Genomic DNA, 325,387 nt, shown 5'->3' with positions numbered 1-325,387 from the left:
GCCGCGTCCCAGCCGCCAACACCGAGGAACCATGACCACCAAGGGGTCAATTTTCAACTGCCGCAAGGGGGTCAGTTTTCGTCTGCCGTTGACAGACGATCTCCCATCGCGGCTGACCTGTCGATTGGTTGTGCACGCACGGATCGGTGCTGCTGAGACGGCGGGCTGGTGGTCGACCAACCACGAGGCGCGCCTGATGATCTCGGGAAGTACATCGATTCCGTTGTCGCAGATCGAACGTATCGACGTCATCCGGTCCGACAAGACCGTGCTGACGACCCTGACCAACACCACCCGATAAGACAAAGCGCTATGAGCGGAAGCCGATGGGTTTTGGTCGCATGCCTGTACATGTCCGGCGTGGCCATACACCAGACGACGGTCTGCTACCGGCGATACCAGGCCACCCGTTTTCCACCGACCGCGAGGCTCAGCGGCCGAGCGAGGTCCTCGTTCTCCAGCCGTGCTGTCGTGGGTGCTTCGTCGGCCCGACGTCTGGAGCGCATGGCTCGAACACGTCGAACCGCGTGACGATGCGACGGGTGGGACGGCGCCATCGTCAACGTCCCCCGATTCGATGGGCGCCGCACCCTGACCCCGGACATCACACGTAGCGCGCGGCACACAGTCATGCTCGCGCAGTAGGCCTTCCGGGGTCGTGAGTCCGACGCCGGCGGCGCAGTCGGGACGAGCGATGGATCCGAGTTCATCGACAGCGATCCATTTGCCAGATCCAGAGGTTCTCGTCGAGCCTGCCTTGCGAGGGCACCGTCTCTTGACCTTCGGGCTGCCTGCTGAAGCTCTCCATGTCGAGCTCGAGGTCGACGCGTCGTATCGGATCGTCTGCTAGACCCTGGCAGCTCCGAATCACCTAGCCATACGGACCTTCAACTACCCGGGGCTAGTCATCGTGTCGCGTCCGTAAGAGATGCAAGTATTGTCTGGTCAGCTTTGACGACGTCAACGCGGGTGATGTCGGAAAGGGCGAATGATGAGCTGGCAGGGACATCTGCCTCAGGGATGTTGGATGTGGTCCACCAGCCGGTGGCCTCCGACTGCCCGCTCCGGGTGTACACGACGAGCATGCACCGCTGGCCGGGAGCAAGATCGTTCATGTGTATCTGAATGTCTGTTCCCCAGCTACGGCTGCTGAGCTGCACCTGCGTATCGATCCCGCCGACGCCATCTGTAGCGGACCACGTGACACCCCCCTCAGCTTGCGGCGGAGACGCCGGGTCGTCGGAGATCTGGCGACCGATCAGGCCGCCAGCGACCACCAAGACCACGGCGGCCGTCGCGGCGAGAAGCGTTCGCGTGGAGGCACGCCGAAGGCGCGTGATCGACGAATCGCCCGGCACGACGTTCGCGGCCTTCGGTAGAGAAGCAGGGGCAGAACTGATGGACAATGGTTGCCATTCGCCCGGATCGGCGTCATCGAGCTGCAATGCCACGACGTCTTCCAGCGTGAGACTGTGAAGTACCCCTGGCAAATGCGCAACTTGCTGGACGGCGTCCTGGCAGCTCGCGCAGGCCCGGATGTGCCGCTCCATCTCAAGTCGTTCGTCGGTATCGAGTCCCCCGAGCACATATAGGCCGATCGCGTCGGCTTGCGGACAAGTCATGTGCCGGTCACTCCTCGCTCCTCCAAAGCCACTCGCAGCGCCTGTAGCGCATAGAAGCTTCGCGATTTGACTGTTCCGATCGGAATGCCGAGCCGATCGGCTACTTCGGCGACCGTTCGCCGGCGGTAGAACAGTTCGATGATCACTTGGCGATGATTCCGGCTGAGTCCTCGCAGCACCTCGGCGACCTGCCAAGCCTCAAGCACTCGGTCGATGTCGTCGTCTGCCGACGCCAATTCCCTGTCGGCGATGGGTACCTCGGCCGGACGCGCAGTGCGTCGCCGGTGCCCGGAGATGACGAGGTTCCGAGCAACCGTGAACAGCCAGGGACCTGCTCCATCCGGGTCAAGAGCAGGCGACGTCCGCCAGGCGCGCAGCATGGTCTCCTGGACGACATCTTCGGCGTACTGGTGATCGCCGCTCACTGACCACAGGACATAGCCTAGGAGCGGCCGGCGATACCTCTCATACAGCGCCTCCAGGTCCGCTTCGCTCAGGGATCCACCATGCGTCGACACACGCCTAATACGCATCCGGTACCTGGATGGTTCAGTCGCCCTGAAGGTGAACCGAGTTGTCCCCAATCGCGTACCTCATTCATGGGACAGCGAGCCGCTGTGGGCAAGCCCCGCCGAGCGGATCCCGTCCTGATCGTCGTTGGTGGGCCCCGACCCGGCCCTGACGGGCCTAGCAACGGCGTAGTCAAGGATTCGCCTTACTGGCGATGTCAGCATCACAGGCAGTAGCTCAGACACAGGGAACTAGCGTGCGTCTTCGTCGTACTTGTACTCGCGAACACCGAGTCTGCGCCATGGCCTGGTCGGAAGGCTCCGCTGGAGACGGTGCTGTGCCGGCAACGCCGCGGGTGGTGTCCGGTAGTCGGGAACGGGCATCCCACCCGTGGTCCTCTGCGGTGTGAGATGTCGGCGCTCCGTGATGAACCGATTCCGTGCTGTGCGCGTAGTCACGAGCGTCCAGATCACGAACGAAGGGGATTCCCCGATGTCGCAGAAGTCGACGTACTCGGACAACTCCGCTGTGTCCGCCTCGGAGCGGTCGCCGGTGTCCGTGCTTCTTGTCTGGCCTTTCGAGGGCCGTCCTCTTGAATCACCGTGGCGCCTGGTCGCCGCCTGCGGTGCGATTGCCGAGGCGATCTCGCATCTCCCGCTGCTGATGCAGGCGTTGGGAGAGACGCCGTACATCGGGGTCGGGTTCCTGCTGCTCTCCGTCGCTGGTTTCTTGCTGGCGATCTTGCTGCTTGTCAACGACACGAGGGTGGTTTGGTTGTGCAGCGTCGCGGTCGCCGCGCTGGCGATCCTAGGTTACGTTCTCAGTCGCACGACCGGTCTCCCGCAATTCAGTGAACACGTCGGGCAATGGTCCTATCCGCTCGGCGTCGTCTCGATCGTCGGTGAGGCTCTGATGCTCGGCCCTGGACTCTTGAACATGGCCAAGAACCGGTAAGCCAGCGCTGCGCTGTGACTCGTTCCATGGCGGTCCTGAACACGTGCCAGCAGGACACGTCGTTCAGGATCGGTGGGGGAGTGCAACGCTGACACCGCGAGGGTGTGTGTGATCAGGGCGCTCGCCGAGTGGTGCCGCAGAAGAGCGGAGGACCGACTGAGGGCATCGCTGCTCTGCTCTACGACCCACACCTACTCATCGGGGCGAGAAGTAGGTGTGACCCAGCAGCATGCGTTGCAACCATCTGAACCCAGGCCCGCTGAGGAATCCAGGTCGGCCACCATCGTGGGAGAACCGGCCGGTGTCGACTGCCGGCCAGTTGATGTGCAAGGTGATCTCGGAAGGCCGGTGATCCGGGCGGCCGCGCTCGGCTGACCCTCGTGGCCGATCAGCAGCCACCAACCTGTCCCTTGCAGCGTTAGCAACAGTGATGCAGGTAGCTGCTTTCGGCTTCTAGCTGTGATGGTCATCGGTGTGGCACCGGCACCGACCTTGACGGAGTCTCCGTCTTCATCCTGCCGCCGAGTGATTAGCGTTGCGGCCGCTGCACGAGTACCGCAATGGATGCGTGCCTCGCGCTCCCGGCCCAGGTTCTACACCATTTCTCTGTGCCGAGGCCGCGGAACCCTTCCGCACAGCGTGCACGAAATCGTTCGATCCACTCGAATCCCGGCGGTGATTGAACACGGGACGATCGGCCTGCGTAGTGCTGGGCATGAGTGGTGTGCGACCGGTGGACGAGCAGGCGGTCCGGGCGATGTACGAGCAGCATGCTTCGGCCTTGCTGGCTTTCGTACGCCGCCTGTCCGCCGGCGACCGCCTGCTGGCCGAGGACATCGTGCAGGAGACGTTGCTGCGGGCCTGGCAGAAGTCCGGCCGGGTGCCGATCGAACAAGTTCGGCCGTGGTTATTCACGACCGCACGGCGACTCGTCATCGATGCGCATCGAAGACGCTCGGCCCGGCCTCCGGAGGCGAGCGCTGACCTCCCCACGACGGCGCTCGGTGTCGAGAGCGAGGTCGACATGGCGTTGGACGCCGCGCTCGTCACTGATGCGCTGAGGTCGTTGTCGGTCCAGCACCGCACGGTGCTGATCGACTATTTCTACCGCCGCTACACAACGACTGAGATCGCGGCCGATCGCGGGCTGCCCGCCGGTACGGTCCGATCGAGGGTCCACTACGGGTTGCAGGCGCTGCGCCTCGCACTACAGGAACGCGGGGTGGACGGACCATGACCTGCCCGATGGAAACCTACGTGGGACCGTACGCCCTCGGTGGTCTGGACCCCAGCGAGGAAGCGGACCTCTGCGGTCATCTGGATGACTGCGCACGGTGCCGTGACGTATTGAGCGACATCGCCTGGACTGTTTCGTGGTTGCGTAGGGTACCGGCCGGGGAGTTCGAGATCCTGGTCGCGGGAGACGGCGCTCAAGAGGCCATCGCCACGCCAAGCGTGGCCGGCCGCGCGCTGGCGACCATCGCCACCGGACGCAACGGACGGTGGGGTCGTCGAGACCGATGGCTCGTGGCTGCGGCCGTTGCGGCCGCGGTTGCCGTCGGCGTGACGACGGACTTGGTTCACGACTCCAGGCATGTCACCGCCGCCTCTACGGTGAGGTCGGTCGATCAGCACACGCGGGTCGCCGCGACTCTCATCATGACTCCCCAAGGCGCCAAGACTGGCCTTCGGTTGAACCTGACCGGCGTCGCGCCCGGCGAGCACTGCTCGTTGATCGCCCGCACCCAAGACGGACGGACCGAAGTCACCGCCGCCTGGGTAGCGACCTATCGCGGTGCGGCGGAAATTGCCGCGACCACGGCCCTCCCGGCAACGCGGGTGAAGGGTTTCGACGTGGTCACGACCGATGGCCGGGTCCTGGTGCGACTCGCCGTACCACCTAACCGATGAAGACACCCAGGAGGAATCCATGAGGTACATCCGCCGACTCCGGACTGGCGCGGCCGTGGCCACATTGCTCGCACCCGTTGTGTTGATTGCTTGCAGCAACGACGAGAGTGCTGACGCGGAAAGTAGCGGCGGCTCGTCGATCTCGATCACCGAACCTGCCAAGGACGCCAAGGTAAAGCTTCCGTTCAGCGTGAAGATCAAGGCTGGCGAAGAACTCGGTCCCACCGAGTCCGGGAAACATCACGTCCATCTGTGGCTCGACAACGATTCCGAGAACTACCTGGTTGTCGAGTCCGACGCTGCGACGGTCTCACCAGGCATGAAGGCCACCTTGAGCGGCAAGCCGTTGGGGTTGGCCCCGGGCAAGCACGTCATCCACATTTCCCTCCGTAACGCGAACCATTCCGCGGCCGGTGCCGAGACGGAGATCCCGATCGAGCTCGACAGCGGGACCGGCCCAGCGCCGTCGGTATCACAGACGTCCTCCGAACCACCGGACTACGGGAACGGGAACGGGTACTGACGCCATGGTTAGGCCATCCCGGACGGTCGAACGTTACAACCGGCGGACCCGGTGGTACCACGCAGTCATGTACGTGGTCGTCCTCCTGCTGCTCGGGACCGGGTGGTGGTTGCGCATCGGCCTGGAGGGCAATCCGAGCATCGTGGCCCGTTTGACCGGCGTCGCAGACACGACTCTCCACACGATTGCGGGATGGGTGCTCACCAGTCTGGTGGCAGTGGGCATGACCATCGGGTTCCGGGCAGCGCGTACCTTCGCGGCGGAGTCGGTGCGAGCAGATCGCGGTGATCTGCGCTGGTTCGTGCGCTGGCCGGCCGCGGTCTTCAGCGGTCGGTTCGCACATCACCGTGGACATTTCGACCCTGGGCAGCGCGTGGCGAACGTCGTACTGGTGGTTCTGCTGGCCGCTCTGGTCGCGAGTGGTGTCGGACTGACGCTCGTGGTTGGAGGACCCGGGTTCGTGTGGCTGCAGCAAGTGCACCGGTGGTCGACGTACCTGATCACCCCGGTATTGGCGGGCCACATCCTGATCGCGTCCGGCGTTCTGCCGGGCTATCGCGGAGTGGCCCGCGCGATGCACTTCGGTGGGCGGCTCAGGGTCGAGACCGCCCGCCGGGTCTGGCCGGTGTGGCTTGAGCAGAAGTCGAACAACCTGCCTGCGGACCGTGAGACGAGCGGTCGTGATTAGTAGTCTGCGGGCGGCCAAACAACGGAGGCGCAATCAAGATTCGGTGAATGCACATATTCATGGCCGTGCGTGTGGCGCCAACTGCAGGAGTCGGGGCGGTGCGTGCCCTACTGGCGAGCATGAGGGCCTGCTTCGCCGGTTTCGTCATCTTCGGCTGTGGTCGAGGGCTCGGATGCTGCGCCGAGGGCAAGCAGGTCGAGCCTTGTCCGGGCCAGATCACGGTCTTCGACGTCCCAGGAGCCGTACAGATGACCGGTCAGACCGGTCGAGTGACGCCTGTTACCGAACTCCAGAGCCGCAATCACAGCCAGCACGAGTACTACCAGGACGATGTATCCGATCATGGCAGTAATTATTCTATCTATTAAATCCTGCCACTACTGGCAGTACTGACATAGTCCGACAAATTACTGCCATGTGTCGGAATGCTGCGAAAGATCGCCGTCCGGGGTGATCGCCTGCCGCTGAACAACCGGGTGCTGATGGTGGGGCTGATCGCGTCGTCATGCAATCCGTCATGGCCGGGCGCGTCTTCACGGACCACATCCTCGCCTAGCAGATCTGCCTCCTGTCCGCGGTCAACGGTGCCGAAGTAGCACGAGCCGATCAATGCAACGCCGAAGCGACCAGCGCGAGGCATGGTGAGCATCAGGCCGATCTCGGTTGGTGAGGCGCGCAGTTCAGGAGCCGTGATTAGCCCAATCGAAGTGAAGAGCACCCCGGCCGCCGAGAGCGAGAGCGTGACGCCGCGGAGGAGTCTCTGTATCCACAACCAGCGCGGGCCCTCGAAGAGCGCGAGAGTTCGGCGTCGCGCACGAATCTCCCGCGGCCCGTTATGTGCTCGCTGCCGGCCTACCCCGGCGCTCGAGAGAATATGGTCACCCCGCATCCGTCAAGGGTCATGCCTCACTGTGGTGACAGTGGGAGTGAGTGCAACAGCAAGGTTGCCCCTGGCTGCGAGGCGGACCCGCGCTCGTTCCCATCGCGTCCGTCGATGGACGGGACGGGCGCAAACATCAGCCAGCACCTGGATTGCGTGATCCTAGTTCTGTGGCGAGGCTGGGAGGGCGATCTTCGGGGGCATGGATCCTGGAAAGCTGGACGTTGAAACTGATGCGGCGCGAGGTCAGTTGCGCCCCAAGGCTGGGCTGAATCACTCTGCATGGAGTATCCGCAAGCTCATCGAGTTGATTGACGACGCGATCGAATCGGCGGGGGCGCAGTTGGCTCGCTCTGCCGGGCTTTGGGCAGATTCGCCTGCGCCGTTCGATGAGTGTCCTCGGCCGGCGGCGCCTCGGCAGTCGGGCTCAATGTCCGCGCGGTCGCTGCTGGAAGAGCCGGACAGAGACCAGGGCATCGGCCCTTGCTGATACGTAGATCGGTGGGGATGTCCTTGATCAGGGGTTCCGGGTTCTGGTGGTGGGTTGGTCGGGATGAGCTTCGAAGCAGTCAGTTGTGGATGCTGCTTCGGAGGTTTTGGTGAGTTCTCAGGGGTTTGGGCTGTCGATTGATGAGCGGCGGCGGTTGCTGGCGGCGAATTCTGCGGCTGCGCAGTTCTTCCGGCGGGAGTTGCTGCGGGCAACGGGCGGGTGGCCGTTGGAGTATTTGAAGGCTCATGGTGCGGAGTCGGTGTTATCGGCGGAGTCCCCGTGGAGGGTGGGCTACGCACCGCCGACTTGGTCGAACCTGGTTGATCATCTGCAGGAGCAGGGGTTTGGGTACGGGACGTTGGCGCGGGCTGGTCTGCTGGCCTGGAACGAGCACGGTGATGCGGTTGATCGGCATCGGGACAAGTTGATGCTGGTCGCTCATGATCGGCGGTCGTCGGCAGTTGGGTTTGTCGGTATCGGGCAGGATGGTGTGGCGCGGTCGGCGACTTCGGTGACGCCGGTGCATCGGCCGGCCAACGTCCTGGTTGGGGCAGTCGAGCAGCGGGATCTGCTTGCTGGTGGCGCAGTTCCGGTGATCGTGGACGAGCCGATGGATGCGATCGCTGTGTCGAACGCCGGCGTGCAGACAGGTGGGCAGTGGGCTGGGATCCCGGTGTGCAGCGGTGGCCTGTCGACAGCCCAGGCGAACATGCTTCGCCAGTTCAGTACGAGCGACAAGGTGGTCGTCGTCCTGGCCGGCAGCGAGGCGGAACGGAACCAGTCGGCTGGCTACTTGCTGGATCTTGCGTTCTTCTTCGACAGAGTGCGGGCGGTTGCGTTACCTCCAGGGGAGTCGTTGGCTGGTTTGGCGCAGGAGTCCGGGGCGAAGCGCGTGCACGACCTGCTGCTGACGTCGCGCCCGTTAATGACGTATCGGGCCAGCGGCCGCGGCTTCGTGGCGTTGCGGAGCGCTGATCTGGACCGACCTGGGCCGGGCCCTGGGCTGTGATTCTCGTTGCTGCGTTGGAGTTCCTGGATGTCGTGATCCGGGTTCGGTGGTGGGTGATCTGAGGAGATCTTCGAGGTCGGATGTGTTCGTCTTTCGGAGGTTTTGGTGAATGATCCTGGGTTTGCGATCACGATGGAGGAGCGGCGGCGGTCGCTCGAGGCGGTCGTCTCCGCTGCGCAGTTCTTCCGCGGTGAGTTGCTTCAGGCAACGGGTTGGCCGTTGAAGTACTTGAAGGATGCGCGCATCGAGCACGTACTCTCGGCGGACTCGCCTTGGAGGGTTGGGTACGCCCCGGACACCTTGACCAGTCTGGTCGATCACCTGGCGGCTGAGAACTTCGCATACTCCACGATGGAAGGTGCGGGATTGGTGAACCGTGCCGGCGATGCTGACATCACGGATCGTTTCCGTGACCAACTCGTGCTGGTAGCCAGGGATGCGAAGTTGCATCCGACAGGGTTCATCGGGATCGGGAGAGATGGGCAGGCTCAGTCTCTGAGCCCGGTTACGGCGATTCATCAGCCGTCCAACGTCTTGGTTGGGATCGCGGAGCAGATGGATCTTCTGCGGGGCGGCGCGGTTCCGGTGATCGTGGACAACCCGGTGGACGCCATCGCCGTGTCGAGCGTGAGCCGGGCGTCGGACGGCCAGTGGGCGGGGATACCGGTCTTTGGTGCCGGGTTGTCGACCGCGCAAGTGAGGATGCTGCGCAAGTTCAGCCTCGGTGACACTGCGATCGTCATTGCCAACGGTGACGAGCATCGTCAGAAGCTGACAACCGGCTACCTGTTCGATCTGGCGCTGTACTACGACCGCGTACGCGCGGTCGCTCTGCCGCACAGCCCGAGCACCATCGCGACCGCCGAGTCTGGCCCGCAGATCATGAACGACTTGCTGACCACGGCCCGGCCGGTCCTGACCTACCGGTTCGGTGGCGCGACGGCCGCGGACCTCGTCCGCGATCCAGAGCCACCTGATCGCGCACCAGGCCTGTGAACGATCGTCTGTGCGATGCGCACGCCGCAGCGGTCGCGTTCTACCGACAGCAGATCCATGAGACCCCGAACGGGTGGGCGGCCCAGCATCTGCGGGACCGCGGCCTAGGCATGGTGCTGGCGCCGGACTCCGAATGGTCGGTGGGCTATGCACCCGACGGCTGGTCACGGCTCGTCGGCCACCTACGCCATATCGGGTTCGGCGACGCGGAGATCGTGGCGGCAGGTCTGGCGTTTGTGACCAGCAATGGCTACCTGGTCGACCGGTTTCGGGACCGCATCGTGTTCCCCGCGCACGACGAGGAGCTCCACCCCGTCGGCTTCATCGGGCGCTCCGCAGGCGATCGACTGCGGTACCTGAACACGCGGAACACGGAGATCTACTCAAAGGCGCGCACGCTGGTCGGACTTGACGCCCAGGTTGAGCGGCTGCAGGCAGGCGCAGTTCCGGTGTTCGTCGAGGGCACGATGGACGCGCCGGCGGTCAGTCTCGCGGGCGACGAGTGGGCTGGCGCGGCTTGCTGCGGTACGGCGATCACGCCCGAGCAGGCCCTGATCGCGCGATCGCACTCGCGGACAGGCACGGTCCTCGTCGCGCTGGACGGCGACCTGGGAGGACGGACCGGCGCCGTGCGGAGCCTGCCGGTGCTGTCGGAGGTGTTCGACGAGGTGCTCTTTGCGCGGTTGCCAGACAAACAGGATCCGGCCGAGCTGTGCGCGTCTGACCGAGGCCTGCTGCGTGACGTGCTGGGATCGGCGCGTCCCCTGGCCGACTTCGCGATCGAGGTCGAGCTCGCGAAGTGGAGCAACGTGCTGGACCACCTCAGCGGCCAGGTCAACGCCGTCCGGGCAGTAGCCTCCTTGGTAGCGAGCCTGCCCGCAGGGCGGGTTGCCGGCGAGGTCGCAAGGCTCGCGCGGATTGTGCATCTGGACGAACACGTCGTGTCGCGCGAGGTACTCGCGGCAGTCGGCGGTCTGAGTCACGCTCGCCCGCGGAAACGAGCAGGTCGTCGGTCTGGCCCGGATCTGGAGACCGACGTACCGCAGATCAGCAGAGATCTGTGACCTGGTCTCTGGGCAGTTATCAGATCCGCGGCATACGTCCGCCACCTGATGCACGACAGGGCTAGAAGCCTGTGCCACCACCTGGCGCGCCGGGCGAACGCACGCACATGTCGAGTTGCGGACGTCCGCCGCGATGCGCTTCCCACTGGAACGGTTGCTCACGCTTCGTCGGTCGCCGCGCCATCGGGCTCGGTTGACGATTCGTCTGGCTCTTCATGGACGGAGGGCTCCTTGCTGGCCTCGCCCTTGCGTTCGCCGAAGAGGAACGTGTGAACATCGAAATCGGGATCGTGATTGCCTGCGACGAGGCGCGCTTCCCACCCGAGAAGAGCCTCGTTTCCGGGCAGTTCTCCGACGGCGTTCGCGGCGAAGGAGACAGCCTCATCGTGTCTGCCGGCGGCCTCGAGTTGGTCGGCGGCTTCGAGTTGGATCAGCGCATCGATGGCGGCGGGAAGCGGCGCGTGGGTCTTGGTGTTGCGGGCGTCGTTTCGTGCCTGAGCCATGACGATCCAGTCGTCCGCACTCCATGTCGGCATCGGACGGTTGGACAGCAGCGAAACTGTGAAGGCGCTGGGCGACGGCGTATCCAGGACGGCTTGGTATTCGTCGATGAAGGCCGCAGCCTCGGAGCGGTGATCCGCCGGGTCAACCAACGCATGCCACAGGAGGTGTACGGCGATCAGGGCCGTCTTAGACTCACCGTCGGGCAGTTTGGGGACCAGACCCTCGATCTCCTGGCAGACTTGGTCGAGCGGAAGTCCGTCGGTGTGGTGTCCACCGATCCATCCGATGAGTGCCTCGGCGAAACCATCGAGCCGGCGCGTCGCCGCCTCCGCCGTGAGTCCGCCGGTCTGCCAGATCCAGTACTGGGGCGCAAGTTGCATCTCGACGATGCCGGGCAGGGCGTCGCGGTAGTCCCAGGGGTCGGGCGCGACCTTGTCCGCATCGGTGACGTACCGGCGGACGACGTGTCTGATGAGGCGCCACAGCCCGGCTAGGGTCAGCACGCGCTCGAAGCTCGGCTCGTAGGCCGTTTCTGCGCCGTCGGTGAAGAGCCACACGCCTTCGCCAAGGTCCTCAAGTACGTGGCTTCGCCGCGACCGGATGTCGTAGGCAATGCTGAGCATCCGCTCGAGGTCGGGCGCCCGCGGCGGCCGGACCGTCCCCACTGCGTCATCGCGGTAGTAGTCCGATGACAGTCGGGCAAGGGTGGAGGAGATGAAACGCCGTTTCAGGCCCGTCCGTTCAGCTTCGAGAACAGCAGTACGCACCTTGTCGGCCACTTCCTGATCTGCGTTTGCCAACGCCGCGTCGACAATCTTGCGTTTGGAGCCGTCGTAGCGGTCCCAAGTCACCGGGGCGGACAGCTCATCGTCCGAGATTGATTCGAGAGCGGCGACCAGATCTGTGTAGGCACCTGTGGGGTCATCGAGGGCTCGTCTTGTCGCATCGACGGCGTTACGGATAGCCCGCATGACGCGCGCGAAGTCGTCTCGGTTCATGTTGAGGAGGCCGTGCATGAACTGTCGGAGGTCGTCCCACTGGCTGGGCTGGACTGACTGTCTCGGCTCAAACAGGCCCGGGAAAAGGTCATTGGCCGAGCGCCCGCGCGGCGTGCCATCGCCGGTGACCAGGCGACGGGTCTGGTCGTGGTTCCGACTGACGGTGCGGTTCAGCACAAACGTCATCAGGTAGGCGAGGTCGTCGACGAGGGCGGTCCCACCAGTGGCAATCATGAAGTCGTCAGTGCCGTCGGGGCGTTGTTGCTCTAGACGGTCGACGACCGCGATCATCGCCGACGAGGTAAGCCCCATCTCGGTCGAAGCGATCACCTCGCCGACCGGTAATGCGATTGGCGGGTCACCGATGAACCAGGCATTGCTGTAGACCGTGTAGCGGTGCTCGGTCTCGTTGAGCGTGACGTCGGGACGGAAGAATCGTCCTGCGGCGATCTGGAGCATCAACTGCCCGCGTAGCTGCCGCGCAGTCTTCTTCTTATTAGCCACCGGTCTACTGTCGCTTATCGATGCCGTCTCCACCATCGAAATGCTCCGCCTGGCCAGGCTGCTGGCACCCACGGGCCGACTATTCCGCTGACGGCCCCGAAGCTCCCTGCGAATCTTCCGCGACCGGCACGCTCATGTCGAGATTCCGACTGTCTTGACGCGGGACATCCCGTCGGAGGGGGTGCTAACGGGCTGGCGGTTTGTATCCCGGAATCGGCCAGGTGTAGTCCGCGATGAGTGAATTGCCGGAACGGTCGGTGTGCGTGGCGATTTGTTCGAGCACGTCGGTCAGGGGCCGGTCGCGGTTGGCGAAGTCGGGCCCGCCGGTGACCTCCAGGCGCCTGGGCCGTGGTCGCGGGATGGTCGCATCCGACGGTACAGGTCGTCGCCGGGGTGGAAGTATAGAAACCGTTCTGCGCTGAGTACGGAGGAGTGGTTATGGATGTTCGCGAGGAGGGCGGACGAGTGACGGTCCCGGTCGGCGTTCGGTCCGCGGTCTCCGGACTGTTCGAGCCACAGTAGGGTCCGGCGGTCCAGGGGGACAGCGATTGCTATCCCGCCCGCCAGCCCTCGTTCGTCATAGGCGTCGCCCGGCACCAGAGATACCGGGACGTCTGAGGCTACGAGCCGTTTCCGCGTGTACGTGACGCGGGACCAGGACCGGTCGTAGACCTTGGCGGTCGCGTCGTCGTATGTCCTGGCGAGGACTTGTAGGTGCTCTTCGCCGTCGACGACGACCTCAGGTCCTTGGGGCGAGTGGATGTCGTCCCATACATATTCGGCCTCGGCCATGGATACCTCGCGGCCCAAACCTTGGCTCATCGCGTGCTGGAGGTAAGCGAGGCCGCCCATGCCAACTTGAGCCTGAAGGGTGATCGCAGCTATCTCGGCCATCCGTCGACGATTGTCGGGGCCGCGGAGGTACTGGAGGGCGACCCACCGGGCGAGTCGTTCGCGGTCGTTGTCCTGAAGCTGGAAGGTGTGCATGTCGATCGCTCGCCGCAGGGCCGGGGCAATCTCGTTCTCGACGTCGCTGAGCCACCGTTCCCACGCGTCGGTGACTCTCCCGTTTGGAAGGGTGACGGTATAGAAGTTTTCTGATGACCGCAGCGTCGGTCACCGACACCTCTCGACGACGACCGGTGTCGAGGTCCAGTTGAGTGATGCGTCCATCGACGTCAGCGAAGCCGCGCAGGTGCAGCCGGGGCACGACGTGGTGACGTTGCCGGCGGTTGTTGCTCATAGGCCACAGTCAAGCAGGCGTCGTCGCCGACTGCGCCCGCCGCGATGGCCAGTCGTGCCCGGCGTTGTAGATTTCCGCCCCGTTGCGGCAGCGCGTTAGCGACCAGCGAGCAGTCACACACCTACGGCGATTCCGTCCGCTCACCCAGATCGCCGACGCGGTCGCCTACGCCGTCGACCAAGCCCCTGCAGATCACCGTCAACGACCTCGTCATCCGCCCCGTCAGCTGGACCTGGTCGCGCTGGGGGATTTCCAGGAGTCCCTTGATTCTTGGATCCAGGTTCTGGATCGGGGCGGCGGACAGCAGATTGTGGGCATGGACGTTGACCTGGAGGAACTGATCGCGGAGGCGGCTCGTTCGGGGTGGGCGGCGGAGCCTTCGCGGCGGCTGGTCGAGGAGATCGAGTCGCACATCGTGGTTCCGTTATCGAGCCGGTTGCGGGACGTGCTGGGTCGTGACGAGGCCGAGCAGTTGGCGCGAGTGATCGCTTGGGAGCGGTGTCTTGAGCTGGCTGCCGCGCCGCCAGCGGACGGGGTGTCGTGGGGCTACTTGGCCAACTTGGTCCGGTGGCGGCTGATGGACGTCGCCCGCGCCACGGTTCTGCACGGCCAGCGGCACCGACTGATGCACCGGCTTCCCGAGCCGCCATCTACGCATCGCTGGTCCCTCGGGCCACACCTGGAACAGATCGCATCCGAGCTGGAGAGCGAGGGTTTGCCAGCCTCGGTCGGTCGCCGGCTCATCCGGGTTGCGGCGGACGGGCCGCCGTACTATCGCGCGGCGATCATCGAGCGCCTCCGGCAGGTGCGGGCGACGGCGGCGCAGGCAGAGGGCCTGGCCTGGTTGCTGCGCGGTGGGGCCGGCAGGCCGTCAGCGCTCGCGCGGCTGGCCCTGGGCCAACCTCCTGACGAGGTCTTCAATGATCCCGCCGTACGCCGATGGATCCGGGCCGCGGTCGGGCGTGACCAGCGGTTTTTCGGCGAACCAAGCCGTCTCGGCCTCCCCCGAGCGGCCGGCGTCGAGTGGCTCACAGCAGCTGCGACAGCCGCCTGACGAAAAGTCTCCTGGGCTCAACCGTTGAGACCCGGCATGACCAACTTCCACCTCCGGCCACCCAGCCATCACCTGTTCGTCCAGTGCTGCCGCGCGCCCGTCAAACTCGCCTCCCATCTGTTCGTGGCGGCGTGGATCATCCCGCAGTTGGTGGCGGCCGTCGGGTCCGCGGCGCTGCGCCGTACCGAGATCCCCGAGAGAGGAAAGCCTGTGAAGTCATCGAGCCGGTCCAGGGTCGTGATCGCGATCCTGGCTGTCGTTGGCGTGGTCGCGCTGATCGCCATGGTGGTAGTGCGCTGGCAGAGCCCAGACGCAACCGGCGGTACGTCGAACTCGGGCGGCACGACCTTCCCCGCTGAGGCGCCAAGGCAGCTGGAGGCCTGGTCACGGCCGACGATAACTGACCCGCGCGCGTTCGCAATCGCCTATGCCCGGGCGATCTGGACCTATGACACCGCTCGGCACAGCTATGTCGACTGGCAGAACGCGGTCAGTGTGTTCGCCGATCCGACCTCGGCTGCGCCGCAGGTCGCCAGGAGCCTGCTGCCGCAGTGGGCGGAGTGGGACCAACTTCAGTCGCACAAGGCCCGCGCCGTGGCGCGAGGTATCTCGGCTGAGGTGACACCAGAGCTCGAGGTGATGATCAAGCGCGGCCACGCACCGGCCGGCTGGCACGCATACGTCGTCCATGGCACGCAGACCGTCGTCACTGACGCCGACACCAGGTTCCTGGACCGGCAGGCCGCAGTAGCCGTCGTCTGTACGCCGACCTGCAAGTTCTGGTCGGCAACGTCGCAGGTGTCGCCGTGATCATCAAAGCGACGCTGGCGACCGCTCTGCTGGTGAGCTCCGTCGGCCTCATGGCGCCGATGGCCCTCGCAGTTGGCGGCACGGAAGACACCTGCGCCGCGACCCCAGCCGAAGGCACCTGCGGGACGCCGGCCGGGGCCGGAGGTGAGCTTCCGGGCGCGGACAAAGCCGTTGCTCGTGCACTACGTCTGGTCGGCGGCCACGGCTATTACCAGCTGTGTGCGCGGCTTGCCGCGAACATCTGGGGTCGGCCGCGCGCCGGGTACTTCTCGGCCGCCGAGCAGTGGCGGCAGATGGTCGCGACCAACAACGCGCATCCGGGCGATCGTCGGCCGCCTACCGGAGCACTCGTGTTCTGGGAGACCGGCGGACCGTACGGCCATGTCGCCGTGTACGTCGGTGACGGCCGCATCGTCTCGAACGACATCGGCGACACGATCCCTGGCGAAGGCGGGGTCTACCTCGTCGACTTCGCACTCATCGAGTCCCAGTGGGGCGTGACTTACCTCGGCTGGGCACCGCCCATCTACTCGACTACTTGAAGGACATTGAAGTGTTCATCGGCAATGCACTGCTCCGGCGGATGGTGATCATGCAGGATCCCGGCGTGACCCCGAATACCAACGGCCTGCCAGGGCTCCCCGCGGTACGGACGCTGGCCGGAGCGACGATCACCTTTGCGCTCGTGTCCTGCGTGGTGGCCTTGATCATCTCCGCGGCCGCATGGGCCCTGGGCAACATCAACGGCAACGCCCACTTCGCGAGCAAGGGTCGTACAGGTGTCCTTGGGTCGCTGTTCGCGGCGATCCTGATCGGCTCGGCCAACGCCCTGATCCGCTTCTTCAGCGGCATCAGCATCGGCTGAGCGGGACGAGCCGATGGCTGAGATGGCTTGGAAGGATTGCCTGCTGGATCCGGCGGCGTGCGTGAAGGAGGCCGTCGACGGCACGGCGTGGGACGTCGTCGCCAACTGGCTGGCCAAGGGACTGAAGGACACGGCGATCAGCGTGTTCGACAAGTTCAGTGCCAGTACGACGCCCGACTTCAACCAGCAGTGGTGGCGAGACAACCTCGACCTGATCGTCACGATCTCGCTGCCGCTGCTGGTCATCGCGTTCGTGCTGCAATGCGCGGCGGCCGCGATCCGTCGCGAACCAGCGCGGCTCGGCTCGGCGGTGTTCGGAGCCCTCCTGGGGACGGCAGGCGTGCCGTTCGCGATCGCTGTGGTCGTGGCCAGCGGCCGGATGGTCGATGAGATCTCGTCCGCGATTCTCAGCCACAATCCCGCGACCACTGCGGGGTTCCGGCGAATCATCGACATCACCAGGGTGCTGTACCACGCCACCAACGGTGGCTTTCTGATCATGGCGATCGAGTTCGGGATCCTCGCCACGATGGCTTTGTACTTCGTGATGCTGATCCGCGAGGTGGCGCTCGTCGCCTTTGTCGTACTGGCACCCATCGCGCTGGCGAGCTGGACCTGGACGGCGACCAGGCACTGGCTGCGTCGCTGGATCGAAGTGGTCGGCGCGCTGTTGTTCTCGAAGATCATCATGGCCGTCATCTTCACGCTGGGGTTGTCGGCGATCGGCAACACGGACCAGGCCGGCGATTCGAGTCTCGGTACGTTCCTGGCCGGAACCCTGCTGTTTGCGATGGCTGCCTTCGCGCCGTTGGCCACCTACTCGTTCATTCACTGGGCCGGCGACCAAGGGCAGAGCGCTCTGTACGCCGTGCAACAAGGATCCGCTGGCCCGTCTGCGATCAAGGATCGCTTGGAGCAAGCGCAGCGCTGGGCTGCGTTCGACTTCACCGGTTCACGCGGCCAATCCGGTCCCGGCCCCGTCATCGGCGAGGGCAATGATTCTCGGGGTGACACGGCGGCCGACACAGCGGCCAGCGATCCTTCTACTCAGCAGCCACCCGGGACCGACATCGAACCTGATTCGTCGCCGGCAACCGCGCCCGGCGATGCCGCCGAGACTAGCCGTGTGTGGGTGGATCGGTCGACAGGACCAGGCCAGGACGGCAAAGAACACGGCCACGGCGATGGTGACGGCCAGGGCGGTGAGATGCGGTGACCAATCCCGACATGCTGTCGACACGCTTCCCTCGCCCTGAGCAACATGCCGTACTGCTTGGGCTTCGGCCGGTGCAGGTCGCGCTGCTCCTGACAGCGATCGGCGTGGTCACGCTGTCCTTCGTCACCCGAATGTCGGCGATCGCGCAGTTCGGCGGACTCCTGACGGCGTCCGCCTGCGTTGCAGTGGCGTTCGGTCGAGCCGAAGAACTGCCCGCGTATCGATGGTTGGTTCTCCGAGCGCTTCACATTTGGAGGTCGATTCGGGGTCAGCAGTCGTATCGTGCTCGCGTTCTCGAACCGCGCCAGCACGGGCGTCTGCAGTTGCCGGGGGAGAGCGGGACGATGCGCGTCCTGACGACCGCCTCGGGGTTCGGCGTGGTACACGATCCGCGGCGTCGGCGGCTGATCGCGGTCGCACGGATCGAAGGCCCGGCGCATCTGCTGCAGAACGCAGACGAGCAGGACCGACGTGTTGCGGCGTACGGGCAACTGATCGCCGGCCTGTGCCAGGGCAACCGGATCGCCCGAGCGCAGATCCTGGAACGCACACTTCCCGATCCTGCTGATGAGCTCGGGCAATGGGCCAAGACGCGGAAGCTCGATCCACGTACGCCGGCCGGCGCGATCTACACCGATCTACTGGCACAGGCGGCGCCGACCGCGGCGAAGCATGAGACGCTGTTCAGCTTCGCCGTGAACCTCGACGCCGTATCGCGCGAGGTTCGGAAGCACGGCGGTGGTCTGGTCGGTGCCGCCGCAGTCTTGGAGTCCGAGGCCCGCGCGTTCCAGACGTCGCTCGCTGCCGCGGGAGTGGCTGGTGCGTGGTTGGGCGCTGGAGATATAGCCGCTAGGCTGCGCACTGCCTTTGATCCGGCGGCGACGCGGACAGTCCCGAACCCGCAGGCACTCGACGCAGCCGACGCGGGGCCGTTGGCGGTCGACGCGGCGTGGGATCGGCTGCGGACAGACACGTCGCTGCATCGGGTGTACGTCATCACTGAGTGGCCACGGATCCGTGCGACGCCGTCGTTTCTCAGCCCGCTGCTGTTGAAGCCAGGCATCCGGCGTACGTTCACGATGGTGCTGCAGCCGATCCCGATGGCCAAGGCGCTACGCGACGCACGACGCCACCAGGTCGAACGCGTCAGCGATCGAGTCACGCGCTCCCGAATCGGGCAGCTCGAGACCGAACAGGATCGCCAGCTCGACGCCGACGTGGCACAACGCGAACGCGACCTCGCTGCCGGCCACGGCGACGTTCGGTGGCTCGGCCTGCTCGCTGTGTCGGCGGACACTGAGGAGGCGCTCGACGACGCGTGCATGGAGATCGAGATCGCGGCCACACAGGCGCTTCTCGACCTACGCCGACTCGTCGGACAGCAACTGGAGGGCTTCATCGCGGCGGCTCTGCCGTTAGGGGTTGGGCTCGGATGAGTCGACACTCGGTGTACTACGAGCGCGAGGGCGTCGACCGCGCCACCCGGCGTGCGAATCGGCGGTCGTCGTACGACGTACCAGGAAAGCCGCCCGTCAGCGCGATCGAGGGCGAGCCGGGATCTGGCCGGAGCCGGAGGCTGCGGGTTGACACGCACCGAGCCACGACCAGGGTGCTGCGAGTGGCATACCCGTTCCTGGCCGAAGGCGGATTGGGTGCTGATGGCACCTATATCGGTTCCGACGTGTTCAGTGGCGGCTCGTTCGTCTACGACCCGTGGGTGCTCTACCAAGGTCGAGTAATCACCAACCCGAACGTCTTGCTGGCCGGTGTCATCGGCAGTGGGAAATCCTCGACGGCGAAGGCACTGATCACCCGTTCCCTTGCCCTTGGCCACAAGGCGTACGTCCCGTGTGACCCGAAGGGGGAATGGACCGCAGTCGCCGAGGCGATGGGCGGAGCCACGATCAAGCTCGGCCCCGGACTCGCAACCCGACTGAACCCGCTCGACGCCGGCCGCAAACCGGCGACAGTCCAGCCCGACGAGTGGCAGCGGATCGCCTGGTCTCGCCGCCGAGCCCTGCTGGGCACGCTGGCCGAGTCCACGCTCGGCCGTCCGCTCGCCGCTGTGGAACACACCGCACTGGACCTAGCGCTCGACACCGTGTCCAGTCAGGTCGATACGCCGACGATCCCCGATGTCGTCGTTGCACTCTTCACCCCAGACTCGGCGTTTGCCGAGCGCGCTGGCCTGCGCACTACCAACCTGACGGATGACGGCCGCGAAGTCGCCCATGCGATTCGCCGTCTTGTGCACGGCGATCTGTCCGGAATGTTCGACGGTCCGTCGACGACCGAGTTCGACCCGGCCCTGCCGATGGTCACGCTCGACTCCTCATGGCTCGGAAGCGGCGGCAACGACGAAGCCCTACGACTCACCCTGGCCTGCGCGTCGTCGTGGCTCGAAGCCGCGGTCGCCGATCCCGCCGGCGGCAACCGCTACATCGTGTACGACGAAGGCTGGCGAGTCATGCGCGACGCCGCGCTGCTGCGTCGCATGCAGGAGCAGTGGAAGCTTTCTCGGGCCTGGGGCGTCTCGAACATCCTCATCGTCCACCGGCTGTCCGATCTCGCAGCCGTCGGGGATCTCGGCTCCGAAGCACGAGCCCTTGCCGAGGGTCTGCTCGCCGACTGCTCCACCAGGATCATGCTCCGGCAAGAACCCGATCAGCTCTCTCGCACTGCCAGCCTGCTCGGCCTCACCGACGTCGAGATCGCCACCATCGCGAAACTGCCCAAGGGCCGGGCGCTCTGGCGTCTCCCGAACCGATCCTTCGTCGTACAACTCGTCCGCCATGCCCGCGAAGTCGAACTCTTCGACACCGACGCCCGGATGTAGACGCCATGAACCAGCGACCACCACGAGACTTCAACGAGACCCTCATCGCCGGTGCGGGAGTCCTGCTCTCCTGCGCCGGAGTCTTCTACGTGGCAGGCGGCCTGGCCTGCTTGCTGACAACCGGCCACTGGGTCACATCACCGTGGATTGACGCCCTATGGGTCGTGCTACACCCGGGTAACCCGGCCGCGGCTTTCGGGCTGACCACGGCACAGATCGGCCCGGTGTCGTACTGGTCAGCTCTCGCAATAGTCGTCGCCCTACCCGTCGGCGCTAGTTTCCTTGCTGCTCGTTTGTGGCAAGGGCAGTCGGTCCGGGGAAGCAGGCGACGCGCACTCACTCGCCGTCCCGGCCTGGCGAGCGCGGCAGAAGTCGAGGCCGCTGTGGGGCGCCGCCAGGTCGTACGGCGGGGCCGCTCAGCCCGCCCGCAAGCGACCACAAGGTCACCAGCCGATGTAGGAACGCTCCTCGGCCACTCCCGCGGTCGCGAATGCTGGGCGTCCGTCGAAGACTCACGCATCGATGTCGGCCCACCTCGTTCGGGCAAAGGGCTCCACCAAATCATCGGCGCCATCATCGATGCACCGGGTGCGGTCGTCACCACCTCGACCCGCCCCGACAACCTTGCCGCCACTCTCGAGCTCCGCCGCGTTATCGGCCCTGTCGCGGTGTTCGATCCGCAGGGCCTTGGCCGCGCCGAAGGCATCCGCTGGTCACCCGTCCGCGGCTGCGAGAACCCCACCACCGCAATGGTCCGCGCCAGCGGCCTGGCCGCCGGCGCAGGGTTCACCAAAGGCGGCGTCACCGACGGAGCCTTCTGGCACGGCCAAACCGAAATGGCGCTCCGCGGACTCCTGCACGCCGCCGCCCTCGACGACACCGGCATCGAACAGCTCTACCGGTGGAGCCTCGAACCAGCATCAGCGACCGAAGCCGTCACGATCCTCAACCGCTCCGACGATGCCGCCGAGGGCTGGGGCGACACTCTCGACGGCATCGTCCGCATGGACGGCCGCACCCGCGACGGCATCTGGGCCGGCGTCAGATCCGCCCTGTCTGCCCTCGCCGACCCCGCCGTACGACGATCCTTCGACCCACCAGCCGGGCAAGGCCTCGAACCCGCCTCGTTCATCCGCGAACGCGGCACCATCTACCTCCTCGGCACCGGAGCCGGCGCCAGTGCCACCTCGGCCTTCATCGCCGCACTGCTGGAAGACATCACCGAGACAGCCCGCCAACTCGCCGCCCACAACCCCGGCGGACGCCTCGAACCACCCCTCGCGCTCGTCCTCGACGAGATCGCCAACCTCTGCGCCGTACCCTCCCTGCCCGGCCTCATGGCCGACGGCGGCGGCACCGGAATCTCGACCCACGTCGTCATCCAATCCCTCGCCCAAGCCCGCGAACGCTGGGGCGAACAAGCCGCGGCCGCCATGTGGGACGCCGCCACCCTCCGCCTCATCCTCGGCGGCTCCGCTCAACCTCGCGACCTCCAAGACCTCGCCGCCGTGTGCGGCGAACGCGACGAAGAGATCCACAACTGGAGCCGTGGCCCCGACGGCGGCCGCACTACCTCCACCAGCACGCGCCGAATCCCGATCCTGCCGCCCGACGTCATCCGCACGCTGCCGTTCGGCACCGGCGTCCTTCTGGCCAGAACCGCACCACCAATCCTGCTCACCATGACACCGTGGACCGACCGCCCCGACGCCGACCGAATCCGCAACAGCATCGGCCGAGCGCTCCTTCGATGAACCCCGACGACGACCTCGCCCGCGCACTGGCCCTCACCCCACCCACAGACCCGTACGTCGTCTGCTGGCGCGACCTCGACCCCACCAGCACGACCGAAGAACTCGATCGCCTCACCGACTGGGTCACCTGGGCAGCCACCCGCTACAACCTCGACCACAAAGTCATTCCACCCTGCTGGTCTCAACACGGTGCCGTAGTCGAAGAACTCTCCGCTCTCCGCACCTTCTGGGAATCCAGCTACCAACCCGACGCCGCCCCCTCCGAACCGCTCGCGTTCCACCGGGACCTAACCCTCGCCCTCCGCCGCCTCCGAGACTGGACCTCCCTCCTCGGCTGTACCCGAACGACTCACCGCCCGCAAGCCGACAGCTGACGAGGGTCTCCAGACATGTCGGGATGACGTACGACGAGCGATCCGGCCATAGCTGAGTTGACCGTGAGATTGTGGCGCTGCGGCTAAGGCAAAGGCGCCATGATCTCTGCCGGTGGCTGCCTCACATGTAGAAGGCGTAGCGAGTAGCCAGGTTTAGGTCGGGGGTGCGCATCTGAGGATATTCCCGACCCGGCGAGCTGTCTCCAAGGTGATTGGCATGCGAGTATCCAGTTGAGTCTGATTCCAGTTCATTTTCGTGAGCGCGAGCACCTCCTCGCACAGCTTGTCAGGAGACAACTCGCTCTCGACGATGCGAACCGCGAGCGGAACCGGTACATACATGCCCGGGTAGGTGCTGTAGAAGGGGACGCTTCCTCGCGTGTAGAGGCTGTGGTTCTTTTCATCGACCGAGAGGAGCGTCCCACGTAGCGGTGGATGTGCTCCCGGCCGAAACAGCCGCGGACTTGCTGCGCCGCCGATCCAGAGCAGGTCTATTTGATCGAGGGCAAGTTCGTCTGCTGCAGCACGGAAGCCGTCAACCTCTTGCGGCGTGTAGGAGGACGACTTGTGCAGGACGACTCGCGCGGGCATGGTCCGGTGTTCTGATCGATACCTCTTCAAAGAGTCGACCAGCAACTGACGAGCGTCCTCGTCAGACAGGTGTGGTTGGCGATCTTCGCGGGACACCCTTGCTGGGCCGCCTCGGACTATCATGCCGTCGCCTCGCTGGTTGAAGACCTGCGCGACGCTCGTCTGCAGGACGTCGGCGGCGTCAGGTGGTCGGTAGAACGACACTCCTACGAAGCACGCGGTGAGGTCCTCGACGGCGCGAGGTAGCCGCCAGGGTACGCCGCCCGCCTTGTAATACAGCGCGGTGTGGAGGTTCCACGCGCTCGTAGCAGGGTCCTGGCGGGATCGAGCTTGCTCGTCCGGATCCCGAAAGCTCGGATCCCAGGTTGAGCGTCGGATCATCTGTATCGGCCGGCTGTGACGTAGCGCCGCCGCCTTGAGCAGGGCGTGGAAGTCGGGTGTCGTGGATGTCATGTGTTGCCCTGGTGCACGAACAGGCTCCGGTAGGTGATCCGGGCGTGCAACCAGCACGACGTCGCAGGCAGGCTCTTCGTTCAGAAGGTCTAGCTCGGCGAGGTAGAGGTCGACGGCCTGACGGACTGCGACGTCTGGTGCAAGGCTTGCCAAGCTGGTGAGTTCGCGATCGCGAATCGGGCGTTCTAGACGTGAGTCGAAGACAAGTTGGGACCGATAGCCGGCCGAGAGATCGAAGCCTGGGAACGCGAAGAATAGATTGCTTAGGTGAGAAGGCTTCGCAGCGATCGGGCGGCGGCAGCTGTCGAGCCACCGTCGAACCCCCTCAATGGATTTCGGTGGTCCGACAATGCCGACGCGGATTGAGCGCGGCGAGTCGGAGGCCGCGTCTGCCGGTCCGTAGTCCGTGATGCCGTGTCGGGGATCGATGTGACGTGTGCCGGCGTGGAACTCGAGCTCTGGCTCGGGAAGCACCGTTGCTTTCACAACGTCACGTCCCACAACGCGTCCTGCTGGGAACCGGCTTCCGTCTTGAATCGCGCACGCGATTCGTCCCAGGCATCGTCATCGATCCCGTGATCGACCTCAAATGTCAGTGGGTCGTGGATCGTTAGGAAGCGCGCGGTTGTTTCGAGGAGGTCGGCTGGTGCCGGTCGCAGGTAGTGCGCCCAGAACTCCATCTGGCCGCGGACCGCGGCGTGCCGCTCCATCCGCTTGATCTTTGAGGTGAGCTCGGCGGCCATGGATGAAGGTCGGTAGCCGTCGACCGTGAACCGGTAGTCGGGTGCGATGTCCAGCAGCCACTCGTCGTGGTCCAGGATGAATCGCCACCGCAGCGCCATGTGCCGAACCCAGTTGATATGGCCCTTCTTCTGGTTCCGGTGGACTGTGACGACCTCTCGTAGTCGTCCATGCGGGCCCCGCTGTTTCATCGTCTTGAGGGGAGTTTTGGCCTTGAAGCACAGGAGCTTTGTCTCGGGGTCGAGCCAGAGATCATCCGATGTGTCCACACGAAGTGCTTGCCCTAGCATCTGGACGACGATGTTGTGGCGGGACACGCATTCGAGCGCGTAGCCGGTCGGGTGATCCTCGCGGATTGGGGCGGCGACAACCGCGTCTAGGCCCAGTGCTGACGGATGCCTGAACGAGTAGAGAGTGTCGTTTCGATACAGCCACGCCTGGGGCCGGAGTTGGACCTTGCGAACCAGATCGCCGATCTCTTTCGGAGTCGACCCCTTGATCTTGGTGCTGAACATGGTCATAGGGATATCCACCGGCAGCAGGCTGCTCGTTAAGGCCTCGGTCCGTCTCGTCATCACAGCCGTGTGGGCGCGGCCGGCTGGGTCGGCTAGTGCGCTCAGGCGTCCAGAGGCGCGGTTGTCGAACATCTGGGTTGCTTTGTCGAAGTCAACCCGCCTGGATGCCCGGCGAGCGGGATCAGCAAACCAGCCTTGAACGTGTGCCCACCACGCCTTGCCGTCAGCCGGATGCGAACAGACCAGGATCACTGGGTTGTCAGCCCTCATCCAATAGTCGAGGTCGCGCTCGTCACAGATGTAGTGGAATGCGACGTCAGACTCGCCGGGGAACGGGTTATTGCTGGCTTTGCTCTGGACGTATAGGAACCGGTTAGCAACCTCACCGGTGGATGGATCGCGAATCTCGATCTGACCATCGATACCCGCGTCCCGCCGGCGTTCGTGCCAGACGTGCTGCATCTGCAGAACGCGCGTATGGATGAGAGCGATGCCCTCATCGCCAGTCTGGCTGCTCTGATCGAACTTCTTACCCGTCATCCGGCCGCATCCTGTCTCGTGGTATCTGCCATCACGCTACGCGCGAGCACCGACAGTTCCGCCGTCCTCCGGAGGCTCGAGGCCCTCCGTAGTGATTCGTTCCGCGTTGTTCCGGTGGTGTACCGATCCCCTTGACGGCAACAACTGACGGGCCCTGATGGGCTCTCGGTACACCGGCGGAACAACGGAGTGAGCATGAAGTACTACACCGCGACGAAGAGCCGAAACCAGGGGCGCGAGACCTGGTCGGTGATCTTCCGGCATCCGGCGAGGTTGGATAGCAGCACGGGCAAGACGGGGCGACGTGTACGGCGGGGATTGGGGACGGCTGACGACAGCGAGGCGACCCGACTCATCGATGAGCTCAACGAAATCTTGTCCACCCCCGAACTGTGGGAGCCATCATCACGCGGCGCGGCAACTGCCCGGTTCGCCCCCCGCGTGGTCGACATCTTCTACGACGGACTTGAGGCGACTCGGGTCGACTATGCAGCCCTCCGCGACCTGGCCATCCCTCAGCCGACGCGAGATGACGGGTACCGGACCGTGCTGCTGCTTGGCACGACGGGCGCCGGCAAGACGACGGTCGTGAGGCAGCTCCTTGGCACTGATCCGACGACGGAGCGATTCCCGTCGACCTCGACAGCCAAGACGACTGTTGCGGATATTGAGCTGATCACCACCGCAGATGGGCCGTTCAATGCTGTCGTCACCTTCGTGCCCCGCGATGAGGTGATCGACTATCTGACGGAGAACGTCTCGGCAGCAACTTTGGCCGCATATCGCGGGCGCCCGGATGAGGACGTCTCCAGGCGGCTACTCGACCACGTCGATCAGCGATTCAGGGTTCAGCTACGTGCTCGGCAGGGTCAGCTCGGCGACATCTGGGAGAGGACGTGCAGCGGGGATGGCAGGAGGCGTACGCGCAGCATGGACGCGGATCGACCTTCGAACGGGCTCGGATCATGCCTCGGAGGTGTATGACCGCGGGGTGCCGGTGCCAACGGTTAGCGCATCCCCCGATCAGAACCGCTTTCTGAAGGACATAGCAAAACTTGTCGGCGAGGTGGCCGAAGAGCATGGAGTCGAGCTGGAGTGAGCACGGGTCGCCCTTGGCTAGTGCCTTCGGCCAAGGCGCTAGGAGGTGGCACTCCCGTGCAATCGAGACTTAGGCTCTGACTCTAGGTGCATGGCCGGACACGTCGCGAGGCGCCTTGGGCAGCGGGCACGCCTTGAGCCCAGGGTCACTCGGGTTCATTGCCTTCCGGTACACCGGGCGGACGGTTGAGGTTTGCTGGCATCGGCAGACCGTACTTCTCGGACAGGAAACTCGTCTGCGCAAACAAGGTGGCTTGCTTCGCGACATCACCGAGAACGTAGGCGTTGGTCCCCGCACCCGCTAGGACTGCGACGACCGGCATGAATCTGGTGACCTTCTCGACGGGGACATGCTGACCATTGGCGAACTGCTGCATCAGCTTCTCGACCGCTGCCATCAGCCGATGGTCCTCTCGTAGCTTCTGGCTCCATCGCTGACGGCCGCGGCCCGCATTGAAGGCCGCAGATGCATCCCGAACGGCAACAGCCTTGATCCCCTGGTCCTTGTACGCGCGCAGGACCATCCGCTCGATGAGATGTCGCTGGTGAGGAGCCAAGGCGTCAAAGCCGTATGCATAGGCCACACGAGTAGCGATGGCTGTGCTGAGAACCTGCATGACGACGACGTCGAGGCCAATTGCAGTGACACCGCCGGCAAAGGGCACGAGTGCAAGCACGCCTAGGGCGCCGCCTTCGGCAGCACCGGTACTTCGCCAACGAAGCACGATCCGGCGAGTGACCTCGTCGAGATCGTTCAGGTCGAGCGCCCGCAGGTCGGCCACGCTCGAAACCTCGCGCCGCCTTTGCCCTGTGATGCGCTAACACCTTTTCGGGGTCCTGGAGCTCGGCTGTCCAGTCGGTGGCCAGCTCCAGAAGATGGACGGCGCCCTTCAGAGCCGGAACTAGCGCGCCTTCGAAGGCCATCTCCGTCACGTCCTTCACCCGCTGCGGAGTGGCATCGGTGATCTTGAGCCCGGCCTTCGTCGCAACCTCGCGTACCGACGTTCCGGCCGCGCCTATCGCCGAGCGTGCCTTGGTCGGGAGCAACGAGCTGGGCTGGGCCTTCTTTTCCCAGTGCCCTTGTAGCTCTGTCCACCGCTTGCGCTCGTATTCCGACATCTCCTGCGGCAGACCGCCCTGTTCGCTCACGACCACGACGCTAGGGCAATCCGACTTCATGTCAAGGTCAGCCCGGCGCTGGCCGTGGGGTGTGGGCGAGTGACATCAGGGCCGGGGCATGCCATGGATCTTTGGCGCGCCTCAAGAGGCGACACCCCGTCGAGCTGGAGTTTACTGAAGCCTGCCTGAGGATGATCTAAACGAAGCTAAGCGGCGCGTAACAGCCCTCATCTCCACCCTTCAGAGGCTGGTGGACGGCGATCCCGAGCAAGAGGTGCAAGGCATCGCCATACCGGTGCTCGATGCGGCTCTCGGCGCGATCAAAGCAGCGCGGCCGAACGACGCGGTGGTCCGAGAGGTCGTCGAGCTGGTGTCAGCGGACGTGATCGGGGCGGGCGACTCAATTCGTGCGGCCGATATGCTGTTGGTCGCGCAGCAGCTCGACGCGGCCACCGGTCCTTATGAGATCGAAGTTCGGTCGCTCTGATGAGTGTGCCGAGTCTCCAGCAAGCCGTAGACCGCTACGGCGTCAGTCTGACTGTCCCGTCGAAATTGCGAGATCTGCACCCTCGGAAGCAAGGAAACCCGGGCAACGCGGCCGCCTTGGCTCCGGCGATCGTGCTGACAACCATTTCGGCCTTCGAGGGCTTCGTCGAGGAGTTCGTAGCCTTGGTGGTCGGCCATCGTGGACAGAGCTACGGCCAGATCGCCAAGCTCGTAAGCATCAACAACCCGACCGTCAAGACCTTCGATGAAAAGCTCACTCAGGTGCTCGGCTGGGGTACAGGTGTGGCCTGGAAGAGTGCGTACACCGTGGAGGTCTGGAAGCCGCCGGCCATCGGTGACTCGACCTGGATTCAAAAGCAGACGCTGAATTGGTCCGATGCTGTGGATCAGGTCGAGGGGTGGATGCAGGTGCGGCATTGTCTGTCCCATGGCCTCGTTGCGGGCTGGCGTCCCGAGTACTGGCCAGGTCCCATGCGTGGGTCAATCCATGCGAGCAGCGTTCTGCGTCCTTCCGCAGGAGGCAAGCACTCTCTTTCCATCCATGGGGCGGAGTCGTGCGCCCACTTGCTGGTTTCGACGGCGCGAGCAATGGCTAATCAAGCGACGACATACATTGGGCAACCTGCGCTGAACTGGAGCAAGGTGCCAACCTTCGCTCTATAGGAGTCAGGGTGCGAGGCGGTCGCTCATGGCTTCGCCCAGGGGCGGATCTATCGCTAGGTTGCCTAGAGGACTGACTTGACGGCTACGTTGACGGCGACGCAGCCGGTTAGTGACGCGCGATAGCGCCTCGTCGCCGACGCTCGAACAGAGGTCAAACGGCCCTCCAAGGTGTCCGATCGTCGTCGACTATCCCGCACGTCGTAGACGATCATGTCGACCGCCGCAACCTTGAGGGCGGCGGCGCACGCGTATAGCAGTACAAGAACGAGGGTCGCGGCTTCTCAGTTCTCGGTGGTCGACTGTCGAGCAGCGATTGGGCGTTCGGCCTGGCTGCTGGGCTTCCCGCTCAAGCTACTACTATCGCAGCGCGTAGTCACGGCCTGCCGTGGGTATCCCGCATCTTCACGCCCGCCGCTGCAACGTCTTGTAGATCGTGGAATGGTCACGTCCGAGACGCATGCCTACGTCGGCAAGCGACAGCCCAGTTGAGTAGAGCCGCTCCGCTTCAGTGGCGTCGGCTTCGCTCATCCTCGGTAGCCGAATTACGACCCCCGCGCTACGCGGGACATCTAACACGGCTCTTCTGTCCTCAGCTGACCCGAATCCGGCCCTTTCGGCTTTTGCTACCGGGGGCATGAAGCACTTGTGGGCGACCGCGGGGTGACGCGGCGCGTACTCGAGAAACTTCGCACGATGGTCGCGCCCGTAGATCGGTAAGGCGCGTCACCTATCCGCCTCGTGCATGGGCAAAGTGCCTCCGTGATGCCATTCGACGGCAGCCGCGCGTGCTTCGCGGAAGTAAGACAGCAGGCGATCGTAATGACGGCGTTGGACGATCTGATTGCGCGACGGGGCGGCGCCGAGCGGCGCGGGGCTGTCCACGCCGTACCGTTCCCTGTAGGCGGCGATGTCGCGCACGAGACCAATGGTCCCGGGCAACGAGTGCACGAGGCGCTGATGCCAGATGGGCCTTTCGTTCGCGACCTTCGCTGCGAGCCAGTCGGCACGCTGGGCGATCTGCGCCTCGAGTTCTCGGAGTGGGGCTATCAGCGTGGGGTCGTTGACGTGCTTCGCGGGTACGACGAGGCCGGCGATTTCTGGTGCGCTGTTCTGGCGTCGTGATCGTGCGGTGAGTCGTTCGACTCTGGCGTGAAGGACAGCGGCGAGGTCATGGGCGTCGGCGGTCGGCGCTTGGTTGACGGCCCGTCGCAGAAGTTCAGGGACGTCGATGCCGGCGTTCTCCGCGCGGCGTAGCTGCGCGATGAAGGCGCCGTAAGCGGGAGCGGCTTGGAGTGCGACCTGGTCCGCTGGGTCGAGGCCGGAGGTGGTGATTGCCGGCCGGTAGCGCCTCCTGGCGTCGAGTTGGCAGAGGTGTTCGTGGATCGGAACAAGGCGGTCGAGGCGGGTGGCGTTGTCGAGTTCTTGGCGCATCACTTCGTGAGCGGATCGTTCGACGCCAGGGTCGTTGAGGACGGCTTCGAGGACGTCTTGCATGGTTTGTTCGGGGTGGGGTTCGTGTAGGTCTGATGTGGTTTCGTGGGTGGCAACGTATGCGGTGTTGGTGTGGCGGCCGCGGGTCATGCCGACGTACATCAAGGCTCGGGTGAGATTTTCGGTGACGACGAGGTGGGCCGTGTCGACCGTGGAGCCTTGAGCTCGGTGGGCTGTGGTGGCGTAGGCGAGTTCGACGGATTCTTGGACATAGCTGCTGGGCAGCGTGACGGTGTCGCCGCTGTGGTTTTGGACGGTGAGGGAGCCGTCGGGCCAGCGGTAAATGACGGTCCACCGGTCCCCGTTCTTCACGTAGTTGTTGCTCCCGTACCGGAGGCGGCGGTTGTTGAGGCGGGTGACGATGTGGTCCCCGAGGCCGACGTGGTTGCCGTTGTGGAGTTCGATGCCGTCGGGTTCGACTTCGCCGGTGGTGATGCGGTCGAGGCGGGCGCGGGCGTTGAGGCGAGCGACTGTGGTGTTGTCGGCGGCGACGAGCAGGCTGGTTCGGCCGGTTCGGGTGTCGGCGAGCCAGGCCTTGTACGCGGCGTCTTCCATGTCCTCTGACGAGCCGGCGGTGAGTCGGTTGTGGTCGTCGTACATGTCGATGGCGGTGAGGTCGCCACCTCGCAACGCGAGGCTGGCGTCGCGCTCCCAGGGGTTGGTGAAGCGCCAGACGTCCGTGAGCTCGGCAGCCTGGGTGTCTTTGGCGATGAGGCGGAAGGCGCCACCGGTGTCGGCGGCGGAGAGCTGGGCGTCGTCGCCGACGAGGAGAAGTTTGGCACCGGCGATGTTCGCGGCGCGGGCGAGGGTGGCTAGCTCCATGGTGCTGGCCATGGAGGCTTCGTCGACGATGACGAGTTGGTTGGTGCGGAAGTTCCACTTGTCGTGGTTTGCGTGCAGCGCCGCCAGTTGGGTCATGAGGCGCTGGTGGCGGCGTTTTCGACGATCTCCGTGGGCGAGGTTGGCGGCGTACTCGGTCTGTTGGATCATGTCGCGGCGTTGCTCGGCGCCGAGGCCCGCGGATTCGTAGATCCACTTCGCGATGTTCTCGGTGGAGATGCCGATGGCATCGGACAGGATGGTCGACGCGGCCGAGGACGGGGCCAGCGCGATGACAGAGCCTTCGCCGTGCGCAAGTTCCCAGCTGGTGGCGAGGGCGGACAGGAGGCTGGTTTTGCCTGTGCCGGCGGGCCCGACTAGAGCCTCGAGCTTCTGCCCGCTTGTCGCGATTCGGTGAAGAGCCCGGACCTTGTCGGCGCTCAGGCCGGCGCTGTGCGGGGCCGGAATCGTGGGTCCTGCAGAGTCTCGGGCTAGCTCGAGTAGAAGGGACTCTGCGCCGAGGATGACGGGCGAGGTGTAGATCTGGCCGTTGTGGATCGTGTAGACGCTCTCGCCGTTTGCTCGTGTTACCGGCGCTGAGACCAGGTTGGGCGCCTTGAGGCTGATCGAGTGGCGTTCGGCGCACTGGACGACCGATTGAAGTACGGCGAATCGTTCGCTGGACGAGACGATGCGCAGCAGCCGGGTCTGCCGCGCGGCTTCGGCCAGGAGGTTCCAACGGTTCCAGGTCGCGCGCTTGTTCTGAATCGCGAGGACGGTCGCGCCGCCGTACGCGTCGATGGTCTCAGGGCTGAGATCCGCGGCGGCCAATGGGCGGTCGCCAGCTTGTTCGAGTGAGCGCTGGATGGCGGAGACGGCGTCGGAGCCGATGGCCTGGTCAGCTCGGGCTCGCCACTGGGCCATGAGCGCTGCGAGGGGTTTGGTGAGGTGCTTTGGCGGACGGTTCATGAGCGTGGCCTGCTGGCGAAGGACGTACATCTCGCGGCGGCTGGGTGGTTGAATGTGGTCGCCGCGCTCGTCGAGAAGTGCGGCCAGGTTGGTCTCGATCTGTTCGGTTCTGGAGGAGAACTCTCGGATCAGTTCATCGGGTACTGCGTCAATCTCGAACGCCGGGTTCCGCTGACTCCCTCGTTCTCGGAGCTCCCAGTTCGCGCCGAGCCGTCGGCTCAGGTTGTCGGCGACGAAGACGTTGTGGATCTCCGACATTGCCACGATTGAGCGATGCAGGGTGCGGCTGTCGACCGTGCGCCAGTCACCGTCGACGCCTTGAACGCGGTTGGCGATCACGACGTGGGTATGGAGTTGGGGATCGCCGCTGCGGGTGTCCCAATGGTCGAAAGCGGCGGCGATCAGGCCTCGTACGTCGAGTTGGGCAACGCCGTGGTCTCCGGTTCTGGTGAAGGCAGCGTGCTGCTCGATCAACTCGAGGACGTCGCGGATCGCGTCTTGGTGTGCGGCGACGATCTGCTCTTGAGTACCGACATCGGTGGTCGCCCAGAGGGCTGAAACCGACTTCACGGGGGAGAAGGTGAGGTCGAATCCGGCCACCGCTTGTTGCGTCTTCTGACGCATCTCGCGCTTGCGAATCTGCTCGATCTCGACCTGCCGCTCGGACTCACTCAGGCAAGGGTCGAGCGCCCGGATCTGGTCCTGAATCCGTACAGACGGGCTCTTGAAGGTGGGGTACGGGCGACCCAGCGGAAGGCCTGTCAGCGGGTCTTGGGCACGGCCGAAAAGGGCCGCCATCTGCTCCTCGCTGACCTCGCTTCCTGGGATGAGCTCGCCGGCGCCAAGGCCACTCAGCCCACTGCCCATCCATCGCCCGGACGGGTACCCGGACGCCGTGTAGTAGGTCGTCAATGCAGTCGCCATCCGGCGGTCGAGGTCGCCAGAAGCGATGTGGCGCAGCAGGTATTTGTAGCCATCTCCAGCGGTCAACCGATGGATGCTCAACATGGCCGCTCGCCGCCCGGAGCGCTCTTCGCGCGATACCTCAGACGTCCCATAGCCGCTCAACGAAACGGCGCTGACAGGCCCGAATCGGGTGCGCCCACCCGACCTGGTCCTCAAGTGCCAGAAGTGTGACGGCTTCCGACTCCGTCGCTGCGGCGGTGGATGAGAATCGGGGTGCGTCGTCCGGCAACGTCGAGTCACGCTGGTGCGGGTGAGCCCGCAGAAGTGTAAGGCGCGGGGTCTTCGAGTGCCGGTGGATTGTTGCTGCGAGCACGTGGGTCTGTGTCCTGGCAGAGGGCCCTCTGGGCGGCGCGTGGCCGCGGGGATCGCGGCCGGAATCGAGGCCGGAGGCAGTTCTCGATGGAGATGTTGTTCGAGCGGGTGGCGGGCTTGGATGTGGGTAAGGCGTCGGTGACCGTTTGCGTGCGCGTTCCGGGCCTGCGGCAGGGGAGCCGTTCGTCGGTGACGCGGACGTTCAAGACCACGATGGGGCCGCTGCGGGTGATGCGGGACTGGTTAGTCGAGTGCGGTGCGACGGTCGCGGCGATGGAGTCGACGTCGACGTATTGGAAGCCGCCGTTCTATTGCCTTGAGGAGGTGATGGAGGTTTGGCTGCTGAACGCGGCGCATATGAAGGCGGTGCCTGGCCGCAAGACCGATGTGCGTGATGCGGAGTGGATCGCTCAGTTGCTTGAGCATGGGTTGTTGTCGCCGTCGTTTGTTCCGTCGCCACCGATCCGGCGGCTGCGGATGCTGACCCGGTATCGGGTGCAGTTGATGGGCGACCGGACCCGCGAGGCGGTCCGGCTGGAGTTGATGCTGGAGGACGCGTCGATCAAGTTGCCGACGGTCGCGTGGTCGGTGACCCCGGTGTCGGCGCGGGTGATGCTGCGCGCGATGATCGACGGTGAGCGTGATGCGCGGGTGCTGGCCGGGATGGCCAAGGGCAAGATGCGGTCGAAGATCCCTGATCTTGCTCAGGCGCTCGAGGGACACTTCGATGACCACCACGCGCGGATGGCCGGCGCGATTTCGGACCGGCTCGAGCTGGTGGAGCACGCCCTGGCCGACCTGGACGTGGCAATCCGGGCGCAGTGTCTGCCGTGGGCGCATCAGATCGAGTCGTTGCAGACCATTCCTGGCGTTGAAGAGAAGGTCGCCCAGGTCATCGTGGCCGAAACCGGTGCGGACATGACCTGGTTCGGTTCGGCGGCCAAGCTTGCGGCCTGGGCAGGGGTCGCGCCCGGGTTCTATGAGTCGGCTGGTAAGCGGACCCCGACCGGGAAGCGGCAGCGGAACAAGTGGCTGACCGCGATGCTGGTCGAGGCCGCAGGATCGGTCGGCCGGATGCACGGCAAGAACTATCCCGCCGCGCAGCACGCCCGGTTGTCCAAACGCCGCGGCCCGGGGCGCGCCCAGCTCGCGGTCGCGCACTCCATGCTCGTCGCGGTCTACCACATGCTGAGCAAGAACGAGTCCTACCGCGACCTCGGCGCAGACTGGCTCGCACGCCGCCACGACGAGGCCCACACTCGCCGGCTGGTCGCGCAACTCGAAAGGCTCGGCCACACCGTCCAGCTCGACTCGGTCGCCTCGCTGCAATCACCGAAGAACGTGTCGGGCAAAGCCCGACGCGCTGACGTGCCTGCGCACCAACAGATGATTCACGGGTCTGTGACAGCGGCGATCTTGCTTCCACGAGAGCGAGGCGTGGAGTGCATAAGCACGTGAAGGCTGGCAACTGTGTAGAGCATACATAATTCTCGGGTCGGTGTCGCGCAGAGAATGCATATGGTTGACGACGCCACGATGCGTCGCTGCCGTTCGGTCAGAGGTCGCGAACGGCTCGAGACCGGCCCTATAAGTTGGTCAAGGGATCAGATGCGTTCATCGGGAACGTGTGGAGGTGGATCGGTCGCTGTGATGTCGATGTCGATCGGCTTGCGCGAGGCCGATCGCTCTGAGTGGTGGATCTGGCCTGTCTCGCCGAAGCTGGTGTGGGTCCACGCCTGGTCGCAGCGCCGCACGACACTCGGGTGGTGGCTGATGATGGCGACTTGAGCGTGTTCCGATTCTTGTTCGAGTTGCGTCAGGACGCTGTCATGCAGCCGTCGGTCATGGGTGCGATCGAGGAACTCGTCGAGGATTAGCAGGGTTGGTTCGACTCGGGCATGGTGCCGGGCATGGGCACACGCCAACTCGACGAAGATCGGCAGGTTCAGGTCACTGGCCTGTGGCCAAGCATCCGAGGCGATCTTCGTGGTGCGGCCGTCGCGATCAACGACGAATGTGACCGCTGCGTCGGTGATGTCGATTTCCTTGATCATGCTGCTGTTCTCGGGAAGCGCGTTCAGGGTGGCCGCCATCGCCGCGGTGCTCAAGTCGAACTGCTGAGCGAGGGTAGTCAAGCTCCACGGCTGAGTGAAGTCATTGATCGACAACATGGTGGCCTTGTATGGGCGGGCTACGTACGGAACAGGTACGCCATCGAGAACGTGACGGACTTCGCCGCCGCGTCCTGAGGTGGACACCTGATGCTTGTGGGGATCGAACCACTTCACCGAGATGTCGATGTCGCGTGTTCTGGACAACGTGGCGACATAGCTCGGGTCGGAAACAGTGGTGAGCAGGCGAGCGAGCATCGTCTTCCCGGTCGCGTTCGGCCCGGTGATGAGGTTGAGCATCCCGAGTTCGACAGTTCGGCCGGCTCCATGGATCGCGGGCGAACGGACGGTGATCGATTCCACGAGTCCGCATTTGTCAGGCATTAGGCCGTGCACTTGCATGCCCTTGCGTGCCTCGTGCAGCCGCTTCCAGGCTCGCAGGTCATCCGCCGTGTAGATGGTGCCGTTGTCCGCGTCGATGGCCTTGCCGTGGCTGTAGCAACACCAGATGCCGTTGCTCACGTCGGCCAGCTCGGCGCTCGAAAGACCGCTGCCGCCGCGAGGACCGGTTGGTGTGGCGGCATGGATGTGAGCAGCCATACCGATGTCGATCACGTCGTGCGGGCCGGTTCCCGGGCCGACCGTGAGTCGGCCACAGTTGAGGACCGAGCATTGATAGCCCGCTCGGCGTGCGAGCATATTCCGCGTCGCGACAGAGAATTCAGCCCGTTGTGCCACGTCCTAGCCTCGCCTGCAGAGATCGGTACCTGCGATTGTAGGGGACGCTTTAGTAGGGGATCTCCATGGGCAGATCCGCGGTCAGGTTTGGTATGTGTCGACGTCGACAGGATAGGCGCGCCTTACGCGGCGGGTCGTATCGCACGCAGAATGGTGTAGCGAGAGATCGCGCAACGATCGGCACACTAGCCCGGGGCTTTCACGCTGACGTCGTGTCCTTGAACTGAAAGGTGCTCCTGACCAGCGACGATGTGGTTTTGCCTAGGACCATGTCGTGCCGGATCGAGGAGCACCTTCCAGGTGAAGAAGGCCACCGGGTTGTATCCGCGTGTTCGGGTCGACGCGCGAGGATCGGGTGTGGTGTCGCAGGCCGGTGGTCTGCTGCTCACCAGCGCGGTCCGAGTCAGCGGGCTGGACGGCGAGTTGTCGCGGGCGTTGGCGCCGTGGCGCAAACCGTTGGCCAGGCACGACCCGGCCAAGATCGTCTGCGATCTGGCCGTCGCTCTCGCGCTGGGCGGGGACTGTCTTGCCGACATCGTGGTACTGCGCGGCGCACCGGATGTGTTCGGTCCGGTGGCCTCAGACCCGACCGTGCTACCGGCCGGGGCCCCGGCCGGTAGCAAGGTGCTAATCCGCGCCGACTCGGCCGGCTGCACCCACGACTTCCTCGACTGGGTGGTGTCGCAGCGCATGAGCTACTCGGTCGGGTTGACCCTGCCCGACGACTTCTGCGACAAACTCGCACTGATCCCAACCAGGTGTGGGCACCGGCCTACCACGCCGACGGCAAGGTCCGCGACCGCGCCTGGGTCGCAGACGTCACCGGGCTGCTCAGCCTGTCCACCTTGCCCAAGGGGAGGCGGGTGATCGTCCGCAAGGAACGCCCGCACCCCGGCGCGCAGTCGCGGATCACCGACATCGACGGACATCGCGTCACCGCGTTCGCCACCAACACCACCCGCGGCCAGCTCGCCGACCTCGGGCTCCGGCACCGCCGCCGCGCCCGCGCACCAGACCAGATCCGCTGCGCCAAGGACACCGGACTCACGAATCTGCCGTTGCACGAGTCCACCAGAACCAGATCTGGTGCGCCGTCGTCTCGCTGGCCTGCGAGCTGACCGCCTGGACGCAGCTGCTCGTCTTCATCTGCGACAACCATCACGAATCCCGCCGCTGGGAGCCCAAACGCCTACGGCTGCGGCTGTTCTCGACCGCCGCAAGGATCGCCCGCACCGGCGCACGCATCATCGTGCACCTCGCCCGCGGCGACGCCTGGACCGGCGTACTGCTGACCGCGATCACACGCCTATACCCAGCTCGCCGTTCCGGGCTGACCACCGCGACACCCGCCCCAACGACCAAGGACCCACCCGGCCGGAACCGGCATCTACTGAGACGACACTCGGCGATCTATCACACCCAATTGCTGAGAATCAGACTCAGCGAGCGATCCCAGCGCCCACGCAGCCGAACTCAGCAGGCCGATAAAAGATCCGGGTTAGTGAGATCGGAGTGGCCACTCGACGTGCGTTAGGCGCGTCAGTAACGGCTTCTTTTCTGGCGAGCAGCGGAAGAGGACAAATACTGCCTGTGGTGTGCACAGTGAGTCGAGGTGTACGGTCGCGATTCTGCCTCTAACGTCCGCCAATGTGATTGGCTCGAGTGCGTCGCCGCGCTGCGCTGCCCTGAGGTGCTGTTGAATGAGGGGTGCAGGCGCTCGGTCTGATTGCCAGTGGAAGCCTTCTTCGAAGGACCGGGAGCTGTAGAGGTGGGGTGGCATCAGTTTGCCGGTGCCGGATCCACGGTAAGAAATGGCCAATGCGCATGCCTGGTGGGTCTCTTCGACGACGTGCCGCGCGGTTGCCTGAACGGAGATCTCGAATTGGCTGCCGACACGGTTGATCAGGTCGAAAGAGAGCGCTGAGTCGTCGGCCTCTGCGCGAAGCCGGTCTCCTTGAGTGAGGATTTCTATCGCTGCCTGGTTGGCCTGACGCTCGTACTGATCGTGCACCTCTGGCTTGAGACGGGTCTTGTCATCAAGTGACGCATAGAGCTCACGGTGCCATGGCAGCAGATCGTGACCGATCTCGTGTGCGTGCACGAAGCGATGCTTGAGGTGGTACAGGCCCTTCTGCAGGTAAACCTCGCGTGAGTCGAATTGAACCGATCCCAAGATGAGTTCGAGAGCCTTGTCGACTAGATCACCAAATCGTTCACGTAGCCTTCGTGTAACCGCCGGTGACAGCGTGACCTCGCCGGCGATCACCAGTTTCGAGATCTCGGTGACCTGATCAAGTGGAGTTGGAATTACGTCGAGCGCGTCTGCGCGGCGCAGTAGTGCCAGTACGTGGCGGCGTATCTCGGCGCGATCCGCCTGATCCAAGTGTCCGTCCAGTCTCTGGAGTGCGCTCATGTCGGCTCGACCGGCTCTCATGGCATCGAGTACTGCCTTGATCGCTTGAAGTTCGGCGGCGGTGGGCTCGCCCATGATCTTCAGGGCGCGGGACTGGTTGGCTGATAGACCTTGCGGGTCATCCTCAAGATAGTTGGCCCACCGCATGAGCAGCAGGAACGGCTCATCGTAGGCGGCGGCCAACTTCTGCAGTACCGGGGGCGCCGGCTGAGCCACTTCGTCGCGTTCCAGCTGGCTCAGGTAGCCGTGGTTGATCCCCGCGATCGTTGCTGCCTCTCGCAGGCCCAGGCCCTTGGCCAGCCGCAACTCGCGCAGGCGCGCACCGAGCGTCGTCTTGTCCGTCACTGCCACATCACCGCCACGTCCGCCACCCCAACAGTCTGCCTGCGCCTGGCCCCGAAGGCAACCAGTGCGGTTGTGGTTGCAACCGCAACCGCACTGGTTGTTATACTGACCACGGCTTCGGGTTCCGGAGCTGCCGGCGGGCGGGCAGGCCAACGCCCTGACCCCCGCTCCAGATCTCTCAGCACCGAGGAGACGTAATGCCTGTCCAGCTCAAGACCATCAAGGTCAAGGTGACGTTCGCGGCCGCAGACCACGACTACGACCACGAGTACGAGACCAATTCCCTGATCGGGGACGTGCTCCGCGACGCCCTGACCGGGTTCGGCGTCGCCACCGACGGCACCACGCGGTACTACCTCAAGCACGACGGCGACGAGGTCCCAGCCGACACGACCGTCGGTGACGTGGCCGGCCACGCCCGGTCGCTGCACCTGAAACTGCGGACCGAAACCATCCAGGGCGCGAGCTGATCGGCATCATGGACGCCGAGAGCACCGTCGCCCTCGCGCGGGACGTCCCGGCGGTGGAGGCCTACCTGGCCACCACCGGCGGGCATCTCGCCCGCCGCAACGACGACCCTGCGGGCCTGTACTGGGTGACCATCAGGCCCACGAACCCCGCTGCTGCCGCATTCGTCGCTCGTGTGGCCTGGTCGGTGTACCCGCACCGCCCACCGTCGATCCTGTTCGCCACCGCGGTCGGTGAACCGACCGGCGATCCGCGCGGGTGGCCCGCCGCCGCGGGCTACCGCGCACCAGTCGACATCTGCAAGCCGTTCACGGCCGAGGGGCAGAACCTGCACGCCGAATGGGCCACCGGTACCCACGCCTGGCGCAACAACGGCAACCCGTTCTTGTACGTCGTCGAGAACCTGATCGATGACATCAACCGCGTCCAAGGAGCCCGCGCCGCATGAACCCCTCCCCGCTCAGCCTGCCACCCGCGGCCATCCAGCGAATCTGCGACGACATCCGCGACCACGGCCGCGCCGGCGTCGAAACCGGCGGCCTACTCCTGACAGGGCGAGGCCAGTCTGAAGTGCAGGCGGTCGCGATCGCCGGTCTGGCCGGCATCACCCGGAAGTACGGCATGTTCCTCATCGAGCGGCCCGCGTTCGACACCATCTTCACCTGGGCCGAGGACCACGGCCTGCAGGTCCGCGCGATGGTCCACTCCCACGGCGAAGAGGCGTTCCTGTCTCGAACCGACCGCGAAGGCGGCCTGCAGGTCCCCGGCTTCATCAGCGCCGTCGTACCCACGTTTGCCGACCCGCCCGCCGACCCGTCCGCCTGGGGATGGTGGACCTACCGCACGGATCCTGGTGCGGATCGTGGTGGAGAGCGTGGATCGGAGTGGACGCCGATACCGGCTCCGGCGATCGACGACTCGCGGCGCTCCGTCACGTCAGTTGTCTTCGATGGGGACGGTGTCCGTGTCGAGTGACTACAGCCGCAGCCTCCTGGTCGCGAGCGCGGCAGCGGGCGACACCGGTGACGCTGGGGGCAGCCTGCGGGCGCGGATCGAAGCATCCCGGGTCCACGTCTCGATCGACCCCGCGGTGCCGGGCAGCGCCACGGCGCTCGAGGTCCTCGTCGCTGATCTGCGGCGTCTGCCCGTTCAGCTCAGCCTCGACCCGGGGCACGGAGCGAACCGTCTCGGGCACGATCTTGTTGACCGGCTCCAGGACCTCGCGACCGGCATCGACCCCGACCGGCCTCTCACCATCGGCGGCATGCCGCCATCGGCGTTCCATGCGCGCCTTGGCCTCGATCACTCCGAAGCCGACGTCACGGGTGCCCCGGATGGCCACGGCGCGTCGATCCGCCGCACGGGGCACGCGTTCCGGTCACTGCGCCATCGCGGCAGCGGTCTCGGCGCGATGCTGACCGCCGCATTGCTGACCGGCGAGGTCTTCAAGTCCGTCACCGGCCTCAAGCCCGGCACCTACCGGCAGATCACGAGCCTCGACTTCTGCCCAGTCACACTCACCGGATCGGACAGCGTTGCCCCGGCGCCGGTGCACGTCGAACGGCTCGCGCTCGCCGGCGCAGGCGCGATCGGCACCGCCGTCGCCCTGATTCTCAGCATGCTGGAGGCAACCGGTGAATTGATCGTGGTGGACAAGGAAGTGTTCGAGCCCCCGAATGTCATGACCTATAGTCTCGGGACCACGCACGACGCCGCACGTGCTGTGCCCAAGGTCGACCTCGTGAAGGCCGCGCTTCCGCTGATCGACGTCAGCGCGGTGCACGGAACGATCGACGACCTCATCGCCAGGATCGACGCCCGGCAACTCGAGATGCCCGCCTCCGTGCTCGGCGCCCTCGACAACATCGCGGCCCGCCATGACATGCAACGGATCTATCCCGACCTCATCCTCGACGGCGGCACCGGCGGTCGCGCCGGTACAACCGTCAGCCTTCACGAGGCACGCCCAACCGGTCCGTGCATGCGCTGCTACTTCCCGAACGCCCCGACCGGGCCTAGCCTCGAGCAGCGCATCCATGAAGCGACCGGGTTGCCTCTACCGCGGATAGCCCGCGGCGACGACCCCCTGACCGAGGACGACCTCCGCGGCCGCTCACCCGACGAACGGCGACGGCTCCGGCCACACCTCGGACGGCCGGTCTGCGGCCTGGCCCGGCTCATCGGCCTCACCGCCGACGACGGACCCGTCGACTTTCGGCCGTCCGCAGCCTTCGTCGCCCAGCAGGTCGCCAGCCTGATGATCGGTGCACTGATCGCCCGCAGCCGAACAACCAACCTTGGTACGACCCGGCAGGTGGAATACGACACCCTCTACGGACCCCACCCAGACATGGTCGACGGCCGGCGACCACATGCAGGCTGCTACTGTCAAACCAGCGCAAGCGTCATCGAGGCGGTGCGGCAACAGCGCGCCTGAGAACGTCGGAACCTCAGGCGAGATCCGACTCGCGGCATACCGCTGGTCCAGCGGGGCCCGCCGGTCAGGTCGTTATGCGGCGGATGCTCAGTGTCCGTTCTTGATATCGATGGTGCGCGCGATCACCAGGCCGCTTCTGATGGCCGTGACCTCCAGGTGGGAGTCGTCTGGCACGACGAGGCCGGCCGGATCGACGCCGTCGGCGAGTCTCTCCATGACGACGTCGTCGATCGCGCTCGCCTCTGCGCTGCTCAAGAGTGAAGTTCGTGGAATCGCGCCAATTGACTGTCCGTGGGTGGGCAGATCAGGGAGCCTGATTGCGAGCCAGGCCTGGGCTGCCCAGACGGCATGCTCAAGTTGCGCGGCCGACGGTTGGATCGAACGGTCGCGGGGCAGTCCATGCCAGTACGCCGCACAGCTGCGGCAGCACGTCGCGGTCGCGTGCTGGGCGTAGGCGACGATGTTCTTCGAATACGCCGCCGCGCGGCCCGCCCAGATATCGGTCGAGGTCAGCGCATCGATAACCCTCTGCTCAATGCGGCGCTGCAACTCGATGCGGCCCAGCCGCAGCGCCTGGTTGTAGGCCCACCGATCGATCGGCACATTCCAGTAGTGGGCGCGGATCAGCTCGTGTTGCTGGTCCATACACGTTTGCAGCAGTTGCTCGGGACTCCCGTATTGCTGATCGCCGGAGTCGGGCATGGTAATGACGGGGGCGCCGCAGTCTCGGCAGCTGCCCGGTGCGACAGCTGCCGAGTCCTTGTGTGGGCGACGCATGAAATCGAGGCAATGCCTGCCGTTGCGACACGAAGTCATGGTGCAGGCGATCTTGAGCGGAACGAGCCCAGCGTCGGCCGGTGCCTTGGCGAGCTCGGTCTGCTTGGCCTCGATCTGCTCGCGCAGGCGCTTCAGGAGGTCTGGAGCGAAGTCGTGACGACTCATATCCCGATCCCGTCAATGAGGATCTCACGGTCCAGCGCGTCGAGCCGCGAAAAGTCGACGTACTCGAAGAGGATGCTTCGACAAACTGTCCAGGCGTCTTCTTCAGACTCGTGGAGCCGGTTCGCGGTCGGCCACCAGTTGATGCCCTGAGCGCCAATTCTGGTCGCGGCGTAGTCCGCCAAGAGCCCTACTGATACCTCGCCGGCAGCCGCGACCGCAGGTAGCACTGACTTGAGCCGGGCGATATCTCCGTTGGCCTGGTCGACGGCTACATGCAGCATCGCCTCTGCCGCGTCGCTGAGCAGCAGTTGGGAAGCAAAGTCGTCCGCGGCTTGCTCGCTCGGCAGTTCCCTCCACTCGCGGGCCTCGAGGTCTGCTTCGATGACCGGCTCTTCGCTGGGGTTGCGTGCGTGGTCGACCTCGTGAGCCAGAAGGAAAGCCCAGCGATCGGGGCTACGAACGCCGTGCTTGAGAGCGATGACGGGCCGGCCGCTGACCTGCCAGCACGCTCCATAAAACGAGCCGGGATCTGACAGCGGCAGAATCGGAACACCGTGCTGCCAGCACAGTCTTGTCAGCGCGTACAGCGGTTTGTCGACCAACTGATCTGCGAGCTGGCTTCGGATTGCGGGGAGGTCAGGCAACGGTTGATAGTCGACGGTGCAGGCCCGTGTCAGCAGTTCCCCGAGGTACTCCGCGTAGCGGGCGTATCCGTTCACGGTCTCGCGGTTGGCTGCGCGTGACGCTCGGAACGCGCCGGCGTTAGCAACGGTTGGAATCCTACCGGCTAGGACATCGTTGATGTCCGCCCTGAAGATCCTTGCGGCGCGTGCAGCGGCGTGCATCCAGCCAGCTGTTGGCGTTCCGCCGATGTCGCCTCCGAAGAACCGACGGCTCAAGGTCGCCTTGCTCAGACCCATGTCGGTCAAGTTGCGGCGCAGCGCACCTCCGTTGGCCCCGACGGAGGGCAGGGAAACTTCGCCTCTGAACGTGACGTTCAGCGCTTGCATGACCTCTTCGAGTCGGCTGATGCTCGCGCCGGCGTAGTCATTGGCCTCGTACCGCTGAATCTGCTGTTCGCGCAGCCCTAAGCGTTCGGCCAGATCTCGTTGGGTGAGGTGCGAGGCGATACGGGCTGATACAAGTGCACGGGGGAGCTCGGACAGGTCAGCGACCTGCGTTGCTGCGGGCGCAGCTCCCGAACGCAACGCCTCGTACTCCGCGATCTCGTCGTCCATCTCCAGGACCTGTGACGTCAGGGCCTCACGTGTGACCGCGAGGATCCACCCTGGTACATCGGCGACCTTGCCCTCGGCAAGCTCAGCCAGGAGGCGATCGCGTTCGCTCAGCGTCACCCTGTACTGACGCTCGTTGCGAATCATGGAACCTCCACCGGATTGATCAGCACAATTCCCTTCGTGCCACCGTCGCGAGTGCGTTGAAAGAATTCCACGAACGGCAGGCCGGACCGGCCCTCGACGCCGGCGATCAACACATCACCCAGGTACTTGGCCTTGATGGCCGCCCGCCCCGCGCGGCTGTAATCGATCAGGACCGGATCAAGAAGTTTGTCGTCGACCCCAACAGGGTCCCAGCACGCGTCGTAGTCGCCCGGCTGCTCCTTGTCGGTTACGAAGCTGCCATCCACCCACAGCTGGGCACAGCCCGCCGCGCTCAGCGCCGCGCAGGCGAAACTGAGACCCCCGAGCAGCACGCGTCGTCGCTCGTTCGTACCGAAACGGCGAACGAGGTCATCCCAGCTCGCCTTGTGTATCCCCGGCGGGAGCACTCCAGCGGACGTCAGCTCTGGCAGCACAACACAACAATATCATTGTGTCCCCGGGCTGCAACCTGCCGCTCGTCGCCGACGGGATCCGGCCTTGGTCGAAACCTGCCGACCACTTCAGCGCACTGGGCCCCGAGTGGCGTCGAGAAGCCGCTCTGGACCGCGCGATCGCCCGGATCGGCTGGCGGCCGCGGCGGGCCTGGGTGAACACGTCCAGCGAGTCGCACGAAGATCTAGCATCGACGATCACTGACCGTAGTTGACGCACCCTGGTGTTTAAGTCGAGTCGCTCGCGGTCTTGGTGCGTGGGATCTCCGGGTAATCGCCCGGCGAGATCGTCGCCTGCTCCTCGCTTCGAGCGCAGGCGAAACCGACGAGGGCTAGTCGGCAGCCGCGGCAGCGATGATGCGCGACGCTGTCGACGCCGGCATCTGCGAGGTGTCGATGGTGATGGCAGCCCGGGCCTGCAGCCCGGCCTGCTCGCTCTCGATGACGTGGTCAGTGGCGTCGTCTCGTTGGAGCGTCGCACCGCGATCGTTCCATCGGCTATCCAGGACTGCGGTGGGTGCCGTCAGGTAGACGAACAGCGGCCTGTCCAACATCTCCAGCAGGGCGTCCAGGACTTCGACGTGGCGCACGCCCTCGATGATGACATTGGTGCGGTGGGACGCCACCAGGGCTTCGCTCATGCCGCGGGCGCCAAGGGTTTCGAGCAGGGTTTGCCCGAGTCCCTGAAGGGTGACGCGATCATCGGGCAGCCCACGCCGCTGGGCCTCCTGCCGCACGAGGCTGCCGAAGGACAGCATGAGACAGTCGGTCTCCGCGGCGACGATGCGCCCAATGGTGGTCTTGCCGGCTGCCATCGGCCCGGCCAGAATGATTGCTCGCACAGGCTCTCCGCGGCCTAGAAGAGCATTTCCGGTGAACCAACACTGGTCGGCGCTGATTGATGCATCGCAAAGGGGCGGACGGTGATCCACGCCTGGCGTCCTCGTTTGGCCAGCGCAATCTTCGGTACGGTCCGCACCTCCCGCAACCAGAGGAGGCTGGCGAACCTGGCCTGCATCTTGGTCTCCAGGTACCCGGGCTCGTAACCGAGTCCGTCGGCGTACCGCTCGGCCAGAGATTTCGGTCCTTCCCTCGGCGAAAGGTACTCGAAATGTGTGTCCTCGACGAGCGCCATAGCGGTAATGGCGCCGCCCGAGCGTTTAAATAGGACGATATCATCGGCTGATGCGCGCTCGAAAGGAGCGATGTTGACCTTGGTTAGGCGAGATTCGATGTACTTCTCGCCGGTGCAAACCTTCGAAAGGTACGGCTCCGTCATAATCGCCAGGTGAACAGACACCCCTAGTTCATCAGCCCATTTCTGAAGGTCGTTAAGAGATAATGGGCCACCGGCCGACGGTTCGCTCGTGATATAGCTATACAGCTCTTCAAATGCATTCATTGCCTTTTTCTAATCTATTCCGAGCGAACGGAGAGTGCAAGTCTCATCTGCGATGAGACGGTGCGCGGCATTTACGACCTCATCGTCACCGTCGTGGCTGGCTCCAGTCATCACTGCCTCCAGACTTGTTAGCAGGGCCTCGGGGATGCCTGTGCGGAAGACCCTATTCGTTGCCGTCCACACGTTGACCCCGACTCGCCGAGGATCGCGGGTGGAGACGCTGTCGAGTACATCCCCGGGCACGATCGACTCCAGCAGTGCAGCGCCAGGATACCGAGACGCCACGTCGACGCGGATGCGCCCGCGGCCGATTGAGACCTCTCGCCAGTCCTCGGCCCTGGCAGCGTGATGTCTCTTGTCGGTAGTCGTCAGCGCGGAGTCGTGGTTGGTCGACAGCCGGCGGAACCGGAGGAGGTCTCCTCGCCGCCATCGACTGTCGTACGCGTGAAGGCCAGCTGCGGCGAGCGCGGCGATCTCGAATGGTGGCGACTCGTACTCGATCACGCTGGGGCTGAGGCTTTCGAGCACTAATCCGTTGTCGAGGGCAACCTTCGTCAGGTTCGCGCGCTCTCTGGGCAGGTTTGGACGAGTGCCGAGACCTGGGGCGCAGAAGTAGAGGACGCCGCCTGTTCTGAGCAGCCCTGCTCCTGCTTGTAGGAAGATCTCGGTGATTGACGGATACCACGGAGGGTCGGCGACGGCTGCCATGAAGCCTTGGCTGTGCTGTGGCCAGGTCTCCTGTACGTCGCCGGGGACGATGTCCAGGGATGGGATCGATCTCAATGCGTTGCAGGCTTCGAGCCGTCCCTCGAACAGGGTCGCGCTTCCTTGCTTCGCGAACTCGTGGAACCGCTCCGCGAACCCGGGAGTGCCTAGGAGGGCAACTGGCTCTCCCGGTTGGCGTACTTCGTCGACGAGTCTCGCCAGTGCGGCACAGCAGCTCGAAGAGAATCGCCACTCGAGGTCAAGCGGGTGCGGTATGGGAAGAACGCTGTCGGCGGCATCGAGCCGGCCGGCATCGGTGAGGGTTCGAGCGAGAGCCGCAGGGTCGATTGAGCCAGGGTCATCTTGCGCCATCTTCCGAGCAATGGCTTGCACCACGGTCGGGAAGGCGCCGTGACAGGCGCGGACGAGCTGTTCGAGTCCCTCGGCGTCGTGACCATGGCGCCGCACAAGCGACGCCACGTACAAGTTGACCTCAGGCTCGGAGGCCAAGCGCTCAGCGTGGGACATCTTCGATCGCCGGTTTGGCGCCGGGGAAGCGACGTTCGATCTCCTCGCGCCATGCGTCGACGGCTGCGATCTGATGCTGAAGTGCCTCCTGCCGCTCGGGAGTCAGGCGCGGGGTGACTGGACCCCACTCGAGGATCTTCAGCGGGACACAGCGCAGCGGGAGCCACTCATGAATTTTCTGCAGGCCGTCGACGAACGCCCGCATCCGCTGAACCAGCCCGACCGTGGTGGGTGTCGTGATCGTCAGGTACACGTAGTAGTCGATGCGGGTCGTCTCCCGCAGGCGGCGGAGCAGATCAAACTGGCGCCTAAACATCGCCGGCGCTGCGAGCGTGTTGAACGAGAATGATTCCGCGTCGTAACCCTTGATGCAGCAGGCGCGGCCGTACCGAGGGTGCTCCCCAAGGAAGTCCCGCTCCTCGGGGGACAAGGTGGTCCACAGGTAATCGGTGCTCAGATTGTCGTCGGACCACACATAGACGTGCGCCGCATTGCGGTCATCAAGCTTCTGGAGGAACCACACCGGCCACTCTGGCGTCAGGTCCGGCTGACCGCCGCTGAGGTCGACCACATGCGGTCCGTCGTGGGCGCGCAGAGTTCCCTCCACCATCTCGGATACAGCAACCATGGTTCCGCGCCGCGCTGTCAAGTCGGCGAACGGGACGTAGCAGTACCAGCAACGCCAGTTGCAACCCGAGTTCTGAAACACCTGCGCTTGTAACGATATGGGCGAGTTGAGACCAAGCGCACGAGCCGCGGGCCGAATGGGCAGTGGGTTCACCGGCCAGTCTTCGAACGCGTCCTCAACGAAGGTATGAACGCGACCGAAGCCATCGCAGTTGGGAGCTACCGAGAGGTCAGCGAGCTGGTCACTGTCCGGGAACCGGGTAAGGGAGATTGCTCGTCGATCGTGGTTGATCATGCGTAGCCGAAGGTCGGCCGACACCGGATCGGTGTCGATGAATGTGCCCATGCTGCCCCCTAGACTTACATACCACTAGCATACGGTGCCGTCGAATGCGACGGAGTCGGTGAACGTTGCTCGGGAGACGGCGGCGCGATTTTCTCCGCCGCGGGCAGAATCGAGGACGTCACGGGCACTTCCCTCGCCCTGCGTGGAATGGGCCGGTGATGATCAGCCTACATGTCGAAACCGCCGCTGCAGTACCAGTTCCGCCCTGCGGAGTGGTTGTAACATGGATTGGTTCAACCTGATTCTGCACGCAGCCTGCGACGATCGCAGTAGGAGTCAGTCAGGCTCGCCGGCCGCCTCGTCTCGAGTGTGTGGTTCCGTTGCTGACTCACCTAGAGTTGGGGTTGAGCGCGGTTCACATTTGGTTCAAGGTTGCTATGGGCAAGTACCTGCTGCGTCACAGTTCCGTGGGACGATAGCAAGTGATGCGTAGGGCTGCGCAGCGCTGGGAAACAAACGTGCAGGTCGAACGCAGACTCCCGCCTGGGGCGCAAACCGCCCGGAAGACCGGAAGAGATCTACACCATCTTCGAATCCGGCTGGTCTGAGCGTCCCCAAGCAGTTCCTGCGCGTCGTCTGAGCATGCCGGCCTGAAGAGCCGTTCCGGCAGCTTGGCCGGGCAAATCTTGCCGTTGAGCCGAAAAGTTGTCTGTGGCATCCGTTGAGTCGCCGTGGCCCCGGACATATGTCCTGGGCTGTGGGATCCAGGACTCGAATGGAGCTGCAGATGGACGAGAAGCGGGCGAAGGGCGACGACGTGCGGCAGCGTGTGGTGGAGCTGGTGACTCGGGCTGAGGCGATTGTTGAGGCGCTCGAGGTGGGAGCCGCCGACGGGCGGTGGGCGATGACAGCGTTCAGCCGGTATCGGCTGTGTGAGTTGCTCGAGATCATGCCTTACGTGCGGTACGACGGTGAATCGGATGGGGATCCGGTGGAGCTGCTGGATGAGGCCGCCCGGCTCGCGGTGCAGATCGACGTACCAATCGAGGATCTCAGTTGGAGGCTCGCGTTGGGTGATGCGCTGCGGACGACCGCGGCGGACATCCGGAGGGTCCGGGATGCGCGCGACGTATGAGGATTTGCTCCGTACCGCGCGGCGTATCGCTGTGAGCGCGCAGCGTAGGGTGTATCCCGATGAGGCTGAGGTGATGGGTGATTGGGACGCTGTCCTCGCCGCGACGAGCCACCACTTGCAGTGGTTGCGCGGAGGTCTGAAGACAGCGACTGGCGTGTCGAGATTCGACGTGCGTTCAGACAACTCGCTGGGACGGCTGGCGCAGGCGATAGGTGCGAGTGCGGACCTCCTCGCCGTACAGGATTCGGCCTCTGCAGCTGCGCTAGACGTGCGTGAGGATCTCGCCGCTGCGCGTGCGGAGGTCGCCGCCATCGCCCTGATCGGTGCGGAGGTTGTCGCACGCAACACACGGAGTCGAACGCCGGGGCGCTCCCAGCTTGGGTGTGCGATGCGGGAGTTGGCGGAGCTCGCAGCCTCCGATGTGCGCCGTCGTGGACTTGGCGGCCTTGCGGTGCTCGCTGCCGGCGGACCAGCGGCCTTGGCCAACGACGTGTCGGCAATCGCGCCGTTGGCGGACAGATGGAGGCGCGCACACGCCTCGATGCCGCCGCAGAGCATGCTGACGCGGGATCTGCGTTCTACGACGGCGCAACTGCGGACTGTTGGCGGGCAGGTCGCGCATCTCACGACGCATCTACTGGCTGCGGCACCTGCTCGTCTCCAGCCCGATCAGAGGATCGATCTACAGATCGTCCGTCGCGAGCTCCAGAGGTTTGATGCTGCGGCTCGCGATGTCGGACTCGCCTGGCGGGGGCGTCTGTCCGATCTGAGCGGCCACGGGAGCCCGGAGACCGAGGTGGCCTTCTTGGACCTGAAGAGTGCGGTGGACCGGAACCTGCGAGGTGATCGCGGCATTCGTGCCGCTCGTCATCAGGTGCGTAACCATTGGGCTGCGGCGGGGCTGATTGATGCTGTTGACGAGCTGCTCTGGTCCGCAGACCAGGTCGCTCGATGGCAGGAGCGGGCGGTGAGCGTTCTGATCGCTCGCGGGCGTCTGTTTGTCCCACGCCGGGATGCGGCGCAAGTAGAGATCTCATACCTGCGTCGACCCGGTGGAGGGACGCGTCCATTGCAGGCGAAATGGGTGCGCACAGACCTCGCGAGTTGTTTTGGCCAGTTGACAGGCCAGCTGGCTAACGCCGGAGATCACCTGACGCGTGCGGCAGAGGTTGCTCGTCGGATCGCTGGGACGTCGGCGTTGTCGCGCCGTACCGCGGATCCAGCGGTCAGGACTCCGCCGCCGTACGTTGACGTGGCCACCGGGATCGGCGATCCAGGACAGGAGTTGTCGGGCCTCGGCCGTTGAGATTGGCAGCCGATTACTCAGGAGGTTGCTGTGGGCAAGGAAGCTGTGCGCGCGGAGGATCTCTATCGCGTGCTGGACGCGGAAATGAGCAGGTTGGCGGCGGGATCCGACTGGAGTAGGTGGCTAGATGTGGCGGCGTTGCTCCCCACGTACGAGTTCGGGAACCTCGTTCTGATCAACCTTCAGATGCCGCAGGCGAGTTGGGTCGCACGTGCTCAGCGGTGGAAGCAGCTCGGCCGGCGCGTCAATACCGGGCAAGGCATCAGGATTCTGACACCGATCCGTTCACAGGAGGTGGCCCGCCGTCATCACGGCGCCGAGACCTCGGTAGACCATCAGGAGCGCCGCTTCAGCATTGGTGTCGTGTACGACGTAACCGCTACGGTCGGCGCACCCATTCAACTCCCACGCCTGCCGGTGACCCCCGATGAGGCTGCGGCCAGAGGTCTGTGGGATGCATTGTCCCATGACGTCGCAGCCGACGGTTTTGCGGTCGATGTGCGGCCTACCGGCGATTCCTCGGAAGGCTTTACCGACTATGGGGCCAATCGGATCGTGATCGCCGATCATCTCGACGACTTCCGCGCAGTGGCGCGGTTAGCGCACGAAGTGGGGCACGTCCGTATGCATTCGCCGGCCGATCCGGACGCGACTGCTGCATGCAGGGGTACCCGTGAGGTGGAGGCCGAGTCGGTCGCGTATGTCCTGCTGGCACGTCATGGGCTGAGCCGCCAAGCGGAATCCTTTGACTACATCGCAGATTGGGCACGACAGGTGGATCCGAAGGAGCCGGGCGGTGTGATCAAGGCGACCGGGGAGCGGGTCGTCAACACTGCTAGGCGACTGATCGAGTCGACAGACAAGTATTTGGGCGCTCAGCGCACCCCGCTCGTTCCGGTGCAAGCGCGACAGCTCGACTCGGCCTGCCCGACTCACGACATCGACGGTCCTGCGTTGTGAGGCGGCTCGGCCATGGGAGCGAGCGAGAGAGTCGCAGCGCTGCGACGAGCAAGGGAACGACAGGCAAGGATCGAAGCCGTCACCGCCCGCGCGGTCAAGGCCCGGGACTCCCTCGACCGTGCCGTTGTGGCCAGGGAAGTCGCCATCGAGCGGTACGACCAACGCGTCGCCGACGCCGAGGCTGCCTGGGCAGCTGAGACTGCCGAGCTCGCCCGCGTCTGTCGATCCGCCGAGGCGGCGGCCGAGATCCTCGGCTGGTCAGTCCGCGAACTCCGACGGGTCGTGAAGTCCGATCGAGAACGACGTGCCGCTGCCGACGAGCCCCACGCGGGAGGTCATGATGCCGACGCTTGACTCGGATCCGCTGTGGGACATCGATCAGGTTGCCACCTATTTGAACGTACCGAAACGGACCCTGTACCGGTGGCGAACCTTGGGGTACGGGCCGCCAGGCAAGAGAGTCGGCCGTCATCTGCGGTACCGCGCGAGCGACGTCATCGCCTGGTTCGCGGACCTGAGCGACCAGATCCTCGACGAAAGGTGGGACTGATGATCGAGATTGCCCACACTTTCGACGAGGGCACCGTGGCCCGGGGAGTGCCGAAGGACGATGAATTCGCCGCATTCCTGCGGGGTGCCGGCTGGTGCTGGTCGCATCACCTGGCTGCTTGGCATCTCCCAGGTTCGCGTTACCAGGCAGTAAGCATCTTGCATGTGGACGAGGCTGCGGTAGCACTCAAGGCGGCAGGCTTCGACGTCTCGCTACGGGTCGACGACGAGCGAAGCCAACGGCGGTATTCGCTTAGGTTGATCGGTGACCAGATCACGCATCTGGAAGGGAAACTGAGCAAGGTGGAGCGCCTGCTCGACGAGCACTTCCGAATCAGTGCGGCCTGGTCACAGACGTCAGTGGCAACGGATGTGTGGACGATCCGGATGCTCATCCGGCGGATCGACCTCGACGAGCAGCTCCGACACTGGCGGGGGATCGGCGAACGGCTCGCTGAAGGTACGCCGGCGCGCAGCGCGGGAATGATTCGGAAGTCCGGCCCGACCCCATACCCCGACACCACAGGGCACCGTCACGCGGACAATCTGGACGGCCCGCTGCCATAGGGTCGCCGACCGCGGGAACGGCGAGGCCGTCAGGGCATGGTGATGACCCTGGCGTCGGTTGCGGCCTCGAAATACTCCTTGATGCGTCTCGGAGATCCAAGAACCATCAGGTGGAGCACGCTTGGCACGAGCACCACCTTGACCTCGTCGCGAATTACGGCCTCAAACAGTCGACCGAAGCCAGCTGTCGATCGTGTGTCTCGCCCGATGAAGACAGCCGCGAGCTCGAGGTTGGAGCTGGCGGCGAATCGGGCAAGACGTTCCTTGGCGCGGTTGACTTCGGATCTGCAGACCAGGAGGTCCTCGCACAGGTAGGCGTAGGCCCGCGGGAGGTCAACCTGCTTGCGACGCTGTTCGGGTTCACAGCTACAGAGGTACGAATAGCACGCATGGGAGGCGGGCCGGCTGCCCGCCATTCGTCCCTGCGCCGCGAGTGACCCCGTAGGCGTCCGAGGGTCATGGTTCGTCATCGCACCTTCCAGGCTGACCATTCGTGCGTCCTGTCGCGTTCGACCGAAGTGACGTGTTGTGGGCCCTGCCATCGACAGGGGAGGCGACGGCAGGGCCCTGCAAGCCCGTTGCGGACCGGCACGCGCAACGGGGTTTGGAAGGCGCGACCGACGCGGAGGTGAGGCTCACACGCCGGCCTCGCCGGTCTATGTAGGCGAGGTGGTCTCCGCGAGTGCCGGATCGTCGCGGTCGAACGGATCCGGGTCCAGCCAACGGACCTCCGATGCGCCGAGGTGTCCGTGGACCTCCAGCAGGTCACCGATGCCTGGCCAGAAAGTCATGCACGGATTGGGCCCGAGCCATTTGGCGGCGACCCACTGCTGACCGTCCTCGTTGGGTGGGAACTCCACCACCAAGGCGACGACGCCGGTGCCGCTCACTCCCGATGGATCGCGATAGCGATACAGCTCCCCGCGGCGCATCAATTCCGTCTCCTTGCTCTGTTTGGTTGCGGCCCGACGACTGTGTCGAGCGTGCCTCAAGACTCGCGGTCGTGAGCTGGACACCAGAACCCTGTCTCCAGACATTTACGGACATTTCGTGCTACCGTCCAGGCAGACATTTACAGACATCTACCCATGAGTAAGGGTGGGCGATCCGAGTGAACGACGTGCTCCGGCGCGCGATGTACGACGCGAACCTCACTGATCTGGATCTGTCGGTAGAGCTCGCTGTCGACCCGAAGACCGTGCGGAACTGGATGCGGGGCCAGGTACCGCATCGTCGGACCCGCGTGCTTGTCAGCCGGCTCCTCGGCGTCGACGAAGAAGTGATCTGGCCTGAGCTTCGGTCGACCGACGGAGGGGGCGGACGGCCCGCAGAGATCGCTGGCATCTACCCGCGACGTACGTCGATCAGTTCGCAGAACTGGTTGTCGTTCTTCGAGTCCGCCAGGTCAGAGGTCGGTATCCTCGCCTACAGTGCGCTCTTCCTTGCCGAGGACGCGCGGATCATGCGCCTCCTGGGCGAGAAGAGCGGCAGCGTTCGAATCAGGATCGCGCTAGGTGCGCCGAACGGGACGAACGTCGTCAAGCGCGGGGTCGAGGAAGAGATCGGCGAGGCTATGGGGGAGAAGGTCCGCAACTCGCTCACCCTGCTGGGGCCGCTGTTGGGGAAGGAACGCGTCGAGCTGCGGCTGCACAACACCGTCCTCTACAACTCGATGTTCCGCTCGGATGGCCAACTTCTCGTCAACCAGCACGCCTACGGCATTCCGGCAGCGCAGTCGCCGGTCTATCACTACCGACACTCGGAGGACAGCGAGATGTTCGACTCCTATCTCGCGAGCTTCGAAGCAGTCTGGGCGAAGGCCCAGGTGCAGTCCTTCGCGAGCTGAGGTGACTGTCGCGATTGCGTGTGCCCGTCGTACCCTCTCGCTGATGATGACTGTCGTGGAAGCAAGATCGGTCGCCCGTCGGCTGCTCGCTGACGAGCTGCCCCGGCGCTGGGCGCACACTCAGGGCGTCGCTGCTCGCGCGCGCGATTTGGCACCCATCCTCGGCGACCGGTCCGAACTCATCGAGGCAGCCGCCTTCCTGCACGACATCGGTTACTCATCCGTGGTGCGATCGACAGGATTCCATCCGCTCGACGGGGCGCGATACCTGCGCGACGTACTCGGTGCAGACAGCATGATCTGCCAACTCGTTGCGCACCACACAGGTGCGCTGATCGAGGCAGATGAACGGGGGATCGACAGACTCGCGCTCGAGTTTCCACTGCCCGATCAGAGCTTGCTCGAGGCCCTGACGTACTGTGACTTGACCGCGGCCGCCGACGGGTGCCAGGTCGACGTCGAGGAGCGCCTCGAGGAGATCCTGAATCGCTATCCGCGCGAACACGTCGTACATCGCTCGATCGTGCGGTCGAGGCCGGCGCTACGGTCGGCAGTACAGAACGTGCAACGCAGGCTCTGTGCCTAGTCGAAGTACACAGTCGCAGTTGGCTCCAGGTAGTGGTCGATGCGGCGACGCATTGTGTCATTCATCTGCAGGCTGCTGAGCTCGGACTGTGGAATCCAGCGGACTCGGGTGCTCTCGCTGCTGGGGGTAGGAGCGCCGCCCGTGGCGCGGGCGCGGAGGAGGATGGAGAACTCCTGACGCGCTTCGCCGTTGCTCGTGTACAGGATGATGTGCTTCGGGTTCGTGTAGATGCCGAGGACGTCGAGGATCTCGCAGTCGATGCCGGTTTCCTCCTTGGTCTCGCGTACGCCGGCCTGCGACATGGACTCTCCGAGATCGATCGCTCCGCCGGGAAGCGCCCAATTGCCGTTGTCGGAACGCTCGATCATCAGGATCTCGCCGGCCTCGTTCTCGATGACGACATTCACGGACGGAACCATGCTGTTGGCGGCAGGCGCGTTCGGATCGTCGTAGTAGTCGATGCGCTGGGCCATCAGGACTCCGTCATCGGTGTTGCGTCGTCCCACACGCGCTCGAAGCTGTTGAGGTAATGCCGCGCGAGTTCGCCGCCAGGGATCTTGCGGAAGTGCCACACGGGCGCCTGTGCCGCAGGCAGTCCGTAGATGTGCGTATTCACGAACAGCCGGTCGTCGGAGCGGAAAATCGAGTTGTACAGGACGGTTCGATGCACACGGAACTCGACGTTCGGGACTTTGGACAGGTCGCGGTAGAGGACGATGGCATTGCGAATCTTCGCGGCCAGGGCCGTACCGATGCCTTCCTCCTCGCCCCGCTCGGCGATCCGTGGATCATCCGGATCGCCGATCAGGATCCGGACACGCGCGCCGGCCTTGGCCCGCTTGCGGAGAACCCGCTGGAGCCCGGCGTCCTCTGCCAGGAACAGGCCTGCATAGACGAGTACGCCGATCTCTTCCTCGCCGGACTCGAAGAGTTGCCGCCATTCGTCCATGGTCACGTCGGAGCGGTGAGGGTAAACGCGGACGACTTCGCTTTCTGCCACGGCTGCGGCTCGGTCGCGGGAGAGTGCATCCGGCCAGAGGTACGTCTCGTCCCTGCCGAGCCGGGTTGCCAGCCGGTGCCGGTTGCGCGGGAACGGGAGCTTGTCGCCCACGACCCAGCGCTCAACGGTCTTGACGTTGACTTCCAGCTCCTCCGCGAGTGCATGATGGGTCAGGCCCTGCTCGACCATCGCGGCTCGCAGTCGTTCGTTAGGCACGGGATCTAACCTAAGACATTTCAGGACATTTTGAGGCGAAGCGAGACATCCCGGAGATGTCCGATCGTGCCGTGACGCTGTCCCGGTCCCAGCAATCATCCTTGCCGTCATGACGGCAAGGATGATTCGGGCTCATGGCTGACAGGTCGCGTCAGCCGAACAAGCTGCTCCGGCAAGCGCGTGGCCGGATGTCGCAAGGCAGGCTCGCTGACCTGGTGAGCGCCGAGATCTATCACGCGACCGGCAAGGAAGCGCTCATCACAGCCAAGGCGATCTCCGACTGGGAGTGTGGCTGGTACACCTGGCCGTCGGCCAATGTACGCCAGGCGCTGTGCCGGGTGCTTCAGAAGGCCGATCCTGCGGACCTCGGCTTCTACAAACGACGCATCACCGCGAGGCAGGCACCGGACCCTCTCTCGCTTCTCGAGTTGATCACCGGCCCGCCTTCGGTGCAGTCCGCCACCGTGCGTCTTCCGGCCGGCAGGTCGTACGCCGGTGTGGAAGTTGGTGCGCACTACTGCCAGGCGGAGCTGCCGGGGGAGGGCTGGTTGATGATCGATCCCAAGGAGGCCGCTCTAAACCGGCCTGATCGACGTTCACTGGTGGTCGTCGCTGACGATGAGGGCCGGTACTACGCGTCCGACGGACGTCGGTTCGTTGACCGCGCAGGTCGACGTACGGGACCACAACCGATCTCGTCAGCGGCTCTTCTCGACGATCTGACAGTGGGCATCATCTGGGCGACGACGAACACCGACGTCGCGCTATTGGCCGACGATGCACAGTTGGTGAGTAGCCAAGCCCGGCTAGCGCACCACGAAAGACGACGTACGTCGGATGTGTCGCTGAACGAGGTCCCGACACTGAATGCGGTCGCGAGCCAGTGGTTGGGGTCCAGGTTCTGTGCTCGGCATATCACGCGGAACCTTGAGCGTTTGTCGGGGCAGCCGTTCTTCTGGACACGGGAGAACCGAGGTGAGGAGGCTGCGTCGTGGCTGCTGTGGCGGCACAAGTTCGACTACCTTCGCCGTACGTCGCGTTGGTTCCCGCGCATGCGTCGAGGCTTCTACATCTCAGAGACGGACGTCGCCGAGTCTCCGATGTACGAGCGAGTCCTCCTGCTGCTCGCTGCGGCGCTGATGGAGGCCTTCGGTATCACCGTCGAGCTGAGTGCCGAGCCTGAGCACGCGGAGTTCGAAGGTTTCGTGCTCGGCGAGGAGGCGATTGTCGCGAATTGGCTGGGCGGTTCTGGGCTTTGGTACGTCGACGCGAGCGCGCCGCCGTCGCGCCGATCGATGTTCCGCGCGATCGCCGATCAGGTGTCGGCGGAGCCGCTGGTTGGCGAGGCCACAGCGCAGCGACGGTTGCAGGCGCTCGCCAGCTATCTGAACGTTTCCTGGCCGTGGTTCCGCAGACGTTGCGAGGAACTGGCGACCATCGCCGTGGATGACATTGCTCACCCACGTAGCCGGCTGCTGTCCACCCAGGGCCTGAACACCGCGATTCGGTACGTTGCTTACATCAACGACATCTGAGGAGCTGAGATTGCGCGCCGCTGAACTGACGATGGGCCGCACTTTTGCGGTCCATTTCGACCATGGTGACGACTTCTATCCGGCGCTGGCCGAGTTCTGCGCGGAGTACGGCGTGCGGCAGGGATTCATCCCGATGTTTATCGCGGGCATGCGAGACGTCCAACTCGTCGGTACCTGCGAGAAGCTCGAAGATCCAGACGCGCCGGTCTGGAGCGCCGTACACCTGGAGAACGTGGAGGCGCTCGGAGGTGGCTCGCTCGCGTACGACGCGGAGTCCGGAACCGTCTTGCCACACATTCACGTGTCGGTCGGTCTGAAGGCCCATTCGGCGACGGCTCACACCAGCCATCTGTTGAGCGCGAAGATTCAGTTCCTCACCGAGATGTATCTGGTTGAGGTGACGGCTCCGGCTTTCTCGCGCCCGCGCCAACCGGACCTGTACAACGTCCCGCTGCTTGCCTTCGACTAGTTCCTGGATTCTCTCTGCCGGGTTCAAAGGGCGTCCGCTGCTGATGACGCTCGTGTCATGGGTAGCAGTCATGGGGGAGCCGGGAACCGATTTCGGGTGACCGTTGATGATCTCCGCAGAGCTGTCGATGCGGAGGTACGGCGGAACTGGTCTGATCGTCAGTGGATGCGGTGGCCGGACGCGGCAGCGGTTCTGCAGGGTCAGTCGTTCAGGAATGTCGTTCTGATCAAGTTGCAGATGCCTGACGCCATGTGCGTTGATAGTCGGCCCGGGTGGCAACGTCAGGGACGTCGAGTCGCCCGTGGTGCCTCCGGCATCAGGATTGTTGCGTCGGCGCGCGATGTCGATCGCGCTGCGGGGCCGGTGCAGGGGCACGGAGTTGCGACGGTCTGGGATATCAGCCAGACAGAGGGCGGCCCGATGCCTCCGATCGGGGACCTGCGGCCAGAGCATGTGTATGTCGCGTTGGCGCGAGTTGCGCTCGATGCTGGGTACCGCGTCAACCGGCGGCAGTTGCCGGACGAATCAACTGGTGCCATCACTGACCGCCGACGGCGGCGAGTCATCGTGAGTGACGATCTCGACGGCGCTGTCGCCGCGATGAGACTCGCTCATGAGCTGGCTCATCTCCGCATGCACAAGATGTCCCCCGACTCAGGCTGTCATGGCCTCAGCAAACTGGAGGCCGAATCGGTTGCTTACACAACGCTTGCGAGATTCGGTGTCCTGCCCACGCACCAGATGGCCAGCGCCGCAGGAACGATCGGCAGAAACCCACCGATCCGGCTTGTCGAGACACTGGGCGGTCGAGTTGTCGCCGCTGCAGGCCGGCTGATCGGAGACACGGAGCGCCGCTTGTCAGCGGCGCAGGTGTTACGTGACAAAACGAGAACCGACCCAATTTGTCTCGACATGGAGGACCGAGAACTCGACCGCGGCTTGTGAGCAGTTCCTGGCGTCTATAAGTCGCGTTCCGGTCGGCGAGGCCAGGTGAACGTACTTGAGACTCACCCGACACCACCGGAAGCATCATGAACAACCGGAACGCTGCCAGCACAACCCCTCGCCGCGATCACCTGATCCGAGGCTCGAGCGACGACGGTTGATCGCAATGACTCGAGCCCCAGAACGCGACGTACGACGCCGGAACGAATGCGACCAGATGCCGAGCCTTGCGGGGCGAGGTAACCAGGCGGCGTTGCAGCGCGTCAAAGTCAGCCGGCTGTCGACGAGGTTCACCGGCTCGCCGTCCAGCACCGCACCGTCTGGCACCTGAGTGGTCGCCGTTGTGGCGATGTCAGGAGACCGGTCGGTCAGGTTTTTGGGCTGCCGAGGCCAATTCTTGTGGTGTCGACGCGGCGCACGATAGCGGCGCGGCTAGTTGACCGAACCCTTCATCGTAGAGCTTCTCGCGGCAGGACGCAGCGCGTGTACTGCGGCCGGACGCCGACTCTGTGAGCCTGGCGCCCGGCTTGGTCGCTGATTGTGATCTGTCGGTAGGGACAGGGCCGCCGACATGGTTGATGAGGCTTACTTCGTGGGTGGCGCGGCGGTGGTGAGGCGGGTGGTGAAGGAGACGGCGTTGTAGACGTCGCCGGCGCGTAGGGCTCCGGCGACGTTCGATTCGCCGTTGGGTAGGGCTGCGCCGTCCTTGGATACGACCAAGCGGGAGCCGATGCTCTGTCCGTTGGATGGCGAGATGATGATGTCTTGCCGGTAGCCGTTGTAGGTGAGACCGATTGCGCGGCCATGCCTGCCGTCGAGAGCCACTACGTCGTCCAGGAGTTGGATTCCGGGGATCTTGGCGGCGGCTTGGTAAAGGGCCGCTCGCAGGTCGGCCGGCGCGATTCCTGAGTTCAGAACAACGCCGATGCGGCTGAGAGCCCTCTGGTCGGGAGTTGTTGCCTTGGCCCGGGCCAACTCAAGAGGCGTCACCGGACGCCCTGCCGGGGGCGTGTCCTTGCGCAGCGCAGCGAGCAGTGCGTCCGGATCCCGTGGCAGGCTGGCAAGGAACAGGGCTGTCGGGAGTTGCCAACCTGGCGTACACGGCGCGTTCACGACGTCCGGTGGAGTCCTCGGCTCGATGGCGGCGCCCTTGCAGGTCATGCGGTACAAGCGTGGCTCCGGGCGTGCGAACAGATGCGGGGCCAACGTGCGGGCGGCCACCCTGGCCTCGGGAGTCGCGAAGTCTACTCTGACAAGCTCCTGGACCCTCGCCAAGTACTGGCGGGTGGGGTCGGCCGTGACCCACTTGTCGATCTGCATGTGCGTCGTCGCCCTGAATATCTTCTTGGTGCCGAACTCGTACAGGTAGGTCTGCTGGATTGTGATCTGGCGGAACTGCCCGGGTGGGATCGGCGCATCGGGGTTAGCGTTGGCCTGGGCGGCGGCGTCGGCGAGGAAGGTGCTGGCGTCGGCGGCCGTGCCGGGTAAAGGGCTGCTGTCGTGGCTGACGACGTCGGCGGCCAGGAAGGCTCCGCCCAAGGTCAAGGCGAGGCCGCCGGCGACGACAAGCCGGGGGCGAACGACACGGCGCCGTCGCTTCGCTGTCGGCATCTCGGCGCGGAGGTTCGCCCAGGCCGCCGCGGGCGATTCCATCCGGGAGGCCGCAGCGGCGAATATCCGCAGGCTGTCCCGAAGGTCGTCTTCAGTGTTCATAGGTGGCACCTTCCAGAGAGTCAGAGGTGAGTTGGATTCGGAGAGTGGCGAGGGCCCGGGAGGCGTATCCCCGCACGGTGACAGGCGAACATCGCAGCGTCTCGGCGATCTCGGCGTCACCCTGGCCGCACAGATAGCGCAGCACGATCACAGCTCGTTGGCGCTTGGGCAGCTTGCACAGTTGGGTGAGTAACTCCATCCGGTCCGCCACGGCCGTCGCATGGTCAGGTGCGGCGCGCATCACCTCCACCACGCCGTGCGGTTCGATCCGCGCCCATTTGCGACGCCAGGAGAGGAACTCGTTCACCAACATTCGGCGGATGTAGGCATCCGGATGGTCCATCCGACTGATCACGTCCCATTTGCTGTGCACCCGCAGCAATACCTCCTGGACCACGTCTTCTGCCAGGTCAGGACCGCCGCACAGCACCGTGGCGAACCCCAGCAGCCTCCCGCGCTGACTGGGCGCCCATTCCTCGAAGGTCATTCGTGCCTCTCTTATCGGCGCCGACGTCGGGCCGGTTGTCAGGTAAACGCGGGCTGGCCCGAATTTGTTGTCTCAGCCGCACTCGGCCTTCTAGGGACCGCGGCGAATCCGTGGACTACAGTGGACTGCAACGGCAGTTAACGCGGTCGCCGACGCAGGTCCTTGTACTCCGCGGCGGGGTGGTGTGCGTCCGGACGTCCTGCCACGTTGTGTGTTGGTGATTCAACTTCCATCTGCGGCCGCGGCGACGGTGCCACCAGCGAGCAATCGGACCGACGAGGTCGGGTCTCTAAGAGCGATTTGCCACCGAAGCTGGGCGATGTGGACTTCTGTGTTCGTCGACGCGTACGGCGATCTTGGCCCGCTCCTCGACAGCGAATCTGCGACCTGAAGGTTCCAACCACCTGCGCGAGCGCGCCATTATGCTTGGCCTCACCGCTGCCCAGGCGACCGCGTTGCGGGAGATGACCGGACCGATGGCCATGGGAGAACTCGCCGAACGCATGAGTTGCGAGCCTTCCAACGCAACATTCGTGGTCGACAAGCTCGAGAAGCAGGGTTTGATCGAGCGCCGCGCACCCCAGCGACCGTCGGGCCAAGAATCTCGTCCTCACAAATGACGGTGCCACTCTTCGCGAGCGGCTACTCAGCCTCCTCGCTCGTGATTCACCATTGGCTGGCCTCACCCCTACGCAGCAGCGCAGCCTTCAGCTCCTGCTCAGGAGTGCCATCTTCCGCTCATAGGTAGACGCTGACCAGACAGCCATGTACAGCCACTCCAGCACGCCATGCGACCGGTGATAGCTCATGCGGGCAGGCTCGCGGAACTCGTCTGGCGGATCGGTCAGGGCGTGGGCAGCCTCCGAGGCCATCAGGTACGGGCTTCGCTGCGGCCACGATGACATCACGCAATGGCCCAACCTCAACGTCGGCGTCACGGCTCGGCGCGCCAACCAGCCACTTTCTCGATTAGACGCACGTGCACGGCGATGCTTCCACGAGGTGGCAGACAGCTTCAAGAGTGTCAGCTATCGCTGGGCCGTTCCGTCGTCGAAGACTGCCGGCCGCGAAGCGATCAGCGAGATCCCCGGATTATGAACTGATCGATTCCGAATCGTGCTAACCTGCCTGTGATGGCACGTCCGAAGGCATTCGATCCCGATGAGGCAATAGACCGCGCCCTTGAGGTGTTCTGGACGAACGGCTATGACGGCACCTCGACCCAGGATTTGGTCGACGCACTTCAGATCAACCGCTCAAGTCTCTATGGCACGTTCGGCTGCAAGCGGGAGCTCTACTTGCTGGCGCTCAAGCGTTACGGACTTGGCGCCGATAGGTTGCGGCGAGCGCTCGAGGGACCAGGACCGGTGAAGGCCCGGTTGCGACGCGCTCTTCTGAGCATGGCCGAGGACGACCTCAGCGTCGTCCGCGCACGTGGGTGCTTCGCCGCGAATGCCGCACTGGAGCTCGCCCCCGCGGACGAGGACGTGCGTCGGCTCGTTGCCGCAGCGTTCTCCCAGAGCCAGGCCGCCCTGCACGAGGAGCTCGAGCGGGCACGGGATGCTGGTGAGTTGTCGTCCGACGCCGACGTGGACGCGTTGTCGGCCTTCCTGCTCAACACATTGCAGGGGCTGCGTGTGATCGGTATAGGCACCGCCGATCGCCGACTCGTGGAGCACGCCGTCGACATGAGCCTCGCGGCGTTTTGAAGTTTCCTTCCTCGCTGAACTGACTACTCCAACTAGGAGGAGAACAGCGTGAATACATACCGACCGCCACGCCTTGGCTGGAGCCTCGTCATGCTTGCGATGGCACAGCTGATCTTCGCGCTCGATGTCTACATCGTGTATGTGGCTCTTCCCGACATCGGCGCAGAACTTGGATTCTCGAGCCAAACGCTCCAGTGGGTCGTAGGGGCGTACGCCGTGTTCGCAGGCGGGTTTCTCTTGCTCGGCGGGCGGGCGGCGGACCTGCTTGGCCGCCGCCGCATCTTCGTGACCGCGCTCGCCCTGTATGCGGTCTCGTCCTTGGCAGGCGGACTGGCGCGGAGCCCGGAGGTGATCATCGCGGCCCGCGCAGTGCAGGGGATCGGCGCGGCCTTCCTGTTCCCATCGACGCTGTCGCTGATCAACACGCTGTTCGAAGAGGGGCCTCGCCGCAACAAGGCACTTGCCGCGTGGAGCGGGGCCGGAGCTAGCGGGCTGACGCTGGGCTCGCTGCTCGGCGGGATCCTCACGCAGACCTTCGGCTGGAGTGCTGTCTTCTTCGTCAACGTGCCGCTCGCAGGCATCGTCGCCTTGGCAGCCCTCTTCGTGATTCCGCGCGACCGACCCCAGGCCGCAAGACGCCGCTTCGATCTGCCCGGGGCGGTCACCGTCACCGGCGGCGCAACGCTGCTCGTCTATGCGCTCGTTCAAGGACCCGAGCTTGGCTGGACGTCGGCCAGCGTCCTCGCCGCCATGCCGCTGGCAGTCGCCCTGCTCGCCATGTTCGCGCTCGTCGAACTGCGAGGCGCCGATCCGCTCATGCCGCCGCGACTACTGCGCAACCGTAGTCTGGTCGCGGTCATGGCAATCACGTTCATCTTCATGGGTACGCTCGGTGGCCTGCCGTACTTCCTTACAGTGCTCTTCCAGGACGTGCACGGGTTCACCACCCTCGAGACCGGGCTCGCGTTCCTGGTGCCAGCCGTGGCGATCGCGACCGGCACCCAGGTCGGTGAGCGGGTCACGACGCGCCTCGAGAGTCGCACCACGCTGCTGATAGGCATCGGTATCAGCGTGGTCGGCACGGCATTGATCGCACTCGGCTACGACGACTCCAGCAGGTACCTCCCCATCGTGCCTGGATTGATCGTCATGGGAGTCGGCCAAGGCATCACGTGGACGAGCATGTGGATCGCGGCTGGCTCTGGGGTGGCGCCGCACGAACAGGGCGTGGCCTCGGGCATGGCCTCGACCACGTTGAACGTCGGCAACGCCGTCGGGCTCGGCATACTGATCGCGATCGCCAACGCCGGAACTCGCGGGCTGACGGGTGGGGCGCTTCGCGCTGAGGTCGCGGCCGGCGGCCGCACTGCGGTGCTTCTCGGCGCCCTCGGCCTGCCGATCGCCGCCGGCGCCGCGTTCGCGCTGCCGCGGTCATGCTCCCATGCCGGCGCGCTGTACCAGTCGCGGGCAGGGGTAGACGGCCACTTCGCGGTCACGCAACGCGGACCCTGTTATGAGGAGCACAGCGAAGCCGAACGTTGAATGCGTGTGACTGTCCGTTGCACCTCCGCCGCCTATCCATTCAGGCTAGGTCTGCTCCTACTGTCAATCGTCATGACAACAGTCCGTGCAGTCCGACCTGGAACGACGCAAGGGTGGTTTCTACTGACGGGTTGCAACATTTCGTCCTGAATTGGGAGGTTGTGTTGTCTAAGTCTCGTCGTGTGAAGAAGGGGCCGGGTCGTCATCCGCAGTCCGCCAAGCGTCAACGGTTCATGGAGATGCGTGGGCGTGGCTGGAACATCCTGGCAGCGGCGCGCGAGGTCGGTGTCTCGAGGACCACGGGGAACAACTGGTCCCGCGGCTACAAGACCTACCGCAAGGGTGAGGTGGTCGGGTTCGTGGCTCTACTCGACAGGTTGGCGGTGCGGGAGGTCAGCTCGCGATTCTTGTCGCAGGAGGAGCGGATCGAGATCGCGGACCTGCGCCAGGCTGGGTTGAGCATCCGTGGGATCGCGGAGCGGCTGGGTCGGGCGCCGTCGACGGTCTCGCGTGAACTGCGCCGCAACGCGCACGCAGGCGGTAGTTATCGTCCGTTCCATGCGCACCGTCAGGCGACGGCTCGCAGGGCATGCCGCCATCGGCGACGCCTCGACACCAACCCTGCGCTTCGTGAGTTGGTGGCAGAGTGGCTGTCGCAGCGTTGGAGCCCGCAGCAGATCAGCCGGCAGCTTCGGCTGCAGCACCCTGGCCAACCGGCGATGTGGTTGTGCCACGAGAGCATCTACCAGGCCGTCTATGAGCCCGGAACCACGCTGCTACGCCCAGCACCGGTGGCGCCGCAGCATCGTTCACCGCTGCGCACCGGCCGGGACCACCGGCGAGCACATCAGAAGACCGAGCGTCGCAGGCCCCGCTTCGAGCAGCCCATGCTGTCGATCCAGGACCGACCCTTCCCACCGGAAGACCGCTCCGAGGCCGGCCACTGGGAAGGTGATCTCATCATCGGCAAGGACCAGGCCTCAGCGATCGGCATGCTGGTCGAGCGGACGACCAGAAACATCCGGCTGCTGCATCTCCAGGCCCGCGACAGCGATGCCCTGCACGCTGCATTGCACGAGCGCATGAGTGACGTGCCGCTGTCGCAACTGCGTTCGGTCACGTGGGACCAGGGAACCGAGATGGCTCGCCACACCGCTATCGCCGCGACGCTCGGGGCGCCGATCTACTTCTGCGACTCGCCCTCTCCCTGCGCAACGCGGCTCGAACGAGAACCGGCACTGAGGCGTCATACCCGGGCGACCTCGACGCGCCCAAGAGTTGGAACGACATCGGCGACGTAGCACGGACTCTGATCGCCGCCAGCCGCGGCGACGACTGGGGACGTGCCTGGCACGTGCCACCGACGACCACGCAATCCGTCCGATCCCTCACCCGGCGCCTCGCTGACCTGGCCGGAACACCTGAGCCAGCTCTCACGCCGATGCCAGTCGAGCAGCTTCGTCACCTCGGCGAGACCGACCCGGTCGCCTGAGCCCAATGCGATCCAAGGACTTCATCGCGAACTGTTCGGCCACGGTCGTTGGACAGAAGACGGGTCCCCGCGCGAACGGGGAGCCGCCTAGTACTCCAGCCGTAGTTCGTGATCTGGCGGTGGCGGTCCTGGAAGTGGGGGGCGTCCACTGCTCGATGATCCCGTGTTGTGTCGACTCGAGAAGTTCCGTATGTGACCCGAAGCATCCGATGCCTTCTTCGGCATCCTCCACCAGACCGGGACGGCCCCGCGTCACGCCGGTGACAGCCGCAGGAGGTCGTGGTAGGTCTCGGGCTCGCCTACCGAGGTCGCCGAGGTCCCGCGTCGGACAAACTCACGCCCGTCCGGCCAACGGGCGACGAATTGATCACCTGTGGCATCGTCGTAACGGATGACGGTGATGTCAGTGACATCGACCGCGAACAGATGGAACTGGCCGGGCACAGGATGCCAGCCGAGGGCGTCTGTGACCGCGTCGGCGTAGCGACGCTGAATCGCGGCGTCGTCAGTCGGCTCGGCACGGCCGCGCACCTTGTACTCGCCCTCGCCGCCATCGCGGCTCGTGATCACACTGTGCACAAGGATCCGCGGGTCGCGCAGCAGGTCACGTGCCTTGGTCGACCCCCACATCATGGACAGCCAGAGATCGCCGTCCATCACATACGGCTCGACCGGGCTCAGCCGCGGCGTACCGTCACGCCGAATCGTGGCGACGAGGACGACTCCCGGATCCAGCAGCCGCCGGTGCCCGAACTCGATCAGACGCGGCTCACGGGACTTGATCTCGGCCCAACGCATGGTGTCCTCCTCGGTAAACGCCGTCATCGGTCACCGTTCTACCCAGGCCCACGGACATTTCGCAGGCACGAACAAGTCTCAGCATGCGAATGGATCGCGCTTCCCGCGATCTAACCCTGTGTGACACGGGAAAACTCCGAAGCATCCGCCAACGCGGCGGACAGGCGCCGGCCACTGGTGACTAATCCGCCGAGGCACCAGCGGAGCGCCGCGACGCGACATAGGAGACACGCACGTGGCCGTACCGCCTACCACCCCCTCCACTCCGGCGAACCAGACCCCTCCCCCGACTAAGCGCGTCACCGGCCGCCGACTCATGATCGGCGCAGCTGTGGCTGCCGCAATCGGCGGTCTTCTGGGTGGCATTGCTGCATTCAGTAAGGACGACCCCGCTCAGAAGACCGACGACAACACCAGCAGCGTCGGCGGCGACGGCTGCATCGCGGTCGGTCAGAACAGCCAGTGCAATACCAAGCTCAACGACGTGCTCCGCGACGGCAGGATCAGTGATGCGGACTTCAAGGAGAAACTCGCGGCGACCTCGACGGCACCACCGACCGGCAACGGTCCGTACCTATTCGTCGTCATCGACACGGCCGACCTTGGCCTTAAGGTCCGGTCGGGCCCCCGCGCCAAGGACCAGCAGATCGGCACCAGCGCGAACCGCACGGTCGTGTGGGCCGATTGCGAGCAGAAGTCGGACTTCGATCCCGACCCAAGCCTCAACACGGGCCCGCGCTGGCTAAAGATCCACTGGCCGAACAAGACGCCCGGTGGGCAGTTCTTCAACTCCGAGCCGGGCGCGCCGGCCCAGGGCTGGGTCCACCGCGGCTATGTCGTTCCTGCTGGCCACAACGGCAACATCAAGGCCTGCTGAGGGCGCGCGAGCAACTCGCTGCGTGGTTTCAATGCGTCGCGTATTCGCGGATCTTGCCGCGCTGGTGCGGCCGGTGATCGCCCAGGCGCATCGGCAAGTTGGGAGGCCACAGCAGCCGCCTCTGGTCCTGAAAGGACGCTGCCCACCTTGGATCCGTCGGCCATGTGTGGGCCCCGGCGCTGCATCTGTTTGAACGCCGGGGCTTCAAGCATCCGGATTCTCGAACACCCGGGGCTCATGCGGCTCCGATACCCGATGGCCTTGCTCCAAACTCGTCCCGACCCAGCGTCTGTTGGCAAGTCGATCGATTCTCACCACCAGCAAGCAAGCGGGCGGGTTCGTTGGAAATTCTGGAAGTGCGGAAGCCCGCGGCCGAGTACTCTCGACGTTCACCATGCACGAGATGATCAACAGCCGCGCGCGAGTCGCGATCCGCGAACTTATGAGCGGCACGGTGCTGCGCGAGATCGACACGATGTGGCAAGACGAAGGTTTCGCGCCGCCCGATCCGATCGAACCCGTGGGTGGCGAGCGCGTGACCCGGTTCCAGGAGTACCTCAACCAGGTCGACTGGACCGACGTCGGTCACGTCACCAGGGCGCTCCGGGTGTTCGAGGTGGCCCTGGCCCCACTCATCTCTCCGCCCTCCGACTGGGAGCTCACTCCCCGGCAGGTCAGTCAGCTAGAGCGGGTACGGAAACTTCTCGCCCGAGACAACTACACGCTCACCGAGGACGGCCGGATCATCGGCGGCCCGATCGAGATCATCTCTCCTCCGCTGCTGAGTGGTCTGACAGATCCCCAGGTCATTCACGAGCACCTGGACAGAATCACCGCCGCACTCGAGCGGGACGACCCGGCCCAGGTGATCGGCTCGGCCAAAGAGCTTGTGGAGAGCACTGCGAAGGTAGTCCTGCGACAGTGCGGCGTGCCCGTGAACGAGAAGGACGATCTGCCAGCCCTTGTGAAGCAAGCGCAGGAGGCCCTCGCCGTTCATCCAGGCGGAGTGTCTGTCGGCGCCGACGGTGCCGACGGAGTCAAGAAGATCCTCGGAGGCGCGATCACGATCACCACCAGCATCGCCGAACTCCGCAACCGCGGCTACGGTACGGGCCACGGCCCCGGCCAAGCCCGCACCGGCCTCAGCGCCCGGCATGCGCGGCTTGCCCTGCACGGCGCGAGGACCTGGTGCGAGTTCATGCTCGACACCCTCGCCGATGCCAACGCTCCGTGGCGTACCCGTCAAGCAAGCCACGGTGGCGACATGACGAGCTCGTAGGGACCTCGCGGGGCAGTACCGCTTACCTGCAGGGCTAGTCGGCGCGTCAGCCTGCGCGATCATCAACAAGCGTCGTGGGCGCCGTGGGCCAGCGACGGTCCGATCTGCTCCGGTTGAAGCGCTGCGCTGGTCAGGGGGCGGGCTCGAAGATCCGGGTCTCGAAGGTGATGTCGACGAGGGTGCCGGCGGAGTCGTTGGAGACGAAGAACACCGGTTGCTCGCAGCCGCCAGTGTCGATCCATCCGCCTGTGGCAGTGACGAGGTTCGTAGAGTCTGCCTTGGTGGCGGTCTCTGGGGTGTCGGAGTAGTAGACCTTGCCGATCGTGATCGCTTTGCCGAGGCTGCGCCAGTGCGTTCTCATGGCCCGGGTGGCGCAGCCGTTCATCGTGAGCGGGAATTCTGGGATGTAGTTGGATTGGTCTGAGAAGGCCCGAAAGGTGTCAGACATCGTGGATTCGGCCGTCGCGGGCCGGAAGTGGGCCATCGACCACTGGTCCGTCGGTGACGGCGTCCTGGGAGCAGGCGACGTCGTTGCACCTGGTGGGGTCGACGTCCCGCTTGTAGCGGTTGTAGCGGTTGTGGCGGGCTGGCGCGACGCGGGCGTTTCACCAGTGGTGAGTAGGGCCGCGACGATTGCCGCCAGGACGGCGATCGTACAGATGGCCCCAGCCGCGATCAGCCAGCGCTTGCGGTGCAGGCTGACGGGCGGGGGTAGGACGAGGGTGTCGCCAGGTCGCCTGAAGGTGTCACCGAGCACCGCGGTGATCGAGTCGGGCGCGGCGGACTTCGTGACGGTACCGAGGAGATCAGTCGCCGATGGGCGAGCGCTCGCGTCAGGGGACAGTGCTGCTCGCACTTGGCCGGCCAGCGGTTCGGGAACGCCGGCCAAGTCGGCGAGACCCGAGACCACCCGCTGGGCGATCTCGGGCGCTGGTCCCGTTCCGAAAGGCGCCCGTCCGGTAGCGGCGTAGGCGACCGTCGCTCCCCATGCCCACACATCCGCAGCCGACCTGACTTCGTCACCGCGCAGCTGCTCGGGCGCCATCCAGCCCGGGGACCCGACAACAGTGCCAGCGGCCGTAAGAGATGTGGTGTCTTGGTGTTGGGCAATGCCGAAATCGATGACACGTGGACCCTCGGCGCTGAGGATCACATTCGCTGGTTTCAGGTCCCGGTGGACCAAGCCTGCGGCGTGAATCGCAGCGAGGCCTTCGGCGATGCCCGCGGCGATCCCGACAAGCATTTGACCCGCCAGTGCCCCCCGGCTGCCAACGTGCTCCGCAAGGTTAGGGCCGGCCACGTACTCGGTTGCCAGCCACGGCGGTGATGCGTCGACATCGGCGTCAAGAAAGTGAGCGCAGCACACCCCGCCGACACGCTCGCAAGCGGCAACCTCTCGCCGAAACCGTGCCAGGAACGCTGGATCTCCACCAAGCTCGGCCCGCAGGACTTTCACCGCTACGTTCTCGCCACTGCCCGACTCGGCGAGGTACACCACCCCCATCCCGCCTTGTCCGATCCGCGCGATGAGCCGGTATGGCCCGACCGCGGCAGGGTCTTCATCGGTGAGCCGCTGCATCATCCCCCCGGCTCTCCCTTCCTGATGCCTTCGTCGCCGCGCATCGTACTCGTGGTCGGCCTCCACCCCGAGACCCGCAGACGAATGTCGGTCCTGGTGGCACGATTCAGACGTGGCGAGCATCGCTGAGCGGATCCTGGAGGCCATCAGGTATGTGCCTCTCGACGACGACGAGTTGGCCCAGCGGCTCGGGGTCTCTCCGCGACAGTCGATCAACCAGGCAGCTCGGATGCTTCAAACACGCCGCCTGATCCGTCGTACCCCTGGGCCAGACGGCAAGCTCATCAACGTCCTCGTCGAGCCGGACGCCGCCATCCCGGAAGCCGCTTCACCCGTGCGTGTCATCTCGGGTCAGCGCGCGAACCCGGTCACCGAGGACGAGGTGAAGACCGCGATCCGTGACCACTTGGAGGCCTTGGGATTCGAGGTCAAGGTCGCCTGGGGTCAGATCCAGGGCATCGACGTCGATGCCCGCCACCCGGATGGCCGCCGGTACGTAATAGAAGCGAAGGCCGAGAAGAGCCGGAACGGCCCGCAACAGCACAACTACTTCGTCGGGATGCTCGGCGAGCTGGTGCAGCGGATGTCCGACCCAGCCGCGAAGTACGGGATCGCCATTCCGGACAACCGGCAGTATCGGGGGCTGGTCGACCGACTCCCCCGCTACGCCAGCGAGCAACTAGGACTCGTCGTGTTCTGGGTGACGCGGGACGGGGCCAATTTCGCAGTGGAGGTCGAGGAGACATGACCGTCGACCCTCCAGGCTGGATCGACCCTCCTCCCGCGCTCACGCTCACTGGCGCTGAGCGTTTCCGCGGAGTCGATGCCACGGTCACCGAGTTCTGGGCGTACGCCCTACGAGACCTGAGGACCAACACGACCCGCGGATTCGTAGTGGAGTTCCTGGTGGCGCGCGCAGTCGCCGCGACGGCGCCACGGGTCGAGTGGGGACTCGTTTGACGTCCTCTCACCGGCCGGCGTCAGGATCGAGGTGAAGTCGGCCGCCTACCTCCAGGCGTGGGGCCAAGCGATCCCGTCTCGAATCTCATTCCGAGGCCTGAAGGCCCAGGCCTGGGACGATCGCACCGGCTACTCGGGCGCTGCGACGTACAACGCGGACGTCTACGTCTTCTGCGTGCAGACCGCCCTGACACACGATGCCTACGACCCGCTCGACGTCGACCAATGGGAGTTCTACGTGCTGCCGGTCGAGACGGTCCGCGCGATCAACCAGAAAGAGATCGGGCTCGCCCGCGTCCGCACCCTCACGCAGGCGGTTGCGTTCAGGGACCTCGCCGCCGGGATCGAGCGAACCACCGACGTCCAGTCGGAGCCGAACAGCTAGCCTCGTTTCCTATCGATCGACCGAGCCACCATCGCCGCTGCTCGCCGCGGCGGGCGCGTACTTGCCCATGGCGACCGATGAAGCGCGTGTGCTGACCGTCCGCCAGCCCTGGGCGTGGGCGATCATCCATGGCGGCAAGGACGTCGAGAACCGCAGTTGGCCAACCAAACGTCGGCCGGATCAATCGACCGCTCGCCGCGCTCGCCGCGCTCGCCGCGCTCGCCGCGCTCGACCGCTCGACCCGACACCCCCTTGCGTGTCCTGGAGCTTGTGACATAGCGCCGCTGATCGGTAAGCAGCAGGGAGATCGGGCGCGTCCAGCCCGGTTTCATGAGGCGCCGAACGGGCGGGAGGATTCCGGGTTGGCACGGTGGACGAGTCGGTCGGGTGGCCGTCATCCTCGGGGGAGGCCGACTTCGAGGGGAATCGCAATGAATCTGGGCTTCGAGCGGATATTGCAGGTGAAGATCCCGGTGACGGATCTCCAGCGCAGTGTCAATTGGTACCGGCGGGTGTTCGGGCTGCGGCTGGCCTGGGAGTTCGGCGAGCCCGGTGTCGTCACTGGCGCGGTCCTGACCGATGACGCCGAGCGGTTTCTCATCGGCCTGCGACGGCTCGACACCGTGCCCGGCGAGCCGTCGCTGGCCGGCTTCGACGTCGTCAGCCTCGGTGTGCCGTCCGTCGACGTATTGAAGGCGCTGGCGGAACGTTTCGACGAACTCGACGTGGCGCATGGCCCGCTGTTCGACCGCGGGCCGGGAGGCGGAGTGCAGCTCGACGTACCGGATCCCGATGGCACGGTGATCCGGATCCTGTCGCCGTTCGGGGAGCACGCGCCGTTCATCGGCGTCGAGTTCGGGGGCGACGGGACACCCGCCTTCTACACGGCCCCGCGCCTGCAGCTGGACTGAAGCTAAAGGCCGGAACGCCTGCTCACCACGGCATCACCGCCGAGTCGGCAATCCGACTGCTACGGGTTCCGTAAGGTTCAAAGTGATCAATTGAACCTTACAGAAGGCAGCTTATCGGCTCCGAAAGCACGGGAGTTGCATTAGGTGCAGCTTGCTGCCACGCCAGGCAAGTTTGGTTGGCCAAGAAATCGATCGTTGTGTGCGGTTGAGGTCGCTACGTTGATGTCCTTGTCAGCCGTTCTGAGGAGCAGCGCGATCACCCAATCAACATCGTTCGTCGAGCCGGCTACCGATCCGGCGCTGCTGAGGATCCTGACGGCCGCTGGTCTGCCGGCAACCGGGCGCTTTCTTCCAAAGGCCGGCTGGGTTAGCCGCGCGTGGGTCGGCGACGAATACGTCGCACGACGGAACACCGACGAACGGCACCGCGACGCGTATCGCCACGAGGCTACAGTCGTCAGCCTGCTCGCCGGCAGCGAGGTCCCACACGCCCGGCACCTCGCCCACGGCGACGGCCTGGACGGGCCGTGGTACGTCTCCGAACGCCTGCCCGGCCGAACCCTGTACGACGCGTGGCCGGCGGCGGACTCGTCGACGCGCCAAGCAATGATCGAGAGCCTCGGCGCTGCGTTGCGTGCACTGCACCGGATACCTGTCCCGGCGGGCCTGCTGCCACCCTGGCTGGCCCACGCAATCGCCGAGAAGAAGCCGTGGGCTGCGTTCCATCCACCTGTGGTGAGTGCGGCGCTCCAGCTGGTCGAGGATGCCCGGCGACTGCCCGGCCATGACTCGCGCCTGCTCACCGACGTCACTGATTGGGTCCAGGAGCGGTTGGTGTTGTTCGCCGCCGACGAACCCGTCCTCGTCCATGGTGATCTACATGGATCCAATCTGATGGTCGACCAAGGACGCGTCACCGGTCTTATCGACTTCGCGGAGGCGTTGGCTCAGCCGGCGGATGTCGAGCTCGATACGATCCTGCGCTGGTGCGCGAGGGCGCGAGAATACCCACCCACACCCGACGAACAAGGGCTCGACGAGACCACACTCACAGAGGTCCCCGGATGGCTGCATGGCGCATATCCAGAGCTGTTCGAGCGCGAGCAGCTGCGCGAGCGGTTGAACTTCTATGACATGTACGGGGAGCTCGCGCTCTACGCACACCACCCCCAGCCTGACATACGCGAAGCGGCCCAGGTCCGCATCGCTCGCCTTCTTTTCGGTCGTAACCATCTAGATGGACTCGTCTGGTAGGTCGTACGTCTTCGCGCCTACACGGGCGACATCGTGAGCTGCGCCCGAATCTCTGGGCGCGTTGCGGGACCGTTCGAAGCAAAGCGATCGAGGGTCCAGGCCCAGCCCTGGCAATCTCGGCGGCTGAAGGTCTGCGTCAACCGATGCCGCCGAGGTCCAACCGTCGAGGGCCTGACCGGCGGCATTCAGACTCGGTCCACCGCCTCCGGATCTACCGCGATCAGGGCGCCGCGCACCCGGCCTACTCCCGGCTCATCAACTCCCGTCCCTGCCAGTTAAACAACGGGAGATGCTGCGGCCCTGGAATGTGTTCTGCGGCGGATGATGGTGGCATGTTGACGTGCGGGGCCAGGTCACGCGGACAGGTCTTGATCCTGGCCGCTCTGGTGATGCTTGGAGGCTGCTCATCCGCACCGGTCGAGCGCACTTCGCCGAGCGTGCCGGTGACGACCTCTGCGGTACCTGCCGTATCGGTCAATTACTCTGCGCGACGTCAGGCAACCATCGCGGTCATGAATGGCGATGGGCTTGTCGCAGCCGCAGGCGCCGTCTGGGTGAAGACTGACGACGGTCGCGCCGTGCGTATTGACCCGGCGACGAACCGGGTGACCGACGAGTTCAAGCTCGACACGGTGGCGGACGAGAGCCAGTACTGCCAGGGCATCGGTACCGACGGCTTGTCGGTCTGGGCTTGTGCGACGGCAGATGACGGCACGGGGTTGGCGCAGATCGACCCGAAGGCGCGGCGGGTCCTACGCCGCGTGTCGGTTGGCAAGGTCTTCGATCAGCTCGCGCTCCCGTCCGCGGGGCGCGGCGTCTGGGTGCTGACCGCTGACGGGACCAGGGCGAGCGTCGTCGAGCCGGCGACAGGCCGAGTTACGGCGTACCCACTTGGTTCCCGGTATCTGCAGTTGGCCGCGCTGGCCGATCGTGTCGTGGCAACCTCGGCGACGGAGAATGCGGTGGTCGTGCTCGACGCTGCGAACGGCGCAGTCGTCGGTCGGATTTCCCTGCCTAAACCAGGTATGGCCGCCTTGGCGGGAACCGACCTCTGGATCGACACCGAGGCGGGCCTGGCGCGTGTGACGCGCGGTCTCGTCACACGCTCCGTGTACACCAATCTCGGTGCAGGCTCCGGCGGTGACCTCATCGCGGCTGGGGGCGCGGTGTGGGTGCGCGGGTCCGACGGCGCGATCACGAAAGTCGATCTCGCCAGCGGCCGTGTCGTCGAACGGATCACGCCGGAGCAACCGCTGACTGCCGGGAGCCTGCTCGTAGCCTTCGGCAGCATCTGGACGACGTCCAGCGATCAAGGAATCGTCGTGCGACTTCGACTGGAACCTTGAGCGCGTCCGACCGTCTGTGCCTACCGGCGGCGAATTGGGGCAACCAGAAACCGATGACGCTCCGACTACTCCCGACCCATCAACTCCCGTGCCTGCCAGTCAACAACAGGGTTGCACGCCGCAGAATTCAGGTCGTGGCCTTGACAGCCACGATGTCCAGGCTGATGTTTCGGACTCCGGAGCGGGTCTGGTTTTCGGCGTTGCCACGAACATTGTCGGCGAAGGCCACTGCCGCATCGCGGTCGGAGAAGACGATGAACGTGTGTGACCGCCCCGGGTCCTCATAGTCGCTCCAATAGCCCTTCACCAGGCCGGGCAACTGGCTCACGCCGGCAACGATCCCCTCCAAGGCAGATTGTTGTGCCTCATCCCGGGCTGGGTCCATTTCCCATACACCTAGTACTGCGTACATAGCCGTCTCCCTCACCTGTGCCGATTCCCGCGTCTGTTCAGTGGTGCGGGTAGGTGTCGCAGCGCTCATGCCGTTGAGTGAGCATGCGGCCGCGACGGTCATCTACCCCTGGCGCACGACTCTGTAGATGGTTTCTGATCTCGGCGCCGGACGCGGCACGTCATGCCAGCCGATCTCCTCAGCCTTCAGAGAGATGGCCGCCTTGACCTCGGTGATGTCCACGTCGTCATCAAAGAAGGCGATCGAGAGGCCGTTGCCCGTGTCGGCGTCGAGCAGGTGGTAGGCGTCCAGCACCCCGGGAACCGTCTTGGCCGCGTCGATGACCCACTGGCGATCGTCGTCAGGCATCGGTTCCCAGATAGCAACGCGAGCAATCATGGCGCACCTTCCCGATCTTCGTGAGTGTCTCCAGATAGTGAGGTACCTCAACTGCCGCGATCAGGACGTCGCGCACGCAGCTACTCCCGGCTCATCAACTCCTGCCCCCGCTCGCTTAGCGTCGTCGGTTCCAGAGCTGGTGCGTTGCTGCGGCGATGAGGCGTTGTTCGATGATCGCGGCCGACGTGCGGTCCGGACTGACGGTCCACGTCAGCTCGAGGTCTGCTCGCGTGAGAGCGGCCTGCGCCCACTGCTTGGCTCGCAGAGGACCTTCGGTCCGAGTCCGTTCGATCATGTGGTCGAGCCACGCCGGGTCGGCCAACGCGCGATCGAGAGCTGCTTCGCCCAAGCCGCTGACGGCCGCCTTGCCGGTGAGGTAGATGCGCAGCCGGCCTCGGATTCCCTGGCCACGGCGCTCGCCCGCCATGCCGATGTAGACAATCTGCCCCGTGGGTCGTTCGCGGGCAACGTAGACCCCAGGCTCGCGCGGCGCGATGCCCGCGGCCTCCTCGAACAACAGCCACGGTGCCCATTGCAGCTCCGGATCCAGTTCCATCTACAGATCTTCGGGCACCCGGCGGTAGCTTGCGCACCATGGCGTTCGAGCACCTGCGTGCCGCACTCCAAAACTTCGATGCAGCCGCGGCCACACTCGGTATGCCACCGCTGATCTACGAGGTCGAGGTCCTGCCAGCGCCGCACCAACAGCACACCGTCGATCGAGGCCTTCTGGGCCCAGTAGATATTGGCGCGGTCGAGGTTGACCTTCATCCAATCCCGCACGCAGCTTGCATCTAGGTGGGCGATGCCCAGCCATGGCCATAAGAGCTGGTATTCGACCAGTGAACGGGCCAACGTCGACCTGGCCGCTGTCGTGGAGTAGTGCTGGTAGCGGAACCGGTTGTTGGAGCCGGCACCGACCCGGCCGACCTTGAGGACCCGACCGGGGCCCGCGGGACAGTCCACGTGTTCGGCGAGCGAGAAGACGTAGACGGCACCGTGACCTGGTGAAAGATCTGCTCTGCTCAGCTGATGCGATGTGCGGTTCGGCTCAGCGTTCGACTGTACCGCCGAGCTTGGGTGCGAGCTTGTCGGCCCCGGGTGCGTTGATGATCCAGTTCGCCCCGATCAACTGCGGGTCCACCGGAATCTTGTTCTCCTTCGCTAGCTCGTTCATCCCCTGCAGGTTCTCCAGGGCGAGCTGGAGATCTGCGGCGGTGGCGTAGGTCGAGAGCACCGAGTCTTCGGAGCAGGTCCCCGACTCCGCCGCGGCGACCACGACGTTGTCCTGTACCCAGGTCGGGCACAGCATTCCGGCAGCGACCGCGGCATCCCTCAACGCCTCCACGGTCTGGTACCGCTGAGCTGTCGGTGGAGTTGTCGCGGTCGCCGATGGTGTTGCGGCGGGTGCCTGCGCGGCGGGCTTGTCGGCGCCGCAGCCTGTGATGGTCAGGGCGAGCAGCAGCGCCGCCCCGATGGCTCTTCGCATAATTGTTCCCCCTCGTGTGCGTGTATCGGTGATTGGTGGGCGGATTGGTGGGCGCCTGTTACGCAAAGTCAGCGCGCCACCCACAAGCCGGCGAAGAAGTCCACGGCGAACGACAACCCGACGATCAGCAGGAGCTGAACGAGGTTCATCGAGACCCGGATCACGTCCGAGGGCACGGCTGGTCTCCTGTTGGGTAACCGGCATCCCGACGACGCCCGGCCGTGATGCTGTTCGTGGTGCGAAGTCCTCCCTATCCCCGTCAGAGGCCAGCCTTGTTAACGCCGTAGACGGCCTGCGCGTGGGTGTACCCATCACCGGCGCTCGATTCGAGCTGGTGGATTAGGCCCTTGCGCGAGAAGTGGGTCATGTCCAGGTAGGACTTCGCGGATTTCGCGGCCTGCTCGTTCCAGTTGACCTCGATGTGGTCGACCGCGAAGGTCGCGTCCGCATTCGAGTAGCCATCACCGGCATCGGACGACAGTTGCCGGATCAGGCCCTTGCGACTGAACGCGGTGAAATCCAGGTAAGACTTGGCCGAACCAATTGCCTGCTCCTGGCTCTTGGTCAGCGAAACCTTCGGCGTGGTCTTCGGCACGGTCTTCGGAATGGTCTTCGGCGCGGTCTTTGGCGCAGTCTTTGGCATGGCCTTGGTGGTGGTCGTTGTCGGCGCAGACGACCCGCTCTCGCTAGGGGTGGTGCCGCACGCACCCAGTGCGATGAGTGCGACGGTGCCTGTGAGATTGCCTGCGATGAGCTTCTTCTTCATGTGCGGTGACGCCCTTTTCATCGTTTGACGCCATTTGCGCCTAGATATCGCGAATCTCGGGTGAGCAGGTCGAGCGAGTCGACATACCAGCCGACGGATCGCGTACCCCAGGAGCGCGGCGGACGAGCACCGGTACCGAGAACGCTGCGAAGGGCCATCCTTATATGGACCCTATCAGAGAGCTATCGGATCTTCAAATTGAATCTATAGGATCCCTATTGGCCTGTACTTGCGGTAAGGTTGTCTCATGCCACGCCCCTATACAGACCCTGTGGAGATCATCACCGGGCCGGTCCCCGCGCAGTCCCCGTTCATCCCCACCGACGCGAAGATCGTGGTGGGAGCGGTCGCGCCGGCGTCCCCCGATCCGATCCCGATCGTGCTGCTACCGGGGTTCGAGTACCGGATGCGCGAGTGGCGGCACCCGGACACCCGCGACATCCACTGGCGGCTCGAGCGAAGAAAGTCCACCCAGCAGGGCGACGACGACCAGTAGCTCACCGAACGGCCCATGGGCTGACCCGCCGCCGCAAAGTTCCCGCTGGCAGTCCAAGCAGGCCGCATCGCCGTACTCGCAGCAGTCCCTCGCGGTGCCGACACCTGCCGTCCGGTGCGTCTAATGAACGATCGATTCTCAACACCTCATGCCCTGGCGGAGGATGGGGTCGGGGGAGAGGGCATCCCCGAACGGAAGGGAAACAAGAGTGGCCACCGACATCGATCAGCACGCTACCGACCTGCTCGAAGCGATCTACGAAGCTGGGCGAGCAGGAACGGATCCGGACGAGGCGATCAGCGCCTACCTGCAGCGCGCCGGGCACGATGTCGACTGCGGCTTCCAGCTGGTGGATCTTCTCGCCAGTCAAGGTCTGGTCAAGCCGTACTCGACGTTCGGCACTCCGAGGGCCATGATCACGCCGGCGGGGATCCAAGCGATACGGCAGCTGGTCGCGGACCGCGCCGATCCGAAGGTGCGCTCGGCCGTGCTGCGAACGGAGATGATCACATGGCTCGACGCCCAGGAGGAGCAGGGTGTGCACCCTGGCAGCTTCCAGGAGTTCGCTGACCAGTTGGTATCCCCGCTGGCCTTCAGTGAGCGTGAACTACGCGGCGCCGCCGAGCTCCTTCTGCGCCACTCGCTGATCGACGCGGTGCACGTCGAGGAGTTCACCGAAGGCTGGATCGCGCCTCGGCTGACGGTTGAAGGTCGGGAGTGCATCACCGACTGCGGCGGCGACGTCGGCGAGTATCTCCGCGATCGCCGGAGGCCGGGGCCGGGAAATGATTCCTCGCTTGCCGATGACATCTGGTCGACCTGACCCCGCGGGCGGACTTGGGGTAGCGCGTCAGCCTTCACGCTCTGGCTGCGGTGGAGCCAGAACTCCCGGGATTCGGAGCGCCCAGAGCCCGTCAGGCCGCTCGATCCATTCGCCGATGCTCAGGCTTCGGCCGCGATCGTCTTCGACTTCTACGAAGCGCCCAGCGTCTGGCGCCGGCGGGCCGTCGAAGATCACGTTGATCGCCTGCACTTCATTTGCCATCGGCCGCCTCCTGCCGCTTGGTGGCTTGCGACTCAGTACGACGGTCGCCCCGGCGGCCTCATCTCGTCAACCGGCCTGCGTTTCGGCAGGTCACACCGGAGACGGGTTTCCGGTCGCCGGTGGAGCCGCGAGCAAGGCAACGCGTTGTCAGGCGCCGTACGTGAGTGGGTCGTACAGTTCGGCCGGGGGTGTGGCCCAGGGCAACGGTTCGAGGCCTTTGCCGTTGTGGTGGTGGCCTTCGAGGGTGCATTTTCCGCGGCCGGGGGCCAGGTCGATGACCTGGCCGTCGAGGGCCTCGATGAGGTCGCGGTAGTCGGGTTTCAGGTCGCCGAGGATGAGCGGCTGGACGCCGTGCCCGGCCAGGCCGAGCGCCATCCGGCGTACCACCGTTGACTTCCCGAGCCCAGGCTTGCCAAGCACGAAGGCCGACGGGTTGGAGATCAGCCGCGACCGCGCGACCAGCTGATCGGGTCGCAGCACACCGTGGCGTCGGAGTTGAGGGCGCGACCGAGACCCCACGACTCACTGTTTCCTGCAGGCTGTCGATCAACCGGTCCACCGACTGGCTTCACAATTCACCCCGCCCGGGAACTGGCCACCACCGGAGCGCAGACTCCGTACGTCACTCCATACCGCTTAGGAGTCGTGACGCCGCTGGAACTCGGTGCGCCCTACGGCTGCCTCGGCCTCCAGCATCCGGGCGCGACGCTCCATGTGCCGCATCAACTCCTCGTTGATGCGCCGTCGCTGTGATCCATAAGGGGCGTCAGCCTCCGATCTGTGCGTCCGCCCCGCTGTCCGCGGACGGTGTGCTGGACGGGGGTGGTCGACGTACCGGCGGGAGGACCGGACTGCGGTTTGCCCGGCTCGGGCAGCGGGTTCTGCAGGAGGGTTCTGTTCCGTCGCTGTTCCGTGAGACCTTGGCAATCGGCGGTCAAAAGCGCGAATTGTTGCTCATTGATGCGGGCAGCTCAGGGGCAGAGCCGCCCAACACGATGGGTCACTTAGTGGCGGCCCGTAGGTCGTCTTTGTGCAGGTCAAGCCAGGTTTCGAACGATTCTAGGGCCGGGTTGAGCTCGCGGACCTTCGCCAGGTTGCGGTTGCCGGTGAAGTCTTCGTGGTTCTCGGCGTAGAACTGGAACATGTTGGCCATTTCGACGGCCATGGGGAAGGGGTATTGGCGGTACTCGTCGAGGGTCGGGGAGTTGTAGGTGACCTTTTCGCCGAGGGCTTCGGTGAGGGCGGCGGCGTACTGGTCGCCGGTGAGGTGGTCGCCGGCGACGCTGACGGTCCGGCCGATGAGGTCGGGGCGCTTGAGGATCGCCAGCGCGCTGCGGCCGATGTCCTCGGAGGCGATGCCGGACAGCCGCTTCTCGCCCATCGGGAGCGTGATGGTCAGTGTGCCGTCGGCGTTGCGGGTCGGCCGCATGGTGGTGATGAACGCGTCGAAGTAGAACGTGGTCCGCAGGAACGTCGTCGGTACGCCGTACTTCGTGAACAGGTCGTCGGCCTCGCCCTTCGCGTCGAAGTGCGGGACCTTGTAGCGACCGTCGTCCAGGCTCGGTACGTCGTCGCGTGCACCGAAGAACAGGCGGGTGTCCTCGAGCGTCGACCAGACCAGGTGCTGTACGCCGGCGTCGCGGGCGGCCCGCGCGGCGGTCTCGGCCTGGGCGAGCTCCATCTCGGCGCGGGTCCGCGCCGCCTCCTCGTCCGGGGTCAGCGGCGCCCAGTAGTTCGTCACCACGAAAGCGCCGTACGCGCCGTCGAAAGCGGCCCGGATGCTCGCCTCGTCGTCGAGATCGGCGGCGACCACCTCGGCGCCCGCGGCGGCGAGGTTCTTCGCGGCGGCGGAGTCCGGGTTCCGGGTCAGTGCGCGGACGGCGAACTCGCCGGACGGATCCGTCACGATCGCGCGGACCAGCGCGCCGCCCTGTGCTCCGGTCGCTCCGACGACGGCGATCAGCTTGCTCATAGCGTTCACTCCAAGAGTAGGTTGATGTGTCAACTCGACCGATCGTAGCGCGATTGGTTGATGTGTCAACCCAAGCGGGTAGGATGGTTCTCGTGAGCAAGGAACCGTGGCTTGACGACGACGAGCAGAAGGCGTGGCGCAGCTACTTGCTGATGAACCGCACGCTGGAGACGCACCTGGAGCGGCACCTCCAGCGGGATTTCGGCCTGTCCAAGTCGGACTTCGAGATCCTGGTGAACCTGTCCGAGTCGGAATCCGGCCGGATGCGCGCCTTCGAGCTCAGTCGCGCGACGCAGTGGGAGAAGAGCCGGTTGTCGCACCACTTGACCCGGATGGAGAAACGCGGGCTGATCCGCAAGGAGGCCTGCGAATCGCGGTATCCGGAGATCGCCATCACCGAGGAAGGTCTGGCGGCGATCAAGGAGTGCGCGCCGGCACAGGCCGCACGGGTGCGGGAGTTCTTCGTCGATGTGTTCGGCCCCGACCGCCTCGCTGTTCTCGGTGAGGTCGCCGACGAGATCGTCGGCACGATCGGCAAGCACTGCGAGACCGACTGCCCGCTGGAGGTCCGCTCCTGAGAGCTGTTCTCAGAGAGCTTTCAGCAGAACTTGACGGTGGCTTGATCTTCTCTTGGAGTGCGGCTGACGGGCCTCGCACGAGGCTTACGGCATGGTCACCACAGACGAATCCCACCCCAACCGCCGGCGCTGGCTGCATAGCGCGTCCGCGGCCGCGATAGCCACCGCCGTCCTCGGCGTCGGCGCGACCGGGATCTCGGTCGCGGTCGTGTCGGCGAAGCACTCCGGCAGCAGCGCCGGTACGACGGCGACGTCCAGCAGTTCGGACGACGACAGCAGCTCGGGCAGCAGTTCGGGCAGCGGTTCCGGCTCGAGCTCAGGGTCCGGCGACAGCGGCAGCTCGAGCGGACTCGGGTCCACGAACTCCGGCTCGACCTCGCAGGGCGGGAGCAACGGGTCATGACCGCCTCCCGCACGTGGAACGCGTGGAGTTGCACGGTCCGTTTGACTGTCGACGATCCCGCCGTACTCGGGGCGGCGTGCGGTGAGCTCAAGGCACTGATGGACCGCGTCGACAAGGCCGCGAGCCGGTTCCGCCCGGACTCCGAGCTGTCGATCGTCAACACGAGGGCCGGTGCGCTCGTACCGGTGTCGCGTCTGCTCGTCGACCTGGTCGACGTCAGCCTGGTCGCGGCCCAGATGAGCGGCGGTGCGGTCGACCCGACCGTCGGCCCGGCGGTGATCGCGGCCGGGTACGACACCGACATCGAAGCGGTACGGCGGCGCTTCCCCAAGGCACCCGACGACCCGACGCAGGTCGCCGGCTGGCAGGAGGTGCGTCTCAACCGGAAGCTAGCGCTGCTAGGGGTACCGAAGGACTGCTCGCTCGACCTTGGCGCCACTGCCAAGGCCTGGACCGCGGACCGGGCGGCCAACGTGATCAGCAAGCGCTACGGCTGCGCGGTCCTCGTCGAGATCGGCGGAGACCTGCGCGCAGCGGGTACGCCGACGAAGCCGTGGGTCATCACGGTCGCTGAGCGCGCTGGTGATGAGGGTGTCCTCGTGACACTCGCCCACGGCGGACTGACCACGTCGACCCGGACCGTACGGCGCTGGCAGACACCGACCGGCTACGGGCACCACGTCATCGACCCGCGCACCGGCCGTCCCGCGGAGGGTCTGTACCGGACTGCTTCCGTCTGGGCGCCGACCGCCGTACGGGCGAACACCTTCAGCACTGCGCTCATCGCGACTGGCGAGGCAGCTGTCGGGCGGCTGAAGCTCTCGGGTCACCCGGCGCGGCTGGTTGCCGATGACGGTGAGATCACCGAGCTGTGTGGGTGGCCGGCTGCGAGCAGGGCCGCCTGATGACCCTGTGGTACCTGGCCCGTGCGGCCGGCGTGGTCACGATGATCATGTTCACGCTGTCCGCCGTACTCGGGATGGTCATGCCCGGCGTACGTCGACCGGAGCGGAGGTTCTGGCTCCAGTACGTGCACCGCTCGGCAGCTGTCACCGGGCTGGTCCTGCTGGCGACACATGTGGTTGCCGTGATCGCCGACAGCTACGTGGATATCAGTCCGACCGTTCTGGTGTGGCCGTTCGGTGCCGGCTACCGGCCGTTCGCCATGGTTGTCGGTGCGCTCGCCCTCTACAGCCTGGTACTGGCGTCCCTCGTCGGAGCAGCCCGTGGTCGGTTGGCCGCGTCTGCAACGTTCACGAGGCACTGGCGCAAGCTGCACATCGCTGCGTCGGTGGGCTGGCTGCTGTCCATTGGCCACGCATTGCTGGCAGGTACCGACCGCAGTACGCCGTGGATGCTCGGCATCACGCTCGGCTGCCTGGCCGCTGTGGCCACTGCCGGGGCGTACCGGCTCAACCCGGCCCCTAAACCCACCCGTGCCTGGAGAGCCCAATGATCACAGTGGATGACACCAGAGCCATCGGTGAGGCCAGACTGCTGGCGGGACTCGACCAGGACCTCCGCCACCATCTGTTGACGTACGGTCCGCTACCCCAGCTGACCCGTGAGGACTACGTGCAGCTCTGCGAAGCCGTAGGACTCAGGGGGCGTGGTGGTGCGGCGTTTCCGGTCGCACTGAAGCTGCAGGACCTCCCAGCTCGCGGTGTGGAGGCTGTGGTGGTCAACGGCTCGGAGAGCGAGCCCGTGAGCCGGAAGGACCGTCTGCTGCTCACCCGATCGCCACATCTCGTTCTGGACGGCGCAGTCGGTCTCGCGCATGCACTGCGCGCGCCGCACGTGCTGATCGGCGTACACGACGCTGCCGCGGCCACGTCCCTCAGAGAGGCACTGATGGAGCGTGACGACCACCTGGCGATCGAGGTGCGTGACACCCCGGGGCGGTTCGTCGCAGGTGAGGCCCGCGCACTGCTGAGCGCGCTCGAAGGGCGCGCCGCAGTCCCACCAGGTCGACGGGTGCTCCCGACACGGTCGGGGATCCACAGGCGGCCGACGTTCCTGTCGAACGTGGAGACGTTCGCGCAGCTCGCCGTACTCGCGCGGCTCGGGTCCCGCGGGTTCAGCAGCACCGGTCTGATCAGCGAGCCGGGTACGCAGCTGCTGACGATCGACGGGGCAGTCCAACGACCCGGTGTGATCGAGACACCGACGGGTGTCCCGCTGGACACCGTCCTGCAGTACGCCGGCGCAGAACCGGGACCTGTCCTGCTGGGTGGGTACCACGGCCGCTGGCTGCCGCGGACCGACGGCGTGACGCTGCAGCGACCAGAGGTCTCCGCAGGCATCATCCTGGCGCTCGGCTCCGCCACCTGTCCGCTCGGTGAGGTCACCAGGGTCGCTGAGTGGCTGAGGAGTCAGTCGGCCGGCCAGTGCGGCCCCTGCGTCTTCGGCCTCGCGGCGCTCGTCGACGACTTCGCCCGGCTGACCATCGGCGACCGGCAGGGCTGGTACGACGCCCAGCGGCACCTCGGTCTGATTCCGGGCAGGGGCGCCTGCGCGCACCCGGACGGGGCTGCGAGGTTCCTCACATCGGCGCTCGAAGTGTTCGACGACGACGTACGGCGTCACCTGTCCGGTCAGGGCTGCGGCCGGCCGGTTCTCGGAGTTCTGCCCGCCCCTGGAGGTACCCGATGAACAAGGTGGAGATCGACTGGACCAGGTGCGACGGGCACGGCCTTTGCGCAGGTCTGATGCCTGATGACATCGTCCTCGACGAGTGGGGATTCCCCGTCCTCCGCGGCCGCGAAATCACCACCGGTGAGCTCCCGGACGCGCGCCGCGCAATCCTCGCCTGCCCGGCCCTCGCACTACGCCTCACCAGTCGATGACAGGCCCGTCCCAACACCACACCAGTGACAAAGGTGGACTAATCTCTGAGTGACCGCACAACGTGGTGCGGTCCGGCGCGAGCGACGCCGAAGTCACGTGTGGAGACGGTGGGGAATGCAGAGCAAGCTGGACGTCCAGAAGGCGGATGTGCTCGCCAAGGCGGTGGCCGCGGGAACACACGGTCACGACAAGTCGGCCGACCCGGGCAAGCTGAAGACGTTCCTCGAGCAGTACTACCGGCACGTCGCCGCCGAGGACGTCGCCGAGCGCCAGCCGAACGACTGCCTGGGCGCCGCGCGGCACCACTACAAGTCCGCGATGTCCCGCCCGCAGGGGACGGCGAAGGTGCACGTCTTCACGCCGACGATCGAGGACCACGGCTGGTCCGCGAGCGGGCGGACCGTGGTCGAGATCGTCAGCGACGACATGCCGTTCCTGGTGGACAGCGCCTCGATGGCGATCACCGAACGCAACCTCGAGCTCCAGTTGCTGGTCCACCCGACGTTCGTGGTGCGGCGCGATGTCGCCGGCACCTTGCGGGAGGTCCTCGACGACAGCGCGAGCGCGGACGGGCACGACCTGGTCCGCGAGAGCTGGATGCACCTGGAGATCGAGCGGATCGCGGACGTCGCCGAGCACCGCGCGCTCGAGCAGGACCTGCAGAAGGTGCTGAACGACGTCCGCGAGGCGGTCGAGGACTGGCCGAAGATGCACGAGAAGGCCGTTACCATCGCCGCCGGCCTGAACGCCGCCGAGTTGCCGGTCTCCGAGAGCGAGGTGGAGGAGGCCCGCGAGCTGCTGGAGTGGCTGGCCGACGAGCACTTCACCTTCCTGGGCTACCGCGAGTACGACTTCACCATGGAGGGCGAGCAGGGCATCCTGCGCGGCCGCGCAGGCACCGGCCTGGGCATCCTCCGGCCGGATCCGAAGCCGGGTTCCGGCAAGCTGCCGCCGGAGGTGAGCGCCAAGGCGCAGGAGCGGAAGCTGCTGATCCTCACCAAGGCGAACTCCCGCTCGACGGTGCACAGATCGACCTTCCTGGACTACGTCGGTATCAAGCAGTTCGACGAGAGCGGTAACCCGGTAAGCGAGTGCCGGTTCATCGGTCTGCTGTCGTCGACGGCGTACACCGAGAGCGTCATGCAGGTGCCGGTGCTGCGCCGCAAGGCGCTGGAGCTGTTCCGTCTGACCGGCTTCGACCCGAACAGCCACAGCGGCAAGGGCCTGCTCGACGTGCTGGAGACCTACCCGCGCGACGAGCTGCTGCAGGCACCTGTGGAGGACCTGCTGCCGATCGTGCAGTCAGTGCTGCACCTGCAGGAGCGGCGTGCGGTCAAGCTTTTCGTACGGCGTGACGTCTACAACCGGTACCTGTCCTGCCTGGTGTACCTGCCACGTGACCGCTACACCACCGCGGTCCGGCTGAAGATGCAGCAGATCCTGAAGGACGCGATCGGCGCCGAGACCGTCACGTACGCCGCGTACGTCACCGAGTCCGTGCTGGCCCGCGTGCACTTCGTGGTGCGGATGAAGCAGGGCCGGACGGTCGGCGAGTACGACTCCGAGCTGCTCGAGCAGCAGGTGATCGAGGCGACCAGAGCCTGGCAGGACGACTTCAACGCCGCGCTGCACGCGAAGGGCGGCGACGGCGCGGTCACCAAGCTGTCGCGCCGGTACGCCAACGCGTTCCCGGAGGCGTACAAGGAGGACTTCGACGCGCGCGTCGCGGTCAACGACGTACACGTCCTCGAAGGGCTGTCGTCCGACAACGGGCTGGCCATGTCGCTCTACACCCCGCTCGACGAGGAGTGGGAGGGCGAACGGCGCTTCAAGGTGTACCGCACCGGGTCGTCGCTGTCGCTGTCGCAGGTGCTCCCGCACCTGAGCGCGATGGGCGTCGAGGTCGTCGACGAGCGCCCGTACGAGATCCGTTGCGACGACGGCACGATGGCCTACATCTACGACTTCGGCCTACGGGCACCGGAGGACACCGAGGAGCGCGAGGAACTGCGCACCCTGTTCTCCGACACGTTCCAGGCGGTCTGGGAGGGTCGGGCCGAGTCGGACAAGCTCAACGCGCTGGTGCTGCGCGGCAGCCTCAGCTGGCGGCAGGTATCGATTCTGCGCGCGTACCAGCGCTACATCCGCCAGGGCGGTACGCCGTTCAGCCAGGACTACATCGAGAACACCTTCCTGAACCACGTGGACGTCGCGAACCTGCTGGTGCAGCTGTTCGAGACCAGCTTCGACCCTGCGCGCGGACCGGCCGACGACCCGGACCGGACGATGCGCACGGACCAGCTGGAGAAGGAGATCCTGGCCGCGCTGGACACGGTGCAGAGCCTGGACGAGGACCGCATCCTGCGCTCGTACCTGACCGTCATGAAGGCGACGCTGCGGACGAACTACTTCCAGCCGGGCGCCGACGGGAAGCCGCGGTCGTACATCTCGCTGAAGCTGGAGCCGAAGGCGATCCCGGACCTGCCGCAGCCGCGGCCGAAGTACGAGATCTTCGTGTACTCGCCGCGGGTCGAAGGTGTGCACCTGCGGTTCGGCGCGGTCGCGCGCGGCGGTCTGCGCTGGTCGGACCGGCGGGAGGACTTCCGCACCGAGGTGCTCGGCCTGGTGAAGGCGCAGATGGTGAAGAACTCGGTGATCGTGCCGGTCGGCGCGAAGGGCGGGTTCTACGCCAAGCAGCTGCCCGACCCGGCCGCGGATCGGGACGCCTGGCTGGCCGAAGGCATCGCGTCGTACAAGACCTTCATCTCCGGGCTGCTCGACATCACCGACAACATCGTTGCCGGGGACATCGTTCCGCCGCGCGACGTGGTCCGGTACGACGGTGACGACGCCTACCTGGTCGTTGCCGCGGACAAGGGTACGGCGACGTTCTCGGACATCGCGAACGGTGTCGCCAAGGAGTACGGGTTCTGGCTCGGCGACGCGTTCGCGTCCGGCGGCTCGGTCGGGTACGACCACAAGGCGATGGGCATCACCGCCCGCGGCGCGTGGGAGTCGGTCAAGCGGCACTTCCGCGAGATGGGGCACGACTGCCAGAGCGAGGACTTCACGGTCGTCGGCGTCGGCGACATGTCCGGTGACGTGTTCGGCAACGGGATGCTGCTGTCCGAGCACATCCGGCTGGTCGCCGCGTTCGACCACCGGCACATCTTCCTCGACCCGACGCCCGACGCGGCCTCGTCGTTCGCGGAACGGCGGCGGCTGTTCGAGCTGCCGCGGTCGTCGTGGGCGGACTACGACAGGTCCCTGATCTCCGCCGGCGGCGGCGTGTTCCCGCGGACCGACAAGGCGATCCCGATCTCCGCCGAGGTCCGCGAGGCCCTCGGTCTCGAAGGCAGTCCGGCGACGCTGACGCCGGGCGAGCTGATGAACGCGATCCTGAAGGCGCCGGTCGACCTGTTCTGGAACGGCGGCATCGGCACCTACGTGAAATCGTCCGCCGAGTCGAACGCGGACGTCGGCGACAAGGCGAACGACACGATCCGGATCAACGGGTCCGAGCTGCGCGCCCGCGCGGTCGGCGAGGGCGGCAACCTCGGCTTCACCCAGCTCGGCCGGATCGAGTACGCCGCGGCCGGCGGCCGGATCAACACCGACTTCATCGACAACGTGGCCGGTGTGGACACCTCCGACCACGAGGTGAACATCAAGATCCTGCTGGACACGGTGGTCGCGGACGGTGACCTGACCGAGAAGCAGCGCAACGACATCATCGCGTCGATGACCGACGAGGTCGGGGCGCTGGTGCTGAAGAGCAACTACCGGCAGAACATCGCGCTGGCGAACGCGGCCGCGCAGGCGCCGGCGCTGATGCACGTCCACCAGGACTGGGTCCGGCGGCTCGAGAAGGAAGCGCTGCTGGACCGGCAGCTGGAGTTCCTGCCGAGCATCACCGAGTTCAAGAAGCGCAAGGCCGAGGGGCGTGGGCTGACGTCGCCTGAGCTGTCGGTGCTGATCGCGTACACCAAGATCGTCCTCGACGCCGAGCTGCTGAAGACGTCGCTGCCGGACGACCCGTACCTGGCGCACAAGCTCGCCAGCTACTTCCCGAAGGCGATCCAGGAGCGGTTCACCGACCAGATCCAGAGTCACCAGCTGCGCCGCGAGATCATCACGACACAGGTGGTCAACGAGTTCATCAACACGTCGGGCATCACGGCGTACCACCGGCTCTCGCTGGAGACCGGCGGGACCGTCGAGGACGTGGTCCGGGCGAACCTGGCCGCCTCGCGGATCTTCGCGCAGCCCGAACTGCTGTCGAGCAACGCCGAGCTCGACAACGTGGTCGACGCCGAGACGCAGACGCACATGCGGCTCGAAACGCGGACGCTGGTCGAGCGCGCGACGCGCTGGCTCGTCAGCACCCGGCGGCCTCCGGTCGACATCGAGGAACTCATCGAGTTCTTCGGACCGGGGATCGCGAAGCTGACGGCGGCGTTGCCCGACGTACTGCGCGGTCGCGAGCTGGCGCTGTTCGAGCAGCGCCGGGAAGCGCTGGTGCGGAAGGGAGTCTCGGAGGACTTCGCGACCCGGATCGCGGTGCTGCCGCCGGCGTACGGCGGGCTCGGGATCGTGGAGACCGCGTCGCGCGAGGACATCGACATCTTCGAGGTCGCCAAGGTCCACTTCGCCCTCGGCGAGCGGCTGCAGCTGGGCCGCTTCCTGGAGCGGATCATCGGCCTGCCGCGCACCGACCGCTGGCAGACCATGGCCCGCGCCGCCCTGCGCGACGACCTGCACGCCGTGCACGCCCGCCTCACCCGTCAGGTTCTCGCCACCACCGATCCGGCGGCCGACCCCGAGGAGCGCGTCGCCACCTGGCAGGACCAGAACGCGACGGCGCTGGCCCGAGCCGCCACCATGCTGGAGGAGATCGTCGAAACCGAAGGCCCTGAACTGGCCCACCTGTCCGTAGGCCTCCGCCTGGTCCGGACGTTGATCGCCAACCAGGCCTAGTTCGCGTCTCAGCGTTCGGAGACGACTACATCGACGGAGTACTGGTCGGCGCGGTAGCAGTGATTTCCGTACTCGACGGGGGAGCCGTCGGCGGCGTAGGCGGAGCGGGTCATGGTGATGAGCGGCTCCGCCTTCGACATGTGCAAGGTACGGCGTTCCTCGGCGGTCGCGTTGCGGGCGCCGATCCGCTGCCGCGCGACCGTCGGCCGGATACCGCGGGCCCGCAGGACGGCATACAGCCCGTCGGTCGTGAGCTCGTCCAAGGTCAGGTCGTTGAGGGCCGGCGGCAGCCAGTTGCGCATGATCGCGAGCGGCAGGTCGTCGGCGTACCGGAGCCGGACGATCCCGACCAGCGGGGTGCCGGGCGGGACCTCGAGTACGGCGGCCGCGCGGTCGTCCTGCGCCGCGCAGTCCAGCGCGAGCACCTCGGTCCGCGGCGTCCGGCCCTCGCGGGCGAGGTCGTCGTACAGGCTGGTCAGCTCGGCCTTGCGGTGCACCATCTGGTTCGCGACCGTGGTGCCGATGCCGCGGCGGCGGACCAGCAGGCCCTGGTTGACCAGCTCGGAGATCGCCCGCCGGACCGTCGGGCGGGACAGGTTCAGCCGGTCGGACATGCCGATCTCGTTCTCGAACGGGTCGCCCGGACGCAGCCGGCCGTCCGTGATGGCGGCAGTGAGTTGCTCGGCCAGCTGGTGGTACAGCGGCACCGGGCTGCTCCGATCGAGCTGGATCGGCAACGCATTCATAGGCGGATGCTACCTGGTCATGTGCGTACGTGAGAATGTGTTAACAAAGTATTGACACCCCTGGCACCGGCCCGGAAAGCTGACGGCAACCAGCGCGCCACAGGGGTTGTGGCGCGCCGTTCACGAGAGGGGCGCGCGGATGCGGATCGGGTTGGTCGGGGTCGGGCGGATCGGGGCGTTCCACGCCGCGACGCTGAAGGAGTTGCCGGCGGTGGATCAGGTGGTCGTCGCCGACGCGGACCCCGCCCGGGCCCAGGCGGTCGCGAAGGAGCTGGGCGTCTCGTCGGTCCCCGACGTACCGGCACTGCTCGCGTCCGGCCTGGACGGTTTCGTCATCGCGGCGGCGACATCCGCGCACGCCTCGTTGATCGAGGCAGGGATCGCAGCCGGTGTACCGACGTTCTGTGAGAAGCCGGTCGCGCTCGACCTGGCCGAGACCGAGCGGGTACTGGCGTTGGTGGAGGCGGCGAGCGTCCCGGTACACATCGGTTTCCAGCGCCGGTTCGACGCCGGGTACCAGGCGGCGCGGGCGGCCGTGGAGTCGGGCGAGCTCGGGTTCGTGCACCACATCCGGGCGAACACCAACGACGCTTTCCCGCCGCACCGCGAGTACATCCCGCAGAGCGGCGGCTTCTTCCGCGACTGCACCGTGCACGACTTCGACATCATCCGCTACGTCACCGGACGCGAGGTCGTCAGCGTCTACGCCACGGGCGCGAACCGCGGCGAGACGTTCTTCGCCGAGTCCGGCGACGTGGATTCGGCCGCCGCGTTGCTGACGTTGGACGACAGCACCTTCGTCGCAGTCAGCGGGACGCGGTACAACGGCGCCGGGCACGACGTACGGATGGAATTGCACGGCAGCCTCGGCTCGATCGCGGTCGGCCTCGACTCGCACACCGCACTGCGGTCGGCCGAGCCGGGCGTCAGCTTCCCGGAGGGCCCGCCGCACATGACGTTCATGGACCGCTTCCAGCCCGCGTACGTCGCTGAACTGACCGCTTTCACCGAGGTCGTCGCCGGGACCCGCGAGGTGCCGTGCACGGTCCGGGACGCGCTCGCGGCGTTCCGGATCGCCGACGCCTGCGAACTGTCCCGCCACGAGAACCGCATCGTCACGCTCTGAGGAGAGCCGCTCATATGACAGAGATTGCTACGCGTATCGCCGGTGCTCCCATCTCGTGGGGCGTGTGCGAGGTGCCGGGCTGGGGCTGGCAGTACGACGCCGCGACGGTGCTCGCCGAGATGCGCGCGGTCGGGCTCGCGGCGACCGAGTTCGGCCCGGAGGGGTTCCTGCCCGACGACCCCGCGGACAAGGCCAAAATCCTGGCAGACGTAGGTCTTCGGGCCGTCGGCGGATTCGTACCGGTCGTCCTGCACGACCCGTCACACGATCCCGCGCCGGAGGTTGCCGCCGCGCTCGAGGGCTTCGTCGCGGCCGGCGCCGGGACCCTGGTCCTCGCCGCAGCCACCGGCCAGGACGGGTACGACGACCGCCCGGCGCTGGACTCCGCTGGTTGGAGCACCTTGCTCGCCAACCTGGACAAGCTGTCCGAGCTGGCGGCCTCCCGGGGCGTGCTGGCGACCGTCCATCCGCATGTCGGCACGATGGTCGAGAACGCTGCCGACGTCTCGCAGGTACTCGACGGGTCGTCGATCGGCCTCACGCTCGACACCGGCCACCTGCTGATCGGCGGGGTCGACCCCGTGGCGCTGGCGGTCGAGCACACGGCTCGGATCCGCCACACCCACCTGAAGGACGTCGACGCCGCGTGGGCCGCGCGGGTGCAGTCCGGCGAGGTCGGGTACACCGACGCCGTACGCTCCGGGATGTACCGCCCGTTGGGTGCCGGCGACATCGACATCACCACGATCGTCAGCACGCTCGAGAAGTCCGGGTACGACGGGTGGTACGTCCTCGAACAGGACACGATCCTGCGCGCGCGCCCGGTGGACGACGGGCCCGTGGCCGACGTACGGGCGAGCATCGCGCACCTGCAGTCGATCGCGGCGGGGCTCGAATGACCGCCCCCGGGACCCGTGGGAATGGGATGGTCTGATGGTGGACGACGTACTGACGATCGGGCGCATCGGGGTCGACCTGTACCCGCTGCAGACCGGGACGCATCTGGAAGATGTCACCTCGTTCGGCAAGTTCCTCGGTGGGAGCGCGACGAACGTGGCGGTGGCGGCGGCGCGGCACGGGCGCAAGTCGGCGGTGATCAGCCGGACGGGGAACGACCCGTTCGGTGTGTTCATCCACCGCACGCTCGGCGAACTCGGGGTCGACGACCGGTTCGTCTCCGGAGTCGACGGCCTGCCGACGCCGATCACGTTCTGCGAGATCTTCCCGCCGGACAGCTTCCCGCTGTACTTCTACCGCTTCCCGACGGCGCCCGACCTGGTCATCAACCCGTCGGAGCTCGACCTGGAGGCGATCCGCGACGCGCGCATCTACTGGTCCACGGTGACCGGGCTGTCCGCCGAACCGTCGCGGTCCGCGCACTTCGCTGCCTGGGAAGCTCGCGGTCGGCGTCCGATCACGGTGCTCGACCTGGACTACCGGCCGATGTTCTGGGCCGATCCCAGTGAGGCGCACTCGCAGGTGTCGCGCGCGCTCGAGTACTGCACGGTTGCTGTCGGCAACCGTGAGGAGTGCGAGGTGGCCGTCGGCGAGACCGATCCGGATAAGGCCGCGCAGGCCCTCCTCGACCGCGGCCTCGACCTGGCTGTGGTCAAGCAGGGCCCCCGCGGCACGCTCGCCCGGACCCGCGACGAACGCGTCGAGGTCCCGCCGTACCCGGTCGAGGTGGTCAACGGCCTCGGCGCCGGCGACGGCTTCGGCGGAGCGCTCTGCCACGGGCTCCTGGCCGGCTGGCCGCTGGAGAAGATCATCCGGTTCGCCAACACCGCCGGCGCGATCGTCGCCTCCCGCCTCGAATGCTCCACCGCGATGCCCACGACCGAAGAAGTCCTCTCCCACCTGGGAGCCGAAGCATGACCCCCCACGACGAAGACCAGTACTCCGAAAACGCCCGCCCCATCCCCATCCACCGCCCCCACGAAGACCCGGACCCCACCACCCTGACCCCAGGTCCCAACGACCCAACAGTCATCGCACGTCGCCCCGATGACCGCGCGGTCCGCGACGCGCGCCAGGACGCCGCCGCAGACCAGGCCGACTGGTCCAACGACCCCACCGTCCTCACACCCGGCGCCAACGACACAACCGTCACCACCAACCGCGCTACCCCGCCCCAACCGCGCGTTCCGGCGGAACCCGTCGCGGGTGCGCGACCGTACGTCGATCCGGACGCTCCGACCGCAGGTCTGAACGATCCGACGGTTGTCGCACGTCGCCCCGACGCACCCGGCGCCGACGACCTGACGGTGATGATGGACGCATCCCAGGAGACGACTCCCGCAACCCCCGACGGCCAAACAACCGTCATCGGAAACCTGAACCTCGCCCCCGACCACCCCACACCCCAACAGGCATCACCCGTCGAGCAGGCACCCGTCGAGCAGGCGCCGGTTGGGCAGGCAGCGGTTGAGCAGGCACCAGGTGGGCAGGCAGCGGTTGGGCAGGCACCAGGTGGGCAGGCAGCGGTTGGGCAGGCACCAGGTGGGCAGGCGCCGGGTGGGCAGGCGCCGGGTGGGCAGGCAGTGAGTGGGCCGGCTTGGCGTGAGCAGCGGCTGGGCAGCGTGGAGGCTTCACCGGGGCACCAGGTGAGCGGTCAAACGGTCCGTGGAGAGCAACGAGCGACTTTGCCTGCACCTCCGGCGGACCGGCAGACCAACGGGCCCGCGGACGCAGACAGAGAATCGCTCCTCGCCGAGGCCGAATCCTCCGGTACGCCGACCTCAACCGAGCAGGCACCCACCGCCGCAGCTCAACCACACGCAACCCCACCATCAGCCAGCGCGAACACCACACTGCCGGACCAGTCTGCTGACGAGCCGACCGTTGCGTTCGAACCCGGTGTATCCGAGCCGGCCTATGAAGCGGGTGCTCCAGGTCGGGAGGAAGCCACTGGCCAGCTGCGCGAAGACCAGCCAAGCGTCCCGGAAGCCCTGACCGATCCAACCGAGCGGGCTGATGCTTCCGGCACTGCCGACCTGGCGCGCGGTGGTGAGGACGCGGAGGAAGTTGCCGGGCAGGTTGGTGTGGTTGACCGGGAAGCTTCGGTTGAGGATCAAACCACCGGCGCGGGCTCCCCGGTAGTGGAGCGGGGAGCCGAGCAGGTGGGGTTGGTTCGGGGAGTTGCTGAGCGGTTGAGGGAGTTGACGGAGGTTCGGGTTCGGCACCCGGAGCGGGTGGCTGAGGGATGGTTGCAGCGGCGTACTCGGGCGTTGGTGGGGGATGACGGACGGCTGTTGATCGTGGCTGCTGACCATCCGGCGCGTGGTGCGTTGGGGGTGCGGGGCGATCGGATGGCGATGGGCAGCCGCGCTGATCTCATCGCCCGGTTGCTGATCGCGTTGCAGCGGCCAGGTGTGGACGGAGTACTGGCCACTCCGGACGTGCTGGAAGACCTCCTGCTGCTCGGCGCCTTGGAAGGCAAGGTCGTCATCGGATCGATGAACCGGGGCGGCTTGCAGGGCGCGGCGTTCGAGTTGGACGACCGGTTCACGGCGTACCGGACTGCTGACGAGATCGCCGCGCGGCGGCTCGACGGCGGCAAGATGCTGACGCGGATCGACCTCGGCGATCCGGGGACGGTGGCGACGTTGGAGAGCAGCGCCGCGGCGGTGACCGGGTTGGCCGAGCACAAGCTGATGGCGATGGTCGAGCCGTTCTGGTCGACGCGCGGCGAGGACGGGCGGGTCGCGAACCTGCTCGATCCCGACTCGGTCATCAAGTCGATCCAGATCGCGTCCGGTCTCGGCGCGACGAGTGCGTACACGTGGCTCAAGCTGCCGGTCGTGGACGAGCTCGATCGGGTGATGGAGGCAACGACCCTGCCGACGCTGTTGCTCGGCGGCGATCCGACCGCGGAGCCGCAGGCGACCTACGCCTCGTGGGGCAAGGCGCTGGAGCTGCCCTCGGTCCGCGGACTCGTGGTCGGGCGGGCGCTGCTCTTCCCACCGGACGGCGACGTGGCAGCGGCTGTCGACCACGCCGCCGCCCTCGTCCACGGCGACACCGTATGACCCGGACCGCTGAGGTTCTGAGGAAGGACAGTTGGAATGACTGAATGGGTTCGGCCGGCCGGGACCGCCGCGAGCGATGGGTTCGAGCTCGCGGTGCGGCCGGGCGAGGCGGAGTGGCATCACAGTGGCTTGCTGGTTCGGACCCTGCTTCCTGGGCAGTCGGTGGAGATCGACACCGGGGACTGTGAGTACATCGTCCTTCCGTTGAGTGGGTCGGCCGAGGTGATCGTCGACGGCGAAGCGGTCCCGCTCGGCGGACGGGCGGATGTGTTCGCGGGCCCGACGGATCTCGCGTACGTGCCCCGGAACTCGACGTTCGCGGTGGTCAGCGCAGGTGGCGCGCGGATCGCGTTCCCGCACGCCAAGGCCGCGACGGACCATCCGTTCCGGCGGATCGGCCCCGACGAGGTCGAGACCGAGCTCCGGGGCGCCGGTGTCGCATCCCGCCAGGTCCGCAACTTCGGTACGCCGGGAGTTCTCGAGGCGGACTCGATCATCGCCTGCGAGGTGATCACACCGGCCGGCAACTGGTCGTCGTACCCACCGCACAAGCATGACGAGCACAAGCCGGGGAAGGAGAGCGAGCTCGAGGAGATCTACTACTTCGAGCTGCAGCTGTCGGACGACGTCCCGGAAGGTGTCAAGGGCAACGATCCTATCGGCTACCAACGGGTCTACGGAACCGAGGAACGTCCGATCGACGTTCTGGCGGAGGTCCGTAGCGGTGACGTGGTGCTCGTCCCGCACGGCTGGCACGGCCCGGCGATGGCCCCGCCCGGCTACGACATGTACTACCTCAATGTGATGGCCGGACCCGGCACCGAGCGCCAGTGGCTGATCACCGACGATCCGCAGCACGCCTGGGTCCGCGACCTGTGGAACTCCCAGCATCTTGATCCGCGCCTACCTTTCGGACGAACAGGAGATGAGTCATGACGGTGCGTCTCACGGTCGCGCAGGCCCTGGTGCGATTCCTGAGCGTCCAGTACTCGGAGCGTGACGGCCGTCGGCAGCGGTTGATCGCCGGGTCACTGGGCATCTTCGGCCACGGCAACGTGGCCGGGGTCGGCCAGGCGTTGCTGCAGTCCGAGCTCGAGGACCCGAAGGCGTTGCCGTACATCCTGGCCCGCAACGAGCAGGCCATGGTGCACACCGCCGTCGCCTTCGCGCGGACCCGTGACCGGCTCCAGACCTATGCCTGCACGGCAAGCATCGGCCCGGGCTCGACCAACATGGTGACCGGTGCGGCCCTCGCGACGATCAACCGGTTGCCGGTGCTGATCCTCCCTTCGGATGTGTTCGCGACCCGGGTGGCGACACCCGTGCTGCAGGAACTGGAGAGCTTCGGCGCCGGTGACGTGTCGGTCAACGACGCGTTCCGCCCGGTGTCGAAGTACTTCGACCGCATCTGGCGGCCCGAACAGTTGCCCTCGGCACTGATGAACGCGATGCGGGTGCTGACCGATCCGGTCGAAACCGGCGCGGTGACGCTGGCCTTGCCGCAGGACGTCCAGGCCGAGGCGTACGACTGGCCGGAAGAGCTCTTCGTCGAACGCACCTGGTACGTCGCACGCCCCTTGCCGGAGGCATCAATTGTCGACAAGGCGGCAGATCTCCTACGGTCCGCGCAGCGACCGCTGATCGTCGCCGGCGGCGGTGTGCACTATTCGGGAGCAGAGGAAGCGCTGCGCGAGTTTGCCGAACGTACCGGCATCCCGGTGTCGGAAACCCAAGCAGGTAAGGGCTCTCTGGCCTACGATCACCCGCAGGCGGTCGGCGCGGTGGGGTCGACCGGGACCACCGCAGCCAACGCGCTGGCTCGTGACGCGGACCTGGTGATCGGGATCGGCACCCGCTACAGCGACTTCACGACGGCGTCGCGGACAGCCTTCCAGAATCCGCGGGTCCGGTTCCTGAACATCAACGTGGCGCGATTCGACAGTGGTAAGCATGCCGGCCTCCCGGTGGTGGCCGATGCGCGGGAAGCCCTTGTTTCGTTGGGATCCGCGCTCGGCGAGTGGTCCGTGGACGACCAGTACACAGCCGAGGCACAGGAACTCACAAGGAACTGGAACGGAACTGTAGACGCAGTTTTCCGGCCCTCCGCTGAGGTGACCGCGAAACTGGCCGAAGGACTGCTCACCCAGGGCGAGGTGATCGGCGCCGTCAACGAATTGTCGGCGGCGTCTGATGTGGTTGTCTGCGCGGCCGGCTCGATGCCGGGTGACCTCCACAAACTGTGGCGGCCGCGCGATCCGAAGGGATACCACGTCGAATATGGCTTCTCCTGCATGGGATACGAGATCGCCGGCGGGCTCGGTGTGCGGCTCGGCGCGCCGGATCGCGACGTGTTCGTCATGGTCGGCGACGGGTCGTACCTGATGATGTCCAGCGAGCTGGCCACCGCGGTCCAGGAGAACATCAAGATCATCGTGGTCCTGGTGCAGAACCACGGCTTCGCGTCGATCGGCGCGCTCTCGGAGTCGCTCGGTTCCCAGCGGTTCGGGACGGCGTACCGCAAGCGCACCGGCGACGGCCGGCTCGACGGCGACTACCTGCCGGTCGACCTCGCGGCGAACGTGCGCAGCTTCGGTGTCGACGTGATCGACGTGCACAGCCGGCCCGAGCTGGAGAAGGCGATCCAGACCGCGAAGGCAGCCACCGGACCGATCGCGATCCAGGTCACGACCGACCCGTTGGTCGGCGGTCCGGACAGCGACTCCTGGTGGGACGTTCCGGTCAGCGAGGTGTCGGAGCTGCAGTCCACACAGGCCGCGGCCGCGACGTACGAGGAGAGCAAGAAGGCCCAGCGTCCGTACCTGGCTCCGGTCGAAGGAGATCGCTGATGGGCAGAATCGCCATCGGTACGGCGCCTGACTCGTGGGGAGTCTGGTTCGCCGACGACCCGCGGCAGACGCCGTGGACGCGGTTCCTCGACGAGGTGGTCGCGGCCGGTTACACGCGGATCGAGCTCGGTCCGTACGGGTACCTTCCCACCGACCCGATCAGGTTGAAGGACGAGCTCGACCAGCGCGGCCTGACGATGACCGCCGGTACGACGTTCGAGCAGCTGCATCGCCCCGACGGGTGGGAGGCGACGTGGCGCGACGTCGCCAAAACGGCCGAGTTGACGGCCGCGATGGGCGCGAAGCACCTGGTCGTGATGCCGTCGATGTGGCGCGGTGACAACGGTGAGATCGTCGAGGAGCGGCTGGACCACGAGGGGCAGGCCAGACACGGGCAGGCGGTGACCGAGCTGGGTCGGCGGCTGGCGGAGGAGTTCGGGCTGCTGACGCAGTACCACCCGCACGCGGACGGACATGTCGACACGCAGGACACCGTCGAGCGCTTCCTCGAGGAGACCGACAGCGACTTCGTGAACCTGTGCCTCGACACCGGCCACATCAGCTACTGCGGCGGCGACAACCTCGAGCTGATCCGGAAGTACCCGGACCGGATCGGCTACGTCCACCTGAAGCAGGTCGATCCGAAGATCCTCGCGGAGGTCGAGGCCGAGGGCCTGAGCATGGACGAGGCGGTACGGCGGGGCGTGATGTGCGAGCCGCCCAACGGCGTACCCGAGCTGCCGCCGGTCCTCGATGCGCTGGCCGCGCTCGACGCCGACGTGTTCGCGATCGTCGAGCAGGACATGTACCCGTGTGCGCCCGACGTACCGCTGCCGATCGCGGCGCGGACGTTGGCGTATCTCACTGCGTCTGGGGGTGCTTCATCGAGATGACGGCCACGGGAGTGTGACACTCTCGGGTCCCACGCAAGTCCGCGGAGCCGCGGAACACCTGAAAGGCTGGTAGCAAGTCATGGTTCGGTGGCAGAAGAAGGCGGGGGCCGCGGTCGCGGCTGTCGCGCTCGCCGCGGCTCTGGCCGCGTGCAGCTCCTCCGGCGGCAAGCAGAAGGAGGAGAGCTCCGGCAACAGCGGCGGCAACGTCGCGGACACGCCGCGGATGAAGGTCGCCATGATCACCCACTCGGGTCCCGGCGACACCTTCTGGGACATCGTGCGGCGCGGGGCCGAGGCGGCCGCGAAGAAGGACAACATCGAGCTGCAGTACTCCGCCGACCCGGACGGCGCCGCCCAGGCGAACCTCGTGCAGACCGCGATCGACTCCAAGGTCGACGGCATCGCCGTCACGCTGAACAAGCCGGACGCGGTGATCCCGAACGTCAAGAAGGCGATCGCGGCCGGTATCCCGGTGACGATCCTCAACGGCGGGCTGGACCAGTGGAAGACCACCGGCGCGCTCGGGTACTTCGGTCAGGACGAGCGGATCGCCGGCCAGGCGACCGGTGACAAGCTCAAGCAGCTCGGCGCGAAAAAGGTCATCTGCGTCATCCACGAGCAGGGCAACGTCAGCCTGGAGGCCCGCTGCCAGGGCATCAAGGACAAGCTGCCAAGCACCGAGAACGTCAACGTGAACGGCACCGACCAGCCGGGCACGCAGGCGACCCTGACCTCGAAGCTGCAGGCGGACAAGAGCGCCGATTACGTGGTCGCGCTCAACGCGGGGATCGCGCTGACCGCGGTCCAGGCGGCCAAGGACGCCGGGTCGTCGGCGAAGATCGGCAGCTTCGACATGAGCAAGGAGATGGCCAAGGCGGTCGCGGACGGCACCGTGCAGTTCGCCGTCGACCAGCAGCCGTACCTGCAGGGGTACCTCGCGATCGACGCGATCTGGCTCTACAAGACCAACGGCGACACGATCGGCGGCGGCGAGGCCACGCTGACCGGGCCGGCGTTCATCGACAAGTCGAACATCGCGGCGGTCCAGAAGTACGCCGAAGCCGGGACGCGCTGAGGTAGCGCCATGGCATCGACCATCACCTCACCCGCCTCGGCGGACGACCGCGTCTCCGCCCGGTCCCTCGGCGCCCGGCTGCTCAGCCGGCCGGAGATCGGGTCGCTGGTCGGCGCGGCCGTGATCCTGGTGTTCTTCCTGATCGCAGCGCCGCCGTTCCGCGACATCAACAACACCGGCACGATCCTGTACCAGGCTGCTCTGATCGGTGTGATGGCGGTGCCGGTGTCGCTGCTGATGATCGGCGGCGAGTTCGACCTCTCGGCCGGCGTCGCGGTGACGACCTCCGGCCTGACCGCGGGCCTGTTCGCCTACCAGTTCAGCGTGAACGTCTGGGTCGGCATGGTCGTCGCCCTGGCGTTCTCGCTGGCGATCGGCGCGTTCAACGGCTGGCTGCTGATGCGGACGGGCCTGCCCAGCTTCCTGGTGACGCTGGGTACGTTCTTCATCCTGCAGGGCCTGAACATCGCGGTCACCCGGCTCGCCTCCGGCGCCGTCGCGTCGAACTCGATCAGCGACATGGACGGGTTCGGCGCGGCGAAGTCGATCTTCGCGTCGGAGTTCAAGATCGGCGGCGTGACGATCAAGATCATCGTCGTCTGGTGGATCGTGTTCGTCGCGATCGCCGCCTGGGTGCTGCTGAAGACCCAGATCGGCAACTGGATCTTCGCGGTCGGCGGCGACGCCGCAGCCGCGCGGGCCGTCGGCGTACCGGTCAAGAAGGTCAAGATCGGGCTGTTCATGGTGGTCGGATTCTTTGCCTGGTTCACCGGCATGCAGCTGTTGTTCAACTCCAACGGTGTCGTGCAGTCCGGTGAAGGCGTCGGCAAGGAGTTCCTCTACATCATCGCTGCGGTCGTCGGCGGATGCCTGCTCACCGGTGGCTACGGGTCCGTCGTGGGCGGCGCGGTCGGCGCGCTGATCTTCGGAATGGTCCAGCTCGGTGTCGTGTACGCCGGCTGGAACCCGGACTGGTTCAAGGCGTTCCTGGGTGCGATGTTGCTGCTGGCCACCATCGTCAATCTCGTCGTCAAGAACAGGGCGGAGGCACGATGACCACCACGAAGTCGTTCGCGGACGACGCGACGACCAGTCCGAACACACCGATCGTGCTGCTCGAGGACGTCGGCAAGAGCTACGGCAACATCCAGGCGCTGCGCGGGGTGTCGCTGTCGGTGCGGCAGGGCGAGATCACCTGCGTGCTCGGTGACAACGGCGCGGGCAAGTCGACGCTGATCAAGATCATCGCCGGGCTGCACGACTACACGTCCGGCCGGATGTCGGTGAACGGCGAGGAGCGGCACTTCGGCTCGCCGCGCGAGTCGCTCGACAGCGGGATCGCGACCGTCTACCAGGACCTGGCGCTGGCGCCGCTGATGTCGGTCTGGCGGAACTTTTTCCTCGGCAACGAGCTCACCAAGGGGCCGTTCCGGCAGCTGGACGCGGCGAAGATGAAGCGGATCGCGCAGGAGGAGCTGACCAAGATGGGGATCTCGATCCCCGATCTCGAGCAGCCGGTCGGCAAGCTGTCGGGCGGTCAGCGGCAGTGTGTGGCGATCGCCCGCGCGATTCACTTCGGCGCCAAGGTCCTCATCCTCGACGAGCCGACCGCGGCGCTTGGCGTCAACCAGTCGGGGGTGGTGCTGAAGTACGTCGTGAAGGCGCGCGACGCCGGGATCGGCGTCATCTTCATCACCCACAACCCGCACCACGCGTACCTGGTCGGCAACCACTTCGTCGTGCTGAAGCTCGGCCGAGTGGCGCTCGACACGCACCGGGCGGAGATCACGCTGGAGGAGCTGACGACCGAGATGGCCGGCGGTTCCGAGCTGGAAGCGCTGAGCCACGAGCTGCGGGAGATCAACCCCGAGGTGGTCGTGGATGATGTGCGGAAGGGGCAGGAGGGGACATGACCGAGCTGCGGGTCGGGATCGTCGGCGTCGGAGTGATGGGCGCCGACCACGCCGAACGCATTGTGCGGAAGACGGCGGGTGCACGCCTGGCCGCGGTCTCCGATGCGGATACGGGCCGGGCCGAGGCGCTCGCCGGCAGGCTCTCGGAAAGGTCGACAGCCGGGTCTGCCAGTACGGCGAGACACTCGGGCGGTACGGCGTACGCGGAGACTGTTCGCGTGGTCGAGGATCCGATGGAGCTGATCGCGGCCGACGACGTCGACGCGGTGATCCTGGCGTCGCCGGGATTCGCGCATGCGGACCAGTTGTTCGCCTGTCTGGAGCACGGGAAGCCCGTGCTGTGCGAGAAGCCGTTGACGATGGACGCGGCGTCGGCGTTGCGCGTGGTCGAGGCCGAACACAAGCTCGGACGACAGCTGATCCAGGTCGGGTTCATGCGGCGATTCGACCCGGAGTACGCCGCTTTGAAGCAACTGCTCGACTCCGGCGACCTCGGGCGGACGCTGCTGCTGCACAACGTGCACCGGAACAAGTCGGCCTCGCCGACGTTCCGGAGCGAGATGATCGTCCGGGACTCCATGGTGCACGAGGTCGACGTCGCGCGGTGGCTGTTCGGCGAGGAGATCACCCGGATCACTGTGCACACCCCGACGCCGACGAGTCTCGTCGGGGACGGCGTACTCGATCCGCAGCTGGCCGTGTTCGAGCTGGCGAACGGCGCGCTGGCCGACGTGGAGGTGTTCGTGAACTTCCAGGTCGGGTACGAGGTCAGGTGTGAGGCGGTGGCCGAGCGCGGCAGCGCGACGATCGGTCTCGGGTCCGGCGTCTTCACCCGCGCCGGCCGGCAGTGGGGCGGCACGATGCCGGCCGACTTCCGGGTCCGGTTCGAGCAGGCGTACGACATTGAGGTGCAACGCTGGGTCGACGCCACCGTGCGCGGTGAGATCGACGGCCCGAGCGCCTGGGACGGCTACGCCGCGGCGGCCGTCTGCGAGGCCGGGCTGGAGTCGTTGGGCACCGGCAAGCCCGTCGACGTTGCCTTGGCCGACCGCGGCGAGGTCCTCGGATGAAGCAGGAAATACCCCCGGCAGTGAGGAAACATCGTGAGTACTGACAGCAAGCGCATCACCCACCTCGTCGGCGGCAGCTCGTGGACCGGCGTGGCGGAGCGGACCAGCAAGGTCTACAACCCCGCGACCGGCCAGGTCACGGGCGAGCTGGATCTGGCGTCGGCGGCCACGGTCGACGAGGTCGTCAAGGTCGCTCACGAGGCGTCGAAGGCCTGGGGGCAGACGTCGCTGACGAAGCGCGCCCAGGTCCTGTTCGCCTACCGCGAGCTGGTGAACCGCGACAAGGAGCGGATCGCGCAGCTGATCACCGCCGAGCACGGCAAGGTGCTGTCCGACGCGATCGGCGAGGTGACCCGCGGCCTCGAGGTGATCGAGTTCGCCTGCGGGATCCCGCATCTGCTCAAGGGCGGGTACAGCGAGGGCGTATCGACCAAGGTCGACGTGTACTCGATCCGGCAGCCGCTCGGCGTCAGCGCGGTGATCTCGCCGTTCAACTTCCCGGCCATGGTGCCGATGTGGTTCGTTCCGATCGCGGTTGCCTGTGGCAACAGTGTGGTGATCAAACCGTCCGAGAAGGACCCGTCCGCGGCGAACGCGATGGCCGAGCTGTGGAAGGAGGCCGGAATGCCGGACGGCGTCGTGAACGTCGTGCACGGTGACAAGGAGGCGGTCGACCGGCTGCTCGAGCACCCGGACGTCAAGTCGGTGTCGTTCGTCGGGTCGACGCCGATCGCGAAGTACGTCTACGAGAACGGCACCCGCAACGGCAAGCGTGTGCAGGCCCTCGGCGGCGCGAAGAACCACATGATCGTGCTGCCGGACGCGGACCTGGACCTCGCGGCCGACGCCGCCGTGAACGCCGGGTTCGGGTCGGCGGGTGAGCGCTGCATGGCGATCTCCGCCCTGGTCGCGGTCGAGCCGATCGCGGACGAGCTGATCGGCAAGATCACGGAGCGGATGGGCAAGCTGAAGACCGGCGACGGCACGCGCGGTTGCGACATGGGCCCCTTGGTGACCGGCGAGCACCGGGACAAGGTCGCCGGGTACGTCGCGGCCGGGGTCGAGGCCGGCGCGGAGTTGGTGGTCGACGGGCGCGCGGGTGACTTCGACGGGGCGGCCGACGGCTTCTGGCTAGGCCCGACGCTGTTCGACAAGGTGACGCCCGAGATGTCGATCTACACCGACGAGATCTTCGGCCCGGTGCTCTCGGTGCTGCGTACGCCGTCGTACGACGAAGCGCTCGAGCTGGTGAACTCGAACCCGTACGGGAACGGGACGGCGATCTTCACCAACGACGGCGGAGCGGCGCGCCGGTTCCAGAACGAGGTGGAGGTCGGGATGGTCGGGATCAACGTCCCGATCCCGGTGCCGATGGCGTACTACTCGTTCGGCGGCTGGAAGAACTCGCTGTTCGGCGACACTCACGCCCACGGGACCGAAGGGGTGCACTTCTTCACCCGCGGCAAGGTGGTCACGTCGCGCTGGCTGGACCCGTCCCACGGCGGGATCAACCTGGGCTTCCCGACCCACGACTGATCGGCGCATTGGGTGTAGCGTCGAAGGTGACCCCCGGGGCATGAGGAGTACCGCGGCGTAGCAGGGCCGTCGGCCCGTCCTCAGCTCGCGATCGTGAAGCCCCGGAGTGTGCGTCATGTCCAAGAACAAAGGCGGACGTGAAGTCCGCAAGCCCAAGCAACCCAAACGGCCGAAACCCAACCCGAGCGACAGTTCGACCATCCCGTCCACCAAGCACGGGCAGAAGTAGCGTCCGGACCGCAGTTCCCCGGGGACTGCGGTCCCGGGCGGGCCGACGTAGGTCACCGTCACCGTTGACCGGCGGGGTCGGAGCTGGGTAGCCTCGCTGGTGCGTTCGAGGGCGCGCCGAGACTCGCCGGAAGGCTGGAAGCCACCTCGATTTCCGAAGCTGAGTGCGGTCGATGACGCTCTCTTGAGACCCGTGCGAGTCCGGGTGCGAGAGGACGCATTGTGAGACTGCTGCCTGATCGGCCCAGCATCGAGTACCTGCGCAAGGAAGCGAAGGATCTCCTCGCGGTACTGCGGGAGTCCAAGCCGGACGCCTCGCTCGCGGAAGCGCAACGCGCGCTGGCCGCGGAGTACGGCGTACGCGACTGGCCGGCGTTGAAAGCCGAGGTCGAGCGCCGGGTCGCGGACGCGCCCACGGCTCCTGCCGGCCTGGCCGAGGAGCTTGCCGAAGCGTTCGACCTGGGGACGTTGACCGGGCCGGCGAAACCCGTGTTGTTCACTGCGATGGGGCGCTGCTGGGACCTCACCACCGACCGCGGGCGGTGGCTGGCCGTCACCGTCTACGACTGGATAACGAACGAGCAAGCCCAGCTCGGCGCCCGGCTCCGTGAGGCTGCTGTCGCGGCGGGAGTAGCCGCGCCGGCCGCGGCGATCAGTCCGAACGGACGCCTGATCGAGAAGGTGCGTGGCGAGAACTGGCGCGTGCACGAGTGGCTCGAGGTCGGAACGGCGCCAGTGCTGCCGGTGTCGACGGCGATGGCTCGTCGAGCGGGTGCTCTGTTCGGGACGTTGCACGCGTTGGCCATCCCGAGCGACGAGCCCATCCACGGCTACCTGGCGTTCCGCCGCTCAGAGGACGACTGGCAGCACCTGCTCGGTCGTGCGCGTGCGGCCCGCAAACCATGGGCCGAGCAACTCGACGCACGCCTGCCGTCGATCCGCGAGTTGCTGGCGATCGAGCTCGACGCGCCCGATGAACTGATGCTCTGCAACCGCAACCTGAACCCGGAGAGTGTTCGCCAGGGACGCGACGGAGAGCTCACGGTGATGGAGTGGGACTTCGCCGGATCGCTCAGCCCCGAGCTAGAGCTCGGCTCAGTGCTGACGCACTGGCTGATGCGGCCGGAAGTCAACCAGCGTGGCCTGTTGGCGTTCCGGGACGGGTACGGCGAGGTGCGGGAGTGGCCGAAGCTGGGGCTGGAGTCGTTCGCGGTCGCGATCACCGGCTGGCTCAACTGGACGTACAACGCGATCTGTGAGGCGATCGACCCGGAGGATGCCGACCATGCGGTCTTTGCCGAGCGGGAAGCTGTCGGGGTGCTTGATCGGATGATGACGCGTGGTGGCCTGGAGCAACTACTCGTGGTCTGAGAGGACGGTGGCCACGGCTTCTGCTGCGGGGTCGGAGAGATGGCCGTGCAGGAGCTCGGTTCGATGCACCAGGCGTGGCGTGGCGAGTGGGACGGCCGCGAGGTCCGGTGTGACTGCTGAGCGGGGGAGGACCGCTAGGCCGTGGCCGGCCCCGATCAGGGTGAGGAGCGTGTAGAGGTCGGTGCCGTTGTAGGTGAAGGCCGGGCGTAGCGCGTCGGAGCCGGCCGCGGCGCGCAACGTCGCCAGTGGGGCGGCGAGGTCGGGGGCGTCGATCCACCGCGCGTCCGCGAGATCGCCAAGCGAGAGGCCACGACCATGGCGGGCCAGTGGGTGGGTAGTGGGCAGGGCTACGACCAGGGTGTCGTGGGCCACCGAAGTGGTGCGGAGCTGTACGGCGTTGGTCAGGTTGAGAGGATCGGTGGGAGTGGCGATGCCGTCCACGAGACCGAGCGTGAAGCTGCCGGCGGCGATACCCGCGACGACCTCATCGCGCCCGCAGACGGTCAGCGACGTCTCGGTGCCGGGATAAGCACGTCGTACCTCGGCCAACACCGTCGCGAGTGACCGGGCCGCCAGGGGAGACGCGGCGAGCGTGAGGGTGCTGGGCGGATCCGCGACAGTACGGCGTACGTCGGCGCGGGCCGCGTCCAGCCGGAGCAGGATCGGACCGGCGTGTTCGAGCAGGCGCTCGCCCGCTGGTGTCGGTACGACGGGCCGTCGGCGGAGCAACGGCGTACCGAGGTCGCTCTCCAGGGTGGCGATGTGCTGGGACACCGCGGACTGGGTGTAGCCGAGTCGCGAGGCCGCCGTGGAGAACGATCCGCACTCGGCGACGGTGACGAAGGTCCGCAGCAGATGAGGATCCACATGCATCAGTATCTCTGATCGACCATGCAGAGATCATCGTTGGCGCTGATGCTCGCCGCGACCCGAGGATGGACCCATGAACGCCTACTCCGGACGCCTCGCCCTGGTCGGGGACCGCTCACCGCATGTTCGTTCGCACGCCCGCATCCCCGGTCTGCTCGAGGAACTCGAGGAACGCGATCACCTGGACCTCGACGTCTACTGGGTCCCGAGCGATGACGTGGACGATGCGCTCGAAGGCTTCGACGGGATCTGGCTGCTGCCCGGCAGCCCGTACCGGAGCGAGGCCGGTGCAGTGACCGCGGTCCGGATCGCCCGCGAGCAGGAAATCCCGTTCCTGGGTACGTGTGGCGGGTTCCAGCACGCGATGCTCGAGTTCGCGCGCAACGTCTGCGGCGCAACCGGCGTACAGCATGGCGAGAGTACGCCGGACGCTGACGAGCTCCTGATCGTGCCGTTGCAGTGTTCGCTCGACGGACACGAGGGCGGAGTGCAGGTGCGGCCAGGAACCCGTGCTGCCGAGCTGCTCGGTGTAGAGCGCTCTATGGAGAGGTACCACTGCTCCTACGGCCTGGACAGCAGCAAACTCGACCTACTGCGTGAGCACGGCATGGTCTTCAGCGGGTACGACGACGCAGGTGAACCGCGCATCGCCGAGCTGCCGGGTCACCCGTTCTACCTGGCCAGCCTGTTCCAGCCGGAGCTGGCCGGCGACGGCAGACGCCCACACCCGTTCATCCAGGCGTTCGCACACGCGGTCGCCGGCCGCAGCGATCAGATCGCGGAGACCGGTCGGAGGGCCATACCCGCGGCGACGTAGCAGGCGTCGATGAGCTCCATCGTGGCCAGCGCGTCGTCGGCGTCGGTGAGGAGCGGAGCGCCGTTGCGGATCGCCCCGGCGAAGGCCTCCAACTGGTACGTGTACGACGTCCGTGTGCCGAGGTGCTCGACCCACGTGTCTTCCTTGGTCGTCACGATCACCCGGTCGTCGTTCTGCGGAAGCACGTAGAACGGGGCGAACGCCTCACCACGGCTGCCGACGACCTTGAGACTGAACTCGACGTTCTCGGCCGCCATGCTGGTCCGCACCACACCGGTCGCACCGTTCGGGAACTCCAGGTCGGCGTTGAGCCATTCGTCCACGCCCGGCAGCCGCTTTCGCTCACCGGCGCGTGCACTGATGAGCTTCGGCGCGCCACCGGCGTACGGCGCGAACATCCGCTGTGCGTGCAGCGCGTAGCAGCCGACGTCCATCACGGCACCCCCGGCGAGTGGCAGGGACCAGCGCGGGTCGTCCTCCGGCGGCGGGGGCATCACCATGGTCGCCTCGACCGTCTGCAGGTCGCCCAGCTCGCCCTTGGCGACGAGCTCCTGCAGCCGTCGCATCACCGGGTGGTACGCGTAGTGGAACGCCTCCATGAACACCAGACCGGATGAGTGGACGGCGTCCCGGACCTCCAGAGCCTCGGTGGCGTTGCTGGTCGACGGCTTCTCGGTCAGCACGTGCTTGCCTGCGGCAAGGGCCCGCAGGTTCCACGGCCCGTGCAGACCGTTCGCCAACGGGTTGTAGATCGCTTCGATCTCGGGATCGTCCAGCAGTTGCTGGTACGACGCGTGGACCCGTTCGACGCCGTGCTCGGCGGCGAACGCTTCGGCCCGGCCGATGTCGCGCGCGGCGACCGCGACCAGCCGCGCGCCGGTCAGCTTGGCGGGCTCGACGATGGCCCGGCCGGCGATCCGAGCGGCACCGAGGATGCCGATGCGAAGCGGTTCCATGCGTTCTCCCTTGCTGACAGCGATCCGGGGCGGCGTGGGCGAAGCCGTCATCCTGCCCCAGCACACCACGGCTCCAAACCCGGTGCCCGCGATCCGGACCGCCAGGATCGCAAAGTTCACCTGGCGTCAGGCCCTTGTTCAGCGTCCGCCGCTACGGCGGGCGGGTCTGATCAAATTCGGGTACCGGCTCGACGGATTCCGGTCCACCCTTCAGGATGAGCCCATGAGTACCGTCCAGGTCCAGGTCGATCGGAACAGCCGTACGCCGTTGCACGTGCAGCTGGCGCAGCAGCTGGAGGCGGCCATCCAGGGCGGCGAGTTGCCTGTCGGGTCCCGGCTGAGCAACGAGGTGGACCTGGCCGAGGCCTATGGACTGAGCCGGCCGACCGTCCGCCAGGCGATCGCCCGTCTGGTCGACCAGGGCCTCCTGGTCCGCAAACGCGGTGTCGGCACCCAGGTGGTCGGCAATTCCGGACAGGTACGCCGTTCGCTCGAACTGACCAGCCTGTACGACGACCTCACCTCAGCGCACCGTAAGCCCGAAACCGACGTACTGCGCTTCGGAATCTCACCTGCGACCGCAGAGGTTGCCACTGCACTGCAATGCGAGCTGGGCGATCGGGTACTGCGGCTGGAGCGACTGCGGCGGGCAGACGGCGAACCGCTCGCTCTGATGCGCAACTGGCTGCCGCCGGAGATCCTGGAGACCGACCCGGCCACACTGGCCGAGCGTGGTCTCTACCAGCTGCTGCGAGCTGAGGGGGTTCGGTTGAAGGTGGCGCACCAGACCATCTCCGCCGTACCGGCAACACCCGAGCAGGCGAAGCTCCTGTCGGAGGAGCCGGGCTCTCCGCTGCTGGCGACCACGCGGATCACGTACGACGACCACGGCCAGCCGGTCGAGTACGGCTCCCACCTGTACCGCGCGAGCCGCTACTCCTTCGAGCACACGCTCGTCCACCGCTAACACTCTGGAATTGCAACAAGCTGCAATTTTCTGGACCTGGCCGTGACCCGATCGATACGGTGAGTGAGCCAACGGCGTGTCACGGTTGTCCACAGGGCAGCAGACACAGGTGGCGCCGGGCGCGCAGGAGTTGAAAGGATGGTCCCCGCATGGTGACCGAGCGTGGTCGCCGGACGGGACTCACACGGGGAGATCGATGACTGCGGACAGGCTCGACGCGCACCGCTCGAGCTGGAACGGCGCCATCGAGCTGATCGACGCCCAGGTGCGCGACGTCGTGCGCCGCGAAGGCATCGACCCGCTCCGCGACCCGGGCGCGGTGAACTCGATCGTCGCCACCGTCGTCCGGGAGTACGACGAGCGCAGTCTGAGCGGCGTGGTGCCGCCGATCGGCGACCTGGAGGCGGTCAGCCGCGAGGTCCACGACCGGGTCGCCGGCTTCGGGCCGCTGCAGCGCTACCTGGACGACCCGTCGGTCGAGGAGATCTGGATCAACGAGCCCAGCCGGGTGTTCATCGCCCGCGAAGGCCGGCACGAGCTGACCACGACCGTGCTGACCGAGGAAGAGGTCAGCGACCTCGTCGAGCGGATGCTGAAGACCACCGGCCGCCGCATCGACGTCTCGCAGCCGTTCACCGACGCCCGGCTGCCGGACGGAAGCCGCGTCCACATCGTCCTCGGCGGCATCACCCAGCGGTATGCGGCGATCAACATCCGCAAGTTCACCGTCCGCGCGACCCGGCTGACCGACCTGGTCCAGCTCGGTTCGCTGACACCGCACGCGGCCGCGGTGCTGGAGGCGTCGGTTGCCGTCGGCCTCAATGTGCTGGTCTCCGGCGGCACGCAGGCCGGCAAGACCACGATGCTGAACGCATTGGCCGGTTCGATCCCCGGCAGCGAGCGGGTGATCAGCTGCGAGGAGGTCTTCGAGATCAAGCTGCCGATTCCCGACTGGGTGTCGATGCAGACCCGGCAGGCCGGGCTCGAAGGCACCGGTGAGGTGCGGCTGCGCGACCTGGTGAAGGAGTCGCTGCGGATGCGGCCGTCCCGGGTGATCGTCGGCGAGGTGCGCGGCGAGGAATGCCTCGACCTGCTGCTCGCTCTGAACAGCGGCCTTCCCGGGATGTGCACGATCCATGCGAACTCGGCGCGTGAGGCGCTGACCAAGATGTGCACGCTGCCGCTGCTGGCCGGCGAGAACATCGGCTCCCGGTTCGTGCTGCCGACGGTGGCCGGCTGCGTCGATCTCGTCGTACACCTCGGTATCGCTGCTGACGGGTGCCGGCGGGTGCGCGAGATCGTTGCCGTCACCGGGCGGCTGGAGGAGCAGGCGATCGAGACCGAGACCCTGTTCAGCACGTACGACGGATACCTGCGGCGTGCCGAGGGGCAGTTGCCGCATCCGGAGCGGTTCCAGCAGGCCGGATACAACGTGGCCGGGCTGCTCACCGAGTTGCCACGCGGGGCGGCGAGCTGATGGGGCTCGTGATCGGGCTGTTCTTCGGTGTCGGCCTGCTGCTGATCATCGCGGCGTTCGTGGCGCCGCTCGAGTCCGTGCCCGGCTCGGACGGGCGGCTGCGCGGCAAGAGCCGGGACCTGCTCGCGAGCGCAGGGATCGAAGGGTTGACGCCGGGTGCGTTCATCGGCGCCTGCGTGATCATCGCGCTGGTCGCGTTCCTGCTGATGTTCGCGGTGTCCAAGACGTTGCCGGTCGGTGTCGTGTTCGGGCTGATGGCCGGCTGGGTGCCGATCGCGCTGGTGCGGTCGCGGGCCCGGAAGCGGCTGACCGAGTTCCGCGAGCTGTGGCCGGACGTGGTCGACAACATCGCGTCGGCGGTCCGTGCAGGGCTGTCGTTGTCGGAGGCGCTGGCTCAGGTAGGCGAGCGCGGGCCGATGCCGTTGCGCGAGCCGTTCCGGCGGTTCGGTGCGGACTACGCCTCCACCGGCCGGTTCGCCGAGTCGCTGGACCGCTTGAAGGCGCGGCTGGCCGACCCGGTCGGGGACCGTGTCGTCGAAGCGCTGCGGATCGCGCGCGAGGTCGGTGGTGGCGACCTCGGCCGGTTGCTGCGGTCGCTGTCGTCGTTCCTGCGCGACGACGCACGGACCCGGTCCGAGCTCGAGTCCCGGCAGTCGTGGTCGGTCAACGGCGCACGGGTCGCGGTCGCGGCGCCGTGGCTGGTGCTGCTGTTGCTGTCCTTCCAGGGCGACGTCATCCAGCGGTACAACTCGCCGGTCGGTGCGCTGATCATCGCCGTGGGCGCCGTGATCTGTGTGATCGCGTACCGGGTGATGCTGCGGATCGGCCGGCTGCCCGAGCCCGAGCGGGTGCTGCGATGAGCCCGATGCTGCTCGGCGGCTTCCTCGGCGCGGTGCTCGGCGCCGGGCTGCTGATCGTCGTACTGCGATTGCCGTTCCTGCGTAAACCCACAGTGGACGAGCGGATCTCGCCGTACCTGCGGGACCTCGGTGCGCCCGACGTCTTCGTCGGCGTGATCGACTCGCGGTCGCCGTTCTACGCGATCCTGCGGTTGTTCGGTCCGTCGCTGCGGTCCGCGGCGCAACGGCTGGAGCGGATCCTCGGCGGCGCGAACACGATTCGTCGGCGCCTGCAGCGGGCCGGGCTGGACCGGACGGTCGAGGAGTTCCGGATCGAGCAGTTGCTCTGGGGAGCGATCGCCTTCGGTGCCGGGCTGGTGATCTCGGTCGTCGCCGCCATGGTCGGCCTCGGGGACCCGGTGGCGCTGCTGGTGTTCTGCCTGGTGCTCGGGATCACCGCGATCCTCGGTCGCGACACCTACCTGACTTCACAGGTACGGCGGCGTGAGCGGCGCCTGCTGGCCGAGTTGCCGACCGTGGCCGAGCTGCTCGCCTTGTCGGTCGCGGCCGGTGAAGGTCCGGCCGCTGCCCTCGACCGCGTCGCGCGGTCGTCCCGGGGTGAGCTGGCCAACGAGCTGAAACGCGTCCTGTCGGAGACCAGGGCGGGAGAAACATTGGTCCGCGCGCTCGACGCGCTGGCGGATCGCACCGGGTTGCTGGCGCTCTCGCGCTTCGCGGACGGGCTGGCGGTGGCGCTCGAGCGCGGCACCCCGCTGGCCGACGTACTGCGGGCGCAGGCCGGTGACATCCGGGAAGCCGGGCGCCGCGAACTGATCGAGTCGGGCGCCCGGCGCGAGGTCGCGATGATGGTCCCGGTGGTCTTCCTGGTCCTTCCGGTGACCATCGCGTTCGCCTTCTACCCGGGCGCTGTCGGAATCCGGCTGATCGCCGGATGAACTGAGGAGAGGTCATGTCCCTGTACCTGACGAGGCTGTTCCTGACGTTGCTGCTGAAGCCACGTCCGGCGCGGACCGAGCGCGGCGACGTACCCGGCTGGGTGCTGATCACCGTGATGACGGCCGGCCTGGTCGTCGCGATCTGGAAACTGGCCGGCAAGCAACTCGCCGAGATGCTGCAGAGCGCCTTGGACTCCGTGTCCAACAAGTGATGCGTGCGCGCGGCGAGCGGGGATCGGCGGTCGTCGACTTCGTGCTGGTCTCGACGATCCTGGTGCCGTTGTTCCTCGGCATCCTCCAGGTCGGCCTGTTCCTGTACGTGCGCAACACGGTGACCGCCGCGGCCTCCGAAGGTGCGCACTACGCGGCCGTGCTCAACCGGGCGCCGGCCGACGGTGCGGCACGCACCCGGGAGTTGGTCAGCGGCGTGGTGACGGACGGGCTGATCGACTCGGTGTCCGCGGAGGAGACCGACATCGACGGGCAGCCCGGCGTCGAGGTGTCCGTACACGCGCACATGCCGCCGCTCGGGCTGTGGGGACCGGGCCTCTCGTTCACCGTCGAGGGACATGCCGTGAAGGAGACGGGCGAGTGAGGCGCCGCCGGGACGAACGCGGGAGCGCCGTCGTGGAGTTCTCCTGGCTGGCGATCCTGCTGATGGTTCCGCTGGTGTACATGATGCTCGGCGTGTTCGACGTACAGCGAGCGTCGTACGGCGCGACCGCGGCGACCCGGGCGGCCGGACGGGCGTTCGTGATCGTGCCGGACGGGGTGTCCGAGGACGAGGCGCGGGCGCGGGCGTTCGACGCCGCGGAGTTGGCGATGAAGGACCAGGGGATGGAGCTCAGCTCGGACGAGCTCACGATCAGTTGTAGTCCGGCCTGCCTGCAGCCGGGCTCGACCGTCACGGTCACCCTGGAGACGAAGGTCCGGCTGCCGCTGATCCCGGATGCGCTCGGCGGGGAGCCGCCCGCGATCCGGATCAGCTCCTCGCACACCGAAGCGTTCGGAGACTACCGCCAGGCCAAGGGCACCCGATGACGCGGGGCAGGCAGGGTGAAGAGGGGCAGATGACCGTGCTGATCGTCGGGTTCACCGTGGTGATCCTGTTGATGGTTGTCGTGGTCACCGATATCTCGAAGGCGTTCCTGGTCCGCCGTGACCTCGATGCCACTGCGGACGGCGCCGTCCTCGCGGCCGCGAACGGCCTCGCCGCCGTCTACGCCCAGCCCGGTGCGGGCGGCAACGCGGCGATCGACCCCGACCAGGCGCGCCGTTTGACCGCGGACTACCTCGACGACGTTGCCGCAGGCAACAGGTTCGACAACCTCGACTGGTCCGTGGACGTCGAGGGTACGACGGTGACGGTGCGGCTCACCTCCACCGCCGACCTCCCGTTCCAGCCGCCCGGCTTCCCAGGCACGGCCGACGTCGCCTCCGAGGCCGCCGCCATCGTCCCGATCCGCTGACTGGAAGTTTCCGTACGTCAGTGGAGGTTTCTGGCGCCCCGCCGCCTCGCTGGTGAGCTATCGCCGGCGGCAGACGACTGGTTGGCCCTTCGCGTGGGGGGTTCTCTACTGATAGGCGAGGGGAGAACCCTGTACGCGAGGGGAGAACCCCAATGCCGTTCAGTTAGTGGCGTGGGCCGGCCGTCAACCTCGGTGATGGGAAAGAAATCGTCGGCATGTGCACATTTGTTTCCCAACAGGCCGGGTTGCCCCTTGAAGTGGTGGGATGCCCCCTCGGATTTTCGACAGGCAACCCTGCAGTTGAGGGGGCAACCTCGGGTGTGAGGCCTGGTTGGGGTGGGCGCGGGGGTCGAGAGGTCGCCGGATCAGCCCAACCCGCCTACACCTGCATCACAACAACCGGAAAACCCTCCTGCCAAGGTCAGGTGAAGAGGCCGGGGTTGTCGGTGAGCCAGGTGGTGAAGGTTCGGCCGGTGTGGCCGGTGAGGAGTTCGACGCCGGGCTCGATGGTGGCCGGCGTCCCGACGCGGGACGCCCAGTAGGCGAGCAGGGTTTCGCGCTGGCCTTCGTCGCGCATCCCCATCTCGGCGCGAGCCTCGTCGGGGGTGAGGTCGACGGCCTCGATCGGTACGCCGGTGACCTCGGTGACGAGCCCGATCTGGTGCCGGCGCGTCATCGACTCCGGCCCGGTCATCGGGTACCCGCGACCGTCGTGCCCGTTGCCCGGCCCGTCGAGCAGGACCCGCACCGCTGCGTCGGCGATGTCCTGCTCGTGGATCGGCGCTTCCTCGGCCTCCAGGTAGGGCAGCCGGATCTGACCGGTCGCCCGGACCTGGTGAGCCCAGTACCTCGCGTTGCTCATGAACGCGCCGGGCTGCAGCCGGGTGGTCGCGTACGACGCGTCGGCGATCACGTGCTCGGTCTTCGCGTGGGGATCCTCGGGACCGCCCAGCGACGACAACGACGAGAGCAGGACGACCTGCTTCACGCCGGCTGCTTCGGCCGCGGCAACGAAAGCGGGCGCTGTCGACGGGGAGGAGTACAGGAAGACCTGGCTGATGTCGCGGAGCGCGGAGGACGGGTCGGCCGGGTCGTAGGCGACGGCCGACGGGAGGGCGGAGGGTTCGCGGCTGGCGACGCGGACGTCCTGTCCGGCCGCGATCAGGCCGGCGGTGACGGCGCGGGCGATCGCGCCGCGACCTCCGGTGACGAGAACAGTCATTGGTGGTGCTCCAAAATTAGAGTGACTACAACAATGGAATCAGTAAAGCAGATCCGCTAGGGTCGGTGCAATGGAGCTCGGGCGGCGGGAACGCAAGAAGCAGCAGACGCGGCAGGCCATCTCGGATGTGGCCACCACGCTGTTCCTCGAGCGCGGCTTCGACGCGGTCACCGTCGCCGAGGTGGCGCGGGCCGCGGATGTCGCCGTACAGACGGTGTTCAACCACTTCCCGGCCAAGGAGGATCTGTTCTTCGACGAGCCGGGGTGGTGGACGGGGCCTGCGCGGGCCGTCCGTGAGGCGCCGCCGGAGGCGGATCCGGTGGACGTGCTGGAGGCGCAGTACCTGGCGGGGACGCGTGATCGGCTCGAGGTCGGTCATCTGGCCACCTGGAAGCAGTTCGTCCGCACGATCGAGGGCAGCCCCGCGCTGCTCGCCCGCCGCCGGCTGGCCGCCGACGAGCTGGAGACATCGCTCACGCAGGCCCTCGACGAGCGGTCGCCGGACCACCTGCGCAACCGGCTGATCGCGGCCCTGTACGCCGCCGCACAGAAGGTCCTCGAGGAACAGTTGATGCGCACGCTGCCCGACGATCCGTCACCCGACGAGCTCGAGAAGGCACAGGCGGCGCTGGAGAACGCGATCGCCCAGGTCTTCGCCGTTCTTCGTCGTGGGCTCGCCTGAGCTAAGCTGCTTAGTTGTGGCTGGACTGGATTTTGACGCGGAGCTGAAGCAGCTCGACGCGACGATGACCTCGATCGAGAAAGTGCTCGACCTTCCTGCGTTGCGCAAGGAGATCGACGAGCTCGGCGAGCAGGTCGCTGCGCCCGATCTCTGGGACGACCAGGCGAACGCGCAGAAGGTGACATCGCGGCTGTCCAGCCTGCAGTCCGACGTCGAGCGGGTGACCAACCTGCGCGGCCGGCTCGACGATATCGGCGCGCTGGTCGAGCTGGGCCGCGAGGAGAACGACGCGGACAGCCTGGTCGAGGCCGAGAAGGAGATGGGCTCGGTCGCCAAGGCGATCCAGTCCCTCGAGGTCCGCACGCTGCTGTCCGGTGAGTACGACGAGCGCGAGGCGCTGGTGACGATCCGCTCCGGCGCGGGCGGTGTGGACGCCGCGGACTTCGCCGAGATGCTGCAGCGGATGTACCTGCGCTGGGCCGAGCGGCACGGCTATCCGACCGAGGTCTACGACACGTCCTACGCCGAAGAGGCCGGGCTCAAGTCGACCACGTTCGGGGTCAAGGCGCCGTACGCCTATGGCACGTTGAGTGTGGAGTCGGGCACGCACCGGCTGGTGCGGATCTCGCCGTTCGACAACCAGGGCCGCCGGCAGACCTCGTTCGCCGCGGTCGAGGTGGTCCCGGTGCTCGAGCAGACCGACGAGATCGACGTACCGGAAGAAGAGCTGCGGATCGACGTGTACCGGTCGTCCGGTCCGGGTGGTCAGAGCGTCAACACCACCGACTCCGCGGTCCGGATCACGCACCTCCCGACCGGCACCGTGGTCTCCTGCCAGAACGAGAAGTCGCAGCTGCAGAACAAGGCCAGCGCGATGGTCATCTTGAAGGCCAAGCTGCTCGCGCTGAAGAAGGCCGAGGAGCGGGCCCAGATCGACGCGCTGCGCGGGGACGTGCAGGGCTCGTGGGGCGACCAGATGCGGTCCTACGTGCTGCACCCGTACCAGATGGTGAAGGACCTGCGGACGCAGTACGAGTCGGGCAACACCTCCGGCGTCTTCGACGGTGAGATCGACGACTTCATCGAGGCCGGCATCCGCTGGCGCCGCACCGGCCACACGGTTGCCGAACAGAACTGATCTGCGGGCTGACTGCAGTAATTGCGTCGGCCTCTGCTGCGTCGCGCTGACCTTTACCAAGTCGGCGGACTTCGCTCTGGACAAGCCGGCGGGTGAGCCGTGCCCGAATCTCCGCGACGACTTCCGTTGCTCCATCCACAAAGACCTGCGCACCAAGGGTTTCCAGGGGTGCACGGTGTACGACTGCTTCGGTGCCGGGCAGGAGATCACCGGACGAGGGCAGTCGGCCGCTGAGATGTTCGCGGCGCTGCCGATCCTCCGCCAGTTGCACGAGCTGCTCTGGTATCTCACCGAGGTCCTCGAGTACGACGAGGCGGCGCGGGCGGCGATCGCCCGCATCGAAGACGTGAGTCGTACGCCGGATCTCACCACCGTCGACGTGAACGCCGAGCGCGCAGCGGTCAACGAACTGCTTCTCAAGACCAGCCAACGCCTACGCGGCAAGCAGAGCAAGAAGAAGGAGCGTCGTGGCGCGGACCTCATCGGGGCCCGCCTCCGCGGCGCCGACCTCGCGAAAGCCAACCTCCGCGGCGCCTACCTGATCGGAGCCGACCTGCGCGGCGCCGACCTCCGCCAAGCAGACCTGATCGGCGCCGACCTCCGCGACGCTGACCTGAGCGGCGCTGACCTGACCGGTGCCCTGTTCCTCACCCAGTCCCAGATCAACGCCGCCCGAGGCGACCAGACCACCCGGGTCCCGTCCGCACTTACCCCACCTCCGCATTGGTCCTGATGTAGGCAACGTCGAAGTCTGTCTTCCAGACCTCTCCGTCAGCGGAGTCGAGCCATCGTCCGTTGATCCGGCCGCCGGCGCTGTCGACGGTGGCTTCGAAGCGCTGGTGGAATCCAGGCCCGGCTTGCCCCTGCATCTCCCATCGCCCGGCCTCGAAGGTCATCCGATAGATCCGGCAGACGCCCCGCGCATCTGGTGTACAGCATCGCGAAGCCCGCGCTGTGGTCGTCGAGGCCGATCGCGGCGGAGATGGGAAGCGGCGAATTCTGCTGCCATTCGGGGGCGATCTCGGCGGGTGGGTCGACCTGCATCAGCAGAAAGCCGCGACTGTCGTGCCAGCTGAAGGTCGCGGTCGATCGACCCATCGACCGGCCGTCGATCGAGGCCTCCATGTCCCACTCGCCAACGAGTGTGTCCAAGTCCTGCAGGCGATCGTTGAGCTTCATCAGTACCTCGCTGATCCTCGGCGACAGTGTCTGCCGACGACGTTAGGTGCGAGCTGGTCCGCCGGTAAGGTCCAATTCTGGAACCGTCGAGCGGACCAGTCGCTTACTGCTTCCCCGACCGCAGCTGGTGGGTCACCGGGGTCATGAGTAGCGAGATTGCAACCCGTGCGACGAGCAGTACGCCGATGGTCGGGGCGATGGCGCAGATGAGCGACATGACGGTGAAGCCGATCAGGCCGATCAGGAAGAGTCGTTTGCGGCCGAACGTGTCACCGAGGCGACCGCCAACCACCAGCAGGGTCGCCACGGCGATCCCGTAGCTGCCGACGACGAGCTGGAGCTCGCCGGAAGTCGCGCGCAGGTCGGAGCCGATCGCGGGCAGGGCGACGTTGATGACGAAGAAGGAGAGCATCGGCAGGAACGCGCCGAAGATGAGAGTCGTGAGCGCCACCGGCTTCAGCGGCACCGCAGCGGCCTGCGGCCGGGAGGTGACCGGAGTGGTGGCAGCCTGGAGCTGGTCTGTCATGGCTCCAGCCTGCGCGCGCTCAGAGCCTGGTGGTGAGAGCCTGGTTATCCTATTACTCACAGCACCTGGCACCCGGTTGCGCCTGTGTCCATGATGGAACCATGACCACTGTCCCGGCAGCCACCGACAGAACCGCCACGGCGCAGCGGCGGGAGCTCGGGGTGTTCCTGCGCAGCCGGCGGGAGCGCATCCGGCCCGACGAGGTCGGGTTCGCCCCGGGCGGCCGCCGCCGTACGCCGGGACTGCGGCGCGAGGAGGTCGCGCTGCTGGCGGGAGTCGGCGTCACCTGGTACACGTGGCTCGAGCAAGGCCGCGACATCAACGTGTCCGCCCAGGTCCTGGACGCGATCGCGACGGCGCTGCGGTTCGACCGGCAGGAGCGCAACCACCTGTACCGGCTGGCCGGGCTCCGGCTCGGCCCGTCGCCGGGCGTGTGCACGGCGCTGCCCTCGTCGGTCCAGAAGACGCTCGACGCGGTCTCGCCGTACCCGGCGCTGGTGCTGAACACGCGGTACGACATCCTCGCGTTCAACGACGCGTACTGCAAAGTGGTCCTCGACCTCGACGAAGTGCCGGTCGAGGAGCGGAACCTGCTCTGGCTGAATTTCGTCTCCGACGACTGGATGTGCAGCTTCGTCGATGCGGAGATGACCAAGCACCACATGGTCGCGGCGTTCCGCGCAGCGTCCGCGGAGCACGTCGGCGAAGCGCTCTGGCAGGACCTGATCCAAGGTCTGCTCAACAGCTCGCCGTACTTCGCGGAGCTCTGGGAGCGGTACGACGTGGCGGCGCCGAGCACGCGGACGAAGATGCTGGAGATCGACGGGTACGGCATCCTCCGGATCGAGCCGGTCAACCTGTGGCTGTCGCAACTCGGGCCGACCCGGGCGACCGTGTACACCGCGCTCGACGACGAGACCGAGGGCAAACTCCGCCAGATCGTCGCCGCCCCGGCCAAGCACCCCGCCGGCCGGCCCCGCTGAAGCGCTGGCCAGGCGGCGTACCTGTCGGCCCGGCTGACGGGGCGGGCCAGCCGGACCTGGCCCCGGCCGCCCGGGCAGGGACGGCCGGGGAGCTCGTCAGGTGACCGGGATCCCTGGGTTGGTCAGTGCCTTCCCGCCGGTCATCGTGTTGCTGCGGTCGATGGTGACCTTGCAGCTGGAGGCGCTGTAGTTGGTGATGTTGAACGCGTACCGTCCGCTCCCGGTCGCGCCGGTCAGGTCGGACGTGTTCCCGCGGAAAACGGTCCCGCACCCCCAGCCGGACTGCTGGGTGTGCGTCTCGTACCCGTTGTTCGTGGTGTTCTTGCCGGTGTTGTTCTCGATCACATAGTTGTTGCCCTTGACATCGATCCAGCTGTCGTCGTAGTTCGCGCCGGTGAGGCCGCGGCCGTCGAAGCTGTTGCCGGAGACGAGTCCGCCGGTCGTGCCCTCCTTGAGGTCGACCGCCTCGCCGCCGACGTCCGGGCCGATCGTGTTGCCGAGGATCTGCACGTGGTCGGACTTGTCCGAGGTGCCGCCCGCGCTGCCGACGTACACGCCCTCACCCATCCCGCGGCCGTCGTCGCCGGTGTCGTAGATGCGCGAGTTCTTGATCACGCCGTACGTGCTGCTGTTGCGGAAGTGCACGCCTTCCATGTCCAGCCCGTGCACGGTCACGCCGTCGATCGTGACGTGGGTGGCGCCGTCGATCATGATGCCCTTCTGGCCGCCGGTCACCGTGATGCCCTTGACGTTCCAGTACGACGCGCCGTCGAGATGCAGGCCGTAACCGCCGCCGGCCTGCAGTACGGCGTTCGGCGAGCCGGTCAGCGTGATCGGCGCCGACGACGTGCCGTCGATCGTGGTCTTGAAGTTGCCGGTGTAGGTGCCGTCGGCAAGCTTGATCGTGTCACCGGGCTTGGCGGCGGTCAGCGCTGCCTTGAGCTCGGCGGACGTGCTGACATCAGTGGTGACCGTGGAGGCGGTGCGGTTGCGGATGTGATCGCGGATCCACACACCGGCCGGTTTGAGCATCGTCGTACCGGTGAAGTCTTCGCCGCTGCAGGTGCCCTCCTTGAAGACCGCGCCGGAGCGGAAGTCGTCGGAGAAGTTCCAGTTCGTCCAGCCGATCTGCTTGCTCTCCAGGAAGTCCAGGTACTTCTGCGACCAGGTGAAGTCGTTGCCGCCGTCACCGGTGTACGTCTGGGTGCCGAACTCGGTGACGAACAACGGGATCCGGTCCGCGGCGCGGGACAGGGCGTCGAAGTACTCCTGCTGGTGCGACGCGGCGTAGAAGTGGAACGTGTACATCAGGTTCGTCGCGTTCACCGGGTCGTCGATGACGTCGGCCTCGCTGCCGCCGTCGGAGACGCCGAGCGACGCCCAGCCGTGGGTGCCGACGAAGATCACGCCGTCGGGGTCCTTGGCCCGGATCACCGGCACCATCTGCTCGGCGTACGACTTGATGCCGGCCCAACTGACACCGTTCGGCTCGTTGGCGATGTCGTAGATGATGTTCTTCTTGTCCTTGTGCCGTTCGGCGATCTCGGTGAAGAAGGTTTTCGCCAGGCCGAGGTTCTCGTTCGGGTCGCCCGGGTCGAGTTGGTGCCAGTCGACCAGCGCGTACAGGCCGCGCTTGGTCGCCTCCTCGATGTAGGTGTTCACCAGGTTGGTGAACTTCTCCGGGTCGGTCTCGTAACCGTCCTCCTGCACGTACATGGAGATGCGCAGGATGTCGGCTTTCCAGTCGTTCGCCAGGGCGTCCAGCGAGGCGGTCTTGACGCAGTTGGCGTACCACTGCAGGCCGTGGGTGCTCATGCCGCGCAGCTGGACGGGCTCGTTGCGCTCGTTGCAGAGCTTGGTGCCGCAGACGTGCAGTTGGCCGTTGCGGCCGACCGGAGTGTCGTCGGCAACGGCCTGGGTCTGCGCTGGTGTCGGCACCAGGGTCGATACGGCCAGCAGGGCGCCGGCCACGAGAGAGTGGATCATGAACTTCCTCCGAGGGGGCGTCGGGGAGGATGATTAGGAAGGTTTCCTAATAGTTCAGGTGAACGTAGCGGCAAGCGCGGAACGCTGTCAATCGGTCGCGCAAGGTGATCAATAGTGATCAGGCCGTGTCGCGATCCGGCCAGGCTGCTTTGAGGGTCGCGAGCGTGACGGTGATCGCCGGGCGGCGGGACGTGGTCGTGCGCCAAACGGCGTACAGGCGGCGGCTCGGTGCGGGTTGCAGCGGTACGACGACCACGCCGTCGGGGAGCGGGCCGCGGCCGAGCCGGGGGAGCAGGCCGATGCCGAGGCCGCGGGCGAGCATCGCCAGCTGGGTCTGGTACTCCGCGACGGAGTACGCGACCTCCGGCTCGACGCCCGCGCGGCGCATCGTGCGGATCAGCCACTCGTGGCAGATCGACCCGACCGGCTGGCAGATCCACCGCTCGCCGACGAGGTCCTCCGCGCGGACGAACTCCTTGCCCGCCAGGCGATGCGTCGCCGGCACCAGTACGTCGGCGGGATCAGAGCCGAGCTTCACCCGCGACAAGCCCTCGGGCAGACCGAGTGGGGTGTTGTGCCAGTCGTGGACGATGGCGATGTCGATCTCGCCGCGGTTGACGGCGGCCACTGCCTCGAACGGGTCGGTCTCGAGCACCCGGACATCCAGTTGCTGGTGCTCGTCGACCAATCGGGCGAGAGCGGGCGGCAACAGTCCGCGCGCCGCGGTCGGGAACGCAGCGATGCTCAGCGTCCCAATGGCCTGACCGCGTTGCTCTTCCAGCGTGAGCTCGGCGTCCTCGACCAGCTCGAGAATCCGCGCCGCCGTCGACGCCAGTTGCTGGGCCGCGTCGGTCAACACGATCCCGCGCCCCTGCCGCTCGATCAGCGTTGTCCTGGTCTCCCGTTCCAGCTTCGCCAGCTGCTGCGACACCGCGGACGGCGTGTAGCCGAGCACCTCGGCCGCCCGATTGACCGATCCGTACTGCGCCACCGCGTGCAGTGCCTTGAGCCGCCCGAGATCGATCATGTAGCGCTCCTACATCGTTAGCGGTAGCAATCAGTGCTGGTCCTTAAGTGTACTCCGGCCGACACTGGACCGTATGAAGCCTCGTGACCTGCTCCTCGCCCTCGCCGTCGTCGTTGTCTGGGGCATCAACTTCGTCGTGATCGAGGTCGGTCTCGAAGGCATGCCGCCGCTCCTGCTGTCCGCGCTCCGGTTCTTCTTCGCGGCCGTCCCCGCGATCTTCCTGCTCGGTAAACCACGCGTCGCCTGGCGGTACGTCGTGGGCGTCGGCCTCGCTCTCGGCGTCGCGAAGTTCGGGTTGCTGTTCATCGCGATGGACCACGGCGTACCGGCCGGCCTGTCGTCGCTCGTGCTGCAGAGTCAGGTGATCTTCACGGTCCTGTTCGCGATCGCCGTACTGCGGGAGCGGCCGCGGCCCGCGCAGCTCCTCGGCATCGTCATCGCCTGTGTCGGGATCCTGCTGATCGTCCTCGACCGCAAGCTGTCGGCGCCGCTGGCAGCGCTGGTACTGGTGATCGTCGCGGCCGGGTTCTGGGGTGTGGCCAACACGATCACCCGGTACGCGAAGCCGCCGGACACCTTGCGCTTCATGGTGTGGGTCAGCGCCGTCGCCGTCGTACCGTTGCTGGTCCTGTCCCTTCTCACCGAGGGCCCGAAGACCGATGTCGATGCGATTCGCGCGATCGACCTGAGCGGTATCGGCGCGATCGCGTACCTCGCCTTCGGGGCGACCCTGTTCGGGTTCGGCGTCTGGGGCTACCTTCTCCGGCAGTACGACGCCAGCACCGTCGCACCGTTCTCGCTGCTGGTGCCGGTCGTCGGCATGTCCGCCGCGTGGGTGCTGCGCGGTGAGGCGGTCGGCCTGCAGCAGGCGATCGCCGCCGCACTGGTGATCGGCGGCATGGCCTGCACGATCATCAGGCGGCGTTCGACTCCGCTGACTACGGAGTCCCTGGTCCTGGCGAAGTCAGGCTGACCATCGGGGGCATCTGCCACCCGCGCGCGAGTGATGAGGGGTACGCCGGAGCGCCGCCCGCGAAGTACTCGGTGAACTTCATGATCAGCGGATCCCACCGCAGCGGATCGATGTAGCGGTCGTTGCTCATCAGCAGGTCCTCGCGAACCCGGACCCGCTCGACCTTCATCTCCAGCGCGCACAGGTGCGAATCCGGTCCGCCGATCTCGTTGATCGCCTCGATCCGGCCCTCGAGGTTGATCGGGCTCTCCTGGACGGAATCCAGGCCGGACAGCTCACTCGGCTCGCGGGTCAGGCCGCCGGCGGCGAACTTGTCCGGCACGTACCGGTACCCGCGTGCCCGCTTCGACTCGGACATCTCCTCCGACCCGGTCAGCAGCGCGATCCGGTCGAGCGCGGCGACCATGTCCGGATCGACCAGGTTCAGCACGATCTCCGGCCGCTCGACGAGATTCTTCACAGTTTGGGCGCTCGTCCCCATGCCGAGCATCGCGGTGTATCCGAGCCACCAGGCGGACGACATCGGGGCGAGGTTCGTGGTGCCGTCGGGGTTGCAGGAGCTGATCAGGACTACCGGCGTACCGAAGTACAGGACCTTGGGCTCGACTGTGCGTTTCATGCGAATGAAACGGCGATAGGCCAGGATGTGTGAGTGGACGCATCTCAAGTCGGTCGCCTGACCGCTCGATGGATCGCCGAACTGCCCGGCGAGGACAGCACCGTGATCTCCGGTCTCGGCGTCCAGCCGTTGCTCGCGATGCTGGCCGAGGTCGCGGACGAGCCTGCTCACACCGAGCTGGCCGAGGCCGCGGGCGGACGGTACGGCGGTCTGCTGCAGGCTCCCGAGCTTCGGATGGCGTTGGGGCTGTGGACGCGACCGGAGGTCGAGCTGCAGCCCGGCGTGGACCGGTTCCTGCCGCCGGAGGTGCGCGGGACGCTGACCGATCGCGCCGCACTCGACGCGTGGGTGGTCGAGCAGACGGACGGGCTGCTCCAGCGGATGCCGGTCCAGCTCACGCCTGAGGTGTTGCTGGTGCTCGCGTCGGCGTTGGTGCTGAAGACGGAGTGGGCGTTGCCGTTCGACGAGTACCCGCGAAACGATCGGCGGTGGTTGAGCCGGGCGGATACGGACCTCGACAGCTTGCGGGTGCACGACAGCGCGGCGGGTCCGTTGACCGTGGTGACAGTGCGCGGCACCGGCGAGTTCGACGTACGGCTCGTGGTCGGTGATGGTGGGCGTGCGTCTGTTCTGTCCGCTGCGTTGGAGCTCGACGGGGAAGGGGTGAGCGGCTCCGAGGTGCTCGCCGCGGAGCGGTCGGCGCCCGGTGTTGAGGTCATCGAGTCCATGCAGCCGACCGTCGTACTGTCGATGCCGTACTTCGAGATCGAGGCGGAGCATGATCTGCTGCAGCATCCCGAGGTGTTCGGGCTGGCGTCGGCGTCGGACGCGAGCAGCGGGCACTTCCCGGGGCTGAGCCCGCAGCCGTTGGCGATCGGCCAGGCGCGGCAGGCCGTGATGGCGCGCTTCTCGGCGACCGGATTCGAGGCGGCCGCGGTCACCGCGATGGCCATGGCCGCGGGCGCGGCGTTGGGCGCCAAGGCGCTGTACGTGAATCTCGAGCGGCCGTTCGGCTTCATCGCCGTACATCGACCGACCGGTGTGCCCGTCGTTGCGGGTTGGGTGAACTATTCGTAAGGATTGACGGGCGCGGCGACCGGCTTGACCGTCTCGACCGTGAGCGCGGCGACGTCACCGTCGACGCGTTTGGTCGGCTCGGCCCACTTGCCGGTTACCGTGATCCATTGGTTCTTCGGCGGCGCGGCGTGACCGCGGGCCTCGACCATGAACGCCGTACCGTCCGCGACGCAGCAGGTCAGGCCGATGCGGGTCACGTACCAGACGCCGTTCTTCGCCGGCGTGACGAAACCGGTCAGCTGGAACGACCGGCCCTGCATCGTCTCCTTCTCCCACACCGCCCAGACCGAGTAGTCGCGGACCGCGATGGGCTTGGGGCCGTGCGACTCGTCACCCCAGTACGCGTTGCCCTGTGGCTCGGCCGGTTTGGCCGGTTTCGCGGCGACCGGTGACTGCCGTTGTGCGGCATCCGCACCGAGCGCGGGCGGATCCACGACGAGCAGCGCGAAGACCGGGACGAGGAGCAGCCAGGCGGCGCGGGGCAGACCGTGGTCATGGGTCTGGCGGGACCGCACGACCACATCGGTCACCGCGAGCGCGATCAGCACGACACCGGCCGCGAGCAGCATCCACCGCATCCCGGGCTTCACGTACCGCAAGTACGTCCCGGACGTCGCGAGCTGCACCATCGCAGCCCCGACGAACACAATCACCAACCCGGCAACGTTGCGCTTCATTTGTCCTGCCGCGTGCAACTCTGTCCTTCGGGTGGTCGTTGATCCACGCGACTGCCTCCCTCCAGAAATCGAAAATGTCGGTCTTGACTGCTTGAGTGGACGGCATGTCCCGGTTCCGGATGTACCCGACTCGCGCGCAGCAGACGGCGTTGCTGGAACACTGCAGGCATGCCCGGTACGTGTGGAACGTCGCGCTCGAGCAATGGTTGATGTGGACTCGCGACAAAGGCCCGACGCCGGGGTTTGCGGAGCAATGCCGACAGTTGACTGACGCCCGAACCGAGTTCGGGTGGCTGCGGGCCGGGTCGCAGACGGTGCAGCAGCAGGCGCTGCGGGATTTCAACCAGGCCGTCAACAACATGTGCGCAGGTACCCACCGCCGCCCGACCTGGCGCAAAGCCGGGTTGCACGAAGGCTTCCGAATTGTAGGTTCCCAGGCATCCCGGATCGTGAAGCTGAACCGGAAGTGGGCGCAGGCTCTGGTGCCGAAGGTCGGCTGGGTCCGTTTCCGGCTGTCCCGCGCCGTACCCGCTGCGAAGTCGTACCGCATCACCTGTGATCGGTCGGGTCGCTGGCATATCGGCTTCGCTGTGATCCCTGCGCCGACCTCCGCCCCCGGAACGGGAGAGGTCGTTGGCGTGGACCGCGGCATACGGTCTCGGCGGCATTGAGTACCGGTGAGCTTCTGACGTGTCCCGGTATGTCGGATCGCGAGCGAGAACGGCTCAAGCGCTGGCAGCGCCGACTCGCGCTCTGCAAGCGCGGCTCTGCGCGGCATCAGCGGGCCAAAGCCGCGATCGCCAAGCTGCACGCCCGCGCCGCCGATCGCCGCCAGGACTGGGTGGAGAAGACCAGCACCGACCTCGCGCGCAGGTTCGACATTATTCGGGTCGAAGATCTGCATATCATTGCGATGGTCAAGCGCCCCAAGCCCAAACCTGACCCCGGACAGAGTGGGCGACTCTTGCCGAACCGGCGGCGCACCAAAGCCGGCCTCAATCGCGGCATCCTGACGAATGGCTGGGGCGAGTTGGTACGTCGTCTGGAACACAAGGCACCGGGGCGGGTCGAGAAGATCAACCCCGCGTACACGTCGCAGACCTGTAGCGTCTGTGGGCATTGCGCGCCGGCGAACCGCGAGAGCCAAGCGGTGTTTCGGTGTGTGGCCTGCGGACACCGGGCGAACGCTGACCTGAACGCGGCTATCAACATCGCGGCCGGACGGGTCGTTAGCGCAGGCCGAGAGATGCCAGTGCGGATCTCGCCGAAGCGTGAACCTCAACTCACTACCTCCGTGTAGTGGGTGAAATCCCTTACCCGCACGGGGCGGGAGGGCGTCAAAACAACCACCATCCGACGAGGAGACTGGCCAGGATCGCGACCACGAAGGTGGCCGGTGCGAAACGTACGGCGAACTTCGGGCCGAACGTTCCGGTCTGCAAGGCGATCAGCTTCACGTCGACGATCGGGCCGACCACCATGAACGCGAGCCGCGCGGTGAGGGAAAACTGCGTCAGGCTCGCCGCCACGAACGCGTCCGCCTCGGAACAGATCGCCAGCAGTACGGCGAGCAGCCCGAGGATCACCACCGACAGCAGGAGATTCCCGGCGACGTGATCGAGCCAGGCCCGCGGGACGACGACGTTCAACGTGGCCGCGGCCGCCGCGCCGACCACCAGGAACCCGCCGGCGTGCAGGAAGTCGTGGAGCATCGCGGACCGGAACACGTCGAACTTGGGATCGTCGTGCGCGTGCCGGTTCTTCGGCATCTTCAGCCACGACCCGCCCTTGCCGGTCAGCAGCCACAGCCAGCCGAGGATCATCGATACCGCGAGCGAGGTCACCGCGCGGGCGACCACCACCTTCGGCTGACCCGGGAACGCCACCGCGGTCGACGCCAGTACGACCGGGTTGATCGCCGGCGCGGACAGCAGGAACGCGATCGCCGCGGCCGGGGTGACGCCGCGGTTCATCAACGCCGCGGACACCGGGACCGAGGCGCACTCGCAGCCCGGGAGCACGACCCCGGACGCGCTGGCCACCGGTACGGCGAGGGCGGGATGCTTCGGGAGGGCTTTCGCGAAGAACGACGCCGGGACGAACGCGGTGAGGGCGGCCGAGAGCAGTACGCCGAGCACCAGGAACGGCAGCGCCTGCACGGTCACGCCGACGAACATCGTCGCCCAGGTCCGGATCCCGTCGTCGGTGAACCAGCCGGCGAAGACCCGCCGCCCGAACAACGCCGCACCGACCAGCAGCACCAGCGTCGCCGTGAACGCGATCGACGAGCCAGGCGACTCAGACGACTCAGGCGACTCCGCGGTGTGCTGCTCGGCCGTTGTCATGGGCGGAATGCTGGCAGAAATCGCCTGGAAATGAAAATCACAGTCATGTCGCGTGTCGGGTCCGGACGCCCAGGCCATCACAATCCGCGGCTCGCCGTCGGATGCACGCTCAGCGGGCAGTGTCGGGGGCGATTGTGATGGCCTGGGCGTCCGTGCGTGGCAGGCTGGGGACATGGATGCCGACGTGGTGCGCGCTGTCAATGACCTCACCACCCGCTGGGCCCGGACGCTGCCGGCGGAGAACACCGTCGTGGCCGGCCTCGGCCTCTGGCCGCTGCTGGCGATCCTCGCGAGCGGCGCCGACGAGCCCGGCCGCGCCGAACTCGCCGCAGCCGCCGGCGTGGACCCCTCGACCGGGGCCACCGACGCGATCCGCCTGATCGAGACGATCGAAGCCTCCGCCGACCTGAACGCCGCACTCGGCGTGTGGGTCAGCGAGCAGCTCAAGCTCGCCGAATCGTTCGACAGCGTGATGCCCGCGCCGCTCGTCGGCCTGCTGACCGGCAACCCGGCCGTCGACAAGGCGAAACTCGACGCCTGGGCCGCCGAACACACCGACGACCTGATCCGCGAACTGCCGGTGGACCTCGACGGCGACATGATGCTCGTCCTCGCTTCGGCGCTGCTGCTCCGCACCACCTGGGTCCGCCCGTTCACCGAACAGATCCGTCGGGTCGCCGCCGGTCCGTGGGCCGGTTCGTGGCACTGGCTCGAGCGCACGGATTCCGACCTGGATTCGGTACGGCGGTACGACGACCTGACCGTGGTCACGGTGCGCGGCGACGAGGATGTCGACGTACTGCTGGGGATCGGCGACGGTGACGACGTACTCCCGCGGCTGCTGGACGCTGCGTCTCGGCCCACGCACGGCGTACCTGGAAGTCAGCTCATTGCCGAGGACGATCCCGGGCCGGGGTTGCGGATCGGGCGGACCACTGCGTCGCGGCCGGAGGTGAAGGTGTCGCTGCCGTCGTTCAGCATCGAGGTCGAGCACGATCTGCTCGCGTCCCGTGAGCTGTTCGGGCTGACAGCGGTTACGTCGGACCCGGGGGCGCACGGGCATTTCAGCGCGCTCAGCCCGACGCCGCTCCAGGTCGGGCAGGCGAAGCAGAAGGTGCTCGCGCGGTTCTTCGCGACCGGGTTCGAGGCTGCCGCGGTGACCGCTGTCGCGATGACTCGGGCCGCGATGGTCACCCGGCAGGAGCGTCGCCTGGAGCTCACGTTGGACAGGCCGTTCGCGTTCATCGCCGTACTGCGGGACTCGCGGCTGCCGATCGTGGCGGGCCGGGTCGAGAGGCCTACTGAACCGGGAGCGTGAACAGCCGGTTGAGCAGCGCGGACGCCTCGTCGACGCCCGCGCGATCGCCGGTCAGCAAGAGATCGAAGAGCAGGCCGCGCGAGGCGGCCAGACCGAGCCGCGCGTACGCCGGGGCCTCGGCCGGCGGGAGGCCCGCACGTACGCAGAGCTCGATCAACGGCGGGAGCCAGACGTTGATCAGGTCGGCCTTGAGGGACTCGGTGTGCGGCAGGTCCTGCATCGCGTGCGCGCTGAGCTCGAAGAAGAGTGGACCGTAGACGAGCGCGGCCTCGGTGACGCGGCGCCAGAACTCCTCGGCCTGCTCCGCGATCGGTCGCTGCGACTCGCTCAGGTCGGCGAGGAGGTCGCGTTGCTGTTGCTCGACCGTGCGGACCACCTCGGCGAGCAGGCCCTCGCGGGAACCGAAGTGGTAGATCAGCATCCGGTGACTGGTGCCGATCGAGGTCGCGATACTGCGCAGGCTCGCGTCCCCGATCCCGTTCTTCGCGAAATGCTCAACCGCCTCAGCCAGCAGGCTTGCTCGACTCACTGACTTCCTTAAGCTTGGCGGTCTCCGTGGCGATGTAGTCCCGGGTGAGCTTCGCGTAGAGCCGGCCGAAGAGCCAGCCGAGCGGGCCCTCCTGGACGATGGTCGCGGTCGCGACGGTTCCTTCCGGCGTGCTGATGACGCGGTGGCCGCCGGTGGTCTTGATCCCGGGGGCCTTCGAGACCCATTCGAAGTACTCGCCCTCCTTGAGCTCGGTCACCTCCCAGACGGCGGCCGGGAGCTTGGGCTGGCGGATCCGGGTGCGGGCGCCGACGTGGATCCGGCCCGCGTCCAGCCGCTCGACGGAATCGACGGTCGGGGTCCAGTCGGGCCACCGCTCGACGTCGCTGAAAACCTCCCAGACCCGGTCGGCCGGTGCCTGGATCGTACTGGAGTGATCGAAGCGCATGTACCAAATGGTACATCAGGTCTGTGTGAGACTTCGGCGGGCGGTCTGCTGGGTGCGCAGCGGCGGCAGGTAGGGTCTTGGGCCATGGCTGACCAGAACGTCCCGCAGAACGTGGAGAACGAGCAGGACCCGGGCGCGAACACGCAGATGTTCCGCGCCTTCGTCAACGAGGGCCAGGCCGAGGCCACCAGCGAACCGAAGGTCAACGGCCGGGTCCTGGCGATCGTCGGCGGCGCGGTGCTGCTGATCGCGATCATCGCCGCGATCGCCGTTCTCTGACTTGACCGACCTGAGAGTCGAGGTCGTCAGGGTCTTCACCGACCCGGACGGCCGGTTCGGCAACCCACTGGGCATCGTCGACGGCCGCCTCGTCGGCGAGAGCGACCGGCAGCGCGTGGCCGCCGAACTCGGCTACAGCGAGACGGTGTACGTCGACGACGCCGCCACCGGTACGCTCCGTATCTATACCGCCACCCGCGAGATGGCCTTCGCCGGCCACCCCACCGTCGGCGCCGCCGCCTGGCTCCACGCCCACGGCCACCCGGTCGACACCCTGCACGTCCCCGCGGGCCCGATCCCCGTCACCCGCTCCGGCGACCTCTTCGCCGTCCGAGCCGATACGACCTGGGGCAGCCCCTGGGACTGGCGCCAACTCTCCTCACCCGAGGAGGTCCTGGCCGCCGACCCCACCACGTACACCGCCGGCCACACCTTCCTCTGGTCCTGGCAGGACGAACCCGCCGGCACCGTCCGAGCCCGAGCCTTCGCCCCCGCCATGAACGTAGCCGAAGACGAAGCCACCGGCTCAGCGGTCACCCAACTAACCGCCCAACTCGCCCGCAACCTCCACGTCATCCAAGGCGCCGGCTCCCACCTCTACACGACCTACGATCCCCCGACCCACGCCGCCGTAGGCGGCCACGTCCTCCCAGCCGAACCACGCACCTTCACGTTCTGACCGCGATCTCCGGTATCCGTTGACGGGTGGGCTGGGGCGGATGGAGCATGGGACCTCTACTTGGGGAGGTCTTGTGGCGGAGGTTGTCAGGGCTGCGCTTGTTCAGACGTCGTGGACGGGTGACAAGGAGTCCATGATCAAGGCGCACGAGGACTACGCGCGGCAGGCGGCCGCTGCGGGTGCGAAGGTGATCTGTTTCCAGGAGCTGTTCTACGGGCCGTACTTCTGCCAGAAACAGGACGCCGAGTACTACGAGTACGCCGAATCAGTGCCGGGTCCGACCACCGAGCGGTTCGCCGCGCTGGCGCAGGAGCTCGGGATGGTGATGGTGCTCCCGGTGTACGAGCAGGAGCAGCCGGGCGTGCTGTACAACACCGCCGCGGTCATCGATGCCGACGGCACCTATCTGGGCAAGTACCGGAAGAACCACATCCCGCAGGTGAAGGGCTTCTGGGAGAAGTTCTACTTCCGGCCGGGCAACCTCGGGTACCCGATCTTCGACACCGCGGTCGGCCGGATCGGCGTCTACATCTGCTACGACCGGCACTTCCCCGAGGGCTGGCGGGCACTCGGCCTGGCCGGCGCGAAGATCGTCTTCAACCCGTCGGCGACCAGCCGCGGACTGTCGGCGTACCTGTGGAAGCTCGAGCAGCCGGCCTCCGCGGTCGCGAACGAGTACTTCATCGGCGCGATCAACCGGGTCGGCATCGAGTCCGAGTTCGGCGACAACGACTTCTACGGTACGTCGTACTTCGTCGACCCGGAGGGGAAGTTCGTCGGCGACGTCGGGCACGACCACGATCCGGAGCTGATCGTCCGCGATCTGGACCTCGGCCTGCTGGACACCGTCCGGGACCGCTGGCAGTTCTACCGCGACCGCCGGCCCGACGCGTACGGAGACCTGACGAAACCGTAAATGCCGACCGCTCAAAGGGGAGTGGCGTAGATGTCTTTGCTCGTCAAGGGTGGAACCGTCGTCGGACCGACCGGGACCCGGGTCGCGGACGTGCTGATCGAGGGCGAGAAGATCGTCGCGGTTCTCGATCCGTCGTTCAGCCCGACGATCACGGTCGACGAGGTACTCGATGCCTCCGGCAAGTACGTGATTCCGGGCGGGATCGACGCGCACACGCACATGGAGCTGCCGTTCGGCGGCACCGCGGCCAGCGACACGTTCGACACCGGCACGCGGGCGGCGGCGTACGGCGGGACCACGACGATCATCGACTTCGCGGTCCAACGTACCGGCGAGGTCGTGCAGGACGGGCTCGCCGCGTGGCACGCGAAGGCCGAGGGCGAGTGTCACATCGACTACGCGTTCCACATGATCCTCGGCGGTGTCGACGCCGACGCGCTGAAGGCGATGGACCAGCTGGTCGCCGACGAGGGCATCACGAGTTTCAAGCTGTTCATGGCCTACCCGGGTGTCTTCTACTCCGACGACGGGCAGATCCTCCGCGCGATGCAGACCGCGCGCGAGAACGGCGCGATGATCATGATGCACGCCGAGAACGGCATCGCGATCGACGTCCTCGTGCAGCAGGCGATCGCCAAGGGCCAGACCGACCCGATCTACCACGGCATCACCCGCCCGGCCGCGCTCGAGGCGGAGGCGACGAACCGCGCGATCGCGCTCGCCGAGGTCGCGCAGGACTGCCCGCTGTACATCGTCCACCTGTCCGCGAGCCAGGCGCTCGAGAAGGTCGCCGAGGCGCGGCACGCGGGCCGCAACGTGTTCGCCGAGACCTGCCCGCAGTACCTGTACCTGACGCTCGAGGACCAGCTCGGGGCACCCGGGTTCGAGGGCGCGAAATGGGTCTGCTCGACCCCGCTGCGCAGCAAGCACGAGCCGCACCAGCGGGACCTGTGGAAGGGCCTGCGGAACAACGAGCTCGCGATCGTGTCGACCGACCACTGCCCGTTCTGCATGAAGGACCAGAAGGAACTCGGGCTCGGCGACTTCTCCAAGATCCCGAACGGGATCGGCGGCGTCGAGCACCGCGTCGACCTGGTGTTCCAGGGCGTGGTGGACGGGAAGCTGTCGCTGGAGCGCTGGGTGGAGACGATCGCGACCACGCCGGCCCGGATGTTCGGGCTGTATCCGCAGAAGGGGATCGTGCAGCCGGGATCGGACGCCGACCTGGTGATCTACGACCCGAGCGGTACGACGCGGATCGGCGTCGAGACGCACCACATGAACATGGACCACTCGGCGTACGAAGGGGTCGAGATCAAGGGCCGGGTGGGCACCGTCGTGTCCCGCGGCGAGGTGATCGTGGCTGACGGCAACTACCATGGCCGGAAAGGCCGGGGCAAGTTCCTGAAGCGCGGCCTGTCGTCTTATCTGATGTAGGGGGATGACGTGGACTTCGGTGTGGTGTTTCAGTGTGATCCGCCCGCGTCCACGGTCGTGGAGCTGGCCCGGAAGGCGGAGGACGCCGGGTTCTCGTACGTGTGGACGTTCGACTCGCACCTGCTCTGGCAGGAGCCGTTCGTGATCTACAGCCAGATTCTCGCGGCCACGCGCCGCGTGATCGTCGGGCCGATGGTGACGAATCCGGGAACGCGGGACTGGACGGTGATCGCGTCCCAGTTCGCCACCTTGAACGAGATGTTCGGCAACCGGACGATCTGCGGGATCGGGCGGGGGGACTCGGCGCTGCGGACGCTCGGCGCGCAACCGGGGACGATCGCGGAGATGAAGCAGTGCGTCGAAGTGGTGCGATCCCTGGCACGCGGCGAGACTGTCGAGTACCGCGGGCAGCAGCTGAAGTTCGCCTGGGTCGACGACGGAGCGCTCGACGTGTGGGTCGCGGCGTACGGCCCACGCGCGCTCAAGGCCACCGGCGAGGTCGGCGACGGGTACATCCTGCAGCTGGCCGATCCGGACATCGCGGAGTGGATGATCACCGCGGTACGACGGTCCGCGGAACAGGCCGGCCGCGATCCGATGGCGATCAAGTTCTGCGTCGCGGCACCGGCGTACGTCGGGGACGACCTGGATCACCAACGCGAACAGACCCGCTGGTTCGGCGGGATGGTCGGGAACCACGTCGCGGACATCGTCGCGCGGTACGGGACGTCAGGCGCCGTGCCGCAGGCGCTGACCGACTACATCGAGGGGCGCAAGGGATACGACTACGCCGAGCACGGGCGCGCCGGGAACACCCACACCGACTTCGTGCCGGACGAGGTCGTGGACCGGTTCTGCATCCTCGGCCCTGTCGAGAACCACCTCGCCCGGCTGGCCGAACTGAAGGAACTCGGCGTCGACCAGTTCGCCCTCTACCTCCAGCATGACGCCAAGGAGGAAACCCTGGCGTCGTACGGCAAGGACATCATCCCAGCTTTTCAAGGGGTCCAGCGGTAGGCGCCGGGTAGGAGGTCGGTGGCCAGGGCCGAGGCAGGACCGTCCTCAGTCGGCAGGATGACGCGGATCGTGGGGTGGTAGTCGACGAGGATCTGGCGGTCGCGGCCGCACGGCGCGACCACGCCACGGCCTTCGTTGCCTACGGCCACGATGGTGGTGAGCTCGCGGGCCCCGTCGGCGCGGGCGCGGCCGAGGGCGACCAGTTCGGCGCAGGGGCCGCCGGTGAAGTGGTACAGGTTGATACCGGCGTACATCCGGCCGTCGGCACCGCGGACCGCGGCGCCCATCGTGTAGACGCCGTCGGGTCCGTCGGTGTTCGCGTCGACCGTCCGGCGGGCCAGCTCGATCAGCTCACGGTCGTCGTCGGTCAGCGGTTGCAGGGTCACCATGTGCCCCACCCTGCCACGCCCGGCGCAGCCCGAGGGAATGAATCCTGCGAGTTCGTGGTTCTATAGGGCAGGTCAAGTTTTAGTAGCTGTGGTTTATCCCGATCTTTCCTCGCGAGAGATGGTCTGCCGCCGGTGCGACAACGGCCGGGCCCACCGCGTCCGCGGTGCGCCCCCATCTCCACGAAGGAGCAACAACATGGCACAGGGAACTGTGAAATGGTTCAACGCCGACAAGGGCTTCGGCTTCATCACCGTCGACGGGGGCGGTGCGGACGTGTTCGTCCACTTCTCCGCCATCCAGACCGACGGCTTCCGTAGCCTCGAGGAGAACCAGCGCGTCGAGTTCGACATCGCCCAGGGCCCGAAGGGTCAGCAGGCGGAGTACGTCAAGGTCGTCTGAGCCGGCGCAGCCGCGGCCCCGCACCGAACGGTGTGGGGCCGCGGCCTTGTCGTGTCAGCCGGTGATGCGCTTGAGTTCGGCCTCGGTGACCGACTTGACGGTCTTGATCTCCGCGGCCGGGTCGGCGCCGCTGCGGATGATCTTGTTCAGCGCGTCGGAGTACGCCGAGCTGGCCTTCGGCGACCAGAGCATCGGGTTCTGCGGGCGGCCGTTCTCGTTCAGCAGCTTGACGGCGTCCGCGGCCGGGCCGGACTTCAGCTTGTCCGCCTTCTCCGACAGGCTCTTGCGGGCGGGTACGTGGAAGCCGTACGACTGCGCGAAGTCGAGCTGGTCGTCGGTCTGGTCCACCCACAGCCACTTGGCGAACTTCTTCGCGGCGTCGAGGTTCTTCGACTTGGCGTTCACGCAGGCGCCGTACGCCCCGACCGGGACACTCGGCGCACCGGTGGTGGCGTTCAGCTTCGGCCAGGGGAGTACGCCGTAGTCGCCGGGCAGCGCCTTCTCGATCACGGGGAGCGTCCACAGGCCGGTGAACTGCATTGCGGTCAGGCCCTGCGTGAACGCGGCCGGGTCGGACCAGTCGGTCGGTGCCCCGAGCAACAACACCTTCGACGTCCAGAACTCCCGCAGTTTGCGCAGCGACTCGAACGCGGCCGGGTCGTCGAAACCGAACTGGTTGTCCTTGGTCAGGTAGTCGACACCGGCCGACCAGAGCGCCGGCCCGCCGAGCACGCCGACGCCGCCGTCGTTGCCGACGAACAGCCCCTTGGTCTTGTTGTTGGTCAGCTTCTTCGCGGCGGCGAGCAGTTCGTCGACGGTCTGCGGCGGCTGTACGCCGGCCGCGCTCAGCAGGCTCTTGCGGTACACGAGCAGCTGCATGTCGATCACCTGCGGGATCCCGTACAGCTTGCCCTGGTACGACATCCGCTCGAGCAGCGCAGCGTTGAAGTCGCTCTTCGCATCGCCCAGCAGATCGGTCAGGTCGACGACCTGCTGGCCCTTGATCATGTCGATCGTCGGCCCGTTCGGGTACTCGAACACGTCCGGGCCCTGGTCGGTGAGCAGCGCCGTCGCGGCCTTCTTCTCGTAGTCACCCGGCGACCACTGGATCGTCACGGTCGCATCCGGGTACGCCTTCGCGTACTTCTCCACCGCCTGCTGCGTGCCCGCCTCGCCGTACTGGTGGTACCACTGCTGCAGCGCCGGCTTCGACCCGTCCGACCCACCGGACGACGGCCGCCCGGAGTTCGACCCGCATCCCGCCACGGCCATCGCAGCCAGTCCGGTCCCGAGCCCGAGTACCTGCCGCCGACTGATCGTCATCGCCTGCACCTCTCCGTCCAGCGCGGTCCCACAGCCCGCGCACCACCCCAGACCCTACGACCGGCGGAGCCCAGTACGCCGACATTTCCAGCCGCCGAGAATGAGCTGTAGGCTCGCCCGCATGTTCTCCCCCCGTGACTAGAGACGGCTCCCACGCCTTGCGTGGTTTCGAGCCTCATCCCGTCTCTCTAGGAGAATCCTCGTGTCCGGCACAACTCGTGCCGGGAGCTACCGTGACGTCCTGCTGTTGCCGTCGGCGCTGCGCACATTCGTGCCTGCGTTGCTCGGCCGGCTGTCGTACGGTCTGCTCCCGTTGTCTTTGCTCTTCACCGTCCAGCAGTCCACCCGTTCCTTCGCCACGGCCGGCGCCGCGGTCGCGGTGTTCGGGTTCGCCTCGTTGTCGATGCCGTACAAAGCGCGGCTCGTCGACCGCTACAGCCAGCGCCGCGTCCTGCCACCCCTCGCACTCGGTGCATCCGCCGGCCTGGTCGCCATCGCAGCATTCGGTACGCCGGATGCCGCCGTACTGCTCCTCGTCGGCGCGACCGGGTTGCTGGCGCCGCCGTTGGGGCCGTCGATGCGGTCGAACTGGCGACTGCTCACCGAGGGCTCTGTGCTGAAGGAACGCGCGTACGCTCTCGACGCGGTCTCCGAGGAGTGCCTGTTCCTCGGCGGGCCGCTGATCGCAGGCACCCTGATCGGTCTCGTATCCGCACCAGCCGCGCTCGGCTGCTCGGCCGCCTTGATGGTCGTCGGCACGTTCGCGATGGTGACGAGTCCGGTGACGACCTCGACGTCAGCGTCGGCGCCCACTCGGCATCCGTTGGGGCCGTTGGTGATCCCCGGTCTGCGACGGATCCTGCTCGTCATCACGGTCACGGCGTCCGGGATCAGCGCGGCGTACGTCTGCGTGGCAGGTGTCGCGCAGCACGCGAGACGTCCCGGAGCGGCCGGGTACGTCGAGGCAGCGATCGCGGCGGGCAGTGTGATCGGCGGGATGCTCTGGGCGCGCCGGCGTCATACCCGGTCCTGGTCGACCCATCTCGGCGGGCTGATCGCCGTACTGGCCGCCGGACTGCTCGCGGCGTCGTTCGTGACCGACCTGGTCGTGCTCGGGAGTGTGTTGGGCATTGCCGGTGCCGCGATCGCCCCGCTGTTCGTGGTCTCGTACCTGGCCGCCGACGACGTCACTCCGGCGTACCAGCGGACCGAGGCGAGCACCTGGATCAACACCGCCAACAACCTCGGCTCGGCCGCCGGATCGGCGACCGCCGGGGTGATGCTCGAACATGCCGCGCCGTCCTGGGGCTTCCTGGGCGGCGGCGTACTGCTCGTCCTGGTCGCGGTGACGGTAGGCGCGTCAGGCGTCCGACAGGCGCGCGATCGTGGCCGAGGCCCGACGGACGATCGGGACGGGACCGGCCGGGAGGACGTCGCCGATGAAGGCGTAGTGCTGGAGTACGGCGGGGTCGACGTCGCCGGGGCGGTGCCGGCTGTGGTCGCGCACCCAGTCGATGATGTCGCCCCAGCCGGGCGCCGCGAGGGAGCCGCCGAAGTGCTGGACCGAGAGGCCGGCGCACAGGTTGCTGAACGCCAGGCGGTGGGCGAGCGGCCAGCCGCGGAGCGTGCCGAGCACGAGTGAGGCGAGGAACACGTCGCCGGCGCCGGTCGGGTCGTACGAACGCACCGGCAGCGCCGGCACCTGCTCCTCCTCACCGGTCGCCGAGTCGATCGCCAGTACGCCGTCCGCGCCGTTCGTCACCACCGCGAGCGGTACGCGGTCGGCCAGCTTGTGCAGCGCGGCCTTGGGGGTGTCGGTGCGGGTGTAGGCCATCGCCTCACCCGCGTTCGGCGTGAACGCGTGGAACCCTTCGAGTACGTCGAGCACCGCCGGCGACCACTCGTCGGTCGGATCCCAGCCGACGTCGCCGAACAACAGCGCACCGGACTGCCGCGCCTCGACCGTCCAGCCCGGCAGCTCCTCCGCCACCGGCACGATCGCGGACCGCGTCTTCAGGCCTGGCCCCACCAGTTTGCTCGGATCACCCGGCGCCTCGTGGGCGTGCGTGACCATCGCCCGGTCCCGGTCGATCGACATCGACACCGTGACCGGCGAGTGCCAGTGGCCGATCCGCCGCGAGTGCGACAGGTCCACGCCCTCCTGGTCCGCGAGGGTCCGCCAGCAGAAGTCGGCGTACGCGTCGTCACCGAAGACCGACGCGAGTCCTGTCTGCAGTCCGAGCCGCGCGGCCGCGATCGCGAAGTTCGCGACACCGCCCGGGCACGATCCCATGCCCTCGGCGAAGATCTCCGTACCGGTGGTCGGGGCGGACGCCAGACCGGTCATGACGATGTCGAGGAACACCGTCCCCTGCACGAACACGTCGTAGCGGTCCTGCTCGTCCGTCACGGTGACACCGCCCCTTGTCATCCTGGTATGTCGGTGGTGGGTGGAATGCTCCTTCGTAGCATCATCGACCGGTCAAGACCACGGAATTGGGAGGACGGGTATGAGCGTCGGGGTGTGTCCGTGATCCCTACCTGGATCTCGATCGTCGGGGTGGTGATGACGGTTCTGAGTCCGCTGCTCGCGCTCGGTGGCGTGTCCCTGGGGGCGTACCTGACGCGGAAGTCCGACCGCGAGCTCGACACCTGGCGGCACCGCGAGGAGACCATGCGGATGGTCCGGTGGGCCGTCGAGCAGATTCTCGAGGGTGAGGACGCCGGGACGGACGCCGGTGTGGTGACGCTGCGTTCACTGATGAGGTCGGAGCTGTTACAACCCGAGGACTACGATCTGGTCGCCGCGCTGACCGCCGCCGTAGCGATCGACCGCATCGGCGCGTCCGCGTACGCTGATATCGCGGACACCGACATCGAGGTCGTCGAGGGAGACAGTGACCATGGCTGAGAAGAAGACCGTGAAGGTCTCGCGCCAGGCTGTCGAGCTGGCCCGGTTGCACGTCGAGGCCGCCCGCCGCGCCGGCCGCAAACCCGACGCCGGCGTAGCCCGCATAGCCGGCGCCCGCCCCGACAACGGCAACGGTACGCCGAGCCCGTCCCCAGCCTGACCCCTCGTACGGCTGTTTCAAACGCACCGGGTATCGGACGCGGGTGTACGGACCGGCACGTCTGGTCGGCGGCACGCCGTGGAGCGCCTAGACTGATCGCCGGCCGCTCCGGTGGCGTACGGTGCACTTCGTGGTTACCGTCGCGTCGCTCCCTGTTCCCGACCACGGCCGGATGAACCCGTGATCCGCTTCGAGAATGTGTCCAAGACGTACGAGGGCCAGTCCAAGGCCGCTCTGCTGAACGTCAACGTCGAGATCGAGAAGGGCGAGTTCGTCTTCCTGGTCGGAACCTCCGGGTCCGGCAAGTCGACGTTCCTCCGTCTGGTCCTGCGTGAGCACCGGACGACCAGAGGTCACATCATGGTCGCCGGCAAGGATCTGAACCGGCTGGCCAGCTGGCGGATCCCGCAGATGCGGCGCCAGATCGGCACCGTGTTCCAGGACTTCCGGCTGCTGCCGAACAAGACCGTGGCCGAGAACGTGGCGTTCGCGCTGCAGGTGATCGGCAAGCCTCGCGCGCACATCCGCAAGACGGTGCCCGAGGTCCTCGAGCTGGTCGGTCTGGACGGCAAGGAGGACCGGATGCCGGACGAGCTGTCCGGCGGCGAGCAGCAGCGCGTCGCGATCGCCCGCGCGTTCGTGAACCGGCCGATGATCCTGATCGCCGACGAGCCCACCGGAAACCTCGACCCCGGTACGTCGGTCGGCATCATGAAGCTGCTGGACCGGATCAACCGGACCGGGACGACCGTGGTGATGGCCACCCACGACGTCTCGATCGTCGACCAGATGCGCAAGCGCGTGATCGAGCTGGAGAACGGCCATGTCGTCCGCGACGAGTCGCGCGGCGTCTACGGCTACCAGCACTGACCAGGGGACTGACTGACTGATGCGCTTGAACTACATCCTCTCCGACCTCGGGATCGGTCTGAAGCGGAACCTCTCGATGACGATCGCGGTCGTCGTGACCATCTGGGTCTCGCTGTCGCTGTTCGGCAGCGCGCTGCTCGCCCGCGAGCAGGTCGACCTGATGAAGGGGAACTGGTACGACAAGATCCAGATCTCGGTGTTCCTGTGCACCAAGGACTCCGGCGGCCGCGGCTGCTCCGGCGCCGAGGTGACCCAGGAGCAGAAGAACCGGATCCAGCAGGTCATCCAGACGAACCCGGACACCGCCCCCGACGGCGTGTTCTCGGAGTCGAAGAAGGAAGCGTTCGAGTCGTTCAAGAAGCTGTACAAGGACTCGCCGATCGTCAGCACGGTCACCGAGGACCAGATGCAGGAGTCCTTCCGGGTCAAACTGCGAGATCCGACGCGCTATCAGAACCTGGTCAGCGCCGTCGCCGGCCTCCCCGGCGTCGACACCGTCCAGGACCTTCGCCAGTACCTCGATCCACTGTTCAAGGCCCTCAACGGCTTGCAGGTCGGGGCGCTGATCTCGGCCGGCTTGCTGCTGGTCGCGGCTCTGATGCAGATCTCCAACACGATCCGGCTGGCGGCGTACGCCCGGAGACGGGAGATAGGCATCATGCGCCTGGTGGGCGCCTCGAACTTCTACATCCAGCTACCGTTCCTCCTGGAAGCGGTGCTGGCGGCCCTGATCGGCGCGGTCTTTGCCTGCGGCACCTTGTGGGTCGGCGTGTACTTCGTGGTCATGCAGCGGGCCCAGGAGACGTTCCGCGTCTGGCAGTGGGTCGGCGCGACCGAAACCTTCCGCGCCACGCTGATCATGGTCGTGGTCGGCCTGGTCCTGGCCGTCATCCCGACATTCCTGACAACGCGGAAATACCTCAAAGTCTGACCCGGGTGACCTATCGTGCAGTAACAGGAGTAACAGCAGTCACTCCCGTACCGCACAATTTCATCCAGAGCAAGGGGTCGACCTGTGGTCCCGCACTTCCCCGGTGCGAACCCGCGCGAGCGGGGGAGCATCAAGCGAGACGACAGCACCGGCACCTCCACCGCGCCGTACCAGCGATCACGCAAGCGACCGCCGGGCCGGCAGACGGCGGTCGCCGCTTGCTGCCTTGTCCTGTCCCTGTCCGCCGGTGTCCTGGCCGCGGTTCCGTCCACTCCGTCCGCGGAGGCGAAACCGCCGGATCCAGCCGCCAAGAAGAAGCAACTCGACGCGCAGCTCGGTCAGCAGAAGGCTGATCTCGACGACGCGTCCGACCAGCTCGGCAAGTCCGTTGCCGCGTACAACCAAGCCGTCGTGAAGTACCAGGCCGTCCAGGTCCGGTACGCCGCAGCGCAGGGGCAGCTCGCCGCCGCGAAGGCCGCCGACGCGGTCGCCGCGGGCAAGCTCGCCGCGGCCGAGGCGGCGTTGCGTACGGCGGTGTCCGACGTCGAGGCCGGCGAGAAGCTGATCGCGGAGAAGCGGGCTGTCGCGGGTCGCGCCGTACGGTCGGCGTACCAGCAGCAGAACGGCCTGGTGGGCCTGTCGATCGCGCTGCGGGGCGCCGCGCCGGCCGATATCGCGACCGGGATGCAGGTCCAGCGGAACGTGTTCGGCATCCAGAGCAACGCGATCACCAACCTGAACAACGCGCAGGCGCAGCTCGCCAGCAAGCGGGTCAAGGTCGCGGCCGCGGAGAAGGAGTCCGAGGTCGCTCGCGCCGAGGCCGCCGCAACGGTCAAGCGGGTCACGGAGCTGACCAAGCAGGTCGCGGCCGACCGTGCCGAGGCCGCGGCCATCGCGAAGGTCAAGCTGACCGCGTTCAAGGCCGCCGAGAAGGAGAAGAACGCCGAGCTGGCGCAGTACAACTCGCTGCTGCGTGAGCGGAACCGGGTCGAACAGCTCCTGATCGCGCGGGCGAAGGCCGAGAAGGCGGCCGCCGCGCGCCGGAAGGCGGCAGCCGAGAAGGCGGAGCGGGCGAAGGCGCGCAAGGAGCACCGGAAACCGCGGAACATTCCGGACGATCCGCCGTCGTCCGGCGGCGGGCGGCTGGCCTACCCGGTCAGCAGCTACATTACGTCGCCGTACGGAATGCGTTTTCACCCGGTTCTGCACTACTGGAAGCTGCACGACGGGACCGACTTCCGCGCTCCGTGCGGTACGCCGATCCGCGCCGCGGCCGACGGGGTGGTGTCGGACAAGTACTACAACGGTGGCTACGGAAATCGTCTGTTCGTTTCACACGGTGTGATGGGCGGATCGTCGATCACCACCGTCTACAACCACCTGTCGCGGTACAAGGCCGGCGTCGGTGAACGCGTCCGAAGGGGCGAGATCATCGGGTACGCCGGGACCACGGGCTACTCCACCGGTTGCCACCTGCACTTCATGGTCTACCAGGACGGCCGCGTGGTTAATCCGATGAAGTGGTTGTAGACGGTCTGAGATACTGGCTGGATGGTGAAACAGTCCGGCCGGGAGAAGCCGATCGCGCAGAACCGTAAGGCGCGACACGACTACCACATCGAGGACGTGGTGGAGGCCGGGCTGGTGCTGACGGGGACCGAGGTCAAGTCCCTCCGGCAGGGCCGGGCCTCCCTCGTCGACGCGTTCGCCGCCGTCCGCGGGAACGAGCTCTGGCTGCAGGGCATGCACATCCCGGAGTACAAGCACGGGACGTGGACGAACCACGAGCCCCGCCGTACGCGGAAGCTGCTGCTGCACAAGGACGAAGTACAGAAGCTGATCCGTGAGGTCGAGCAGCAAGGGGTGTCGCTGATCCCGCTGTCGCTGTACTTCAAGGACGGCTACGCGAAGGTCGAGCTCGCCACCGGCCGCGGCAAGAAGGACTACGACAAACGCCACGCTCTCGCCGAGCGTCAGGCCAACCGCGAGGCCCAACGGGCCCTCTCGGACCGCAGACGTCAGTAGCCGGGCCTTCCGGGTCCGGTCAGGGGTGCATCCGGGGCGAACCCGATGGGGTGCGCGGCCGGTGGCGCGCACAGTGGAAGCATGTCCACTTCAGAGCTGCTGGTGACGACGGCGCAGCGGGACCGGGCCGTCGAGATCCTCAAGGAAATGTACGCCGACGGGCGCCTCGACCACATGGAGTTCGACCTCCGTTTGGACAAGGCCCTGAAGGCACGGACCCGGGCCGAGCTGAACAGCTCGTTCGACGGGCTGGTCTCCCGCCCGGTCCCGACGTTCGCCCCGGCCGCCTTCACCCGGCCGGCGCCGCTGCAGACCTACCGTGGCGACGGGCGCGGGATGGGCACGATCGCGCACTGGCTCGGGTACCCGACGTCGTTCGTCGGCCCGGCCCTGGTCGTCGCGACGGCCGGCCAGAAGAACCCCGCCGTACGCCGGCACGCCGTCGAGGCGCTGAACTTCCAGCTGACCGCGTTCGGGGCGTTCGCGCTGCTGGGGATCGCGACCGGCTTCACCCACGGGTTCCTGTCGTTCCTGTTCCCGGTGCTCGGGATCCTCTGGTTCCTCCTGACCGGCATCGGCGGCCTGGCCACCGCGGCGGGCAGCAAGTTCCGCTATCCGTTCACCCTGCGCCTGATCAAGTAGGTCCCGCGGGGGGAATGTGAGGTGCGAGCGGCTTGTTGGACTTGATAGTGTGGAGCTTCCACCGCGGTACGGGTGGGAGTTTGACAACTCAACAGGGGGTGAACGGTTTCGACTTTGGACGTACGTTCCAAGGGAAGCGGGCCGAGGATCCAGGGTTATCTCGTTAACGATCTCTGGAAACCAATAACTGCCGATTCCAAGCGCAGTAGCTTCGCTCTCGCCGCCTGACGGCCTGAGCACCTAAAGAAGCGGTCAGCCCGGGGATGCTCTCGCCCCGGTTCCTGGCCTCATCTAGAGAGCTTGCTTTGCTAGCCCGGTCACGGGGTTAGCACGGGACATTTACAGTGACTGAGCCTGTCAGCGAGATGTCTGTACAAACGCTGGGGCTGAGAAAAGCGCCATTCAGACTGCGCCCGGAGAAGCCTTGAAGCGACGCCGAAGGACGCGGGTTCGATTCCCGCCACCTCCACCCCTCGAGAAGTGCCTGGTCAGAGCAACACCGACCAGGCACTTCGTCGTTTCACGACCACTTCACGGCGCCTCGCGTCCAGATGCGCGAGTTTTCGCGTGCCAGCGGGAAGACAGAGCGGTGTCAGCGGCGTTGGGGAGTCTAGGGGCGTGATCGAAGGAGGGGGCGGCGATGCAGGACGCGGACGTTTGGCGGCGGCAGCTGGTCTCGGGGGTTCAGGTGTTGACCACGGGGACCGGGCCGGGGCTTGTCGTGGTGCCGGGGAACAACCGGCGAGCACATCACTACGAGGCGTTGGCGCGAGGGCTCTCCGGGGCTCACACGGTGCATGTGATCGAGCGGCGTGGGCGTGGGGCGAGTGCGGCGCGAGGTCCGGCGTACAGCGTGGAGACCGATGTCGACGACGTACTCGCGGTGCTCGAGCAGACGGGCGCGCGGGTGGTGTTCGGGCACAGTTACGGCGGGCTGGTCGCGCTGCATGTGGGTTTGCGGCGGCAGTTGGATGCGTTGATCGCATACGAGCCGGGCGTGAGTATCGACGGGTCGTTCGACGGGAGTTGGCTGGGCGGGTTCACGCGGCAACTCGACGCAGGCCGGCGCGTTGCCGCGATGACGACGTTCCTCAAAGGCACGGACCTGTTGCCGTTCCGCGCCGTACCTTTGCTGTGGGCAATCTCCTTGCTGCTCGTCCGCGGACCCGGCAGTCGCGAGACGCGTGACATGATGCCGACGACGCCCGGCGAGATCGCGGAGATCCTCCGCCTCGACTCCGACGGCAGCCGGTACGCCGGGATCGCGTCGAGGACACTGCTCCTCGGTGGGGCCAGGTCGCCCGCGTACCTGACCGGCGTACTGCCGCGCCTCGCCACGATCATGCCCAACGCCGAGTTCCGGATCCTCCCGGACCTGGACCACAACGCGCCCGACGAGAATGCGCCGGACACGATCGCCCAGGAGCTCCGCCTGCACCTGGTCCGCGGCGAACGCCACCACCACGAGACGCTGCACGACCGCTAGCCTCGTGGAGTCACGTGGGTTGTACGACGTCCCAGTGTTCGACGATCTGGTTGTTCTCGAAGCGCCAGATGTCGACCACGGCCTGGGTGGTTTCGGGGGTGGTCATCAGGTAGTGGACGACTACGTGGGTTTCGTCGGCGATCACGCGTTGGAGGGCGAGCTCGGCGCCGGCGACCGGGGCCTGGGCGATGAACTCGAGGAAGGCGTCGCGGCCGGAGGGGTTGCCGGGGCTGTGCTCGACGAAGTTCTCGTGCAGGAGCGGGCGGAGCGGTTCGAGGTTGCCGTTGGCGAATTCCTGGAAGGCGTGCAGGGTGAGCTGCTTGATCGTCATGCGTACGACGATGCGCCGGCCGCTGCGGCGCTGTCGATTACCTGACGTGTCATGGCGCGGCACTGGATACTCGAGCTGTGAATGACGACAGGCCGGTGGGCGAGCTGTTGCGGGAGTGGCGGCGGCGGAGGAAGTTGAGTCAGCTCGACCTCGCGATCCAGGCGGACGTGTCGTCGCGGCACGTGAGTTTCGTCGAGACCGGGCGGACGATTCCGAGCAGTGCGATGGTGCTGCACCTCGCCGAGCAGCTCGACGTGCCGCTGCGGGAACGCAACCGGCTCCTGGTCGCGGCCGGCCACGCTCCCGTGTACCGGCAGACGCAGCTGGACGACCCGGACATGACGCGGGTCCGCGCGGCCCTCGAACAGTTCGTCCGGGCGCACGCGCCGTACCCGGCCGTCGCCGTCGACCGCCGCTGGAACCTCCTGCTCGCGAACGACTCCTTCAACGTGTTCCTGGCCGGTGTCGACAAGAAGTTGCTCACAGCACCGATCAACCTGATGCGCCTCGGCCTGCACCCGGACGGTCTGGCGTCCCGGATCCGCAACCTGGAGCAGGTTCGCGGGTACCTCCTGCCCCGCCTCGCCCGCCAGGCCGCGGCCTCCGGTGACCCCGAACTCCATCAGCTGTACGACGAACTCGTTGCCCACGGCCCCGTCGACACGACGCCGCCCGATCCCGCCGACATCGCCCTCCCGATCCACATTCAGCACCGCGGCCTCGACCTCGCGTTCCTCAGCACCGTCACCACGTTCGGCGCCGCCTTCGACATCACCCTCGAGGAGATCGCCGTCGAAACCTACCTCCCGGCCGACCCCACAACCACCGAGTTCTTCCGGCGCTGACGCTTACCGGAGGGCGGTTGTGATGAGGTTGTCCGAGAGGGTGCGGAGGCGTTCGCGAGCGTGGGCGTCGTACGCCTGCTCGTTGGCGCGGGCCTCGCGGAGGCCGTTGAAGTAGCGTCCGGTCGGCACGTCCGGTGCGGTGATCAGGCGCATCGTCGCGTCGGCGCCCTCGGCGACGCTGCTGATCGGGCTGACGCCGCTCTCGGTCACCATCGTGGTGGCCATGAACGTTGCCGGGTGCAACGCATTCACCACGACGGACTGTTCCGCGGCGAGGTCGATGGTGAACATGATCTGCGCCAGCTTGCTCCGCTGGTACGCCGAGAACCCGTCCCAGCCGCGCTCCATCATCGGATCCTCGAAGTCGATCGCCTGCTGACCGGCCGACGCCACGTTGACGATCCGGCCGGTGGACGTCAGCCGCGGCAGCAGGCGCCGCGTCAGGTGGTAGCCGGCGAGGTAGTTGACCGCGAATCTCAGTTCGATGCCGTCGGCACTCACCTCACGCCCCGTACCGGGCCTGCCGCCGCCGATGCCCGCATTGTTGACCAGCACGTCGAGTTCGCTGTCGATGCTGTCGGCAAGCTTGTCGACCTGGTGGAGATCAGCCAGATCGGCCAGCAGGATCTCTGGTTCGGGACCGCCCGCGGCGCGGATATCGGCCCGCACACGTTCGGCGCGGGCCGCGTCCCGTCCGTGGATCAGTACGCGAGCTCCCGCCGTACCCAGTCGGAGTGCCAGTTCGCGCCCCAGGCCATCTGTCGCACCGGTGATCAGAATCGTCTGCACGATCTCCACCGTACGTCGAGGTCAAGCCAGGCCGGATCAGCGCAAGGGACGGAACGTTCGCCGGAGGTCATCGGTCCACTCGGTGGGGAGCTCCCACGGGATGAAGTGCCCGCCGTTGGGGTGGGCGGTGATGTTGGTGTGGTTGTACCAGGCGGCGCGGTCGCTCGCGAGGAAGTTCTGTACGCGTTCCTCGGGAGTGTGCACGCCGGGCGGGTCCTCGTGGCCGACGAAAGTGATGCCGGTCGGGGCCTCGATCACCGGCGTACGGTCGTGGGACGGAGTCCACGGGTAGCGGTTGTTGTTGGCGTACGTGCGGATCGAAGTGTCGATCGCGTTGCCCGCCCAGTAGATCGTCGCGTGGGTGAGCAGGTCGTCGTCGGTGAACGCCTCGCCCTCCGACCAGCTCTGCCAGCGTTCCAGGATCCACGCGAGCATGCCGGCGGGGGAGTCGGCGAGCCCGAAGGCGAGGGTGCTCGGGTCGAGGACGTGCGTGGCGAGGTGCGCGGCGAAGCGGCGTTCGAGCTCGATGACGCGGGCGTGGATCGCGGGCGGCAGCCCTTCCGGGATCGGGTTGCCGCCGCTCAGGTCCCAGCCGCGGTCGCCGTTGAAGAACGTGAGTTTCAGCGCCGACCCGATGTGGATCCCGTAGAGCTCATCGGCGTACTTGTGGCCGAGCTGCCCCGTCACCAGCGCGCCGACGTCACAGCCGGCCGCGGCGTACTTCGGGAATCCGAGGACGCCCGTCATCAGCTCGTGCCAGACGTCGGCGATCTTCCAGAAGTTCATGTCCGGCCGGGTCGGCGTCGAGAAGCCGAACCCGGGCAGCGACGGGACGATCACGTCGAACGCGTCGGCCGGATCACCGCCGTACGACGCGGGGTCGGCGAGCCGGTCGATCACCTTCGACCAGTGCCAGAACGTCCACGGCCAGCCGTGACTCAGGATCAGCGGGATCGGCCGCGGGCCGATGCCCGGCCGGCGCAGGAAGTGCACCGGTACGTCGCCGACGTCGACGCGGTAGTGGTCGTACGCGTTGATCGCCTTCTCGGCGGCGCGCCAGTCGAAACCGTCCGCCCAGTACTCGACGAGCGGTTGCAGGCGGGTACGTCGTACGCCGTAGAAGCCGTCGTCGTTGCCGGCGTCGCGCGGCCACTTCGTCGCACGCAGGCGGCGGCGGAGGTCGTCGAGAACCTCGTCGGGTACGGCGATGGGGGTGGGGATCATGGGGTGTCCTCAGCGAGTTCGGTCAGGCGGTGGAGTACGTCGATCGAGCCTGCGAGTACTGCGCGCTCGTCGGGAGTGAGTTGCTCGACGAGCGCGGTCAGTTTCGCGACCCGGTTCGTGTGCCGGGATCGGACGAGCTCCTGGCCGGTGTGGGTCAGGTAGAGCAGGCTGGCGCGGCCGTCGGCGGGGTCGGGGCGGCGCTGGACGAGGCCGTCCTGCTCGAGTTTCGCGACCAGGCTGGTCAGGGCGGGTTGCTTCAGCTGCTCGGTCGCCAGCAGGTCGGTGAGCCGCAACGGCCCGCGCCGGTGGAGCGTGTGCAGGACCGAGAGCGCCGAGAAGTTGAGCCGGCGGACCGACGGGAGGCGGATGAAGATCGTGTTGAAGTCCTCGATGACCGTGGTCAACCGGTCGACGTCCAGCATGCCGCCGCTCCCTCCGGGCCCACCGCGGCGGTGGGTTGCGGCGACTATATCAATTTTCGATGTAAGTCGGCCGGGAGGGTGCTCGAGGTCAGTTGCTCAGGGCGATATTGGAGATGGCGAAGGACGTGCTGCCGGACTTGAACGTGAGCACTGCCGTGGTGGCGCTGTCCGGGAGGTGACCCTTGAACGTGAGCGTGCCGTGTTCGGTGCCGCCGGTCGCGATCCGCTTCGGCCAGGCGCTGCGGCCGGGGTCGGCGCGCAGGGCGGTACCGTCGGCGGCGGTGAACGTCGTACCGGCGATCGGGACCGTGATCGCCTCCTTGGCGGTGTTGACCAGCTTGACCTCGACGCGCGTGAAATGGCTCGTGTACGTGACGTTCTCGACGGTCATCATGACACCCGTGCCGGGCTTCGAGACCGGTTTGATCAGCCGGTCTTCGCCGGTCTCGTTGCCCGTCAGGTAGCCGCCGACGTACTTCGCGCCCGCCGTCACCGCGAACCCCCCGATCCCGACGCCGACGAGCACCACGGCGATCGCGACGAGAACCGACACGGTGAGACGGCCCGGCCGGTGGTCCTTCGGGGCTGCCGCATCGAGCAGCGCCAGGACCATCGCTGCCACGAGCGCGATACCCGGCGCGACCAACCACCTGAGCACGCCGCCGGGGCCGTCGGCGAGGAACGTGACGATCAGGTTCACAACCATCCCGAGCACGATCACGGCCCCGGCCACGATCAGCACCCGCGACAACCGCACCGTCCCCACGGCGTCATCGCTGTCGGCTGTACGGCGCTCCGCTCCGGGCGACCCTTCCGCCCCGGGCAACCGCTCCGACCGGGGGAGTCGATGATCCGCGCCGGGCAAGCGTCGTTCCGACCTCGGGAGCCGGTCGTCCGCGCCGGGCAACTGGTCCGCGGTCGACGCCCGCCGATCGGTCGGGTCGGGCCAGCCGGCGGATGGGTTCCAGTTCGCTTCCGACTGATCGATCTGGGCGGAGATCTCCGCCGGCGACCGCACCGGCTCCGGGTTGTCCGCCGACGGATAGGCCGCCCAGGTTCCCCGCTCAAACCCAGGAACCACGCCCGCAGCCCCACCAGCCTCTGCGCCCACCATGTACTCATCGACATCCGCCCCCTGCCTACCCTCAGGCTCAAACGGGCGGCCGTCACCGGATACCTCCTCACCCGACACAAACGGCCCGGCAGCGGCCGAATGCTCCGCCTGCACGAACGCGCTGGCGTCGCGCGCCTGCTCGTCTTGCGCGAAGGGGCTGGGGGCGTGCGGCTGCTCGTTATGCGCGAACGGGCTGGAGGCGTGCGGTTGCTCGTCCGGCGCAAACGGCGCGGCGGCGTGTGCCTGCTCGTCTTGCGTGAACGGGCTGGCGGCGTGTGCCTGCTGGTCCTGCGTGAACGGGCTGCTGGCGTGTGCCTCGTCGTCTTGCGTGAACGGGCTGGCGGGGTGCGGTTGCTGGTCCTGCGCGAAGGGGCTGGTGGCGTGTGCCTGCTCGTTCTGCGTGAACGGGCTGGCGGGGTGCGGTTGCTGGTCCTGCGCGAAGGGGCTGGTGGCGTGCGCTTGCTCTTCTTGCGTGAACGGGCTGGGGGCGTGCGGTTGCTCGTTCTGTGCGAACGGCCCAGCGGCGTGCGCTTGGTCTTCTTGCGTGAACGGGCTGGCGGGGTGCGGCTGCTGGTCCTGCGCAAAGGGGCTGGTGGCGTGTGCCTGCTCGTTCTGCGTGAACGGGCTGGCGGGGTGCGGTTGCTCGTCTTGCGCAAAGGGGCTGGTGGCGTGCGGTTGCTCGTTCTGCGCGAACGGGCTGGGGGCGTGCAGTTGCTCGTTTTGCGCGAATGGGCTGGCTGCGGGGGGCGGGGCTGTCTGGAGGGAGTTGGTGGTGGGGGGTTGGTTGGGTGGGGGGAACGGGTTCGGTTCGTCCGGGGTGACTGGGGTGGGGGCGGCGTACTCGGGTGGACGTGGTGGGTCGGCGTACGGCGCCTCGGGTTCCCGTGGGGTGGGGTCCGCCTGCGGGGGTGCAGGAGAGGGTGCGGCTGGTGGCGGCTCGGACGCCGGGGCGGAGGCGGCGGGAGGTGCCGGGGGTGCGGTGGGGGGCGTGTCTGTGGAGTGGGGGCTGGGGGTGGTGGATTTGTGGAAGGTGAGGACCGAGCGGCCGATGTGGATTCGGTCGCCGTTGGTGAGGGGAGTGGGGGCGGTGAGGCGGCGGCCGTTGAGGCCGGTGCCGTTGCGGGACTCGTCGTGGAGGGTCCAGGTGCCGCCGTCGCGGTTCAGGCGGGCGTGGATGCGGGAGATCTGGTCGTCCGCCTGCAGCCGGATGTCGGCGTTGGAGGCGCGGCCGATGGTGATCGTGTCGGTCCCGGCCTGCAGCGTCCACTGCTGTTCGCCGAGCGACAGCACGAATTCGGTTTCCACTCACACCCCAGCCGGCGTCGTCCTGATCGCGATCCGGTCCCGCCGCCGGGGTGTCGCACCCCGCGGCAGCCAACCCGTCTGGGCGATTCTGCCATTCGGACCAGCCCCAGACCACCAGCAGTCCCACCCCACCGCCAGGCCGCCACCCTCCGCGACAACCCGCTCACCGGCCCCCCACCACGGTCCGCGACGCACCGCTCACCCACCCCCACCACGATCCGCGACGCACCTCTCACCACCCCCCAACCACGATCCGCGACGCAACCGCTCAGCACCCCCACCACGATCCGCGACGCACCGCTCACCCGCCCCCATCACGGTCCGCGATGACCCCCTCACCCCACCCACCACATCCCGGCTGCGGGCGTGATGAATCTCAGGATTCGGGAGGGTTTGTCAGCGCTTAGTAGTGATGACAACGCGGTCAGTTGTCTTGGGGGTGCCAACGGCACGACAGCGCCTTGCCCGGGTGGGGGTGCGGACATAGTGTCCGTCCGCGCGATCTATCGGGGCTGGATGGAAAGGGGTCTTCCGGACAGCCGTGCCGATGGGTAGGCCGGAGGTTCCAGGCGGAGTGGTGCACCGCCTGCAGTCCGGCGAGGCGCAACCCGCCCAAGCACCACATCGCGAAGGGACCACATCCATGGTCTTGTTTCAGCGTTCCCGCAAAGTTGCGGTCGTTCTCGGGGTGACCGGCCTCGCCGCGGCAGCACTCGCCGGGTTCGGTTCGTCGGCCGGCGCGGCAACGAGTGCGGCGCCTCCGCCGCGGCCCTCACAGGCGCAGTCGAAGGCGTTCGCCGCCGACTCCGCTTCCTCCCTCGTGGCGGGGCGCCCGAGCGCCCTGCACGCCTCGAAGGACGACAAGTTCACCGCTAAGCCGGTGATCTCGGAACAGTCCGGTCTGCAGTACGTCCCGTACGAGCGTTCGTACAAGGGCCTCCCGGTCGTCGGTGGTGACTTCGTCGTGGTCACCGATGCGAAGGGTGTTGTGAAGTACACCTCGGTCGCCCAGACCACCGCCGTACCGGAGCTGTCGACGACCGCGAAGGTGACCCCCGCGGCCGCGCAGAAGACGGCGAAGACGCAGCTCAAGAAGGTCGACTCGGCGACCACGCCGACGCTCGCCGTCTACGCCCTGAACGGCACCCCGAAGCTCGTGTGGCAGTCGCGGGTCAGCGGCAGCAACGGCCACGACCCGTCGAGTCTGTCGGTGTACGTCGACGCGCAGAGCGGCAAGGTGCTCGGTACCAAGGAACACGTGATGGCCGGCAACGGTACGGCGGCGTACAGCGGCCCGAACCCGGTCCACCTGGACACCACCCTGTCCGGCAGTACGTACTCGATGAAGGACCCCAACACCACCAACCTGTCCTGCCAGGACGCGGCGAACAACACCACGTTCTCCGGTCCGGACGACAACTGGGGCAACGGTACGGCGACCAACAAGGAAACCGGCTGCGTGGACGCGCTGTTCGCCGCCCAGACCGAGAAGAAGATGCTGACCGACTGGCTCGGCCGCAACGGCATGGACGGTAACGGCGGCGCCTGGCCGATCCGTGTCGGCCTGAACGACGAGAACGCGTACTACGACGGCTCGCAGGTGCAGATCGGTCACAACACGGCCGGCGGCTGGATCGGCTCGATCGACGTCCTGGCCCACGAGATGGGTCACGGGATCGACGACCACACGCCGGGTGGCATCTCCGGCAGCGGCACCCAGGAGTTCGTCGCCGACACGTTCGGCGCGGCCACCGAGTACTACAGCAACCAGTCGGCGTCGTACGACCCGCCGGACTTCCTGGTCGGTGAAGAGGTCAACCTGGTCGGCCAGGGCCCGATCCGCAACATGTACAACCCGTCGGCGCTCGGCGACCCGAACTGCTACTCGAGCTCGATCCCGGGCACCGAGGTGCACGCGGCCGCCGGTCCGGGCAACCACTGGTTCTACCTGCTCTCGCAGGGCAGCAACGGCTCCCCGTCGAGCCCGACCTGCAACAGCTCGACCGTGACCGGGATCGGCATCCAGAAGGCGATCCGGATCATGTACAACGCGATGCTGATGAAGACCAGCAGCAGCTCGTACCTGAAGTACCGGACCTGGACGCTGACCGCGGCCAAGAGCCTGTACCCGGGCAGCTGCACCGAGTTCAACACCGTGAAGGCGGCCTGGGACGCGGTCAGCGTGCCGGCTCAGACGGCCGACCCGACCTGCTCCACGTCGGGTGGTGTCACGGTCACGAACCCGGGCAACAAGACCGGCACGGTCGGTACGGCGATCTCGCCGTTCACGCTCACCGCGTCCGGCGGCACCGCGCCGTACACCTGGTCGGCGTCCGGTCTGCCGGCCGGCATCACCATCGGCTCGTCGACCGGCACCGTGTCCGGTACGCCGACCGCGAGCGGCACGTTCAACGTCACCGCGACGGCGACCGCGAGTGCCGGCGGCTCGGGCAGCACGTCGTTCACCTTCACCATCGGCGGCACCGGCGGCTGCTCCGGCCAGAAGCTCGGCAACCCGGGCTTCGAGACCGGTACGGCGGCGCCGTGGTCGGCGTCGTCCGGAGTGATCGACAACAGCACCTCCCAGCCCGCGCGCAGCGGCACCTGGAAGGCCTGGCTGGACGGCTACGGCTCGACCCACACCGACACGCTGAGCCAGTCGGTCGCGATCCCGGCCGGTTGCTCGGCAACGCTCTCCTTCTACCTGCACATCGACTCTGCGGAGACCACCTCGTCGACGCAGTACGACAAGCTGACGGTGAAGGCGGGCTCGACCACGCTGGCGACGTACTCGAACCTGAACAAGGCGAGCGGCTACTCGCTCAAGTCGTTCAACCTTTCGTCGTTCGCCGGCCAGACGGTGTCGATCAGCTTCACAGGCACCGAGGACAGCTCGCTGCAGACCTCGTTCGTCATCGACGACACGGGCCTGAACCTGAGCTGACGCACTGAAGAGAACCCGGCCGCCGCACCTTCGGGGGTGCGGCGGCCGGCCTCGTCACTCGGGAAGCTTGAGTTCCTGTGGGTAGCGTTCGGTCCACCATGCGCGCCAGCGGGTCTCGAGCTCGTCGCGGTCGGTGTCGCCGTACACCGACAGGATCGCCATCGTGGCGCCCTCCGGCTTCTGGTCCCCGGGCGGTACGTGGCTGAGCACCAGCAAGCCGTTGCCCCAGGCATCTACCGTGAGACCGAGCTGATGGTCGGAGCGGTACCAGACCTCGCACTTGACGTCCTCGCCGATCAGGTCGAGGTCGAATGCGTCGCCGGCCGGAATCCGCAGTTCGTCGACGGGGGAGACGGCGCCGGTACCCGAGTAGAACAAGGTACGGCGGGGATCGCCCGGGTGCCGTTCGACGGCGAAGCGGAGTTGGTGGAGGAACGTGATCCAGCCCTCGGTGACGTCGTCGTAGTACGCGTCCCACTCGGGGTCGGCGCCCAGCGGCGCGCGGGTCAGCGTGATGCGGGATCCACCCTCGACCGCCTCGACGGCGAACTCGTCGCCGTTTCCGAGCCGCAGCGTCGTACCGTCCTCGACGGTCTCGGTGAAGTAGATGAGGTCGATCTCTTCGTCGAGACCGCCTTCGTACTCCCAGCCGTGCCAGTGCCGGATCTTCTCCTTGTTCCGCAGCGCGTCCCACACTGTCTCCACCGGGGCGGCCACCGTCACCACGATCTTCATGTCTCTCCCTCGGTACGGCGCGGTGCGGGATGTCCGCCCGCGATCAGCCGGTACGGCCGCCCGCCCTCGCTGTCGAACTCCTCGACCACCTGTTGCATCGCGGCGGTCAGCGCGTCGGTGAACCGGTGGACGTCGCCCGGCTCCGCGAACCGCACCTCGGTCTCGAGCGTGAACGTCAGCAGCCGCTTCCCGTCCGCGTCGGCCGCGGTCTGCATCCGCGCGACGTCCCGCACCGTGCCCGCGGCGACCTCGACCAGGTGCTCGGCGGCGTACTGGTCCTGGATCTGCGTGAACGCGCGGCCCATGACGCCCGGATCGACGACCAGATCGGCCGACGCGCGCAGGATCCGCTCGGTGAATCCGCGCCGTCGGCGCTCCTCGACGAGCTCGAGCAGGCCGGCCTTCTCCAGTTCGCGAAGGTGGTAGTTCACGCGCTGCCGCGGCAGGTCGAGCGCGGCCGCGAGCTGGGTCGCCGACGACGGCTCCCGCAGCAGTTCGAGCAGCCGCCGCCGGATCGGCGACAACGCCAACCGCACCTTCTCGGGCTCCTCGACGTACCGCAGCATCCCCTCAATCTCCACTTGACAGGAAAATTTGTCAAGAGAATGCTGAACGCCCAGGCCATCACAATTGGCCGCGGCCGGGTCCGCCACGCGGGGATGGGCTCGGGCGGCGCAATTGTGATGGCCTGGGCGTCCGGGCTCGGCCGGCGCGGATGGGGCGAGTGTGGATGGTGGCGTGGCCCGTGGGTCGGGCAGCATGGGGCGGGTGGGTGTTCAGGGTCCGCAGTTGCCGGTGGGTACGCAGGTGGTGGTTCGGGTTGCGGCGCCCGACGATCGGGGCGGTACGGCGCAGCGTGGGGCGACCGGGCGGGTCGCCGGCGTGACCCCGGACGGCCGGTACACGGTGCGCCTCGTGGACGGTCGCCAGACCCTGGCCCGGCGCGATCAGCTCAGCCTGCGGACGGCGTACCAGGACGAGGCGATCGAACTCGACCAGCCGGACGGCGACCGACTCGTCCGCGAGCACACGATCTACGCCGCAGTCGTCGGGTCACGCGCCTTCGGCCTGGACACCGACGAGTCGGATACCGACACGCGTGGTGTGTATGTCGCCCCGACCGAGGCCTTCTGGTCGCTCGCGAAACCGCCGACGCACGTCGACGGTCCGGAGCCGGAGTGGTTCTCGTGGGAGGTCGAGCGCTTCTGCGAACTCGCGCTGAGGTCCAACCCGAACCTCCTCGAGGTCCTGCACTCACCCCTCGTCGTCCGCCAGACGCCCCTCGGTGAGGAGCTCGTCGGACTCCGTACGGCGTTCCTGTCCCAACTGGCCTACCAGACGTACTCCGGCTACGTGCTCAGCCAGTTCAAGAAGCTCGAAACCGACTTCCGCCGCGACGGTACGCCGAAGTGGAAGCACGTCATGCACCTGATCCGGCTGCTGCTCTCGGCCCGCGAACTGTTGCTCGAAGCAACGCTGGTCGTCGACGTTGGGCCGCACCGCGAACGCCTCCTCGCCGTCAAACGCGGCGAACTGCCGTGGGACGAGGTCGAACGCTGGCGCCTCAACCTCCACGAGGAACTCGACAAGGCACTGCAACACACAGTCCTCCCGGCAACGCCAGACGTCGCAACCGTCGACACCTGGCTCCGGTCCGTCCGAAAGAGGAGCCTCGGTGACACGTGACATGCGGCAACTCGACTACACCGAGCTCCGAACCATCATGGGGGAGCAGCCGTACCCGTTGCTCTTCGCAACAGTCTCCGGCGCCCACCTGTACGGCTTTCCGTCCCGCGACTCCGACGTCGACCTGCGCGGCGTACACGTGCTGCCGGCCGCCGAGGTGGTCGGCCTGCGTCACGGACCGGAGACCCTGGACCGTACCTGGTTCGAGAACGAGGCCGAGGTCGATCTGGTCACTCACGACCTGGCCAAGTTCGCCCGCCTGATGCTCCGCCGCAACGGCTACGTCCTCGAACAGGTCCTGTCACCGCTCGTCGTCGTCAGTACGCCGGAACACGCCGAGCTCGTCGCGCTCGCCAAGGGCTGCATCACCAGGTGGCACGCGCACCACTACCGCGGGTTCGCGCGCACCCAGTGGGAGTTCTTCGAGAAGAAGCGTGAGCTGAAGCCACTGCTCTACACGTTCCGGGTGCTGCTGACGGGCATCAACCTGATGCGGACCGGTGTGGTCCAGGCGGATCTGCGGGAGCTTCCGGGCGGACCGTCGTACCTGCCGGAGTTGATGGCGGCGAAGGCCGAGGCCGAGCATGCGCCCCTCGAAGGGCCGACCTTCGAGCGGCTTGCCACGGACGTACTGGAGCTACAGAACGTGCTGGACGAAGCGGAGGCAGCGAGCGACCTGCCGGACCGGCCGTCCGCCGAGCCTGGACTGCACGAGCTGCTCCTCAAGGCCCGGCTCGGCCGCTGATCTCACCCTTTCCCTCGTTGTAACGCTCTAGGGTATTTACTTAACTTCGTGAAGCATTGACAACCGGCCTGACGGGGTAAATAGTTCCGTCCTGAAATCAATCAGAAAGCAGAGTGAATCAACAGTGTCGAACATCGAGATTCTGCAGCTCCGCGCCGGTGGCGTCAGCCTGGTGCTCGACTGCTCCGGTCCGGCCCTTCCGTCCGTCCTGCACTGGGGTGCGGACCTCGGTGAGCTGACCGAGAACGCTCTGCTGGAACTGCGCCGCGGCGCGGGCGCGGTCCAGGAAGGCAGTGGCCTGGACGAGAACCGTCCGATCGCGATCGTGCCCGAGTACTCGGCCGGCTGGTTCGGCCTCCCCGGCCTGAACGGCCACCGCGACGGTCAGGACTTCTCGGCGAGCTTCACCCTGAACAGCGTCGCCCAGACCGACACCACCGTGCAGATCGACGCCTCGGACAGCGAGGCCGGGCTCGAGCTCCGGCTCACCGTCGAGCTGACGGACTCGGGTCTGGTGCGGAGCAAGGCCGACCTGACCAACACCGGCGAGACGCCGTACACGGTCGACGGGCTGTACCTCGCGCTGCCGGTGCCGACCGAGGCGACTGAGCTGCTCGACATGACGGGCCGGCACATCGGCGAGCGGCACCCGCAGCGGCACGCGTTCACGCAGGGCGCCCACATTCGCGACAACCGCCGTGGCCGCACCGGCGCCGACGCGACCCTGTTGCTGCTCGCCGGCACCCCCGGCTTCGGCTTCCGCGCCGGCGAGATCTGGGCCGTGCACACCGCCTGGAGCGGCAACCACCGAACCTATGCCGAGCGCGGCATGAGCGGGTACGGCGTGATCGGCGGCGGCGAACTGCTCCTCCCGGGCGAAGGTCGCCTCGAGCCCGCCGGCACCTACAGCACGCCGTGGATCTACGGCTCGTACGGCGTCGGCCTCGACCAGGTCTCGCACCGCTTCCACGACTTCCTGCGCGCGCGTCCCAACCACCCGAAGACTGAGCGTCCCGTCGTACTGAACACCTGGGAGGCCGTGTACTTCGACCTCGACCTGGACAAGCTGAAGGCGCTTGCGAACGCGGCCGCCGAGGTCGGGGCCGAGCGGTTCGTCCTGGACGACGGCTGGTTCCGCGGCCGCCGCGACGACCACGCCGGCCTCGGTGACTGGTACGTCGACGAGGGAATCTGGCCGAAGGGCCTGCACCCGCTGGTGGACCACGTGAAGGGCCTCGGCCTGCAGTTCGGCCTGTGGGTCGAGCCCGAGATGGTGAACCCGGACTCGGACCTGGCACGCGAGCACCCGGACTGGATCCTCGCGACCGGCAACCGGATGCCGCCGACCGCACGCCACCAGCAGGGCCTGAACCTGGGCGTCCCGGAGGCGTACGACTACATCCTCGAGCGGTTGGACAGCATCCTCAGCGAGTACGACATCGCGTACCTGAAGTGGGACCACAACCGCGACTTCGTTGACGGCGGCAACCAGCACACGGGTACGGCGGGCATTCACGAGCAGACCCTGGCGGTGTACCGGCTGATCGACGAGCTGAAGCGCCGGCACCCGGGGCTGGAGATCGAGTCCTGCTCGTCCGGCGGCGCGCGGGTCGACCTCGGCATCCTGGAGCGCACCGACCGGATCTGGGGCAGTGACAGCAACGATGCGCTCGAGCGGCAGACCATCCAGCGCTACACGCAGCTGCTGCTGCCGCCGGAGCTGATCGGCTGCCACGTCGGCCCGCCGCGGGCGCACACCACCGGCCGCACGCAGACGCTGTCGTTCCGCGCGATCACCGCGCTGTTCGGCCACTTCGGCATCGAGTGGGACATCGCGTCGGCCACCCCCGAGGAACGCCAGGAACTCAAAGGCTGGGTCGCCCTGCACAAGGAGTTGCGACCGCTGCTGCACACCGGGACGGTTGTCCGCGCCGACCGCGGGCCGGAGGACGTGCTCGTCCACGGCGTCGTGGCTCAGGACGGTTCCCGTGGCGTGTTCAGCGTCGTACAGGTCGCGCAGTCGGTGACCTCGGCCGTCGGCCGGGTGCGGCTGCCCGGACTGGACCCGCAGCGGACGTACCGGATCAGCAAGGTCGCGACACCCGGGCCGGAGTCGCGGTCGACGGCATGGTCGGCCGACGGTGGAAGCGTGGAACTGAACGGCGCCGCCCTCGCCTCGGTCGGAGTGCTCATGCCCGCTCAATGGCCCGAGAGCGCGATTTTGCTGGACGTGACAGCGATCGGATAAGGCCGTCCGACCGCCGGACAGAGAAGGAGATCCCCGTGACCGCCACCACCAACGCACCACCTACCAGGAAACGAAGTCACGGGGTCTCCGCAGCACCACCAGGGAAACGGCGAAGCCTGGGGGACCTGAAGGTCGCGATGATCTTCCTGGCCCCGGCGACCCTCGGGTTCGTCGTGTTCTACATCTGGCCGACGCTGCGCGGCGCGTACCTGAGCTTCACCGAGTACAGCCTGCTCTCGGCGCCGAAGTTCAACGGTCTGGCCAACTACGAGCGGATGATCCAGGACAGCTTCTTCTGGAACGCGCTCGGGGTCACGGTCGAGTACGTCGTGATCAACATCGGGGTGCAGACCGTGCTGGCGGTCGGGATCGCGATGCTGATGTACCGGTTGACGAAGTCGATCACGGTCCGCGCCGTCATCCTCGCGCCGTACCTGGTCGCGAACGTCGTCGTCGCGCTGGTCTGGTACTGGATGCTCGACGTGCAGGTCGGCGTCGTGAACACGTTCCTGGGCTGGGTCGGGATCGATCCGGTGGCGTTCTTCGGCGACTCGCACTGGGCGATCCCGACGGTCGCGGGGATCAACGTCTGGCGGCACATGGGGTACACGGCGCTGCTCGTGTTCGCGGGGCTGCAGACGATCCCGGCGTACGTCTACGAGGCCGCCGAGGTGGACGGGTCGACCGAATGGAAGACGTTCTGGCGGATCACGCTGCCGCTGCTGCGGCCCGTTCTGGTGATGGTCCTGGTGGTCACCATGATCGGGTCGTTCCAGATCTTCGACACGGTCGCCGTGACCACGCAGGGCGGTCCGATCAACGCGACCCGGGTCATCTACTACTACATCTACGAACGGGCGTTCACCCGGTTCGACTTCGGGTACGCGTCGGCGATGGCCCTGGTGCTGTTCGCGATCCTCGCGGTCGTGTCGCTGCTCCAGTTGCGGCTGCTGCGGGCGAAGGAGAGTGATCTCGCATGAGGCGGCAGGTGAGTGTCGGGCGTACGGTCGCCTGGGTCCTGTTGTTCATCTTGTTGATCGTCACCCTGTTCCCGTTCTACTGGATGCTGCGTACGGCGTTCTCGGACAACACGCAGCTGCCCGGTCACCCGGATTCGCTGTTGCCCGTGGAGACCACGCTCGGCGCGTTCAAGCGGGTGCTCGGACTGTCGTCGATCGAGGAGGCGCAGGCACAGGGCGGCTCCGGCGCGGCCGTGAACTTCTGGTTGTACCTGCGCAACTCGTTGGTGGTGGCAACCATCACGACGGTGTGCCAGGTGTTCTTCAGCGCGATGGCGGCGTACGCGTTCGCCCGGCTGCGCTGGCCCGGCCGGGACAAGGTGTTCGCGTTGTTCCTGGCCGCGCTGATGGTGCCGCCGATCTTCACCACGCTGCCGAACTTCGTGCTGATCAAGAACCTCGGGCTGCTGAACAGCTTCGCCGGCATCATCCTGCCGGGTGCGTTCATGACGCCGTTCGCGATCTTCTTCCTCCGGCAGTTCTTCCTCAGCATCAACCGGGAGCTCGAGGAGGCGGCGATGATCGACGGTGCCGGGCACCGGCGGATCTTCTTCGGGCTGATCATCCCGATGAGCGCCGCGCCGATCACGACGCTGGCGATCCTGACCTACATCAACTCCTGGAACGACTACTTCTGGCCGTTGCTCGTCGGTCAGCAGGAGAACGTGCGGGTGCTGACGGTCGCGCTGGGCGTGTTCCGGTCGCAGACGCCGCAGGGCGGTCCGGACTGGGCCGGACTGATGGCGGCCACGCTGATCGCGGCGCTGCCGATGATCATCCTGTTCCTCGCGTTCGCCAAGCGGATCACCAATTCCATCGGCTTCTCCGGGATCAAATGATGAACCTCTCACGAAGGACCCTGCTGAAGACAGGACTGGCCGCGCTCGCCGTACCGGCTGTTGCCGCCTGCAACAACGGCGCCGCGGCGCGTGGCGACGGCGAGATCATCTACTGGCTGTGGGACTCCGCGCAGCTGCCGATGTACACCGAGTGCGCCAAGGTGTTCCACGAACAGAACCCGCAGTACTCGGTGAAGATCGAGCAGTACGGGTGGAACGACTACTGGTCGAAGCTCGTGACCGGGTTCATCTCGGACACCGCGCCGGACGTGTTCACCGGGCACTCGTCGAAGTACCCGCTGTTCGCGGACAAGGGTCAGGTGCTGCCGATCGACGACTACGTTGCCAGGGACAACGTCGATCTGAGCATCTACCAGAAGGGTCTGGCGGACCGCTGGATCGGGGCCGACGGCAAGCGGTACGGCCTGCCGAAGGACTGGGACACCGAGGTCTACTTCTACAACAGCGCGCTCACCGAGGCGGCCGGGATCAGTCCCGAGCAGCTCAACTCGATGACGTGGAACCCGCAGGACGGCGGCACGTTCGAGCAGATCGTCCGGCGGCTCACGGTCGACTCCAAGGGGCGTCGCGGTGACCAGCCCGGGTTCGACAAGAACAACGTGAAGGTCTACGGGCTCGGGTACGCCGACGCCGGCGGTGGCGACGGGCAGACCAGTTGGAGTTGGTACGCCGCGAGCAACGGCTGGAAGTACTCCGAGGGCGAACCGTGGGGGACGAAGTTCTTCTACGGCGACCCGAAGTTCACCGAGACCATCGGGTGGTGGCGCGGGCTCATCCCCAAGGGGTACATGCCGACGTACGCGCAGGCGAAGTCCGGGGTGGACGTGACGACCTCCTTCGGTGCGGGGAAGTACGCGATCACCCCGAACGGCTCCTGGATGCTCGGGACGTACGGGACGCTGAAGCAGGTGAAGACGAAGCTCGCGCGGTTGCCGATCGGACCGATCGGGAAGCGGATGTCGATGATGAACGGGCTCGCGGACACCATCTGGGCCGGAACCACCCGGCGGGATGCGTCCTGGGCCTGGGTGAAGTTCCTCGGGTCGCAGACCGCCCAGGACATCGTCGCCAAGGCGGGCGTGGTGTTCCCGGCAGTGGCGGCGAGTATGCCGGCGGCGAAGGCGGCGTTCGCGAAGAGCGGTTGGGACGTGACACCGTTCCTCGAGCCGGTCGAGGCCGGTGACGTCTTCCCGTACCCGGCCAACCCGAACGCCGCGGACGTGACCGCGGTGATGACACCGGCGATGGACGCGGTGATGTCCTTCGAGGCCGATCCCGCTTCGCTGAGCAAGGCCAACAACGATGTGAACAAGATCCTCTCCGCGAACGCTTAGGGGTTCACCCTGGGCTGGTCTACGCCCGGGGGAGTACGTCGTACTGCGTCCAGCGGTGCAGTGTGCTCCTCCGGGGGTAGGGGAGGTGTCGCCGCTGAGGCGACGCGGTGAAAGCGGTTTGAAAGACAGTCTTGGTGCCGTTGGAAGAACTACGAGCACCGAGGAGTGTCATGAACGACGAGAGGCCGGGCGGATCGATCCGTATCGGCGACAGTGAGCGTGAGGACGCCGTCAGGCGTCTGGGCGAGCATTACGAAGCCGGCCGGCTGAGCGCGGACGAACACTCCGAGCGCGTCGAGCGGGCGCTGAAGGCGAGGACCGGCGCCGACCTGGAGGGTCTGTTCGCGGACCTGCCGGGAGCACACCAGGCCACGGCCGGTGACGACAACGAGGGCTGGGCCGGTCCGTGGGGCTGGCGGCGGCCGCCGTGGACCGCACCGGAGAACGCAGCGGGAGCGGCGGGACCGGGCGGGGCATCGGGCGCGGGTTGGCGTGGAGCGACCAGTGGGCCGGGTGCCGGCGGTCAGCGGCCTCAGTGGGCGGCTCGCGGGCCGCTGGGCCGCATTCCGTTCCCGTTGCTCATCCTGCTGGGTGTGGCCGCGGTGATGCTGTCGATCGGCTGCACGGTGATCGGTGGGCATCCGCCCGTCCTGCCGCTCCTGCTGATCGTGGCCGCGGTCCTGTTCGTGCGGAAGCGCCGGATGGAGGGGCGGGCATGAGGAACGTGTACCGGGTCGTGGGGATGCTGATCGCGATCGCGGTCGTGCTGCAGGTCGCCTCGATCGCGCTGGCCGGGTTCACGATCGCGAAGGACGCCGACGACGGCACCTCGATCGGTGCCGACTACAGCAACTTCGGGCAGAGCTACCACAGCATCGCCGGTTCGGTGATCGCGCTGCTCGCGCTGGTGTTCCTGATCGTGTCGTTCCTGACCGACGTACCGCGTGGCCGCGTGCTGGCCGGGATCGTGGTCGGTCTGGTGGTCGTGCAGTTCCTGCTCGCCGTGGTGTCCTTCGGGCTTCCGGCGCTGGGCGTGCTGCACGGGATCAACGGGCTCGCGATCGCCGGTGTGGCGAGTGCGGGCGCGCGACGGGCCGTCGTACCGAATCAGCCTGTGACCAGTGGCTGACGTCAAGAACCGTCGATGGGGCCGGCTGGTCGCTCTCGGGGTGACCCTGGCGGTACTCGTACCGCTCGGGTTCCTCTGGGCGACCAGCCTGGTCCCGGGGGAGTACAACCCGGCGGAGATGGGGTACGCCGACCACGGCGGCGGACCGTCGATGGACCACGAGCACCATCACGCGGGCATGAGCGTCGACGACCTGGCGGGGCCCAAGACGGGTACGCCGAACGTGGACGTGACGCTCGTGGCGCGGAAGCAGAAGTTCCAGCTCGCGTCGGGGGAGACGATCGACGGGTACACGGTGAACGGGACGTCGCCCGGGCCGTTGATCCGCGCGCGGGTGGGCGATCTGGTGCAGGTCACGTTCGTGAACGAGTCCGTGAAGGACGGCGCCACGTTGCACTGGCACGGGATCGACGTACCGAATGCCGAGGACGGGGTCGCCGGGGTGACGCAGGACGCCGTACCGGTGGGTGGGAAGCACGTGTACCGGTTCAAGGCGCCGGAGGCGGGGACGTACTGGTACCACTCGCATCAGGTGTCGAGCGACGAGGTCAAGGGCGGTCTGTTCGGCCCGATCGTGATCGCGTCTCCTTCACCTGGCGAGGTGGTGGCCGCGATCCACACGTACGACGGGAAACGGACGATCAACGGGCGCACCGGGACCGGGCGGGCCGACGTGCCCGCCGGTACGACGGCGCGCGTGCGGGTGATCAACACCGACAACGCGATCCTGCGGGTCGGGCTGATCGGGACGCCGTACAGGGTGGTTGCCGTCGACGGTCGCGACGTCCACGGGCCGACGGCCGTGACGGCTGCCTATCCGCTGCCTGCTGGTGGACGTGTGGATCTCGAGGCGGTGGTCCCGGCGGGCGGGATGCGGCTGGTGGCCGGTACGTCGGCGTTGTCGCTCGGGATCGGGCCCGCGGGCGCCGAGCCACCGGGCGGTGACCTGCCGGGTGACAGTGTCGATCTGCTGAAGTACGGGACGCCGGCGCCGATCGGGTTCGACCCGGCGAAGGCGGACCGGAACTTCGAGTACCGGATCGGGCGGCGGCCGGGGTTCCTGGACGGTATGCCGGGGTTGTGGTGGACGATCAACGGCCACAAGTTCCCCGACGTGCCGATGTACATGGTCGCCGAGGGGGACGTGGTCCGGATGAAGATCTCCAACACCAGCGGGCAGGCCCACCCCATGCACCTGCACGGCCACCACGCCGTCGTCCTGTCTCGCAACGGCATCGCGGCGACCGGTTCACCGTGGTGGGTCGACACCCTCGAGGTCGGCAACAAGGAGACCTACGAGATCGCCTTCGTCGCCGACAATCCCGGCCTCTGGATGGACCACTGCCACAACCTCCCCCACGCCTCCGAAGGCCTGATGACCCACCTCATGTACGAGGGCGTGACGACGCCGTACCGGGTCGGTGGCGACTCGCACAACGAACCGGAATGAAACCGCGCGGCGCCGAGCTGCGTCCATCGCACATGATGTTCCGGTGACCGACCCCGACGACGACGACCTCCACGGCCGGCAGCTGCTCCTGTTGCTGCTGTTCTTCGGCACGGTCGGCGGCGGGTTGTACCTCCTCGGCTGGCTGACCCGCCCGAGTTTCTTCTACAACAACCCGCTCGTGTGCGCCGCGATCGCGGGCGGGGCCTGCTACCCCGCCCGCTTCCTCGTCGAACAGTTCGCCTGGTGGAACCGCCTCGAGCAGCCGAGCAAACGCACCCAGCGCCGCCGCGAACGTGCCCGCGAACGCGACCTTGCCGAGGCACGCGAGGCGGCCCAGGCGCGGCTTGTCGAAGGCGAGAGTGAGAGCCCGGCGGACGGCGGCAGGCATCGGCGAGCGGGCCGCGGTCGGCCCGACTGGCTCGGCCGGTTCAGCTGGCTCGGCCGGCTAGGCGGTGGTGTCCGGCCGATCGTGGGCGGTGTGCTGGTGCTGGGCTGTTTCGCGATCGCCCCGCTCGGGATCGCGGATGCCCGCCACGAGCAGCAGGTCGCGCGCTCGGCTCCGGTGCGGTCGGCCGTAGTGCTGTCGGTCCACGTCGACAAGTGGTCGAAGAACCACGACGTCACGATCACCGTGACCCATCCCGGCGACGGGTCGACGGTGGAGATCGACGGCGCCGACCAGCTCGAGCCGCTCCCCGCAGTAGGCGATCGGCTCGATGTGCAGATCGACCCGGACGACCCGTCGAACGTACTCGCCGCCGACGCCGACTGGACGGTGCACTGGTACGTCTACGCGCTCTTCGTGCTCGGCGCGCTCGCCGGGGCCGCGGTGGTTGCCCTGTTCTTTTTCTAGGACGCTTGCTGGAGCTCCGCGAGGTGGGTGCAGGCGGCTTCGATAGCGGCCGGCTGGGTGGGGTACGAGCCCCACCAGACCGGGTTGTCCGGTTGTGGATCGAGCTCGTCGTCGACATCGGCGTACCACTCGCCGGCCGTTCGGAAGACCCGCGCGTGCAGCTGGTTGGCGTTCACCGCATCACTCCTGGAAGTGAGAACCGTGTACGTCTCCAGAATGTGACTGCGGTACGCCGGAACACGCGAACGACACGCGGGTTTCAGGTGACCGGATCAGGTGACGAGGACCGTGATGCGCTGGGCGGTGTTGTTGCTGAAGCCGCCGCGGTTCCACGGTGCTTCGATGGGTTGTTCGCGGCCGCTGGCGTCGTAGGCGCGGACGGTGAGGACGTGCTCGCCGGGTGTCGCCTCCCAGTCGTAGGCGAAACCGCGCCAGGCCAGCTCGTCTTCGTTGCCAGGGGCACCCAACGTGGCCTCGTGCCAGTTCACGCCGGCGTCGGTGCTGACCTCGACCCGCTCGATCGGCGCCCAGCCGGACCAGGCCCGGCCGAACAACGGAACGGGGCCGGCGGCAACGAAGCGGTGGCGACTCATGAAGTCCGGGAAACCGGGTGGGATCAGCAGCGCCCGCGGCTCGATCCGGGTGACCGCGACACCTTGGTCGTCGGCGTCCGTGCGGATCCGGTACGCGACCGCGTTCTGGAACCCGTCGAACGTGTGGTCGATGACCTCGATCGACCGCAGCCACTTCACGCTCGCCATCCCGTACCAACCGGGTACGACGAGACGCAACGGATACCCGTGCTGCGGCGGCAGCGGCGCACCGTTCATCTCCCACGCGACGAGCGCGCCGGAGTCGATCGCCTCCTCCACCGACAGCCCACGCTGGTAGTCCTGCTCGACGCCGCGCTCCACACCGTGGTCGGCGCCGGTGAAGACCACATCCACGGCGTCGGAGCGCAGCCCGGCCAGCCGGAGCAGATCGGACAACAGCACGCCCGTCCACTCCGCCGTACCGACCGCCTCCGACAACCACGGCTGACTGATCGGCCGCGGCTGCAGCGTCGCCCGGCCGTTGCCGGCGCACTCCAACGTGACGCGGACCGTACGGCGTCCCATCGCGCGCAACTCGGTCAGCCCGAACGCCAACGGTTGCTCGACGCACCCGTCCACGCTCAGCAGCCAGTCGCCCGCGTTCGTTGCCGGGATGTCGTAATGCACCAGCACGTAGTGCAGTCCCGGCGGAGTCACGTCGTACCGCAGCCCCTCCAGCGGCATCCCGTGGTTCCGCGCCGCCAGTTGCAGCTCGTCGGGCGTGATCCCCTCACCCGTGTCCGCCAACCGACCCCGCACACTGAAATCCTCGATCGACATCACAGATCCCTCCCCTGGGGTCAACCCTAGAGGTAGAGACCGGCTACAACCAGCCGTTGTCGAGGGCGATGCGGGCGGCTTCGGCTCGGGTGCGGGCGCCGGTCTTGCCGATGGCGGCGGAGAGGTGGTTGCGTACGGTGCCTTCGGACAGGTGCAGTTCCTTGGCGATGTCGGCGACGGTGCCTCCCTCCCGGGCGGCCCGCAGTACGTCGGACTCGCGGCCCGTCAGCGGGCTGGTCCCGGCCACCAGGGTCTCGGCGGCGAGCGACGGGTCGACCACGCGGAGCCCCTGATGCACCCGCCGTACGGCGTCCGCCAGCTGAGTCGCGGGCGTGTCCTTGACGACGAACCCGGCCGCGCCGGCCTCCATCGCGCGCCGCAGGTACCCGGGCCGGCCGAACGTGGTCACCATCAGCACCCGCACCCCTGGTACGGCGGTCCGCAGCGCGGCGGCCGCCTCGATGCCGTCCAGCCCGGGCATCTCCACGTCGAGGAGCGCGACGTCCGGACGGGCGTTCTTCGCGGCCTCGATCACCTCGTCACCGCGGCCGACCTCGGACACGACCTCCAGGTCGGGCTCGAGGTCGAGCAGGGCGGCGAGGGCACCGCGCACCAGCGCCTGGTCGTCGGCGATCAGCAGTCGGATGGTCACAACCCCATCCTCACAGGCCGACCTTCACGGCCAGCCGGAACCCGCCGCCGGGCGCCTCGCCGACCTGCACATACGCATCGGCCTGGTCCGCCCGTTCCCGGAGCCCGATCAGCCCGTGGCCTGACGTGCGTCCGCCCGGCGTCGGCCCCTTGCCGTCGTCGAGTACTTCGATCTGTGCCGCCGTGATCCGGATCGTGCAGCGCTTCGCGCCGGAGTGCCGTACGACGTTCGTGACGCCTTCCCGCACCACCCAGGCGAACAGTTCGCGGTTCTCCTCCGGTACTTCGTCGACCGTGGTCGGCAGGTCCGCCTTGATCTCCGCGGCCTGCAGCGCGGCCCGCGCGGAGACGAGCTCACCGGCGAGGCTCAGCTCGCGGTACCCGGCGACAGCGGCCCGTACGTCGGCCAGCGCGGCCCGCGCCAGGCTCTCGACGTCCGCGACCTCGGCGGCCGCCCGCTCCGGGTTCGCCTCGATCAGCTTGCCGGCCAGCTCCGCCTTCACTGTGATGACGGTGAGCGAGTGGCCGAGGATGTCGTGCAGGTCGCGGGCGAACCGGTTCCGCTCCTCCTGCACGGCGAGCTCGGCCATGTCCTTGCGCGCCGCGGTCAGCTCGATACTGCGCTGGATCGCCCGCCGCATGCCGAACACGGCCAAGGCGCCGAGGAAGATCGCGAAGCCGAAGCTGCCGTTGTCGGTCCAGCCCGGCACCACCCGCATCGCCAGTTCGACGCCGCCGAGCAGCAGCGCGACGACGCCGATCGCGATCCGCAGGTCGAGCGCCATCATCGCGACCGCGGAGATGTACACCAGGCAGGTCAGTGCCTGCTGACCCGCCGAGGGCAGCAGCAGGAGGCTCAGCGCGAGCATCCCGCCGAGGTACGCCAGGCGCTGCCAGGTCGGCATGCCCTGGGGGCCGATGCCGACCCAGCGGATCCACCCGAAGAACCCGAGGTACGACAGTCCGAAGAGAGCGAGCGTGACCAGCCCGAGGACCCGGGTCGTCCCCTCCCGGCGGATGATCTCCTCGAACGGCTGGTTCAGGTAGAACAGCCAGACCCCGGCGGCCAGCCAGCCCCACCGCCCAGGTCCTGGGCGGCCTCCGCGCTCGGCGAGCGCGTCCATCAGGGTCGGCGAAGTCTTCACGGTGGTCACGCTATCGCCCGGTTGCTCAGTCACGGGTGGTTCAGGCGCGGGCGGTGTCCGCGCGGTACCGGCGGAGTCCGATGAGCCCGAGGACGACGGTCCAGCCGATCACCACCAGCAGCGCGTGGGTGTCCACGCCGCTCGCCGTCAGCGCACTCCGCGAGGTCTGGCCGGTCCAGTACGCCGGCGTGACTTGGGCGATGTGCTTCATGATCGACGGCATCTGGTCGACCGGCAGCCACAGGCCGCCGAAGGCCGCGATCAGCATCGTGCTCAGGCCGGTGATCGGCTGCACGCTGTCCGGCTTCGCGATGTACCCGATGACCAGGCCGATCGCCGCGAACGGCAGCGCGCCGAGCCACGACACCAGCGCGACCGTCAGCCACTGGGTGGCGCTCAGGTGCACGTGCCCGAACACCATGCCGGTGACGAACACGACCAGCAGCGGCGGGACCGCCAGTAGCAGGCTCAGGATGACCTTGTTCACGACGTACGCCTGCGGCTTCAGCGGGGTCAGCCGCAGCGTCCGGTTCCAGCCGCCGTCGCGTTCGGCCGCGATCACGCCGCCGCTGCTCATCGCCGCGGACATCGAGCCGAACATCGCCATGCTGACCATCACGTACGCGATCGCGGAGATCCCGGCCTCGTTGGCGTCCTGCGGGATCGTCAGGCCGAAGATCAGGAACAGCACCAGCGGCATCAGGATCGAGAAGATCAGCACCCGCCGGTTCCGCAGGGTGCGGCGGATGTCGAAGATCAGGTAGTCGCGGTTCATGCCAGGGTCTCCTGTGCCTTGTTCTGGTCGGCCTTGTTCTGGTCGGTGATCGCGAGGACCGCGTCCTCGAGGTCGGCCGAGGTGACCTCGATGTCGTGGGCCTTGGTGTTGCCCAGCAGATGCCGAAGCGTGCTGTCGGAGTCGGCGCACTGCAGCAGGACCACATCGCCGCGCGTCTCGACGTTCCGTACGCCGGGCAGCGAGGCGAGCGCGGCCAGATCGGCGCCGGGGATCGTGGCGCGGATGGTCCGGCCGGAGACGCTCGCCTTGATCTGCGCGGCGGTGCCGTCGGCAACGACCTTGCCGTTGCGCATCAGCACCACGCGGTCGGCGTACGAATCCGCCTCTTCGAGATAGTGGGTCGCGAACAGCACCGTGCGGCCGCGGGCGGTCTCGGCGTGCATCGACGCCCAGAAGTCGCGACGGGACTCGACGTCCATACCGGTCGTCGGCTCGTCCAGCACGATCAGGTCGGGCTGCGGGATGATCGCCATCGCGAACCGCACCCGCTGCTTCTGGCCGCCGGACAGACCCTTCATGGTCCGCTTGGTGAGGTCGGCGATCCCGGCCCGCTCGAGTGCCTCCTCGACCGGCATCGGGTCGTTGTGCAGTCCGGCCACCAGGTTCAGGAGTTCGCCGACCTTGGCGTCCTCGATGATCCCGCCGCTCTGCAGCATCACGCCGACCTGCCCCTGGGCGATCGCGTCGGTCGGCGTACCGCCGTACACCTGCACCGTGCCCTGGTCCGGCTTCACCAGGCCGAGCAGCATCTCGATCGTGGTCGACTTACCGGCGCCGTTCGGCCCCAGCAACGCCACCACCTCACCGGCCCGGATGGTCAGATCCACCCCGGCGACGGCCTGCACGTCCGCATACTTCTTGGTCACACCCCGCAGGCTGACCGCAGTCGTTGTCGTCATACCTAGAGCCTGCTGGAGCGGGCCGTCGCACCCCTGGATCGCTCGTCACGACCCACCCATGACATCCGTCAGCCGGGTGCGGGTGAGACCTGGCACCGGATGGCTTGCGGTGGTGGACTCGTGATCTGGGGAGAAAGTCGGCAACTGACGGGTGAGAGGGAGCGTCCAGTGAAGTGTTGAGGCAGGGATTGCGATCGGGGTGGGTGAAGTGGGTACTGGAGCGCGCGGTGCGGCGGGAATCGTGCACAGCAGGGTCGGTGTGCGGCGGACGCGTGGTGGACTGGCGGCGGGGGTTCGGGTGCGGATCGGCGTACCCCAGCAGGCACGCGCTACGCGGGAGTCGGCGGATGGGCGCGAGGAGAGCGGTGCGATGGCGACGTTGACGGTGTGGAAGTTCGAGACCTGGGACGGGGCCAACCAGGCGATCGGCACGTTGGAGAGTCTGGCGAAGCAGAAGCTGATCCGGATCCATGACGCGGCCTCGGTGTCGTGGCAGCCGGAGAAGCGGCGGCCGCGGACCCGGCAGGTGCGGAACATGACAGGTCCGGGAGCGGTCGGTGGGATGTTCTGGGGGATGCTGTTCGGAACGATCTTCCTGATGCCCTGGGCGGGAGCTGCGATCGGCGCGGCGGCCGGAGCGGTGGCGGGCTCCCTGATCGACGTCGGGATCGACGACGACTTCATCAAGGAGGTACGCGCCCAGGTCACGCCGGGGACGTCGGCGCTGTTCCTGCTGTCCAGCGACGAGGTGGCGGACAAGGTCCGCGAAACCTTCCGGAGGACCGGCCTCCGGGCCAAGCTCATCCACACCGACCTGACCGACGACCAGGAAGCCGCCATCCACGAGCTGTTCGGGAACTGACGGGAGTCACCGTTTCGCGAAGGCCAGGGCGTGCAGCCAGTCCTCTTCGAGGAGATCGTGGGTGCCGGGGCGGACGTGGTAGCCGATGCCGTCCGTGCCGAACGCCGGCCGGGCGGCGACGACGGCCAGGTACTCGCCGATCGGGTCGGCCCAGGCGTCGTCCTCGGCGCTGGCGACGTACACGCGGCGCGGGGCGATGCTCGCGAGCAGCTGGTGCTGGTCCACGGGCAGGCTGCTCTCGTTACCGGCGTACGTCGAGAACGACGAGACGAACCAGTGCGGGAACTTCGTGGTGATCGCGGCGATGTCCTCGCCACCGGGATGCCGGAACAACGACGCGCCGCAGCAACCGGACCCGTTGGCGACCGTGACCGCGAACCGCTCGTCCTGCGCACCCGCCCACAGCGCGGCCTTGCCCAGCCGGGAGTGCCCGAGCACGACCGGCTCCGCGGGATCCACGCCTTCGATTCCGTCCGCGATATCGAGGAGGCGGGACAGTCCCCACGCCCAGGCGGCGACCGCTCCCCATGGCTCGGTTGTCTCGGTTGTCTCGTCGGTTGTCTCGGTCGTTTGGGTTGGGAACAGCGCGCGTACGCCGGGTGCGGGCGGTGCCGGGTCGTCGGGCTCGATCTGTTGGTAGTCGACCGCTAGTACGGCGTACCCGGCCTTCATCACCTTCGCGGAGGGCACCTCGTCGCTCTTGAAGTTGAGGGCGACGACGACCGGTACGGGGTGTTCGGCGCTCGCTCCGGCCGGGAGGTGGGTGACGGTGTCGAGCTCGAGGTCGCCCAGTGGGCAGGCGATCACCGCGTGGTGACGCAAGCGGTCGGCTGCCCCGTCGAGGACGCCGTTCTCCCGCGAACGCAGTACCAGCTCGGTCAGTCGCCCACCTTCCGGCGTACGGCCGTAGATCGTACGGGCGAACTCGTCGACGACCTCAGGTCCGATGGCCGGCAGCGGGGGAACCTCGGCGCGCTGCCACGCCTCGGGGAGCGGGGGACTCGTCATGGAATCATTCTCGCGCACGCGCGCCGCTCGAAATCGGTTGACCGTGCGTCGTCCGGGTGTGAGGGTCGCGCCGTGACGGGTGTTCCGAAGCTGCATGACGACGAGGTGGAAATCGACTCCGCGGTGGTAGAGCGACTGCTGGCGGAGCAGTTCCCGCGCTGGGCAGGGCTGCCGGTGCGGGTGGTCGAGCGTTCGGGCACCGACAACGTGACCTTCCGCGTGGGCGACGATCTGTCGGTTCGCTTGCCGCGGACGTCGCGGAACCAGGGGCAGGTCGAGATGGATCTGACCTGGATGCCACGCCTGGCGCCGTACGTCTCGCTGCCGATTCCGGAACCACTCGAACTCGGTCAGCCGTCAGAGGTCTATCCCTTCACCTGGGGCGTCTACCGTTGGTTGCCCGGGGCACCATTCACGCCGGAGTCCATCGACAGCACACAGGCCGCCCATGATCTGGCCCGTTTCGTCCGGACTCTGCGAGAAGTCGACACGACCGGCGCGCCGGTTCCGGACGACGATCCGTTCAGTCGCGGTACGCCGCTGGCGCCGCGGGACGAAATGTTCCGCGAGGCGCTGGACGAGCTGCGTGAGCACTTCGACACCGAGCGCGTGTTGGCAGCGTGGGAGGAGTCCCTGGCGGCCGACACCTGGGACGGTACGCCGAGGTGGATCCACGGCGATCTGATGTCGGGCAATTTGCTAGTTGCTGACGGCAAGCTGTCGGCAGTGATCGACTTCGCCACGGCGCGCGCCGCCGACCCTGCAGGTGACGTACTGCCCGCGTGGTGGATCTTCGAAGGCGAGTCCAGAAAGGCCTACCGTGAAGCGCTCGAGGTCGACAATGCCACCTGGCTCCGCGCCCGCGGCTGGGCGCTCTCCCTAGTGATCATCGCAATCCCTTACTACATGGGCCGTTTCCCTGACACTCTCCCCAACGGCCAGGCCTCGGTCGCCGACATCCTCACCGACTTCACTGCACACTAGCTGCCTTCCGCGCAAGGGCCGGTGGAGATCTGTGGATAACAGAATCCCTTGAAAATAAAGGGTTCTGGCTTTGAAAACTGTCGGTGGCGGTGTCTAGGCTTTGCTACATGGACAAACCGGCCGAGTTGATGAGCGATGCGGAGCTGGCGCGTGCTCTCGACCGGGCCGATGCCGAGCTGGCGCTGCTTGAGACGCGGCGGTTGCGGCTGGTCGCGGCGATGGACTCCTCGGGGTATGCCGAACGGGTCGGTGCCCGTGACATGGTGCAGTACCTGGAGTTCCGCTACCGCCTCGACCACTCCCGCGCGTATCGCGACGTCCGCCTGGCCCGCGCGCTCCCCAAGTACCCATCCGTCACCGCCGCCCTCCCCGATGTGGCCGATGTGGCAGACGACCGGGACGGGGAGATTCCTGAGGTGGTGTTGCGGCCGGCGCAAGCCGAGGCAATCGTCACCGCGCTGGAGAAGGTGCCGACGACGGTGCCGGTGGCCGATCTGGAGTTCGCCGAACAGGAACTGGTCCGCCTGGCCCGGCACCTGTGTCCGACCGACCTGCGCAAGGCCGCCGAACAATCCCGCGACATCCTCGACACCGACGGCCCCGAACCCGAAGAACACAAGGCCGCCGCCCGCGAAACCTTGACCTTGACGACCGCTGACCGCGGCGTGAAGTTCAAGGGCTATCTTGCCAACGAGAACGCCGAACTGTTCCGCACCCTGATCGTCACCGGCGCCCGCCCCCACAAAACCGTCGACGGCGAGCGAGACCCCCCGCTCCCGCGAAAAACGCCAAGCCGACGCTCTCACCACCACCTTGACCCTCGCCGCCACCGCCCTGGACGCCGGCACCCCTTCACCGACGATGCCCCGCCCCACCGCACCAGCAAACTCCCGAGCAGCTGACTCCCCGGCGACCGATTCCACCGCGACCGATTCCACCGAGGCTGGTTCCGGGTCCGCTGGCTCCAGAGACACTTGTTCAACAGAGACAGGCGCCATGGCGCAAGCCTCAACGGCGGAGACGACGGTCGACGCGCCGAGTGGCGCGGACGTTCGCGCGGATGATGGCTCGGACGCTGTTGCAGGAGACGGCCAACAGCCTGGTGTCGCTGCCGGTGTCGCTGCTGGTGTCGTAGCAGGTCCGAGCGGTGGTGCGAGTGCTGGTGCGGTGGCTGGTGTGGGTGGTGACGTGGTGGACACAGTGCCTGGGTTCGGGGCGAAGGCGAACCTCACCGTCACCATCGACTTCCAGGACCTCAAGGCAGCCACCGCGGACGCGATCGGGCACACCGTCTACAGCAACGGACTGTCCGCCGCCACCATCCGCCGCCTCGCCTGCGACGCCAACGTCATCCCGATCGTACTCGGCTCCAACTCCGAACCCCTCGACGTCGGCCGCCGAGAACGCCTCGTCACCCGCGCGATGCGCCGCGCCCTCGACACCCGCGACCGCGGCTGCGTCATCTGCGCAGCCCCGCCGGTCATGTGCGACGCACATCATCTGATCTCCTGGATCGACGGCGGCCACACCAAGCTCGACAACCTCGCCCTGGTCTGCCGCCGCGACCACACCGACCTCCACCACGGCCACTGGACCATCACCATCACCAACGGCCAAGTCCACGTCACCAGACCCACCTGGGCCGACCCGCCAACCACACCCCCACACCAACCACCGGCCGACACACCCCGAACACCCAAGCCACCGGGCGAAAACCCCACGCCCCCGCGCCCACCGGACGACCCCTTCCGGGCAAACGAGTCGCCGGGTGATCACCTCACGCCTGCGGGCCTCCCGGACGACCCCTTCCGGGCAAACGAGTCGCGGGGTGATCACCCCACGCCTGCGGGCCTCCCGGACGACCCCTTCCGGGCAAACGAGTCGCGGGGTGATCACCCCACGCCTGCGGGCCTCCCGGACGACCCCTTCCGGGCAAACGAGTCGCCGGGTGATCACCCCACGCCTGCGGGTCCATCGGACGATGCCTCCTGGACACACGAACCGCCGGATGACGCACCCTGGGCACCCGTGCGGCCGGGTGAGTACCCGACGTCTGGAGGTCCATCGGACGACGCCTCCTGGACACACGAACCACCGGATGACGCACCCTGGGCACCCGTGCGGCCGGGTGAGTACCCGACGTCTGGAGGTCCATCGGACGACGCCTCCTGGACACACGAACCACCGGATGACGCACCCTGGGCATCCGGCCCGCCGGGTGAGTACCCCACGCCCTCAGGGCCATCGGACGACGCCTCCCGGGCGCACGAACCAACGGGTGAATACCCCATGCCCTCGCGTCTACCAGAGGCCGCCTCCCGGGTATACGAGCCGTCGGGTGAGCGACCCACGTCCTCGGCCTTTCCGGAGGCCGCCTCCCGGGTCCTCGAACCGCCGGGGGAGCGCTCCACGCCCGACAATTCACCGCCTGGCGCGTCGCGTGTGAATCGCCTGTTGCCTGAAGACTCACCAGCCGAACATTCATGGGCTAACCATGCGCGTGCTGATCATCTAGCGCCCGAGGGCACGCGCGCTGATCGCTCACGGGGCGACCAGTCACCGACCGGCAACCTACAGCCGAACGATTCGTCGGCGGATTCGTCGCCGGGCGGGGACTCGGTGGCCGATCGCCTGTTGCCCGAGACTTCGCGAGTCGATCACTCAGCGCCCGGCGAGTCGCGGGGCAGTCACTCGCGGGCCGGAGGGGCACGGGTCTGCGACTCGGCCAGTGGCTCACGCGACGCGACGTACCTGGCGATCTGGGGCGACGACCCTCCGGTCGAACGTAGGGCGGAGTCGGCGCGTCGCGCCTCGGACAGCACGCCGTTCGACCCATGGGGCGATACCGCCGAAGTCAGGCCGTTCGACCCATGGGGCGATACCGCCGAAGTCAGGCCGTTCGACCCATGGGGCGATACCGCCGAAGCCAGCTGAGCCACGGCAGCCGCCCCGATGCGCCTAACGGTGGTCAAAGAACGTTGCTGAAAGCAAACACCAGCCCACCCGGCGCTGAACGAACAGGATGCGTGGCTGGCTGCGGCTAGCGCTGGCTGTCAAGCGGTACATGCGGCGCAGACCCGGCTGCGCCGGACAGCGCGCTCCTGTGACGCCCTGTGGGTTGTCACGAGCTGGCCACATCCGCGGGCGGATGATGCGGCTGACTGCCGCCAGCGATAACCGGTCACCCGATCTCGCCAAGCAGAACGGCAAGCAGAACGGCAAGCACAGCGGCAAGTAGGGCGGCAAGTAGGGCGGCAAGTAGGGCGGCAAGTAGGGCGGCAAGTAGGGCGGCAAGTAGGGCGGCAAGTAAAACGCCGACACAGGTCAGCAGGGCCGCCGGAGCCGGTCCGGGGTGCTGGTCGTCGTTGAGGTCGAGTTGGCCGATCATCGGTACGACGGGTTCACCGTCGCGCTAGTTGCCGAGGTGCGGCTGCCAGCCAGCCCAATATGTCCCGGGTGGTTGCCGGCGTCGCGGCCCAGGGTGGTGACTCCGGCCATCGGCTGTCACCGTCGCGGCCGGTCCGGTGGTCACATGTGCCGACCTTCGCGAGCCCGCCGTGTGCGGCAGTGGGTGTGGTGGGCGGCTGTGTCGGCGAACCCGCTGTCCGGTGTGGTCGGTCGTGTCGGCGGATCCGCTGTCTGGTGTGGGTGGTGGGTTGTAGTGCTCTTCGCGACGCTCTTCGTGTGTGGCGGTGGGTGCGGTGGTCGGTTGTGTCGGGGGACGCGCTGTCTGGTGTGGTGGGTTGTGGTGATGTTCGCGAGCTCGGCGCGTTGGCGGTGGATGTGGTGGTCGGTTGTGTCGGGGGAGCGGCGGACCGGCGGTCTGGTGTGTGGTTCTGTTGGCGGATTCGCTGTCTGGCGTGGTGGTGGTTGTGGTGGCGTTCGGGGATCTGGCGTTGGGAGGGTGGTTTGCGCCTGTTGGTCAGAGGCGGGTGGGGTGGGGTGGTGGGATTAGGGGTGGAGGGTGGGGCGGTAGGTGAGTTCTTGGGTGTTGTCGTCGAGGGTGTGGGATTCGATCAGTTGCAGGTCGAGGTCGGGTGTGTTGTCGAAGATGCGGCCCAGGCCGCTCTGGCCGGTGATCACGGGGAAGATCGTGACCTGGACGCGGTCGACTAGGCCGGCGGCCAGGAGGGCGCGGTTCAGGGTCAGGCTGCCGTGGGAGCGCAGCGGTACGTCCGACTCTTTCTTGAGACGGGCGATGGCTTCGATGGGGTCGCCGTTCAGGACAGTGGCGTCCGGCCAGTCGAGTGGTCCTTCGAGGGTGTTCGACACCACCGTTGTCGGCAGGTTCCGCATTCGGGTCACCCATGGGTCCCGGACCTCGGACCCTTCGGAGCTCGAGGCCAGCATCGCCGCCATCCCCCGAAAGGTGTTGGCCCCGAGGACCAGCCGCTGCTCCTCACCGAACTGGTTGAAGCGGTGCTCGAGAAACTCCGGGCCTTGCTTCCCGAAGTAGCCGCCGAACGTCCTGCTGTTCGAGTAGCCGTCCAGGCTCGAGAAGATGTCGAAGGTGTAGCTGGCGGTCATGTTGTTCTCCCTGTTTGGTGGGCGCCTTCGGCGGCGCCTTCACCACTACTACGACCTCCTCGACCCCGATCCGACACCCGGGGTCAGGGAAGTTTGTAGATGAGGTGGGTGACGCCGGTTCCGTTGATGATTTGGGGGTCGGTGAAGGTGTGTGACTTGGTGAGGCCTTCGAGCATGGCGGTGCCGGAGCCCAGGGTAGTGGGGACGAGGTCGAGGCGGAGTTCGTCGAGGAGCCCGGCGTCGAGCGCCTGGACGACCGTTGTGCCGGGCCCGACGCCGACGTCGAGTGAGCCGGCGGCGGACTGCGCCTGGGCGATGGCTGCGGTGACGCCGTCGGTGACGAAGGTGTACGGCGTATCGGTGTCGACCCAGTCGGTGGGTGGTTCGTGGGTGACGACGAAGACGGGTTTGCCGAGTGGGTGTGAGCCGTTCCAGCCGTTGGTGGCATCGAAGAGGCGGCGGCCGACGACGAGCGCGCCGGTGCCTTCGAGCAGGTCGCGGAGGTAGGCGGCGGTGGCTGCGTTCGTGCGGTACGTCAGCCGGTCGGGCTGGCTGGTCGGGGTTTCGACGTCTCCAGCGGTACACCAGGCGAACAGACGGTCGAAGCCGGTTCCGTTCGGGCCGGCGATGAAACCGTCCAACGAGACCGACGCCTGCGCGTACACCTTGGGCATCTGAGGATCCTTTCGTCGAGTTGCCGGGTACGTCGGAGCCACGGCCGGATCCTCGACGCGGTCGCCAGTGATCAGGTGGTCTTGAGGGTGTGGAGGCCCTGCCAGAGGAGGTCTTGGAGGGTACGCGCGACCTTTTCGGGGGTGGGCGGCGTGGCGGCGCGGGTGCGCCAGATGGCGAGGCGTTCGGTGGCGCCGGAGATGCTCTGGGCAACGATCTGGACCTCGTCGTCGTCGACGGGGCGACCGGCGGGGAGGTTCATCCGGACCATCGTGGCGATCAGTTCGATGAAGGCCGCGCGGACCTCGTCGGTGGCTTCCGCGGCGGGGCCGGCGCTCAGCATGCCCTCGTCGACCAGGACGGACCACGCCTGCGGGTGCTCGTCGAGGAAACGGAACCAGGCCAGGAACCCGGCGTACAGGGCGTCCTCGGCGTCCGGCGCCGCCAGCACCGCGTCGGCGACGGTGTCCAGTAGTTGGCCGCGGAGCCGGGCGAGACAGGCGAGGAACAGGCCGTCCTTCGAGCCGTAGTACTGGTAGATCAGCGGTTTCGACACCCCGACCTGCGCGGCGACGTCGTCCATCGACGTGCCCTGGTATCCGCGCTCGCCGAAGATCCGCTCGGCCGCCTCGAGGATCTCCCGTTCCCGCGCGGCCCGGTCGCGACGGCGCTTCGGCGGGCCTGGGGGAACAGTGGTCGAGGTCACTTGCGCAGTCTAACTGACTCCGAGTAACTTACTACGAGTAAGTTCCGCACGAGTAACTACCGACGGGCTGGAGAAACCGCATGAGCGAGCGGCATCGGATCGTGGTGATCGGCACCGGGTTCGCGGGCATCGGGATGGCGGTCCGGCTGAAGCGGGCCGGGTACGACGACTTCGTCGTACTGGAGCGCGCCGAGGATGTCGGCGGAACCTGGCGGGACAACACGTACCCGGGCTGCCGGTGTGACGTGCCGTCGCACCTGTACTCGTTCTCGTTCGCCCCGAACCCTGACTGGTCGTCGACGTTCTCGCCGCAGCCCGAGATCGAGGACTACCTGCGGAACGTCACCGAGTCGTACGGCGTTCGCCCGCACATCCGCTTCGGCAACACGGTCGAATCCGCGCGCTGGGTGGACGGCGCCTGGCAGATCACCACGAACCAGCAGACGTTCACCGCGGACATCCTGCTGTCCGGGATGGGTCCGCTGGCGGAACCGTCGTACCCGAAGCTGCCCGGGATCGAGGACTTCGAGGGCGAGGTGTTCCACTCGGCGCGCTGGAATCACGACCTGAACCTCAGCGGTCGCAAGGTCGCCGTGATCGGGACCGGCGCGTCGGCGATCCAGTTCGTGCCGGCGATCCAGCCCGAGGTCGAGGAACTGCATCTGTTCCAGCGGACGCCGCCGTGGGTGATGCCGCGACCCGACCGCAAGATCACCGCTGCGGAGAGGGCGATCTACCGGCGGTTCCCGCTGGTGCAGAAGGCTGTCCGGGCCGGGATCTACTGGGGTCGCGAGTCGATGGTGCTCGGGTTCACCAAATTGCCCGCGATCATGAAGCAGGCGCAGAAGATCGCCGAGAAGCACCTCGCGCACCAGGTCCGCGACCCGCTGCTGCGGGCCAAGCTGACGCCGGACTTCACCCTCGGCTGCAAGCGCGTGCTGATCTCCGACGACTACTACCCGGCGCTGGCGCGGCCGAACGTCGAGGTGGTCACCGACGGGATCGCCGAGGTGACGCCGACCGGCATCGTCACGACCGAGGGAGTGAAGCACGAGGTCGACACGATCATCCACGGCACCGGTTTCAAGGTCACGGACCTGCCGGTGATGGACATGGTGCACGGTCGCGACGGTGTCTCGCTGCGCGAGGCGTGGGCCGACGGCATGGAGGCTCATCTCGGTACAGCGATCGCCGGCTTCCCGAACTTCTTCATGCTGATCGGCCCGAACACCGGTCTCGGGCACAGCTCGATGGTGTTCATGATCGAGTCCCAGATCGCGTACATCCTCGACGCGCTCAAGACCATGGATGCCCAGGGGTTGCGAGAGGTCGAGGTACGGCGGGATGTGCAGCGCGCGTTCGTCGACGGGGTCCGCTCGTCGATGCGGAACACGATCTGGACCCGCGGCGGCTGCACCAGTTGGTACCTGGACTCGGAGGGACGCAACACGACCCTGTGGCCGTCGTTCACGTTCCGGTTCCGGCAGCTCACCCGGCGCTTCGATCCCGCCGAATATCAGACCCTCGCTATGTGACATCAGTCGTGTTACATTCGATCGGTCGAATAGTCCGGTGGATCGGAGTACGCGGTGCTGCCACTGCATGGGATCGGCGGTCGAGGGGACCTGCCGGTGCCGTTGTGGCTGGCGATCTACTCCGCCGGCGCCGCCGTCGCGGTGTCGTTCTTCGCGCTCGCCGCGTTCTGGTCGCGCCCGCGGTTCGAGCGGGCCATGGGCCGGCCGCTGGAGGTCCTGACCCGGATCGTCGACCACCCGGCGACGCGCGTCGTACTGAAGCTGGCCGGGCTAGCGGCGCTGGCACTCCTGCTCGGGGCCGCATGGTTAGGCAAACCCGAGCCGTCCCTGAATCCGGCGCCGACCTGGCTGTATATCTGGATCTGGGTCGGCATCATCCCGCTCTCGCTGCTCTGCGGACCGATCTGGCGGCTGGCGAACCCGCTGCGGACGGTCGCGGGCCTGGTACGGCGTACGGCGTACCGGCCCCTCCCGCACGGGATCGCGTACTGGCCTGCAGTGGCCGGTCTGGCCGGCTTCCTCTGGCTCGAACTGGTGTACCCGGAAGGCTCCGACCCGCGGGTGGTCGCGATCTTCACCACGACGTACGCCGTCCTGAATGTTGCCGCAGGCATCGTTTACGGCCCGTCCTGGTTCGCGATCGGGGACAGCTTCGAGGTGTACGCCGAGACGCTCGGCCGACTGAGCCCTCTCGGCCGCGGCGCGAGTGGCCGGCTCGAACTGCGGAATCCGCTCGCCGGACTCGCGACGATGCCGCAGCAGCCGGGAATCGTCGGGCTGCTGTGTCTGCTGCTCGGGTCGACGGCCTTCGACGGAATCTCCCGCTGGTCGGTGTGGACACGACTGACAGGTGGGCTGGGCCACATCCCTGTTTACACGTTGGGGTTGATCGCCGCGGTCGCGATCGTGACGGCCCTCTTCCTGCTGGCCGCACGGGCAACCGGCGCGGCGCAGATCCGACCTGCCGCCATTGGTCCCGCCGGGTTGCCGGGTGCGTTCGTGCACTCGCTGGTGCCGATCGCGATCGGGTACGCCGTCGCGCACTACTTCTCGTTCGCGATGTTCCAGGGTCAGGAGGGCTGGCTGCTCGCAACCGACCCGTTCGGGCGCGGGTGGAACCTGCTCGGGACGAGCGGTACCCGGATCGACTACGCGTTCCTCGGGACCGGGCTGATCGCGGGGGTCCAGATCGGTGCGATCGTGCTCGGGCACGTACTCGGGGTCGTGTCCGCGCATGATCGCGCTGCCGAGCTGTTCCGGCGCCGGCAGTTGCGCAGGGCGCAGTACCCGATGCTGGCCGCGATGGTCGCCTTCACGGCCGGCGGAATCGCTCTGGTGACGGCGTCATGATCGGCGAAATGATCACGCTGCACCTGGGCGGGATTCCCGAGACCGCGATGGTCCTCGGCCCGATCCTGCTGATCCTCGCCTTCGTCCGCATCGCCCGCCGCAACGACGCGAACCTCCCCGACGACGAGGACGACTGGAACTCCGATCTAGGTGATCTTCCCGACCGGCGCGACCTCACCAAGAAATAGGACATCACCCGGGGAATAAGTGAGGCCCGGCAAACCCCCTGCGGTTCGCCGGGCCTCAATCCCCGTTGGTTCAGGCGGCCAGAGCCGGTTCGTAGTACCCGCTGACGCGGGACGGGGCGGTCGTGCGGGACAGTTCGGCGAGCCTGGCGCAGCCGGCGGCGAGGGCGGACTCGAGGGTCGGCCACGCGTCGACGCACCAGTAGGGGTCGTCGGGCTGCCGGTCGTTGTCGTCGTCGATGTCGGCACACCAGCCGCCGGAGCGGACGCGGTGGACATGCAGTCGGAGTTTCATTGCAGTCAGCTTTCAGAACGGCAGGGGACGTCCGGACGGGGTCCGGAGATCGAGGGTCTGAGTCTGCCGACGGGTCGTGGTGGTGCGGGGCCGCCGGCGGATCTGGATCTGGCGCATCCTCTTCCTCCTGCCTGGTGTGTCCTGGTAGCTATACGCTCGCGCATGAGGACCGGTTCAGGCATGCGGAGGATTACCTATCTGCCCCCGGACCTTCCCTCAGGGAGGATGCAGGGGTGGACAGTCTGCTGAAGCGCTGGGGACTTCAGGCGTACGACGTACGCCCGCTCACCGAAGGCACGAACAACACCGGGTACTACGTCGGCGACGAGTTCGTGCTGCGCATCCACCGCAATGCGATCGCTCCAACATACGAGCATGCGGTACTGCGGGCCTTGAGCGGACTGTCCTTCGCCGTACCGGTGCCCGTGCCCGCTGACGGAGAAACCGCACTACGTGGCGAACTCAACGGCCAGACGGTCCTGGCGAGTCTGAGTCGCCGCATCCCCGGCGAGCACCCGGGGCGCGGCGATACCGCGAGCGCGGAGGCGTGCGGACGTGCACTGGCCGAGTTGGACCATGCACTCGCTCGGCTTGACCCAACCGAGCTACCGCCGCCGTTCGTGTGGGACGGCGACCTGACCAACGTCCACCCGCGGGTGCCGAGCATCGATCGGGTCATCGACGGCGTGTCCGCGGAGGACCGGGACGACGTCGCCCGAATCCTCACCGGCATCGGCCCGCGGTCCGACCTGCCGCGGCAGATCATCCACGGCGATTTCGCGATGACGAACGTACTGATGGCCGGCGGCCGGGTCACCGCGATCCTGGACTTCGAGACCGCGGGCGTCGGCTTCCGGGCGATGGATCTCGCGGTCGGCCGGTTCTTCTTCGGGGAGGTCGGACACCCGAGTGCGGCGTTCCAGCGCGGGTACCTCGACGCGTTCCCGCTGACGGATGCGGAGCTGTCCGCGCTCCGCGAGCTCGAACTGATGCGCGAGGCAACAAGTTTCGTGCACTGGTACGGGCGGTACGTCGACAGACAGATCACCGCCGAGAACCTCGCCGACCGAGTCGAACGCCTGCGCAGAGTGGATGACTGGGCGAGTGAGCGCCGGTAGCGTCTAGCCGGTCGAGGGCAGCGTCTTCGGGTCGAGTCCGAGCTCTTCGTAGGCGACGATCTCGATCTCGCGGGACATCGCCTCCCGGAACGCCGCGACCAGCGCCTGTCCGGCCAGCGGGATGATGCCCTCGAGCGTGCGCTGGATCTCGGGCCATCCCTCCGTAGGCATGCCGGCGTTGGTGAAGTCGCGCCAGACGGTCGAGCGGAACAGTTCGACGTACGTCTTGGCGACCGCGTCGGCCTGCGCGAAGAGCTTCGGCAGCATCTCGAAGATCGCCTGCATCGGTACGCCGAGCTTGATCACCTCGAGGCCTGTCCGCAGCAGGTCCGAGTTCGCGATCCGGAGCCGCCCGTCGTCCAGCCGCTCGGCGATCCCGAGCTCGACCAGCCGCTCGATCACCGCGGGATCGTGCGGTACGCCGGCCCGCTCGGCCAGTTGGAACTCGTCGAGCACCTCCGGCTCGGCCGGGGTCCACGGATTCACCAGGGTTTCGAAGACGCCGAGCGCCATCGCGCCGTCGGGCAGTTCGCCCAGCATCCGCTCGACCGCGGCCAGCGTGTACCCCTTGGCGAGCAGTTCGCGGACGAGCGTCAGCCGGGCCACGTGGTCCTGGCCGTAGTACCCGGTCCGGCCGACCAGCCGCGGCGGCGGGATCAGGCCGCGCCCGGCGTACGCGCGTACGTTCCGCACCGTCATGCCCACCTTGGCGGCGAGCTGGTCGACGGTGAGCTCCTCGTCCTGTGCATCCACCCTTGACAGTCTTCCAGACTTCACGTTACATAGCTGATGTAACATCACCCATGGCGCATACTCTGTGTTGGAAACGACGCAGTGTCCCGAAGGAGTCCCATGGTCATCCCGCTGGCGACCACCGGTACGGCGACGTTCGACCAGATCGCCATCGTCACCGGCGTGGTCGGGCTGCTGTACGTCGCACTCGCCGGGCTGTTGTGGCGCGAACGCACCGGCCGCGTCACGCTGGTAGGTAGGTTCGCGGACACCATCGGGAGACTGGACGGAGTCCCCCGATGGGCCGCACTCACGCCGTACCTGCACGCGGTCTCGCTGCTTGCCTGCGCGTTCGGGGTCTGGTGGGACATCGCGGTGCACATCGACAAGGGCCGCGACACCGGACCGTTCGGGACGCCGGCGCACTACCCGATCTTCTTCGGGATCCTCGGTGTGATCGTCTCCGGCGTACTGCCGATCGCACTCGCACGGAAGCCACTGCCGGCCAGGACCATCAAGCTGACCAAGGGCTGGCGGATCCCGTGCAGCGCCGCGCTGATCACGGTCTGCGGCACGTTCGCGCTCGTCGGGTTCCCGCTCGACGACGTCTGGCACCGGCTGTTCGGTGAGGACGTCACGCTCTGGGGGCCGACGCACCTGCTGATGATCGGCGGCGTGGTCTTCTCGATCTTCGCGCGGCTGCTGGCGATCGCCGAGGTCGAGCAACTGATGGGTATCAATAAGCGCCGGCTGTTCCAGGAGCTCGTGTCGGTCGGCGCGCTGCTGATCGCGTGGGACCTGTTCAGCACCGAGTTCAACTACGGCGTACCGCAGTTCCCGCTGATCCTGCAGCCGCTGCTGATCGTGTTCGGCTCGGCGATGGCGTTCACGATCCTGCGGGCGCGCCGCGGTCCCGGGACGACGTTCGCCGCATTGGCCGTGTACCTGGTGATCCGCGGCGGCATCGCGTGGGCGGTCGCCGAGCCGCTCGGTGAGATCGTCGGGCATTTCCCGTTGCTGATCGTCGAGGCACTGCTGGTCGAGGTCGTGGCGTTTGCCCTCGGCAACAAGAACCGCTTCCGGCTGGGGCTCGTCTCCGGGGTCCTGATCGGGACCGTCGGCGTGGTCGCGGAGTACGCCTGGAGCCAGGTCTGGATGCCGATCGCGTGGCCGTCGTCGATGCTGCCGTCCGCGATCGGGTACGGCGTGATCGTCGGAGCCGGCGCCGGCCTGGTCGGGGCCTGGCTCGCGACCCGGTACGCCGAGGTGGCCGGCGAGGACCGCGCGATCGGGATCAAGCACATCCGCCCGGTCGCGGTCCGGCGTACTCATCAACTGGGTGCGGTCGGACTGGTCGCGGTGGTGGCGACGGTGCTCTTCTGCGTGCCGCGGACAGCGGATGCGGGTGTGTCCGGGGTCGTGTCGTTGGAGCGGGTGGCCACGGGGGCCGAGCCGACGGCGTACGTCACCATCACGCTCACGCCTGCTGACGCGGCGGCCCATGTCGACGGGGCGCGCTGGTTCGAGGCGCTTGCCTGGCAGGGCGGCGGGCTGGTGTACCACTCGATGCAGAAGGTTGCCGACGGCACGTACCGGTCGGCGGACCCGCTGCCGATGTACGGGAAGTGGAAGTCGATGATCCGGCTGCACCAGGGGCCGCGGGACATGGTGGCGGCCTGGGTGTACGCGCCGGAGGACCTGGCGATCGCGAAGCCCGCGATCCAGGTGTCGAACGGGCAGACGGTCGAGTTCGTGAACGAACAGCAGACGCTGCGCCGCGAGGAACGGACCGACGTGCCACGATGGATGTGGAACGCCGGCTACGCGCTGCTCGCGGTCGTCGGGCTGCTCGAGGTGATCGGGATCGCCTGGCTGGTCGGGCGCGGCGCCCGCGGCGGACGGATGCGGGCGGCTCATCTCGCCGCCGGCGATCGGGAACGGGAGACTGCGTGACGATCCAGTTGGAGCGGTCCGGGGTGACGACCGCGGACGGAGTACGGCTGAACGTCGAGATGACCGGGCCGGCCGACGCGCCAGTGACGGTGCTGCTCGTGCACGGGTGGACCTGCTCGACGCGCTCCTGGCACAACCAGGTGGAGGGCCTGCCGCAGATCCTCGGGCCGGATGCCGTGCGGGTCGTCACGTACGACCATCGCGGACACGGTCGTTCGGACGCTGCGCCTGCCGGTACGACGCGGCTCGATCAGCTGGCCGACGACCTGGTCACGGTCCTCGACGAGGTCGTCGGCGACGGCCCGGTCGTGTACGCCGGGCACTCGATGGGTGGCATGACCCTGATGGCGGCCGCCGACCGGCACCCGGAACTCTTCGGCTCCCGCATCCGCGCGGCGGCCCTCGTCAGCACCACCTCGGGCCGCCTGACCGAAGGCGCCCTCGGCCTCCCCACGAGGTTCGACCCCGCAGCCACCCGGATCGCACCACGCGTGCTGAACGCGGTCGGTAAAAGAATCGATCGCCGCGACGCGCGCCGAGCGCAAGCCCGTGCCGCCGAGGCGGAAGCGCGTGTGGCCGCGGCGGAAGCGCGTGCGGCGGAGCTGGCCGATCGAGGGCGCGTCGCCGGCGCGGCGCACGGTGCCGCGGTTCTCGCCGCCGCCCTGCAACGGCCGGCTCTACGACGGGTGGTGTTCGGGAAGAACCCGGATCCGGCCGAGGTCGAGCTGTTCATGGCAGACCTGGCTGTGGTGCCCGGGGCGTCGTACGGCGGATTCTTCGAGACGATGCTGGAGCACGATCGCGGACACGCGCTGAAAGTGCTCGACCAACTGCCGGTCGAGATCATGCACGGCACCCGCGACCGCCTCCTCCCGCCGCGGCACGCAAACCGCATCGCCGCAGAGCTCCCGAGCGCACGCCTGTGGATCTACCCCGGCGCCGGACACATGCTCATGCAGGAGCGGCCCAGGGACGTGACCCATCGGCTCGCGTCCCTGGCCCGCAAGGTGAGCTGAGCTACTTCAGCTGGCCGCGGATGGCGCCTGCCGGGAACGTCGCGGTGTGGATGTTGACGTAGTACGCCTTCGGGTCGGCGGTGATGCCGGCGGCGAGGTCGGCACTGATCGTGGTGCAACCCGATCCGGGGTTCGCGGCCACGGACAGCGGGATGACGACCGGTCCGGCGACGTTGCGCGGGGCGAGGTGGACGTGTGCGGCCGTGGCGGGCTCGATGTCGTGCCAGCTCAGGGTCCAGCAGAACGTGGTGCCCTCGATGGTGTAGGTGAAGAACCCGTGGCCGTCCGGGTCGGCGGCCGCGGCCTCCTGCCCGCCGTTCAGCGGGATGGCCGGTGCGGCGCTCGCGGCCGGCATCCCGAAGGCAGCTGCCGCGAGAACGGCGGCCGTGGCCGCGATGGTCGTGCGTACGGACATGATTCCTCCTGGTCCATGGGGTGCTCGGTCGTCCCCCTGGTCGGGACACGTCCGGAAACCGTGAGTGGTTCGATCGAGCAGCGCCGGCGCACATGTAACTAACTGTTGACTTACTTCCGTGCGCCGTGCATGCTGTATATATCCAGTTAGTTACTTCATCGAACGGAGTAGATCATGTCCACCATCCTGATCACCGGCGCGAACAAGGGCATCGGCTTCGAGACGGCCCGCCGGTTGATCGCCGCCGGCCACACCGTGTACGTCGGCGCCCGCGACGCCGAGCGCGGCCGCACCGCCGCCGAAGCCCTCGGGGCCCGGTTCGTCCAGATCGACGTGACCGACGACGCGTCCGTCGAGGCCGCGGCCAAGTCCGTCGAGGCCGACGGAGGTCTCGACGTGCTGGTCAACAACGCCGGCATCGAGCCGCGCGCGGACGACGGCGGTTTCCTCGCCGTCGGCGACGTAACAGCCGACAGCATGCGCACCGTGTTCGAGACCAACGTGTTCGGTCAGGTCCGGACGCTGCACGCCTTTCTGCCGCTGCTGCAGCGCTCCGCGGCTCCCGTCGTCGTCAACGTCAGCAGTGGCCTCTCCCTGGTGCGCGACCTCGTGGACCAGCAGTCGCCGTCGCACTTCTACCCGGGTGTCGAGTACCCGGCCTCGAAGGCCGCTGTCAACATGGTCACGGTGCAGTACGCGAAGGCGTTCCCAGGCGTCCGGATCAACGCCGCCGACCCAGGCTTCACGGCCACCGACCTGAACCACCACGCCGGGACTCAGACCGTCGAGCAAGGCGCCGAGGTCATCGTCAGGCTGGCGCAGGTCGCTCCGGACGGACCGAGCGGCGAGTTCTTCGACGCTGCCGGCAAGCTGGCGTGGTAGGGGATCTGCGATGTCTGACAACAAGCCCACGGTCGGCTTCATCGGATTCGGCGACCAGGGCGCCCCGATCGCGCAGGCGATCGCCGACGGCGGCTATCCGCTGCACGTCTGGGCGCGGCGCCCCGAGTCGCTGATGGCCTTGGAGGGCCACGCTTTCACAACCCACTCGAGCGTTTCCGAGCTGGCGGCGGTCAGCGACATCGTCGGGCTGTGCCTCCGCGAGGACTCCGACAACCTCCAGGTCGCGGTCGAGGGTCGCCTGCTGGAGAACATGCGTCGCGGCGCTGTCCTGGTCAATCACGGCACCGGTCTGCCGCAAGCAGCGCGCGAGCTCGCCCGGCTCGCCGAACCGTACGGCGTCGAGGTGCTGGATGCCCCGGTCAGTGGCGGCCGCGCCGTCGCCTTGGCGCGGCAGCTCACCACGATCGTCGGCGGCCGGACGCAGGTCGTCGAGCGCCTGACTCCGGTCTTCCGGACCTTCTCCAAGGAGGTCATCCACGTCGGCCCGGCCGGCTCGGGGCAGTACGGCAAGCTGTTCAACAACGCCCTGATGATGATGAACCACCAAAACGTCATCGAGGTGCTCGATCTGGCGCGGTCCCTCGAGTTGCCGATCCGGCCGCTGCTCGACGTACTGCGCTCCGGATCGGCGAGCAGCTTCGCCCTGCAAGCCATCGGCCCCTCGATCACCTCGGAGAACGTGCACCACCTGCAACCGCTCGAACTCCTTGACATGCAGCTGTTCAGCGGTGCCGTCGACGCCCTCGGTAACCAGGCGCGCACCGTCGTCGAACGCGCGATCGACGGCGCCCGGCGGCTGGACGAGTTGACCGCCGTCGTCGGTGCCTGACCTGGATGAGAGGGTGAGCTACATGTCCGACCGCAGCACCCGGCGCCCACGCGATGCAGCGGCCACCAAGGCGTTGCTGTTGCGCGCCGCGACGGAGGAGTTCGCGGAGTACGGGCTCGCGGGTGCCCGGATCGACCGGATCGCCGACCGCGCGGGTGTCAACAAGCGCCTGATCTACGTGTACTTCGGCGACAAGGACGCCCTGTTCGACGCGGTCGTGGACGACCAGGCGCAGGCGGTCGTCAAGGCCGTACCGCTCGAGGACGGCGACCTCACGCAGTTCGCCGCGAGCCGGTTCGACTACGTGCTGGCCAATCCGGAAGCCAGGCGGATCGCCATTTGGCGCGCGTTCGAACGCGCCGAACCGACCGACGCGGAGCTGGCCAGTTATCGCGAACGTCTCGACGTGGTCGCCGCGGCGCAGCGCGACGGCAGGCTGCGCGCCGACATCCCGGCCGCGGACCTGTTCGCGATCGTGCTGCGGATGACCGAGAGCTGGTTGAGTGCGCCGGCGGGGCTGCGTGCCGCGGTCGAGGACGAAGCCTCGTCCGCCCGGCGCCTGAGCGAGCACCGCTCAGCGTTGCTGGCCGCCGTTCGCAGCGTCGTCGAGCCGCCCGGGTGAGAACGGCGTCACTGCCGGCCGCCGCTGTCTCGCCTACCCTCGACCTCGTGCAGAACCTTCTCTCGGACGTCGTCGTGGTGGATCTGACCCGTGCGCTGGCCGGGCCGCATGCGGCGATGATGCTGGGGGATCTCGGGGCGCGGGTGATCAAGGTCGAGACACCGAACGGCGGCGACGACAGCCGCGGCTGGGGGCCGCCGTTCGTGGACGGCGAGTCGACGTACTACCTGTCGGCGAACCGCAACAAGGAATCGGTGACCGCCGACCTGAAGTCGGACGAGGGCAAGGAGTTCCTGACCAAGCTGGTCCGCAGGGCCGACGTCCTGATCGAGAACTTCCGGCCGGGTGTGCTGGACCGGCTCGGGTTCCCGGTTGACCGGCTGCACGAGCTCAACCCCGGCCTGGTGATCCTGTCGATCACCGGGTTCGGGCACGACGGCCCGGAGGGCGGCCGCGCCGGGTACGACCAGATCGCCCAGGGCGAGGGCGGCCTGATGAGCATCACCGGCGAGACCGAGCCGACGAAGGTCGGCCCCCCGATCGCCGACCTGCTGGCCGGGATGTACGGCGCGTACGGCGCCCTGGCCGCACTCCACGAGCGATCGATCACCGGCAAGGGCCGGGTCGTCCGGACCAGCCTGCTCGCCTCGGTCGTCGGCGTGCACGCGTTCCACGGCACGAAGTGGACGGTCGCCCACGAGCTGCCCGAACGCGTCGGCAATCATCACGCGCAAATCGCGCCGTACGGGCTCTATCGGACCCAGGACGACATCGTGCAGGTCGCGATCGGCAGCGAAGGCCTCTGGCGGTTGTTCGCGCCGATCGTGGCACTCGACCCGGCCGACGAGCGCTTCGCCACGAATTCCCAGCGGGTCGCACACCGCGACGAACTGACGGCCGCGATCGAGGGCGCGTTCGCCACCGATCACGCCGACGTGTGGCTGCAACGCCTTGCGGACAAGGGGATCCCGGCCGGCAAGGTCCGCGACTTCCAGCAGGTGTACGACTGGGAGCAGACCCGCTCACAAGGGCTGCTGATCGACGTCCAGCACCCGACGCTTGGTGCCATCCAGCTCCCCGGCCCGCCGTTGCGCTTCGACGACAACCAGTACGCCGGTGCGCGCGAGACCAACCTCCCGCCGCCGCGGCTCGGCGAGCACAACGAGTCGGTCAGAGCCTGGCTGGAGTCCGAGTAGACGCGCGAACCACCAGCTCCGGACGGATCAGCGTCTTGCGCGGGCGCTCGTTCGCATCCCGCTTCAGCCGTTGCAGGAGCAGGTCAACTGCCGTCGTACCGACCTCGGCGGCCGGCAGCCGGACACTGGTGAGAGGCGTCTGCAGGTACGCCGCGTAGGGGTGGTCGCCGTACCCGGTGATCGCCAGGTCGCGCGGGACCTGCAGGCCGCGTTCGGCGAGGATCCGGAGCAGGCCGAGCGCGAAGTAGTCGTTGCCGGTGACGATCGCGTCCGGCAGGGCGAGCGACTGCGCGAAACGGTACGCCTCCTCCGGCTGCCAGGGCAGCGCCAACGAGTCGTACCGTCGCGTCGGGACCGTGCGGATCAGGTCGTCGGAGACCTCGAGCCCGCCGTCGGCCATGGCTCGGCGGAATCCTGTGATCCGGTCGGCCGTGGTGGTGATCGGCAGGTCTTCTTCCAACAGGAGCAGGCGGCGCGCACCGCCCGCGATCAGGTGGCTGGTGGCCTCGTACGACCCGCGTTCGTAGTCGACTCCGACCATGTCGCAGTCGAGCTCGGGCACGTCACGGTTGACGAACACCAGTGGGATCCCGCTGTCCCGGACGCGGCGCCAGTGGTCCCACTCGGCTTGCACCGGTACGACCACGGCGCCGTCGACCGCGGAGCGCAGCAACGCCTCGGTGGCGCGCTGCTCGTTCTCCACGCTCTCGTCGGTGACGAGCAGCAGCAACGAGTACCCCTGGGCGCGGACCCGGAGCTCGATGCTGCTGATCAGCTGCGCGTAGAACGGGTTCGAGGGGTTCGTGATGACGAGGCCCAGTGTCATCGCGGAGCCGAGCACCAGTGACCGCGCCAGCGTGTTCGGGACGTACCCGATCCGCGCGGCCTCGGCCTGGACGGCGGCCCGCGTGCTCGCGCTGACGCTGTCCTTGTCGCCGAGCGCGCGCGACACGGTGTTCACCGACAGGCCGAGCGCCGTCGCGATGTCCCGCAACGTCGGCCGCGGCCGTGGGCCCTCCGTCATCCGAACCTCTCTTACGCCTTCACGGCCAGGTGGATCCGTACCTGCACCGAGCCTTCGACCTTAGCGCGAAGCCGCAGCCAGTGACCGAACCCGGTGGCCGGCCAGCTCACCAGTGCGCCGGGCTCGACCACATGTTCCAGGTCGTCCAGGTCGCACCAGGTGAGCCCGTCGGGGGAGACCTGGGTGACGTACGTCGCCGTACCGTCGCCGCCGACGTGCTGCACGAACCAGCGCGCCTCACCGGCCCAGGCGACCTCGTAGGGCTCGGTCGCGAAGCGGGTGTCGAACGTCGTGTCGCGTTCCAGCACCGCCGTCATGGACTGTCGCATGGGCCTACCAATCAACCGAGATGAGGACGGAGTCGAGGAAGAGGAAGTTGCGCACCGAGCTGTGCGTGCGGACCGAGAAGTAGAAGTTCAGCAGGTTCTCGAGCGTCTCGTAGCGTTCCTCGTACGGCGGAACCGGGACGTCGCGCATGTCCATCACCCGGTCGTTGACCTGCAGCTCCACGTTGCGCCGCTTGTCGGTGTCGATCAGCCAGCGCAGGTAGTGCCAGTTCACCTTCGTCGGGACCTCGTTGTAGCAGAGCTCCTGCGGCTCGCCGAACGCCTGCCAGTCCTCCGGGTTCGGCGCGGTGAAGTCGGCGGCGTACTCCAGCTTCACCTTGCCCTCGAAGTGCTCGCGCGGCGTCGGCTCGGGGACAGTCGGTGCCATCCACTGCCGGGTGAAGTGGTTGTCCAGGTCGGTGTTCTGGTAGCGCGCGACCGTGTGGTAGCGCAGACCGCCGTCGCCACACAGGTCGGTGGCGACCGTGAACGCGCCGAACTGCGCCTCGGACGGGTGCGTGTTGCCGTCCCACTGGACGTCGCCGAAGTTGTCCAGCTCGGCGCCGCCCCCGAGGGTCGCCTCGGACTTGAAGGCGAAGTACGTCTCGAGCTGGACGAGGCCGCGGCCGCTCATCGTGAGCCGGCGGATCGCGACCGCCGTGTGACCCTTGTACGGGCGGGTCGCGAGCTTGAGCGCGTACGTGCCGCTGAGCGCTCCGTGCGTACCGATGTCGAAGAAGTTGCAGGCCGACAGTTGTGGCGGCCGGAAGTCGCGCATGTGGTCGTCGACCGTGCTGAGGTCGCCGCGACCGTTGTAGTTGCCGAGCAGCTCGGTCCAGCCGTGCGTCCCGCTGTCGAACTCGTCGAAGGCCAGGATCCGCGGCAACGGTGAGAACTTGGACAGCCGGGGATCGGCGGACAGTAGCGCGGCGCGCACGTCGGATGTCGTCACGCAGTGCCTCCCAGGGCGGATTAGGTGGATGTGGTGTGAAGTTAACGTTCACGGGAATTGACCGTCAACGGGCCGTTTCATCCTCAGCAACGGTGGTCTATTGACACGTAAATCCCACACTTCTACGGTGCATTAACGCTACCGTTAACGTTCACGGCAGCCTTCCCTATGATTCCGCCGGGAGGCACCAATGCAGTCGCTGAGCCGTGCCCTCACCGTCCTGGCCGAGCTCAACCGCGAGGACCGCGCGTACGGCGTGACCGAGCTGGCCGTCACCGTCGGCCTGCACAAGAGCACCGTGCACCGGATCCTCGCCACGTTCTGCGCCCATGGCCTGGCCGACCGCGTCGACGACCACCGCTACACGGCCCGCGACGGCCTCGCCGCGCTCCGCCTGACGACGCAGCGCCGCGTGGGTCCCGAGCACACGCTGACCGACCTCGGCGACCGCCTCGGTCGGCTGGTCGTGCTGGCGAAGCCGCTACCGAAGACCGGCGGGACGGTCCTGCAGGTAGCAGCAGTCGCGGGCGCCGGCACGCACGGCGGAGTGCGTGGCGCTCGGCCGCAGGGCGGGCCGAGCGGCACCCCGGCGTCGTCCGGCAGTCTCCGCGTTCAGCCGGGCCACGCCGTTTCGCTGCATCGCAGCGCTCTCGGCCGGGCCTACTTGTCGGGGCTTCCCGCCGATCAGGTGACGGGCACGCCCGATCTCCTCGACACGCTGCAGCGCATCCGGGTGTCGGGCTTCGCGCACAACTCCCGGCCGGTCGCCTCGCTCCCGCGGATGGTCGCCGTGCCGGTGCGGGGACCCGACGGCTCATGCGCCGGCGCGTTGGGCGCCGAACTCGTCCAGCCCGGCTCTGTCGACGAGGTCCGGCGCGTGGTCTCCGTACTGCGGAGCGGCGTCTGATGGGGGCGTACGTCGTCCGGCGGTTGTTCTTCTCGCTCTTCGTGCTGTGGGGCGCGGTCACGATCATCTTCGTCGTACTGCGGCTCGTACCCGGCGACCCGGCGTACATCATGCTCGGGCCCGATGCGGACCAGGCGCAGGTGGCGGCCTTGCGGGCGCAACTCGGGCTCGACCAGTCGCTGATCCAGCAGTACGCGACGTACCTGGCGAACGTCGTGCATCTGGACTTCGGCGAGTCCTTCCGGCTGAACGCGGACTCGATGAGCCTTGTACTGCAACGGGTTCCGGCCACGATCCAGCTCGCGACGACCGCGTTGCTGCTGTCGTTGCTGATCGGTCTGCCGCTCGGTGTGATCGCGGCGTTGCGGGCGCACAGCTGGGTGGACCGGGCGATCTCGGTGTTCTCGCTGATGGGCCAGTCGACACCGTCGTTCTGGCTGGGGATCGTGCTGATCCTGGTGTTCGCCCGCGGGCTGAAGGTGCTGCCGAGTGCGGGCTCGGGGTCCTGGGCGCATCTGGTGCTGCCGACGATCACGCTGGCGTTGCCGTTCCTGGCGATCCTGGTGCGGCTGACACGCAGCGGACTGCTCGAGGTCGTCCATGAGGGCTACGTGCAGACCGCGCGCGCGAAGGGTCTCAGCGAGGGGATCGTCGTCCTGGTGCACGCGATGCGGAACGCGCTGATCCCGATCGTGACCGTCGTCGGTCTGCAGTTCGGGGCGTTGCTCGGCGGCACGGTGATCGTCGAGACGGTGTTCGCCTGGCCGGGGGTCGGGCGGTTGCTGATCGACTCGATCGGGCGCCGCGACTACGGCGTCGTCCAGGCCTCGATCTTGCTGGTGGCAACGATCTTCGTGCTGATCAATCTGCTCGTGGACCTCTTGTACGGCTTCCTGGACCCGCGGGTCCGTCTGGCTGGTGACTGAACGATGACTTCCTTCCCCACCCCGAGCGAAGCGAGGGATGCAGGGATTTCCTTGGCGGCTCCGGTGGCCGCGCGCCGTCGTACCCGGGCCGGGTCGGCCCGGATCCGGTTCGGGTTCGCGGTGATCGCGGTGTACGTCGTGGCCGCGGCGATCGGGCCGTGGCTGTTCCGGTACAACCCGGTCGACACCCGGACCGCGGACCGGCTGAAGCCGCCGTTCACCCGGTTGTCCGACGGGTCGTTCGCGATCTTCGGCACCGATCAGGTCGGGCAGGACCTGTTCGCGCAGATGTTGCAAGGGGCAAGGATCTCGATCGCGGTCGGTCTGGCGACGCTGGTGCTGGCCGGGACCATTGGCGTGACCATCGGTCTCGCCGCGGGGTACTTCGGCGGCTGGCTGGACGGCGTCCTGATGCGGCTCGCGGACATCCAGTTGGCGTTCCCCTCGATCCTGCTGGCGATCTTCATTGCCGCGCTGCTCGGTCCGTCGGTGGTGAACGTGGTGATCGTGCTCGCGGTGGCGAACTGGGTGACGTTCGCGCGGGTTGCTCGCGGGCAGGCGCTGGCGACGCGGCGGCGGGAATTCGTCGACGCGTCGCGGACGTTGGGGGCCGGGACCTGGCGGCTGATCACCCGTTGCGTGCTGCCGGCGTGTGTCGCGCCGGTGCTGGTCGTGGCGACGGTCGAGATCGGTCACGTGATCCTGGCCGAGGCGTCGCTGAGCTTCCTCGGTCTCGGGACGCCGGCTTCGACACCCAGTTGGGGTGTGACGATCGCGAACGGGCGCAACTACCTCGCCGACGCGTGGTGGATCTCGACGATCCCGGGCATCGCGCTGGCCTTCCTGGTGATCTCGCTCGGCGTCCTCGGTGACGCCCTCCGCGACCGCTACGACCCACGGCTGAGGAGTCTGTGATGGCGCTGCTGAGTGTGCGCGACCTGCGGGTCGAGTTCGCCACTTCTGGTGGAGTGGTGACGGCCGTCGACGGGGCGTCGTTCGAGGTCGGCGCCGGTGAAACCGTTGCCCTGCTCGGCGAATCGGGCAGCGGCAAGAGCGTCACCGCACAGGCCGTGATGGGGATCGTGCCGAAACCGTCCGGCCGGGTGTGCGGTGGGTCGATCACGTACGACGACCGCGACCTGCTCGCACCGGGTGTCGCGAAAGGCCTGCGCGGGCGGGAGATCGCGATGGTCTTCCAGGACCCGTTGAGCTCGCTGAACCCGGTGTTCCGGGTCGGTGCGCAGATCGGCGAGATGTTCCGCCGGCATCGTGGCGCCTCTCGCCGGGAGGCACGGGCCGCCGCGTTGGACCTGATGAAGCGGGTCGGGATCCCGGCCGCCTCCAAACGGCTGGACGATTACCCACATCAGTTCTCCGGCGGGATGCGGCAGCGGGTGATGATCGCGATGGCGCTCGCGTTGTCGCCGCGGCTGCTGATCGCGGACGAGCCGACGACCGCGCTGGACGTCACGGTCCAGGCGCAGATCATGGACCTCCTCGCCCGGCTGCAGGCCGAGGAAGGCATGTCGCTCGTCCTGATCACCCACGACCTCGGCGTCGTCGCCGGCGTGGCCGACCGGGTGATCCTGATGTACGCCGGACGCGTCGTCGAGACCGGCCCGCTGCGCGAGGTCTACGAACACAGCGGCCACCCGTACACCTCCGGCTTGATGGCATCGATCCCCGAGCTCGAAGGCCCGCGCCAGCGCCTCGTCCCCATCCAGGGTTCACCACCCGACCTGCTGGCCCTGCCCTCCGGCTGCTCGTTCCGCCCCCCCTGCCGGTACGCCGACGAACAGTGCGCCGAGGTCGAACCCGTTCTCCGTCAGTTGCCCGGCCGCCCCAGCACCCACCAGGCCGCCTGCCACCACCCGGAAGGAGTCCTCACCGATGTCCACTGAGTCTCCCTTGCTTTCGGTGCGTGACCTGCAGACCTCGTTCCCCATGCGGTCGGCTGTGCTCCGGCGTACCGTCGGGCAGATCCAAGCTGTCGCGGGCGTCTCCTTCGACATCCCGGCCGGTGGGACGCTGGGGCTGGTAGGGGAGTCGGGGTCGGGGAAGTCGACCGTCGCGCGGACTATCATCGGGCTGGAGAAGGCGCAGTCGGGGAGCATCGTCTTCGACGGTGACGAGCTGACCTCGTTGCCCAAGGCATCGATGCGCCGGGTCCGCCGGCAGCTGCAGATGATCTTCCAGGACCCGTACGCGTCGCTCAACCCCCGCGCGACCGTCGAGCAGATCATCGCCGAGGCCTGGCAGATCCACCCCGACGTCGTGCCCCGGAACCGGCACCGCGCCGAGGTCCGCGACCTGCTCGAGCGGGTCGGTCTCAACCCCGACCACGCGGAGCGGTACCCGCACCAGTTCTCCGGCGGGCAACGGCAGCGCATCGGCATCGCCCGCGCGCTCGCGCTCCGCCCGAAGCTGGTGATCTGCGACGAAGCGGTCTCCGCACTGGACGTGTCGGTGCAGGCACAGGTCCTCAACCTGCTCGACGATCTGCGCCGCGACCTCGGGCTCGCGTATCTGTTCATCGCCCACGACCTGTCCGTCGTACGGCACATCTCCGACCGCGTCGCGGTGATGTACCTCGGGCGGATCGTCGAGACCGCGTCCCAGGACGAGCTGTTCACCCGGCCGTTGCACCCGTACACGCAGGCGCTGTTGTCCGCGGTGCCGGATCCGAAGCCGTGGGACAAGCCGGCCCGCGAGCAGATCATCATCGGCGGCGATGTGCCGTCGCCCGCTGATCCGCCGTCCGGGTGCGGTTTCCGGACCCGCTGCTGGAAGGCCACGGACCGCTGCGCGCACGACGTTCCCGAGCTGATCACCCGCCTCGACCTGCACCCCGCTGCGTGCCACTTCGCCGCCGAACTGGAAGGAGCCGTCTCGTGACCGAACTGGTTCTCCTCCGCCATGGCGAGTCGGTATGGAATGCCGAGCACCGCTACCAAGGTCAGCAAGGTACGGGCCTGAGTGCACTCGGCCGGCAGCAGGCGAAGCAGGCAGCGGAATACCTGCAGTCGTTCGAGTTCGACGCGATTGTCGCGAGCGACCTGCAGCGGGTGACTGAGACGTTGCAGCCCTACCTGGACAGCCAGGATCACCTCGAGGTCCGCGTCGACAGGCGATGGCGAGAGATCGACGTCGGGACGTGGGGCGGGCGGATGATCGCGGACGTCGCTGCCGAGGAGCCGGACGTCGTCGAGGCCTTCGCGCGTGGTGAGGACGTTGCTCGCGGGGGTGGCGAGACCTTCCGGCAGTTGCGAGCACGTGTGTGGGAAGCGGCGCAGGACATCACGAGGTCCGGCGTACGGCGGGTGCTGGTGGTGACGCACGGTGGACCGATTCGCGTCGCGGCGGCGTCGGCGCTCGGGCTGCCGGCTGGGGACGAGATGGTGCTGGATCCGCCGGGGAACTGCTCGCTCACCACGCTCCGGCTCGACGGACTCACGTCGTACAACGTGCCGACCGGGATGGACCGATGACTTTCACCTTCGTGGCGATGACCTACAACCTGTGGTCCGAGTTCTATCTCGACCAGCGCCGGGACGCGATCGCGAGCCTCTTCACGACGCGGCCGCCCGACCTGCTCGCCGTACAGGAGCTCCGGCCGGCGACTCGCAAGCTGCTCGACGACGTCCTGCCCGACCACGACCGCATCGACGGGACCGCAGGCTGGGAGACCCAGAGCAACCTGTGGTGGCGACGTGACCTGTTCACGTACGTCGAGCACGGGGCCGAGGACGTCGGCATCCTCTCGCCCGACGCGCACCTGTTCTGGGTCCGGCTGCGCACGCCCGACGACACCGAGCTGATCTTCAGTACGGCGCACCTCACCTGGCCCGGCCACTCCGACGAGCGGACCGATCACGTCAACCGCCGGATCGCCCAGGCCCGCGCGATCGGGGAGGCCCTCGAACGGTTGGCCGGCGACGGCGCCTGCCTGTTCACCGTCGACATCAACGACATCGGCCCACCGCAGTGGGAGCTCGGGAACGCCGGGTTCCTGGACAGTTTCACCGCCCTCGGCCGGCACTCACCGGTGACCCATCCGGTCGTGCCGACGGTCGCGACCGGTCCGATCCGGACCCGGCTGTCACCGCTCGCCTCACCACCCAAGGCGATCGACTGGATCTTCGCCCGCGGCCCACTCGCCGCCCGGTCCAGCGAGGTCGTCGACTTCTTCCACGACGGCCGCGCCCCCTCCGACCACTACCCGGTCGTCGCCACCTACACGCTCTGAGGAGAACCCCTGTGCTGAGGAAGCGATTAGGACCTGTGGCGGCGCTGGTCGCCGTCACCCTAGGTGTGGCCGCGTGCTCGCCGGCCAGTGAACCGAGCAGCGGCGAGCAGGTCCTGCGGTACGCGCCGGCGATGTTCCCGGTGTCGCTGGACACCCACAAGTACGCCGGCGAGGAGGCCGTGCAGACCGCGATCCAGCAGATCATGGAGCCGCTGGTCCGCGTCGACGACGGGAAGATCGTCCCGGTCCTGGCCACCTCGTGGGAGAACCCGGACCCGAACACGTGGGTGTTCGAACTCCGCTCCGGCGTGAAGTTCTCCGACGGTACGCCGTTCACCGCGAAGGACGTGGTGGCGTCGTACGAACGGCACAAGAAGCTCGACGGCCCGCTCGTACCGCTCTACTCGACGGTGACGTCGTTCGCGGCCACCGACGACCAGACCGTCACGGTGAAGACCAGCAAGCCGCTCGGCACGTTGCTGAGTTCGCTGACGCTGCTGTTCATCGGGCCGGCCGGAAAGATCAACACCGACGGGTTCTTCACCAAGCCGATCGGGACCGGGCCGTTCACGGTCTCCTCGTTCAAGCCCGACGAGAAGCTCGAGCTGGCCGCGAACCCGACGTACCGGGACGGCGCGCCGAAGCTGAGCAAGCTCGAGTTCGTGAACATCCCGGAGGTCGCCGGGCGGATCACCGGGCTGGAGAACGGCGAGGTCGACGTACTGACGCAGATCCCGCCCGACCAGGTCGGGTCGGTCAAGGGCAGCGACCAGATCAAGTACGAGACGACGCCCAGCTGGACGTACTACTTCGACTGGTTCAACTCCAACCGGAAACCGTTCAACGACAAGCGGGTCCGGCAGGCGATGTGGCACGCGCTCAACCTCGAAGGCACCGTGAAGGACCTCTTCGGCGATCTCGCGTCGGTCGCACAGGCGCCGCTGGCCCAGGGTGTGATCGGTGCGCCCAAGCTCTCGCCGTACACCTATGACCCGGCGAAAGCGAAGCAGCTGCTCACCGAGGCCGGCTACCCGAACGGGTTCACCACGTCGATGCAGTGGCCGCTCGAAGGCGGCCCGAACATCCGGGCGCTGGCGCAGGCGATGATCTCGGACTGGGCGAAGATCGGCGTCACGGTCAAGCCGCTGGAGAAGGAACGCGCGCAGTGGCTCGAGGACTTCGGCAAGCTGAACTGGGACATGAACCTGCAGACCAACGTGACCGGCACTGGTGACGCCGACTACACACTGGCCCGCCTGTACGTGTGCACTGCCAAGCGCAACGGCTACTGCAATCCGGCGCTCGACAAGCTCCTGCTCGACGCCCGCTCATCGGTCGACCAAGCGGCCCGTCCCAAGCTCTACCAGCAGGCCGGCCAGACGATCTGGGACGACGCCGTCGGGATCTTCCCCGCCGAACTGGCCTCCAACTCCGCCGTCCGTTCCCGCGTCCAGGGCTTCGTGATGCCCCCGAGCGGCCGCCCGCTCTTCGCCAAGGTGAGCGTGTCCGGAAGCTGACACCTTTCCATCCAGATCGAACAGCTGCCCCTCCCACCCGTTCGGCACCGAAGCTGGGTCACGGTTCTTACCGTTGACGCGGTAAGGGGTTGACGGGTCGGAGGGGCGCGGTCTAGCGTCCGGGAAATCGATTACTCGCCCGATCGGAGATGTGATGGCCGACCTTGTCAGGATGGCTGCGATCGGGAAGCGGTACGGCGGGGTGCAGGCGTGTCACGAGGTGGACTTCGTGCTCGGCGCCGGCGAGGTGCACGCCCTGCTCGGCGAGAACGGCGCCGGCAAGAGCACGCTGATGAAGATCCTCTCCGGCGACGTCACGGAGTACGCGGGCAGCATCGCGATCAACGGCACCCCGGTGCGGTTCAGCGGCCCGACCGACGCGCAGGCCGCGGGGATCGCGATGATCCACCAGGAACTCGACCTGGTCCCCGGCCTGTCGGTCGCGGACAACATCTTCCTCGGCCGCGAACTACGGACGACGCTGCGCACGGTCGACCGCCGCCGGATGGAACGCGAGGCGCGCGAGCTCCTGGACCGCAGCGGTGTCAGCCTCGACCCGCGCCGGGCGGTCGGTGAGCTCCGCGTCGGCGAGCAGCAACTCGTCACGATCGCGAAGGCGATCTCGCTCGACGCCCGGGTGCTGATCATGGACGAGCCGACCTCCGCGCTCACCAGCTCCGAGGTCGAGCGGCTCTTCGACGTGATCCGCGAACTGCGGAGCAGCGGCGTCGGCATCGTCTACATCTCGCACCGGATGGAGGAGATCGCCAAGGTCGCCGACCGTGCGACCGTCCTCCGCAACGGCAAGATCGTCACCAGCTTCGACCCGCGCAAACTCAGTACGGCGGAGGTTGTCGAGGCGATGGTGGGGCGCCCGGTGCAGACCATGTTCACGACCCCCGACTCCGATACCGGCGACGAACTGCTGCGCGTCGAGAACCTGAAGCTGACGGCCCGCCGCCCACGCCCCGGCCGCCGCGACCCCGACGGGATCTCGCTGACCGTCCGCTCCGGCGAGATCGTCGGCCTCGCCGGCCTGCTCGGCGCGGGCCGCACCGAACTCCTCGAGACCCTGTACGGCGTCGCGCCCGGCGGCACCCGCACGGGCCGGGTTCTCCTGCAGGGCAAGCCGATCCGACCACGCGGGCCGCGTCAGGCGCTGGCCCACGGCATCGGATTCGTCCCGGAGGACCGGCGCGCGTCGGGGCTCGTGCTGTTCCACTCGATCCTCGCCAACACGGTCGTCTCGAGTCTCCCGTCGTACGGCCGGCTCGGGGTGATCGCGCGCCGGATGGAGCGAACCGCGTCGGTGCGGATGGCCGATCGGCTGCGGCTGAAGTTCGGCCGCCTGCAGGACGAGGTCGGCACGTTGTCCGGCGGGAACCAGCAGAAGGTCGTGTTCGGCCGGATGCTGCTCACCGAGCCCAAGCTGCTGCTTCTCGACGAGCCCACGCGGGGCGTCGATGTCGGCGCGAAGGCGGAGATCTACCGGTTGCTCGGTGAACTCGCGGCGCAGGGCCTCGGCGTACTGCTGGCGTCGTCGGAGCTTCCCGAGCTGGTCGGGGTCTGCGACCGCGTCGTCGTACTGCGGGACGGCCGCGACGTCGCGTCCTTCAGTACGGCGGACTCCGGCGAGGGCGATCTGCTCGCGGCGGCGATGGGACAGGGCGAAGTGTTCGAAGAGGCTTTCGACGGTTCCGGAGGAGCGCAGTGACCGACGTACAGGACAAGATCCCGGACGGGACCGTCGGGGCGGCGACCCCGGTGGCCCAGTCGTCCGGCGGGGTGGCCGCCACGCTGTTCCGGTTCCAGAGCGTGTTCGGGCTGATCGCGGTCTTCGTCGCGGCGATCATCTTCTCGCCGCGCAAGAACGGCGAGATTCTGTTCGTCAGCGCGGACAACCTGGCGAACGTGGTCCGCGCGGTGTCCGAGATCGGGATCATCGCGGTCGGGATGACGTTCGTGATCCTGATCGGCGGGATCGACCTCTCGGTCGGCGCGGTGCTCGGGCTCGCCGCGGTCGGCTCCGCCGTCCTGATGGTCGAGAACGACTGGGGCTTCCTGCCGTCGGTCGTGCTGGTGCTGGCGATCGGCCTGGTCTTCGGTGCCCTGCAGGGTGTCGCGACCGCGATGATCGGGATCCAGTCGTTCATCGTCACGCTCGCGGGCCTGCAGATAGCCCGCGGCCTGGCCCGGATCTGGTCCGGCGGCCAGGGCGTCGCGATCGCGTACGGCGACGGTCCCAAGGAGGCGCCGACCTCCTTCGCGCTGCTCGGTGAACGCACCTTCGGCGGCCTGGTGCCGATCCCGGTGATCATCTTCGCGGTGGTCGCGATCGCCGCGGTGGTGTTCCTCCGGGTCAGCGCGTTCTCCCGGCACCTGTACGCCGTCGGCGGCAACGAGAAGGCCGCACGGTTGTCCGGCGTACCCGTGGTCCGGGTCAAGATCGCGGTGTTCGCGATCTGCGGACTGCTCGCCTCGCTGGCCGGCATCGTGCACGCCGTCCAGCTCAACCAGGGCAGCCCGAACGACGGCATCGGCTACGAGCTGGACGCGATCGCCGCGGTGGTGATCGGTGGCACCAGCCTGGCGGGCGGCCGTGGTTCGGTCGCCGGAACGGTGGCGGGTGCGCTGCTGCTCGGCGTACTGAACAACATCCTTGCCCTGAACAACATCGACTCCAACATCCAGCTCCTGATCAAGGGCCTGGTGATCGTTGCCGCCGCCGCGCTGCAGCGACTCCGCCCCACCTCGTAAGGAAGGCTTCGTCATGCGCTCTGTACGAATCTCCCTGGCCGCAGCGGCTCCGTTTGTCATGGCCGCACTCGTGCTGGCCGGTTGCGGGACGACCAGCGAACGGACCTCGGGCAGTGCGTCGCCGGGGTCGTCCAAGTCCTGCAAGGGCACCGACGGCAAGTACACGATCGGGATGAGCCAGGCGAACGTCGCCGAGCCGTACCGGCAGCGGATGGACGACGACATCCGGGCCGCGGCGAAGGACGTGCCGCAGTTCGACGTGAAGTTCGCGGACGCGGCGCAGGACAACGCCAAGCAGGTCGCGGACGTGGAGAACTACATCACCCAGCAGATCGACCTGCTGATCATCAGCCCGAACGAGGCGAAGCCGCTGACCGCGGTGGTGAAGAAGGCCTACGACAAGGGCATCCCGGTGATCGTGCTGGACCGGAAGGTCGAGGGCGACGCCTACACCGGGTTCATCGGCGGCGACAACGTGCAGATCGGGCGCGAGGCAGGCAAGTACATCGCCGAGAAGCTGCTGCCGCAGGGCGGGAACGTGGTCGAGCTCAAGGGGCTGGCCGGCGCGACGCCGCAGGCCGAACGGCACGAGGGATTCGTCGAGGGGATCAAGGGCAACCCGAAGGTCAAGGTGATCGCGAGCGCGAGTGGCGACTGGCTGCGGGAGAAGGGGCAGGCGCAGATGGACGCGCTGCTGAAGGCGAACCCGAAGATCGACGTCGTGTACTCGCACAACGACCCGATGGCCGAGGGCGCGTACCTGGCCGCGAAGGCGGTCGGCCGCGAGAAGGAGATGAAGTTCACCGGCATCGACGCGCTGCCGATCCCGTCCGGCGGTATCAAGGCCGTCGAACAGGGCCGGCTGTCCGCCACCTTCACGTACCCGACGAACGGCAAGGAAGCGATCGCCGCCGCCAAGAAGATCCTGGTCGACTGCGGCACCATCGAGAAGTCCCAGATCCTCCCCACGCGCCTCATCGACGCCTCCAACGCGGCCAAGATCTACGCCGAGGAGAACCCGACCGGCTGACCCACCCCTCGACAACCTCCCCAAACTGGTTTGGGGAGGTTTGCCCGCCCAAGTCGGGTGGTTGGCCTCCCCAAATTGGTTTGGGGAGGTTTGCCCGCCTAAGTCGGGTGGTTGGCCTCCCCAAATTGGTTTGGGGAGGTTTGCCCGCCTAAGTCGGGTGGTTGGCCTCCCCAAACTGGTTTAGGGAGGTTTGCCCGCCTAAATCGGGCGGTTCGCCGCCCCGAACTGGTTTGGGGTGGGTCAGGGGCGGCGGGAGCTCGCTCGCTTGATGAGGCGGGCGCCGAGGGTGGTTGCGGTTGGTGGGCGGGCGGGGTCGGCGATGCGCGCGAGGAGGAGGCGGGCGGCGACGGCGCCTAGCTCGTACGCCGGTTGCGCGACCACCGAGAGCGGCGGGTCGACGAGGGCGGCCCAGGGGGCGTCGTCGAAGGCGACCAGCCCGACGTCGCGGCCGGGGCGCACACCGCGCTCCTGCAGGGCTTGCAGGACACCGACCGCCATCGCGCTGTTCGCGATCAGGAGCGCGTCCGGCGGTTCGGGTTGGGCGAGGAGGTCGAGGGCGGCCCGGTGCGCCCCGGCGGCCTTGTACTCGGTCCGCCGGACGAGCTTCGGCGTACGGCGGCGCGCAGCCTTGAGGGCGTCGCGGTACCCGGCGAGGCGGTCGTCGGCCGTCCGTACGCCGGCCGGTCCGGTGACGCAGCCGATCCGTTCGTAGCCTTGGGCAATCAAATGGGCGGTCGCCTCGCGGGCCGCGAGCCGGGTGTCGACCAGGACGACGTCACTGTCCTGTCCGGGCAGCGGCCGGTCCACCGCGACGTACGCCGTACCGCGCGACGCCAGTTTCGCGACCGTGGACGTCGGGCCGCTCGGGGACAGGATGACGCCCGCGACCCGTTCCTGGATGGCGATGTCGAGGTAGCGGTTCTCCTTCTCCACGCTCTCGTCGGAGTTGCAGAGCACCACGGAGTACCCGACCTCGTGCGCGACGTCCTCGACCCCGCGCGCGATCGCGGTGAAGAACGGGTTCTCCACGTCCGAGATGATCAGCGCCACGACCGCGGCCTCCTGGCGGCGCAGGTTCCGGGCCGGGCCGTTCGGCTGGTACCCGAGCTCGTCGGCCGCTTGCCGCACCCGCGCGGCGAGGTCCGGATCGACGGTCGGCTTGCCGTTCAGCGCCCGCGACACGGTCGCCGTCGACACCCCGGCGCGCGCGGCCACGTCGCTGACAGTCGGCACTCTGGCTCCCTTCCTGACGGAACAGTAACCGGTCGAGTAATGGATTACCCAGAGCTCTGTCATGCACTTTACTTACGGAACCTCCGGGCATTACCAGTGACATGAGAGGATCACCCGCGTGACTGCCTTGCCGAGTGTTTCGTACTCCATCACCGTTCGCCTCGAGGTGCCCGCGGGTGGCTCGACGGTGAGCAAGCTGACGACCGCGGTCGAGCAGGCCGGCGGTCTGGTCACCGCGCTCGACGTGACCGCGTCCGGCCACGAGCGGCTGCGGATCGACGTCACCTGCGCCGCGGCCGACACCGAGCACGCCGGCCGCCTGGTCGAGGCGATGCGCGCCGTACCGGGCGTCGAGATCGGTCGGGTGTCGGACCGGACCTTCCTGATGCACCTCGGCGGCAAGATCTCGATGGAGGCCAAGCACCCGATCCGCAACCGTGACGACCTGTCGATGATCTACACGCCGGGTGTCGCGCGGGTCTGCCTGGCGATCGCGGCCAACCCGGACGACGCGCGCCGGCTGACGATCAAGCGCAACAGCGTCGCGGTCGTCACCGACGGTTCCGCCGTACTGGGCCTCGGCAATATCGGCCCGAAGGCCGCGCTGCCGGTGATGGAGGGCAAGGCCGCGCTGTTCAAGCGGTTCGCCGGGATCGACGCCTGGCCGCTGTGCCTGGACACCCAGGACCCGGACGAGATCGTCTCGATCGTGAAGGCGATCGCGCCGGGCTTCGCCGGGATCAACCTGGAGGACATCTCCGCGCCGCGCTGCTTCGAGATCGAGGCCCGGCTGCGCGAGGAGCTCGACATCCCGGTCTTCCACGACGACCAGCACGGTACGGCGGTCGTGGTGCTGGCGGCGCTCTACAACGCGCTGCGGGTGGTCGGCAAGGACATCGGTGCCGTGCGGATCGTGCTGTCCGGCGCGGGCGCGGCCGGTACGGCGATCCTGAAGCTGCTGATCAAGGCCGGCGTCAAGGACACCTGCGTCGCCGACATCGGAGGTGTCATCCACCCGGAGCGCGAGGGCCTGTCGCCGGAGCTGCGCTGGATCGCGGAGAACACCAACGCGGCGAAGTACAGCGGTGACCTGAAGGGCGCGCTGAGCGGGGCGGACGTGTTCATCGGCGTCTCCGCGCCGAACATCCTGAACGGCGCCGACATCGCCACCATGAACAAGGACGCGATCGTCTTCGCGCTGGCCAACCCGGACCCGGAGGTCGACCCGGCCGCGGCGCACGAGCACGCGGCCGTGGTGGCGACCGGACGCAGCGACTTCCCGAACCAGATCAACAACGTGCTGGTCTTCCCCGGTGTCTTCCGCGGTCTGCTCGACGCGCAGTCGTCGAAGGTGTCGATCGACATGGAACTGGCCGCGGCGAAGGCCCTGGCCAGTGTCGTCACCGACGACGAGCTGAACGCCGACTACATCGTGCCGAGCGTCTTCCACCCGGAGGTGCACACGCGCGTCGCGCACGCCGTCCGCGACGCGGCCGGCGGCAAGGCCCCCGCGCACGAGAGCTTCCCGGACGACACCCCGGCACTGTGACTGGCGCTGTGAGTGACTCTGTGACCGGAACGGTTTCGGCGGACACCGGCTCGCGGGTACGGGTCTGGGCCTGGCGGATCGCCTTCGTCGCGGCGGTGGCGTTGCAGCTGTACGGCGTCTACGCGCCGCGCGAGGCGGGTCCGCACGTGGGGATCCCGCAGATCGACAAGGTCGCGCACTGCTTCCTGTTCGCGGCGGTCGCGTTCACCGGGACGAAGGTCGGGCTGCCGGCCCGCTGGTTGCTCGGGGCACTGGTCGCGAACGCGGTCGTCAGCGAACTGGTGCAGCACTGGCTGCTGCCGCAGCGCGACGGCGATCCGTTCGACGCGCTCGCCGACGTGGCCGGGGTCGCGCTGGGGGCCTGGCTGGCCAGGTACGGGCCGAGCCGGGTGGGCCGTCGTACGCCATGATGGGGGTATGACGGCCTCGACCCTGACCGGTTCGCTGCTGGTGGCCACGCCGTTGCTCGACGAGCCGCCCTTCCGCCGGTCGGTGATCCTGCTGCTGGATCACGACGACGACGGCGCGCTCGGGGTGGTGGTGAACCGCGCCGCCGACCTGTCCGTGGGGCAGGTGCTGCCGAACTGGTCGTCCGCGGTCGACGAGCCCGGGGTGCTGTTCATGGGCGGCCCGGTCGGCACCGACAGCGCGCTCGCGGTCGCCGAGGTCGCCGAGTCCACGGACCCGCCCGGCTGGCGGGGGTGTTTCGGGCGGATCGGTCTGGTCGACCTCGACGTACCGCCGGCGCTGCTGGAGGGCGCGATCACGCGGATGCGGATCTTCGCCGGGTACGCCGGCTGGTCCGGCGGCCAGCTCGAGGGCGAGATCGCCGAGGGCGCCTGGTACGTCGTCGAGTCGGTGCCGGAGGACGTGTTCGGCCACGACCCGGACACCCTGTGGCGCCGGGTCCTGCGCCGCCAGACCGACCAGATGGCGTACCTGGCGACGTACCCGGACGACCCGACCCAGAACTAGGCCGCGGGGCTGGCCGGAGGGGCTACTCGTCGCCGCCCTCGTCATCAGGGTTCAGCGAGTCCCAGATCTCCTTGCACTCCGGGCAGACCGGGAACCGCTGCGGGTCGCGGCTCGGGACCCACACCTTGCCGCACAGCGCGACCACCGGCGTGCCCATCACCATCGCCTCGGTCAGCTTGTCCTTCGGCACGTAGTGCGAGAACCGCTCGTGATCACCCGGCTCTGCCGGCGACGTGTTGGTCCGCTCGTCGACAACCGTCTCCGCACCGGGGGTCAGCTGAGTACTCATACCCCCGAGTGTAGGACGTGTCACCAGCCGACCCGGAACTTTTCCACAGCCCGGGGAATGCCGGATCTGATCTCGTCACGGATCTCGGGTAACCTTCCTGCCCGGCACACTGTCGACCTTCGGGGGAGTAGCTGTCTGTGAATTCGCACGTGCCGGCCAACCCTGCGGTCCTGCCACCGGCCTATCCGGACCGGGCCGCGTGGGGTACCGCGAGCAAGCTGCGAGCCTGGCAGGCCGAGGCGCTCCAGCTCTACCTGGACAAGAACCCGCGCGACTTCCTGGCGGTGGCCACACCGGGCGCCGGGAAGACGACGTTCGCGCTGACCGTGGCCGCCGAACTGCTGCACCGGCGGCAGATCGAGCGGATCACCGTGGTCACGCCGACCGAGCACCTCAAGGTCCAGTGGGCCGAGGCTGCCGACAAGGCCGGGATCGCGATCGACCCCGCGTTCGCCGGGCGGCGCGGGAAGACGAACAAGGACTACCAGGGCGTCGCGGTGACGTACGCCGGGATCGCGGTGAACCCGCTGGCGTTCCGGGTCCGGACCGAGCGGTTCAAGACCCTCGTGATCCTGGACGAGGTGCACCACGGCGGTGACGCGCTCAGCTGGGGTGACGGCGTCCGCGAGGCGTTCGAGCCCGCCGCCCGCCGCCTCTGCCTGACCGGTACGCCGTTCCGCAGCGACGACAACCCGATCCCGTTCGTGACGTACGAAGAGGGTCACGACGGCGTCGCCCGGAGCAAGGCGGACTACACCTACGGGTACGGGCACGCGCTGCGCGACCACGTCGTACGTCCGGTGATCTTCATGTCGTACTCGGGCGAGATGCGCTGGCGGACGAAGGCCGGTGACGAGGTCGCCGCGCGGCTCGGCGAGCCGCTGACCAAGGACCTGACCGCCCAGGCGCTGCGGACCGCGCTGGACCCGGCCGGCGAGTGGATGGGCGCGGTGCTGGCGGCCGCGGACAAGCGGCTGACCGAGGTACGGCGGCACATGCCGGACGCCGGTGCGCTGGTGATCTCGGGTGACCAGAACACGGCCCGCGCCTACGCGAAGACGCTGCGCGAGCTCACCGGCGAGGCGCCAACGGTCGTGCTGTCGGACGAGAAGGCCGCGAGCAAGAAGATCCAGAAGTTCTCCGATGGCGACTCCCGGTGGATGGTCGCCGTGCGGATGGTGTCCGAGGGCGTCGACGTACCGCGGCTGGCCGTCGGTGTTTACGCGACGCCGACGTCGACTCCGCTGTTCTTCGCGCAGGCGGTCGGGCGGTTCGTGCGGGCCCGGAAGCGGGGTGAGACGGCGTCGGTGTTCGTGCCGTCGGTGACCCGGCTGCTCGGGTTCGCGGCCGAGATGGAGGTCGAGCGTGACCACGTCCTCGGTCGGAAGAACACAGGTGATGACGGGGACATCTTCGCGCTCGAGGACGACCTGCTGAAGCAGGCGAACCAGACCGAGGGCGCCAGCGACGAGCTCGAGGGGAACTTCGAGGCGCTCGGGTCGGACGCGAGCTTCGACCGGGTGGTGTTCGACGGCGGTGACTACGGCACCGGGGGCGACAACGCGTCCGACGAGGAGCTGGACTTCCTCGGGTTGCCAGGCCTGCTGGAGCCGGACCAGGTCCGGGAGTTGCTGCACAAGCGCCAGCAGAAGTCGCTGGCGGCGCAGAAGAAGTCGCAGCGGTCCACGAGCGACCGCGAGGACCCCACGCCGACCGAGCTGGCCACCCACGAGCAGATCGGGCTCCTCCGCCGCGAGCTGAACGGCCTGGTCGCCGCCTGGCACCACCGCACCGGCCAGCCGCACGGCGTCATCCACAACGACCTCCGCCGCAAACTCGGCGGCCCGGCCGCAGCCCACGCCTCCTCCGCCCAGCTGAAGGAGCGAATCGAGCTGATCCGCGACTGGGCCACCCAACGCCGCGCCTGACCCCCGCGCCTGACCCCCCGCGCGACGCCCCGTCCTGGAGCTCCAGGACGGGGTGTTTCTGTCGGTGGTGAGGTGTTGACGTGGTGCGACGGGTGCTGCAAGCTTCGGGTACCCGAGCTGCAAGAAATTGCCAGACTCATGCAATTTCTGTAGTACGGGCAACCTCCCACCGCCCCCGATGGAGGACCACCCGATGCATCGGAAGACTCTTCTGCGGCTCTTGCTGGCCGCCCTGCTCGTCGCCGCCGGTCTGCTGTCGGTCCCGACCGCGATGGCCGCCGACCTCACCAAGACGCTGACCGCCAGCAGCTCACTCGGCGAGTACCCGAGTGGCAACGCCGCCGACGGCAACGCGAACACCTACTGGGAGAGCAGTAACAACGCCTTCCCGCAGTGGCTCCAGGCGGACCTGGGCGCCACCAAGGACGTCAATCAGGTGACGCTCAAACTCCCGTCCTCCTGGGGTGCGCGAACCCAGACCATCACGGTCCAGGGCAGCGCGAACGGCTCGGCGTTCACCACGATCGTCAGCAGTACGGCGTACAACTTCAGCGGCACCAACGTCGTCACGATCGCCTTCAGCAACACCTCGGTGCGCTACGTCCGGCTGACGTTCACCGCGAACACCGGCTGGCCGGCCGCGCAACTGTCGGAGTTCGAACTGGCCGGGCCTGGTGGCGGGCCGGTCGAACCTCCGACCGGCACCGATCTGGCCTCCGGCAAGCCGATCGAGGCGTCGAGCTCGGTGTTCGGTTTCGTCGCGTCCAACGCCAACGACGGCAACATCGGCACCTACTGGGAGTCGAACGGTTTCCCGTCGACCCTGACCGTCAAGCTCGGCTCGAACGCCGATGTCAGCTCGGTCGTCGTCAAGCTCAATCCGGACTCGGCGTGGGGTCCGCGCACGCAGAGCATCGAAGTCCTCGGCCGTGAACAGTCCGCGACCACGTTCACCTCGGCGGTCGCCAGGACCAGCTACCAGTTCGATCCGTCCGGCAACCAGAACACCGTCACCATCCCGGTCACCGGCTGGTACGCCGACCTCCGCCTGCAGGTCTTCAGCAACACCGGTGCGCCCGGCGGTCAGGTCGCTGAGCTCCAAGTCTTCGGGGCGGCGGCGCCCAACCCCGACCTCGTTGTCACGAACGTCGACTGGTCACCCGTCAACCCGTCCGAGTCGACGCCCATCACCCTGTCCGCGACCGTCAAGAACAACGGTTCCGCGGCTGCGCCTGCCAGCAGTCTCAACTTCCTCCTCGGCGGCTCGGTCGCCGGCACGGCGAGCGTCCAGGCTCTCGCCGCCGGTGCCTCCACCACCGTCACGGCCAACGCCGGCACCCGTGCCCAAGGCAACTACACCGTCGCCGCGGTCGCCGACCCGGCCAACGCGGTCGTCGAGCAGAGCGACACCAACAACACGCTCCAGGCAGCGACCCAGCTGACCATCGCCCAAGCCCCGGGCCCCGACCTCCAGGTCACCGGCATCACCACCAATCCAGCCAACCCGGCGCCCGGCACTCAGGTCTCCTTCACGGTCGCCGTCAACAACCGCGGTACGTCGGCCTCCGTCGCCAGCACCACAAAGCTGGTGGTCGGCACCACCACGCTCAACGGCAGCACCGCGCCGATCGCCGCCGGAGGCACCGCCAACGTGGCGATCAGCGGGACCTGGACGGCGACCAACGGCGGCGCAACCGTCACCGCCACCGCGGATGCGGGCAATACCGTTGACGAGACCAACGAAACGAACAACACCTTCACCAAGTCGATCGTGGTGGGCCGCGGCGCCGCCGTACCGTACACGTCGTACGAGGCCGAAGCCGGCGACTACACCGGGACCCTGCTGACCGCCGACGCGACGCGGACGTTCGGGCACACGAACTTCGCCACCGAGTCGTCCGGCCGTTCGTCGGTCCGGCTGAACTCCGGCGGCCAGTACGTCGAGTTCACCTCGACCGTGCCGACCAACTCGATCGTGGTCCGCAACTCGATCCCGGACTCCGCCGACGGGCAGGGGCTCCAGGCAACGATCAGCCTGTACGTCAACGGAACCTTCAAGCAGAAGCTCACGCTGTCGTCACGCAACAGTTGGCTCTACGGCAACAGCGACGGACCTGAGGCACTCACCAACACACCCGGCGGAGACGCCCGCAGGCTCTTCGACGAGTCACATGCCCTGCTTGGTCAGTCCTATCCGTCCGGTACGAAGTTCCGCCTGCAGCGGGACGCCGGCGACACGGCGTCGTACTACATCATCGATCTGGTCGACCTCGAGCAGGTCGCGCCGGCGCTGTCGCAGCCGGCCGGGTGTACGTCGATCACGCAGTACGGCGCGGTGCCGAACGACGGGATCGACGACGCGGACGCGATCCAGCGGGCCGTCACGGACGACCAGAACGGCGTGATCAGCTGTGTCTGGATCCCGGAAGGGCAGTGGCGGCAGGAGAAGAAGATCCTCACCGACGACCCGCTGAACCGCGGGCAGTACAACCAGGTCGGGATCAGCAACGCCACCATTCGCGGCGCCGGCATGTGGTACTCGCAGCTGTACTCGACGATCGAGCCGCAGAACGCCGGCGGCATCAACCACCCGCACGAGGGGAACTTCGGGTTCGACATCGACAAGAACGTGCAGCTGTCGGACATCGCGATCTTCGGCTCCGGCCGGATCCGTGGCGGTGACGGGAACGCCGAGGGCGGTGTCGGGCTGAACGGCCGGTTCGGGCCCAATACGAAGATCAGCAATGTCTGGATCGAGCACTCGAACGTCGGGGTCTGGGTCGGCCGCGACTACGACAACATCCCCGAGCTGTGGGGGCCGGCCGACGGGCTCGAGTTCAGCGGGATGCGGATCCGGGACACGTACGCCGACGGCATCAACTTCTCCAACGGGACGCGGAACTCGAAGGTGTTCAACTCGTCCTTCCGGACCACCGGCGACGACGCGCTCGCGGTCTGGGCGAACAAGTACGTGAAGGACCAGGCGGTGGACATCGGCCACGACAACACGTTCACCAACAACACGGTGCAGCTGCCCTGGCGGGCGAACGGGATCGCGATCTACGGCGGGTACGGCAACAAGATCGAGAACAACCTGGTCTACGACACGATGAACTACCCCGGAATCATGCTCGCCACCGACCACGACCCGCTGCCGTTCTCCGGTACGACGCTGATCGCGAACAACGCGCTCTACCGCTGCGGCGGGGTGTTCTGGAACGAGGACCAGGAGTTCGGCGCGATCACGCTGTTCCCGTCGAACCTCCCGATCCCCGGTGTCACCATCCGGGACACCGAGATCCACGACTCGACCTACGACGGCATCCAGTTCAAGACCGGCGGCGGCGAGATGCCGAACGTTGCCATGACCAACCTTCGCATCGACAAGTCCAACAACGGCTCGGGCATCCTCGCAATGGGCGGCGCCCGCGGCAACGCCAACCTCGCAGGAGTCACCATCACCAACTCCCGAGACGGCGACATCCTCAAAGAACCCGGATCAACCTTCACCTTCACCGGCCAGTAACCACCGCACCGGGCATCCCAGCCCCGCCCGGTGCCCCCCGAGGCCCCGCACCTGCCTGAGGTGCGGGGCCTCAGCCTTTACGGGCGGTATACGCGGACGTAGTCGAGGTGCATTGACTCGGAGGTTGTGGTGGGTGGGATCTTTGCGTAGACGAACAGGTCGAGGATCAGGGCGTCGCCGGTGCCGGCGTACGGACCCTGGCGGCAGATTTCCTTGCCGTCGAGGTACCAGATGGTTTTGTCGGGGCCGAGTTGCTGGGCGATCGTGTGCCAGTCGGTGGTGAGGTCGGTGGCGGACCGGTAGGTGCAGCCGCCGCCGGGGGACTGGTGGTTGGTGAGGTAGAGGGCGTTGTGGTTGTCGCTGTAGAACTCGTACGTGTCCTGCTCGTTGGAGCCGTTACCGTTCCAGGTCCAGGTGGACGGCCAGAAGCCCTTGGCGGACGGGAGTTTCAGCCGCGTCTCGACATAGTCGCCCGGCTGTACGGCGAACGACTGCGACGGCTCGTGCCCGCATGCCTGACCGGTCGTGATCAGCGCGCCGGACCACTCGTACCCCGGGGCCGGATTGTTCTTCTTCGCCGTCATCGTCAGCGTGCCGTCGTGCACCGACAGCGCATCCCACGTGTGCCACTCGAGTTGCTGGTTGTCCTTGTTCCCCAGGCATTGGTCGGCTTCCGCGTTCGAGTGGATGGCCCACTTGGTGCGATCGATCGCCGTACCGTCGAACTCGTCCGCGAACACGAGAGTCCCCGGTGCGGCGTCAGCGGCCCGCAGCGGTACGACGAGCAACCCGAGCATGACCAGCGCCGTGAGTAACTTACGCATCAGGCAAGCCTCTCCGTCGGAAACCAACGGATCAAACAGTCGCTTGATCAGGGCCCGGTTGTCAACTCCTGCAGACCGATCACGTCCAGCAGCCGGATCGCCTGCTCGGACGCCGAGCCCGGCTCGGCCGTGTACAGCACCACGCGCTGGTCGCGCTCCGGCACCACGAGCACCTCGCAGATCACGTCGATCCGGCCGACCTGCGGGTGAAAGATCGTCTGGCACAGCGACTGCTGCCGCCCGACCTCGTGCCGCACCCAGATCTCCGCGAACTCCGGGCTGCCGGCCAGGAGGTCCTCGACCAACTGGGCGAGGGCTGGGTCGTTCGGGTAGGTGCTGGTCGCCGCACGAAGATCGGCGGCCGCGTCGCGGGCGAACTCCCGGGTGGCCTGCTCGCCGAACAGCTCAGTCTGCCGATCGGTGAGGAAGCGGAGGCGAAGCAGATTCCGGTCCCGCGGCGGGAGCGCGGAGAAATCAGTGATCAGCGCCGCGGCCAGTGGATTCCATGCGAGTACGTCGTACTTCGCGTCCAGGACCAGACCCGGTACGTCGAGCCGCGCAAGCATCCGCAGTACGCCGGTCCGCACCTCCGCGGACGGACCCGGTGGCGGCCCGGGCTGCTCGCCCGCGAGCCGGAACAAGTGCCCGCGCTCGTCGTCCGACAACCGCAGCGCGCGGGCGAGTCCGGTCAGCACTGCCCGGGACGGGCGTGGACTGCGGCCCTGCTCCAGACGGGTGTAGTAGTCCGTCGACATGGTCGCGAGGCTCGCCACCTCTTCCCGGCGGAGCCCGGGCGTACGACGGCGCAGGCCGGCGGGGAGTCCTACATCGGTGGGCTGCAGCGCTTCCCGCCGTACCCGCAGGAACTCCGCCAACCCGTCGCGATCCATGGTCCCAGGATCCCAGGCGCCGGCGGGCTCAGCCAGGGACCGCCGATCCCAGCCTCAGCCGACTCTGCCTGATCGCAACGGACCACCAGAGGGTGGATGTCATGAATACGACGAAGATCGCGCTCGTCACGGGCGCCAACAAGGGCATCGGCAAGGAGATCGCACGGCAGCTCGGGCAGGCCGGGTTCACCGTGCTGGCCGGGTCGCGGGACCTGCACCGCGGCGAGCCGGCGGTGAAGGAACTGGTTGCCGAGGGCCTCGATGTGGTCGGGATCCAGCTGGAGGTGACGGACGAGACCTCGGTGCGGGAGGCGGCCGATCGCGTCGCGGCGGAGTACGGGCGGCTCGACGTACTGGTCAACAACGCGGCGATCATCCCCGCGGGCGACGACGCGGTGTCCCAGATCGAGGCCGGCGTACTGCGGTCTGCGTTCGAGACGAATGTCCTGGGCGTGGTGGGCGTGACGCAGGCTCTCCTGCCGCTGCTCAGGAAGGCCGAGGCCGCGCGGGTCGTGAACCTGTCGACATCGCTGGCGTCGTTCGCGCAGGTCGGCGATCCGGAGTCGCGGCTGTCGACCGTGCTCACGCTCGGCTACAACGCGTCGAAGGCGGCGGTGAACATGGTGACGGTCATGCTCGCCAACGAGCTGCGCGGCACCGGCATCCTGGTGAACGGCGCGGACCCCGGCAACTGCGCAACCGACATGGGCGGCTGGACCGCCGCTCGCACCCCCGCCCAAGGCGCAGCGGTCGCCGTCAGCCTCGCAACGCTCGGCTCCGACGGACCAACCGGCCACGTGTACGCCGAGGAAGGCCGCCTCCCCTGGTGAGCCCGGCGACCTTTCGTGGGGTCTACCCACCAGATGCAGGGTTCGCCCACCAGATCCCGGGCGCAAACCCAGCATCTCGTGGGCTGACCCACCTGAGTGCGTGCGAGTCAGACGATGGCGCCTGACCAGGCCAGCGCCTGCTTGAGCAGGAGGCCGCGGCCGCCCTCCATGTCGTTGAGCAAGCTAGAAGACAGCGCTTCCTCGGGGGTCAGCCAGGTGAGCTCGAGCGCGTCCTGGCGTGGGTTGCACTCGCCGGTGACGGGGACGACGTACACGAGGGCGACCGCGTGCTGGCGCGGGTCGTGCAGCGGGGTCATACCGGGGAACGGGAAGTACTCCGCGACGGTGACCGGGACCAGCGTGGCAGGGAGCCGCGGGAAGGCGGCCGGGCCGAGGTCCTTGACGATGTTGCGCTGCAGCGCGTCGCGGAGCGACTCGTTGTGCAGCACGCGGCCGGAGACCAGCGTGCGGGTGATCTCGCCGGTCGCGGGGGAGGTCCGGAGCAGGACGCCGATGTGCTCGATCTGGCCGGAGGTGTCGACGCGCACCGGAACGGCCTCGACGTACAGGATCGGTACCCGCGTGCGGGTCTCCGCGAGTGCGAACTCGGACAGCCAGCCAGGATTCGGATCAGGCGTTTGCAGCGACGACGTCATACGCACATCTTTGCTTACGGTCTGAAAGCGGATCGGTACCGGGAGGGGCTGAGTCCGAATGTCGAGCGGAATCGTCGGGTGGCGTGGCTCGGGTCGTGCCAGCCGACCATGGTTCCGATGGTGCTGACCGGTAGTTCGGTCTCGATCAGGAGGCCGGCGGCGCGCTCGGCGCGGATCCGGTTCAGGTAGGCCATGGGGGACAGGCCGACCGACTTGCCGAAGAGCCGGATCAGATACCCGGGCACGAGGTTGACGCGGGCCGCGAGCTGATCGAGGGTCCAGGGTTCGGCGAGATCGGACTCCAAGAGGCGCATCGCGTGCTGCACCGCCGGATGGGCCGGAGCTCCGAGAGATCCCGGCACGAGGGCACCGGACAGCAGGCCGAACACATCCGGCCCGAGATACGCGTTCCGCACCACGAGGTCCTCGCAGTCGACGTACCCGTGCCACTCACCAGGCCGCAGTACGACGACCGAGTCCGGCGCCAGCGCGACCTCGCCGGCCGCCGACACATGCGTGCCCCGCCCGGCCACCACGACCGCGATCTCGAAGAACGCGTGGCTGTGCGGCGCGACGTCCGCGACCACCTCGAGCCGCTCGCCGGCCACCGGCAACCGCGGGTCCGGGAAGACCTCGCTGCTCAGCACGTTGTGCATCCGGCCTCCAGGAGGTCAAGATCGGTCAAGTCCTGGTCAACCACCGCCTGTCCCTGGACCGAGGCAACCGCGACGCTGGAAAGACCTTCCAGGCCACCGGAATCCGAGGAGAACCCCGATGACCACGACCGACCCTACGGCACCCGCGACCGTCGACGAAGAGACCATTTCCGCCTACCGCCGCGACGGCGTCGTCCGGATCCGGAACATCATCGGCCGCGACGAGGCGGCCCGGTTCGCGGCAGCTGCTACCGAGTGGACCGCGGGCGCCGACGACCTGTTCAAGGAGTCGAAGATCTTCAACCAGTACGTCAACGTCTGGCAGCAGAACGACGTACTGCGGGAGCTCACCCTGGATCCGCGTCTCGCCGCGGCGGCGACCGCGCTGGCCGGCGTACCGCTGCGGATCTGGCACGACCAGCTGCTGATCAAGCCGCCGCACAACGGCGCGGCGACCGAGTTCCACCAGGACGCGCCGTACTGGCCGCACGCCGGTTCGCGAGCCTCGTTGTCGGCGTGGATCGCGCTGGTGGACGTGCCGGTGGAGCGTGGCTGTATGACGTTCATCCCGGGCTCGCAGGACCACCAGGACCTGCGGCGCCAGGACCTGTCGGACCGCGACGACCTGTTCCGCGCCGCGCCCGACCTGCGCTGGGAGGAGCGCCTGACGATCCCGCTGCAGGCCGGCGACTGCACGTTCCACAACGCCTACCTGGCGCACTCGGCGACACCGAACTTCACCGACGACCCGCGGATCGCGCACGTCAACATCTACTTCGACGCCGAGGCGACGTACACCGGCGCCGGCCACGTGGTCACCGACGGCCTCGGTCTGACAGTCGGCGAACCCCTCGATCACGACCTCTTCCCGACTGTTTAATTTTTCACGTTGTGACATAAGTTGTCTGCGTGCGTCTGCTCACCGACCTCCGCCCGCTGCGTGAGTCCGCCGACTTCCGGCGGTTGTGGATCGGGTCGACGGTGTCGCAGCTCGGTCAGCAGATGACTGCGGTGACCGTCTCGATCCAGGTGTACGCGATGACGCACTCGACGTTCGCGGTCGGGCTGGTCGGCCTGTGCTCGCTGGTTCCGCTGATCGTCTTCGGGCTGTACGGCGGTGCGATGGCCGACGCGATCGACCGCCGTACGCTCGCCCTCGTCTCGTCGACGGGACTGTGGCTGCTCTCGATGGTCCTGGTGGTGCAGTCGCACTTCGACTGGGCACAGGTCTCGGTGCTGTACGCCGTGGTGGCCTGTCAGTCGGCGTGCTTCGCGGTCAACAACCCGGCCCGGTCCGCGATCATCCCGCGGCTGATCCGGCCCGAACTGTTGCCGGCCGCGAACACGCTCAGCCAGGCCGCGTTCAACCTGGGCTTCACCGCCGGACCACTGCTCGGCGCGGCGGTGATCGCCTGGCACGGGTTCGCGGCGGCGTACCTGGTCGACGTGATCACGTTCACCGCCGCGCTGTACGCGCTGTTCCGGCTGCCGCCGGTGCCTCCGACCGGCGCCGTACGGCGGGCCGGGCTGCGCTCGGTGCTGGAGGGGTTCACGTTCCTGCGCGCCGCGCCGGCGTTGCTGGCGACGTTCCTCGCGGACATCTTCGCGATGGTGTTCGCGCAACCCCGGGCGCTGTTCCCGGCGGTCGCGGGCGCGTTCTTCGGCGGCGGCGTACGGACCGTCGGTCTCCTGCAGGCCGCGCCCGCGATCGGGGCGCTGATCGGGGTGATCTTCTCCGGCTGGGTGACCCGGGTACGCCGTCAGGGCGTGGCGATCGTGCTGGCGATCACGGCGTACGCCGCTGCCGTCGGACTGTTCGGGCTGTCCCGGACGATCTGGCTGGGCGTCGCGCTGCTCGCGCTGTCCGGGGCGGCCGACATGGTGAGTTCGGCGTACCGGAACACGGTGCTGCAGTCCGCGGCGCCGGACGCGATGCGCGGCCGGCTGCAGGGGGTGTTCATCGTGGTCGTTGCCGGTGGCCCGCGGCTCGGTGACTTCGTCGCCGGTACGACGGCGTCGCTGACGAGCCCGACCGTCGCGTTGCTCGGCGGTGCCGCGGTCTGCGTCACCGGGCTGCTGATCCTGCTGGCGCGGAACCGGCCGTTCCGGGTCTACGACTCGCAGACCCGCGAGCTCAGCTGATCAGCCGCCGGTCGCCAGCTTCTTCAGGACCGTGAACCAGGAGTCCATGTCCGGGTTGATCTCGCTCACCGGCTCGTCGTCGACGGTCACGATCTTGCGGTCGCCGAGCGGCTTCTTCAGCTTGATCGGGGTGATCGACATGTTGCTGTCCTCCGGACAGGGCGCGTCGGCGTCGACGACCACCATGATCTTGTCGTCGAGTTGCTGGACACTGAGGTCCGACGCGCACTTGCCGACGGTGCCGAACAGCAGGTCGGCCTCGTCGTACTTGGGGGCGTTCTGGATCCACTTGAGGTACTTCGGCTTCTTCCCGTCCACCCGCTGGTAGTACTTCACCGGCTGCGGGCTCTTCTCGTCGGGCGGGCGCGAGCCGTCGCCGATGAACGTGCCGTAGATCATGTCGATGCACGGATCCTTGGTGTCCGGGCCGTCGATCGCCCCGAACGCGCGGGCGGCCTTGTAGCAGCCGACCGCCTCGCGGTTCAACGAGATGTTGAAGCCGATCAGCGCGACCGCTCCGACGACCATCGCGATCGCCAGCATCCGGCGGGACTTCAGCTGCTGCGGGCCGAGGATGCCGGCCGCCCGGCGGGCCTCCTCGGGGGTGGCGTCGGCCGGCACCGCCGTGGTGCGGAACATCGCCGTGATCGAGCTCGTCCACTGCGGATTGATGATGGTCGGAACGGCATAGACCAGGATCAGAACGACGATCACGACGACAGCTGGGAGCAGCGACCAGTAATTTCGCACGGCAGCAAGATACGGGGCCATCGGGCCGCGCCCGGATAACGGATACTCTTTCTAGATGCCCGCCGAGACCTCGCAGACGCTCGACCGGGGGCTGACCGTCCTCGAGTTGCTGGCGGACGCCCCTGACGGGCTGTCCATCACCGAGCTCGCCGCGGCGCTCGGCGTCAGTCGCACGGTCGTCTACCGCCTGGTGAACACGCTCGAATTGCATCGGCTTGTACGCCGTGACAGCGAGGGCCGCGCCCGGCTCGGTCTCGCCGTACTGCACTACAGCCGCCGCGTGCAGCCCACGCTGCGTGACGCTGCGCTCCCGGTCCTGCGCTCGCTCGCCGAGGACACCGGCGCCACCGCGCATCTGACGGTCGCGGACGGTGAGGAGGCCCTCGCGATCGCGGTCGTCGAGCCGAGCTGGACCGACTACCACGTCTCCTACCGGATGGGTTCGCGGCACTCGCTCGACCAGGGCGCCGCCGGCAAGGCGATCCTGGCCGGCCGCCGCAAACCGGACCCCGCCGGCCGCCCCTTCGTCGTCACCTCCGGCGAACTCCAGGCCGGCGCCCAAGGCGTGTCCTCGCCCGTCCTGGGCGTTCCCGGCGTCGAGGCATCCATCGGCGTCGTCGTCCTCGGCAAACTCGACCGCGACTTCGTGGGCCCCCGAGTAGCCCGAGCCGCAGTAGAAGTAGCCAAACGCCTCGCCTGACGCGGACGCCCCTCACCCCATTTGCCTGGCTGACCCACCAATTTGCCTGGCCCACCAGCCAGATCGGGGGTTTGTGACCCTGGTTGAGGGTCACGAACCCCGCATTTGCCTGGTCAGCCAGGCAAATGGGGTTGGGGTTTGGTGGCCGCGTCGACCAGCGGGAGTACTCGGTGGGGGATCTGCTCGGCGAGGGCGATCACGGTGGAGGCGCGCTGGATGCCTCGGACGATGACTACCTGGTCGATCACGCGTTGGAGGTCGGCGTTCGAGCGGGCGACGATGCGGCACCACAGGTCCTCGGCGCCGGTGATGGTGTGCACCTCGAGGACCTCGGGGATGCGGGCGAGCGCCTCGGCGACCGTGGTGTGCCCTGAGCCCTGCTCGATCTGCAGGGTCGCGAACGCCGTCACCGGGTAGCCGATCGCGCTCGTGTCGATGTCCGGCCCCCACCCGCGCACCACGCCCTCGCGCTGCAGCCGGTCGAGCCGCGCCTGCACGGTCCCGCGCGCGACCCCCAGCCGGCGCGACGCCTCCAGTACGCCGACCCGCGGCTCGGCCGCGAACAACCCCAGGATCCGGGCGTCCAGCGCATCGACCGTCATGGCCAACCTCCCGAGATGGTCAGACTGACCAAATAGTCCAGCAACATCCGCAGCATACTGCACAGGTTGTCCAGCGAAACAAGGAACTGTTGCGCAACCTGCGCCTACCTACCAGGCTCGGCTGCACGATACCGACCCGGGAGGACCCCGATGACCAGCACCGACCTCACGCCCGCAGAGCTCGACGCCGATCTCGACCTCGACCAGCTGAAGCAGCTCGTCGGCCTGGTGCCGTACGACGAGAGCACCGACCCGTTCCCGGTCACCGCCATGGACGCGGTGGTGTTCGTGGTCGGCAACGCCACCCAGACCGCGAAGTGGTACCAGCTCGCGTTCGGGATGGACCTCGTCGCGTACTCCGGTCCCGAGACCGGCTCCAAGGACAGCAAGGCGTACGTCTTGAAGGCCGGCTCCGCCCGCTTCGTCATCTCCGGCGGTGTCAGCCCGAAGAGCACGCTGCTCGACCATCACCGCAAGCACGGTGACGGCGTCGCCGACCTCGCCCTCGAGGTCCCGGACGTCGACAAGTGCATCGCGCACGCCCGCAAGGTCGGCGCCGTCGTCCTCGAGGAGCCGAACGACGTCAGCGACGAACACGGCACGGTCCGCCGCGCGGCGATCGCGGCGTACGGCGACACCCGCCACACACTGATCGACCGGAGCAAGTACGACGGTCCGTACCTGCCCGGCTTCGTCGCGGCGACCACCAAGGTCACCCGCCCCGAGGGCCACCCGAAGCGGCTGTTCCAGGCCGTCGACCACGTCGTCGGCAACGTCGAGCTCGGCAAGATGGACGAGTGGGTTGCCTTCTACAACAAGGTGATGGGCTTCGTGAACATGGCGGAGTTCATCGGCGACGACATCGCCACCGACTACTCGGCGCTGATGAGCAAGGTCGTCGCCAACGGCAACCACCGGGTCAAGTTCCCGCTGAACGAGCCGGCGGTGGCGAAGAAGAAGTCGCAGATCGACGAGTTCCTGGAGTTCTACGACGGCGCCGGCGCGCAGCACATCGCGCTCGCGACCAACGACATCCTGCGCACCGTCGACATCATGCGGGCCAACGGCGTCGAGTTCCTGAACACCCCGGACTCCTACTACGAGGACCCCGAGCTGCGGGCCCGGATCGGTGAGGTGCGGGTGCCGATCGAGGACCTGCAGTCGCGCGGCATCCTGGTCGACCGGGACGAGGACGGCTACCTGCTGCAGATCTTCACCGCGCCGATCGGCGACCGCCCGACGGTGTTCTACGAACTCATCGAGCGGCACGGCTCACTCGGCTTCGGCAAAGGCAACTTCAAGGCGCTCTTCGAGGCCATCGAGCGCGAACAAGAGCGCCGCGGCAACCTTTGAGAGGGTGCCTGAGCACCCTCTAGACCCGGTTAAGCGGGTAACCGACGCCCAGAACCTTGCCGGTAGCAACTGCATACGGCGTGTCGCCGTCCGATTACCGGAATGACTGTCCGGGCAGGCTCCGTTCGCGTAGTGTGCCTTCCTGAGTGTGCGTCGGGGCGTGCACTCAGGAAGGGTTTCGTCATGAAGACACTGAGCATTCTGCTCAGCACCGCCGGCCTGGCCGGCGTGGGCGCGATCGCGTTGTCGGCCCTCCCGGCCGAGGCGGCCACGGCCGCCAGTTGCTCGGGCGCGAGGTCCATCGCATCGGCGCCGATGCTGCGTAACCATCAGCCGCCCAGCTGGGGAACGGTCCGGCTCGTCCGGGACAGCTGCTACCAGTACTGGGCCGAGATCACCATGGCGTCGCCGCTGGTGGCCAACGCGAAGGCCAACGCCTTCCTGGTGCAGTACGGCGGCGGCAACAACGGCCGGGTGCTCAGTTGCGACAGCAGCGGCGGCAACGGCTCGGTGATCCAGGGCCAGCGCACCTGCCGGACACCGAAGGTGAAGGCGACCGCCGGCAGCATCACGTTCGCCGCCGTCGGCCGCGAGTACCACAACTACGGCGGCGGCTACGAGGAGATCTCGGAGAACGCCACCAAGCGCACCCGCTGAAACTGGCGGGCGGACTGGGGCGCGCAGTACCGCGGAGTATTCATTAGGCTCGACTCATGAGTGAGGTTGTCGAGCAGCTGCGTCAGGTGCTGCCGCCCGAGGCGCTGGTGACCGATCCGGACCGGATGGAGAGCTACCGGTACGACCGGGCGATGTTCTGCCCGGCCGGGGTGCCGCTCGCCGTCGTCCTGGCCCGGGAGACCGCGCACGTCCAGGCAGCGGTGCGGATCGCGGCCGAGGCCGGCGTACCGATCGTGCCGCAGGGCGCGCGGTCCGGCCTGTCCGGAGCCGCCAACGCGCTCGACGGCTGCATCGTCATCTCGCTGGAGAAGATGGACCGGATCCTGGCGATCGAGCCGATCGACCGGTACGTCGTCACGCAGCCGGGCGTTTACAACGCCGTCCTGTCCCGCGCGGTCGCCGAGCACGGGCTGTTCTACCCGCCGGACCCGTCCAGCTGGGAGTTCTGCTCGATCGGCGGCAACCTGTCCACGAACTCGGGCGGCCTGTGCTGCGTGAAGTACGGCGTGACCACGGACTACGTGCTCGGCCTGGAGGTGGTGCTCGCCGACGGCCGGGTCCTGCGGACCGGGCGGAAGACCGTGAAGGGCGTCGCCGGCTACGACCTGGCGAAGCTGATCGTCGGCAGCGAAGGCACGCTCGGCATCATCACCGAGGCCACCCTGGCGCTGCGCCCGGCCGCCGCGAAACCGAAGACCATGGCCGCCCTGTTCGGCTCCGGCGTCGAGGCCGGGAACGCGATCCTGGAGATCATCCGCAGCGGCGTCTCGCTGAGCCTGCTGGAGATCATGGACCGGACCACGATCCGCGCGGTCAACAAGTACAAGCGGATGGACCTTCCCGACGAGGCAGCCGCGATGCTGATCGCGCAGTCCGACGCGGGCGGCGAGGCGGGCGCGGCCGATGTCGCCGCGGTGGCCAAGCTGTGCCGCGACCACGGCGCGCTGGAGTGCATCGAGGCCGAGGACGACGCCGAGGGCGAGCTGTTGCTCGAGGGCCGCCGGGCCGCGCTGACCGCGCTGGAGGAACTCGGTACGACGATGATCGACGACGTCGCCGTACCGCGCTCGCGGCTGGCCGAGTTCATCGGCCGGGTCGAGGAACTGTCGGCCGAGCTGGACATCACGATCGGGGTCCTCGGGCACGCCGGGGACGGCAACATGCACCCGACGGTCGTCTTCGACCAGACCGATCCGGCGCAGGCCGAGCGGGCCCAGGTCGCGTTCGACCGGGTGATGGAGATCGGGCTGGAGCTCGGCGGCACGATCACCGGCGAGCACGGGGTCGGGGTGCTGAAGCGCACCTGGCTGGCCGAGGAGATCGGGCCGGTCGCACTCGACGTACACCGGGCCATCAAGAACGCCCTGGACCCGAAGAACCTGCTGAATCCGGGGAAGGTCGTCGCCGGGTGACCCGCTGACCGACCCCTTGAGTGATGCTGTGACGGAACCGCAATACAACTGCCGGGGCCACTCGACGTCCATGCCCGTCGAATGTGACGTCCGGCCGAGACCATGGAAGTGAGGACGTGTTCGAATTCGCGGGGGGACTTGATGCAGGGTAGGAGGCGCCCGATGGGTCTGTGGCGCCGTACCGTGCTGCCTGCCGTCGCCGCGGTGGTCGCGACGATCACGCTCGCCGCCTGCGGGAACGGCGGCGGGCTGCGCGTCGAGGGCCCCGAGCCACCCCCTCCGGCGACCCCGACGCCGTCGGTCGCGTTCGGCAGCACCTCGCCGCACGCCCAGCGGACCCCGGTAGCGCCCGTCGACCTGTACAAGGTCCGTGCCCGGCTACTCGCCGATCGGCACCTGTCCAGCTACTCGCGGACAGTCCTTTCGAATTGCACCGTGATTTCGCGTTGCCTCAGCAGGGGTAAGACCGTTGATGTATTGCACAGCGGTACACCTCAGCAGATCGTTCTGATCCATACTCTGGAAAAGTTCGTCTTCGGAATCTTCCTGATCGCCGTCGAGCCGACCGGCCCGCGACCGATCTGGAACCTGGACGTCGAGCAACCGACCGTGAACGCCAGCCCGCAAGGTGACCTGGTGGTCGAGTCGAAGATCTTCGCGATCGACGACCCGGTCTGCTGCCCGTCCGGCCGGCGGGTCGAGGTCTACCGTTGGAACGGGCGGCAGATGATCAAGGTGAGCTCGACGGACCAGTAGGGAGACTGAAGTTCGTGGTACCGGAAGAACCGGCAGCGCGCATTCTCATGGTTGAGGACGACGCGGTGATCCGTGAGGCGACGCAGTTGACCCTCGAGCGGCACGGCTACGACGTGACCACGGCCGAGGACGGCCTGGAAGCGATCGAGCGATTCGAGAAGATCCATCCGGACGTCGTGATGCTCGACATCATGCTGCCCGGACTGGACGGGATCTCGGTGTGCCGACGGATCCGTGAGACCAGCACGGTCCCGATCGTGATGGTGTCGGCGCGCGGAGACGCCCTCGACGTCGTCCTCGGCCTGGAGGCCGGCGCCGACGACTACGTGACCAAACCGTTCGACACCCAGGTGCTGGTGGCACGGCTGCGGGCGGTGATGCGGCGCGCGGTCTCGGACCCGGAGCGTCCGGCACCGGCGGCCGGCTCCGGCGTGGAGTCGTTCGGCGACCTCGAGCTGGATCGGGAGGCGCTGGAGGTACGGCGCAGCGGACAGACCGTCCAGCTGACGCCGACCGAGCTCAAGCTGCTGATCGAGTTCGCGAACAACCCCGGTGTAGTGCTGAGCCGGTCGACGTTGCTGCAACGGGTCTGGGACTACGAGTGGGGTGGCGACGGCCGGCTGGTCGACGTCCACCTGCAGCGGCTCCGGACCAAGATCGGTGCCGACCGCATCGAAACCGTCCGGGGCTTCGGGTACAAGCTGCGGGCCTAGTAGATGGGACTGCGCGGCAAGCTCGGCCTCATCTTCCTGCTGGTCTCCGCGCTCGCGATCCTGGTGCTGTGCGTCGCGGTCTACACCCAGGCCCAGTCGGCCCGGCTGGACCGGACGCGCAGCTTCGCCGACGAGCGGATCCAGCTCGCGGCGCAGAGCTACGACACCAACGACGTACCGGTGTTCGGGGCGAAGCTGGACGATCCGGACCTGCCGCCGCAGTTGCGGGAGGCGGTGCTCCAAGGCAAGCGGGCCACGTTCAAGACCGGGTCGCCGCACGCGAAGATGTGGGCGGCGGTCGCGGTCAAGGACGGCAAGGTGCTCTCGATCGAGCAGGACTACGAGAGCACCGACGACTCGATGAAGGCGTTGCAGCAGGCCCTGATCCTCGGCGGGATCGGCACGGTCGCGCTGGTCGCGCTGGTCAGCGTGATCCTGGCCGGCAGCCTGTCCAAACGGATCGTCGCGGTCGCGGGCACGGCCCGGCGGATCGCGGCGGGTGACCTGGACGCGTCCGCAGCCGAGGCCGTTGGCAAAGGCAAGGACGAGGTGCAGTCGTTGGCAACCGCTCTCGACACGATGGCCAGTTCGCTGCGCGGCCAGCTCGAGGCAGAGCGACGCTTCACCGCGGACGTTGCCCACGATCTGCGGACGCCGGTGACCGGGCTGACCACCGCCGCCGAGCTCCTGCCGCCCGGCCGCCCCAGTGAACTGGTGCGCGACCGGGCCAAGGTGCTGCGGCGGCTGGTCGAGGATCTCCTGGAGATCGCCCGGTTCGACTCGGGCGTCGAGCAGGCCGATCTGGAACTGGTCGGGCTCGGCGCGTTCGTGGGCTCGGCGGTCGGGCGGTTGCGGATGCAGCAGTCGCTCGCACCGGACAGCGTGATCGTGCGCCAGACCGGGCCGGACGAGACGGTGTCGACCGACTCGCGGCGGATCGAGCGGATCCTGGCGAACCTGATCGTCAACGCGTTGCGGCACGGCCGGCCGCCGGTCGAGGTCACGGTCAGCGGCCGGACTGTCGAGGTCGTTGATCACGGCAACGGTTACCCCGAGGAACTGATTGCCGAGGGCCCGCGCCGGTTCCGGTCCGGGATGGCCGAACGCGGCGCCGGGCACGGCCTCGGCCTGACCATCGCGGTCGGGCACGCCAAGGTCCTGGGCGCCGAGCTGACGTTCGGCGCTGCGCCTTCAAAAGATGGATCTGGCGGCGGCGCCCTGGCCCGCTTGGTACTTCCGCCCGGACCTGAGACGGAGTCGTAACACAACCTTTCCTGCGACCACCGCGTCTTCCCCTCCGTAACACCAACAAAACGAGGGGAAACCAGACATCATGCGTGCACAGTTCATCCGCCGTTCCGCCGCCGTCGTCGCCGGTCTCGCACTGGCTGCCGGGGGCCTCGGTATCGCCGGCGCCCTGCAGGCCAACGCGGCCGGTACGTCGAACACCGCGGTCAGCACAACCGCGGTGGCCAGGTCGATCACGATCAAGGCGGCCGGCACCTACGTCCCGCTGTGGGCGAAGGTCCCGCTGACCGGCAAGACCACCGGCATCGCGAAGGGCACTGTCGTCCAGGTGCAGCGTCTGCAGAGCGGCAAGTGGGTGAACTTCCCGGCTACCACGAAGGTGACCAGTAAGGGCACCTACTCGGTCTGGGTCGCCAGCGGCCGGGCCGGGGTCAACGAGTTCCGCGTCGTCGCCGCGAAGACCGCGAGCCCGTCGGTCTCCATCACGTACGTCAAGTGATCGACGCGGCGGCGCCACTCCCAGGGGGCGGGAGTGGCGCCGCTGCGTTGTTCAGTGCGTGCCGTACACGTTGAACTCGGCGGCCGATCCGAAGACCGCGCCGTTCAGAGAACTGGTGCCGACGAACTTCACGTACCGTCCGGGCTTCGCGGTGAAGTCGACCCGCTGTACGGCGGTGGAGTTCGGGAACTGCCCGGTCGCAACCGGCGTACCCCAGTCCTGCCCGTCCGCGCTCACATAGATCTCGTACCCCTTGAACATCCCGTTCGTGCCACTCTGCCGCGGCAGGTAGCCGAACCCGTTCACCTGGTACGTCGACCCGAGATCGAGCGTCATGTAGTGCGGGTAACCGGCCGGCGTACTGACCTCGGACCAGGCGGAATGCCAAAGAGTACTGGGGTTTCCGTCCAGTGCCGAGGTCGCGGCACCACCCGTGGCGACATCCTCACTGCTCACGTCGGCCACCTTGATCCGCGACTGCGGAACGATCCCCGGTGGCAGCACGGTGGCCTCCGCACTGATCGTCGCCTGCCCACCCGTCGCAGTCACCGGGTACTTGCCTTCCGGCGTACCGGCTGGGGGAGTGACGTCCCACGTAGTCGTCACACTGGTGCCTGCGGCAACGGTCGCGTGGGTCGCCGGCGTGGTCGCCGTGACGGTCCAGCCGTCCGGTGCGTTCAGACCCAACGTGATGTTGCTGGCGGCCACCACGTCGTTGTTGGTGAACGTGGTGGTGACGGTGTTCGCTTCACCGGAGACAAGCCCGGTGAGGCCCGAAACCGCGACCGAGGTGCAGTCCGCCGGCTGCGACGTCGTACCGAGATCGGTCACGGCGAAGTTGTCCATGACGAAGTCGCTCTGATCGCCGCCGTCGGTGAGCTTGCGCAGTCCGACCCAGTAGTCGCCACCGCAACCGGCCACGAACTCCTGGTTGAACGTCGCCTTTGTCCGCTGCTCGCCGATCGGCGTCGCCTTGACCTCCACGGACGCGGGCCGGTCGACACCCTGGACCCACGCGTACTGACCGGCGCGACCGCTCTCGTAGTCGAAGCTGACCTTGTACTTGTGGCCCGGCTGGAAGTTCACCGTCCACGGCGCGGTTCGGTAGACCAGCCCTTCGTTCTCCTCATGCGACTTGAGCGACCAGTTGCCGTCGAGTACGTCGTCGACCAGCTTCCCGTTCCAGCCCGCCTGCGTGTACGGCGCGTGCTTGGGAGCGAGCACTGTCCGCGGGTCGGTGACACCACCGGCATCGCCCTTCACGAACGGCCCCCAGCCCTGGTCGACGTGCTCGAAGTCGTCGACCAGCCCGGCCGCGGGCGTGGTCGTTTCGACCACCCGCACATCGTCGAGACGAACCCGCGCGGCGCCTGCGGCGGCCCCGATGGTCAGGTCGGCGGTGCTTCCCTTGGCCTGGAACACGACCCGGACGCGCTGGTAGTACGCCTCGTGTTTGTCGTCGGCGGCAACCATGTTCTGCGCCGTCGATCTGATGACCTGGTTGCGGGCGCCGTCGACGCTCACCGTGGTCGGACGGGACTTGCCCGGCTCCACCTCGATCCAGGCCGAGGCGCTGTAGGTGCGACCTCGGGTGAGGCCGGTGAGCTGCTGCCGGATCGATGATGCCTTGGTGCCGAGTTCGGCGACGTGCTGACCGTTCTCGAGGGTGCCGATCGTCGCGTTACCGCTGATGTTCCAGGCCGCGAGGTTGCCGGCGTTGAAGCCGGGATCCTTGACGTGCGAGCTCTCGCCCCAGTTCGCGGGCCGCGGCGTCGGCGCCGTGTCCGGGTAGACGACGTACGGCTGGCCGGCCTTCGCGTCGAGGCTGATGCTGCCGTTGCGGACGGGCGCGGTGGCGACCTTGACCCGGCCGGTGTCGGTCAGCTTGTAGACGGAGAAGGACCGGGTAGCGGCGAACGCCGCGGGCACCTGCCAGGTGGTGCGGCCGCCTGCCGGGTTGTAGTGGTACAGCTTCTTGTTGTCGTCCCACGGCAGTAGGTACTTGTCGCCGTCGAGCACCTTCGCGTTCCCGGCGTACACCGTGCGCTTGCCGTTCTCGACCGCGCCGTGGACACCGCCGGTGAACATGATGTCGCCGCTGTTCCAGTCGAGAATCTTCTGCTGCTGCAGGAACTTCGCGGGCAGGTTGCGCTGCCAGATGTTGGTGTAGAACGCGTTCCAGTCGGTCTCGCCGGTCCAGCCCTCGAACTCGACGATCGCGGTCTGGCCGAGGATCGGGTCGTTGTTCCAGACGTCCTTCTCGTGGTTGCGGACGAACCGGATGATCTTGCTGTTCAGGCCCTTGTTGGTGGGTCCGCCGTAGTCGAGGTCGTTGGCCCAGTGCGACCACAGCGACGTCCGCTCGTGCCGGTCGGCCCACTCGGTGGCGATCTGCCAGCCCTGGCCGGCGAGCTGCCGGGACAAGCCGTCGGCGAGCCAGCCCGACTGGTAGTACACGTCGATGTACAGCTCCTGCAGGTTCTTGTCGGTCTCGTCGCGGAGCTGCTGGAACCGCTTCACGATGTTGCCGGAGGCAAGATCCGGGCGCTGCTTGATGTAGTAGCTCTGGTTCAGCCAGTTCCAGCCCTTGGCGTTCTTGTCCACCAGGTCCTCGCTGAACGCGTTCGCCTCCGGGTAGGACTCGGTCGCGTTGACGTGGACGCCGAACGCCGCGTTCCAGGACTTGCCCTGCTTGAGCAGCGTGTTCAGGTCGGTCAGTCCGCCGGCGCGGGTGTTGTAGTTGCCGCCGTAGTCCGGGTGGGCGGAGTCGTGGCCTTCAGCGCCGTACCCCTTGAGGACCGCCATCTGACCGAGGCCGTCGGTCGCCAGCGAGATCCGCTTGACGTCGTCGAGCGTCCGCAGGAACGGGTGCGTGGCCTGACTGGCGAAGTTGAACGGGATGTGCGTGATCACCCGGTTCTTGACCTGGTCGCCGCCGTTCGGCTCGGTCATGATCGAGCGGAACGCGACCGCGCCGTCCTCCCAGTCGACCGTCCGGTCGTTGTTCGCGTCGGGCGTGACGACGACCTTCGCCCAGGGGAGCGGTTCGGTGTACGGCGACGTGTCGGCACGGTAGGTCCATTGGCCGCTCCACACGCCGACACGCGTACTGCCATCGGCGACCTTGCGGGCGCGGTGCCAGAACCGGGCGCCGTCGTCGACCGGTGGCCCGGACGGCTTGTCGTACACGGAGTTCGACTCGATGCCCGCCGCGAGCCCGCTGGTGTTGACGAACGCATACGCCGCTCCGGTCGCGGCCGTCTCGCCCGGCGTGCTCGCGGTGACCGGCGCGATCTTGTCCGCGGTCCGGGTCGAGTCCGGGTCCAGCGTGGTGAACGCAGTCGTCGCGCCAGCGTCAGTACTCGCTACTGACACCAGGTCGTGGTCCGGAATGTCGATGGTGTGCACGCGACTCGTTTCGGTGTCACGCACCGCGTCGATCGCGAACTTCGTCACCCGCCCCGTCACGCTCAGGCTCGCATCCAACTCGACGCCGGGCAGCGCGTCGAAGGCCAGCGTGTACGACGCTCGCCCGCCGTCGACCGTCGGCGACGCGGCGAGATGCGCGGTCCGGGCCACGCCGTCGATCGTGACCGTCGAGATCGCGTCCGGCTGACCCCCGAGGGCCTGCCCGGAGGCGTTGTCGACGTACTTGACCACCCGGGGAAAGTCCGCCCCGACGGTGACCGTCAACTCGCTCGACCGCAGCGTCAGATCGCCGTCCGTGCTGTCGGCGTGCGCACCGGAAGGCACGCTCAGCACACCGGCGGCCAGGGCTACAGCCAGTACTCCACACCCCACTGAACGTTTCATGCCGACGAAGTTCGCACGTAAGCGCTAACTCGTCAAGAGAAACAAACACTAATGAACAATGTTCCCTCGCCTCCGTGCCCGAAGAACCCACTTTGGGCTCGCACCAACCGTTTCGAGCGGTCGCAGATGGTTGGTGGGAGCTCAAAGACGGGGTGATGAGAGGCGGGGTGGAGAGGGGTCAGGCTGGTGGGGTGCGGGCGGGGGTGATCCGGCCGGTGACCTCGCCTAGGCCGAGGCGGGTGCCGTCCGCGCACTGCGCCCAGGCGGTGATCGTGACCTCGTCGCCGTCCTCGAGGAAGGTGTGTTCCTTCCCGTCCACGAGCAGGGGCTCGCGGCCGCCCCAGCTCAGCTCGATGAACGAGCCGCGCTGGTCCTTTGCCGGCCCGCTGACGGTCCCGGACGCGTAGAAGTCGCCGGTGCGGACGCTGGCGCCGTTGACGGTCATGTGCGCGAGCATCTGCGCGGGCGACCAGTAGAGATCCTTGTACGGCGGGGTGCTCACCAGGTGACCGTTCAGGAAGACCTCGAAGGTGATGTCGAAGTTCGTCAGGCTGTTCCCGCTGAGGTAGGGGAGGACGGGCGGGTCCTGCGCCGGGAGCGGGACTGCAGCGGCCGCGAGCGCGTCGAGCGAGACGACCCAGGGGGAGATCGACGTGGCGAAGGACTTGCCGAGGAACGGGCCGAGCGGCACATACTCCCAGGCCTGCAGGTCGCGCGCGGACCAGTCGTTGACGACGACCACGCCGTACACGTGCTCCTCGAAATCCTCAACAGGAACAGGCTTTCCGAGCGTTGACGGCGTACCGACGACGTAGCCGAGCTCGACCTCGATGTCGAGCCGCTGGGACGGGCCGAAGGTCGGCGCCGCCGCGTCCGGGGGCTTGCGCTGACCGGAGGGGCGGACGATGTCGGTGCCGCTGGCAACGATGGTGCCGGCGCGGCCGTGGTAGCCGACGGGCAGGTGCTTCCAGTTCGGCAGCAGCGGCTCGGAGTCCGGGCGGAACAGCCGGCCGAGGTTCGACGCGTGCTGCTCGGAGGCGTAGAAGTCGACGTAGTCGCCGACCTCGAACGGCAACTGCATCGTCACCGCGGACTGCGGGATCAGGTGCGGCTCGACGGTGTCCCGGTCGTTCTCGTTGCGGACCAGGTCGAGCAGCCAGTTCCGGGTGGCGCGCCAGGCCGGGCGGCCGAGCGCGAGGAACGCGTTCAGCGTCGGCTCCGCGAACAGTTGCGCGCCGTCCAGCATCTGCGCGGACGCGACCGGCGCGAGGTCGATGAGCTGGTCGCCGATCGCCGCACCCACCCGCGGCTCCTCATCGCTGTGCCGGAACACGCCGAGCGGCAGGTTATCCGGCCCGAACGGCGAACCGTCGGGGATGTCGATCCAACTCATGCCATCAACCCCAACGTTGTGAGGTCCTGCCGTGGCTCGTCGATGCTGCAGGAGCCGAACGACGTGAACCACCGGCGCGTGCTCGCTGCCTGATCGTCGGACAACTCGCGCGCCCGCGCCGCCAGGACCTCACCGTCCCGCTGGCCGAGTAGCTCGACCAGTTCGTCGTGTGTGGCCCCGTCGAGCGACGCCCGGGTCGCGAGCAGGACGTTGAGGAACCCGTGGTGCTCGAAGCCGGTGTCCTCAGCGGTATGCCGGACCGCGTTGTGCAGACCGGCTGTGCACTTGAAGGCCACCTCGCGGTCGAGGCAAGCAGTGATGAAGGACGCCACTTGGCCGGCCGACGGGAACAGCGCGGCGTCGAGGCCGCCGGTGCGGAGTTTCGCGGCGTACCCGGCGTCGGCGACCACGTCGAGCGCGCGCTCCCACGCTCCGTCCAGGCCGACCTCGACGTACGCCGTCTCCTCGTCGAGGCAGTCGTCGCACGCACGGACCACGCGCAGCGCGTTCCGGGACAGGTCGTCCTCGTCGCGCAGCCGGACCTCGACCGCGGTCACCTCGACGTCCTTCGAGCGGTCGCCCCAGCGGATCACGGGCTCGATCCCGCCGGCGCCGCCGGAGATCACCACCGCGACGCGGAGCGGTGCTGTGCCGGTGCGGGCTGCCTCGGCGGCGACCTTCATCAGGTCGTCGTCGGTGCACACGAAGGTGCCGACCAGGTCGGCGTACGGCGACCGGCGGTGGACGTGGTGGGCCGCGACGGCCTCGGGCAGCGGCAGGTCGCCCGGCGGGAACATCGAGGCGTCGTCGACCAGGTGCCGGTACAGCGCAGGGACGGTTGACATGGGTGGAAGCCTAACGGATGCTTTCGGTAAGCGGACGCATGCGTCCGGATAACGTACACGCAGGAGTGGCGGAGATGGCGTTCTACCGGCAGGTCGGGGATGTACCACCGAAGCGGCACACGCAGTTCCGGAAACCGGACGGCGGGCTCTACTACGAGGAGCTGATGGGTGAGGAGGGGTTCTCGTCGGACTCTTCGCTGCTTTACCACGCCGGCGTACCGTCCGCGATCGTCGATTCCCAGGTGTGGGACCTGCCGGATCTCGCCACCGTCCCGAACCACCCGCTCACGCCACGGCACCTGAAGCTGCACGACCTGTTCACCGACACGTCGAAGTCGAACGCCGTGGAGGACAGGCGGCTCGTGCTCGGCAACGGTGACGTCCGGATCTCGTACGTCGTGGCCGAGCAGCCGTCGCCGTACTACCGGAACGCGATCGGCGACGAGTGCGTGTACGTCGAGAAGGGCTCGGCGACCGTGGAGACCGTGTTCGGCGTCCTGAACGCGGTCCAGGGCGACTACGTGATCATCCCCCGCTCGACCACGCACCGCTGGCTGCCCGGACCGGAGGGCGTGCACGCGTATGCGATCGAGGCCAACTCGCACATCGCGCCGCCGAAGCGGTACCTGTCGCGGTACGGGCAGTTCCTCGAGCACTCGCCGTACTGCGAACGCGACCTGCACCCCACCACCGAGCCGCTCGTGGTCGAGGGGACCGACGTCGAGGTGCTCGTCAAGCACCGCGGGAACGGGGCCGGCGGCATCGTCGGCAGCAGGATGACGTACGCGACGCACCCGTTCGACGTGGTCGGGTGGGACGGCTGCCTGTACCCGTACACGTTCAACGTGAGCGACTTCGAGCCGATCACCGGGCGCGTGCACCAGCCGCCGCCCGTGCACCAGGTGTTCGAGGGGTACAACTTCGTGGTCTGCAACTTCGTGCCGCGGAAGGTCGACTACCACCCGCTGTCGGTGCCGGTGCCGTACTACCACTCGAACGTCGACTCCGACGAGGTGATGTTCTACTGCGGCGGCGACTACGAGGCGCGGAAGGGCTCCGGGATCGGGCTCGGGTCGATCTCGCTGCACCCCGGCGGGTACGCGCACGGCCCGCAGCCGTCGGCGATCGAGGCCTCGCTGGGCGCCGAGCGCTTCGAGGAGCTGGCGGTCATGGTCGACACCTTCCGCCCGCTCGAACTCGGCGAGGGCGGCCAGGCCGTCGACGACGGCGTCTACGCCTGGACCTGGGCGGGTCGCCGCAAGTCGTAGCGGTCTGTGGGATTCTGTCCCCTGTGAGTGAGGACGGGGACGTAGCTTCACAGGTTTCAGAGGTCAGTACTTCAGAGGTCAGTACTTCAGAGGTCGGGCCGGAGGTGCAGGTGCCGCCACGGGAGCCGGGGCAGTCGTTGGTGGTCGGGATCGACCGGGACGCTGTGCTGCGCCGGCGTGAGGTGGTGCGGACCGTCGAGCGGCGCGGCGCGTGGGTGACGCTGGCGCTCGGCGCGATCGGGATCGTGGCCGCGATCTACGCGCTGATCGCCTTCCGCGGCTCCGGGATGTGGCCGTTCGCGCTCTTGCTGATCGTGGTGATGATCCCGTTGGAACTCAGCACGGTTCTGGTCTACCGCCTGCAGGCCGAGCGGGTTGAGTGGTACGACGCCAACGAGCTGCCGCCCGTGGCGATGCGGATCTCCGCCAAGGGACTCGAGCTGGCCTGCGATGGCGCTGCGTTCCCCGTCGTGCTGCCCTGGGCAACCGTCCGCGGCTTCACGCAGCACAAGCTGCTCGGGCAGTACATGCTCGACCTGGCCCTGGTCCGCGGCGTCGGCGCTACAACGGCCGGTGTCCGCGGCCTCGACCAGCCGTCGGTCCGCAGCGTCGTGAAGCCGAACCCGCTGCTGCGCCCCACCGGCATGTTCCTGGTCAAGGCCCTCGACCAGCCGGTGCACGTCATCGACGAGGCCATCAAGCACTTCTCCAACGGCGCCGCAGGCATCGCGCGCTAGCAGGGCAGCGCGCGGTACGTGTAGCCGAGCTTGGTGAGTTTGGTCAGGGCTCGGTCGAGGGCTGCGACGGTCTGGGAGCGGTTGCCGCCGCCGTCGTGCACCAGGATGATCGCGCCGGGACGGGCCCCGGCCATGATCGCGTGCTCGATGCTGGCGGCGCCGGGCTTCTCCCAGTCCTTGGTGTCGACGTCCCAGAGCACCTGCCGCTGGTGGTACGACGCGGCGATGGCCTCGATCTTCGCGTTCGTGGCACCGGTCGGCGGCCGCAGGCACTTCGACTTCACGCCGGTGGCGATCTCCTGCCGTACCTTCGCGTCCGGCAGCAGGGTCAGCGTCTTGTGGTCCCAGGTGTGATTGCCGATGGTGTGCCCGGCGGCCCGCTCGGCGGCGATCAGTTCCGGGTACTGCGCCACCTGGATCCCGAGCACGAAGAACGTCGCGTGCGCCTTGTGCTTGCGCAGTAGCTGCAGAACCTTCGGGGTCCACTCGTGCTGAGGGCCGTCGTCGAAGGTCAGGTAGAGCACCTTCCCGTGCGCCGCCAGGTTCCAGTCGTCGGCGGGCGGCTTGGCGACCGGGGGCTTGGCGGGCTGCGCAGGTTGTCTGGGCTGTTTCGTCGACGAAGGTTCGCCCCGCTTGGACGTGACCGTCGTACCCAGCAGTCCGTGGCCGGTCGCCGGGGAGACGGGGGCGGCGGCGGACGTGACGGAGTGGTCGGACGGCGTGGCGGCTTGGGCGAGGACGGCACCGCAAAGGAGGGCGGCGACCAACGGCAGAACTTTGCCGGGCGGCTTGGTCACGGGGCCTTCCGCCCTGGACTGAGGAGCGGAGGGAGCGCAGCGACCGGAGCGACGAGGGAAGGGCGGAAGTTCCAGCCCCGTGACCCGCCGCGCCGGAGGCGTGGCATGAGGGCGGTCATGAGGGGCATCTTCTCGCGTGAGCGGGGCCATGCGTTCGCGGGGTGGGGGTGTGTCGCCCGTATGGTGTGCTTTCGGGCCGGAGATCCCGGTGAGAAGACCTGTAAGGCGGGGCGATGACGGACAGCGGTGAGCGGACGAGCATGACACGACGTACGGTGATCGGCGGCGCGGCGGCGTTGGCCGCGGCCGGTTTCCAGGCGGTCCCGGCGTACGCGGGTGACGACCGCGGCGGGCCCGGGAAGACCGTCCGGCTGACCGTGATGGGCACCACCGACCTGCATGGCAACGTGTTCAACTGGGACTACTTCAAGAACACCGAGTACGACGACAGCGCGCACAACGACATCGGCCTGGCCAAGATCTCCACGCTGGTCAGCGCTGTCCGGGACCGGATCGCCGCGGACCGGCGTGCGCCGCGCCCGCTGCTGCTGGACGCCGGCGACACCATCCAGGGCACGCCGCTGGCGTACTACTTCGCGAAGATCGAGCCCATCACCGGCGGTCACACGCACCCGATGGCGGCCGCGATGAACCGGATCGGGTACGACGCCGCCGCGCTCGGCAATCACGAGTTCAACTACGGCCTCGAGATCCTCCGCAAGTTCCAGCGGCAGCTGCGGTTCCCGCTGCTCGGCGCGAACGCCCAGGACTGGACCACGGGTCTGCCGGTGTTCCCGCCGTACACGCTGAAGCGGGTTCAGGTGCCGGGGGAGAAGCCGATCACGGTCGGCATCCTCGGCCTGACCAACCCGGGCATCGCGATCTGGGACAAGGCGAACGTCGAGAACAAGCTGAAGTTCGGCGGCATCGTCGAGCTCGCGAAGATCTGGGCACCGCGGGTCCGCCAGGCCGGCGCCGACGTCGTGATCGCCTCCGTGCACTCGGGGATGGACCTGTCCTCGTCGTACGGCGACGCGCTGCCGTACCCGGAGAACGCGTCGGTGCTGATGGCCGAGACCGTCCCGGGCATCGACGCCGTCCTGGTCGGCCACGCCCACCTGGAGATCCCCGAGCGGCTCGTCACGAACAAGACGAGCGGCGAGCAGGTGGTGCTCAGCGAGCCGCTGAAGTGGGGCATGCGGCTGTCGCTGTTCGACCTCGACCTGCAGAAGGTCCACGGGCAGTGGAGGGTCGTCGGCCGGCACAGCCAGGTGCTGAACGCGAACACCGTCGACGCCGACCCGGACGTCGTGGCGCTGCTGCAGAAGGACCACGACAAGGTCGTCGAGTACGTGAACTCGAAGATCGGCACGTGCACCGAGGCGATGTCCGCGGCGACCGCGCCGTGGGAGGACACCGCCGCGCTGGACTTCGTGAACTTCATCCAGGCCGACGCGGTCTCGAAGGCCCTCGCCGGTACGCCGCAGGCGTCGCTGCCGGTGCTGGCGATCGCGGCCCCGTTCAACCGGGCGGCCGCGATCCCGGCCGGCGAGGTCTCGATCCGCGACGTCGCCGGGCTTTATGTCTTCGACAACACGCTGCTCGCGGTGACGATGAACGGTACTCAGATCAAGGAGTACCTGGAGTTCTCCGCGCAGTACTTCAAGCAAGTGACCGGCACCGGGCCGTTCGCGTCCGACCAGGTCACCAACGCGCCGACCCCGACCGCGCCGAACGGCACGCCGGACTACAACTACGACATCCTCGGCGGCCTGTCGAAGCCACTGACCTACAAGATCGACATCGCCAAGGCGCCCGGCGCGCGGATCACGGACCTCGCGTACGACGGCACGCCGGTGGCTGCCGACCAGCAGTTCGTTGTCGCGGTCAACAACTACCGCCAGTCCGGCGGCGGCAACTTCCCGCACGTCAAGACCGCCCCGGTCGTCTACAACCGTCAGGTCGAGATTCGCCAGCTGATGATCGACTACGTCATTGCCACCGGCTCCGTAGACCCCAACACCTTCCACACCGGCGACTGGTCGCTCGTCTCCAACGGCTCCCCGATCACCGTCACTCCCTGACCCCGCGCGTCTTCCGCGAGTGGCTGTTACGCCAGCCACTCGCAGAAGCCGCAGCCGACCGAGTCGGCGGCGAGGGGAAAGGCTGAGCGCGGTCGAAGTGATCTCGCGATCTGTTCGGCGCGGGCGTCGTGCCGTCGCTGGGCGTCCGCGCCGCCATAGGTTCCGGCCCGGACGTAGGCCCACTGGCGATCGCCGGCGTGGACGAAGTACTGGGTCTCGCCGTGGGCGCCCTGCCCTTGCCACAGGTTCGGGGCGAGCTCCGTGCAGCCGGTCACCGTTACCGGGCCTTCGACACGGTCGGTGAAGCCGGTGCACGGCGCCTGGTCCGGGGCCGCGTTGCGCACGGTGACAGTGACCTCGGCGATCCGCTGTCCGTTCGCCGGTGGCTCCATCACGTCGTACTCGAACCCGGAGTCCCACGAGCGCACGGTGTAAGGCCAGGTGCCGTCCAGGTCGGTCTGCAGCGGCCGGGCGATGACAGCCTCGATCCGCCGCTGTTCCGACCACACCTTGGAGAGCTTGAAACCGGCCGGGAAGGCGCCGAGGAGTACGACGCCTGCCGCGATCAGAACCGCCACCGGCGACGGTCGCGACCACTGCCGGTGTCCACCGGCGGCCGGCCGGTAGCAGCCCTGGAGAACCGTGCTGACCGAGAACGCGACAGCGGCCAGGAAGAGGAGTGGCTGGCCCCACCCGAGGAGCGATGCCCATGCCGCGGCGAGCAGGACCAGTACTCCGACCGCAGCGCCCACGCCGAAGATCGCGCCGACGTGCAGACGGATTGCGAATACCAGGATCGCGAGCGCCATGACGATCCCGCCGCCGAGAGCGCCGTACGCGACGCCGCCGAGGATTGACAGGCACTCCTCGTCGGGCAGGCAGTTCGCGGACTGGACGCTCGTCGCGATGATGCCGACGACGACGGCCACGCCGAGACCGAGGCCCAGCGCCCAGAACACGATGACGGCGATCGATCTCGCCCAGGTGCGCTCCTTCATGCCAGCAAGTTACGGGCGCGGCCGGTCACCGCGACTGAGCAGAACTACTCGTTCGAGGTCTTGACCGAGCGAAAGGCTAAGTGATTTAGTCAGTTTGTGAGTTATTCAGCTGCTGAGGTGCCGCCCAGTCTGTCGGACCGGTTGACCGAGTCGATCCTCGGGATCATCCGGGACGGTGGGTTGCGGCCCGGTGACGCGATCCCGTCGGCGCGGGAGCTGGCGAAGCGGTTCGCGATCACCACGCCGACGGTGCGGGAGGCGCTGCGGAAGCTCGAGGCCACCGGAGCGGTCGAGTTCCGGCACGGTTCCGGGACGTACGTCGGTCCGACGATCAACAACGTCGTACTGGCCAATCCGCATCGGCCGCCGATCACGAAGGACTCGGTGTTGCAGCTGATCGGTGCGCGCCTGGTGATCGAGCCGGCTGTGGCGGCGCAGTCTGCGGTCTCGCGTCAGCCCGAAAACCTCGAGCGCCTGGAGGCCGCGGTCACGAACGCGCTCGTACCGCCGGGAGGTCCGGCGTTCGCGCTGAACTTCCACGTCGAGCTCGCGGCCGCGTCCGGGAACCCTTTGCTGCAAGAGGTTCTGGCGTCTTTGCTGAAGGTTCGCGTTCGCGAGCAGCAGCAGATCCGCGCGCTGTACGACAACCGCGGACGCGATCACGAGGAGCACCAGGCGATCGTCGACGCGGTCCGCGCCCAGGACGCCGTACGCGCCGAGCAACTGACCCGTTCACATCTGGACAACATCCGCCAGGCCGTCGAGGCCGCCCCGGAGTTCTCATGACCGTCTTTCCGGAAACAGATCGTCACCAGGCGACGGAAAAGTTCCGGAAACTGGCGGCGATGACGACCGACGACGCGCTGGAGGCGGTCCGTACGGCGCCGCTCGTGATCATCCCGGTCGGGGCGCAGGAGCAGCACGGCGGCGGGATGGCGATGTCCACCGACACCGTCCGCGCCGTCGGCGTCGCCGAGCGCGTCGCGGAACGGCTGGCCGGGCGCGCGGTGATCGCCCCGGCCGTCCCGTACGGCGTGTCGCCGCACCACATGGCGTTCGCCGGGACGATGACGTTGTCACCGGCAACGTTCATGCAAGTTCTCCGGGATCTGGTGTCCAGCCTGCACGAGCACGGCTGGCGGCAGTTCCTGGTGATCACCGGGCACGGAGGGAACAACGCCGCCCTGTCCGTGCTCGCGCAGGAGTACGTTCGCAGCGAGCTCACGTTCGCGTGGACCCCGCTCACGTCCGTCGTTTCGGACCTGATCACAGGAGTCAGCGAGGTGCACGGTCACGCCGGCGAGGCGGAGACCGCGCAGATGCTGTACCTGGCACCGGACCTGGTCCAGGCCGACCGCCTGGAGCCCGGCGCCACGTCGCTCGACGACCTGACCACCACGGCCCGGCTCTCCCGGCAGTCGCGCGGACCGCGGCTGTCCGTCGGGTTCGACACGTACCACAAGCGTGGCGTGCTGGGTGATCCCCGCCGCGCCACAGCCGAGGACGGCCGGCTCCTCGTGGAGACCGCCGCCGACCGGATCGCCGCCTTCGCCGACGAGTTGCTGTCGGCCTGACGCTGCACCACGAACACTGGACCTTCGCTCAGGGAGGTCCAGGCGCGAGCCTGCCCGCCTGCAGGCCGCATGCCCCCGAGGAGGCCCCTGATGAACCTCGCACTGCCCAAAATCCCCCGTCGTACCGCCCGCCGGGTCGGTGCGCTGCTTGGAGCGGCGGCTCTGGTGACCGCCGCCACCACGTTGCCCACGGCAACGGCAGCCGGTGCTCATAGTGCCGGTTGCGGCAAGCAGGCCGCCCCGAGCGGTGACTACACCGTCACCAGCGGCGGCCTCACGCGCACCTATCGCCTGCACGTCCCGGACAACTACCAGAGCTCCAAGGCCCAGCGGCTGATCCTCGTCTACCACGGCCGCGGCAAGACCGGCGCCCAGACCGAGGCGTTCTCCGACCTGTCGAAGCTCGACGCGATCGTTGCCTACCCCAACGGCGTGATCGGCGACGAGAACAAGCAGGCCTGGCAAGGCGCGCCGTACTCTGCCGACGGTGTCGACGACGTGCAGTTCACCGAGGACCTGCTCGACCAGCTGGAGGCGTCGTACTGCGTCGACACGGACACCGTCTACGCCACCGGCAAGTCCAATGGCGCCGGTTTCACTGGGATCCTCGCCTGCCGGCTCGCCGACCGGATCGCGGCGATCGCCCCGGTCTCGGGCGCGTTCTACATCGAGGGCACGCACTGCGCGCCGAGCCGCCCGGTCCCGGTGCTCGACATCCACGGCACCGGCGACACCACGATCCCGTACGGCGGAGACGGTGAGCGCGACCTGCCCGACGTACAGACGTGGGTCAGGGACTGGACGGTCCGCGACCACTGCGACCCGGACCCGAAGACTTCGCAGCTCGGGGACGACGTCCTGAAGTTCACGTACAAGGGCTGCAAGGCGGACGTCGTACACGTCGCGGTCACCGACGGCGGGCACAGCTGGCCGGGATCGGATGCGACGTCCGGTCCGGGCTACGTGACGCAGACGTTCGAAGCGCACGAGTTGATCGGCGCGTTCTTCAAGGCGCACACGTTATGAGTACGGCGACCGACACGAGGGAGCTGCCGCGCCTGGTGAGGGCGATGGCGGTGATCGAGCGGATCGGGAACGCGCTGCCGCACCCGTTCTGGCTGTTCTGGATCCTGTCGGCGATCTTGGCCGTGGTGAGCGCGATCCTGTCCGCGCTGGACGTCTCGGTGCTCTCGCCGAAGGACGGCAAGGAGGTCGCCGTACAGAACCTGCTGTCCGGCGACGGACTGCAGATGGCGGTGTCGACGGCGATCTCGAACTTCGCCGAGTTCCCGCCGATGGCCACGATCGTGGTCGTGATCATGGGCGTCGCGCTGGCCGAGCGGACCGGGTTCCTGCAGGTGCTGATGCGGGCCAGCGTGTCCCGGGTGCCGCAGTCGATGGTGGTGTTCGCGGTCGCGTTCGCCGGCACGATGGCGCATGTCGCGTCGGCCGCGGCGTACATCATCCTGGTGCCGCTCGGCGGGCTCGCGTTCCGCGCGGTCGGCCGGTCACCGATCCTGGGCATCGTGGTCGCGTACACCGCGATCGCCTCCGGGTACGACGCCAGCCCGATCCCGACCCCGAACGACGCGATCTTCGCCGGCATCACCACGGCCGCCGCTCGCACGGTGAACCCGGACGCGCACGTCTCGGTGTTGTCGAACTGGTTCTTCAACATCGCGTCGTCGGTACTGCTCGCTCTGGTGATCACGCTGGTCACCCGATTGGTGCTGAGCAAACGGACCGACCTCGACGCCGATCCGGACGCGCCTGGCGACGACGCGGACCAACTGGCGGTGTCGGTTGCCGAGCGCAAGGGTCTGCGCCGGGCCGGGATCGTGTTCCTGGTCGCGGCTTTCGCGATCGTCGCAGTCCTGGTGCCGCACGGATCCCCGTTGCGCGGCAAGGACGGCAGCATCGTCGACTCGCCGTTCCTGGACGGCATCGCGATGGTGGTCGCCGTACTCTTCGGCCTCGTCGGCATCACGTACGGCGTGACAGTGAAGGCGATCGAGCGAGCGGCCGACGTACCTAAGCTGATGGCCGAAGGCATCAAACAGATGGCGCCGGTGCTGGTGCTGTTCTTCGCGATCGCGCAGTTCCTCGCGTACTTCGACTGGAGCAACCTCGGCGACCTGCTGTCCGCGGAGTCGGCCCGGGTACTCGGTGACCTCGGCGCGCCGAAGGTGGTGATCTTCCTCGGCATCCTCGCGCTGCTGACGGTGATCAACATCCTGGTGACGAGCGGCTCCGCGATGTGGTCCCTGACCGCACCGATCCTGGTACCGATGATGCTGCTCCTGAGCGTCCCCGCCGAGACCACCCAGGCCCTGTTCCGAATCGCCGACTCAGGCTCGACGGCGATCACGCCCATGAGCCCATACTTCGTAATGGCCCTCGGCTTCCTCCAGCACTACCGCAAAAACGCAGGCGTGGGCACGCTAGCGTCGTACACAGTCCCACTAGCAATCTCAATGACAATCGCCTGGACCCTCCTGTTCCTCGCCTGGTGGGCCCTAGGAATCCCACTAGGCCCAGGAGCGCCGGTGAGGTGAGGAACTGGATGGTGAGGTGGGGATGAATTCAGCCCCACGCGGTGCTACGCACGGCTCCTCCGTCGCCGCACTACGCGCCGCCCCACCCACCCCCGGCTAGCGCCGGTGCATTAGTTGCCGGCTACCGCCGGCGAGTTGCGGCTATCGCCGCACGCGACCACCCCGCCATCTCGCCAACATGTGCTGGCAAACCGACTCGACCGGACTCCGGCGACCAATCCCAACACTCGATGCGTCGTCGGCCGAACGCTGCCCGATCTCCTCCAAACAGCTGAGCCCCAGCCGAGTCACGCCGATCGGCTGGGGGCACTGTTCCAGCCAAATTGATCGTGACGGTGTCGCGCTCAAACGCCTGCCCGATGTGAGGGCGGAACCATCGCCTGGTCGGCCTGTTCGCGGGCTGCCGACCTGGGGCGCGATCAAACCCCCCGCGGACGACGTGCAACGGCGCGTATCAGCTGTGGGGTGCGAAGTAGTTCGTGAGCATTTCGGTCGGCCAGGTGGGTTGGTGGACAGGGCCGCGGGGGCCGAAGTCGGTGAACCAGGGTTTGATGTCGAGGACTGGGGTGCCGTCCACGGCGTCGAGGTCTTCGACGTGGAGGTCCAGGCCGTCGACTTTGAGGAGGCGGCAGCGGGAGACACCTAGCCAGTTGAGGCGGCGCATGTTGCGATGGGCGAAGACGCCTGCCTCTGGCCAGTCGGGGTTGTTGCGGGCTGACCGGGCGCCGAGGTGGAGGTCCGACTGATCGGTCAGGTGGAAGTGGAAGACGACCTCGATGTGGGAGAAGTCTTCGAGGCCTTTGGTGGAGTCGGGACCGAGTCGCGGGTCGTCGATGCGGATGATTGCCTGGGTGCCGCCCCAGTAGTCGTCGGTGGGTTCGACTCTGCCGCCGATGACGTGGGCGACGGGGTGGAGTGTGATCGACTGGTCGGTCATCGTTTCCCCTTGCTGGTAAGGCGCCGTCAGCGGTCGACCGCGGCGAGGTATCTGGCTGCTCGATTGTCGAGTTCGGCGACTGAGCGGATGCCTTTGGCCCGGTAGACGGAAAGGCTTGCGCGCATGTCGCGGACGGCTTGGCGAGCTCGTCCGGAGTGAATTCCGTCCATCGCGTCGAGAGCTCCCGACCAGGTGCCGCATGCCTCTTCGATGGCTCCGCTACGAGCTTGTACGGCACCTAGGTAGCCGAGGGTTACTGCATGAGTCCGGGTGAAGGTCGCGGTCTTGCGAGTGCGAACGCTCCGCTCGAACTCCTTGGTCGCGCCCGTGAGGTCACCCATGTCGCGCAGGGTGCAGGCGGTTTCGTGGGCCAGGCTGGCTTCGCCGAAGAAGAACACACGGCCTGGCTCGTCATTACCGACAGATGCAGCCGCCAGGTCTGTCTCGGCTCGAAGGAGTGCTTGGCTGGCGGCGGCTCGTTGTCCGTCGACGGCGAGTGCTCGTGCGTGGACGACTCCGATCAGCGAGCGTTCGCGAGGACTTGCCTCGCCGTAGCGCTTTCCGTCCAGCGAGGCCTCGGCGATCCGGACGGCCTGTCGGTGGTGCCCGAGGTCGACAGCCTGGTGAGCCATCGCCCGGAGGATGTGTGCGGCGAGCGGCGCGTCGTCGGCCTCTGCTGCCAGCTTTACCGCGACGCCGAAGTACTGCTGCGCAATTGCATGCTCCGAGTTGTCGAATGCCATCCACCCCACGAGATAGGCAAGTTCGCCGGCCGTGGAGAACATGCCTCGGCGTACGGCGTCATCGGCGTAGGAAGCGCGCAGATATCCAGCAACGTCGGAGGACAGGTACTGAACGACGGCTGCGCGGGCATGCCCGCCGCCTCGGCGCTGGTCGATGCGTGTGAACAGCTGAACGGTCTCTCGTACGGCGTCCAGATCGCCTCGGCCGACCAAACGTCCGCCGACGGCCTTGCGATGGCCGGCGGCTCGGTCGCGAAGGTGGTCCCACCATGCCTGATCCGGCAGCGCCAGCGCGGCGACCGAGTAGCCGGCAGCCCGCAGTACGGCCCTGCGCTCGACATCCAAGGTGCTTCTCCCGAGATCGACCAGCGCCGTCAGAGTATCGGTATTCCAGTCGATCGCTGGTGCGGAGGCCGCCGCTGTGAGACCGATCTCATCGGCGGTGACGATTCGTCCGAGCCGCCGTGACAGCGTCTCGATGAGGATGTCGGGCGCGGCACCGGATGGTCTGGAGCCGGCGACCCAATGCGAGACGTGCGATCGACCGATGCCTGCGCTGTCCTCAGATCGCCGCTCGGCAGCGACGCGTCCGAAGGCGAGAGCGAGTTGGGCATGTGACCAACCCGCCTCGGCGATCACTGCCGCGAGCTTCACGTTGCGTTGCCGAGTCTTTGACACGACAGATGCCTCCCCTCGGTGAGCAGCCGATCGAGCCTGCCGTTCACTGCTTTCACCACACGGAACCGTTGCTGCAGGTACCAACTCACCGTAACCGATGGTTCGCTCGATGTGTCGGGAAATCCCGGCGCTCGGTGACAGAACGGAATGAGAGCTGTCGTGAACGCACAGATGCGGATCCTCGCGGTGGTTGCTGCGGTTTTGGCCGTGGCGATGGTGATCGACGTGCTGCGCGATCTGCGAGGCTGTCGATGACCACTCTGGAGCGACGCCTGGTGCAGGTCTGGTTCGGCAGCCACGTGATTGCCACGTACGTCGCCCAGCGGCCACTCGCTGACCAGTACGCCGCCGCGATGAGCCGCCGATTCACCGGGCTGCGCATCACCAACGAGCCGCTACCGCCATCGGCTGCCGGCGATCCGCATAACGTCCCCGATCATCCACCGATTCCGCCCGAGCAGCGGCTCTGGCCATTGACCGTCTTCTGATCCTCACCTCATAGGAGAACACCATGTGGCAAGACCATGATCGCTTTCCCCTCAGCAACGCTCGGACCGTCGATGGCGGTGGATCCGTCCGAGCGTTCGGGCTGCGGTTCGTCGACTATTCGCCGGGTCGACCCCGCTTCGTTCGCCCGAGAGTGACGCTCTGCCCGGAGCGACAGGTCGGCCTGGTCGATGGACGGCCGGCAATCGACGTGATGCCGGTCGCGGCCTCTATGACCCAGACTGAGTCCGACGGCAAAGATGTGCTCACCGTCGACTGGGCAGTCGACGACAAGTAGAGGAACCCGACATGCCCCAACCAGCCCGGATCCTCGTCCTCACCCATGAGGACGACCCCACAGCCGATGTCGTTCTGCATGAGCTGAATGCGCGAGGGACCTCGTTTGTGCGCTGCGATCCGGGAGACTTTCCAGCGTTCGGTCTTCGTCTCACGGCGAGACTCGATCCGGGCGGGGCAGGCTGGGACGGACGGCTGATCGGTGCGCCTCGCGAGATCGATCTGACTGCGCTCCGAGCTGTGTACTACCGGCGACCATCGGAGTTCCGTCTTCCGGGAGGCGGAACTCCTAGCGAAGAGGCTTTCGCCCGCACTCAGGCCAGGCATGGGTTCTCGGGAATTCTCAACGGCCTGCCCGAAGTGATGTGGCTCAACCATCCAGCAGCCATGGCGGACGCACGGGTCAAACCGCACCAGCTTGCTGTCGCCACACGCTGTGGTCTGCAGGTACCGGCGACGCTCATCACCAATGAGCCGACGGCGGTCGGTGACTTCGCGCGATCAGTGGGCGGACGGATCATCACCAAGTCGTTGGCCACCATGGTGACCGTCGACGACGACCACGGGAGCGGCGTCCTGTACACGGCTGAGGTTGCCGAGGACCTCTGGTCGGATCCGGGAATCTCGGCGACTGCGCATCTGTTCCAGGAACTCGTTCCGGGCATCGAGGTTCGGATGACCGTCGTCGCCGGCCAGTTCTTCGCCGCCGAGATTCATCCCACCGACCCCGAAGGACCGATCGATATCAGGGCCCACCATGAGCAAGTCAGCTATCGGGTTGTCGACGTGCCTGCGGACGTACGGCGGTCTGTTCTCGATCTGCTCCGGGAACTTCGGCTGACTTTCGCAGCTCTTGACTTTCGAATCGTTCCAGGGCGTGGCTGGGTGTTTCTCGAAGCCAATCCCAACGGACAATGGGCCTTCATCCCCGAGCTTCGGGCCCCTATCGCCGACGCGATCACCGACCTCTTGGAGACCAATGCCGATGAGTAGGCCGACATCGAACGATGGCCGCGCCGCCGAGTACCTGGACAGGATGGTTGGCGGCCTCGTGTCGAGCGGTGCGCTGGTCGATCCGCGCTGGCAGGCAGCGTTCAGGGCGGTGCCTCGCCATGTGTTCGTGCCGCTCTTCTATCGCAACGACCAACAGGGCAGCACGGTTGTTGATCCTGCCTTCGGCGATGAGTGGCTGGACGGCGTCTACTCGGATGTGCACCTCGTCACGACCGAGGACGTCCGTTCATCCTCGACGGCGCCGAGCCTGATGGCGCGGATGCTCGAGGCACTCGATCTGAAGGGTGGCGAGAAGGTCCTCGAGATCGGAACGGGCACCGGCTACAACACGGCCCTCCTATCGGAGCGGCTCGGCGCGGACCACGTGACCAGTGTCGACATCGATCCCGACCTGATCGCTCAGGCGCAGGAACGGTTGAACCTCGCCGGGTATGCCCCTCTTGTCGTAGCTGCCGATGGAACCGGTGGCTACCCGGGTGCTGGGCCGTACGACGCGGTCATCGCAACCTGCCGGCTCGACTACATCCCAGCAGCGTGGTTGAGTCAGCTCCGCCCAGATGGAGTCATCGTGACTCCACTAGGTGCAGGCATCGCAGTACTCCGGAAAACTTCAACCAACGATGCAGCAGGTGCCTTTCTGCCCGCTTCGGCCTATTTCATGCCGCTGCGTCATCAACCTGAGCCCGCGCTCATCGGAGACCTGATCAAGCTTGCCTTGGACAGTTCCGGCGCCACTCGCCCCTACCGCTTCGACGCCTCGATCTACACCGACAATGAAGCCCGGTTCTGGCTGGACCTGACCAACCCCGAGGTCCGTACCGCAACAGTGGACGGCGTCCCATTGTTCTTCCGCGCCGATGGCTCCTGGGCTCGCCTAACCAGCAACCAGGTAACCCAAGGCGGCCCCATCGACCTCTGGGACGCCGTCGAAACCGCCCACGCCACGTGGCTGACGGCGGGCCGCCCACCCCGCGAGCGCTATCGCCTGACGGTCACCAACACCTCCCAAGCCGTCTTCCTCACCGACCAGCCCACCTCAACCCACCACCTCAAACCGCCGCTCGAGTAAACGCGAGGACGTAGCGCGTCCTTTGTCCGTTCAGCGCGGTTAGGTGAGGGATACGCCGGCGGTGCGGAGGTCTGTTAGGGCTTGTTGGGTGGTGGGTTCGGCTACGCCGGCGGTGAGGGCGGTGAGGACTGTGGTGGTGAAGCCTTCCTTGCGGGCGTCTAGGGCGGTGGCTCGGACGCAGTAGTCGGTGGCGATGCCGCAGATGTCGACTTCGGTGACGCCCTTGCCGCGTAGCCAGTCGGCGAGGGTTTGACCGCCTTCGTGGGACTTGCCTTCGAAGCCGGAGTAGGCGGCCGCGTACTCGCCCTTGTCGAAGATTGCGTCGAAGGGCTGCGGGTCCAGGTTCGGGTGGAAGCTGACGCCGTCGGTGCCGGCTACGCAGTGCCGCGGCCAGGAGTGGACGAAGTCGGGTTCCTTGGAGAAGTGGTCACCCGGGTCGATGTGGTGGTCCCGGGTGGCCACGACGTACGCGTACTGCCGGTCGTCCGGCTCCGCCTCGTGCCATTTGTGCAGCAGCTCCCCGATCCGGAACGCGACGTCGGCGCCGCCGGGGACGGGCAGGCTTCCGCCCTCGCAGAAGTCGTTCTGCACATCAACCACGATCAGTGCCCGGGCCATCGCGACGCTCCTTCTCCGGAGTACTCCTGAGCCCACCGTACAAGCGCCGACGCCGTCAGTGCTGCATTACGCAGGGATCAGATCGCCGCCGGTGACGTGCAGCAACTGGCCCTGGATCGCCTTGGTGCGGGGCGAGGTCAGGAACAGGATCGCGTCGGCGAGCTCGGACGCGTCGGGGAGGTGCCGGGCGGTGAATCCGGCCGCGATCCGGTCCAGCGCCTGGCGGGGGATGACCCGGTGCGCGCCGTTCTCCAGCGTGATGCCGGGGAGTACGACGTTGACCAGTACGCCGTCCGCGCCCAGATCGTGCTGCAGGCTCGCCGCCAGGCCGTGCAGTCCCGCCTTCGCCGCGCCGTACGCCCAGGAACCGCGCATGCCGCGCTCGGCGAGGTCCGTCGAGATCAGCACCAGGCGGCCGTGCTCGGAGGCGCGGAGCGCCGGTGCGACCTGCTGGACGAGGTGGTAGTTCCCCTCGAGGTTGGCCCGGATGATCTCGGTCCACCACTCGATCCGGGAGTCCTCGATCCGCTCCGGCCGGTCGTCGTACCCGAGCGTTCCCCAGCTGACCGAGTTCGCGACCACGGCGTCCAGCCCGCCCCAGTGCTCCACCGTCGATGCGACGGCGGCGGCGATCGTGCCCGGCGCACCGAGATCCAGCTGGACGACGTACGCCGTACCACCGGCCGCCTCGATCTCCTCCGCAACCGCCTCGGCCGCATCCTTCTGCGAGTTGTAGGTGATCGCGACCCGGGCCCCTTCCCGCCCGTACGCGATCGCGGTAGCCCGCCCGATGCCCGACGACCCGCCCGTCACCAGCACCGCGGCATCCTTCAAACCCAGGTCCATGACCCGTCCTCCTGGATATATTGTTAGTCGGCTAATAACGAAATTTAGCCGACTAACAAAACAGATGCAAGCGCGTCGAGAACCACTCAGACCTCGGCGACCACCTGGGTCTGGGCGCCGTCGGGGGCGCGCAGGACGAAGGTGACGACCATCGGGGGTGTGAGCCGGATGAGGATCTGGTACTCGTGCGGCGGGTCGTCGGTCACTCGGACGGCTTGGATGGGGGCGACGCTCGGGAAGGGGCCCGGGCGGGTCGGAATGTCGTCGAGTTCGAAGCGAGCCCGGACCGGTGGTGGTAGCGGACCGATCGGGAACGGACGGCGGGTCTGCTGGGCTTGAACCCCCAGAACGTAAGGGGGTTGAGCTGCGGCATCGGCATCCGAGCGGAGCCGTGCCACCACACCGCGGCCGACGATCGTGAAGATGTCGATCAGATCGAGACTCGGCGGTTCGGCAACGAACGCCGGCACGGTGACTTGCTGTTCGGCGAGCCGACCGAGCGGATCGACCAGCCGGACGAAGACGTCGAGCGGCTGGCCGCTGTCGGGCCGGGTGAGCCAGACGCCGAGTGGCGTTCGGCCGACCGTTCGCGGTCCGCGGACGACGGCCGCACCTGGGTCGGCGTCGGCCGGGGCCGGTCCGGAGACCGGCCCTTCCGCTACCTCTTGAAGTGGGCGCGGATCGACGTTGATCACCCCAGCAGCGCCCTGAACTTCGACCGAGATGCGGTGGTTACCCAGAGCGACCTCTCGGGGAGGTGCCGAGGTTGACGTCGTCACCAGGATCAGCTCGCCCGTGCCCATCGGCGTAGCGACGAGCGGAGCCAGGTCGGGCGCCGATCCTGGAAGGACTGTCACGACCACTGGCTCGCAGGCAGTCGACGGCAGACCACGCACAGCCGCAACCGGCACAGCATCAACCGGTATCGCGACCGCCCGCACGAACCAGTCGTCCCACGACGGACCGAACGCACCCGTCCAGCTGGCTGTGTACGTCAACTCGCCTGTGACCGGGTCGGGTGGCTGCCCTGCGCCAGGCGGAACAGCCGGTACGACGGCGAACGCCGGTCCCATCGACTCGAAGGATCGCGCGGCGACCTCGGATCGCGTCCGGAACAGCCGGAACTCGCGGACCGGCACGCGGCTCGCCGAGGTCATGGTCAGGGCGACGCTGCCCGCGATTCCGATGACCGAACTGACGACAGGCGCCGCGGGACGACGCAGTCGCGGTGCCGCGACGGCCTGCAGGCTTGCGTGAGCGGGCGCGCCGCCGGGCCAGGCCGACTCGATGCCTGACGTGGAAAGCGTGGTCACGGTGAACAGGTGGATGTCCGTCGATCCCTTCGGCAGGGTGACGTCCGCTTCGCGAGCCGAGCCGGGCAGCACCATCAGACGCCGGAAGATCGACCGGCGGCGGTCGGCCGGGAGAGCGTCATAGGAGTCCCAGAGTTGTTGCAGCCGTACGCCGGGCAGCGTGCCTTCGGCCGCTCGCGCCGGTAGTCCGACGGATTGGCGAAGGGCTGTCTCGGCGATCTCCCAGACGATGATTCCCTTGTCTGCTTGGAGTTGCGCGCCGGCGGGCACAGACCACTGCACCCTCGCGTGCGAGCAGCCTTGCGCGTCGGGTGCGCTTCCCATCGGGACACCGGGCGGCAGTGGCGGCGGAATCGGCGCGACCGGTACCGGCGTCGCCGCACTCGTCAGCGCAGGACTTGCCGCAGCCGGCGTCAGGCCGGACGTGACCCCGATCAGCAGGTGGGACCGCGTCCACAAAGCCGCACCCCAACGCGCGGTCACCCCGAAGTCCAGGACGGGCACAGAGATCCGCAGCTTGTAACGACGCCCTTCTTCGCCCTGCGCAGGCCCTGCCGGTACGACGTTCTCGCCGGCCGAGTCCAGATGCTCGACCCGTACTCCGGCGCCGCCCTGCAACTCGTGACCCGCAAAGCTCAGCGCCACATCCCGCCGGAAGCAACCAGCGGGTGCGGCACCGAACGGCGTGACACCCGCCGGTGGCGGACTGGTCGATGACGCCATCGGGAACATCACGACGCGCAGGTCAACCGCGACCGGCGTACGGTCTTCCCAGCCCACCGCGAGCTCGACCTCGAGCGTCGCGGGGCACGAGGTCGAACCGGTGAAGGTGGAGTCGAGCGCCAGCGCGATGATTCGCGGCCGGGGCGGAGCAGGCTCGTCGCCGGCATAGAGCGCGTCCTCCCACTTCGACCACACGCCGAAGACATCCTGAACCGCGACCGGATAGCCCGGACTGCGCCCGCCGCTCCCGAGCGGGATCTCGGCGGCGGCGTCGACGATGCTCGTCCGGCGGAACTCCGGCTGATCCTCCGGACCGTCAGGCACCGGGAGCAGCGGCCGGAAGTCGCCCGCCGGCCGCAGCGGCAGCAAGCACTCGGCGGTCGTATCGGCAGGCGACTCGAAGCGAGCCAGGGATCCGCCCGTTCCTTGCCCGAGCGCGGCCGTGCTCGGCGGCCGGAACCATGAGATGCGCACCGTCTCGCGCCACGGTCGATCCGGTACTTCGGGCGCCACCAGCCCATCGCGGACAGCCGCGACATTGATCGGCGTCGCGGTGTTCACGTGCTGCGGGAAGGACGGCAGGTACGCCGCCATCGTGGTGGAACCCATTCCGTTGGGCGTGTCCGAGTACTCGGCGGTGACCATCAGGTCGTCACCACCAACGCCCGGCTGGTCGTGCTGACGTTCCTCCAGGTAGCTGGTCCCGAAGCCGAGCCCCAGGGCCAGGAACGGGTCCGCACTCGCAGGCAGGGTCAGCAGTGAGAGCACAGGCAGCTCGGCAGTCGCGGTCAAGGAAGACCCACTCGGACCGTCGACCGGTCCGGTGTCGAGCACGTCCTGCTGCTCGTACGGCGGAAGGGCCGGGCGGTAGATCCGCTCGATCCGGGGCAGGGTCTCGTTGCGGATCTCCTTGAGCAGCATGCCGTAGTCCGGTGGCGCCCAGAGCGGCGCCGTACGGCTGGTGGCGGTGACTGGGTACCAGCCGACCGGGGGACCGCCGCGCTTGAGTCGCTGCAGGGCGGCCTCGACCGGGTCCACCGGGTTGTCGAAGAAACCCTGCGGTCCGGCGTCGTACGACGTACCGGGCCAGGGGGAGTCCACCGGCAGGCCTACTCGTTCGAGCGGCGTCCACTCGTCGTCGTCGAGCACCTCCTGGAGTAGCTCGATCCGGAGGTCCGGGCTGTGTCCGTTGACCAGTAGAGCTCTCGTGCCACCCGGGCATCGAACGACGAGCCGCACCCGAGCACCACCTGCACTGGTGACGGCGGCGGCTCCGACGGTGGCCTCGAGGCCCAGAGCGCCGCGGGTGACCAGTAGTCCGACGGGGCGAGCCGGGTCGATCGGGTCGCACTCGACTTCGACGTACGAGGCGACTCTGCTCCAGTTCAGCCCTAGACCGCCCTTGACCGGGAGTTGGGTGAAGTCGGCGCGCTCGGGCCTGTCCCGTCGCGACCGCTGCCACACGACGAACGGCTCGGACGGAACGCCGAGTTCCTTGGCGCAGATCCAGCGCAACTGGATCTCGGTGGGCCGCTTCTCCCGGATCGTCTTCAGGTGCTCCAGCAGCCGGTCGTCGATCACGACGTGGTGCTGACGAACCTGCTGCAGGTGCTGCTCGGCAATGACGGGCCACGGGATCTTGGCTGCTTCGGCGCGGAACCAGTAGGGCCAGGCGATTCGACGAGCCATCAGTCCTCCACCTCCCAAGGCGCCCGATGCAGGGCGATGCGCAAGGCCTCGGCCCGCTGTTCCGGCGTACCGGCGAGTGCATCACCGGCGAGTACAAGATCCAGGCGCAGCTCGGAGCCGCGGGAGCCTGGGGCGAGCAGGATGACGGCTCGGGTGCCGCCGGGGCCCTTCACGAGTTTGGTGATCCCGGCTCTTGGGAGATCGCCGGCCGCGACCGCTGCGGTGCTCGGCTCGAGCGAGAGCCAGTCACCCTCGAGTGCGGCCCACCACTTGTGACCCGGTCCGGCTGATGGGTCGGGTGGCCCCTCGACGACGGTAGGCATCGGCCGCGAGCGCCACATCGCCTCGCTGCATTCCACGACGACCGCGACCGGCTGCGGTACGGCCTCACCGGACCAGAGCACTTCGGCCGCGGGATAGCGAGGTACTTGCGGGATGGCGAGCCCGGCGGACTGGTAGACCGTGTCCAGTACGTCGCCTGCCGGGGTCAGAGGTAGTGCGGACAGCGCGGTCGGAGTCGGCACGTGTCGGTCCGCGCGGGACCCTAGCCGGATGAGCTTCGCCAGGTCGCCCACCGTGTCGAAGCGAGAGGTGGTGAAGCCGACCCGGTAGACGCGCCTCCCGTGGGCGTTGTCAGGTGCCCCCTTCGGTACGGCTTCGATGTCGACCAGGTAGTCGGTGAGCGGCTGCAGGTCGTAGGGCAGCGTCAGGATCGTGCCGTGGGTGCTGCTGCCACTGCTGTCGGTGCACGGCAGCTCGTCGAGCAGTTCGGTCACTGCCTGCTGCCATGGGTTCATGACCTGGCCCAGGTCCGGTGTCAGAGCACCCATCACCCCGCCCTGGCCGGTCAGTTGATAGGGCAGGGTGAGTGCGAGGCCGCCACCTGGTGGTTCGGGATGGAAGCCGGACGAGGCCTGCACGTGGACCCGCAGCTCCTCGCCGTACGCGTCGAAGAGGGCGGTCACGTTCTGGGTGGCGAGCGCGATCCGGATCGGCTCGGCGCAGAAGATGCCGGTCTCGTTCATCGCCGGCGCGGTGGCCAGCAACCATGGCCCGAGATCACGAGGTACCTCGTCCGGCTCGTCCGCCGCGAACTGGAAGTCCCGGGTCTCCTCGCCGCCCCAGTTCTCCGGCTCGGTGGGCGACGGCTTGTTCGCACCGGCCACGGACTGGGCGCGGTACTTCACCCTGACCATGTACGACTGCGACGGCACGAGCAATGCGACGTCGGTCGGGTCCTGGGTCAGGGTGGATTCGAGCAGATCGCGGTCGGTGGTGATGACCTGGGTGTCGTAGTCGAAACGCCACCGCTCGGCGGTGGTGATCCCGGCCGCGGCGATCAGCCAGTACGGCGTACCGGCAAGGAACCGCTCGCGGCGATCGGCGCCGAGCTCCACGACGGCCACGCTGCCCGGTACGTCGACGACAACGCGGCAGAGGAGCAGGTCGCGCTCTTCGGCGACGACCCGGGCCGCGATCCGCCCGGCGCGTTCGATCGGGTCGGCCCAGGGGCCCGTCGGGTCGGTCCACTCGCCTGGCAGCGGGTTGGTCGAGGTCACCATACTGTCCGGGGTGACCGGCTGCTGCGCGACGACCGAGCCGTCGCTCTTGCGGCAGGTGATGATCAGGCCCTCGTTGAGCATCCGCTCGGACACCAGCAGGAGGAGTTCGAGTGCTTCGAGACCGCCGACCACCGAGAGCCGCACGGTGTTGGCGAAGTCCGACGGCTTGAACCCGGTCTCCTCCCAGACCTTCTTGACCAGCTCGCGTTCTTCCTCGGTCCCGTACGGCGCCGGGTCGGGTTCGTCGCCCGACGGTGAACGCAGGATCCTGCCCTGGCATCCCAACGGCTGGTCGGAAAGCCCTTTGTCCCAAGCCGTTTCGGCCCACGCCGCACCGAGGTCGGCCAGCGAGGTACCGGTGGCGAGCAGGTCCACGACCTCCTGCAGAGCCTCGCCGTTCATCGGCAGCGCGGCGTTGCTGAAGGTCAGCGGGTTGCCGCTGTGCCAGACCTGGATCGAGTCGACGTGATCGATGTGGCCGGTCGGACACGGCACCGAGTCGCCGACGACGACCGCAGGATCCGTGCCCTGCAAGAGATCGGCGAGCGGATGGTGGGTTCGCCAGGTCTCGGTGACGTCGAGCTTGGCGTCGACCGGCGTACTGCGGAAGTCGCCCGGCCGGTCCGGCCAGGGGATGCCGGTCAGGCGCCAGCCGGTCGAACTCGGTCCGGTCGGCTTGTGGTCGAAGGTCCACACGACCGGCGCCGGGCGGGCCGGGTCGCTGCAGATGTGTCCCCATTGTTCGTGGACCGTGGTGGTGAGGCTTTCGCCGTACGGGACGGCTCGTGGTGCGGGCGTCGGCAACCAGCTCAGCAACGCGAGCGCCGGTCCGAGTTGGGACTGGCCGGGCGCGTTGCGTGCCCACCACGTCGCGGGTGTCTTGCCTGCGGGCGGATCCGGCTGCAGGTCGCCGATCAACTCGACGCTGGTGAGCTGGAAACGCCACCAGTTGTCGCCTCGGCGCACCCACGGATCGGCTCCGGCGCCGGACGTGCCGCGCGCCTCACCACCCAGCACGACGTTGCCGGCCAGAACACTCGGTGGGGTCTTGAACAGGACGACCGGAACCGCATCCAGCGGAACGGTCGGTATCGGGTCGCCGGACTGAGCTGCTGCGTCACCCAACGCGCCGTCGACGGCCCGATCGGTCGCGCTGCCCTCGACGAGGGCAGGGGACCGGCTGACCAGTTTCACCCCGCCGATCAGCTCCGGAGGATCGGCCGGGTCCGGTGGGCCGCCGCCGATCTCGAGCTTGACGCAGCCCTCGACGCTGAAGAAGAAGAAGTCGACCTTGCCGCAGACGCGGCCGGTGATGCTGGTCGTGTCGGTGCCGCCGCGGCGGCCGACCAGCACGGTCAGTTCGGCCCGCGCCGAGATGCCGACGATCCACAGCCGCAGCTCGCCCCGGGCGTAGATCATCCCGCCCAGACCGAAAGGCTCGAACGAGATCAGCGCGTCGAACCCGGCCGCGACCTCGAAGTACAGGCCGACGGACTTGCTGCCCATCAGCACGCACTGCAGATGGAAGCCGACCGCGATCGCCAGACCGTTGGTGGTGATCGGCAGCTTCGGATTGGCGAGCGTGGTGCCGTCGCCGTGGATCATCAGATAGCCGGTGCCGCGGAAGACGTCGAGGATCGAGACCGTCACCGGGTCGGTGTAGGTGCCGAGATCGATGAACCAGTTCTGCGCCTGCGACAGATGGAAGAACGCGGTCACCGGGACACGGATCTTCAGCAGCTTGAGAATGCTGTACTCCGCGACGATGCCGATCGTGATCGTGCCGCGGCCGAAGTCGAGGTCGAGCACGGCCAGGAACGTGGCACTGCTCTGCGCCTTCAGGACCGGCGGCATCTTCAGTACGTCGGCCTTCATCACCAGCAGCAGCCGCGGCCCGGGCACCTCGACCAGCACGATCCCCTTGAGGTGGATCAGGAAACCACCCTCGGCGGTGCCGAGCATCATGCCCGCGGCGATCGCGAAGCTGCCCGGGTTCAGCTCCCACCCCGCCGGATGCATCACGCTGAATCCGCGGGCAGGCGTGAGCTGATTCTCCAGCCACTTCAACGCAGGCGCCTGTACGCCGGTCTGCTCGAGTCTGCGGTAGTTGACCCCGACCCCGCCCAGGAAGCCGAAGATCCCCAGCCCCGAGTTGCCCAACGGCAACGGCACCGGGAACTCGACCTCGGCCCCGACCAGCACTCCGGTCGTGCCGGCCCGGCTCTCCAACGCGAGCGTGGCACTCGCGCGCAGGCCGATCGACGGGAAGGTCAGATCGAAAGCGCCCTTGAACCCGAGATCGGTGATCTCCAGGTAGCCGGTGCCGTGAATCGCGCCCGGGATGTCCAGGGTGGCGCCGAGCTTGGTGAGTTGCGGCGCCTCGAAGGCGTCGAGCCGGAGCCGGACCCGAACCGTGTCGACGGTGACGATGCCGAGATCGACTCCGAGGCCGACTTCCACTTCCAGGTAGGTCGGATTGAGTCGGCTCGCGCGAACGCCGAGCACCCGGAGCAACGAATCCAGCGGCGGCGCGGCCATCAAGGACCCGGCCGGTACGTCGAGCGTGTAGCCGCGGCTCGGGTCGAACACGGGCAGCGGCACGTACTCGACCGTCCCGTCGCCGTTGTTCTCGGTGTCCCACGTGCTTCTGATCCCGACCGCTTGGTAGCGGGTCACGATCGGCTTCTGCGGATCGACCTTGATGAAGCCGAGGTCGAACGAGAACGCGGTCTCGAGATCGAGCAGCACGCTGATCTGGGTGGTGGTCGGGCCGCTGCCGGTGGCCGGGTTCACGAGGCCGTCGGTGACCACGAGTTGCCCGCCGCGGAGGACGACGTACTGGGTCTGGATCTGGCCGCCGGCACCCAGCCCGACCGCGGCGCTGCCGAGGACGACGAGCGGAACCAGCTCGCCTGCTGCCGGACTCGGCGGCGTGACCGCGGCCAGGAGCGGGGAGAGGGCGGAGACCGCACCGAGGATGTTGAGCGCGGTGTTCGGGCCCGCGGACGCTCGCTCGACCTTGGCGAGGCCGTCGAGATCGCCTTCGACGGCCCGGAACTCGGCACTGGTCTCCCAGGACGAGCGGTCCTCGGCGACCTTGAGCCGGACCAGGAAGGTGCAGATGCCGTCGCTCGGATTGGTCCTGGCCGGGAGTTCCTCGTCCGTGTGCTCGTCCAGGCGCGCTTCGGCCGCGGTGCGGACGTCGAACTCGCCGTAGATCTCGGCGCGCACGAAGGTGCCGCGGATCAGTTCGACCCGGACGCCGATCTTGCGGAAGCAGTCTGGGGCCAGTTGGCGCGGTGGCTCGGGGTCGACTTCCGGGATGGTCGCGGCTGCTGGGCAAGTCAGGTCAGCGGTGACGGTTTCGGTGGTCGGCGCCGCCAGTGTCGGTTTTGCCGTCGCCCTCCACCACTCCGGCGAGCCGGGCGGTGGCGTCGTGCTACCTGCCGCGGTCCCCTGACCGTGCGGGGTGCCGGGAGTCACGGCGGTGAACTGCAGTTCCGTGGTCAGCAGCTGGATCAGCGCATCTCGGCGCCGCCTGCTGAGATCGAGGTTCCGAGTGACGGTGTCCGGGTCGGTGTGGCCCTCGAACGATGCGAAGCCCTCGACGACCAGCGGCGTGGACTTCGGGATCTGTTCCAGCCGGGCCCGTGAGTCCGGGCCGAGGAAGGGCTGCGCGGCACCCCATTCCTGGCGTGACGTTGCGGGGGCGGTGCGGATGTTGTCCGCGACGGTGGTCCAGTTGGTGCTGGTGCCGGTGGGGAACTCGGTCGTCGTCGGGTGGTTGAACAACGTGTAGGCGCTGAACTCGGCCACCGCCGCGGTGGTGACTGTCCTGGTCGCCGTCACCGTCACGGTCGCACCGGCTGCCACCGGGATCTCGGCGGTGGCGCCGTTGGCGGAGCCGCCGGGCCACGACCAGGCGATATCGCCGCCGTCGTCCGGATCGAGTCTGACCGTTGCGTTGCTGTCGGTCTGACTGGTGACGACCACGCGATGGCCGGTCCTGGTGACAGTTCGCGGTACGACTTCGCCACCTGGCGGGGGAGGCGGAGTGACCGGCGTCGCGGTCGCCCTGCGGACGGAGATGTTCCTGATCAGCTCGTGCAGGCCGGCATCGGTGACCTTGATCTCCAGCGCCGTGGTTCCGGCGGCCGGGAGCAGGATCGTCCGGCGGTCGAGGGTGGTGGGATCGCCGCCGTTGACGGTGACGCGATACGTGTACGGCGCGAGTCCGCCGCCGGCCGTGATGTACAGCGTGGCGCTGTCGGGCAGGTCGACCGGATTCGGTATCGGGTCGGTGTCCGGCACCGGATACCACTCACCGGCAGGGCCCTGGAACGCGAGCCGGACCGTCGGCGACTGGCCGCGGTTCACCACCTCGGCCTCGAACAGCCCGGTCACCCCCGCGTGCTGACCGATCCCGATCCACAGATCCCGTACGCCGGCGCTCACCGCCAGCCCTTCGAGCCCGGTCGGCGCGACGAAGAGTCTGACCTCGGGCAGATACAACCCCTGCCAATCGGTCGGCTGCGTCCGCGCGTTCGCCGGTACGCCGGACGGGCCGGCGTCACCCGTCAGATCCAGGGTGGCGCTGCGGAAGGCGAACCCGACCACCTCACCCGGACCGATCAACGCATGGGCCGGCTCCATCCGGATGAAGTCGAAGATCTGATCCTGCGGAGGATGACCACTGACCGTACTGCTCAGCAGCTTGACCTCGAGACCCTGCCCGACCGGCCGCAACAGCCGGACCCGCAACGCGGGCAGGTGGAACCGGACATCCGGGTTGGCCGGATCGGCGCGCAGTTGTCCCTGCGCGTCGAGCCTCGCACCCCGCAGGAACGGCAACCGCGCGATCGCCTGTGGAGTGTCGACCACGAGCCGCACGGTCCCGTCCGGATCACCGCCCGGCGCGTCCAGCCGGAGCGCGAACTCGACCCCGACCCGCGGATCCGGAAACGTGAGCAGCGTGGCGGTGCTGTTCACCGCTCCCGGACTTCGGTTGAACGATCCCGTCGCCGGATCGAGACTGAGCGGCAGATCGCCACCCACGGTCGTCTTCCACACCCGCCAGCTGAACCCGTCGTCCTCGACGCGTTCCTCCTCGGTCGGTGTGTCCACGCTGTCCAGCACCGGCTCGAGCGCATCGAGCCCGCCACCGTTCTTCAAGGACGCAGGCGTGTCATCCCAAAGACTCATCTGTACTTCCCCCCAAGAAGGCCCCAGGGTTCAGGACAGCAGTTCTCGCCGCTGGAGGAAATACCTCAGCACCGGCCGTCAGTCGATCGGGCGGCCGGAGAGCTGGGCGAGTTCGGCGAAGAAGGCTCGGTAGACGGGCTCGTCGGCCATCGGGATCTCGACGGTGGCCAGCGAGTAGACGCTGCTCATGAGGCGGCCGTAGATCGGCTCGTCCGGGTCTTGGATGTGGGAGAAGTGCAGCAGCATCGCGCGCCGGCGGATCTGGACGTGCACCCTGACCCACTCCAGTGGTGTCCGGTAGCAGGCGACGACGTTCCTGCGTTGGAACAGCTCGAAGATGCCGCGATCGACCCGTACCTGCACGTCGGCATGTTCGAAGACGATCGGCTCGGTCATTTGAGGCCCGAGTGGGCCAGGCCCTCGACGAACTGGCGTTGGGCGATGACGAACACGATCAGGACCGGGAGCACGGTCATGGTGGCGGCGGCGAGTTGTGTGTTCCACATGTCGGCTCCGTACGCGTCGGTGAATCGGGTGAGGGCTTGCGGCAGCGTGAACAGCTCCGGCGAGGTGAGGTAGACGGTGGGTTCGAGGTAGAGGTTCCAGGAGGCGAGGAAGGTCAGGATCGCGACCGCAGACAGGGCCGGCCGGGCGAGGGGCAGGCAGATTCGCCACCAGATCCCTGGGCGGCCGAGCCCGTCGAGCCGGCCGGCTTCCTCGAGTTCGGCGGGCAGGGCGATGAAGAACTGCCGCATGATGAAGCTCGCCAGTACGCACGGCGCCCCGAACGCGGTGACCAGGATCAGCGGCCAGTGGGTGTTGATCAGCCCGGCCCGTTTGAACACCTGGAACAGCGGGACGATCGTCACCTCGCTCGGCACCAGCAGACCGGTCAGCACCACCAGAAACAGGGCGTTGGCGCCAGGGAACCGGATCCGGGCGAAGGCATAGCCGGCCGTGCTCGAGACCAGCAGCGTGATCAGTGTGACCAGTACGGCGATGTAGACGCTGTTCACGTACTGCCGGGCGAACGGCTGGAACGTGAACGCTTCGCCGTACGCCGCCATGGTCGGATGCTCGGTCCATAGCGATGGCGGCGCTTTGAAGATCTCGGGCAGCGGCTTGATCGACGCCGCGACCATCCAGATCGTCGGCACCGCGAACGGGACCGCGAGTACAGCGAGCGCTGCCACCAGAAGCGCCTGTCGGATCAACGCTGGCCTACTGCTCATGGAACACCCATTTCCGCCGCAGCTGCCATTGCAGCAGCGTCAGCACCATCACGAAGCTCAACAGCATCAGCGCGAGCGTCGAGCCGTAGCCGATGTCGTTGAACTCGAAGGCCTGCTGGAACACGTAGTACACGAGCACGGTCGTGCTCAGCTCCGGACCGCCACCGGTGAGTACGGCGATCTGCGCGAACGACTGCAGCGCGCCGACGACGGTGATGATCGCGGTCAGCAGCACCGTCGGCGAGATCAGCGGCAGCGTGATCCGGGCGAAGATCGACCTGCTGCCCGCGCCGTCGATCCGGGCCGCCTCGTACAGCTCCGACGGCACGCCCTGCAACGCCGCCAGGAACAGCACCATGTTCACACCGACGCTGCGGACGACCTGGCTGACGATCACCGACAGCATCGCGGTGTCGCCGTGCTGCAGCCAGTTCGGCCCGTCCACGCCGATCGCGTGCAGCAGACCGTTGATGCCCCCGTTGTCCTGCAGCAGGAAGCCCCAGACCAGGGTCCACGCCACCACGGACACCACGACCGGCGAGAAGAACAAGGTCCGGAAGAACGTCGCGCCGCGGAACTGCCGGTTCAGCAGTACGGCGATCAGCAGGCCGAGGGTGATGTTCAGGACCACGACGCCGCCGGAGAAGACGACCGTTGCCAGCAGCACCGATGGCAACTGCGGGTCGGAAGCCAGCGCGGCGTAGTGGTCCGCGCCGACGAAGACCTGCTTTCCGGTGAAGACGTTCCACTTGTTGAGGCTGTACCAGATCGCCAGGCCGACCGGGATCAGCACGAACACCAGGACACCGGCGAGCTGTGGTGCGACGAACAGATACCCGGTCAGCACATCTCGCCGGCGAGTGGTCCAGAACGACGGACCGGGCGCGGATCGGGCCTCGACCGGGACTCGGTCCGAGTCCGGTGTGGTCGTGAGCGTGGCCATTACTTCGCCAGGATTGGCTGGATCGCGGTGCAGACCGACTTCAGGACGGCGGGGATGTCGGCGTCGCTCTTCCACAGTGCGTCCAGCGCGGTCTTGCCCTTCTGGGCGATCTCGGCCGGGCTGGTGTGGTTGGGCAGGGTGACGGCGTTCGGCAGCTGGTCGACCACGACTTCCTGCAGTTGGGCCGCGGAGAGCTTCTTGTTGTTCTCGGCAAGCTTCGCGCCGGTGAGCAGCGACTTGCGGGGCGGCGGGAAGAACTGGGCCAGCTTCGCCGCGTTGGCCGGATTCGTCAGGTAGGCAAGGAAGTCCGTCGCCTGGTCAGGATGCTTGCTGGCGGCAAGGACACCGACACCGGCCTGGCCGAGTACGGCGTACTTGCCGGACGGACCGGCCGGCAGCGGGTACAGGCCGAACTTGAACGAGCCGGTGAGCAACGACGCGCGGGAGACCTGCGCGATGGTGAAGGCGGCGTCACCGGCGAAGAAGTCGGCCTTCGTGCCGGGGCCGGGCATCGCGCTGGTCTTGAACGCGGCGTCGTGCAGGAACGTGAACGCGCGCTGCATCTCCGGGCTGTCGAACGTGCAGGTCTTTCCGTCCGCGCTCCACGCCGAGCCGCCGAAGCCGGTCCAGACCGTGGCCAGCGTGTTCCAGGACTTGTAGTCGAAGTCCCGGACCACGAAGCCCGCCTTGCCGGTCTTGGCGTGTACGGCGGCACCCGCGGCGGCGACCTGGTCCCAGGTCAGCGTCTTCGGGTCGATCTTCTGGCCGGCCTTCGCCAGCAGGTCGGTGTTCACGTAGAGGGCGAACGGCGAGTTCGAGAACGGGTAAGCGTAGAGCTTGCCGTCCCGGCTGAACTCCTTGGTCGCGCTGTCCACCAGGTCGTCGTACTGCCAGCCCTCGGTCGCCTTGAGCTTGTCGGTCAGGCCGACCAGCGCGTCGGAGGCGATCAGGTCCTTGGACAGGTCGCCCATCCAGGCCAGGTCGGGCGCGTTGCCGCCGGCGATCTGCGTCGTCAGCGTGGTGTTGTAGTCGGCGAACGGCAGGCTCTCGAAGGTGATCGAGGAGACCTCGGGGTGATCGGCCCGGTAGGCGTCGCCGATCGCGTTGAACAGCTTGAGCTGGTCCTCGTTCGAGGTCCAGACCGTCATCCGCAGCTTGACGTCGGTGGCCTTCGACCCCTCCGCCCCGGTGTCGGACGCTCCGCACGCCGCCGTCAGCGCGGCCGCGGTGGTCAGCGCGAGGGCGCCGAGCACTTTCCTTGCAGTGATCATGATGTGGTCCTTCGCTGGGGATGACTAGTAGCCGGCGATCTCGGGCCAGTGGAGCTCGACCCCGGCCTCGGTCAGCCGGCCCTGGAGGCGTTCGACGAGGGTGTCGTCGGTCGCGATCTGCTGCGGGCTCAGGCCGCTCTCGAGGCAGAACGCCACGAGTTCGCCGGCCGATTCGCCGATGTTCCACTCGACCGGATGCAGCCGGTAGGCGCCGTTGGTGATGTGGGTGGTGCCGATGTTCTTGGCGGCCGGAACCAGGTTCTGGGTGGCCGCCGGAACCAGCGCGCCGAGCGGGATCTCGAACGGTGCGCACTCCACGTCGATGTAGTTGTCGCCGCCGGTGGAGGGATGGAGGTCGATCCGGTACATCCCGACTCCGACCGAGGCGTCGAACCGGGCCGGACCGTCGTACCCGCGGGCCTTGATCGAGATGTCCTGCTCGCGAACGGTGGTGAGGGCCTTGATCCGGCGCGATTCCCGGATGTACGGCGCCTGCGCGAAGCCGTCCGTGGTGCCGACCAGGTCGCCGCGGAGCCGCAGACCGGGCCAGCCGCGACCGCCGTCCGGACGTGGCGCCTCGGTCTGCAGCCAGTACACGTAGGCACGGGACTGGGCCTTCGCGGCCAGCAGATGTACGGCGCGGTCGTCGGTGTCGATGATCGAGCCGCCGACATAGTCGAGCTGCGGCCAGTTGGCGAGCACGATGTCGCTGTCGTAGAAGCCGTCGGCGAAGTTCTGCCGGGCCGCGATCCGGCGGAACTGCCACAGGTCGCGGTCGCCGGGGTCGAAGCGCGGGTCCCCCCAGTGGTCGTCGACCGGGTTGACGTTCATCGTCCGTGCTTCCGGTACCAGCGTCCGCGGGTTCGGGGCGACGAAGGACAGCATCGGCGCGCCCCAGTACGGCAGCTCGAACGAACGCCAGAAGTCGTAGTCGTCGGGCCGCGCGATCGTGTGGTCGCCGTCGACGTGGTCGAAGGCGAAGCACCATGCGATCGACTGCACGTTGGAGGGATCCGCGACCTCGGCGGCGCTCGGCTCACCGGAGTCGGCTCGCGCTTCGGCGCCGACGACGTACTCCGTGCCGGTGAGCGGCAGCAGGTCGCCGGTCTCGGTCCCGTCCAGGACGAACTCGGCGGAGATCACGGTCTCGGCCCCGGTCCGTGGATCCGCGACCGTCACGGTGCGGACGACGCCGTCGGTCACCTCGGCCGCGAGCGGCACGCAGGGTTGCAGAACGGTCAGGCGGCCCGTCGATCGGTACGGCGCGAGCAGTGCGGTGATGACCGCGTCGGCCACGCGAGGCTCGTGGCACAAGCGGCTGACCCGGCCACGTCCCGGATTCAGCTCGCGATCCGTGCGGGCGGCGTCGGTCAGTGGGTAGTTGTCGCGGTAGTAGCGGCGAATGCCTTCGCGGAGTGCGCGGTACCGGGCGGTGACGCCGAACTGCTCGACCCAGATGTGCTCGTCGGGCGGCACCGCCTGAGAGGTGAGCTGTCCACCGAGCCACGCGTACTCCTCGGTCATCACCACGCGCCGGCCACGCTGCAACAGAGCCAGCGCGGCGGCGACGGAGCCGAGGCCGCCCCCGATGATCGCGACCTCGGTCGAAAGCCGGTCGGTCATGAGTCTGTCCGTTCGACGATGGTGGCGCCCGGCTCGACCTCGGAGTCGAGGTGCCGCCTGGTCTCGAGGTCGGTCCACTCCTGCGGTTCGGTCGAGATCAGCAACTGGAGCAGGTCGAGCGCCTCGGCCGCGAGTTGTTCCCTCGGCACATGGAAGCCCGCGAGCGGCCGGCCGGCGATCCGGTGACCGCGCACCTCGCCGAGCGCCGCGACCGAGATCTCGTCCGGTACGGCGACTCCCGCGGCCGTCAGCGCGAGCACGGCATCCTCGATCAGGAACGCGTCCTCGGCGATGATCACGGTCGCGCCGGTGGCTTGCGCCAGCCGGGGCAGGTCGGCGATCCGCTCCTCACCGACCAACAGGAAGGCGAGCCGGCCGTCCGCGGAGGCGGCCTCGACGGCACCGCGACGGTCCCGGGCCGCAGGCGTGTCCCGGCCGCGGTGTACGTAGAGGGCCTGCTGGTGCCCGGCGGCAGCGGCCTGGTCGATCAGTGCCGTGGCCGGCGTGACGTAGTCGATGGCGACGTACGGCACCGGGGCGGCGGTCTCGTCCCGGCGGCCGATGGCGACGAACGGGAACTGTTCGGCGACCAGTCGCTCCAGCTCGGACGCGACCATCTGCTGACCGAGCAGCACGCAGCCGTCGGTCAGCCGCAGCCGGGTCTTGCGGTGGAACAGGCTCCGGGTGCCGTCCTCGACCGGTGACGACGTGAAGAACAGCAGGTCCCAGCCGATCCGCTCGGCGGCGCGCTCGATCCCGTTCAGCAACGGCCCGTAGAAATCCATGCTCTCGGGGGACAGAGCGGCCTCGTAGGTGAAGACGCCGATGATCTGGTTGTCCAGGCCGGCCAGGCGGCGGGCTGCCGGGTCCGCGACGTACGTCAGTTGCTCGATGGCCTTCTTGACCCGCGCGCGCGTCGCCTCGGGGATCCGCACGTTCGTTCCGTCGCGGTCGTTCAGCACCACCGACACCGTGGTTTGGCTGACGCCGGCGATCTCGGCGATCTCGCGCTGGGTGACCCGGCGAGGTTTCGGTGCCATCGTTCCTCCGTCATGATAATGCCTATCTTCAGCAAGCTGCGGCGACCATAGCCCAGTCGAAGTCCTTAGCGCAATGACCTCTTGACGTGGGAGTTCGGGGCTGGGAATGTTCCGTCCATCAAATCTGAAGATGCGCATTATCAAAGGAGTAGTCGATGACCTCCACCCTCAGTCGCCGCGGCCTGCTGGGCGCGGCGCTCGCGGCCGGCGTCGTACTGGTCGCCGAAGCGACCCCGATCAGCGCGTTCGCCGCGGCCGGTGACGTGACCCTGACGGCCGGCGGCATCAGCCTGCTGGCCAGCCCCGGCGGCCGGCTCGCGATCCGTGACGCTGGTGGCGTCACGCGGTCGGTCGGGTCGAAGTTCCAGGTCAAGGACAGCGTCGCCGGCGTCCTGACCTCCACCGGCGGCACCCCGACGCTGAGCGCGCTCGCGGACGGTACGCCGGCGATCCGGATGGACTACACCTTCGACGCCGCCGCCGGCTCGACGGTCGTCACCGGCTGGTTCAGTGTCGGTACGTCGCATGCCCGGCTGGAATGGCGGATCACCGGGCCGAACACGCTGCTCCCGGACGGGTTCCTGTTCAGCCGCGCGATCCAGGCGCCGACGGCACCGGACGACTACATCGCGATCACCGAATGGGTTCGCGACGCGGGCGGCGGCATCCCGTACGAGGACACCGTCGGCGTCGCGCACACGTCGACCTGGAGCTCCAGCCTGCACGGGCTCTTTCTGCTGGACCGCTCCCGGCAGTCCTGGACGAACGCGACCTGGGTGCACTCACCGGGCGTGGTGGATCCGGCCGGCGGCTGGACCAGCCGGGCCGACTTCTTCTTCTCCGAGACTCGCCCGTCGGCGACTGCCACGATCGGCCGCGGCCGGGAGCTCGGGATCGAGCTCACCACCAACAGCGACTTCAACCTGTACGAGTCGGCCGGTGCACCGATGGCGCTCACGGCGCTGGTGGCCAACGGCGGCGCGGCCAAGTCGGTCGAGCTCGAGCTCTGGATGCGCAGCTTCGACGGCGCACTCCTGGCCTCGACCACCGTGACGGGAAGCGTCGCCGCGGCCGGTACCTGGCAGCACACTTTCAACCTGACCGCGCCGGCCAGCGGGATCGCACTGGCCGAGGTGGCGGTCCGGTCCGGCGATGACGAGGCGTTCGCGCGGACCAATTTCGCCGTACTGCCGACATACGACTATCAGGCCGGCGCGGACAGCATGTTCGGGATCGCGAACTACCCGTGGCTCCAGCGGCCGAGCGCCGACGCCGTACTCGATCTGTGGCAGCGAGCCGGTATCAGTCTGGTCCGGATCGCGTACGACGGTGGGCCCGGGTTGCCGCCGTCCGCGTTCGACACGCGCGGGATGCGGCACAACATCGAGCTGCAGCCGTCCTTGACCGTGACCGACGCCGAGGCGGCCGCCTGGGCCGCGGACAAGCTGGCCTTGGCGGCCGGTGCGGGTGCGGGGTACTTCGAGGTGGGCAACGAACTGAACCGCCCTTTCAACACCGGGGATGCCGCACAGGCCTATCTGGACAAGGTGATGCGGCCGGTGTTCAACCGCCGGGCCGTCACCGGGGACACCGTGAAGCTGATGAACAACGGGCTGGCCGGCATGGACAAGCCGTGGGTCGAGAACTTCATCGCTGCGGGCGGCTGGGATCTGATCGATGCCTTCGCCTATCACCCGGGTCGCGGCAACTTCACGCCCGACTACATCCCACCGGGCGACGACTGGGGCACTGGCTCCACCGGGGCCTACTGGAACTTCTACGGTGGCCTGAAGCAGTTGAAGGCTCTGATGGCGCAGCACGGTGAGAAGGAGATCTGGCTGACGGAGGCGTACGCCGCGACCAAGCCGAACAGCTGGTGGCACGACACTTACCGGCATGCTGCGGAGAACGTGCTGTTGAGTTTGGCACTGGCCAAGGCAGAGGGTATTCGGTGCGTGTGCTGGTACCAGTTCCACGACAGTGTGCTCGGGATGCCGCAGATCGCGGACCCGGACAACGTGGAGTACCACTTCGGCCTCATGAACCGCGATCTGAGCCCGAAGCCGTCGCTGCTCGCGTACGCGACGGCGGCCCGGGTGCTCGACCAGGCCGTCTTCCGTGGGCATTTGACGTTTGCGGATCCGTTGACGTCCGGCTTGTGGTTCGACACCCCGGACGGACCGGCGGTCGTGCTGTGGAACCGGGCCGACGGGTACATCCTCAACACGGCGGGCCGGCGCACTGATTGGCACTTCCCGGCACCGGAGGTCTGGGTCGACCCGTGGCCGACCAAGACGCCACTGACAGTCTCCGCGAATTCCGCCGTACGAGAGTTGGATGCGATCGGGCAGGCACGGACGTTGCCTGTCACCAATGGCAACGCGACGCTGACCCTCGACGGCGCACCCCGGATCTACTTCGGCCTGATCCCGCACGTCAGCGGCACCGGCACCCACACCCTGGCGGGGTGCCGGCCCGGCCGCCGCTACCGCAGCTGACCCCGGGCCGCGAGGTGCGTGTGCCGACAGTTATCGTTTGACCGCGCATTGTCATCGGATCATGGGGTCGGCATCTTCCGCCGGAGCGGACCCTTGGGGGTTTGCTCATGAAGAAGGCCGTTCTGGCTGTCGTCACCGCTGCGGCGGTTGGCGCCGCCGCACTGGTTCCGTCCGGTCCCGCTGTTCAGGCAGCGACTGATGCGGCGGCCGCCAGCCCGCCGCGCGGGTTCGGATCCGCGCTGTCGTCGGTGCAGCAGACGGCCTGGCAGACGAACGCGAGCGTCAACACGCTCGCCGTCGCGGGGAACCTGGTGTTCGCCGGCGGTCTGTTCACTCGGGTCCGGCCGCCGGGGAAGGCCCGTGGCGTCGGGGACGTGGCGCGGAAGTACTTCGCGGTGTTCGACCGGACCACCGGCGTACCGACGCGGTTCGCGCCGCAGGTCAACGGGCCGGTGTGGAGCGTCGCGACCTCCCCGGACGGTCGGTACGTCGTGATCGGCGGCGACTTCACCGTCGTCAACGGGGTGCCGCGGTCGCGAGTGGCAATGTTCGATGTTGCGAGCGGCAAGCTGGTGGCCGGGTGGGACCCGGTGGTGAACTACCGGGTCGCGGCGCTGAAGGTCTCCAGCAGCACCGTCTACCTCGGTGGGTCGTTCGGATCGGTGGACAAGGTCGCTCGCAGCCGGGCGGCCGCGGTCAGCCTGAACAGCGGGGCGCTGCTGGCGTGGAGCCCGAACGCGAACGACGACGTCCATGCGATCGAGCTGTCGACCGACGGCAAGCGAGCGTTTGTCGGCGGCGGGTTCACCCGGATCGGCGGCCGCGACGTGCACGCGCTCGCGATGGTGAACGCCGCCACCGGCGCCGCGCTCTCGATGCCCGCCGCGGCCGCGATCCCGCCGAAGTCCGAGGAGTGCGACAGCCGGGTCAAGGACATCGAAGTCCAAGGAAACAAGGTCTTCGCGTCGAACGCCGGCACGCTCAGCGTGGGTTGCTACGACGGGGTGCTGGCGGCGGACGCCACGACCGGCAAGCTGCTCTGGCAGAGCAAGTGCCGGGGCGCGACCGAGGCGATCAAGGCAATCGGGAACTGGCTGTACAAGGGTTCGCACGCCCACGACTGCAGCGCGGACGGAGCGTTCCCGGACAAGACCGGGATGCATCACTTCCTCGTCTACAGCGCGATCACCGGGAAGCTCGGTCCGTGGTTCCCGAACGCGGCCGCCGGTGGCACGACCCTCGTCGGTCCGCTCGCGTTCGCGTCCGGTGGCAACGACCTCTGGGCGGGTGGTGACTTCACGAAGGTGAACGGCGTACCGCAGGAAGGGCTGACCCGGTTCACGAACGCGCCGGGTGGTGCGGCGCCGGCGCGACCGGCCGCGCCCAAGGTCGCCAGCGCGCGGGTCAACAAGGTGACGATCGCCTTCCCGACCGTGCTCGACCGCGACAACCTCACGCTCACCTACCTGGTGTACCGCGGCCGCACGCGAATCGGCAGCTGGTCTCGTACGTCGAACTCCTGGACGAAGCCGACCGTCACCTCGGTCACCGACTCCGGCCTGACCAGCGGCCAGAAGCTGTGGTACCACCTCGAGGTCAGCGACGGCCGCAACGTCCAGAAGAGTCCGTCAGTCTCCGTCCGCGTCCGCTGAGCTCAGCAGCGGGTGCCGCGGGGCGGTACGACGAGATCGGCCAGGTACGCGTCGATCTTGGTGCGGGCGCAGTCGTTGGACGTGTAGAGCGTGTGTCCCGGGCCGTCGTGGTAGATCCCGCGGCTGCCCGGAACCTGGTCGATGACCCGGGTCGCAGAGTCGTACTCGCTCCAGTTGCCCGCCATCAGCAGCGGTGGCAGGCCGTCCGGCAGCGCGGCGGGTTGGTTGCGGACCGGCACGGGCCATCCGACACAGTTGAGCATCGCCTGCTGGATGGTGCCGGCGATCCCGGTGTACGGCGCGGCGGCCTCCATGCGTCGTACCTGCTGCTGGAGCTGGCGTTGACTGGTCGGATGCGGCCAGTCCGTGCACTCCACGACGCCCGGTGAGGGCGCCGATGGGAACGGCGCGTTCGGCGGCGCCGGTACGAAGCCGGATGCGTCACCGGTCGTCGCAGCCTTCCTGAGCGCGGCCAAGAGCGTCGGGTACGACGCCTCACCGAGCCGTGCGAGCCGCAGTCCGGTCCAGCGGATCTCGTTGCCGTCGTACGTTGTACTCCCGGCCGGCAGCGGATTGCGCTGCGCTCGCGCCACCACCTGCTGCCACAGCGAGGCGCAGTTTTCTTGCCCACGGCACCAGTCGAAGAAGCGGGTCATGAAGGTTTGCACGTCGCGCGCGAGCCGGGTCAGTTCGCGGTCCCAGTTGCCGGTGCTGTGGTTCCAGGTGCCGTCGAGGACCAGCGATCGCACGCGCTCCGGGAAGAGCCCGGCGTACGCCTGCCCGATGAAGCCGCCGTACGACGCTCCGTAGAAGTTCACCTTCGACTCGCCGAGCGCGCGCCGGATGGCCTCCAGGTCGCGCGCGTGGCTCGCGGAGTCCATCGCCGCGAACAGTTGCCGATCCTTCGCCTGGCACTTCTCCGCGATCGCCCGGTTGGCGGCGGCGAGTGCGTCGAACTCGGCCTGGTTGCGCGGGACTCGCGGCTGCCGTGCGCCGGTCCACTCGCATGGGAGATTCGTGCTCAGCCCCGGGGCGTTGGGGCCGCCGCGCAGGTCCCAGGTGACGATGTCCATCTTCTGCCGGAGCCCGGCGAACGCCGCCGCGCCGCCGTACGAGCGCATCAGGTCGATACTGATCCCGATCGGTCCGCCGAGGTTGACCAGCACGGATCCTTGGGGTTCCGGGGCAGTCGAGGGCAGCCGGCCGAGGGTCAGCGTGAGTTGGCGGCCGGCAGGACGGTCCCAGTCGACCGGGACCTGCAAGGTCGCGCATTCGATGCCGACCTCGCCCGGCCCGCCGGGACACTCGCCCCAATCGAGGGCCGGTGTTGCCTGGGCTGGTGGGGTGACGACGGCGTTGAGCGCCAGCAGGACGCCGGCCGCCAGGGCAAGTGGTTTCAGCATGCCGGACACGCTCTCGCGGATCCCCGCGCCGCACATCGGACCACAGGCCGACGGACTCCGGTCCGAGGTCGTGATCCGTGGGCTCGGCTAGGTTCGAGGTGTGCCAGAGGAGTACGGATTGAGCCGGCGTCAGTTGATCGTCGCGGACTGCGTCGTCGCCGCCGGGTACGCCGTCCTCGTCCTGCTCACCTCGTCCACCGGGCCTGGGCTCGTCGCGATCGGACTCGCACTGCCGATCGCCGTACGGCGGATCTGGCCGGTCCCTGCACTCGCCGTGGTGGCCGTGATGTCCGTGGTCGCGTTCGTAGTCGACGGATTGCGCGATCCGCTGCTCGCTGCCGCCTACGTCCTGTACGTCGTCGCGCTCACGAGGTCATCGAACCGCCCGCTGTCCAGCCGCCGCCTGATCGGCGTGGCCGGCGCCGTCGGCTTCGTCGTACTGTTCCTCGCCATGGTCGCCGGCGCACCGGCCGGCCAGTCCCGCGCCGCGCTTGTGCTCACCGGCATCGCCGCGTTGTACGGCGCCTGGGTGCTGGGACAGGTCGTCCGCGACCGACGGGCTGCCGCTGCCCGCGCGGCGCAGGTGCTGGCCGAGCAGGCCGTGGCTGCCGAGCGCTTGCGGATCGCCCGCGAACTGCACGACATCGTTGCCCACAGCATGGGATTGATCGCGGTCAAGGCCGGCGTCGCGAATCATGTACTGCAGGTGCGTCCCGAGGAGGTGTCCGACGCGTTGTCGGTGATCGAGTCCACGAGCCGCGACGCCCTGGTCGAGCTCCGGCACATGCTGGGCCTGTTGCGGCCCTCCGGCGAACCGGCGGAGCTCGCACCGCCCGCGGGCCTGGCCGCGCTGCCGGACCTGGTGAGCCGGGTCGAGTCGACCGGCGTTCAGGTCGAGTTGAAGGTCGACGTACCAGAGCCGCTGCCGGAGGCCGTCGGTCTCACCCTCCACCGGATCGTCCAGGAGTGCCTGACCAACGTCACCAAGCACGCCCGCGCCGCACGCTGCCAGATCACGATCACCGGCGCCGCGAACGCCGTACAGCTCGAGGTTTCCGACGATGGTGCAGGTGGTGCGGTGGTGGAAGGACACGGCCTGATCGGGATCCGGGAGCGGGTGAGTGTGTACGGCGGTTCGTACCGTGCCGGACCGCGCGCGGGTGGCGGCTTCGAGGTCGCCGTACGGCTGCCGTATGAATGAGATCCGGGTGCTGGTCGCCGATGACCAGGCGTTGCTGCGCGGCAGCTTCCGCGTGCTGATCGACACCACACCCGGGCTGACGACGGTCGGCGAGGCGGCGCACGGGATCGAGGCGGTCGAGCTCGCGCGGCGCGAACGGCCGGACGTCGTACTCATGGACGTCCGGATGCCGAGGCTGGACGGGATCGAGGCGACCCGGCGGATCTGCTCCACGCCGGAGACGGCCGGGACCAAGGTGCTGATCCTGACGATGTTCGACCTCGACGATGCCGTGTACGCCGGTCTGCGCGCCGGGGCGAGCGGGTTCCTGCTGAAGGATGTCCCGCCTGTCGAGTTGCTGCAGGCAATCAACGTCGTCGCGGCGGGGGAGGGACTGCTGGCGCCCTCGATCACGCGCAGGCTGATCGCCGAATTCGCGCGGCTGGCCGAGCCGGGGCAGGCGCCGCTGACCGGTCTCGACGGCGTGACCGAGCGCGAACGGGAGGTGCTGTCGCTGATCGCCCGCGGACTGTCGAACGACGAGATCTGCGACCATCTGCACGTCGGCCGCGGCACCGTGAAGACCCACATCGGCCACCTACTCGCCAAACTGCACGCCCGCGACCGCGCCCAACTGGTGATCGTCGCCTACGAGTCCGGCCTGGTGCAACCGCGCCGACGCTGATGCACCCGGCGATCAGAAGTGCGGGAGGATTGCGGTGAGGGCGATCAGGAGGCAGATGGCGCCGTTGATGTACGGGTGGCCGGCCAGGATCGCGACGAATTCGCGGATCGTTGCCGTGGGCCAGTAGTACGCGGCGGTCGGGGAGCCGACGACCTGGCCGTTGACCTTCGCCTTGCGGGCGGTGAGGGCGGCGCGGAAGGCGTGGAAGTTGTTCGTGACGATCAGACAGCGGTACTGCGGCCGCAGCTCGACCATCAGGTCCCGGCTGAACGTCAGGTTCTCCCAGGTGGTCGTCGACTTGTCCTCGCGGATGATCTGGTCGTCGGGGACGCCGCGTTCGACGAGGTACGCCGCCATTGCGTGCGACTCGGGCAGGTCCTCACCCGGACCCTGGCCTCCGGAAGTCACGAGCTGCGGCGAGCGGCCCTTCCGGAGCGCACGTTCGTACACCTGCCGCGCGCGGTCGAGGCGACTGGCCAGCAACGGCGTGACCCGCGATCCCATCAGGCCCGAGCCGAGGACGACGACGAAATCCACCTTCCGCGACGAGCGCACCCGGCTGTAGAAGAACGCGTACACCAGGAAGCAGAGGAACAGGAACGAGATGTAGGTCAGGATGCCGAGCAGCACCGACCGTACGACGGCCAGCGGTTCCCAGCCGATCTTCTGCACCAGCACACTGAAGATCACGAAGCCGATGATCCCGAGCCCGACCAGCAGCGACAGCAGGTTGGACAGCCGCCGGCGCTCCCGGCGCAGCATCGTGACGCCGTTGACCACGAGGAACACCGCGAGCACCGCGATCGTCAACGGGACCGCGACCAGGACCGCGACCACCAGCACCTTGGCGGCGGTCTGGCTGACAGTCTCGACCGCGAAGATCAGCCCGAGGCCGGCGAACATCAACGCGAGGACCAGGAAGATCCCGTTCTTGAACAGCCGCCGGTCCCGCAGGAAGCTGACGCCGAAGACGAGGAACCAGAACCCGGCGATACCGAAGCAGATGGCCATCGCGCGCCATCAAACCACTGTCCGTAGCCACGGGTGTGCCTCCCACGCCGACGCACACCCGAGGTGGGCGAGGCCCGGTGGCTGGACGGCGCCGGGTGTCCGGGCGGCTGGTGTGCGAGGCTGCGGGGGACGGGTCGTGCAGGTCGAGAGAGATGAGGTCGGCGTGGGTGCTGTGACCAACTGGGCGGGGAACGTCAGCTTTGCGAGTGAGCTCCAGCGGCCTCGGACGATCGAGGAGCTGCAGGAGCTGGTCGGGGCGGCCGAGAAGGTGCGGGTGCTCGGGACCGGGCACTCGTTCAACCGGATCGCCGACAGCACCGGCACGTTGGTCAGCGTCGCGGACCTGCCGAAGGTGATCGAGGTCGGTGACGGTGGCGTCACGGTGTCGGCCGGGCTGCGGTACGGCGAGGTCACGGCGGCGCTGCAGGCCCAGGGCCTGGCATTGCACAACCTCGGCTCGCTGCCACACATCTCGGTCGCCGGTGCGTGCTCGACCGGGACGCACGGGTCCGGTGACACCAACGGTCCGCTGGCGGACGCGGTCAGCGCGATCACGTTCGTGAACGCATCCGGTGAGCTCGTCACGTTGACCCGGGACGACGAGGACTTCGCCGGCTCGGTCATCTCGCTCGGTGCGCTCGGGGTGACCGTGAGCATGACGCTCGACGTACAACCGGCGTACCAGATCAGCCAGGTGGTGTACGACGGTCTGCCGGTGGAGCGGCTCGGGACGGACTTCGACGCGGTGATGGGGAGCGCGTACAGCGTGAGCGCGTTCACCGATTGGGTCGATCCGGACGTGATGGTGTGGCGCAAGCGGCGGGAGTTGACCGCGCCCGATCCGAAGTGGCTGGGCGCGACGCTCGCCGACGGGCCGCGGCACCCGATCAAGGTGATGCCGGCCGACTACGCGACCCAGCAGGGCGGGATCGCGGGACCGTGGAACGAGCGGCTGCCGCACTTCCGGCTCGAGTTCACGCCGAGCAACGGGGACGAGTTGCAGTCGGAGTACTTCGTCCCGCGCGAGCGGGCCGCCGAGGCGTTCGACGGACTGCGGGCCTTGGGCAACCGGTTCGCGCCGGTGATCCAGGTGTCGGAGATCCGGACGATCGCCGCCGACGACCTGTGGCTGAGCCCGAGCCAGGGCCGCGACACGGTCGCGCTGCACTTCACCTGGATCCAGGACGAAACCGCCGTCCGCCCGGTCGTCGCCGCCTTGGAGGAGCGGCTGGCGCCACTGGACGCGCGACCCCACTGGGGCAAGGTCTTCGCCGCCGACGCCGCCACCTTGGCCGAGCGCTACCCGAAGGTGAAGGACTTCACCGCCCTCGCGGCGACCTACGACCCCACCGGCAAGTTCCGCAACGAATACCTGGACACCTTCCTGCCCCGTTAGGGCCAGTCTCGGCCTGGGGCGATCCACTGAGGGCTGCGGTGGGGGTGTGTTGTGCAGGTCGACAGGTAGTGCACCGCCGAGACGGCGTACGCGCGGGCCCCGTTCAGGCTCAGGTGCACTACCGGCGCGTCATACACGTCCTGCCCAGCCGTCCGGCCGCCACAAGTCGGGCAGAAGAGCGGGTGATCCGGCTCCCCGACCGGCGTACCGCGAGCACCCGCGTTCCCTGAGTCGTGGATTTCGGCGGCCCGGCGCAGCCATAATCCACGACTCGCCGTTCCGGGGGCCAACCAATCGCCACGACTCGGCGTGATGCCGGACAAGCAGTCCCCCCGCGCGGCAGCCGGGTCGACGGTTCGTGCGAGCGACCGGGGGAGGCGTGCTGGTCGTCTCGGGTGCGTGGGATTCGCCGGTTGGGGTCTGGGGCGCGGGAGTGGGGAACGCAGTGCACCTGGAACGTCCAGCAGGATTCCCCAGTCGCATCCTGTCCTTGCCATACCGACGCACAGATTCGGCAGAAGAGGGACATCCCCTCGTGTGTGGGGTTCTCTACTGATACACGAGGGGAGAACCCTGGACACGAGAGGTTATCCATTCCCGTCGCGGGATGTGCGAGCCGGGGCGGGTCGGCCGGCTTGCGGGCGGGCGTGGTGGGTTATGCGGCGAGGTCAGAGGTGGGTCAGGTCTTCCAGGGTGCCGGTGATGGTCCAGAGGAGGTTGCGGAGGAGGCGGCGGTCCTCGGGGGTGAGCTGGGCGAGGGCGCGGCGGCCGGCGCGGTCGTAGATCTCCTGGACGGTGTGGGCGAGCTCGACGCCGCGGTCGGTCAGCTCGATGCCTACCTGGCGGGCGTCGGTCGTGCTCTTCACCCGGCGGACCAGGCCGGCGGCTTCCATCCGCTGGGTGGTCTTGGTTGCCGTCGGCACCTCGACGTCCAGGACCTTCGCGAGCCGGGCGACCGGGAGGGAACCGTGGTGCAGGAGCTTGGCGAGCACCAGTTCCTGCCCCGTGTGCAGCACGGTCCCCGCCAGCTCCTCCGCGATCGCCTTCCGGGTCGCGCGCTCCGCGAACCGCAAGGCGATCAGGACATCCGCCTCGTCCGCGGGTGCGTCCGGCGACCACTCACCATGCCCGCCCGCGTCGGCGGCGCCGGCCGGGTCGGCCGTGTCGCTCGGGGTTGTCACGTGTGGCTCCGGGGGAGGAACGGGTTGCGGTTGTTGTAGTCGCCGATGTAATCCGTGGGAATGGCGGGCTCGCCGCGGCTCAGCTGGCTGGCGGAGCGGGGGAGCTCGTCGCGGACCTTCTGGTGATGCGCCTGGGACTCCTCGGGCGTGGTCCGGCCGACGATCTTGCCCGACTCGACGAGCGGCTTCAGCAGCACCCGGTCGTCACCGTCGTCGACCGGCTGCTCACCGACCCCGATCAGTTCGACCTCCGCGACCCCGGCCGGCGTGCGCCGTCGGAGCGCCCACTTCCGGCCGCCGATCGAGATCTTGTCCGGGCTCTTCTTCGCCACCGGAACCACCTCGCCGCTCGCGTCCTCGCGGGCGACCAGCTTGTACACGAACCCGCAGGTCGGGTACCCGGACCCGGTGACCAGCGACGTACCCACGCCGTACCCGTCGACCGGCGCCGGTGCCAGCGCCGCGATCTGGAACTCGTCCAGGTCGCTCGTCACGATGATCCGGGTCTTCGTCGCGCCCAGCGAGTCCAGCTGGTCGCGGACCTGCCCGGCCAGCGACGGCAGGTCACCCGAGTCGAGCCGGACCGCGCCCAGCTCCGGGCCGGTGAGCTCGATGGCGGTGCGCACCGCCTGCGCGACGTCGTAGGTGTCGACGAGCAGCGTCGTGCCCTTGCCCAGCGCGTCGACCTGCGACCGGAAGGCGTCCTCCTCGCGGTCGTGCAGCAGCGTGAACGCGTGCGCCGCCGTCCCCGTGCTCGGGATGCCGAAGCGGCGGGCCGCCTCCAGGTTCGAGGTCGCGGTGAAGCCCGCGATGTACGCCGCCAGCGCCGCACCGACCGCGGCGCCTTCGTGGGTCCGCCGGGAGCCCATCTCGATACAGGGCCGCCCACCGGCCCACCAGGTCATCCGCGACGCCGCCGACGCGACCGCGGAATCATGGTTCAGGATCGACAAGAAAACGGTTTCCAACAGCACTGCCTCGGCGAACGACGACTCCACCACGAGCACCGGCGAACCGGGGAAGAAGATCTCGCCGTCGGCGTACCCGGAGATGTCGCCGGAGAACCGGTACTCCGCCAGCCAGTCCCGGGTAGCCTGGTCGACGACGCCGCGATCGGCCAGGAAGGCGATCGTCTGCTCGTCGAACCGGAACCGCTCGAGCGCGTCCAGCAGGCGGTTGACGCCCGCGACCACGCCGTACCGGCGGCCGTCCGGCAGTCGGCGGGCGAACAGCTCGAACACCGAGCGGCGCTGCGCCGTGCCGTCGGCCAGGGCGGCCTGCAGCATCGTCAGCTCGTAGTGGTCTGTCAAGAGCGCGGTCGAGTGCGTCACAGGAGCAGCCTATTGCGAGACCGGAACCGATGATGGAGAGAATGGACAGGTGACCACCGCACCAAGCGAACTCGAGAGCCCCGAGGTCGACGAGGCGATCGAGTTGAGCCCTCCTTGGGTGACCATCGTCTGGAACGATCCGGTCAACCTGATGGACTACGTCACCTTCGTCTTCCAGACGTACTTCGGCTACTCCAAGGCGAAGGCGGAGAAGCTGATGCTGCAGGTGCACCAGGAGGGCAAGTCGGTGGTCTCGAACGGCAACCGGGAAGCGATGGAACGCGACGTGGAAGCGATGCACACCTACGGCCTGTGGGCCACCTGCGAGAAGTCGTGACCCGGTTCCGCAGGCGCCGCAAGACCGTGATCGTCAGTTTCGCCGAGCACGAGGCGGACATCCTGGCGAACCTGCTCCGCAACCTGGTCGAGCTGCTGTACGACGGTCTGCCGCCGCGCGCCACCGAGTCCAGCGACCCGCTCGCGGCGCTGCTCGACTCCGACGGGCCGACGTCGCCGCCCGAGGACGTCGTACTGCAGCGGCTGCTGCCGGACGCGTACAAGCAGGACGACATGGCGTCGGCCGAGTTCCGCCGGTTCACCGAGCGCGGGCTGCGGGAGGGCAAGGTCACCGACGCCAAGCGGGTGCTGTCCGCGCTCGAGGAGTCCGGCGCCGACGAGATCGCGCTCGAGCCCGACGAGCAGCTGTCCTGGCTGCGTGCGCTGAACGACCTCCGCCTCGCCATCGGCACCCGCCTCGACATCAAGGACGAGGACGACTACTCCACCTGGGAGAAACTCCCGGACGACGACCCACGCCGCCTCACCTACGACCTCTACGACTGGCTCGGCTACCTCCAGTCCGCCCTGCTGCACAACATGCGCCATTAGGGTTGGCCGTATGGAGATGCGGCGGCTCGGGCGGACCGGGCGGGATGTCGGTGTGGTCGGGCTCGGGGCGTGGCAGCTCGGGGGTGACTGGGGATCGGTGGACGAGAGCGACGCGCTCGCGGTGCTGCACGCCGCGATCGACGGCGGCGTGACGTTCATCGACACCGCGGACGTGTACGGCGACGGACGCAGCGAGCGGCTCGTCGGGCAGGTACTGAAGGCGGCCGATGGCCTGACTGTGGCGACGAAGATGGGCCGCCGCGTCGAGCAGGTGCCGGAGAACTACACGCTGCAGAACTTCCGCGCGTGGAACGACCGCTCCCGGCAGAACCTCGGCGTCGACACGATCGATCTGGTGCAGCTGCACTGCCCGCCGACACCGGTGTACTCCGACGACGAGGTCTTCGACGCGCTCGACACCCTCGTCGACGAGGGCCGTATCGCGTCGTACGGCGTCAGTGTCGAGACCTGCGCCGAGGCGCTGACCGCGATCGCGCGGCCGAACGTCGCGTCGGTGCAGATCATCCTGAACGCGCTGCGCCTGAAGCCGCTCGACGAGGTCCTGCCCGCGGCGCGGGCGGCCGGCGTCGGCATCATCGCCCGCGTCCCGCTCGCGAGCGGTCTGCTCTCGGGCAAGTACGACGAGCACACCACGTTCGGGGACGACGACCACCGCACGTACAACCGGCACGGCGAGGCCTTCGACGTCGGCGAGACCTTCTCCGGAGTCGACTTCAGCACCGGCCTGGAGGCCGTCCGCCGCCTGATGCCCTGGCTCCCGGCCGGTGCCGCGATGGCCCAGTTCGCGCTCCGCTGGATCATCGACCAGCCCGGTGTCTCGGTGGTCATCCCCGGCGCCCGCAACCCGGAACAGGTGGCCGGCAACATCTCCGCCGCCACCCTCACCCCACTGACCCCGGACCAGCTGACCGCCGTCCAGCAGACGTACGACGACCTGATCCGCCCGCAGATCCACGACCGCTGGTAGGAGGACGTCGGGGGACGTCCTCGGCACTGTCCGTATTCTGGACCGACTTCGCGGTTGGCGGGGTCGGCGCGGCGCGCGCCGTACCGTGGAGGCGTGCTGGTGATCGAGAAGGCGACGGTTGACGCGATCGTGGCGCACGCCCGGCGGGATCATCCCGACGAGGCGTGCGGTGTGGTCGCGGGTGCGGAAGGTTCGGACCGGGCGACCCGGTTCATCCCGATGCTGAACGCCGCCATGTCGCCGACGTTCTACGAGTTCGACTCGGGTGACCTGCTGCGGCTCTACAAGGAGCTCGACGAGCGGGACGAGGAGCCGGTGGTGATCTACCACTCGCACACCGCCACCGAGGCGTACCCGTCACGCACCGACATCAACCTGGCCCAGGAGCCGGGCGCCCACTACGTGCTGGTGTCGACGCGGGACGGCGCCGACTCCCCGGAGTACGACGGGCCGGTCGAGTTCCGCTCGTACCGGATCGTCGACGGTGAGGTCACGGAAGAAGAAGTACGCGTGGTTGGTTCTTATGCGGAGACAGAAGGAGAGCACTGAATATGGCGATCGAGCTGCGCGTGCCGACGATCCTGCGCACCTACACAGGTGGCGCGAAGGCGGTCAACGGTGACGGCACCAACCTGGCCGAGTTCATCGACAACATCGACGGCACCCACCCGGGCCTCAAGGAGCGCATCGTGGAGGGCGAGCCGGAGGAACTGCGCCGGTTCGTGAACGTGTACGTGAACGACGAGGACGTCCGGTTCACCGGCGGCCTGAAGACCGAGGTCAAGGACGGCGACGTCGTCGTCGTGCTGCCGGCCGTCGCCGGCGGCTGACGGACCGGGTTCGAGAACATGCGCTTCGACAGTCTGCTCGACTCGGTCGGCGGCACCCCGCTGGTCGGGCTGCCGCGGTTGTCGCCGTCGGCCGACGTACGGCTCTGGGCGAAGCTCGAGGACCACAACCCGACCGGCTCGATCAAGGACCGGGCCGCGCTGCGGATGCTGCTGGACGCCGAGAAGGACGGCCGGCTGCGCCCGGGCAACACGATCCTCGAGCCGACCTCCGGCAACACCGGCATCTCGCTCGCGATGGCGGCCAAGCTCCGCGGGTACCGGATGGTCTGCGTGATGCCGGAGAACACCTCCGAGGAGCGCCGTCAGATCCTGCGGATGTGGGGGGTCGAGATCATCTCCTCCCCGGCCGCGGGCGGTTCCAACGAGGCGGTCCGGGTGGCGAAGCAGGTCGCGGAGGAACACCCGGACTGGGTGATGCTGTACCAGTACGGCAACCCGTCGAACGCGCTCGCGCACTACGACGGCACCGCGCGGGAGATCCTCGAGGACCTGCCGTCCGTCACGCACTTCGTCGCCGGCCTCGGCACCACCGGCACGCTGATGGGCGCCGGCCGGTTCTTCCGCGAGCACAAGCCCGCGGTGCGGATCGTCGCCGCCGAGCCGCGGTACGGCGAACTCGTCTACGGCCTGCGCAACCTCGACGAGGGCTTCGTCCCCGAGCTGTACGACGAGACGCTGATCGACGCCCGCTTCTCGGTCGGTCCGCGCGACGCCGTCCGCCGGGTCCGCGAACTGCTCGACAACGAAGGCATCTTCGCCGGTATCTCGACCGGCGCGATCCTGCACGCGGCGCTCGGCCAGGCGGCCAAGTGCGTGCGCGACGGCGAGCAGGCCGATATCGCGTTCGTGGTCGCGGACGGCGGCTGGAAGTACCTGTCCACGGGCGCCTACGAGGGCACGATCGACGAGGCCGAGGACCGCCTCGAAGGTCAGCTCTGGGCCTGAGCCCTTGCCGGTCCGGCAACTTTTCGTGCCCGAAGCACGTGCCGGACGGCAGTCTTGGCCGGGTGACGAGACGTGATGCCGGACCGCCGGCGACCGGACCGGGCGAGCGCGACGTACTCCTCGGCTTCCTCGACTATCTCCGTACGTCGGTGGCGGCCAAGGCGGAGGGTGTGCCGGAAGACGAGGTGCGCGCACCCGGCGTACCTTCCGGGACCAATCTGCTCGGGCTCGTGAAGCATCTGACCGCGGTGGAGCGGCACTACTTGCTCGGGCACGAGGTGCCGGACTGGAAGGCCACGTTCCGCGCGGGAGCCGACGAGACGGCGGCGGAGGTGCTCGCGGCGTACCGGGAGGCCGGGGCCGAAGCGAACACAGTGGTCGCGACCTGGGACGACCTCGCCGTACCGGGTCCGCGGCCGGGCAAGCGTGGGGCACCGTCGCGGCGGTGGACGCTCGTCCATCTGATCGAGGAGACCGCCCGGCATGCGGGGCACGCCGACATCCTGCGCGAACAGCTCGACGGCCGAACCGGACGCTGAACCGATCGGCGCAGGAGTGAGGGGAACCCGGAACGGCGGGCGGAGGGCCGGTCCGGACTGGTGGCGCCTTTGTTGCCTTAGGCACCTGCAGGGGTGGTTACGTCATGTCGCCTACGGTTCTTTGAACAGGACCTTGCGGCCGAGTCGGGGATGGACGCCGCGGCCCTTGCAGCTGTTGCAGGGGCGTTGGGCGTAACTGAAGATGCTGCCGCGGTGCCGGCCGGCACCTTTGCATCGGTTGCACTTGGCATTCGGATGCAGCGACAGCGAGACGACGTACGCAGCGAACATCGCCATCAGCGCCAGCAGCAGGAGTCCCGTCGGTCCGATGGACGACGCGATGTCCGCGGCGGTGCCGTTGTGCGACTCCGTGGCCTGACTGGCCGCTTGACCTGCGGCGGCTACCTGATCGGGCTGCGGAGTTGGTGCGGCGGTGGTACCGATTACCACCGCGAGGTGATGCGTCAGATCCATGGCATCACGAGGGGCGGTCGAGCAAACATCGCTCCAGAGTGGCGCGCATCACGCGAAAAGGCAATTCCATAACGTAAAGATGTGGACAACCCCGGCGTGTCGTTCCCAACGGTTAGGTAAGGCTGCACTTCGAATCTGCCCGGTCGCGGACTTGTATAAGCTTTTCCCGTGGCTGACGCACCGGTGGGGATCTTCGACTCAGGCTTCGGGGGACTCACTGTCGCCCGCGCGGTACTCGATCAGTTGCCGCACGAGCCGATCCTCTATCTGGGTGACACCGCGCGGCAGCCGTACGGGCCGAAGCCGATCGCCGAGGTGCGTGAGTACGCGCTCGAATGCCTGGACCATCTCGTCGAGGCCGGCGTGAAGATGCTGGTGATCGCGTGCAACTCCGCGAGTGCGGCGATGCTGCGAGACGCTCGCGAGCGGTACGACGTACCGGTCGTCGAGGTGATCCTGCCGGCCGCGCGCCGGGCGGTGGCGGCGACGCGGAACCAGCGCGTCGGCGTGATCTGCACGAAGGCGACCGCGCAGTCGCTCGCGTACGAGGACGGGTTCGCGGCCGCGCCGCAGGTGGAGCTGTTCACGCAGGCGTGCCCGAAGTTCGTGGACTTCGTCGAGTCCGGTGTGACGTCGGGACCGGAGCTGCTCGAGGCCGCCCACGAGTACCTGGATCCGCTGGTCGAGGCCGGTGTCGACACGTTGATCCTTGGGTGCACCCACTACCCGTTGCTCACCGGCGTCATCTCGTACGTGATGGGCGACAACGTCACGCTGGTCAGCAGCGCCGAGGAGTGCGCGAAGGACGTGTACGGCGTACTCACCAAGACCGGCCTGCTCCGCCCGGATCACCTCCCGGCGCCCGCGCACCGCTTCGTCACCACGGGCAACCCCGCGGAGTTCGCCGCGATCGGTTCCCGTTTCCTCGGCCCTGCCCTGGGAGTGGTCGACCAGTTCGCCTGGGTCCGCTGACGAGTGTGATTCAGGTCGCATCCGGACGTTGTCCAAGGCACCGGAAGGCGCCCGGATGCCTGTGTGGTAACCGAATCGACGCGTCCGGTCGTCCTGCGCGGGGATCGACTCGCCGGTAGGGTTCCAAGTATGAAGCTCACCGTGATCGGTTGCTCCGGGTCTGTGCCCGGGCCGGACTCGGCCGCCTCGAGTTATCTGGTCACGGCCGACGGGTTCAACCTGATCCTCGACCTCGGCAGTGGCGCGCTCGGCTCGCTCCAACGGCACGTCGCCGTACCGGAGATCGGGGCGATCGGCCTGTCCCATCTGCATCCTGACCACTGCATGGATCTGTGCGGGCTGTACGTCGCGGCGCGCTACGCGCCGGGGGCGCCGATCCCGCGGATCCCCGTGTTCGGGCCGCCCGGTACGTCGGAACGCATGGCGCTGGCGTACGACCTGCCGCTCGACCCGGGGATGGAGGAGGAGCTCGAGTTCCATGCCTGGCAGGACGTTCAGCAGATCGGGCCGTTCACGATCCGCACCGCGCCGATGGTGCACCCGGTGCCGGCGTACGCGATCCGGGTCGAGCACGGCGGCAAGTCACTGGTGTACACCGGTGACACCGGGCCGAACGACGCGTTGGTCGAGCTCGCCCGCGGCGCCGACGTACTGCTGTCCGAGGCCGCGCTGCCGGACAACGAACCGAACAATCCGATCGACCTGCACCTGACGCCGGCCGACGCCGGTCAGCATGCGAAGAAGGCCGGTGTGAAGAGGCTCGTCATCACGCACGTGCCGCCGTGGTACGACCGCGTGACGCAGGCCGAGAACGCCCGCCGGACCTTCTCCGGCCCGGTCGAGATCGCTACCCCGCATGCCGTTTTCGACATCTGACGGCATTCGGTTGTGGACCGCAACCACCGGCACGGCGACCGGACGGCCGGCGGTCGTGATCCTGCACGGCGGCCCAGGCCTGTGGGACGACTACGCCGTACTCGCGGAAATGCTCGACGACCTCGTCGTCGTACACCGCTTCGACCAGCGCGGCTGCGGTCGCTCGGACCCGTCCGACCTGCAGACGCTGGCCCGGTCGGCGCGCGACATCGACGAGCTCCGCGCGTACTTCGGGCATGAGCGGATCGTCGTCATCGGCCACTCCTTCGGCGCGACGCTGGCGATGACGTACGCCGCGTCGTACGGCGATCACGTGGCCGGGGTCGTGTACCTCGACGGTGTCGGCATCGGCGACTGGCGTACGGCGTACGACGAGGAACGCGCGCGCCGGATCACCCCGGAGCAGGATGCCCGCCTGCAGGAACTGTCCGGGAGGCAGCGCACCCCGGCCGAGGAAACCGAGTTCCGCGCGTTGTCGTGGTTCACCGATCATGCCGATCGCGAGCGCGCGATGGAGTGGGCGTACGCGAGTGCGGCCGTCGACCTGCCGATCAACTTCGCCGCCAACCGCGCGCTGGGGGCGACCGGACGCCTGACACCTGACGAGCAGAAGGCACAGGCTGCCGCGATCCGGGCCCCGGTCACGTTCGTCCACGGTGCCGAGGACCCACGCCCGGCCTGGGCGGTCCGCGATCTCGCCGACCACGTCCCGAACCACACGTTCCACCTGATCCCAGGCGCCGGCCACTCGCCCTGGCTGGAGCAGCCGGAGCGCGTCCGCGAGGTCCTGCGCGCCGCCGTGATGGAACCCAAGTGACCCGGCCCTCGCTCTTGTCGCACTGATCCGACAGGACCACACTGCAGTGCAGGGTGGGTCACGCGGGGGGCGCGTGGTTCGTGCAAACACGTGTGTGGGGGTGGGCGATGACACATCGCCGTGGGTGGAAACCGTTGGGGACGATGCTGGCGCTCGCGCTGGCCGCACTGAGCCTGGTCGCGACCTCGGGTCCGGCCGCTGCCGCAACGCCGACCCACGTCCAGAGCCGGGCCAAGGAGGTCAGCTCCGGCACGGTCAACAGCCTCGCGTTCTCGTCGGCCAACACCGGCGGGAACCTGATCGTCGTCTACCTGATCTGGAACACCAGCGCCACGGTGACGCTGTCCGACACGAAGAACAACGTGTACGCCGCCGCGGCGCCGGTGACGCGGTGGAACAACAACACCTGGAGCTCGCAGGTGTTCTACGCCAAGAACATCGGAGCCGGAGCGAACACCGTCAAAGCCACGTTCTCGGCCGCGATCACCGCCTGGGCGGACCTGTACATCCACGAGTACTCAGGCCTGGACAAGGTCAATCCGCTGGACGTCTCGGCGGCCGCGGTCGGCACGAGCAGTGCGATGAACAGCGGCACCGCGACCACCACGAACCCGTCGGACCTGATCTTCGGCGCCGCGGCGTCCACCGGCAACGTGAACTCGGCGGGCGCCGGCTTCACCACTCGGCGCAGCAACTTCGGCAACCGGACCGAGGACAAGGTCGTCGGTACGGCGGGTCCCTACAACGCCACTGCCGGCCAGAATGGCACCTCCTGGGTGATGCACATGGTGGCCTTCAAGGGCGACACCGCTCCGGCCGACACGACGCCGCCGACGGTCGCCGTCACGGCACCGGCGAACATGGCCACGGTCACCGACATCGTCACCGTGTCGGCCGATGCCGCCGACAACGATCGTGTCGCGGGAGTGCAGTTCCTGGTGGACGGTACGGCGAAGGGGCCTGAGGACACGGCATCGCCGTACGCGCTGACCTGGGACACCCGGACGGTCGGCAACGGCGCTCATACCCTGACGGCACGAGCCCGGGACGCGTCCGGGAACACGACGACGTCGGCGGTGGTGAACGTCAACGTCTCGAACACGAACTACTTCCAGAACGAGATCCTGGCGACCGGGTTCGACCTGCCGACGACCTTCGAGTTCCTGCCCGACGGCCGGATGCTGGTCGCCGAACTGCAGGGCAGGATCAAGGTGCTGCCGGCGCCGTACACGACGCCCAGCCCGGCACTGTTCCTGCAGATCACCAACATCGGCCAGGCCGGTGTCCAGCAGGGCATCTACGACCTCGTCCTCGACCCCGCCTTCACGACGAACCACTACTACTACGTCTTCTACACCCTCGGTTCGCCGAACCACGACCGCGTCTCCCGGTTCACCGCGAACGCGAACCTGGACGGCACGGTGGCCGGTAGTGAGTTCGTGCTGTACGAGGATCCGCAGACCGCGAACGCCGAGCATCACGGCGGTGCGCTGAACTTCGGAGCAGACGGCAAGCTGCTGTTCACCACCGGCGAGCACTTCGACGCGTCGGCCGCCCCGCTGCTCACCAGCCCGCGGGGCAAGGTCCACCGGATCAACCCCGACGGTACGGCGCCGACCGACAACCCGTTCTACGACGGGGCGGGGCCGAACGTCGACACGATCTGGGCCCGTGGTCTGCGCAATCCGTACCGCGCGTACTACGACAAGCCGACCGGGCGCTTCTTCATCGGTGATGTCGGAGGCAACGATCCGGCCACGTCGAAGGAGGAGATCGACCTGGGCGCCGCCGGTGCGAACTACGGCTGGCCTGCCACCGAGGGGCCCTGCCCGGCGCCGTGCACGAGCCCGCTGCTGTGGTACCCGCACAGTGGTCGCGACGCAGCGGTCACCAGTGGTTTCGTGTACCACGGGACCGCCTTCCCGCCGGCGTACCGGGGCGCGTACTTCTACGCCGACTACGCGCAGAACTGGATCCGCGGCCTCACGCTGGACGCGAACGGCGCGGTCGCCGGCACGTTCAACTTCGAGCCCGCGGACGGCTCGGTCGACGGACCGTACGGCGACATCGTCTACCTGGACGAGGGACCGGACGGTGCCTTGTACTACGTGGATCTGGGCTACTCCGACGACAGCGGCACGTTCGGCGTGAGCAAGATCCGGCGGATCAAGTACGTGCAGAACAACCAGGCGCCGATCGTCAACGTCTCGGCGACGCCCACGTCAGGCCCGACCCCGCTGGACGTCGCGTTCTCGAGCGCCGGCTCGTCCGATCCCGAGGGGCAGCCGCTCACCTACTCATGGACGTTCGGCGACGGCACGACGTCCACCGCGGCGAACCCGGCGCACACGTACACGACCGCCGGGGCGTACCAGGTCCGCCTGACCGTGTCCGACGGAGTGAACAGCTCGCTCTCGACCCCGCTCACGATCAGCGCGGGGAGCGTGCCGACGGCAACCATCGTCGCGCCCACCGACGGTGCCCAGTTCCGGGCCGGGGACGTGATCACGTTCAGCGGCACCGGGACGGATCCGGACGACGGCACGCTGCCCCCGAGCGCGTTCACATGGAACATCGACTTCCTGCACGACGGGCACGTGCATCCCGGGACGCCGATCACCGGGGTCACCGGCGGGACGTTCACGATCCCGACGAGCGGGCACGACTTCAGCGGCCTGACCCGGTACCGGATCACGCTGACGGTCCGCGACTCGACCGGGCTGTCGTCGACGCGGTCGGTCACGGTCTGGCCGCAGAAGGTGAATCTGAACTTCGACACCGTGCCCAGCGGGCGAACGCTCTACCTGGACGGCATCGCGCGGACGACGCCCTTCGTCGCCGACACGTTGATCGGCTACAACCACGTCGTCGAGGCACGCAACCAGGTCGCCGGCAACACGTCGTACACGTTCGCGTCCTGGTCGGACGGCGGTGCGCAACAGCACACGATCACGGTGCCCGAGACCGGGGCGAGCTACGTGGCGACGTACACCGCGACACAACTGCCGACCGGGTTGGTCGGAGCGTGGGGCTTCAACGAGGCGTCAGGGACGACAGTGAACGACTCGTCCGGCAGCGGCAACAACGGGACGATGTCCGGTGCGGGCCTCACCAGGAACACCGGCAAGTACGGCGGCGGTCTGTCGTTCAACGGTTCGTCGGGCAACGTGACCGTACCCAACGCCGCGTCGCTCAACTTCACTTCCAGCTACACCTTGGAAGCCTGGGTCAATCCGACCGCGTTGAGCGGGTACGAGACGATCCTGATCAAGGAGGTGACCGGCGGCTGCGCGTACTGGCTGCAGACGACCGGCAACAAGATCGCGAGCGGGTTCAGCAACGGCGGCTGCCGGGAGTACGTGAGCTCGACGCCGACCATCCCGCTCAACCAGTGGTCGCACTTGGCCGCAGTCTTCAACGACACTGCCAACACCTACACGCTCTACCTCAACGGCACCGCGATCCTGACCGCGTCCGAGACCCTCGCCCCGATCCCTAGCACACAGGCCTTGGTCTTCGGCCAGTCCGGTTGCAGCGGCTGCAACTACGAACGCTGGCGCGGCGCACTCGACGACATCCGCATGTACAACCGGGCACTGACTGTCGACGAGGTCCGCACCGACATGAACACGGGCGTCAGCTAAGCGGCGTACTCGACCGACGTACGCCGCAACGGTGCATCCCCGGTCCGGAGCCCGAACGCCTGCGCTGCGGAAGCACCACGGATGACGAGTTCGACGAAGTCAGTGCCCGAACTGCCGACAATCAGACCGGCGCCACCTCGCGGGACGTCCGTGAGGTGCCGGTAGCAGGTCACGTCGGTCACGATCAGTGTGCCGTCCTGGCTGCGGCCCGCGACGGGCACCGTCTCGCCGATCGCGAAGCCGATCGGGTCCGGCCCGCAGTCGAACTTGCAGTTGCCGAAGTTGTCGACGACGCTCACGACCGGGCCGTCCTCGAGGTCTTCCGGTACGGCGGTCTCGGTGGCCGGGACCCTGCGGCCGTCGGCGACCCATTTGGCCAGCAGCGGGAGATACCAGAGGCTGCGGAACTGAGTGGTGGCGATCTTCTCGATCTCGTCCGCGCCGAAACCGGCCGCTGTCACCGCCTCGCGGATGTCGGTGACGTAGACGTGGTCGATGCCGAGCTCACGCCGTACCAGAGAAAGCACGCGGGCGTTGAACGTGCTCGCGACCAGGTGCTTGCCGTGCCAGAAGAAGCAGAACGGGACGCCGTTCGGCCAGACGCCGTCGCGGGGCGCGATGTTGAGCAGCGTGATCGTCGGGTGGCCGTCCTCGCCCAGCAGTTCCAGCGATCGCAGGCAGTCGAGGAGAGTGAGGGCGGCGAACGACTCCGGATCGGGTCCGTCGGCGGCGACGACGGTCGGCGACTGGCCGAACAGGGCACCGATCCGGGTGCTGAGTCTGGCGCGGGCGTTACCGTCGAAACAGTCGGTGATGTACGTGATCATGTGGCACTCCAGGGTGGTCGCAGCAGGTCTCGGAAAGAGCAGAGGCCCCCGACGTCGGGGGCCTCTCGCTGCAAGCACACGTGCCTACGCCGCTGAAGTCCTCCCGCATCGAGGGCTCAGCATTCGCATCGCGGCGTACCTGATCACGTCCAAAAGCGTACACCGTCAGCGCGTCTGCCCATTGTCGAAATAGGCGACCAGGGCCGGGTCGAGGGCCGGGACGTCCTGCGGTACGCCGTTCGCGCGCAGGGACTGGGTGGCGGCGTAGCCGGCGGCGACCGCGGCGCGGGCCGCGATCGGGGAGGTGAGCGTCGCGCCGCCGTCGCGGACGAAGCTCACGAACTCGGCGACCAGGTGCGGGTCGGCGCCGCCGTGGTGCTCGGTCTCGCCTGCGATCTCGACGACCTGGTCGGCGTCCTCGCGGTACCCGGAGCGGCGGCTGTTCCACACCTTCACCACGCCGCCCGCCGTGTCACCGAAGTTCTCGAGCCGGCCGTGGGTGCCGATCACCGTGTAGTTGCGCCAGTAGTCCGGCGTGTAGTGGCACTGCTCGTAGGTGAGGAACACCCCGTTGTCCAGCAGGAGGTTCGCCATCGAGAGGTCCTCGACGTCCATCACCGGCGCCAGGCCCTTCTGCTCCAGCGGCGGCCAGTTGTCGTTGGACACGAAATCCTTGAACCGCTGCCCGGTGCGGTCCATCCGGTCGGTGATCCCGCCGTACAGCGTGAGCGCGCCCATCGCGTTCACCCGGGTCGTGTAGCCGCCGGCCAGCCAATGCATCACGTCGATGTCGTGGGCACCCTTCTGCAGCAGCAGGCCGGTGGTGCGGGTGCGGTCCGCGTGCCAGTCCTTGAAGTAGAAGTCGCCTCCGTGGCCGACGAAGTGCCGGCACCAGATGGCCTTCACGTCGCCGATCGCGCCGTCCTGGATCAGCTTGCGCATCGTCAGGACGACGGGCATGTGACGCATGTTGTGGCCGACGTACAGCCGGGCGCCGGAGTCGTACGCCGCCCGCAGGACCCGGTCGCAGCCCTCGGTGGTGATCGCCAGCGGCTTCTCCACGAACACCGGCACCCCGGCCTGGAGGAAGTCGATCGCCGGACCCTCGTGCAGGTCGTCGGGCGTGGTCAGGAACACGCCGTCGAGCTTCTGGTCCAGCAGTTCGGAGTGGTCGGCGTACGCCGTCGCGTCCGGGTACTGCTCCAGTGCGAGGTCCCGCTGTCCCGCGACCGGGTCACAGACCGCGACAACTTCCGAGCCCTCGCCGGGACGGTGCGCGTACTGCGCGATGCGGCTGCGGGCGCCGAGCCCCACCACGCCAAACCGAAGATCAGTCATACCAGGCAACTCCTGCACATAGTTGTTTGCAACAGCCTAACTCCGAGCAATTCTGGCAAGCAATCACCGATCCTCCAGCTGGAATTGCCACACTGGTCATCCGCCGCACATCGGCGTCTCGCTCCGTGCCGTCACCATGGCGGAATGTGAGCCTCCACTACGTGGCACTGGGGGACTCGACCACAGTAGGGGTCGGGGACCCGATGAACGGCAGCAGTACGACCGACCTGTCCGGTGCCGGTGCGCGCCCGGGCGAGGGGTGGCGGGGCTGGGCCTCGTTGCTCGCCGACTCCCTGGCCAGCACCCACCGTGTGACGTTCTCCAACTACGCGACCAGCGGCGCCACCGTGCCGGTCGTCGCGACCGAGCAACTCCCCTCAACGGGTGATGGTCCTGTCGACCTTGCTTCGCTGATCGTCGGGGTCAACGACACCTTGCGATCCACCTTCGACGCCGGCCGGATCCGCGAGCACCTGAACCTGTGCGCCGAGCAACTGACCGCCCGGGGCGCGTTGCTGCTCACCGTCCGGTTCCACGACCACGGCCAGGTGTTCGGCCTGCCGCGGTGGTTGCGGCGGCCGCTGTGGCACCGGATCGAGCAGGTCAACGTCGCGTTCGACGACCTGCACGCCCGGTTCGGTGGGATCCGGCTGGACATGGCCGACTACCCGGAGGTGTACCGGCGGGACTTCTGGAGCGTCGACCGGCTGCATCCGGGGGAGCGCGGGCATCGCAAGCTCGCCCGGGCGTTCGCGGACGAGTTGGCGGCCCGCGGGCTGCGCATCGACGTACGGCCGGAGCTGGACTGTGCGTACCGGCCGCCGAGCAAGTGGGCGGACGCGGCGTGGCTGGTGCGCGAAGGCGTGCCGTGGGTCGGGCGCCGGGCCAACGACCTGCTGCCGTGGGCGGCCCGGATGGCGCTGACGCAGTCGCTCCCGTCCGCGGAGGGGATGCGCTTGCGTCCGAAGAAGCGAGAGGAGCTCCCGCCGGTTCTTCGGACCTGAGCAACTGCGACTAGGGTCTTGGGTATGGCTCGGATTGACGGACGTAATGCTGACCAGCTCCGACCCGTGACGGTGACCCGGAACTGGCTCGACCACGCCGAGGGTTCGGTGCTGGTCGAGTTCGGGCGCACCCGGGTGCTGTGCGCGGCGAGTGTGACCGAGGGCGTGCCGCGCTGGCGCAAGGGCTCCGGTCTCGGCTGGGTGAGCGCGGAGTACGCAATGCTCCCGCGGGCCACCAACACCCGTTCGGACCGCGAGTCGGTGAAGGGCCGGATCGGTGGGCGCACCCACGAGATCTCCCGGCTGATCGGTCGCTCGCTGCGGGCCGTGATCGACTACAAGGCGCTCGGCGAGAACACCATCCTGCTCGACTGCGACGTACTGCAGGCCGACGGCGGCACGCGGACCGCGGCGATCACCGGTGCGTACGTCGCGCTCGCGGACGCGGTGTCGTTCCTGCGGGAGCGGAAGCTGCTGAAGAGCGAGCCGCTGACCGGGACGGTGTCCGCGGTGTCGGTCGGCATCGTCGACTCGGTGCCGATGCTGGACCTCTGCTACGAGGAGGACGTCCGCGCCGAGACGGACATGAACCTGGTGATCACCGGCGACGGCAAGTTCATCGAGGTGCAGGGTACGGCGGAGGGCGCGCCGTTCGACCGCGCCGAGCTGGACAGCCTGCTGGAGCTGGGCATCTCCGGCTGTGCCGACCTCGCCAAGATCCAGCAGGAGGCGTTGGCGTGAGTCGTGTACTGCTTGCCTCGAACAACAAGAAGAAGCTCGAGGAGCTGCGGCGGATCCTGACGCCGATCGTGCCCGGGATCGAGGTGCTCGGGCTCGGCGACGTACCGCCGTACGACGAGCCGGCCGAGACCGAACCGACGTTCGAGGGGAACGCGCTGCTCAAGGCACGTGCCGCGCTCGCCGCGACCGGGCTGCCGTCGATCGCCGACGACAGCGGGATCTGCGTGGACGCACTGAACGGGATGCCCGGCGTGCTGTCGGCGCGCTGGTCGGGGCCGGCGAAGGACAACCACGCGAACAACCTGCTGCTGCTCGGGCAGCTGGAGGACGTACCGGACGAGCGTCGCGGTGCGTCGTTCGTGGCGGCGGTCGCGTTCGTCCGGCCGGACGGGCCGGAGGAACTGGTGCTGGGCGAGATGCGCGGATCGGTGATCCGCTCGCTGCGGGGGACCGGCGGGTTCGGGTACGACGTACTGTTCCAGGCCGAGGGCTACGACCGCACGACCGCGGAACTGTCGATCGAGGAGAAGGACGCGATCAGCCACCGCGGCAAGGCGTTGCGCGAACTGGCCCCGATCGTGGCGAAGGCGTTGGGGAGCTAGGGATGTTGTTCGCTGGAACGGACAAGGACGGCGTCGAGAGCGGGCGGATCACCGTGGCGTACCGGCGGTGGGCCGAGCCGCGGGTGGTCGAGGGGCGGATCTACCGGACGAACGCGGGCCGGATCGAGATCGACAGCATCCGCCAGGTGAACCCGGACCTGATCGTCGACAACGACCCGGACCTGGTACTCGCCGACCGTCAGAACGCGAAGGACGTGCGGCGCCGGCTGCGGGGCGATGACACGTTGCCGACGTTCCTGATCCGCTTCCACCTGGTCGAGGGCCCGGATCCGCGCGAGGAGCTGGCTGCCCAGTCGTCGTTGACCCCGGAGGACCTGGACGACCTGCGAACGCGGCTGGCCCAGTTCGACCAGCTCAGCCACCACGGGCCCTGGACCGAGCAGACGCTTCGCCTGATCGAGTCCAGGCCGGCCACCCGGGCGGCGGACCTCGCCGCGTCCGTCGGGCGCGAGACAGCACCGTTCAAACTCGACGTACGGAAACTCAAGAACCTGGGCCTCACCCACAGCCTCGAGGTCGGCTACCGCCTCACCCCCCGTGGTGCGGCCTACCTGGATGCGTTGGGCAACTAGTCGCCGCGGTGGAGGTTGAGGGTGGCGAGGAGGTCCTCGTGGAGTTCGAACCAGACGCGGTGGCAGGAGTCGACGTCGCTGCGGTCGACCCACGCGGTCTCGCCTGCGGTGGCGCGTGCCAGCGCTTGTGAGAACCGCCGGTCATACCCGTCGAATCGCGGCAAGACGTCCGTCAACCGCCGGGTGATGCTCCCGAGCGCTCCATCGATCACCTTGAGTTCGTGCAGCACCCCGGCATCCCAGGCGGCGTCAGAGTGATCATTTGCCGCCAGCGGATCACCGTCCACCGGCCGCAGTTGCCAGTCGGTGCAGGCCTGCTGCAACATGCCGTTCAGCGGCAAGAAGTCGGCGTACACCTTCCTGATCGCGTCCGCGTCGGTGAGCTCCGCCTTGAGCAGGCGCTCGTTCTCCGCGCGACCCGCTTCGGTGAGCGACCAACCCGACGTACCTGCGAAGCTGCTGTACGTCGCCCACCCGCGTGCCTCGGCGTCCTTCAAGACCTCCTCGACGCCCTGCAGGTCAAAACGTCGCGCGATCGCCTTCGTGTCCGCGAACCCCAGCAGGCGGACTGCATGCAGTACGAGGTGCATCAGGTGTCCTGCCGTGCGGACAGCCGGTTGAACCGCTGCTGACAGGCCTGCGGCGAGCTGAACCCCATCGCATCGGCCATTTCCGCCCAGGTCAGCCCCGCGCTCCTGGCCATGAACAGCAGGCCGGCCTCGACCTCGTCGACCTCCGCCCGAGCAGCCGGCAACAACGCTAGCGCCGCTAGCAGATCGTCGTCGCTCAGTTCGGACGCTCGCCAGGCCGCGAACTGCGTGAAATCCACCGCAGACAAGGGGATCGGCGCCGGTCGCCACGGCCGGGCCGGCAGGTCCTTCGCGCCCAGGGCGAGTAGTTGCTCCCGGGCCTCGCGCTGGCGTTCGGCCTGTTCCTGGTCCGCGGTCGCCGCCGCGTCCTGCTTGCGTCGCATCCGCCTACAGTGGATCATCAACAGAACGTTGTCAACATTCCGTTGTCAACGTTTCGTTGATAGGAGCCTCGCATGCTGGTGCCGCTCGCGGATGCAACCACCGACCGGTGCGGCGCCAAAGCAGCCACCCTCGCCACCCTCCTCCGCAACGCCCTACCGGTCCCCGAAGGCATCGTCATCCCGTTCGATGCTCAGCAGGCTGTGCCGGGCAGGCCCGCCGATGGGCTGCCGGACAAGCTCGTCGGCGAGCTCTCGCGGTGGCTTGCGAGCGTGGGTGATCCGCCGGTCGCCGTCCGGTCGTCGGCCGCGAACGAGGACACCGCGCTCGCATCGGCAGCGGGGCAGCACGACAGCTTCCTCGGCGTACAAGGGATCGATGCGATCGTCGACGCCGTACGCGCCTGCTGGGCGTCCGTGTGGTCCCCACGCGCAACGGCGTACCGCAACGGCTCCGAGGCACCGGCGATGGCCGTGATCATCCAGCAGCACCTGGACGCGGACATCTCCGGCGTGATGTTCACCAGCGCAAGGGGCCCCACGCTGATAGAGGCCTCCTGGGGCCTGGGCCCCAGCGTCGTAGAAGGCCGCGTAACCCCCGACCGCTACCAGGTAACCCCAGACGGCAAAGTCACCCACACAATCGCCAACAAACTAACGTCCCTCGACCGCAGCGGATCCCACCTCGTCGTTCGCACGGTCCCCGACGAGGAGCGTCGTACGCCGACCCTCTCCGACACAACCGCCGTACAACTGGCAGCGTTAGCCCAAACAGTCACCACGGTCCTAGGCAGCCCTCAAGACATCGAATGGTCCGTAACCACCAACACCCCCTGGCTCCTACAATCCCGCCCCATCACAACCCAACCCCCCGCTGCCCCCGCACTCCCCACCGGCGACCGCAACCTACTGGTCGGCGTGCCAGGCAGCCACGGCACCGCAATCGGCCCCGCCAGAGTCGTCCGCGGCCCAGCCGACTTCCCCACCGTCCGCCCCGGCGACATCCTCATCTGCCCCTTCACCGACCCCGCCTGGACCCCTCTCCTGTCCATAGCCGCCGGCGTAATCACTGAACAAGGCGGCCTCCTGTCCCACGCCGCCATAGTCGCCCGAGAACAAGGCATCCCCGCAGTCCTGGCCGTCCCTGAAGCCACAACCCGAGTCCCCGACAACACCCCAACCACCCTCAACGGCACCGCAGGCACCGTCCGCATCTAACGGGCGACGGCCTGCGGCCGGAGGTTCTACTGGTTGTGCCAGAGGCGGGAGTTGAACCCGCACGCCCGGGGGCGCCGGCACCTAAAGCCGGTGTGTCTGCCGTTCCACCACTCTGGCTGAGGAGGGCTGGTGCCTCCCCTGGGTAGACATCCTAGGGGAGGCGTCGGCCTTCGGTGGGGTCAGCGGCTCTGGAGGGCGTCGATGAAGACGTTCTTCAGGTCGCCGGGGTTGCGGGCCACGTACGACGCGCCGCCGGTGGCTCCGGCCAGCGCAGCGAGTTCGTCGGCGTTCGCCTCGGGGCCCATGCCCAGGGCGATGATGCGGACCGGGCGGGACGGGTCCTGCTGGGCCTTGAGCGCCTGGACGGCCTCGGCCAGCGTCGGGCTCCCGGGGTCGTCGTTCTTGCCGTCGGTGAACAGCAGGACCGTGTTGACCGCGGTCGCCTTGTACTCCTGCCGGACCTGGCGGACCGCGGCGATCGCGGTGTCGTACAGCCCGGTGCCGCCGTTCGGGATCGGGTGCTGGATCTTCAGTTGCTCGACGATCTTTCCGCGCTGCCGTTGCGACAGCGGAGCGATCGGCACCAGCGGTTTGAAGTCGGCCTTGTCCGCGCCGATGTTCGTGGAGAACGTCCACAGGCCGAGCTGGGCGCTGTCCGGGAACAGGTTCAGGCCGCCGATCGCGGCTTCGATCGTGAGCTGCATCCGGGTCTTGGCGCCGACCTTCTCCGCCATCGAACCGGAGATGTCGATGACCGCCAGCGAGTGCGTGGACAGCGACAGCCGAGTCCAGTTCTGCAGCGTGGTGTCGATCGCCTCGCTGGTCGGCTTGGTCAACTGGTTCACGTCGCCGACGCCGCGACCGCCGCCGAGCGGGTTCAGCGTGGTGTCCCGGAAGCCGGCCTGGTCGCGCGCCTGCGCGGCGCTGTCGGTTAGTAGTTCGGTCGCCAGCGCCTGAGCCGCGTCGTTCGCCGCTTCGGCGTCGGACTTGGCCGTGACCACGATCGGGTAGTCCAGGTACAGCGTGCCGGTGTCCGGCTGGATCGCCCGGAGTTGCGCCTCGGGGTGCTCCTCCTGGTACTTCACGAAACTCTGCTCGGACGCCGGTACGACGATCTTGCTGCCGTCCTGGTCGGCGCGACCGAACAGCGCGCTGACGTCCGTGTACGGCTTGGCCATCGACCCGAGTCGCTGGGCCAGCGGAACGATCAACTGCGACACCTGACCGTCGGAGGCCGACGTCTTCTGCCGCTCGCTCTGCACCGCCAGCAATGTGAGTGCGCCGGGAGTGGTGTTCAGCGGGTCGAGCAGTGCCGGCTGGTTCGCGGCCATGATGCGTAGCCAGGACGAGGTGTCGGCGAAGTTGTCGCGCCGGCCGACGATGACCATCGGCGACGTGGCGACGGAGGCCACCGCGATGCTCGGGACGCTCTGGCCGTCGTCGGCCTGCGCGACCCACAGCGAGGAGTCCGGGACCCACAGGTCCGGCCGGTTGTCGCTGCCGTGCGCGACGTCCCTCGCGATCTGTGCCGACGGCGCCGAGCTGACCGTGACCTGCAGGCACGGGGTGCCGTCCTTGCCGCCCTTGGCCGCGAGCGACTTGGCCGCGGCTTCGAGCGGGGACTGCAACTCGGGCGTCGTGGCCAGCTGGATCTGTGTCGGATCGGCGCAGGCCTTGCCGCCGCCGAGGAACCCGTCGGCGCCCGCCTCGGACCCGAAGGACCGGACTACGAAGACGGCGCCCAACGACAGCACCAGTAGCCCGACCGCGGTGATGTACACCGAGCGACGGTTGTTGTTACTTCGCGTCACCGCAGAGGAATGTTTTCCCATCGCGGCAGGTCCCTCCCTCCCAGAGGCAGACTGCGCGCGCAGATTACCCGGTTTCCGCACGTCACGGCGAAGGCCGCCGACGGTCGTGACACACCCGTCGCTGAACCGGAACCGTCCCCGGAGTACCGCTCTTTCACAGGAACGCTTAAAAACTCACCGAGAGTGCCGACTCCGCTGCGATCCGCTGAGATGTTTGTGTGACCCAAATCACAGCGATGGTTTGCTTAAACGACCGTTCCATGGACCAAGTGCATGAAACGGTCGAAGGTTTCCCTCCGGAAACGCCCACGGTGAGGTGCCTTTTCACAATCTCAGGTCACCATCTCAGGTCACAGGCTCAGGTCAAAGGCCCAGGTCGCGGCGCAGCTTGGCGACGTGGCCGGTCGCCTTCACGTTGTACTGCGCGACCGCGACCTTCCCCTCCGGGTCGACGACGAACGTGGACCGGATCACCCCGGTCACCTTCTTCCCGTACATGGTCTTCTCGCCGAACGCGCCGTACGCCTGCAGGACCTCCTTGTCCGGGTCGCTGAGCAGCGGGAACGTCACGCCGTCGCGGTCCCGGAACTTCGCCAGCTTGGCCGGCTTGTCGGGGGAAATCCCGAGTACGGCGTACCCGGCGGCCTGTAGCGAGTCGAGCGAGTCCCGGAAGTCGCAGGCCTGCTTGGTGCAGCCCGGGGTCATCGCGGCCGGATAGAAGTAGACGATCACGTTCTTTCCGCGCAGGTCCGCCAGTGCCACCTCGTTGCCGTCGGCATCGGGCAGGGTGAAGTCGGGGGCGGTGTCGCCAACGGACAGACGATCGGACATCAGGTCCTCCACGGGTAGGTCTACTGGGCGCAATGTTACGTGCGGAAGAACTAGGCCCTTTCGGGGTGCGAGCGGAGGCCGAGTGGGTGAAGATGCGCAGATGAGCCGCGCATCCTCCCGCCAGTTGTTCGACGGCTACCTCGACCCGCGTCGTCCCCATGCCGGGGCGTACGACGAGATGTTCGATCCGGTCGACGGCGTGCGTACGGCGTACAAGCGGCTGCACGACTCGTTACAGCCGTTGCAGCCCGCGGACCTGACTACTCGGTCCGAGGCGCTCGACCGGGCGCTCGTCGACCAGGGGATCACGTTCAGCCTGTCAGGGGAGGAGCGGCCGTTCCCGCTGGACCTGGTGCCGCGGGTGATCACGGCGTCCGAGTGGTCGCGGCTGGAGCGTGGCGTCGTACAGCGGGTGCGGGCACTGGAGGCGTTCCTGGCCGACATCTACGGCGAGCAGCAGATCGTTGCGGACGGCGTACTGCCACGCCGGCTGATCACCTCCTGTGAGCACTTCCACCGGCAGGCAGCCGGTATCGCACCGCCGAACGGTGTCCGCATCCACGTGGCCGGGATCGACGTGGTGCGTGACGAGCAGGGCGACTTCCGGGTGCTCGAGGACAACCTGCGGAGCCCGTCCGGGGTCTCGTACGTGATGGAGAACCGCCGGACGATGGCACGCGTGTTCCCGGACCTGTTCGCCAAGCACCGGGTCCGTGCGGTCGGCGACTACGCCGTACACCTGCTCCGCTCGCTGCGGGCCGCGGCACCCGGCGTGACTGACCCGAACGTCGTCGTACTGACACCAGGTGTCTACAACTCGGCGTACTTCGAGCACTCGCTGCTGGCACGGCAGATGGGGGTGGAGCTGGTCGAGGGGCGGGACCTGTTGGCCCGCAACAACGTCATCTACCTGCGGACGACAGAAGGCGAGCAGCGCGTCGACGTGATCTACCGGCGGATCGACGACGAGTTCCTGGACCCGGTGCAGTTCGTTCCGGACTCCGTGCTCGGTGTGGCGGGTCTGGTGAACGCGGCGCGCGCAGGCAACGTGGTGATCGCCAATGCGATCGGCAACGGTGTCGGTGACGACAAGCTGATCTACACGTACCTTCCAGAGATCCTCAAGTACTACCTGGGCGAAACGCCGCTGCTGCCGAACGTCGACACGTACCGGTGCTGGCTGCCCGCAGAGCATGCTGAAGTACTGGACCGCCTGGACGAGCTGGTCACCAAGCCGGTAGAGGGCTCTGGTGGGTACGGCATCGTGTTCGGGCCGGATGCCTCGCCCAAGGAGCTCCAGGCACAGCGGAGGCGCATCAGGGCCAACCCACGGGGCTGGATCGCGCAACCCGTCGTACAGCTGTCCACTGTGCCGACGAAGGTGGGTGAACGGCTGCAGCCACGACATGTGGACCTGAGGCCGTTCGCGGTCAACGACGGCGAGGACGTGTTCGTTCTGCCAGGTGGACTGACCAGGGTGGCGATTCCCGAGGGCAGCCTGATCGTCAACTCGTCACAAGGCGGCGGATCCAAGGACACGTGGGTGCTGGCGCCCAGAGCGTCCGGTGAGGACGCAGAGCTTCGTGGACCCGGTCTCGGGACCCCCGCGGTGAAGCCGGAGAGTACGCCGGAGCAAGGTCCTGAGCTGAACGCCGCCCAACAGCAGCAGCAACAGTGATGAGGAGGTGCTGACGATGCTCGCACGCAACGCCGAGTCGCTGTACTGGATCGGCCGGTACGTCGAACGCGCGGACGACACCGCGCGGATCCTCGATGTCTCGGTCCACCAACTGCTGGAGGACGCCACCGTCGACGCCGACACGGCCAGCCGCCGGCTGCTCTCGGTCCTCGGCATCACCCCACCGGACGGCAGCGAGCTGGACGTGTGGGGCCTGACCGAGCTGGTCGCGATGTCGCCCGAGACCGGGTCGATCGTGTCCTCGATCGCCAGCGCGCGGGAGAACACCCGGGTCGCGCGTGAGGTGGTGTCGAGTGAGCTGTGGCAGTGCATCAACGCGATGTGGAACGCCGTACCCGAGCGGCAGCGTGCTGCGCGCCGGGTAGGGCCGCACGAGTTCTTCACGTTCGTGGAGAACCGGGCCGCGATGTTCGCCGGGCTGGCCGACTCCACGATGAGCCGCGACGACGGCTGGCGGTTCCTGGTGCTGGGGCGGTCGGTGGAGCGAGTGGACATGCTTGTCCGGCTGCTGATGTCCCGAGTAGGCGACCGGCCCACGTCGCCCGGCTGGGTGACGGTACTGCGTTCTGCGGGTGCGCACGACACGTACCTGCGGACGTACCGCGGTGCGCTCGACGCGTCCCGCGTGGTGCAGTTCTTGTTGCTGGACCGGCTCTTCCCGCGGTCGGTGTTCCATGCGCTGCAGCAGGCGGAGTCCTGTCTGGAGGACCTCGACCACGGGCCGTCGGCGCGGATCGGTGCGGGTGCGGAGGCGTCGCGGTTGCTGGGGAAGGCACGCAGCGACCTTGAGTTCCTGCAGCCGGCGGAGCTGCTGGACAACCTGACCGGCAGACTGCAGGCGCTGCAGGCGACGGTCCGCGATGTCGGTGAGGCGGTGTCCCGGCAGTACTTCCATGCGGTGCCGTGGATCGAGTGGAACAACACGGAGGTGAACCTGTGAACTGGCGCCTCCGCGTCGTGCACACGACGGGCTACCGCTACGCGACGGCCGTGACCCAGTCCTACAACGAAGCCAGGCTGACACCGCGTCATGACGACCGGCAGAACCTCATGGTGGCTCGGCTGGAGACGATCCCTCCGGCCCGCGCGTACAAGTACACGGACTACTGGGGTACCGAGGTCAACTCCTTCGATCTGCACAGCCCACACACCGAACTGAAGGTGATCGCGGCCTCCGTCGTCGAGACGAGCGACCAGCCGCCGCCGTCGGCTGAGGTCACCTGGGTGCAGCTCAAGTCAGCGGACGTCTTGGACACGTACGCCGAGTACCTGGAGTGGACCACCTACGTGCCGAAGCACCGGGAGCTGTCCGCGGTCGCCCGCTCCTTGCGCAGGGGCCGTTCGCCGCAGGAGACCGTGCTGGCGGTGTCCAAGTGGGTCCACGACACGCTGAAGTACCAGCGCGGCACCACAGGTGTGCACTCGTCCGCTGTCGACGCGTGGCAGGCCGGTGAGGGCGTGTGCCAGGACTATGCGCACCTCACCCTGGCCATGCTGCGCGCGGTCGGTGTACCGAGCCGCTACGTCTCGGGCTACCTGCACACCAAGCCGGACGCGGCGGTGGGCGAGACGGTCGTCGGCGAGAGTCATGCGTGGGTGGAGGCGTGGACCGGCGAGTGGTGGGGCTTCGACCCGACCAACGACATCTCGATCGGGCACCGGCACGTGTGGGTGGCGACGGGCCGCGACTACGCGGATGTGTCGCCGCTGAAGGGCATCTACTCCGGCGACGCGGCGACGGCCATCGAGGTGACCGTCGACATGACCCGGTTAGCCTGACCCGATGCGGGCCATGACAGTCACGCCGGGCAAGTCCGACTCGGCGACAGTGGGCGACGTCCCAGAACCTCCCGTCGTCGACGGTTCGATCCTGGTGGAGGGCTTGCTCACCGGCATCTGCGGGACCGACCTGGAGCTGGTCTCCGGAGCGTTCGGCAGTGGCCGTCCCGGCGCCGACCACCTCGTCATCGGACACGAGTCGCTCGGACGCGTGCTGGAGGCACCTGCCGGCTCCGGCTTCGCCCCAGGCGACCTGGTCGCCGGAGTGGTACGCCGACCCGACCCGGTGCCCTGTCCGGCCTGTGCACGAGGTGAATGGGACTTCTGCCGCAACGGGCAGTACACCGAGCGCGGCATCAAGGAGATGGACGGGTACGGCGCTGAGCGCTGGCGGGTCGACCCGTACTTCGCCGTACCCGTGCCTGCTGCGCTGGGAGAGCTCGGTGTGCTCGTGGAGCCGGCAAGCATCCTCACCAAGGCGTGGGAGCAGGTGGACCAGGTCGGAGCCCGATCGTGGTTCGCTCCGCAGCATGTACTGGTGACGGGCGCCGGACCGATCGGGTTGCTGGCCGCACTGATCGCCCGGCAGCGCGGGTACGACGTACACGTGCTGGACCGGGTTGAGGACGGGCCGAAGCCAGAGTTGGTACGGGCGCTTGGCGGTACCTACATCACCGACCTGGGGCAGCTGGACGTCGTACCGGATGTGGTGATCGAGGCGACGGGTGCTGGGCAACTGGTGTTCGACTGTGCCTCGCTGCTGCCGCCTGCTGGTGTCATGTGTCTGGCCGGGATCCACCCCGGGCCGGCGACGGTCGACGTGCAACTCGACGCGCTGGTCCGGCAGTTGGTGGTCCGCAACGCCGCCCTGGTCGGGACGGTGAACGCAGGTAAGCGGCACTACGCCGACGCCGTTGACGTGTTGCTGGCCGCGGACCGGGTCTGGCTGGAGCGGCTGATCACCCGGACCGTGCCGCTGTCCGAGTGGCCGGACGCATTGGTACGGGAACCCGAAGACATCAAGGTGGTCGTGGACCTGCGAGCATGACCTGCGAGGATGGTGGGTGACCAAGGGCAGATCGGGGCAGCCCCGCCGATGGAAGGAGCGCCGACACGTGGCGGACACGAAGGCTCGGACGGCCGAGCAGATCGAGGCGGACATCGCCGCCACCCGGGCGCGCCTGGCCTCGGCCGTGGACGAGCTGGTCGACCGGGCGAACCCGAAGAACGTCGCCCTGCGGCAGGTCGAGCAGGCCAAGGCCCAGGTCTTCGACGAGCGGGGTCAGCTGCGGACCCAGAAGATCCTCGCGGTCGTCGGTGCCGTCGGCGGTGTGGTCGGTGTGCTCCTGGTGATCCGCCGCCTGGTGGGTCGCCGGTGACTCCACGCAAGCGGCTGTCCGACGACAAACTCCCGATCCGGATGCTGCACGACCGCGTCCTGGTCTCCCTCGAGCAGGAGGGCGAGCGGAAGTCGTCGGCAGGCATCCTGATCCCCGCCACCGCGCAGATGGGCCGCCGCCTGTCCTGGGCCAAGGTGGTCGCGATCGGTGCGAACGTGCGGACCGTCGAGGTCGACGACCGGGTGCTGTTCGACCCGGAGGACCGGGCCGAGGTAGAGGTGCGCGGCGACGACTACATCCTGCTGCGCGAGCGCGACCTGCACGCGGTGGCCGCCGGCCGCCTGGAGGACGGCCAGACCGGCCTCTACCTCTGAAAGCTCTGGAATCTGAACCGGGCCGGCGGCTGAACTGACCTCTGGGCTGACTTCTGGCCTGACTTCTGGCCTGACTTCTGGGCGGCGCCGGTGACCAGGTCGCGGACGAACGCGCCGACCAGCGGCACGAACTTGAATCCCTGGCCGGAGAACCCGGCGGCGACCGTGACCGGTCCGGCGCGGTCGATGACGAAGTCGGACGTCGGTGTGGTGTCGTAGAGACAGCTGATCGCCGTGGACCTGTGGGGGTCCAACCCTGGGTACCACTGCTCGACGTACCGCAGCAGGGCCGAGTCCCGTTCCGGCTCCGGCTGGAAGTCGCGCTCGTCGGGGTCCACCTCCGGCCCGGTCGCGTGCAGTCCGACCTTGACCCCGGAGCCGGGCTCGTAGAGGCCGTAGCTGGTAGGGCTGTGGTGCACGAAGGACGGCCACTCCAGCTCGTCTGACAGAGGTGTGAAGAACCGCGGCTGCTCCTGAGTCACTGTGAAGGGCGGCAACGACACCACTCCCTCTGCCAGCTTCGGAGTCCACGGTCCAGTGGCCAGTACGACGTGCCGCGCCCACACGGCGCCCCCTGGTACGTCGAGCTCGAGAAAACCGTGATGCGCCCGCAGCGCCCGTACTGGAGACTGCACGCGGAACTCGGCGCCCAAACGACCAGCCACGACCTGTAGCGCGTGAACGGTCCGATCGGCGTACAGCCGACCTGACCCCGGCTGGTACAGCACATCGGTCTCGAAGCGGAACCCGGGCCATCTCTCAGCAGCCTCCGCTGCCGAGAACACGGACCCGGTTGCCCCGTGCAACGACCGGAAGGCCTCGACCGACGCGTCGCCCATCCCGTGGTCGATCCCACCGGTCTCCTCGAGCAGCGTCTCGCCCGACTCCGCCTCCAGCTCCCGCCACAGCGGCCGTGCCCGCTCAGTCAGCTCAGCTATCTCGGCGTCGTCCGCAGCCGGCCGGAACAACCGCGTCGCGCCGTGCGACCCGCCGCGCTCGTGCCCGAGCGTGAACTGCTCCAGTACGACGACCTCTCGCCCGGCCGCGGCCAGCGCCCGCGCGGCGGCCGACCCCATCGCACCGGCCCCCACCACTGCCACGTCATACGTCATTCGGTCACCCCCTGTCCGCACTGATCGTAGTGATCTGGACAGGCAATCTCAGCTGCCGAGCGGGTAGGGGAGAATAAGCAGGTGATCTTTGATACCTCCAGCCGGTTGCCGGACTTCCCGTGGGACAAGCTCGCCCCCTATCAGCTGAAGGCGGCTGCGCATCCCGACGGGATCGTGGACCTGTCGGTGGGCAGCCCCGTCGACCCGGTGCCGGCGCTGGTGAAGCAGGCGCTGGCCGACGCGGCGGACGCCCCGGCGTACCCGACCACGATCGGTACGTCGGCGGCGCGGCAGGCGGCTGTGGACTGGATGGCGCGGCGGCTCGACGTGACCGGTGTCGACCCGCAGAGCGGCGTACTGCCTGTGATCGGCACCAAGGAGCTGATCATGATGCTGCCGACGCTGCTCGGCATCGGGGCCGGTGACACGGTCCTCATCCCGGACCTGGCGTACCCGACGTACGAGGCCGGCGCTGCACTCGCCCGGGCCACCAGCGTCCCGGTCGCGGACCCCACGACGTACGACGGGCCGGTCCGGGTCGCGTACCTGAACTCTCCGCGCAACCCGTCCGGAGAGATCACCCCGCCGGCCGACCTGCGGCGCGCGGTCGAGTGGGCGCGGGCGAACGACGTACTGCTGGTCAGCGACGAGTGCTACACCGAGTTCGGCTGGGACGAGAAGCCGGTGTCGGTGCTGCACCCGGACATCTCCGGTGGCAGCTTCGACAACCTGCTGGCGGTGCACTCGCTGTCCAAGCGCTCCAACCTCGCCGGGTACCGCGGTGGCTTCGTCGCCGGTGACCCGACCGTCGTCACCGAGCTGCTCGCCGTACGCAAGCACGCCGGGCTGATGGTGCCGTCGCCGATCCAGGCCGCGATGGCCGCCGCGTTCGCCGACGACGCTCATGTCGAGGAGCAGCGTGCTCGCTACCTGCGTCGCCGTGCGGTACTGCGGGATGCTCTGACCGATGCGGGCTGGGAGATCACCCTGTCCAACGGCGGGCTGTACCTGTGGGCGTCGCACCCGTCGTACGACGCGTACGGCTCCGTCGGCGCGCTGGCGGACCGGGGGATCCTCGTCGCGCCTGGTGCGTTCTACGGAACCGCCGGTGACCGGCACATCCGGGTCGCGCTCACCGGCACCGACGAGCGCATCGACGCCGCCGTGAAGAGACTGCAGGAGTGAAAGAACTTCCCGCCTTCGTGTGACGTCTCCCCGGATGACTGCCTCTTATAAGGGGTAGGTGTTGTCCAGGGAGGGTGGGGCGGATGAAGCGCGTCGTCGGGGTGGCGGTCGCAGTTCTGTTGAGTCTTGGGTCGGTCGGTGTGGCGTACGCGGACGAGAGTCCTTCGCCGAGTGTCACGCCGACTGCGAGTCCTACTGAAACACCTACGCCGACAGCTACACCCACGCCTGCACCGAAACCAGCGGTGACTCCTGCGGCGGCGTGGTCGATCACGCTGGATCAGCCGGCTGCGTCCTGGGAGGACAAGCCGACCGTCTTCACCGGCAAGATCAGTCAGCCGATCACTGGCTCCTACATCACGCTGTGGCAGCGCGTCCCCGGTGCGTGGGTACTGCGCGCCTCGACCCGGACCACGGCCGGCGGCGTGTACAGGTTCAGCTTCGTGTCGGCGTACACAGGCACCTGGGCGTTCCGCACGATGATCGGGGTCAAGGCGGAGACGGCGCTCGCGATCTCGGACTACCGGACCGTGCCGATCCAGGACCGGAAGATCCTGATCAGCACACCGGCGTCCTGGTACGCGACGCTGACCGGCGTCTCGGTCACCGGGCGGATGGTGCCGGCCGAACCGGGCAAGGAACTCGCGCTGCAGGAGTACCTCGGCAGCGGAGTATGGCGACTGCTGAACATCGCCACGATGGATGCAGGAGGCAACTTCCGGCTGCGGGTCCCCGACGACCTGCCGAAGACGCGGACCGTCCGCGTCGTCACGCGCTCCGTCGCCCAGTCCGCGATGGAGTACTCCGGCCTCGCGACGATCGTCATCAAGGCGGCACTGAACCCGAAGGTGTACGCCGTCTCCGCCGCGATGGTGCCGAGCACGTACCGCGCCGGATGCCCCGTGAAGCCGTCGTCGCTGCGGCTGCTGCAGCTGAACTACTGGGGTTTCGACGGCCGCGTCCACCGTGGCGAGCTGATTCTGCGGGACGCCGCGGTGGCGAAGATGATCACCGCGTGGACCTCGACGTTCGCGTCGAAGTTCCCGATCCGGCAGATGCGCCGGGTGGATGTGTTCGGCGGCAGCGACATCAAGTCGATGGCAGCCGACAACACGTCCGCGTTCAACTGCCGCCGCGTCACGGGTGACCCGTACTCGCTGTCGCCGCACTCGTACGGCTGGGCGATCGACATCAACACTGTGGAGAACCCGTACCTTGCCGCGAACGGTGTCTGGTACCCGTCGAACGGGCTGGCGTACCGCAACCGGTCCGTGGTGCGCCCGGGCATGCTCTTCTCGAGCAGTGCCGCCACGAAGGCTCTGATCGGCCAGGGGTACTTCTGGGGTGCAGGCTGGGCCAAACCCGACTACCAGCACTACGAGCCGAAGTGAAAGCGCTAGTAGTCGCCACCGCGTTGTCAGTCGTTCTGGTCGGTTGCAGCTCCGACTCGGCCGCCCAAGAGCCCACACCGACGCCCACACCGACGCCCACACCGACTCCGATCCCCACAGCGGTCGGAGGGACGGTCCCGGTGCCCACCAACACGCTGAGCTCCACCCCACCGACAGATGCGGCTGTCCCGCCGGAGGTGCCCGAGCAAGCGACCGCACCGCCGCCGGCCAACGCCGGTCCGCTCACCGCAGCCAACCTCCCAGCACCTGACAAGCTCGGAACGGGCTGGAAGACCTACACGGACCGGGGTGGTGCAGAGGCCGGCTTCATTGGCAACAACACCTGGACGCGCCGCCGCGACCCACACCAGGCGTCGTACGAAGCACTGCCCTCCGGCTGTGCCGGCCAGCCGGTCGCCGGCTCGCTGCCAGTCCCCGCCTACGCACTGACCGGCAGCTACCGCACAGCCGACGCCCTACCTGCCACCGCGCTTCTGCTCCGCTTCAGCAACTCCAAGCAGGCGGAGACCTACTACAAGGGCTACAAGGCACGCATGGACGCCTGCGGCACCGGCGGGGACCTGAGTGTGAAACAGCTCTGGGCCGACGACACAGCTGCTGCCGGGGTGCGTGCGTACGCCGGTGCGGAGTCTTACGTCGACCTGTCCGTCGTCCACGGCTCCACAGTCGCTCTACTCGCCACGACGTCCACACGCGCCGATCAGCAGGCCGATTGGGCGCGCAGCGTCGTACCGGCTCTGGAGGCTGTCATCGACTAGCGTCGATCACTGCCTGCGCGAACTCCCGGGGTGCCTCTTGCGGCACGTTGTGCCCCACGTCGAAGGTGCGGTGCTGGTAGCGCCCTGTGAAGTGGTCCCGGTACGACGACCCGTTCCCGGCCGGTGTGAACGGGTCGTAGCGGCCGTCGATGGTGATCGTCGGTACGGCGATCTTCGGCGCCTTCTGCAGTTCGCTCTCCAGTTCGGCGTACTCCGGCTCGGCCGGGATCAGGCTCTGCCGCCACCGGTAGTTGCCGATCACGATGGCCTCGTAGTCCGGGTTGTCGAAGGCGGCTGCGGTCCGGGCGTACGTCGCGGAGCTGTACTTCCACGTCGGCGAGTTGAACTTCCAGATGAACTCACCGATCTCCCGCTTGTACTGGTGCAGGCCTGCCGCGCCGCGCTCGGTTGCGAAGTAGTACTGGTACCACCAGGCGTTCTCGGCCGCGGGGGGAAGCGGCTTCTTGTTGAACTCCAGGTTGGTGATCAGGTACCCGGTGACCGAGACCAGTGCCTTCACGCGCTCCGGCCAGAGCGCCGCGATGATGTCGGCGGTGCGCGACCCCCAGTCGTAGCCGGCCAGCACGGCCCGCTGGATCCCGAGCGCGTCCATCAGGGCGAGGGTGTCGAGCGCGAACGCGGCCTGGTCGACGTTGCGGGGCGTGGCGGCCGAGCGGAACGTCGTACTGCCGTGGCCGCGGAAGTAGGGCACCACGACGCGGTAGCCGCGGCGGGCGAGGAGCGGGGCGACCTGCTCGTAGCTGTGGACGTCGTACGGGAAGCCGTGCAGCAGGAGCACCGGGGTGCCGTGGGCCGGCCCGAGCTCGACGTACCCGACCTTGAGGACGCCCGCGTCGATCTGCTTGACAGGTCCGAACGGGAGCTTCGGAGAGGCGGCCGCGCCTGCTGTGAGCAGCGGAGTGGCCAGCGCGGCGGCGCCGGTGGTCCGGAGGAGAGTGCGGCGGCTGACGTTCATGAGAATCCTTTCCAGTGGGTGTGGATCCAGATTCAGCCGTGCCGGCCCTGGGTCGCGCCCGTGGGACTCCCTGGTCCGGCCTCCCCAGGGACCGAAGTTGGAGGAGAAGTTGAATTACCTTTCAGTATTTCGTGTCCTACACTCCGGTTATGGGTGACTTCGACCGGTATACCCGTCTGACCGCGCGGCTGGACGCGCCGTACGCGGTGATCGACCTCGCCGCGTTCCGGCGGAACGCCGACGATCTGGTCCGGCGCGCCGCCGGCACGCCGATCCGGATCGCGTCCAAGTCGGTCCGCTGCCGCGCGCTGATCACGGCCGCGCTCGAGCGGCCCGGGTTCCACGGCGTGATGAGCTACGCGCTCCCCGAAGCGCTCTGGCTGGCCCGCAACGGTGTCGACGACATCCTGCTCGGCTACCCGACGACCCACCGGACCGCGCTTCGCGAGCTCTCCGAGGACCCCGAGGCGGCGTCCCGGATCACGCTGATGATCGACTCGCCGGAGCACCTCGGATACGTCAAGGCCGCCGCGACCGGCACCGCGCGGATCCAGATCTGCCTCGACGTGGACGCCTCGCTGCGAATCTTCGGCCAGCATCTCGGCGTACGGCGGTCGCCGCTGCGGACCCCGTCCGACGTGGCGGCGCTGGCGCGCACCGTCGCCGCGGACGACGCGTTCGAGCTGACCGGCGTGATGTTCTACGAGGCGCAGATCGCCGGCCTCCCCGACACGTCGCCCGCCGTCCGCTGGGTGAAGCGCCGTTCGGCCGCCGAGCTCGCCGACCGGCGCGGCGCGGTCGTCGACGCGGTCAAGCAGGTCGCGCCGCTCCGGATCGTCAACAGCGGCGGGACGGGCAGCCTGGAGATCAGCAGCGCCGACCCGGTCGTCACCGAGGTCACCGCCGGCTCCGGTCTCTACGGTCCGACCCTTTTCGACAAGTACGACGTCTTTCAGCCCGAGCACGCGATGGCCTACGCGCTGGACGTCGTACGGCGGCCCGCGCCGCGGATCGCCACGCTCTTCGGCGGTGGGTACGTGGCCTCGGGGCCGGCGAAGAAGTCGCGGCTGCCGCTGCCCGCCGCGCCGTCGGGACTGAAGCTGCTGGGCACCGAAGGCGCCGGCGAGGTGCAGACTCCGGTCCAGGGAGCATCGGCCGATCGGCTGCGAATCGGCGACAGAGTGTGGATGCGGTACGCGAAGGCAGGCGAGATGCTGGAGCGGTTCGACGTCGTGCACGCCGTTGACGGTGATGAGGTGACCGAGCTCGTCACCTACCGAGGTGAAGGGAAGAACTTCGGATGAGCACCTGGCGGAACTGGGCCGGTACCGAGTCGGCGACCGGGATCGAGACCCTGCGACCAGGTTCTGCCGACGAGCTCGCGGCCGCGGTCAAATCCGCGGCCGAGCAGGGCAAGAAGCTCAAAGCGGTCGGTTCCGGGCACTCGTTCACAGGCTGCTCGGTGCCGCAGCAGGTGATGATCCGGCTGGACGGACTGTCCTCGATCGTCCACGCCGACAAGGAGTCCGGCCGCGTCACGGTCGGTGCCGGCACCGGACTGCGGAAGCTGAACGCGGGCCTGGCCGCGTTCGACCTGGCGATGGCCAACCTCGGCGACATCGACAAGCAGACCGTCTCCGGTGCGATCTCGACCGGCACGCACGGGACCGGTGCGCGGCTCGGCGGTCTGGCCACGCAGGTCGTCGCGCTCGACCTGGTCACCGCGGACGGCTCGGTGCTGCACTGCTCGGCCGAGGAGAACCCGGACGTGTTCGCCGCGGCCCGGGTCTCGGTCGGCGCGCTCGGCGTGATCAGTTCGCTGACCCTGCAGTGCGTGCCGGCGTTCCTGCTGCGCGCGCAGGAGATGCCGCTGCCGCTCGGCGAGGTCCTCGACGGGTTCGGCGAGCTTGCTGACGGCAACGACCACTTCGAGTTCTACTGGTTCCCGCACACCGAGATCGCGCTCACCAAGCGGAACAACCGGGTCGCCCCGGGCGTCGGCGCCTCGCCGGTCGGCCGGATCCGTGGCTGGATCGACGACGAACTGCTGTCGAACAAGGTCTTCGAGCTGACCAACCGGCTCGCGGTCCGGCAGCCCGCGATGGTGCCGCGGATCAACCGGCTCGCCTCGCGCGCACTGTCGGCCCGGGAGTACGTCGACGCGTCGTACAAGGTGTTCTGTTCCGAGCGGAACGTGATCTTCCGCGAGTCGGAGTACGCCGTGCCGCGTGAGCACGTCGTCGACGTGATCCGCCGGCTGCGGGCGTGGATCGACGCGTCGGAGTCGCGGATCCCGTTCCCGATCGAGGTCCGGGTGGCCGCGCCGGACGACATCTGGCTGTCCACGGCATCCGGGCGCGAGACGGCGTACGTCGCGATCCACCAGTACCACCGGCTGCCGCACGACCCGTACTTCCGGGCCTTCGAGAACATCGTCGCCGACTACGGCGGCCGGCCGCACTGGGGCAAGCTGCACACCCTCACGGCGGACGACCTGCGCGGCCGCTACCCGCGCTTCGACGATTTCCTGGCGGTCCGCGACCGGCTGGATCCGCGGCGGACGTTCGGCAACGCCTACACCCGGCAGGTCTTCGGGGACTAGCCTGCGGTCATGAGCATTGTGGAACGGCTGGAGCCCGTGGTCGAGGACTGGCAGAAGGCGCTGGCCGTGGTCGCGCACCCGGACGACCTGGAGTTCGGTACGGCGGCCGCGATCGCGCGCTGGACCGGACAGGGCAAACAGATCGTGTACTGCCTGCTGACCTCCGGCGAGGCGGGCATCGACGGCGTCGACCCGGCCGAGTCCGGCCCGCTGCGCGAGGCCGAGCAGATCGAGTCGTCCCGGATCGTCGGCGTCTCCGCGGTCGAGTTCCTGGGCCAGCCTGACGGCACCATCGAGTACGGCGTGGCGCTCCGCCGCGTGATCGCCGCCGTGATCCGCCGGCACCAGCCGGAGATCGTCATCACGAACAACTTCCGCGACACCTGGGACGGCGACGTCCTGCTGAACCAGGCCGACCACATCAACACCGGCCGCGCCACGCTCGACGCGGTCCGGGACGCCGCGAACCGGTGGATCTTCCCGGACGCCGGCGACAAGTGGGACGGCGTACGGCAGGTCTGGGCGGCCGGGTCACCCGCCGCGCGGCACGGGGCGGACACCACCGACACGTTCGACGTCGGAGTGCAGTCGCTGAAGGCGCACAAGGCCTACATCGACGGGCTGAACTGGCCGCATTTCGACCCAGAGGAGTTCCTCGAAGGCACCTCACGGCCGGCCGGTGCCCAGCTGGGCACGAAGTACGGCACTCGGTTCGAGGTCTTCACTCCTTGAGGTAGGCCTGCAGGTGCGGCGGCGTCGGCTTCGGACGCCGGGGCTCGCGGTCGCCGGCGGTGCCGGGGCCCGGCGGGTTGTTGGGGCCGACCCACGAGCGGACCAGCGCGCGGCCGCCCTTGCGGGTCATCCGGTGCAGGTCGATCTGCTGGACCTGGCTGGCCGGGATGCCGAGCTGGGCCAGGCTCCGGTTCGCCAGGTCGCAGGCCGTGTCGTGCTTGCGCGGCGACATCTTCTGCTGCAGGACGACCGCGATCGACCCGTCCGGCAGATCCTCGATCCGCTGGAACCGCAGGCCCTTGTCCAAGGACCACGAGTTCAGGGCGAGGTCGATGTAGTCGGCGTCGGACAGTCGACGATCGGGCTTCGCGCGCGCAACCACTTCGTAACGGGCCATACCCCGATCATCCGTCGGCGGCCGCCGGATTTCCAGAAATCTGCGATCAGCGAAGTGTGTTGATCGCGGCCGCCACCTCGGCCGGGTGGGAGATCGGCGTGAGGTGATTGGCGTCCGGGATCAGCGTCGGCGCTGGGGCGCCGATGCGGGTCGCGGTCTCGACCGCGTTACCGCCGTTCGTGTCGTCGACGCCGAAAACGACCGCTTTGGGGAGCATCAGAGCGCTCAGCTTCGCCAGCCGCTCGGGAGCGACCGCGGGGATGCCGTGCGCGGTCATCTGCCAGACCGCCTTCTCGGCACCGGGCTGCCGGAACGGCCGGGTCCAGTCGTCGACCACCATCTCCGGGCAGTCGGGGGAGCAGACGTTGTTGTAGATCTTCTTCAGCAGCCAGCCCTGGTCGAGCACCAGCCGGAACAGCGACGTCCGGTACGGCGGGACGATCAGCCACCGCGGCGGTCCGGCCTGCCCGCCCGGCAACGGCAACCCGTCACCGTCGAGGAACATGATCCCGCCGATCCGGTCCGGCGCCTCCAGCGTCGCCTCGGCCGCGATCCCGGCGCCGAGCGAGTGCCCGACCAGGATCGGCCGCGGCTCACCCGGACCACCGAGGTGCATGGCGTCCAGGAAGCCGAGCAGCTGCGCCGCGAGATGCTCGATCGTGTACGGCGCCTTGCGCTCGGAGTACCCGTATCCGGTGATGTCGTACGCGTACACGCGATGGTTGGTGGCGAGCAGCGGTACCAGCCGCGACCACGTGTCGACGGACTCCGCTGACCCGTGCACAAGTACGACGGGTGCTCCCGACGTACCCCAGGTGCCGTAACGGGTGTGGACGTCGCCGGCCTGTACGTACTTGAGGCCCGGTGGTGGTGCCGCGGTTCCGTTGGTGACGAGGTTGTAGCCGAGAGATGCCGCGGTGACGACCAGCCAGAGCCCGAGAAGTCCCAAGAACCCCCGCCACAGGAACCGTTTCACAGCTCCTAGTTTTGCAGGCTCCTGTTTGTCACAGCTGGAGGATGCGTTGGGACTCGGTGAGGACCGCGGGGGAGGCGAGTGACTGCCAGCGCGGGATCTGTTCCTGGAGGAACGCGCGCAGCTCGGGGGCACGTTCGGCATCGTGGTCGAGGACGTCGAGCTCGTTGACGATCGTCAGGTCGACGAAGTCGCGGAGGTCCTCGGTGCCGAGCTCCTCCGACGTACCGGTGAAGCGGTCCGCCACGGTGCGGTGCTCGGCGAGGTCGCGCCAGGTGGTCTCCCGGTCGCAGGCGCCGTACCGATAGACGATCAGCTCGGCCTCGGGGCCGATCACCGCCTCCAGGACGGGGCGCTCGGTCTGCCAGTCGAAGAGATGGGTCGGGAAGCCGTCGGTCCCGTACGCGGCGTGGGCGAGGCCGGCCAGCACCAGGGTGTCGGACGCACCGAGGGAGCTGAGGCGCTTGGCCACGCGATGCAGGTGGACGTACAGGCTTCCGCCCGCGTGGTCGATCTCGTCGGCGCCGCGCACCATCAGCAGCGAACCCAAGTCCTGGAAAGTGCTCATCTGACCCCTTCTCACCCCGGAGCGGCCAAACCCCTCGACCAGATCAAGGCCCACCGACCCGGCCCAGGTCACCCACGGTAAGGCCAACCCAGCACCCCCGCCCACCACTTCGGCGTGCCGTTTCCGTCACATCCCGTTCATTCGCCGTTCGACGGTCGGGGCGCCGACCGCCCGGAGCCGGTCAGGTTGTTGCTGTCGGCAAGGTCTTGAGGGCGTGCCGGGTCTGTTCCAGGAGCAGGTGGAGCATCGGGTTCGCGCTGTGCTTGGGCCAGATCAGGGCGAGTACGTTCGGCTCGGCGTCGACGAGCGGCAGCCAGGTGAGTCGCGGATGCGCGAAGTACGTGACCGTGGAGGCCGGCGCGATCCAGCAGCCGTGACCCGCCGCCACCAGGTGCAGGCACTCTTCGGGCGTCCGGGCCTGCGGTCCGAAGAGCGCGCGGGTGCCGTCCGGGCGCGGATCGATGAACCAGAAGTCGACCACGGCCGCGGGCATCCCGTCCCGAGGGCCGATGACCGGTACGTCGGCGAGCTCCGCGATCCGCAGCGTCGTTCGCGACTCCAGCGGATGCCCGGGCGGCAGCGCGACCCAGCGGTCCTCCGGCATCAGCGGATGGATCGTGAACCGCGGATCGTCCCCGATCGGCAGCCACAGGAACGCCGCGTCGGCCCGCCCCTCGATCAGCGCGTCGATCTCGTCCGGCAGCGTGTGCGACGCGATCGGCCGGAGCTCGAGCTCGGGCGCCTCCTGCCGGAGCGCGGCCTCGACCGCCGGCATGAAATGCGCCGTACTCTGCGCCTTGAACGCGATCCGTAGCGGATCCGGTCGCCCGGCCGCCGCCAGCCGCGCTTCGGCCACCATGGCCTGCGCCGACGACAGCAGCGCCGCGCCTTGCTTGAGCACGACCTCCCCGGCCGCGGTCAGCTCGATCCCGGTCGGGCGCCGCTCGACCAGCGGCGTACCGACCACGCGCTCCAGTTGCCGGATCTGTCCGCTGACCGCCTGCTGCGTCAGGTTGAGGGTCCGCGCCGCCCGCGTCATGCTGCCTTCCGCGGCGACGGCCTCGAGCGACTGCAACAGCCGCAAGCTCAGATCCACGCCTCCCATGGTGGCACAACGATCTGTTGTGCCCTCGCCAAGAAGTCTCTGTTTCCACACCGCCCGATCTGGCGGGACGATCGAGACAAGCCACTTGACGGGAGAAGGCAGAGGATGACGCTGCAGGGGAGAACGGCGCTCGTCACCGGTTCGTCGAAGGGACTGGGACGGGCGATCCTGCTCCGGCTCGCCGCCCAGGGCGCGAATGTCGTGGTCAACTACTCCCGCGACGAGTCCGCCGCGGCCGAAGTCCTCGACGCCGCGAAGGCGCTCGGTGTCCGGGCGATCTCCGTGGCCGCCGACGTGTCCGAGGTCGACGGCATCCAGCGGCTGTACGACGCGACGCTCGACGAGTTCGGCCAGGTCGACATCGTGGTCGCGAACGCCGGTATGGAGAAGGTCAACGTCCCGGTGGCCGACGTCACCGAGGAGGACTTCGACCTGCTGTTCCGGGTCAACACCAAGGGCCCGTACTTCGTGCTGCGCGAAGCGGCCCGGCGGATCGCGGACAACGGCCGCATCATCACGATCTCGTCGAACACCACGACAGTCCCGCAGTTGGGCGTCGGCCTGTACGGCACCAGCAAGGTCGCGACCGGCTACCTGGCGCGCGTGCTCGCGCTCGAGCTCGGACCGCGCGGGATCACCGTGAACACGATCGTCCCGGGCCCGATCGACGGCGCCGGGATCTTCACCGACCCGGCGAACGACGAGTACAAGCAGAGCCTGGTCGCGATGGTGCCGATCGGCCGGCTGGGCACCACCGAGGACGTCGCCGGTATCGCGGCGTTCCTCGCGAGCGACGAGGCCGGCCTGATCACCGGGCAGCAGATCGTCGCCGACGGCGGAATGCACTGACCTCTGAGGAGAGCAATGACTGGAACAATGCGTGCGGCCCAGGTCCAGCAGGCGGGCGGTCCGTTCGTCGTCACCGACGTACCGATCCCGGAGCCCGCGGAAGGGCAGATCCGGGTCAAGGTGTACGCCTGCGGAATCTGCGGCGGTGACGCGATCCCGCGGAACGCGCTCTTCGGTACGACGCTGCCGCGGATCCCCGGCCACGAGATCGCCGGCGTCGTGGACGCGGTCGGCGCCGGGGTCACGGTCTGGGAGGCCGGGCAGCGGGTCGGCGTGGGCTGGTCCGGCGGCGTCGACTTCACCTGCGAGTTCTGCCGGCGCGGCGACTTCACGAACTGCGTCAGCCGGACGATCGTCGGGACGTCGTACGACGGCGGGTACGCCGAGTACCTGGTGGTGCCGCAGGACGCGGTGGCGCGGATCCCGGAGGGCCTGTCCTTCGAGGAGGCGGCGCCGTTGATGTGTGGCGGGATCACCGCGTTCAACGCGCTCCGGCACGCGCACGCCGGGCCGGGGGAGACGGTCGCGTTGCAAGGGGTCGGCGGGGTCGGCCATCTGGCGATCCAGTTCGCCGACAAGATGGGGTTCCGGACGGTCGCGATCAATCGCGGACGGGACAAGGAGAAGCTCGCCCGGCAGCTCGGGGCGGACGAGTACATCGACAGCACGGAGGGTGACGCCGGTGAAGCGCTGAAAGCGCTCGGCGGTGCGGCCGCGATTCTCGAGACGGTGTCTCGCGGGGAGCTTCAGTCGGACCTGGTGAAGGGCCTGCGACCGAATGGTCAGCTGATCGTTCTGGAAGGCAGCGATCCGATCCAGGTGACTGGTCACGTGCTCGCCGACGGGCGGTTGTCGGTGTCCGGTTGGTACTCCGGCGTTGCTCAGGACTCCGAGGACACCTTGAACTTCGCGGTCCTGAAGAACGTCCGGCCGATCATCGAGACCTACCCGCTCGAGCAGGCCGAGGAAGCCTGGCAGCACCAGCCCAAGGCAAACCTCCGCATCGTCCTGCAGACGCAGCCCGAGTAGGCAGCCCGACTGAGTTTCCAGAACCCGTCCGCAACCACCTCACACGGTCGCGGACGGGTTCTGCACGAGGGTCCTGTCTGGTGATCCATCGCCTACTGCGGGGCACTCGGCACGGCACCTCGCCGCACGGGTGCAAAGGCCACGATGCTCCGCATCGAGACCTTCGCCCCCGCACGCCGATGCACCGCACCGAGCACCTCCTCGCTACGGCGCTGCATCACCAGACAGGACCCACCTGCCCATGGTCGATCAGGGAAGGTGACCGACCACGGGGAGCCTGTTCGTCGGGATCAGGCAGGACTCAGCTGGCCTCAGTCGAGGTCGGCGAGGGCCTTGCGGGCGGCTTCCAGTTCGGCTTCGAGGGCGGCGACCTTGGCGGCCTGCTGGGCGCGGGCTTCCTCGATGACCTCGTCGATCGGGGTCGACAGGTCCTCGTGCAGCTCCTTGGCCGCACGCGACACGGCGGCCGCGGCGACAGCCAGGTCGCGGGCCAGGTACGTCGTGCCCTGCTTGAGCTCGGCGCGCCACTCGCCGTCCGCCGTCCCGGTGACGGTCAGCGTCAGCTCAATGGTTTTCGTCTTCTTGCTCGCGGCCTTCTTGGCCGGCGCCTTCT

321 protein-coding genes, 1 tRNA gene, 1 other RNA gene and 3 pseudogenes (1 of these 326 cut by a window edge) are annotated in these 325,387 nt (G+C 67.6%); 204 read left to right on the top strand and 122 right to left on the bottom strand.

Going from position 1 to position 325,387, the window contains the following annotated elements; genetic code table 11:
- Positions 1-301: hypothetical protein (locus EV647_RS11430; RefSeq protein WP_238177150.1), on the top strand; the 301-nt coding region annotated here is incomplete at its 5' end.
- Between the two features lie 604 nt (positions 302-905).
- On the opposite strand, the gene EV647_RS11425 is transcribed toward EV647_RS11430, so the two are convergent.
- Together EV647_RS11425 and EV647_RS11420 are read right to left on the bottom strand one after the other, a co-directional pair.
- The gene (locus EV647_RS11425; RefSeq protein ID WP_134001702.1) at positions 906-1,622 is read right to left on the bottom strand and encodes an anti-sigma factor; all 717 of its coding nucleotides are present in this window, start codon (positions 1,620-1,622) and stop codon (positions 906-908) included.
- A complete protein-coding gene (locus tag EV647_RS11420) occupies positions 1,619-2,155 on the bottom strand; it encodes a sigma-70 family RNA polymerase sigma factor (RefSeq protein WP_134001700.1) in 537 nt (178 codons plus the stop codon). The genes EV647_RS11425 and EV647_RS11420 overlap by 4 nt, the downstream gene beginning before the upstream one ends.
- A gap of 529 nt (positions 2,156-2,684) precedes the next feature.
- Here EV647_RS11420 and EV647_RS11415 point away from each other — a divergent pair.
- The 5 genes from EV647_RS11415 (at position 2,685) to EV647_RS11395 (ending at position 6,208) form a co-directional block, all read left to right on the top strand.
- The gene (locus tag EV647_RS11415) at positions 2,685-3,086 is read left to right on the top strand and encodes a hypothetical protein (RefSeq protein WP_134001698.1); all 402 of its coding nucleotides are present in this window, start codon (positions 2,685-2,687) and stop codon (positions 3,084-3,086) included.
- Between the two features lie 715 nt (positions 3,087-3,801).
- Positions 3,802-4,323 carry a sigma-70 family RNA polymerase sigma factor gene (locus tag EV647_RS11410; RefSeq protein ID WP_134001696.1) on the top strand — a complete coding sequence of 174 codons (522 nt, stop codon included), beginning with the start codon at positions 3,802-3,804 and terminating at the stop codon, positions 4,321-4,323.
- A 140-nt stretch (positions 4,324-4,463) separates the two neighbouring features.
- Positions 4,464-4,997 carry a hypothetical protein gene (locus EV647_RS11405; protein WP_166680284.1) on the top strand — a complete coding sequence of 178 codons (534 nt, stop codon included), beginning with the start codon at positions 4,464-4,466 and terminating at the stop codon, positions 4,995-4,997.
- 19 nt (positions 4,998-5,016) lie between these two features.
- The gene (locus EV647_RS11400) at positions 5,017-5,520 is read left to right on the top strand and encodes a hypothetical protein (protein ID WP_134001692.1); all 504 of its coding nucleotides are present in this window, start codon (positions 5,017-5,019) and stop codon (positions 5,518-5,520) included.
- A 4-nt stretch (positions 5,521-5,524) separates the two neighbouring features.
- Entirely contained in the window at positions 5,525-6,208 is a 684-nt protein-coding gene (locus tag EV647_RS11395; protein WP_134001690.1) for a cytochrome b/b6 domain-containing protein, read from the top strand.
- A gap of 107 nt (positions 6,209-6,315) precedes the next feature.
- On the opposite strand, the gene EV647_RS11390 is transcribed toward EV647_RS11395, so the two are convergent.
- Positions 6,316-6,552, bottom strand: a complete 237-nt coding sequence (locus EV647_RS11390; protein ID WP_134001688.1) for a hypothetical protein — start codon at positions 6,550-6,552, stop codon at positions 6,316-6,318.
- A gap of 20 nt (positions 6,553-6,572) precedes the next feature.
- On the bottom strand, positions 6,573-7,097 hold the full coding sequence (locus tag EV647_RS11385; RefSeq protein WP_134001686.1) for a hypothetical protein: 525 nt from the start codon (positions 7,095-7,097) through the stop codon (positions 6,573-6,575).
- A 566-nt stretch (positions 7,098-7,663) separates the two neighbouring features.
- Between EV647_RS11385 and EV647_RS43665 the strand changes: the two are divergent.
- From EV647_RS43665 to EV647_RS11370, 4 genes and pseudogenes are all read left to right on the top strand, one after another.
- A pseudogene (locus EV647_RS43665) lies at positions 7,664-8,041 on the top strand (hypothetical protein); the annotation flags it as partial.
- 57 nt (positions 8,042-8,098) lie between these two features.
- Positions 8,099-8,587, top strand: a complete 489-nt coding sequence (locus tag EV647_RS42935; protein WP_238177148.1) for a hypothetical protein — start codon at positions 8,099-8,101, stop codon at positions 8,585-8,587.
- A 105-nt stretch (positions 8,588-8,692) separates the two neighbouring features.
- Entirely contained in the window at positions 8,693-9,583 is an 891-nt protein-coding gene (locus tag EV647_RS11375) for a hypothetical protein (protein ID WP_134001682.1), read from the top strand.
- Positions 9,580-10,647 carry a toprim domain-containing protein gene (locus tag EV647_RS11370; protein WP_238177147.1) on the top strand — a complete coding sequence of 356 codons (1,068 nt, stop codon included), beginning with the start codon at positions 9,580-9,582 and terminating at the stop codon, positions 10,645-10,647. Before EV647_RS11375 ends, EV647_RS11370 begins: the two co-directional genes overlap by 4 nt.
- Positions 10,648-10,805: 158 nt before the next feature.
- Here EV647_RS11370 and EV647_RS11365 read toward each other — a convergent pair whose 3' ends face one another.
- Both EV647_RS11365 and EV647_RS42930 read right to left on the bottom strand, forming a co-directional pair.
- Positions 10,806-12,653, bottom strand: a complete 1,848-nt coding sequence (locus EV647_RS11365) for a hypothetical protein (RefSeq protein WP_134001680.1) — start codon at positions 12,651-12,653, stop codon at positions 10,806-10,808.
- Between the two features lie 288 nt (positions 12,654-12,941).
- A pseudogene (locus EV647_RS42930) lies at positions 12,942-13,896 on the bottom strand (DUF4238 domain-containing protein).
- Between the two features lie 316 nt (positions 13,897-14,212).
- On the opposite strand from EV647_RS42930, the gene EV647_RS11355 reads away from it, so the two are divergent.
- The 9 genes from EV647_RS11355 to EV647_RS11315 are packed head-to-tail and all read left to right on the top strand — an operon-like array spanning position 14,213 to position 22,805.
- Complete coding sequence (locus tag EV647_RS11355; RefSeq protein WP_134001675.1) at positions 14,213-14,950, top strand: hypothetical protein; 738 nt, start codon at positions 14,213-14,215, stop codon at positions 14,948-14,950.
- Between the two features lie 36 nt (positions 14,951-14,986).
- Complete coding sequence (locus EV647_RS11350) at positions 14,987-15,760, top strand: hypothetical protein (protein WP_134001673.1); 774 nt, start codon at positions 14,987-14,989, stop codon at positions 15,758-15,760.
- Positions 15,757-16,302 carry a CHAP domain-containing protein gene (locus EV647_RS11345; protein ID WP_134001671.1) on the top strand — a complete coding sequence of 182 codons (546 nt, stop codon included), beginning with the start codon at positions 15,757-15,759 and terminating at the stop codon, positions 16,300-16,302. The genes EV647_RS11350 and EV647_RS11345 overlap by 4 nt, the downstream gene beginning before the upstream one ends.
- On the top strand, positions 16,299-16,625 hold the full coding sequence (locus tag EV647_RS11340) for a DUF6112 family protein (protein ID WP_238177146.1): 327 nt from the start codon (positions 16,299-16,301) through the stop codon (positions 16,623-16,625). Before EV647_RS11345 ends, EV647_RS11340 begins: the two co-directional genes overlap by 4 nt.
- Positions 16,626-16,638: 13 nt before the next feature.
- Positions 16,639-17,841 (top strand): hypothetical protein, encoded by a 1,203-nt coding sequence (locus EV647_RS11335; protein WP_134001669.1) that lies wholly within the window; start codon positions 16,639-16,641, stop codon positions 17,839-17,841.
- A gap of 11 nt (positions 17,842-17,852) precedes the next feature.
- Complete coding sequence (locus tag EV647_RS11330) at positions 17,853-19,277, top strand: SCO6880 family protein (RefSeq protein ID WP_370342812.1); 1,425 nt, start codon at positions 17,853-17,855, stop codon at positions 19,275-19,277.
- Positions 19,274-20,677 (top strand): ATP-binding protein, encoded by a 1,404-nt coding sequence (locus EV647_RS11325; protein WP_134001664.1) that lies wholly within the window; start codon positions 19,274-19,276, stop codon positions 20,675-20,677. The genes EV647_RS11330 and EV647_RS11325 overlap by 4 nt, the downstream gene beginning before the upstream one ends.
- A 5-nt stretch (positions 20,678-20,682) precedes the next feature.
- Positions 20,683-22,431 (top strand): type IV secretory system conjugative DNA transfer family protein, encoded by a 1,749-nt coding sequence (locus EV647_RS11320; RefSeq protein WP_134001662.1) that lies wholly within the window; start codon positions 20,683-20,685, stop codon positions 22,429-22,431.
- Positions 22,428-22,805: a hypothetical protein gene (locus EV647_RS11315; protein ID WP_134001660.1), complete on the top strand. Its 378-nt coding sequence runs from the start codon at positions 22,428-22,430 to the stop codon at positions 22,803-22,805. The genes EV647_RS11320 and EV647_RS11315 overlap by 4 nt, the downstream gene beginning before the upstream one ends.
- Positions 22,806-22,958: 153 nt before the next feature.
- Here the strand turns inward: EV647_RS11315 and EV647_RS11310 are convergent, their stop codons facing one another.
- Positions 22,959-24,335 carry a Piwi domain-containing protein gene (locus EV647_RS11310; protein WP_134001658.1) on the bottom strand — a complete coding sequence of 459 codons (1,377 nt, stop codon included), beginning with the start codon at positions 24,333-24,335 and terminating at the stop codon, positions 22,959-22,961.
- Positions 24,332-25,645 carry a DUF4365 domain-containing protein gene (locus tag EV647_RS11305; RefSeq protein ID WP_134001656.1) on the bottom strand — a complete coding sequence of 438 codons (1,314 nt, stop codon included), beginning with the start codon at positions 25,643-25,645 and terminating at the stop codon, positions 24,332-24,334. The genes EV647_RS11310 and EV647_RS11305 overlap by 4 nt, the downstream gene beginning before the upstream one ends.
- Before the next feature lie 195 nt (positions 25,646-25,840).
- On the opposite strand from EV647_RS11305, the gene EV647_RS11300 reads away from it, so the two are divergent.
- Complete coding sequence (locus tag EV647_RS11300; RefSeq protein WP_202876104.1) at positions 25,841-26,629, top strand: hypothetical protein; 789 nt, start codon at positions 25,841-25,843, stop codon at positions 26,627-26,629.
- Between the two features lie 260 nt (positions 26,630-26,889).
- Here EV647_RS11300 and EV647_RS11295 read toward each other — a convergent pair whose 3' ends face one another.
- Positions 26,890-27,525 (bottom strand): EcsC family protein, encoded by a 636-nt coding sequence (locus EV647_RS11295; protein ID WP_166680282.1) that lies wholly within the window; start codon positions 27,523-27,525, stop codon positions 26,890-26,892.
- A gap of 587 nt (positions 27,526-28,112) precedes the next feature.
- On the opposite strand from EV647_RS11295, the gene EV647_RS11290 reads away from it, so the two are divergent.
- Both EV647_RS11290 and EV647_RS11285 read left to right on the top strand, forming a co-directional pair.
- Positions 28,113-28,349 carry a hypothetical protein gene (locus EV647_RS11290; RefSeq protein WP_134001652.1) on the top strand — a complete coding sequence of 79 codons (237 nt, stop codon included), beginning with the start codon at positions 28,113-28,115 and terminating at the stop codon, positions 28,347-28,349.
- A complete protein-coding gene (locus tag EV647_RS11285; protein ID WP_134001650.1) occupies positions 28,349-29,032 on the top strand; it encodes a hypothetical protein in 684 nt (227 codons plus the stop codon). Before EV647_RS11290 ends, EV647_RS11285 begins: the two co-directional genes overlap by 1 nt.
- Before the next feature lie 402 nt (positions 29,033-29,434).
- Here the strand turns inward: EV647_RS11285 and EV647_RS43660 are convergent, their stop codons facing one another.
- Together EV647_RS43660 and mobF are read right to left on the bottom strand one after the other, a co-directional pair.
- Positions 29,435-29,560 (bottom strand): helix-turn-helix domain-containing protein, encoded by a 126-nt coding sequence (locus tag EV647_RS43660; protein WP_166680281.1) that lies wholly within the window; start codon positions 29,558-29,560, stop codon positions 29,435-29,437.
- Between the two features lie 195 nt (positions 29,561-29,755).
- The gene (mobF, locus tag EV647_RS11275; RefSeq protein ID WP_134001646.1) at positions 29,756-33,319 is read right to left on the bottom strand and encodes a MobF family relaxase; all 3,564 of its coding nucleotides are present in this window, start codon (positions 33,317-33,319) and stop codon (positions 29,756-29,758) included.
- A 357-nt stretch (positions 33,320-33,676) separates the two neighbouring features.
- Here mobF and EV647_RS11270 point away from each other — a divergent pair, with 357 nt between their 5' ends.
- Positions 33,677-35,047, top strand: a complete 1,371-nt coding sequence (locus EV647_RS11270; protein WP_202876103.1) for an IS110 family transposase — start codon at positions 33,677-33,679, stop codon at positions 35,045-35,047.
- Positions 35,048-35,193: 146 nt separating this feature from the next.
- Here the strand turns inward: EV647_RS11270 and EV647_RS11265 are convergent, their stop codons facing one another.
- Positions 35,194-36,315 carry a hypothetical protein gene (locus tag EV647_RS11265; protein WP_134001644.1) on the bottom strand — a complete coding sequence of 374 codons (1,122 nt, stop codon included), beginning with the start codon at positions 36,313-36,315 and terminating at the stop codon, positions 35,194-35,196.
- Positions 36,316-36,738: 423 nt separating this feature from the next.
- Here EV647_RS11265 and EV647_RS11260 point away from each other — a divergent pair.
- Positions 36,739-37,747, top strand: a pseudogene (locus tag EV647_RS11260) (transposase); the annotation flags it as partial.
- Between the two features lie 189 nt (positions 37,748-37,936).
- On the opposite strand, the gene EV647_RS11255 reads toward EV647_RS11260, so the two are convergent.
- The gene (locus EV647_RS11255; RefSeq protein ID WP_166680280.1) at positions 37,937-39,196 is read right to left on the bottom strand and encodes a helix-turn-helix domain-containing protein; all 1,260 of its coding nucleotides are present in this window, start codon (positions 39,194-39,196) and stop codon (positions 37,937-37,939) included.
- Between the two features lie 197 nt (positions 39,197-39,393).
- On the opposite strand from EV647_RS11255, the gene EV647_RS11250 reads away from it, so the two are divergent.
- From EV647_RS11250 to EV647_RS11235, 4 genes are read left to right on the top strand one after another with little or no spacing between them, the layout of a single operon-like run.
- Positions 39,394-39,666, top strand: a complete 273-nt coding sequence (locus EV647_RS11250; protein ID WP_134001641.1) for a hypothetical protein — start codon at positions 39,394-39,396, stop codon at positions 39,664-39,666.
- Positions 39,667-39,674: 8 nt separating this feature from the next.
- Positions 39,675-40,112: a hypothetical protein gene (locus EV647_RS11245; protein WP_134001639.1), complete on the top strand. Its 438-nt coding sequence runs from the start codon at positions 39,675-39,677 to the stop codon at positions 40,110-40,112.
- The gene (locus tag EV647_RS11240; protein ID WP_134001637.1) at positions 40,109-40,639 is read left to right on the top strand and encodes a Mov34/MPN/PAD-1 family protein; all 531 of its coding nucleotides are present in this window, start codon (positions 40,109-40,111) and stop codon (positions 40,637-40,639) included. Before EV647_RS11245 ends, EV647_RS11240 begins: the two co-directional genes overlap by 4 nt.
- Complete coding sequence (locus tag EV647_RS11235) at positions 40,623-42,101, top strand: ThiF family adenylyltransferase (protein ID WP_166680279.1); 1,479 nt, start codon at positions 40,623-40,625, stop codon at positions 42,099-42,101. Before EV647_RS11240 ends, EV647_RS11235 begins: the two co-directional genes overlap by 17 nt.
- An 87-nt stretch (positions 42,102-42,188) precedes the next feature.
- On the opposite strand, the gene EV647_RS11230 is transcribed toward EV647_RS11235, so the two are convergent.
- The 7 genes from EV647_RS11230 to EV647_RS11200 form a co-directional block, all read right to left on the bottom strand.
- On the bottom strand, positions 42,189-43,043 hold the full coding sequence (locus EV647_RS11230) for a DUF4186 family protein (protein ID WP_202876102.1): 855 nt from the start codon (positions 43,041-43,043) through the stop codon (positions 42,189-42,191).
- The gene (locus EV647_RS11225; RefSeq protein WP_134001633.1) at positions 43,040-44,425 is read right to left on the bottom strand and encodes a helix-turn-helix transcriptional regulator; all 1,386 of its coding nucleotides are present in this window, start codon (positions 44,423-44,425) and stop codon (positions 43,040-43,042) included. Before EV647_RS11225 ends, EV647_RS11230 begins: the two co-directional genes overlap by 4 nt.
- Positions 44,422-44,859: a hypothetical protein gene (locus EV647_RS11220; RefSeq protein ID WP_134001631.1), complete on the bottom strand. Its 438-nt coding sequence runs from the start codon at positions 44,857-44,859 to the stop codon at positions 44,422-44,424. Before EV647_RS11220 ends, EV647_RS11225 begins: the two co-directional genes overlap by 4 nt.
- A 350-nt stretch (positions 44,860-45,209) precedes the next feature.
- Positions 45,210-45,719, bottom strand: a complete 510-nt coding sequence (locus EV647_RS11215; RefSeq protein WP_134001629.1) for an AAA family ATPase — start codon at positions 45,717-45,719, stop codon at positions 45,210-45,212.
- Positions 45,720-45,733: 14 nt separating this feature from the next.
- Entirely contained in the window at positions 45,734-46,279 is a 546-nt protein-coding gene (locus tag EV647_RS11210; RefSeq protein WP_134001627.1) for a hypothetical protein, read from the bottom strand.
- A gap of 9 nt (positions 46,280-46,288) precedes the next feature.
- Entirely contained in the window at positions 46,289-47,494 is a 1,206-nt protein-coding gene (locus EV647_RS11205; RefSeq protein WP_134001625.1) for a hypothetical protein, read from the bottom strand.
- Between the two features lie 4 nt (positions 47,495-47,498).
- Positions 47,499-48,485, bottom strand: a complete 987-nt coding sequence (locus EV647_RS11200; protein WP_134001622.1) for a radical SAM protein — start codon at positions 48,483-48,485, stop codon at positions 47,499-47,501.
- A gap of 727 nt (positions 48,486-49,212) precedes the next feature.
- Between EV647_RS11200 and EV647_RS11195 the strand changes: the two genes are divergently transcribed.
- The 5 genes from EV647_RS11195 to EV647_RS11175 all read left to right on the top strand — a co-directional run bounded on the left by EV647_RS11195 (position 49,213) and on the right by EV647_RS11175 (position 52,942).
- Positions 49,213-49,560 (top strand): hypothetical protein, encoded by a 348-nt coding sequence (locus EV647_RS11195; protein ID WP_134001620.1) that lies wholly within the window; start codon positions 49,213-49,215, stop codon positions 49,558-49,560.
- Between the two features lie 1,336 nt (positions 49,561-50,896).
- Positions 50,897-51,826, top strand: coding sequence for an ImmA/IrrE family metallo-endopeptidase (locus EV647_RS11190; protein WP_134001618.1), 930 nt, complete (start codon positions 50,897-50,899; stop codon positions 51,824-51,826).
- Between the two features lie 126 nt (positions 51,827-51,952).
- Positions 51,953-52,180: a hypothetical protein gene (locus EV647_RS11185; protein WP_134001616.1), complete on the top strand. Its 228-nt coding sequence runs from the start codon at positions 51,953-51,955 to the stop codon at positions 52,178-52,180.
- Complete coding sequence (locus EV647_RS11180) at positions 52,167-52,376, top strand: AlpA family transcriptional regulator (RefSeq protein WP_238177145.1); 210 nt, start codon at positions 52,167-52,169, stop codon at positions 52,374-52,376. The genes EV647_RS11185 and EV647_RS11180 overlap by 14 nt, the downstream gene beginning before the upstream one ends.
- Positions 52,376-52,942: a hypothetical protein gene (locus tag EV647_RS11175; RefSeq protein WP_134001612.1), complete on the top strand. Its 567-nt coding sequence runs from the start codon at positions 52,376-52,378 to the stop codon at positions 52,940-52,942. Before EV647_RS11180 ends, EV647_RS11175 begins: the two co-directional genes overlap by 1 nt.
- Positions 52,943-52,971: 29 nt before the next feature.
- On the opposite strand, the gene EV647_RS11170 is transcribed toward EV647_RS11175, so the two are convergent.
- Together EV647_RS11170 and EV647_RS11165 are read right to left on the bottom strand one after the other, a co-directional pair.
- Positions 52,972-53,412 (bottom strand): hypothetical protein, encoded by a 441-nt coding sequence (locus tag EV647_RS11170; RefSeq protein WP_134001610.1) that lies wholly within the window; start codon positions 53,410-53,412, stop codon positions 52,972-52,974.
- 186 nt (positions 53,413-53,598) lie between these two features.
- Positions 53,599-53,874, bottom strand: a complete 276-nt coding sequence (locus EV647_RS11165) for a hypothetical protein (RefSeq protein ID WP_202876101.1) — start codon at positions 53,872-53,874, stop codon at positions 53,599-53,601.
- A gap of 179 nt (positions 53,875-54,053) precedes the next feature.
- Here EV647_RS11165 and EV647_RS11160 point away from each other — a divergent pair, with 179 nt between their 5' ends.
- Positions 54,054-54,788 (top strand): XRE family transcriptional regulator, encoded by a 735-nt coding sequence (locus tag EV647_RS11160; protein WP_134001608.1) that lies wholly within the window; start codon positions 54,054-54,056, stop codon positions 54,786-54,788.
- 43 nt (positions 54,789-54,831) lie between these two features.
- Positions 54,832-55,374: an HD domain-containing protein gene (locus EV647_RS11155; RefSeq protein ID WP_202876100.1), complete on the top strand. Its 543-nt coding sequence runs from the start codon at positions 54,832-54,834 to the stop codon at positions 55,372-55,374.
- Here EV647_RS11155 and EV647_RS11150 read toward each other — a convergent pair.
- Complete coding sequence (locus tag EV647_RS11150) at positions 55,371-55,847, bottom strand: NUDIX hydrolase (protein ID WP_134001606.1); 477 nt, start codon at positions 55,845-55,847, stop codon at positions 55,371-55,373. The two genes, EV647_RS11155 and EV647_RS11150, sit on opposite strands and share 4 nt — an antisense overlap.
- Positions 55,847-56,590 (bottom strand): helix-turn-helix transcriptional regulator, encoded by a 744-nt coding sequence (locus EV647_RS11145; RefSeq protein ID WP_134001604.1) that lies wholly within the window; start codon positions 56,588-56,590, stop codon positions 55,847-55,849. The genes EV647_RS11150 and EV647_RS11145 overlap by 1 nt, the downstream gene beginning before the upstream one ends.
- Positions 56,591-56,724: 134 nt before the next feature.
- On the opposite strand from EV647_RS11145, the gene EV647_RS11140 reads away from it, so the two are divergent.
- From EV647_RS11140 to EV647_RS11130, 3 genes are all read left to right on the top strand, one after another.
- The gene (locus EV647_RS11140) at positions 56,725-58,125 is read left to right on the top strand and encodes an XRE family transcriptional regulator (protein ID WP_134001602.1); all 1,401 of its coding nucleotides are present in this window, start codon (positions 56,725-56,727) and stop codon (positions 58,123-58,125) included.
- 10 nt (positions 58,126-58,135) lie between these two features.
- Entirely contained in the window at positions 58,136-58,594 is a 459-nt protein-coding gene (locus EV647_RS11135; protein WP_134001600.1) for a PPC domain-containing DNA-binding protein, read from the top strand.
- A gap of 165 nt (positions 58,595-58,759) precedes the next feature.
- Complete coding sequence (locus EV647_RS11130; protein WP_134001598.1) at positions 58,760-59,539, top strand: hypothetical protein; 780 nt, start codon at positions 58,760-58,762, stop codon at positions 59,537-59,539.
- Between the two features lie 585 nt (positions 59,540-60,124).
- Here EV647_RS11130 and EV647_RS11125 read toward each other — a convergent pair.
- Together EV647_RS11125 and EV647_RS11120 are read right to left on the bottom strand one after the other, a co-directional pair.
- Entirely contained in the window at positions 60,125-61,252 is a 1,128-nt protein-coding gene (locus EV647_RS11125; RefSeq protein ID WP_134001596.1) for a CU044_5270 family protein, read from the bottom strand.
- Positions 61,242-61,739 (bottom strand): SigE family RNA polymerase sigma factor, encoded by a 498-nt coding sequence (locus tag EV647_RS11120; protein WP_134001594.1) that lies wholly within the window; start codon positions 61,737-61,739, stop codon positions 61,242-61,244. Before EV647_RS11120 ends, EV647_RS11125 begins: the two co-directional genes overlap by 11 nt.
- Positions 61,740-62,161: 422 nt before the next feature.
- Between EV647_RS11120 and EV647_RS43655 the strand changes: the two genes are divergently transcribed.
- The 4 genes from EV647_RS43655 (at position 62,162) to EV647_RS11100 (ending at position 66,291) form a co-directional block, all read left to right on the top strand.
- Entirely contained in the window at positions 62,162-62,359 is a 198-nt protein-coding gene (locus EV647_RS43655; protein ID WP_202876099.1) for a MarR family transcriptional regulator, read from the top strand.
- Between the two features lie 513 nt (positions 62,360-62,872).
- Entirely contained in the window at positions 62,873-63,448 is a 576-nt protein-coding gene (locus EV647_RS11110) for a TetR/AcrR family transcriptional regulator (protein ID WP_134001592.1), read from the top strand.
- Between the two features lie 90 nt (positions 63,449-63,538).
- Complete coding sequence (locus EV647_RS11105) at positions 63,539-64,990, top strand: MFS transporter (RefSeq protein ID WP_202876098.1); 1,452 nt, start codon at positions 63,539-63,541, stop codon at positions 64,988-64,990.
- 359 nt (positions 64,991-65,349) lie between these two features.
- Entirely contained in the window at positions 65,350-66,291 is a 942-nt protein-coding gene (locus tag EV647_RS11100; RefSeq protein ID WP_202876097.1) for an IS30 family transposase, read from the top strand.
- Positions 66,292-66,734: 443 nt separating this feature from the next.
- Here EV647_RS11100 and EV647_RS11095 read toward each other — a convergent pair whose 3' ends face one another.
- A complete protein-coding gene (locus tag EV647_RS11095; RefSeq protein ID WP_166680277.1) occupies positions 66,735-67,280 on the bottom strand; it encodes a pyridoxamine 5'-phosphate oxidase family protein in 546 nt (181 codons plus the stop codon).
- Positions 67,281-67,611: 331 nt separating this feature from the next.
- Here EV647_RS11095 and EV647_RS11090 point away from each other — a divergent pair, with 331 nt between their 5' ends.
- Both EV647_RS11090 and EV647_RS11085 read left to right on the top strand, forming a co-directional pair.
- Positions 67,612-68,157 (top strand): hypothetical protein, encoded by a 546-nt coding sequence (locus tag EV647_RS11090; RefSeq protein WP_134001588.1) that lies wholly within the window; start codon positions 67,612-67,614, stop codon positions 68,155-68,157.
- Positions 68,158-68,560: 403 nt separating this feature from the next.
- Positions 68,561-69,436, top strand: coding sequence for an abortive infection family protein (locus EV647_RS11085; protein WP_202876096.1), 876 nt, complete (start codon positions 68,561-68,563; stop codon positions 69,434-69,436).
- 130 nt (positions 69,437-69,566) lie between these two features.
- Here the strand turns inward: EV647_RS11085 and EV647_RS11080 are convergent, their stop codons facing one another.
- Positions 69,567-71,018, bottom strand: a complete 1,452-nt coding sequence (locus tag EV647_RS11080) for a serine/threonine-protein kinase (protein ID WP_166680276.1) — start codon at positions 71,016-71,018, stop codon at positions 69,567-69,569.
- A 109-nt stretch (positions 71,019-71,127) separates the two neighbouring features.
- Here EV647_RS11080 and EV647_RS11075 point away from each other — a divergent pair, with 109 nt between their 5' ends.
- The 6 genes from EV647_RS11075 (at position 71,128) to EV647_RS11045 (ending at position 75,871) form a co-directional block, all read left to right on the top strand.
- Positions 71,128-71,763 (top strand): MarR family transcriptional regulator, encoded by a 636-nt coding sequence (locus tag EV647_RS11075; protein WP_134001582.1) that lies wholly within the window; start codon positions 71,128-71,130, stop codon positions 71,761-71,763.
- Entirely contained in the window at positions 71,760-71,975 is a 216-nt protein-coding gene (locus EV647_RS11070; protein ID WP_134001580.1) for a hypothetical protein, read from the top strand. Before EV647_RS11075 ends, EV647_RS11070 begins: the two co-directional genes overlap by 4 nt.
- Positions 71,976-72,006: 31 nt before the next feature.
- Positions 72,007-72,360 carry a hypothetical protein gene (locus EV647_RS11065; RefSeq protein ID WP_134001578.1) on the top strand — a complete coding sequence of 118 codons (354 nt, stop codon included), beginning with the start codon at positions 72,007-72,009 and terminating at the stop codon, positions 72,358-72,360.
- Positions 72,361-72,791: 431 nt separating this feature from the next.
- Entirely contained in the window at positions 72,792-73,271 is a 480-nt protein-coding gene (locus EV647_RS41945; protein WP_166680275.1) for a VOC family protein, read from the top strand.
- Positions 73,272-73,499: 228 nt separating this feature from the next.
- Entirely contained in the window at positions 73,500-74,525 is a 1,026-nt protein-coding gene (locus EV647_RS11050) for a phosphotransferase family protein (protein WP_238177144.1), read from the top strand.
- A 368-nt stretch (positions 74,526-74,893) separates the two neighbouring features.
- Positions 74,894-75,871 (top strand): hypothetical protein, encoded by a 978-nt coding sequence (locus tag EV647_RS11045; protein WP_134001574.1) that lies wholly within the window; start codon positions 74,894-74,896, stop codon positions 75,869-75,871.
- Positions 75,872-75,998: 127 nt separating this feature from the next.
- Here the strand turns inward: EV647_RS11045 and EV647_RS11040 are convergent, their stop codons facing one another.
- From EV647_RS11040 to EV647_RS11030, 3 genes are all read right to left on the bottom strand, one after another.
- A complete protein-coding gene (locus EV647_RS11040) occupies positions 75,999-76,199 on the bottom strand; it encodes a hypothetical protein (RefSeq protein ID WP_134001573.1) in 201 nt (66 codons plus the stop codon).
- Between the two features lie 186 nt (positions 76,200-76,385).
- Entirely contained in the window at positions 76,386-76,631 is a 246-nt protein-coding gene (locus EV647_RS11035; protein ID WP_238177143.1) for a hypothetical protein, read from the bottom strand.
- Positions 76,632-76,776: 145 nt separating this feature from the next.
- Positions 76,777-77,217: a hypothetical protein gene (locus tag EV647_RS11030; protein WP_202870909.1), complete on the bottom strand. Its 441-nt coding sequence runs from the start codon at positions 77,215-77,217 to the stop codon at positions 76,777-76,779.
- Positions 77,218-77,255: 38 nt separating this feature from the next.
- Between EV647_RS11030 and EV647_RS11025 the strand changes: the two genes are divergently transcribed.
- A complete protein-coding gene (locus EV647_RS11025) occupies positions 77,256-77,459 on the top strand; it encodes a hypothetical protein (protein ID WP_134001571.1) in 204 nt (67 codons plus the stop codon).
- Between the two features lie 253 nt (positions 77,460-77,712).
- Here EV647_RS11025 and EV647_RS11020 read toward each other — a convergent pair whose 3' ends face one another.
- Entirely contained in the window at positions 77,713-78,150 is a 438-nt protein-coding gene (locus tag EV647_RS11020) for a hypothetical protein (protein WP_134001569.1), read from the bottom strand.
- Positions 78,151-78,409: 259 nt separating this feature from the next.
- Positions 78,410-78,916 carry an Ltp family lipoprotein gene (locus tag EV647_RS11015; protein WP_134001567.1) on the bottom strand — a complete coding sequence of 169 codons (507 nt, stop codon included), beginning with the start codon at positions 78,914-78,916 and terminating at the stop codon, positions 78,410-78,412.
- Positions 78,917-79,163: 247 nt separating this feature from the next.
- Here EV647_RS11015 and EV647_RS11010 point away from each other — a divergent pair, with 247 nt between their 5' ends.
- Positions 79,164-79,412 carry a hypothetical protein gene (locus EV647_RS11010; RefSeq protein WP_134001565.1) on the top strand — a complete coding sequence of 83 codons (249 nt, stop codon included), beginning with the start codon at positions 79,164-79,166 and terminating at the stop codon, positions 79,410-79,412.
- Between the two features lie 208 nt (positions 79,413-79,620).
- Positions 79,621-80,235, top strand: a complete 615-nt coding sequence (locus EV647_RS11005) for a hypothetical protein (RefSeq protein ID WP_134001563.1) — start codon at positions 79,621-79,623, stop codon at positions 80,233-80,235.
- Between the two features lie 27 nt (positions 80,236-80,262).
- Here the strand turns inward: EV647_RS11005 and EV647_RS11000 are convergent, their stop codons facing one another.
- From EV647_RS11000 to EV647_RS10990, 3 genes are all read right to left on the bottom strand, one after another.
- The gene (locus EV647_RS11000) at positions 80,263-80,457 is read right to left on the bottom strand and encodes a hypothetical protein (protein ID WP_134001561.1); all 195 of its coding nucleotides are present in this window, start codon (positions 80,455-80,457) and stop codon (positions 80,263-80,265) included.
- Between the two features lie 147 nt (positions 80,458-80,604).
- Entirely contained in the window at positions 80,605-80,937 is a 333-nt protein-coding gene (locus EV647_RS10995) for a hypothetical protein (protein ID WP_238177142.1), read from the bottom strand.
- Between the two features lie 520 nt (positions 80,938-81,457).
- Entirely contained in the window at positions 81,458-82,429 is a 972-nt protein-coding gene (locus EV647_RS10990) for an NmrA/HSCARG family protein (RefSeq protein ID WP_134001559.1), read from the bottom strand.
- 83 nt (positions 82,430-82,512) lie between these two features.
- Between EV647_RS10990 and EV647_RS10985 the strand changes: the two genes are divergently transcribed.
- Positions 82,513-83,007 (top strand): MarR family winged helix-turn-helix transcriptional regulator, encoded by a 495-nt coding sequence (locus tag EV647_RS10985; protein WP_202876094.1) that lies wholly within the window; start codon positions 82,513-82,515, stop codon positions 83,005-83,007.
- A gap of 84 nt (positions 83,008-83,091) precedes the next feature.
- Here EV647_RS10985 and EV647_RS10980 read toward each other — a convergent pair whose 3' ends face one another.
- A complete protein-coding gene (locus EV647_RS10980) occupies positions 83,092-83,400 on the bottom strand; it encodes a hypothetical protein (protein WP_166680274.1) in 309 nt (102 codons plus the stop codon).
- Positions 83,401-83,406: 6 nt separating this feature from the next.
- Between EV647_RS10980 and EV647_RS10975 the strand changes: the two genes are divergently transcribed.
- The 5 genes from EV647_RS10975 to EV647_RS10955 all read left to right on the top strand — a co-directional run bounded on the left by EV647_RS10975 (position 83,407) and on the right by EV647_RS10955 (position 91,234).
- Positions 83,407-84,315, top strand: a complete 909-nt coding sequence (locus tag EV647_RS10975) for an FAD:protein FMN transferase (RefSeq protein ID WP_134001553.1) — start codon at positions 83,407-83,409, stop codon at positions 84,313-84,315.
- Positions 84,315-84,866 carry a hypothetical protein gene (locus EV647_RS10970; protein ID WP_134001551.1) on the top strand — a complete coding sequence of 184 codons (552 nt, stop codon included), beginning with the start codon at positions 84,315-84,317 and terminating at the stop codon, positions 84,864-84,866. Before EV647_RS10975 ends, EV647_RS10970 begins: the two co-directional genes overlap by 1 nt.
- On the top strand, positions 84,863-86,062 hold the full coding sequence (locus tag EV647_RS10965; RefSeq protein ID WP_134001549.1) for an NADH-ubiquinone oxidoreductase-F iron-sulfur binding region domain-containing protein: 1,200 nt from the start codon (positions 84,863-84,865) through the stop codon (positions 86,060-86,062). The genes EV647_RS10970 and EV647_RS10965 overlap by 4 nt, the downstream gene beginning before the upstream one ends.
- Positions 86,059-86,256: a ferredoxin gene (locus EV647_RS10960; protein WP_133789839.1), complete on the top strand. Its 198-nt coding sequence runs from the start codon at positions 86,059-86,061 to the stop codon at positions 86,254-86,256. Before EV647_RS10965 ends, EV647_RS10960 begins: the two co-directional genes overlap by 4 nt.
- Before the next feature lie 115 nt (positions 86,257-86,371).
- Positions 86,372-91,234, top strand: a complete 4,863-nt coding sequence (locus EV647_RS10955) for an NAD-glutamate dehydrogenase (RefSeq protein WP_134001547.1) — start codon at positions 86,372-86,374, stop codon at positions 91,232-91,234.
- A gap of 8 nt (positions 91,235-91,242) precedes the next feature.
- Here the strand turns inward: EV647_RS10955 and EV647_RS10950 are convergent, their stop codons facing one another.
- Positions 91,243-91,980, bottom strand: a complete 738-nt coding sequence (locus EV647_RS10950) for a GntR family transcriptional regulator (protein WP_134001545.1) — start codon at positions 91,978-91,980, stop codon at positions 91,243-91,245.
- 139 nt (positions 91,981-92,119) lie between these two features.
- On the opposite strand from EV647_RS10950, the gene EV647_RS10945 reads away from it, so the two are divergent.
- From EV647_RS10945 to iolC, 3 genes are read left to right on the top strand one after another with little or no spacing between them, the layout of a single operon-like run.
- A complete protein-coding gene (locus EV647_RS10945) occupies positions 92,120-93,106 on the top strand; it encodes a Gfo/Idh/MocA family oxidoreductase (RefSeq protein WP_134001543.1) in 987 nt (328 codons plus the stop codon).
- Between the two features lie 14 nt (positions 93,107-93,120).
- Complete coding sequence (locus EV647_RS10940) at positions 93,121-94,005, top strand: sugar phosphate isomerase/epimerase (protein ID WP_202876093.1); 885 nt, start codon at positions 93,121-93,123, stop codon at positions 94,003-94,005.
- Positions 94,006-94,039: 34 nt separating this feature from the next.
- Positions 94,040-94,981 carry a 5-dehydro-2-deoxygluconokinase gene (iolC, locus tag EV647_RS10935; protein ID WP_134001541.1) on the top strand — a complete coding sequence of 314 codons (942 nt, stop codon included), beginning with the start codon at positions 94,040-94,042 and terminating at the stop codon, positions 94,979-94,981.
- Between the two features lie 914 nt (positions 94,982-95,895).
- Here iolC and EV647_RS10930 read toward each other — a convergent pair.
- Entirely contained in the window at positions 95,896-96,180 is a 285-nt protein-coding gene (locus tag EV647_RS10930; RefSeq protein WP_134001539.1) for a hypothetical protein, read from the bottom strand.
- Between the two features lie 75 nt (positions 96,181-96,255).
- Between EV647_RS10930 and EV647_RS10925 the strand changes: the two genes are divergently transcribed.
- The 10 genes from EV647_RS10925 (at position 96,256) to EV647_RS10880 (ending at position 108,066) form a co-directional block, all read left to right on the top strand.
- Positions 96,256-97,134, top strand: coding sequence for a deoxyribose-phosphate aldolase (locus tag EV647_RS10925; protein ID WP_134001537.1), 879 nt, complete (start codon positions 96,256-96,258; stop codon positions 97,132-97,134).
- Positions 97,135-97,170: 36 nt separating this feature from the next.
- On the top strand, positions 97,171-98,070 hold the full coding sequence (gene iolB, locus EV647_RS10920) for a 5-deoxy-glucuronate isomerase (RefSeq protein ID WP_134001535.1): 900 nt from the start codon (positions 97,171-97,173) through the stop codon (positions 98,068-98,070).
- Entirely contained in the window at positions 98,067-99,980 is a 1,914-nt protein-coding gene (gene iolD, locus EV647_RS10915; RefSeq protein WP_134001534.1) for a 3D-(3,5/4)-trihydroxycyclohexane-1,2-dione acylhydrolase (decyclizing), read from the top strand. The genes iolB and iolD overlap by 4 nt, the downstream gene beginning before the upstream one ends.
- Positions 99,980-100,873, top strand: a complete 894-nt coding sequence (locus tag EV647_RS10910) for a TIM barrel protein (protein ID WP_134001532.1) — start codon at positions 99,980-99,982, stop codon at positions 100,871-100,873. The genes iolD and EV647_RS10910 overlap by 1 nt, the downstream gene beginning before the upstream one ends.
- Before the next feature lie 79 nt (positions 100,874-100,952).
- Positions 100,953-101,948 carry a sugar ABC transporter substrate-binding protein gene (locus tag EV647_RS10905; RefSeq protein WP_134001530.1) on the top strand — a complete coding sequence of 332 codons (996 nt, stop codon included), beginning with the start codon at positions 100,953-100,955 and terminating at the stop codon, positions 101,946-101,948.
- 9 nt (positions 101,949-101,957) lie between these two features.
- Positions 101,958-103,004 carry an ABC transporter permease gene (locus tag EV647_RS10900; protein WP_134001528.1) on the top strand — a complete coding sequence of 349 codons (1,047 nt, stop codon included), beginning with the start codon at positions 101,958-101,960 and terminating at the stop codon, positions 103,002-103,004.
- The gene (locus EV647_RS10895; RefSeq protein WP_134001526.1) at positions 103,001-103,861 is read left to right on the top strand and encodes an ATP-binding cassette domain-containing protein; all 861 of its coding nucleotides are present in this window, start codon (positions 103,001-103,003) and stop codon (positions 103,859-103,861) included. Before EV647_RS10900 ends, EV647_RS10895 begins: the two co-directional genes overlap by 4 nt.
- Positions 103,858-104,931 carry a Gfo/Idh/MocA family protein gene (locus tag EV647_RS10890; protein ID WP_134001524.1) on the top strand — a complete coding sequence of 358 codons (1,074 nt, stop codon included), beginning with the start codon at positions 103,858-103,860 and terminating at the stop codon, positions 104,929-104,931. Before EV647_RS10895 ends, EV647_RS10890 begins: the two co-directional genes overlap by 4 nt.
- Positions 104,932-104,964: 33 nt before the next feature.
- Positions 104,965-106,467: a CoA-acylating methylmalonate-semialdehyde dehydrogenase gene (locus EV647_RS10885; protein WP_134001522.1), complete on the top strand. Its 1,503-nt coding sequence runs from the start codon at positions 104,965-104,967 to the stop codon at positions 106,465-106,467.
- Positions 106,468-106,917: 450 nt separating this feature from the next.
- Positions 106,918-108,066 (top strand): hypothetical protein, encoded by a 1,149-nt coding sequence (locus EV647_RS10880; RefSeq protein WP_134001520.1) that lies wholly within the window; start codon positions 106,918-106,920, stop codon positions 108,064-108,066.
- Here EV647_RS10880 and EV647_RS10875 read toward each other — a convergent pair.
- Positions 108,052-108,933: a LysR family transcriptional regulator gene (locus EV647_RS10875; RefSeq protein ID WP_134001518.1), complete on the bottom strand. Its 882-nt coding sequence runs from the start codon at positions 108,931-108,933 to the stop codon at positions 108,052-108,054. The genes EV647_RS10880 and EV647_RS10875 overlap by 15 nt on opposite strands.
- 76 nt (positions 108,934-109,009) lie before the next feature.
- On the opposite strand from EV647_RS10875, the gene EV647_RS10870 reads away from it, so the two are divergent.
- Positions 109,010-109,753 carry a hypothetical protein gene (locus EV647_RS10870; protein ID WP_134001516.1) on the top strand — a complete coding sequence of 248 codons (744 nt, stop codon included), beginning with the start codon at positions 109,010-109,012 and terminating at the stop codon, positions 109,751-109,753.
- Here the strand turns inward: EV647_RS10870 and EV647_RS10865 are convergent.
- A complete protein-coding gene (locus tag EV647_RS10865; RefSeq protein ID WP_134001514.1) occupies positions 109,708-110,709 on the bottom strand; it encodes a Gfo/Idh/MocA family protein in 1,002 nt (333 codons plus the stop codon). The genes EV647_RS10870 and EV647_RS10865 overlap by 46 nt on opposite strands.
- 223 nt (positions 110,710-110,932) lie before the next feature.
- Between EV647_RS10865 and EV647_RS10860 the strand changes: the two genes are divergently transcribed.
- The 8 genes from EV647_RS10860 (at position 110,933) to EV647_RS10825 (ending at position 116,417) form a co-directional block, all read left to right on the top strand.
- The gene (locus tag EV647_RS10860) at positions 110,933-111,676 is read left to right on the top strand and encodes a GntR family transcriptional regulator (RefSeq protein WP_134001512.1); all 744 of its coding nucleotides are present in this window, start codon (positions 110,933-110,935) and stop codon (positions 111,674-111,676) included.
- Positions 111,677-111,872: 196 nt separating this feature from the next.
- The gene (locus EV647_RS10855; protein ID WP_134001510.1) at positions 111,873-113,153 is read left to right on the top strand and encodes a CpaF family protein; all 1,281 of its coding nucleotides are present in this window, start codon (positions 111,873-111,875) and stop codon (positions 113,151-113,153) included.
- Positions 113,153-114,013: a type II secretion system F family protein gene (locus EV647_RS10850; protein ID WP_134001508.1), complete on the top strand. Its 861-nt coding sequence runs from the start codon at positions 113,153-113,155 to the stop codon at positions 114,011-114,013. The genes EV647_RS10855 and EV647_RS10850 overlap by 1 nt, the downstream gene beginning before the upstream one ends.
- Positions 114,010-114,948, top strand: a complete 939-nt coding sequence (locus EV647_RS10845; RefSeq protein ID WP_134001506.1) for a type II secretion system F family protein — start codon at positions 114,010-114,012, stop codon at positions 114,946-114,948. The genes EV647_RS10850 and EV647_RS10845 overlap by 4 nt, the downstream gene beginning before the upstream one ends.
- A gap of 14 nt (positions 114,949-114,962) precedes the next feature.
- On the top strand, positions 114,963-115,160 hold the full coding sequence (locus EV647_RS10840; RefSeq protein ID WP_134001504.1) for a hypothetical protein: 198 nt from the start codon (positions 114,963-114,965) through the stop codon (positions 115,158-115,160).
- Positions 115,160-115,543 carry a TadE/TadG family type IV pilus assembly protein gene (locus tag EV647_RS10835; RefSeq protein WP_134001502.1) on the top strand — a complete coding sequence of 128 codons (384 nt, stop codon included), beginning with the start codon at positions 115,160-115,162 and terminating at the stop codon, positions 115,541-115,543. The genes EV647_RS10840 and EV647_RS10835 overlap by 1 nt, the downstream gene beginning before the upstream one ends.
- The gene (locus EV647_RS10830) at positions 115,540-115,989 is read left to right on the top strand and encodes a TadE/TadG family type IV pilus assembly protein (protein ID WP_134001501.1); all 450 of its coding nucleotides are present in this window, start codon (positions 115,540-115,542) and stop codon (positions 115,987-115,989) included. The genes EV647_RS10835 and EV647_RS10830 overlap by 4 nt, the downstream gene beginning before the upstream one ends.
- Positions 115,990-116,018: 29 nt before the next feature.
- Positions 116,019-116,417: a pilus assembly protein TadG-related protein gene (locus EV647_RS10825; protein ID WP_130382204.1), complete on the top strand. Its 399-nt coding sequence runs from the start codon at positions 116,019-116,021 to the stop codon at positions 116,415-116,417.
- Positions 116,418-116,838: 421 nt separating this feature from the next.
- Here the strand turns inward: EV647_RS10825 and EV647_RS10820 are convergent, their stop codons facing one another.
- Positions 116,839-117,639 (bottom strand): NAD(P)H-binding protein, encoded by an 801-nt coding sequence (locus EV647_RS10820; protein ID WP_134001499.1) that lies wholly within the window; start codon positions 117,637-117,639, stop codon positions 116,839-116,841.
- 70 nt (positions 117,640-117,709) lie between these two features.
- Here EV647_RS10820 and EV647_RS10815 point away from each other — a divergent pair, with 70 nt between their 5' ends.
- From EV647_RS10815 to EV647_RS10805, 3 genes are read left to right on the top strand one after another with little or no spacing between them, the layout of a single operon-like run.
- Positions 117,710-118,321: a TetR/AcrR family transcriptional regulator gene (locus EV647_RS10815; RefSeq protein ID WP_134001497.1), complete on the top strand. Its 612-nt coding sequence runs from the start codon at positions 117,710-117,712 to the stop codon at positions 118,319-118,321.
- Between the two features lie 16 nt (positions 118,322-118,337).
- Entirely contained in the window at positions 118,338-119,459 is a 1,122-nt protein-coding gene (prfB, locus tag EV647_RS10810) for a peptide chain release factor 2 (RefSeq protein WP_134001495.1), read from the top strand.
- On the top strand, positions 119,443-120,192 hold the full coding sequence (locus EV647_RS10805; protein ID WP_134001493.1) for a pentapeptide repeat-containing protein: 750 nt from the start codon (positions 119,443-119,445) through the stop codon (positions 120,190-120,192). Before prfB ends, EV647_RS10805 begins: the two co-directional genes overlap by 17 nt.
- A gap of 38 nt (positions 120,193-120,230) precedes the next feature.
- On the opposite strand, the gene EV647_RS10800 is transcribed toward EV647_RS10805, so the two are convergent.
- Both EV647_RS10800 and EV647_RS10795 read right to left on the bottom strand, forming a co-directional pair.
- Positions 120,231-120,638: a hypothetical protein gene (locus EV647_RS10800; RefSeq protein ID WP_134001491.1), complete on the bottom strand. Its 408-nt coding sequence runs from the start codon at positions 120,636-120,638 to the stop codon at positions 120,231-120,233.
- A 103-nt stretch (positions 120,639-120,741) separates the two neighbouring features.
- Complete coding sequence (locus tag EV647_RS10795; RefSeq protein WP_134001489.1) at positions 120,742-121,164, bottom strand: MFS transporter; 423 nt, start codon at positions 121,162-121,164, stop codon at positions 120,742-120,744.
- A gap of 101 nt (positions 121,165-121,265) precedes the next feature.
- Between EV647_RS10795 and EV647_RS10790 the strand changes: the two genes are divergently transcribed.
- On the top strand, positions 121,266-122,147 hold the full coding sequence (locus tag EV647_RS10790) for a helix-turn-helix transcriptional regulator (protein ID WP_134001487.1): 882 nt from the start codon (positions 121,266-121,268) through the stop codon (positions 122,145-122,147).
- Between the two features lie 96 nt (positions 122,148-122,243).
- Here the strand turns inward: EV647_RS10790 and EV647_RS10785 are convergent, their stop codons facing one another.
- On the bottom strand, positions 122,244-124,133 hold the full coding sequence (locus tag EV647_RS10785) for a cellulase family glycosylhydrolase (RefSeq protein ID WP_134001485.1): 1,890 nt from the start codon (positions 124,131-124,133) through the stop codon (positions 122,244-122,246).
- Positions 124,134-124,251: 118 nt separating this feature from the next.
- A complete protein-coding gene (locus EV647_RS10780; protein ID WP_134001483.1) occupies positions 124,252-125,160 on the bottom strand; it encodes a LysR family transcriptional regulator in 909 nt (302 codons plus the stop codon).
- A gap of 73 nt (positions 125,161-125,233) precedes the next feature.
- Here EV647_RS10780 and EV647_RS10775 point away from each other — a divergent pair, with 73 nt between their 5' ends.
- On the top strand, positions 125,234-126,133 hold the full coding sequence (locus tag EV647_RS10775; protein WP_134001481.1) for an EamA family transporter: 900 nt from the start codon (positions 125,234-125,236) through the stop codon (positions 126,131-126,133).
- Here EV647_RS10775 and EV647_RS10770 read toward each other — a convergent pair.
- A complete protein-coding gene (locus tag EV647_RS10770; protein WP_134001479.1) occupies positions 126,099-126,752 on the bottom strand; it encodes a flavin reductase family protein in 654 nt (217 codons plus the stop codon). The genes EV647_RS10775 and EV647_RS10770 overlap by 35 nt on opposite strands.
- Before the next feature lie 33 nt (positions 126,753-126,785).
- Between EV647_RS10770 and EV647_RS10765 the strand changes: the two genes are divergently transcribed.
- A complete protein-coding gene (locus tag EV647_RS10765; protein WP_238177141.1) occupies positions 126,786-127,829 on the top strand; it encodes a serpin family protein in 1,044 nt (347 codons plus the stop codon).
- Here EV647_RS10765 and EV647_RS10760 read toward each other — a convergent pair.
- The gene (locus EV647_RS10760; RefSeq protein WP_134001477.1) at positions 127,820-128,506 is read right to left on the bottom strand and encodes a TIGR03943 family protein; all 687 of its coding nucleotides are present in this window, start codon (positions 128,504-128,506) and stop codon (positions 127,820-127,822) included. The genes EV647_RS10765 and EV647_RS10760 overlap by 10 nt on opposite strands.
- Positions 128,507-128,610: 104 nt before the next feature.
- Here EV647_RS10760 and EV647_RS42925 point away from each other — a divergent pair, with 104 nt between their 5' ends.
- Positions 128,611-129,177 carry a helix-turn-helix domain-containing protein gene (locus tag EV647_RS42925; protein ID WP_238177157.1) on the top strand — a complete coding sequence of 189 codons (567 nt, stop codon included), beginning with the start codon at positions 128,611-128,613 and terminating at the stop codon, positions 129,175-129,177.
- A gap of 29 nt (positions 129,178-129,206) precedes the next feature.
- Entirely contained in the window at positions 129,207-129,806 is a 600-nt protein-coding gene (locus EV647_RS42920) for a transposase (RefSeq protein WP_238177140.1), read from the top strand.
- Positions 129,807-129,843: 37 nt separating this feature from the next.
- Here EV647_RS42920 and EV647_RS10750 read toward each other — a convergent pair whose 3' ends face one another.
- Complete coding sequence (locus tag EV647_RS10750) at positions 129,844-130,851, bottom strand: permease (protein WP_134001475.1); 1,008 nt, start codon at positions 130,849-130,851, stop codon at positions 129,844-129,846.
- A gap of 172 nt (positions 130,852-131,023) precedes the next feature.
- On the opposite strand from EV647_RS10750, the gene EV647_RS10745 reads away from it, so the two are divergent.
- Positions 131,024-132,169, top strand: a complete 1,146-nt coding sequence (locus EV647_RS10745; RefSeq protein ID WP_134001473.1) for a serpin family protein — start codon at positions 131,024-131,026, stop codon at positions 132,167-132,169.
- Here the strand turns inward: EV647_RS10745 and EV647_RS10740 are convergent.
- Positions 132,150-132,698 (bottom strand): TetR/AcrR family transcriptional regulator, encoded by a 549-nt coding sequence (locus EV647_RS10740; protein ID WP_134001471.1) that lies wholly within the window; start codon positions 132,696-132,698, stop codon positions 132,150-132,152. The genes EV647_RS10745 and EV647_RS10740 overlap by 20 nt on opposite strands.
- Entirely contained in the window at positions 132,673-133,104 is a 432-nt protein-coding gene (locus tag EV647_RS10735) for an SRPBCC family protein (protein WP_134001469.1), read from the bottom strand. The genes EV647_RS10740 and EV647_RS10735 overlap by 26 nt, the downstream gene beginning before the upstream one ends.
- 84 nt (positions 133,105-133,188) lie before the next feature.
- Between EV647_RS10735 and EV647_RS10730 the strand changes: the two genes are divergently transcribed.
- From EV647_RS10730 to EV647_RS10710, 5 genes are all read left to right on the top strand, one after another.
- Positions 133,189-133,383, top strand: a complete 195-nt coding sequence (locus tag EV647_RS10730; protein ID WP_134001467.1) for a hypothetical protein — start codon at positions 133,189-133,191, stop codon at positions 133,381-133,383.
- 1 nt (position 133,384) lies between these two features.
- Positions 133,385-134,062 (top strand): PhzF family phenazine biosynthesis protein, encoded by a 678-nt coding sequence (locus EV647_RS10725; protein ID WP_134001465.1) that lies wholly within the window; start codon positions 133,385-133,387, stop codon positions 134,060-134,062.
- A 73-nt stretch (positions 134,063-134,135) separates the two neighbouring features.
- Positions 134,136-134,978, top strand: a complete 843-nt coding sequence (locus tag EV647_RS10720) for a nitrilase-related carbon-nitrogen hydrolase (protein WP_202876092.1) — start codon at positions 134,136-134,138, stop codon at positions 134,976-134,978.
- Positions 134,979-135,008: 30 nt separating this feature from the next.
- Positions 135,009-136,415 carry a dihydropyrimidinase gene (gene hydA, locus EV647_RS10715; protein WP_134001461.1) on the top strand — a complete coding sequence of 469 codons (1,407 nt, stop codon included), beginning with the start codon at positions 135,009-135,011 and terminating at the stop codon, positions 136,413-136,415.
- Positions 136,416-136,424: 9 nt separating this feature from the next.
- Positions 136,425-137,432 carry a TIGR03842 family LLM class F420-dependent oxidoreductase gene (locus EV647_RS10710; protein ID WP_134001459.1) on the top strand — a complete coding sequence of 336 codons (1,008 nt, stop codon included), beginning with the start codon at positions 136,425-136,427 and terminating at the stop codon, positions 137,430-137,432.
- Here EV647_RS10710 and EV647_RS10705 read toward each other — a convergent pair.
- Positions 137,414-137,821, bottom strand: a complete 408-nt coding sequence (locus EV647_RS10705; protein WP_134001457.1) for a cytidine deaminase — start codon at positions 137,819-137,821, stop codon at positions 137,414-137,416. The genes EV647_RS10710 and EV647_RS10705 overlap by 19 nt on opposite strands.
- Before the next feature lie 196 nt (positions 137,822-138,017).
- Between EV647_RS10705 and EV647_RS10700 the strand changes: the two genes are divergently transcribed.
- On the top strand, positions 138,018-138,221 hold the full coding sequence (locus EV647_RS10700; protein ID WP_133789754.1) for a cold-shock protein: 204 nt from the start codon (positions 138,018-138,020) through the stop codon (positions 138,219-138,221).
- 54 nt (positions 138,222-138,275) lie between these two features.
- Here the strand turns inward: EV647_RS10700 and EV647_RS10695 are convergent, their stop codons facing one another.
- Positions 138,276-139,544: an ABC transporter substrate-binding protein gene (locus tag EV647_RS10695; RefSeq protein WP_134001455.1), complete on the bottom strand. Its 1,269-nt coding sequence runs from the start codon at positions 139,542-139,544 to the stop codon at positions 138,276-138,278.
- Between the two features lie 1,360 nt (positions 139,545-140,904).
- Positions 140,905-141,954 (bottom strand): carbohydrate kinase family protein, encoded by a 1,050-nt coding sequence (locus EV647_RS10685; protein WP_238175269.1) that lies wholly within the window; start codon positions 141,952-141,954, stop codon positions 140,905-140,907.
- Between the two features lie 114 nt (positions 141,955-142,068).
- Between EV647_RS10685 and EV647_RS10680 the strand changes: the two genes are divergently transcribed.
- The 9 genes from EV647_RS10680 to EV647_RS10645 all read left to right on the top strand — a co-directional run bounded on the left by EV647_RS10680 (position 142,069) and on the right by EV647_RS10645 (position 148,569).
- Positions 142,069-142,455 (top strand): hypothetical protein, encoded by a 387-nt coding sequence (locus EV647_RS10680; RefSeq protein ID WP_134001451.1) that lies wholly within the window; start codon positions 142,069-142,071, stop codon positions 142,453-142,455.
- A complete protein-coding gene (locus EV647_RS41940; RefSeq protein WP_166679851.1) occupies positions 142,448-142,615 on the top strand; it encodes a hypothetical protein in 168 nt (55 codons plus the stop codon). Before EV647_RS10680 ends, EV647_RS41940 begins: the two co-directional genes overlap by 8 nt.
- Before the next feature lie 180 nt (positions 142,616-142,795).
- On the top strand, positions 142,796-143,485 hold the full coding sequence (gene ftsE, locus EV647_RS10675; RefSeq protein WP_130382152.1) for a cell division ATP-binding protein FtsE: 690 nt from the start codon (positions 142,796-142,798) through the stop codon (positions 143,483-143,485).
- A 19-nt stretch (positions 143,486-143,504) separates the two neighbouring features.
- Entirely contained in the window at positions 143,505-144,416 is a 912-nt protein-coding gene (gene ftsX, locus EV647_RS10670; RefSeq protein ID WP_130382150.1) for a permease-like cell division protein FtsX, read from the top strand.
- Between the two features lie 84 nt (positions 144,417-144,500).
- Complete coding sequence (locus EV647_RS10665; RefSeq protein ID WP_134001449.1) at positions 144,501-145,946, top strand: M23 family metallopeptidase; 1,446 nt, start codon at positions 144,501-144,503, stop codon at positions 145,944-145,946.
- A 21-nt stretch (positions 145,947-145,967) separates the two neighbouring features.
- Positions 145,968-146,441, top strand: coding sequence for an SsrA-binding protein SmpB (gene smpB, locus EV647_RS10660; protein WP_130382146.1), 474 nt, complete (start codon positions 145,968-145,970; stop codon positions 146,439-146,441).
- An 81-nt stretch (positions 146,442-146,522) separates the two neighbouring features.
- Complete coding sequence (locus EV647_RS10655; RefSeq protein WP_134001447.1) at positions 146,523-147,083, top strand: DUF1707 and DUF4870 domain-containing protein; 561 nt, start codon at positions 146,523-146,525, stop codon at positions 147,081-147,083.
- A gap of 94 nt (positions 147,084-147,177) precedes the next feature.
- Positions 147,178-147,555: a transfer-messenger RNA gene (ssrA, locus tag EV647_RS10650) on the top strand.
- A gap of 168 nt (positions 147,556-147,723) precedes the next feature.
- A complete protein-coding gene (locus tag EV647_RS10645) occupies positions 147,724-148,569 on the top strand; it encodes an alpha/beta fold hydrolase (RefSeq protein ID WP_134001445.1) in 846 nt (281 codons plus the stop codon).
- 10 nt (positions 148,570-148,579) lie between these two features.
- Here the strand turns inward: EV647_RS10645 and EV647_RS10640 are convergent, their stop codons facing one another.
- Positions 148,580-148,900, bottom strand: coding sequence for a nuclear transport factor 2 family protein (locus tag EV647_RS10640; RefSeq protein ID WP_134001443.1), 321 nt, complete (start codon positions 148,898-148,900; stop codon positions 148,580-148,582).
- 77 nt (positions 148,901-148,977) lie between these two features.
- Here EV647_RS10640 and EV647_RS10635 point away from each other — a divergent pair, with 77 nt between their 5' ends.
- Positions 148,978-149,745, top strand: coding sequence for a helix-turn-helix domain-containing protein (locus tag EV647_RS10635; RefSeq protein WP_238177138.1), 768 nt, complete (start codon positions 148,978-148,980; stop codon positions 149,743-149,745).
- Positions 149,746-149,748: 3 nt separating this feature from the next.
- On the opposite strand, the gene EV647_RS10630 is transcribed toward EV647_RS10635, so the two are convergent.
- The 4 genes from EV647_RS10630 to EV647_RS10615 all read right to left on the bottom strand — a co-directional run bounded on the left by EV647_RS10630 (position 149,749) and on the right by EV647_RS10615 (position 154,599).
- A complete protein-coding gene (locus tag EV647_RS10630) occupies positions 149,749-150,534 on the bottom strand; it encodes an SDR family NAD(P)-dependent oxidoreductase (protein ID WP_238177137.1) in 786 nt (261 codons plus the stop codon).
- 36 nt (positions 150,535-150,570) lie between these two features.
- A complete protein-coding gene (locus tag EV647_RS10625) occupies positions 150,571-151,758 on the bottom strand; it encodes an epoxide hydrolase family protein (protein WP_134001439.1) in 1,188 nt (395 codons plus the stop codon).
- The gene (locus tag EV647_RS10620) at positions 151,755-152,180 is read right to left on the bottom strand and encodes a MarR family winged helix-turn-helix transcriptional regulator (RefSeq protein WP_134001437.1); all 426 of its coding nucleotides are present in this window, start codon (positions 152,178-152,180) and stop codon (positions 151,755-151,757) included. Before EV647_RS10620 ends, EV647_RS10625 begins: the two co-directional genes overlap by 4 nt.
- 88 nt (positions 152,181-152,268) lie before the next feature.
- A complete protein-coding gene (locus tag EV647_RS10615) occupies positions 152,269-154,599 on the bottom strand; it encodes an FHA domain-containing protein (protein WP_134001435.1) in 2,331 nt (776 codons plus the stop codon).
- Between the two features lie 643 nt (positions 154,600-155,242).
- Here EV647_RS10615 and EV647_RS10610 point away from each other — a divergent pair.
- On the top strand, positions 155,243-157,543 hold the full coding sequence (locus EV647_RS10610; RefSeq protein ID WP_134001433.1) for a M4 family metallopeptidase: 2,301 nt from the start codon (positions 155,243-155,245) through the stop codon (positions 157,541-157,543).
- A 54-nt stretch (positions 157,544-157,597) separates the two neighbouring features.
- Here EV647_RS10610 and EV647_RS10605 read toward each other — a convergent pair whose 3' ends face one another.
- Together EV647_RS10605 and EV647_RS10600 are read right to left on the bottom strand one after the other, a co-directional pair.
- Entirely contained in the window at positions 157,598-158,278 is a 681-nt protein-coding gene (locus EV647_RS10605) for a hypothetical protein (RefSeq protein ID WP_134001431.1), read from the bottom strand.
- The gene (locus EV647_RS10600; protein WP_238177136.1) at positions 158,275-158,859 is read right to left on the bottom strand and encodes a helix-turn-helix domain-containing protein; all 585 of its coding nucleotides are present in this window, start codon (positions 158,857-158,859) and stop codon (positions 158,275-158,277) included. Before EV647_RS10600 ends, EV647_RS10605 begins: the two co-directional genes overlap by 4 nt.
- 187 nt (positions 158,860-159,046) lie before the next feature.
- On the opposite strand from EV647_RS10600, the gene EV647_RS10595 reads away from it, so the two are divergent.
- The 10 genes from EV647_RS10595 to EV647_RS10550 all read left to right on the top strand — a co-directional run bounded on the left by EV647_RS10595 (position 159,047) and on the right by EV647_RS10550 (position 169,602).
- Positions 159,047-159,964 carry a DNA polymerase beta superfamily protein gene (locus EV647_RS10595; protein WP_134001429.1) on the top strand — a complete coding sequence of 306 codons (918 nt, stop codon included), beginning with the start codon at positions 159,047-159,049 and terminating at the stop codon, positions 159,962-159,964.
- On the top strand, positions 159,954-160,709 hold the full coding sequence (locus EV647_RS10590) for a DNA polymerase beta superfamily protein (RefSeq protein ID WP_238177135.1): 756 nt from the start codon (positions 159,954-159,956) through the stop codon (positions 160,707-160,709). Before EV647_RS10595 ends, EV647_RS10590 begins: the two co-directional genes overlap by 11 nt.
- Before the next feature lie 124 nt (positions 160,710-160,833).
- On the top strand, positions 160,834-162,957 hold the full coding sequence (locus EV647_RS10585) for an alpha-galactosidase (protein WP_134001427.1): 2,124 nt from the start codon (positions 160,834-160,836) through the stop codon (positions 162,955-162,957).
- Between the two features lie 35 nt (positions 162,958-162,992).
- On the top strand, positions 162,993-163,937 hold the full coding sequence (locus tag EV647_RS10580; protein WP_238177134.1) for a carbohydrate ABC transporter permease: 945 nt from the start codon (positions 162,993-162,995) through the stop codon (positions 163,935-163,937).
- Positions 163,934-164,815, top strand: a complete 882-nt coding sequence (locus EV647_RS10575; RefSeq protein ID WP_134001425.1) for a carbohydrate ABC transporter permease — start codon at positions 163,934-163,936, stop codon at positions 164,813-164,815. Before EV647_RS10580 ends, EV647_RS10575 begins: the two co-directional genes overlap by 4 nt.
- Entirely contained in the window at positions 164,815-166,170 is a 1,356-nt protein-coding gene (locus tag EV647_RS10570; RefSeq protein ID WP_134001423.1) for an ABC transporter substrate-binding protein, read from the top strand. The genes EV647_RS10575 and EV647_RS10570 overlap by 1 nt, the downstream gene beginning before the upstream one ends.
- 170 nt (positions 166,171-166,340) lie before the next feature.
- Positions 166,341-166,889 carry a DUF1707 domain-containing protein gene (locus tag EV647_RS10565; RefSeq protein WP_134001421.1) on the top strand — a complete coding sequence of 183 codons (549 nt, stop codon included), beginning with the start codon at positions 166,341-166,343 and terminating at the stop codon, positions 166,887-166,889.
- Positions 166,886-167,299: a hypothetical protein gene (locus tag EV647_RS10560; RefSeq protein ID WP_134001419.1), complete on the top strand. Its 414-nt coding sequence runs from the start codon at positions 166,886-166,888 to the stop codon at positions 167,297-167,299. Before EV647_RS10565 ends, EV647_RS10560 begins: the two co-directional genes overlap by 4 nt.
- The gene (locus EV647_RS10555; RefSeq protein ID WP_238177133.1) at positions 167,292-168,749 is read left to right on the top strand and encodes a multicopper oxidase family protein; all 1,458 of its coding nucleotides are present in this window, start codon (positions 167,292-167,294) and stop codon (positions 168,747-168,749) included. The genes EV647_RS10560 and EV647_RS10555 overlap by 8 nt, the downstream gene beginning before the upstream one ends.
- A gap of 43 nt (positions 168,750-168,792) precedes the next feature.
- The gene (locus EV647_RS10550; protein WP_134001418.1) at positions 168,793-169,602 is read left to right on the top strand and encodes a hypothetical protein; all 810 of its coding nucleotides are present in this window, start codon (positions 168,793-168,795) and stop codon (positions 169,600-169,602) included.
- Here EV647_RS10550 and EV647_RS10545 read toward each other — a convergent pair.
- The 6 genes from EV647_RS10545 to EV647_RS10520 form a co-directional block, all read right to left on the bottom strand.
- Complete coding sequence (locus tag EV647_RS10545; RefSeq protein ID WP_134001416.1) at positions 169,599-169,778, bottom strand: hypothetical protein; 180 nt, start codon at positions 169,776-169,778, stop codon at positions 169,599-169,601. The genes EV647_RS10550 and EV647_RS10545 overlap by 4 nt on opposite strands.
- Positions 169,779-169,874: 96 nt before the next feature.
- On the bottom strand, positions 169,875-170,975 hold the full coding sequence (locus EV647_RS10540; RefSeq protein WP_134001414.1) for a sulfite oxidase: 1,101 nt from the start codon (positions 170,973-170,975) through the stop codon (positions 169,875-169,877).
- Between the two features lie 43 nt (positions 170,976-171,018).
- The gene (locus EV647_RS10535; RefSeq protein WP_133789700.1) at positions 171,019-171,627 is read right to left on the bottom strand and encodes a response regulator transcription factor; all 609 of its coding nucleotides are present in this window, start codon (positions 171,625-171,627) and stop codon (positions 171,019-171,021) included.
- Between the two features lie 10 nt (positions 171,628-171,637).
- Entirely contained in the window at positions 171,638-172,771 is a 1,134-nt protein-coding gene (locus EV647_RS10530) for a sensor histidine kinase (RefSeq protein WP_134001412.1), read from the bottom strand.
- Between the two features lie 40 nt (positions 172,772-172,811).
- Positions 172,812-173,546: an ABC transporter permease gene (locus tag EV647_RS10525; protein ID WP_134001410.1), complete on the bottom strand. Its 735-nt coding sequence runs from the start codon at positions 173,544-173,546 to the stop codon at positions 172,812-172,814.
- Positions 173,543-174,466, bottom strand: a complete 924-nt coding sequence (locus EV647_RS10520) for an ABC transporter ATP-binding protein (RefSeq protein ID WP_134001408.1) — start codon at positions 174,464-174,466, stop codon at positions 173,543-173,545. Before EV647_RS10520 ends, EV647_RS10525 begins: the two co-directional genes overlap by 4 nt.
- Positions 174,467-174,674: 208 nt before the next feature.
- Here EV647_RS10520 and EV647_RS10515 point away from each other — a divergent pair, with 208 nt between their 5' ends.
- Positions 174,675-175,328, top strand: coding sequence for a DUF1269 domain-containing protein (locus EV647_RS10515; protein ID WP_238177132.1), 654 nt, complete (start codon positions 174,675-174,677; stop codon positions 175,326-175,328).
- A gap of 6 nt (positions 175,329-175,334) precedes the next feature.
- On the opposite strand, the gene EV647_RS10510 is transcribed toward EV647_RS10515, so the two are convergent.
- Positions 175,335-176,336 carry a hypothetical protein gene (locus EV647_RS10510; RefSeq protein WP_166680213.1) on the bottom strand — a complete coding sequence of 334 codons (1,002 nt, stop codon included), beginning with the start codon at positions 176,334-176,336 and terminating at the stop codon, positions 175,335-175,337.
- A 72-nt stretch (positions 176,337-176,408) separates the two neighbouring features.
- On the opposite strand from EV647_RS10510, the gene EV647_RS10505 reads away from it, so the two are divergent.
- From EV647_RS10505 to EV647_RS10495, 3 genes are all read left to right on the top strand, one after another.
- Entirely contained in the window at positions 176,409-177,320 is a 912-nt protein-coding gene (locus tag EV647_RS10505; protein ID WP_238177131.1) for an aminoglycoside phosphotransferase family protein, read from the top strand.
- 107 nt (positions 177,321-177,427) lie between these two features.
- Complete coding sequence (locus EV647_RS10500) at positions 177,428-178,222, top strand: DUF222 domain-containing protein (protein ID WP_134001404.1); 795 nt, start codon at positions 177,428-177,430, stop codon at positions 178,220-178,222.
- Positions 178,182-180,254: a DUF222 domain-containing protein gene (locus EV647_RS10495; RefSeq protein ID WP_370342810.1), complete on the top strand. Its 2,073-nt coding sequence runs from the start codon at positions 178,182-178,184 to the stop codon at positions 180,252-180,254. Before EV647_RS10500 ends, EV647_RS10495 begins: the two co-directional genes overlap by 41 nt.
- Positions 180,255-180,501: 247 nt before the next feature.
- On the opposite strand, the gene EV647_RS41935 is transcribed toward EV647_RS10495, so the two are convergent.
- The 4 genes from EV647_RS41935 to EV647_RS10475 form a co-directional block, all read right to left on the bottom strand.
- The gene (locus EV647_RS41935) at positions 180,502-180,708 is read right to left on the bottom strand and encodes a hypothetical protein (RefSeq protein WP_166680272.1); all 207 of its coding nucleotides are present in this window, start codon (positions 180,706-180,708) and stop codon (positions 180,502-180,504) included.
- 563 nt (positions 180,709-181,271) lie between these two features.
- Complete coding sequence (locus tag EV647_RS10485) at positions 181,272-181,847, bottom strand: dihydrofolate reductase family protein (RefSeq protein WP_134001398.1); 576 nt, start codon at positions 181,845-181,847, stop codon at positions 181,272-181,274.
- An 83-nt stretch (positions 181,848-181,930) separates the two neighbouring features.
- The gene (locus EV647_RS10480; protein ID WP_134001396.1) at positions 181,931-182,521 is read right to left on the bottom strand and encodes a dihydrofolate reductase family protein; all 591 of its coding nucleotides are present in this window, start codon (positions 182,519-182,521) and stop codon (positions 181,931-181,933) included.
- Positions 182,522-182,592: 71 nt separating this feature from the next.
- On the bottom strand, positions 182,593-183,225 hold the full coding sequence (locus EV647_RS10475) for a TetR/AcrR family transcriptional regulator (RefSeq protein ID WP_134001394.1): 633 nt from the start codon (positions 183,223-183,225) through the stop codon (positions 182,593-182,595).
- Between the two features lie 80 nt (positions 183,226-183,305).
- On the opposite strand from EV647_RS10475, the gene EV647_RS10470 reads away from it, so the two are divergent.
- The 3 genes from EV647_RS10470 to EV647_RS10460 are packed head-to-tail and all read left to right on the top strand — an operon-like array spanning position 183,306 to position 186,298.
- Positions 183,306-184,760, top strand: a complete 1,455-nt coding sequence (locus EV647_RS10470; protein ID WP_134001392.1) for an NAD(P)/FAD-dependent oxidoreductase — start codon at positions 183,306-183,308, stop codon at positions 184,758-184,760.
- Between the two features lie 54 nt (positions 184,761-184,814).
- Complete coding sequence (locus EV647_RS10465; RefSeq protein ID WP_134001390.1) at positions 184,815-186,110, top strand: hypothetical protein; 1,296 nt, start codon at positions 184,815-184,817, stop codon at positions 186,108-186,110.
- An 8-nt stretch (positions 186,111-186,118) separates the two neighbouring features.
- Positions 186,119-186,298, top strand: a complete 180-nt coding sequence (locus EV647_RS10460) for a hypothetical protein (protein WP_134001388.1) — start codon at positions 186,119-186,121, stop codon at positions 186,296-186,298.
- Between the two features lie 70 nt (positions 186,299-186,368).
- On the opposite strand, the gene EV647_RS10455 is transcribed toward EV647_RS10460, so the two are convergent.
- The gene (locus EV647_RS10455; protein WP_134001386.1) at positions 186,369-186,590 is read right to left on the bottom strand and encodes a hypothetical protein; all 222 of its coding nucleotides are present in this window, start codon (positions 186,588-186,590) and stop codon (positions 186,369-186,371) included.
- A gap of 233 nt (positions 186,591-186,823) precedes the next feature.
- Between EV647_RS10455 and EV647_RS10450 the strand changes: the two genes are divergently transcribed.
- Positions 186,824-187,708: a phosphotransferase enzyme family protein gene (locus EV647_RS10450; protein WP_166680271.1), complete on the top strand. Its 885-nt coding sequence runs from the start codon at positions 186,824-186,826 to the stop codon at positions 187,706-187,708.
- A gap of 3 nt (positions 187,709-187,711) precedes the next feature.
- Here EV647_RS10450 and EV647_RS10445 read toward each other — a convergent pair whose 3' ends face one another.
- Positions 187,712-188,461: a MerR family transcriptional regulator gene (locus EV647_RS10445; RefSeq protein WP_238175260.1), complete on the bottom strand. Its 750-nt coding sequence runs from the start codon at positions 188,459-188,461 to the stop codon at positions 187,712-187,714.
- 99 nt (positions 188,462-188,560) lie between these two features.
- On the opposite strand from EV647_RS10445, the gene EV647_RS10440 reads away from it, so the two are divergent.
- Together EV647_RS10440 and EV647_RS10435 are read left to right on the top strand one after the other, a co-directional pair.
- Positions 188,561-190,393 (top strand): hypothetical protein, encoded by a 1,833-nt coding sequence (locus EV647_RS10440; protein WP_134001380.1) that lies wholly within the window; start codon positions 188,561-188,563, stop codon positions 190,391-190,393.
- Positions 190,390-191,409: an alpha/beta fold hydrolase gene (locus EV647_RS10435; RefSeq protein WP_238177130.1), complete on the top strand. Its 1,020-nt coding sequence runs from the start codon at positions 190,390-190,392 to the stop codon at positions 191,407-191,409. The genes EV647_RS10440 and EV647_RS10435 overlap by 4 nt, the downstream gene beginning before the upstream one ends.
- 1 nt (position 191,410) lies before the next feature.
- Here the strand turns inward: EV647_RS10435 and EV647_RS10430 are convergent, their stop codons facing one another.
- Positions 191,411-191,824, bottom strand: a complete 414-nt coding sequence (locus EV647_RS10430; protein ID WP_134001378.1) for a CHRD domain-containing protein — start codon at positions 191,822-191,824, stop codon at positions 191,411-191,413.
- A gap of 174 nt (positions 191,825-191,998) precedes the next feature.
- Between EV647_RS10430 and EV647_RS10425 the strand changes: the two genes are divergently transcribed.
- From EV647_RS10425 to EV647_RS10410, 4 genes are read left to right on the top strand one after another with little or no spacing between them, the layout of a single operon-like run.
- The gene (locus EV647_RS10425; RefSeq protein WP_134001376.1) at positions 191,999-192,706 is read left to right on the top strand and encodes an SDR family NAD(P)-dependent oxidoreductase; all 708 of its coding nucleotides are present in this window, start codon (positions 191,999-192,001) and stop codon (positions 192,704-192,706) included.
- 10 nt (positions 192,707-192,716) lie between these two features.
- Positions 192,717-193,556 (top strand): NAD(P)-dependent oxidoreductase, encoded by an 840-nt coding sequence (locus EV647_RS10420; protein WP_134001374.1) that lies wholly within the window; start codon positions 192,717-192,719, stop codon positions 193,554-193,556.
- A gap of 22 nt (positions 193,557-193,578) precedes the next feature.
- Positions 193,579-194,178, top strand: coding sequence for a TetR family transcriptional regulator (locus EV647_RS10415; RefSeq protein WP_134001372.1), 600 nt, complete (start codon positions 193,579-193,581; stop codon positions 194,176-194,178).
- Between the two features lie 47 nt (positions 194,179-194,225).
- Positions 194,226-195,374, top strand: a complete 1,149-nt coding sequence (locus EV647_RS10410; RefSeq protein ID WP_134001370.1) for a CaiB/BaiF CoA-transferase family protein — start codon at positions 194,226-194,228, stop codon at positions 195,372-195,374.
- On the opposite strand, the gene EV647_RS10405 is transcribed toward EV647_RS10410, so the two are convergent.
- Genes EV647_RS10405 through EV647_RS10395 form a run of 3 tightly spaced genes read right to left on the bottom strand, consistent with a single transcriptional unit; the run spans position 195,349 to position 197,676 of the window.
- Entirely contained in the window at positions 195,349-196,398 is a 1,050-nt protein-coding gene (locus EV647_RS10405) for a LacI family DNA-binding transcriptional regulator (protein WP_134001368.1), read from the bottom strand. The two genes, EV647_RS10410 and EV647_RS10405, sit on opposite strands and share 26 nt — an antisense overlap.
- 11 nt (positions 196,399-196,409) lie before the next feature.
- Positions 196,410-196,727 carry a hypothetical protein gene (locus EV647_RS10400; protein WP_133791058.1) on the bottom strand — a complete coding sequence of 106 codons (318 nt, stop codon included), beginning with the start codon at positions 196,725-196,727 and terminating at the stop codon, positions 196,410-196,412.
- A gap of 4 nt (positions 196,728-196,731) precedes the next feature.
- Positions 196,732-197,676 (bottom strand): DUF6772 family protein, encoded by a 945-nt coding sequence (locus tag EV647_RS10395; protein ID WP_133791060.1) that lies wholly within the window; start codon positions 197,674-197,676, stop codon positions 196,732-196,734.
- A 190-nt stretch (positions 197,677-197,866) separates the two neighbouring features.
- Between EV647_RS10395 and EV647_RS10390 the strand changes: the two genes are divergently transcribed.
- The 11 genes from EV647_RS10390 to EV647_RS10340 all read left to right on the top strand — a co-directional run bounded on the left by EV647_RS10390 (position 197,867) and on the right by EV647_RS10340 (position 209,059).
- Positions 197,867-198,583 carry a helix-turn-helix domain-containing protein gene (locus EV647_RS10390; protein WP_134001366.1) on the top strand — a complete coding sequence of 239 codons (717 nt, stop codon included), beginning with the start codon at positions 197,867-197,869 and terminating at the stop codon, positions 198,581-198,583.
- A complete protein-coding gene (nikB, locus tag EV647_RS10385) occupies positions 198,583-199,509 on the top strand; it encodes a nickel ABC transporter permease (protein ID WP_134001364.1) in 927 nt (308 codons plus the stop codon). The genes EV647_RS10390 and nikB overlap by 1 nt, the downstream gene beginning before the upstream one ends.
- 51 nt (positions 199,510-199,560) lie before the next feature.
- Positions 199,561-200,424 carry an ABC transporter permease gene (locus EV647_RS10380; RefSeq protein WP_202870904.1) on the top strand — a complete coding sequence of 288 codons (864 nt, stop codon included), beginning with the start codon at positions 199,561-199,563 and terminating at the stop codon, positions 200,422-200,424.
- Positions 200,424-201,410 carry an ABC transporter ATP-binding protein gene (locus EV647_RS10375; protein WP_134001359.1) on the top strand — a complete coding sequence of 329 codons (987 nt, stop codon included), beginning with the start codon at positions 200,424-200,426 and terminating at the stop codon, positions 201,408-201,410. Before EV647_RS10380 ends, EV647_RS10375 begins: the two co-directional genes overlap by 1 nt.
- Entirely contained in the window at positions 201,400-202,404 is a 1,005-nt protein-coding gene (locus EV647_RS10370) for an ABC transporter ATP-binding protein (RefSeq protein WP_134001357.1), read from the top strand. Before EV647_RS10375 ends, EV647_RS10370 begins: the two co-directional genes overlap by 11 nt.
- A complete protein-coding gene (locus EV647_RS10365) occupies positions 202,401-202,997 on the top strand; it encodes a histidine phosphatase family protein (protein WP_166680270.1) in 597 nt (198 codons plus the stop codon). The genes EV647_RS10370 and EV647_RS10365 overlap by 4 nt, the downstream gene beginning before the upstream one ends.
- Positions 202,994-203,755: an endonuclease/exonuclease/phosphatase family protein gene (locus EV647_RS10360; RefSeq protein WP_134001354.1), complete on the top strand. Its 762-nt coding sequence runs from the start codon at positions 202,994-202,996 to the stop codon at positions 203,753-203,755. Before EV647_RS10365 ends, EV647_RS10360 begins: the two co-directional genes overlap by 4 nt.
- 11 nt (positions 203,756-203,766) lie before the next feature.
- The gene (locus tag EV647_RS10355) at positions 203,767-205,272 is read left to right on the top strand and encodes an ABC transporter substrate-binding protein (RefSeq protein WP_134001352.1); all 1,506 of its coding nucleotides are present in this window, start codon (positions 203,767-203,769) and stop codon (positions 205,270-205,272) included.
- Between the two features lie 172 nt (positions 205,273-205,444).
- A complete protein-coding gene (locus EV647_RS10350) occupies positions 205,445-206,986 on the top strand; it encodes a sugar ABC transporter ATP-binding protein (protein WP_238177129.1) in 1,542 nt (513 codons plus the stop codon).
- Complete coding sequence (locus EV647_RS10345; RefSeq protein ID WP_134001348.1) at positions 206,983-208,029, top strand: ABC transporter permease; 1,047 nt, start codon at positions 206,983-206,985, stop codon at positions 208,027-208,029. Before EV647_RS10350 ends, EV647_RS10345 begins: the two co-directional genes overlap by 4 nt.
- A 13-nt stretch (positions 208,030-208,042) precedes the next feature.
- Positions 208,043-209,059, top strand: a complete 1,017-nt coding sequence (locus EV647_RS10340; protein ID WP_134001346.1) for a substrate-binding domain-containing protein — start codon at positions 208,043-208,045, stop codon at positions 209,057-209,059.
- 240 nt (positions 209,060-209,299) lie between these two features.
- Here the strand turns inward: EV647_RS10340 and EV647_RS10335 are convergent, their stop codons facing one another.
- On the bottom strand, positions 209,300-210,292 hold the full coding sequence (locus EV647_RS10335) for a LacI family DNA-binding transcriptional regulator (RefSeq protein WP_134001344.1): 993 nt from the start codon (positions 210,290-210,292) through the stop codon (positions 209,300-209,302).
- Between the two features lie 118 nt (positions 210,293-210,410).
- Here EV647_RS10335 and EV647_RS10330 point away from each other — a divergent pair, with 118 nt between their 5' ends.
- The 3 genes from EV647_RS10330 to EV647_RS10320 are packed head-to-tail and all read left to right on the top strand — an operon-like array spanning position 210,411 to position 212,816.
- On the top strand, positions 210,411-211,841 hold the full coding sequence (locus tag EV647_RS10330) for an NAD-dependent malic enzyme (RefSeq protein ID WP_134001342.1): 1,431 nt from the start codon (positions 210,411-210,413) through the stop codon (positions 211,839-211,841).
- An 8-nt stretch (positions 211,842-211,849) separates the two neighbouring features.
- Complete coding sequence (locus tag EV647_RS10325) at positions 211,850-212,251, top strand: VanZ family protein (protein ID WP_238177128.1); 402 nt, start codon at positions 211,850-211,852, stop codon at positions 212,249-212,251.
- Between the two features lie 7 nt (positions 212,252-212,258).
- Complete coding sequence (locus tag EV647_RS10320) at positions 212,259-212,816, top strand: YqgE/AlgH family protein (protein ID WP_134001340.1); 558 nt, start codon at positions 212,259-212,261, stop codon at positions 212,814-212,816.
- 22 nt (positions 212,817-212,838) lie between these two features.
- On the opposite strand, the gene EV647_RS10315 is transcribed toward EV647_RS10320, so the two are convergent.
- The gene (locus EV647_RS10315; protein WP_133791090.1) at positions 212,839-213,105 is read right to left on the bottom strand and encodes a DUF3039 domain-containing protein; all 267 of its coding nucleotides are present in this window, start codon (positions 213,103-213,105) and stop codon (positions 212,839-212,841) included.
- 137 nt (positions 213,106-213,242) lie between these two features.
- On the opposite strand from EV647_RS10315, the gene EV647_RS10310 reads away from it, so the two are divergent.
- Positions 213,243-215,033, top strand: coding sequence for a DEAD/DEAH box helicase (locus EV647_RS10310; RefSeq protein WP_134001338.1), 1,791 nt, complete (start codon positions 213,243-213,245; stop codon positions 215,031-215,033).
- A 193-nt stretch (positions 215,034-215,226) separates the two neighbouring features.
- On the top strand, positions 215,227-218,559 hold the full coding sequence (locus EV647_RS10305) for a CARDB domain-containing protein (protein ID WP_134001336.1): 3,333 nt from the start codon (positions 215,227-215,229) through the stop codon (positions 218,557-218,559).
- Between the two features lie 77 nt (positions 218,560-218,636).
- Here the strand turns inward: EV647_RS10305 and EV647_RS10300 are convergent, their stop codons facing one another.
- Positions 218,637-219,383, bottom strand: a complete 747-nt coding sequence (locus tag EV647_RS10300) for a family 16 glycosylhydrolase (protein ID WP_134001334.1) — start codon at positions 219,381-219,383, stop codon at positions 218,637-218,639.
- 47 nt (positions 219,384-219,430) lie between these two features.
- Complete coding sequence (locus EV647_RS10295) at positions 219,431-220,273, bottom strand: helix-turn-helix transcriptional regulator (protein WP_134001332.1); 843 nt, start codon at positions 220,271-220,273, stop codon at positions 219,431-219,433.
- Between the two features lie 101 nt (positions 220,274-220,374).
- On the opposite strand from EV647_RS10295, the gene EV647_RS10290 reads away from it, so the two are divergent.
- Complete coding sequence (locus EV647_RS10290; protein WP_134001330.1) at positions 220,375-221,103, top strand: SDR family oxidoreductase; 729 nt, start codon at positions 220,375-220,377, stop codon at positions 221,101-221,103.
- Positions 221,104-221,210: 107 nt separating this feature from the next.
- On the opposite strand, the gene EV647_RS10285 is transcribed toward EV647_RS10290, so the two are convergent.
- Positions 221,211-221,759, bottom strand: a complete 549-nt coding sequence (locus tag EV647_RS10285) for an NUDIX hydrolase family protein (protein WP_134001328.1) — start codon at positions 221,757-221,759, stop codon at positions 221,211-221,213.
- A 14-nt stretch (positions 221,760-221,773) separates the two neighbouring features.
- On the bottom strand, positions 221,774-222,415 hold the full coding sequence (locus EV647_RS10280; RefSeq protein WP_134001326.1) for an AraC family transcriptional regulator: 642 nt from the start codon (positions 222,413-222,415) through the stop codon (positions 221,774-221,776).
- A 118-nt stretch (positions 222,416-222,533) separates the two neighbouring features.
- Here EV647_RS10280 and EV647_RS10275 point away from each other — a divergent pair, with 118 nt between their 5' ends.
- Together EV647_RS10275 and EV647_RS10270 are read left to right on the top strand one after the other, a co-directional pair.
- Complete coding sequence (locus EV647_RS10275) at positions 222,534-223,295, top strand: phytanoyl-CoA dioxygenase family protein (RefSeq protein ID WP_134001324.1); 762 nt, start codon at positions 222,534-222,536, stop codon at positions 223,293-223,295.
- Positions 223,296-223,324: 29 nt separating this feature from the next.
- A complete protein-coding gene (locus EV647_RS10270) occupies positions 223,325-224,557 on the top strand; it encodes an MFS transporter (RefSeq protein ID WP_134001322.1) in 1,233 nt (410 codons plus the stop codon).
- Here EV647_RS10270 and EV647_RS10265 read toward each other — a convergent pair whose 3' ends face one another.
- Positions 224,558-225,307 (bottom strand): hypothetical protein, encoded by a 750-nt coding sequence (locus EV647_RS10265; RefSeq protein ID WP_238175255.1) that lies wholly within the window; start codon positions 225,305-225,307, stop codon positions 224,558-224,560.
- 55 nt (positions 225,308-225,362) lie between these two features.
- Here EV647_RS10265 and EV647_RS10260 point away from each other — a divergent pair, with 55 nt between their 5' ends.
- The gene (locus EV647_RS10260; RefSeq protein WP_130382015.1) at positions 225,363-226,007 is read left to right on the top strand and encodes an IclR family transcriptional regulator; all 645 of its coding nucleotides are present in this window, start codon (positions 225,363-225,365) and stop codon (positions 226,005-226,007) included.
- A 113-nt stretch (positions 226,008-226,120) separates the two neighbouring features.
- On the opposite strand, the gene EV647_RS10255 is transcribed toward EV647_RS10260, so the two are convergent.
- Positions 226,121-226,609 carry an Lrp/AsnC family transcriptional regulator gene (locus tag EV647_RS10255; RefSeq protein ID WP_134001318.1) on the bottom strand — a complete coding sequence of 163 codons (489 nt, stop codon included), beginning with the start codon at positions 226,607-226,609 and terminating at the stop codon, positions 226,121-226,123.
- Positions 226,610-226,759: 150 nt separating this feature from the next.
- Between EV647_RS10255 and hppD the strand changes: the two genes are divergently transcribed.
- The 7 genes from hppD (at position 226,760) to EV647_RS10220 (ending at position 233,268) form a co-directional block, all read left to right on the top strand.
- Positions 226,760-227,962 (top strand): 4-hydroxyphenylpyruvate dioxygenase, encoded by a 1,203-nt coding sequence (hppD, locus tag EV647_RS10250; RefSeq protein WP_134001316.1) that lies wholly within the window; start codon positions 226,760-226,762, stop codon positions 227,960-227,962.
- A 183-nt stretch (positions 227,963-228,145) separates the two neighbouring features.
- Positions 228,146-228,619, top strand: a complete 474-nt coding sequence (locus tag EV647_RS10245) for a DUF2690 domain-containing protein (RefSeq protein WP_134001314.1) — start codon at positions 228,146-228,148, stop codon at positions 228,617-228,619.
- 56 nt (positions 228,620-228,675) lie between these two features.
- Positions 228,676-230,052: an FAD-binding oxidoreductase gene (locus EV647_RS10240; protein ID WP_134001312.1), complete on the top strand. Its 1,377-nt coding sequence runs from the start codon at positions 228,676-228,678 to the stop codon at positions 230,050-230,052.
- Between the two features lie 162 nt (positions 230,053-230,214).
- Positions 230,215-230,808 (top strand): hypothetical protein, encoded by a 594-nt coding sequence (locus tag EV647_RS10235; protein WP_238177127.1) that lies wholly within the window; start codon positions 230,215-230,217, stop codon positions 230,806-230,808.
- 14 nt (positions 230,809-230,822) lie between these two features.
- Positions 230,823-231,521 carry a two-component system response regulator CseB gene (gene cseB / locus EV647_RS10230; protein ID WP_131293492.1) on the top strand — a complete coding sequence of 233 codons (699 nt, stop codon included), beginning with the start codon at positions 230,823-230,825 and terminating at the stop codon, positions 231,519-231,521.
- A gap of 3 nt (positions 231,522-231,524) precedes the next feature.
- Positions 231,525-232,784, top strand: a complete 1,260-nt coding sequence (locus EV647_RS10225; RefSeq protein ID WP_134001310.1) for a HAMP domain-containing sensor histidine kinase — start codon at positions 231,525-231,527, stop codon at positions 232,782-232,784.
- 70 nt (positions 232,785-232,854) lie between these two features.
- Positions 232,855-233,268 carry a hypothetical protein gene (locus EV647_RS10220; protein ID WP_134001308.1) on the top strand — a complete coding sequence of 138 codons (414 nt, stop codon included), beginning with the start codon at positions 232,855-232,857 and terminating at the stop codon, positions 233,266-233,268.
- A gap of 51 nt (positions 233,269-233,319) precedes the next feature.
- Here EV647_RS10220 and EV647_RS10215 read toward each other — a convergent pair whose 3' ends face one another.
- From EV647_RS10215 to EV647_RS10205, 3 genes are all read right to left on the bottom strand, one after another.
- Positions 233,320-237,081, bottom strand: coding sequence for an endo-alpha-N-acetylgalactosaminidase family protein (locus tag EV647_RS10215; RefSeq protein WP_134001306.1), 3,762 nt, complete (start codon positions 237,079-237,081; stop codon positions 233,320-233,322).
- A 178-nt stretch (positions 237,082-237,259) separates the two neighbouring features.
- A complete protein-coding gene (gene fahA, locus EV647_RS10210) occupies positions 237,260-238,474 on the bottom strand; it encodes a fumarylacetoacetase (protein WP_134001304.1) in 1,215 nt (404 codons plus the stop codon).
- Positions 238,471-239,319, bottom strand: coding sequence for a hypothetical protein (locus EV647_RS10205; RefSeq protein ID WP_134001302.1), 849 nt, complete (start codon positions 239,317-239,319; stop codon positions 238,471-238,473). Before EV647_RS10205 ends, fahA begins: the two co-directional genes overlap by 4 nt.
- Positions 239,320-239,393: 74 nt before the next feature.
- Between EV647_RS10205 and EV647_RS10200 the strand changes: the two genes are divergently transcribed.
- Both EV647_RS10200 and EV647_RS10195 read left to right on the top strand, forming a co-directional pair.
- Positions 239,394-240,587 carry a homogentisate 1,2-dioxygenase gene (locus EV647_RS10200; protein ID WP_134001300.1) on the top strand — a complete coding sequence of 398 codons (1,194 nt, stop codon included), beginning with the start codon at positions 239,394-239,396 and terminating at the stop codon, positions 240,585-240,587.
- A 110-nt stretch (positions 240,588-240,697) separates the two neighbouring features.
- Positions 240,698-241,324 (top strand): hypothetical protein, encoded by a 627-nt coding sequence (locus EV647_RS10195; protein WP_134001298.1) that lies wholly within the window; start codon positions 240,698-240,700, stop codon positions 241,322-241,324.
- Here EV647_RS10195 and EV647_RS10190 read toward each other — a convergent pair.
- Complete coding sequence (locus tag EV647_RS10190) at positions 241,321-242,121, bottom strand: polysaccharide deacetylase family protein (protein ID WP_202876091.1); 801 nt, start codon at positions 242,119-242,121, stop codon at positions 241,321-241,323. The genes EV647_RS10195 and EV647_RS10190 overlap by 4 nt on opposite strands.
- Positions 242,122-242,354: 233 nt before the next feature.
- Between EV647_RS10190 and EV647_RS10185 the strand changes: the two genes are divergently transcribed.
- Positions 242,355-244,205, top strand: a complete 1,851-nt coding sequence (locus EV647_RS10185; RefSeq protein ID WP_134001296.1) for a bifunctional UDP-sugar hydrolase/5'-nucleotidase — start codon at positions 242,355-242,357, stop codon at positions 244,203-244,205.
- A 26-nt stretch (positions 244,206-244,231) separates the two neighbouring features.
- Here the strand turns inward: EV647_RS10185 and EV647_RS10180 are convergent, their stop codons facing one another.
- Positions 244,232-245,203: a hypothetical protein gene (locus EV647_RS10180; protein WP_134001294.1), complete on the bottom strand. Its 972-nt coding sequence runs from the start codon at positions 245,201-245,203 to the stop codon at positions 244,232-244,234.
- Positions 245,204-245,299: 96 nt separating this feature from the next.
- Here EV647_RS10180 and EV647_RS10175 point away from each other — a divergent pair, with 96 nt between their 5' ends.
- From EV647_RS10175 to EV647_RS10160, 4 genes are all read left to right on the top strand, one after another.
- Complete coding sequence (locus EV647_RS10175; protein WP_238177126.1) at positions 245,300-245,989, top strand: FadR/GntR family transcriptional regulator; 690 nt, start codon at positions 245,300-245,302, stop codon at positions 245,987-245,989.
- Between the two features lie 59 nt (positions 245,990-246,048).
- The gene (locus EV647_RS10170; RefSeq protein WP_238177125.1) at positions 246,049-246,777 is read left to right on the top strand and encodes a creatininase family protein; all 729 of its coding nucleotides are present in this window, start codon (positions 246,049-246,051) and stop codon (positions 246,775-246,777) included.
- Between the two features lie 90 nt (positions 246,778-246,867).
- Complete coding sequence (locus tag EV647_RS10165) at positions 246,868-247,803, top strand: PHB depolymerase family esterase (RefSeq protein WP_134001290.1); 936 nt, start codon at positions 246,868-246,870, stop codon at positions 247,801-247,803.
- Entirely contained in the window at positions 247,800-249,332 is a 1,533-nt protein-coding gene (locus EV647_RS10160) for an AbgT family transporter (protein ID WP_134001288.1), read from the top strand. The genes EV647_RS10165 and EV647_RS10160 overlap by 4 nt, the downstream gene beginning before the upstream one ends.
- Positions 249,333-249,786: 454 nt before the next feature.
- On the opposite strand, the gene EV647_RS10155 is transcribed toward EV647_RS10160, so the two are convergent.
- Positions 249,787-250,269, bottom strand: coding sequence for an SAM-dependent methyltransferase (locus EV647_RS10155; protein WP_134001286.1), 483 nt, complete (start codon positions 250,267-250,269; stop codon positions 249,787-249,789).
- Positions 250,270-250,295: 26 nt separating this feature from the next.
- A complete protein-coding gene (locus EV647_RS10150; protein WP_134001284.1) occupies positions 250,296-251,690 on the bottom strand; it encodes a Tat pathway signal protein in 1,395 nt (464 codons plus the stop codon).
- Between the two features lie 251 nt (positions 251,691-251,941).
- On the opposite strand from EV647_RS10150, the gene EV647_RS10145 reads away from it, so the two are divergent.
- The 4 genes from EV647_RS10145 to EV647_RS10130 are packed head-to-tail and all read left to right on the top strand — an operon-like array spanning position 251,942 to position 254,556.
- On the top strand, positions 251,942-252,178 hold the full coding sequence (locus EV647_RS10145; RefSeq protein ID WP_134001282.1) for a hypothetical protein: 237 nt from the start codon (positions 251,942-251,944) through the stop codon (positions 252,176-252,178).
- Positions 252,179-252,201: 23 nt separating this feature from the next.
- The gene (locus tag EV647_RS10140) at positions 252,202-252,474 is read left to right on the top strand and encodes a hypothetical protein (protein ID WP_134001280.1); all 273 of its coding nucleotides are present in this window, start codon (positions 252,202-252,204) and stop codon (positions 252,472-252,474) included.
- 11 nt (positions 252,475-252,485) lie between these two features.
- Positions 252,486-253,466, top strand: a complete 981-nt coding sequence (locus EV647_RS10135; RefSeq protein ID WP_134001278.1) for an MvdC/MvdD family ATP grasp protein — start codon at positions 252,486-252,488, stop codon at positions 253,464-253,466.
- A gap of 43 nt (positions 253,467-253,509) precedes the next feature.
- A complete protein-coding gene (locus EV647_RS10130) occupies positions 253,510-254,556 on the top strand; it encodes a methyltransferase domain-containing protein (RefSeq protein WP_238177124.1) in 1,047 nt (348 codons plus the stop codon).
- A 39-nt stretch (positions 254,557-254,595) separates the two neighbouring features.
- Here the strand turns inward: EV647_RS10130 and EV647_RS10125 are convergent, their stop codons facing one another.
- The 10 genes from EV647_RS10125 to EV647_RS10080 form a co-directional block, all read right to left on the bottom strand.
- Positions 254,596-255,174, bottom strand: coding sequence for an isochorismatase family protein (locus EV647_RS10125; RefSeq protein WP_134001274.1), 579 nt, complete (start codon positions 255,172-255,174; stop codon positions 254,596-254,598).
- A gap of 66 nt (positions 255,175-255,240) precedes the next feature.
- Complete coding sequence (locus EV647_RS10120; protein ID WP_134001272.1) at positions 255,241-256,020, bottom strand: SDR family NAD(P)-dependent oxidoreductase; 780 nt, start codon at positions 256,018-256,020, stop codon at positions 255,241-255,243.
- A gap of 86 nt (positions 256,021-256,106) precedes the next feature.
- The gene (locus tag EV647_RS10115) at positions 256,107-259,745 is read right to left on the bottom strand and encodes a hypothetical protein (protein WP_134001270.1); all 3,639 of its coding nucleotides are present in this window, start codon (positions 259,743-259,745) and stop codon (positions 256,107-256,109) included.
- A complete protein-coding gene (locus tag EV647_RS10110) occupies positions 259,745-266,509 on the bottom strand; it encodes a DUF6603 domain-containing protein (protein WP_134001268.1) in 6,765 nt (2,254 codons plus the stop codon). The genes EV647_RS10115 and EV647_RS10110 overlap by 1 nt, the downstream gene beginning before the upstream one ends.
- A gap of 78 nt (positions 266,510-266,587) precedes the next feature.
- Positions 266,588-266,905, bottom strand: a complete 318-nt coding sequence (locus EV647_RS10105) for a hypothetical protein (RefSeq protein WP_134001266.1) — start codon at positions 266,903-266,905, stop codon at positions 266,588-266,590.
- Positions 266,902-267,702: a carbohydrate ABC transporter permease gene (locus EV647_RS10100; RefSeq protein WP_238177123.1), complete on the bottom strand. Its 801-nt coding sequence runs from the start codon at positions 267,700-267,702 to the stop codon at positions 266,902-266,904. The genes EV647_RS10105 and EV647_RS10100 overlap by 4 nt, the downstream gene beginning before the upstream one ends.
- 28 nt (positions 267,703-267,730) lie before the next feature.
- The gene (locus EV647_RS10095; protein ID WP_134001262.1) at positions 267,731-268,684 is read right to left on the bottom strand and encodes a carbohydrate ABC transporter permease; all 954 of its coding nucleotides are present in this window, start codon (positions 268,682-268,684) and stop codon (positions 267,731-267,733) included.
- Positions 268,684-269,955, bottom strand: a complete 1,272-nt coding sequence (locus EV647_RS10090) for a sugar ABC transporter substrate-binding protein (RefSeq protein WP_134001260.1) — start codon at positions 269,953-269,955, stop codon at positions 268,684-268,686. The genes EV647_RS10095 and EV647_RS10090 overlap by 1 nt, the downstream gene beginning before the upstream one ends.
- Positions 269,956-269,979: 24 nt before the next feature.
- Positions 269,980-271,578, bottom strand: coding sequence for an FAD-dependent oxidoreductase (locus EV647_RS10085; RefSeq protein ID WP_134001258.1), 1,599 nt, complete (start codon positions 271,576-271,578; stop codon positions 269,980-269,982).
- Positions 271,575-272,618, bottom strand: coding sequence for a LacI family DNA-binding transcriptional regulator (locus EV647_RS10080; protein ID WP_134001256.1), 1,044 nt, complete (start codon positions 272,616-272,618; stop codon positions 271,575-271,577). The genes EV647_RS10085 and EV647_RS10080 overlap by 4 nt, the downstream gene beginning before the upstream one ends.
- A gap of 155 nt (positions 272,619-272,773) precedes the next feature.
- On the opposite strand from EV647_RS10080, the gene EV647_RS10075 reads away from it, so the two are divergent.
- Both EV647_RS10075 and EV647_RS10070 read left to right on the top strand, forming a co-directional pair.
- Complete coding sequence (locus EV647_RS10075; protein WP_134001254.1) at positions 272,774-275,116, top strand: hypothetical protein; 2,343 nt, start codon at positions 272,774-272,776, stop codon at positions 275,114-275,116.
- 107 nt (positions 275,117-275,223) lie between these two features.
- Entirely contained in the window at positions 275,224-276,768 is a 1,545-nt protein-coding gene (locus EV647_RS10070; protein ID WP_134001252.1) for a fibronectin type III domain-containing protein, read from the top strand.
- 2 nt (positions 276,769-276,770) lie between these two features.
- Here the strand turns inward: EV647_RS10070 and EV647_RS10065 are convergent, their stop codons facing one another.
- Positions 276,771-278,171, bottom strand: coding sequence for an alpha/beta fold hydrolase (locus EV647_RS10065; protein WP_166680269.1), 1,401 nt, complete (start codon positions 278,169-278,171; stop codon positions 276,771-276,773).
- A gap of 100 nt (positions 278,172-278,271) precedes the next feature.
- Here EV647_RS10065 and EV647_RS10060 point away from each other — a divergent pair, with 100 nt between their 5' ends.
- Positions 278,272-279,372 (top strand): sensor histidine kinase, encoded by a 1,101-nt coding sequence (locus EV647_RS10060; protein ID WP_202876090.1) that lies wholly within the window; start codon positions 278,272-278,274, stop codon positions 279,370-279,372.
- Complete coding sequence (locus EV647_RS10055; RefSeq protein WP_134001248.1) at positions 279,365-280,036, top strand: response regulator transcription factor; 672 nt, start codon at positions 279,365-279,367, stop codon at positions 280,034-280,036. The genes EV647_RS10060 and EV647_RS10055 overlap by 8 nt, the downstream gene beginning before the upstream one ends.
- 12 nt (positions 280,037-280,048) lie before the next feature.
- Here the strand turns inward: EV647_RS10055 and EV647_RS10050 are convergent, their stop codons facing one another.
- Positions 280,049-281,047: a YdcF family protein gene (locus EV647_RS10050; protein ID WP_134001246.1), complete on the bottom strand. Its 999-nt coding sequence runs from the start codon at positions 281,045-281,047 to the stop codon at positions 280,049-280,051.
- 163 nt (positions 281,048-281,210) lie between these two features.
- Here EV647_RS10050 and EV647_RS10045 point away from each other — a divergent pair, with 163 nt between their 5' ends.
- Positions 281,211-282,443 carry a D-arabinono-1,4-lactone oxidase gene (locus tag EV647_RS10045; RefSeq protein WP_238177122.1) on the top strand — a complete coding sequence of 411 codons (1,233 nt, stop codon included), beginning with the start codon at positions 281,211-281,213 and terminating at the stop codon, positions 282,441-282,443.
- Positions 282,444-283,111: 668 nt separating this feature from the next.
- Here the strand turns inward: EV647_RS10045 and EV647_RS10040 are convergent.
- Both EV647_RS10040 and EV647_RS10035 read right to left on the bottom strand, forming a co-directional pair.
- Positions 283,112-283,624 (bottom strand): MarR family winged helix-turn-helix transcriptional regulator, encoded by a 513-nt coding sequence (locus tag EV647_RS10040; RefSeq protein WP_134001242.1) that lies wholly within the window; start codon positions 283,622-283,624, stop codon positions 283,112-283,114.
- Positions 283,621-284,910: a nicotinate phosphoribosyltransferase gene (locus tag EV647_RS10035; protein WP_238177156.1), complete on the bottom strand. Its 1,290-nt coding sequence runs from the start codon at positions 284,908-284,910 to the stop codon at positions 283,621-283,623. The genes EV647_RS10040 and EV647_RS10035 overlap by 4 nt, the downstream gene beginning before the upstream one ends.
- 94 nt (positions 284,911-285,004) lie before the next feature.
- On the opposite strand from EV647_RS10035, the gene clpS reads away from it, so the two are divergent.
- The 7 genes from clpS (at position 285,005) to EV647_RS10000 (ending at position 289,166) form a co-directional block, all read left to right on the top strand.
- Positions 285,005-285,292 carry an ATP-dependent Clp protease adapter ClpS gene (gene clpS, locus EV647_RS10030; protein WP_133791316.1) on the top strand — a complete coding sequence of 96 codons (288 nt, stop codon included), beginning with the start codon at positions 285,005-285,007 and terminating at the stop codon, positions 285,290-285,292.
- Positions 285,289-285,843, top strand: a complete 555-nt coding sequence (locus EV647_RS10025; protein ID WP_133791314.1) for a DUF2017 domain-containing protein — start codon at positions 285,289-285,291, stop codon at positions 285,841-285,843. Before clpS ends, EV647_RS10025 begins: the two co-directional genes overlap by 4 nt.
- A 10-nt stretch (positions 285,844-285,853) precedes the next feature.
- Positions 285,854-286,831, top strand: a complete 978-nt coding sequence (locus tag EV647_RS10020; RefSeq protein ID WP_134001238.1) for an aldo/keto reductase — start codon at positions 285,854-285,856, stop codon at positions 286,829-286,831.
- A 93-nt stretch (positions 286,832-286,924) separates the two neighbouring features.
- The gene (locus tag EV647_RS10015; protein WP_133791310.1) at positions 286,925-287,380 is read left to right on the top strand and encodes a Mov34/MPN/PAD-1 family protein; all 456 of its coding nucleotides are present in this window, start codon (positions 286,925-286,927) and stop codon (positions 287,378-287,380) included.
- Between the two features lie 2 nt (positions 287,381-287,382).
- Entirely contained in the window at positions 287,383-287,661 is a 279-nt protein-coding gene (locus EV647_RS10010; protein ID WP_134001236.1) for a MoaD/ThiS family protein, read from the top strand.
- Between the two features lie 18 nt (positions 287,662-287,679).
- A complete protein-coding gene (locus EV647_RS10005; protein ID WP_134001234.1) occupies positions 287,680-288,627 on the top strand; it encodes a PLP-dependent cysteine synthase family protein in 948 nt (315 codons plus the stop codon).
- A 62-nt stretch (positions 288,628-288,689) separates the two neighbouring features.
- Positions 288,690-289,166, top strand: coding sequence for a DinB family protein (locus EV647_RS10000; protein ID WP_134001232.1), 477 nt, complete (start codon positions 288,690-288,692; stop codon positions 289,164-289,166).
- Positions 289,167-289,277: 111 nt separating this feature from the next.
- Here the strand turns inward: EV647_RS10000 and EV647_RS09995 are convergent, their stop codons facing one another.
- On the bottom strand, positions 289,278-289,616 hold the full coding sequence (locus EV647_RS09995) for a hypothetical protein (RefSeq protein ID WP_238177121.1): 339 nt from the start codon (positions 289,614-289,616) through the stop codon (positions 289,278-289,280).
- Between the two features lie 192 nt (positions 289,617-289,808).
- Here EV647_RS09995 and murI point away from each other — a divergent pair, with 192 nt between their 5' ends.
- From murI to EV647_RS09975, 4 genes are all read left to right on the top strand, one after another.
- Positions 289,809-290,612, top strand: a complete 804-nt coding sequence (gene murI, locus EV647_RS09990; RefSeq protein WP_133791302.1) for a glutamate racemase — start codon at positions 289,809-289,811, stop codon at positions 290,610-290,612.
- 129 nt (positions 290,613-290,741) lie between these two features.
- Entirely contained in the window at positions 290,742-291,488 is a 747-nt protein-coding gene (locus EV647_RS09985) for an MBL fold metallo-hydrolase (protein ID WP_134001229.1), read from the top strand.
- Positions 291,469-292,305 carry an alpha/beta fold hydrolase gene (locus tag EV647_RS09980; RefSeq protein WP_134001227.1) on the top strand — a complete coding sequence of 279 codons (837 nt, stop codon included), beginning with the start codon at positions 291,469-291,471 and terminating at the stop codon, positions 292,303-292,305. Before EV647_RS09985 ends, EV647_RS09980 begins: the two co-directional genes overlap by 20 nt.
- A gap of 107 nt (positions 292,306-292,412) precedes the next feature.
- Positions 292,413-295,949 (top strand): PQQ-dependent sugar dehydrogenase, encoded by a 3,537-nt coding sequence (locus tag EV647_RS09975; RefSeq protein WP_134001225.1) that lies wholly within the window; start codon positions 292,413-292,415, stop codon positions 295,947-295,949.
- Here EV647_RS09975 and EV647_RS09970 read toward each other — a convergent pair.
- Together EV647_RS09970 and EV647_RS09965 are read right to left on the bottom strand one after the other, a co-directional pair.
- Positions 295,946-296,776 carry an SAM hydroxide adenosyltransferase gene (locus EV647_RS09970; RefSeq protein WP_134001223.1) on the bottom strand — a complete coding sequence of 277 codons (831 nt, stop codon included), beginning with the start codon at positions 296,774-296,776 and terminating at the stop codon, positions 295,946-295,948. The genes EV647_RS09975 and EV647_RS09970 overlap by 4 nt on opposite strands.
- A gap of 165 nt (positions 296,777-296,941) precedes the next feature.
- A complete protein-coding gene (locus EV647_RS09965; RefSeq protein ID WP_134001221.1) occupies positions 296,942-298,114 on the bottom strand; it encodes a Gfo/Idh/MocA family protein in 1,173 nt (390 codons plus the stop codon).
- Positions 298,115-298,260: 146 nt separating this feature from the next.
- Here EV647_RS09965 and EV647_RS09960 point away from each other — a divergent pair, with 146 nt between their 5' ends.
- The 4 genes from EV647_RS09960 to EV647_RS09945 are packed head-to-tail and all read left to right on the top strand — an operon-like array spanning position 298,261 to position 301,054.
- Positions 298,261-299,118: an SGNH/GDSL hydrolase family protein gene (locus EV647_RS09960; protein WP_134001219.1), complete on the top strand. Its 858-nt coding sequence runs from the start codon at positions 298,261-298,263 to the stop codon at positions 299,116-299,118.
- Between the two features lie 24 nt (positions 299,119-299,142).
- Positions 299,143-299,859 carry a ribonuclease PH gene (rph, locus tag EV647_RS09955; RefSeq protein ID WP_134001217.1) on the top strand — a complete coding sequence of 239 codons (717 nt, stop codon included), beginning with the start codon at positions 299,143-299,145 and terminating at the stop codon, positions 299,857-299,859.
- On the top strand, positions 299,856-300,461 hold the full coding sequence (gene rdgB / locus EV647_RS09950) for an RdgB/HAM1 family non-canonical purine NTP pyrophosphatase (RefSeq protein WP_134001215.1): 606 nt from the start codon (positions 299,856-299,858) through the stop codon (positions 300,459-300,461). Before rph ends, rdgB begins: the two co-directional genes overlap by 4 nt.
- A gap of 2 nt (positions 300,462-300,463) precedes the next feature.
- Positions 300,464-301,054 carry a hypothetical protein gene (locus EV647_RS09945; protein ID WP_134001213.1) on the top strand — a complete coding sequence of 197 codons (591 nt, stop codon included), beginning with the start codon at positions 300,464-300,466 and terminating at the stop codon, positions 301,052-301,054.
- Here the strand turns inward: EV647_RS09945 and EV647_RS09940 are convergent.
- Both EV647_RS09940 and EV647_RS09935 read right to left on the bottom strand, forming a co-directional pair.
- The gene (locus EV647_RS09940) at positions 301,051-301,644 is read right to left on the bottom strand and encodes a transcriptional regulator (protein ID WP_134001211.1); all 594 of its coding nucleotides are present in this window, start codon (positions 301,642-301,644) and stop codon (positions 301,051-301,053) included. The genes EV647_RS09945 and EV647_RS09940 overlap by 4 nt on opposite strands.
- Positions 301,644-302,027, bottom strand: a complete 384-nt coding sequence (locus EV647_RS09935) for a DNA-binding protein (protein WP_134001209.1) — start codon at positions 302,025-302,027, stop codon at positions 301,644-301,646. Before EV647_RS09935 ends, EV647_RS09940 begins: the two co-directional genes overlap by 1 nt.
- Positions 302,028-302,099: 72 nt before the next feature.
- Here EV647_RS09935 and EV647_RS09930 point away from each other — a divergent pair, with 72 nt between their 5' ends.
- Positions 302,100-303,242, top strand: a complete 1,143-nt coding sequence (locus tag EV647_RS09930; protein ID WP_134001207.1) for a PEP/pyruvate-binding domain-containing protein — start codon at positions 302,100-302,102, stop codon at positions 303,240-303,242.
- Between the two features lie 36 nt (positions 303,243-303,278).
- Here the strand turns inward: EV647_RS09930 and EV647_RS09925 are convergent.
- From EV647_RS09925 to bcp, 3 genes are all read right to left on the bottom strand, one after another.
- A tRNA-Leu gene (locus EV647_RS09925) sits at positions 303,279-303,359 on the bottom strand.
- 62 nt (positions 303,360-303,421) lie between these two features.
- Positions 303,422-305,053 carry a substrate-binding domain-containing protein gene (locus tag EV647_RS09920; RefSeq protein ID WP_238175248.1) on the bottom strand — a complete coding sequence of 544 codons (1,632 nt, stop codon included), beginning with the start codon at positions 305,051-305,053 and terminating at the stop codon, positions 303,422-303,424.
- A gap of 363 nt (positions 305,054-305,416) precedes the next feature.
- Complete coding sequence (gene bcp / locus EV647_RS09915) at positions 305,417-305,884, bottom strand: thioredoxin-dependent thiol peroxidase (RefSeq protein WP_134001203.1); 468 nt, start codon at positions 305,882-305,884, stop codon at positions 305,417-305,419.
- 178 nt (positions 305,885-306,062) lie between these two features.
- On the opposite strand from bcp, the gene EV647_RS09910 reads away from it, so the two are divergent.
- The 6 genes from EV647_RS09910 (at position 306,063) to EV647_RS09885 (ending at position 311,076) form a co-directional block, all read left to right on the top strand.
- A complete protein-coding gene (locus EV647_RS09910) occupies positions 306,063-307,562 on the top strand; it encodes a circularly permuted type 2 ATP-grasp protein (RefSeq protein ID WP_370342808.1) in 1,500 nt (499 codons plus the stop codon).
- A gap of 16 nt (positions 307,563-307,578) precedes the next feature.
- Positions 307,579-308,523 (top strand): alpha-E domain-containing protein, encoded by a 945-nt coding sequence (locus EV647_RS09905; protein ID WP_134001199.1) that lies wholly within the window; start codon positions 307,579-307,581, stop codon positions 308,521-308,523.
- Positions 308,520-309,362 carry a transglutaminase family protein gene (locus tag EV647_RS09900; protein WP_134001197.1) on the top strand — a complete coding sequence of 281 codons (843 nt, stop codon included), beginning with the start codon at positions 308,520-308,522 and terminating at the stop codon, positions 309,360-309,362. The genes EV647_RS09905 and EV647_RS09900 overlap by 4 nt, the downstream gene beginning before the upstream one ends.
- 4 nt (positions 309,363-309,366) lie before the next feature.
- Positions 309,367-310,410 carry a glucose 1-dehydrogenase gene (locus tag EV647_RS09895; protein WP_134001195.1) on the top strand — a complete coding sequence of 348 codons (1,044 nt, stop codon included), beginning with the start codon at positions 309,367-309,369 and terminating at the stop codon, positions 310,408-310,410.
- 67 nt (positions 310,411-310,477) lie between these two features.
- Positions 310,478-310,741, top strand: coding sequence for a DUF3618 domain-containing protein (locus tag EV647_RS09890; RefSeq protein ID WP_134001193.1), 264 nt, complete (start codon positions 310,478-310,480; stop codon positions 310,739-310,741).
- Positions 310,742-310,782: 41 nt separating this feature from the next.
- A complete protein-coding gene (locus EV647_RS09885) occupies positions 310,783-311,076 on the top strand; it encodes a co-chaperone GroES (RefSeq protein WP_198682459.1) in 294 nt (97 codons plus the stop codon).
- Here the strand turns inward: EV647_RS09885 and EV647_RS09880 are convergent.
- Positions 311,067-312,188, bottom strand: coding sequence for an FAD-dependent oxidoreductase (locus EV647_RS09880; protein ID WP_134001189.1), 1,122 nt, complete (start codon positions 312,186-312,188; stop codon positions 311,067-311,069). The genes EV647_RS09885 and EV647_RS09880 overlap by 10 nt on opposite strands.
- A gap of 84 nt (positions 312,189-312,272) precedes the next feature.
- Here EV647_RS09880 and dapC point away from each other — a divergent pair, with 84 nt between their 5' ends.
- The 3 genes from dapC to EV647_RS09865 all read left to right on the top strand — a co-directional run bounded on the left by dapC (position 312,273) and on the right by EV647_RS09865 (position 315,543).
- The gene (dapC, locus tag EV647_RS09875; RefSeq protein WP_202876132.1) at positions 312,273-313,373 is read left to right on the top strand and encodes a succinyldiaminopimelate transaminase; all 1,101 of its coding nucleotides are present in this window, start codon (positions 312,273-312,275) and stop codon (positions 313,371-313,373) included.
- 83 nt (positions 313,374-313,456) lie between these two features.
- Complete coding sequence (locus tag EV647_RS09870) at positions 313,457-314,764, top strand: M15 family metallopeptidase (RefSeq protein WP_134001185.1); 1,308 nt, start codon at positions 313,457-313,459, stop codon at positions 314,762-314,764.
- A 140-nt stretch (positions 314,765-314,904) separates the two neighbouring features.
- The gene (locus EV647_RS09865; RefSeq protein ID WP_166680267.1) at positions 314,905-315,543 is read left to right on the top strand and encodes a hypothetical protein; all 639 of its coding nucleotides are present in this window, start codon (positions 314,905-314,907) and stop codon (positions 315,541-315,543) included.
- Here the strand turns inward: EV647_RS09865 and EV647_RS09860 are convergent.
- On the bottom strand, positions 315,533-316,519 hold the full coding sequence (locus tag EV647_RS09860) for an alpha/beta fold hydrolase (RefSeq protein ID WP_134001181.1): 987 nt from the start codon (positions 316,517-316,519) through the stop codon (positions 315,533-315,535). The genes EV647_RS09865 and EV647_RS09860 overlap by 11 nt on opposite strands.
- 149 nt (positions 316,520-316,668) lie before the next feature.
- Here EV647_RS09860 and EV647_RS09855 point away from each other — a divergent pair, with 149 nt between their 5' ends.
- From EV647_RS09855 to EV647_RS09845, 3 genes are read left to right on the top strand one after another with little or no spacing between them, the layout of a single operon-like run.
- Complete coding sequence (locus EV647_RS09855) at positions 316,669-317,823, top strand: amino acid deaminase/aldolase (RefSeq protein WP_134001179.1); 1,155 nt, start codon at positions 316,669-316,671, stop codon at positions 317,821-317,823.
- Positions 317,820-319,121, top strand: a complete 1,302-nt coding sequence (locus tag EV647_RS09850; RefSeq protein WP_134001177.1) for a D-arabinono-1,4-lactone oxidase — start codon at positions 317,820-317,822, stop codon at positions 319,119-319,121. Before EV647_RS09855 ends, EV647_RS09850 begins: the two co-directional genes overlap by 4 nt.
- A gap of 9 nt (positions 319,122-319,130) precedes the next feature.
- A complete protein-coding gene (locus EV647_RS09845) occupies positions 319,131-319,853 on the top strand; it encodes a PIG-L deacetylase family protein (protein ID WP_134001175.1) in 723 nt (240 codons plus the stop codon).
- Here EV647_RS09845 and EV647_RS09840 read toward each other — a convergent pair.
- From EV647_RS09840 to EV647_RS09825, 4 genes are all read right to left on the bottom strand, one after another.
- Entirely contained in the window at positions 319,843-320,250 is a 408-nt protein-coding gene (locus EV647_RS09840; protein ID WP_134001173.1) for a hypothetical protein, read from the bottom strand. The genes EV647_RS09845 and EV647_RS09840 overlap by 11 nt on opposite strands.
- A 46-nt stretch (positions 320,251-320,296) precedes the next feature.
- The gene (locus EV647_RS09835; protein ID WP_166680266.1) at positions 320,297-321,226 is read right to left on the bottom strand and encodes an alpha/beta fold hydrolase; all 930 of its coding nucleotides are present in this window, start codon (positions 321,224-321,226) and stop codon (positions 320,297-320,299) included.
- A 28-nt stretch (positions 321,227-321,254) separates the two neighbouring features.
- Complete coding sequence (locus EV647_RS09830) at positions 321,255-321,791, bottom strand: DUF6817 domain-containing protein (protein WP_134001169.1); 537 nt, start codon at positions 321,789-321,791, stop codon at positions 321,255-321,257.
- 181 nt (positions 321,792-321,972) lie between these two features.
- Positions 321,973-322,887 (bottom strand): LysR family transcriptional regulator, encoded by a 915-nt coding sequence (locus EV647_RS09825; protein ID WP_166680265.1) that lies wholly within the window; start codon positions 322,885-322,887, stop codon positions 321,973-321,975.
- Positions 322,888-323,001: 114 nt separating this feature from the next.
- Here EV647_RS09825 and EV647_RS09820 point away from each other — a divergent pair, with 114 nt between their 5' ends.
- Positions 323,002-323,745: a glucose 1-dehydrogenase gene (locus EV647_RS09820; protein WP_134001165.1), complete on the top strand. Its 744-nt coding sequence runs from the start codon at positions 323,002-323,004 to the stop codon at positions 323,743-323,745.
- Between the two features lie 15 nt (positions 323,746-323,760).
- On the top strand, positions 323,761-324,774 hold the full coding sequence (locus tag EV647_RS09815; RefSeq protein ID WP_134001163.1) for an alcohol dehydrogenase catalytic domain-containing protein: 1,014 nt from the start codon (positions 323,761-323,763) through the stop codon (positions 324,772-324,774).
- Positions 324,775-325,085: 311 nt separating this feature from the next.
- On the opposite strand, the gene EV647_RS09810 is transcribed toward EV647_RS09815, so the two are convergent.
- On the bottom strand, positions 325,086-325,387 hold the 3' portion of the coding sequence (locus EV647_RS09810) for a DUF6319 family protein (protein ID WP_134001161.1). 151 nt of this gene lie beyond the right edge of the window; the window shows 302 of its 453 coding nt (coding positions 152-453); its start codon lies off the right edge, out of view; its stop codon occupies positions 325,086-325,088.

This window comes from Kribbella sp. VKM Ac-2566 (genome assembly GCF_004366005.1).
In the GTDB taxonomy this organism is placed as follows: Bacteria; Actinomycetota; Actinomycetes; order Propionibacteriales; family Kribbellaceae; genus Kribbella; species Kribbella pratensis.
This window is presented reverse-complemented; position numbering and strand designations above follow the sequence as displayed.

Coding starts and splice junctions, on each gene's coding strand:
- EV647_RS11425 (WP_134001702.1), bottom strand. CDS start 1,622: ATGACTTGTCCGCAAGCCGACGCGATCGGCCTATATGTGCTCGGGGGA.
- EV647_RS11420 (WP_134001700.1), bottom strand. CDS start 2,155: ATGCGTATTAGGCGTGTGTCGACGCATGGTGGATCCCTGAGCGAAGCG.
- EV647_RS11410 (WP_134001696.1), top strand. CDS start 3,802: ATGAGTGGTGTGCGACCGGTGGACGAGCAGGCGGTCCGGGCGATGTAC.
- EV647_RS11400 (WP_134001692.1), top strand. CDS start 5,017: ATGAGGTACATCCGCCGACTCCGGACTGGCGCGGCCGTGGCCACATTG.
- EV647_RS11395 (WP_134001690.1), top strand. CDS start 5,525: ATGGTTAGGCCATCCCGGACGGTCGAACGTTACAACCGGCGGACCCGG.
- EV647_RS11390 (WP_134001688.1), bottom strand. CDS start 6,552: ATGATCGGATACATCGTCCTGGTAGTACTCGTGCTGGCTGTGATTGCG.
- EV647_RS11385 (WP_134001686.1), bottom strand. CDS start 7,097: ATGCGGGGTGACCATATTCTCTCGAGCGCCGGGGTAGGCCGGCAGCGA.
- EV647_RS11355 (WP_134001675.1), top strand. CDS start 14,213: ATGGACGTTGACCTGGAGGAACTGATCGCGGAGGCGGCTCGTTCGGGG.
- EV647_RS11350 (WP_134001673.1), top strand. CDS start 14,987: ATGACCAACTTCCACCTCCGGCCACCCAGCCATCACCTGTTCGTCCAG.
- EV647_RS11335 (WP_134001669.1), top strand. CDS start 16,639: ATGGCTGAGATGGCTTGGAAGGATTGCCTGCTGGATCCGGCGGCGTGC.
- EV647_RS11330 (WP_370342812.1), top strand. CDS start 17,853: ATGCTGTCGACACGCTTCCCTCGCCCTGAGCAACATGCCGTACTGCTT.
- EV647_RS11325 (WP_134001664.1), top strand. CDS start 19,274: ATGAGTCGACACTCGGTGTACTACGAGCGCGAGGGCGTCGACCGCGCC.
- EV647_RS11320 (WP_134001662.1), top strand. CDS start 20,683: ATGAACCAGCGACCACCACGAGACTTCAACGAGACCCTCATCGCCGGT.
- EV647_RS11315 (WP_134001660.1), top strand. CDS start 22,428: ATGAACCCCGACGACGACCTCGCCCGCGCACTGGCCCTCACCCCACCC.
- EV647_RS11305 (WP_134001656.1), bottom strand. CDS start 25,645: ATGACGGGTAAGAAGTTCGATCAGAGCAGCCAGACTGGCGATGAGGGC.
- EV647_RS11300 (WP_202876104.1), top strand. CDS start 25,841: ATGAAGTACTACACCGCGACGAAGAGCCGAAACCAGGGGCGCGAGACC.
- EV647_RS11285 (WP_134001650.1), top strand. CDS start 28,349: ATGAGTGTGCCGAGTCTCCAGCAAGCCGTAGACCGCTACGGCGTCAGT.
- EV647_RS43660 (WP_166680281.1), bottom strand. CDS start 29,560: ATGAGCGAAGCCGACGCCACTGAAGCGGAGCGGCTCTACTCAACTGGG.
- mobF (WP_134001646.1), bottom strand. CDS start 33,319: ATGTTGAGCATCCATCGGTTGACCGCTGGAGATGGCTACAAATACCTG.
- EV647_RS11270 (WP_202876103.1), top strand. CDS start 33,677: ATGGAGATGTTGTTCGAGCGGGTGGCGGGCTTGGATGTGGGTAAGGCG.
- EV647_RS11250 (WP_134001641.1), top strand. CDS start 39,394: ATGCCTGTCCAGCTCAAGACCATCAAGGTCAAGGTGACGTTCGCGGCC.
- EV647_RS11245 (WP_134001639.1), top strand. CDS start 39,675: ATGGACGCCGAGAGCACCGTCGCCCTCGCGCGGGACGTCCCGGCGGTG.
- EV647_RS11240 (WP_134001637.1), top strand. CDS start 40,109: ATGAACCCCTCCCCGCTCAGCCTGCCACCCGCGGCCATCCAGCGAATC.
- EV647_RS11230 (WP_202876102.1), bottom strand. CDS start 43,043: ATGAGTCGTCACGACTTCGCTCCAGACCTCCTGAAGCGCCTGCGCGAG.
- EV647_RS11225 (WP_134001633.1), bottom strand. CDS start 44,425: ATGATTCGCAACGAGCGTCAGTACAGGGTGACGCTGAGCGAACGCGAT.
- EV647_RS11210 (WP_134001627.1), bottom strand. CDS start 46,279: ATGAATGCATTTGAAGAGCTGTATAGCTATATCACGAGCGAACCGTCG.
- EV647_RS11200 (WP_134001622.1), bottom strand. CDS start 48,485: ATGGGCACATTCATCGACACCGATCCGGTGTCGGCCGACCTTCGGCTA.
- EV647_RS11195 (WP_134001620.1), top strand. CDS start 49,213: ATGGACGAGAAGCGGGCGAAGGGCGACGACGTGCGGCAGCGTGTGGTG.
- EV647_RS11180 (WP_238177145.1), top strand. CDS start 52,167: ATGCCGACGCTTGACTCGGATCCGCTGTGGGACATCGATCAGGTTGCC.
- EV647_RS11175 (WP_134001612.1), top strand. CDS start 52,376: ATGATCGAGATTGCCCACACTTTCGACGAGGGCACCGTGGCCCGGGGA.
- EV647_RS11170 (WP_134001610.1), bottom strand. CDS start 53,412: ATGACGAACCATGACCCTCGGACGCCTACGGGGTCACTCGCGGCGCAG.
- EV647_RS11165 (WP_202876101.1), bottom strand. CDS start 53,874: ATGCGCCGCGGGGAGCTGTATCGCTATCGCGATCCATCGGGAGTGAGC.
- EV647_RS11155 (WP_202876100.1), top strand. CDS start 54,832: ATGATGACTGTCGTGGAAGCAAGATCGGTCGCCCGTCGGCTGCTCGCT.
- EV647_RS11150 (WP_134001606.1), bottom strand. CDS start 55,847: ATGGCCCAGCGCATCGACTACTACGACGATCCGAACGCGCCTGCCGCC.
- EV647_RS11140 (WP_134001602.1), top strand. CDS start 56,725: ATGGCTGACAGGTCGCGTCAGCCGAACAAGCTGCTCCGGCAAGCGCGT.
- EV647_RS11130 (WP_134001598.1), top strand. CDS start 58,760: ATGCGGTGGCCGGACGCGGCAGCGGTTCTGCAGGGTCAGTCGTTCAGG.
- EV647_RS11125 (WP_134001596.1), bottom strand. CDS start 61,252: ATGAACACTGAAGACGACCTTCGGGACAGCCTGCGGATATTCGCCGCT.
- EV647_RS11120 (WP_134001594.1), bottom strand. CDS start 61,739: ATGACCTTCGAGGAATGGGCGCCCAGTCAGCGCGGGAGGCTGCTGGGG.
- EV647_RS43655 (WP_202876099.1), top strand. CDS start 62,162: ATGCTTGGCCTCACCGCTGCCCAGGCGACCGCGTTGCGGGAGATGACC.
- EV647_RS11110 (WP_134001592.1), top strand. CDS start 62,873: ATGGCACGTCCGAAGGCATTCGATCCCGATGAGGCAATAGACCGCGCC.
- EV647_RS11105 (WP_202876098.1), top strand. CDS start 63,539: ATGCTTGCGATGGCACAGCTGATCTTCGCGCTCGATGTCTACATCGTG.
- EV647_RS11095 (WP_166680277.1), bottom strand. CDS start 67,280: ATGCGTTGGGCCGAGATCAAGTCCCGTGAGCCGCGTCTGATCGAGTTC.
- EV647_RS11085 (WP_202876096.1), top strand. CDS start 68,561: ATGATCAACAGCCGCGCGCGAGTCGCGATCCGCGAACTTATGAGCGGC.
- EV647_RS11080 (WP_166680276.1), bottom strand. CDS start 71,018: ATGATGCAGCGGCTCACCGATGAAGACCCTGCCGCGGTCGGGCCATAC.
- EV647_RS11070 (WP_134001580.1), top strand. CDS start 71,760: ATGACCGTCGACCCTCCAGGCTGGATCGACCCTCCTCCCGCGCTCACG.
- EV647_RS41945 (WP_166680275.1), top strand. CDS start 72,792: ATGAATCTGGGCTTCGAGCGGATATTGCAGGTGAAGATCCCGGTGACG.
- EV647_RS11035 (WP_238177143.1), bottom strand. CDS start 76,631: ATGCCTGACGACGATCGCCAGTGGGTCATCGACGCGGCCAAGACGGTT.
- EV647_RS11030 (WP_202870909.1), bottom strand. CDS start 77,217: ATGGAACTGGATCCGGAGCTGCAATGGGCACCGTGGCTGTTGTTCGAG.
- EV647_RS11025 (WP_134001571.1), top strand. CDS start 77,256: ATGGCGTTCGAGCACCTGCGTGCCGCACTCCAAAACTTCGATGCAGCC.
- EV647_RS11020 (WP_134001569.1), bottom strand. CDS start 78,150: ATGCGAAGAGCCATCGGGGCGGCGCTGCTGCTCGCCCTGACCATCACA.
- EV647_RS11015 (WP_134001567.1), bottom strand. CDS start 78,916: ATGAAGAAGAAGCTCATCGCAGGCAATCTCACAGGCACCGTCGCACTC.
- EV647_RS11010 (WP_134001565.1), top strand. CDS start 79,164: ATGCCACGCCCCTATACAGACCCTGTGGAGATCATCACCGGGCCGGTC.
- EV647_RS11000 (WP_134001561.1), bottom strand. CDS start 80,457: ATGGCAAATGAAGTGCAGGCGATCAACGTGATCTTCGACGGCCCGCCG.
- EV647_RS10990 (WP_134001559.1), bottom strand. CDS start 82,429: ATGAGCAAGCTGATCGCCGTCGTCGGAGCGACCGGAGCACAGGGCGGC.
- EV647_RS10985 (WP_202876094.1), top strand. CDS start 82,513: ATGGTTCTCGTGAGCAAGGAACCGTGGCTTGACGACGACGAGCAGAAG.
- EV647_RS10975 (WP_134001553.1), top strand. CDS start 83,407: ATGACCGCCTCCCGCACGTGGAACGCGTGGAGTTGCACGGTCCGTTTG.
- EV647_RS10970 (WP_134001551.1), top strand. CDS start 84,315: ATGACCCTGTGGTACCTGGCCCGTGCGGCCGGCGTGGTCACGATGATC.
- EV647_RS10965 (WP_134001549.1), top strand. CDS start 84,863: ATGATCACAGTGGATGACACCAGAGCCATCGGTGAGGCCAGACTGCTG.
- EV647_RS10960 (WP_133789839.1), top strand. CDS start 86,059: ATGAACAAGGTGGAGATCGACTGGACCAGGTGCGACGGGCACGGCCTT.
- EV647_RS10955 (WP_134001547.1), top strand. CDS start 86,372: ATGCAGAGCAAGCTGGACGTCCAGAAGGCGGATGTGCTCGCCAAGGCG.
- EV647_RS10950 (WP_134001545.1), bottom strand. CDS start 91,980: ATGAATGCGTTGCCGATCCAGCTCGATCGGAGCAGCCCGGTGCCGCTG.
- EV647_RS10945 (WP_134001543.1), top strand. CDS start 92,120: ATGCGGATCGGGTTGGTCGGGGTCGGGCGGATCGGGGCGTTCCACGCC.
- EV647_RS10940 (WP_202876093.1), top strand. CDS start 93,121: ATGACAGAGATTGCTACGCGTATCGCCGGTGCTCCCATCTCGTGGGGC.
- iolC (WP_134001541.1), top strand. CDS start 94,040: ATGGTGGACGACGTACTGACGATCGGGCGCATCGGGGTCGACCTGTAC.
- iolB (WP_134001535.1), top strand. CDS start 97,171: ATGACTGAATGGGTTCGGCCGGCCGGGACCGCCGCGAGCGATGGGTTC.
- iolD (WP_134001534.1), top strand. CDS start 98,067: ATGACGGTGCGTCTCACGGTCGCGCAGGCCCTGGTGCGATTCCTGAGC.
- EV647_RS10910 (WP_134001532.1), top strand. CDS start 99,980: ATGGGCAGAATCGCCATCGGTACGGCGCCTGACTCGTGGGGAGTCTGG.
- EV647_RS10905 (WP_134001530.1), top strand. CDS start 100,953: ATGGTTCGGTGGCAGAAGAAGGCGGGGGCCGCGGTCGCGGCTGTCGCG.
- EV647_RS10900 (WP_134001528.1), top strand. CDS start 101,958: ATGGCATCGACCATCACCTCACCCGCCTCGGCGGACGACCGCGTCTCC.
- EV647_RS10895 (WP_134001526.1), top strand. CDS start 103,001: ATGACCACCACGAAGTCGTTCGCGGACGACGCGACGACCAGTCCGAAC.
- EV647_RS10890 (WP_134001524.1), top strand. CDS start 103,858: ATGACCGAGCTGCGGGTCGGGATCGTCGGCGTCGGAGTGATGGGCGCC.
- EV647_RS10870 (WP_134001516.1), top strand. CDS start 109,010: ATGAACGCCTACTCCGGACGCCTCGCCCTGGTCGGGGACCGCTCACCG.
- EV647_RS10865 (WP_134001514.1), bottom strand. CDS start 110,709: ATGGAACCGCTTCGCATCGGCATCCTCGGTGCCGCTCGGATCGCCGGC.
- EV647_RS10860 (WP_134001512.1), top strand. CDS start 110,933: ATGAGTACCGTCCAGGTCCAGGTCGATCGGAACAGCCGTACGCCGTTG.
- EV647_RS10855 (WP_134001510.1), top strand. CDS start 111,873: ATGACTGCGGACAGGCTCGACGCGCACCGCTCGAGCTGGAACGGCGCC.
- EV647_RS10850 (WP_134001508.1), top strand. CDS start 113,153: ATGGGGCTCGTGATCGGGCTGTTCTTCGGTGTCGGCCTGCTGCTGATC.
- EV647_RS10845 (WP_134001506.1), top strand. CDS start 114,010: ATGAGCCCGATGCTGCTCGGCGGCTTCCTCGGCGCGGTGCTCGGCGCC.
- EV647_RS10840 (WP_134001504.1), top strand. CDS start 114,963: ATGTCCCTGTACCTGACGAGGCTGTTCCTGACGTTGCTGCTGAAGCCA.
- EV647_RS10835 (WP_134001502.1), top strand. CDS start 115,160: ATGCGTGCGCGCGGCGAGCGGGGATCGGCGGTCGTCGACTTCGTGCTG.
- EV647_RS10825 (WP_130382204.1), top strand. CDS start 116,019: ATGACCGTGCTGATCGTCGGGTTCACCGTGGTGATCCTGTTGATGGTT.
- EV647_RS10820 (WP_134001499.1), bottom strand. CDS start 117,639: ATGACTGTTCTCGTCACCGGAGGTCGCGGCGCGATCGCCCGCGCCGTC.
- EV647_RS10815 (WP_134001497.1), top strand. CDS start 117,710: ATGGAGCTCGGGCGGCGGGAACGCAAGAAGCAGCAGACGCGGCAGGCC.
- EV647_RS10800 (WP_134001491.1), bottom strand. CDS start 120,638: ATGAAGCTCAACGATCGCCTGCAGGACTTGGACACACTCGTTGGCGAG.
- EV647_RS10795 (WP_134001489.1), bottom strand. CDS start 121,164: ATGACAGACCAGCTCCAGGCTGCCACCACTCCGGTCACCTCCCGGCCG.
- EV647_RS10790 (WP_134001487.1), top strand. CDS start 121,266: ATGACCACTGTCCCGGCAGCCACCGACAGAACCGCCACGGCGCAGCGG.
- EV647_RS10785 (WP_134001485.1), bottom strand. CDS start 124,133: ATGATCCACTCTCTCGTGGCCGGCGCCCTGCTGGCCGTATCGACCCTG.
- EV647_RS10780 (WP_134001483.1), bottom strand. CDS start 125,160: ATGATCGATCTCGGGCGGCTCAAGGCACTGCACGCGGTGGCGCAGTAC.
- EV647_RS10775 (WP_134001481.1), top strand. CDS start 125,234: ATGAAGCCTCGTGACCTGCTCCTCGCCCTCGCCGTCGTCGTTGTCTGG.
- EV647_RS10770 (WP_134001479.1), bottom strand. CDS start 126,752: ATGAAACGCACAGTCGAGCCCAAGGTCCTGTACTTCGGTACGCCGGTA.
- EV647_RS10760 (WP_134001477.1), bottom strand. CDS start 128,506: ATGAAGCGCAACGTTGCCGGGTTGGTGATTGTGTTCGTCGGGGCTGCG.
- EV647_RS42925 (WP_238177157.1), top strand. CDS start 128,611: ATGTCCCGGTTCCGGATGTACCCGACTCGCGCGCAGCAGACGGCGTTG.
- EV647_RS42920 (WP_238177140.1), top strand. CDS start 129,207: ATGTCGGATCGCGAGCGAGAACGGCTCAAGCGCTGGCAGCGCCGACTC.
- EV647_RS10750 (WP_134001475.1), bottom strand. CDS start 130,851: ATGACAACGGCCGAGCAGCACACCGCGGAGTCGCCTGAGTCGTCTGAG.
- EV647_RS10745 (WP_134001473.1), top strand. CDS start 131,024: ATGGATGCCGACGTGGTGCGCGCTGTCAATGACCTCACCACCCGCTGG.
- EV647_RS10735 (WP_134001469.1), bottom strand. CDS start 133,104: ATGCGCTTCGATCACTCCAGTACGATCCAGGCACCGGCCGACCGGGTC.
- EV647_RS10730 (WP_134001467.1), top strand. CDS start 133,189: ATGGCTGACCAGAACGTCCCGCAGAACGTGGAGAACGAGCAGGACCCG.
- hydA (WP_134001461.1), top strand. CDS start 135,009: ATGTCTTTGCTCGTCAAGGGTGGAACCGTCGTCGGACCGACCGGGACC.
- EV647_RS10705 (WP_134001457.1), bottom strand. CDS start 137,821: ATGGTGACCCTGCAACCGCTGACCGACGACGACCGTGAGCTGATCGAG.
- EV647_RS10700 (WP_133789754.1), top strand. CDS start 138,018: ATGGCACAGGGAACTGTGAAATGGTTCAACGCCGACAAGGGCTTCGGC.
- EV647_RS10695 (WP_134001455.1), bottom strand. CDS start 139,544: ATGACGATCAGTCGGCGGCAGGTACTCGGGCTCGGGACCGGACTGGCT.
- EV647_RS41940 (WP_166679851.1), top strand. CDS start 142,448: ATGGCTGAGAAGAAGACCGTGAAGGTCTCGCGCCAGGCTGTCGAGCTG.
- ftsX (WP_130382150.1), top strand. CDS start 143,505: ATGCGCTTGAACTACATCCTCTCCGACCTCGGGATCGGTCTGAAGCGG.
- smpB (WP_130382146.1), top strand. CDS start 145,968: ATGGTGAAACAGTCCGGCCGGGAGAAGCCGATCGCGCAGAACCGTAAG.
- EV647_RS10655 (WP_134001447.1), top strand. CDS start 146,523: ATGTCCACTTCAGAGCTGCTGGTGACGACGGCGCAGCGGGACCGGGCC.
- EV647_RS10645 (WP_134001445.1), top strand. CDS start 147,724: ATGCAGGACGCGGACGTTTGGCGGCGGCAGCTGGTCTCGGGGGTTCAG.
- EV647_RS10640 (WP_134001443.1), bottom strand. CDS start 148,900: ATGACGATCAAGCAGCTCACCCTGCACGCCTTCCAGGAATTCGCCAAC.
- EV647_RS10625 (WP_134001439.1), bottom strand. CDS start 151,758: ATGATCCCCACCCCCATCGCCGTACCCGACGAGGTTCTCGACGACCTC.
- EV647_RS10620 (WP_134001437.1), bottom strand. CDS start 152,180: ATGCTGGACGTCGACCGGTTGACCACGGTCATCGAGGACTTCAACACG.
- EV647_RS10610 (WP_134001433.1), top strand. CDS start 155,243: ATGGTCTTGTTTCAGCGTTCCCGCAAAGTTGCGGTCGTTCTCGGGGTG.
- EV647_RS10605 (WP_134001431.1), bottom strand. CDS start 158,278: ATGAAGATCGTGGTGACGGTGGCCGCCCCGGTGGAGACAGTGTGGGAC.
- EV647_RS10575 (WP_134001425.1), top strand. CDS start 163,934: ATGAGGCGGCAGGTGAGTGTCGGGCGTACGGTCGCCTGGGTCCTGTTG.
- EV647_RS10570 (WP_134001423.1), top strand. CDS start 164,815: ATGAACCTCTCACGAAGGACCCTGCTGAAGACAGGACTGGCCGCGCTC.
- EV647_RS10565 (WP_134001421.1), top strand. CDS start 166,341: ATGAACGACGAGAGGCCGGGCGGATCGATCCGTATCGGCGACAGTGAG.
- EV647_RS10560 (WP_134001419.1), top strand. CDS start 166,886: ATGAGGAACGTGTACCGGGTCGTGGGGATGCTGATCGCGATCGCGGTC.
- EV647_RS10540 (WP_134001414.1), bottom strand. CDS start 170,975: ATGTCGATCGAGGATTTCAGTGTGCGGGGTCGGTTGGCGGACACGGGT.
- EV647_RS10525 (WP_134001410.1), bottom strand. CDS start 173,546: ATGAACCGCGACTACCTGATCTTCGACATCCGCCGCACCCTGCGGAAC.
- EV647_RS10520 (WP_134001408.1), bottom strand. CDS start 174,466: ATGACGACAACGACTGCGGTCAGCCTGCGGGGTGTGACCAAGAAGTAT.
- EV647_RS10510 (WP_166680213.1), bottom strand. CDS start 176,336: ATGACGAGTCCCCCGCTCCCCGAGGCGTGGCAGCGCGCCGAGGTTCCC.
- EV647_RS10500 (WP_134001404.1), top strand. CDS start 177,428: ATGGACAAACCGGCCGAGTTGATGAGCGATGCGGAGCTGGCGCGTGCT.
- EV647_RS10495 (WP_370342810.1), top strand. CDS start 178,182: ATGCCCCGCCCCACCGCACCAGCAAACTCCCGAGCAGCTGACTCCCCG.
- EV647_RS41935 (WP_166680272.1), bottom strand. CDS start 180,708: ATGATCGGCCAACTCGACCTCAACGACGACCAGCACCCCGGACCGGCT.
- EV647_RS10485 (WP_134001398.1), bottom strand. CDS start 181,847: ATGACCGCCAGCTACACCTTCGACATCTTCTCGAGCCTGGACGGCTAC.
- EV647_RS10480 (WP_134001396.1), bottom strand. CDS start 182,521: ATGCCCAAGGTGTACGCGCAGGCGTCGGTCTCGTTGGACGGTTTCATC.
- EV647_RS10470 (WP_134001392.1), top strand. CDS start 183,306: ATGAGCGAGCGGCATCGGATCGTGGTGATCGGCACCGGGTTCGCGGGC.
- EV647_RS10460 (WP_134001388.1), top strand. CDS start 186,119: ATGATCACGCTGCACCTGGGCGGGATTCCCGAGACCGCGATGGTCCTC.
- EV647_RS10455 (WP_134001386.1), bottom strand. CDS start 186,590: ATGAAACTCCGACTGCATGTCCACCGCGTCCGCTCCGGCGGCTGGTGT.
- EV647_RS10440 (WP_134001380.1), top strand. CDS start 188,561: ATGGTCATCCCGCTGGCGACCACCGGTACGGCGACGTTCGACCAGATC.
- EV647_RS10430 (WP_134001378.1), bottom strand. CDS start 191,824: ATGTCCGTACGCACGACCATCGCGGCCACGGCCGCCGTTCTCGCGGCA.
- EV647_RS10425 (WP_134001376.1), top strand. CDS start 191,999: ATGTCCACCATCCTGATCACCGGCGCGAACAAGGGCATCGGCTTCGAG.
- EV647_RS10420 (WP_134001374.1), top strand. CDS start 192,717: ATGTCTGACAACAAGCCCACGGTCGGCTTCATCGGATTCGGCGACCAG.
- EV647_RS10415 (WP_134001372.1), top strand. CDS start 193,579: ATGTCCGACCGCAGCACCCGGCGCCCACGCGATGCAGCGGCCACCAAG.
- EV647_RS10405 (WP_134001368.1), bottom strand. CDS start 196,398: ATGACGGAGGGCCCACGGCCGCGGCCGACGTTGCGGGACATCGCGACG.
- EV647_RS10400 (WP_133791058.1), bottom strand. CDS start 196,727: ATGCGACAGTCCATGACGGCGGTGCTGGAACGCGACACGACGTTCGAC.
- EV647_RS10390 (WP_134001366.1), top strand. CDS start 197,867: ATGCAGTCGCTGAGCCGTGCCCTCACCGTCCTGGCCGAGCTCAACCGC.
- nikB (WP_134001364.1), top strand. CDS start 198,583: ATGGGGGCGTACGTCGTCCGGCGGTTGTTCTTCTCGCTCTTCGTGCTG.
- EV647_RS10375 (WP_134001359.1), top strand. CDS start 200,424: ATGGCGCTGCTGAGTGTGCGCGACCTGCGGGTCGAGTTCGCCACTTCT.
- EV647_RS10370 (WP_134001357.1), top strand. CDS start 201,400: ATGTCCACTGAGTCTCCCTTGCTTTCGGTGCGTGACCTGCAGACCTCG.
- EV647_RS10360 (WP_134001354.1), top strand. CDS start 202,994: ATGACTTTCACCTTCGTGGCGATGACCTACAACCTGTGGTCCGAGTTC.
- EV647_RS10350 (WP_238177129.1), top strand. CDS start 205,445: ATGGCTGCGATCGGGAAGCGGTACGGCGGGGTGCAGGCGTGTCACGAG.
- EV647_RS10340 (WP_134001346.1), top strand. CDS start 208,043: ATGCGCTCTGTACGAATCTCCCTGGCCGCAGCGGCTCCGTTTGTCATG.
- EV647_RS10320 (WP_134001340.1), top strand. CDS start 212,259: ATGACGGCCTCGACCCTGACCGGTTCGCTGCTGGTGGCCACGCCGTTG.
- EV647_RS10315 (WP_133791090.1), bottom strand. CDS start 213,105: ATGAGTACTCAGCTGACCCCCGGTGCGGAGACGGTTGTCGACGAGCGG.
- EV647_RS10305 (WP_134001336.1), top strand. CDS start 215,227: ATGCATCGGAAGACTCTTCTGCGGCTCTTGCTGGCCGCCCTGCTCGTC.
- EV647_RS10300 (WP_134001334.1), bottom strand. CDS start 219,383: ATGCGTAAGTTACTCACGGCGCTGGTCATGCTCGGGTTGCTCGTCGTA.
- EV647_RS10295 (WP_134001332.1), bottom strand. CDS start 220,273: ATGGATCGCGACGGGTTGGCGGAGTTCCTGCGGGTACGGCGGGAAGCG.
- EV647_RS10290 (WP_134001330.1), top strand. CDS start 220,375: ATGAATACGACGAAGATCGCGCTCGTCACGGGCGCCAACAAGGGCATC.
- EV647_RS10285 (WP_134001328.1), bottom strand. CDS start 221,759: ATGACGTCGTCGCTGCAAACGCCTGATCCGAATCCTGGCTGGCTGTCC.
- EV647_RS10280 (WP_134001326.1), bottom strand. CDS start 222,415: ATGCACAACGTGCTGAGCAGCGAGGTCTTCCCGGACCCGCGGTTGCCG.
- EV647_RS10275 (WP_134001324.1), top strand. CDS start 222,534: ATGACCACGACCGACCCTACGGCACCCGCGACCGTCGACGAAGAGACC.
- EV647_RS10260 (WP_130382015.1), top strand. CDS start 225,363: ATGCCCGCCGAGACCTCGCAGACGCTCGACCGGGGGCTGACCGTCCTC.
- EV647_RS10255 (WP_134001318.1), bottom strand. CDS start 226,609: ATGACGGTCGATGCGCTGGACGCCCGGATCCTGGGGTTGTTCGCGGCC.
- hppD (WP_134001316.1), top strand. CDS start 226,760: ATGACCAGCACCGACCTCACGCCCGCAGAGCTCGACGCCGATCTCGAC.
- EV647_RS10245 (WP_134001314.1), top strand. CDS start 228,146: ATGAAGACACTGAGCATTCTGCTCAGCACCGCCGGCCTGGCCGGCGTG.
- EV647_RS10240 (WP_134001312.1), top strand. CDS start 228,676: ATGAGTGAGGTTGTCGAGCAGCTGCGTCAGGTGCTGCCGCCCGAGGCG.
- EV647_RS10235 (WP_238177127.1), top strand. CDS start 230,215: ATGGGTCTGTGGCGCCGTACCGTGCTGCCTGCCGTCGCCGCGGTGGTC.
- EV647_RS10225 (WP_134001310.1), top strand. CDS start 231,525: ATGGGACTGCGCGGCAAGCTCGGCCTCATCTTCCTGCTGGTCTCCGCG.
- EV647_RS10220 (WP_134001308.1), top strand. CDS start 232,855: ATGCGTGCACAGTTCATCCGCCGTTCCGCCGCCGTCGTCGCCGGTCTC.
- EV647_RS10215 (WP_134001306.1), bottom strand. CDS start 237,081: ATGAAACGTTCAGTGGGGTGTGGAGTACTGGCTGTAGCCCTGGCCGCC.
- fahA (WP_134001304.1), bottom strand. CDS start 238,474: ATGAGTTGGATCGACATCCCCGACGGTTCGCCGTTCGGGCCGGATAAC.
- EV647_RS10205 (WP_134001302.1), bottom strand. CDS start 239,319: ATGTCAACCGTCCCTGCGCTGTACCGGCACCTGGTCGACGACGCCTCG.
- EV647_RS10200 (WP_134001300.1), top strand. CDS start 239,394: ATGGCGTTCTACCGGCAGGTCGGGGATGTACCACCGAAGCGGCACACG.
- EV647_RS10185 (WP_134001296.1), top strand. CDS start 242,355: ATGACGGACAGCGGTGAGCGGACGAGCATGACACGACGTACGGTGATC.
- EV647_RS10180 (WP_134001294.1), bottom strand. CDS start 245,203: ATGAAGGAGCGCACCTGGGCGAGATCGATCGCCGTCATCGTGTTCTGG.
- EV647_RS10170 (WP_238177125.1), top strand. CDS start 246,049: ATGACGACCGACGACGCGCTGGAGGCGGTCCGTACGGCGCCGCTCGTG.
- EV647_RS10165 (WP_134001290.1), top strand. CDS start 246,868: ATGAACCTCGCACTGCCCAAAATCCCCCGTCGTACCGCCCGCCGGGTC.
- EV647_RS10160 (WP_134001288.1), top strand. CDS start 247,800: ATGAGTACGGCGACCGACACGAGGGAGCTGCCGCGCCTGGTGAGGGCG.
- EV647_RS10155 (WP_134001286.1), bottom strand. CDS start 250,269: ATGACCGACCAGTCGATCACACTCCACCCCGTCGCCCACGTCATCGGC.
- EV647_RS10145 (WP_134001282.1), top strand. CDS start 251,942: ATGACCACTCTGGAGCGACGCCTGGTGCAGGTCTGGTTCGGCAGCCAC.
- EV647_RS10140 (WP_134001280.1), top strand. CDS start 252,202: ATGTGGCAAGACCATGATCGCTTTCCCCTCAGCAACGCTCGGACCGTC.
- EV647_RS10135 (WP_134001278.1), top strand. CDS start 252,486: ATGCCCCAACCAGCCCGGATCCTCGTCCTCACCCATGAGGACGACCCC.
- EV647_RS10130 (WP_238177124.1), top strand. CDS start 253,510: ATGGTTGGCGGCCTCGTGTCGAGCGGTGCGCTGGTCGATCCGCGCTGG.
- EV647_RS10125 (WP_134001274.1), bottom strand. CDS start 255,174: ATGGCCCGGGCACTGATCGTGGTTGATGTGCAGAACGACTTCTGCGAG.
- EV647_RS10120 (WP_134001272.1), bottom strand. CDS start 256,020: ATGGACCTGGGTTTGAAGGATGCCGCGGTGCTGGTGACGGGCGGGTCG.
- EV647_RS10115 (WP_134001270.1), bottom strand. CDS start 259,745: ATGGCTCGTCGAATCGCCTGGCCCTACTGGTTCCGCGCCGAAGCAGCC.
- EV647_RS10110 (WP_134001268.1), bottom strand. CDS start 266,509: ATGAGTCTTTGGGATGACACGCCTGCGTCCTTGAAGAACGGTGGCGGG.
- EV647_RS10105 (WP_134001266.1), bottom strand. CDS start 266,905: ATGACCGAGCCGATCGTCTTCGAACATGCCGACGTGCAGGTACGGGTC.
- EV647_RS10095 (WP_134001262.1), bottom strand. CDS start 268,684: ATGGCCACGCTCACGACCACACCGGACTCGGACCGAGTCCCGGTCGAG.
- EV647_RS10090 (WP_134001260.1), bottom strand. CDS start 269,955: ATGATCACTGCAAGGAAAGTGCTCGGCGCCCTCGCGCTGACCACCGCG.
- EV647_RS10085 (WP_134001258.1), bottom strand. CDS start 271,578: ATGACCGACCGGCTTTCGACCGAGGTCGCGATCATCGGGGGCGGCCTC.
- EV647_RS10080 (WP_134001256.1), bottom strand. CDS start 272,618: ATGGCACCGAAACCTCGCCGGGTCACCCAGCGCGAGATCGCCGAGATC.
- EV647_RS10075 (WP_134001254.1), top strand. CDS start 272,774: ATGACCTCCACCCTCAGTCGCCGCGGCCTGCTGGGCGCGGCGCTCGCG.
- EV647_RS10070 (WP_134001252.1), top strand. CDS start 275,224: ATGAAGAAGGCCGTTCTGGCTGTCGTCACCGCTGCGGCGGTTGGCGCC.
- EV647_RS10065 (WP_166680269.1), bottom strand. CDS start 278,171: ATGCTGAAACCACTTGCCCTGGCGGCCGGCGTCCTGCTGGCGCTCAAC.
- EV647_RS10055 (WP_134001248.1), top strand. CDS start 279,365: ATGAATGAGATCCGGGTGCTGGTCGCCGATGACCAGGCGTTGCTGCGC.
- EV647_RS10050 (WP_134001246.1), bottom strand. CDS start 281,047: ATGGCCATCTGCTTCGGTATCGCCGGGTTCTGGTTCCTCGTCTTCGGC.
- EV647_RS10035 (WP_238177156.1), bottom strand. CDS start 284,910: ATGCTGCAGGCCGCCCTGGCCGACGGCACGGCGCAGCGCCGCTCGGTG.
- EV647_RS10020 (WP_134001238.1), top strand. CDS start 285,854: ATGGAGATGCGGCGGCTCGGGCGGACCGGGCGGGATGTCGGTGTGGTC.
- EV647_RS10010 (WP_134001236.1), top strand. CDS start 287,383: ATGGCGATCGAGCTGCGCGTGCCGACGATCCTGCGCACCTACACAGGT.
- EV647_RS10005 (WP_134001234.1), top strand. CDS start 287,680: ATGCGCTTCGACAGTCTGCTCGACTCGGTCGGCGGCACCCCGCTGGTC.
- EV647_RS09985 (WP_134001229.1), top strand. CDS start 290,742: ATGAAGCTCACCGTGATCGGTTGCTCCGGGTCTGTGCCCGGGCCGGAC.
- EV647_RS09980 (WP_134001227.1), top strand. CDS start 291,469: ATGCCGTTTTCGACATCTGACGGCATTCGGTTGTGGACCGCAACCACC.
- EV647_RS09975 (WP_134001225.1), top strand. CDS start 292,413: ATGACACATCGCCGTGGGTGGAAACCGTTGGGGACGATGCTGGCGCTC.
- EV647_RS09970 (WP_134001223.1), bottom strand. CDS start 296,776: ATGATCACGTACATCACCGACTGTTTCGACGGTAACGCCCGCGCCAGA.
- EV647_RS09965 (WP_134001221.1), bottom strand. CDS start 298,114: ATGACTGATCTTCGGTTTGGCGTGGTGGGGCTCGGCGCCCGCAGCCGC.
- rph (WP_134001217.1), top strand. CDS start 299,143: ATGGCTCGGATTGACGGACGTAATGCTGACCAGCTCCGACCCGTGACG.
- EV647_RS09945 (WP_134001213.1), top strand. CDS start 300,464: ATGTTGTTCGCTGGAACGGACAAGGACGGCGTCGAGAGCGGGCGGATC.
- EV647_RS09940 (WP_134001211.1), bottom strand. CDS start 301,644: ATGCACCTCGTACTGCATGCAGTCCGCCTGCTGGGGTTCGCGGACACG.
- EV647_RS09935 (WP_134001209.1), bottom strand. CDS start 302,027: ATGCGACGCAAGCAGGACGCGGCGGCGACCGCGGACCAGGAACAGGCC.
- EV647_RS09930 (WP_134001207.1), top strand. CDS start 302,100: ATGCTGGTGCCGCTCGCGGATGCAACCACCGACCGGTGCGGCGCCAAA.
- bcp (WP_134001203.1), bottom strand. CDS start 305,884: ATGTCCGATCGTCTGTCCGTTGGCGACACCGCCCCCGACTTCACCCTG.
- EV647_RS09910 (WP_370342808.1), top strand. CDS start 306,063: ATGTTCGATCCGGTCGACGGCGTGCGTACGGCGTACAAGCGGCTGCAC.
- EV647_RS09905 (WP_134001199.1), top strand. CDS start 307,579: ATGCTCGCACGCAACGCCGAGTCGCTGTACTGGATCGGCCGGTACGTC.
- EV647_RS09895 (WP_134001195.1), top strand. CDS start 309,367: ATGCGGGCCATGACAGTCACGCCGGGCAAGTCCGACTCGGCGACAGTG.
- EV647_RS09885 (WP_198682459.1), top strand. CDS start 310,783: ATGCTGCACGACCGCGTCCTGGTCTCCCTCGAGCAGGAGGGCGAGCGG.
- EV647_RS09880 (WP_134001189.1), bottom strand. CDS start 312,188: ATGACGTATGACGTGGCAGTGGTGGGGGCCGGTGCGATGGGGTCGGCC.
- EV647_RS09870 (WP_134001185.1), top strand. CDS start 313,457: ATGAAGCGCGTCGTCGGGGTGGCGGTCGCAGTTCTGTTGAGTCTTGGG.
- EV647_RS09860 (WP_134001181.1), bottom strand. CDS start 316,519: ATGAACGTCAGCCGCCGCACTCTCCTCCGGACCACCGGCGCCGCCGCG.
- EV647_RS09855 (WP_134001179.1), top strand. CDS start 316,669: ATGGGTGACTTCGACCGGTATACCCGTCTGACCGCGCGGCTGGACGCG.
- EV647_RS09850 (WP_134001177.1), top strand. CDS start 317,820: ATGAGCACCTGGCGGAACTGGGCCGGTACCGAGTCGGCGACCGGGATC.
- EV647_RS09845 (WP_134001175.1), top strand. CDS start 319,131: ATGAGCATTGTGGAACGGCTGGAGCCCGTGGTCGAGGACTGGCAGAAG.
- EV647_RS09840 (WP_134001173.1), bottom strand. CDS start 320,250: ATGGCCCGTTACGAAGTGGTTGCGCGCGCGAAGCCCGATCGTCGACTG.
- EV647_RS09830 (WP_134001169.1), bottom strand. CDS start 321,791: ATGAGCACTTTCCAGGACTTGGGTTCGCTGCTGATGGTGCGCGGCGCC.
- EV647_RS09820 (WP_134001165.1), top strand. CDS start 323,002: ATGACGCTGCAGGGGAGAACGGCGCTCGTCACCGGTTCGTCGAAGGGA.
- EV647_RS09815 (WP_134001163.1), top strand. CDS start 323,761: ATGACTGGAACAATGCGTGCGGCCCAGGTCCAGCAGGCGGGCGGTCCG.